Origin of the sequence: Williamsia sp. DF01-3, from assembly GCF_023051145.1 — a bacterium.
Lineage (GTDB): Bacteria > Actinomycetota > Actinomycetes > Mycobacteriales > Mycobacteriaceae > Williamsia.
In genome coordinates this window covers 4,076,612-4,537,984 of record NZ_JALKFS010000005.1, presented here as the reverse complement: position 1 = coordinate 4,537,984, position 461,373 = coordinate 4,076,612, and the positions used below count along the sequence as shown (strand labels likewise).

The following is a 461,373-nucleotide window of genomic DNA, read 5'->3' as shown; positions in this document are numbered from 1 at the left end:
GAAGAGAACCTGAAAACCGAACTGGTGGTGCGGCTTTACGGCGACCTCGACGGCGGAACCGCAGTTGTTTCATGCAACTGCCACCAGGACCATTTCGGTGAGACGTTCGGCATCATGACAGCGACAGGGGAGGTCGCACACAGCGCGTGCGTCGGCTTCGGCATGGAACGGATCGCGCTGGCGATGCTGCGTACATTCGGACTCGACATCTCGGGGTGGCCTGCGCCTATTCGCGCGCACCTGAGCGAATAGGCGTCCATGCGGATCCACATGACCGGTTCCGAATGGTTCGGAACGGCCCGTGGTGGCCTCAACCGATATTTCACAGACCTGTTCGAGGCGCTCACGGTGGCCGACGGAATCGATGTGTCGGGCTACGCATTCGGTGATCCTCCGGCCGGTGGATCCAGCTGGGGCGACCCGGTGGGAGGAACCGCTGCCAGGGTGCGTGCCTCACTGACCCCACTACCGGAGCGCGGTGCGATCCTCGACCGGCACTTCGCGCTCTATGGGCCCCCTGCGGTCGGCCGGCGCAACGGGACCCGACTGGTCACCCACTTTCATGGCCCATGGTCTGCCGAAAGCGCGATGAGTGGGGAGTCGGCCGGTGCCGCACGCGCAAAATACTTATTCGAGCGCGGCCGGTACGGCCGCAGCGACCTTTTTGTCGTGCTGTCCGACCATTTCCGTGATGTCCTCGTCGAGGACTACCGGGTTGATCTCGACAGGATCGCCGTGATCCCGCCGGGGGTCGACCTCGCCCGATTCGCTGATCCGGGATCGACCGCGAGCGTCCCGGGTTCCCGTGACGGGCCGCCTGTGGTGCTGTGCGTACGCCGGCTGGAGCGTCGGATGGGTATTGATGTGCTTCTGCAAGCGTGGGATTCGGTGCGAACCCAGATCGATGACGCCGAGTTGGTGATCATCGGCACCGGCAGTGAGGAGGCGGCACTGCGGGCGCAGGCCGAGGCCGGTGGGCACCCCGCGTCCGTCACATTCGTCGGCAACGCGTCCGATGCCGAACTCGCACAGGCGTATCGGCGCGCGTCGATCACGGTGGTCCCCACGCGGGCGCTGGAGGGATTCGGACTGATCGCGCTGGAATCGATGGCGGCGGGACGAGCGCCGATCGTCACCGACGTCGGCGGATTGCCCGACTCCGTCCGCGGTTTCGACGACAGTCTGATCTTGGCACCCGAGGACGCCGACGCGCTCGGCGACCGCATCGTGCGGGCGCTGATGGGTGAACGCCCATCGCCGAGTGAATGCCGGGCTCGCGCCGAGGAGTTCACGTGGGAACGGTGTGTCGAACGTCACCGGCTGGCCTACTCGGTGATCGCGCCATGAGGCAGTCCATCCGGCGAAGACGGTCCGTGCGTGGCGACGACCTGGTGACCTTCATCTCTCACACTGCGGCCGCATCCGGAGCGGAACTCGCGACGGTTCGATTGGCCACGGCCCTCGAAGCCAAGGGCGTGGCGACGTCTGTGCTGTTCACGGACACAGGGCCGATGGTGGAAGAACTGCACCGCAGGGCCATACCGGTGAACGTGGTCTCCGGACCGTTCGACAGCTCCCGGGTCCGAATCGGCGGTTCCGTCACCGCACTGCCCATCGGCGTGTGGCACATGGTGCACACCGGATGGACGTTGGGTGGTTTCGCGAAGCAGTCAGGGAGCACGATCCTGGTGGCCGAATCCACAAAGGCGCTGCTCATGGGAACCATAGCGGCTCGCCGAGCGCGCCTGCCCCTCATCTGGCACGTGCACGACCGGATCTCCTCGGAGTACTTCGGCACAGCACTCGCGTCGATCATCCGGGTACTGGGCTGGGTGGTCAGCGCTGGATACATCGCCAACAGCACGTCTACGCTGAAGTCATTACTCACCTCGCGCAAGCGGGCAGTGGTGGCCTATCCGGGCATTGAGCCGGTCGTCGTGCCGTCCAGGGAGCCGCGCCCACCTGCCGAGGTCGAGATCGCGATGGTCGGGCGCCTCGAGCGATGGAAAGGTCAGGATCTTTTGCTGCGCGCGCTAGCCGTCTCGGCATTCCGGCCGTCCGTGACCTTCGTCGGCGGTGCGCATTTCGGTGAGGACTTCGGCACCGAACTCACCGAGCTCGCTCGTGAATTGGGCCTGCAGGACCGGGTGACCTTCGCCGGCCATGTGTCCGACCCGACCTCGATTCTGGCCGACGCCGATATCGCCGTTCACTGTTCGCGGACCACCGAACCGTTCGGACAGGTGATCGTCGAGGCGATGGCCGCCGGCTGTGCGGTGATCGCCGCGAACTCCGGTGGCCCGCTCGAGATCGTCTCCGACGGTGTGGACGGACTTCTGGTGGACCCCACAGACACGACAAGCTTTGCCGCCGCGCTCGATTCGCTCATCGAAGATTCAGACCGCCGAAGCGAGATGGCCGAGCGCGCGCGAGCCACTTCCACGCGGTTCACCATCGAAGAGACCGCTGCGATCGTCGCGCAATTCCTCGGTGTAGCCGACCGCGACGGCGTGGGAGGCCGCGGACGTGGGTAAGCATTCGGCCGGACGTGATCGTGGAACCCGAGAAACCGGCGGACGTAAATCGGCGATCATGGCCAAGGTGATGCTGGTCCGCGACGTCGGACTGGTCTCGTTCGGCAAATACGGGCAGTACCTGATCACCCTTGTGACACTGCCGCTGATCGCCCGGATCCTCGGTACCGAGGGCGTCGGCCTACTTGCCATCAGCATGTCTGCCTACTTCTTGGGCGCTCTGGTGATCGACCTCGGAATCACCACGTTCCTCGCAGCGGAATTGCGGGACGAAGACGTACGGACGATGCGAAGCAACTACCTCGCCATCCGTCTAGGAATTCTCGGCGTCATCGCCGTCGCTGCCGCGGCGGTATTCATCTTCGACAACCACATCCACCTGCAGATGATCATGCTCGGTCTCCTGTGCGGCGGCATCTCATCGATGGGAGAGGGCTGGATCCTCCTCGGGCAGGCCAAGTTCGGGCGTCTGGTGATCATCGAGATGTCGGGACGCATCGTCTACCTGGCCCTGTTGGTGTCGATACTGCCGCACGTCCGCACCCCCGAGGCCGCGATGCTCTGTCTGGTCGCCTCGAGCGCGATACCGGTCGCGTGGACCTGGATCGTGACGGTTCGAGCTTTCGGGATGCCGCGTAGGCCAAAGGGGATCGGTCCGATGCTCCGGCTGGGTGCTCCGGTCCTGACGTCGCGCCTGCTCGAGAACACCTATGAGCAAGGTGTCGCGACACTCTTCTCGATGGCGCTGTCCACGCGTTCGATGGGCATCTTCTCGGCCAGTGACCGTCCGATCCAGGCGATTTCGTCGACGCTCGACGCGATCGGTTTCAGTTTGTTGCCTCGGCTCGCCGCCCGCAAGCACGACAGCGACTTCTGGACTTCGATCCGGCGGGGAATCGTGACGGTCTTCGCGATCGCTGTCGTGGCCTCCATCGCAGCCGCGCTCATCGCACCGATCGCCATCCCCCTCATCTTCGGCCAAGAGTTCGAAAAGGCTGTTGCCGTCATGCAATTGCAGGCGTTCATCCTCCCGGGTACGGCGGTGGCATCGTTCGTCACCACCGCAGTGCTGCCCATCTGCCGGGACACGCGGGGCGTTCTCTTCGGGTCGATGATCGGTACCGCCTGCATCCTGGTGTTTCTCGCGGTGGCGTTGAACAATCACTCCGTCTGGGCGATGGTCACCGGGATGCTCGTCGCGGAGAGTGTGGTCGCCGTGTTCTATCTGTTCCGGGTTCGTCACCTCATGCGCGTTCATCCTTCGTTGAAGCAGACCGACGAGGCGCCGGTGACAACCGAAGTCGCGCACCTGGGGGCCAGTGGAGCATGAGAATACTTTTTGTCGGCGACGACTGGCTCGGCAGCAACGCTCGCTCACTGGCCGATGGGTTCCGCCAGGCAGGGCACGAGGTCTACGTGATCGATTCGAGCAAGGTCACGTTACCCACCCGGCTCAGTCTGCCGTGGGGTTACGCCAAGGTCAGCGGCCGGCGAGCGCCCTGGACGACCACCGCCGTCCACGAACAGATCGACGCGGCGGTCGAGGCCATCAAGCCGGACATGTTGTTCTGCTACAAGACCATTCACCTGGACCAGGAACGACTGCTGCAGGTGCCTGCATCGATCCGGGTCCACTACAGCGCCGACGATGTGTCCAACCCGTACAACACGTCGCCGGAGTACCTAGCCGCCGAAGGCGGGTGGGACGCCGTGGTGACCACCAAACGACACAACGTGCCCGAGATCGTCGCCAGGGGCGCCAAGCACGTCACGTTCGTCCTGAGCGCCTACGACCCGGCATGGCATCAACCGTGCGCGGCGCGGACCACCCGCCGCTACCTGGTTGGTTTCATCGGGTCGCGGCGGCCCGATCGCGCGCCGATGCTGCATCGGCTGGCCCGCCGGTATCGCGACGAGATGTATCTGGCAGGACCGGGGTGGCAGCGTGATCCCGTGGTTCTGGGGTCGGCGGCCAATGTCGCGGGGGCTCAGTACGGGCAGGATCTGTCCATCGCGATCGCGCCAGTCACAGCAAACCTCGTCCTGCTCAACTCCGACAACCGTGACACACATACGTGCCGGACGTTCGAGGTCCCGGCTGCCGGTGGACTGTTCGTGGGCGAGCGCACACCAGAACACTCCGAACTGCTCGACGACGGGACAGAGGCTCTGCTCTTCTCCGACGAGGACGAGATGCAGGAGCAGCTCGCGCGATGCCGGAGCAACCCGGACGAGGCTGCGGCCATCGCCGCAGCGGGGTACCGCAGGATCGTGAACGGCGGTCACCGCTACGTCGACCGTGCCCGGGAGATCGTGGCCGATGTTTGTTGAACCACTTTCGCCCTACAGCCAGCTGCTTTCGATCACCGTCGCGTTGCTGGCGCTGACGGCGATTGCGTGTTTTGTACCCATCCTGGTTCGAGTCCTGTTGCTGGCACAGGCCGCCTACTGGGCGCTGTCGTTCTTGCTGCGCCCCATCGTCCTGCTGCAGGTGCAACCAGCCCCTCAGTTCGCCGACAGCATCGCCGATCCCCGGATCGCTCAGATGGGCTACCCGTACGCGATTGCGCACGTGTTGCATCCGGTTGCCGTCGGTTTGTGGATCTACGTTCTGGTGGTGGCGATCTACGCGCTGTGGACGGTACGACGGGGACGCCTCCCGACGGCACATCCACGGGACTGGCGGTCGAACCCACACATCGTCCCCACCTTCGCGGTCGCGTACGCCCTGGGTCTTCTCGGCCGGCTGGCCTCGGTTGCAACCGGCTCGGTGGGTGAGGCCGGCGACGTCACGAGTTCGAACCCCTACCTCGACGTCGTTGCCGGAATGGGCAGCCTCGGAGCGCTCGGTCTGATCATCTACTTCCGTTCCACGCGCCGCGGATTGACCTCCGTTGTGCTCTGTGTCTTGCTGGCCGGCGAGCTGGTCTGGGGCATTCTCGCCGAATCCAAGACGCCCATGCTCGGTGCCGCGCTGGCGGTCGCGCTCCGGTTCGCGCTCGACGGTTTCACCAGACGGCGGTTGATCACCGTGGCCGCAGGCGCCGTCGGCGTCGGCGTCGCTTTTGGATGGTTGCAGTCGTTCAAGGTGAGTTCAGCCGATCAGATCGCATCGGCGATGGTGGAATCGAATTATCCTGAGCCAGTTCGCCCGCTCCTGAGCATCATCGGCAGATTCGATCTGTTCGCAGCCTCGACCGATGTCTTCTACATGAACGGTCGTGGCTGGATCGACCCGGTGTTCGCGCTCAGAACCATGTTCACCAACCTGGTGCCGACCCAGCTGGGGGTAGAGAAGTTTCAGTCGGGCACGCAATGGGCGCAGCAGGTTCGGGGGTCGTCGGTGGACATGCGGAACGTGAGTGTGTCCCTGGCCGAAGGACACATCAACGAGGGTTTGATACTTGGCGGATATACCGGGGTCCTGCTGGAGAGCATCTTTGTGCTGGCGGTGGCAGTCGGCGTCGCGAGACTGCTGCAATCGCGATACCTCGTGCTGATCACGGTCGGGATCAGTCTCGTGGCAGTGCCCACTCTCTTCGAGCGTGGCGCCCTGGGGATCAGCGAGACATTGGGCAAGAGCTTGCAATACGCCGTCGTGGCCTGGGTGCTGTACACCGTGGTCGTCGAATGGCGAAAGCGATTCGGGACAGATGATTCGGACGTCGGGGGACAGACGATGAGGGGCAGGGAATTGTCATGGGTGTGAACGATTACGTGCAGGTCGTACGGAGACGATGGGCGATCGTGGTGATCGCGACGCTGGTAGGTGCACTTCTCGGCGGCGCGTACGCCGCCACCGAAGAGGTCCAGTACACCTCGACGAGTCAGCTGTTCGTCGCCATCGCCGATCAGAACGGGAGCGACCCACTGCAGGCCGGCCAGGCTGCCCAGCAGAGGCTCGTGTCGTATGCGTCGTTGGCCACCGGCCAGGCCGTCACCCAGGGCGTCATCGATCAGCTCAACCTGGACGAGACGACAGGCGATGTGGCCGGCCGCATCACCGTGCAGTATCCGCCCGGCACCGTATTGCTGAACATCACGACGACCGGCGATTCCGCGGCGCAGGCCCGAGAACTCAACGGGGCCGTGGACGACCAATTGCAGGCGGTCGTACGCCGTTTGGAGTCGGTGCCCGGGGAGGCACCCCGGGCGCGAGTCTGTCCGTGGTCGATCCGCCGTCCGAGGGCACTGCCGGTGGGCGCAGTTCATTGCTCATGATCATCCTCGGGCTCATCGCCGGCCTGGTGGTCGGAACCGTCATCGCCCTCGTCCGGGATCGCGCCAAGCGAACCATCGACACACCCGCAGATCTGATGCGCGCCCTCGACGTTCCCGTGGCGGGTCCGGTCGATGCCGAGCGGCCCACGAACAACGGTGTGCGGTTGTTGCGAACCAAGCTGCTGACCATGATTCGCGCCGAAGGTGGCCCTCGAACCGTGCTTCTGACCGGACTCGCTGTGGACACCGGGTCCATCGCCGGTGCGCTCGCAACAGCTTTGATGAACACCGGGCAGCGTGTCGTTGTGGTCGATGCCCGTTCGGAGGCCGTGGCCGGCAGTCGAATTCGTGGACCCGGACTGGCCGACATCCTCTGGGGCAGGGTGGGCGTCGCAGAATGCCTGCAGGAGCAGGACGGTGGCCTCGTCGTACTCCCGGGGGGCGACCTGTCCGGCACCACAGCCGATCTGCTGGCCTCTGACGCTTTCGGCGCGCTGCTTGGCGAACTCGAGAACTCTGCCGTTCTGGTCTTCGTCCACGCAGGCGACCTCGCGCAGTCACCAGAGATCGTCACCATCGCAGCGCATCCGGTTGTCGCGGTGATAGCGATACCGCTCGCGGTAGCCGATGAGAGATCCGTCGTCGCAAACACCGCTGACCTGATTGCAGCTGCGAACGGGGTCGTCGCACTTCCCGTTCGAAGGCAGAGGACACCGGATTCGTTGCGTGGGAGATTCTCACGCAACACACCATCGGGAGCCCGCGGCGGGCGTGGAACCGCAACCGCAAGTGCACCTGCCTATCCCATCATCTCGGCGCCAGACGGCGAACGCCCCGGCGGAATGGCGAATCGCGGCGGCGAGAGGCATCGGCGATGAACGGAGCTGTGACGACGGTCGAGCTCCCGACATATTTCGGTCTCGATGACAGCCCGATGTTCGGTGCCGTGCACATGCCCGCCGACCATCGTGTCCGCGGCGCAGTGGTGATCTGCGGGTCGGTCGCCAAGGAACACATGGACACCATCAGGGGCTTGCGGTTGCTGGCCGACGAATTGGCCTCCCGGCGCATCCTGACGCTGCGGTTCGACTATCTGGGCGTAGGGGATTCGGCCGACGCACAGGTCCGCGGCGACACGGTCGCGCGATGGAAGCAGAGCATCTCGACCGCAGTCGATTACATCCGCGGCTGTGGTGTCGAGGAGATCACCGCTGTCGGTTTGCGCGCCGGCACCCTGATACTCGACAGCGTTGTCGGGGAAATCGACTCGATCCATAATGTCGTCTACTGGGACCCGGTGGGCCGGGGGCGCGCTTTCATCCGTGAACAACAGAGTCTGTACCGCCTCACCGTCGGCAGTGATGACACCAGTCCGGATCAAGACGTGGTCGAGATGATCGGCGCGAGTATGTCGACTGCCGCCGCGAAGGAGTTCAGCGCCCTGGACATCCGCGGGGACTCCGGGCATGTCGGCAGCTGGCTTGTCGTCTCGCGGCCCGAGGCCGACCGGCGAGTGGCGGCGATGGGCTCGCGGGACAACGTGACCCACCTGCATGCCGAGGGTTTGGCGGACTTCACCCAGCCGTCGAGTTTCCTCGTCCGTGTGCCCGAACAGACGGTCGCTACCATAGCGAGCTGGATCGACGGAGTCTTCGGCAGCGACTCCCGCGTGGCAGACCCCGTCATCCGCACAACGGCCACGTTCGGTCCGACGGAGTCGGGTGGCCATCCCGTCATCGAGACGATCGAATTCCTGGGCGAGAACGATGCGTTCGCCATCCGATCGCGGCCCGGCGACGCCGGCGTCCTGCCCGAGAAGACGGTGGTGTTCTTCTCCACGGCGAACGACACACACATCGGTCCCAACCGGGAATGGGTGGACTTGGGCCGCGCTATCGCTGCCGCAGGCGGGCAGGCGTTGAGATGGGACCGGACCGGTGCCGGCGAATCCGGCAAGCCGGGGGCCGACCTGCTCGGGATCTACACCGAGGAGGCGATCAACGAGTCGGTGGAGATCGGCCGACTGGCCGCTACCGATCCACGAACTCTCACGGTCGCCGGAGTGTGCTCCGGTTCGTGGTACGCCGCCTACGTGGCCCGTGCCATCGGCGCCGGCTCGGCCGTCCTCATCAATTCGATCGCGTGGTCGTGGCGCCGAAAGAGCGCGATGACCGGTGAGATCGAACCAGACGACCTTGGGGTACCTCGAAGCGACCCCGAATGGCAGAAGACCCCGCGCGCCAGGGTGAAAGCCATGCTGCAGCGTCATCTTCCGTACTGGATGTGGCGTCTGCTGGGCGTGCGGGGCATCACCCAGGTTCCCGAGGTGCTGTTGCGCCCACTGGTGCAGCAAGGCGTCTCGACCACTGTGATCCTGTCACCGCACGACCATGACTGGTTCGGGTCACAACGCGGCCCCGAAGGATTGGCACGGCTGAAACGGAGTGGACCCCCGCCCCGGATAGTGACCACCGGAATCGGCGACCACACGGCTTATCACCGAACCGTACGATCGGTCATCCGCAGCACGATCCTCGAACGGGCAGAACCGGAAACGATGAGATGAACATGTTCGGCAGACAGCAGGCGCGATCCCGAGATGCCACAGAAGATCTGGGACCGGAGCAGGGCGGCGGTCCGATGAACCGGCGCCGCCTGTTGGCGGGTTCGGTCGCGGTTGCGGCGGCGGTGCCACTGCTTGCCGCGTGCGGTGACGATGATCAGCCCGCGGCTCCACCTGATTCCCCGGATCTCTCGGAGTCGCCGAATGCCCGTAACGTCAGGGCATTCGGCGCTGTCGGGGACGGTCAGGCCGACGACACCGACGCCTTCTTCAAAGCGTGTGAAGCGGTCGACGACAGGGTCGTCGTCTACGTTCCGGCCGGTACGTACAAGGTGACGCGATTTCCCGAGTTGCCCAGCTTCGCATCCGTGGTCGGTGACGGCGGGGATGTGTCGGTGATCGTGTACGGCGGCACACAGACTTTGATCACCTTGGCAGGTAAGCAGCGCGTGTCGTTCAAACGACTGGGGATCTTCCTGACCGCGCAGTCGGCTACCGCAGTCACCGTGTCGGGGTCGTTTCGTTGCTCGTTCGACTCGGTGGTCCTGCGCGGGAACCACTCAGGCGACAACTACCCTCAATTCGACAAGCAGCGAGGTGTGGTCCTCGACGAGAACAGCGGCGGAACAGCATTCATCAACTGCGACATCAACAATTTCGGAGTGGGACTCACCACGAGGTGCATCCAGAACTACGTGACCTCGTCGAAGTTCACGAGTAATCGCACCGGTGTGCTCGGTACCGGCGACGACAACAATGCGGGCCTGTCTCTGACCAACGTCGAGTTCGTGAGCGACAATGCGCCCGGTACCACCGACACCCACCTTCGGGTCGACGGTGCTGCCAACGACTGGTGGCTGACCAACGTGTGGTTCGAAGGGTGCACCAACGCGATCGTCGTAGGCGATTCGACCGGTGGCCCATCGCAATTCGGACTCATCAACGCCAAACTGGCCGCACGCGAGGTGTGTCTGGACCTGCGGGCGTGCAGGCAGCCTTACCTCGCCAACGTCGCATTTGACCCCGATGCCGATTCGGATCCAGAAGAGATCCGGGTGAACGCCGCCAATTGCGCCGAGGGAACAGCCATCAACCTGATCTCCGGGAGCGCGTTTGATCTCCCGGCCACACTCTTCCCCCCGAACTGGAAAGTGATCGGGCGAGGCGTCGAGTCGGGAAGTACCTTCATCAGTCCCGTGGTGATGCGCAAGTCCGACGAGAATGCCGACATCCTTCAGTTCCAGGGTGACGAGTTCAAGGTCACCGCTGCAGTGAACGCGAGCGGCGCCTGGATCTCGGAGAATGCGGAAGCCGGGATCGTCCTGAAGTCGCCTGCCGGACGTTATGTTCGACTGACCATCGATGCAGCGGGACGCGTGGCGACCACCGATCTCGGCACAGCCCGGCCGCGTTGACCGGCAACGGCACTGCCCCTCATCGACCTCTTCACCGACTGCGGGCAAGCATGCGCCTGCGGGTGGCGACGCTGGTGGCACTCGCCGTCATCGTTGTGCTCGCGATGTCCACAGTGATCAACACCCTGTACGTGAATCCGGCGATCGCCGAGCCGCTTACGCGAGCGGACGCCGTCGTCGTTCTCGGCGGCACACCGTACAAGCGGTTCGAGTACGGGATCGAGCTCGCCGAGCGTGGGCTGGCGCCCGAGGTGGTGATATCGAATTCGGTGGGTGCCGACGATGCCCGGCTGCGCCGAATCTGCGCGACCCCGACGTCGGTTGAGCTGACGTGTTTCTTACCCGACCCATGGACCACTCGCGGGGAGGCTCAGGAAATCCGCACATTGGCTGAGCAGCGAGGCTGGAAGAGCATCATCGTCGTCACCACCAAAGCGCACATATCCCGTGCCCGTTATATCCTCGGCCGATGCTTCGGGGGCGACATCATGATGACCGACTACCCGGAACATCTGTCCCTCGTCGATCACGTGACGGGCTGGATCTATCAGACGGCCGGATGGATTCGCGCCCTCACACAACGCGGCTGCTGAGCGCGACATGACCTCCGAACAATCGACCCGCGGCCAGCCCGATCAGATGGTTGCTGGGTTGCCGCTGATGGTCTCGCAACTCGGAATGCGTGACGGGCAGCTGACTGAACCATCGAATCCGGCATATTCGATCGCCATGCTCGTCTGGTTCGCCGGCCAACCTCATCCGCAACTGGTACGACAGGCCGCCGAACACACATGCCGGGACGCCCAAGCCACCAATGTCGTACTCGGTGTGGACGAATCGGGGTCCTGGACCCAGAAGGTCGCCCCAGCCGTGGCCGGCTCGATCGACATGATGGATTTCTCCGCCGCGGACGATCCCGAGCAAGCGTTCCGCGCGTGGCTGTCGGAGACCGTGGCAGTTCCGTTCACGCTGGTCGGGTCGCCGCTGTTGCGGCAAACCGTTGCGGTGGTCGACGACCGGGTGGCTTACGTGGCGATCGCTCACCACATGGTGATCGACGGTTTCGGTGCAGCGCTCGTGCAGAGGCGTTTGGTGAGCGTCTTCGCCGCTTTGTCTGCCGGAGAACCGGTCCCACCCAATCCGTTTGCGTCATTGCCGGAGCTGGCTGATGCTGTGCGCGTCCCGAGCCCGGATGACCTGCCTTATTGGATCGACTACCTCAAAGATGGCCCATCGATTCTCTCGTTCAGTGGGGATGTGGCCGCCCCGGCTCCGGCGGCGATCACCCGCGGCACTGTGGTCTCCGGCGTCAGGCGTCACGGTCAGATGTGGACCAGACTGATGATCGGCGCCATCGCGGCGTACACCGCCCGGCACACGGGCATGGACGAAGCGATCGTCGGGGTACCGGTCTCCAATCGTGGAAACCATGTCGAGCGCCGCACACCGGCGATGTTGATGACGGTGCTGCCACTGCGGGTGCCGCTTGATCGCTCCGACTCCCTCCGAGTGGTCGCGCGAGAGGTCGGTCGGTCGATGGCGCAGTTGTCGAGGCGCACTTTGCATCGTCCGGAGACGCTGCGGAACGCAGTGCCGTCGGCCTGGCGTTCCGGGCGACTTCACGGACCGATCGCGAATATCGTTCCGTTTGAGGTCGAATCGGTGGGTGGCGACACCAGGTACACGGTAGAGATACCGAATCATGGTCCCGTGGAGGACGTTTCGTTGCTGGTTGCCCCGGAGAACGGAACCGATGTGCGGGTGGAACTGACCATGAACCCCCGTCTCTACACCCCTGCCGAAGCCGATGAGCACTTGGAAAGGCTGGCCGCGTGGCTCCAGGCCGTGTCCGACGATCCAGATCGCCCGGTCCGGGATGTGCCCTTCTTGACCGCCGATGAGGAGCGGGCGCATGAACGAGTTCGAGGCGACTCGTCCTGGTCGGATGGTCCGGACGCCGCGGTCGCGTGGGATCAGCCGACGACCCCCGCCGCTCTGGCTGCGCACGCTGGGATCGACGGCGACGTCGTCGGTGCGCTTGTGCTCGACCGGGTCGGCGCACCGGTACCGTTCGGCCGCCCGGGCCAGGTTTGGCTGATGCCCGGTGACGGTACAGGTCCGATCGAGACCGGCTTGCTCGCCTCGGTCGATTCCACATCGATGTTGTTCCGCGGGCGCCTGGCAGATGTTCGTGTCGTGCACGGAAAGTCCGTCGACGTGGGCAGGCTCGCGGCTGAGGTGGGGGCTCACGAGGGCGTCCTGACAGCGACTGTCGATCCCACACAGAGCAAGGCGCGCTTGCTGGTCGAGGTGGATCGCGGAATCGATGCCGAAAAGACGCGACGCCATTTGGCTCGTCTGTTGCCCGCCGGGGTCCGGCTCAAGGTACAGACGAGATGATCGGGATCTCCCACCGCGCAATGGCTTCTGGTCTGATTCTGAAACTCCAGACGGTGAGCCTCGCGTACTAGCGGAATCTTTCGTGTTCTGATTGCGGCAGCGTCCAACCAAGGGATCGAGGCACCGTGAATCGGATTGATGTCGGGTCTGGCCGAGTCGGCAGGCGAGGTTTGATAGCGGGCAGTCTCGCGTTGGGTGCCGGAACCGCCGCCGCCATAGGCGGATTGGTCAATTCGCCACCCGAGAACGACGAAGTGGTTCTCGCGGCCGTGGCCGACGCTTCGCTGCCGTTGAATTGGGTGAACGTGAAAGCGGCCCCTTACAACGCCGGTGGTGCGGGCAGTACAAATGACACCGCAGCGATAGCAGCCGCGTACGCCTCAGCCCGAGACAACAAGCGGCCCCTGTACTTTCCGCCCGGCACCTACAAGGTGACGTCGCTCCCGGCTTTTGCGAACAACACGAACGTGATCGGCGCGGGTGCCGACCTGGTGACCATCCTTTACGAGGGCACCGGAACGCTGCTGAAACTCAACGCGCAACGGGTGTCGATCAAGAATCTCGGCTTCTGGGTGACGGGCGCGTCGGGGACCATCGTCGACCTGTCGGGTTGTTTCAGGTGTTCTTTTGACTCGGTGGTCTTTCGCGGCCAGCACACAGCCGGCAGTGGTGCGACGTTCCGCAACCAGAAGGGCATTGTGCTGCGCGACAACACCGGCGGCACCTCGTTCGTCAACTGTGACATCAACAACCTGGGCACTGGGCTCGTCACATCGTGTATCCAGAACTACATCTCGAACTCGAAGTTCGCGACCAACTACATTGGTGTGCGAGGCACAGGGAACAATTTCAATGCCGGCCTGTCCTTGTCGAACACAGAGTTCGTCTCCACGAAGGCGGCCACAGATCGGCACATCTTCATCGATGGTCAAGCAAACGACTGGTGGCTGACGAACGTGTGGTTCGAGGGAGCCACGGCGGGCATTGTCGCGGGGGTTGCCGGAGTAGGCGGGCCGTCCCAGTTCGGGCTGGTGAATTGCAAGATTGCCGCTTCGTCGACAGTGGTCGACATCCAGCACTGTCGTCAGCCTTATCTTGCGAACGTGATCTTCGACGTGGACCCGGGATCCAGCCCAACCATGTTGCGAATCAATGGAACCTACGCCCCCGAGGGAACCGCGATCAATCTGATCCACGGCACGGCAAGCGACTTCCCGACGTCGGTGTTTCCGGCAGGGTGGACTTTCCTCGGTCGTGGGAAGATGCTCGCGGCAGGCGGCCCGGTCGTGAAGTCACCCGATGGACGAGGCTGGCAGATCGCGGTTGCGCGTTCGGCACAGGGCAACCCGAACATCGAGCAGGTCATCGACGGTCTCACCCGGTCGGCAGACAAATGTGTCTACGCGGCCAAGGACAGTGGTCGCGACCGGGTGATGTCCTGCGAAGTACCCCAGATCGCATGGGTGCCCGGCGTTCCCGGCGAACTGGAGCACGACATCACGGATGAGCGCAGCACCAGCATCCTCGACCTCGTCCGCCGAGCGAGCCCCCGCTAGGACTGAGAAGTCCACCCGGCGTCACCCGCTGCGATCTCAGGTGAGTTCTTCGGTCTCCAAGACGAAACCGGCCGACTCGAGGCGCTCGATGAGAACATCGCCGATCGCCGCCGCGGGGGTGAGCACGCCGGTCCGATTCGGCAGTACGTCGCGGTGCAATGCAAGCGAGAGTGCACTCTCGGCGAGCATGACCGCGGTTGCCTTGTAGCCGGGGTCGCCTTTGGCTCGCATCCGCGATCGGTAGCGCCTGCCGGTGCTGGTGGTGGTGTATGTCTCGGTGGTGAAATGGCCCGTCTCGCGGACCTTTTCACTCGGCCCCTCGCCGGGTTTGGGAAGCAGGCGGTCGAGTACGTTGCGCACCGGTCCCACGGACATGGCACCGAGAAAGGCCACCGTCCCGGCGCTCACGGCACCGGCAACAGCGGTCGAGACGCCGGGGACGCCGCCCACGTACATTGCTTCGCCGTAGTGGAAGTCGTCGCCGTAGGCGCCATCGAGCAGAGCGTTGGATCGACGGACGATGCGGGTGTTGTAGCTGGCCATGAAAAAGGGTGCGAGGGTTCCCTTCAGCGATGGATCAACCTTCGAGCCGCTGATCATCGCCATGTCGCTGGGTTCTGCGCTGCGCTTGATGCCTGCTCGCTCGCCGGGGGCCGTCGACAGAGCGTGAGGGTCGAGCAGCGTTCGCCGGGTCTCGGGGTCCGCGGCTTCTTTGGCGATCACCCGCATGGAGTCCACTGTGCCGCCGCTGACGCCGCCGCGGAAGCTGCGGACGACCATCGTGGTGTCGCCCATCGAGCCCGCCTTGTCCGCGGTGATGCGTTTGTGTAGAAGGTAGACGCCGAGATCCGATGGCACGGAGTCGAACCCGCAGGAATGCACGATACGTGCGCCGCTCGCCTCGGCCTGCTCGCCGTACTTGTCGATCGACAGGCGCACGAACGGCACCTCACCGGTGAGGTCGACGTAATCGGTGCCCGCGTTGGCGGCAGCGGCCAGCACGCTCTCCCCGAACTTGAGGTACGGGCCGACCGTGGTGCAGATGACGCGGGTTCGTGCGGCCATCGCATCGAGGGAGGCGGGGGAGTTGATGTCGGCGACCACGAGGGGCCAGGTATCTGCCGGTGCCGGCAGGTCGAAGCGCACCTGGGCCAACTTGTGTTCACTGCGGCCGGCAAGGGCGATCTTGGTGCCCTCTGGTGCGAGCTCGGCCAGGTAGGCGGCGGTCAGCTTGCCGACAAATCCCGTGGCCCCGAAAACGATGACGTCGAACTCCCGATCACTCATGACCCCGACCTTACTGACGCGAGACGCGGCCGGCGAAAAATCTCGCCAACCGCGTCTCGTTGCTTGTGGTGTCTGGCGGCTGAGCCGCTGCAGACGTCAGTAGTAGTGCGCTCGTCCACCGACCTTGCGACCGGTCGCGCCGAGGATCCACAACACGGCTCCGACCACGATCAAGATGGCTCCGACGATGTAAAGAATGTTGATGCTGAACACAAGACCGAGAATCAGCAGTAGCAGTCCCAGAATGATCATTTCGGCTCCATTTACGCCCCCGTACCAGTCCGGCATGCCCCATCGATTTCTTCGACGATCGTCCGGACTCACGTTTCCCGATGTTGTGGCCGATAGCGCGCCAGGGATACGCGTTAGATCGAATACCCCTGTTGCAAACGGCTAAACAAATTGCGCGTGACCTGGGCTACAGGCACCGGCGAATGTGGTCACACAGACACGTCGTCGGAGGCGGCGGCAGGATGACGGCGCCGAAGCCACCATTGATACGCGCGCGCCGCGAACGGAGCGACGAACAACATGATGAGTACCCGGAGCATCTGAGCGGCGACGATGAAGGCCAGGTTTCCGCCGGTGGCCGATGCCGTCGCGAGCACCGCGTAGATGCCGCCGGGAGTGGTCGCGAGGTAGCTGTCGAACATGGACTCGCCCGTCCACAGACTCAGCAACGCGCCGAGCCCAGCAGACGCCGCTGCGATCGCGACGATGAGCACGGTGGCGAACGGTAGGATTCTGCCGATGGCCACCAGGGCTGACTTGGTGAAACCGAGCCCGGCCTGCCAACCGATCACCGCATAGGCGACATGCACCAGGACAACGGGAATCGCGGCGGCGGTGGTGATCCCGAGCAATTCTCCGGCGACCGACAAGATGAGGGGGCCGAGCAGCCCCGCCGCCGGCAGTCGGATGACTCGGCCGACCCCATAACCGACGACCATGCAGACCGCGAGGACGAGTAGCCCCCACCATGGGTTGCCGTGATTGCCCGAGAACTCGCCTCCGCCACCCGATACCGACTTCCCGTAGACGAAGATCGCCACAAGGGGCATCGACATCGTGATGATCGCGACGCGAAGATATTGGACAACGGCAACGGTGCGCTCGTCCCCACCCAATTCTCTGGCCAGGGCCACCAGGCCGGAAGCCCCGCCTGCCACCAGGGCAAGCGACCCGGTGAGCGAATCGACATTGCGATGCAGTCCGAGCAGTGCCCCGCCGACCACCGACAACACGAGTGTCGCGAGGGCCATGGACAGCACGGCGGGCCAATCCGAGCCGATGCCCGAGAGGGTGTCGGTGGAGATCAACGTGCCGATGTACACACCGAGCACGCCCTGGGCCGCCAGCCCGATCGGCCGAGGCATTGGAGGTTCGTCCCCACGGGCGCTCGGTGCCCACCCGACGATGGCCAGGATTGCTGCCACCACGAGGCCGGCGAACAACGCCGCCGAGGGGACCCCGGCCGTAGACAGGCCGACACTCGCCACGGCGGTGAACATCATCAATCCGATCCACCGCATCACGATTGCAAGCCTACGCTTGTAATTCTCGGCGCTCCGACCGGGCAGTTCAGCGTGAAAACCAAGTATGATCTTGGTATGTCTAGAACTGACGAGGCGGCAGGGGTGTTGGATACCGCGGATGCGACCCGTCTTCGGGAGGCGATGATGGCGGTCACCCGACAGGCGCGCAGACACCGGCCCGCCCACGGACTCACGATGACGCAGGTGGCCCTGCTCGGCGACCTCGACCGCAACGGGGTCAGCACGGTCGCCGAACTGGCGGAACGAGCGCAGGTGAAGGTGCAGTCACTGACGTTGAGCATGAACCGTCTCCAAGACCTCGGGCTGATCACCCGGCGGGCCGACACCGTGGATCGCCGCAGGCAGTTGGTCGAACTGACCGAGGCCGCCGGGCCCCTGCTCCAAGCCGACCGCCGGCAACGTGACGAATGGCTGGCCGAGGCCGTGAACCACTTGTCCGACACCGAACGTGGGCTGCTGATGCTGTGTGTGCCGGTCCTCGAGAAGGTCGCGATGTCGGCAGAGTGACGGCCGTGCGACCCTCGCGTCAGACCGGCGACGACCGCCGATACGGTTCGCGTCCCACGGGTTGAACGGGGGGATCGCCGGCCCGATTCGGCGGAATGGCCAGCGTCACCGGCTCGTCGTTCAAGACGAAGATCTCACCGTGATGTACCAGCTCGAGTTTGTCGCCGTGCACCAGCCGATAGGTGACCTCGTCCGAATCGATCTCCACTTCGATGCACCCGGTACCCATCGCCAACCGGAACACCATCCGGTTCAGGCGTGAGGGCAATCGCGGCGCGAACGAGATTGTCCCGTGGTGGTCGCGCATGCCGCCGAACCCGGCGACGCAGCAGAGCCAGGTGCCCGCGAGTGAGGCGATGTGAAGCCCGCTCGACGAGTTCTGGTGCAGGTCATGCAGATCGGTGAGAGCTGCCTCGACCAGGTAGTCGAAGGCCAGGTCGAGATAGCCCACCTCGGCCGCGATCACCGATTGTGCGCAGGCTGACAGTGATGAGTCGCGCACGGTGAGCGACTCGTAGTAGTCGAAGTTCCGCTTCTTCTGTTCGGGGGTGAACGCATCCCCGCGCAGGTACATGGCGAGCACCAGATCCGCCTGTTTCACAACCTGTTTGCGATACAGATCCTGGTAGGGGTAGTTCAGCAGCAGCGGATACTTGTCTGCCGGGGTGTTGTCGAAGTCCCAGAGCGCCTGCCTGGTGAAGGACTCACTCTGCTGATGGACCTCGAGTGACGAATCGTATGGAACGGTCATCCGCGCAGCGCAGTCCTTCCAGTGCGCGGTCTCCTCGTCGTTCACCCCGAGTCGTCGCGCATCCGAGGGATGACGCGTGCAGGCCTCTGCGGCATCGCGAAAGTTCTTCTGCGCCATCAGGTTCGTATACACATTGTTGTTGGCGACTGCCGAGTACTCGTCGGGCCCGGTCACTCCGTCGATCCGGAAGTGGCCGTGCAGGTCATGATGTCCGAGCGACACCCACGAACGAGCGGTCTCCACCAGTAGTTCGAGTCCGTGGTCGACCTCGAACTGCACGTCACCCGTCGCGGCGACGTATTGCGCCACGGCGTAGGCGATGTCGGCGTTGACATGCACTGCGGCACTGCCTGCGGGCCAATAGCTCGAGCACTCCTCGCCATTGATCGAGCGCCACGGGAACATCGCGCCGACCTGTCCGAGTTCGTGAGCGCGGCTCTTGGCCTTGTCCAGCGTGGAATGCCGCCAACGCAGCGCGTCGGCCGCTGCTGCGGGCATCGTGTAGGTCAGGACCGGCAGCACGTACGTCTCGGTGTCCCAGAACGCATGACCGTCGTAGCCCGGCCCGGTGAGTCCCTTACCCGGGATCGCCCGGGTCTCACCGCGGGCCCCGGCCTGCAGAACGTGGAAGAGGGCAAACCGGATCGCCTGCTGGAGCTCGGCGTCGCCGTCGATCGTGACGTCGGCGGCGGCCCAGAAATCGTCGAGATACTGGCGCTGACGGGCGAGCAGTTCGTCCCAGCCATTGTCGAGGGCGGTGGCCAGGGCCGCATCGACCTGGGCCCGCAACGCCGACGGCGACCGTTGACTGGACCAGCCGTAGGCCAGGTACTTGGTCAGTGTGATCTTGTGACCGACCTCGACCTTCGCGGTGACGGTCAGACGAGCCAGGTCGCCGCTGAGGACCTCGCAGCTCACCGAGTTCGGTGCATCGAGTTCATGGTCCATGGCGGCTGCCATACGCAGCCCGGACTCCCTGGTGTGGTGCCCGAGTACCGCGCGGTGCCCGTGTGCTTCGGCGAAGTCGGCCACCAGCGGACGATCCAGTGCCGCAGCCACCCGGGGATCCTTACCCTGTTGTGGCGTCGACTCATTGGCGAGCAGATCCGACTGCAGCACCAACTCCATGTCGTGGTCGAGGGGCTCGACCTCGTAGCGAATGGCTGCGACCGCGCGCTCGGTGAACGAGACGAGTCGTTCGGTACGTACCCGAACCCGTCGGCCGGTGGGCGAGGTCCATTCGGTGACTCGTTGCAGTGTCCCGGTGCGGAAGTCGAGGGTCCACTCGTGCTCCTGGGTACTGCCGTACCGCAGATCCATCGGCTCGTCCTCGACGAGCAGGCGGATGATCTTCCCGTTGGTCACGTTGACCACGGTCTGACCGTCCTCGGGATAACCGTAACCGGCCTCGGCATAGGGTAATTCGCGCCGTTCGTAGTACCCGTTGAGGTAGCTGCCTGGATTGAACACAGGCTCGGCCTCTTCGAGGCAGGCTCGTAAACCGATGTGGCCGTTGGAGAGCGCGAAGATCGACTCGATGTGCGCGAGTTCGTCGGCCTTCGTTCCGCGCCAGATCAGCTGCCACGGCGCGACCTGCAGGCCACCGCCCTGGCTCATCGGGGATCCAGCAATTCGGTGAGGGCCTCCACAACCACGTCGGCACCCGCCTGCTTCAGTTCGTGCCCGTGCGTGTCGCCCTCGGTGCGGTCGACGCCCACCACATGACCGAACTTGCCGGCATGGCCGGCCTGCACGCCGGAGACGGCGTCCTCGAAGACGGCCGCCTGAGCGGGGGCCACGCCGAGCGCCTTCGCCCCGGCGAGAAACGAGTCCGGCGCCGGCTTACCCGCCAGCCCCTGTTCGGCGATAACCAATCCGTCCACCCGGGCCTGAACGTAGGAGTCGAGTCCCGTCGCACGCAGGATCTCCGCGCCGTTCTTCGACGACGTCACGACGGCGATGGCCAACTGTGCCTCCTGAGCTGCGTTCAGATAGGCGACGGCATCGGGATACGCCTGTGCGCCTTTGGTTTTGAGTATGTCGAGGAACAGTGCGTTCTTGGTGTTGCCGATCCCGGCGACGGTGGCATCGTGCGTGCCGTCGTCTGGGCTACCAGGTGGCAACGTGATGTTCCGTGACCGTAAGAAGGTGGTGATGCCGTCGTCCCGCGAGCGGCCGTCCACGTACTGCAGGTAGTCGTTCTGGTCGAACGGCCGCTTCTGAGTGGCGTCATCGGCGGGATAGGTCTGGAGGAAGGTGTCGAATGCCTGCTTCCACGCCTGGCTGTGGATGACTGCGGTACTGGTGAGCACCCCGTCGAGATCGAACAGCAGCGCGGTGACCGAGCTCGGTAATCCAATCACCGCTCCGACGCTACCCGTGCTCTCCCGACAGCACCGGCCGTGTGGCGCATCCGATCGGGCCGGGACCGCCCGCCCCGACCGCGGTTAGCCTGAAGTAATGAATCCCTCGACTCTGCAGGCCCGAGTGATCGTCGACGAGATGATCCGCGGCGGCGTACGCGAGGCGGTGCTGTGCCCAGGTTCGCGTAATGCGCCGTTCGCCTTCGCCCTGCACGCCGCCGACGCAGCGGGCCGACTGCGGCTCCACGTGCGGGTGGACGAGCGCACGGCCGGATATCTCGCGCTGGGTCTGGCTGTCGCCTCCGGGCAGCCGGTGCCCATCGTGATGACCAGCGGAACCGCTGTGGCCAACATGAGCCCGGCGGTGTTCGAGGCCAACTATGCGCGGGTGCCACTGGTGGTGGTCAGCGCCAACAGGCCGTACGAACTACTCGGCTCGGGTGCCAATCAGACCATCGAACAGTTCGGGATCTTCGGCACGCAGGTGCGTGCCGCCATCAGCCTGGGCCTCGCCGAACAGAACCTCGACACCAACAGTCAGTGGCGCTCGGCGGTCGGGCGCGTACTGGCCGCAGCGCGCGGAGCCCGCACGGGCAACGCGGGTCCCGTCCAATTCGACATCCCGTTGCGCGAACCACTTGTGCCCGAACCCGGCGTCGGACCGCACGACGACCTCGGCACCTACAGCGGACGACCCGGCAACGCGCCGTGGACCGCAACAGCCGTCGGGAAGCTGGACGTACCGGTGGAGATCGACCTCACCGAGCCGACCGTGGTGGTCTCCGGGCACGGCGCCGGACACCGTCCCGAACTCGCAGTGTTGCCCACGGTCGCCGAACCGACCGCACCTGCCCCCGAGAACCCGCTGCATCCGCTGGCTCTCACCGCGGTACGACCCACCCAGGCCATCATCTGCGGCCGGCCCACCCTGCACCGCCAGGTGTCGACGCTCCTCGCCGACCCGTCGATCAGGGTGTATGCGCTGACAACCGGGCCGCGGTGGCCCGACGTCTCCGGCAATGTCCTGGCGACGGGTTCGCGGGCCATCACCACCGGTGAGCCCGACGAGGACTGGCTCAAGGACTGCGCCGCCGCACATCAACGAGCGGTAGGAGCGGTGGACGCCGTCCTCGACGCCACCGACCTGCCCACCGGGTTACACGTGGCCCGGGTTGTCAGTGCCGCGATGTCGCCGGGTGAGCAGCTCGTGGTCGGGGCATCGAACCCGATCCGTGACGTCGCGCTGGCCGGCCGGGTGGGGCCAGACGTCCGGGTGCTGTCCAACCGGGGTGTGGCAGGTATCGACGGCAACGTCTCCACCGCGATCGGGGCCGCGCTGGCCCGTGACGTGCGCACCGTGGCGTTGATGGGTGATCTGACGTTTGTGCACGACGCGACAGGACTGTTGATCGGCCCGGCCGAGCCGCGACCGGGCCGGCTGACCATCGTGGTGGCCAACGACGACGGTGGCGGGATCTTCGGCTTGCTCGAGCAGGGCGACCCCCGCTTCGACGGGCCCGACTACCTCGGCGCACACGAGCGGGTGTTCGGAACTCCGCACCGCACCGACCTTGCGTCGGTGTGCGCGGGCTTCGGTACAAGGCATTCGCTGGTGACACCGGCCGAGCTACCCGCGGCACTGAGCGCTGCCGGCGAGGGCATCGACGTGGTGGAGGTACGCACCGACCGCGCGTCGCTGCGGTCGGTGCACGCCGCCATCAAGGCGCGCCTCTAGACCGATCGGGGCTCTCGGTTCGCCGGAGGTGGGTCAGGGCTTGAGCAGGGTGAACTGCATGACGTCGACGTAGCCCTGCCGGAACAGCTCCGCGCACCCGGTGAGGTACTTCATGTACGTGTCGAACGTTTCCTGCGAGGCGATCTCGACCGCTTCGTCATGTCGGCGCTCCAATGCGGCCGACCAGAGGTCGAGTGTTCGTGCGTAGTGCAGCTGGAGCGGGTGCACCCGGTCGACCGTGTACCCGACACGCTCGGCGCCCTCGACAACCCACTTCGGTTCCGGCAGTTGCCCGCCCGGGAAGATCTCCCGGGTGATGAACCGCGTGAACTCGAGGAGCTTGCGGTCGATCGGCAGACCCTTGTCTCGGATGTCGTGCCGATTGTGACCGACGATGGTGTGCAACAACATTCGACCGCCCGAGGGCAGGAGTGAGAACGACTTCTCGAAGAACGCGTCGTACCGTTCCTTGCGAAAGTGCTCGAACGCGCCGATGCTGACGATGCGGTCCACCGGTTCGTCGAACTCTTCCCATCCCTGCAAGCGCACCGAAGCCCGTTCCGGGGGCCAACCGCGGTCGTCGATGAGCCCTTCGACGTACTCGAATTGATTCTGCGACAACGTGAGTCCCACCGCGTCGACTCCGTACCCCTCCGCTGCCCGCATCACCGTGGCGCCCCATCCGCAACCGATGTCGAGCAGGCGCATGCCCGGCTGGAGATCGCATTTGCCCAGTGCCAGATCGACTTTCGCTCGCTGAGCTTGCTCCAGCGTGTAGTCGTCCTGCTCGAAGTAGGCGCAGCTGTAGGTCCGCGTCGGATCGAGGAACAACGCGAAGAAGTCGTCCGACAGATCGTAATGAGCCTGGACGTCGTCGAAATAGGGTTTGAGGTCGGCCATGAAAGGTCCAATCAACGAGACTGAGCGACCGCAAGCAACGCCCGAGGGTTTCAGCGCAGCGGCCACTGGTCCCGGGATATTACGGGTAACTCGGTCTCAATGTTGGATGAACAACATTGTTGTCCCGATGAGTCGGCCGTCACACGGTTCGGTGAGGAGGCGGCCGGTGTCGCTATTGTGGCCTGCATGTCCGCTACCGTGCTGCGCCGAGTACAGATCGGACTGCTCACGGTCGGCGTCCTGGTGACCATCATGATGGCCGTGATGGTCGCCGGGTCATACCGAGACGATGCGCTGATCAACGACGACAAGGCGACCGCCGTGGCCGAGGTGGTCAGCGCCAGCCCCACCAAGGCCACCGTCAGCTTCTCGACGCCGGACGGCATCTTCCGCAGTCCCAGGCTCGGGGTGTTCTACCCCGGGCGACTGACCGAGGGGCAGCGGATCAGCATCGAATACTCCTCGACCAACCCCGAGCTCGTTCGGGTGGCCGGACGCGACGCGAGTCTGTCCATCCTGCCCGCGCTGTCGGTACTGGTGTATTCGTGGCTCGCCATCGCGGCGATCATGGTGCTGCTCGCCGAAACACACCGCCGCCGCGCCAATGGACGTTCACCTACGGTTCGGCCTCCGGTCACGGCGTCGCAGACCTCCTGACAGGTCCGGTGCCCACACTGGCACCGTGCGAGTCGCAATCGTCGCGGAGAGCTTTCTCCCGAACATGAACGGCGTGGTGAACTCCGTGCTCCGGGTGGCCGAGCATTTTGAGCGAACCGGGCACGAAGCCATGATCATCGCGCCGGCCCTTCCTCGGTCGGCGTGCAAGGGCAGTGAGCAGTCGCGTGGGCCGGACGAGGTGTCCGGCGCTCCTGTCCACTACATCCCTTCGGTGATGGTCCCGAAGGTCAGTTCACTGCCCGTGGGTGTGCCCGCGCCGTCGATGTTCCGCGCACTCGCCGACTTCGAGCCGGACGTGGTGCACCTGGCCTCGCCGTTTGTGGTCGGGGCCGCGGGGGCCGCCGCAGCACGGCGTCTCGACGTGCCGTCGGTGGCCGTGTTCCAGACCGATGTCGCGGGCTTTGCGGCGAGCTACGGGATGAAACTGGGCACACGCGCTGCCTGGGCTTGGACCCGCAAACTCCACACCGCCTGCGACCGCACTCTTGCGCCGTCCACCGTGTCGGTGAAAGCCCTTCGAGATCACGGGATCCCACGGGTGTTCCAGTGGGGCAGAGGTGTTGATGCCGAGCGGTTCCATCCCGGTCGACGTGACGAATCATTGCGGTCGCGGTGGAGCCCGCAGGGCAAGTTGATCGTCGGTTTCGTCGGCAGATTGGCACCCGAAAAGCACGTCGAGCGCCTCGCGGTGCTGTCGGGGCGTTCGGACGTGCAGCTGGTGATCGTGGGCGGCGGACCCGAGCGCGATCGGCTCGGCAAGCTGATGCCCGACGCGGTGTTCACCGGGGAACTGGGCGGTCTCGACCTCGCTCGCGCCTATGCCAGCCTCGACGTCTTCGTGCACGCGGGCGAACACGAGACGTTCTGTCAGGCGGTGCAGGAAGCCCTGGCCAGTGGGGTTCCCGCGATCGGCCCCGACGCCGGCGGTCCGCGTGACCTGATCACCCACTGTCGGACCGGGTACCTGCTCGGCGTCGAAGACTTCTCGCCCCGGCTCGTCGACGCGATCGCGACCCTGCAGGACAAGAGGACCCGTGACGAGTTCGGCGCCGCAGCCCGGCGCAGCGTGCGCGGACGCACCTGGTCGGCCATTGCTGACCAGCTGATCTGGCATTACGACGACGTCCTCGGCCGCGACGACCTGTTGCGCCGGCGGTCGGCATAGAGGTTCACGGGGACTCTTCTCCAGCCGGTACGGTGGCCGTTATGTCTCGTGCATCGCTGGCCAAGGATCCCGCCGACGTCGCGGCCATGTTCGACGGAGTGGCCGGCCGCTACGACTTGACGAACACGGTCCTCTCGTTCGGTCAGGACAGGGGATGGCGGGTCGCCACCCGCAAGGCGCTTGCCCTCGGACCCGGCGATGTGGTGCTCGATCTCGCCGCCGGCACCGCGGTGTCCACCGAAGAACTCGCCCGCTCCGGCGCGGATTGTGTGGCTGCCGATTTCTCCATGGGCATGCTCAAGGCCGGCGCCCGGCGGTCGGTACCGAAGGTCGGGGCGGACGCGCTGCATCTGCCGTTCGGGGACGAGTCCTTCGATGCCGCGACCATCTCCTTTGGTCTGCGCAACGTGAACGACGTCGACCGGGCGTTCGCAGAACTGTTCCGGGTTCTCAAACCCGGTGGGCGAGTGGTGATCTGCGAGTTCTCCACACCGGTGTTCGCGCCGATGCGCGTGGTCTACATGGAATACCTGATGAAGGCGCTGCCCTCGGTCGCCAGGAAGGTGTCCAGCAATCCGGATGCCTATGTGTACCTTGCGGAGTCGATCCGCGAATGGCCCGACCAGGCCGCTCTCGCGCAGCGGATGAAGTCTGCAGGTTTCGAGCACGTCCGTTGGCGCAACCTCACCTTCGGCATCACCGCGCTCCACCGAGGCATCAAGCCCCGCTAGCCCGGAATTGGTGGGTTCGGGTGAGTCCCACCTGGGCAAACACTCACCCGAACCCACCAAGATCGGGCCCGAGGGTCAGGTGAAAGGCGGGCGGGAGTCGAGTGCGCTGCTGGTCATCCCGGCGACGCGCCAGGCCCGGGCGATCAGGTCTCTGTCGTCCTCGGTGATGAGATTGCCCATCACCCGGACCACCATCGACATCAGCGCCGCCGAGCGGATGCCCGGGCGGCCCAGGACGGGCACCACCCGCGGTACGGTCAGGACGGCAGCGAGTCGTCGGGCCGCGGAGAATGCCAACGCGTACCGTGACCGGAGCAGGTCGGGCCAGAGATCCGAAAGATCCTGCTGGTCAAGTACTTCGACGGCCAGTCGCGCGGTCTCCAGCGCGTAGTCGATGCCCTCGCCGTTGAGTGGGTTGACGCAGGCGGCAGCGTCGCCGATCAGCACCCAGTTGGCTCCTGCGACGTTGCTGACCGCTCCGCCCATCGGCAACAGCGCCGACGCGATGCGCATCGGCTCGCCGCTGAGCCGCCAGTCCTCACGCTGAGAGTTGGTGTAGTGCTCGATGATCGGGCGCAGCGCCATGCTCGCCGGACGTTTGTCCGTCGCAAGAGCACCCACCCCGATGTTGACCAGCCCGGTCTCCGAACCCAGTGGGAAGACCCAGCCGTACCCGGGCAGCAGCTCGGAATCGGTGCCGCGCAATTCCAGGTGCGACCCCATCCAGGGGTCGTTGCAGCGTTCGGACTGCACGTAGGCCCGCGCGGCCACGCCGTAAGCGGTGGTGCGGTGCCACGACCGTCCCAGCGCATTGCCCAACGCCGAGCGCACCCCATCGGCGACGATGAGCTTGTCGACCTTGATCTCCGCGCGACCGTCATCTGTATTGACTTGTACGGCAGTCACTTTGCCGTCGACGACGGTGGCACCGACCGCTTTGGTGCCCGACACCATCGTCGCTCCCGCTTCCACGGCATGAACGCGGATCCGGTCGTCGAGTTCCGTGCGGGCGACAGCGCTGCCGTAATCGGGGAAATGGTCCGACTTCGACGGCCAGCGAACGAGTTGACGTCCGCCCCAGCCCTGCATGTCCAGTCCGAGAATTCGTGGTCCCGAGAACGCGTCGCCGAGGCCGAGGGCGTCGAGTTCGGCGATGGCGCGGGGCGTCAGTCCGTCGCCGCACGTCTTGTCCCGCGGGAACACCGCCGAGTCGAGCAGAGTCACCTCGTATCCCGCCCGGGCTGCCGCATACGCCGCGGCCGAGCCGCCGGGACCTGCGCCGACCACAAGCACCTGGGTGCGTGACGGACATGGGATGGGTGCACTCACCCGGCAAGTATCGCGCACCATTAGGCTCGTCCTATGACAGGAGCTGGTCAGACGTGAAGACGACGTTCGCGGGTCTGGATATGGGTTCGGAAGACTTCGCCGCAGATGTGGGCAGGTCGCTGGAGAGCGTCGAGAAGCTGCTGCTCGAGGAGTTGTCCTCTGGTGAGGACTTCCTGACCGAGGCGGCCACGCATCTGGCCAAGGCCGGCGGCAAACGGTTCCGGCCGATCTTCTCGATCCTGTCGGCCCATTTCGGCCCCAACCCACACGCCCACGAGGTCATCATCTCGGCGACCGTCGTGGAGATGATCCACCTGGCGACGCTGTACCACGACGACGTGATGGACGAAGCCGAGCTGCGGCGGGGTGCCGTCAGCGCCAACAGCCGGTGGGGCAACAGTGTTGCCATCCTGTCCGGGGACTTCTTGTTCGCGCGGGCTTCGCGCCTGGTCTCCACCCTCGGGCCGCACGCCGTCCGCATCATCGCCGACACCTTCGCCGAGCTGGTCACCGGACAGATGCGTGAAACCGTGGGATCGCAGGGCAAGCTCGACCCCGTCGACCACTATTTGAAAGTGGTCTGGGAGAAGACCGGTTCGCTGATCGCGGCCAGTGGCCGGTTCGGGGCGATGTCCTCCGGTGCGGACGAAGAGCAGATCGAACGCCTGTCCCGGCTCGGAGACTCGATCGGGACCGCTTTCCAGGTCAGCGACGACATCATCGACATCAGCTCGGTGGCCGGCGACTCGGGTAAGAACCCGGGAACCGATCTGCGCGAAGGCGTGCACACCCTGCCGGTGCTCTACGCCATCGCAGACCCCGACGAAACCCGGTTGCGCGAGTTGGTCCTCGCCGCCGACGGCACGCCCCGGCCGCTCACCGACGACGCCGAGGTCGCCGAAGCACTCGAACTTCTCAACAAATCGGCGGGCCTGGCCAAGGCCCGAGCCACTCTCCAGGGGTATGCCGACGCGGCCGATGCCGAACTGGCCCAACTCCCCGAGGGGCCCGCACACGATGCGATGAGCTCGCTGGTGCGCTACACCATCGATCGGATCGGCTGACCTGCTCCGCGTCCGGCTCTGACCGGCCTGGGTCGGGAACCGCGAGGTCGGGCCCGATCGTTGTGCTGCCGTGTGTACAGACGGGAGTGATGGATGAGTGGTCATGCCAACGGCCTGAAGACCGTCCTGCTGCTCGGGTTCATGTCGGCGATCATCGTCGGGATCGGGGCAGCGTTTCGCAGTCCCGCCATCCTGTTCGTCGCCGTGGTGGCCGCGGTCGGATTCAACGCCTACATCTACTTCAACAGCGCGAAAATGGCGCTCAAGGCCATGCACGCACAGCCCGTCACAGAGGTGCAGGCGCCGGCGTTGTACCGGATCGTCCGCGAGCTGGCGACGGTGGCGCGTCAGCCCATGCCCGCGTTGTACGTGAGTCCCACCGAGGCGCCGAACGCCTTTGCCACCGGACGTAATCCGAAGAACGCCGCAGTCTGCTGCACCGCAGGAATCCTGCAGATCCTCGACGAGCGCGAACTCCGGGCCGTCCTCGGCCACGAACTGTCACACGTCTACAACCGCGACATCCTCATCTCGTCGGTGGCCGGTGCGATGGCTGCGGTGATCAGCGGCATCGCTAATTTCGCGTTCTTCTTCGGCAGCAACCGTGAGGGCGGCGCCAACCCGATCATGTTGTTGCTCATCACATTTCTGGGCCCGATCGCTGCGACGGTGATCAAACTCGCGGTGTCGCGCTCACGCGAATACCAGGCCGACGCCTCGGGTGCAGAGCTCACCGGCGACCCACTGGCCCTGGCGTCGGCGCTGCGCAAGATCTCCGGTGGGGTGCAGGTCGCCCCGCTTCCGCCGAATCCCGACCTCGCCGCTCAGTCCCACCTGATGATCGCCAATCCGTTCCGGGCCGGCGAGCGGGTGGGCAAGCTGTTCTCCACGCACCCTCCGATGCAGGACCGCATCAGGCGTTTGGAGGAGATGGCCGGCCCGCACCGCTGACGACGTCGAGAAGCCACCACAATCGTCCCGCTGGTGGGAACGCAAGGGGTATGTACCCTCGACGCCCTCCGAGCGGGACGATGTCGGTGCGTTGGACTAGCGGTAATTCACGAACTGCAGGGCGATCTCGAAATCCTTGTTCTTCAGGAGCGAGATCACCGCCTGCAAGTCGTCGCGCTTCTTGCTCGAGACGCGCAGCTCTTCACCCTGGATCTGCGCCTTGACGCCTTTGGGTCCCTCGTCGCGGATCGCCTTGGTGATCTTCTTGGCCTTCTCCGAGTCGATGCCCTGCACGAGGGTTCCGGTGATCTTGTAGGTCTTGCCCGAAGCGACGACCTCGCCGGCGTCAAAAGCCTTCAAAGAGATGTCGCGCCGGATGAGCTTCTCCTTGAAGACCTCCAGGCCCGCCTGGGCGCGCTCCTCGGCGTCGGAGGTGATCACGATGTTCTCTTCACCCGACCACTCGATCTTGGTGTTGGTGCCCCGGAAGTCGTACCGCTGCGACAACTCTTTCGCCGCCTGATTGAGGGCGTTGTCGACTTCCTGCCGATCGAGCTTGCTGACCACGTCGAACGATGAATCTGCCATAACCGACAAGCCTAGTCGCCACCCTCGGCAACGATGGGCCCGATGGTCTCCGGGGCCGAAACAGGCGGCCGTACGCAGGGCATTTGTGCTCAGGGGCCATGCCCGTTGTATTCTTTGCGGCGTTGCTTTCCGCCGGTCCAAAAGACTACGGAAAGTAGCCCGGCAGGTTGCCCGAGCGGCCAAAGGGAGCGGACTGTAAATCCGTCGCGCAAGCTACATAGGTTCGAATCCTATACCTGCCACAGCACCAGAAGACGGCCTCGAGCTGGGTCCTCCGGCCCGAGGTCGTTTGGTGCGGCGAGACAACTACACAGGCGATTTGGCGTGCACCAGCGCCGCTGTGTAATCTCGTTAAGGCTCTTCGTGCGTTGCCAGGTAGGCAGCACATGGAAAGCGAACGCCCCCTTAGCTCAGTCGGTAGAGCGTTTCCATGGTAAGGAAAAGGTCGACGGTTCGATTCCGTCAGGGGGCTCGCTGGACTCAGATCCTGGGCAGCGGCGCAGCTGATGCCAGACGCGCTGTCGGACCTGGAATCGGGGCCATGGCGGTGTAGCTCAGTTGGTTAGAGCGAACGACTCATAATCGTTAGGTCGCCGGTTCGAGTCCGGCCATCGCTACGAAGTGTCGTCTCCGACGACGCGCTACGAAGTGTCGTCTCCGACGACGCGCTACGAAGTGTCGTCTCCGACGACGCCGCTACGAAGTGTCGTCTTGCGACGATGCGCCACAAGTACCGCCTCACGGTGGTACACCACACGATCCACCTGAAAGGCAATCCCGTGGCCTCCTCAACAGACGTGCGCCCCAAGATCACCTTGGCCTGCGAGGTTTGCAAACACCGCAACTACATCACCAAGAAGAACCGCCGCAACGATCCCGATCGCCTCGAGATCAAGAAGTTCTGCCCGAACTGCGGCAAGCACCAGAATCACAAGGAATCGCGCTAACTCCCACGCCGGGCGGCCGTTCGAGGCCGCCTGCGCAGCGGGGGCCACTGCGGCACCCCAAACGAAGTCGGCCCTCCTCGCCGACGGTTTGTCCGGGAGTAGCCACGGCACCCGCGGCGCGGCCCACATCGACAAGCCGCCGGAGTCGACGAAAAGTCGAAAGTCAGAGGTCGGTTTAGTGACGAACGTGAGCGAAGCCCAAGCTGCCGAGCGCATCCAGGCGATCCGGGACGGCGTCAAGCTGACCCCCGAAGAAATCGCCGAACACACGCAGGCGCTGGTGGGGTACAAGTACACCGTCGACGACTACTACGAGGTCGGCCGCGAGAAGGTGCGCGAGCATGCCCGCGCCGTACAGGACACCAACCCCGTCCACTGGAACGAGGCCAAGGCCCGTGAGATGGGCCACGACACTCTCGTCGCCGCGCCCACGTTCGTATCCGTCCTCGGGATCATCGCCCAGCGGCGCCTCTTCGAAGACGTCATCACCGGCTACGACCTCTGGCAGATCATGCAGAGCGATCAGCGGCTGGTGTTCCACCGGCCCATCAAGGTCGGCGACCACCTGATCTGCGACGTGTCCCTCGACTCGTTCCGGCAGATGTCGGGCACCGACCTGATGGTGACCAAGAACGTCGTCTGGAATCAGCACAACGAGCCCGTGATGACCACGTGGACGAGCCTTGCCGCGAGGGCCGCCATCGAGGTCGACCCCGCGCTGGTCGACAAGATCGAACACGTGATGATGAGCGAGCCCCCCGGCATCGACCCGGGCAAGACCGTCAACGGCCCGTTCGCCCGCTACACCGACCCGGACCCGGCTGTTGATCCAAAGCCTTATGCCGCAATCGATTTCGACACGCTGACGGTCGGGCAAGAACTCCCCGCGCGGACATTCAAGCTCACCCGCGGAAACCTGATCAACTACGCCGGTGTGGCAGGCGATCCCAACCCGATCCACTACAGCGACGAGGTCGCCAAGGTGGCCGGTCTGCAGGACGTGGTGGCCCACGGCATGCAGACCATGGGTCTCGGAGCCAGTTTCATCGGTGAGTTCATCGGCGACCCGGGGGCCATCTACGAATACAACGTGCGGTTCACCAGCCCGGTGTACGTGCCGGCCGACGACTTCGCGGCCGTCGACTTCACCGGCAAGGTGAAGTCGCTTGATCCCGACACCCGCCGCGGCCAGATCTCGATCGTTGCCAAGCAGGGTGACCGCAAGATTTTCGGACGAGCACTCGTCAGTGTGCAGTTCAATTGATCGTCGGTACGGATGACCTGCGGTTTCCGCGGGTCAACACCGAGTTGGAGTTCAACCCGCCCGGTGACGTACACTTCAATAGTCTGAGTTCTACTCACACTCGCGCGCTGCCCTGAGGGTGGCGCGTTGGTTTTGTGTAGTGCAGACACCGGGTCGACGTGGCCTCGAGACCATCGCAAGGTGGTCACCGAGTAACTCGCCGTCCCAAAGGGGCGTAGCTCAACTGGCAGAGCAGCGGTCTCCAAAACCGCAGGTTGCAGGTTCAAGTCCTGTCGCCCCTGCCCTTGACGGTGTGCACGTCGGCACCTCAGGGCACCCGATGTCAGCTGTTCGGTGCCCAGGCACATCGCCTGCCGCCGAACATCCGACTTCAGCCACGAGAGGATCAAGTTGAGCAAGCGCGACCGTGCCGAACGCGCCAAGAGCGCGGCCGAGTCGAACGACGAGGTCGAGGTCGACACCTCAGTCGACGGCGAAGCCGGTTCGGTGGACGAGTCCGATGCTGAGAACGTCTCCGACGGGGACACTCAGACGGCGGCTCGCCCGACGGGTAAGCGTTCGCCGCGTGGCAAACGGACGAATCTGACGAAGAGCGACGACGACGATTCAGCGGGATCGGCCGTCGCCACCAAGGAAAAGACCAAAGACAAAAAGAAAGACGGCAAACGCAAGCGAGTCCGGCCCGAGGACAGCCACAATCCCTTCATCCGGTTGTGGATCTTCCTCAAGCAGGTTGTCAGCGAGCTGAAGAAGGTCATCTGGCCTACTCGCAAGCAGCTGATTCAGTACACGATCGTCGTGCTGATCTTCGTGATCATCATGGTCGCGTTCATCTCCGGGCTGGATCTGGGCTTCGCAAAGGCCGTTTTGTGGCTGTTCGGGTAATCACCCGCACGGCCGCTTCGAGGAAAGGGAGCGTGGGCTGCAGTGAGCACCCCCGAGAACGACGCTGAGATCAGCGAGACCGAAACCGACGTCACCGATCAGACGGTCGGTGATTCGGAGGCTGTTGACAGTGGCATCTCCGACCCCGAAGCGCCGGCTGATTCCGACAGCAGCGACCAAGATGTTGCGGACGAGACCGACCAAGACGCCTCCGGCGAGGACGCGGCCCCCGAGGTCGTCGAACCCGAGGAAGAAGAGGACCCGGTCGAGGCCCTCAAAAAGTCCCTCAAGCGTGCGGCAGGCGACTGGTACGTGATCCACTCCTACGCCGGTTACGAGAACAAGGTGAAAGCCAACCTCGAGACCCGCGTGCAGAACCTGGACGTGGGCGACTACATCTTCCAGGTCGAGGTGCCCACCGAAGAAGTCACCGAGATCAAGAACGGCCAGCCCAAGAAGGTCAACCGCAAGGTGCTGCCGGGTTACATCCTCGTGCGCATGGACCTCAACGACGAATCGTGGGGCGCGGTGCGCAACACCCCGGGCGTCACGGGCTTCGTGGGATTGACGTCGCGTCCTTCGCCGTTGTCCATGGATGACGTGCTCAAGTTCCTGCTGCCCCGTGCCGAGCCGAAGAAGTCGTCGGCGAAGTCCGGCAGCGACGCCGGTTCCGACCTGGCTGCCGCCTCTGCACCGGTTGTCGAGGTCGACTTCGCGGTCGGCGAGTCGGTCACCGTCATGGACGGCCCGTTCGCGACGTTGCCCGCATCGATCAGCGAGGTCAACGCCGAGCAGCGCAAGGTGAAGGTGCTCGTCTCGATCTTCGGTCGCGAGACCCCGGTCGAACTCGCCTTCAACCAGGTCGAGAAGATCTAAGACTTTCGCGTCTCCAGCGGGCGCGAAACCGGGCTGACGGAGTGTTGTCAGCCCAAACGCAATCAATCAGAAACAGGGAAAAGGATGCCCCCAAGAAGAAAAAGAAGCTGTCCGGGATCATCAAGCTTCAGATCCAGGCCGGCGCAGCCAACCCCGCACCCCCGTGGGTCCGGCACTCGGCCAGCATGGCGTGAACATCATGGAGTTCTGCAAGGCGTACAACGCCGCGACAGAAAGCCAGCGCGGCAATGTCGTGCCCGTGGAGATCTACGTTTACGAAGATCGCTCCTTCGACTTCAAGTTGAAGACCCCGCCGGCTGCCAAACTGCTGCTGAAGGCCGCCGGTCTGCAGAAGGGTTCCGGAGAGCCGCACAAGACCAAGGTCGGCAAGGTCACGATGGACCAGGTCCGCGAGATCGCCAAGACCAAGCAGGAAGACCTCAACGCCAACGACGTTGAGCAGGCCGCCAAGATCATCGCCGGAACCGCCCGCTCCATGGGCATCACGGTCGAGGCCTGAGTCTCTTCCTCGAACAGACATCACGTGGGAGGGCCGGCTCGGTCCGCACCACCAACCCGCATACGTTGCGGAGAAAGACAGAGCAAACATGAGTAAAACCAGTAAGGCCTACAAAGCCGCTGCGGAAAAGGTCGACAAGTCCAAGCTCTACAGCCCGCTGGAGGCTGCAAAGCTTGCCAAGGAGACCGCTTCCACCAAGACCGACGCAACCGTCGAGGTCGCCGTCCGTCTCGGCGTCGATCCCCGTAAGGCAGACCAGATGGTGCGCGGCACCGTCAACCTGCCCCATGGCACCGGCAAGACCGCCCGCGTCATCGTGTTCGCCGCCGGCGACAAGGCCAACGAGGCCGTCGCCGCCGGAGCCGACGAAGTGGGCGCCGAGGATCTGATCGAGCGGATCCAGGGCGGCTGGCTCGACTTCGACGCCGCGATCGCCACCCCTGACCAGATGGCCAAGGTCGGCCGGATCGCGCGTGTCCTCGGACCGCGTGGCCTGATGCCGAACCCGAAGACGGGCACGGTCACCACCGACGTGACCAAAGCCGTCAACGAGATCAAGGGCGGAAAGATCAACTTCCGCGTCGACAAGGCAGCCAACCTGCACTTCGTCATCGGCAAGGCTTCCTTCGACGAGAAGAAGCTGGTCGAGAACTACGGCGCGGCCGTCGACGAGATCCTGCGTTCGAAGCCGTCAGCAGCCAAAGGCCGGTACCTGAAGAAGGTCACCGTTTCGACCACCACCGGACCGGGCATCCCGGTGGATCCTGCGGTGAACCGCAATTACCTCGAAGAGGACTGACTTACTCTTTCAGGCTGAGCATTACAGTGCCGGGACTCCGTAACGGGGTCCCGGCACTGTGCATTTGGCTCGCTGGCGCTCGCGGGCGGATGGCCTTCCTCGCGTCGTCTTCCCTCGTCTTCGCATCGCTGCGCTCGCTCATCCTCAGTCCAGACGACGCGGGCCATCCGCCGGGCGGTGTCGCTTTGCTGCGCTCGCTCGGGAGGTGTGCCCCTGAAATCTGACAAAACTCAGGGGACCGAGGGAGATACTCCCTCGGCCCCCTCGGATCAAACAGTTTTCGGGGCGGAGATCAGACCTTTGCGGTCTTCATCGCTTCGGCGGTGAGCTCGAGAGAACGGATACGTCCCGCACTGGTCACCGACTGGTGGGCCACGATGACCTCATCGGCCTGAGCCAAGTCGGCGAAATCCTCCAAGAAGCCGCGGACGTCCGCACCCGTGCCGACGCCGGTGTACTTCATCATGTGGGCGATACCGCGGCCCTCGCGCGTGGTGAGGAACGCATCGATCTCCTCATCGGTGTATTCGGGTGTCGACGGCCCGCGGGTGATGAACATCCGCACCCGGATCCGACGCAGCGCCTCGAAGTCCCTCGCCGCCTCGTCGGCGTCCTCGGCGGCGACAACGTTCGCGCCCGCGATCACGTAGGGCTCCGACAGCTGAGCCGAGGGCTTGAACTCGCGGCGATAGAGCGTCACCGCCTGCTCCAGCGCATCGGGCGAGAAGTGCGACGCAAAGGCGTAGGGGAGCCCGAGCGCAGCGGCCAGTTGAGCGCCGAACAGTGACGAGCCCAAGATGTACAGCGGTACGTCCGTGCCCGCGCCGGGAACGGCTTGAACACCGGGGATCCGAGACTGTCCGCGCAGGTAGGCCTGCAATTCGAGGACGTCCTGCGGGAAGCTCTCGGCCGAGCTGTGGTCTCGGCGCAGCGCGCGCATCGTTGCCTGGTCGCTGCCGGGTGCGCGACCCAGACCCAGATCGATGCGGCCGGGATGCAGCGTCTCCAAGGTTCCGAACTGCTCGGCGATCGTCAACGGCGCGTGATTGGGGAGCATGATGCCGCCGGCACCCAGACGGATGGTCTCGGTGTGCGCGGCGATATGAGCGATCAGGACGCTGGTGGCCGATGACGCGATCGACTCCATGTTGTGGTGCTCGGCGTACCAGACTCGCTTGTAGCCGTTGCGTTCTGCGGCCTGGGCCAGCGCAACACTCGCTTCGAAGCTCGCGCGAGCGGACTCGCCGGGCGCAATCGGTGCAAGATCGAGAATCGACAGGGTCAAGGACATAGACGGGCCTTCTTCACTGCTGGAAAGTAGTCATCACGCGAAATAGTTGTACGTGTGCAACAACGCTTGAGCGCGTCACTACCTTCCCGAAACCGATCAAAACCTGCCCGGCCTACCTAGTCTGCGCAGCCAGAGCGGTGTCAGGGTCGTTCGCGTTCGACCACCCGGCCCGGCAGACCCCATTCGGTCCGGCCCAGGCGACTGACCGGAGCGAGCCGAGTGAAGTCCGGATGGCCATCGGCGGCCGCGACAGCGGGATCAACCGTCACCGCGACCACCCGCCCCATCACCACCTGAGAGTTGCCAACCTCGATGATCTGGTGGAGTTCGCATTCGATGGCCACCGGGCTGTCGCGGACCCTCAGGCAGTCGACGACCATGGCCGGTGCCGAGGCGACGCCCACAGCGGTGAACTCGTTGACGTCCTCGGCGAAGCCGGCCGATGTGGCATTGACCTGGTCCATCATCGACTCCGTGGCGATGTTGACGACAAACTGACCGGTGGCCGCCGCATTGTCCGCGCTGTGTTTGCCGCCGACCGCCGTGAACTGCACAACCAACGGATCGGTGGAACTGACGGAGAAGAAGCTGAACGGTGCGAGGTTGTCCACGCCCTCGGCGCTGCGCGAGGACACCCAGGCGATCGGCCGCGGGACGATCGCGGCGGTGATCAGCTTGTAGAAGTCACGCGTGGAGGTGTTGGAGTGGTCGAAGAGCGTTCGACCGGCCAGGGTTTCGTCGAGATCTCGGTTCACCTGTCCAGCATTCCACCAGCCGAACGACGGCGTTGTGCGGCTGGTGTCCTGCGCTCAGACGCGGCTCATCCGGCTCCCACCCGGTAGACGCTCTGGGTCATCCCGTTGCCGAGGGTCGTGGTGCGCACGTGATCGAGCGGGATGTCGTGATCGATCGTGCCGAACAAGGGCAGGCCGGATCCGATGATCACTGGGGCAGTGGTGATCGTGATCTCGGTGATCAGACCCCGCTGGAGAAAGCTGGTGATCAGACGGCCGCCGTCGGCATAGACATGGCGGACACCCTCGTTGTGGGCAGCGTCGAAGAACTCGTCCAGACCGCGGTGCACGGAGATACGGTCGTCGGCTCCTGGCTCGAGGGTTGTACTGAGCACGAACACGCGCATTCCCTCGTACGGCCACGTGTCGAAACTGCACCCGACCTCATATGTGTTGCGGCCCATGACAATCGCGTCCGTGGTCGCGATGAAGGCGTCGTAACCGGTTTCGCCGAGGTTCTCGTCGCGACTCAACAGCCAATCGATGCCGCCGTCGGTGCGGGCGATGTAACCGTCGACGCTGGTGGCGATGAACACCGCCCCGGTGACAGGGCTCGGTGCGGGGGAAGGGGACGTGGTCATTGGTGTCCTTTCATGTCCAGGTGGTGATGAGTCGGTCGAACTCGTCTCCGAGGGTGTCGATGAGGGAGCCGTGCGGTTGCACGGTCCAGCCGAGGAACGTGCCCTCCAGCAGTGCGAACAACGTTCGGGCTGCGGCCGGTGGAAGAGGCGCGCCGGGTAGTTCACCGCTTTCGACCGCCCGGGCGATGACGGCGTGCAGTTGTCGGCGCTTCTTGTCCCAGCCGACAGCGAGCAGCCGGGTCAGTTCCGGATCGCCGAGATCCATCGCCAGGGAGGAGACGTGGTTGCCGGCCTGGTCGGGATCGTCGCTGTCGGTGTAGGACTCGACCGACAATCGGCGAAGCGCCGCGAGGATCGGTTCGCCCGGGCGTCCGGCGTCGTCGAGATCTATTGCATCGACCCAGCGTTGCGACGACGCGATGAGCAATTCGCGTTTGGAACCGAAGCGCTTGACGAAGGTCGCCGCCGAGACTCCGGCCTCCCGGGCTGCCATCTCGAGGGTGAACCGTGCCGAGCCGGTCCGCGACAGAACGGCGTCGGCTGCATCGAGCAGGTGATCATCGGAGTTCACTCGGGGACGCGCCACGCAGTTAGTAAATCACTATTTCCTAATTCTGCCAACGCGTTGGTCTGTCCACAGATGCTGCGTTGTGCACATGACGTGGCCGCGGGGCGGGGGAGCAGTCACACCGACGCCTTAGGGTTGTGAGCGTGCAAGACGACAAACTCCTGACCCGCATCTCCGGTTTGCTCAGGCAGGCAGAAGGCACCGACAACGAACACGAGGCGCAAGCCTTCATGCAGGCGGCGCAACGGTTGGCCACCGCGGCGTCCATCGATCTGGCCGTGGCGCGGGCCCATGGGAAGCCCGAACAGCGCACGTCCCCGGTGCAACGCAACATCGCGATCGGAACGGCCGGTAAGAGAGGGCTGCGCACATACGTCCAGCTCTTCGTGGCCATCGCCCACGCAAACGACATCACCTGTGACGTCGCGAGCAACTCGACGTTTGTCTACGCCTACGGATTTCCCGGCGACATCGACACCTGTGAGGCGTTGTACAGCTCGCTGGTGGTCCAGATGGTCGCCGCCAGCGACAACTATCTGAAGTCGGGTGCGTACAAAGGCGAGACCTTTGCTCGTGTGGTCACCGAACGCCGCGGCTGGGTACAGCGCAGGGTGGTCGAGGAGAAGCCGCTGTCGCCGATCACTGCCCGGCTGAACTTCCAGTCGGCGTTCGCCGAACGGATCGGCAAGCGCTTGACGCAAGCCCGCGACGAGGCGCGTGCGGCTGCGGTCGCCGCCGACGGGGGCCGTTCCGACTCGGGAACGGCGCTGGTCCTGCGGAACAAAGAGGTAGAGGTCCGGGATTTCCACAAGGAGACGTCCACCGCACGGGGCACCTGGCGGTCTCAGAGTGCGTCGGCCGGCTACTCCGAGGGCGCGCGGCGGGCAGGGGACCGGGCCGGACGCCGGGCACGTATCGGCCAGGACAACCAGTTGGGTGCTGCACGTGGGGCCCTGGAGGCGTGAGTGGGCGTGCTGAACCGTGAGTGGGCGCGTTGACGCAGCGTGACAGCCAGCGTTCGGCCTTGTACTCCGCAGAAGCGCTGGTGCACAACGTTTTCGAGCGTGCCGCACGCGGTGGCTCCACTCTGGAGATCGCCGGCACCTCGGTGACACTGCCTCCGGAGGCTCGGTTCGGCTCGGTCGACTCGGTACGCGACTACGTGGACCGGGTGCTGTCGCTGGACAGCGTGACCGACAGGTTCCCGCGGGCCGCGGTTCCGGTAAGGGTTCGATCCCGCCGGGGGCAGCGCGAAGCCCACTACGAGTACCGGTCAGCCGAAGACGACGGCGTGATCGCGGTACCCGATGCAGCCGAAGGGCGCTGGGCGATGCGCGAGCTGGTGGTGCTCCACGAGATCGCCCACCACCTGAGCCCGGGGTCTGCGCAGGACAAGCACGGCCCACGATTCGCGGGCACCCTCATCGACCTCGTCGGTCTGGTGCTCGGACCTGAAGCCGCACTGATCTACCGGGTGACCTTCGGCGACAGCGGTATCGCGGTCGGTTGAGAGTCTTGCCCGACTACCAGCCTGGCTCGCCCGCCGCCAGGAACGTGAGGTGGCTCTGGTGGAACGGGTCGAGAACGATTCTCTGCGAACGGAATCCGGACTTCACCAGATCGGGCACCACGGCAAGGAAACGGGGCATGCTCGCCGCATAGACGTCGACCCGCAGCCGATGCCCGACGTCCAGTAGCGCATCTGTGGACACCAGGTCGATGTCGAGGTCGATGGGTACGTTCGGGATCACCTTCAGCTTGCGTTTGCGGCTGAGTGGGTGGTGGGCGACGAGCAGCGAGCCGTCCTCGGCGTAATCGCTGAGCTCTGGGTCCAGAGACCGGTTGGACGCGGTCAGTGAGCCGTTGGTGAGCACGGTCGAGGTGCCGTCCGGCGCAACATCATTGAGGGTCACCGCCCACAGGGCGTCGCTCCCGGCGCAGGTTGCGTGCAGGTGCAGATTGAGTGCGCCGGAGATCTGTACCTGTTCGGTGACCGGCGCCGTGGTGAACGAGAGCGCGCCCCGTTCCTGGAACCGGGCATCGGTGGTGAACGCCTTGCCGAGGACCATGGTGGCGCCGGCGGTCACCTGTGTCATGTCCCGGGAGATGAAGCCGCGCACACCCGGCTTCACCTTCAGTTCGGCGCGCGAGGTGTTCGCCTCGGCCCCCAGACTGCCGTCGTGCACACAATGCCCGGCGGTGTCCGAGCCGTCGGGCGACAGGTACAGCCGCCGAACCCGCGCCTCGGGGCGGGGGAAGCTCTGGCCCGAGGTCCACATACCGCCCTGTTGCTGCAGGGTCACCGGGCCGTATTCGTCCACGCCGTTGTCGAGGCCCTTGAGCCACTTGTCGAACCATGCGCGTTCGAGCACGTCGACGCGCGGCGGGCTGACCCGGCCGCCGAAGCCGAGCCCGGCATCGAGGTGGTAGCCGTCGGCCATGATCAGCTGCTTCTGCCCGGGCGGCAGGTTGAGCTGGTTGTAGATGCGGGTAGCGCTGCGGCCGAACAGGTCGTGCCACCCACCGAAGACGAATGTCGGAGCGGTGATCTCGTCGATCTTGGGGTCGCGCTCATCGAAATAGGGATCGTCGTAGATCCGCGGGTCGCGGCCGGTGAGGAAACCCCACGCCAGCGAGCCGATCTCGGTGGCGGGGGAGCCGACCCGGTCCTTCAGCCATCGGACGCCGTTGGTGCTGAGGGCATCACCCACTGCTGTGGACGGGTTGGGCAGCCACTTGAGCAGATTCACTGCGGAGAGCCAGATCGGGATGAACGCCGACGGCGCACCGCCGGTGATGTAGATGTCGCGGACGATGTCCTCACATCCCTCGATGGCGAACACCGCCTTGAGGTGCGGTGAGCCGTTGCCGGCGGCCTGCAGCGAATTGATCGCGGAGTACGACCAGCCGGCCATCCCGATGTTGCCGTTGCTCCAGCTCTGCGCAGCGGCCCAGTCGATGACCTCGATGGAGTCGCGTTGCTCGCGTTCTCCGAGGATCTGCCAGCGTCCGTGCGAGGCGCCGGTACCCCGGACGTCGACCACAAGCTGGGTGTATCCGCTCTGCACGAGCTTGCGGTTGATGCCGAAGACGTCGAGGGCACCACCTGACAGAGGGGGAGGGGAAGGCGATGGGTGGCCTGGTCGATCGCGTCGAGCAGGGCACGGTTGTACGGGTTGATGGTCACCACCGTCGGCAACGGTGTCTGCACGGGTTCGCCCGACATCTTCACCGGTCGTACGAGGGTGGCTCGCAATCGGACGCCGTCGGACATGGTCAAATCCAGCGAACGGTCGATCGTCACCTTGGGGAACGCGGGACGGCCGTCGACCTGTTCGCGCCACCAACGGGCATTGGCGCCGCCGGTCGGGTCGCCGAACGGAAGGGTTGGCGCAGAGTGTGGAACCGCGCTCATCCGCGGCTCGGTGTTCTCGAACGGGTTGATCTGGTAGACCACGGCGTTCCCCTCTCTGCGTCGAGCGAGGCCACGTCTTCCGGTGAAACCCCGTCTGAACAGGGCACATCCCGAAAACTGCGGCAACACTCCGTCGTGCTGCGGTACCGGGTGGGTCAGAAGGTATTCGTGACCGACCTCACACCGGATGGTTTGATTCAATGTAGCCGAGCGGGTGATCGGTCGCGACTCTCGGGCCAGAACAGCCGCCGGTCCTTCACCCCGATGTGCCTGATTTGTGATCCGGTCCGTCGTGCCGGTACTGTTGGACCTTGGTGTTCGCAGGTCATCGGCCTGCGAGCGTCAGTTCAACCAGAGACCGTTGGTCACCGGTACGCATCGCGCGACCGGCCGAAGGCCCGACACACGTCGGCGGCCCACGCAGGGAGAACGAGGATTCGCTTTCGAAGCGGCGTCAAAGCCGCTTTGCTCGTGTGCGCCCCGTGCCCTGTGCCGGGGCGTTTGTCGTTGGTGGGGCCCGCGGCCGATCGTACGAGTCGGACGAGGTGCCAACCGACACGTCATGAGAGGAGGCGAAGTATGGCAAATAGTGAAAAGGTCACCGCGGTTGCGGAGATCACCGAGCAGTTCAAGGGAGCCACTGCGGCAGTCGTCACGGAATACCGTGGCCTGACCGTCAAGCAGATCTCCGAGCTGCGTCGCTCACTGGGCGAAGGCGCTGTTTACTCCGTCGCCAAGAACACCCTGGTCAAGCGCGCTGCTGCTGATGCGGGCGTGGCCGGTCTGGACGAGCTGTTCACTGGTCCCACCGCAATTGCCTTCATCGAGGGCGAACCCGTGGTGGCTGCCAAGGCGATCAAGAATTTCGCCAAGGACAACAAGGCTCTCATCATCAAGGGCGGGTACATGGACGGCCGTGCGCTGTCCGTGGACGAGGTCAATCAGATCGCCGACCTTGAAACACGCGAGATTCTCCTTGCAAAGCTCGCCGGTGCCATGAAGGGCAACTTGGCAAAGGCCGCGGGTCTGTTCAGTCAGCCCGCTTCGCAGGTCGCACGTCTTGCGGCCGCACTGCAAGAAAAGCAAGCCGCGGGCGCACCCGCAGAAGCGGCCGAATAAACCCCCAAAACCCTCCTGCGGTCGCATCATCGCGCGCCCGCAGGAAAGACAGAAAGGATTGCCACCATGGCAAAGCTCTCCGCTGACGAGCTCATCGATCAGTTCAAAGAACTCACCCTGCTGGAACTCAGCGACTTCGTGAAGAAGTTCGAAGAGGTCTTCGAGGTCACCGCTGCTGCTCCGGTCGCCGTTGCTGCCGCCGGTGCACCCGCCGCCGCTGAAGCCGCTGTCGAGCAGGACGAGTTCGACGTCGTCCTCGAATCGGCCGGCGACAAGAAGATCCAGGTCATCAAGGTCGTCCGCGAGGTCGTCTCCGGACTGGGTCTGAAGGAAGCCAAGGATCTCGTCGAGTCGGCTCCCAAGGCGATCCTCGAGAAGATCGACAAGGATGCCGCCGAGGCTGCCAAGACCAAGCTCGAAGAAGCCGGCGCCAAGGTCTCGGTCAAGTAAAACAAGCACGTCACCAGCGATTGTTGATCCCGGTGCAGGGGTCGATCGCTACACAACGATGGCCCGTAGCGACAGCTACGGGCCATCGTTGTGTCCCGGGGAGGGTGTTGGCGGCGATATCGGGGCGCCGACGGCCCTGGCTACTGACGAGTAGAACCCGCTCCGACCTGGATTTGCGTCGGAAGCAAAAAGTTTTTACGGTGATCCAAGTTACTCGCGAGTAACTGATCGTTCGGTCTACCTGCGGCGATTCAGAAGGAGCCGTCCGGCAGGTGGAGCGACGGCGGTGCGACGAATCTGAGAAAGATCGACAGCTCGTATATTCGTCACGCTGTGTGCGTTAGAGTGAGCCGAACCACAGGCTCCGCGCGGGGGCGGACTTCGTTTTGGAGGGACTAAATCAGTGGGCGTTGAGGTCAGTGTCGAGAATCTGACGAAGTCGTTCGGCTCGCAGAACATTTGGCGTGATGTGTCGCTGACTCTCCCGATGGGTGAGGTGAGCGTGTTGCTCGGCCCGTCAGGTACCGGTAAGTCGGTGTTCCTGAAGTCGTTGATCGGTCTGCTCCATCCCGAGCAGGGCTCGGTCATCATCGACGGCACCGACATCACCAAGTGCTCCAGCCGCGAGCTGTACGAGATCCGCAAGTTGTTTGGTGTCCTCTTTCAGGACGGCGCCCTGTTCGGGTCGATGAGCCTGTTCGACAACATCGCCTTCCCGCTTCGTGAGCACACGAAGAAGAAGGAAGACGAGATCCGCCAGATCGTGATGGACAAGATCGAGCTGGTGGGTTTGACGGGTGCGGAGAACAAGCTTCCGGGCGAGATCTCCGGCGGTATGCGCAAGCGTGCCGGCCTGGCCCGTGCCTTGGTCCTGGACCCGCAGATCATCCTGTGCGACGAGCCGGACTCCGGTCTGGACCCGGTCCGTACCGCGTATCTGTCGCAGCTGTTGATCGACATCAACGCGCAGATCGACGCCACGATCCTCATCGTGACCCACAACATCCAGGTCGCCCGGACTGTCCCGGACAACATCGGCATGCTGTTCCGTAAGGAGCTGGTGATGTTCGGTCCGCGTGAGGTGCTGCTGACCTCGGACGAGCCGGTGGTGGATCAGTTCCTCAACGGTCGCCGCATCGGACCCATCGGTATGTCCGAGGAGAAGGACGACGCTCAGCAGCGCCGCGAGCAGGAGATGGTCGATGCCGGCCATTCCGACGGTGGCACCGCCGAGGACGTGCGGGGCATCGTCCCGCAGCTGCAGGCCACACCCGGACTGCCCGAACGCAAGGCGGTCGGACGCCGGCAGGCCCGTGTCCGCGAGATCCTGCACACCTTGCCCGAACCCGCTCAGAAGGCAATCGAGGAGAGCTTCCTCGAAGAGGAGCGGGCACAGGAAAACGGACGCGAGGCTGCGCGTAAGACCCAAAAGGTGGGTGCCGGTTCAGGTTCCGCCTCCACATCATCCTCCTACGACGACTCCAGTTACCAGGGCTCGGACGCTCAGACAGAGCAGTTCCCCGCATACCGCGCCGGTGACAAGGCTCTCTAGATGACAAGTGCCACCACACGTGGCGTCGACAGGGTGGCGAAAGCCGGCTCCGGGGCACTTTCTCAGACCGGCAACATCGTCCAACTGTTCATCGACGTCGCACGCCAGACTTTCGTGCGCCCTTTTCAGTGGCGCGAGTTCATCCAGCAGGCCTGGTTCATCGCCAGCGTCACGATTTTGCCGACGGCGCTTGTCGCCATCCCGTTCGGCGCCATCGTCTCGCTGCAGACCGGGTCGCTGATCCGCCAGCTCGGTGCCGAGTCCTTCACCGGTGCAGCCAGCGTCCTGGTGGTCATCCAGCAGGGTGCGCCGCTGGTGACCTCGCTGTTGGTCGCGGGCGCGGCAGGATCAGCCGTGGCTGCGGACCTCGGCGCCCGCACCATTCGCGAAGAGATCGACGCGATGGAAGTGCTCGGCATCAATCCCGTTCAGCGACTTGTGGTTCCGCGAGTGCTCGCCATGGTCTTGGTCGCCGTGCTGCTGTGCGGGTTGGTCTCCGTGGTCGGTATCGGCGGCGGTTACTTCTTCAACGTGATCATCCAAGACGGAACGCCCGGTGCGTATCTGGCCTCGTTCAGTGCGCTGGCCCAGTTGCCCGACATCTACGTCGCCGAGGTGAAGGCTGCCGTCTTCGGTGTGATCGCCGGCGTGGTCGCTGCCTACAAGGGCCTGCACCCCAAGGGTGGCCCGAAAGGCGTTGGTGATGCGGTCAATCAGAGTGTCGTCATCACATTTTTGTTGTTGTTCTTTGCGAACTTGATCATCACCGCGGTCTACTTGCAGATCGTTCCCGCCAAGGGTTCATAGGAGGACTTCGGAAGTGACCATCGCCAAAGGTCGGGGAGACCTGGGATATCGGGCGGCCAAAGTCGCACGTGTTCCTCTGCGCGTCCTCGACGGCGCGGGCGACCAGATGTCGTTCTATGGCCGCGCGATCGGCTGGTCGCCGCGCACCATTCGCCGTTACCCCAAAGAACTGCTCCGGCTTCTCGCCGAGGTGGCATTCGGATCCGGTGGACTTGCGGTCATCGGCGGCACCATCGGCGTGATGGTGTTGATGTCGGGGTTCACCGGTGTCGTCGTCGGTCTGCAGGGTGCCAACGCCCTCGATCAGCTCGGGTCCCAGGCGCTCACGGGCTTCCTGGCGGCCTACGCCAACACCCGCGAGGTCGCCCCGCTCGTCGCCGGACTGGCCCTGTCGGCAACTGTCGGTTGTGGTTTCACCGCTCAGCTCGGCGCCATGCGCATCTCCGAGGAGATCGACGCACTCGAGACCATGGCGGTCCCGTCCATTCCGTTCCTGGTCACCACTCGCGTGCTCGCCGGCTTCATCGCCGTCATCCCGCTGTACGTGCTGGGCTTGTTGTCGGCCTACTTCGCCTCCCGGCTGATAGCCACGCAGTTCACCGGGCAGTCGTCCGGCTCCTACGACCACTACTTCAATCTCTTCTTGCCACCTGCGGACGTCCTCTGGTCGTTCGGCAAGGTCATGATCTTCGCGTTCGTGATCATCCTGGTGCACTGCTACTACGGCTACTACGCCACCGGTGGTCCTGCCGGCGTCGGCGTGGCGGTGGGTCACGCGGTCCGTGCGGCCCTGGTGATCATCGCGGTGCTCGACTTCTTCCTGGGCCTCGCAATCTGGGGGACCACCACCTCCGTGCGAGTAGGGGGCTGAACCGATGAACGCTCTTCGCCGCCGGGCTCTGGGCCTGGTGTTCTTCGTCGTTGTCATCTTGTTCCTGACGTTGACGATCATGCAGTACAACAAGTCGTTCACGAACTTCGTCAACGTCAAGCTCTCCACCACCTCTGCCGGAAACGCGCTGCCCGCGAACGCCGATGTGAAGGCCCGTGGGCTGATCGTCGGAGAGGTGCGCAGCGTCGAACCCGACATCAAAGACGGGTCGGTGGTGGTCACGCTCGGACTCCAGCCGGACAAGGCAAAATTGTTGCCTACCGACACCACCGCCCGCATCCTTCCGAAAACGCTCTTCGGCGAGCGGTTCGTGTCGCTGCAGATTCCCGAAGGCCAAGAGGGCACCGCAGACGATCATCTCACCGGTGGGGACCTCATCGAGGAAGACAAGTCGGGCAACGCCGTGGAGTTGCAGCAGCTGTTCGACCAATTGCTGCCGGTGCTCGAGGCGATTCCACCCGCCGACCTCAACATCACCCTCTCGGCGTTGTCGAAGGCGTTGTCGGGCAATGGTGAACGGCTGGGCACGAGCTTCGAGCAACTCAATACGATCTTCAAGGACATCAACGCGAACATGCCTGAGCTGCAGGGCACCTTGCGCGGACTCGCGAGCTTCTCCGAGACCTATTCCGAGGCGCTGCCCGATCTCGTGGACTCGCTCGACAATCTGCGTACGACGACCAACACGCTCTACGAACGCCAGGGTGACCTGCGGACGCTGATCGCTTCGGTGACGCAGGTTGCTGTCGACGGAACGAACTTCTTGACCACAAACCGGAAAGATCTCGTGGACCTGGCAATTCAGTCTGAACCGCTGCTGACGGCGCTCGCGAGGTATTCGCCGACCTTCGGTTGTACGTTCGAGAACTTCGCAGGACTGGTCCCCGAGGCCGACGTCATCACCGGTAAGGGCACCGAGAACCCAGGCGTGCGGGTGAACTTGCAATTCGTCAACCCGCGCGGCCGGTACCTGCCGAACCAGGACGAACCACGGTTGTTCGACCAGCGCGGACCGATCTGCTACCCGCAGCCCGGCAACGGGCGGCCGTTCCCGCAGTACCCCTACGGTTCGGTCAATGACGGTTCGTACCAGGTTCCGTCGCGGAACGCCGGTCCCAGAAACCTGCCCGTCCTGCCCGAGCCGCAGTTCTCCGGTGTCCCGTCGGGGACGATCGGTGAGGCCGAGCAGCAGCAGGATCCGCCGACCAACTACAGCGATCCGCGGAACAAGCTCCAGATGCGCGCTATCGTCGCGGCGTCATCGGGCAAGGATCCTGCCGAGGTCCCGGGATGGATCACCATGGCAGCGGCACCGATGATGCAGGGACAGCAGGTGAGCATTCGATGAAGAGTCTTGTCGGACCCCTCGTCAAGCTGATCGTCTTCTCAGTTGTCACGGTTTTCGCCACCTCGGTACTCGCGTTTGCGGTCGCCAACGGTGGTGGCGGTGGCGGCACCGACTTCAAGGCGATCTTCACCGACGCCACCCAGGTCGCCAAGGGCGACGACGTCCGCATCGCCGGCGTGCGTGTCGGCCAGGTCAGTGGCGTGGAGATCGTCAATCGAGACGAAGCGCAGGTCAGCTTCTCCGTGGATCGTGGGGAGTTGCCTGCGGGCGTCCGGGTCACGATCAAGCTGCGTAACCTCACGGGCCAGCGGTACCTCTCGCTCGAGAAGGGTCCCGGAGATCCCAGCGACACGATCAGTGGCGGAGCCACGATCGGCTTGCAGAACACCACGGAGGCGATCAACCTCACCGAGCTGTTCAACGGGTTCCGCCCATTGTTCCAGCAGCTCACCGCAGACGACGTGAACAAGTTGTCCGAAGAGATCATCCAGGTGTTCCAGGGCGAGAGTGGCACGGTCTCGGAACTGGTCCGGGACACGGCCAGCCTCACCAACACGATCGCCGATCGCGATCAGGTGATCGGCACACTGATCGACAACCTCACCGTGGTGCTCAAAAACCTCAACGACCACGACGACCAGTTCACCGCGCTGCTGACGAACACCGAGAAGTTCGTCACAGGTCTTGCGTCGCAACGAGGTTCGGTCGGGTCGGCGATCACATCACTGTCCAACCTGACCGCGGTGACGGCGTCGATTCTGCAACCGACCAGGCCGGCGATCCAGGGCTCGATCGCGGCACTGAACGACTTGGGTCAGACCGTCGTGCAACGCCAAGACGAGATCAAGCAGACCCTGACCAACCTGCCGGTGAAGCTCCAGAAGATCGGGCGGGCAGCGACATTCGGTTCGTGGTTCCAGTTCTACCTCTGTGGACTGGACGTCACTGCAGGAAATGGCAGCAGCGCAGTGCTGACGCAGCCGCTGATCCCGCTGCCAGACATCAACCACGTCCTGTACACCAGCGCAGCGACACGCTGCTGGGCAAACGAGGATCCACCGTGAACGAGATGACCACCATGCGGATGCGAGAAGGGGAGGTGAGCAAATGAGCGATCGATCCAGGCAGGGACGCAGTCCGGTCACAGTGGGGTTCATCGGCATCCTCGTGCTACTGATGCTGTCCTCGACTGCCTTTTTCCTCAACTCGCTGCCGCTGATCGGCGCCGGCGTCATCTACTCGGCGAACTTCTCTGAGGCCGCTGGGCTCAAGCCCGACGCGGAGGTGCGCGTCGCCGGCGTCAAGGTCGGCAACGTGCGGGCAGTTGAACTGGACGGCGACAAGGTCCGGGTCGACATGCAGGTCAGCCAGGCCTGGATCGGCGACCAGACCACCGCGTCCATCCAGATCAAGACCGTGTTGGGCCAGAAGTACGTGGCACTCGATCCCCAGGGCAGCGAACTCGCGGACCCGAAGGATGTCATCCCGCTGAGCCGCACCACCTCGCCGTATGACGTGATCGAGGCGTTCTCCGATGCCGCCGATCAGATCGAAGAAGTCGACACCAACCAGCTCGCGACCAGCATGCGCACGTTGTCGGATGCCTTTTCGGGCACCCCTGCCGACCTCCGCGCCTCGCTCGACGGGCTCACCCGTCTGTCGGAGACCATCGCCAGCCGCGATCAGAAGGTCCAGGAACTGTTGGAGGCGACCAAAGACACCTCCAAGATCCTCGCCGACCGCAACCAGGAGTTCGAGCGGTTGATCAACGGTGCGGGACAGTTGCTCGAGGAACTGAACAACCGTCAGCAGTCGATCTCACGGCTGCTCTCGAGCACGATCACGCTCTCCGATGCCCTCAGCGGAATCGTCAAGGACAACCAGGAGCAGATCGGCCCGACGCTGGAAACCCTGCGCCAGGTGATCGAGATCCTCAACGACCAGAACGAAAACCTGCGTCAGTCGCTCACGTACATGGCGCCGTTCTACCGGCTCTACGCCAACGTGCTGGGCAGCGGTCGCTGGTTCGACTCGGTGGTCACCAACATCCTGCCGCCGGCCCTGCCGCAGCAGAACACGACAAGGCTCCCCGTGCAGCAAAAGCAACTGAACAACGGCGGCGGAACGGTGGCCGGGCAATGATGACCTCGGCGAGCAACACCCAGGACAGTCGCGGTCCCGGCCGCTGGTTCACCCCCAAACACATCGTCTTCATCGTCATCGCGTTGATCTTGGCGTTGGTGGTGGCGGGATCGCTGTGGTGGGTGTTCAAACGTGTCAACAGCACCCAGATCACCGCCTACTTCAAGAGCAGTGTCGGCATCTATGACGGGAGCGATGTGCGCGTGCTCGGCGTTGCCGTGGGCACCGTGGAGGATGTCAAGCCAGAAGGCGACCAGGTGCGCGTGAAGATGCGGGTCGACGGCAGCGTTGAGCTTCCGAAAGACGTTGGCGCCGTGCAGATCACACCATCGGTCGTGGCCGATCGTTATGTGCAGCTCACGCCGGTTTACACCGGCGGCCCAACAGCGTCGAAGGACATCAGCCTTCCGGTGTCGAAGACGATGGTGCCGGTCGAAGTCGACGAGCTGTACTCATCGGTGCAGAAGCTGTCGTCCGCTCTGGGACCCGACGGCGCCAACAAGAATGGCGCGGTCTCCGAGTTGGTGACCACCGGAGCGCAGAACCTCGCCGGCAACGGTGAGGCGTTGAACTCCACGATCACCGAGTTGTCGAAGGCGGCGAATACTCTCAACGAGTCGCGTGGCAACATCGTCGACACGGTCAAGAACCTCGACAGCTTCGTAGGCATGCTCGCGGCCAACGACCAGCAGGTGCGCCAGTTCAACACCCAGATGGCGGATTTCAACAACTTCCTGGCCGGTGAACGCGAACAACTCGGCACCGCACTCGACAGGTTGTCGGTTGCTCTCGGTGACGTCGCCGGATTCGTCGAAGACAACCGAGAAGCGTTGGGCGACCGTGTCTCCGAACTGATCCCGACCACACAGATGCTCGTGGACACCAAGAGTTCCCAGAAAGAGATCCTGACGGCTCTGCCGCTGGCGCTCTCCAACTTGGTCAATGCCTACAACGCAGAGTCGGGCACTCTCGACCTGCACCTGACGATCCCCGAGCTGCAAGACCTGCTCGGTGCTCAGTGTGGGTTGCTCGATCTCGGCAGGCTCAAGCCAGGTGACCCGGCGTTCGAACAGTTCAGCAAGACGCTCCGACCGCTGATCGACCAATGTACAAACGTCGCCGATCAGATCACCGCGGGGATCAAGACGCCGACGCTCAACCTCCCGTTCGGGATCTTGAGCAACGACAACCTGCAGAATCGCGGGCCGGTGCCGGGAACGGTTCCGGGCAACCCGGATCCAGCTCTGGAGGGTGAGAACTGATGAGATCGCCCATACGCGCAGGAGTCGTCGGGCGTAGGCGACTGGTGAAGGCGAGCGCTGCCGTACTGGCCGGTGCCGCGCTGATCACGGTCGGTGGGTGCGGTACGCAAGGGCTGCAATCCGTGCCGCTGCCCGGTGGAGCCAACCTCGGTGATGCACCTCGTACCTACAAGCTCCAGTTCCTCGATGTACTCGACCTCGTCCCACAGTCGACGGTCAAGTTCAACGGAATCGAGGTCGGCCGCGTGGATTCGATCAAGGTGTCGCCTGATCAGTGGACTGCCGAGGTCGTCATCGAGGTGCAGAACACCGTTGACCTGTCCGACGCGTCCACCGCGGAAGTCCAGCAGACAAACCTTCTCGGTGAGAAGTACGTGGCCCTCGAGGATCCGCCGGAGAACGCGAACCTGCCTCGGCAAAACCCTGCCGAGGTCATCGGATGTCCCGAGGTCGGATCTCCGGAATGCCGGACCCGCACCGCGACCGACATCGAACAGGTTCTCGGCGCGTTGTCACTGCTGCTCAACGGTGGCGGTGTGTCGCAGCTCAAGCCCATCGTCGATGAGTTGAACACCGCCCTCGACGGCCGCGAAACCCAGGTGAAGGGGCTCCTCAACGAGACCGCGACCCTGATCAGCGGTCTCGAAGAACAGAAGAACAACATCGTGACCGCACTCGACGGGCTCGACAAGCTGTCGAATCGCGCTCGTTCGCAGACGGACCAGATCAACCGGGTTCTCGACGAATTGCCCAGGGGTGTCGCGGTTCTGGAAGAGCAACGTCCACAGTTGGTGGCCATGCTCGAACAGGTCGACCGCCTGGGTGTCGTCGGTGTGCAGGTCCTCGGCACCGCCCGCGAGGAGATCATCACCGACCTCAAGGCCCTGCGGCCGACACTGCAGGCGCTGGCCGGAGCCGCACCGGATCTGATCACCGCCTCGCCGCTGCTGTTCACCTACCCGTTCCCGGATGCATTGTTGCCGGGCGTGAAGGGTGACTCGACCAACCTGTTCGCCAACCTCGACCTCCGGCTGCTCAATCAGCTCGAAGCACTCGGGGTCGGGCAGGGAGAACCGGTGTACAGTCCGCCGCGGACCGGACCGCAGCCGATCATCGACCCGGCCAACCCGTACTACAACGGCAACGGTCCACGGCTCGGCTGGCCGACGATCACGTTGCTTCCACTGCCGAATGCGCGGCCGGGGCCGAACACGCCCCCTTCGGGCGGGCAGTACGCGCTGATGCCGGAAGAACGCGGGCAGCAGAGCTTCCTGCAGGGCCCGATGAACATGCTGGCCAACGCTAACGTCGGAGCTGCATCATGATGACCAAGATCGTCCGATGGCAGCTGATCATCTTCGTGGTGATCGGTGTGGTTGCCATCGTGTACGTCGGCGCCACCTACGCCAAGCTCGACCGAATGGTCGGTATCGGGTCGTACTCGGTAAAAGCCGAGTTCGAAGAGTCGGGTGGCATCTTCACCAACGCCGAGGTGACGTATCAGGGTGTGCCTGTCGGCCGCGTAGGTGCGCTGACACTGCAACCGGACGGCGTCCAGGTCGAGTTGATCCTCGACTCCGACGGAGCCGACATCCCCGAGTCGGCAGTGGCTGTGGTCGCGAACCGATCAGCGATCGGTGAGCAGTACGTGGACCTGCGGCCGACAAGCAATGACGGCCCTTACCTGAAGAACGGGTCGGTCATCACCGAAACCCAGACGCCTCCGCCGCTGCAGGACGTGCTCAAGTCGGCCGTCGACTTCACGGGCTCGATACCTGTGGACGATCTGCGGACTGTCGTCACCGAGCTGGGTAAGGCGTTCAACGGCAACGCCGAGAACCTGCGGTCGCTGGTTGATTCGTTGACCAATTTGTCTCAGGCCGGTCTCGACAACCTGCCGGAGACGATCTCGCTCATCCAGAACAGCGACACTGTGCTGAGCACCCAGGCCGAGCAGTCCGATGAGATCCTCAGCTGGTCACGCAATCTGGAACTGGTGACGCAGACCCTGCAGGCATCCGATCCGGCCATCCGGCGGTTGCTGACCACCGGAACCACCAGTGCCACACAGATCTCAAGGCTGTTGCAGGACAGCGGCGGCGACATCACCACCGTTGTCCGCAACCTCGCCGAGGACGTCCGTACCGTCTCGCCGACGTTCTTCGCTGCGGGCCCGGCGCTGGCGCTTCTGTCGGCGCTCTCCAGCGGCAGCTACAGCCCGGCGCCCGGCGACGGCACGATCCACTTCGGCATCGTCCTGGAGGTCAACAACCCGCCTGCGTGCACACTCGGATACGAGAGCACCCAGGACATCATCGCCGCCGAAGAAGCCCGCAACCCGGACTTCGACATCAACTACGATGACTTCCCGTTCAACACCGAAGCGAAATGTACGGTCGCGCAAGGTAATCCGACCGACGTTCGTGGTGCGGCCCGGGCTGTGTTCGCCAACCCGAACATCCCGCAGCCGTGGGATGACAACCCCAAGAAGATGCCCGACACGTTGAATCTGAACCCGATCGCGGAACAGATCGCGGCCCTTCTGGGTGTGCGGGACAAGTGATGTCGAGAGTTTTGTCTGATCGGTCGACCGGGATGGAGCCGGAGCTCGACTACCGGCCGGCGTGTACCTTTGGCGGGCGATGACTGAGACTTCAGAGCCCGGCGGCAAGCGGCAGCACGGATCGCGGACGCTGTGGTTGCGGATCGGCGCTGCCCTGGCGGTGGCCGGCCTCGTGGCCGCAGTGGTGTGCGCGGCGTTCTTCGCGATCGGGTGGAAAGACGCCTACGCCGAGCACAACGCCCAGCAGACCCGTGACAGTGCGCAGGACGGTGCCGAACAGGTGGTCCTCAACGTCACCAACATCGACCCGAAGAATTTGACCGCGTTCCGCGAGCAGGTCGACGCTTCCCTCACGGGTAAGGCCAAGACGCAGATCACCGCGGAGGACTTCGAGAACCTCACCAAGCAGGTGGACGCCAACGGCGACAGGACCGCGACGTTGTCGTCGGTGGTCAAGCGCAGCGGCGTCGTCGAGTTCAACAAGGAAGACAAGACCGCAAAAGTGCTCGTATACGTCGATGTCACAAGTACGGTCCAGGGCACGCCGCCGGCCACGTCGAACATGGGGTTCGCGGTCGACGTCGTCGATGTCGACGGGGGCTGGAAGGCGTCGGACATCCAGTCGATCGATGCGATCGGACTGGAGGACCCGGCAGGTAGCACCCAGGCACCCGCAGGCGATCCGGCTGCCACCCCCGCGCCGGCTGAACCCGCTCCCACCACAGGGGGCAACTGATGGCAGGCACACCGCGTAAGCCGATCCGTCCGGCCGGGCCCCGCGGCAAGATCCGCATCGCAGGCAGCAGCCCGTCGGCCCGCAAGGTCAACCCTTCGGCACACGCCGACGAATCGGCGACCACGGACAGCACGACGCCCGAGACAGCACCTGAAACGGTCGAGTCCACCGGGTCCGGCGCAACTGAGTCCGGCACCACCGAGTCGGTGTCCGCGGCGGGGGAGTCCACGCCCGACGCCACCGCCGAAACCAGCGACCAGTCGTCGGCCGGCGACGCCACCGCACCGGCCGAGACCGCCTCGACAAGCAAGACCGCCTCGACAGACGAGACCGACGCCACCGACAAGCCGGTGACACTCGGCAAGTCGGCCGCGAAGAGCAAGCCGAAGGTGAAGGGTGCCTCGCTCAAGAAGCCCGCAACCGAGCGTTCACCCGACGACAAGCGGGCACAAGCCGCCGAACCGAACACGGCGAAAGCGGCATCGGGCTTCCTGACCTGGCGCAAGGTTGCGATCGTTGCGCTCCTGGCCGCCGTGTTCGCGGTGTTCGCCGTGGTCGCGGCGTTCAAGCCCGGTGCATCGACGCAGTCCAACATGGCGTTCATCAACTCGTCGGAGACCAGTGCCCTCAAGGCGCAGGCCGGCGACCGTATCTGCGCGGTGCTGTCGATCGACCCCACCAAGTTCGATGAATGGGCCGACAAGGCGAAGACCGGTCTGACCGGCGAAGCCCTCACCGAGTTCAACGAGTACCAGAGCACCAGCAGGGACCTGGCGGCCCAGAGCGGCCAGGGAGCCGAGTGCAAGGTGGACCTGATCGCGGTCAGCAACATGGACGGCTCGAATGCCACCGTGATCGCAACGGTGCTGATCAGTACCACCCAGCAGGGTGTGGCAGTCCTGAGCGGTCCGGGCCAGGCGCGTACCGAACTCGGTATGCAGAAGGTTGACGGACAGTGGCGCATCAACCGCATATCTGACTTTTAAGCGTCTTTCCGCGCGTTCCTCTTGACGCAGGGCCCCGTTGGTAGCAGTCTGTCCGCAGTAACCAAAAGGGGTTGTTTACGTGCGCCCATTTTCTGGTACAGTAGGACGTTGCGCTGGCTGCCTCCTGTCCATCTCTCGATTTCACCTTCTCGCCACACCCGTGTGCCGTCCCAGGTGATCGCCGTTGACCAGGTCGTACAGCAGCGAAAACACCACTTAGGCACTACGAGTTATTCGTGTTGGAAGGACATATCTTGGCAGTCTCCCGCCAGTCCACCTCAACCATTCCAGGTGCGCCTCGGCGCGCCTCTTTCGCAAAGATCAGCGAGCCCCTCGAAGTACCCGGACTGCTTGATGTGCAGCTCGAGTCGTTCGAGTGGCTGGTCGGTTCAGCGGAATGGCGTGAGCGCGCTGCTTCCCGCGGCGACGGAAACCCTACCGGCGGCCTGGAGGACATCCTCGCCGAACTGTCCCCGATCGAGGACTTCTCCGGCTCCATGTCGCTGTCTTTCTCCGACCCACGTTTCGATGAGGTCAAGGCCTCGGTCGAGGAGTGCAAAGACAAGGACATGACGTACGCGGCGCCACTGTTCGTCACCGCGGAGTTCATCAACAACAACACCGGCGAGATCAAGTCGCAGACCGTCTTCATGGGCGACTTCCCGATCATGACCGACAAGGGCAGCTTCATCATCAACGGCACCGAGCGTGTCGTGGTGAGCCAGCTGGTGCGTAGCCCCGGTGTGTACTTCGACGCGACCATCGACAAGGCCACCGAGAAGACCCTGCACAGCGTCAAGGTCATCCCGGGCCGCGGCGCATGGCTCGAGTTCGACATCGACAAGCGCGACACCGTCGGCGTCCGCATCGACCGCAAGCGTCGCCAGTCGGTCACCGTTCTGCTCAAGGCACTCGGCTGGACCAAGGAGCAGATCGAAGAGCGCTTCGGTTTCTCCGAGATCATGATGTCGACGCTGGAGAAGGACAACACCGCAGGCACCGATGAGGCCCTGCTCGAGGTGTACCGCAAGCTGCGTCCGGGCGAGCCCCCCACCAAGGAGTCCGCGCAGACCCTGCTGGAGAACCTGTTCTTCAAGGAGAAGCGCTACGACCTCGCCAAGGTCGGTCGTTACAAGGTCAACAAGAAGCTCGGGCTGGTCGATAACCCGATGGCCGGCGCACCCGTGCTGACCGAAGAGGACATCGTCGCCACCGTCGAGTACCTGGTGCGTCTGCACGAGGCCGACCCCAACGTCACCAGCACGATGACCGTGCCCGGTGGCGTCGAGGTGCCGGTCGAGGTCGACGACATCGACCACTTCGGCAACCGTCGCCTCCGTACCGTCGGCGAGCTCATCCAGAACCAGATCCGCGTGGGCCTGTCCCGCATGGAGCGCGTGGTCCGTGAGCGGATGACCACCCAGGACGTCGAGGCGATCACGCCGCAGACCCTGATCAACATCCGCCCGGTCGTCGCGGCGATCAAGGAGTTCTTCGGAACCTCGCAGCTGTCGCAGTTCATGGACCAGAACAACCCGCTGTCGGGCCTGACCCACAAGCGCCGCCTGTCGGCGCTGGGCCCCGGTGGTCTGTCCCGTGAGCGTGCCGGCCTCGAGGTCCGTGACGTGCACCCGTCGCACTACGGCCGCATGTGCCCGATCGAGACCCCTGAGGGCCCGAACATCGGTCTGATCGGTTCGCTGTCGGTGTACGCGCGGGTCAACCCGTTCGGGTTCATCGAGACGCCATACCGCAAGGTCGTCGACGGATACGTCACCGACGAGGTGCAGTACCTCACCGCTGACGAAGAGGACCGTTACCTGATCGCCCAGGCGAACTCGGGCATCGACGCCGACAACCGGCTCTCCGACGACCGCGTGCTGGTCCGCAAGAAGGGCTCGGAGGTCGAGTTCGTCCCGACCAGCCAGGTCGAGTACATGGACGTCAGCCCGCGCCAGATGGTGTCGGTCGCCACGGCCATGATCCCGTTCCTCGAGCACGACGACGCCAACCGTGCCCTGATGGGCGCGAACATGCAGCGTCAGGCGGTGCCGCTGGTTCGCAGCGAGTCGCCGCTGGTCGGTACCGGCATGGAACTGCGTGCCGCCATCGACGCCGGTGACGTGATCATCTCGTCGAAGGCCGGTGTGGTGGAAGAGGTTTCGGCCGACTACATCACCGTGATGGCCGACGACGGCACTCGCGACACCTTCCGGATGCGCAAGTTCGCCCGCTCCAACCAGGGCACCTGCGCCAACCAGCGTCCGATCGTGGACGAGGGACAGCGTGTCGAGGTCGGTCAGGTGCTGGCCGACGGTCCTTGCACCGATCAGGGTGAGATGGCCCTCGGGAAGAACCTGCTCGTGGCGATCATGCCGTGGGAAGGCCACAACTACGAGGACGCGATCATCCTTAGCCAGCGTCTGGTCGAAGAGGACGTGCTCACCTCGATTCACATCGAAGAGCACGAAATCGACGCCCGCGACACCAAGCTCGGTGCCGAGGAGATCACCCGGGACATCCCGAACGTCTCCGATGAGGTGCTCGCCGATCTCGACGAGCGCGGCATCATCCGCATCGGTGCCGAGGTCCGCGACGGCGACATCCTGGTCGGCAAGGTCACGCCCAAGGGCGAGACCGAGCTCACCCCGGAAGAGCGTCTGCTGCGCGCCATCTTCGGTGAGAAGGCGCGCGAGGTGCGAGACACCTCGCTGAAGGTTCCGCACGGCGAGACCGGCAAGGTCATCGGCATCCGCGTCTTCTCGCGTGATGACGACGACGATCTGCCTCCCGGTGTCAACGAGCTGGTCCGGGTGTACGTGGCCCAGAAGCGCAAGATCCAGGACGGCGACAAGCTCGCCGGCCGCCACGGCAACAAGGGCGTCATCGGCAAGATCCTCCCGCAAGAGGACATGCCGTTCCTGCCCGACGGCACCCCGGTCGACATCATCCTGAACACCCACGGTGTGCCGCGTCGTATGAACATCGGCCAGATCCTGGAGACCCACCTCGGGTGGATCGCCAAGACCGGCTGGAACATCGACGTTGCCCAGGGCGTGCCGGAGTGGGCGTCGAAGCTGCCCGAGGACATGCTCTCGGTGGAGCCCGACACCAACACCGCGACCCCGGTGTTCGACGGCGCTCGCGAGGAGGAGCTGACAGGTCTGCTGGCCTCGACGCTGCCGAACCGCGACGGCGAGGTCATGGTGAACGCGGACGGCAAGGCGACCCTGTTCGATGGCCGTAGCGGAGAGCCGTTCCCGTACCCGGTCTCGGTCGGCTACATGTACATCATCAAGCTGCACCACTTGGTCGACGACAAGATCCACGCGCGTTCGACCGGTCCGTACTCGATGATCACGCAGCAGCCGCTGGGTGGTAAAGCGCAGTTCGGTGGTCAGCGTTTCGGCGAGATGGAGTGCTGGGCCATGCAGGCCTACGGTGCGGCATACACGCTGCAGGAGCTTCTCACCATCAAGTCGGACGACGTCGTCGGCCGCGTGAAGGTGTACGAGGCAATCGTCAAGGGCGAGAACATCCCGGAACCGGGTATCCCCGAATCGTTCAAGGTGCTGCTGAAGGAACTTCAGTCGCTGTGCCTGAACGTCGAGGTGCTCAGCTCCGACGGTGCTGCCATCGAGATGCGTGACGGTGACGACGAGGACCTCGAGCGGGCTGCGGCCAACCTCGGGATCAACCTCTCGCGCAACGAGTCCGCCACTGTCGACGACTTGGCGAACTGACCTGACCCGCAAGCGGTCAGGCGGCTCGCCAACTGATCGTCCAGATTTACTGACTGAGCAACTGAAAGGTAAATAGTGCTCGACGTCAACTTTTTCGATGAACTCAAGATCGGTCTGGCCACCGCCGACGACATCCACAACTGGTCCTTCGGTGAGGTGAAGAAGCCGGAGACCATCAACTACCGCACGCTCAAGCCAGAGAAGGACGGCCTGTTCTGCGAGAAGATCTTCGGTCCCACCCGGGACTGGGAGTGCTACTGCGGTAAGTACAAGCGCGTCCGCTTCAAGGGCATCATCTGTGAGCGCTGCGGCGTCGAGGTCACTCGCGCCAAGGTGCGTCGTGAGCGGATGGGTCACATCGAGCTGGCCGCCCCGGTCACCCACATCTGGTACTTCAAGGGTGTGCCGAGCCGGTTGGGTTACCTGCTCGACCTGGCGCCGAAGGATCTCGAGAAGATCATCTACTTCGCCGCCTACGTCATCACCGCGGTGGACGACGAACTGCGCCACAACGAGAAGTCCACTCTCGAGGCCGAGATGGAGGTCGAGAAGAAAGGCGTTGCCGATCAGCGCGACGCCGATCTCGAAGAGCGCGCCAAGAAGCTCGAAGAGGACCTGGCAGAGCTGGAGCGCGAAGGCGCCAAGGCTGATGCCCGCCGCAAGGTGAAGGATGCCGGCGAGCGCGAGATGCGCCGTATCCGCGATACCGCGCAGCGCGCTCTCGACGATCTCGAAGAGATCTGGGACAAGTTCGTCAAGCTCGCTCCCAAGCAGATGATCATCGACGAGAAGCTCTACCGCGAGCTCCAGGACCGCTACGGCGAGTACTTCACCGGAGCCATGGGTGCCGAGGCCATCAAGCGTCTGCTCGAGGACTTCGACATCGCGGCCGAGGCCGAGATCCTGCGTGACACGATCCGTAATGGCAAGGGGCAGAAGAAGCTCCGTGCACTCAAGCGGCTCAAGGTCGTCGCAGCGTTCCACCAGTCGGGCAACTCCCCGCTGGGCATGGTTCTCGACGCCGTGCCGGTGATCCCGCCGGAGCTGCGTCCGATGGTCCAGCTCGACGGTGGCCGTTTCGCGACGTCCGACCTGAACGACCTGTACCGCCGCGTGATCAACCGCAACAACCGCCTCAAGCGACTGATCGACCTCGGTGCCCCCGAGATCATCGTCAACAACGAGAAGCGGATGCTGCAGGAGTCCGTCGACGCATTGTTCGACAACGGCCGTCGTGGCCGTCCGGTCACCGGACCGGGTAACCGCCCGCTGAAGTCGTTGAGCGATCTGCTCAAGGGCAAGCAGGGTCGTTTCCGTCAGAACCTGCTCGGCAAGCGCGTCGACTACTCGGGCCGTTCGGTCATCGTCGTCGGCCCGCAGCTCAAGCTGCATCAGTGTGGTCTGCCCAAGCTGATGGCACTCGAGCTGTTCAAGCCGTTCGTGATGAAGCGTCTGGTGGACCTGAACCAGGCACAGAACATCAAGTCCGCCAAGCGGATGGTGGAGCGTCAGCGCCCCGCCGTGTGGGACGTGCTCGAAGAGGTCATCGCCGAACACCCGGTTCTGCTCAACCGTGCACCCACCCTGCACCGTCTGGGTATCCAGGCGTTCGAGCCGCAGCTCGTGGAGGGCAAGGCCATCCAGCTGCACCCGCTGGTGTGTGAGGCGTTCAACGCCGACTTCGACGGTGACCAGATGGCAGTCCACCTGCCGCTGAGCGCCGAGGCTCAGGCCGAGGCACGCATCCTGATGCTGTCGTCGAACAACATCCTGTCGCCTGCGTCGGGTCGTCCGCTTGCCATGCCGCGTCTGGACATGGTGACCGGTCTGTTCCACCTGACCACGCTCAAGGAGCAGGCGATCGGCGCGTACACCGCCTCGACCGACGGCGACGTCGAGCGCGGCGTGTACTCCACGCCGCCGAGGCGCAGATGGCTGTCGACCGTGGGCTGCTCAGTGTGCAGGCCCCGATCAAGGTCCGTCTGACGCACCAGCGTCCGACGCGTGAGATCGAGCGTGCGCAGTTCCCGGAGGGCTGGAAGTTCGGCACCCCGTGGACCATCGACACCACCCTGGGTCGCGTGCTGTTCAACGAGTTGCTGCCGAACGACTACCCGTTCGTCAACGAGCAGATGCCGAAGAAGCGTCAGGCCACGATCATCAACGACATGGCCGAGCGTTACCCGATGATCGTTGTCGCGCAGACCGTCGACAAGCTCAAGGACGCCGGTTTCTACTGGGCAACTCGCTCGGGTGTCACGATCGCCATGTCGGACGTGCTCGTCTCGCCGGACAAGAAGCAGATCCTCGACAAGTACGAGGAGCGGGCCGACGGCCTGGAGCGCAAGTTCCAGCGTGGTGCCCTCACCGGTGCCGAGCGTCGCGACGCCCTGGTCGAGATCTGGAAGCAGGCGACCGAAGAGGTCGGTGCCGCCATGGAGGCGCACTACCCCGACGACAACCCGATCCCGATGATCGTGAAGTCCGGTGCCGCGGGCAACATGACCCAGATTCGCTCGCTCGCGGGCATGAAGGGTCTTGTGACCAACCCGAAGGGTGAGTTCATCCCGCGTCCGATCAAGTCCTCGTTCCGCGAGGGCCTGACCGTGGCCGAGTACTTCATCAACACCCACGGTGCTCGTAAGGGTCTGGCCGACACCGCGCTTCGCACCGCCGACTCGGGTTACCTGACCCGTCGTCTGGTGGATGTTTCGCAGGACGTCATCGTGCGCGAAACCGACTGTGGCACCGAGCGTGGCATCAACACGATCATCGCCGAGAAGCAGTCGGACGGTTCGCTCATCCGTGACGCCCACGTCGAGACGTCAACGTTCGCAAGGACATTGGCCACCGACGCGGTCGACGCGAATGGCAACGTCATCATCGAGCGTGGATTCGATCTCGGTGACCCCGCGATCGAGGCGCTGCTCGAGGCCGGCATCTCACAGGTCAAGGTCCGTTCGGTCCTGACCTGTGGCACCGGCACCGGCGTCTGCGCCACCTGCTACGGACGGTCGATGGCCACCGGCAAGCTCGTCGACATCGGTGAGGCCGTCGGTATCGTCGCGGCCCAGTCGATCGGTGAGCCCGGTACCCAGCTGACCATGCGTACCTTCCACCAGGGTGGCGTCGGCGACGACATCACCGGTGGTCTGCCGCGTGTGCAGGAGCTGTTCGAGGCCCGTGTCCCCAAGGGCAAGGCCCCGATTGCAGAGGTCTCCGGACGGATCCGTCTCGAAGACGATGATCGCTTCTACAAGATGACGATCACGCCTGACGACGGTTCGGAAGAGGTTGTCTACGACAAGATCTCGAAGCGTCAGCGTCTGCGCGTCTTCAAGCACGAAGACGGCAGCGAGCGTTTGCTGGCCGATGGTGACCACGTGGAGGTCGGACAGCAGCTCATGGAAGGTGCTGCCGATCCGCACGAGGTGCTGCGCGTGATGGGTCCCCGTCAGGTGCAGGTGCACCTGGTCAACGAGGTCCAGGAGGTCTACCGGAGCCAGGGTGTGTCGATCCACGACAAGCACATCGAGACGATCGTTCGTCAGATGCTGCGTCGCGTGACGATCATCGACTCCGGTGCCACCGAGTTCCTGCCCGGTTCGCTCACCGAGCGCGCCGAGTTCGAAGCGGCCAACCGTCGCGTCGTGGCCGAAGGCGGCGAACCTGCTGCCGGACGTCCGGTGCTCATGGGCATCACCAAGGCATCGCTCGCGACCGAGTCGTGGTTGTCGGCGGCGTCGTTCCAGGAGACCACTCGTGTGCTCACCGATGCGGCCATCAACAGCCGTAGCGACAAGCTCATCGGTCTCAAGGAGAACGTGATCATCGGTAAGCTCATCCCGGCCGGAACCGGTATCAACCGGTACCGGAACATCCAGGTGCAGCCGACCGAAGAAGCACGTGCGGCCGCGTACGCGGTGCCGTCGTACGACGACACCTACTACAGCCCGGACGGCACCTTCGGTGCCCCGTCGGGTGCGGCTGTCCCGCTGGACGATTACGGCTTCAGCAGCGACTACCGGTAACCAGCGCAACGCAAAGCGGGCGTCCTCTTCGGAGGGCGCCCGCTTTTGTTGTCACCGCCCCCGCCCCCGCCCCCGCCCCCGCCCCCGCCCCCGCCCCCGCCCCCGCCCCCGCCGGAATTCGCTCCACCCGCTTGCGTCTGCTCCAGGTGCACTCGGCGCGTTCGACGGCAGGTGGAGCGAATTCGGGTTGTCTACAAGGCGATTGGCATCAACCGGACGCCGAAATACCGGTCGGACGGGTCATCGTTTGGCGCGTTGGCTAAGAACCCCTGATACCGATCCGAAGTACCAACAATTTCACCGAGATCGTCCCCCTGCGTGACGCTCGAGGGAACATTGTCAGCGGTGACCTCGTAGGGGGAGGATCTTCGTGGCGACGGCAACGGGACAGCGGTCCCTCTTCGGTGTCGAGCCAAGTACATCCGCTACCTTCGTCCGGGCGAAACCACCGAGCAGGCCTACGAGCGCGAGAAGGGGCGTGAGCAACGGCTGCATCGCCTCGGAGTCGTTGTGGTGCGCTGGAACTGGAGCGATCTCCAGAACCCGGAGCGTCTGCGTCGCATCCTGGTGGACGCGTTGACCGCACACGGGCTGATGCCGTCCGCCTGAACGTGAGTTCGCGCCGCCTACCGGCATGTGCGCCTGTTGCAGGCGGCGCACGCGCAGGCAAGCGGCGCGAATTCGGGGGTGGGGGGCCGACGGGGCCAGCGGGGGTGGCGGGCCGGTCAGGCGTAGCGGTACGGGAGGTATTGGACGGCCCAGTGATTGCCGTCGGGATCGTCGAAGGAGAGGAAGTGACCCCAGGCCTGGACGTCGACCTCGCCGGGTTCGACGCCGACGGACCGGAGGTGGGTCTGGGCCTCGTTGATGTCGGAGACACAGACCTGCAGACCTTTGACAGAGCCTGGCTCGGCCTCGGTGAGGCCCTTGCCGAAGGCGATGGAGCACGCTGACCCGGGAGGCGTCATCTGGACGAACCGGACGTCGTCCGACACGACGTGATCGTGGTCGACGTTGAAGCCGATCTTCTCGTAGAAGTCGCGGGTGCGGTCGACGTCGGTGACGGGCAGGATGACGAGTTCGAGTGTCCAGTCCATGATGTGCTCCTCCGGTTGTGGCTGTCGGTTGCTGCTGAAACAAGGTTCTCAGCAATCGCGGACACATCCGGTCCTAATTGTGAACTTTCAGCGAATGATCTCCACCGTCACCGTGACCACGTCGCCTTCGGCGGCTCCGACTGACCGCCGGACTGCCTTCTTCACGGGCAGAACATAGGTGCCGCGCTTGGAGTCCGGAAAGATCGATGTCTGCCACTCGGTCTCGTCGATCGAGACGGAGACCCGGATCGATCCGAATCCGGGACCCGGTTCCACGGTTGCCCGAATCTCGTCGGCAGAGTCCGCGGGCAACGAGACGAAGTGCCACGCTCCCATCTCCGGAGCAGTCCAGATCTCGGCGTCGAACGTGATGATCACCTCGATAGTGTGGCCCACAGCTCTGACGTCTCAGTAGTACACCGGTCCGGGAACGCCGCCACCTGCTGCGATGGCGTCCCCGGTGATCGCGACACTGCGCGGTGAGGCCAAGAATGCGACCACGTCGGCCACCTCGGACGCGTCGACGATCCGCCGGATCGAGTTGGTGGCCAGTTCGTTCTCCAGGTCGGCGACCGCCACGCCGGACTCCGCCGACCGCTCCGCGAGTTGCTCGGTGAGCCGCTGTGTCCGGGTACGGCCAGGGTGGACAACCGTGACATTGATGCCGTGCGGACCCAGCTCGTCGGCGAGGTTCTTGGTCAGCGCCGCGACGCTCACGTTGCGGATGGTCTGGGCGATGGAGTTCGCCTGTCTCGCACCGAGACCGCTGATGTTGATGATCCGGCCCCAGCCCTGCTCGATCAGGTGCGGCGCCACCGCTCGAGCGGTGCGGAGGTACCCGAGCACCTTGATCTCGATCTCTCGTCGCACGACGTCATCGGTGGTTGCCGCGAAGTCGGTCGGCTTGCCGGCGCTCCACGGTGTGGCCGCCGAGTTGACCAAGATGTCGATGCCGCCGAGTTCCGCGACCGTGCGGGTCACGAGGTTCTGCACCGACGCGTCGTCACCGGTGTCGACGGAAATCGCGATCGCTCGCCGGCCGGACTGCTGGGCGATGTCGGCGGCGGCGGACTCCAGGGCCTCGACCCCGCGTGCGGCGATCACGACGTCGGCGCCCTCTGCGGCCAGGGTTTGAGCGATCGCCAGGCCGATGCCCTTGCTGCCGCCCGTCACCAGTGCCCGTTTTCCGGTCAGACCCAGATCCATCTACGTACTCCTCGTGGTCGACGAACTCATGCTTGTGTACTCGGGAACATACTTGCCCAACAGCACTGCGCCCCCGCCCGACAGTGCGGCCACGGCGAAAACTGCCGCCGACAACGGGAACACGGCCGCGGACAACGCGATCGGCAACGGGCCGACGAGAAAGCCACTGTCGTGGGTCAGACGCCATGCGGCGAGGAACTCGGCCCGGCCGGTGCTCGGTGCGACGTCTGCACCGATGGTCATGATGACCCCGTTGCCGAGGCCGTTCCCGACACCCATCACCACCGCGACCGCAGTGAACGTGAAAAGCGTTGTGGTGAACGGCAACAGCAGGTACGACACCGACAGCACCACAATCGACGGCACCGCCACCAACGTGCGCCCGAAACGGTCCATCAGATGGCCTGCGGGGTAGGCGAACAGCACGTCGGCAGCGGCACCCACACCGAAGAGAAGGCTGGCCACAGCCGGCGACAACCCGATGTGGCTGGCCCACAACGGCAAGATCGCGTCACGAGCACTGCGTGCCACGCCGAGCAACAGCGACCCCGCGCCGAGGGTCGCCAACAGTCGACCGTGCTCTGCGAAGACCTGGGAGATGTTGTGTGACTTCACCATCGGTCCGGCGCCCGGCGGGTCGGGGAGCCGGGCCATCATCGACCCGGCGACCACAATCGCTGTCAGCTGCACCAGGAATCCGCCGCGGGTACCGAACATGACGATGGCGCCGGCACCGAGGAGCGGTCCGACAAAGAAGCCGAGCCGCATCGCGCCGCCGAACAGTGACATCGCCCGGGCCCGCCAGGCGAACGGAACGGCCAGTGACAGGTAATTCTGCCGCGCGAGGCCCCACACCGCATTGGCCAGTCCGACCGCAAAGATGCCCAGGCACAACGTCCATACCGCCGGTGCGAGAAGGCACGCCAGCGCACCCGACGCCGCAAGCAGACTGGCCACGATGATCGAGCGCCGCTCACCGATCTTGGCGACGATCTGCCCCGAACATGTGTCACCGGCGACCTGGCCGAGTCCGGCGATCGCCACGGTGAGGCCGGCCAGAGCTGCGGATGCGCCGAGCTCGAGGGCGGACAGCACCATCACCGGCGCGGCCGCCCCCTGCCCGATCCCGTACGCCGTCGCCGGCAGGTAGACGGTGCCGGCGAGCGATCTCAGGGGTCGTTCGACGCGTCCGGCCGCTGTCGCCGGATCGTCGATCGATGTCATGCGCTGGCTGCCGCCGGCTCCTTCTCGACGGATCCGGACGGCAGTTCGATGCCGTAGTGGCCGCGGAGGGTGGATGCGGTGTAATCGTCGCGGAAGCGGCCGCGGGCCTGCAGGATCGGGACGACGTGGTCCACGAAGTCCTCGAGGCCGCCGGGCAGGTAGGGAGGCATGACGTTGAAGCCGTCGGCCGCACCCGCGTCCACCCAGGCGATGAGGTCGTCGGCGATCTGCTCCGGTGTCCCGGTGATGGTGCGATGCCCGCGACCGCCCCCGAGGCGGCCGATCAACTCACGGATCGTGAGATCTTCGGAGGCGGCGAGTTGCCGTACCAGAGTCGATCGACTCTTGTGGCCCTGGATCTCCGATTCCGGAGGCAGGGGAGGCAGCCGGGAATCGAGTGGGAGGCCGGTGAGGTCGACGTTGAAGAAGTTCGACAGCTGGCCCAGCGCATAGTCGGGAGAGATCAGATCGGTGAACTCACGTTCGAGGTCACGTGCTTCCTTCTCGGTGCTGCCGATGAACGGCACGATGCCCGGGAGGATCTGCAGGTCTTCGGCGCTGCGACCGTAACGCGGGAGACGGCGCTTGAGGTCGCGATAGAAGTCCTGGCCCTCCGCGATGGTGCGCTGGGCGGTGAAGACCACCTCCGCGTAGCGGGCTGCGAGGTCTTTGCCGTCCTCAGATGATCCGGCTTGCACCAGGACCGGCCGACCTTGTGGTGATCGGGGCGAGTTGAGCGGGCCCCGGACCCTGAACGCCTCTCCCACATGGTTGATGGGATGTACCCGCTCGGGGTCGGCGAAGATCGCGTTGTCGACGTCGAGCACCACGGCGTCGTCCTCCCAGCTGTCCCACAGCCGGTTCACGACGTCGACGAACTCCTGGGCGCGGCGGTACCGGCCGGCGTGGTCGGGGATGGAGTCGTAACCGAAGTTGAGCGCCTCTTGTTCCTGACCGGACGTGACGATGTTCCATCCGGCACGGCCCCCGCTGATGTGTTCGAGGGAGGCGAAGGCACGCGCCAAGGTGTACGGGTGGTTGTAACCCGTTGAGGCGGTGGCGATCAGGCCGACCTTGCTGGTCCCGCCTGCGATGGCGGACAGCAGTGTGATCGGCTCGAAGATGGCCTGGGTGTTGCGGCGGATGTTGGGTCCCACGGCCAGGCCGTCGGCGAAGAACACCGAGTCGAGTTTCCCGCGTTCGGCGATCTGGCCCAGCCGCACGAAGTGGGCGACGTCGAGCACTTCGTGTTCGGAGGTGCGTGGATGACGCCAGGCGGCCTCGTGATGGCCGACGCCCATCAAGAAGGCGTTCAGGTGCAGGGTGCGTGTCATGTGATCAGTCCTAGTGTGATGTCGGGTGATTCAGTTGGCGGCAGGTGTTCGCCAGCGAGAGAATCGACGTTCGAGCAGAACGAGTACGTAGTTGAAGACGAGACCGACAAGCGCGATGGTGAGGATGCCGGCATACATCTGCGGGATCTGGAAGTTGAGCTGGCTCGCCATGATGAGGTAGCCGAGTCCCGTACGCGCACCGACCATTTCGGCCGCGATGAGAACCAGGATGGACGATGCGGCCGAGAGCCGGATGCCGGTGAAGATCGTCGGCAGGGCTGCGGGCAGGATCACTTTCTGGAACAGCCGGTACGCGGGAAGACCCAGTGAGCGAGCAGATTTGATCAACAACGGGTCAACTGTCCGCACACCCGAGATCGTGTTGAGCAGGATGGGGAAGATGCAGGCATAGGTCACGAGCGCGACCTTGGAGGTCTCGCCGATGCCGAGGATGAGCACGAAGACGGGGAGCAAGGCCAGCGCAGCGGTGTTGCGGAACAATTCGAGAACCGGGCTGAGATATTGCGCAAGAGGCCGGTACCAGCCGATCAGGATGCCCAACGGCACGGCGAACACCACCGCGATGGCGAAGCCGCGCAGAGCTCGGCCCAGACTCGCGGAGATGTGCTCCCAGAGTTGACCACTCTCGGCCAGGTCCACCAGAGCCTTCGCGACCACCGAGAACTCAGGGAGGAATGTTCGGTCGACCAGACCGATTCGCGGCGCGACCTCCCAGAATGCGACCAGCAGCACCAGGGCGATCGAACTCCGGAAGACCCAGGAGCCTGACTTTCGCAGTCTTCCTCCGACCCGACGGGTGGGTGGGTCGACAGGAGTCGGAGCCGGGGACGCGACGTCCTTCACCGGCGCCGGGCTCGAGACCTTTTCCAACGTGACACTAGACATGGCTACCCACTCCGATCGTTTCGGCGGCGGCACCGGCCACCTCGGGACGCAGCGACAGCCAGATCCGGTGCCGGTAGTCGCGGAACTGCTCAGATGAACGGATGTCGTCGACGGCATCCCGGTCGATGTCGATCGGCAGGATCTCCTTGATCCGACCGGGGCGTTCGGTGAGGATGGCAACCCGGTTGCCGAGGTAGATGGCCTCGTCGATGCCGTGGGTGATGAACAGGATGGTCTTGCCCGTGGCCTTCCAGATTCGTAGGAGCTCACCCTGCAACCCCTCGCGGGTCTGGGCATCGAGTGCGGCGAACGGCTCGTCCATCAGCAGCACTTCGGGGTCGTACGAGAGGCTGCGCGCAATCGCCACACGCTGTTTCATGCCACCCGACAACTCGTGGGGGTAGTGGTCGCCGAAGTTGCCGAGACCGACGAGCCCGAGGTACTCATCGGCGATGGCCTTGCGGCGGCGACGCGAGATGCCCTTCGCTTCGAGGCCGAACTCCACGTTCGCGCGGGCCGTGCGCCATGGCAGCAGCGCGTACTGCTGGAACACCACACCCCGATCCAGTCCCGGTCCGGTGATGGGCTTTCCGTCCAGCAGGATCTCACCCGCAGTGGGCTTGGTGAGGCCACCGACCAGGTCGAGCAAGGTGGACTTCCCGCTGCCGCTGGGGCCGACCAGAACGAGGAACTCTCCTTCGGCGGCAGAGATGCTGATGTCGTCGATGGCCACGAACTCGGCCTTGCCCGGCGCGGTGAACGACTTGCGCACCCCGCGCAATTCCAGTTTGGGCATCGTCATTTCGCTGCCACCACCGGTGCGCCGTCAGGCCCCGAGTCCGGCTGGTACGTTCCGTCGGCGTATGGGTTGTCGTCGTTGGTGAAGATGTCCTGCGGTGTCAGCTTGCCCTTGTCGAGCTCGTTGTTGCGCACGAGCCAATCGATCCACAGCTGGAACTCCTCGGGCTTGATAACCCCGCCCGGCGTGGGGATGGACGAGCTCTTCCAGTACTCGGCCAGAGCGGGATCCTCGCCGCGACCACGCTTGGTGATGATGTCCTTGAAACGTGCGACAACCTCTGCCTGTGGAGTCACCTGCGTCCAGCGGATCGCACGGGCGGTGCCCTGGACGAAGTCCTTCACGGCCTCCGGGTTCTTCTTGATGAAGTCATCACGGAACACGTAGCTGCCATAGCTGAAGTCTCCGAAGATCCTGTCGGTGAACAGCTCTCGAATACCGCCGTTCTCCAGCGCGCGCTGCTGGAAGATGCCGTTGAACGCGCCGACATCGATCTGACCTTGGCGCAGCGAGGACTCGTTGTTGATCGGCGGCACCACCAGCAGCTGGACCGACGCGATCTCGTCCTTTGAAAGTCCCTCACGGGCAAGCCATTCGCGAATGACGAACTCCGAGTGCGCCCCCAACGTGTTGATCCCGATCTTCTTGCCGATCAGGTCCCGCGCGGTGCGGATCGGGGAGTCCTCCAGGACATAGAAGCCGTTGAATGTCTTCTCGTCGGCGCCGTAGGAATCGACGACTGCGGTGATCGGTGAACCCGCTGACGCCAGCTTGACGATGGCTCCGTTGAACGCGTGCCCGAAGTCGGTGTCGCCGGTGGCGGCGGCCTGGATCGACTGCGGGCCGCTGGTGGTCTCGCCGACCGCCTTGATGCTGACCTTGGTGAAATACCCGAGATCGGCTGCCAATTCGGGGAATTGAACGGTGGCGGGGAAGCTGAGGTACCGCAGCTCGGTCTTGCCGTCGGCGGTGACGGTGGCCTCGTCGGCGGAGCCGCAGGCGGCAGTCGTCACCCCCACGAGAAGCGCCAGCGCTGCCGCGATGCGGACCCGCCATGGGTGTTTGTGACTCACTGCTTTTCCTTTCATCTGTTCGGTGTCGAGGCGCGATCGACTCGGGCCCGGGAAAAGGGCCGCCGTTTCGGGCCGAAGACCGGCACCATTTCGTATGTGCGACGAAATACATTGCTGCACAGCAGAACCAACCGGACTTGGCCCGTTGGTCGGTGCGGTTCCCCCTGGACATCAACAACCTATTTCACAATGCGGAAATAGTGGCCCGATTAAATCGGGACGGATTAAAGGCGTCAGCAGGCTCCGTTGGCGGCGTCGGGCAAGATGGCCAAACCGCGACATACTCGTCGCGGCGGACGGCGTCGTCGCATATCGTCGGGCACGATGACCACACCACCGATCCGGCGCTTCCGCGCGATCCTGCACATCGACCTGGACCAGTTCCAGGTGTCGGTGGAGCGTCGCCGGAACCCGGACCTGATCGGCACACCGGTCATCGTCGGCGGGACCGGTGACCCGACCGAACCGCGCAAGGTTGTCACGTGCGCGTCGTACGAGGCCCGTGATCAGGGGGTACGGGCCGGTATGCCGTTGCGGTCGGCATATCGCAAGATGCCCGAGGCGATCTATCTGCCCCTGGACCACACGTCGTACGACAAGGCATCGGCCGAAGTGATGCAGACGCTTCGAGACTTCGGGTATCCCGTCGAGGTGATCGGTTGGGACGAGGCGTTCCTGGGCGTTCCGGCGTCGGAGACCGGTCTTGACATCACCGAGCTGGCCCAGTCCGTTCGACAGCGGATTCTCGATGAGCGCGGGCTGTCGTCGGCGGTCGGCATCAGCGACAACAAGCAGCGCGCCAAGATGGCGACCGGATTCGCCAAACGCTCAACCGAGCACGTCTTCACCCTGGACAACCAGAACTGGATGCCCATCATGGGGGAGCGCGGTGTCGGCGACCTCTGGAGCGTCGGTCCCAAGACGACAGCAAAACTGGAGAAGCTGGGGATCGATACCGTCGCCCAGCTTGCGGCAGAGGATGTCGGGCGGCTGGTGGCCGAGTTCGGACCCCACCTCGGCAATTGGCTGTACCTGCTCTCGCGTGGTGGCGGCGACATCGAGGTGAACGCCGAACCGTACATTCCGCGATCGCACAGCAAGGTCGAGACCTTCCCGACCGACCTCACCGCCCGCGCCGACATCGATGAGGCGATTCGGAAGCTGACCCGGGAACTGTTGGCGCAGGTCATCTCTGAGGGGCGGGTGGCTTTTCGGGTGGCCGTGACCGTACGAACCATGACGTTCTACACCCGGACGAAGTCGAAGAAGCTGCCCGCCCCGACCACCGACGCCACCGTGATCGAGGCGGCGATGCTCGAGGTGCTCCACAAGTTCGAGCTCGACCGCCCGATCCGCTTGTTGGGTGTGCGTCTTGATCTGGTGATGCCCACAGAAGACATTCCGCCCGACCCGTAGGTGGCCGCACCGCTTCGGTGCTAACTTCCGGGCAGGGATCGGCGAGCGGGAGGGCATCACATGCGGTGGTTCAGGCAGGCGTTGGTGACAGCGGTCCTGGTCGGTCTGACAACCGTCGGGCTGGCGCAGAGCGCGCAGGCGGCTCCGCTGCCGGTGCAGTACAACTTTCTGGCCGGCATACCCGCCGAACTCGCCAACCCGAATGGCTCGCTGCCCGGGTCCAACGATTACGCATGCAAGCCGTCTGCTCAGCACCCTGATCCGGTGGTACTGGTCCACGGCACCGCGGGCAGTCAGCAGACCAACTGGATTTCGCTGGTGCCGGTGCTCAAGAACGAGGGTTACTGCGTGTTCGCGCTCACCTATGGCGAGTTGTCGCAGCAGTGGCCGTTGTCGCGGATCGGCGGGCTGGGCGCCAAGGACGTCAGCGCCTGGGAGCTCAAGGTGTTCGTCGACAACGTGCTGGCGAAGACAGGCGCCGCACAGGTCGACATCGTGGGTCATTCGCAGGGCACACAGATCCCGACCTACTGGGCGAAGTACTACGGGGGCGCGGGAAAGATCGACAAGTATGTCTCACTCGCGCCGTACTGGCAGGGATCGGACGGCGACGGCGAGGGCCGGTCGGAGCTGGTGAAGATGTTTGCCGACCGATTGGGATTGCCGCCCGCTGCAGTACCCGACACCGAATGCCCTGACTGCACCGCTTCACCCGGCGACGGTGACTTCGCGGCGGCCATCGATGCCCCTGACGGCCCATACGTCGCCGGCATCGACTACACGAACATCGTCACCCGCTACGACCAGCTCGTGACCCCGTACACCAGCGGCATCCTGGCCGGGCCGCCCGGCATCGAGGTCACCAACATCGTTGTGCAGGACACGTGCTCGCAGGACCGCTCAGATCATCTGTCGATCGTGTCCAACCAGCGCAGTTCGGCGTTTGTGCTCAACGCCCTCGATCCCGCGCATCCCCGACCCGTTCCCTGCCTGGCCGTACCGCCTTACACCGGTGCGTGAGCCAGTTTCAGGAAGGCGTCGAGCAAGGTCGCGCAGTTCTCTCTCGATTCAGCCGCGCGAGCGGTGATCTCGGCCGTGATCTTGTCCAGGTCGATACCGCGTTCGACGACCAGTTGACCCTGGCGGTTGGCTGCCCAGCTCGCCTGCCAGGTGGCCCACACCGCGGGTGAGATCTCCGGATGGAACTGAACCCCGAGATTCCGGCCAAAGGTGAAGGCCTGCAACGCTGCTCCGTTGCGGGCGATCTCGCGAGCACCGGGCGGGAGGGTGAATCGGTCGTAGTGCATCTGCATCCATGGTCCGCGTGCGACCAGTTCGGGCGCGACGGTGTCGACGGTGACGTAACCGTGTTCGGGGTGGTCCGACCGCTTGACCTTTCCGCCGAGAACGCGGCTGAGCAGCTGGCCACCGAAGCACACCCCGAGAATCGGTACGTTTGCGGCGAGCGCAGCCCGCAGGTAGCTGATCTCGGCCGCCAGCCAGGGGACCGAGTCGTTGTATGCCGCCTCCGAAGAACCCATCACGACAACAAAATCGAACCCCGCGACCTCCGGTAGATGTCCGGAAGGGTGCACGATGTCGACGTCGTAGCCCCGGTCGATGACGTGGTCGCGCAGGGTGCCCGTGTCGGCGATACCGCGGTCACGGTCGTGATCGTGCACCACGAAGAGAGCGCGGTTCCGAGACGCCCCGGGATCTGGCTCGACGAGGTCTGGCTCGGCCATCACAACCGGTCGCGGAGCTGGGTCGCGACGATGCAGACCGTCGATGCGGCAGCGACGTCTTGTGCTGAAAATTGCACTGGATACTCCTGGTACACGCCGGACTCATGTCCGACGGTGGTGGGGTTTTGTTCAGTATGGCCAGAACATGGGGCCGCCGCTCATCCGAGGCCCGGCTCTGACGGCGCTCAGGGCCGCCGATGCGCGCATCGGCGCAGGTGGGGATTCCTGCGACCATGGGGTTCATCGAGGCGCATCATGTATCCATGGCCGATACGCATGAGGTGATCAATCAAGTTCCGCTCCTGAGTGGATACAACCCGGCGACCAACCCGGCGCTGTCGGAGTCTCTTGTTCGCGAAGGTGGTGGCTGGGGCGCCGACGAGACCTTCGAACTGGGCGCCATCGCTGCCGGTGAGGAAGCTCAACGATGGGGTGAACTCGCCGACCGGAACCTGCCGATATTGCGCACGCACGATCGGTACGGTCACCGTGTCGACGAGGTCGAATACGACCCGGCGTACCACCGGTTGATGGATGTCGCTGTGACACACGGTCTACACGGAGCACCCTGGGCCGATGGTCGGGCGGGCGCGCACGTGGTGAGGGCCGCCAAACTCGGGGTCTGGACGGTCGAGGCGGGTCACGTCTGCCCGATCTCGATGACCTACGCCGTGGTGCCGGCCCTGCGGCACAACCCCGACCTGGCCGCCACCTACGAGCCGTTGCTGACCTCCCGAACCTACGACCCGTACCTGTCGGTCCCGGCGGGCAAGTCCGGTCTGATCGCCGGGATGTCGATGACCGAGAAGCAGGGCGGCTCCGATGTCCGCGCGAACCAGACCGCAGCTCAACCCAATTCGGACGGCTCCTACACGCTCACCGGGCACAAGTGGTTCACGTCCGCGCCGATGTCCGACTTGTTCCTGGTGCTCGCCCAAGCTCCCGGTGGACTGTCGTGCTTCTTCCTGCCCCGGGTACTGCCCGACGGCACCCGCAACCGGATGCGGTTGCAACGGCTGAAGAACAAGCTCGGCAACCACGCCAACGCGTCGTCGGAAGTGGAATACGACGGCGCGACGGCATGGTTGGTGGGCGAGGAGGGACGCGGTGTTCGCACCATCATCGAGATGGTGAACCTCACCAGGCTCGATTGTGCGCTGGCCAGTGCGGGCAACATGCGCGTCGGGCTCACCCAGGCCATGCACCACAGCCAACACCGGAAGGTGTTCGGCGACTACCTGATCGATCAACCGTTGATGCGGAACGTCCTCGCGGATCTCGCGATCGAAGCTGAAGCGGCCACCATGGTGTCGATGCGGATGGCGGGGGCCACCGACGCAGCCGAACGCGGCGACGACACCGAGGCCCTGCTGCGACGTATCGGGCTGCCCGCGACCAAGTACTGGTTGTGCAAGCGGGCCACAGCGCACGTCGCCGAGTCGATGGAGTGCCTGGGCGGCAACGGTTACGTCGAGGACTCCGGGATGCCGCGGCTCTACCGGGAAGCCCCTCTCTACGGGATCTGGGAGGGCAGCGGGAACGTCAGTGCCCTCGACACACTGCGTGCGATGGCCACAGCGCCCAAGTCGGTGGACGCGCTGTTCGACGAGTTGGAGTCGGCGACCGGCATGGACACCCGCTACGACAACTACCTCAACTCCTTGAAGAGCCAGCTGGGGGAGGCAGGCCAACCGACCGCACGCAGGATCGCCGAGTCGATCTGCATCGCCTTACAGGGCTCGCTGATGCTGCGGCACGGACATCCGGCCGTGGCGGAAGCCTTCGCGGCCACCCGACTCGCAGGCGACTGGGCCGGCGCATACGGCACATTGCCCACCGGTCTCGATCTCGCGCCCGTGCTCGAACGGGCACTGGTCAAATAGGAGCAGGAAGACTCATTCCCGCGGGATGGCCAGCCGGGTCATGTGCGTCGTCGAGTCCGGCGTCAGACCCAGCTGGTCCCACGCGGTCTCGGTCTCGACGACCGCGTACGCGGACGTGGGAAAACGCGGAATGTGTGCCGCCGGATCCAGCGTCATCGCCGTGTCCGGCATCCCGGGCTCGTGCCCGATCACCAATATCGTGGCAGCGTCCGCGGGCGCGTGGAGCCTGATCGCCTCGCACACGTCGTCTGCGTCTCCGCCGTAGATGTCTTCGACAAATGTGGCCGGTGCGTCGATACCGGTGTGCTGCAACGTCTGACGCGTGCGAACCGCGGTCGAGCACAGTACGGCGTCGACCGCGAGCCCGTCGTCGGCCATCCACCGGCCTGCCAGTGCTGCTTCGCGCTGACCGCGCTCGGCGAGCGGACGTTCCTGGTCGGGTGTACCGCTGGGATAGGCCGACTTGCCGTGCCGCATCAGGATCAGTGTTCGTGCCACGAGATCGACCGTAGCGTCACCGCGTTCGCCTGTCAGGAAACCTTGCGATGCCGGCCGGTCGACTCATCCGCTCCGCACCGGGAGAGCGCGGTACGTAGGAGCCGCACCGTGTGATTCCAGGCGGATGCTTCCTGTTCGAGGTGCTGGGCGATCTCTTCGTTTCCCCGGTCCCACTCCAGCTCGGCCAATTCACGCAGCTCGACGACCTCGTCGAGCCCGAAGGCGACAAGCTCTTTGATGGAGTCGATGTTCGAGCAGGCCCAATCGATCTGATCACGCTGCAGCGTCATCAGACGCTCCAGGTCATCACGCAGGGCCGCCTGCGCCGATAGGGATAGACCACTCACCTGTCCCAGGGTGCCCCACCTGCCGTGTGAGTACTAGTTGACGCGCCGACAGAGGCGTCGATCATCTAGGACCACTTCCACTCGCGGATCTCCGGCATGTCCTCGAAGTGGGTGGTGACGTACTCGGTGTGGCGCTGCAGCTGCGACCGGCAGAACTCGGCAAGTTCTCGGCTGCGTTCGGGAACGCGGCTGGTTCGGCGTAGGGCTTCGAGCACCAAGTGGTACCGGCTCATCTTGTTCTGCACCACCATGTCGAAAGCAGTTGTGGTGGTGCCCTGTTCGATGAACCCGCGAACGTGGAAACGGTCGGCGCGGGTGCGTCCGTGCAGCTGCTGGTGGATGGCCCTCGGATAGCCGTGGAAAGCGAACACCACATCGGTGTCTGCGGTGAACAGATCGAGGAACTTCGATTCGGGCAGCCCATGTGGATGTTCGTCCTGGGGCAGCAGCACCATCAGGTCGACCACATTGACCACGCGAACGCGCAACCAGGGAACCCACTCACGCAGCAGATGTGCAGCGGCCAGGATCTCCTCGGTAGGAACGTCGCCCGCGGCGGCCAGCACGATGTCGGGTTGTTCGGGGTCCGCGTCGTTGGTCTCGCCCTCGGTACCGGCCCACTCCCAGATCGATGCCCCGGCTTCGGCATGTTTGTGTGCCTGTTCGAGGGTCAGGTACTGGGGGTGCTTCTGCTTGTCGACCACCAGGACGTTGACGTGGTCGCGGCTGCGGAAGCAGTGGTCGGCCACCGAGAGCAGAGTGTTGGAATCCGGTGGCAGCCAGACTCGCACCACGCCGGGGGCCAGTGGGATGACGGCATCGATCAAGCCGGGTCCCTGATGGCTGAAACCGTTGTGGTCGTTACGCCAGCAGGTACTGGTGAGCAGCACGTTGAGCGATGCCACCGGTTCGCGCCACGGCAGCTCGGCCGCGTGCTGCAACCACTTGGTGTGCTGCACCAGCATGGAGACGCTCACCATCGCGAACGCCTCGTAGGTGGCGAACAGACCATGGCGTCCGGTCAGCAGATATCCCTCGAGCCAGCCCTGGCACAGGTGCTCGCTGAGCACCTCCATGACGCGGCCCTCGGGCGACAGGTTGTCGTCGTTCTCGTTGGTCGGCAACTGCCAGCAACGGTCGGTTTGCTCGAACACCGCCTGGAGCCGGTTCGACGCTGTCTCATCCGGACTGAACAACCGGAACGATCCGCCGTGGTTCTCGTCGGAGTTGTCGCGGTAGATGTCGCGCATCAGCTCGCCGAGCACCTTGGTGGTCTCGTAGGCGAGTGCGCCGGGGGCCTCGATGTCCAGGGCGTACGACTCCAGCGGCGGGATCTTGAGGGGGACCAGTGCGCGGCCGCCGTTGGCATACGGCGTCGCGCCCATCCGCAGCTCACCCCTGGGTGCCAGGTCGGCGAGGTCGTCGATGAGTGCACCCGACTTGTCGAACAGGTCGTCCGGCTTGTACGACCGCAACCATTCCTCGAGCAGGGCGAGGTGCTCGGGATTTTCCTTCACCCCCGACAGCGGGACCTGATGACTCCAGTGGGTGCCCTCGATCAGTTTGCCGTCCACCTCGTGCGGTCCCGTCCAGCCCTTGGGGGTGCGCATCACGATGGCCGGCCATTTGTCGCCGGACGGGTTGCCTTCGCGAGCGCGGGTCTGGATCTCGACGATCTTGTCGTGAGCGCTCGCGATTGCCTGCGCCATCGCCGGGAACACCTCATGAGGGTCGTCGCCGCCGACGAACATGGGCTCCCAGCCCTGGCCCGACAGGAACGCCGTGATGTCGTCGTCGCTGCTGCGGCCGAAGACGGTGGGGCCGGCGATCTTGGCCCCGTTGAGGTGCAGGATCGGCAGCACCGCACCATCGCGAGCCGGATTGAGGAATGCCGGGATCTTCCAGGAACCGGCGAGGGGGCCGGTCTCGGCCTCACCGTCGCCGACCACACACGCGACCACCAGATCGGGGCTGTCGAAGGCGGCACCCGCGGCGTGGATGAGCGCATAGCCGAGTTCACCGCCCTCGTGGATCGAACCCGGTGTCTGCACGCTCACATGGCTGGGGATTCCACCCGGTGTGGAGAACTGCCTGCACAGTGCTCGGACCCCATCCGCATCCGCGGACACGTGCGGATAGATCTCGCTGTAGGTGCCCTCGAGGTAGGTCGCTGCCACCAGCGCCGGGCCGCCGTGCCCCGGCCCGGTGATGTAGAGCCATTTCGAGTCGGTCTCGCGGATGCGCCGGTTGAGCAGTGTGTAGATCATCGAGAGCCCCGGACTGGTGCCCCAGTGTCCGAGCAGTCGGGGCTTGATGTGCTCGACGCTGAGCGGCTCGCGGAGCAAGACGTTGTCCTGCAGATAAATCTGCGCCACCGTCAGGTAGTTGGTCGCGGACCACCACCGCAGATCGAGTTCGAGTTCGGAATCGGTGTATCCGGCCAACGTCATGTGCGCACCTTCTGGGTGTTTTGCGGATAGGGCATGTCGATTATCGGCTGGGTTCGGGTGACCCGCCATGGATCGGGTACCCAATCGTCCAGAGTTCGCTCCGCCGTCACCAACGTTTTGTTGTCCGTCGGGATCGACTCGCTCACACTCCCACCGCGAGAGCACGCTCGCCCCCAGGTCCGCCAAGTATTGTCGGCAAAGTGCACTTGTTCCTCCCGGCGCTGCTGGCGACTCTGTCGGCGCTCCTCGTCGCGACCGGGACACTTGTGCGTCAACGTTCCTCTACGGCGTCGGGCGGGATCACCAAACGCTGGTGGCTCGGAGTACTGATCGCCGCCGCCGGATTCGCGTTGCAGGCGGTGGCGCTCGGCCTCGGATCGTTGCTTCTGGTGCAGCCGCTGATCGTGCTGTCGGTGCTGTTCGCGCTGCCGATGGAGGCCTATCTGGACCACCGCCGTCTGAACTTCCACGAGTGGAAGTGGGGCATCATCCTCACCGTCTGCATCGCCGCATTCGTGGTGATCGCCCGGCCTGAGGCCGGGGGACACAACGTGTCGGCCGGAACCCTGGCGGGAACCATCGTCGTGGTGGTCGCGGTCCTCATCGGTCTGGTGGTCGCGGCTCGGCTCGTATCACCCCATCACCGGGCGCTGCTGTTCGGATCGGCGTCAGGTCTGCTCACCGGGGTGCAGGCGTTTCTCCTCAAAGCGGTGGTGACCCAGCTCGGCGAAAGCGTCGTGGAGGTGCTGACCCACCCGGAGATCTACCTGATCCTGCTCGTCGCCACCGCCTCGGTGATCACCCAGCAGCTCGCGTTCGCCGCCCACGATCTGCAGACGTCGTTCCCGGCGATGACGGTGATGGAGCCCGCCGTGGCCATGGCGCTCGGCGTGGTGCTGCTCGGTGAAAGCGTCGACGTGAACATCGTCGACGGCATCATCGCCGGGCTCTCGCTGGTCATCATGCTGCGTGCGGTGTTCGTGCTCGCGAGGCATGCCGCCGAGCGGGAGACCGAGTTCGAAGTGGCGTTCCCCAAAGCGCCCGCCCCTGCTCCCGGAGGGTCGGCAATGGGCCCGACCGACCACTAGCCGCCTGTGCAGAACATCATGTCGGCGGTACTGGCGGTCGCCGCCGCCTGCCTCATCGCCACCGGGACGGTCTTCCGGCAACGTGCATCGGCGGCCAGCGGCGCCATCACACCGGGATGGTGGCTCGGTGCCGGTCTGGCGGTCTGCGGATTCTCCTTGCAGGCAGCAGCCCTGGGTCTCGGCTCCATCCTGCTGGTCCAGCCGCTGCTCGTCTTGGCCGTGTTGTTCGCGCTGCCGCTCGAAGCGTGGTTCGACCATCGCAGACCCACACGCACCGAATGGGCGTGGGGCGGCGCGCTGACCTGCTGTGTGGCCGTGTTCCTCTGCCTGGCCTCACCGAGATCCTCCGACAGCCGCCCCGACCCCATGTTTTTCGTGCTCACGGTGGTGGCCGTCCTCGCATGCCTCGCCGGTTTGGTGATCGCGGCCGAGAGTTGCAACAACCACATGCGGTCGCTCTTCTATGGCCTCACCGCCGGAGCTCTTTTCGGGATCTCGGCACTGCTCATCAAAGCCGTCATCGGACAGGCCACCGACGATCTTCCCCGGGTCGGATTTCATCTCGAGATCTACCTGCTGCTCATCGTCATAGCCGCCGGCATCTACGCCCAGCAGCGAGGCTTTGGTTCGGGCGATCTCCAGACGTCGTTCCCGGCGATGACTGTGATGGAGCCGGCGGTGGCCATGGCGCTGGGCATGGCGCTTCTCTCCGAGCGGATCTCGGTCAGCGTATGGGAGGCCGGGGTGGTGGGGCTGGCGCTTGTGGTCATGGTGGTCGCGGTGGTCGAACTGGCCCGGCACTCCGCCATCCGGGGCACGTGAGGACTGGTACCGGCCCGCCGGCGATGGCAGGGTGGGGTGATGACTGAATCGACCGCGGAGACAGACAGTTCGATCACCGAGTACGACGTCATCGTCATCGGAGGTGGACCCGCAGGAGAGGTCGCCGCGCAGTACGCGACCGCCGGTTCTGACCGAACCGCCGCGATCGTCGAACACGAACTGCTCGGCGGGGAGTGCTCCTACTGGGCCTGTATGCCGAGCAAGGCACTGCTCCGTCCGATCGAAATACATGCCGCGGCATCCAACCTCGATGGAATCAAGGTCGGCGAGAAACTCAACCCCGAGGAACTGCTGCGTCGGCGTGACACCTGGGTGAGCCAGTACGAGGACGGGGGACAGGAGAAGTGGGCGACCGGCCTCGACATCGCCGTCCTCCGGGGCCACGGGGTCATCTCCGGCGAGCGCACCGTGACCGTTGACAACGGGGGCCAATGTCAGACGGTGCGTGCGCGCCTGGCGGTGATCGTGGCCACCGGCAGCACCGCCGTGATCCCCGAACTCTTCGCCGACGCGCAGCCGTGGACGTCCCGGGATGCCACCGGGGTCAGGGAGATCCCGGGCTCGTTGATCGTGGTCGGCGGCGGTGTGGTGGCCTGCGAGGCCGCTACATGGATGGCGGCGCTGGGCAGCAAGGTCACCTTGCTCTCGCGCGGATCGCTGCTGGGTAAGACCGAACCCTTTGCCGGTGAGATGGTGGCCGAGGCGCTGACCGCAGCGGGCATCGATGTGCGTCAACACGTCGACATCACCGAGGTGCGCCGACCGGTCTCCGCGGACACCGGCATCGGCCGCATCCACGGTGACCCGGCGACCGTGGTCGCCGGTGGTGAGGAGATCACCGCGGATGAAGTCCTGGTTGCGACCGGGCGCCGCCCTGCCCGCAGCGGCATCGGGCTGGATGACGTCGATGCCGAGGCGTCGTGGCTCTTCTTCGTGGGCGACGCGTCCGAGGGCCCGGCACTCACCCATTGGGGCAAGTATCAGGCCCGCAACGTGGGTCGGCTGATCGCCGCCCGGGCGGATGGACGCCCCGACCCGGTTGTGCCCGACGGGGTTCCGGTGCCGCAGGTGATCTTCACCGATCCGCAGGTCGCGAGCGTGGGTTTCACCGAGCGCGAAGCGATCGACAACGGGATCGACGTGACGGTTGCCGAGATCGCCTTCGAGTCGGTGGCCGGATTCGGGCTGCTCCGCGACGATGCCCACGGCAAGGCAAGGCTGGTGATCGACAAAGCTGCCGGTGTCATCGTCGGCGCCACCTTTGTCGGTCCCGAAGTCGACGAACTCGTCCATGCGGCGACGATCGCCATCGTGGGCCGCGTTCCGGTCGACACGTTGTGGCACGCGGTGCCGTCGTACCCGACGGTCAGCGAAGTGTGGCTACGCCTGCTGGAGTCTTTGCCTGAGTCGTAGGCCGGACCACCTGCGCACGGGATGTGAGGCAGGCGCAGGCTTTTCGTCCGGAGATCAGTACTGCAACGCCTGCGGACAGACACAGAGCCTGCAGATTTTCGCGAGCCAGGTCTACAGCATCGTCCCGGGGTTGAGGATGCCCAGGGGATCGACCGCGTTCTTGATCCGCTGCGTCAGCTCGATGACGTCGGGGCCCAGCTGATCGGGCAGCCAGCCCTTCTTCAATCGTCCGACTCCGTGCTCGCCGGTGATCGTGCCGCCGAGTCTGATCGCCAGGTCCATGATTTCCCCGAACGCGAGATTGGCTCGTTCGGTCTCGTCGGGATCGTTGGGGTCGTGCACGATCAGCGGGTGCGTGTTGCCGTCGCCGGCGTGCGCGATGACGGAGATCAGCACCCGTCGGTCGGCGGCGATCGCCTCGATGCCATCGATGAGATCTGGCAATTTGTGCAGCGGAACCCCGACATCCTCGAGTAGCAGGGGACCGATCTTCTCGACGGCGGGGATGGCGTACCGCCGCGCAGCGGTGAATGCCTCGCCCTCGTCGGGATCGGTGGTGGCGAACACCTCGCCGGCGCCGCAGGTGGTGAATGCCTGCTCGATGACCTCGACCTCGGCGGCTCCGGCAGCACCTGGCGCATCGGACTGGGCGACGAGCAGGGCCCCGGCGGTGCGGTCGAGGCCCATCTTCAGCTGGTCCTCGACGGCGTTGATCGCGACCTTGTCCATGAACTCGAGCATCGCGGGCCGGATTGTCGACGTGATCGCGAGGACCGCCTCGGAGGCGGCATGCACCGACGAGAAGGTGCCCACCACGGTCGACGCCGGCGGCTGTGGCGGCAGCAGCCGCAAGGTCACCTCGGTGATGATGCCCAGAGTGCCCTCACTGCCGACGAACAGTTTGGTCAGTGACAGCCCGGCGCTGTCCTTGAGCCGCGGTCCGCCCAGGCGCACTGCCCGCCCATCGGCGAGCACCACTTCGAGGCCGAGGACGTAGTCGCTCGTGACGCCGTACTTCACACAACACAGGCCGCCCGCGTTGGTTGCCGCGTTGCCGCCGATGGAGCAGATCTCGAACGACGACGGATCCGGCGGATACCAGAGTCCGTGTTCCTTGACCGCAGCCTTGACCTCGGCGTTGAGCAGTCCGGGCTGGCAGATCGCCGTACGGGTGACCGGATCGACGGTGATGTCGCGCATCTTCTCGGTGGTCAGGACGATGCCGCCATCGATGGCCGTGGCTCCGCCGGACAGACCGGTGCCGGCTCCGCGGGGGATCACCGGGATGGAGTTGGCAGCGCACCACCTCACGGTCGCGACGACGTCCTCGGTGCTCGTCGCGCGGACCACCGCCATCGCGGTACCCGCGTCGGGGTCGAATGCCCGGTCCTGGCGGTAGCCCACGACGATGTCGGGATCGGTGATCACCGTCCCCGCGGGCAGGGCCGTCACCAGGTCGTCCAACACCGTCTTCGTCGACATGTTCGCAGCGTAATCGTCGCTGTCGGGAGGTGCCTCGAAGTCGCCGATCAGTGCCGGCGCCCGGGGCGCGTCAGCGCAGCGCGGGAGAGATGAGCGGAGAAATCTGCTGTGCCCATTCGGCCGCCTGCACCTTGGCGCTCACCTTCGACGACGCATCGTGGCGCCCGTGCTCGCCCACCTGGGTGGCGCCGAGTTCGGTGAGCTTTTCGGCCATGATCTCGCCGCCGCGGTTGTAGGTGTCGTCGTAGACGCTGTCGCCGAGGCCGAACATGGCAAAGCGGAGACCGTCGAGGGCGGGTTTCTCGTCGTCGAGGGCCTCGGCGAACGGCTCGGCTCCGGTGGGCAGCTCGCCCTCGCCATAGGTCGAGCAGACCACCACATAGAAGTCCTCGGCGGAGAGGTCTTCGACGGCGAACTCGGACATGTCGTACATCGACACGTCATGGTTCTCGGTCAGCACGTCGGAGATGGAATCGGACACCACTTCGGCGGTTCCGGTCTCGCTGCCGTACAGGATCACAACAGACATCTTCTTCTCTCTCCATCCGGTCTCGTCGGCAACTGAGGGTACCCTATGTTGCGGTAGGTGTCGGGTGCCCGATCAGCGATTTTAGCGATCGGCGGGTCAACTTCACAGTCCGCGCCGCCTGGGGATCGAGTCGTCTGGTGGCCTACGTGTCGGTACGGCGCGGGGACCGCGTCTGTGCGGGGATAATCACCTGACATCGCCGGCTCGGCTCGATACGCTCCGGGAGACGATGTTCAAGCAAAGGAGCAGTCGATGGCCGAAGATTCAGAGACCAAGCGTAAGTTCCGAGAAGCATTGGAACGCAAGAAGAATCGCGATCTGCCCACCGGCGATCACAAGGATTCGGCATCCAAGGCGTCCGGTCAGCACGGGCCTGAAGGTGGCCCGCATCAGTTCCGGCGCAAAACCGGGTAGTTCCGAACAGGTCATCTGCTGCCGGGGCTCGCATTACTAGGAAGTCCTAGTATATAGTGACGGGGACAACACGGCAGTAGATGACTTGTGAGGACCCCATGACCAGGCAAATCGACCATTTTGTGGACGGCGCACCGCTCGCCGGCACCAGCGGGCGCACCGCAGATGTGATGGACCCCAGCACCGGCAAGGTGCAGGCGACCGTTCCTCTCGCCAGTACGGCCGAGGTCGACGCCGCCGTTGCCAGCGCAGTCGAGGCGCAGAAGATCTGGGCTGCATGGAACCCGCAGCGCCGCGCTCGCGTGATGATGAAGTTCGTTGCACTTGTCGGCGAGAACATGGACGAACTCGCCGAGCTGCTCTCCAAGGAGCACGGCAAGACCGTTCCCGATGCGAAGGGCGACATCCAGCGCGGCGTCGAGGTCATCGAGTTCGCGATCGGTATCCCGCATCTACTCAAGGGTGAGTTCACCGAAGGCGCCGGCACCGGCATCGACGTGCACTCGGTACGCCAGCCGCTCGGTGTGGTCGCAGGCATCACCCCCTTCAACTTCCCGGCGATGATCCCGCTGTGGAAGGCCGGCCCCGCGCTGGCGACCGGAAACGCGTTCATCCTCAAGCCGTCCGAGCGTGACCCGTCGGTGCCCGTGCGTCTGGCCGAGTTGTTCCTCGAGGCGGGACTGCCGCCCGGCGTGTTCCAGGTCATCCATGGCGACAAGGAAGCCGTCGACGCACTGCTCAACAACGACGACGTCCAGGCCTACGGTTTCGTCGGCAGCTCCGACATCGCGCAGTACATCTACTCCAACGCGGCCGCGAACGGCAAGCGCGCGCAGTGCTTCGGTGGCGCCAAGAACCACATGATCATCCTCCCTGACGCCGACCTCGATCAGGTCGCCGACGCACTGATCGGTGCCGGATACGGCAGCGCCGGCGAGCGCTGCATGGCGATCTCGGTGGCCGTGCCCGTGGGTGAGGCCACAGCAAATCGTCTGCGCGAGAAGCTGGTCGACAAGGTCAACGCCCTGCGCGTCGGCCACAGCCTCGACATCAAGGCCGACTACGGCCCCCTCGTCAGCAAGGCTGCTCTCGAACGCGTCAAGGACTACATCCAGCAGGGTGTGGACGCCGGTGCCGAGCTGGTCATCGACGGCCGCGAGCGCACGACCGACGACCTGACCTACGACGGTCAGAGCCTGGAAGAGGGCTACTTCATCGGGCCCACCCTCTTCGATCACGTCAAGAAGGATCAGACGATCTACACCGACGAGATCTTCGGACCGGTCGTCTGCATCGTCCGTGCCGCAGATTACGAAGAGGCCCTTGCGCTTCCGTCTGAGCACGAGTACGGCAACGGCGTCGCGATCTTCACCCAGGACGGCGACGCGGCCCGCGACTTCACCGCTCGCGTCCAGTGCGGCATGGTGGGCGTGAACGTGCCCATCCCGGTGCCGGTGGCCTACCACACCTTCGGTGGCTGGAAGCGTTCCGGATTCGGCGATCTGAACCAGCACGGGCCGGCGGCGATCCAGTTCTACACCAAGGTCAAGACCATCACGACTCGGTGGCCGTCCGGCATCAAGGATGGCGCCGAGTTCGTCATCCCGACCATGGACTGAGAGACCGGCCGGTGTCTTTCGACATGGATGACGATGACAAGGTCATCGTCGACACTGCCTCGGCGTTCGCGCGCAAGAGGCTCGAGCCACACGCCCTCGACTGGGATGAGCGCAAGCACTTCCCGGTCGAGGAGCTTCGCGAGGCCGCCGAACTCGGCATGGCGGGCATCTACACGAGCGAAGACGTGGGCGGAAGCGGTCTGCGGCGGATCGACGGCGTACGGATCTTCGAGGAACTGGCGAAGGCTGATCCCACCACGGCGGCCTTTCTGTCGATCCACAACATGTGCACGTGGATGGTCGACTCGTACGGCACGGACGATCAGCGCACCACATGGGCGGCCAAAATGGCCTCGATGGAGGCCGTCGCCAGCTACTGCCTGACCGAACCTGCTGCCGGAAGTGACGCTGCGGCACTGCGTACCAAGGCAGTTCGCGACGGCGACGACTACCTGCTGAACGGGGTCAAGCAGTTCATCTCCGGCGGCGGCGTCTCTGACGTGTACATCGTGATGGCCCGTACGGGTGCGGAGGGTCCAAAGGGGATCTCGACGTTCATCGTCCCTGCGAACACGCCGGGACTCTCGTTCGGCGCCAACGAGCAGAAGATGGGCTGGAACGCGCAGCCCACCGCTCAGGTCATCATGGAGGACGCGCGGGTACCGGCGGCCAATCTCCTCGGTGGGGTGGAGGGTACGGGCTTCGGCATCGCGATGAACGGACTCAACGGTGGCCGTATCAACATCGCCGCATGTTCGCTGGGTGGTGCCCAGGCGGCCTACAACAAGGCCATCACCTACGTGTCCGACCGAGAAGCGTTCGGCGGCAAGCTGATCGACGAACCGACCATCCGGTTCACGCTTGCCGACATGGCCACGTCGCTGGAGACCGCCCGCCTCATCCTGTGGCGGGCCGCCGATGCGCTCGACGCCGGTCATCCCGACAAGGTCGAGCTCTGCGCGATGGCCAAGCGGTATGTGACCGACACCTGCTTCGACGTCGCCGATCAGGCGCTGCAGTTGCACGGCGGATACGGATACCTGCGTGAGTACGGTCTGGAGAAAATCGTCCGAGACCTCCGGGTGAACCGAATACTGGAGGGAACCAACGAGATCATGCGGGTTGTGATCGGCCGCGCAGAGGCGGACAAGTCGACAAAGGGGCAATACCTATGAGCACCATCGCGTTCCTCGGTCTGGGCCACATGGGCGGACCCATGGCAAAGAATCTGGTCAAGGCCGGGCACACCGTACACGGATACGATCCGTCGCCCGAGGCGGCAGTGGCTGCCAAGGAAAACGGTGTGGAGGTGTTCGCCGGAGGCATCGAGGCAGTTGCCGACGCCGACGTGGTGATCACCATGCTCCCGCACGGCAAGGCCGTCATCGAGTGCTACGAGCAGATCCTGCCCGGTGCGAAGACCGGTGCGCTGCTGATCGACAGCTCCACCATCTCGGTCGACGACGCCCGCAAGATCCACCAGCACGCCGACGATCACGGGTTCGCGCAGATCGATGCCCCGGTCTCCGGTGGTGTGAAGGGTGCCGACGCCGGGACGCTCGCCTTCATGGTCGGAGGCACCGAGGAAGCGTTTGTCGCGGCCCAGACGATCTTGGAACCGATGGCCGGAAAGGTCATCCATTGCGGCGACGCCGGGAGCGGCCAGGCCGCCAAGGTCTGCAACAACATGGTGCTAGCGGTTCAGCAGATCGCGATCGGAGAGGCGTTTGTCCTCGCGGAGAAGCTGGGTCTCGAGGCGCAGGCGTTGTACGACGTGATCACCGGCGCCACCGGAAACTGCTGGGCCGTGCACACCAACTGCCCGGTTCCGGGTCCGGTGCCGACCTCTCCGGCCAACAACGACTTCAAGCCGGGGTTCGCCACCGCGCTGATGAACAAAGACCTGGGGTTGGCGATGGCGGCGGTGGAGTCAACCGGCGCGATCGCACCGCTCGGAGAGCACGCGGCCACCCTGTACGCGGACTTCGCGCAGGACAACGCCGGTAAGGACTTCAGCGCGATCATCGAAACGCTGCGCTGAGACGCAAAGCGTTGCGTTGAAACGCCGCCTTCGGGTGCGGGATGGTCGACCGACCGAACGCTAGTACGGCCGTTTTGCCCGCTGAATCGGCCGATGCGTGAATGATGGGAGGGACGCCCGCCGACGATCCCGAGGAGCACCCCCATGGCACCCACCCACACGCAGAAGTTCTACATCGACGGACAGTGGGTGGACCCGGTGTCCACCTCGACCCTCGACGTCATCAACCCGGCAACCGAAGAGGTCGTCGCGACGATCGCCCTCGGCGACGAGAAGGATGTCGAACACGCTGTCGCGGCGGCGCGCAAGGCGTTCGAGACGTTCTCCGAGACCACCCGCGAAGAGCGTATCTCGTTGTTGGAGAAGATCATCGAGGTGTACTCGCGGCGTCTCGGCGACCTCGCCGAAGCGGTCAGCATCGAGATGGGTGCTCCGGTGAGTCTCGCGCAGGGAGCGCAGGCTCCGGCCGGCCTGGGGCATCTCATGTTCGGCCTGGAAGCACTGAAGAACTTCGAGTTCGAGGAGAAGGTCAACTCCACCACGGTGGTCCGCGAACCGGTCGGCGTCTGCGCACTGATCACCCCCTGGAACTGGCCGCTGAACCAGATCGGCGCCAAGGTGGCCCCGGCTCTGGCCGCCGGCTGCACCGTGGTGCTCAAGCCGTCCGAGATCGCCCCGCTCAGCGGACTGGTGTTCGCCGAGATCCTCGATGAGGCGGGCGTGCCGCCGGGCGTGTTCAACCTGGTCAACGGCGACGGCCCGACCGTGGGTGTGGCGTTGTCCTCGCATCCGGAGGTCGACATGGTCTCGTTCACCGGGTCCACTCGCGCGGGCATCGAGGTGGCCAGGAATGCGGCTCCCACGGTCAAGCGTGTGGCGCAGGAACTCGGCGGCAAGTCCGCCAACATCATCCTCGACGACGAGGCGCTGGCCGACTCCGTGGCGCGTGATGTCGCGGCGATGGTGGTCAACTCGGGCCAGTCGTGCAACGCGGGATCACGCATCCTCGTTCCGGCCGGGCGGATGGCCGAGGCAGCTGAGATCGCCAAGGAGACGGCGGCCAAGATCGTGGTCGGATCGCCCGCGGACGAGAACACGCAGATCGGACCGGTGGTCTCGCAGGCTCAGTTCGACAAGATCCAGCGGCTCATCGAAACCGGTGTCGACGAGGGAGCCGACGTGGTCGTCGGTGGTTCGGGCCGCCCGGACGGCGTCGACGTCGGGTACTTCGTCAAGCCGACGGTGTTCGCGAACGTCACCAACGACATGACCATCGCCCGCGAGGAGATCTTCGGTCCGGTGATGGTGCTCATCGGATATCAGGACGAAGACGACGCAGTCCGCATCGCCAACGACTCGAGCTACGGGCTCGGCGGCATGGTCTCGTCCGCGGACACCGATCGCGCGCGCAAGGTCGCCCGCAAGATGCGCACCGGAACCGTGCACATCAACGGTGCCCCGCTGGCCATGGATTCACCGTTCGGTGGTTACAAGCAGTCGGGTAACGGCCGCGAGTTCGGGAAGTTCGGCATGGAGGAGTTCTTGGAGGTCAAGTCGATCTTCGGGGACAACGCGTAGCCCGGGAGAGCGTTTTGCCTCGTCCGGCCATTCGAGTTCGCTAGAGTAGAACGTGTTCTAGTTTTCTTGCGAATGGAGTGGTCATGGGTCAGGTGCTCGACCGGATCGAAGAACATGCCGAGGAGATCCGCGCTGCGGGTGTCGAAGGCGACGAGTTGATGCGCCTGCCGGATTCCTCCGCGCAGCGGTTGCGGGAGTCGGGAGTGATCCGGCTCCTGCAGCCGGTCGAGCACGGCGGGCTGGCTGTCCACCCCCGTGAGTTCGCCGAGACGGTCATGGGCGTCGCGGCCATGGACGGGGCCGCGGGCTGGGTGTCCGGAATCGTCGGAGTGCACCCGTGGGAGTTGGCGTTCGCCGACCCCAAGGTGCAGGAAGAGATCTGGGGCGACGACCCCGACACCTGGGTGGCCTCGCCCTATGCGCCGATGGGTGTGGCCAAGCCGGTCGACGGCGGGTATGTGCTCGAAGGCCGTTGGTCGTTCTCGTCCGGCACCGACCACTGCGATTGGATCGTCCTAGGGGCGATCGTGGGCGACGCAGACGGCAAGCCGGTCATGCCGCCGACCATCCTGCACGTCTTCCTGCCCCGTGCCGACTACACCATCATCGATGACTCGTGGGATGTGGTGGGCCTGCGTGGTACCGGCTCGAAGGATGTGGTGGTCGACGGCGCCTTCATCCCGACCTACCGGACTCTCGACTCGGCAGACGTGATGGACGGTAGTGCGCCGCGGGCGGCCGGTCGCACCGAGTCGACCTACCTGATGCCGTTCAGTTGTATGTTCCCCCTTGGCATCACGTCGGCGGTGATCGGTATCGCCGAGGGTGCGCTGGCGTGTCACATTGCGGCGCAACGAGACCGAGTGGCCATCACCGGCCAGAAGATCAAGGAGGATCCGTACGTCCTCTATGCCATCGGCGAGTCGGCCGCCGAGATCGCGGCGTCGCGGGCCGCTCTGCTCGAGACGGTGGATCGTTTCTACGACAAAACCGAGGCGGGCAAAGAGATCTCGTTCGACGAGCGGGCCATCGGGCGGCGCACCCAGACCGCTGCTGCCTGGCGGGCGGTGCGGGCGGTCGACGAGATCTTCGCGCGGTCGGGCGGCGGCGCACTGCACCGGAAGTTCCCCATGCAGAGGTTCTTTCGTGATGCGCACGCCGGACTCGCCCACGCCATCCACGTGCCGGGTTCGATCTTCCACGCGTCGGCGCTCACTCAGCTCGGCGGTGAGCCCCAGGGCATGATGCGCTCGATGATCTAGCGCTCAGATGTCGCCCGAGTGCTTTCGGACGGCATTGATCGATTTGACCAATGCCGCCGATTGCGCCTCGGTCATCCCCACGTCGCCGAAGACCTCTCGGTTGAGGGCGAGGGTTGCCTCTTCGACTGTCGTGCGGCCTGATTCGGTGATCTCGACCAGAGTGGTGCGGCCGTCGGTGGGGTGCGGCACCCGCCTGACGAGACCGGATTCCTCGAGGCGACGGATCGCATGCGTCACCGAGGTGACGTGTACCTGAAGCCGGTCGCTCGCCTTGGTGATGGGCAGTGCACCGCGGCGGCTGAAGGCCAGCAGCCGGAGGAGCTCGAACCGCGAGAAGCTCAATTCCCAGGGCTTGAGTACCGATTCCACCCTCGCCAGCAAGATCTGGTGCACCCGCATCACCGAGGTCACCGCCTGCATACCGCCGGCCACATCACCCCAGCCGGCGTTCTCCCAGTTCTTCCGGGCCTCGGCGATCGGGTCGGGTCTGACGTCGCTGGACATGCCCCCATTCAACAGGAGACGAGCGGGCGTTTTCGCGTCTCCGTATCCGTGGCGCCGTTGCCGCCCGTGCATGGCACAGTGATCATTGACACATTCACGGCAGGGGCCTAGCGTCGGGAACACCTGAGAGCTAGGAGGCTCGATGTCAGCACCAGCACGAGAAGCCATCGCGACCAGATTGCTGGCGGGTTCGGTCAAACGCTCGTATTCCCCGGTCGTCGACCTGGATTGGGATGCCCCGCTCGACCCGGACAAGTACTTCCTCCCACCGCGGGTGTGCAGTCTCTACGGCACCGAACTGTGGAACAGCCTGACCGAAGAGCAGTGGATCGAGGTCTCGCGGCAGGAGATGGCCAACATCCTCTCGGTCGGGATCTGGTTCGAGAACCTCCTGAATCGGGCGCTGCTGCAACGGCTTTTGTCCGAGGACCCTGCATCGGCGCAAACCCACTACGCCCTCACCGAGATGGGTGACGAATGCCGGCACATGGTGATGTTCGGGCGCGCCATCGAACGAAGCGGCGCCCGGCCCTACGGACTGCTGTGGTGGGAGCGGTTGATCATGACGATGCTGCCCTTCGCGATGCGGGGGTCGCTGTTGTGGGTCGCGGCGCTGGTGGGAGAGGAGATCTTCGACGCCTTGCAGCGCGAGATGCTCGACGATCCCGAGTTGCAGCCGCTGGTGTCACGCCTGATGCGCATCCATGTCACCGAGGAATCCCGCCACATCGGATTCGCCCGTGACGCGGTGGTCCGCCGTCGCGCCGTACGAAGCCGCTGGGAGACGTTCGTGGCGGCCAACCTGCATGGTCTCGCCGCACTGCGCTTCAAGTATCTGTTCACCAACTCGGCGATGTACGCGCGAGCCGGCCTCGACCGGCAGGAGGCGACGGCCGCGGCCCGAAGCAATCCGAACTTCCAGCAGATGCAGATCGTCGGGTTCTCGAGCCTGGCCGCTTTCCTCGAGGAGAACGGGCTCATGACGAGGTTCTCGCGCAGGCTGTGGCGCCGGGCCGGATTTCTCGAATGAGTGCGCTGACGGTGGGGTTCGAGGGCACCGGACCCGTACTCGTCGCCGTCCGTGATCTGTTGCGGGCGTCGCCGTTGGAGATCGAGGTGGCCGCGGACTCCGCCGGTGATCACCCTGCCGACGTGGTGGTGACGTCGACGCCGGCCCCGGCAGGCACCTTCCTGGGGGTGGCAGATCCTCGGCAGCCCAACGTGTTCTACACGGGGGACGCAACCGCACCCGCGCGGCTGGTGGCCGGCTACATCGTCTCGGCGATCGAGGAGATGATCGTTGCGGGGGCCGACGAGATGCGAGTTCGGGCACCCATCGCCCGGTCGTGGGCCGGATACGCCGCGGCCAACCACGGCGGCGGACGCAAGCTGATCCGAAAGCTGAAGCGCTTCGACCCCGCGGACTACGACTACCGGTCGGCGCACGACGACGAGGACATCTACGACGGCGCTGCCGTCATCGAGCACGACCTCGAGTCGGTCGCCTGCCGCATCCGGGTAGGCGGCTATTTCGACCCTCTCGACGGCCACTACCACTGGGCCGGAATCGCATTCGGAGAATCAGTCCGAGAGCTCAAGGAGGCCCGCGCCCGCGACGTCCTCGTCGCCGTCGACACACGCGACGGGGTCCCGGCCCGTCTCACCGAGATCACGCCATGGGGCTCTGTGCGCATCGTCGGCGTCGGGCAGCCTCCCTACGCACTCGACGACATCGAGGTCCTGCGCTCTTCGCCGGAGCAGCACAGCGTGGGCTCGCAGACTCGGACGCACGGGCGTCAAGCCGGGGTGTGAGGTCGAGGAGGAACCATGGGCAGAGAGATTGACCCAGCCAGACGCAACGCAGTGAGGCAGACGGTCGCCGCCCATCCCGGACTGGTGGTGTTCGCACTCAGTCCGGCGATCGTGGTGTTCGGCGTCCTGTGGCTGCTGACGAACTTCTGGCTTGCAGTCATCGTGGGGCTTGTCGTGGGAGGCGGCGCGGCCTGGACGCTGCTGCGCAAGTAGGCGGGCGTCATGGCTGAGCCCAGTACCCGCGTCGACAGCTGGATCTGGTCGGTCCGGCTGACCAAGACACGATCGGCGGCAGCATCCGCGTGCCGGGCGGGGCACGTCCGGGTGAACGGAACCACCGCCAAACCCGCGCAACACGTCGCCGTCGGGGACGAGGTCCGGGTTCGGGCAGCGGGACGCGAGCGGATCGTCGAGGTCACCAGGGTGGTGTCCAAACGGGTCGGACCGTCGGTGGCCGCCGAGTGTCTGATCGACCGCAGCCCGCCGCCACCACCCAAGGAACTGTCGTCGGCGCTGCCCCTACGTGACCGCGGAGCCGGTAGACCGACCAAGCGGGAACGGCGAGAGACCGACCGACTGCGCGGACGTTGACGTCGCATGGGTACAAGCGGCATGCAGACACACCCCGACATCGGCAGCGGCATCTCTACACTGCAACCTGTGGACTCCAGGGGTGGCAAGCCGACGGGAACCGGTCTGAGACGAGGGCGAGCTCCGCTGCGCTACGTGGTGGTCTTGCTCGTGGCCGTGATGCTGGTGCTGACCGGCTGCACCGACGGCGGCCCGAACGACGACAGCCCCACGACGGAGACCGAGAGCGCACCCGGCAAGGCCGGCGAAGGGCCGTTCTTCGGTGAGTGCGGGGGAGTCACCACCGACGACGTCGCGCGGGTGACCAAGGTCGCCGGCCTCACCAACACGGTGAACAACCCGTCGGTGTGCGAGTGGGTCACCTCGCAAGACCAACTCGGACCCCAGTTCTCCTTCAACTGGTACCGCGGCAGCCCCATCGGGCGGGAACGCGCCACCATCCAGTTGTCCCGCGATTCGGTCGAGGACATCACGATCGACGGTCACAGTGGCTTCATGGGATCGAGTACCGGCATCTGCGAGATCGGCATCGCTTTCGGGGCGGACTTCTTCGAATGGTCGATCTCCTACGGTCTGCCCGAAGACGGTCAGAGCACCCCGTCCGACGACGACATCTGCGCGGCCGCGAAGACGTTGTCCGCCCAGTCGATCGAGAACGCCTCATGACCCGGCGCAAGGTTGTTCCTCTGATCCTGGCTCTGCTCGCAGTGGTCGCGTTGTCGGCCGGGTGCACGCGCGCGGTCGACGGTGATGCCACCTCGATCGGTGGCGGCGACGGTACGTCCGACGGCAACGTCGACACCGATCGGTTCGACGGCCTGATGTACGAGTGCGAGATGCTGACACCGGAGGCCATCGGCAAGGCCGTCGGCGGGTCCATCGCCGAGCCCGGATTCTTCGGCGCGATCTGCCGTTGGGTGGTGGTCGGTCCGGTCATCACCGACGTCACCTTCAACTGGTTCGAGTGGGGCGACATCGAAGTCGAGAAGTCGACCGCCAAAGAGCTCGGTTACACCACCGAGAACATCAAGGTCGCCAGCGTCACCGCATTCACGCAGCGCAATCCGGCCCGTCCGGCTGCGTGCGGCGTCACCGCCCGTTCACCCGACCGTGGCGTCTACACCTGGTGGGTCGAGCCGCGCAGTTCCACACCGATCGGAGACCCGTGCGCCGCGCCGACCAAACTCATGGAGCTGCTTCTCGGCGGCGGACAGTAGGCCCTGAACGCACGTCAGGGTCGCTTGGTGACGGAGACCGTCGCAGCAACCTGATCCTCGACGATCAGCCACATGCGCAGCTGATCGCCGACACGCTCTCGCCGGATGGTGACCGTGGCCGCCGGCGTGACCGCTCGTAGATATTCGATGACGGCCCGGTGCGGGGCGTCCACCAGGTCGGGGTGGTCGAGGAGCTCGTCTTCGACCGCAGCCCAGTAGGCGGCGTTGTTCAGGTGCTTGAACGGGTCGAAGTCGGTGGCGCGCAAGACGTGTACGCGGTCGCTGTCCGATGCCTCGGGCACCGGGGCGGTGTTCATCGACTTCCACCGCAGGCGGTGCTCGTCGGTGGTCTGACTGAGCATCTCGAAGGCCTCGTCGGTCAGCCGTGTCGGCATGCCCTGGTCGTTGACGTTGATCCAGAACGCCTCGGTCTCGATCAGGCCGTCCTCGCGGGGCTCGGGGTTGAAGCGGTTGGTCTCGTGGACCGATGTCACCCGCACGCGCATGTTCGTCCACCGGGTCGACAGGGCGCCGCACCACCGCTGCAGGGTCACGTTGCCCGGCCACGACACCGGGCGGATCACGTCGATGACGGTGCGTCGCACGATCCAGTAGGGGTCGCTGGTGTGAAAGGCTGTGGCCTCGATGTTGTCGTTCGCTATGTCCTGCAGGTAGCGGCTCAGGCCATCGAGGCGCAGCCGCATCTCCTGGTCGACATCACCGGTTCGCACCCGGTAGTTCGACTCGAAGTAGCTCGCGTCTTCCTTGCGTTCCGGTAGATCTGCCGGAATCATCGCGACGTCGGTCGGATCGATGGTCGATTTGTCTGGGCTCACCGGGTTCCTTCGGTTGGGACGATGTCCGCTGCGGGATGAGCCTCGGGCAGGACTCGATCCCAAATGGGCAGCATAGGTTGCTTCATCTGGAGCGGGGTCGGCACTACCGCCAATGGGACTGACGTCCTAAAGTGTCTCAGTCGGCGGTCTGAATTGTTGCCGCCTGCGAGCAGAGAACTACGCTTGCCTTCGGTGGGTATTGGCGACTGAGGTAAATTCAAGTAAAAATTGGAACACGTTCCATTTTCGGGGAACGCCGAGAGTACTGAGGTTGAAGGCGTATGGCGCACGTGATCACGCAGCCTTGCTGCAACGATGCCAGTTGCATCAGTGTCTGCCCGGTGAACTGTATTCATCCGACACCGGATGAACCCGAGTTCGCCAGCGCGGAAATGTTGTACATCGATCCCGACACCTGCATCGACTGCGGTGCCTGCATCGATGAGTGCCCGGTGGAGGCGATCTTCCCCGACGACTCGCTCGACGAGGGCCAAGAGCGTTACCTGCAGATCAATGCCGACTACTACACCGACCACGACGTGTCGGGTGGTCTGGTCGCACCCCGCAAGAAGCCCCCACTGCCCGCAGGCAAGGAACTCCACGTGGCGATCGTGGGTGCTGGGCCCGCTGCGTTCTACGCCGCCGAAGAACTCGTGAAGCACTCCGCCATCAAGGTGGACATGTTCGATCGTCTGCCGACGCCGTACGGGCTCGTGCGTGCGGGTGTGGCACCGGACCATCCGTCTACCAAGGGTGTGGAGAAGACGTTCGCGGCCACCGCCGCCAAGCGCACGTTCGAGTATTACCTCAACGTGGAGGTGGGTAAGCACCTCGACCACGATGAGCTGCTGGACCACTACGGTGCGGTCATCTACGCCCATGGTGCCTCCACAGACAAGCACCTCGGTATCGACGGTGAAGACCTGCCCGGCTCCATCGCCGCCACCGACTTCGTGGCCTGGTACAACGGTCACCCCGATCACGCGGACCGCGACTTCGACCTGTCGGCCGAGCGCGCGGTGATCGTCGGCAACGGCAACGTGGCGCTCGACGTCGCCCGGATCCTCCTCGACGACCCCGACCGGCTGGCCAAGACCGACATCGCCGATCACGCGCTGGACAAGTTGCGCTCCAGCAACGTCCGAGAGGTCGTGCTGCTGGGCAGGCGCGGTATCGCACAGGGCGCGTACACGAACTCCGAGTTCCTTGCGATGGGGGACATGCCCGGGGTCGACGTCATCATCGACCCCGACGAGCTGGTCCTGGATGCCGCGAGTCAGGAAGCCCGCGACGCCGGCACCCTCGATTCGACCATCGCAACCAAGGTGCGCATCGCCGAGGAGTTCGCGCAGCGCACCCCGACCGACGGCAACAAGCGCGTGGTGTTCCGATACCTCGTCTCACCGGTGGCCATCGAAGGGTCGGACGGCGTCGAAACCGTCCGCTGTGTGCGCAACGAGTTCGTGAATGCGCCCGACGAAAGTGCTGATCACGCCGGCCAATCGCCCAGGCCCGCATCGGGACGTGTCGCGATCACGCCGACCGGTGAAGAGTTCGACCTGAAGGCCGGCATGGTGTTGCGCGCCATCGGCTACACCGGGCTGCCGCTGGACGGCCTGCCGTTCGACGGTGCCCAGGGTGTGGTCCCCAACGAGTCGGGCCGCGTGCTCGACGCCCGCGGGGGCAGTCCCGTGGAAGGCGTGTACGTCGCGGGCTGGATCAAGCGAGGCGCCACCGGTGGCATCGGAATGAACCGGATCTGCGGTCAGGAGACGGCGTTGGCAGTGATCGCCGACTTCACCGAGGGCAGACTTTCCGAACCGGCCAAGTCGCGCGAGCAGATCCCGGATCTCATCGCCGAACGTGGCGCGGGCCGGGTGGACGGGTCGGGATGGAAGAAGATCGACCTCGCCGAACGGACCGCGGGCAAGGAAGCCGGAAGGCGCCGGATCAAGTTCGTCAGCATCGAGGCGATGGAATCGGCGGCAAGGGCCTAGTGGTCGTGGTGATGCGGCGCGGTCCGAGGACCGACGTCATCGGTGTGCCCCCTTTTTCGCCGGTGAGCGAGGCAGGTACCGGGCAGCTAACGTTACGGCCAAGAATGGCCCGGTATGAAAGGTCCCAATGCGCATAGCACTGCTGTCTTACCGGAGTAAGCCACACTGCGGAGGACAGGGCGTCTACGTGCGCCACCTTTCGCGGGAACTCGCATTGCTGGGCCATCAGGTCGAGGTCTTCTCCGGGCAGCCCTACCCCGATCTCGACGATGAGGCGGTCGCTGCCGGCGTCACCCTGACCAAGGTGCCGAGCCTCGACCTCTACAACGACGTCAATCCGTTCCGGACGCCATGGCCGTGGGAGATCAAGAGCTGGATCGATGCCCTCGAGGTGCTGACGATGTGGACGGCAGGGTTCCCTGAGCCGCTGACGTTCAGTCTTCGTGCGGCTCGTCTCCTGCGTCGCCGCACCGACGATTTCGACGTGGTGCACGACAACCAGTGCCTGGGGTACGGCCTGCTGCAGATCGAACGCAGTGGTCTGCCCGTGGTCGCGACCATCCACCACCCGATCACCCGTGATCGCGAACTCGCCGTGAAGGCGGCCAAGGGGTGGCGCAAGCTGACGGCCCGCCGCTGGCACGCATTCCTGCGGATGCAGGGCCGCGTCGCCCGGCGAATTCCCCGGCTGCTCACGGTGTCTCGCAGCAGCGAGGTCGACATCCGCAAGGCTTTCGCCATTCCGGAGGGCCGGCTCACCACCATCCCGCTGGGTGTGAACACCGAACAGTTCCGGCCGTCGCCGGAGCGGGTCGCCGGGCGCATCGTCTGTGTTGCCAGTGCTGATGCCCCGCTCAAGGGGGTCTCGTATCTTCTCGAAGCGGTCGCGAAGGTGCGGGCGGAACGGCAGGTCGAACTGGTCCTGGTGTCCAAGTTGGTCGAGGGCGGTCCGTCGGACACCCGGATCGATCAGCTGGCCATCCGCGACAGCGTGCAGGTGGTGTCCGGCCTGGACGACGACGAGCTCGCCGAACTCCTGGCATCGGCCGAAGTGGCTTGTGTGCCTTCGCTTTACGAAGGCTTCTCGTTGCCGGCGGTGGAAGCGATGAGCTGCGGTACGCCGCTGGTCGCCACCCGCGCCGGAGCGATCCCCGAAGTGGTCGGCGAGCAGGAAGAAGCGGCGCTGCTGGTACCACCGATGGATTCAGGTGCCCTGGCCGAGGCGCTGGGCAGACTGCTCGACGACTCCGAGCTGCGCACCCGCCTCGGCGAAGGTGGCCGGGCAAGGGTGGAAGAGCGTTACAGCTGGGCGGCGGTCGCCGCGAAAACGGCTGAGAACTATCAAAAAGCGATCGATCAGTTTGCTCGAGGAGGCAGCGTTGCTAACCGTTGATTTTGATCGACTGGGCGTAGGACCGAACACCAAGGCCATCGATATCGGTGCGGGGCAGGGGCGGCACTCGTTCGAGATGTTCCGGCGCGGCGCCGATGTGATCGCATTCGATCAGTCCGAGAGCGACATGTCCGAGGTCGCCGAGATGTTCGACGCGATGATCGCCGAGGGGCAGGTACCGGCTTCGGCCAAGGCCCGCGCCGAGGTCGGTGACGCACTGCGGCTTCCCTACGGTGACGGGGAGTTCGACGTGGTGCTCATGTCGGAGATCCTCGAACACATCCCTGACGACACCGACGCCATCTCCGAGATGGCCCGGATCCTGGCGCCCGGCGGTCTGGCCGCTGTGACCGTTCCGCGGTATTGGCCGGAAAAGGTGTGCTGGACGTTCTCTGACGAGTACCACGCCAACGAGGGTGGGCACGTGCGCATCTACAAGGCGTCGGAACTGGCCGGAAAGCTCAGTGCCGCGGGTCTGGAGGTGACCGGCACCGGTCACGCCCACGCGCTGCACGCGCCTTACTGGTGGCTCAAATGTGCTGTGGGAGTGGAGAACAACAACAATCCGTTGGTCAAGGCCTACCACAAACTCCTGGTGTGGGACATGATGTCGGCGCCCAAGCTCACCCGCGTCGGCGAGCAGGTGCTCAACCCGGTCTTCGGCAAGAGCGTGATCATCTACCTGCGCAAGCCGGCTGATCTTCCGACCTCCGCGTCCGGCTCCGGCCCCGTCTCCGACTGAGCATGACGCCGATCCCTGAACTCGCGGACCTGATCAGCGCCGAAGAATGCCTGGCCACCGGGCGGGCGATCGCGGCGATGCAGGAAAGCACCGGCGCGATGCCCTGGTTCCCAGGCGGTCAGACCGACCCCTGGGACCACATCGAGTCGGCGATGGCGCTCAGCGCCACCGGCTTGATCGCCGAGGCAGAGGCGGCGTACGAATGGTCAAGGCGTACCCAGCGCGGGGACGGGTCGTGGGCGATCCGCACCGTGCTGGGCACTGTGACCGACCACAACACCGACAGCAACTTTTGCGCCTACGTGGCGGTCGGGGTGTGGCATCACTACCTGATCACCGGTGATGACCGGTTCCTGCAGAAGATGTGGCCGATGGTGTGCTCGGCCATCGACCTGGTGATCAAGTTCCAGGCGCCCGATGGCCAGATCTACTGGGGCGCGACATATCCACTGCCCGATCAGTCGTCCGGTACGTATCCGGGAATCTATCACGAGGCTCTCATCACGGGGAACTCGAGCATCCACCAGGCACTCGGATGCGCGGTATCGATCGCCGAGGAGCTGGGCCAGCCGGCCGAGGCGTGGGAGGCTGCGCAAACCAGGCTCGGCCACGCGCTGCAGAGCCACCCCGAACTGTTCGCCCCGAAGTCCGAGTACTCGATGGACTGGTACTACCCGGTGCTCGGCGGTGCCGTCCGCGGCCGTGCCGGGCAGGAACTGATCGCCCAGCGGTGGGACGACTTCGTTGTCACCGACCTGGGCATCCGTTGTGTCGATCATCGCCCGTGGGTGACCGGCGCCGAGACGTGTGAGCTGGTCTTGGCTCTTGATGCACTCGGTGACGTCGAGGACGCGACCGCCCTGCTCTCGGACATGCAGCATCTGCGAGACCCGGACGGCTCGTACTGGACCGGTCTGGTGTTCGCCGACGGCAAGCGGTGGCCGGTGGAGAAAAGCTGCTGGACCTCGGCGGCGGTGGTGCTGGCGGTGGACGCGCTGAGCCGTACGACGCCTGCCAACGGGATCTTCCGCGACGCCGATCCGCTTGCGGACGGCCCAGGTCTGCACAAGTTGGCCAAATATAGAACGTGTTACTGTCTGTCTGCCTAGACTGGTGTCCAGGCACCGGTCCATGACCGGTTTGGAGCTGCAGCAGGAGGCACGATGGACTTCGGGATCGTCCAGTTCACCAGCGACCGGGGCTTGGCTCCGGCCACGTTGGCACCTTTGGTGGAAAACGCCGGTTTCGACGCGTACTTCGTACCGGAGCACAGTCACATCCCCACCAAGCGGGATGCCGCTCACCCACAGACCGGCGACTCGTCGCTGCCCGACGACCGCTACATGCGCACCCTCGACCCGTGGGTGTCGCTCAGTGGGGCGGCGGCGGTGACCAGCCGGATCCGGCTCGGTACCGCGGTGGCGCTGCCCGTCCAGTCCGACCCGATCACCCTGGCCAAGATCATCGCGACGCTGGACCATCTGTCGGGTGGCCGGGTCACCCTCGGTGTCGGGTTCGGTTGGAACCTCGACGAACTCTCCGACCACCACGTGCCGCCGAAGCGCCGTCGCACGATGCTGCGCGAGTACATCGAAGCCATGACCGCGTTGTGGTCGCAGGACGAAGCCGAGTTCGCCGGGGAGTTCGTGAATTTCGGTCCCAGCTGGGCATGGCCGAAAACCGTCCAGCAGCCGTCGCCGCCCGTCCTCGTCGGAGCCGCGGGCAACGAGAAGAACTTCAAGTGGATCGCCAAGAGCGCGGGTGGCTGGATCACCACGCCGGGCGAGCAGGACATCGAGGCGTCGGTGGTGTTGCTCAAGCAGATCTGGGCCGACGCCGGTCGCGAGGGTGATCCGCAGATCGTGGTGCTCGACTTCAAGCCGGTGGCCGAGAAGCTGGACAAGTGGCGCGAACTGGGCGTCACGACTGTTCTGTACGGAGTGCCCGACGACAGCGAAGAACGTGCCGGCGCCTACTTGACCAAACTGGCCGGGAAACTGGGACTGAGCCCGGCGACGGTATGACCACCGAGCGGGTCGTCGAGGCCCCGGAGTTTCCCGAACTCGGTTGTTACGGGCTGGCCGGACATTCTGCGAGCCCGCACGATCTTGTCGACGAGGTTCAGCAGGCGGAAAAGCTGGGTCTCGGCTCGGTCTTCCTGTCCGAACGGTTCAACGTCAAAGATGCTGCGGTGCTGGCCGGCGCCGCGGGTGCGGTGAGCCGGAACATCGGGATCGCCACCGCGGCAACAAATCACAACACCAGGCATCCGCTGGTGACGGCGACGATGGCAACGTCGATGCACAGGCTCACCGGCGGTCGTTATGCGCTCGGACTCGGGCGGGGTTTCAATCTCCTGTTCGATGTGATGGGCGTTCCCCGGGTCACCTCCGCACAGATGGAAGACGCGGCCGGCATCTACCGCACCCTGTGGAAGGGCGAGGCGGTTGTCGGACACGATGGCCCGGCGGGGAAGTATCCGTTCCTGATGCAGGATGCGTCGTTCGACGAAGACATCCCGTTGATGTTGATGGCGATCGGTGACCAGACCCTCAAGCTGGCGGGGCGGATCGCGGACGGCGTTGTGCTGCATACGTTCTTCAGCGACGAGACACTCCATCGTTCGGTGGCCATCATCCGCGAGTCGGCGGCCGAGAGCGGCCGGGATCCGGCGGCGATCCGAATCTGGTCGGTGCTTGCGACCGTCGAGGAATCGATCCCCGAGGAGTTGCGACTTCGCAAACTCGTCGGCCGGCTGGCGACCTATCTGCAGGGTTACGGTGAGGTGCTGGTCCGCTCGAACGGCTGGGACCTGGCCGACCTCGAGCGATTCCGGAATGATCCGTTTGTGCAGGGCTTTTCGGGGGCGTTTGATGCCGTGGGTACTGTCGACGACCTGTCCAGGATCAGCGCCTTGCTTCCTGAGCATTGGCTTGCTGCCTCGGCCACCGGCGATGCGGCCCAGTGCGCCAACCGAATCGCAGACCAGTTCACCGCAGGCGCCGACAGTGTGATCCTGCACGGCGCCACCCCGACCGAGCTCGCGCCGGTGCTCGATGCCTGGCGCTCCATCCGCCCAGGTGATCGATTCGACCGCCTGCCCGCCAACCCCGGAAGGGCCTTGCCGTGATCACCGAGATCGTGACCTCCGCCGAAGATCTGACCGCAGGCTGGGTGTCGGCAGCACTGGGCCGAGAGGTCGATTCGGTAGACGCCGCTGCGGTCGGGACGGGCCAGATCGGTACGTGCTACCGGTTGAACCTCACCGGAAGCGATGTGCCGGAACGGCTTCTCGCGAAGTTGCCTGCGTCAGATCCGGCAACCCGGGAGATGCTCGCGGGCGTCTACCGTTCTGAGGTCCGGTTCTACACTCTGATCGCCGACACCGTCGCGATCCGGGTTCCGCGGTGCTTCTACTCGGCGTCATCGGAGACCGGTGCGGACTTCACGCTGCTGCTCGAAGACATGAGTCCGGCCGAGCAGGGCGATCAGCTGGCAGGCTGCACTGTGGATCAGGCCCGCGACGCCGTGATCAATCTCGCCGGCCTCCACGGCCCTCGGTGGTGCGACCCGACTCTGCTCGACATCGACGGGATGTCCATCAACGGCCCCGACGATGCCAAAATGATGGCCGAGCTCTACGGTCCTGCGACGGAGATCTTCGTCGAGGCGCTCGGTGACCTGATCGCCGAGGAGGATCGCCGGACGTTGTGGGAATGCGTGGACGTCTGCGAGGCCTGGACGTTGGGGCGAGCCGAACGCTTCGGTCTGGTACACGGCGACTATCGGCTCGACAATCTGCTCTTTCCTCCGGACGGCGGGCCGGGAGTGTCGGCAATCGATTGGCAGACATTGAGTTTGGCGCTGCCGGCACGCGATCTCGCATACTTTCTGGGCACCAGCCTCTCACCACAGCAGCGGCGCACCCACGAATCGGCACTGGTTGCGGACTACCACAAAGCGCTTGTGACTCAGGGTGTGACCGACTACGACCTCGACGCGTGCTGGGACGACTACCGGTTCGCGATGGTCCAGGGCCCGCTGGTGTCGGTGTTCGGATGCGCATACGGAAGTCGCACCGATCGTGGCGACCGGATGTTCGCGGCGATGGTGGCTCGATCGTGCGCGGCTATCCGAGATCTCGGCACCATCGCGTTGGCAGCCGAATCCCCGACGAGCTGACGGTCGGCTGATGCCGGACGCCGCTGAGGGCAAGACGCGCGTGATCCAATGGGCCACCGGGGCAGTGGGTGTCGAGGCCTTGCGCGGCATTCTCGACCATCCCGACCTCGAACTGGCCGGCGTCAGGGTGTACTCGAGCGACAAGCATGGTGTCGATGCCGGTGTGTTGGCCGGCCGGTCGACGGTGGGCGTCAGCGCGACCACCAGCTTCGACGAGGTGTTGCAGTCGGATGCCGATTGTGTCCTCTACACACCCCGCAGTCCGTCGATCGATGACGTGTGCGCACTTTTGGCGTCCGGGAAGAACGTCGTGACAACATCATTCGGCTTTCACACCGCGCGTGCTGACGGTCCTGACAAGGATCGCCTGCGCAAGGCCTGTGAGGTGGGCGGAACGTCATTGCACGGCACCGGCCTCAACCCCGGCAACCTCGGTGTGGTGTTGCCTTTGGCATTGTCCGGGCTGACGCGCGACATCACGAACGTGAAAGTTCAGGAGCGGGCCGACTGGTCGGTGTACGAAAGTCTGGACATAACGTTCGACCAGATGAAGTTCGGAAGTCCGGTCGGCGAGGTGACACCGGAGTGCAAGAGCCTGAAGTTCACCAGTGACCTGTTCCGAGAACAGGTGTGGCTCGTGGGGGACGCACTGGGCCTCGACCTGGACGAGGTGGTGACCGACCTGCAGGTGATCCCGGCGTCCGTCGACCACGAGGTCTTCGGTCGCACGCTCAAGGCCGGCACGGTGGCAGGTCAGTGGTGGCGCTGGACCGGTCGCTCAGCGGGACACATCCGCGTCGAGGTGGAGGCCGTGTGGACGGTAGGGGAGCGTCCGCCTTCGGATTGGCCCGCGCCCCAACATGGTTGGACGATCACACTCGAAGGCACCCCATCGGCTCAGGCCCACTTTGTCACACTGGCCAGTTTCGTTCGTGATGTCTCCCTCGCAGAACACGTGAACGCGGCCAGCGTCGCCACGGCCAGCCAGGCTGTCAACTCGGTGGCCGCAGTGGTCGCCGCACCACCGGGATTTGTCACCATCGCGGATCTGCCCCTGATCCGGAACCGTCATGCGGTGGCACGAGCGACCTGAGCTAACTTGTGGGAGCAGTTGCGGCGGGCGGCCAGTTGGCCGTGATCGCCGGAACCGATTGACTCAAGCCACTTGTGTGAGCGAGTGGTACCCTGTGTGCCACAACGCAATTCGCTCAGCGGTACGTGTCAGACCCCGTTGCTAAAATGGTCGTATGTTGTTGGTCGAGGGGGAACTCGAGTCACACAGTTGGCCGAGGGATTGAGAGCTGTTCCACGCGAGGTGAATCGTCGGTTCGCGCAAACGATCGCGGATGTCGTCGAGCTTGCGACACTGCGGGTGAATGAAGAACTCGCAATCTCCGGGGACCTGGACAAGGCCGCACGCATCCCAGTCGTCGAAGTGTCCATGCTGCTAGATGTTTCACGCACGATGGCCGGCGTCTATATCGACAATGGCCTACAACTACGCGATCGATTCCACGCGACGAGGACAGCGTTCGAAGAAGGCGACATCGGATTCACCCACGTCCGCGAGATCGTCACCGCACTCCAGGGCCTCGACGACGAGTTACTCGCCCGCGTCGAACCCGAAGCCATACTGATTGCCCAGCAGGGACTCTCACGCTCAGTCCTGCGCAACGAACTCGACCGCATGGTCATCGCTGCCGACCCCGACGGGGCAGCAGAACGACGCAAAGCGATGGAACCGCACAGCGACTACCGCTCCTCCCGCGACCTCAACGGCCTCGCCCACATCTCCGCGACCATCACCGCAGCCGAAGCCGCCGAACTCGACGCACGAATCACCGCAGTCACCGGCACCGTCTGCAGCCGCGACCACCGCCAACCCCACCAACAACGCGCCGACGCCTTCGTCGCCGTCATGCGCGGACACACATACCTCGACTGCACCTGCGAACGCGACCAATGCCCCGAAAAGCACCGCGAACCCCTACCCGCCCCACCCAAGCCGACAGTCAAGATACACACCGACGCAGCCACCTTGGCCGGCCTGATCGGCCACGTCCCCACCATAGACGGTTACGGCGTGATCGACCCTGCGTTGGCGCGTGAGCTCGCCGCTGACGCGACGTGGCAGGGCTTGTTCCGGGAAGCCGGCCAATTTGCCCGAGGACGACACCGGCAACCCGGCATCACCGCCCCGCCGCAAGGGTTACTACCACCGAACGGTCATGGCACTTTCACCGAACCACCACCCGGCGCACTCACCTATCAACCATCACAAGCATTACGCGAAGCGATCATCGCGCGCGACGGCACCTGCCGCACCCCAGGATGCTCCACACCAGCATCCGAATGCGAAATCGACCACATGATCCCGTTCAACCACGCCGACCCCCGATCAGGCGGCTGGACCATCGAACAAAACCTCGGCGCCATCTGCCGCCCCGACCACAAACGCAAAACACTCGGCTACTGGATCGCCCGAATGCACTCGGACCGAACCATCACCTGGACAACCCAATACGGGCAAACATTCACCACACGGCCGCACGGGTGGACAGACTGAGTCGACGGCCGCCGGGCGTAGATTTCTCGGCCGAAGTTCCTACCCCAACAACAACTCGCCACTCTTGACCCCGGCGACCACGCCTCCGTCGACGAGGAGGTCGGTACCGGTGATGAAGCCGGCCTTCACAGGGTCGAGCAGGAACTCGGCAGCGGCAGCCACGTCTTCGGCGGTGCCGAAACGGCCGGCAGCAGATTGATTCACCATCGCCTCGTACGCCTGATGCGCAAACGAGGCGTTGAACTCGGTCCAGCCCATGGCGGTGGCGATGACGCCGGGGCTGATGCAGTTCACCCTGGCGCCGCGCCGAGCCCATACCGGCGCTGCGTACTGGACCCGTAGCTGATTGCCGCGTTTGCAATAGCCGTAGGTCAGGGCCCGGGTCAGATCATCCGGCAGGCCCGTGATGTCAAGGATTTTGGCTGCGGACAATTCGTCGATGGGCGCTGTTGCCATCATCTTTGCTGCCTCTTCGTCGACCGCGGCACCGAGGATGTGGCCGGCAACGCTGGCGATGTAGACGCCGGCGCCACCCTCCTCGATCACACCGCCGAACACATCCAGCGACAGCGCCGTTCCGACGAGATCCACTTCGATGATCCGCGCGGCCGGGGCCTGGGCGGGGGAGAGACCGGCCGTGTGGACAAGCCCGGTGATCGAGCCGAGGCCGAGGGCGAAATCGGCGAGGCGGCTGAGTGACTCGCGGTCGCTGACATCGACCTGTTGCGTGTGGACGTCGTAGCCATTGTGTTGCAACGATTCTCCGAGCGACTCGAGTCTGTCGACGTCGAAGTCGGCCAGGACAACCGGACGGCCGGTGCCCAAGCGCCTCGCTATCGCCTCACCCATGCCGCCCACGCCGATGACAACCAGGACAGATTTCGACATGAAGAACTCCTCGTTTCGCCCGGTCGCCACGGAGGCGCCGGGATTGTCTCAGGTCGGGCCGGACTGTAAGCCGGGCAGCACGTATCGGCGGATGTAACTCAGCACAGCCGCATCGTCGTCGGGGTCGAGTGTGTCGCCGGGAACGGTCGCGATGCTGATGAGCGAACGCGCCACCCATTCCGAGGCCTCGACGATGTCGATGTCGGGATGGAGTTCGTGATTCTCCCGGGCGATCTCGAGGTAGGGCCGCCAGAACTCGGCGAGGTCGGGAACCAGGCCCTGCACGCCCGCGCCCGCACAGGCCGCGAACTCCTCGGGCTCATTGACCCGCAACTTCATCAACAAGGCTCCGGGAGCGTCGTATGCGCTGCGGCCGATGCGCACGCCGGCGGCCACCCGCTGGTCGAATCCCTCCACCTCGGCCAGCGTGGAGTGCGAATCCGCCCAGAAGGTCTCGTTCAATCGGACGATTGCGCCGCCCAGCAACGCCGATTTGTCCGGGAAGTGGCGATAGAGCCATGCCCGCGACACACCGGCCACCTCGGCGACCTCGAGCACGGTGGTCGCGCGAATGCCTTTGGCAGCCAGGCACTGTTCGGCGGCATCGAGAAGCCGGTCGTGCACACTGCGGGTATCGGCGGTGTCGGTCACGGGCGATGGGTCCTCGCTGTTGTCGGCCGGGCAGGGGCAAACGTACCAAAACGCGTAGACAGATTCTCGATTCTGTGTACTCTCCGTGTGAACAGATTCTAGTTTCTGTCTACTTCGCTCGCTAGGAGCCGCTATGCCAGGACCCACCACCGCCATCATCGGCGCCGGAATCAGCGGTCTGACCGCCGGCAAGATGCTGGCCGACTACGGCGTGCCGTACACGTGCTTCGAGATGTCCGACCGGATCGGCGGCAATTGGGCGTTCGGAAACCCCAACGGGCACAGTAGCGCTTACCGCTCGCTGCACATCGACACTTCGAAACACCGGCTGTCTTTCCGTGACTTCCCGATGCCGGAGCACTACCCGGACTTTCCGCACCACACGCAGATCAAGTCGTATCTCGAGGACTATGCCGAGGCGTTCGACCTCAAGGACAACATCGAGTTCGAGAACGGCGTCAAGCATGCCCGGCGTCTGGACTCCGGGGGCTGGGAACTGCAGACGCAGGACGGGCAGACGAGGCTGTTCGATTTCCTGGTGGTTGCCAATGGGCACCACTGGGACCCGCGCATGGCGGACTTTCCCGGCGAGTTCACCGGTGAGTCGATTCACGCCCACCACTACGTCGATCCGCAGACCCCGCTCTCGTTCACCGGCAAGCGGATCCTGGTGGTGGGTATCGGCAACAGCGCGGCCGACATCGCGGTGGAGCTGTCGTCGAAGGCATTGAGCAACCATGTGACGCTGTCCACCCGGTCCGGTGCCTGGATCGTCCCCAAGTACATCGCGGGCCGACCTGCGGACAAGTACTTCAAGACCAGTCCCCACATCCCGCTGTCATGGCAGCGAAAGCTGGTGCAGCTCGGCCAGCCGCTCAGTGCGGGGCGGCCGGAGAACTTCGGGTTGCCCACTCCCAATCACAAGTTCTTCGAGGCGCATCCGACGCAGTCGGTGGAACTCCCGTTGCGGCTCGGCTCGGGCGATGTCATCCCCAAGCCCAATGTCAGTCGCCTCGACGGGGCCACAGTGCATTTCGACGACAACACTCAGTCCGACTTCGACATCATCGTCTACGCCACGGGGTACAACATCACCTTCCCGTTCTTCGACGAGGACTTCGTGAGCGCTCCCGACAACCACATCCCGCTGTACAAGCGGATGTTCAAGCCGGGTATAGACGACCTGGCGTTTGTCGGATTCGCCCAGTCGACACCCACGTTGTTCCCGTTTGTCGAGTGCCAGTCCCGCCTCGTCGCGGCGTACGCGGCCGGTCGCTACCGGCTGCCGCCGGTGGCCGAAATGGAAGAGGTCATCATCAGCGACCAGCAGAAGTACACCGGCCACATGCTCGATCGCCCGCGACACACGCAGCAGGTCGATTTCTTCATCTACGAGCACGACATGAGGGTGAAGGAATTGCCGACGGGGTTGCGCCGTGCCCGAGAATTGGGTGCACCGGCATGGGCGGGGGTGTCCTGAGATGAGCTCAACCGAGAACACTCTCAGTGACGTCAGCTTCGAGTCGGGCGGGACCCGTTGCGCTGCCTGGCACTTCACCGCGACCACTGATGCGCTCGATGGCCCGGCCGGCAGGCCGGTGGTGGTGATGGCGCACGGGTTGGGCGGCACCAAGGATTCCGGACTCGCGCCTTTCGCCGAGAAGATTGCCGCGGCAGGTATGGACGTCTTGGCGTTCGACTACCGCGGGTTCGGTGACTCCGACGGCTCACCGAGACAGACGGTGTCGATCAGCGGCCAGATCGACGACTACCGCGCCGCGATGACAACCGCGGCCGCCCTGCCGGGTGTGGATCCGAACCGGATTGTGCTGTGGGGGTCTCGCTTTCCGGGGGACACGTGTTGACCGCAGCCGCGGGCCGAGACGACGTCTGCGCGGTCGTCTCGCTCACACCGCTGGTGAACGGCGCCGCCGCCGGCCGGCTCGCCTTCGCGCATCACCCCGTCTCGGCCATCGCGAAATCCACTGCGGCAGGAGTGCGCAGCCGACTGTCAGGGTTTCGAGGCGGCGACGGGGTCATGATGCCGATCGTGGGCAGCCCGGGCGAGGTCGCAGCTCTGACACTGGACGGTTCTTACGCGGACTACATGGCCATCGCGGGGCCCAGCTGGCGCAACGAGATCGACGCGAGCATCGGGCTCGAGCTGGGTCGCCTCCGGGCCGACAAGTCGGCCAAGGATGTGCGGTGCCCCGTGCTGGTGCAGGTGGCGGACTTCGACCGCAGTGCACCCCCGCACGCCGCGGGCAAGGCGGCGTTCACGGCGCGGGCCGAGGTGCGCCACTATCCGTGCGACCACTTCGGTGTGTGGCCCGGTCAGGACTGCTTCGAATCGGCTGTGGCCCATCAGATCTCGTTTCTCCGCCGACACCTTGCGGCACCGGCGAACGACGAACCCCGGCACAAGTCCTCCGCTGCCGCCGAACCCGTGGCCGCCGGCTGACGCCGCAGCCGAGTCCGATAAACGTCCAGTTCCGAACAGATCGAGGTAACGATGGCCGACACGATTCAGCAACTTCTCCGTCAACGCGCTGACGACACGAATGTGGCGGTGAAGTACGGCGACCAGACGTGGACCTGGAGCGAACACATCGCCGACGCCGAAGCGCAGGCATCGGCGCTGATCGGCGTCGCCGACAAGGAGCGCCCCCTGCACGTGGGTGTGCTGCTGGCCAACACCCCGGACATGCTCAGCGCCATGGCGGCTGCAGGTCTGGGCGGCTACGTCCTGTGCGGCATCAACAACACCCGGCGGGGTCCGGGGCTGGTTGCCGACATCGTGCGTGCGGACTGCCAGATCCTGATCACCGACGCCGAACACCTGCCACTCCTGGACGGTCTGTCATTGCCGGGCGTGCGGGTCTTCACCACGGACTCGGCGGAGTGGACCCAGCTCAAGCGCGACGCGGGACCTCTTGTCCCGCACCACGAGGCGCAGGTCACCGACACCTTCATGATGATCTTCACCTCGGGAACCAGCGGTGATCCCAAAGCGGTTCAGGTGGCTCACATGATGGTGCTGTTCGCGGGTCAGATGCTCACGGAGAAGTACGAACTGGGTCCGGCCGACACGTGTTACCTCTCCATGCCGCTGTTCCATTCCAACGCGGTGCTCGCCGGCTGGAGTGTGGCCGTCAACGCCGGGGCCGCCATGGCTCCGGCCACGTTCTCGGCATCACGCTTCGTCGACGACATCCGGCGGTACGGCGCAACGTACATGAACTACGTCGGCAAGCCGCTGGCGTACGTGCTGGCCACCGAAGAGCGACCCGACGATGCAGACAACCAGCTCCGGGTGGCCTTTGGCAACGAGGCAACCGACCGCGACATCATCGAGTTCGGCCGGCGTTTCGGCTGCACCGTCTGGGACGGTTTCGGCTCCACCGAGAGTGCTGTGATCATCACCCGCGAAGAGGGCACGCCCCTGGGGTCGATCGGTAAGGGCTTTCCGGGGGTCGCGATCTACAACTCCACCACCATCGAAGAATGTGCCGTGGCGCAGTTCGACGAATCGGGTGCGCTGGCCAATGCCGATGAGGCGGTCGGTGAACTGGTCAATCTCGAAGGGGCAGGATTCTTCTCGGGCTACTACAACGACCCCGGCGCCACGGAGGATCGGATGCGTCACGGGATGTTCTGGTCCGGAGATCTGGCCTACCGCGATGCCGATGGGTGGATCTACCTCGCCGGCCGTACCGCTGACTGGATGCGGGTCGACGGAGAGAACATGGCTGCCGCACCCATCGAGCGGATCTTGCTGCGCCTACCAGAGCTCAATCGGGTTGCTGTGTACGCGGTTCCCGACGTCGCGGTCGGTGACCAGGTGATGGCCGCGATCGTGCTGCAGGACGACGCCACGCTCACCCCGGAGCGGTTCGAGGAGTTCTTGGCTGCCCAGCCCGACCTATCGCCCAAGGCGTGGCCGCGTTACGTGCGAGTGGCAGACGATCTGCCGTCCACCGCGACGAACAAGGTGCTCAAGCGTGCACTGGTGGCCGAAGGGCCGACCCCAGGCACCGGTGAACTGTGGATCCGTGAGGCGCGCGGCACCTCCTACGACATCGCCAGCACGGCGGTGCACTAGACGCCGTACACCTCCGGGCCCACCCTGCGGGTCATCCGCCGGTATCGAGACATGGACCAGGGCCAATTGTGGGTGTCGAGCCCGTCCGCCTGCTTGTACCAGCTGTCGCATCCCGACGCCCACACCGTGCCCGGTTGCCCCGTGCGCACCGCGGTCATGAAGTCGGTGAACACTTTTCGGCGCACTTCGAGGACGCTGACGGCGCCGCGCCGCAGACGCTTGACCGCAGCGACGACGTGGTCGGCTTGGGCCTCCATCAGGTAGATCACCGACCCCGAGCCGAGATTGGTGTTGGGGCCGTACATGAAAAAGAGGTTGGGGAAGTCGGGCACCGAGAGTCCCAGGTAGGCCTCGGGCGCGCCGGCCCACTTGTCGTGCAGTGTCAATCCGTCACGTCCGGTGAACGACACGCTGCCGGCAAAACCGGACGTGGCAAAGCCCGTGGCGAAGACCAGAACGTCGATCGGACATGGTCCGGCATCGGTCTCGACCCGACCGGGCCGGACACCGATGATCGTGTCGGTGGACACGGTGACATTCGGACGCTGCAGGCTCTCGTGGTAGCCGTCCGCGATCAGGATCCGTTTGCATCCGATCCGGTGGTCCGGAGTGAGCGCTGTACGCAAGACTGGATCACGCACTGTGTGCCGCAACATGATTCGGTGGATCAGGGCCAGAGAGGTGAGCATCCGGGGCCATCGCCAGAAGAACATGCCGAAGAACTCGAGGTAGAGCCACATCAGTTGTCGGGCGGCGCTCCTGAGCAGCGGATAGCGCCGGTACACCGCGCGGATGCCGGGACCGTACGAACCGTCCGGTTTCGGGAACACAAACGGAGCGGAGCGCTGGAAGACGGTGAGGTGTTCGACCTCCTCTGCGATGGCCGGGATCACCTGTACGGCGCTGGCCCCTGTGCCGATGACGGCGACCCGCTTCCCGGCCAGATCGACATCGTGCCGCCATCGCGCAGTGTGAAAGGCCGGGCCGGAGAACGTCTCCAGACCGTCGATGTCGGGAACGACCGGGATGTCGAGTTGGCCTGTCGCACAGACCACAACCTGCGCGTCCACCCGGGAGCCGTCGGTCAGCTCGAGCTCCCACCGGTCGTCGCGCCACGTCGCGGACGTGACGCCCACGCCCAGGCGGAACCGTTCGGTGATCCCGGCCTCGTCGACGCAGCGCTGAAGATAATCGCGGATCTCCGGACCGGGCGCGAAGCGCCGAGACCAGTCGACCTGCTGGGCAAACGAAAAGCTGTAGACATGAGAAGGTGCGTCGCAGGCGGCACCCGGGTACGTGTTGGCCTGCCATGTACCCCCGACGGCGTCGGCCTTGTCGTAGACCACGAAGTCGCCCTCACCGGCAGCCTGCAGCTTCAGAGCCACGGCGATGCCGGAGAACCCGGCTCCGATGACGGCAGTCCCGACCGATGGATGCGCCTGCGGATCGCGCGCAGTGCTCACCCCGGTACCACTCCACCCAGCTCGGCGGTGATGTCGTCTGCGGTGTCCCGCAACCGATGTCCGATGTCGCGGAGTTCGCCACCGGTGATCGCTTCCGGCACGTCGAGCAGGCACAGCGATCCGACGACCGTTCTCTCGCGGTCGAAGACAGGTGAATTGACCGAGAGCGGCCGGTAGAGCTGGGCGTCGTCTATCTCACCGACGAGCATCTCCACGTTGAGTCGTTCCTCCTGGCCTCGGGTGAACCGGGATGCGCGCTCGGAACCGTAGGCAATGGATGTCGCCGAGACCGCCACGTCGCGGAAGGCTGCGGGCTCCGGCGGGTACTGCTCCACCGCGAAACGCCGGTTCCGGATGAGGTCGAGCACCGCCCGATACCGGCTCGAGTCCTCGGCGACAACGGGATTGCGGTCCAGCCACGCGGTGATGGCGAAGTCGTCTGCCCACGCCACCAAGACCGAACCCAGCGGCGGCCGATGGGTGATCTTGTCCCCGGCTCGCACACCGAGGAGCGGGCGGTCGTCCGGTTCGGGATGGGCCACCTCGGCGACCACGAGGTCGCCGCCGGACGGCACGATCAGGCAGCACACGTTGCCCGACTCGATGGCCAACCGCGACATGGGTTTACGGGCCGGCGCGATCGCGTTGACGGCGATCCTCGCCGAATCACCCACGGGGGCGAGCCGGGGTCCGAGCCGGTAGGTCTTCTTGGTCGGGTGTTTGACCACCCAGCCCACCCGGGTCAGCTCGGTCAGCATCGGGAACAATGTCGCCTTGTCGGCCCCCAGGGTTCGAGAGATATCGGCCAGGCTGCGCCCGTCGGTGGGGCGGTCGGCCAAGTACTCGACGATCTCCACCAATCGTTCGGTCTGGGGTGAACGTCTGACCATCAAACACCCATTGCTGCCACGTGTTTGAGGATGTCGGGATATCTGCGGGTGTGTGCGCCGCCGTTGAGATCGAAGGCAGCTCCGCTCACCCACGACGCCCGGTCTGAGGCAAGGAATGCGACCATCTCCGCCACTTCCTCCGGTTGTCCACTGCGGCCGAGGGGTGTGTTCTCGATATAGTCCTCGGTGAGACCAGGGACCAGGGCCAGACCCGCAACGAGAGGGGTGTCGACCAGGCCGGGAGAGATCGCGTTGACCCGGATCTTCCGCTCGCCCAGCTCGAGGGCCGCGACCTCGGTCAGCATCAGCACGCCGGCTTTCGCGGCGCAGTACGCTGCCATACCCGTTCCCGGCTGCCTGCCGTTCAGCGATGCGATGGTGATCAGGCTGCCGCCGTCCGCGAGGTGTCTGGCCGAGTGTTTGGTCACCAGGAACGCCCCGGTGAGGCAGACATCGATGGTGGTCTGCCAATCGGCCAGGGCCAGGTCGGCGATGGCGCCGGGGATCGTGAGGCCGGCGCAGTTGACGACGCTGTGGAGCTGGCCGTGTTCAGCCACGATCTCGGTGAAGGCGCGGTCGACGGAATCCTCGTCCGTCACGTCGAGCCGCTTGGCGGTGACCGATGGGCCGATCTCGGTTGCCCGCTGTGCGGCCTGCTCGGCGTTGACGTCGGCCAGGACAACGGTGTCACCGCCTGCGGCCAGTAGTCGAGAGGTTGCGAGTCCGATTCCGGAGGCGCCGCCGATGACAAGCGAGACCTTGCTGTGGTTACTGATGATGGCTCCTGTGTTCTCACTGGTGCCGGTCAGCCGACCAGCACCTGCTGCGGTTCGATGAGTACTTTCTGCTGATTCGACGGCGACCCCAGTTCGGTGATCAGCCGGCCGAGGTCGTCGAGCCCGCCGCGGCCGGTGATGAAGTCGGAGACGTCGATCCTGCTGTGCTGCAACAGTTTTGCGGCGAGGGTGAACTCCTGTCTGGTGTAGTACGAGACGAAGCTCATGTCGATGTCCTTCACCACGCCGGCGACGGGCATGAAGCCGTCCTCTTCGAGGCACACTCCGGCCACCACGATCCGGCCGCGGGGTGCAACGGATTCGAGGCAGGCGGCGATCATCCCGCGCGACCCCACACATTCGAAGACGACGTCGAAACCCTCACCTGGGTGATCGGCGGTGGGATCAACAACCGAGGATGCGCCATAGAGGACCGCGGAGGTACGCCGGGAGGCGACCGGATCGGACACCACGATCTCGTCGACGCCTTGGCGGACTGCCCAGAGCAGGATGGCGATACCGACCGGCCCCGCGCCGACGATCAGCACACGATGGCCGGGCTTGATGGCTCCGCGGGCAACGGCGTGCAACCCCACGGCAAGAGGCTCGGTGACCGCGCCGACCGCGGTGGGTGCGCCGTCGAATCGAACCGTCTCGCGGGCGCTGACCCGGATGTACTCCGCGAATCCGCCGGCGCGTCCACCCAGGCCGAACGCCTCGACCCGCGTGCATCGGGCCACGTCCCCGCACACGCAGGAAAGGCATGTGCCGCAACCGCTCACGGGCATCGCGGTCGCCGGCGTTCCGATCTGCCACCGAGCGGCGACATCGCGCCCGGCAGCGACAACGGTGCCGGAGAACTCGTGTCCCATGATCGTTCCCGCGGGCAGAAAGGGGGCGGTCTTGATGTCTGATCCACAGATGCCGCACGCGCTCACCTCGAGGATCAGATCGTCGGGGCCGGGTGTGGGATCGTCGACCTCGCACACCGAGAACGTTCCGGTGTCGACCACAGCTGCCCGCATGTTCGCTCCCCGATCACGGCCGGTGCACGCACCGGCCATCGATGCGACCCACGTCACATTTGTTCCGTCATTAGTTCACAGCAGCGCGGTACTGTCAACGAGAATCCCGCGTCTGAGTGTCAAGTGGCGCAACCGCTTTCGCAGAGTGTTTGCACTGTGCAAATCATTGGTGGGACGGAGCGTGCTCAGTAGACTGCCGCAGGTGACCAATGGGGCAAACGGCGGCGGGACCACGCCGGAGCAGGTGACCGTCGGTGATCTGACGTTCGACATCTCGGTGTCGCGGCCGGAGTCACCGCCGGCAGGGACTGTGCTGATGCTGCACGGGTTCCCCGAATCGCGAGCATCCTGGAGAGCTGTTGCCGACCTGCTGCGGGACGCCGGTTACGCGACGATCGCACCTGATCAGCGCGGTTACTCGGCCGGCGCCCGCCCCGTCGAGGTCGACGCCTACCAGCTCGACGAACTCGTCGCGGACGTCATCGCCATCTGTGACGCACTCGGGCTGGACACCGTGCATCTCGTGGGACACGACTGGGGAGCTGCCGTCGCTTGGACCGTGGCCGCGCGGCATCCCGAACGGATCTCGTCGCTGACCGCCGTATCCGTGCCGCATCCCGCAGCTTTCGCGTGGGCCAAGAGCGAAGACCCCGAGCAGCGGGAGCGTTCGGGGTACATGGAGTACTTCCAGATACCGGATGAGCCCGAGTTCAATCTGCTGGCCGACGATGCCGCTGCGCTGCGGATGGGTTTCGGGGATGCGGTTCCCAGTGATGTGGCCGACCAGCATGTGCGGGTCCTCAGCGCGCCCGGGGCGATGACCGCCGCTCTGAACTGGTACCGCGCTCAGACCCCGGCGAGTGAAGACGTTCCCGTCGTCGACGTACCGACCACGTTCGTGTGGAGTTCGGGCGACATCGCGATCGCGAGGGCCGGAGCCGAGCGTTGCGGCGAGTTCGTGCGCGGCGACTACCACTTCATCGAGATCCCAGATGCCTCGCACTGGCTGCCCGACGAGCATCCGGAGGCCATCGCCGACGCGATACTCTCGCGCATCGGCCGGTCGCCGGCCACCACGGCACGAGGGGATGCGCGGACATGACACCACCGATGAGGATGACTCCCGGTCGCTACAGAAAGGTCGCCTGATGGGCGTCGAGTTCGCGGTGCTCAGCGGAGGTGCCGGCCTGTCGCTGATGTCGGCGGTGCCCGGCCCCGACCTGGCCGGCGCCGGGTATGACGAGGGTGAATACGCGGTGTCGGGGGTGGCGACGAGGTACACCGCCGCCGACCTGCCGGCCGATGGCCGTTTCGACATCGAGCCGGTCGATGACGCCGAGTTCATCACCCGCGTGGTCACGCGAGCGCCCGCCGACGCCGAGCGCTTCAACGGCACGCTGGTGGTGGAGTGGCTGAACGTCAGCAGCGGACAGGACGCGGCCCCCGACTACACCTACCTGAGCGAGGAGATCGTCCGGGGCGGATACGCCTGGGTGGGGGTGTCGGCGCAGTTCTCCGGCGTGCAGGGTGGCTCGGCGACGGTGGCCGTCGGTGATGGCGCGCCGAAGGGCCTGGTCGGTGCCGACCCGGAGCGGTACGGCGGCCTGCATCACCCCGGCGACGGCTACAGCTATTCGATCTTCTCGAAGATCATCGACACCTTGCGAAACGGCTCTGCGACCCCGCTGGCCCACCTCGACATCCAGCGGGTGCTGGCGGTCGGTGAGTCCCAGTCCGCGCTCGCCATGACCACGTATGCGAACGGCGTCCAGCCGCATGACCGTCTCGTCGACGGGTTTGTCATCCACAGCCGGGCAGGCGCCCCCATGCCGCTCGGGGAACCTGGCCGGGCCATCGATCTCGTCGCCGCTCTGGGTGCACCAGCCGTGCGAATCCGCGACGATCTCGACGTCCCGGTGATCCTCGTGCAAACCGAGACCGACATCTTGGGGCATCTCTGGTACCACCCTGCCCGACAAGACGATTCGGCCCGACTGCGACTGTGGGAAGTCGCAGGCAGTGCGCACGCCGACCGATTCCAGATCGGTGATTTCGAGACGTTCCTGGGATGTCCCACCGCGGTCAACGACGGCCAACAACGCTTTGTCGTCCGGGCCGCCCTGCGTCATCTCGCTGCCTGGGTGAGCGACGGGCGCGAGCCGCCTGCCGCCGAGCAGATGGCGGTGGACGACACCGGGCCCACTCCGCGGTTCGTCACCGATGCGGTGGGCAACGTCGTCGGGGGAGTGCGCACCCCGAGCGTGGAGGTCCCGACGTCGGTCCTCAGCGGGTTCAGCACGGCCACGGCGTCTCGGATCTGCCAGCTGTTCGGGTCCACCGTCCCGTTGTCCCCGTCTGAACTCACCACGATGTACGGCACACCCGAGGCGTATCTCGAGCAGTACACGGCTGCCGCCGACGAGGCGATCGCGCGTGGTTTTGTCCTCGGCGAGGATCGCGCGGAGATCCTCGGCGATGCCCACCGCGCCACTGCCGGGTGGTCGGCAGGCCGATGAAGGCGTAGATCGAAGGTTCCGATCGACCGATCGCCGAGTGAGACCGCGGCCGCGGGCGGTAGAACTGTGGTCGTGAAACTGTTGCTGCTGGCCGACACCCACATCCCCAAGCGCGCCAAAGACCTTCCCTCGGTCGTGTGGGACGAGGTCGACCGGGCGGATGTGGTGATCCACGCCGGTGACTGGGTCGACCTGGCAAGCTTCGAAGCACTCGAGCGCCGGGCGAAACGACTGATCGCGTGCTGGGGGAACAACGACGGCCCTGATCTTCGCTCGCGCATGCCCGAGCGCGCCGATGTGACCCTCGGCGGGCTGCGTTTCACGGTCACGCATGAGACCGGCGCGTCAGTGGGTCGGGACAAACGGATGTCGATCGCGTACCCCGACACCGATGTCCTGGTGTTCGGTCACAGCCACATCCCGTGGGACACCACCACGGGCACGGGTCTGCGTCTACTCAATCCCGGTTCGCCCACCGACCGGCGCAGGCAGCCGTATTGCACGTACATGACTGCTCGCGTGGCCGATGGCGACCTCGGCGATGTCGTTCTGCATCGGATCGAGAAGGTGAACCGCTGACGCCAGGCCCATGGCCGGGCGTCAGCGATCAGGGGTCAGGCCGGTAGCGGCTGACCCGGTGTTCCGCTGTCGCGACGCAGCACCCGGAGCGACCCCTGCGCGCCGACCTCCGTGAACTGCCCTGTCTGCAGGGCCTTCTCGTAGATCTCGAACGGTGGCCGGCCACCGTCCTCGGGGTTCGGGAACACGTCATGGATGAGCAGGGCGCCGCCCACCCGCACCCACGGTGCCCACCCCGCGAGATCGTTCTGGGCTGCTTCGCTGCTGTGGCCACCGTCGATGAACACGAAGTCCGCGGCCCGGCCCCAGACCTTTGCCGCCGCCGTCGAGGTGGCGAGCAGTCCGATCACCGTCTCTTCGAGACCGGCGTCCCACATGGTCCGCCGAAACCGGGCCGAGGTGTCCAGTGTTCCCGTGTGCGGGTCGACCAGCGAGGTGTCGTGGTACTCCCAGCCGGGCTGATGCTCTTCGGAGCCACGATGGTGGTCGATGGTGACGATGGTGGCGCCGGTCGGTTCTGCGGCGGCTCCGAGGAAGACGGTCGACTTGCCGCAATAGGTTCCGATCTCCACCCCGATGCCTACCGCGTCGGGAGCCGACAGGTATTGCTGCGCAACCCGGTACAGCGCGACGGCCTCGTCGATCGGCATGAAGCCGGGAGCCTCGGCCGCGGCCTGCAGGTGCCGTTCGCTCGGCTGGTCGTTTCGGGTTTCGGATACAGATGTCATACCGGTGATCCTATCGGCGCCTCCGCGTAGGGTTGTGCGTTATGAAGGCGCAGATACTCACCGAAGAAACCGGCCCGAGCGGATTGTCCCTGAACGAGGTCCCGGATCCGGAACCCACCGGCACCCAGGTGCTGGTCGACATCAAATCCTGCGGCGTCTGCTTCCCCGACCTCCTGATGAGCCAGGGCAAGTACCAGCTCAGGGTGCCGACTCCGTTCACCCCGGGCACCGAGGTGGCGGGTGTCGTGTCGTGGGTGCCCGAGGGATCCGACCTGTCGGTGGGCGACCGGGTTCTTGTCATGTCGGTGGTGGGCGGTTTTGCCGAAAAGGTGGCTGCGGCGCCCGAGCAATTGCTGCCCATCCCGGACGGCCTCACATTCGACGAGGGTGCCGCCATGGGCATCAACTTCCAGACCGCGCTGTTCGCGCTGAAGACACGTGCCCATCTCGAACCGGGTGAGACCGTCGGCGTTCTCGGTAGCGCCGGGGGTGTGGGCGTGGCAACCATCCGCGTGGCAAAGGCAATGGGCGCCAGGGTGATCGCCATCGTGCATCGCACCGGTGCCGAAGAGATGCTGCGGGAGATGGGCGCCGACGAGGTGGTTCAGCTCGAGGAAGGCTGGGGCTCGCGGATCAAGGAACTCACCGGCAACGGTGTCGACGTCCTGATCGACCCGGTGGGGGGCGAGGTGTTCGACGAGGCGCTGCGTCAGGTGGCCCCGGACGGCCGGTTCGTGGTCATCGGGTTCGCGGCAGGCGGTATCCCCACGGTCAAGTTGAACCGGGTGCTGTTCCGGAACATCTCGGTGGTCGGAGCTGCCTGGGGCGAGTACGTCCGCACCCACCCCGGACTTCCGGCGCAGATCCACCAGGAGCTGACCACCATGATCGCCGACGGCATGCGGCCACCGGTGAACGTGACCTATGAACTGGCCGATCTGCCCCAGGCTCTCGACGACCTGGCGGCAGGCAAGGTCCTCGGCAAGGCGGTAGTCAAGATATCGGAATAATGGGAGTGGAAAACAATGTGTCGCAACATCACTGAGCTTCGTGGACTCGAACCTCCGGCCACCGACGTTGAGATCGAGGCCGCGGCCCGCCAGTACGTTCGCAAGGTCAGCGGCGTGCAGAAGCCGTCCGAGGCGAACCAGCAGGCGTTCGAACTCGCGGTCCTGCGGGTGACCGCTGCGACGCAAGAGTTGCTCCAGTCGTTGCCGCCCCGGCGACAACCCCCCAAAACCGTTCCGCCTCTGCGTCGTCCCGAGGTGCAGGCGCGGATCGCGGCGCGAGCGGCGCGCGGAGCCTAGTCGAGACCGAACAACTCCGACGCGTTGTGGTGCAGCACCCGGCGTAACCACTCGTCGCCCATGTCGAGTCGGGTGACCGCACGAAGTGCCGTCGCGTAGCCGTAGGGGATGTTGGGGAAGTCGCTGCCCCACAGGACGCGGTGACCCAGATCGGCCAGCTGTGCCCTGCGGTCGCCGGGAAACGGTGCCATCTCTTCAGCGAAGTCGGTGAATGCCATCGTCGTGTCGAGATGAACCCGTTCGTGGTGGCTTGCGATATCAAGAAAGTCCGCGTATTCCGGCATGCCCATGTGCGCGATGATCAACGTCAGCTCCGGAAACCGCTGCAGCAGTTCGGCGATGGGCTCCGGGCCGGTGAAGGTCCCCGGCGCCGGGCCTGATCCGCAATGGATGACAACCGGTGTCCCCGCATCGGCGACGGATCCCCACACCGGATCGAGCAGTGGGTCGAGCGGACTGTAGTCGCCGACCTGGATGTGCGCCTTGAACACCGATGTGCCCGATTCGATCGCGGCGTCGACGTACGCCGGTGCAGAGGGCTCCGGGTAGAAGGTGGCAGTTCGTAGACAGTCGGGGGTGTGCGACGCGAACTCCGCGGCCCAGCTGTTGAGCCAGGCGGCCATGTCGGGTTTGTGCGGATAGATCATCGACGTGAATGTCGTGACCCCGAAATCGCGCAATGTCTGTACTCGCTGTTGTTCGTCGGTGCGGTAGGTGATCGGCCACGGCCTTCCGACGAGCGGGCCGGCGGCATCGAAATAGGCCCAGACCTTGTCCATCACCGACTTCGGCATGAAATGGGTGTGGACGTCGATCAGTCCGGGGAGGTCCAGGTCGCTCCAGATGCTGCGAACGGCGTGCACCTCTGCCGGGGACGAGGGGGAAGGCTCGGACACCTCGCCCACGCTACCGATTGCGCTGCCGTGGTCGACATCGGCTGGATGGACTCATGTCCAGACACCTGTATGTTTTAATGGTGGAGTCCGGCGGGGAACTGCCCCGCGAGTCCGCGATAAAGGTGTGTCGATGTCAACTGATCGCATACTCGTCACAGGAGCTTTCGGCCTGGTGGGTGCCGAGTTGGTCCGCACCCTGCTGGCCGGTGGCCACGATGTGGTGGCCACCGACCTCGACATCGAGCCCAATCACAAGAAGGCCGCTCGGCTCAGAGGCAGCAACGGGCTCGCCGGCAGGAACGGGCTCGACGTCAGATGGGCCGACCTGACCGATCCCGCCGCACTGAATGCGCTTGTGTCCGCGGTTCGTCCGACGGCCATCGTGCACTTGGCCGCAGTCATCCCGCCCGCTTGCTACGCGCGCCCTGACCTCGCCCGCAAGGTCAACGTGACGGCCACGCAGTCCCTGGTCGATGCCGCTGTTGCCCAACCATCCCCGCCGCGGTTCATCCAGGCATCAAGCGTGGCCGTGTACGGGCCGCGGAACCCACACCGGGTGGACGATGTCCTCACCCCGGATTTGGCGTCGGCACCGGCGGACCTGTACGGCGCGCACAAGGCCGAAGCCGAAAGCATCGTCGCCGGTTCGCATCTCGACTGGGTGATCTTGCGGCTGGGCGGGGTACTGACCGCCGAACCTCGTTGGGACATCGACAAGGACCTCATCTATTTCGAAGGCTTGCTGCCCACGGACGGCCGCATCCAGACCGTGGACGTGCGCGATGTCGCCCATGCGTTCGCCGCAGCCGCCACCGGCCAGATGAGCAAGGAGATCTATCTGATCGGCGGTGACGAGTCGCACCGCATCACACAGGGTTTCCTCGCTCCGGCTGTCTCGGAGGCGATGGGTCTCACCGGTGGACTCCCCATCGGCAGGGCAGGAAATCCGGGCAGCGACCGCGACTGGTTCGCCACGGATTGGATGGACACCAGCTCCGCGCAGGCGGCCCTGGGATTCCAGCGGCACACGCTTGCAGACCTCATCGCCGAGACCCGCGATCGGGTGGGTGTCAGGCGTTACCCGCTGCGGGTGATCGCCCCGGCGATGCGCAGATACCTGCGCGCTCAGTCGCCGTATCGCCACACGCCGGGCCGGTTCGCCGATCCGTGGGGAGCGATCGCCTCCAGGTGGGGCAACCCATCGCCCGACTCAGTGTCCTGATGATCAAAGGTCCTGTGAGACAGCCGATGTGACCCGGCACGGTACGCCGTTGACCACCTGTGTGTTGCTCGGCACGTCGTACAGCTCTGGCGGATTGAGCAGATTGGAGTTCGAACCGGGGTGCGTGTTGGCGGTGGCGAGCCTCGTGCCGGCCACGCCGTGCCCCCAACCGTGCGGAAGGCACACCACCCCCGGCATCATCTCGTCACTCACCTCCACCGGTGCTGTGAGTGAACCAGCAGACGTGGTGATCTCGGCGGCCGCACCGTCGATGAGGTCCAGCCGTGCAGCATCGGCTGGGTGCACCAACACGGTGCAGCGGTCGCGGCCGCGCATGAGTGCGGGGACGTTGTGCAGCCACGAGTTGTTGGATCGCAGATGCCGCCGGCTGATGAGCACCAACTCGTCGGCTTCGCGGTCGATCCGCCGTTCGAGTCGGTTGATGTCGGCGGTCAGGTGCGGATGCACCAGTTCGATGGTGCCCGAGGGTGTGCTCAGAACCTCGTCGAGACGGTCGCCCTCGAGTTCGCCGAGCCTGAGTCCGTTCGGGTGGTCCCGTACATCGTCGAGTGTGAGGCCGCCGGGTCTTCGACCGAGATCATCTCCCCACGGCCCCAGCCTGATTCCCAGATCGACGAGTCGTTCGGGTCCCACACCCCGGAGGGCTTCAAACGAAGCGGTGGCATCGCGGCCGGCCAAAGGCGTGTCGGAGCTGGTACACAGGGTTGCCACCAGGCCGCCGACATAGAGGTCGTCCATGGCGGCCACGTCCACGTCGGGGACCGGGGTGCCCAGCACGGCGCCGCTCAGCCGTAGCAGGATCTCCCACTCGGCGGGCCGGCCCGAGTCCGGGGCGAACACCGGCTCGGACCACTTCACACACGACGCGGTTGCGTAGTTCCAGTACAGGTCGTCGGCGTGGAAACGTTCCAGCGGAGACAGTCCGGGCAAGATGACATGGGCGTGGCGGGTGGTCTCGTTCAGCCAATTGTCCACCGAGACCATGGCGTCGATGGTGCCGAGAGCGGCGTCGAGCCGAGCCGATCCCGGCGCCGAGATCACCGGATTGCCTGCCACACTGATGAAGGCGCGGATCTGCCCGTCACCGGGCGTGTCGATCTCCTCGGCCAGGACACTGACCGGGAACTGGCCGAACACTTCGGGGATGCCTTGGACTCGGCTGTGATACCGGCCGAACTGCCACCCGGGTGCATCCTGATCGGGCGGCTTCATGAACATCGGTGACCAGACCGCGGGTTTCGGAAAGAGTGCGCCCCCAGGGCGGTCGATGGCGCCGAGCGCGGTGTTCAGCACAAAGACCAGCCACGTGGCCAACGACCCGAATTCCTGCGTGCACGAACCGATCCGGCTGTACAGGACAGGGCTATCGGCATGTGCGAGCCCGGCGGCGAGTCGACGGATAGAGTCGGCGGAGACGCCGCATACCGGTGCCACGCGTTCGGGTGCGAACGGCGCTGCCATGGCGATCGCATCGTCGAGTCCGGTGACCCGGCCCTGAAGGTGTTGCGGCCGCTTCACCCAGCCGTTCGAGGCGAGGGTGTGCAAGATCGCGAACAACAGCAGGGCGTCGGTGCCGGGACGGATGGGTACCCACTCGTCGGCACCCTGCGCGGTGCGGGTGCGTCTGGGATCGATGACCACGACCCGGCCGCCGCGGCGCGAGATTCCGCGGATCTTGCCCATCACGTCCGGCGCCGAGAGCATCGAACCCTGTGACGCAGCGGGGTTGGCGCCGAGCGCCACCAGGTGATCCGTGCGGTCCAGGTCTGGGATCGGTGCGTTCCACATGCCACCGAACAGCAGTGCGCCGACCACATTGAGTGGCCACTGATCAACCGTGCCAGGGGAGTAGTAGGTCTGCATCCCCGCCGCCTGACCCATCCCGATCAGGCCGCCGATGTAGGAGCTCAGCGACACATTGTGTGCCGCCGGGTTTCCCACGTAGACGGTCAGCGCCCGCGCCCCGTGACGTTCGAGGACCGGTCGCAACACCCGCTCCGCCTCCTCGTACGCGTCGTCCCAGGACACCGGAACATGTTCGCCGTTCGCGCGTTTGACCATGGGTTCGCGAAGACGGTCCGGGTCATCGTGCAGGTGCCCGAGGACGGTCCCTTTGGGACACAGGTGTCCACGCGACCATACGTCCTCGCGGTCGCCGCGGATCGATGTGACGGTGTTGCCCTCGGTGTGGACACGAAGACCGCACATCGCCTCGCACAGTGGGCATGTCACCGGATGGTCGGCCGGACCAGCCAAGAGGTCCGGGTTCCCCGGTTCAGCTCGGTCGGGCATGGGCGATCACCTCGATGGGAACCCCGTTCATCCGTGCCATCCCCGCGAGCCGCTCGAGATCAGCCGGGTCGCTGGAGATCAGCTGATTGACGTTGGCCCCCCGCTGCCCGAATCGGCACGGGCGGCGTCGTTTGCGCGTGTCCAGCCGCCGGAGCCGTTGTGTCCCCAGCCATGCGGGATGGCGACGACGCCGGGTGAGATGTCCGCCGTGACAGTGATCGGCAGGACTATCTCGCCGTGCGCCGACCGCACCGACACGATGTCACCGTCCGCGACCCCGCGGGCATCGGCGTCGTCAGGATGCATACGCGCCGTGTGACTTCGCCCGCCGCGCAGGAGCATTGGCGAATTGTGCTGCCAGGTGTTCTCCGAGCGGACCTCACGCATCCCGATCAAAAGCAGTGGCAGGTCCGCGGGCTCGTCGAGATCGAGGCGCCCACACTCCTCGATGAGCTCCGGTGCATCCAGTTTCACCTTGCGACCACGATGGGTGACCACGGTGCGCAGCCGGCCGGGACGGAGGTGTTCGGCGACCACGACGCCACTGGGCTCGGCTCGCAGCCGCGCCAGATTCAGGCCACGCCGACGAATGCCGAAGCGATCGCCGCCCTGACCCAATCTGATGAGGCCGTCGATCACCCTTTCCGGGTCCACCGGACGCGCAAGCCTTCGAGAGGCTCTGTCCACGAACGCCATTGCCCGCATCTTGGTCGACAGGTCCGCAAGGCCGCCGGCGAGTTCGTTGAACACCTGCCACTCGGGGCGGCTCTCACCCATGGGCGCGATGACCGGGTCCGTGGCCTGTTTGAAGGGTGTGGTGTAGAGCGACTGGAACATCAGCACGTGATCGGGACGTTCGTACATGCTCGGAGCCGGGAGGATGAAGTCGGCTTGGGCATTGGTCTCGTTGCGGTAGAGGTCGAAGGACACGCAGAGATCCGTCTGCCCGAGCGCATTGGCGAGTTCGGCGCCATTGGGTACCGACAGCACGGGATTGCCCGCGCAGAGGAACAACGCCCGCAGCTGTCCGGGCCCGGCTGTGGTGATCTCCTTGGCCATCAATGACGCCGGTGCCTGCCCGGCCACCTGAGGGAATCCGCCGATGCGGCTGGTACGTGCGCCCCAGCCGAATCCGCCCGACCGCTGCATGGCACGTGCGATCGCGCGCTCGGCTGGAAAGCCCATCGTGCCGAACATGGAGCCGCCGACCGAGTCGAGATTGCCCGCAAGCAGATTGACGATGTCGAGCAAGGCGGTGGTCAACGTACCGTTCCGGCCCAGACACGTGCCGACGCGTCCGTAGACGGCTGCGCGAGATGTGCCGGCCAGATCGCGCGCGAGCGTGCGCGCTGTCGCCGCCGGTACCCCCGTTCGCTCCTCGGTTGCCTCGGGTGAATAAGGAGCACTGAGCTTCTCGATGGCGACAACGCCCGTCGCCTTTGCGGCGACTGCTCGGAGGTCGACGAGCCCCTCGGCGAACATCACGTTGACGAGCGACAGCATCAGCAGGGCATCGGTGTCCGGGCGGATGGGCATCCAGTCGAACTCACGGGCGGTCTCGGTGCGCCTCGGGTCGATCACCAGCACCCGTCCGCCTCGCCGGCGGACGCCGACCAACTTGTCCCGAATCCGCGGAGTGCTCATCAAGCTGCCGTGGGACACAACCGGATTTGCCCCGACCACAACGAGCAGCTCCACCCTCTCGATGTCCGGGATGGGTACGGCGAGGGCGTTGCCGTAGAGGAAATGGCTTGCAGCGTAACGGTTGTTGGCGTCTTGGGAATTGGAGCTGTAGATGTGTGGGCTGCCGAGCATCTGGAAGAACAGTCCGCTCCAGATCATCAGTCCGGTGTTGAAGACCGATGGATTGCCGAGGTAGCCGCCGATCGACTCGCCACCGTGCTCGGTGTACACCTTGCGCAGTCGGGCGATGATCTCCGACATCGCCGAGTCCCATGACACCCGATCGAAACCACCGTCGGGCCGTCGGCGCAACGGATGCAGAACCCGATCGTCGTCGTTGACGATGTCGCTGAACGCGATGCCTTTCGGACAGGCGTATCCCTCACTCAGCGGATGTGCTGGATCAGGTCTCAAACGGAGCAGGCGGCCGTCCGAAACGGTGGCGATCATGCCGCACATCGGTTCGCAGATACGGCAGAACGTTGTCTTGTCCACGGGCGCGGTCACGGCGACAACCAGCTCGGCGCGGGTGCGACCGTCGACCCTGACAACACCATCAGAGCGATGTTGTACGCGAGGAACGCCACGTTGAGAAGACCCGCGAGGGCGAGCAGTCGCACGACGACCGGCAGGGCGCCCGGCAGCACGTCGATTCCGGGATCGAGAACACTGAAGCGGTGGTCCCCGCGGAAGAACATGAGCATGCCCGGTAATGCCCACAGGAAGCCGAGCATGATGCCCTCGTACACCGGCCACTGATCGGCGGTACCCGCGCTGATCGCGAGGTTGTCGGCCACCCGGTTCCACACGAGCAGGCCCTGTGCGATCCCGGCCATCTCGAATGCGGCGTCCAGGACGACGAAGATGAGCCATACCGACAGCACCAGCAGAAGTGGTGGGTGGAGACCGATGCGGTGAAGTCCTCGCAGGATGGCGTAGCTGAGCAGACCGAAGATGGGGAGCAAGGCGAAGAACACCAGGGCCTCGAACAGTGGCTGCGAGAGGGTGGGCCCGTCGACGGGGGAGAACGGCAGGTGACGCACCCAGTCGCCCCGATCGCGAAGATGGGCGTTGTAGGTGAAGTTGTGGTCCAGAGCGTTGACGAGGGGTTCCTGCCAGTAGACCGCGGACCACGCGAAGGTCAGCAGCAGCGGCCACGTGAGTCCCTTTGCACGCCAACAGGAAAAGACCAAAACCGCGATCCAGACAACAGTCAAAACGATCAGGATCGCCTCCGCGCGATCGACATTCGCCATCACCGAGGCCGGCACCGGGTCGTTGCCTTCTGGCTGTTTCGCCGGATCGGCGAGAAGCCACGCAATATAGCCGTAGGCCTGGATCGCGACGAAGAACAGTCCGACGGCGGCGAGGATCAGCGCCGTCTTCGACGGTCGCAGTGGACCTTTCGTGCGGCCTGGATGCGTCGGCACCGTGTCTGACGTGACAGGGGGTCCGGACATGAGTGCTCTTCCGTCCTGCAGTCGGCCACCTCGTGGTGGTCGCGTGGATGGGCTGTTGGATGGTGACCAGGAGTGGTGGTGTCATAGTGCAAACATGTGAGACCTACGTCACATTTCCTGGTTTCATTCAGTCACAGGGCCATCTGAGGTGTCAATACTCGCGGGCTCTTGGCTGTTGGCGACTTCCCCCGTCTCGGTACGAAGGAGTAGCGTCTGTAAACGAATCTCTTTAGTCGCTAGGAGTCCTCAGTGTCCATTGACCACCCTTCGCCCACGCGTGCCGCGGCGTCCGAGGTGCGGGCCGCGCGCCGCAGCCGGATGACGCGCGAGAGCGTGATCTCCGAGGCGCAGGCGCTCGTCGACGAGCTGGGTACCGAGGCGTTGACGATGACGGCACTGGCCTCCCGATTGCAGGTGCGGGTGTCTTCGCTCTACAACCACGTCCACAGCCTCGAAGAACTGCGCAGCGAACTGCAACTCCACGCGATGCGTGAACTCGGTGACCTCGCGCGTAGGGCCGCCATGGGGCGTACCGGGGTGGACGGTCTGCGGGTTCTGGCCAGGGTATTCGTCGATTATGGCGAGCGCTGGCCCCATCGATGCCGGTCGCTGTTGCGAGTTCCCATCGACCTGCCTGCATTTCGTGCCGCCAGCGCGGAGGCGGGGAGGCCCTCGCGGTGATGATCCGGACCGCCGGTGTGCCCGAAGGCCGGGTGCTGCAGACGCAGCTCGCGCTGTTCGCGGCCATCAACGGGTTCGTCTCACTGCAGCTGTCCGGGTTCTTCGATGTCGTGGGCAACGCCGACGACGTGTTCGAACAGATCCTTCAGGGCGCAGTCACCGCTGCGGTCCTCAATAGCTGAACCCGCTGCAGGCCACCGACGGCTGACGAGGGCCGGCCCGCGGTGATGTGACATATCTGGCTGTCGCGGTCCGTGCCTGCTCACGCCCCGATGTCGCCGAAGACCAGCGTCGATTCGATTGACAACGTAGTGTCGCGGTTGTACGAATGGCATTCGACAGAAACGAATACCTTTCGTTTTCGCAATCGACTCCGACGAGGACACCATGCGGCGCTTGAGTGGAACCGACTCGCTGTTCCTGGCGGCCGAGACACCGTCGTGGCATCAACACGTCGGTGGTCTCACGATCTTGGAACCGGGGGAGTCTGGACTCGGATACGACGACGTCGTTCGGCTCACGCGCGAGCGGATGGAGTACGCCCCCAAGTTCCGCTGGAAGCTCAAGCAGGCCCCGTTCGGGCTCGATCGCCCGGTGTGGGTGGATGATCCGGATTTCGACGTCCGGCATCATGTGCACCGCATCGGTGTTCCCTCACCCGGCGGCGCTCGAGAGGTCGGCGAGGTGGCCGGTCTGCTTCTCAGTGCCCAACTCGACCGCAACCGCCCGCTCTGGGAGGTCTGGCTGATCGAAGGCCTCGCCGGTGGACGGGTGGCATTGCTCATGAAGTACCACCACTGTCTGCTCGACGGTGTCGCCGGCGCCGGTCTCGCCACCGCCATGCTCGATGTCGAACCAGACGCGACAGCGCCGCTGGTGGCCAAGCCGTCGCGCGAGGAATCATCCGCCGGCGATCAGGGTGTGCTCGACGTCGTCGGCGGTCTCGCGAACAGATGGGTCAAGGGCCCCGCGACCTATGCGCGTTATGGATTCGACGTTCTCTCCAAGGCCGCCGCCGTACTGGATGGGGCACGCAGCGGTGGATCGTTGGCCTCGGCCATCCCGAGAGGCCCGAGCACTCCGTTCAATGCGTCGATCGGAGTCCGCAGGCAGCTGGCGTTCGCAGGCATCGCGTTCGACGACATCCGTCGCATCAAGGAGGCGCACGGGGTCAAGGTCAACGACGTGGTGCTGGCGTTGTGTGCCACCGCGCTGCGCACCTATCTGCTCGCGCACGACGCCCTGCCGGATCGCTCTCTGGTGACGGGCGTGCCGGTGTCGACCCGCGCCGAAGGCGACGACACGCAGGACAACCAGATCACGACTGTGTTCGTGGAGTTGGCCACGCATCTCGATGACCCGATTCAACGACTCAAGACGGTCAGTGAAACGGCAGCGGGCGCCAAGGAGATGTCGAAAGCAATGAGCGCCAAGCAGATCCAGTCGCTGGGTGAAGTAGCCGCCCCGCTGATCCTCGGTACCGCGATCCGGGCGATCCATTCGACCGAGCTGATCTCACGGATGCCGCTGCGGATCAACACCCTCATCTCGAATGTCCCCGGTCCGCCGCTCCAGCTGTACATGGGCGGCGCCAAGGTCACCGGCATCTACCCCAGTTCGGTGATCCTGGAGGGGATGGGCCTGAACTTCACGGTGCTGTCGAACATGGAGCGGATGGATTTCGGTCTGCACGTCGACCCGAACCTGGTTCCCGATCCGTGGGAGATCATCGATGCGCTCGATGAGGCGCTTGCCGAGTTACTGGCGGCAAGCGGTCTCGAAGGTCCCACTGCCGTTGATGATCCGTTTGCTGCCGACGAGCAGTCGGGCGGATCGGGCGATGAGACGCAACGGCCACGGTCCACGACGGGCCGGCGGACAGAGAGCGGGGTGAAGTAGTCCGATGGAGCGCATGACCGGACCGGACGCGTTGATGCTCAACATGGAGACCTCGACGACTCCGATGCACACCCTGAAGGTCGCGATTCTGGACTCGTCGAACCGTGGCACACCGGTGACCCTCGCCGAACTGCGCGCGCTGGTACCCCTCTATCTCGGCCACTTCCCCCGGGCGACTCAGCGGATCGAAGCGCTGCGTGGCCATCGCGGACGTCCTTTCTGGGTGCCCGACATGAGCTTTCGGATCGCCCACCACATCGATGAGCACACCCTTCCGGCCCCTGGCGATCAATCGCAGCTCGATGAACTGCTGGCCGCGCTCGCCACGAAACGGCTCTCTCGCGATCGGCCGCTCTGGGCCATGACGCTGGTACACGGGCTGCGGGGCGATCGTCAGGCGGTGGTCATCCGGGTGCATCACGCGGTGGTGGACGGTCTGGCGGCGCTGAACTGTTTCCGCACGGTGACAAGCGACAGCCCGGGAGCGACTGCGGCTGAACCGAATCCCTGGTCGGTCGACGACGCCACACCTCCTGAACGCGCCGAGATGCGTGCGATGGTCCGGCGAGAATCGGTTCGCCTGATGCGCGACCTACCGCATGTGGTGGCAGATGTGTATCGCACCGGGGTGGCGGCCCGACGTTTCGAACAGCGCCGAGCCGTACCCCACTTCATGGGAGCCGACCGCACGAGCTTCAACACCCCGAGTTCACATCGGCGGCGCTGTGCCAGTGCGTCGATTCCGCTCGCCGACGTGCGGCGGGTGGCGGTTGCCACGGGCACAACCGTCAACGGCGCGTTTCACGGGATCGTGGCAGGCGCGATCCGCGCGGAGCGTCTGGCCCGCCGAGAGCGCACCGATCGTCCCGCCGTCGGGATGTTCGGGGTGTGCCGCGACCTCTCCTCGCCCCGCCGCCAGGGCAACGAGCTGGCGACGGCCACCGTCTACCTCCACACCGAGATCGTCGACCCTGTCGAGCGGGTGCGCGCCACCGCATCGAGTTGCGCTGCGGCCGTGTCCCTTCGCAGGCAGCTGGGTTTCGACCTCACCGAGCATCTCGCGACCTACACCGGTCGCCTGGGACCCTGGGCGCGTCCGATCGCAGCGCCCATCGCGCCTCTGGTGATGAACCACATCACCACGGCGAACATGCCAGGACCGAAAGAACATCGATGGATCGGCGACGTGAAAGTGGAGCAATGGACGTCTTTTGCACTGGCGATAGCCCCGGCAGATGTCAACCTGACCGCGTACAGCTACGCGGGGCAACTGTCGATGGGCCTGATCACCACACCCGAGTCCATGGCTGACCCGGCAGCATTCCTTGGCCGGGTCCAGTCGTCTCTGGACGAACTGACCTCGGCACTGCGCACGGCTGAGGTGCTGGATCGATGACGGCCACACCCGGGCCGGATCGTGGCCGCTGGCAGAACAGATTCGACTCGTCGCTCACACGGATGTCGCTGCTGGCCGAAGTCTTGCCCCGGGCGGTGCTGAGCTCGCGCAGCGCCAGCCATCGCGCCGCGGCCACGGGCATCCCACCGTCGGCGTTCGGCGTCCGCCAGGTGGGTGAAACGGCGCTCGACGAGTTCTTCATCGCCGGCTTTTCGCTGCTGCGCGCCGTGCCCGATGAAGACGACATCAGAGCGAATGTGGACAGGTGTGCGCTGGTGGGCAGCAGGCTCAGGGCGCTGCCGATGACCGAGGCGAACCCGGAGCCCCCCGAGCTCCGAATCCAGCGGTCGATCCGCCGAAAATTGGGTCCGGTGGCGTACGAGCGGCTCGACTACGCGAGTCCAGACCCCCACGCTTTGCTGCTCTCGGGCGACAAGACCAAGACGGCGGCGACCGTGCGTGTCCTCGAACACCGCGAGCGGGGGCACCCGTGGCTGCTCTGGATCCATGGCGCCGGTCAGGGCCGGATCGACGACCTGATGTCGTTGCGCGCAGCGTTCCTGCACGAGGAACTGGGCTACAACGTCGTGTTCCCGGTCCTGCCCGGGCATGGGTTGCGACGCAGCAAAGGCGTGACCTTCCCCGGCTTCGATCCGTTGGCCAACGTCGCGCTCACCGCTCGCGGGATCGCGGAGGTCCGTGCCCTGGTCCGGTGGATGCATGCGCAGGATCCGACCCCCATCACCGTCGGTGGCATCTCGCTGGGTGGTCCGGTCGCCGCAATCGTGGCCGGCCTCGAACCGCAGGTGCAATCGGTGATCGCAGTGGTCCCGATGCTGGACCTGCACGCAACCATGGCCCATCATCTGCTCCGCGGCGGTGACCGGGGTCGTGCGATCGCGGACCTGTTGCGGTCGGATCCGGTCCAGGACGTGACGAGCGTGGTGGATCCCCTCAGGGTGGTACCTCATGCGCAGGCGGACCGCCGTCTGGTGGTGGCCGCCCTGAACGACAGGGTGACCTCGGTTGCCGCCGCGGAACGTTTGCACGCCCATTGGTCGGGGCCGGTGCACTGGTACCCGGGTGGACACATCGGCGGGGTGATGTCGTCGGCCGTGCGTGCGGCGATCACAGACTTCGCCTCGGCGCAGACCTAGAACGGCCCGCGCCTGAGGCGCCCTGTGCCGAGTGGTCGGCCGGAGCAGGTTGGTGACCCCCATGGCGGTCGGGGTACCGTTGCCAGCTGTGCCTGATCAGTCCCCGGTTGAAGCCACTCGTCGACGACTGACGGGCAAACGTGCCGACACGGTGTTGAAACTGGGTGCGGCCACCGTCGAGGTACTCGGCGAAGTGGGCTACTCGGAGCTGACGGTGCCTCTCGTCGCGGCCAAGGCGGGCCTGGCCCGCGCGACCGCCTACATCTATTTCTCCTCGAAGGAACACCTCGTCGCAGAGGTGTACTGGCGTCGGCTGACCACGGCCACACCTCCGGCCAACGACTCTCCGGAGATGATCGAGCGCGTCGTGAGCGTGCTGCGGTACCTGGCCCTCAATGTCGCCGACGAGCCCGAGTTCGCCGCGGCGGTGACGCAGGCATTGCTCAGCAATGACTCCGACGTCGAACAGCTCCGCTTCCAGATCAGCCGCGAGATCCATCGACTCCTGGTGGCAGCCGTCGGGTCTGAGGGGAGCTCCAGAGATGTGGGACTGCTGGAGTTGGTCTACACCGGTGCGATGGTTCGCGCGGGTATGGGTCACCTGTCCTACGGCGAGGTCGCGGACCAGCTCGAGGCTGCCGCGCGCCAGATTCTGGCCTGAACGCTCGCGCCTTCAATAGTCAAGTCGTCTAATAGCTTTCGCCAGTTCCTGGCGCTGAATGCGCGCTGGGTCCGGTGCCTGCGACCGCTGTCGAGATCTCCACTCAATCACACAACTGGACACCCGTCTATACGGTTGACGATACGAATGTCTGTGCGTAATGTCTGACTGGCTTCGAACAAAGTGATCTGCATCACCAGCCGCCCCATCTCCCGCTCCTCGCGAGCCCACTGAGAAACCAGTCCTCCGTCGTGGATGGCCGGGCGATGGCGTCTGGCGCTCGATCGCCCCATCCATGGATCGTGAAGGGTATGAAATATGAAGTCACGCAGGACAAGTCGCAGCCGCGGCCAAGTCATCTTCGGTGTCGGTGCCTCGGTGTTGTTGACAGTTCTCGGCGTCAGCGCGTGCAGCGACGGTTCCGACAGTGACTCCCCGGATTCGTCACTGCCCACAACATCCCTGCCGGCGGACGCGGCCACAGGCGCCCCGATCAAGGTGGGCTTCATCAACAGCGAAGGCGGCTCGTTCGCCTCTTTCCCGGCCAACCGCGAAACCGCTCAGGCGGCAGCCGAATACATCAACGCCAACGCGGGTGGGGTGGACGGACGGCCCGTCGAACTCGTCATCTGCAAGCAGCAGGAAGAGCCGGCTTCGGCCACGAACTGCGCCAACCAGATGGTCGAGCAAGGTGTTGTCGCAGTGGTGGTTCCCGGTGGAGCCCAAGGCCCGGCGATGTTGCCGATCCTCTCGGGCGCAGGTATCCCGTACGTCGGCCCGGTCGGCGTCACCCCCGTCGAGCTGACCTCGCCGGACTCCTTCATGTTCACCGCCGGACTGCCCGGCGTGCTCGCCGGTATGGCTCAGTACTCGGCGCAGAACGGCATCAAGAAGCTGGCCCTCATGTCGGGTGACGGTGGAGGCACCCCCGCGGCGATCTCCGCGATCGGTAACCCGATCTTCCAGGCGGCAGGTATCGAACTCAAGGTCGTACCCATTCCGACCGCGGTGCCCGACCCCACGCCGCAGCTCACCGCAGGGCTGTCCGACAACCCCGATGCCGTCGCCATCGTCGGCGACGCCAACATGTGCATCTCGGTGCTGAAGACCATGCAGACCGTCGCCCCGGGCAAAGACCGACTGGTCGTGCCCACGTGCGTCGCCCCTGACGTGGTGAAAGCCGTTGGCGGACCGGTCATGGAAGGTATCAAGGACTTCACCACCGTCGACATCTACTCAGACGATCCTGACTCGGTGCTCTACCGCTCCGTGATGGCGCAGTACGCGCCGGAGACCGACATCGGCGGCTACGGCTACACCGGATACCAGGGCGTTCTCGGCCTGTACCGGGTGATCGAGAACTTGACCGGCGACATCTCGCCCGCAACGGTGACCGGAGCGCTCAAGGCAGCCAAGGACATCCCGCTCCCCATCGGGGCCGGACTGAAGTTCACCTGCAACGGCACCGCGATCCCGCAGTTGCCATCGATCTGCAGCAAGACGTTGCTCGTCGGTCCGGTCGACAGCGAGGGCAAGCCCTCGAACCTGACGAGCGTCGGCTAGATCCACCGCGAGAAGACCCACCTGAATCATCGAAAGAAGTTGGAACAGTAGATGACCGAGCACTTTGCCTATCTCTTTCTTGGCCTGGGCAACGGAGCGGTCTACGCCGCCCTCGGACTCGCGTTGGTGATGACCTTCAAGAGTTCGGGGGTGGTGAACTTCGCGACGGGAGCTGTCGCGCTGTACACCACGTACACGTATGGGTTACTGCGTGAGGGAGAACTCCTCATCCCGGTACCCGGCTTCCCGTCGACGATCGAATTGGGTGGCGAACTCGATCTCGTTCCCGCCGTCGCGATCTCGCTGGTGATCGCGGCGGCGCTGGGAGCGCTGCTGTACCTGGTGGTCTTCCGCCCGATGCGGTCGGCGCCGGTGGTCGCCAAAGCCGTTGCGTCGATCGGTCTCATGCTGGCCATCCAGGCGCTCCTCGCGCTTCGGGTCGGCACCACAGCGGTTCCGGTGGCGCCGATCTTCGAACCGGGAGTCCTCTCCATCGGCGAGAGTCAGGTGCCCACGGACCGCATCTGGCTCGCCGTGGTGATCGTGGCCCTGGCGACAGTGGTCGCGCTGGTGTACCACTTCACGCGGTTCGGCGTGGCCACCGAAGCCGCCGCGGAATCGGAGAAAGGTGCGTTTGTCACCGGGCTTTCGCCCGATCGCATCGCAGTGAGCAACTGGGCTCTGTCGTCGGTGATCGCGGGACTCGGCGGTATCCTCATCGCCCCGATCGTGCCCCTGAGCCCGATCGCGTACACGATGTTCATCGTGCCCGCGCTGGCTGCGGCGCTGGTGGGCAACTTCTCGTCCATGGCTTTGGCCGTCGCGGCCGGGCTGGGCATCGGAATACTGCAGGCAGAGGGAACGCACCTGCAGAGTCTCTACACCTGGATTCCGAAATCTGGTGTATCCGAGGCGATCCCGCTGCTCTTGATTCTGGTGTTCCTGGTGGTCAAAGGTCGGCCGCTGCCGAGTCGCGGCGGTATCGTGCACCAAAACCTTGGCCGGGCCCCGCGACCGAGGCAGATCTGGACGCCGGCAGTTGTCGCCACCGTGATTGCCGTCATCGCCCTGTCCGCGACGTCGGGCAGCTACCGCGGGGCGATCATCGCCACGTTCATCTTCGCCATCCTCGGACTCTCGCAGGTGGTGGTGACCGGGTTCGCCGGACAGGTCTCGCTCGCTCAGCTGACCCTCGCGGGTGTCGGTGCCTTCGGGTTGAGTGTGGTGAACACCGAACTCGGGATACCGTTCCCGTTCGCGCCGATCCTGGCTGCACTGATGGCCACGGTCATCGGGGTGGTGGTCGGATTGCCCGCCCTCCGGATCCGGGGGCTCCCCTTCATGGTGGTCACGCTTGCGCTTGCGGTGTTCCTGGAGACCTTCTGGTTCCGCAACCCGTCGTTCAACGGCGGACTCAAGGGCTCGAACTTCGACGCGCCGAGCATCTTCGGGATAGATCTGGGTATCGGCGCCGGAGAGAACTACCCGAGGATCTCGTTCGGGATCCTGTGCCTGATCATCGTGGTGATCGCTGCGGTCGGCGTCGGTCTGCTGCGGCGCAGTCGGCTCGGCTCGGCCATGCTCGCCGTCCGTGCCAACGAGAGGTCCGCGGCCGCCGCGGGTATCAACGTGTCGCGAACCAAGCTGGCCGCGTTTGCAATCGGCTCGTTCCTCGCCGGGCTCAGCGGCACATTGCTCGCATACCAACAAACTCTCGCAACCGCTGATCCGTTCAGTGTGTTCGCCGGCATCGCGATCTTCGCCATCATCTACACCGCCGGGATCACGTCCGTGTCGGGCGCACTGCTCGCAGGTGTTCTCGCTCCCGGCGCGCTGCTGTACATCGTGCTCGACCGGGCCTTCGACTTCGGTGACTACTACGCGCTGGCCAGTGGGGTGCTCCTCATCCTGACGGTGATGATCAACCCGGACGGCATCGCCGGACGCATCACCCCTCTGTTGCAACGGTTCTCGCGGTCCGTGACACCCCGAGGCCCGGCAGGGGAGCCTGATGCCTCGACGGCGCCGACATCCGGCCGGCTCAACGCCGGTACGCCGGTGATCGATCGTGACCGCACGCTGCTGAAGGTCGACTCCGTGTCGGTGCAGTACGGCGCAGTCACCGCTGTGAGTGAGGTGTCGTTCGAGGTGTTCGACGGTGAGATCGTCGGGCTGATCGGGCCGAACGGTGCCGGGAAGACCACTCTGATCGACGCCATCAGTGGTTTCGCGTCGGCGTCGGGACACATCACTCTCGACGGAGCCGACGTGACCGATCTGGCTCCGCACCGACGCAGTCGACGTGGACTGGGCCGCACGTTCCAGGATGTCGAGCTGTACGACGACCTGTCCGTGCGGGAGAACGTCACCGTCGGCGCGCGTGGCGGTAAGGCTTCCACGAGCGGCGAGAGCGTCGACGATGTTCTCGGGTTGCTCGATCTGCATTCGGTCGCCGATGTCACCGTTGCCTCACTGTCACAAGGGCAGCGCCAATTGGTGTCGATGGCGCGGGTGCTCGCCGGCAACCCCTCGGTGGCACTGCTCGACGAGCCCGCCGCCGGCCTCGACAGCAACGAGAGTCGGTGGCTCGGTGAACGGCTACGCGCCGTCCGCAACAACGGTATGACGATGCTCCTCGTAGACCACGACATGGAACTCGTTCTGTCCGTCTGTGATCGGATCATCGTCCTCGATCTCGGCAAGGTCATCGCCAGTGGGACCCCAGATGCCATCCGGGCCGATGAGAACGTTATCCGTGCCTATCTGGGTGTGCCTGCGGGTGGTCGAGACACCGGCGAGGCCACATCGGCGACCGGGCTCACGGAACAGAAGGTGATCTCATGAGCGTGCTGGAATGCAAGGGCCTGGAGGCCGGGTACTTCAAGCGCAGCCCGTGTGTGCGCAACGTCGACCTGGACATCGGCGCGGGCGAGGTGGTGTCGCTGCTGGGGCCGAATGGTGCAGGCAAGACCACTTTGTTGCTCACCTTGGCCGGGTTGTTGCCGAGCTTCGGCGGAGACGTCTTGGTCGGTGGGCAGACCCTTCGTCGCGGAAGTCCGCGCGCCGCAGTGGGATCGGGTCTCGTGCTGGTGCCCGACGACCGCGCGCTCTTCCGCGGGTTGAGCGTGCGCAAGAACCTTCAGCTCGCGACCCGCGGACGTGACCGCGGCAAGCAGGCCCTGAATGAGGTGCTCGAGTACTTCCCGGCACTCGGTGCTCGCCTCAAAGTCGACGCCGGCCAGTTGTCCGGGGGTGAGCAGCAGATGCTCGCCATCGGCCGCGCACTCATCCAGCGGCCGAAGGTACTGCTCATCGACGAGCTGAGCATGGGGCTCGCACCCGTTGTGGTGGAGTCGATCCTGCCGATCATCCGCGCAGTCGCGGACCGGGGCGACACAGCGGTGGTGCTGGTGGAACAGCACGTCCACCTCGCCCTCGGGATCGCGGACCGAGCCGTGATCATGGTGCATGGTGAAGTGGTCCTCGACCAGCCTTCGTCTGTGCTGTCGGACGATCCATCGTTGGTCGAGCGGGCGTACATGGGTGCGCGCAAAGATGACTCGGAGAGTGTTGCGGGTTGAGTTGGGCTCTTCTGGTCGATAGAACTGTCAGACCTCGCGGTTAGACTGGGTGGCTCGGTACTGTTGCCGCCTCGAAATAGGTTGCAGCGCAAGGAAATAAGTTCGTTCGAACACTTGTGCGAATGGTGATCTTGCTCTAACGTTGAGGCATGGATATCGGGGGAATCCGCACAGCGTTGGCTGTGGTTGCGCAGGGGTCACCGCCTGAAGCTGATGCCGTCTTGGCCGAGCAGGTGGTGGCGTTGATCAAGGTTCGTCATCTTGTTGATCACGTGTTGTCGGTGTGGGCGGGGGCGCTCGATCGGCGTGGCGTGGCAAAGAAGCTGGGAGCGGCGTCCACTGCCGCTCTGTTGATGACCGGGGGGCTTGCGCCAGGGTGTTCCCATCGCACGGTGCGGGTAGGTCGTGCCTTGGCGTTGTTACCGCGGGTAGAGGATCATGCTCGCGACGGTGACTTCTCCGGCGAGCAGGTGGACGCGATCGTGCGGGGCATAGCGCATGTCGAGCGAGCTGTGCCCGAATTGGCGGACGCAGCCCGAGACGCCTGTGTGAACCGTCTGCTGGGGCAGGCGTGGTCGGGTGCCACACCCACTGAGATCGGTGAACGGGCTCGTGCTGATGCGTGCGCGCTTGCGATAACAACAGGTGCGGTGCCGATGTCGGAAAACGCTGCGCTGAACGGCTTCACGGTGACTCCCGGTGGTGACGGGCGGGTACGCGGAAAGTTCGACGTCGACGCGATTCTCGGGGAGAAATTGTTGACCGGGCTGGATCCACTGACCAGGCCGATGCCGGCCGACGACGGCACGCCCGACCCACGCTCGACCGAGCAACGAATGGCCGAAGGCCTCGAGCGCTTGATCGACGCCTACTTGCAGGCCGAAGACCGGCCGACGGTGGGTGGGGTGCGCCCGCATCTGACGATGACCGTTGATGCGCGTGAGCTGGCCGAGGAGGGGGCCGCACCGCCCGGGCCGGGTGCGTCGACAGATGAGTACACGCAGTTCCTCGATGATCGGGGCTATACAAGTGCTTTTCACTTGCAATGGATGGGTCCGATCAGTGGTGAAGCTGCGCGACTACTGGCCTGCGATGCCACGTTGACGTCGATGGTCCTCAACGGTGAACGTGTGCCTCTCGACGTCGGTCGGGAACATCGCACGGTCACCCCGGCGATACGGAAAGCGTTGCTGGCGCGGGACTGTGGGTGCGCGTTCCCGGGATGTGGTCGCCCTGCCGGATGGACCGATGCCCATCACATCGAGCACTGGTCCAAAGGCGGCAAGACCAGCCTGAGCAACACCGTCCTGTTGTGTCGGCACCATCACCTAATGATCCACCACCATGGGTGGGCAGTCGCGATAGGCGGCGATGGGCATCCGTGGTTCACGCCACCGAAGAGTGTCGATCGACGACAAAAACCGATACCTGCCCACCGACGGTCGCAGATCGTCCTGCCGGCTGCCGCCTAGAACCGAGATCTCGAACTGCAGACCTTGTGCCGATCGACCAAGCTCCTTGACAACTACACAGTGTGAGGCCGGCCAGTCCCGTTACCCGGGGCGTCAGTTCCTCAGCGCGGGAAGCACCTTCTCGCCGATGAGGTGCACGCTGTCCCAGGATGGTTGCTCAGGCATCCCGCCGCACAGGGGGTGACTTGTCACCAGGCGTACTTCGCGACTACGGCATTTCTCGACCAGGTCGTCCGGGGTGCAGACCAGATAGCCCGTGCCGCTGCGAAGTTCGTCCACGGTGGTGGAGCTGTCTCGAACATGCGAGGCGTGATCGCCGTGCCATGCCTCGTACGCCTGGGCGTCGGCGAGAAGGTACGAGCCGTAGTGGTGCCAGAACCGGTCCGGGTCTTCGGAGCAGAACACCGTCGACGGCCCTGGCGGCGGCATCATCACAAAACCCGGTTCGCGGCCGTGCGCACGGCATTCCGACTCGTACAGGTCGCGCAACGCGGTGTCGGCGACCTGTGGTTGGAAGCCGAGGTCGAGTCGGGCGGCGCGCAGAGCAGCAGCCCTGGAGCCGCCGCCGTAGAACAACATCGGGTGGGGCTTGGACAACGGCGCCGGAGTCACCTGCACTGTCCGTCCTTCGAACTCGAACGGTTCTCCACTCCACGCGACCCGAAGAACGCCGATCAGTCGTTCGATATCGGCGCCTCGACTGCCCCACGGCCGACCGAGCTGTGTGTACTCGTGGGGCAGGTACCCGAGCCCGAGCGTGTACGACACCCGACCCCCGCTGAGGTGGTCGAGGACGGCGATGTCCTCGGCCAGTCGCAGCGGGTCGTACAGATTCGCGACAAGCGCCGACACTGTGATCGCGATCCGAGACGTTTGCGCGGCGAACGCCGACGCCACCAGCATCGGACTCGGGAGGTAGCCGTCGGACGAACCGTGGTGCTCCGACAACATCAGGGCGTCCTGGCCGTGGGTGTCGAGGTACTCCGCCTGCTCCACCGACCGCGCGAACAGTTCGCCGCGGGCGGCGGGGGTGGCGCCTGGAGCTCGGAAGTCGAATCGAGTCGCGAAGAATGTCACCGGACCACTCTCAGTCCGCTGCCCGCGTCGCCTTCTTGTGCTTCTTGATGACCTCGCCGAACATCATGTTGAGCCGGGTACCTTGCGGCCAACCGATGTAATAGCAGAGGAACAAAGCGATTTCGAGTAGCTGATCACCATCGAGTTCGCCGTTCCCGAGTGCGGCGCCGGCCTGGATCTCGGCGACATCGGTCTGCCCGGTTGCGGCCAGCGCGCCCAGCAGTAGCAGTCTCCGATCCCGCACGGTGAGCCCCTCACGGGTCCACACCTCGGCGAACAGCTGATCGGCGGTGTGCGCGAAGAAGTCGCCAGGGCCGTCCTGCATGTCCCACCCGTACACCTTGGACATCATGTCCAGGCCCCGTCGACGTCGCTCTGACGTGCCGTCAGTTGTCATTGTTTTGCCTTTCCCACACCCAAGCCGTCAGCGAAACGATCCAAAGAGATATGCCCGAGCGGCAGATCGACCCCGAGTTCGGCGCCGAGCTGCAAGGCGAGCGCGAGGTCCTTCTCGCCGAGATCCCGCACGTGCGTGAAGATTTCGTACCAGAAGTCGTCGGGATCGATGGGCGCCGTGGTGTCCCGCAGCATGATCGCACCCGGCCCACCCGTAATCGCATCGGTGTGCCGGACCACCTTGCCGAGCTTGGCGATGTCGATGCCCGCCGCCTCGGCGAGCCGCGCCGCCTCGGTGGTCGCCGTGAAAGCGATGAAGTGAAGTAGATTGCGGGCCAGCTTCATCCGGGTCCCGGCACCCACCGGTCCGGCGTGCACCATCATGTCCGAGACCGAGGCGTACGGCTCTTTCAGCTGTAGATAAGCCGACCGCTCACCGCCGACCATGATGGCGAGCTTGCCTTGTTGCGCTCCGGGGGCGCCCCCGGAGACCGGTGCATCCACCAGCTCCACGCGCGACTTCGCGCACACCGCGGCGAGATCGATCGCGGTCTGCGGACCGATCGTGGAGTGGATCGCGATGACCGTGCCGGGCGCCGCGGTCGTCAGGATGCCGTCGGGGCCGGAGACCACCGACTTGACCTGCTCGTCGTTGAGGACGGTGATGCCGATGACCCCTGCGGTCTTGGCGACCTCGGCGGGCGAATCGGCCAGCGTGGCACCGGCTTCGACCAGCTTGTCGGCCGCCTCGGGCCGGGTGTCGCAGACAACCAGGCCGCCGGGCCAGGCGAGTAGGCGCTCGGCCATGGGGGCACCCATGTTGCCCAGGCCGATGAAGCCGACTGCTTTCTGATCTGTCATGACCGGATTATCTGTCCGCCATCGACATTGAAGATCTGACCGGTGATCCAGCCGGCTTCGTCCGACAGCAGGAACAGGAGCATGCCGACCAGATCGTCGGGTGTGCCCATGCGAGACAGCGGTAGCTTGCTGACCATGTCCTTGACCATGCTGCCCGGCGTCGTCGACTTGGTCGCCTCGGTGTCAATGGGCCCCGGTGCGATCGCGTTGACGCGGATGCCGGAACCGCCGAGTTCGGTGGCGAGCTGCTGGGTGAGACCGTTCACTCCCACCTTGGCCAAGCCGTAGAAGCCGCTGTACAGCCATGCCGCGGTGGAGGACTGGTTGACGATCGCGCTACCGGGCTTCATGTGACCGTAGACGGCACGGGTCACGTTGAGGGCGCCGTCGAGGTTCACGCTCATGAACTTCTTGTAGTAATCCCAGGGAACGGTGATGAGGAAGTCGAGCTTCATCCCGCCGTAGATCGCCGCGTTGTTCACGAGATAGTCGATCTGCCCGTAGGCATCGAGGGTGGCGGTGGCCAGGGCCTGCGCCGACTCGGGATCGGAGACGTCGGTGTTGACGTAGAGCCCACCGAGGTCGGTGGCGACCTGCTTGCCTGCCTCGTCGTTGAGGTCGGCGACCACCACGTTGGCGCCCTCGGCGGCCAGACGGCGTGCATAGATCTCGCCGATACCACCGGCGGCGCCGGTGACGATGGCGGTTTTGCCTTCAAATCGGTTGTTGCTCATACATGCTCCTTATGCTGGTGCCGCGATGGCTTTGAGTTCCAGGTATTCTTCGAATCCGGCAACGCCCATCTCGCGTCCGATGCCGGATTGCTTGTAGCCGCCGAACGGCACGTCGGCGCCGTACCAGATACCACCGTTGATGCTCATCGTCCCGGTGCGGACGCCGTCGACAACGTGCTGGATGCGCTCGGGGTCGGTGCCCCACACAGCACCGGACAGGCCGTAGGGGGAATCGTTGGCGATGTTGATCGCGTCGTCGTCGCCGTCGTGGGGGATGATCACGAGCACGGGGCCGAAGATCTCTTCTTGCGCAACACGTGCGGAGTTCTCCACCCCCGAGATCAGGGTGGGCTCGATGTAGTAGCCCTTCTCTTTGTCCGCGGGCCTGCCGCCACCGAGCTCGATGGTGCCGCCCTCGTCGCGCGCCAGTTTCAAGTAGCCCTCGACGCGGTCTCGCTGCGTCGCGGAGATGACCGGACCGCAGATGGTTCCGGCATCGGTGGGATCTCCGGCAGGTAGCCCCGCCATCGAATCACGGGTCAGCGCAATGGCTTCGTCGTACTTCTCGCGGGGAACCAGCAGTCGGGTGGTCAACGCGCAGCCCTGGCCCGCATGGGTGACCACGGAGAAGCCGGCCATCGAGCAGGCCGATGCGAGGTCGGCGTCGTCGAGCACGATGAACGCCGACTTGCCGCCGAGTTCGAGGAAGACGCGCTTGAGGCTGTCGGCAGCTGCCGCCATCACCTTCTTGCCGGTCGCGGTGGAGCCGGTGAACGAGACGATGTCGACGCGGGGATCGCTCGAGAGTACCGCTCCCACAGAGTGATCGCTCGAGGTGACGATGTTGATCACACCGGCCGGGATGTCGGTTTCCTCGGCGATGACCTTGCCGACCAGTGCCGCGCACCAAGGGGTGTCGGGGGCAGGCTTGAGCACCACCGTGCAACCGGCGGCCAGCGCGGGGCCGATCTTCGCGAAGTTGATCTGGTGCGGGAAGTTCCACGGCGTGATCGCGCCGACCACGCCGGCGGCCTCACGCTGCACGCGCCGCTGTGTCTTGATGCCCATCGGTTTGGCCCGACCGAGGTCACTTTCCCATTCGTAGCTCTCGGCGAGGTCGGCCAACCAGCCCAGATCGTTGATCGGGCCCTCGAGCTGCGGGCCTGAGGTCAAGAAGTGGGGGGCACCCACCTCGGCGATGGTGATCTCGCGGAGCTCTTCGATGTGGCCCTGCAAGGCGTCGCGGAGTTGGCGCAGGCACTTCGCGCGGAAGGCGTGGTCGTGGCGCCAGGTGGTGGTGTCGAATGCCGTGCGCGCGGCGGCGATGGCGGCCTCCATGTCGGCGACGGTGCCGTCGGCGGCCTGCCCGATCACCTCCTCGGTGGCCGGGTTGATGATGTCGAAAGTGCCACCGGAACCGGGTACGAGCTTCCCGTCGATGAGCAGCTCAGAGCTGGTTTCTGGCTTCAGCGCCATTGCTGGTCGCCTCCTTCTGGACACGTGTCTGGACTCGAGTATGAACCTAGTGTAATGTCAGCGTCCATGTCCAGTCCGGTTTCTTTCGAATCCACTCGCCGGCGGCTCACGACCGCTCAAGCGGAGACCGTCAACCGGTTGACCGCCGCGGCGGTGGAGGTGTTGCGGGAAGTCGGATACGACGCTTTGACCGTGCGATCTGTGGCGAAGCGCGCAGGCGTCGCACCGGCCACGGCCTACACGTACTTCAGTTCCAAGGGGCATGTGGTGGCCGAGCTCTTCTGGCGCCGGCTGGCCGAGGGGATCGCCGACCCCGACCCCTCGTTGCCCAGAACCGAACGGGTTGTCACCCAGTTGCGTTCGGTGGCACTGGCGGTCGAGGACGACACCCATCTGGCCCGAGCGGTGACCGCATCGCTTCTGGGCTCGGATCCGGATGTCGAGCACCTCCGGTTGCGGATCGGCGTGCTGATCCGGCAACGACTGGCCACCGCCCTCGGCGGCGACCCCGAGGCCCCTGAGAACGAGGCGTTGCTCGAGGCGCTCGAAATGCTGTACTCCGGCGCGCTCGTGCGTGCCGGCATGGGATACGAAACCTATTCCGCCATCGCCGACCGGCTCGACGCGGCGGCACGACTACTGCTGGAGAACCGATGACCACAGGTATGCAGACCCGGGTCCCGTTCGACCCCTACGACTACAACTTCCACGAAGACCCCTATCCCACGTATGCCCGCCTGCGCGCCGAGGCGCCGGTCTACCACAACGCGGACATGGACTTCTGGGCGTTCGCCAAGCATGAGGACGTACGCAACGGGTTCCGCGACGCGGTCCGGTTGTCCAACAGCTGGGGTGTGTCGATGGACCCGGCCGCCTACGGCCCCGATGCGCACAAGTCGATGTCGTTCCTTGCCCTGGACGACCCGAAGCACATGCGTATCCGCAAACTGGTCTCCAAGGGCTTCACGCCCAAGCGGGTCGCGGAGCTGGGTGACCGGATCGCCGAACTGACCCAACAACACTGGAGTCGCTGCCTGGAGATGGGGGAGTTCGACTACGTCACCGAGTTCGCCGGTCTGCTGCCGATGGATGTGGTGTCGGAGTTGCTCGACGTGCCGGTGGCCGACCGCGCCCATCTGCGTACCCAGTCCGACCTGCTGATCCACCGCGAAGAGGGCGTCTTCGATGTTCCCGAGGCCGCGGTGCTCGCCTACTTCGAGCTGACCCGCTACTACACCGAGCTGCTCGTCGAGCGCCGCAAGAAGCCGGGTACCGACCTGGTGTCCGCCCTCCTCGACGCCGAGGTCCTCGACGATGAGACCGGTGAGAAGACCAGGCTCACCGAGGACGAGATCATCGGGTTCATGATCCTGATGATCGTCGCAGGCAACGAGACGACCACCAAATTGCTTGCCAATGCGGTGTATTGGGGATGGCGGTTCCCCGATCAGCTCGCGATACCGATGGCCGATCCCGAAGCCGTGCCACAGTGGACCGAAGAGACCCTGCGGTACGACAACTCCACCCAGATCGTCGTCCGCCGGGTCATGGAGGACGTCGAGTACGGCGGCTACACCATCCCCGCCGGTCAGCGTGTGCTCTTGCTCCTGGGCTCGGCGAACCGCGACGAGGACGTGTTCGAGAAGCCCGACAACTACGACATCACCAGGGACAGCTCGCAGGCCCTGACCAGCTTCGGCCTCGGCACACACTTCTGCCTCGGCGCACACCTCGCGCGGCTGGAAGCCAATGTCGCACTGGGACAGATCGTCAAGTCGATCGACCAGATCGACATCGACATCGAGAACGCCGCCCGGGTGCACTCGGTCAACGTCCGCGGGTTCGCAGCCCTGCCCATGAAAGTGAAGGTGCGCTGATGCCACGGTTCCCCGGACACCCAGAACGCAGGCCGGTGGTCGTCGCCGGTGCCTCGTCCGGCATCGGCGCAGCGACGGCCGTCATGCTCGGTGCGGCCGGTTATCCGGTGGCACTGGGCGCCCGGCGGGTGCAGAAGTCACAGGAGTTCGCCGACCAGATCAACGAAGCGGGTGGCGAGGCGATCGCCCTGCCGCTCGACATCACCGATGCCGACTCGATCGACGAGTTCGTCACCAAGGCCGAAGCCCAGCTCGGTCCCATCGAGGTGGCCGTGTCCGGTGCCGGCGACCTGGAACCGGGACGCTCGTTCGAGGTGTCCACCGACGACTTCGCTGCGCAGGTGAACATCCACCTGTTCGGCGCACAACGTCTGTACCGCAGGCTGATTCCCGAGATGATCGGCCGCCGGCGTGGTGATTTTGTCTTCATCAGCTCCGATGTGGTGGTGTCGCCGCGTCCGCAGATGGGTGCCTATGTGGCCGCGAAGTGCGGTGTCGAAGGGCTCGCCGAGGTCGCCAGGATGGAGCTCGAGGGCACCGGTGTGCGCGCCAGCCTCGTCCGTCCCGGCCAGGTGATGACCGGCATGGGGATGAACTTCTCGCCCGAGGTCGCCGAATCGGTGCTCAACGACTGGATTCCGTGGGGCCTGGCCCGGCACGGCAACTTCCTCAAGCCCGTCCATCTGGCCACCGCGGTCACAACCATCGTTTCAATGCCTCGGGGTGCACACATGCGCCTGGTCGAGGTCGAGGCCGAAGCCCCGGTCGCTCGTACTGAAGGAGACAGCAAATGACACTGACCAAGCCCAAGCGCGTATCCGGTGGCGACGGCGAGCACGGCCATCTCGACGAGTTGTCCACCGATCCCATCGGCCTGTTCAAGAGGGTCCGTGAAGAATGCGGCGACGTCGGGATCTTCCAGCTCGCCGACCGCGAGGTCGCGCTGGTCTCGGGCGCCGCGGCCAACGAGGCCTTCTTCCGTGCATCGGAAGAGGACCTGGACCAGGCGGCGGCCTACCCCTTCATGACGCCGATCTTCGGTGAGGGTGTGGTGTTCGACGCCAGCCCCGAGCGGCGTTCGGAGATGCTCCACAACCAGGCGCTCAAGGGCGCTCACATGAAGAACCACGCTGTGACCATCCCGCTCGAGGTCGAGCGCATGATCGCCGACTGGGGCGATTCGGGTGAGATCGATCTGCTCGAGTTCTTCGCCGAGTTGACCATCTACACGTCGTCGACCTGCCTGGTGGGCAAGAAGTTCCGCGAACAGCTCGACGGCAGATTCGCGCATCTCTACCACGATCTGGAGAAGGGCACCGACCCGATCGCATACGTGGACGCCCATGCCGACATCGAGAGTTTCCGCAAGCGTGACGCCGCCCGCGAGGGACTGGTCGCGCTGGTCCAAGAGATCATGGACACCCGCATCGCCGAGCCGGACGAGAGCGACGACAAGGACCTGCTCGACGTCCTGGTCTCGATCCGCGACGAGGAGGGCAACCTCCGTTTCACCGCGGACACCATCACCGGGATCTTCATCTCGATGATGTTCGCCGGACACCACACCACATCCGGCACCGCCGCCTGGACGCTGATCGAACTGCTGCGCCACCCCGACTACATGAAGCAGGTCACCGACGAGCTCGACGAGATCTACTCCGGTGGTGCCGAATACAGCTTCGGTGCGATGCGTCAGATCCCCAAGCTGGAGTCTGCGCTCAAAGAAGCCCTGCGGTTGCACCCTCCGCTGATCGTGCTGATGCGCGTGGTCCAGAACGAGTTCATCGTCGAGGACTTCGAGATCACCGCCGGCCAGACCATCGCCGCGTCGCCCGCCATCTCCAACCGGTTGCCGGAAGACTTCCCGAACCCGGACAGCTTCGACCCGGACCGCTACCTCGAGCCGCGTCAGGAAGATCTCGCCAACCGTTGGACGTGGATTCCCTTCGGTGCGGGCAGGCACCGTTGCGTCGGCGCGCAGTTCGCCATCATGCAGCTCAAGGCGATCTTCTCCGTGCTGCTGCAGAACTATGAGTTCGAGATGAGCCAGCCGTCGGAGTCGTACAAGAACGATCACTCGAAAATGGTTGTGCAGCTGGCCCAGCCGTGCAAGGTGAAGTACCGCAAGCGCGCTCGCTGAAGACAGGAGCAGCCGATGAGAATCGAAGTCGACCTGGATCTGTGCCAGGGACACGCAATGTGCGAGATGGAAGCCCCGGAGATCTTCGAAGCGGAGCGCGAATCGGTGAATCTCCTTGACCCGCAACCGGATAATAGTCATTTGGAGGACGTCAAGCGCGCTGTGCGTTACTGTCCCACCCAGGCCCTCAAGATCATTGAAGAATGAAAGTTGGTTATTTCCATGGCATTTGATCGCGCTGAGCTCGACGAGATGGTCGAGCGCTGGCTGCAGGGGAACGTCGACTGCGAGAAAGCCGGCGACTGGCGTCCCCTTGCGGAGTTCTACACCGAAGACGCCACATACGGCTGGAACTATGGCGCCAAGCACGACTTCATGGCGGTCGGTCGAGATGAGATCCGTGACTACGCGATCGGCTACGAGATGGACGGTCTCGACGGGTGGACCTACCCCTACCAGACGTGGGTGATCGATGAGAAGACCGGCGACATGCTCGGACTGTGGAAGCAGATCTTCGAGGCCACCCGCCCGGATGGTTCGCACTATGGGCTGGAAGGGATTCAGGGCAGCTGGTTCAAGTACGCCGGCGATTTCAAGTGGGGCTGGCAGCGGGACTTCTTCGATTACGGCAACGTCACCGCACTGTTCATGGAGATGATGACCGACGGTGTGATGAGCAAGGGAATGCAGGGCCGCATCGACCGGGTCGTCAACGCCAAGGAGTTGCTGCCAGGGTGGTACCCCCTCGGCAAGACTCCAGTTCCGATGTGGTGACCGGCAGATGTCATACGCGGACCTGAGTCGCGCCCAGCTGGCCAAGCTGGTGCCAGAACTACTGCTGTCCGGCCAATTGATCGACCGGTCCGGAATGGCGCACTGTATAGCCGCTTTCGGCCGCGAGACCATGGCGCAGATCGCGATCGAGGAGTGGATGGCCGCGAGTCCGGTCTACACCGGGCGGATGCGAACCGCTCTGCAGATCGACGGCGACGGCGTGGCGGACATGTTCAAATGCTTGCAGCTCGACATCGGCGCACCACCTCAGTTCATGGACTTCCGGTACACGATCTTCGACAAATATCACGGCGAGTTCGTCCTCAACCACTGCGGCGCGTTGATGGACGTGGAACCGATGGGCGACGACTACGTGACCTCGATGTGCCACGACATCGAAGACCCCACCTTCGACGCCACCGCGATCGCCACCAACCGGCGGGCACGGATTCGCCCGATTCACCGGCCACCTCGCCGTCCGGCGGATCAGCACCCGCACTGCGCGTGGACGGTCACCATCGAGCCGGACCGCGAAGAGCTGCCGCTGCCTCCCGAATCCATCGAGATGTCGAAAACTCGGGCTGCGACGCTCGAACTGTCGCCGATCGACCCGGAAAGCGAGGGCCACGGCGACTACGTCGGGCCGGTCTGGGAGGATCTGCGTTTCGAGGACTGGTCCCACTCGGCCCTGGTACGTATCGCCGAAGAGGTTGCACTGCAACACCATCTGCTGGCGTTGGGCTTTCTGATGTCGGTGCGGGGCAAGACCGACGAAGACAAGGCAGCCGAGATCTTCCGCAAGCAGTTGACGGGGATATCCGGTCTGACGGCCGATCGGTTGCGTAAGTGCCTGGGCCTCGGACAGGGCGCCGAGGATCTGGCCGCGGTACTGCGGGTACATCCGATCCTCGGCCCTGATCAGTACGCGGACACCGAGGTGTCGGTGCACGGCACGGGGGAGTCCGCCATCGTCCGGCTGCGTATCCCCGCCGATTCCAGTGCGGTCGCCGACGGCGGCTGGCTGGCACACATCGATCCAGACCATCTCGAACCGGTCCTGGCGATGGCCACCGGTGTCGATCTCACCTGGTCAGCGGTGACCGGTTACCGCGACGGTGGCGACGTGGTGGTCGAGATCGCACATGCCGAAGCCATCAAGGAACTCGGCGAGGTCGCGATCGCGCGATTCAGTGGCGGATCAACCTTCGAGTTCGCCGATCGAGGTATCCCGCTGTCGATCACGCCGGTCAACACGGGCGCCTGACCTCCGTGGCCGAACAGCATCTCTCCGGCAAGTGCGTGGTGATCGCCGGTTCGAGCCGGGGAATCGGTCGCGCCGTGGCCGCCCGCCTTGTCGCCGAGGGTGCATCGGTGGTGATCAACGGACGCGACGGTGACGTGGCGTCCCGCGCTGCCGGCGATATGAGGGACCGCGGCGGTGTCGCTGTGGCAGTTGCCGGTTCGGCGGCCGACGAGGGCGTCGCCGAAGCACTGATCGCGGCATCGATCGACGGGTTCGGCCGCTTGGATGCGGTGATCAACTGCGCCGGGATCGCCGAACCCGAACAGTCGTCGATCCTCACCATGTCGACTGCCGACTTCCGCGCGCAGCTCGACGCCCACCTGCTGAGCACGTTCGAGTTGGCTCGGGTGGCCGCGCCGGTCCTGTCCCGGCAGGGTCACGGGTCGATCGTGGCCACGGGCTCAGCGGCCGCGGCCGGCAACTTCGGTGGCACCGGATATCCGGCGGCCAAGGGCGGCGTCAACGGTTTGGCACTGGCGCTGGCCGCGGACCTGAAGCCGCACGGTGTTCGGGTCAACGTCATCTGTCCCGGTGGGAGAACCCGACTGTCGACCGGTGCCGGCTACGAAGCGCACATCAGGGGTCTCTTCGAGCGCGGACTGCTCGACGAGTTCACCCGTGACGCCGCGCTCGATCCGGCACCGCCGGATTACGTGGCCCCGCTGTACGCCTACCTGGTGAGTGATCTGGCGTCCGAGGTGACCGGCCAGATATTCAGTGCAGCAGGAGGATTCATCGGCCGATACCCGGCGTTCGAGCCCGCTTTCGTGGCGTATCGCGGACACCAGGACGAACCGCCCTACACACTGCCGGAATTACATCGACTCGTTCCCGACTGATCTGCGTGGGCAACGGTCGTGATAGGCAGTGGACATGACCGAATCGTCTGGGCCGCTGACCTCGCTCGCCATCGAGTACTCGAAAACCGACGCGGGGGTTCGTTCTTTTCGCCAGTACGTGGGGACCGGATTGCTGGATCACCGGGGTGATGCCGGACTGACCTCGGTCGCCACACTCGCCGAGATCGTGGGCGGTTCCGAGTTCTATCATTCGCAGCCCCCGGGATCGGCGACGGTACAGGCCAGGCTCGCGCTGTCGATGCCGGTACCCGTGACCGTCGGCACCTCCGTGCAGGGGTTCGGTCGAGTGGTCGGGATGACGGGTGGTCACGGGGTGACGTCGGCCGAACTGGTCGACGACGATGGCCACGTGGTCTGTTTGGCGATCGGGCGAGGAATCGTCGTCAGCAGACCGACCGGCGAGGTGCCCGAGGGAGAGGCCGGCCACGCCGCGGGGTCCGCCCGCCGTGTTCATGAGGCGCCCGCGCCCCCACCTCTCGACCACGCGCTCACCGGTGTCGACATACTTCGTGGTCTGGCGGAGGGCAGCATCGGGCACGGACCCGTGCAGCGGATGTTCGGCATCCGGGTGGCCGCGGTGGGCGACAAGAACATCACCGTCGCCGTCACGCCGACCCCCGGGATGGCCAATCGGATGGGCACCATGCACGGCGGCGTGGTGGTGGCCGCGATGACGGAGGCGTGCTCGCTCGGCGCCGAGTTGCCGGCCGCCGGGGGAGTTCGTTTCCGGATCGTCGACATCACGCTCAGCTACTTCCGATCGCCTGCGATAGAAGGGGGTGACCTGGTCATCTCGGTCCAGCTGATCAAGGCAGGCCGCCGGATCGTCTCTCTGCTGGCCACCATGGTGGGCGCCGACGGAACTGTCCTCGCCGAGGCCACGGCCGATGCCGCGGCGGTACCACCGAGCTAAAACAAGCAGCAGTGCTTGCTTTAGCTCCCGGGTCGTGTGATGCTGGCCCGGTGAGCATCGTGGCCGAGTTGGTGGCAGACCTGTCCGCCGAGATCGACGTCGTCGACAGCATGGTTGCAGATCTACCCGAATCAGGTTGGTTGGCAAGCACTCCCGCTGTCGGGTGGAGGGTCATCGACCAGGTGGCGCACCTGTCGTGGACCGACGAGCAGGCACGCGTCGCGGCCACGGATGCCGCAGCGTTCGACGAGATCCTCAAGACGGCATGGGAGAACCCCACCACGTTCGTCGATGACGGGGCTCGTGAAGAAGCGGCAAAGCCGCCCGCGCAACTCCTTGCCGAATGGCGTGCGCGCCGACGTGCTCTGATGGACGCGCTCTTGTCCCACCCGCCCGGCGAGAAGCTGCCGTGGTTCGGACCGCCCATGTCGGCGGCATCGATGGCCACGGCCCGGCTCATGGAGGTGTGGGCTCACGGCCTCGACATCGCCGACTCGCTGGGAATCTCCAATGAACCGACCGCTCGACTGAAGTCGATTGCACACTTGGGGGTCAGAACCCGTGATTTTGCGTATCAGGTGAACCAGATGATCCCTCCCGCCGAGGAATTCCGGTATGAGCTCACGGCTCCCGACGGTTCGGTGTGGACGTGGGGGCCAGAGGGGGCTGCGCAAAAGGTGTCCGGTTCGGCTCTCGACTTCTGCCTCTTGGTGACCCAACGCCGGAACCCGGCGGATGTCGGCATCCGCACCGAGGGTGACGATGCGGCCCGATGGGTGACCATCGCGCAGTGCTTCGCGGGTCCTCCTGGAGGCGGCCGATGAGCGCGGTACGCATCGGCAACGCGTCAGGTTTCTACGGTGACCGCTTCGCCGCGATGCAGGAGATGCTGACCGGCGGTGAACTCGACTACCTGACCGGCGACTACCTTGCCGAGCTGACCATGCTCATCCTCGGACGTGACCGACTCAAGGACTCCACGCTCGGCTACGCGAAAACCTTTCTGCGACAGATGGAGACAAATCTCGGCACGGCGATGGATCGCGGTGTCAAGATCGTCAGCAACGCAGGCGGTGTGAACCCGGCAGGCCTGGCCGAGGCGTTGACCCGGCTGGCCGGCGAACTCGGCCTCTCACCCTCGATCGCCTACGTCGACGGCGACGACCTCACCGCGAGTGCCGCCGATCTAGGGCTGGGAACGCCACTGACAGCAAACGCGTACCTCGGTGGCTTCGGCATCGCCGCCGCCCTGCAAGCCGGCGCCGACATCGTGGTGACCGGTCGTGTCACCGACGCGTCACTGGCCGTGGGTCCCGCCATCGCCCACTTCGGTTGGGAGCCGGACCATCTCGATCAGATCGCCGGTGCCATGGTCGCCGGCCACATCATCGAATGCGGCACCCAGGCAACCGGCGGCAACTATGCGTTCTTCACCGAGATCGCAGACCTGCGTCACCCGGGATTCCCGATCGCCGAGGTCGAGGCCGACGGGTCGTCGGTGATCACCAAACATGCTGGAACGGGCGGAGCCGTCACGGTCGGAACCGTCACAGCTCAGTTGCTGTACGAGGTAGGCGGGCCGCGCTACCTCGGGCCCGATGCAACCACCCGTCTCGACACCATCGAACTCGAGGATCTCGGCGACGACCGCGTGCGGGTGACCGGTGTGCGAGGTGAGGCACCACCGGACACCCTGAAGGTGTCGCTGAACCACCTGGCCGGATTCCGTAACGAGATCACCATGATCCTCACGGGTCTGGACATCGAGGCGAAGGCCGAACTGGTGCGGACGCAGTTCGAGTCCGAGCTCCACCACGCACCGGCCGACCTCACCTGGACCCTCACCCGCCTCGATCACACCGACGCACCGACGCAACAACAGGCGAGTGCAGTGCTCCAGTGCGTCGCCAAGGACACTGACCCGAAGGTCGTCGGGCGCCAGTTCTCCTCGGCTGCGGTCGAATTGGCGCTGGCCAGTTACCCGGGTTTCACGATGACCGCCCCGCCGGGGCCAGGCTCACCGTTTGCGGTGTTCGAGCCCGGATATGTACCGGCACACAGCGTTCCTCACCGTGTGCATCTCGCGGACGGCACGACGCTCGACATCGATGCCAGCCCGGTGGCGACCTCGGCTCCGGCTGCCGACACCTTCTCGCCGGACGAGCCGGCCGATCCCGCCCGCTGGGGCCTCACCCGACGGGCGCCGCTGGGTGACATCGCCGGCGCGCGCAGTGGGGACAAGGGTGGAAGCGCCAATGTCGGTGTGTGGGTGCGCAACCCGGACCACTTCGAGTGGCTGGTGGCAACCCTCACGAGCGATCGGTTCACAGCCTTGATCCCCGAAGCCGCCGAACTGACGGTCCATCGCCACGTCTTCCCGAACCTGCTGGCGATCAACTTCGTGATCGAGGGCATCCTCGGTCGCGGTGTCGCGGACAACGTCCGGTTCGACCCTCAGGCCAAAGGCCTGGGGGAATGGCTGAGATCACGACACATCGACATCCCCATCGAATTCGGAGAACTGACGTGAGAACACTCGAGACCCCGGCGTGGAGAACTGACGAGCGGGCGCAATTGCGCAGTACCGTCAAGGCTTTCGCGCAGCGACACATCCTGCCGCACCAGGACGAGTGGGAGCGCCTCGGCGAGCTGCCGCTGGACCTGCACAAGCAGGCCGCGGAGGTGGGACTCCTCGGATTGGGCTTTCCCGAAGAAGTCGGCGGCTCGGGTGGAGACCTGATCGACGCCACGATCCTGGGCGAGGAATTGCACTACGCGGGGGTGTCCGGAGGGGTGTTCTCGTCGCTGCTCACCTGCGGGATCGCGCTACCGCATCTGATCGCGGCACGAGAGGCCGAGCAAATCGAGAAGTGGGTCCGGCCCACGTTGGCCGGAGAGAAGATCGGCAGTCTCGCCATCACCGAACCCGGAGGTGGCAGCGATGTCGGCCACCTGACCACCGCTGCGGTTCGCGACGGTGATCACTACATCGTCAACGGCGCCAAGACCTACATCACCTCAGGTGTACGTGCGGACTTCGTCGTCACCGCGGTACGCACCGGCGGGCCGGGCGCAGGTGGCGTCTCCCTGCTGGTGGTCGAGCGCGGCACCCCCGGCTTCACCGTCACCCGCAAGCTCGACAAGATGGGTTGGCGCGCATCGGATACCGCTGAGCTGTCGTACGTGGACGTCCGCGTGCCCGTCACCAACCTCGTCGGTGCGGAGAACTCCGGGTTCGTGCAGATCGCGCAAGCCTTTGTGACCGAACGGGTCGGCCTGGCCGTTCAGGCCTACGCCAGCGCCCAACGGTGTCTCGACCTCACCCTGGAGTGGATCCGTGAGCGGCACACGTTCGGCAAACCGCTGATCGCCCGGCAGTCGGTGCAGGAGACGGTCACCGAGATGGCCCGCAAGATCGATGTGGTCCGCACCTACACCCACGCCATCGTGGACGCCGCGGCCGCCGGCGAGACCGATCTGATCGCCGAGGTCTGTTTCGCGAAGAACAGCGCGGTCGAGGCCGGGGAGTGGGTGGCCGACAAGGCAGTGCAGCTGTTCGGTGGGGCGGGGTACATGACCGGCACCGAGGTCGAACGCCAGTATCGCGACATGCGAATCATCGGCATCGGCGGCGGAACAACCGAAATCCTCACCGGCCTGGCCGGAAAACGATTGGGGTACCACCCATGAGCGCGCCCGAGATCGACGACGCCACCACTTCGATGCTCGGCAAGATCGCCGAGATCGAGGAACTGTTCGCTCAGGCTGCGGCCGGTGGCGGCGAGAAGAAGGTGGCCCGCCACCGCGAACGCGGCAAGCTGCTTGCCCGCGAACGCATCGAATTGCTGGTGGATGAGGACAGTCCGTTCCTGGAACTCTCGCCCATCGCCGCGTACGGATCCGACTTCCCTGTGGGGGCCTCGATCGTCACCGGCATCGGTGTGATCGAAGGGGTCGAATGTGTACTCGTGGCCAACGACCCGACCGTGCGTGGCGGCACCTCCAATCCCTGGACCCTCCGTAAGGGCCTGCGCGCCAATCAGATCGCGCTGGAGAATCGTCTCCCACTGATCAACCTCGTGGAATCCGGGGGAGCGGACCTGCCCACGCAGAAAGAGGTGTTCATCCCCGGCGGCGCGATGTTCCGGGACCTCACCAGGCTGTCTGCGGCCGGGATACCCACGCTGTCACTGGTCTTCGGCAACTCGACCGCCGGTGGCGCCTACCTGCCGGGCATGTCCGACCACACCGTGATGATCGAAGGCCAGTCCAAGGTGTTCCTCGGCGGACCGCCGCTGGTGAAGATGGCCACCGGTGAGGTCAGCGACGACGAGTCCCTCGGTGGCGCCCAGATGCACGCGCGTACGTCCGGGCTCGCCGACTACTACGCCACCGACGAACGCGACGCCATCCGGATCGGTCGCCGGATCGTGGCCCGGCTCAACTGGCGTAAGCGCGGCCCGGGCCCGGTGGCAGCGAGTATCGAACCGCGCCATCCCGGATCGGATCTGCTCGGGATCGTGCCGGGAGACCTGAGGATCCCGTTCGATCCCCGCGACGTCATCACCCGCATCGTCGACGACAGCGTGTTCGACGAGTTCAAACCCGAGTACGGATCGTCGCTGTGCACGGGATGGGCGCGCATCCACGGCTATCCGATCGGGATCCTGGCGAATGCTCAAGGCGTGCTGTTCAGCGCCGAGGCGCAGAAGGCAACCCAGTTCATCCAACTCGCGAACCGCTCGGACACCCCTTTGCTGTTCTTGCACAACACCACCGGATACATGGTGGGTCAAGAATACGAGCGGGGCGGCATCATCAAACACGGCTCGATGATGATCAATGCGGTATCGAACTCCACCGTCCCGCACATCTCGCTGCTGATCGGCGCGAGCTACGGAGCAGGCCACTACGGCATGTGCGGGCGGGCGTACAACCCCCGCTTCCTGTTCAGCTGGCCCAGTGCGAAGTCGGCGGTGATGGGGGCGGCCCAACTGGCCGGAGTGATCTCGATGGTGTCGCGCGCCGCGACCGAGGCAAGGGGCGGAACGGTCGACGAAGAGGCCGACGCCGGGATGCGGGCGATGATCGAAGCGCAGATCGAGAAAGAATCGATGCCGGCATTCCTCTCGGGAATGCTGTACGACGACGGCATCATCGACCCCCGGGACAGCCGTACGGTTCTCGGGCTCTGCCTCTCGGCGATCGACAACGGGCCGGTGCAAGGCACCAGCAACTTCGGCGTCTTCCGGATGTGATGGGAAACATGCAAACAGTACTGGTGGCCAACCGCGGCGAGATCGCGCGCCGGGTCTTCGCCACATGCCGCCGTCTCGGATTCGGCACCGTCGCGGTGTACTCGGACCCCGACGCCAACGCTCCTCACGTCCGTGAGGCAGATGTGGCAGTTCGGCTGCCGGGCAACACCTCTGCCGACACCTACCTCAAGATCGATGCGGTGATCGCTGCCGCGCGTGCCGCCGGCGCCGATGCGGTGCACCCGGGCTACGGCTTCCTGTCCGAGAACGCCGCCTTCGCCCGAGCGGTGATCGATGCCGGGCTCACCTGGATCGGCCCCGATCCATCGGCGATCGATGCGATGGGTTCGAAGGTGAACGCCAAGGCGATCATGGCCGACGCCGGTGTACCGGTGTTGAGCAACCTGGATCCGGATGCAATTGCGGCCGACGATCTTCCGGTTCTGATCAAGGCATCGGCCGGTGGCGGTGGCCGCGGTATGCGCATAGTTCGCGATCTCGCCGACCTGTCCGCGGAGGTGGAGGCGGCTGCCCGTGAGGCGCAATCGGCTTTCGGAGACGCCACGGTGTTCTGCGAGCCGTACATCGAGCGGGGCCACCACATCGAGGTGCAGGTGCTGGGCGATGCGGCCGGAACCGTGTGGGCGGTGGGCGAGCGGGAGTGCTCGATCCAGCGGCGCCATCAGAAGATCATCGAGGAGGCGCCGTCACCGCTGGTGGAGCGAATCGGCGCCACATTGCGCCGCGAACTCTTCGATGCCGCGGTGGCCGCTGCCTCGGCCATCGGTTACACCGGAGCCGGGACCGTCGAGTTCCTCGCCGACGACAACGGACGGTTCTTCTTCTTGGAGATGAACACCCGGCTGCAGGTCGAACATCCCGTCACAGAGGAGACCAGTGGGCTCGACCTGGTCGCGTGGCAACTGCACATCGCCGAGGGCGCGCATCTGCCACCCGAAGCCCCGGAACCGCAGGGCCATTCGATCGAGGTTCGCCTGTATGCCGAGGATCCCGGCGCCGACTGGCAACCCCAGTCCGGCAGGGTCGATCACGTGCACATCGCGGGCGATGAGGCCTTCCGCCGGCTGGGAGCACCCGGTGTGCGAGTGGACTCGGGCATCGAGGACGGGAGCGAGATCTCGGTGTTCTACGACCCGATGCTCGCAAAGGTGATCAGCTGGGCGCCGGACCGACGCACCGCGATCAACATTCTTGCAGGGGCGCTCGAGTCGGCGGAACTCCACGGTCCACGCACCAACCGCGACATGCTCGTGACGATGCTGCGCCGCAACGAGTTCCGTGATGGCGACACCACCACCAAGTTCATCGACGAGATCGGTCTCGACGTCCTCTCGGCACCTCTGGCCGGTGAGGAGCGACGACGCGAGGCCATCATCGCCGCCGCGCTCGCCGACGCCGCCGACAACCGGAGCCGCGCGGGCGTGGATGCGGGGCTGCCGTCGGGCTGGCGCAACCTGCCGTCGGCGACCCAGACGAAGAACTACACGTTCGGTGAGAACACCGACGAGACGACGGTGCGATACCGGGTGACACGTGACGGTGTGGTGCTCCCGGATGACCCAGCGGTGTCTGTGAAGACGGTGCACAGCAACGCCGTGACCCTCACCGTCGCCGGCGTGGACCGCACCTTCCGGGTACGTCGACGCGACGACGCGCGGTGGGTCGATTTCGCAGGCGGGTCGGTGACGCTGAGCAGGGCACCGCGATTCGTCGATCCCGCCGAGATGAGTGCCCCCGGATCGCTGCTCGCCCCGATGCCGGGGTCGATCATCAGGATCGCCGTCGTGGAAGGTCAGACCGTCACGAAGGGCGAGCCGCTGCTGTGGCTCGAGGCGATGAAGATGGAGCACACCATTTCGGCCTCCGCAGACGGAATCGTGGAGAAGCTGCCCATCGGGGCAGGACAACAGGTGGCCGTGGGCGAAGTGCTCGCCGTCATCTCAGAACATCGGCCGAACGAGATCGAGGGAGAGTCAGCATGAGCTTCGTGGAAACAGATGAGCAGAAGGCGTTACGCAGTTCGGTGGCCGGTCTCGGCGGCCGTTTCGGCCACGAGTACTTCCTCGATTGTGCCCGCAGCGGCCGCAAGACGGACGAATTGTGGTCTGAGGCAGGGAAGCTGGGCTTCATCGGTGTCAACCTGCCCGAGGAGTACGGCGGCGGTGGCGCGGGAATGTACGAGCTGTCGATCGTGATGGAAGAACTCGCGGCAATCGGTAGCGGACTGCTGATGATGGTGGTCTCCCCGGCAATCTGCGGAAACGTCATCGCGCGCTTCGGCACCGACGACCAGAAGAAGCAGTGGCTGCCCGGGCTCGCCGACGGGTCGATCACCATGGCTTTCGGTATCACCGAACCCGATGCGGGGTCCAACTCGCACAACATCACCACCACTGCGCGGCGCGACGGTGGCGACTGGTTGCTCTCGGGTCGCAAGATCTATGTGTCCGGCGTGGACCAGGCCCAGGCCGTGCTGATCGTGGCCCGCACCGAGGACGCAAAGACCGGCCGGCTCAAGCCCGCGCTGTTCATCTTGCCCACCGACGCACCGGGTTTCGAGTTCAATCAGATCGAGATGGACCTGATCAATCCCGAGAAGCAGTTCCTGCTGTTCCTCGACGACGTGCGCCTGCCGTCGACCGCGCTGGTCGGTTCCGAGGATGCGGCGCTGAGCCAACTGTTTGCCGGTCTCAACCCCGAGCGCATCATGGCAGCAGCGTCAGCTGTCGGGATGGGACGCTTCGCTCTGGGCCGAGCAGTGGAGTACGTCAACGAGCGGACCGTGTGGAAGACGCCCATCGGCGCCCACCAGGCCATCGCACATCCATTGGCGGTCGGCAAGATCGAGATGGAGCTGGCCAAGCTGATGATGCAGAAGGCCGCAACGTTGTACGACGCCGGTGACGACTGGGGTGCGGCCGAACCGGCGAACATGGCCAAGTATGCGGCGGCCGAGGCATGCGTCAAGATCGTCGACTCCGCCGTACAGTCGCTCGGCGGCAACGGTCTGTCCACCGAGTACGGGCTCGCGCCGCTGCTCAACCTGTGCCGGATCGCCCGCGTGGCACCCGTCAGTCGCGAGATGATCCTGAACTTCGTGGCGCAGAACAGTCTCGGCCTGCCCAAGTCGTACTGAGAGCGAAGCCGAGAACCGATATGGACGTCATCGTCGGATACGCAGCCGAAGCGGGAATCGCGACCATCACACTGGATTCGCCAGGAAACCGCAACGCGATTTCGGGCGCGCTGGTCGAGCAGCTGACCGCACGACTGGACGCCGCCCGCGACGACCAGGCGGTGCGAGCGGTGGTGTTGACACACACCGGCGGGACCTTCTGTGCAGGAGCCGATCTCAGTGAGGCGGGTAGAACCGGGCCAGAGGTGATGATCGATCTCATGCGGTCGATCATCGAGTTGCCCAAGCCGGTGATCGGTCGGATCGATGGCCACGTACGAGCAGGCGGGTTCGGGTTCGTCGGGGCCTGCGATCTCGTGGCGGCGGGCCCGGCGAGCACCTTCGCGTTGACCGAAGCAAGAATCGGCGTTGCGCCATCGATGATCTCGCTCACGGTGCTCCCCAGACTCACGTCGCGGGCGGCCGGCCGGTACTTCCTCACCGGCGAGAAGTTCGACGCTCACGTGGCCGAGGAGATCGGGCTGATCACCACCGCGGCGGCGGACTCCGAGGCGCTGGCCGGCATCGTGGCGAGATGGTGCGCCGATCTGCGCAAGGGTTCTCCGCAGGGTCTCGCCGCGAGCAAGCGGCTGACCACGACGGCGATTCTGCGTGAATTCGACCGCGACGCAGCACGATTGGCAAGTGAATCGGCAGCCCTGTTCGGTTCCGATGAGGCGAGGGCGGGAATGCTCGCATTCCTGAACAAGCAACCGCCTCCGTGGGTGGCCGAGCACCCATGACGCGCGGCCCTGTACGAACTCCCCAGCAGGACCGCAGCCGGGCGACGCGGCAGCGCCTGCTCGACGCGACCATCGACGTCCTTGCCGTCGATGGCTGGGCGGCGTGCAGCGTGGGTGTGGTTGCCGGCCGTGCGGGGGTGTCCCGCGGTGCGGCGCAACATCATTTCCCGACCCGCGAGGACCTCATCACCGCCGCTCTCGAGCATGTCTTCGAGAACCTGACGATGCGTGCCACCGACGAGGCCGAGCGACTCCCACCTGGAGCCGGACGGATCGAGGTCGCCGTCGCCACGGCCGTCGAGTTCTATACCGGTCAGGAGTTCAAGGCGGCGTTACAGGTGTGGTGCGCAGCAGCATCGGACGAATCGCTGCGCCGGTTGATTCTGCCACTCGAGGGTCGGTTCGGAGCCGCGGCCCATTCGATGACGGTGCACATGCTGGGGGTCGACGATTCGGACCCCAAGGTCCATCGGCTGGTGCAGGCAACCCTTGACTTCGCGCGTGGGCTCGGATTGGCCGATACGTTGTCCGACGACTCCGCGCGTCGCAGGCAGGTCGTCGGGGCGTGGGCGGAGCAACTCCGGGTGTCCCTCCGCTGATGTTGTGCAACCGGGAGGTTGCATATCGGAGCCGAGATGTGCAATCCTTGGGTTGCATATCAATCCGACACGGAGGACACCATGACTGAAGACTTCGACCGCATCGAGCGGCAGATCGACATCGACGCACCGGCGGATCGGGTGTGGTCGCTGATCAGTGAGCCCGGTTGGTACATCAACGATTCCGAGATCACCCCCCACCGGATCGAGCGGTCCGGTGATGTCGACATCGTGCATGATCCGGTGCACGGCGCTTTTGCCCTTCGCACCGTCACGCTGGACCCGCCGAAGTACGCTGCTTTCCGCTGGATCGCCGATGTGGACGACACCGCAGGCGCCTCGACGTTGGTCGAGTTCTGGATCGACGAGATGTCCTCGGGGTCAGTGGTCCTCAGGGTTGCCGAGAGCGGGTTCGCGTCTCTGCCCGGGGACGCCGCCGAACGGCGCAAGAAGTTCGACGACAACACCGAGGGATGGACCCAGGAACTGGGCATCGCCAAGCGGCATCTCGAACTTGCTCAGGTCGATGTCCGGAGCTGACACCGAACTGCCGGCAGTCTTCGCCGCGCTCGCCGACGACACCCGCTGGGGGCTGCTCGTCAGGCTGGGCAGGTCCCCGGCGTCCGCGTCGGCGCTCGCGGCGGAGTTCCCGGTCTCGCGACAGGCCATCGCCAAGCATCTGGCGATCTTGGAGGAAACCGGCCTGGTCTCGTCGTCGAAGTCCGGCCGCGAGGTGAGGTTCACCGCGGTGGGCGCCCGGCTCAGCCGGATCGGCCGCGAACTGGATGGCATCGCCGCCGGCTGGGATCGTCGTCTCGCCGACATCAAGACGCGTGCCGAGGCCGATCCGAACACCTAGGTCCATCTTCTTCCGCTGCCGGCAGGCCACCTGATATGAATCGGTGATGACTGACACGAGCGGGGACGCAGCAGGACGGCAGCGGGTGACCTGCGAGGTCGCCGATGGGGTCGCGCAGGTGCGGCTCAATCGGCCGGACAAGATGAACGCCCTCGATCCGGCGATGTTCGAGGCGCTCGTCGACGTCGGGTCAGCTCTCATCGATCGCACCGATGTCTCCGCGGTGGTGATGGCCGGTGAAGGCCGGGCGTTCTGTGCCGGTCTCGACATGGGGCAGTTCGAACTGATGCAAGGTGGGGCTGCCGACGTCGTGGCCGACCGCGAACGTCTGGGCGCGGCAACGGCTCTGGGTCAACAAGCCGTGCACGTGTGGTCGCTGGTGCCCGTACCCGTCATCGCCGCCCTCCACGGCGTCGCGTTCGGTGGGGGATTGCAGGTGGCGCTCGGCGCAGACGTCCGGATCGCCGCGCCCGACACCACACTGTCGGTGATGGAGATCGTCTGGGGGCTGATCCCGGACATGACCGGCACGCAGATACTGCCCGAGCTCGTCGGCCGCGACGTCGCCAAGGAGCTGGTGTTCACCGGTCGTAGATTCAGTGGAAGCGATGCCGCCGCACTGGGTCTGGTGACCCGCACCGACGACGAACCGCTGTCGGCGGCCACGGCGCTGGCCATCGAGGTCGCGGGCAACTCCCGGGGCGCACTGGTCGAGGCCAAGGCTCTGCTGGAACTGGCCGGGCGAGTGGACCTCGCCGCAGGATTCGACGCCGAGCAGGTCGCCATCCGGAAGCTGATCGGCTCACCCGAGCAGATCGAGGTCGTCCGCAGACGCACCGAGGAAATGGCACGCCGACGCTGATGCACGATATACGGCAAAGGCCCGCACCCCTGGCGAGACGGGTACGGGCCTTCGTCGGGAGTCGTTACGCCGCGTGGTGGATGACCCCGCGGATGTTCTTCCCGTCGCGAAGATCCTGGTAGCCCTGATTGACCTGTTCGAGTGAGTAGGTCTGCGTGATCAGCTCATCCAGTTTCAACTGGCCGGCGTCGTACAGCCGCAGGAGTTTGACGATGTCGTACTGCGGATTCATCGATCCGAAGAGCGACCCCTTGATCGTCTTCTGGTTCAGGGTCAGGTCGGTGCCCGACACCTGCACCGTCAACTTCGTCGGGTCGGCCAGGCCGGTGATCACCACTGTGCCGCCCTTGCCGATCACTGCGGTCGCGGCCGACACCACGTCCTGGTCGACGGTGCCGACCAGGATCAGGGCCGCGTCCGCGCCTTGGCCCCAGGTGAGTTCATCGACCTTCTCAGCGGCACTGGCCGCATCGGCGAATGCGTGTGTGGCACCGAACTTCAGCGCGGTCTCGCGCTTGAGCGGCACGGGGTCGACCACCACCACGTACTTGCAGCCGGCGCCCACCGCACCCTGTACGGCGTTGATGCCCAGCCCCCCGATGCCGTAGATCACCGCCGTGTCTCCGTTGCGGAGGTTGCCGGCATTGACCGCCGTTCCCCAGCCGGACGGCACACCGCAGCCGACCAGGACGGCGGTCTCCAGCGGTAGCCAATCGTCGACCTTCACAACCGAGTGCTGTGAGATGGTGGCGCGTTCGGCGAACGTACCGAGCATGCACATGGCGCCGAAGTCTTTTCCGTCCCCGTGGAATCGGAAGGAACCGTCGGGCATCGAGCCCTCCAGGATGGTGGCGCCCATGTCGCAGAGGTTCTGCCGACCGGTCGAGCAGTAGCGGCAGGTACCGCAGTTGGGGATGAAGCTGCACACCACGTGGTCGCCGGGCTTTACCTTGGTGACGCCGGGTCCCACCTCCTCGATGATGCCTGACCCTTCGTGTCCGCCGACGATCGGATAGCGGGGCGGTAGGTCGCCGTCGGTCAGGTGCAGGTCGGAATGACAGAGTCCGGCGGCGGTGTACTTGATGAGCACCTCGCCGGGGCCCGGCCCGTCGAGTTCGAGTTCCATGATCTCGAACGGTTTGCCGGCCTCGAGTAGCACTGCGGCTTTGGTTTTCATGATGGTCCTTTCGATGATGTGAAGGGGGATATCGAGAAGTCTTGTCAGAGAGCGATGTTCACCGATTTGGTCTCGGTGTAGAGATCGATCGCCGAGTTGCCCAGTTCGCGGCCCCAGCCGGACTGTTTGTAGCCACCGAACGGCATCGCGGTGTCGAATCCGTTGTACTGGTTGACCCAGACCGAACCGGCCTTGATGCGCCTGGCTGTCTTGTGTGCCTTGGACAGGTCTCGGGTCCAGATGCCGGCGGCGAGTCCGTAGATCGAGTTGTTCGCTGCAGCGACCACGTCATCGCCGTCGAAGGGCATCGCGGCCACCACGGGGCCGAAGATCTCTTCCTCGACGATCGAGAAACTCGGCTCGACGTCCACGAAGACGGTGGGTTCGATGAAGTATCCTTCGGTGCCCCAGCGTTTTCCGCCGGTCAGCGCCCGTGCTCCGTCGGCAAGGCCCTGAGCGAGATAGCCACTGACCTTGTCGAACTGCTCCTGCGAGATGAGCGGGCCGAGTTCGGTGGTGGGATCGAGGCCAGGCCCGATCTTGGCCTTCGATGCGGCCTCTGCGACGGCAGCGGTGAAGTCGTCGAAGATCGGGCGCTCGACGAAGAGCCGCGTGCCCGCGACGCAGCACTGGCCGTGGTTGAACATCCATGCGGCGACCGAACCGGCCACGGCCTGCTCGAAGTCGGCGTCGGCGAACACGATGTTCGGGCTCTTGCCACCCAGTTCGAGGGAGACCTTCTTGAGATTGCCCTGCGCGGCCGCGACGATCTTCTTGCCGACCTCGGTGGACCCGGTGAACGCGATCTTGTCCACGTCCGGATGTGCCGTCAGGGCGGCGCCCGCATCACCGAAACCGGTGACGATGTTGACGACCCCGGGAGGAAATCCTGCCTCCTCGAAGATCTCGCCCAAAAGCAATGCGGTCAAGGGGGTTTGCTCGGCAGGTTTGAGCACCACGGTGTTGCCGGCCGCCAGCGCGGGGGCCAACTTGAACGACGCCATCAGGAGTGGGAAGTTCCACGGAACGATGAGGCCACATACCCCGACAGGGTCGCGCAGGGTGTAGGCGTGGAACTCGCCGCCCGGGACAAAGGGCATCGACACGTTGACCGTGGATCCGAAGATCTTGGTGCACAGCCCCGCGTTGTATCGGAAGATGTCGGCCGACCACGCCGTGTCGACAGCCGCGGCGATACCCGCCGACTTGCCGTTGTCGAGGGCTTCGAGCTGGCCGAACTCCTCCGCGCGTTCGGTGAGCAGATCCCCGACCCGCCAGAGCAGACGTTCGCGCTCGTTCGGCTTCATCCGGGCCCATGGTCCGTCGTCGAATGCGCGCCGGGCGGCCCGTACCGCTCGGTCGACGTCGGTGGCGTCGCCGTGGGCGACGTCGGTGATGGGAGCCGTGGTGGCCGGGTCGAAGGTGGTGAAGGTCTTGCCCGATGCGGCACCGGTCCACTCGCCCCCGATCAGCATCGAACGGTCGGCGGAAATGAAACCCCTTACCCGCGACGTCAATTGGGGCTCGGCAATGGCGGTCATACATTCTCCTAGCGTCAGCATGCACAGTCGTTTATGTGACTGCGGTCATAGTGCCAACGAAAGGTCGTGCCCAACTGTCCGGAATCTGTACACCCCGCCGGACGCTGCGGAAGGACTCGAGCGCGTTACTCGTCCTGTCGGTCGAGCGAGCCTCAGTGATCGATGTCGAGTGCGCGAAGCCGGGTGTACAGAGTGCTGCGGCTGATGCCGAGCATCTTGGCCGCGTGGACCTTGTTGCCCTCGCTGGCCTGCATGGCCTCGACGATCGCCTGACGTTCGGCCCGGTCGCGTCCGGACAGCCGGTGCGCGCGCGTGGTGGTCTGATGGTGCGCGGGCAGGTCGGCAACCGTGATCACCCGATCCGCGCGGCGGGCGGCGTTGTCGGCCGCGGTTCGCAGAACCATCGTGAGTTCGGTCAGGTTGCCCGGCCAGTCGGACGAGAGCAGCGCCTCTCCGGCTGCCGCACCGAGCACGGCGCGAGGGGCGATGCGCGACAACACGTTTCCCGCCAGAGCCGGCAGGTCGATCGTGCGATGGCGCAGTGGCGCCAGATCTATCCGGCGCGGACACAGAGCGATGAGGGCGGCGACCGGACCAGGTGACTCGGGCAGCGGGGGAGCGGTCAGTACAACGGGTGGGGTCCCCTCGAGCACCGCCGTCCTGAGCGCGGACAGGCTCAGCGGATCAAGCAGATGCACGTTCTCGATGAGCAGGGTGGACTCGTCGGTGCCGGTGAGATGGCCGATCAGTCCGCCACCGCCCGAGCCGGTCACCAGGGCCGCGGCGTCTACGGCACGGACCGGTCGATCGCCGAGCAGTTCAGCCGCGGTGCTGGTCCGTCCACTACCCGGTTCCCCGGTGATGGCAGTGTTCTCCCACACGCTGCGAGGTCGGTCTGTCCGCAAGCCCGCGCCGGTCTGCGAGCGCGGCTTGCGGGCAATCGGCACGTGGGGCAGATCGAGAGGCCGCACCCGGAAAAGCGCGCCGCCGGCGCTGCCGGACACCCGCCGACCGACGACCTCCACGACGTTGCCCGACACCAGTGCGAGTTGCGTTCGGCGCTCGTCTGCACCCAGATCGGCGGCCAGTGCGCGAAGGGTTCCGAAATCCGCGGAGGCGAGGATGTCGGCGGCAAGGGCATTGGTCAGCAACAGATCGTCACCGACCGCGACGACGGCAACATCGCGCCGGGGCGCGACACGCTGAAACGCCTCCACCACCGCCGTCTGCCGCGCCCTCGACCCCTCGAGGAGACGCTGCTCGATATCGCCCGCGATCCGGTCGACGAATGGCGCGAACAGCGGATTGACGGTCGGTTCGAGGTTGCTCATGCAGACGATCCCCTCCAGCCGACGAGAGACGGGATGGAGGATGGGCCGCCCATAACAACTGATGGTGCGGAACTGCTCGAGGAAGTGTTCGGCGGCATTGATGACGATGCCGTCCCGGATCTCGAGCGGGGTACCGAGCGCGGTGGTGCCCATCGTGTCCTCGCTGAACTCGGCGCCGTAGACCGCGCCCACCGATTCCAGTGCCTGCTCGACCTGGACCCCACCGAACGTGCGGGACACGAGCCGGGCGTCGGAATCCACCAGCAGCAGAGCCGTGTTGGACTCGGCCAATTGATGTGCGATGGCGTCGATGACCGGTCCGGCGGCGCGCAGCAACGGGTGCTCGGTCGATGAGATGTCCACAGGCCGCACGTCCGGCGAATCGCCTGGCTTCAACCCACCCAGCAGCGATCGCTGCCACGACTGGGCGATGTCGGGGCGATTCGGCTGGGTGTGCGATCGGCTGTTCATCTGCACCCGCGACGCTACCCCCGCGGTAGGCGAGAGCACTGCGGAATCGGGCGCCCCGACGGTCGATGTCCCTGTGGCATCGATCGCCGGTAGCTCAGGACCATGCCACCGAACCCCAGGCCGAATCAGAAGAACCGGACGATCCTGATCCACAGTTGTCGGCCAGCTGACCCAATGCGACAGTGTCGGCCAACTTCTGGTAGCCGGGGGCGCTGAGGTGGAGATGATCGCCGTCGTCGTAGGCAGGAAGGAGAACAGAAGGGTTCGCCGGGTCGGCGACGGCGTTGTCGAAGTCCACGACACCGTCCGCGGGACTGCTGGTGCGGATCCACTCGTTGACCTGGTTGCGCAGATCGTTGGTTGCACTCGTGCCGTAATTGCCCTGCCCGGTATGGCCCCCGGCAGGGGTGATGGTGCCCTGCAGGACGCGGATTCCGCGCTGGTGCAGCGTGTCGATGATCGTCTGATAGTTCTGCGTCAGCTGATCGACGGTCACACCGGGAGCCTGGCCCAGATCGTTGATGCCTTCGAACAGGACAACGGTGCGCACGTTGGGAACCGACAGCACGTCTCGGTCCAGTCGAGTCAATGCCGAATCCCCACGAGAGGTGTTGATGAGTCCTGACTGCCCCTCGGCCGCATCGAAACCAACCCTGTTGCCCGATATCCCGGCGTTGACAACCGTCAGCGGAAGTCCCTGCTCGTTGATCCGGCGGGCCAGGCGGTCGGGCCATCGGACGTTCTCGTCGAGGCCGGCAGGCAGTTCGGGAGACGGGCCGGTCGGGTTGGGTGCGCCCGTCTGATAGCCATCGGTCAGGGAATCCCCTAGTGTGACAACCGCTCCCGTTCCGGGGGCCAGTGTGTCCATCCCGGTCACGAAGAGCCGCGACGTCGTGGTGGTGCCGAACGCGGCGCCACTGGTGTCGAGTGTCTTGTCGCCGGCTCCGGTGGCCGTGAGGTACGAGCGCTGACGCGCCACCCAGTGCCGGGTTGCCGACGCCACGTCGTCAGGGGTGAAGGTACTGATCGACAGTGCTTCGAAAGCCTGGAACGCGTACGGCATGGGGTCACTGACCACCTCGCCTCCGGCAGGCACCGTCACCGTCGGCTGTCCACCGAACAAGAGCGGCACGGGATCGGACACGCCTGCGCCGGTGGCCTGTTTCCCCACACTCACCGATGTGAATGTCACCGGCGCCTCGCCGTACTCGTTCGACAGGTCCACGCGGAGAACCTCGCCGGCGCGCGTCGGCACGATGACAGACCGGACCGTCGAATTGTCGACCTCGGGATTGGGCACGAGACTGGGGTCGACTGGCGGGAAGTAGGGACTCGGAGGCCCATCCGGGGACAGTGCCCCATCGCTTGCCGGCGCGCTCCAGGCCCCCACCCACGGACCGGAAGCCGGGCAGACGATCGGTGTGGGCGCCGCTGCCGCCGGGCCGGACGGGGCGACGACCAAGCCCGCACCGACGGTGAGAGCAACGAGGAACGGGCCGGAGCAGCGTCGTGCGGTGCGCGTCATCGGCGACAGCGCCCGCTCAAATGGTGACATTTGCTAACAGTAAGGCCGGGCGTCGGCAGGCGGGCGACGAACAGCGTTGACCGATCAGGGGCCGGCGCAGGCGAATAGACTCGCCGGAACCGAGAACTGGTCTGCAGCACCGGCCCGAGATGGAGTCGTGGGAACCGCCTTGACGGATGTATTCGCCCGCTTGCCCGGGGTCGCCACCGCGCGGCAGTATCGCCGGGAGTGGCTGCGTCCCGACATCACCGCGGGCCTGGTCTTGACCGCGCTGCTCATCCCGGCCGGGATGGGTTACGCAGAGGCGGCAGGGTTGCCCGCGTACGCCGGCCTGTATGCCACCATCGTCCCGCTCCTGGCGTATGCGGTGGTGGGTCCGTCGAAAATCCTTGTCCTCGGGCCGGATTCGTCGCTTGCGCCCCTGATCGCCGCGGCGGTGGCGCCATTGGCGGTGACCGGCGACCCGGAGACCGCGCTCGCCCTCGCCGGAATTCTCGCTGTCCTCGTCGGTCTCATCTTGCTCGTCGCCGGGTTCCTGAGGCTGGGGTTTGTCACCGACCTGCTGTCGAAACCGATCCGGCTCGGATATCTGAACGCGATCGCGCTCATCGTGGTCGTCGGCCAGTTGCCGAAACTGCTCGGCTTCTCCATCGATGCCGACAACCTGATCGAGCAGGGATGGGAGACCGCGCACGCCGCACTCAGCGGCGGCATCGACCTCGCCACCGCCACAATCGGTTTCGGCTCACTGGCGATCATCGTCGCCTTCCGGCTCTGGATGCCCCGCGTGCCAGGGGTTCTCGTGGCCGTTGTGGCAGCGATCATCGTCTCAGCGGCCCTGGGTCTCACCGATGACGTCGGGATGGTCGGCGCGTTGCCCGACGGCATGCCGTTGCCGTCGTTCGGGGGAGTCGACTGGTCGGACGTGGTCGAACTCGTCGGGCCCGCGGCCGGCATCGCGTTGATCGCTTTCGCCGACACCGGTGTCCTCTCTCGCACGTTCGCGGCCCGCCACGGCGAAGAGGTGAACGGGAGCACGGAGATGAAGGCAATCGGCGTGGCCAATATCGCCGGCGGCCTCTTCAGCGGCTTCCCGATCTCGGCGAGTGGGTCACGCACCCCCGTGGCCGAGCAGGCCGGGGCCAAGACTCAACTCGCCGGAGTCGTCGGGGCCCTCGCCGTCCTGGGCTTCGTGCTCGCGGCTCCGGGCGTCACCGCATACCTCCCCGACGCCACGCTCGCCGCCGTGGTGATCGTGGCCGCCACCGCTCTGGTCGACGTGAGCGGCATGGTCCGGATGTTCCGGATGAGCAGGATCGAGTTCGCTCTCGCGGTCGCGGCCTTCGTGGGCGTCGCGCTGGTCGGGGTGCTCGAGGGTGTCCTGGTCGCGATCGGCCTGTCCTTTGTTGCCGTGGTCGCGCGGGCCTGGCAGCCCTACCGCACCGAGCTCGTCCAGGTCGCCGATCGCCCCGGCTTCCACGACATCGCGCGCCACCCGGGCGGTCGCCGCATCCCGGGTCTTGTCTTGGTCCGCTTCGATGCACCGCTGTTCTTCGCGAACGGCGGCATCTTCGACGACTACGTCCGGTCGGTGGTCGCGGCGGCCCACGAGCGGGTCGACTGGGTGATCGTGGCGGCCGAACCGGTGACCGGCATCGACACCACCGCGGTCGACGAACTCATCGACCTCGACACCTATCTGGCGAGCAAGGGCATCCGTCTGGTCTTCGCGGAGATGAAGGGGCCCATGAAAGACAGGCTCATCCGTTTCGGTCTGGGAGACAGATTCGGCCCCGACCGTTTCCATCCCACGATCGAGGCGGCGGTGGACGCGTTCAGGGGTCGCGAGGGCCGTTGAGCGGTTGCGCACGAACAGCCGACAACCTGCGGGATCGCTCCGCTCGGCGGCGGTCCTGGACGATTTTGACCTGCGGTCGCACGGTCGGTAGAGTTGACCGCTGGTGCCCGGCCTCCGCCATATTTCTAGATCGGCCGGGTCCATCTGCGTGCCTTCAACTGCCGCGTCGGGCAATTTCGACACGCCCGACCAAGGGGTAGGGAAGGCCACACCTGACCAGGGCTTTTGCCTCGGTGGGGCGTACTGCGGAAGAACCGATCACATCGGACTTGCCCGGAGCAGAAACCGCAGCAGAGACGAAGAACGCCAAACAAAGGAAGAACTCTCAGTGCCAACTATCAACCAGCTGGTCCGCAAGGGCCGCCATGACAAGCCTGCCAAGCAGAAGACGGCAGCGCTGAAGGGCAGCCCGCAGCGACGCGGCGTGTGCACTCGCGTCTACACAACCACCCCGAAGAAGCCCAACTCGGCGCTCCGGAAGGTGGCTCGTGTTCGTCTCACCAGCTCGGTCGAGGTGACCGCATACATCCCCGGTGAAGGCCACAACCTGCAGGAGCACTCGATGGTGCTCGTTCGCGGTGGTCGTGTGAAGGACCTCCCGGGTGTGCGTTACAAGGTCATCCGCGGCTCGCTCGACACCCAGGGTGTCAAGGCTCGCAAGCAGGGTCGCAGCAAGTACGGCGCGAAGAAGGAGAAGGGCTGATGCCACGTAAAGGACCCGCACCCAAGCGCCCCCTGATCAACGACCCGGTCTACGGCAGCCCCGTCGTGACCCAGCTGGTCAACAAGATCCTGCTGGACGGCAAGAAGTCGACCGCCGAGCGGATCGTGTACCAGGCCCTGGAACAGGCTCGCGAGAAGACCGGCACCGATCCGGTCGTCACCCTCAAGCGCGCGCTGGACAACGTCCGTCCGGCCCTCGAGGTCAAGAGCCGTCGCGTCGGTGGCGCCACCTACCAGGTGCCCATCGAGGTCAAGCCGGGCCGTGCCAACACCCTCGCGCTGCGTTGGCTGGTGACCTTCAGTCGCCAGCGTCGCGAGAAGACGATGGTCGAGCGTCTCGCCAACGAGCTGCTCGACGCCAGCAACGGTCTCGGCGCGGCAGTCAAGCGCCGCGAGGACACCCACAAGATGGCCGAGGCCAACCGGGCGTTCGCGCACTACCGCTGGTGACAAGGGGCCGCCGGCCCTCCAGGCCGGCGGCTACAACAACTTTCAGGCAATACAGAGTGAGGAATTAAGTGGCACAGGAAGTGCTCAGCGACCTCAACAAGGTTCGCAACATCGGCATCATGGCTCACATCGATGCCGGCAAGACCACCACCACCGAGCGAATCCTCTTCTACACCGGCGTCAACTACAAGATCGGCGAGACGCACGACGGCGCCTCGACGACCGACTGGATGGAGCAGGAGAAGGAGCGGGGTATCACTATCACCTCCGCTGCGGTGACCTGTTTCTGGAACAAGAACCAGATCAACATCATCGACACCCCCGGGCACGTCGACTTCACCGTCGAGGTGGAGCGAAGCCTGCGTGTGCTCGACGGTGCGGTAGCGGTGTTTGACGGTAAAGAAGGCGTGGAGCCGCAGTCCGAGCAGGTCTGGCGGCAGGCCGAGAAGTACGAAGTCCCCCGTATCTGCTTCGTCAACAAGATGGACAAGCTGGGCGCCGACTTCTACTTCACGGTGCGCACCATCGAAGAGCGTCTCGGTGCCAAGCCGCTGGTTCTCCAGCTGCCGATCGGTGCCGAGGACGACTTCGACGGTGTCGTGGACCTCATCGAGATGAAGGCGATCACCTGGCGCGGCGTCGTGCCGACCGGTGCCGAGCCGACCATCGAGGAGATCCCGGCCGATCTGCTGGAGAAGGCCAAGGAGTACCGCGAGAAGCTGATGGAGACGGTCGCCGAGACCGACGAAGCTCTGCTCGAGAAGTACTTCGGTGGCGAAGAGCTCAGCATCGCCGAGGTCAAGGCGGCCATCCGCAAGCTCACCGTCACCCGTGAGCTGTACCCGGTGCTGTGTGGCTCGGCGTTCAAGAACAAGGGCGTGCAGCCCATGCTCGACGCGGTCATCGACTACCTGCCCAGCCCGCTCGACGTTCCCTCTGTGGAAGGTCACGCGGTCGGCAACGAAGAAGAGATCCTGTCGCGCAAGCCGTCGTCCGACGAGCCGTTCGCGGCGCTGGCATTCAAGATCGCCTCGCACCCGTTCTTCGGCAAGCTGACGTTCGTGCGTGTGTACTCCGGACACATCACGGCAGGCACCGGCGTGCTCAATGCCACCAAGGGCAAGAAAGAGCGCATCGGCAAGCTGTTCCAGATGCACGCCAACAAGGAAATGCCGGTCGAGGATGCCACGGCAGGCCACATCTACGCGATGATCGGCCTCAAGGACACCACCACCGGTGACACCTTGTGCGACTCGAATGCACCGATCGTCCTGGAATCGATGAGCTTCCCGGACCCGGTCATCAACGTCTCGATCGAGCCGAAGACCAAGTCCGACCAGGAAAAGCTGGGTGTCGCCATCCAGAAGCTGGCGGAAGAGGACCCCACGTTCTCGGTCAAGCTGGACGACGAGACCGGCCAGACCGTCATCGGCGGCATGGGCGAGCTCCACCTCGACATCCTGGTCGACCGCATGAAGCGCGAGTTCAAGGTCGAGGCCAACGTCGGTAAGCCCCAGGTGGCCTACCGAGAGACCATCCGCAAGACGGTCGAGAAGCACGACTACACCCACAAGAAGCAGACCGGTGGCAGTGGCCAGTTCGCAAAGGTCATCGTCAAGCTGGAGCCGTTGGTGGATGCCGAAGACGGCGCCACCTACGAGTTCGTCAATGCCGTGACCGGTGGTCGCGTCCCGCGTGAGTACATCCCCTCAGTGGATGCCGGCGCCCAGGACGCGATGCAGTACGGCGTGCTCGCGGGCTACCCGCTGGTCAACTTGAAGTTCACTCTGCTCGACGGCGCCTACCATGACGTCGACTCGTCGGAGATGGCGTTCAAGATCGCCGGATCGGCTGCGATGAAAGAAGCAGCCAGGATGGCCGGCCCGGTGATCCTGGAACCGTTGATGGCCGTAGAGGTCACGACGCCCGAGGATTACATGGGTGACGTGATCGGCGACCTCAACTCACGCCGTGGTCAAATCCAGGCCATGGAAGAGCGCAGTGGCGCCCGTGTCGTCAAGGCACTGGTTCCGCTGTCGGAGATGTTCGGCTACATCGGAGACCTCCGGTCGAAGACCCAGGGCCGGGCGAACTACTCCATGGTGTTCGACTCGTACGCTGAAGTACCGGCGAACGTGTCGAAGGAGATCATTGCCAAAGCAACGGGTGAGTGATTACTCTCCCGTCGCCTCGGCGATAGCGCCACCGGCGCACAGCAGATAAGAATCGCTTGCCGGCGGGGGGCGTGAGCCCCTTGCCGCGCAAGAACTAAACACCCAGTGAAACCCGGAAGATTCCGGTTCACGACAACAAGTCCAGGAGGACAATCAAGTGGCGAAGGCGAAGTTCGAGCGGACCAAGCCGCACGTGAACATCGGCACCATCGGTCACGTCGACCACGGCAAGACCACGCTGACGGCGGCCATCACCAAGGTGTTGCACGACAAGTTCCCGGATCTCAACGCGAGCTTTGCGTTCGATCAGATCGACAAGGCTCCGGAAGAGAAGGCTCGTGGTATCACGATCAACATCTCGCATGTTGAGTACCAGACGGAGAAGCGTCACTACGCCCACGTCGATGCTCCTGGTCACGCGGACTACATCAAGAACATGATCACCGGTGCAGCCCAGATGGACGGCGCCATCCTCGTGGTCGCCGCCACCGACGGCCCGATGCCGCAGACCCGCGAGCACGTGCTGCTCGCGCGTCAGGTCGGCGTGCCTTACATCCTGGTCGCGCTGAACAAGGCCGACATGGTTGATGACGACGAGATCATCGAGCTGGTCGAGATGGAGGTGCGCGAGCTCCTCGCTGCACAGGACTTCGACGAAGACGCTCCGGTCATCAAGGTCTCGGCCCTGAAGGCGCTCGAAGGCGACCCCGAGTGGGTCAAGACCGTCGAAGAGCTCATGGACGCTGTCGACGAGAGCATCCCGGAGCCGGTTCGTGAGACCGAGAAGCCCTTCCTCATGCCTGTGGAGGACGTGTTCACGATCACCGGTCGTGGCACCGTCGTCACCGGTCGTGTGGAGCGTGGCGAGGTCAAGGTGAACGAGGAAGTCGACATCGTCGGCATCCGCGAGAAGAGCACCAAGACCACCGTCACCGGTATCGAGATGTTCCACAAGCTCCTCGACTCGGCACAGGCAGGCGACAACGCCGGTCTGCTGCTGCGTGGTCTGAAGCGCGAAGACGTCGAGCGTGGACAGGTTGTCATCAAGCCGGGCACCACCACCCCGCACACCGAGTTCGAAGGACAGGCCTACATCCTGTCCAAGGACGAGGGCGGACGGCACACCCCGTTCTTCAACAACTACCGTCCCCAGTTCTACTTCCGTACAACTGACGTGACGGGCGTTGTGACCCTGCCCGAGGGCACCGAGATGGTCATGCCCGGTGACAACACCGAGATGTCCGTCAAGCTGATCCAGCCGGTCGCCATGGATGAGGGCCTGCGCTTCGCGATCCGTGAAGGTGGCCGCACCGTCGGTGCCGGTCGCGTCACGAAGATCAACAAGTGACGGTTCCGACTCCGTCGGACTGCGTCAGGATCAACAAGTATCAATAACAGAACAAACAGGAAGCGCCCGACCCCATCTGGGGTCGGGCGTTTTTTGTGTAGGGGTCCGATGGATATGTGTGACGTGGTTTACAAGTAACTCCGCCAAAGATACGGTTATAGAAATTCGTTTCTTCGGAGGTCGACGTATGCCCACCAAGTTCTCGCAGATCCCTTCCGGGAGTGGCCTCAAAGAGGTCCCATTCTCGACGCGTAACGGCGTCATGGAGGTCCTGGCCATGCGCCACGACCCGTTCAAGCAGTCGGATGAACGCCACGCCAAGTACGGGCGGGTCTCGGGTATCAACGCCTTCGGGCAGAAGATCGTCATCGCTTCGGGCCCAGACGCCTGCGACGAGATCCTGATGAACAAGAAGAAGGCCTTCGCGAACGGGCCGGCGTGGACCTACCTCATCGGGCCGTTCTTCAACCGGGGCGTCATGCTGCTCGACTTCGACGAGCACCGTCACCACCGGCTCATCCTGCAGCAGGCGTTCAACGCCAAGGTGTTGCGCGGATACATGGACGCGATGCAGCCGATCATCCGTGACCGGGTCGCTCAATTCCCCACGGGAAAGGTGCTGTTGTTCCACGAGTTCAAGGCACTGACCCTCGACGTCGCCCTCGAGGTGTTCCTGGGTATGGAACTGCCGAAAGCCGAGGCGGACCGGCTCAACAAGGCCTTCCTGGAGACCGTGCAGGCAGGCGTGGCGGTGATCCGCAAACCGGTCCCCGGTACCCGGTGGTGGAAAGGTCTCCGCTCACGCAAGATCCTCGAGGAGTTCTTCTACAAGCACATCCCCGCCAAACGAGCGACTGAGACACCCGACCTCTTCTCCGTGCTCTGTCACGCCGAAAGCGATGAGGGACACAGCTTCACCGACGAGGACGTCGTCAATCACATGATCTTCGTGCTGATGGCCGCCCATGACACCTCCACCATCACCATGACCCAGATGTGCTACCGCATGGCCAAGTCGCCGCAGTGGCAGGTGCGCGCCCGCGAGCAGTCCCGCGAGCTGGGTTCGGAACTGGGCTACGACGACCTCGCCGCGCTGACCGACCTCGACCTGATCATGAAGGAGTCGCTGCGGATGTGCACCCCGGTCCCGGCGCATCCCCGGATGACCGTGCAGGACACCGAGATCCAGGGCTACTACTTACCCAAGGGGACCATGGTGACGGTGCCCAGCATGATCAACCACCTCGACCCCGAGTACTGGAAAGACCCGTGGACCTTCGACCCCGAGCGCTTCAGCAAGGAGCGGGCCGAGGACAAGGTCCATCGCATGGCGTGGAGCCCGTTCGGCGGCGGCGTGCACAAGTGCATCGGGCTGTACTTCGGCCAGATGGAGGTCAAGACGATCATGCATCAGCTGTTGCGCAACTTCGAGTGGTCGGTGCCCGACAGCTATGAGATCCCGATGAACTATGCGTCGTTGCCGATCCCCAAGGACGGTTTCCCGGTCACGCTGCGTCGGTTGTGATATCTATTCACCTCGACAGCCGGTGACAGTTGGGGCCGAGAACCGCGCCCGGGCCGGCGGGGTGAGGGTGCCACAGCATGAGCTTTTTCGGACAGGGTGATAGCAACCGCGAACCGAGTTTCCTACGGACGTTCGTACCGATCCTGCTGTTCACGTTGCTTTGCGGAATCGTCGGTCCGATCTTCCTGGTTGCGTATTTTCTGATCGACGACCCGCTCACCGGCTGGATGTTCTACGCAGGCCTGGGGATCACGGTCGCAGACGTGGTCATCGGATACTTTGTCGCACAGTCGCTCTACCGTCGCCGACGTAAACGCTATAACCTGGAACAGAACGGCAGGTTCGGCATCGGCGAGGTGCGCTCGGTGGACCAGACCAACGTGCGCATCAACGGACAGCCGATGATGAAGATCTCGCTGGCCATCTCCGGCGACGGCATCGCCCCGTTCGAGGCGACCAAACGCGTGGTGGTGCCGTTCATGTTCTTGCCGGCTCTGCGGTCGCACAGGGTTGCGGTGCTCGTCGACACCTACTCGGGTGAGTTCGACATCGACTGGCAGCGCACCGCACTGCTGGCCGGGACGTCGCCCGCGCGGTTCACCGACACCGACACCGGCGAGGAGTTCGATCTGTCCGGCAAGAGTGATGCCCTGATCCAGATCATGAGGGTCTTCGCCGACAACAACATCCCGTTCGGAGGCAGGGTGGATCTGCGGTCGAATCCTGTTGTGCGTGAGCAGGTGATCGACATCGCGCGGCGTCACGGACGTCCGGACGGGTTCGCCCAGCAGGGGCCGCCGGGCCGGCCTACACCGGAGCGTCCGGACATGAGCAAGCCGAGCGCGGCTTCGTTCACACACCCACCGGCCGCGCCGCCCGGTCCGCCAAGCACACCTGGCCAGCGGCTGGCCGAACTCGAGTCGATGCGTGCGGCGGGCACCATCAGCCTCGAGGAGTACCGCGCGGTACGTACCAGGATTCTCGACGACTTCTGACGTTTGGGGTGCTGCCGTCGGCAGAACCGCTAAGGGCTGATCTGCCCTGGGCAGCAACAGCTTTCGCTTGCCCCGGGCTGGGCTCACAGTGGGGTCATGAGCGACAACTACACACCTCCGGCCATCATCGACGACGAATTACAGACGCGGCTCTTCCACCAACGGGTGATCGTGCTCGGCGACCAGCTCGACCAGAAGCTCGGCAACAGGCTGTGCAGCCAGTTGCTCCTGCTGTCTGCCGAAGATTCACGTAAAGACATCAGCTTCTGGATCAACTCGCCTGGGGGCTCGGTGCCGGCGATGCTCGCGATCATGGACGTCATGCGGGCCATCCCCAACGACGTCAGCACCCTTGCCCTCGGAATCGCCGCGAGCGCGGGCCAATTCCTGTTGTCGGCGGGGACGCCGGGCAAACGTCATGCGCTGACGCATTCCCGGATCTTGATGCACCAGGGTTCGTCCGGCATCGGTGGAACCGCGGTCGACGTCGAGTTGCAGGCCGACGATTTGCGGCACACCCGCGACACGGTGCTGGCGCTGATCGCCGAGCACACCGGACAGCCCGCCGAGAAGATCTGGAACGACTCGTTACGGGACCGGTGGTACACGGCGGAGCAGGCGGTCGAATACGGATTCGTGGATCGCATCGCCGACGGTGTCGCGGACATCTATCCGGCGTCGGCCCGCCCGGTTGCATTGGGAGGCGTCCGATGAGCACGTACACGGTGCCGTACGTCGTGGAGAAGACCGCAGCGGGGGAGCGCTCGATGGACGTCTACAGCCGACTTCTCTCCGAGCGGATCGTCTACCTGGGCACCGAGATCGACGACGGGGTGGCCAACGTACTGATCGCGCAGTTGCTGCATCTGGAGTCCGACAGCTCGGAGATGCCGATCAACCTCTACATCAACTCACCCGGAGGGTCGCCGGCCGCGATGCTCGCCGTGTACGACACGATGCAGTTCATCCGGCCCGACGTCGCGACGACCTGCGTCGGTCAGGCCGGTGGTCCCGCCGCGGTTCTGCTCGCCGGAGGTGCGGCCGGACAACGATCCATCCTCAGGCATGGCCGAGTGGTGTTGCATCAGCCGTCAATTCAGGGTCAGGGGTCGATTCCCGACCTGATCATCCACGCCGACGAGGTGGTTCGCGTACGTGCAGAACTCGAGGAACTGCTGGCGCGGCACACGGGTAAGAACCTCGACGCCCTCCGTCACGACACCGACCGGGAGCTCATCCTGCCCGCGGCGGCCAGCGTCGAATACGGGTTGGCCGACCAGGTCCTGGAGTACCGGCCGATGCGGTAACCCTCTGGAACTCGGCCGTCGGCCATGTCAGGACGCCAGACGCAGGTGAGCGCGGCCCGAGGATGAGGCCGGCCGCGACACCGAGGAAGAGGTCCGGGGGAGTCCGCCTACCGCGATGGCCTGGCCGGCTGCATCGTGTGCGGCCCGCTCGATGATCGCGGCGACGCCTTTGGTGATGTCGAGCAGTGTGAGGCCGAGGGCGCCGGCGACCGCCGAGAGGATCTCCGACGACGGCTCTTTGCGTCCGCGCTCGATCTCGGACAGATATTGGGGCGAGACACCCGCCTCGGCGGCAACCCCGGTGAGGATCCGGCCCTGCTCCCCGCGGACATCACGCAGGTACGTCCCGAGGACGTCGCGCCAGAGCGGCTCGGGTTCCTGCGGTTGTTCGCGAGGCCGTGAACGGGCACGGAGATCGGCGGACGTGGTGTCGGTGATGGTGAGACTGCGGCCCATCTACCGAACGTAGATCGAAGGGTGGGCCGGTGCACCGCGAATCTGCTCAGAGCAGAAGCAGCGCTTGGTTCGGCTCGGATGCCGGCAAGGCGCCGTGTTGAAAGACGAACCAACATTTTAGTTCGCGAGTGGCCACTCTCTATGTTATCGTTGAGATAGAGAGTGATGGAGGTCACACATGAGTCTGCAGGCGGACACCACGGCACCGGTCGACGGCAACGGACGTACGGGAGGCGGCGATGCCCCGTACGACATGGTCGTCCGCGGGGGCACCTGGTTCGACGGGACCGGTCAGCCAGGTCTGCGCCGCGACCTCGGGATCCGGAACGGCAGGGTCGTCTCCGTCTCCGCCAAACCTCTGCCCGCCGGGCCCGACACGCAGCTGATCGACGCAGCCGGTCAGTGGGTGATGCCCGGGTTCATCGACGTGCACACCCATTACGACGCCGAGGTGCTGGTGGCACCGGGTCTCGGTGAGTCGGTGCGCCACGGCATCACCACCGCGATCGTCGGCAACTGTTCGCTGTCCACCGTGTACGCAACCCCTGTCGACGCCGCGGACCTGTTCAGTCGGGTCGAGGCTCTGCCGCGCGATCACGTGATCAAGGCGCTCGATGGCGGGAAGACGTGGACCGATCCCGCGTCCTACGTCGATGCGATCAACGATTTGCCGCTGGGTCCGAACATCGCGGCCTTCCTTGGTCATTCCGACATTCGGACGGCCGTGATGGGGCTCGGTCGCTCCACCGATCGGTCGCACACACCGAGTCGCACCGAGATGGACGCCATGCTCGAGGCGGTCAACGACGCCCTCGACGCGGGATTCCTCGGGGTGTCGGGGATGACCAACCCCTGGGACAAACTGGACGGCGACCGCTACCGGTCGCGGTCACTGCCCTCCACCTATGCCCACTGGAGCGAGCGCCGCAAGATCAACAAGGTGCTGCGGCAACGTGATCGGGTATTGCAGACCATCCCCAACCTGAACACCAAATACGACATCCTCTTCTTCCTCGCCGGGAGTACCGGGCTCGGCCGCAAACCCCTCAAGACCTCGGTCCTCGCGGCCGCCGACGCGAAGTCGGACCGGTGGGTGCGGCGCATCTTCGGGCCGATCGCGACAGTGGCCAACAACTGGGGTCGGGGCGCTCTGCGATGGCAACATCTGCCGGTGCCCTTCCAGGTGTACAGCGACGGCATCGATCTCGTGGTGTTCGAGGAATTCGGTTCGGGCCGTGCGGCACTGCACCTGCGCGAGGAGATGGGCCGGAACGACCTGCTGGCCGATCCCGAGTATCGGCGATGGTTCCGCAAGGACTTCGAGAAGAAGTTCAGCTCACGGATCTGGCATCGCGACTTCGACGACGCCGAGATCACCGAGTGCCCCGACGAATCCATGGTCGGTAAGACGGTGGAAGAGGTGGCCCGCGAACGCGGGGTCCACAGCACCGACATGTTCCTCGACCTCGTGGTGGACTACGGCACGAAGTTCCGCTGGCGCACGGTGATCACCAATGACCGTCCGGAGATCGCCGACTGGTTGATCAAGCAGAACGGTGTGACCATCGGTTTCTCCGACGCCGGTGCGCATCTGCGCAACATGGCGTTCTACAACTACGGGATCCGTTTGCTGCAACGTGTGAAGGAAGCCGAACACGGCTCGCGCACACCGTTTCTCACCATCGAAGAAGCGGTGCACAAACTCACCGGTGAACTCGGGGAGTTCTACGGCCTTGACGCCGGATTCCTGCGCGAGGGGGACCGCGCCGATTTCGTGGTCGTCGACCCGGCGGGACTGACCGATCAGACCAAGGAATACGCTGAGGCAACCATGACCGAATTCGGGGGATCAAGCGCATGGTCAATCGTAATGACGACGCGGTGTCTGCGACCGTGGTCGGCGGCCAGTATCTCTACGGTCGCGGCAACTTCGCTCCGGGTTTCGGCACCACGGTGCAGGCCGGCCAGTTCCTGCGTGCAGGGGCCGCGCGCGGGACGGTACGCGAGAGGTCGACCGCGTAGATGGGAGAGGCACGCCGCACCCAGGAGCAGCGCCGGACAGCCACGATGGCGCGGCTGGTGGATGCGTGCGTGGAGTCGCTGTGCGAGCTGGGATATCAACGCAGCACCATCAGTGAGATCTGTGCGCGTAGCGGAGTGTCCCAGGGTGGGCTGTTCCGCCATTTCCCGACTCGGCTGGACCTGGTGATCGCGGCCGCCGATTCCGTGCGTGCCAGACAGTTCGAGGCCTTTTCGCAGAGTCTGGCGCTGCTGGGAACCGGTACATTGGCCGACTGCCTCGTGCTCGTCCGGCAAGCGTGCCGGGCGCCGATCAACGGTGCCTGGTACGAACTGCTGATCGCCGCGCGGACCGACGCGGGGCTCCGGGATCGGCTCGCCCCCTTGCTTGCCGAGTACCACGATCAGATAGCCCAGTTCGCGCGGACGGTCCCCGCCGTGCAGGGATTGCCCGACGGGCAGGTCGAACTCGTGGCGCTGACCATCGTCCATCTCTTCGACGGGGAAGCCGTTGCTGCGGCGGTCAATCCGCAGCCAGAATTGGAGCAGCAGCGGCTCGAACTGGTACTCGGCTGGCTGGCCGGGGCGGCAGATCGGTGAATCGTTCATGACGATCCCCTCCGCGTGTCCGGTCCCGTCTTTCGAGGAGATCGCGGAATCGGCCGTGGTGGTGGCGCTGCCCATGCGCATGCGGTTTCGCGACATCACCACGCGTGAGGTGATGTTGTTCCGGGGGCCGGCCGGATGGGGCGAGTTCGGTGCCTTCGTCGAATACGACGACGCCGAATCGGCCGCCTGGCTTGCGGCGGGTATCGAAGCCGCCTACCTCGGACCGCCGCCCGCGACGAGGGACTCGGTTGCGGTCAACGCCACCGTTCCGGCGATCCCGGCCGATCAGGTGGACGAGGTGCTGGCCCGGTATCCAGGCGCGCACACGGCGAAGGTCAAGGTGGCGCAGGAGGGCCAGACGCTCGACGACGACGTCGCACGCGTGGAGGCCGTCCGGTCCCGCATCGACCATGTCCGGGTGGATGCGAACGGTAAATGGACTGTGCAGCAAGCGATCACGGCGATCCGCGCGCTCGGTGAGCTGGAGTACGCGGAGCAGCCCTGCGTCACCATCGACGAACTCGCTGCGGTCCGGGCCGCCGTCGACACCCCGATCGCGGCCGACGAGAGCATCCGGCGCGCCGGTGACCCCCTCAAGGTCATCGCCGCCGAGGCCGCCGACATCGCCGTGCTGAAGGTGGCGCCCCTCGGCGGCATGCGGCGGGTGCTCGATCTCGCCGGCCGGATTCCGATACCGGTGGTCATCTCCAGCGCCCTCGACTCCGCGGTCGGCATCTCCGCCGGCGTGGCCACCGCGGTCGCGTTGCCTGCCGAACCCCCTGCCTGCGGGCTCGGCACCGGTGGACTGTTCGTCACCGACGTCGCCGAGCCCTTTGTGCCGGAGATGGGTTCGCTCGGTCCCCGACTGGTCGACATCGATCCCACTGTGCTGCCCCTCGCCGGCGAAGACAGGCGGGACTGGTGGCTGGAGCGTCTGCGCCGCTGCCTGGCGATACTCGCCGACAACTGAAAACCGCAACCGGCTGTGCCTGGACGTCGCCAGAAGATACAATTTTGCGAAATCGTTCCAACAGCGGAGGTTCAGCAATGTCGGTCATCCTGGCGGAGGCCCCATCGGGCAGCGGTCTGAAGTCGATCGAGGGTTCGGACACCAACGGGGCGATCCAGATCCTGAAGATGCGCCGGGACCCGTTCGCCTTCAGCGACGCCCAGCAGGCGGCATTCGGTCGTGTGTCGTTCATGAACGCCTTCGGGCAGAAGCTGATCACCTGCCGCGGGCCCGAAGCTGCCGACCAGATCCTGATGAACAAAGACAAGGCGTTCGCAAACGGTCCGGCCTGGAGCTTTTTCATCGGCCCGTTCTTCAATCGCGGTGTGATGCTGCTCGACTTCGAAGAGCACCGCCACCATCGGCTGATCCTCCAGCAGGCTTTCACCCAGCCCGTGCTGAAGGGCTACATGCAAGAGATGCAGCCGATGATCGTCGAGCGCATCAAGCAGTTCCCCGTCGGCGAGGTCAAGCTGTTCAGCGAGTTCAAGGCACTCACCCTCGACGTGGCACTCGAGGTCTTCATGGGTCTGGAACTACCCAAAGAGGAAGCCGACCGCGTCAACAAGGCCTTCATCGACACGGTCCGCGCAGGAGTCGCGCTGGTTCGCCGGCCGGTTCCCGGTGGTCGCTGGTGGAAGGGGCTGCGGTCACGCAAAGTCCTCGAAGAGTTCTTCATGAGCCACATCGCCGCCAAGCGGGCGGGGGAGTCGCCCGACCTGTTCTCGGTGCTGTGCCACGCCGAGAGTGAGGAGGGCCATCGGTTCACCGACGAAGACGTGGTCAACCACATGATCTTCGTGATGATGGCGGCCCACGACACCTCGACGATGACGATGAGCCAGATGGCGTACCGGATGGCCAAGTCGCCGGAGTGGCAGGACCGCGCCCGCGCTCAGTCCATGGAACTCGGCGCCGAGCTCGGCTACGACGACCTGGCCAAGCTGACCGATCTCGACCTGATCATGAAGGAGTCGCTGCGCATGTGCGCTCCGGTTCCCGGGCAGCCGCGCATGGCGATCAAAGACACCGAGGTACTCGGGCACTACGTACCCAAGGGTTCGATCGTGTCGGTCCCAGGGCTGACCAACCACTACGACGCCGAGTACTGGTCCAACCCATTCGTCTTCGATCCCGAGCGGTTCACCAAGGAGCGCGCCGAGGACAAGAAGCACCGGATGGCATGGATGCCCTTCGGCGGTGGCGTGCACAAGTGCATCGGGTTGTATTTTGGGCAGATGGAGGTCCGGACGATCATGCACCAGTTGTTACGCGGATTCGAGTGGTCGGTGCCGCAGGACTACACGATGCCGATGGATTTCAGCTCGCTGCCGGTGCCCAAGGACAAGCTGCCCGTCACCATGCGGCGCGTGTGATGGCGCGGTCGTCGAGTCCCACCGAAGAACGGGCATCATCGTCGCGCAAGGTGCGCAACACCGCATCGCCGCGCGAGCAAGAAGACGCAATCCTCGAGGCCGCGCGAGGCGAGTTCGAGGACAACGGCATTCGTCGTACCGGTGTCGACGATGTCGCCAAGCGTGCGGGGGTCAGTCGCAGCACCCTGTACCGGCGGTTCCCGAACAAGGAGGCGCTGCTGCTCGGTGTGGCCGAACGCATCTACCTCGACGGAATGATGTTGCTCGAGCAGGCCACCGTCGGCCACGGACCGCAGGAAGCGGTTGTCGAGGCGTTCCTCGCCGGTGCGCAGCTGGTGAACAACGACCCGTTGATCCGCCGCATGATGGTCGACGAACGCGACGCACTCAAGGGCATCACCAACTCGGTGACCGGTCTGTTCATCGAAATCGTGACCGGACGGATCATGAAGACGTTGCGGGCGGCCGGCGCGAAGATGCCCGATGAGGATCTGCACGCCGTCACCGAAATCCTTGTCCGGCTGGTGATCTCGTACCTCGATACCCCGGCGATGGATGAGAGCAGATCGGAGCCCGAAGCGGTCCGCGACTACGCGCAGCGCTATCTCGCGACGATGGTGTGGTGAGGCGTCGCGTGTCGAAGCTGAACCATGTGCGTACCGAGTTGGCGGCGGTACGGGAACTGCGGCGCGCCGGCGCGATGCCGGGTGTTCGGCAACTGCCTCAGGTCGCCAGGCTCCGGCGTGCGGCAGGTGAAGCAGCGGGCCCTGCGATTTATGCGGCCATCCACGGCAGCCGGGTTGCGCTGATCGACCCGCACGGACCGGTGACGTACAGCGGACTGGCCGCGATGTGCAACGCGGTCATGAACGGCCTGGGTGAGGTCCTGCCAGGTCAGGACCGGCACACCGTGGGAGTGATGTGCCGCAACAGCCGCTTTGCGGTGATCGGTCTGCTCTCGGGCATCGGACTCGGGGCACGTGTGGTGCTGCTGAACACCGATCTCGGCGCCAAGCAGATGGCGGAGGTGACCGCTCGCGAGAAGGTCGACGTGATCCTGCACGACGCGGAGTTCGCCGGCGTCCTCGAATTGGTTGACCACAGGGTCCGCCGGTACGTTGCCTGGACCGACCAGGCTGCGGGTGAGCCAGCACCCGGCACACTCGACGATCTGATCGCCTCGAGTTCGACCGAACTGCCGCGGGCGCCGCAGCACCAGTCGTCGCTGGTGATCCTCACGAGCGGCAGCACCGGAGCGCCGAAGGGTGCGCCGCGCGACGGCGCGGTGTCGATGTCGTTGCCGGCCGGGTTCGTCTCCAAGATCCCGATCCGCGGCTCCGACACCGTGCTGATGTCGGCGCCGGCCTTCCACGGCTGGGGCCTGCTTGCCACGATGGTGTGCCTGCTGACCGGCGCGACCGTGGTTATGGACCGGCGGTTCCGGGCACCGGAGTCGCTGAGTCTCTTGGTCGAACACCGTTGCACCGCAATGATGGTGGTCCCCACCATGCTGCGCCGGTTCATGGACCTCGACGATGAACAGCTCCGTCGCATCGACCACGGCCGGCTCCGCATGATCGCCTCCGGCGGCGCCAAACTCGACGCATCTCTGGTGCTTGCCGTTGCCGAGCGGTTCGGGCCGGTACTGCACAATCTCTACGGCGCGACCGAGGCTTCGTACGTCACCATTGCGACCCCTGCCGACCTCGCGGCCGAACCCACCACCGCCGGGCGCCCACCGCTGGGTGTCGAGGTGGCCATCATCAGAGACGGTGCTCGGGTACCGACGGGGGAGTCCGGACAGATCTTCGTGCGGTCGGGCAGCCAGATCAGCAAGTACACCAACGGCACGAGCAAAGAGACGCTGAACGGGATGTTGAACACCGGCGACACCGGACGTCTCGATGCCGCGGGAAGGCTGTTCGTCGAGGGCCGCAGTGACGGGATGATCATCTCCGGCGGGGAAAACGTCTTCCCCGAAGAGGTGGAACTGGCGCTCGGCAAGCATCCCGACATCGTCGACGCCGCTGTTGTTGCCGTCTCCGATCAGGACTTCGGCCAACGACTCCGGGCATTTGTGGTGCCCCGTGATGGTGCCGACGTGGTGGTCGCCGACGTAAAGAGCTACATCGGTACCGAGTTGTCGCGGTCGCGAGTTCCTCGTGACGTCATCGTGGTTCCCGACCTGCCGCGTGGCGCACAAGGCAAGGTCACAAAAACCACACTCGACGCGCTGGCCCAGGAGCACAACACGGCGTAGGTCGGTAGGTCTCGCTCGGTGTTCTGGTTGTTGCTCGGTCTGTAGTGCGAGCGTGTGCGGGTTTCGTGAGCCGCGAAACTACTTCGCTCGGTGTCCTCGCCGTTGCTCGCCCTGCAGACCGCGCGTCTACCAGAACCCCCGTCATCCACCCAGCGGGTCAGAGGTGACGTTCAGCCTGGAGTGTTTGCGGCCGTAGACGAGGTAGTAGCAGATCACCACCGACACCCACAGTCCGAAGAAGACAAAGGTGTACCAGTGCAGTCCCCACAGGATGTACATGCACGCCGCGATGGCCAGAACAGGGGTGACGGGATAGAACGGGACCTTGAACGGCCTTTCCAGATTCGGCTCGCGACGGCGCAGGATGATCACGCCGAGACTGACGACGGTGAAGGCGGTGAGGGTGCCGATCGACACCATGTCGATCAGGTAATCCAAGGGGATGAAGCCGGCCATCAGGGCTACGACCACGGCCACCACAACCGTGTTGTTCACCGGCGTCAACGTCGTGGCGTTCACCCGCGTGAAGAACGTCGGCAGCATGCCGTCGCGGCCCATCGCGAACAGGATGCGGGTCTGGCCGTACAGGGTGACCAGGGTGACCGAGAAGATGGAGATGACGGCACCCGCCGACAACACGATGGACGGCCAGGTCGACCCGGTCACATCCTCGAGGATCTGGGCCAGGCCGGCCTCCTGCCCCTTGAACTTGTCTGCCTGCTGGGCGCCGACTGCGGCAAGCGCGACCAACACGTACACAACGATGACGGTGATCAACGCGGCCATCAGTGCCCGGGGCATGGTGCGCTGCGGGTCCTTCACCTCTTCGCCTGCCGTGGACACGGCGTCGAGTCCGATGAACGAGAAGAAGATGACGCCTGCTGCGGCTGTCACGCCGTTGGCGCCGTTGAGGAAGAACGGGCTCATGTTGTCGGTGTTGAAGGCGGAGAATGCGACCGCTGCGAACAGGGCCAGCACCGACAACTTGATGGCCACCATGATCGCGTTGGCGCGGGCGGACTCGCTGGCTCCCCGGATGAGCAGGACCGCGCAGAGCGCCACCAGGATGATCGCGGGCAGATTGACCACACCGGGGTTCTCGTCCCATGGTGCCGCGCTGAGCGCGTGTGGGATCGCTGGTAGGTGGATATAGCCGAGGAGTGCGTTGAGGTACTGACTCCAACCGACGGCGACCGCGGCGGTCGCCACCCCGTACTCGAGCAGCAGACAGCCCGCGACAGCCATCGCGACAACCTCGCCGAGCGTGGCGTACGCGTAGGAATACGTCGACCCCGACACCGGCACCGCCGACGCCATCTCGGCGTAGCAGATCACCGCGAGACCGGCGGCGATGCCGGCGATGAGGAATGAGATCACCACGGACGGCCCGGCATCGGGCACCGCTTCGCTCATCACGAAGAAGATTCCGGTGCCGACGGTGGATCCGATACCGAAGCACGCCAGCTGTGTGGTGGTGATGGTGCGTTTGAGGCCGGTGTCCGCTTCCACGAGGTGGCCTGGGAACGGGTTTTCGGCGGAACAGGGTGGAGACGGTCAGTGGTGCTTCGCCGGCGGCGGCCGGGTTCTTGTTGACATCCATGGTGGGTACCTCAGCCGGGGAAGATGATCGTGGGAACGGTCGCGGCAGCGATGATCTTCGCTGCTGTCGAACCGAGGAATACGCGTTTGACGGAGTCGCGAGGGGTCGTGCCGATGGTGAGGATCTCACCTCGCGGCCATTCGATGCCGTCGAAGGCCGCGTCCCAGTTGTCGCCGGTGCTCACCAACGTCTGGACGCTGTCGTCGATCACGTTGCGGTGCACCAGCTCTTGCATCGACGCCGCCATCTGCTCGCGCCAGGCCTGCATGACGCCGCGTTCGGCATCGAATCCGACCTCGGGCGGGAACATGTCCGCCGGCCGAACCCCGAACGTCGCCACGCGTAGCGGGACGGACAGTCGCCCGGCCAGATCACGTGCCGAGACAACCACGTCTTCCCCGCGTGAGTCGCCGGAGAACGCGCAGGTGACACCGGTGATGGCGGTGCAACGGTAGCCCCTCGGAGCGAGCGCAAGCGGTACGGAGCTGGAGTGCATGAGGCGACTGGTGGTGGCACCGAGCGACATTCGGCCGCCGTCGTCGCCGTGGGTGGTCCCGAGCACGAGGACGTCCGCGTCCAGCTCGTCGAGCGCCACATGCAGTGACTTGGACACCGAGCCTTCACTGACGCGGCGAAAGCTCGCCGTGATGGCCGGTGCGCGGGTCCGCAGGTGGGCTCGGGCGGAGGCCTCGGCGTCGTCGCCGTAACGCTGTGCGTACTCGGCGAACTCGGCATCGACCCGCGCCATCGATGGCGTTCTCCACGGCTTGGGGGTGGCGATCACCAATACCAGGCTGGTGCCGAGCGCATCGGCCAGGCCGGACCCGAGCTCGATCGCCTCATCGCCTCCACGGCCGGGCTGATATCCGACGACAACGGTCACGGCAGGGGCCGTGCTGGGTTCATACGTCCGCCTCTTCCGATGATCTCCACGTTCACCCCCGCAAGGAATGTAACCGACCCCGGCGCACCCTGTCGGAATGTCGGGCGGGTCGTTCTTGCCGACCGACACGCGACCGGCCGCCAGAAGCGGGACCCGCAGGGCGGCCGGGTCTCTAGGATGAACCGGTGCTCAACGCCCGCGCACTGCTGTCCGCCACTCCGGCGGACGAGCGTGCCCTCATCGCGAAGGACCGTGCTGCACGGGCAGATCTACGCGCGGCGGAGTCGGCCCTGGCCGCGCTGGAGGTGGAACTCGGCGAGCGTGACCCGATTCGATCGCCGGTGTGGTTCCGGATTCTCGTCGCTGCGGTCGCGCTCGCGGCCGTGGCAGCTGTCGCCGGCGGGTATCGATACGTCACCGCCGACAGCGGGTTCAGCGATGCCGACTACCAACAGGCCGCGCGTGAACGCGTCGAGCTGCTGCTGACTCCGGCTGCCGACGATGCCTCCGGACGCAGCCGGAAGATTCTGGCCGGGTCCACGGGGACGTTCCGGGACGAGTTCGCCCAATCCGCCGATGCGTATACGAGGTTTGTACAGCAGATCGGCGCACAGGCGGCGGGAACCGTTGACGGCGTGGGTATCTCGTCGCGATCGGGCGAGCGGGCGACTCTGTTGGTCACGGCTGCGGTCGCCACCCGTACCGAGGTCACCGACGATCCCGCCAACACCGATCCGGCCGACGGACCGGACGATCGGCGGTTCCGCATCCAGGTGGACGTGGTTCCCGAGGACGGGTCCTTGAAGATCTCGGACCTGGAGTTCTTCCCGTGAGCGTAGGTACGAAACGCAGTTCGCCCACCGTTGTCTGGGCCGGGCTGGCGGCCGCGGTGCTCGTGATGGTCCTGTGCGCCGGTGCTCTCACCTGGGCGTGGCAGGTCGACGCCGACGACGACCTGCTCGCTGCCAATCGCAGCCAGGCGCAGCAACAGGCCGGACCGTTGGTGGCTCAGGTGTTCTCGTTCGCAACCGACACCTACGCGCAGGACCGTGAACGGGCGCGCTCACTGGTGACCGATGAGTTCGCCGAGCAATATGCGACGTCGCTCGATCCGGCGGCGGTGCCCGACCACTCGGTGAGCTGGACACCGATCGAGACCGGGATCTCCGACGTCGGGACCGATCATGCCGAGCTCGTGGTGTCGGCCGAGGTGGCCCAGACACGCACGGGCACCGACCCGGCGACGTTCGTCAAGGCAGTCGAGGTTCGGCTGGAGAAGGTCGGCGGCGACTGGAAGCTCGCCAGGGCGGACGAGGTGCTGTGAGCGCGCGGACCACAGCGGGCAGTGCGGAGGAGGCGGGCGGGGGCTCGACTCGGCTTCGATTGGCGCGCGAGCGTGTCGCGGAGGCGCGGGCGGCCGCCCGCAGCGCTCGGTCTGCAGCGGCGCCCGCATACGCCTCGCGAGACCGACGACGCCGTGGCCGGCTCGTTCTCGCCGGCGGGTGCGCGGCGGCCGTCGCTGTCGTATTGCTGATTGCAGCAATCGTTCTCGCCGTGCAGCACCGCGCCGCCGAGCAGGACCGTGCCCGCGACTCCGCCGTCCTCGACGACACCCGATCGGCGATTGCGACCCTGCTGACCATCGATCCCGCCGAGCCTCAGCGATTCCTCGATGAGGCGCTCGCCGTGACATCCGGTGAACAACATCAGCGGCTCGTGGACGCACGGCCCCAGGTACTCGAACTCGTCGGTCAACTCGAGGTACCCAGTACCGGCCAGGTGCTCGCCGCCGGCATCACCGGCGACGTCGACGACAACACCGCCCGTGTGTATGTGGTTGCCGAGGGCACGAACCCGGCGCTGCTCGGTGCCGGTGCGAGACAGAATCGGGTGGCTCTGGTGGTCACCATGAAGGCCGACGACGGTCGCTGGAAGATCGATCGGACACAGCTGCAATGACAGAGGACGACCCGACCGAGCGTGACATGACTGAGTCCCGCGACACCCTGCCGGCGTCTCGCCCCGAGCACCTGGGGCGGCGACGAAAAACGGTCGTGGCGATTCTGGGCATCGCCCTCCTCGTGCTCGTCACCATCGCCGTGGTGGGGTTCATCGGCCCGCAGACGCGAGGTGACGAACGCGAGGGACAGCGGCGCGAAGTTCAAGCCGCCACGTCGGACGCGGTCAGTGCGTTGATGACGTTCACTCCGCAAACGCTCGCCGATCAGCAACAGATGGTGGGACCGCGGCTCACCGGCAGGCTGCTGCTCGATTTCCGCAGTCGAGGGCCTGCGGTGGTACTGCCGGCGGCCGTGGACCTCGGCGCCCAGATGTCGGCCCAGGTGGTGGCGACGGCGGTGAACCGGATGGACTCCGACAGCGCCCGGGTACTGGTGTTCGTCAACCAGGCCATCACCGTGCCGACCGCCGACCCCGCTCAGCAGGTGGTGGCTGTCTCGCGGTGGGCCGATATGCGTAAGGTCGACGGCAATTGGCTGCTCGCCGGGCTGCAACCGGTGGGACCGGGCTGAAGATGTCGAATCAATGTGCAGGCCGTATCCAGGATGTGAGGTGGCGATGAGCGCCGCGATCGTGATTGTCGGAGCCGGGCTCGGGGGAGCCCGACTGGTCGAAGATCTCCGTAATGAGGGATACGACGGGGACCTCGTACTGATCGGTCAGGAAGAGCACCCGCCCTATGACCGTCCGCCGCTGTCGAAGTCGGTGCTCATCGGCGATCAGGACCGGGTCGATCTCAAACCGGCCGAGTTCTATGACGACAAGAAGGTGGACCTGCGAACCGGAACCCGGGTCATCGCAGTCGATCCCGCGTCGCACACGGTCACCACCGAACCGGTCGGCGGCGGCGCGCCCGAGACCCTCTCGTACGGCACGCTCGTGCTGGCGACCGGTCTGAACCCGCGCACTCTGCCGTTCGCCCGTGGGAAGGCCGGCGTGCACGTGCTGCGCACGGTCGATGATGCGCTGGCGCTGCGTTCGGAAATCGACGGCGCGCGCACCGCGGTGGTGGTCGGTGCCGGCTTCATCGGCTGCGAGGTCGCCGCCAGTCTGCACACCCGAGGTCTCGACGTCACCGTGGTGGAACCGGCCCTCGCGCCCCTCGCGGTTGCGCTGGGTGAGCAGGTGGGCGCAATGGTCGGCAGGATCCACGCCGAACGCGGTGTGAAGATCAAGACCGGGATCGGCGTCTCCGACATCGTCGGCGATGACAAGGTCACCGCCGTCACTCTCGCCGATGGCACCGAACTACCCGCCGACATCGTCGTTCTCGGCATCGGTTCGACGCCGGTGATCGACTACCTCGAAGGTTCGGGTATCGCGTTCGCCGACGGCGGCGACGGCGGTGGCATCGCGTGTGACGAGACCGGACGAACCAGCGCTCCCGACGTGTACGCCATCGGCGACGTTGCCAATTGGCGTGACGCACAGGGCAAGCCGTCGCGGGTCGAGCACTGGAACAACGTCATCGAGCAGGCGGCAAAGGTGGCGTACACGATCCTCGGCACCGAAGCCGATAACCCGCGGCCGTTTGTGCCCTACTTCTGGAGCGACCAGTTCGACATCAAGGTCCAAGCACTGGGCCACCCCTCTCCGGGCGACGACGTGCATGTGATCTCCGACGACGGAACCAAGTTCGTCGTCTATTACAGCCGGGACGGGCTGCTCACCGCCGTGGTCGGGGCCGGCAAGGCCGGAGCGGTGATGAAGATGCGTAACAAACTGCTCGCCCACGCGCCGATCTCCGACGTCCTGGAGTGAGTGGACTCTGAGGTGATGGATGCGGCCCGCCCCGCCGAAACCCTGTCGGCCGCCGCGGTGATGGCGGCCATCGACGAGGCCGGGGATCCGGATCGGGCCGCGAGTTCGGCGAAGTTCTTCCGGACGGGACGGGGTGACTACGGCGAGGGCGACCGCTTTGCCGGCGTTCGCGTCCCGGAGCAACGGAAGATCGCGAAGAGGTTCCGTGGCCTCGATCGCAGTCAGGTGAATGTTCTGCTGGACAGCGACATTCACGAACACAGGCTCACCGGATTGTTCCTACTGCGCTCGGGTTTCGAGAAGGCGCCGAGCGACCAGGACCGCCGTGCTTGGGTCGATCTCTACCTGTCAGCGGTGGACCGGGGCCGAGTGAACAACTGGGATCTCGTCGACTCGTCTGCGGAATACATCCTGGGACAATGGCTTCTGCAGTGCGACCGGGAGAGAGGCGAGCAGGACCACACGCTGCTCCTCGGGCTCGCGGCCGACACCGACCTCTGGCGTCGGCGGGTGGCCGTGCTGGCCACCTTCGCGTTCATCAGAGCCGGCGACGCCGCAACCCTTCTGGAGTTGGCCCCCTCACTGCTCGATGACCGTCGCGACCTCATCCAGAAGGCGGTCGGTTGGATGTTGCGGGAGACCGGAAAACGCGTCGACCGCCGTCTGCTGACCGACTTCCTCGACCAGCATGCCGCCGAGATGGGCCGCACCGCACTGAGTTACGCCACCGAACACCTCGCCGCACAGGAGCGTGCGCACTACCGATCACTGCGGTGACGGGTTCCGAAGACGCGGGTCAGAACTCGATCTTGAGGGTGTCGGATGTGGGCCGGGCCTGACATCCGAGGATGTACCCGTCTTCGATGTCCTCTTCGTCGAGAGCCCCGACGTTCTCCATCGCCACGGTGCCCTCCGTGACCGTGCACGCGCACGACCCGCATTCGCCTTCACGGCAGGAGTACGGAACGTCCAGCCCGGCCGACAACATGATGTCCACCAGGGTCCGGCTACGGGGCCACGACAACTCGTGCACCTCGCCGTCGAGTTCGACCTCCACCGATGCGGCGTCGGCGATCTGTTCCTCGGTGAGTTCTTCGGGCTCGCTGTCCTCGAACGGGTCACCGGAGAGTGACGAGAACACCTCGGCATGCACCTGGTGGTGCGACATCCCGACCTCGGCAAGGGCCTTGTGCACCACGTCCATGAACGGTCCCGGGCCGCACATGTATGCGTTGTAGGCCTTCAGTGGACGCAAGAGTGTTGCCAGCTTCTGCATCGTCGGGAGGCCCTGGACCGTCTCCAGCCAATGCACCACGGTGAGGCGTTCGGGGAACTGTTCCTGCAGCGCACGAAGTTCCGCGGCGAAGATCACGTCGTTCTCGCTGCGGTTGGCGTAACAGAGGTAGACGCGCCCGGTGCCCTTGAGCAGAGCGGACTTGAGGATCGACATCACGGGCGTGATCCCGCTGCCTGCGGCGAGGAGCAGGATCGGCGCGCCGAGATCGGCCGGGGTGAACACACCTGAGGGTGGCAGCACCTCGATCTGATCTCCGGCGGACACGTTGTCGCAGACCCAGTTCGACCCGTAGCCATCTGCGGTGCGCTTGACGGTCACCTTGGGCTTCTCCGAGGCGAACGGGCTCGAGGCGAGCGAGTAGCAGCGAGCCACGGATCCCGTCTGATCGCTCGGTATGCGCAGCGTGAGGAACTGACCCGGCTTGTAGCGGAATCGTTCGGCCGACTCTTCCGGTACGTCGAAGACCAGGGACTTGGCGTCGCCGGTCTCGTCGATCACCTCGGCCACGGTCAGCACAATGCTGCGGGTGCTGTGCGGGGACACGGTCACCGGCCTACCTCCTCGCCTGACGGCATAGCGGACGCCACGGAAAAACTGGAACACGTTCTAGTCGAGATTACCAGTGCGTCCGAGCGGCCCCAACTCGCTCGTGAGGCCCACGCTCAGGATATGGCTACCGCGCGTGAGCAGGTCGCCCAGATCGGAGTCGGGCCGGTCCAGCCACTGCTGGTACGCGGCGAGCGCCACGGCGAGAAGCATCCAGGCGACCGTCTGGGGGCCGTGATCGGAGGCGTCTGTGCCGGTGCGCATCGCGACGAACTCGGCGACCACATCGCGCCATCCGGTGTACATCAGCATCGAATGCGCCTGCAGGGCCGGAACGCTCAGCAGCAGGTGCATCCGCCGACGGTGATGTTCGAGGTACTCGTCCGGGACCTCGTTGAAGGCGAGCAGTGCGGTGCGCAGAGCGTCGGCGACGGGCATGTCGGCGGGGAGGTCGGCAAGCAGCCTGCGCATGTCCTGCAGGTGCTCGTCGAAGTCACCCCACGCGATCGCGTTCTTGGAGGGGTAATAGCGAAACAGGGTTCGCCGGGCGATCCCGGCGGCTGCGGCGACGTCGTCGACACTGGTCTCGTCGAAGCCGACCTCGGTGAACAGGTCGATCGCGGCATCGGTGATCTTTGCCTTGGTGGTGCTCGGCCGCCGCCCGATCTGAGCGGTCACGCCGATCGCCGTCCACTGGGCACGGCTTCACCTCCGGTGCGTCTCGCGGTCGCCGGCGTGCGACATCGCCCATGGTAGATGTCGGACAGCGGCCTGTTCCTGTTGCCTCGAAGGGCTCGCCCTATTGCCTCAAAAGGATCTGTCGCCGGGTGCAGATCAACTACGATTGCCCCACTTGCCGGGGCATGAAGTGAACCAGCGTTCCCTCACCTCGACGGCGTGGCCGGGGCATATCGATGCCGCTCCGACAGACGGTGATCAGACGTGAATGACGTTGAAAGGGAACACGATGCGTAGAACTGTATTCGAGACCGAACACGATCAGTTGAGGGAGACGACCCGCCAGTTCATTGAACGGGAGATCGCACCTCATGCCGAGCAGTGGGAACGGGAAGGCCAGGTCGACCGGTCGGCGTATCTCGCCGCCGGCAAGTACGGGCTGATCGGTTTCAATCTGCCGGAGGAGTTCGGTGGTGGCGGGATGGAGGATTTCCGCTTCAACGCCGTCATCGTCGAAGAGCTGGCGAAGTTCGGGTCCGCAACGCCTGCGTTGAGTCTGCAGAACGATGTGGTCGGGCCCTACATGGCCAAACTGACCAACGACGAACAAAAGCAACGCTGGCTTCCGGGCTTTGCCTCCGGCGAGCTGATCGGCGCCATCGCGATGAGCGAGCCCGGTGCAGGCAGCGACCTTGCCGGCATCAAGACGTCCGCAGTGCTCGACGGCGACCACTGGGTGCTCAACGGCTCCAAGACCTTCATCTCGGCAGGCATCAACTCCGACCTGGTCATCGTTGTCACCAGGACTGATCCGAACGGCGGGCACAAGGGGTTCACCCTGCTGGTCGTCGAACGCGGAATGGCGGGATTCGAACGCGGCCGCAAGCTGGACAAGATGGGCCAGCACGCGCAGGACACCGCGGAACTGCACTTCACCGATGTCCGGGTGCCGGTCGAGAACGTTCTGGGCGAGGTGAACAAGGGCTTCTACCACCTGATGCACAACCTGCCGTCCGAGCGGCTGTCGATAGCCATCGGTGCCATCGCCGGTGCGCGCCAGGTCTTCACCGACACGCTGCAATACACCAAGGACCGCAAGGCCTTCGGGCAGCCGATCGGAACGTTCCAGCACAACCGGTTCGTCCTCGCGGAAATGAGCACCGAGCTCGACATCGCAGAGCAATACATCGATCGGTGCCTGGCTGCGGTGGTCGCGGGAGAGCTGACTGCGGTGGATGCGGCAAAGGCCAAGTGGTGGACCACAGAACTCGCCAAGCGTGTGATCGACCATTGTGTCCAGCTGCACGGCGGATATGGCTATATGAACGAATACCCCGTGGCCAAGGCCTACGTCGACTCGCGGATCCAGACGATCTTCGGTGGCACCACCGAGATCATGAAAGACATCATCGGCCGCGACATGGGCCTGTAGTACCTGTCCTTTCGGACGGTTTATGCGGGATTCCCGGATTGATTCGGCCAACCTCTGGCGTTTGTGCACTGAGTGCCATTATGGTGGTCGTCACACCCACAACAGGAGGTAATCCCCATGACAGCTCAGAATCCTTCGCAGGCGGACGCCACCACCGAGACCGAGCTGGTCACCGAGTCCCTGGTCGAAGAAGTGTCGATCGACGGCATGTGCGGCGTGTACTGACGTGACTGTCACCGACTCTGACACCGTCACGGGTCGAGCTCCGGCTTCGCCTTCGTCTCCGTCGGGTCGAGCAACAGCATTCGATACCGATCGTGCGTGGGTGCTGAACTCGTCGGTCGCACTGCGCCCCGAGCCGTTCGGAGCGCTGTTGTACCACTTCGGCACTCGTAAGCTGTCGTTCCTCAAGAACCTGACGGTGGTCGAGGTCGTGCAGTCGCTCGGTGATCACGCCAGTGCTGACGACGCGCTGGCCGCTGCCGGCATCGGCGATGCCGACCGGCACCTGTATGTCAGTGCGCTCTCTGCACTGGCTGTTTCGGGAATGATCGTCCCCAACTCCTAAGTCCGGCATGGCCGCACGCGTCGCAGCCCGGCGCGTGCGGTCCGGCAAATCCCTGCCGTCGGTACGTGTTCTGTGAGGAACCCCCATGACTTCTGTTCTCGATCGCCCCTCGGCGTCGCGCCAGCCCGTCGGCCGCCTGGTCGACCAGTTCGAAAAAGGTCTCGATGCACCGATCTGCCTGACGTGGGAGCTGACCTACGCGTGCAACCTGTCGTGTGTGCACTGCCTGTCCTCCTCGGGCAAGCGTGACCCACGTGAACTCGACACCGCGCAGTGCAAGGCCATCATCGACGAGCTGCAGCGCATGCAGGTGTTCTACGTCAACATCGGCGGCGGCGAGCCGACGGTGCGGCCCGACTTCTGGGAACTGGTCGACTACGCCACCGATCACCAAGTGGGAGTGAAGTTCTCCACCAACGGCCTCAAGATCGACAAGAAGGTCGCCCAGCGTCTCGCGGCCAGCGACTACGTCGACGTGCAGATCTCACTCGATGGCGCGACCGCCGAGGTGAACGACGCAGTGCGCGGCCCGGGGTCGTATGCGATGGCGATCAAGGCGCTCGAGAACCTGCACGAGGCGGGGTTCGCCAACGCCAAGATCAGCGTGGTGGTGACCCGGCAGAACGTCACCCAGCTCGATGAGTTCAAGGCGCTCGCGGACCGTTACGGCGCAACCTTGCGTATCACCAGGATGCGGCCGTCCGGTCGAGGTGCCGACGTCTGGGACGACCTGCACCCGCTGCCCGAACAGCAGCGCGATCTGTACAACTGGCTCGTCGCACACGGCGAAGGGGTGCTGACCGGCGACTCGTTCTTCCATCTGTCCGCGTTCGCCGAGTCGGGCCAGGGTGCGCTGCCCGGCCTGAACCTCTGTGGCGCCGGCCGCGTGGTGTGCCTGATCGACCCCGTCGGTGATGTGTACGCCTGCCCGTTCGCCATCCACGAGAACTTTCTCGCCGGAAACATCTTGTCCGACGGTGGGTTCAAGACGATCTGGCAGCAGTCCGACCTGTTCCTCGAACTCCGCGAACCCCAGAACGCGGGCGCCTGCACCAAATGCCAGCATTTTGATGCATGCCGTGGAGGATGCATGGCCGCCAAGTTCTTCACCGGGCTGCCCCTGGCCGGACCCGACCCCGAATGTGTTCAGGGTTATGGCGAAGAATTGCTGGCGGGCGACCGCAGCGTGCCCTCGGCGAACAAGGACCACTCGCGTGGTGTGCCGCTTACCCTGATGACCCGTCCGCCTTCGCGTGACTGCGACGAGAACCCGCTGGCCGGTTTCACGCCGGCGGCCGCGTCGGCCTGCCACTGAACGGCGCGGCTTCACCCGGAGTCGCCTTTGATGCCGAAGGCGAACTCCCACACCACAACCCGGCAACGACGCCGGTGAGAAAAGGAATCAACACCCCATGGTCAATCCCTGGTTCGAGAGTGTCGCCGAAGCCCAGCGGCGAGCGAAGAAGCGACTTCCCAAGTCGGTGTATTCGTCACTGATCGCCGGAAGCGAGAAGGGCATCACGGTCAACGACAACGTGGATGCGTTTGCCGAACTCGGGTTCGCACCCCACGTCGTCGGCGCGCATGCCGAGCGGGAACTGTCGACAACCGTTATGGGGCAGGACATCTCGATGCCGGTGATGATCTCACCGACCGGTGTCCAGGCTGTCGACAAGGAAGGCGAGGTCGCCGTGGCGCGGGCAGCAGCCGCCCGCGGTACCGCCATGGGTCTGTCGAGCTTCGCCTCCAAGCCGATCGAAGAAGTCACCGCTGTCAACGACAAGATCTTCTTCCAGGCCTACTGGCTCAACTCACGCGAGGACATCCTCAAGCGCGCCGAACGGGCCCGCGAGGCCGGCGCCAAAGGTCTCATCGTCACCACGGACTGGTCGTTCTCGATGGGACGTGACTGGGGGAGCCCCGAGATCCCGGAGAAGGTCGACCTCAAGGCCCTGATGAAGCTGGCTCCCGAGATCGCGATGCGACCGCGTTATGCCTGGGACTGGTTCAACAAGGGCAAGCCCATCATCCCCGACCTCACCGCGCCGAACGTGGTGGACAAGGCGCAGCAGGCACCGACCTTCTTCGGCGCATACGGGCAGTGGATGCAGACCGCGCCGCCGCGGTGGGAAGACCTGCAGTGGCTGCGCGAGGAGTGGGGCGGGCCGTTCATGGTCAAGGGCATCACCCGCATCGACGACGCGAAACGCGCAGTGGACATCGGGGCCACAGCCATCTCGGTCTCCAATCACGGTGGCAACAACCTCGACGGCACCCCGGCGACCATCCGCATGCTCGGACCGATCGCCGACGCCGTCGGCAAGGACATCGAGGTACTCCTCGATGGCGGGGTGCGGCGCGGCAGCGACGTCGTCAAGGCTCTCGCCCTCGGTGCCGACGCCGTGATGATCGGCCGCGCCTACCTCTGGGGCCTGGCCGCCAACGGCCAGACCGGTGTCGAGAACGTCCTCGACATCATGCGCGGCGGAATCGACTCGGCACTGATGGGACTGGGCCGCCGAAGCATTCACGACCTCACCCGCGACGACATCATCATCCCCGAAGGCTTCGAGAAGCGATTCGGCGAAACCACCTCGTAGAGCCCGGCGCCTCCGGCAGGGTGATTCGACTAGAACACGTTACAGTTTGCTGTAACGTGACGTGGTACTCAACCCACGTTCAGATCGACGGAGGCAGTGGCCGATATGGGAGATTTCGACGGCAAGGTCGTCTACATCACGGGCATCGCCCGCGGGCAGGGCCGCAGTCACGCGATCCGATTCGCCGAAGAAGGCGCGTCGGTCATCGGACTCGACGTATGTGGTGAGGTCACCAAGATCGGGTACCCGGTGGCCACCGCCGAAGACATGGAAGAGACCGTGCGCCAGGTCAAGGCCGCGGGGGGCAATATTCTTGCCCGCCAACTCGATACCCGTGACCTGGCGGGCCAGCAGCAGCTCGTGGCTGACGGCGTCGCCCAATTCGGCCGGCTCGACTACGTCATCGTCAATGCCGGTGTGCTCACCTGGGGCAGCGTCCACGAGATGACCGAGAGCCAGTTCATGGACGTCATCGATGTCAACGTGAACGGATCCTGGAAAACGCTCAAGGCCACCATCCCGGCGATGCTCGAGGCGGGCAACGGAGGCTCGATCGTGATCATCAGCTCCGTTGCCGGGATCAAGTCGATGCCGATGCAGGCGTCCTACTCGGCGTCCAAACATGCCCTGGTCGGGCTGGCGCACACAACCGCAAAAGAGCTGGGCCGCAGCAAGATCAGGGTCAACACCGTTCACCCCTACGGCGTCGAGACCCCGATGTGCATCGAAGATGCCGACGCCTTCAAGGTGTTCGAGATGCCCGAGTACAAGGCGCACTTCGAGCCGATCCTGCCCGGTATGGCCAAGTCGGGCGACATCACCGACGCGGTGATGTACCTGTGCTCCGCCCGCGCCAAGTTCATCACCGCCTCCGCCATCGAGGTGGACATGGGCGCCACCAAGGTCTAGTCGGCCACACAGCCGACGGATACGACAACGGCCCACCCCGCACGGGGATGGGCCGTTGTTCGTGTGTCTGGTCGGTCAGTCCTGCCAGAGCGTCGCGGGATCGGTTGCGGTGCGGGCCGGTGCGGCGGGTGTGTCGGGCACTGTCCGCGAAAAGCGCGGTGCGACAGAGGCTTGCATGACACCGTCGATCTCCACCAGGGACCCGCGGCTGGCCAGATGCTTGTTCTGCGGGGCCTCTTCCCAGTCGAGTACCGGCGTGGCGCACGCGTCCGTTCCGTCGAAGATCGCGGTCCACTCGTCGCGGGTCTTGGACTTGAACACCTCGGCAAAGCGGATCTTCATGGCCGGCCACTGAGGCATGTCGAGCTGGTCGGGGAGTGTCTCGTCATCGGCGAGTCCCATCCCGTCGAGCAGGAGGGCATAGAACTGCGGCTCGATGGCGCCCACGGCGAAGTACTTTCCATCGGAGGTCTCGTAGACGTCGTAGAACGGGGCGCCGGTGTCTAGCAGGTTGGCTCCGCGCTCATTGCCCCACAGACCCGTACCGCGGAACGCCCACATCATCTGGCCGAGCACCGATGCGCCGTCAACCATTGCGGCGTCGATGGTTTGGCCCTTGCCCGACTTCTCGCGCTCCACGAGCGCCGCCAGGATTCCCTGCACGAGGAACATGGATCCGCCGCCGAAGTCGCCGAACAGGTTGAGCGGTGGGGTGGGCACCTCGTCGGCCCGGCCGACGGCATGCAGCAGGCCGGTCAGCGAGATGTAGTTGATGTCGTGGCCGGCCACCTGCGACAGCGGGCCGTCCTGGCCCCACCCTGTCATCCGTCCGTAAACCACACGGGGATTGACGGCCGCGACATCATCGGGACCGAAACCGAGGCGTTCGGTGACGCCGGGACGGAAGCCTTCGATGACGACATCGGCCCTGGCGATCAAATTCATGATCGCCTCTTTGTCCGTGGGATCTTTCAAGTTCGCCTCGACCACCGTGCGGTTGCGCAAGAGCTGGTCGGCGACTTGTCCCTCTTTGGGAAGCTTGCCGGGGCGCTCGATCCGCACGACGTCTGCGCCCAGATCTCCCAGCATCATCGCTGCGTGCGGCCCGGGGCCGATGCCTGCGAACTCGATCACGCGTATTCCGCTCAGCGGTCCGTTCTTTGCCATGTATCGCACCTCATCGTCGAGTGGTCCACCACGCACGCCACCCGGCGGGCGCAGAGCGTCACATCCAAATACTGTCGGGTGCCAAGTAAACCAGGTCCCGAGCGAATGCTCGGGCGGCAAAGCCCTTCGGGGCGAAGCGGCAACGGTCTACCATTGTCCGAATGACACCTTCGGGCGGGCTCGGCTTCCGAAGCTGGACCGAGTTGGATGATCGGTCGGCCACGGTCCTCGTCCCGTTGGGTTCCATCGAACAACATGGGCCACACCTGCCACTCGACACCGATGTGCGGATAGCGACTGCCGTTGCCGATGCCGCAACAGGATCGGGCCCGGAGTCGTGGGCGCATGAGATCGACCTGATGGTCGCGCCACCACTCAATTACGGCGCAGCCGGGGAGCACGAAGGATTCCCCGGAACCATCTCGATCGGGCACGAGGTGCTGCACTCGATGCTGGTCGAGTACGGGCGCAGTGCCTGCCGATGGGCGGCCCGGTTGGTGTTCGTGAACGCCCATGGTGGCAACGGGAGAACGTTGTTGTCGGCGGTGTCGCAACTGCGCACCGAGGGTCGGGAAGTGGCATGGTTCGGATGCGCCTCACCGGGCGCCGACGCACATGCCGGTTACACGGAAACGTCGCTGTTGCTGCACATCTCGCCGATGGCCGTGCGCGTCGAAGAGATGGTCAGCGGCAACGTGACTCCGGTGTCCGAATTGATGGCATCGATGCGCGCAGGGGGAGTGGCAGCTGTGAGTGACAACGGGATACTCGGCGATCCGATGGCGGCTTCGGCCGCCGAAGGGAGGCGAATGCTCAGCGACATGGCCGTGCGGCTGGCCGACGCTGTCGGTCGGTGGGAGCCTGACTCGAACGGGATGCTCACGTGATCGCCGGAAGTCGGCAGGATGAGCGCGAAGACGAAGGTGGGGACCCGGACGGATCGCAGGTCGACGTACCGGTCGATCCCGACGTCGCGGTCCCGCCCCCGGATTTCAGGTGCAGCTCGATCCGCGCTGCATGATCTCCGACGACCGTCGCCACATCATCGGGGGATCGCCGACCCGTCTCCTGAACCTGTCCGAGCTGGCCGGCGGCCTACTCGACGCCGACGGACGGCTCACGGTGCACGACCGCACCACGTCGCAACTGGCCAGGAAGTTGCTCGATGCCGGCGTCGGTCACCCACGGCCGATGTTCGGCCCGACCGACACCGACGTCACCGTGGTGGTCCCGGTGCGCGACAACCAGTCCGGAATCGACCGGCTGTTACCGGGTCTGGCCGGTCACAAGGTCATCGTGGTCGACGACGGGTCGACCGTACCGATCGAGGCGCCAGGCGCCCAGGTGATCCGCCTCGAGCGCAGTCGTGGACCCGCAGCGGCGCGGAACAGGGGAGCCGCCCACGCGGACACCGAGTTGCTGGCCTTTCTCGACTCCGACGTCGTGCCAGAGCATGATTGGCTCACCAAGTTGCTCGGCCACTTCTCGGACCCGAAGGTCGCCCTGGCAGCGCCACGAATTGTCGCGCTCGAGCCGGGCGGCGGCGCCACCTCGCGGTACGAGGCGCTGTGTTCTTCCCTCGACATGGGCCGCCGAGAAGGTCCGGTGGCGCCCCGGTCGCGCATTCCCTACGTCCCCAGCGCGGCAATGATCGTGCGCCGCAACTGCTTCAGCGGATTCGACGAGTCGATGGAGGTTGCCGAGGACGTGGACCTGTGCTGGCGGCTCCATGCGGACGGGTGGTCGCTGCGATACGACCCCATCGCCACCGTCGCCCACGACCACCGGCATCGTCTCTCCAAAAGCCTCGACCGCAAACGGTATTACGGGACCGGCGCGGCGCTGCTGTCGGGCCGTCATCCGGGCATGGGTGCTCCCTTGGCCCTCACCGTTCCCATGGCGGCAGCGATGGCGGCGCTGGTCACGGGGACGGCCTGGGGGGTCATGGCCGCGCTCGCCGTCTTCGGAGTGATCGGCGGGCGGCTGCATCGCCGGGTGTCGTCGATGCCCGATGCCGCCCGCACGGCCGCCAAACTGACAGCGCAGTCGGTGGGATTCGGGGTGTTGCAGTCGGCGTCTGCGATGTGTCGCCACTATTGGCCGCTGTCGATTCTCCTCGCCTTGGTGTCCAAGCGTTTTCGGCTGCTGCTGCTCACCGTTGCGGTCGGGGAGGCAGCATACGAGTGGGTCCGGTTGGAGCTGGTGAACCCCGAGCCCGGTGCACGCGTCGGCTGGTGGCGGTTCATGGTGCTCAAACGGCTCGACGATCTGGCCTACGGCGCAGGTTTGTGGCAGGGGGCGCTTGCCGGCCGCAGCATCGACGCACTCTATCCGCGGATCAGTAATACGGTGTCGACCAAAGCGCGCCCCCGCGTCGCCCCTCGATGACCTGATGAGGGGAGCTGCCGAAGTCGGCGCGGACGTCATCGTTGTCGGCGCTGGCAGCAGCGGGAGTGTTGTCGCCGAGCGCCTTTCGCGAGATCCGGATCGGCGGGTCCTGTGGCTAGAGGCTGGGCCCGGTTCACCGGGGCCATCCGCGCTGCGCCTGGACCGACTTCCGATTGGACCGGGTTCGGACCGGGTGGCGCGGTATCGCAGCAGGCAGGGGTTCGACCTACCCCGAGGGCGCGGTGTGGGCGGCTCGTCGGTGGTCAACGGCGGATACTTCCTGCGTTGGCATCGTTCGGATTTCACCGGCTGGTCCGAGGAGATCTGGCCGATGCCGGTCATCGGCGACACCTACGACAGTCTTGATGGTGGCGTGCAGGGCGGCGGCTCGATGCATGTCTCGGCATTTGCCGACGATGAGATCGGTGGGTATGCCGAGGCGTTCGAGAGTCATTGGGAATCAGAGGGTCTTGCCCGTGTCGACGCGCCGTGGACCGATGTGGGGATCAACCGGGTGCGTTCGAATCGGGACGGCCCCTTACGTCGGTCGGCAGCGCACTGGATGACTGACGATGGCGGCCGGTCGGGTCTGCGTCTGCTCACCGGCGCCGCGGCCACCGAGCTCGTGGTGCGGGGAGGGCGCGTCACGGGAGTCGCCGTCGGTGACGATGTGTTCGCTGCTGACGAAGTGATTGTCTGTGCCGGAACCCTGGGGACTGCAGAGCTGCTGATCCGGTCACCAGGCGTGCAGATTCACAGCCTGGATGTGTGGGAGCATCGCGAAGTGCTCGTGCGGTTCAGCCCCGCGGCGCTGCCCGTCGCGAAACCCCCGGCGTTGCTGCAGTCCGTGGTGCACACCTCCGACGGTGTCGAGTTACGTTGTTACGGAGGGGAGTTCGCCGACTTCATCGACGGTCTGCCGGCGACGGTGCCGGCTTTCGGGGCAGCCCTGATGCGTCCGCACGGTGCCGGATCCCTTTCGTGGGATGCGACGCACGGCCTGCAGGTCGACCTCGGTGAGCTCGACGGCGCTGACACGCGCACCCTGGGCGTGTGGGCCGAGCGACTGCGGGGGATGCTCGAAAGTGATCACTTCTCCGTGTACGCGGGGAAGGGGAGTGCTCAGATCGATCCGGTACTGAGGACCTCACAGCACGCCTGGGGCACACTGCCGATGGGTGTGGGCACGGACTGGGCCGGTGCGGTGAACGGGGTCGATGGTCTGAGGGTGATCGATGCCTCCATCCTGCCGACGGCCGGCTCGTCGGGGCCGCACGCGACCGTCATGATGGTCGCGACTCGCATCATGGATCTGATCTACTGATTTACCCACCTGAATGTCCGGTTGTCCTCCGTCAACGCCGGTGGCTACGGTGGGGCCATGGACGAATCTCGGTTGACCGTCGTGATCCCGGCCTACAACGAGGCCGAGACTCTCAGGGGTTGCCTCGACAGCTTGGTACCGCAACTGACCCACCTGTACGAGATCGTGGTGGTGGACAACAACTCGACTGATGAAACCGCTTCGCTTGTTGAGGAATTCGCTTCGAAGTACGGCAAGTTCCGGTCGGTGGTGGCCACCGAACAAGGCGTGATTCACGCCCGCACAGTCGGTTTCGACAATGCCCGTGGGGATGTGCTCGCTCGCATCGATGCCGATTCGCGCGTCGGTCCAGGGTGGGCGCAGTCGATCAAAGAGTTCTTCGACCAGTACGGTGACGTTTACGAAGCGGGCACCGGGTTGTGCACTTCTCATGATCTGCCGTTCCAAGATCGCTTTCGGCGATCACACATCGGTATCACCGACGACGCCCGGGCGAAGCTGGCCGCGATGTCGGAGCGGCCCGGGTCCGAGGGGCCAGATCTTCAGCGGTTGTTCGGGTCGAACATGGCAATGACAAAAACGGCGTGGGGTCAGGCGCGTTCGTGCAGCTGTATGCGCTCGGACGTGTTCGAGGATCTCGATCTGACCCTGTGCCTCAAGCGGAGCGGTGTCCGAATCGGTCTGATCCCCGGTGCCGACGCAACAATCTCCGGCCGGCGTTTCCTCACCCCGCCCCCGGCATACTTCAGGTACTGCCTGCGAGATCAGCGGACCTTCAAAGTGCATGGGCTGCCCAGGGAGCGAGCGAAGGCGGTGGTGCAGATGCTTGTCGTCGCCATGCCCTTCTATCTGATCAACTGGGTGCCCTTTCGGGCATACGATCCCGTCTCGCGGCGATTCACGATCCGGAACCTCATCCGGCCGCCACAGACTCGGCTCACTCCCCGCGCCCACCGTTGACCGTCGTCGAACTCTCGAGCCCCGACGGACTCACAAGCACAGCATGCGGTGGGTGATCCCGCCGCGGATCTTGCCTGCCTCGTGAGCGACGTGATAAATCCACCGACCGGTGTTCATGCGGGTGACTGCTTGCGGCAAAAGAGGATTGCGAAGTGCGAGCGACGTCACCACCAGCGGGAACAGCAGCGGCCGGTTGTATTGGGTGAAACCCATCTTCCGGTAGCGGGAATGGATCTGCGCCGCCCCCCGGCCATAGATGTAGATCTGTTTCCACAGAGACCGGTAAGTGTTGCGCAGTCGGTAGTCGAGTAGGGCTTCAGGGCTGTGTACGAGCACGTACCCAGCCAGTTGTGCGCGCCATACGTAGTCGTTGTCCTCGGCCGTGTGGACAAAGGTCTCGTCGAATCCGCCGATACGGTCGTGGACATCGCGCCACACGCCCATGTTCGCGCCGATGGCGGTCGGATACCAGCCCGGTACCGGCCAACCGTCTTCGGGCAAAGGGATCGGCCGCCACATCCGAACCTCAGGGGAGTTGAGCGCCTCGGTGTCGAGGGATCCCGACACGAGGTCGGCGGCTTCAGCGGCGGCCGCCATGCTGCTGAGCCAGTGTGGGCGTACCCGGTCATCACTGTCGACGAACGCGAGGAAATCACCTCGGGCGGCCTCGGCGCCCGCATTACGCGCATGCGACGCCCCCGGCACCGCAGAACTGTCGACGTAGACGACGTGGAGACCGTCGGGGATCGCTGGGCCATCGATGAATTCGCGTAATCCGTCGGTCGAACCGTTGTCGCTGATCACCACCTCCCAGCCGCCTTGATAATCCTGGGCGGCAAGAGCTTTCATCTGCTCGATCAGGTAGGGCATGCCGTTTCTGACCGGGATGATCACGGAGACACAAGACGGTTCCCGGCGCTGTGATCGTGGAGGGGGCATTGGTCGATGACCTCAGATGATGGTGGCTCGGTGCGCCTCGAACGACTCGCGGACGATCTGACAGTATTCGCCGATGTCGGGCATCACTGCCGAGTCGACCGTGATCGACATGGCGATGTGGTCACCCCGGTCGGAAATCGCGTGTGCCAGAGTCCCTCCCGTGCCGAGCGGTTGTAATGTAAAACTGTCCACGATCGCAATGCCGCATACACTCCCGTACCGGGCGACGCCGGGCAAGTTGGTGATCACCACATTGAAGCGGGGTCGCCCGGGAGCCTTGCCGCGGTGTGGAGAGCGAGACCCGAGCATCCGGAGAACTGGTGCGGGCACGATGTCGATGAACCCTGCCGTCTGTTCTGCCACCTTCTGTTTGACTCTGATCTTCTTGCGCGCGGTCTCCGCGGCGATCAGCGATATCCGCACCCGGGGATCCGCTTCGGTGGTCACCAGATCCACGACCACCGGAACGAACTGGTTTGCCGCATCCGCTTCCCGCATTCCCCTGGTGGACACCGGAACCAGAGCAGAGAGCGACGACTCCGGGGTCTCGTCGTTGCGACGGAGATATTCGTCGACGGCTTGTCCGACGATCGACAGCATGAGGTCGTTGACCGTGGCGCCTTCCAGTCGGGACTTCATCCTGATCACATCGTCGCGGTCGAAGCGTACGTAACCTGCTGTCCGTGGTCCGCGGAAGACCTGGTTGAAACGGGTTACCGGCCACACCCGATGCTGGTGCCTGCCGCTCGCCCGGGCTTGCTGTCTGGATGCCCGCACAAGCTTCGCGCCCTCTTTCGCGAACCGTCCCCAGATCGCCGGTCCGCGGCGGAGTTCGCGACGGGTCAGAGCAGCGCGAGATGCGGTGTCCGTTCCGACGACCCGGCCATCCGCGCGCGCTGTATCGCTCACGACGTCGCCGCCGAAGACCTTCTCACCCAGGGTGGCCGAAGTGACTCCGTCGAACGCGATGTGATGGAACCGGAACACGACAAGACTGCACAGGCCGCATTGGCCGGGCACGCCGGTGACATCGGGGATGAGGTGCACGAGCCAGGGAGCGTGGGACAGGTCCATTGTTGTGTCCCCGAATTGCTCCACGAGAGCCAGCGCCGAGGACCACGTGCCAACCCCGCGGTGGACCTGCAGGTGGGCGGCCGCCGAGAAATCGGGATCAGGAACCCAATACGGGTAACCGATGTCTGCCGGTAGCCGGATCAACTTGCTGTTGAACAGGTCTGAGATGCAGACTCGTTGGCCTATCCACTCCAGCAGGACATCCTCAGTGAGTTCGAGCGGCCGGCCGGAGGGGTTCACGAGGATCTGGCAGCTGACCACCGTGGCCGTCGCGTTCCCGTCCCCGAGGTAGAGGTATGCGGCGTCACGCGCGGTGACCTGTTTCATGAGCGATCTCCGGTGGTGTGACGAGCTGTCGACCCGGTCCCGGGACGTGCAGGACCTCGGTTGCGACGAGCGTGGTTCAGCTGGCCAGGTGAATGAGTGGTCAGGGGTCTCAACCGACCTCGGCCTGGTGCGTCTTGAAGGACTGCTCGATGATCTGGCAGTACTCGGTGATGTCGGGAAGCATCGCCCGGTCGGCGGTGATCGACACCGCCAGCTTGTCGGCGCGGTTCGTGACCACATGGGCCAGGGTCGACCCGCCGGCCACGGTTTGCACCGCGAAGCCGCCCAGAACGTCCAGCCCGAAGATCTTTCGTCTCGTTTGTGCGCTGCTGACGTTGGTCACCACGATGTTGAACGCGGGCGAAGCTGGGGCCGCCTTGGGCTGCTGTCTCGTGAGGACACCGAGGATGCGGAGCAGCGGTGCGGGCGTGACGTCCACGACAGCAACAGGCGCTCGACTCACCTCGTCGATGATCCGCTTCTTCTCCCGGCTCGTCTCGTCGGAGATCAGCCGGACACGTGCGGTGAGGTCGGCCTCGACGGTGTGCAGATCGACAATCATCGGCACGAATTGATTGGCCGATGCGGACTCCCGCATCGCCCGAGTCGACATCGGCACCAATGCGGACATCGACGATCGGGGCCGTTCCCCCACCTGGGTCAGGTAGCGCCGGGTGGCCTCGCCTATCACGGACAGCATCAGGTCATTGACGGTCGCGCCTGGAACACGAGACCGCACGTCGTGCACGTCTTGAAGATCGATCATCACACTGTCCGCGATCCGCGGTCCTTCGAACGGTGCGTTGAACCGGATGACCGGCCACGTGCGAGGTGCTCTGGGGCCGGGCGTCGTCGGATCTGCCCGCGCCCGACGAATCGCCGAGGCACCCACGGTGGCGAAGCGCCGAAGGTGACCGGGCAGTCGGATCAGTTCCCGCAGGGCGACAGTCGCCCGCGATGCGTCGGCCGGCCCCACGATTCGGCCGGCGGCCCGGACCTCGTCGGTTATCTCGAGATCGCTGAACATGGTGGTGGTCAGGGCACTGAACAAAAGCCCGTCGAAGGCGGCGTGGTGGTAGTGCAGTGCCACCAGCGTTGACAGCCCGGCTTGGTCCGGTGCGTCGGGGATGTCGGTGATGACATGCATCAGCCACAGCGGACGGGACGGGTCCAGTGGTGTGGCCGCGATGTCCGCCACCAGGTCTCGGGCTGCGGACCAATCCGCCACGCCATGGAACCGGACATGCGCGGCGGGGTCGAATGCCGGATCCGGCACCCAGTAGGGCAACCCGATGTCGCCGGGTAGACGCATCAACTTGCTGGTGAACAGGTCCGACACCTCGAGGCGCTCGCGCAACCATTGCACTGCTTCGATGTGACCGATGGTCAGCGCCCGGCCCTCTGGGTTGGGCAGCAGGTAGCACGACACTATGGTCGAGGAATTCTGATCGCCGAGATACACGTATGCGGCGTCGCGTCCCGCGATCTGTTTCATCGCGTCGGTTTCCGTGGCATGGATGTTGATGTTAGGCAACAACGCCCCAACTCGGCGGTTTTCGAACCGACCAGGCCGGGTGAAGGAGCCGGTCAGGTCCGCGAGGCCGCGGCTCGTCGGTACCCGCGCAGTGCCGGGTAGGCGAAGATCACGATCGCGCCCACCGCCCAGGCGACCGTCTTGATCAGACTGTCGGCCACCGGTCCACCGACGGCCAGCGCACGCATGGTCTCGATGGCACACGTCATGGGCTGGTTGCGGACCAGAGGCTGCAGGATCTCCGGATAGGCCTCGATCGGCGAGAACCCCGAATTGAAGAACATCAAAAGGCTTGTGATGAGCGACATGATGGGGACCAGGGGGAGGTTCGACGCCGAAACCGCCAGTGTCAGAACGATCGTCGAGTAGGCCGCACCGTAGAGGAGGGCGACCCCGAAGATGCCGATTGCCGGCAGGATCCCTTGGTTGAAGCGCCATCCGATGGCCAGGCCCGCGGTTGTCAGGATCGCTGTACTGACCAGGATCCGGATCAGCTCGACATTGACACGCGATGTCAGATCGGCCGCCCGGTGGACCGGTAGTACATAGAGGCGGGTCAGCAGTCCTGTTCGCCGTTCGCTGATCAGCCGGGTGCCCACGGCGAGCGAGCCGAACATCGCTCCGACCAGGACAACCAGGGGCACGGTGCCGTAGGCACTGTTCTGCCCCGTGGCCTGTCCGACGGCGTCTCCGAGGACAACCTTGAACATGACCATGCTCAGCAGTGGGAACAGCATGCTCTGCATCAGGGTGAGGCGGTCCCGCGTGACGACGAGCAACTGTCGGCCGGTGAGTATGCGGGCGTGCCGCAAGAACGCCTTGAGACCCCGTTCGCGGGCCTCGGGGTGATCGGCGAACGCGGTGGCGAGGTCCTTGCGGTGGTCGCCCGCCGACTCCTGCTCGGCCGCCTCGACGGCAGCAGCAGCGGCGGCGATCTTCCGCACGTCCAGACGAACGGTCTGGGCCTGCTGGAGTTCGGCCGATACATGGCTGGTGTCCAGAGCGCCCGGATCGGTGAACTGCGTGAGCTGCTGACCGCGGTATGCGGTGGCTCCCGCACGGCCCGAAGGGCGCAGGACTGCTTGTTCTGCGGTCCAGTCCGCAGCTGCAGCGCCAGGGGAGAGAAGCGTCCACGGGCCGACGAACGTTCGATTGGCGGCTGTGGCCGGGGTTTCGTAATCGGTCTGGTCTGCGTCGCCGCGGTCGAGACGTTCGAATCGCGTGGTCGGCAGATCGTCGGGGCGGCTCCGGCGTCGTCCGGACGGGGGCTGTTCGGTGCGCCACCAGTGCTGTAATCCGGCGGCGTCGCCGTCACCCCGGTGTCGGGGGCGACGAGGCACGACCGGTACCGGGGCCTCCTGCGGCGGACGTTTGTGTTCGCTCAACGTCGGCTGCTCCGAATCATCACCCAGGCACCGCCGATCATGGCGACGACAACAACCCCCGTGGCCCACAGGATCGAGGGCAATGCGAGACGCAAGGTCACCTCACCGCCGTCGAATCCCCGCATCAGTTCGGTGAATTGCGAGATCGGCTGGTTGCGCGCGAATGGTCTGATCCATTCGGGGAATCGTTCTTCCGGGACAAATCCGGTGGAGAGCATTCCGAGGATCAACTGCGGCAGGGCCAGGGCCTGGCTGGTGGCCTGCGGGTTTCGCGACAGGGCGCCGATCGTGTCGGCACCGAATGCCAGGATTATGCCGACGACAAGGGCGACGCCCAGGAAGCCGGCGAAATTGAGCAGACCCGACTCCGGTCTCCACCCGATCACGAGCCCGGAGATGATGGCCCAGCACAACGAGATGATGAGCAGTACGACGTTCGCGGCCAGCCTGGCCATGAGTGGTACCAGGATGTTCACCGGCATGCTCCGCAGCCGATTGCTCAATCCCAGGCTGCCGTCGGTGGCGGCCCGCATGGCAGCGGAGGTGGCCACGAATCCCACGGACTGCAAGCAGATCACCGGCATCAGGAACTGGGCGTAGTCCATCCCGGGGTACAGATCCATGATCGTCCGCAGCGGGACATAGAAGCAGACGGTCAGCAGTACCGGGGAGACGATGCACAGAAGGAACTGTCCTTCGCGGGCCATCCCTCGCAGCGACCGGTTGGTGAGGGCCAGCCACTGCTGGCCGGCATGCACCGAACGATCGCTCCCGGAGGAGACGACCCGGTCTGGCGTCAGCGTCGTCATCGGTGGTCCCGGGCTGACGTGGAACTGGTGGCCGGAGACGTCGTGGGGGTGCTGCTGGTCGGTGACTCGGTCAGCTTCAGGAACACGTCGTCCAGCGACGGACGACGGAGGCCGACGTCGGTGAGTTCGATACGGGCGGCGTCGGTACGGCGGACGATCTCCACAAGTGTCTGCGTGGCATTGATCGCGGGCATCGTCAACGAGGTTCGCGACATGTCGATGCGGATCTGGTCCGGTGGAACCATGTCGGCCAAGAGTTGCTTGAGCTTCTTGAGGTCATCGGGATAACTCGGGATCACCTCGCAGAAGGTGCCGCCGACCTCTTCCTTCAGCGCAGAAGCCGTGCCCTCGGCGATCACGCGCCCTTTGTCGATGACAACGATCCGGTCGCTGAGGAGGTCGGCCTCTTCCAGATACTGAGTGGTCAGCAGCGTGGTGATCCCCTGATCGCGCAGCGACGTCACGATGTTCCACACATCCTGACGGCTTCGTGGGTCCAGGCCGGTGGTCGGTTCGTCGAGGAAGACCACCTCCGGCCGGACCACCAGACCGCAGGCGATGTCGATACGCCGCCGCATTCCGCCGGAGAACTTCCCCACTCGCCTCGACGCAGCCTCCACAAGATTGAACGCCTCGAGGAGTTCATCGGCGCGGCCGTTCGCCTCGCGTTTGCGCAAACCCATCAACCTGCCGAACAAGATGAGGTTCTCGCGTCCGGTGAGAGATTCGTCCAGGGCAGCGAACTGCCCGGTCAGCATGATCGACTTGCGGACCGCCGCGCGGTCCTTGACCACGTCGAAACCGGCGATCGAGGCGCTGCCGCCGTCGGGGGTCAGCAGGGTCGCCAGCATGTTGACGGTTGTTGTCTTCCCGGCGCCGTTCGGCCCCAAGAGCCCGAGCACCGTCCCGGTCGGCACCTGGAAACTGATGCCGTCGACCGCGGTGAAATCACCGAACGTCTTGACCAGGTCGTTCGCCACCACACTGTGCTGTAGCCGGCCGCCGCCGACCGGCTGCTGGTAGGTGGACGGGGCGCCCGAGGAGGCTCGTACGCCGTCCTGGTCGTCGCTGTTCTGCGTAACTCGGCCCCGCCTCGCCTGCATGTCCGTCCCGTCATCGTCATGGTCGCCATGGCGACGCGATCACACCTGATGATTCGTTACGAACCTATCGCACCCAACGGGCCGTAACGCTACGGCTCGACGCAGCGATATCGTCCGTATGAATGGAATGTTGGGCAATTGGTATTCAATGGCCTGACAATGGCTATGCTTTGGTGACCTGGACGGGGCTATTGCAGGGATCCGACGAATTGCACGAGAAGAACGCATTCGGCGCACGTTTTTGAGAGGGAGGGCGTTGTGGTACTGCAGCTCCGCCGCTATGGCAAGGGGTCGTCGGCCCGATCCGACGCACGCGGCTCTCGTAACCGAGAGGATCGCACACTCACGCAGCTCGTGATGGCTGCTGCTGATATCGGCCGCGATCGGCCGGCGGTGGTCGGTCAGGGTTACGCGGTGAACTTCGGCGAACTCAAGGGACGGGCACAGGGTGCCGCAATCGCGATGGCGAGCGACGCGGTGGATGATTCTGCCCTCACCGTCGCGCTCATGACTTCCGTACCCGGGCTGGCGGTGTCGGGCCCGCGCGGCCTCGCCGATACGCTTGCCGGGATACGCATACAGGCAATGATGGTTCTCGCGGAAGCCGAACTGGTCTGATCTGCTGTCCGCCGGCAGTCTGTGCACCCGATGCGGGGTACGGGCCGCCGGCGGTGGTGTGTGTCGACCATGGTTCACGCGTAATCGAAACAGGAGAAGGGTCCGCTCATGAGCAATCCATTCGACGACGAAGACGGCCGATTCTTTGTGTTGGTCAACGACGAGAACCAGCATTCGCTGTGGCCGACATTCGCCGACATCCCGGCCGGATGGAACAAGGTCTTCGGTGAGGCATCGCGCACCGAGTGCCTCGACTACGTGAACGAACACTGGACCGACCTGCGCCCGAAGAGCCTGATCGAGGCCATGGAAGCCGATTCTCAGCAGTAGGTGCGCGACCGCTGGTCGGCACGACACACCACCGTGAAGGCCGGAGGGTCTCGCCGAAACACGCGATGACAATGACACGAATTCGCATCGAATGTTTCATATTCGATGTGTGCCGGGCTTCCGTTTGCCCAGGTCAAAGGGCTTGCACCCAAGGTGTGTCATAGATCACACCCGGATCTTGTAACAGCTGGAATACTTCCCTTCCCTTACTGCCCAGGTACTGTGAATATTAGCTACGCCGACCCATTGAGGGTCGAGGCAGATGCACAGGGTTGGTGAGCAGATGGCTATTTCAACGATTCGGCCGCAACAGCGGGCTATGGCGCCTTCATCTCAGAGGGTGGACCTGCCTGCCGCGGTGGGCGAGATCACTCGAGTGACCCCTGACCGGGTGGTCGTCCGGTACAGATCGCGTGCGCTGACGTACCGCGACCTCACCGGTGCGATCAATCTGATGATGCCGGTGACCCGGAACCAGTACATGGACGACCGATCCGCTGTTGTTGCCGCGATCTTCGCGGGCATCCCGGCTCTCGGGGCGGAAACCGACGGGTCGGTTGTCGCTGCGATTGTCGACGATGCACTTGCTCAGATCCGCGGCGACTTCGACGAATTGCACACCGCGACGGCACCGCCCCAGCAGCGTGTCACCGCCGGGCGAACGAGTGAGATCGACCTCCGTGTGATCGCCAGCAGGCTCGCCGGCGGGTAGTTCACCACCACCGGCCCCAACGGTCGGCCTCCAGGTATTCGACACCGGCCCCCTCGGACGCACACCGCGCCCGAGGGGGCCGGACTCGTCGCTCCTGGTGACAGCCACCGATCGAACGTCAGCGATGGTGCGCAAGGCCTGGTCTATACTTGATTGCGCTGCCGGAGACGCCCGACCGACTCGCCAGAACCGCGATGTCGAGCTGATCCGGGCCGCCGAAGCAACGATGTAACGGCTATGACAATCTGGTCGATAGGTCACAGAAAGGCATGCCATTCGAGTGGCAGATATCTGCGACTCGCCTGCGTGGTTACTGTCTAAGCGACCACTTGCGGGTTGAATGTGAACAAGGAAGACACCGCGATTACATTCGCAGATACAAGTATTCATCGTCATTGAGGCCGAGGCGAGCAAGCGTTGGAGATTGGAGCGGCAAACTTTGAGTGCTGGCCGTTCAGACGTACCAGCAGATGCGCCCGGCGACCCTTTTGAGCTGTCGGCGGCGCAGCGTGGGATCTGGTTCGCCCAGCAGAGTCTGGGCGAGGTCGCGATCAACATCGCCCAGTACGTGGAGCTGGTCGGCCCGGTGGACATCGATACCCTCACCCGGGCGTCGCGCTTCGTCGGCCGCGAAATGGGATCGGGATACCTAGGCCTCGTCGAAACCGATGGTCTGCCCTTGCAGCGTGTGGACGGCAGCATCGATGACACCATCGAATTCGTCGACCTGGTCGATTCCCCCGATGCCGAGACCGCGGCGCAGCGCTGGATGCGCGACGAGTACCGCCGCCCGATTGATCTCCTCCGGGACCGGCTGACCGTCAGCGCCCTTCTGCGCATCAGCACCGACCACTACTACTGGTACATCCGCACCCATCACATCGCGCTCGACGGTTTCGGCGCGATGGCGATGGTGACGCGCATCGCCGAGGTGTACACCGCCCTCGCCTCGGACGACGAGATCCCGCCCGCCAAGGGTGCGGCCTTGCCCGAGATCATCGCCGATGAACGGCGCTACCGGGAATCGGACCGATTCACCAAGGATCGCGAATACTGGGCGGAGCGAACGGCGGATCTGCCTGCCGCGCTCTCGTTGTCGCAGCAACGCGCGGTCCCGGGAGAGTTCTCGCGACTCGCCTCGTCCACGCTTCCCGACGACACCGCGGCGCTTCTCGACGAGGCGGCCCGCGATGCGTCGGGTAGTTCGGCTCCCGCGGTCATCGCGGCGTTTGCGGCGTACCTCGCGCGGATGACCGACAGCGAAGACGTGGTCCTGAGTCTGCCGGTCTCCGCTCGCAACACCGCCAAGCTCCGGCGGGCCGGGGGAATGGTGTCCAACATCGTTCCGATGCGTCTGACCGTCACCCCGTCGACCACCATCGCCGATCTGGTCCGCACCGTCCAGACCGAGCTGACCGGTGCCCTCCGGCGGCAGTTGTACCGGCACGAAGACATGCGTCGTGACATCGGCCAGGGCACCGGGCAACGCGGACTGTTCGGGCCGTCGGTGAATCTCATGATGTTCCACCCGGTGCTGCAGCTCGGCGACGTCGTCGGTCATCTGCACGTCCTGACCACCGGGCCCGTCGAAGACCTGTCCATGAACCTCTATCCAGGGGTCCAGGGATCGAATCTGCGTGTCGACTTCGAAGCCAACCCGCAGACGTACGCCGACGAGGACCTGCAGCGGCACCACCGCAGGTTCACCGACTTCCTCGCCCAGATGTTGCGGGCCGCCCCGGAGACACCCGTCGGGGCGCTCAATCTCGGTTCACCGGCCGAGATCGCCGCCACGATGGTCCAGTGGAACTCGACCGAACATCCGGTGGCGTCGCACGACCTCATCGAGATGTGGAACCGGCAACTCGCAGCACGGCCGGACGCCATCGCGGTGGTCGACGGCGATCGCCGCCTCACATTTGCCGAGTTCGATGCGTGGACGAACAAGCTCGCCCGCCATCTGATCGGCGCCGGCGTGGGCCCGGAGGTTCGCGTGGGCGTTGCGCTTCGGCGCTCTGCCGAGATGTTGGCCGCGCTCTACGCCGTCCTCAAGGCCGGCGGCGCCTACGTGCCGATCGACCCCGATCATCCCAGCTCGCGCATCGCTGATGTCCTGCGGACCGCCGAGCCACTCTGCGTCTTCATCGCGGAATCCGATCGTGCCGTCGTCGACCTCGGTGCGACCGCCACGGTGGATCTGCATGATCTGGATCTGGACGCGCTGCCCGACGGTCAGGTCGACGACGCGGAGCGCATCGCGCCGCTGCGCCCTTCCTCACTGGCCTACGTACTGTTCACCTCGGGCTCGACAGGCAAGCCCAAGGGTGTGGCCGTACCCCATCACAGTGTCGCCAACCAGTTGGATTGGCTCGCAGGGCATTACGAGATCGGGTCGAACGACGTCATCTTGCAGAAGACGCCGACCACCTTCGATGTGTCGGTGTGGGAGCTGTTCGCCCCCACGGTCGGCGCCAGACTTGTCATCGCCGAGCCGGACGGCCACCTCGATCCCGAGTACCTGGCCGGTGTGATCGCGTCCGAGGGGGTCACGGCCACCTCGTTCGTTCCTTCGATGCTTCAGCTCTTCCTCGGTGAGATCGGCCGGATCGAGCCTGGCTCACTGCGTTTGCTCTTGGTCGCCGGCGAAGCGTTCCCGGCCAAGCTCGCGGCTCAGTCACACCAGGCGCTGCCCGGTGTGCAGATCGAAAATTTGTACGGCCCAACAGAATTCACTGTCCACGCGACGTATTCGGCGGTCGACGCCGAGTCGGTGCACACCGTGCCGATCGGCCGCGCGGTGTGGAACTGCCGGGCGTGGGTGCTCGACCGCAGGTTGCGGCCCTGTGTGATCGGTGCTGTCGGTGAGCTGTACCTGTCCGGCGCGCAGGTGGCCCGCGGGTACCTCGGTCGTCCGGACCTGACCGCCGAACGTTTTGTTCCCTGCGTGTTCGGCCCGGACGGTTCGGTCATGTACCGGACCGGGGATCTCGTGCGCTGGTCGGCCGACGGGTCGCTGGAGTATGTGGGACGTAGCGACTTCCAGGTCAAGGTCCGTGGCCTCAGGATCGAGCTCGGCGAGATCGAATCCGCTGTGCTGGCTGACGATTCGGTTCGCGAGACCGTGGTCGTGGTGCACCGCAGTGCCCATGGTCAGCGTCTGGTTGCGTACGTGGTGGGCAGCGGTGTCGACACCGCGCAGTTGATGAACACCGTGCGAGCCCGGGTACCCGAGTACATGGTTCCCGACGCGATCGTCGAACTCCCGCAGATGCCCCTCGGTGCCAGTGGAAAGATCGACCGAAAAGCACTGCCGGAACCTGATTTCAGTGCTCAGACCGTGACGTTCCGTCCGCCGACCACCGACAAGGAACGTGCGATCACCGACCTGGTCGCAGACCTGCTCGGTCAGCCCCGTGTCGGACTCGACGACTCGTTCTTCGGTCTCGGCGGCGACAGCATCATGTCGATCCAGTTGGTGTCGCGTGCGCGGGCGATCGGCCTGCACTTCTCATCACGAGAGGTGTTCGAGCACAAGACGATCGGTGAACTGGCCGAGGTCGCCCGGGAAGAGAGCTCGACCGTGGTCGCCGAGGAACTCGACGGCGGCGGGGTGGGCGAGGTCGCCCTGACCCCGATCATGAGCTGGATGGCGCAGGAACCGGCGGCCGTCGGTCCGTACTCCCAGTCCGTTGTGGTCTCCGCTCCTGAGCCCTTCGACGTCGAAGTCCTCCGTCAGGCCCTTGCCGGCGTCCGGCGGCACCATGATGTGCTGCGGTCGCGACTGACGTTCGGCGACAACGGACTACGCCATGTGATCGCACCGGCGGAAGACTCGTCCGAGGTGCCCGTCGACGAGATCGCCGTTGCCGCGTCGCGGGGTTCGTCGGCGTTCGACGATGCGATGGAGACGGCGGCAATTGCCGCGACCGATGCTCTCGATCCCGAATCCGGCCGCGTCATGTCCGTCACGGTTGTCGAGGCACCCTCTGGCGCGGACTCCGAGCGGCGACTGCTGATCGTTCTGCATCACCTCGCCGTCGACGGCGTCTCGTGGCGCATCCTGCTACCCGATCTCGCGACGGCATGGGCTCAGATCTCCTCGGGAGAGCCGGTTCGGCTCGATCCGGTGGGCACATCGATGCGCCGGTGGGCTCATGGTCTGAAGGAGCTGGCGGGCGATCCGGCACTTCTCGACGAACTCGATCACTGGCGGTCCGTGGCGTCGGCAACCGACAACCCCAGTCTGACGGTTCAGCCCGATCGGGATCTGGTCCGAACCCTCAAGCACCGGGAGCTCGTGCTCTCGCCCAAGTTGACCGACACGTTGCTGACCCGCGTGCCCCAGGCATTCCACGGTGGCGTGAACGACGGACTGCTGGCCGCATTCGCGTTGGCCGCGACCCACTGGCTGCGGGGACGCGGCGAGTCGGCGACCTCTCTCGTCGTCGCATTGGAGGGCCACGGCCGAGAGGAAGAGCTACTGCCCGGCGCCGACCTGTCGCGCACGGTCGGCTGGTTCACCACCCTGTACCCGGTGCTCCTGACCACCGACGGAATCGACGTCGACGACGCGCTTGCGGGTGGGCAATCCGCGGGCGATCTGGTCAAGGCGGTGAAGGAGCAGCTCGCCGGCGTCCCGCGGCGCGGCGTCGGCTACGGTCTGCTCCGCTACCTCAATGACCAAGGCGCAGAAGCTCTCTCGGACGCTCCCGACCCGGCTATCACCTTCAACTATCTCGGACGCCTGGCAGGAACCGACGGATCTGGTCCTTGGGTCCCCGACGGCGAGAAGGCGATTCGCGGCACCCGTGGTGCGGCCGTGCCGGTGCGCACGGCTCTCGACGTCAATGCCATGGTGACCGAGTCGGCGTCCGGACCACAGCTGTCGGCGACCATCGACTACCCCGCTTCGGTTCTCGACGACGAGTCGGTGGACCGCCTCATCGAGTTGTGGCACCGTGCTCTGGAATCCATTGCGCTGCACTCGGTCTCGCCGGGAGCGGGTGGTCTGACGCCGTCGGACCTCGAGCTGGTTGACGTGCGGCAGGGTCAGATCGACGAGATAGAGCGGCGTTTCGACGACATCGCCGACATCTGGCCACTCACCCCGTTGCAGAACGGGCTGCTGTTCCACGCCGAATTGGCCGCAGGTGATGTGGATGTCTATGCGGCACAGATGGTCCTGGATCTGACCGGGGTGGATCCCGAGCGGATGCGGCGCAGTGCCGAGTCTCTGATCGCGCGACACCCGAACCTGCGCAGTGCATTCATGACGGACTCCGAGGGTGCCGCGGTGGCGGTCATCCCGTCGGAGGCGCCGACGCCCTGGACCGACCACGATCTGGCCGGACTGGACCCGGCCGACCGTGAGGCCCGGCTGGCCGAGCTCACCCACGCCGAGCGCATCATGCCTTTCGCGATGGACCGGCCGCCGCTGATCCGCTTCACGCTGATCCGGCAGAGCGATTCGGTCCACCGGTTCGTGGTGACGCTGCATCACATCCTGCTCGACGGCTGGTCGATGCCGATCTTCATGACCGATCTGTTGGCCATCTATCAGGCCGGCGGTAGTGCGCAGACCCTGATCTCGCCGCGCCCGTACCGGAATTACCTGGCGTGGCTGCAATCCCAGTCACCTCAGGAGTCGCTGGCCGCATGGTCGCGCGCTCTCGGCGGTATCGACGAACCGACCCTGCTCTTCCCGGGCGCCGACACCCACGGCGCAGGTCAGGTGCCGCGTCAGGTGGATGTCGTGCTCGACGAGACGTTGTCGACGAGGTTGACCGAGTTCGTCCGTGAATCCGGGGTGACCGTCAACAACGTCCTCCAGACCGCTTGGGCGCTGGTGCTCGCCCGCCTGACCGGCCGCGACGACATCGTCTTCGGGACCACGGTGTCGGGACGGCCTCCGCAGGTGGCCGGCATCGAATCGATGCTCGGCCTGTTCATCAACACCTTGCCAGTGCGGATCCAGCTCGAAGCGGCCGCCGACCTCGGCAGGCTGATCAAACGTGTTGCGCAGGAACAGGCTGAGTTGCTCGACCATCACACGGTCGGCCTCGCCGAGATCCTGGGCGAGACAGATGTCGATTCGTTGTTCGACACCATGATGGTCTACGAGTCCTACCCACTCGACCGGACTGCGCTGACCGCAGCTGCGGACATCGACGGGATGCGGGTCGACCACGCAGATGTCCTCGACGCCACGCACTACCCGCTGACCCTGATCGCCATGTCCGATCCGGGTCTGCGACTGTCGGCGAAGTACCTCCCGGGCATCGTGGAGCGCGAGCAGGCCGAAGCGATCCTGGACATGATGGTCCGGGTGCTCGGACAGGTTGCTGCCGACACCGGTGTGCGTGTGGGCGATGTCGACATCCTCGATGCCGACCAGCGAGCCGAACTACTGGGTCAGAGCGGTGTCGGAACCACCGGCCTCGCGACGTTGCCGGAACTCCTCGAAGCAGCGGTGGCAGCGGCGGGTGAACGCGATGCCGCGGTCTCGCCGGCCGGGTCGATCACCTACCGCGAGCTGGACGAGCGATCGAATGCCCTTGCGCGTCTTCTGATCTCCCGGGGGATCGGGCCGGAACAGATCGTCGCTCTGGGCATGGGCCGCTCCATCGACTTCATGGTGGGGCTGTGGGCGGTCGCCAAGACCGGGGCGGGTTACCTGCCGGTGGACATGCGCTACCCGGCCGAACGCATCGAGCACATGCTGCGTGACTCCGCGGCGGTGTACGGCCTGTCCACCTCGGCGTGGCGTGCAGAACGTCCCGACACCGTCGAGTGGCTTGAGCTCGATTCGGACGAGGCCATCGCGGTGGTCGCAGAACAGTCGACTGCCGTGTTGAGCGACGGCGAACGCATCGCACCGATCCGCGTGGCCAACACGGCATACATGATCTATACCTCGGGAACCACGGGAGTGCCCAAGGGTGTGACCGTCACCCACGGTGGTCTCTCGAACCTGCTGAACGAACAAGCGGATCGTTTTGTCCTGACCGAGCACTCGCGCACACTGCACTTCGCGTCGCCGAGCTTCGACGCCTCCGTGCTGGAGGTGCTGCTCGCGCTCGCCAACGGCTCGACCATGGTGATCGCGCCGACCGAGGTATATGGCGGCGACGAACTGCACGACTTCCTGGCCCAGTACGGGGTCACCCACGGCTTCATCACCCCGGCAGCACTGGCCTCGGTGGATCCGGCCGGACTCGACGCATTCGAATCGGTTGTCGTCGGCGGCGAGGCGTGCCCGCCTGAGCTGGTCGATCGATGGGCACCAGGCCGCCGCATGTTCAACGGCTACGGCCCCACCGAGACAACATGTTTCGCCGACATAGCCGGACCCATGCAGCCGGGTGAACGCATCACCATCGGTTCGCCGGTCCGCGGCCTGACGTCGCTGATCCTCGACAACCGCTTGCAACCGGTACCCGTCGGAGTCGACGGCGAGCTCTACCTCAGTGGGCCGGCGATGGCGCGTGGGTATCACCGCAGGCCGTCGCTGACCGCTGACCGGTTCATCGCCAACCCCCACGGCGAGCCGGGTGCGCGGATGTACCGCACCGGCGACGTCGTCCGGTGGGTCCGGCGTGATGACCGACTCGAGGTCGAGTACATCGGCCGCAGCGATTTCCAGGTGAAGGTTCGTGGCTTCCGCATCGAGCTGGGTGAGATAGATGCGGCACTCGCTGCACATCCGGGGATCGACTTCGCGGCAACCTCGGGCGCCGAACTGCCCTCCGGTGTGACGGCGCTGGTCTCACATGTGCTTGCCTCACAACCGCTGGACGCCAGGGAGGTTCGCGAGTTCGTCGGGCAGCGTTTGCCGTCGCACATGGTGCCGAGCGCAATCGTGTTCCTCGACGAGATCCCGTTGACTCGTTCGGGAAAGCTCGATCGTGCCGCCCTGCCCGAAGCCGACCTCGAGGCGTTGATCGGTGGCGGGGCCGAGCCGTCCACGGACACCGAGCGCGCTCTCGTGGACATCTTCGCCGAGGTCCTCGGATTGCCCTCGATCGGTGTCGGTGACTCCTTCTTCGATCTCGGTGGCAACTCACTCGTCGCCACCAAGGCGGTCGCCCGCATCAGCAGCCTCGTCGGTCGGCGTGTTGCGGTGCGCGAGATCTTCGAGAACCCGACCGTCGAGTCGCTGGCCGCACGACTCGACCAGACCGACCCCGGTACTGCGGGCCAGGACGCCACGCCGGCGCTGGTGCCGGGGATCGCCGGCGAACGGCCGCCACTGTCGTTGTCGCAGCAGGCCATGTGGTTGCTCAACCGCATGGATGCAGGCTCGCCCGCGTACAACATCGTGCTGCCCCTCACGCTGAATGGCGCGCTGGACATCGGCGCGCTGCGTGCGGCGATGGGCGATGTACTCGAACGCCAGCAGTCGCTGCGGACGATCTTCCCGGATACGCCGGACGGTCCGTACCAGCGAGTGCTGCCACTGTCAGAAGCAACAGTCGATCTCGAGCCCGTCGACGTGGCCGACACCGATGCGATGTTCGCTGCCGCAACCGAGTTCGCGGGCAACGGCTTCGACGTCACCGCCGAGCCGCCTGTGCGCGCCCGGTTGCTGCGGTCCGGCGACGACCACCTGCTCATCGTGATCGTCCACCACATCGTCGCCGACGGCGCGTCGATGGCACCACTGGCCCGTGACCTGGTCATCGCGTACGCAGCCCGCAGCTCTGGATCCGAACCTCACTTCGAGGCACTGCCGTTGCAGTACACCGACTTCGCCGCATGGCAACGCGATGTACTCGGTTCGCCTGACGATCCGGCGACAACGGCAGGCAAGCAGCTCGAGTTCTGGCGGTCGACGCTGGCCGGTGTTCCAGAGGTCATCGAACTGCCGCTGGACCGTCCGCGCCCGATGCGCCGGGAGATGCAGGGTGGCGCTGTGCCACTGGAGATCCCGGCGGACATCGTGGGATCCCTCAACGAACTGGCCCAACGCAACCAGGCGTCGCTGTTCATGGTGGTGCACTCACTCGTCGCTACACTGCTTGCCCGGCTGTCCAATTCAGACGACATCACGGTCGGTACCCCTGTCGGAGGCCGCGACCACGCCGACCTCGAACCGCTTGTGGGGATGTTCGTCAACACTGTTGTCCTGCGCACCCGGGTTGACGCCGGCGACCGCTTCGACGACCTCTTGTCGCGCGTTCGCGCCGCTGATCTGGAAGCGTTCGCCAACGACGACATCCCGTTCGAGAACGTTGTCGGTGCTCTCGTGCCCAAGCGGCAGAGCTCGCATTCACCGTTGTTCCAGGTGCTGCTCTCATTCGAGAACAACGAGACAGCGAGGGTGGATCTGCCCGGACTGAGCGTCGGTGTCGTCTCGGACATGGCCACCGGCGCGAAGTTCGACCTCACCTTCACCCTCGACGACAAGACAGTCGGTGACACCGGTGAACGCACCCTGACGGGCCGGATCACCTATGCGAGTGACGTTTTCGATCACGACACCGTCGCGACCATCGCCGAGCGCCTGGTGATCCTCGCGCGCGCCCTTGCAGAGGACTCCGCGGCCGTGGTCGGCGATGTGGACATCCTCACCGAAGCGGAGCGGCTGGACTCCGAACCCGCTTTCGAGTCGGAGCCCGAGCCGACGAGGTACACGGCGCGCGACCTCGCAGCGCTCCTCGCCGCGGCTGTCGACATCGACCCCGATGCGGTCGCCGTGGATCACGACGGCACACGGATCACCTACCGCGAGTTCAACGAACGCTTCTCGCAGCTGTCGGGTCCGCTGACCGAGCGGGGTATGGATTCCGACGCCATCGCCTCGGTGGTGCTCAGTGGACTGGTTCCGACGATCATGCTGGCGCCCGAGGGCTTTGCCACTGTCTTGGACACCGTCATCGCCGACGCTGCGCGTTTGGTGGGCGGCCGCTCGCTCGAGCGTTACCGCACGACAACGGCGCCCGCGGCAGACAGCACAGCCGGGTCGGAGCAGGGTCGGGTCGCCACGCCGCTGACCGAGTGGGATGAGCGTGTTCGCGAACATCCGGGTGCACTCGCCGTGCGCAGCCCCGAGGCGTCATACACCCGTCTCGAACTCGACCAGAGCGCCAATCGTCTTGCCCGCGAATTGATGTCACGAGGCATCGGTCCCGACGACGTGGTGGGCCTGCTCACCCCACGGTCGGCGAACTGGGTGCTGGGCATGCTCGCCGCCTGGAAGGCGGGCGCGGCATACCTGCCTCTGGACCCGGGTGCACCTGCCGAACGGGCCGGCTCGGTCATCGAGGACACCGGCGCCACGGTGGTGGTCGCCAGTCAGAACGCCATCACGGACGAACTCCGCACCCGGATCGCGGCGACCGGTGCGCTCCTGATCGAACTGGGCGACAGCGCGACCGAGGAACGGCTGCGGCGGCTGGATGCCACATCGCTACCGGACCGCTGGACAGAACCCGGCGCCGTCAGTCGACTGGGTTACGTCATCACCACGTCTGGATCGACCGGCAGGCCCAAGCCGACTCTCGTACCCGCGGCCGGACTGCTCAACATGTGGAACTGGTATCGCGGCCAGGTCACGTTCGGGGACGGTGACACCGTCCTGATCGCGTCATCGCCGCGATTCGACATGACGCAGAAGAACATCTGGCTCGCACTGCGGGTCGGTGGTGTCATCCGCTTGGCGACAGAGGGATTCGATCCCGAGGAGATCCTCGGCATCATCGCGTCCGAGAAGATCGACCTGTTCAACGTCGCCCCCAGTGCGCTCGAGCTCCTGGTGGAGCTCGACGAGCACCGGGTCGTCACCAGCATCGCCAACGTCACTGCCGGCGGTGAGGTCCTACCGCCGCGGGCTTACCGGACCTTGCTGGGCACCGACACGCACCTGCTGTCCACGTACGGGCCGACCGAGACGGCAGCCACCAGCTCGGCGACGGCCGTCGAGATGGCCGACTACCCACCGAATGTCGGCGACGAGGCCCGCGACATCGGCCCGATCACATTGGGACGGTCCATCCCGAACGTGACCCACAAGGTTCTCGACGGACGGCTGCGGCCGGTTCCGGTCGGAGTGGTCGGCGAGTTGTACATCGGCGGGATCGCTCCCGCCCGCGGGTACGGCGGCATGTTCGACACCACCGCAGCGCGTTTCGTCGCCGACCCCTACGGCAAACCCGGCGCACGGATGTACCGCACCGGTGACCTGGTCCGCCGGCTACCGAACGGTGACGCGCAGTTCATCGGCCGCAGCGACTTCCAGGTGAAGGTGCGCGGACTGCGTATCGAACTGGGGGAGATCGAGTCCGCACTGACAGCGATCCCCGGAATCCGGCAGGCCGTGGTCTCCGCGCACGGCGAGTCATCCGACCGTCGGCTCGCGGCCCATGTCGCAGGCTCTGCCGACCTCGATGCCGGCGAGATCAGGGCCGCGCTCGGCAAGGTGCTGCCCGACTACATGGTCCCCGAGGCCATCGTGATCCTCGATGCCCTGCCGCTGAACCCGAACGGCAAGGTGGACCGAAAGGCTCTGCCCGAACCCGAATTCGGGCAAACTCCCGAAGAGTCGTTCGTCGCGCCGCGCACGCCGCTGGAGGAGATCATCGCCGGCGTGTTCGCCGACGCGGTCGGCGCCGAACGGATCAGCGCAACGGCGTCCTTCTTCGAGCAGGGCGGCAACTCGCTGAGCGCAGCGCGGCTCGCCACCCGACTCTCCGATGCCCTCGGCACAGCCGTCGGTCTGCGCGACGTCTTCGAGAAGCAGAGTCCCGCCGAGCTCGCAGAGTTGATCGAACAGCGCCGCACCGACGGTGTGGTCGCGACGGGCCGAGCCCCGGCCCGATTCGTGAAGCCCGAAGGCCCCACGCCCGAACGCATTCCGTTGTCCTTGGCGCAGCAACGGCTCTGGTTCATCAACCGCTACGACCAGGAGTCGGGCGCCTACAACATCCCGATGACGTTGTTGCTCACCGGAGATCTCGATGTGGAGGCGATGGGCGCTGCCCTCGTCGACCTCGTCGAACGGCAGCAGGTCATCCGGACGATCTACCCCGAGAGCCCCGAGGGGCCGGAACAGCGCATCATCCCGATCATGGACGCGCTGCCGCCGTTGCGTCTCGATTCGATTCCGCAGGGCGAGGTGTGGGAGCGACTACAGGCGTTCGCCCGTATCGGTTTCGACGTCACCAAGACCGTGCCGTTCCGGGCGGCTCTCTGGCGGATCGAACCGGAATCGCCGAAGCCGGGCGCAGCCGAAGAGCACCTGCTGGTGATCGTCGTGCACCACATCGCCTCGGACGGTCTGTCGATGCGGCCTCTGGCCACCGACCTGCTGACCGCCTACCAGGCTCGCCGTGAAGGCCGCGCGCCCGGTTGGGAACCGCTGGAGGTCCAGTACGCCGACTTCGCGATCTGGCAGCAGCAGAACTTCGGCAGCGGTGCCGCGCCGGACAGCCTGGCGACGACCCAGCTCGACTTCTGGCGGGAGAACCTCGCCGGACTGCCCGAGGTCATCGGGCTGCCCACCGACCGCCCGCGTGCCAACACGCGCAGCGGTGTCGGGGCCAGCCACCTGTTCTTCGTGCCGCCGGGCCTCCACAACCGCGTCGTGGCGCTCGCCGGTGCCCACGGCCTCTCGAACTTCATGGTCATCCACGCCGCCCTGGCGGTGATGCTCGCCCGTTCCGGAGCGGACAACGATGTCGCCCTGGGTACCCCGATCGGCGGACGCGGAGCCCCTGAGCTCGACGCGCTGGTCGGCATGTTCGTCAACACACTCGTGTTGCGTACACAGGTACCGCTGGACCGGACCGTCGCCGACTTCCTGACCGAGGTGCGCACGCAGGACCTCGACGCGTTCGTCCACAGCGATGTGCCCTTCGAGCAGATCGTCGACGCGCTCACACCGCACCGGTCGACGGCCCACACCCCGCTCATCCAGGTCATCTTCGGGCTGAACAACAATGCCCGTCCGATCCTCGACGTGGAAGGCCTCACGGTGACCCCGGGTGCGGTGGACACCGAGTTCAGCAAGTTCGACCTCGCCTTCGAGCTCACCGAGCAGTGGGATGACGACGGGAAACCTGCCGGCATGGCGGGCTTCCTCGGCTACGCCACCGACATCTTCGACGGTTCCACGGCCGCGTCGCTGACAGAACGTCTCGTCCGGGTGCTGGAGGGAATGGTCGCCGATCCCGGTGCGGTACTGGGCGAGATCCCGTTGCTCGATGACCAGGCGATGGCCGATCTGGTACCGGTCCGAGGCGTCGATCCGGTGCCGCCTGCCACGCTCGGCGAGCTGCTCGATGCCGCCGTGGACATGAACCCCAACGGTGTCGCGCTCGTGTGCGGCGGGCAGAGCATGACCTACCGGGACCTCGACGATCGCTCCAATCGTCTTGCACGCGAGTTGATCTCGCGTGGTCTCGGCCCCGAAGACGTGGTTGCGCTGGGCATCACCCGCAGCATCGAATCGGTGCTCGCGGTCTGGGCGGTGGCTCGTTCGGGTGCCACCTTCGTTCCCGTCGACCCGAATTACCCGGCCGATCGCGTGGAGCACATGCTGACCGATTCGGGTGCGACGATCGGTCTCACCAGGCGGGTTGATGCCGTCAGATTGCCGCAGACCATTGCCTGGCTCGACATCGACGACCCGGTCCTGCACCGTCACCCTGCCGGCCGCATCGGCGCCGACGAGCGCCGCGGTCCGGTCCTCACGGCCAATTGCGCATACATCATCTACACCTCGGGTACCACCGGAAAGCCCAAGGGCGTCGAGGTGACCCACGGCGGGCTGGCTGCGTTCAACGCCGAGCAGCATCGTCGTTACAACACCGACAGCAACTCGCGCACACTGCATTTCGCCTCGCCGAGCTTCGACGCATCGATCCTCGAGTTGCTGCTGGCGGCCGGGGCGGGCGCCACGATGGTGATCGTGCCTGCTGGTGTCTACGGCGGCGAGGAACTGCGAGAACTGCTCGCCGACAACCGCGTGACACACGCCTTCATCACTCCGTCCGCGCTGGCGTCGGTGGACCCGACCGAGCTGCCGCACTTCTCCGACGTGGTCGCAGGCGGCGAAGCCGTCCCGAGTGACCTGGTGGACCGTTGGGCTCCTGGCCGTCGCCTCTACAACGGTTACGGTCCGACCGAGACCACGATCATGACGAACATCAGCGATCCGATGGTGCCGGGTGAACCGGTCACCATCGGCGGCCCCGTCGCCGGTGTCGAAGCGCTTGTCCTCGACGGTCGCCTACGTCCTGTCCCCGCCGGCGTGCCGGGGGAGCTGTACATCAGTGGACCGGGTGTCTCGCGTGCCTACCGTGGTCGACCCGACCTCACCTCACATCGGTTCGTGGCCAATCCCTATGCCGGCGAAGGCGTCCGCATGTACCGCACCGGCGACGTGGTGCGGTGGGTGGAGGTGGCCAAGCCAGACGGCCGGACCGTCTTCGAGATCGCCTACATGGGTCGATCCGATCAGCAGGTCAAGGTCCGCGGCTTCCGGATCGAACTGGGCGAGATCGACGCGGTACTGGCAGGACACCCGGCCGTGGACTTCGCGGTGACGATCGGTGTGGACGGACCGAGTGGCGACACGGCTCTGGCGGCATACGTCAAACCCACCTCGGGCAGCACCATCGATGCCCGCGACCTGGCCGACTACGCCGGGGGATTCCTGCCGAAGTTCATGGTGCCGTCGTCGATCGTGATCCTCGACGAGGTCCCGCTGACTCCGGTCGGGAAACTGGACAAACGTGCACTTCCCGCCCCCGAGTTCCGCGGCGCCACGGGCGAACACCGTGAACCCTCGACTCCGATGGAGCACGCTGTGGCGGCTGCGTTCGCAGACGTCCTCGGAGTCGACACCGTCGGCGCCGACGACTCCTTCTTCGAACTCGGCGGCAATTCGCTGGCCGCCACCCGCGCCATCGCCAGGATCAACGAGATCCTGGGTGTGCGTCTGGGCGTACGGATCCTGTTCGATTCGCCGGTGGTGGCGGACCTCGCCGAAGCGATCGGTGCCTCGCCCGATCTCGACGGCATGCCGATCCGGCCGCTCACCCCGCAGAAACGGCCGGACCGGATCCCGCTGTCGCTTGCGCAGCAACGGATGTGGTTCGTCAACCGGCTCAACCCCGATGCAGCCGACTACAACATCCCGCTCGGTCTGCGGCTGCGGGGCTCTCTCGACGAGAGCTCTCTGACCGCCGCCCTGATGGACGTGATCGAGCGCCAGGAGATCCTGCGTACGGTCTACCCCGACTCGGTGCAGGGCCCGTATCAGAAGATCCTTCCCGTCTCGGAGGCTGTGCCGCAGCTGATCACCCGCACGGTGGGTTCCGAGGACGAATTGCTCCAGATGTGCGTCGAACTCGCCACCGAGGGATTCGACGTCACCGCGGCGCCGCCGCTGCGGGCGATGCTGCTCGAGATCGCTCCCGACGACCATGTGGTGCTGCTGGTCATCCACCACATCGCAGCAGACGGGTCGTCCCTGGTCCCGCTGGCCACCGACCTGATGACCGCGTACACCGCGCGGGTTGCCGGTGCGGCTCCTGCCTTCCGGCCGCTGAGTGTGCAGTACGCCGACTACGCGATCTGGCAACGCGGCGTGATGGGGTCTGAGGACGACCCGGATTCGCTTGCGTCACGGCAGATCTCGTTCTGGCGTGAGCACCTCGCGGGAATGCCCGAGCTGCTCGACCTGCCGACCGACCGGCCGCGTACCGACAAGCGGTCGGTTGCCGGTGGCGAGGTCACGTTCACCATTCCCGCCGAACTGCAGGCACAGCTGCAGGCTCTGGCTCGCGAGAACGACACCACCATGTTCATGGTGGTGCACGCCGCGTACTCGATCCTGCTCGCCCGGTTGAGCGGCTCGGACGACGTCGCCGTCGGCACGCCCACCGCCGGCCGGAACGCCTCGGCGGTCGACGGACTGGTCGGCATGTTCGTCAACACGCTGGTGTTGCGCAACACCGTCGACATGTCTTCGTCTTTCGTGTCCACCCTCGCCGCGGCGAAGTCGGCCGACCTCGCCGCGTTCAACAACGCCGACCTGCCGTTCGAGCAGGTTGTCGAGGCCGTGGCCCCCACCCGTTCGCGGAAGTACGCGCCGCTGGTCCAGGCGATGCTCACCATGCAGAACATCGAGGTGCCGACGGTGACCCTGCCGGGTCTCGAGGTGAGTGGGCTCGACTCACCGATCCGGTACGTCAAATCCGATCTGGGCCTGACGGTGTCGGAGAACTTCGGCGCCGACGGCCGAGGCCGCGGGATCGACGCGATCCTCGACTACGCCGTCGACATCTTCGACGAGTCGACCGTGCAGACGATGGCCGAGCGCTTCCTCGCTGTGCTGACCGCCATCACCGACGACCCCGAGGTCCCCGTCGGCGACATCGAGATCCTGACCGAAGCCGAGCGTTCGGCGATGGGTGGATCGACGTCGGCAGACGAGGCGGCAGGGTTCGGTTCGGCACTGTCCGACCTGAAGGGCAAGTCACTCGCCGAGCTGCTCGCCACCGCCGCACGGATCAACCCTGATGGCATCGCGTTGTCGCACAACGGAACCGATGTGACCTACGGCGCATTGCATGCGAAGTCGACCGAACTGGTCGCAACGCTGGCGGCCGTGGGCGTTGGGCCCGAAGCTGCCGTCACGGTCGCTTTGTCCACACTGCTTCCGGGGCTGCTCGAAGGCGCGGCAGCAGAAGGTTTCGCCGAGCAGTTCGCGGGGATGCTCGCCTCGGTGATCGCCGAGTCGGGCTCTGCCGCCGATCAGGGCGAGCCCACGCTGGCGCGGTTGTTCGAAGCGCAGGTGGAGCGCACCCCCGACGCCCGAGCACTGGTGTTCGAGGACGCGACGCTGAGCTACGCGGAATTCTCCGGGCGGGTCAGTGCCCTTGCGCGCCATCTGATCGCGGCCGGGGTGGGACCGGAAGTGCATGTCGCCCTGGCGATGCCCCGTTCGTTCGAGCTCTTGATCGGGATGTACGCCGTCATCGAGGCCGGCGCGTCGTACGTGCCGATCGACCTGGCGAACCCCGTCGACCGGATCGCCTACGTGCTCGACAGCAGCAACCCGAAGATGGTGCTCACCACCTCCGGCACCGGGTTCGAGATCCCGGAGGGGACAGCGGCCGATCCCGACATCCTGGTGATCGATGACCTCGAACTCGATGGCTACGCCACCGGACCCATCACCGATGAGGAACGGACCGCACCGCTTCGAGGCGACAACACCGCCTACGTCATCTACACCTCGGGATCCACCGGACGTCCCAAGGGCGTGGCGGTCAGCCATCGCTCGATCGTCAACCGGCTGCTGTGGATGCAGGCCGAGTACTCCCTGACGGCCGACGACGTGGTGATGCAGAAGACGCCTGCGACGTTCGACGTGTCGGTGTGGGAGTTCTTCTGGCCCTTGCAGGTCGGCGCAACACTTGTCATCGCCATACCCGATGGTCACCGCGATCCCGACTACCTGCGCCGACTGATCGCCGAACGTGGCGTCACCACGCTGCATTTCGTGCCGTCGATGCTCTCGGTGTTCCTCGCCGAGGCCGACAGCGCCTCGCTGGCGGGTCTCACGCGGGTCTTCGCCAGCGGTGAAGCGCTGCCGCCGGCCACGGCGGCGCGGTTCGCCAAGCTCACCGACGCCGGGCTGCACAACCTCTACGGACCGACCGAGGCAGCAGTCGACGTCACCTATCACCAGTACACCGCCGACGACGTGAACGTGGTCCCCATCGGACGTCCGGTGGCGAACACGGGCGTTCACGTTCTCGACGCCCGTCTACGGCCGGTGCCACCGAACGTCTCCGGCGAGCTGTACCTCACCGGTGTCCAGTTGGCCCGGGGTTATGTGGGGCGGCCAGATCTGAGCGCAGACCGTTTCGTGGCGGACCCGATGGCCCGCGGCGAGCGGATGTACCGGACGGGCGACCTCGTCCGCAGGCGTACCGACGGTGAACTCGAGTACATCGGCCGTACCGACTTCCAGGTGAAGCTGCGCGGCCTGCGGATCGAGCTGCCGGAGATCGAAGCCGCACTGACCGATGACGAGTCGATCGCCGACGCCGTTGTGGTGGTGGTGGACGTGGCCGACGACAAACACCTCGTCGCCTACGTGGTGGCCGAACCCGGACAATCCGTCGACAACACCGACCTGCTGCGGCTACTGCGTGACCGGCTGCCCGCCTACATGGTGCCCAGCGCCATCATGGAATTGGACGCGTTCCCGCTCACCGCGAACGGCAAGCTCGACCGCAAGGCTCTGCCCGAGCCCGAATTCATGGACAGTGCAGCGGAGTACATTGCTCCGCGTACGGCGGCCGAGGAAGCCGTTGCCAAGGTCTTCGGCGACATCGCCAAGCGGCCACAGGTCAGTGCCACGGACTCGTTCTTCGACATCGGCGGAACCTCGCTGGGCGCCACCCGCGTGGCCGCCCGGGTGCAGGCAGCACTCGGCATCGAGATCAGCGTGCGAGACATCTTCGACCACCCGACTGTCGCCGAGTTGGCTGAGCTGACCACCTCGCGTTCCGGTGGAGCGCAGGCACGGCCCGAACTGGCCCCGAGGCCGCGGCCCGAACGGATCCCGCTGTCGCTCGCGCAGTCGCGGATGTGGTTCATCAACCAGTTCGACACCAGCTCGCCCGCATACAATCTGCCGCTCCCGCTGCGGTTGTCCGGCGAACTCGATGTCGACGCGCTGCGCACCGCGATCGTCGACGTCGCCGAACGTCACGAGTCGTTGCGCACCACGTTCCCCGACACCGCCGATGGTCCGTACCAGCTCATCCATCCAGTGGACGAGGCGGTCGCCGGGATCTTCCACGAGGTGGAGGTACGGTCCGATCCAGAGGCGATCGCCGATGAACTGAGGCGCCACGCGATCGCCGGGTTCGATGTGACAACCGAACTCCCGATGCGAATCGTGTTGTTGCACATCAGCGAAACCGAACACATCCTGATGCTCGTCGCTCATCACATCGCCGCAGACGGTGCGTCGATGGCCCCGCTCTTCGGCGATCTGGTGCTCGCCTACGAGGCGCGCCGGGCAGGGAAGGCCCCGGACTACACCCCGTTGGCCGTCCAGTACGCGGACTTCTCGATCTGGCAGCGCGAAGTCCTCGGAGACGAGAAGGACGCCGGCTCGGTCGCCGCGGAACAGATCGGCTACTGGCGAAAGACGCTCTCCGGCTTGCCGGAATCGGTGGAGCTCCCCACCGACAGGCAGCGCCCGGCCATGCAGTCGCTCCGCGGCGCCGCACTGCCGTTCACCGTCGCGCCGTCGGTCAGGGAGTCGCTGCAGCGTGTCGCGCGGTCTCACGACGTCAGCATGTTCATGCTGATGCACGCCGCGCTGGCGGTGCTCATCGAGCGGTTGACCGGTGAGGCCGACATCGCCATCGGTACCCCGATCGCCGGTCGAGGCGAAGAAGCCCTCGATCCATTGGTCGGCATGTTCGTCAACACCGTGGTGCTACGGGCCGAGGTTGATCCAGAGGTGAGTTTCGTCGATCTGCTCGCGCAGGTCCGAGCCGCCGACATCGACGCGATGGCCCACGGGGACATCCCGTTCGAGCGCCTCGTCGAGGTGCTCGACGTCCATCGCTCCACCGCGCACCATCCGCTGTTCCAGATCGCGCTGTCGTTCGACAACAACGAGGCACCAGAACTCACCCTGCCGGGTCTGAAGGTGTCGCCGGTCCGCGCCGACTTCGACGTCGCCAAGTTCGACCTGCAGTTGTCGATCGGTGACAACGACGAGCCCGGTGCGCCGATCAATGCCGTCTTCACCTATGCGACAGACCTTTTCGACGAGTCGTCGATCAACACGTTCGCCGAGCGGTTCGTGCGCATCCTCGAAGCTGTCGCCGTCGACCCCGACGTGGTCGTCAGTGACGTCGACGTGTTGAGTGACACCGAACTCGCCGATCTGACCTCCGTTCGTGGCCCCGAGGGTGTCGAACCCCAGACCCTGCCCGACCTCCTCGCACGAGGGGTCGAGGCCAACCCGGCGGGCGTCGCGGTGTCCTACCGTGGCCAGACGCTCACCTACCAGGCTCTCGACCAGCTCACCAACCGCCTCGCCCGGCGGCTCATCGAACTCGGTGCCGGTCCGGAGACCGTGGTGGCACTCGGTGTCCGCCGATCGATGAGCTCGATCATCGGCACGTGGGCGATCGCGAAGACCGGCGCGGTGTATCTGCCGATCAACCTCGACTACCCGCTCGAGCGGATCGTGGAGATGATCCAGGACTCGGGTACGGCGTTCGGTCTGACCGTGCTCGGCGACGACGAGGCGCTGCCCGCCTCCGTCGACTGGTATGACCTCGACGAACTCGACGCGCAGACCGGCGACCGCTCCAAAGCCGTTGTCACCGACTCCGATCGGCTGTCGCCGCTTCGCATCGACCACCCCGCGTACCTCATCTACACGTCGGGTTCGACAGGGAAGCCGAAGGCTGTGGTGGTGACCCACCACGGGCTCGCCAACCTCGCCACCGACGTGCGCGAACACTACGACGTCACCACCTCGTCGCGCTTCCTGCACGTGGCCTCACCGAGCTTCGACACATCGGTCGGCGAATTGCTGGCAGCATTCACCGCCGGCGCAACACTGATCGTGTCGCCGCAGGACGTGTTCGGCGGTAGCGAGCTCGCAGAGCTGATCCATACCGAACGCATCACCAATGTGGTGATGACCCCGACCGCTCTGATGACCGTCGACCCGGCCGGGCTCGACACGGTGCATTCGGTGGTGGTCGGCGGAGACATCTGTCCGCCAGAGCTCACCGAACGCTGGTCCGGTGCACTGCGAAATGCGTACGGCCCCACCGAGGCCACGGTCATCGTCACGATCACCGCGCCGTTGTCCGCGGGCTCCAAGGTCACCATCGGATCGCCGCTGCGTGGCGTCACCACTCGCATCCTCGACTCCCGGTTGCGTGTGGTTCCCCGTGGTGTCGTCGGTGAGCTGTACCTCGCCGGCCCAGGGGTCGCCCGCGGATACCACGATCGTCCGCAGATCACGGCACAACGTTTTGTCCCAGATCCCTACGGTGAGCCGGGCTCGCGGCTCTACCGCACCGGCGACCTCGTGCGCTACAGCATGGACCCCGGCAGGAACGGGCACTCGCTCGAATACGTGGGGCGCAGTGACTTCCAGGTGAAGGTGCGCGGGTTCCGTGTGGAGCTGGGCGAGATCGACAAGTTGCTCGATTCCCACCCCGACGTCGATTTCGCGGTCACGGTCGGTACCGCCGGACCCGGTGGCGACACCGTGCTGGCGTCGTACGTCCTGCCGAAGCCCGGACACGAGGTGGATCCGGAAGCGCTCAAACGTAATGTCGGCGATCATCTTCCACAGCACATGGTGCCGTCGGCGGTGACCGTTCTCGACGCCATCCCGCTCACCCCGATCGGCAAACTCGACCGGCGTGCGCTGCCCGAACCTGTTTTCACCGTGGGCGACCGCGTGTTCCGCGCTCCACGCAATCCGGTGGAGACCACCCTCGCCGAGGTGTTCGCAGAGGTGCTCGATCTGCCCGAGGTGAGCATCGACGAGAGCTTCTTCGACCTCGGTGGCAACTCGCTGAGTGCCACCAAGGTCGTCGGTCGGGCAGGGGCCGCACTCGGCGGGAAGATCGGGGTGCGTGAGCTGTTCGCCGCGCCGACCGTCGCCGAACTCGCCGAGCGCCTGGCCTCCGGGACCGGTGTACGTGCCCACCGCCCACCGCTGGTGGCACGACCACGCCCGGTCCGGATCCCGTTGTCGCTGGCCCAGACCCGCATGTGGTTCCTCAACCGCTTCGACCCGGAATCTGTTGCCTACAACATCCCTGCCGCGGTGACGCTGGTCGGCGATCTCGACGTCGCAGCCCTGCGGCGCGCGATCAACGACGTGGTCGCGCGACACGAATCGCTCCGGACCATCTACCCGGACTCGCCGACCGGACCGCATCAGGTGATCCTGACGGCGGAGCAGGCCGCCCCGGAGATGGAGATGGTCGACGCCACCGAGGACACGCTCTTCGATGAGCTGACCAGGTTCGTGGCACGGGGCTTCGACGTCACCACCACCGTTCCCGTGCGAATCGCGTTGATGCGACTGGACGAACAGCGTCATGTGCTCTCGATGGTGGTTCACCACGTGGCGGCCGACGGTCAGTCGATGGTGCCGTTCGTCGGTGATCTCGCGGTCGCCTACGACGCGCGTTCGGCCGGACGGGCTCCGGAGTGGACGCCGCTGCCGGTGCAGTACGCCGACTACTCCATCTGGCAGCGTGAGTTGCTCGGTGACGAGTCGGATCCGACCAGCGTGCTGGCCACCCAGGTCGAGTTCTGGAAGAAGAACCTCGCGGACATCCCCGACCAGCTGGAACTGCCCACCGACCGGCCGCGTCCTCCGGTGCAGTCGCTGCGCGGACGTCAGTTGTCGTTCTCGATCTCTGCCGACGCCCATCGCGGCCTGGCCGACCTGGCACGCGCAAGGGGCGCCAGTGCGTTCATGGCCTTCCACGGCGCCTTCGCGCTACTGCTCGCGCGCCTGAGCGGCAACCCCGACATCACCGTCGGTACGCCGGTGAGCGGAAGGGTCGAGAGCGAGGTCGAAGGTGTCATCGGCATGTTCGTCAACACCCTCGCCATGCGGACCGAGATCGATCTCGGCCGTGGTTTCGGTGCGCTCCTGGACACCGTCCGCGATCGTGACGCCGAAGCGTTCTCCCACGCCGATGTGCCGTTCGAACGCCTCGTCGAGGTACTCAATCCGGTGCGTTCGACCGCCCACCATCCGATCTTCCAGGTCGGCCTGTCGTTCCAGAACATCGAGCGCGCCAGCCTCGACCTGGCCGGCCTGCGCATCGAACCCGTCGAGATGCCCGAGGGCGTCGCACAATTCGACCTGCATCTGATCCTGTCGGACAACTACGACGGCGATGGGCAGCCGGCCGGACTCGACGCGGTGTTCACCTACGCCGACGACCTGTTCGACCCGGAGACGGTGAGCGCGATCGCCGACCGCTTCGTCACGTTGATCGACGAGATCATCGACGAGCCGCTCGTTGCCGTCGGTGACCTGCCGATGCTCACCGGTCGACAGCAGCGTGAACTGGTCCGTGGTCGCAACAACACCGCTGTGGTGCTGTCGCCGGGCACGCTCGCGACCCGACTGTCGGAGTCGATGCGCGACAACGCAGAAGATGTCGCGCTCGAGGCCGATGACGGCACCGCGCTGACGTACGGCGACCTGGCTGTCCGGGTGAACGCGTTGGCCCGGATCCTGATCGACCGTGGGGTCGGCCCGGAAACCACTGTCGGACTTGCGATGCCGCGGTCGATCGACCTGGTGGTCGCGATGTACGCGGTCACCGTTGCCGGCGGCGCCTACCTGCCCATCGACCCGGACCATCCGCTGGACCGCATCTCCTACATAGTCGACAACGCCAGGCCCGTGCTCACCCTGGTGGCAGGCGAGCGACCGGCGGGACTGCCGGAGACGACCCAGACGCTCGATGTCTGTGGCCTCGATCTGACGGGAGTCTCCTCGGCGCCGGTGGAGGAGGGCGACCGTCTGGCTCCGCTGCGGCCGCACAACACGGCGTACATCATCTACACGTCCGGGTCCACGGGCCGGCCCAAAGGCGTTGCGGTGCCTCACGCCGCGATCGTCAACCAACTCGACTGGATCGCCGCGCAGTATCGACTGGACGCCGATGACGCCGTGCTCCTGCGCACGCAGGCCACGTTCGACCTCTCGGTGTGGGAGTTCTGGTGGGCTGTGACCGCGGGCGCCCGTCTGGTGATCGCCTCGCCGCAGGGACATCGCGACCCGGCGTACCTGGCCGAACTGATCCGGCGAACCGCGATCACCACGGTGACCTTCGTACCCTCGCTGCTGAACGTCTTCCTGCAGGAGGCGCGGGCAGATCAGCTCACGACTCTGCGGTACGTCCTGTGCATCGGCGAGGCACTGACCCCGGACGTCGTCTCGCGATTCCGGGACCTGACCGCACAGGCGTCTGCGGGCGTGGAGATCCACAACCTGTACGGGCCCACCGAGGCCGCGGTCAGCATCACCCACCAGGAGGTGCCGTCCGAACTGGGCTCGGCGGTACCGATCGGTCGGCCGGAATGGAACAGCCAGGTCTTCGTGCTCGACAACCGGCTGCATCCGGTACCCGACGGGGTGACCGGTGAGCTGTACCTCGCCGGTGCGCAATTGGCGCGGGGCTACCACCAGCGCAGTGACCTCTCGGCCGAGCGGTTCGTCGCGAACCCGTTCGGCACGCCGGGCAGCCGGATGTACCGCACCGGCGACCTCGCGCGCTGGACCACTGTCGCCGGTGACACCCGGCCGACCCTGACATACATGGGACGCAGCGACTTCCAGGTGAAGGTGCGCGGCTTCCGCATCGAACTCGGCGAGATCGAACGCGTCCTCACCATGTCGCCACAGGTGGATGCCGCGGTGGTCACCGTCCACAGCGACCCCCACGTCGGTGAGCAGCTGGTCGCGTATCTGGTGCCGTCCGCAGGCGCAGCCCTCGACACCCGTTCGGTGCTGTCGACCGCTGCCGAGGAGCTACCGGCGTACATGGTGCCCGCGCTCGTGGTGCCGATCGAGCGGCTCCCGCTCAGTGTGAACGGCAAGCTCGACCGTAAAGCGTTGCCGCAGCCCGAGTTCGGATCGTCGGACAACTATCAGCCGCCGAGCAGCCCGGTGGAGGAGATCGTTGCCGGCATCTTCGCCGACGTGGTCGGGGCCACGATGGTCGGCGCGGGTGACAGCTTCTTCTCGCTCGGCGGCAACTCGCTGTCGGCCACCCGTGTGGTCGCGCAGATCAACGCTGCAGTGGGCTCGAACCTGGCCGTGCGCGACCTGTTCACCGAGCCGACCGTCGCCGGACTCGCACTGCTGGCCGAACGCGCCGACGGGGACCGGGCGCGGCCTGCGCTGCTGGCGGCCGAGCGTCCGGCATTCCTGCCCCTGTCGCCCGCACAGAGCCGGATGTGGTTCATCAATCAGTTCGACACCACCTCACCGGCATACAACATCCCGGCCGTGATCGCGATGTCCGGCGACCTCGACGTGGACGCACTTCGCGAGGCCGTGACCGATGTGATCAGCCGGCACGAGGTGCTGCGTACCCGCTACCCGGATGACGGCGACGGACCGCGCCAGCTGATCCTCGACGTGGACGAATTGCCGTCCGCAGGGCTCTCGTTGGACGTGCGTGAGGTGTCGGGCGACGACGAGTTGCATGCGCAGCTCGGTGCCTTGATCGGCGAGGGGTTCGATGTGACCGCCGCCGTGCCGGTCCGCATCGCACTGCTACGACGGTCGCCGTCCGAACACGTCCTGGTGGTGGTGATCCACCACATCAGCGGCGACGGTGCATCGATCGCACCGTTGGCGCGTGACGTCATGGTGGCCTACACCGCGCGTACCGGGGGCAGTGAGCCCGGCTGGTCGCCGCTGGCGGTGCAGTACGCCGACTACGCCCTCTGGCAGCACGAGGTACTCGGCGAAGAGAACGACCCCGAGAGCCTGGCCGCGCGTCAGATCGACTTCTGGACCCGTCAACTCGACGGAATCCCGGATGTCATCGATCTACCGATCGACCGTCCGCGGCCGCCGGTGCAGTCGACCGCCGGTGCGTCGTACGAGTTCTCGCTCGATCCCGAATTGCGCAATGGGCTCGCGCGCGTGGCATCGGGCCATCACGCCACGATGTTCATGGTCTGTCACGCGGCGCTGGCCGTGCTGCTCGCACGATCGGGCACCACGGACGACATCGCCGTCGGAACCGCGATCGCCGGGCGCGGCGAGGCCGAACTCGACGACCTCGTGGGCATGTTCGTCAACACACTCGTGCTGCGTACCGAGGTCAGGCCCGGTGAGCCGTTCAGCGAATTGCTCGCCCGGACCCGCGCCACCGACATCGCCGCCTTCACACACACGGAGGTGCCGTTCGAGCGTCTGGTCGAGCACCTCGCGCCCGAGCGTGAGACCTCCTACGCGCCGCTGTTCCAGGTGGCTCTGGCGTTCCAGAACAACGAGCGGGCCGAGCTCGAGCTCCCGGGCATGCACGTGTCCGGACTCGAATCACCGATCACGACAACCAAGTTCGATCTCCAACTGACCCTTGCCGACGACGTCGACGACAACGGCGACACAGGCCTGACGGCGTTGTTCACCTACGCGACCGCGCTGTTCGACCAGTCGACCATCGCCGCGCTGGCCGAGCGCTTCACCGCGATCGCGACCGCCATCGTCGCCGACGCGGACGTACGGATCGGTGACATCGATCTGTTGACGCCTGCGGAGCGGGCCGAGTTGTCGCCGGTCGCCGGCCCGCCGGATGCCCCGTCGCGCACCATGATCGAGATCTTCGACGGCGCGGTGCAGAGCAACCCCGACGGTGTGGCGCTGGTGTGCGGCTCCGAATCGCTGACCTACCGTGAACTCGACTTCCGGTCGGGTGTGTACGCCGAGCTGCTCGTCGAGCGAGGTGTGCGTCCCGGGATGCCCGTTGCACTGGCGATCAGCCGATCGGTGAACTCGATGGTCGCGTTCTGGGCCATCGTCAAGTCGGGCGGCGCGGTGTTGCCGATCGATCCGAACTACCCGGCAGACCGCATCGAGCACATGGTCGCCGACGCCGACGTGACCATCGGTCTGACCATCGACGAAATCGTCGACCGCCTCCCTCAGTTGGCCAAATGGCTACCGGTGTCCGACGAGATGATGGACCGATACGGCCGTCGCACAGTCGAGACCGGCGGGGAGACACACGCCTCGTTCCTGGTGCACCCGCCAGTGCTCGATGACCTCGCGTACGTGATCTTCACCTCCGGTTCGACGGGCGGCCCAAGGGCGTCGGTGTCACCCATCGGGGTCTGGCCAACCTGTTGGCCGAGATGGGCCCCCGGTTCTCGCTGACCTCGTCGTCACGGGTTCTGCACTTCGCGTCCCCGAGCTTCGACGCATCCATCTTCGAGATCATGATGGCGATCAACGCCGCATCCACACAGGTGATCGCTCCGGCATCGATCTTCGGTGGCGAGGACCTGGCAAGGCTGCTCGCCGAGCAGCGGGTCTCCCACGCCTTCGTGACACCCGCCGCGCTGGCCACCGTGCCCCCGGACGGTCTCGGCGGTGTCGAGATGATCGCTGTCGCCGGCGATGTGTGCCCGCCTGAATTGGTGCGGCGCTGGGCTCCGGACCGTGCGATGTTCAACCTCTACGGCCCGTCGGAGGCGACCATCTGGTCGACGTCCACGGACGCCATGGACCCGTCCCGGCCGGTCACGATCGGTGGCCCGATCACCGGTGTCCGTGCGCTGGTGGCGGATTCACGTCTGCAGCCCGTGCCGCCGGGTGTCGCCGGTGAGCTCTACGTGTCCGGGTCCGCCGTCGCGCGCGGATACCTCGGCAGGTTCGACCTGACAGCTCAACGGTTTGTGGCCGACCCGTTCGGCGAACCCGGTTCGCGGATGTACCGCACCGGCGATGTCGTCCGGTGGAAGCGGACCGCTGACGAGCGCCTGGAACTGGAGTTCCTCGGCCGAACCGACTACCAGGTGAAGGTCCGCGGCTTCCGCATCGAACTGGGCGAGATCGACTCCGCCCTCGGCGAGCATCCCGACATCGACTTCGCCATCACCATCGGGCACACGCATCCACACACCGGCCAGACCGTGCTGGTCGCCTACGTGTACCCACGGCCCGGCCGGAGTGTCCAGGCGACCGAGATCAGCGCCCGGCTGGGTGAGCGGTTGCCCTCGCACATGGTCCCTTCATCGATCACGGTGCTCGACTCGGTGCCGCTGACCCCCGCCGGCAAGCTCGATCGACGCGCATTGCCAGAGCCGGTGTTCGACGGCAACTCCGGCGCCTACCGGGCCCCGAGCACTCCGATGGAGCAGCGGCTGGCCGAGCTCTTCACCGAGGTACTCGGTGTGGAGCGGATCGGTGTCGACGACTCCTTCTTCGCCCTGGGCGGTGACAGCATCGTCTCCATCCAGCTCGTGTCCAGGGCCCGCGCCGCCGGCATCGTGCTGACACCGCGCGACGTCTTCGATCGGCGCACCGTGGCGGAGCTGGCCGAGGTGGCCAAGCTCGCCGCCGACGCCGAGGTCCGCATGCTGGCCGAACTGCCCGGTGGCGCAGTCGGTCCCGTACCGCTGACCCCTATCATGCGGTGGCTCGTCGACACCCGCCGTCACTACAAGCAGTTCTCCCAGGCGAGCTTCCTGACCCTGCCTGCCGATCCAGGCCATGAGCGACTGCTCTCGGCTGTCGGTGCCGTCCTGGACCGCCACGATGCCCTGCGCGCGCGACTGGACGTCGACGACACGAACCCGGAATCGTCCGGACTGGTCATTCCGCCGGCCGGCACCATCGATCCGGCCACGGTGCTGACCCGCGTGGAGTTCTCCGAGACCCCCGGGACGCCGGAGTTCAAGGCGATGGTCGCAGCCACCACCGCGGCGGCGGTCGACCGCCTCGACCCGGCCGCAGGCGTCATGATGCAGGTGGTCTGGTTCGATCCCGTCGACCCCACCGCCACCGGACGGCTGTACGTGCTCGTCCACCACCTGGTGGTGGACGGCGTGTCGTGGCGGATCTTGCTGCCCGACCTCGCCATCGCCTGGGGGCAGAGCGAGAACGGCGGCACTCCGGACCTGCCTGCTGTGGGAACCTCGTTGCGTGCGTGGGCAACTGCGCTCACCGAGACCGCCACACACCGCGATGACGAGATCGACCACTGGTCTGCCGTTGTCGCCACCGACGATCCCGCGCTGGGTGATCGCCGGATCGATCCCGACCGCGACACGGCGTCCACGGTCGAACGCCTGGACGTCGAGTTCCCGAACGACGTGACCGAGTCGATGCTGACCGGCGTCACCTCCGCCTACCGGGGCGGTGTCAACGATGCGCTGCTGACGGCACTCGCTTTGGCTGTGCGGCAATGGCGCGCGCGTCGGGGGTCCACTCGGACACGCTGCTCATCGATCTGGAAGGCCATGGGCGCGAAGAAGAGGCCGTCGGTGGAGCCGACCTGTCTCGGACGGTCGGCTGGTTCACCAGTCTGTACCCGGTGGCCCTCGACCTCACCGGCATCGACCAGGGCGACGCGTTCGCCGGTGGCCCTGCTGCGGGCTCGGCTTTCAAGGCCGTCAAGGAGCAACTGCTCGCGGTGCCCGGCAACGGCATCGGATTCGGCGTCCTCGCTCACGGTGGCGCGCGTTCGGTTCCCGCGCTCGCGGGCTACGAGGGTGCCCAGATCGGTTTCAACTACCTCGGCCGCATCAGCGCCGGGCAGGACGACACGGACCCGGTCGCAGACGCCAACGGGTGGCAGCGAGCCACCGATGGTGGGGGATCGGTTGCGGGCGCACAGGATCCAGGCATGGTGGTGCCCGCGGTCCTGAGCATCAACGCGGTCACCACCGACCACGCCGACGGTGCCCGGCTGTCGGCCTCCTTCGGTTACGCGGGGAGATCCTCGGCCACGACGATGTGCAGGAACTCGCCGAACTCTGGGTGTCTGCGGCGACCGCGCTCGCCACCCACGAGCGCAGTGGAAGGGCCGGCGGACTGACCCCGTCCGACGTCCCGCTGGTCCGGATCAGCCAGCGCGAGATCGAGGAACTCGAGCGCGATTACCCCGTCGTGCACGACATCTGGCCGCTCTCGCCGCTGCAGATCGGCATGCTCTTCCACGCCGAGGTCGCCGGTCAGCACGTCACGGACGTCTACACCGCACAGGTTGTCCTCGAGCTGCGCGGGGCCGTCGACGAACAGCGCCTTCGTGCGGCGATGGCTACTCTCGTGCGACGAAACCCCAACCTGCGCGCAGGATTCCGGCACATCGGCGATGGCTCGGTTGTCCAGGTGATCGCCGGTGGCGTCGACATCGCCTGGGAGTTCATCGATCTCACCGACAATTACCGGACCGACAGCGCTGCCGCCGACCACGAGGTCGACCGGCTGCTCAGGGCTCACCGCAGCGACCGGTTCGACATGGCCGCTCCGCCGCTGATGCGCGCGCTGCTCCTGCGCATCGCCCCGGATGCCGACGGGACCCCTCGTTACCGGATGTCGCTCACCAACCACCACATCCTGCTGGACGGGTGGTCCGGACCGCTTCTGATGGAACAGCTGTTCACGCTGTACGCCACCGGCGGCGACGACTCGTACCTGCCCCGCAACCGCTCGTACCGCGACTTCCTGGCCTGGCTGGACCGGCGCAACATGGCCACGGCCGTCGGATCGTGGCAACACGCCCTCGACGGCCTCGACTCGGCGACTCTGCTGGTCGATGAGCCGGCCGTTGAGAGCGCCGGAGATCAGATCCCCATCGAGTTGGGGCTGGACCTCGGTCATCGGACCGCTGAAGGGCTCGCGGATCTCTCGCGAGACCGCGGCATCACGATGAACACCCTGGTGCAGGCCGCATGGGGTCTGGTGCTGGCACGCACCCTGGGCAGTGACGACGTCGTGTTCGGTGCCACGGTCTCGGGCCGACCGCCCGAGATCCCGGGCGTCGAGTCGATACTCGGACTGTTCATCAACACCATCCCCGTGCGGATCAGGCTCGACGAGCGGGAGACCGTCCTCGGGCTCCTCGAACGGATCCAGTCCGAACAGGCAGGCCTCCTCGACGCGCACCATGTCGGGCTGCCCACGATCCAGCGTTCTGCGGGGCTGCCGATCCTGTTCGACACGCTCACCGTCTTCGAGTCGTACCCGGTGGACCGCGGCAAGCTCGACGCGCAGTCGGACATCGACGGCATGTCGATCGCGGGCGCACAGATCAACGACGCGTCGCACTACCCGGCAACGCTTCTGGCACAGGCGGATCCAGATCTGTCGCTCAAGTTGAAGTACCTGCCGTCCCTGGTGCCGGACGACCGCGCACAGGTGCTGGCCGATCGACTGGTCAGGGTCCTGGACACGTTCGCGCAGGCAAGTCTGACGCCGGTTCGTGAACTCGACCTGCTCGACGCCGACGAACTGCACGCGCAACTGGACACCTGGAACGCCACCGGCAAAGAGATCACCGACCGCACCGCCATGGAACTGTTCGCCGAGCAGGTGGCGGCAACTCCCGACGCCGTCGCGTTCATCGAAGGCGAGCGGACGCTGACGTACGCGCAATTCGACGCTCTGGGCAACAAACGGGCGCGGGCGCTCATCGCCCGGGGCGTCGGGCCCGATGCCGTTGTGGCCGTCGCCATGTCGCGAAGCCTCGAACAGGTCGCGACCGTCTACGGGATCCTCAAGGCGGGCGGAGCGTACCTGCCGCTCGACCTGGAGGCGCCCGACGACCGGTTGCGTACGATCGTCTCGGACGCCGACGTCACCTGCGTGGTGGCTGATTCGGCACAGCTCGGACGACTGCGTTCGGCGCTGCCCGGCGTCAACTGCCTGGACCCGACCGTGCCGGATCTGCAGTCCATCGACGACAGCCCGATACGTCCCGGCGAACGCAGGGGCAGGGTGCGTCCACGTTCACTGGCGTACGTCTTGTTCACCTCCGGATCCACCGGCAGGCCCAAGGGTGTTCAGATCTCCCAGCGGGCATTGGTCAACCAGCTCCAGTGGATGGCTTCCGAACACGGATTCGGGGCGCAGGACGTGGTCCTGCTCAAGACGCCGTTCACCTTCGACGCCTCGGTCTGGGAGATGTTCGCGCCCACCATCGTCGGTGCCACCACCGTGATCGCGGGTCCGCAGGCACATCGCGAAGCCGATGAATTGGTGTCGCTGGTACAGCAGCACGACGTGACCGTGGTGCAGTTCGTGCCGTCGGTGCTGGCCGTGTTCGCGGAGTCGGCAGAACCCGGATCGCTGAACTCATTGCGCACAGTGTTCAGTGGTGGCGAGGCCCTCCCGGTGTCGCTTGCCCAACGTGTGGCCGACATCGCCGGCGCGCAGGTGGTGAACCTCTACGGGCCCACCGAGGTCACCGTCGATGCCACCTCGCAGGTCGTCGCCGTACCGGGGACGGACCTGAACGGGCACGCAACCCGTGCCGATGCGGCGCCGATCGGCCGGCCTGTCTGGAACACCCGCAGCTTTGTCCTCGACCGGTGGCTCCGGCCCTGCGCGGTGGGTGCGGTGGGTGAGCTGTACCTGGCCGGTGACCAGCTGGCACGCGGGTACCTCGGGCGTCCTGACCTGACTGCCGAACGTTTTGTCCCGAGTGTGTTCGGCCCTGCCGGGTCGCTGATGTACCGCACCGGCGACCGGGTACGGCGCCTCGCGGACGGCACACTCCAGTACCTCGGCCGGGTCGACTTTCAGGTGAAGGTCCGCGGTCTGCGCATCGAGCTCGAAGAGATCGAATCTGCTCTGGCACAGCATGACTCGGTGGCCCAGGCCGCCGTGGTGATGCACGAGGACGGCGGACGGCAGCGTCTGGTCGGTTACGTCACCGGACACGACGCGGATCCACAGGCGGTCCGTGCGCACGCGGCACGCACACTCGCGCCGTACATGGTGCCCGAGGTGATCGTTCCGCTGGAGGAGTTCCCTCGCAGCCGGTCGGGCAAGATCGCACGACGTGAACTGCCACTACCCGAGGCCACTCTGGCTGCGGGCCGGGCACCGTCGACCCCGACCGAGGAGGTGCTCTGCCGCATCGTCGGCGAGCTGGTGGGTGCCGAGTCTGTGGGTGCCGACGACTCGTTCTTCGAACTCGGCGGCGACAGCATCCTCGCGATGCAGCTCGTCAGCCGCGCCCGGTCGGCCGGAGTGCACTTCACCGCCCGGGATGTGCTGGAGCACCGCACGATCGTCGCGCTCGCTGCTGCGGTGGATCGCGCTGGTGCCGCGTCCGACACGGATGAGACGGCAGCCGAGAGTGCCGAACCCCTTGCTGCGCCAGGTGACCCGACGCTGGCCCCGCTCAGTCCCGCCGCAGCGCGCATGATCGAACGCGGCGGAGACACCCGCAGGTTCGTGATGCCGATGGTGGTGAACCTTCCTGCCGACGTCACGGCAGACCAGATCGCGGCCACCATGGGCGCGGTCATCGACACCCACGACATCCTGCGGTCCCGGCTCGATCGCGACGCCGAGGCGCTGCGCATCGGTGCACCCGGATCTGTGGACGTGCACCCGTTGCTGCGCCGCGTGAATCTGGCGGACGACAGCCGCCCGGGTGCGCCTGGATACCAGGATGCCCTGCGCGAGGCGCTGTTCGAGGAGATGGACAGGCTTGCTCCTGAGGACGGCGTCATGCTGCGGCTCGCGTGGCTCGATGCGGGACCGGGTGTGGCCGGCAGACTGCTGATCGTTGCGCACCACCTCGTGGTGGATGCGGTGTCGTGGCGAATCCTGGTGGCGGACATCGCCACCGCGGGCTCGCAGATCTCGGCAGGCGCTCCCGTTGACCTTCCCGACGCGGGGACAACATGGCGGGACTGGACTGCCGGCCAGCATGCGCGGGTCGCGGACCGGCGAGGCGAGCTCGAGTACTGGACGTCGATCCTCGACGGCGACGACCCGGATCTGGGCAGTCGCCGACTCGACCTCGATCGCGACCGGACCGACCTGCTCACCAGGACCTCCGTCGAGATCCCGGCCGACATCGTCGAGCCACTGATGAGCGCCACCGGCGACGGGACGACAATGGCCGACCAGCTGGTTGCCGGTTTGTCTGCTGCGTTGGTCGGTTGGCGGCGGGACCGCGGCATCGAGGTGCCCAGCGCACTGCTGACCCTCGAGGGCCACGGACGTCAGGAAGACGTGGTGCCCGGTGCTGACCTGTCCCGGACGGTCGGCTGGTTCACGTCGATGTTCCCCGCGAGGATCGACCTGTCCGGCATCGACATGGCCGCGCTGTTCGAACGGCCCGACATCGCCCGCGAGGTGTTGAACCGGACCAGCGAGGCGATGGCGGCGAACCCGGACCGGGGCATCGGTTACGGCATGCTGCGCTATCTCGACCCGGAATCGACTGCAACTCTGGCCGCGCTGCCCGAGCCGCAGATCGTCTTCAACTACATCGGGACCGTCCCGGGCGGCGACATCGCCGACGAGATCGCGGCAGCGCCGTGGTTCCCGGACGTGCGTGGGCCGCAGTTGGGCGGCACCGACAGCGATGTGATGGCACGAGGGAACAGGATGCCGGCCCAGGCCGAGATCGACATCCAGTCGATGGCCACCGACACACCGGATGGGCCGGTCGTGCGCGCCTTCGTGACGTATATCGCAGATGCCGTCGACCCCGAGGACCTCGACGAGTTGATGCAGCACTGGCTGTTCGCTCTGCGGAGCCTGGCCGGGCGCTGAGCCAGGCGGCGGCGCTTCGAGGCCGGCTCGTGAAACTCGGTCTGGCTCGGCCGGTAGGCCGAGCGTGTGCCGGTCCGGCGAGCGAAGCTTGATGCCCGCTCGCGAAACTCGCGCGCGCTCTATCTGTAGGCCGAGCGTGTGCCGGTACCGCGAGCGAAGCTCGAGCCCCGCTCGCGAAACTCGCGCGCGCTTGATCTGCAGCGACCGAGTCGATATTCGCGCGTTCATAACGAGCGGCAGGCGAAATGCGGGGCAATTACACCCGCGTCCACTAATCTCGTAAAGTGAGTCCCGACGCGCATTTGTTTGCGCGCCGATATTTCATGTGATGCATAGCATGTGGAGCATTGTGCAGCCAATTGTCTATTGAGGTCGTCGAGGCGAGGGGGAGCTGTGTCCATTTCAGTGGTCATACCAGCATTCAACGAAGAAGTTTCGATCGGTCGGTGTCTCGACAATCTCGTCGAACAAATCGACGACATTGCAGAGATAGTTGTGGTCAATAACAATTCGGCCGATAAAACGGCCGACATAGTCGCCGCTCACCAAGCGACCGTCCAGAAGATACGTCTGCTCGACGAGAGTCGTCAGGGAATCGTGCCAGCTCGCAACCGCGGCCTGACATCGGCCGCGAGTGACGTCATCGCACGGATCGATGCAGACACGATCGTGCAGCCGGGGTGGGCCGCAGCGATCGACTCGTTTTTCTCGTCCGCGGGCCCCGAGTTCGGCGCGGCCGTGGGCCCCTTCACCCAGTACGACATGCCGCTCCAAGGCGTACACCGCGCTCTGATGCGGATTGCGACCACGTCGCGAAAAGGGGAGAGCGACGAGATCAAGCAATCTCCTGGCGTGTACGGGGCCAACATGGCGATTCGGCGCGAAGTCTGGGAGGAGATCGAGTCGCTGACCCATGACGAGCCGGGGATCTGGGAGGATCTGGACATCTCGATCGCGTTGCGCGCTGTGGGTCGGAAGATCGCCGTGATCGAGGGCATGCGGGTGCAGGTGTCCGGTCGGCGGATGCTGACGAGCCGAAAGTTGTACTGGCAGTTCACCCGGGGCGTTCCCCGCACCTGGGAGCTGCACGGCGACCGGTCACGAGCGCGGGCGTCGTGGATCAATGTGTGGATCGCGCGGACGATGTATCTCGTGTTCTGGGTACCCACCCGTACGTACGATCCGATGGCGCGAAAGCACAGCATCAGACGACTGTTCGCCGATCGAGAAGACCGGCCGATCGCCTGACACCGAACCGTCCACCCGGGCGCCGCCCGATGGGGCAGGCCCCTGACAGAAGGATGTACGCGTGACGACAGCTGTAGACCAGATCGAACAGGAGACCGCTGACATCTTGCGGGCGGAGATCCCGGGTGATCGGGTGGCCGTTCTGGACTACCCCAACCACTTCAATTCCGGTGACCTCCTCATTTATCGCGGACAACTGGCGTACCTCGATCGGTTGGGGATCGATCCCGCGTATGTCTGTGCGACGCATACCTACGACCGGGCCGCCCTTTCGCGTCGACTGCCGACGGGCCCGCTGTTGTTGCAGGGTGGTGGAAATTTCGGCGATCGATATGACCGATTTCAGCTTTTTCGTGAACGGGTGATCGAGGAGAATCCGGACCGAAAAATCATCCAGATGCCGCAGACGATCGACTTTCTCGACAAGTCTGCGTTGGAGCGTGCGCAGGCCGTATACTCCCGGCACCCGGATCTGACACTGATGATCCGCGACAGGGCGGGCTGCGAAACGACCCGCGAATTGTTTCCCGACAATCGGGTGGTCTACTGTCCGGACCTGGCATTCGGAGCCGGACCACTGCCACCGGTAAGCGAACCGATTCGCGACGTGGTGATGCTCAAACGCCGGGATCAAGAATCGATGCACGAGAAAGACGATGTCGGCCGGGCGTTTCCGGGCGTGCCGCGTACCGAGTGGCATGCGTCGGTGGCGGACAACTTCAAGTGGTGGCCGGTCAGCCTGGTCAATTCGGCGATCCACAAGGTGCCGCGGGTCCGGGTGCGGGCCTACCCGTACGCCCGGTGGGCGTTCGACTACCAGTGCGACCTGATCATCCGCAACGCGGTGGACATCCTGTCCGAGGGCAAGGTGGTGGTGACCGATCGGCTCCACGCAGCGGTCTTCTCGGTTCTGCTCGACAAGCCGGTGGTGATGGTGGACAACGCCAACAAGAAGATCTCGGCCATCTACCGGGATTATCTCGGCTCTGCTCCCGGCACCCATCTCGCCCGCGACTTCGATGAGGCTGCGCGGATCGTCACAACCCTGCTCTGAAATCTCTCCCGGCCCGAGTCATCATTCTGGCGTCAGGGGCACGGTGCCGGATGTGTCCGCGCATATCCCGGGTCGAGGGCACCGAGGGTGATCCACACCGAACGTGGGCTGCTGGTGACCTCCATGTGGTTGGCCTCAGCGTTCTCGCAACCGTCCTGCACCCACACGTTCTTCACGGTCGCGCCCGAAACCGGCTTGAGGAACGAGTGCTCCGGTGGCGTCACCATCGTGTCCTGTTTGGTACCGACCGCCACGTAGTCGACCCCGGGACGGGTGTCCCCGCCGGCGGCCAGTTCGCGAAGGAACGGCGAGCCCGCCATCTGCTCGATGTACGAGGGCCCCACCGTTGCGGCGGCAAGCGTGACCACGGGGATCCCGAGCATCTCGGCGATCGCACCGAGCTGCTGGTTGATGTTGAAGCTTGTTCCTTGGTTGGTGCCGGCAAGGCTGACCAGGGTGCGGACGATGTTGCGCTCAGGACGAACGGCATCCGAGCCACCGCCTGACTTCAGGTACGACCGCGCGACAAGCGCGCCTTGGGAGTGCCCGACCACATCGACCTGCGGTGCTTTGGTCGCGGTGCGTACGCGGGACACGAATTCGCCGAGGCTGCGGGCCGACCGCTCGATGGTGTCGCCGCCGACGAGATCGAGGAGGTTCTGAAGGGTGCCGGGCGCTCTCGTTCCGTAGTTGAGAGCGAAGACGCAGTATCCCTCGGCCTTGAGCGCGGGAGAAAGCGTCTTCCACGTCGTGTCCATGTCAGCCCACGTTCCGTGGACCAGGACAACCGGGCGGGGATGTGCCGGGCTGGGGACACAGGACCAGTCGTTGGCGCCCTCGGGTGATTCGTCGGATGTTGTCGGTGCAGGTGCGGCCGTCGCAGGCGCCGCGAGCGGGGTCAGTCCCAGGCACATCACCGCCATGCATACCAGGGCGGTTCGTCCCGTGAGCAATCGTCGATCCAGCGTTCGCAGCAAACCTTGCCCCTCATCCGTTCACAAACTCTCAACTTCTTCTTGAGAGTTTACGGGATGATGCCGGGGTGCCACCAATCGCCGGGGCGTCACCAATCGCGGGGACGTGGTCAGGACGACGCGTACGGAAGCACCCGCGTCTTGTGTTTGGAGACCAGCTGTCGCAGCGAGTAGCGGCCTTTGACCGGGTCCCACGCACGTGATGGCAGCCAGAAGATTCGATGCAGCACGCGCATTGTCCGGACGTTGGCCACCGACCTGCGAGCTTGCTCGTGCATGCCGCGCGCCTCATAGGTGGCGGGCATGTAGTCGGTGAACTTGCGGTACACCTCCACGCTCGAGAGCATGCGGCGTCCCGAGGCGCTGATGTCCATGCCTGGGATGAACACGCTTCGCTGGCCGACCTCGGTCACGCACAACGTGATGTCGAGGTCGTCGAAGATGCCGTTCTGGTCGAGCAGGATCGGGCGGATCTGCTCCCAGGTTGTCCGACGGATCGCCATGTTCGCGCCGAACAGCGACGGAAGGTCGCCGCCCTTCTTGTCGGCCGATTTCAGCGCGACCGTCAGCAACTTCCTGTGCACCCATTGCAGAGGCATGTCGTATTGGTCGAAGAAGCCGGTGCCCGCACCGATTGTCTCGTCGGCATTCGCGAAGAACTCGCGGACCGCGCGGGCCCAACCGGGTTTCGCTCTGGCGTCGGCGTCGATTCTTCCGATGATGTCGCCGGTCGCGCTGTCGAAACCTGCATTACGCGCGGCGATGACGCCTGGCCGCTTCTCTGTGACGACACGCAATTGGGCGATGCGGTCGGTGAACCCGGCAACGATCTGCGGCGTCTCATCTGTGGAGTTGTTATCGACGACGATGATCTCGTCGAGCTGGTCCAATTCGGTCATCAGGGACTCGAGTAGCCAACCGATCGAATCGGCTTCGTTGTACGCAGGGATGACCAGCGACAAGGTGGGGGAGGTCATGAATCAGGAGTATTACATGTCAAACCGGCGGCGGCGCCTGTTCATTCGCGAATGCAAACAAAAAGCAAAGCGCGAAATTGACCGTGACGCTCACTTATTTCGATCGTCGCGAATTTCAGCCGCAACTCTGTCACCTGCAGTGATCAACGTCATAAATAGACAAGGTGCCCGCGCAATCAACGGCCCATCCGACATTTCTGTACGTATGGCACCCTTAATCCACCTCGCCACCGGCGAGAGAAGAGCGAAAGCGGAGATCCTCGTGAGCGATACGATTTCGGCGTCCGAACGTCCGGCGGAAGCGGGTGTTCGCGCACTCTCCGTCATCACGAAGACCGCGGCGAGCGTGCCTGATCGAGTGGCCGCGCAATACGGTGGAAGCCGTGTCACCTACGGCCGCCTCCAGATGATCATCGATGAATATCGCATACTGACCGCTGAGCTCGGTCTCGACGACAACGCAGCGGTGTACGCGGCCGTGATGCACACGCTTCCCGACCTCGGCGTGATCGACGATCCCTATGAGATGGCAGGTGTGGTCACCGCATTGCTCTCGCGCATCGTCGACACGGACCTCACGCCGTCGGTCAGCTGATCGCACCTCGCCCGAAAGGCTCGAGCAGGCCGCGGTAGACCTTCGGGATCGGCGGTGCGAGTTCGCCTGTGTTCCGGGGTCGCAGACCCATGGTGACCAACGACTGGACCAGTAAGGTGCCCGCGGCGACTCCGTCGACCACAGGAATGCCGATCTTGGCGCTGATGACCTGTGCAAGATCGGCCATACCGGCACAACCCAGGACGATCGCGTCGCTGCCGTCCGCCTCGGCGGCCGAACGGCACGCCTCCACCAGGATGCCTGCGGTGTCCGGATTGGTCTCGAGTTCGAGCACCGGGATCTCGCACGCGTGGATGCCGCGGCAGCGGCCCGTCAGTCCATACCGTTCGGCGAGCTCTTCGGCGCGACCGATCGTTCTGCCGAGCGTGGTGACCACCGAGAAGGTGCGGCCGAGCAAGGACGCGGTGTGCATCGCGGCTTCGGCGATTCCGACCACAGGAACCGAGGCCACTTCGCGGGCTGCATCGAGTCCAGGGTCGCCGAAGCAGGCCAGCACGTAGGCGTCGGCGGGATGCTCGCTGCGCTCACTGCGGACAATTGCTTCGATCACGCCTGGAACGGACAAGGCCTCGTCGTAGTGCGACTCGATTGAAGCGGGCCCCATCGAGGAGGTGACGCCGACGATCTCGGTTCCCGGCGCCGCCACCGACCGCGCCGCGGCCGCGATCTGCTCGGTCATCGACACGGTGGTATTGGGATTTATGACGCTGATACGCACGACAACCAGTATTCCTGTCCCGGCACGAGAACGGCCCGGGTGACCGGCTGCGGACGCAGCCGGCCACCCGCGATCGAAGATATGGATCGGGTTGATCCGGTCAGATGGCCGACGCCTCAGACGGCTCGGCAGCTCGGGTCCGGGTGCCATAGATCAGCTCGGTGGGAAGCAGCTTCATACCCAGCATGTAGATGACGAATCCGATTGCCGCACCGATGAACCAGGTGAAGCTGGCCTGGTAGCTGGTGCCCCAGATGACCACTCCGATGGGGACCAGCGCCGCGACGATGGTCGCCACCACCGCAACCGGGTTCACGCCGCCGCGGAAGTAGTACATGGAGTTCTCGTTCATCGTGAACAGGTCGTCGACCTCGATCTTCTGCTTCTTGATGAGGTAGAAGTCGGCGATCAGGATCCCGAACAGCGGCCCGATGACCGCACCCAGCGTGTCGAGTGTGTAGTGGATGGCGTCGGGATTGTTGTACAGGTTCCACGGGGTGATGAGGATGGAACCGACCGCTGCGATCATTCCGCCTGCGCGCCAGGTGATCTTGGTCGGTGCCACATTCGAGAAGTCGAATGCGGGGGAGACGAAGTTGGCGACGATGTTGATCCCGATGGTCGCGATGGCGAATGTCAGGACACCCAGGACGGCAGCAGTGGTGTTGTCGATCTTGTCGACGATGTGCACCGGATCGGTGATGATGTTGCCCGCCTCGTCCGTACCGATCACCGTGGCGCCCGCGGACACCGTGCACACCACCAGGATCGAGAAGAACAAGAAGTTGACCGGCAGTCCCCAGAAGTTGCCCTTCTTGACCTCGCTGTAGGACTTGCCGTAGCGGGAGAAGTCGCCGAAGTTGAGCATCGGGCCCGAGAAGTACGACACCACAAGGGCGATGGCACTGATCAGAGCGGTGATCGATGCCCAGCCGGTTTTGCTGGGGCCGACCGACAGATCAAAACTGACGTTGTCCCAGCCGGCTTTCCAGATGAGGTAGCCGGCGAGAATGACCATGACCACGTAAACCGCGGGCCCGCAGAAGTCGATGAACTTGCGGATGGTCTCCATGCCGTTCCAGAAGACGATCGCCTGCAGGACCCACATCAGCATGAAGCCGGCCCAGCCGAGTGGTGACAGACCGAGGAAGGCCATGTCGCCACTCTCGCTGTACTTCTCGAGTGACGGCCAGAACTTGAGAGCAAGGAGACCGAACGCCACCGAGGCGAGATAGGTCTGGATCCCGTACCAGGCCACTGCGATCAGACCGCGGATGATGGCCGGGATGTTGGCGCCGCGGACACCGAAGGCAACGCGGGTCGTCACCGGATAGGGCACACCCGCCTGCTGGGACGGTTTCGCGACCAGATTGCAGAGCAGGTTGACGATCACGATGCCGATCACCAGGGCGACCAAGACCTGCCAGGCGGCGATGCCCAGCGCAAAGAGGCTGCCCGCGAAGACATATCCGCCGACGCTGTGAACATCGGACATCCAGAACGCGAAGATGTTGTACCAGGTCCACGTCTGGTGTCGCAGTGGCGCGAGATCCTCGTTGGTGAGGCGCTGGTCGTAACCGAGCTTGATGACGCTCTCGCCCGCTGCATTGTTGTGATTGGTCGGTATCTCGGGTTCAGAACCTGGAGTCTTGACGTTTGTCATGGGCGGCATCCTCGAGTTGTTTCGGAGTTCCTTTGCGGCTGAGAAAAACCTAAGTTCGCTGTGTTGCACCCTGATTACGTACGTGACAAATCGGCCGGGTCAACGCCAGGGAATGCGATATATTCTGCGAGCACCGACCAGAAACGCTCTGGTAGAGCGCGAATTGCGGGCGAATCAGCGAACCGGTGGCTGATCCTCACGAGCCACGTTCAGCTCGGCGGCGGTCTCGATGATCACCGATTCGAGCCGGCGATGGTGGGCCTGTGCGATCGAGATCAAGTCGCCGGCGTCACGCCTGGCCATGGCGTCGATCATCTTCTCGTGGTCGCTGTGCAGTTGCAGCTGGGTGGGCCCGGTCGCCCGCTGCATCACCTGGAACGGTTCGGTGATGTCCCATGTGGAGTCGAACATGTTGAGCAGGCGAAGCATGCCGCACGGCGCGGCGAGTGCGCGATGGAACAGACGCGAATGCACGTGGTACGCGCGCCTGTCGCCGGCGATGGTCGCTTCCTGCAGTGCCTCGTGCTCTCTGCGCGCGCGGTCCAGGTCGTCGTCGGTGGCCAGCTCGCATGCTCGGCTCAAGGCGGCCTGCTCGAGGACGCCCCGGACGAAGTAGATCTCTTTCAACTCGGTGAGGGTGAGCTGCGCGACGAAGTAACCCCCGCCGGTCTGATGGCCCACCAGGCCTTCGCCGATCAAGGTCTTGAGCGCCTCACGCACCGGGATCGCGCTGATACCGAAGAGATCTGCCACCTCACCGACCGGGATGGCGGTACCCGGAGCCGCGCTGCCGTCGAGGATCACCCGCCGCAGATCGCCCAGCACGCTCGCCTGCGCCGACCCCGAGCGCTCGCCGCTCAGGTACGAGACCAACGGTGGCTGCGACTGGTGTGTGGACACGGTTTCCTCTGTGATGGGGGTGGCTATCGGCTACCGGTGCCGGGTGAGCCGGGTGTGGCGAATGCGTCGAGCACCCAGTCTCGCAGGGCCTCGGTGAGCACACGCTGATTGTCCCGTTTCACGATTTCGTGCCCCTCGTCGGGGAAGAGGATCAGATCGGCTTTCTGCCCGTGTGCGCGAGCGGACTCGACGACCTGCTCGGATTCACTGACCGGGACGTTGGTGTCGTGTCGGCCGTGGATCACCAGCAGCGGCGCACGTAGCTCGGAGATGCGATGGATGGGCGACAGGTCGCGCAACAGTTCCCGGTCGGCGTCGGGATGTCCGTACTTCGTGTACGCGGCCACTGCGATCCATGGTTCGGTGTTCTCGTAGAACGACTGAAGATCGCTCATCCCGCAGATCGCCACGCCGGCCGCGAACGTCTCGGCGTGGAAGGTCAGACATGCCAACGTCAGGTATCCGCCGTACGACCTTCCTGCGCAAGCGATCCGGTCGGGATCGGCATAACCTTCGCGGACGAGGAAAGCCGCGCAGTCCGCGGCGTCGTTGATCCCGGCATATCTGCCGTACCGGTCGTCGGCGTGGGCGAACAGCCGGCCGGAACCTCCCGAGCCGCGCACGTTCGCCGCGAGGACGGTGATGCCTGCCTCGAGCAGGGCGGGGAACAGGAAGCTGTGGTCGGGCCGGGCCTGGGCTTCGGGTCCGCCGTGGAAGTAGATGAGTGCCGGTTGTGCGCCGGAGCCTCCACCCTGGCCCGCCCGCCGCTCACGAGCGGCCCGGGACGCCGAGTCGTCCGGGTGATAGAGCCAGCCCGACAACGGCATCCCGTCGCGGGCGAAGAACTCGACGTGGTCGGGCTGGTTTGTGCCGCGGCGATCCGTGGTGCTGTGGCTGATGGCATCCGGGTGGTCAAGGGGAGTCCAGTGCGCCTCACGCCAGTTCACCAGACCCACCTCGGGAGGGAGGTCGGGACCCTGCACGGTCATCGCGATCAGGGAACCCGTTGTACTGATCGACAATTCACCGACAACCGCACCGGGCAACTCGATCGGTGGGTGCAGCGTGCGGTCGGGCAGTGTCATCACCTGTAACTCGCTGCGCCCCTTGTTGTTCCACAGGATGGCCAGGGTGCTCTGGTCGTAGCTGAGCGCGAATTCGTCCAAACCGCAGTCCGGCCGCTCGGCGATGACCGCGAACCGGATACCCTCCCGCGCGGATTCGATACCGAGCAGTCGGGGGAACTTGGCGTCGAAGTCGCTGCGCACCAGCGCCTGCACGCTGTCGAGGTCTTTGTGGAGCTTCGGCAGGCCGAGGCCGGGGAAGAGCAGGGACGAGTGCTGGTAGCCCTGGTCGAGGATCACACCCTGGTCGGTCGTCGCCCCGGTGTCGTTGGGGAGCAGCGGGGTGATGGTCGTGGCGTGCGGATCGGACTGCGCCGAACGCCGATTGTCCCTGCGCAGCAACAACATGTCGCGATATCCACGTGGTCCCACCCGCAGCAGGGCGGCGTCCTTCCACGAATCGACCAAGTGCCCACCCACCCGGGCATCGAGGTCGATGACGTACTGCGACTGGGGATCGGCGATGAGAGCGTGGGCGGTTCCGTCGGCCTCGGTCGCGGTGAGCTGCACCCGGTTCACGTCCCACCCGATCAGCTCGACCGTCGCGTAGTCGTCGGCGGCCGCCACCCGGTGGGCGGCGGTGTCGTGGGGGTCGGTGGTCACCACCCACACCTGATGGTGTTCGCCGCCTCCGGGCGCGACCTCACACGCCAGCCAGTGCCCGTCCGCGGAGTGGATCAGTTTGCGTACCGGCCCGGTGCACGGCAGATCGACCATCCGCAGCGGTCCGGCGCCCGCCCTGCTGAGAGATCGCTGCACTGCCCGCGGGTACCCGGTGCCATCGTCCAGGATGTAGGCGAGCGCCTTTCCTCCCGGCGACACCGACGCACCGTAGCTGTGGCGCTGACGGGTGTCGTCCGAGGTCGTCGAGCCCGACGTACGCTGCGCAGAGCTGCCTGTGACCGCCGGTGTCACCTCGACCCCGGCGTGCCTGTCATCGACTCCATGCTCTGTAGCCACATCTCCAGCATGGCGACCTGCCACAGCGCGTTCGAGCCCAGGGTGGTGCGAGTCCGATTCGGGGTGGCCAGCAGTGCGGCGATGGCGTCGTCTTCGTACAACGCGCGGCGATGCGCCGACTCGGCGCGCAAGGTGTCGGTGACCAGGTCGAGGACTCCACCGTCCAGGTGGCGGATGCCGGGGACGGGGAAATAGCCCTTCGTGCGGTCGATGACCTCAGCAGGCAACAGGGTGCGGCTGGCCTCCTTGAGCACCCCTTTGCCGCCGTGCGCCAGTTTGAGCCCCGGTGGGCACGTGGCCGCGAGCTCGACGAACTCGTGATCGAGGAAAGGGACGCGACCTTCCAGACCCCATGCCATGGTCATCGAGTCGACGCGTTTGACGGGGTCGTCGACCAGCATCACGGTGGTGTCGAGTCGCAGGGCCGCGTCGACGGCGGTGGCGGCACCCGGCGCGTTCTGGTGCTCGGAGGCGAACTGCCAACTGGGGTCGTGGTCCAGGCGATAGTCGCTGCGCAACAACGTGTTCAGCTCGTGGTGTGAACGGTCGAAGAACACCGAGGCGTATGCCTTCGTGACATCCTCGCGCGGAGTGTTCTCCAGGGGCGGATACCAGTCGTAGCCGCCGAGGATCTCGTCGGCGCCCTGTCCGGACTGCACCACCTTGATCGACTTGCTGACCTCCTGGGACAACAGATAAAACGCCACGCAATCGTGGCTGACCATCGGCTCGCTCATCGCCGCGACGGTGCCTGGAATGGCGGGGAGCAGACGGTCGGTGCCGATGTGGATCTTGTGGTGGTCGGTTCTGAACGTGCTCGCGATGAGGTCGGAGTACTCGTACTCGTCACCGGATTCGCCACCGGCCGAGTCGAATCCGATGCTGAACGTCGCGAGGTCGCGTTGTCCCTGCTCGGCGAGCAGCGCGACGACCAGGGACGAGTCGATACCGCCCGAGAGCAGCACGCCGACCGGGACGTCGGCGACCATCCGCCGGCGTACCGCCACCCGCAGGGAGTCGATCAGGGCTTCGCCCCATTGCGCCTCGTCCCAATTCAGGCGATCGGGATGAGGCTCGAAAACCGGCTCCCAGTAACGCTTTTCGGTGGATGTGCCGTCGGCTGTGATGGTGCGGACCGTGGCGGGCGGCAACTTGCGGACACCGGCATACATGGTGTGCGGCGCGGGCACCACCGAATGGAACGTGAAGTAGTGGTGCAACGCGACGCGATCGATCGAGGTGTCGACGCCACCGGCGCGCAGCAGTGCCGGGATGGACGATGCGAAGCGCAGCCGCGACGCCGTCTCGCTGATGTACAGGGGTTTGATGCCGAGGCGATCGCGGGCCAGCGTCAGTTCACCGGTGTCGGTGTTGACGATCGCGAACGCGAACATGCCCTTGAAATGCTGGACGCAGTCGGCGCCCCAGCGGTGGAACGCCTTGAGGATCACCTCACTGTCGGCGGTCGAGAAGAAGGAGTAGCCGTGGCCCGCGAGTTCATCGCGCAGCTCGCGATAGTTGTAGATGCAGCCGTTGAACACCAGCGACAGACCCAGAGCGGTGTCGACCATGGGTTGTGCACCTCGGCCGGACAGATCGATGATCTCCAGTCGCCGGTGCCCGAGGGCCACGTTGCGGTGGAGGTAGGCACCCTCGCCGTCGGGTCCGCGAGCGGTCATCGTCTCGGTCATGGCTGCGACGGCCGCGAGATCGGGCCGCTCACCGCCCCAGGTGATCTCCCCGCTGATGCCGCACATTCGCTACCGCCTTTCCGTTGGGGTCTGCGGGCAGCCATGGTCCCGCGACTCTCCGGTGAGAATCCACGTGTCCTTGCCGCCTCCGCCACGGGAAGAGTTGACGATCATGCTGCCCGAGGGGGCGACCCTGGTGAGGGCCGCCGGCGCCATGTGAGCCGAGACGTTGCCCTCCCCGTCGGCCCGTAGATGAACGAACGCACGTAGGTCCACGTGGTGCGGGTAGAGCCCCTGACCGTCGAACGTCGGGTGGGTGGACAGCCGGACAACGTCTTGTGCGACAAACCTTTCCGGGTGCCCGATCAGGTCTTTGCGCCGCTCGGCCAGCTCCTGTTCGGTGGCCTCGGGTCCGATCATCACCCCTGAGCCGCCGAGGCCGTCGATCGGTTTCACGACCATCTCGTCCAGGCGGGAGAGCACGTGGTCGCGCTGATCGCGCTCGGCACACAGCCAGGTGGGGATCTGGTCGATCGCCGGCTCCTCGCCCAGGTAATACCGGATCATCGCTGGGACGAATGCGTACACGGCCTTGTCGTCGGCGATCCCGTTGCCGAGCGCGTTGGCGATCGCGAGCGTTCCGGCTCCGAGCGCCCGGAGGAACGGGTGCCGCAGAGGTGCACCATCGGATCCTGTCGACGAGAGCAGCATGTCCTCGTCCATGCGGGCGTAGATGACGCTGAGCGGCACGTCCTTGCCGTGGATCCGCGCCACGATCCGGTTACCGTCACCACGTAGGTCGCCGGCGTCCACCACGGCCAGCCCGGCGCGTTCGGCGATCATCGTGTGCTCGAACCACGCCGAGTCCTCCCACCCGACGCTCAGGACCACGATCGCGCCGTTCGGATCGCCGCGTGGTGGACGCGCGGCGTCCAGCGTCTCGGCGATCATCTGCGGCATGGTGTCGACCGGCAGGATCTCGTCGTGACACCTGATCTCGCCGAGGAACCGGGTCATCAGAGCGCGGTTGGTGATCGCGTAGGCGACGCCCGAGGGCACCCGCAGGTTGTCCTCCAGGACACAGAACTCGCCCGGTCCGGTCGACACCAGATCGGTCCCGCAGATGTGGGTCCGAACCCGTTGCCACCGTGGGGCATTGCCTGCGCTTCGGTACCCAGGGGCCCGGTCCAGGATCTCAGGCGGGATGACGCCTTCGGAGATGATCTGCTGGTCGCCGTAGACGTCCAGGAGGAAGGCGTTGAGGGCGAGGGCGCGCTGGCGCAGCCCCTTCGACACCCGCCCCCAGGTATCGGCCTCGATGATCCGCGGCACCGCGTCGAGGGAGAAGATCTGTGCCCGGTCCTGGCCGCTGACCCGGAAGGTCATCCCGCCCGCGCTCTGCTCGCTCTCCATGTGATGTTGCCGGTTGCGCAGGGTGACCGGGCCCAGGGTGGTCAGAGTGTCGATGACCCCGCGGTATGCGCCCCGTACCCGGCCGTCGGCGTCGAACACCTCGTCGTAGAGGTCGGGTTGTGGATTGTCGTGTTGTGGATTGTCGTGCCGTGTGTTGTAGCTGTGGAGCATCGGGTTGGCGGGGTCGGCGACTGTCGGCGGGGGTGGGGCAGCGCCGGCGGTCTCGGTGATCAGACTGTCCACCACGTCCGACAGATGTCCACGCCGCCGCAGCGCACGTCGTTGCCTGGCCGACGAACTGCCGACACCGATCGCCTGATCGATGAGCTCGGTGACCGTCTCCCAGTCGCCGCAGGACTCCAGTTCCGGCTGCAGCATCGACGCCAGTTCGCGCACCATGTCCTCGGCCGGACGCGGTTTGGCGGCGACCATGTCGACGAGGTCTGCCTCCAAGCCCGACCGCGCAGCCTGCCACAACGCCGCCCGATAGATCGTGGGCGACACCTCGACGCCGGGTTCGCCGTGGGCCATGGCCGTGATCTCGTGCTGCACCAATGCCCGGAACAGGCCGGCGACGAGCGCGACGGTGTCGACGGAGGGACAGCTGTCGCAGACCCGGAGTTCGAGTGTCGGCTGCCTCGCCGAGGGCCGCACGTCGTAATAGACCATTCCCGGGTCGGTGATGACTCCGGTGTCGATCAGGCGTTGGATCTCGGCGTCATAGTGAGCGGCGGAATCGAGACGGAGAAATGGGCCCGTGGTGGGCCAACGTTGCCAGACAAGTGTGCGTGAGCTGGCATAGCCGGTGTCGGTACCGTCGGCCCAGAACGGTGAACTCGCGGACAGCGCCAGCAAGGTCGGCACGTGAGGCGACAGTCGCCACGCAACCTGGACCGCCTGGTCGCGATCAGCGACATCGACGTGGACCTGGGTTCCGCAGATGAGCTGTTCCCGGGCGAGGAGTTGGTAGTCGGCCAGCATCTGGCGGTAGCGCGGGGTCTCGGTGACCTGTAGTTCGGTGGGGACCGCCAGAGGCATGGCGCCCGCGGCCACCACCCCGATCCCGAGTTCGCGGGCCGTGTCCGCCAAGACCGCACGATGCTCACGCAGATCATCACGTAACGACGAAAGCCTGCTGAACACAGCACTGTTCACCTCGATGACACAGCGTTGCAATTCCTCCACATAGCCACCCGTATGCGGCAGGGCCTCGAGCAGTTCAGGTGCCCGTGGAGTCAACCGGCGGGTGCGGAGGTCGACGAGGTGGAACTCCTCTTCCACCCCGATATTCCGCGGCTGACCGTTCATTTGAGAAGCCTAAGACCAATATCGGCAGTCGGCACGGCGAAGGAACGCCAGAAGTGGTCACCCGAGGTTCATGACGGCGTCACCCAGGTGGTGATGGTGCAGTGGACCACTTCGACGCCGTCGCGGTCGGTGATCGAGATGTCCACCGGCACCTCGCATCCCTCGGTCAATGCCGCGAAGTCGACCGGCTCGGACAGCGTCGCGACCGCATGCAGACCGGTGGTGGCCTTGGCGAGGTAGCGACTCTCCATCCCTTTCGGGATCCAGCGGTGCGTGCTGGGCACGGTGGCCTCCATCAGCATTCCCATCGCGACCTCGGCGAGATTGCACGCCGCGATGGCGTGGAACGTGCCGAGGTGGTTGTGGACGCCGAACCACTTCGGCGCGACGACCTCGCATCTGCCGGGCTCCATCGTCTTCACGAACGGGACGATGGTCGCGAAGTAGGGGACCCGCACACACATCCCGATCGAGAACAGCACCGAGCCCAGCCGGCCTGCGGGGAGCTTCTGACGGAAACGGTGGGTGGGGCTGCTTCGAGGGGGCTGGACGGAAGATGTCATGACGGCATCTTACCGGCGAGTAAGTTAGCGCGGCGCGCAGCTGACCGGGGCAGCGGCAGAACCTGACTCGCGGCCTTCGAGTGCTTCGCGTGCCTGGTGGCGTCCCACATTGAATGCCGTGGGTCCGTGTTCGTCCGCAAGGTCGCGCCCGATGCCACGCAGGACGCACTCCTGAAGGTCGACGGGCAGCCCCAGCAGCGCTTCGGTGGCGTCGGGGGACAGGTTCGTCAGATAGATCAGATCGACCTTTCCGGTTCGCTCGAAGCGGTCGACGTTGGCCTGGGCGATCCGTTCGTCCGGGTTGTAGGCCGCGAACGACAATGCGGCGACCATGGTGAGAAACCCTAGAGCTCTTGGCAATTGGCGGGTGCCGAGGCCGGCGCCGGCAATGATCAGGGCGACGAGGACGGCTCCGAGCCACAGCTCTGTCGCCATCACACCGACGCGCAGCCGGGTGGCGCCGAAGGTGTCCATGTAGAGGTCCATCCGGTGCAACGCCGAAGCCACGACGGCAAGCGCCGCGATGCAGAGTCCGCCGAGGATCGTCCGCGTCAGTACCCGCCCGGCGGACGTGCTGCGGTCCGCGCGTTGCCAGGCGATCGACACCACCAGGATGGTCAGTGCCGTGACGGCGAAGAGTTGCCAGAATCCGGTGCGCGCGTAGTCCGCGTAGGTCAGTCCCGCCGTCTCCTGCACGTAGTCGTCACCGCCGAACATCGCCCGCGCCTGGGTGATCAGGAAGGCGATGTACAAGACGAGCACGGTGCCGGTGGGAACTGCCCACATCCACGGTTCGGTCGACGTGCGCGGCGACCGGTCAGTCAGGCGTGGCCGGGCGTAGCGCAGGTAGATCCCGATCGCGGTGACTCCTCCGATGACAAGACCGAGGACAACGCTGGGGCCCACCTCGGTGTCGCCGACGTCCGGCAACACCGTGCTCAACAACGACTCGAACGTCGCGTCGGCGCCGGCGAACAGGGCGCCGAACACCACCAGGAGCACCACTGTCACCACTGCGACCTGGAGTATGGCCCCCAGGTTCTTCACCGGACGGTCCCGTGCGCCATCGGCGATACCGCGCCCCAACCACGCGGCGGTCGGGACGACCGCGACGATCGGCGCGACGACGGCTGCGGCCATCTCGCGAATGGTCCGGGCGCCGACAACGAGCGTCCCCGTGGCCAGGATCGCGATGGCCGTGCAGACTGCGGCCAGCCATCCGGCGCTGCGCCATCCCGAGACGAGTAGTAGTGCAACGATGCCGGCGGCGGTGATCAGCTCGGGCACGGTGGGCCGCTCGGGCGACGCGGTGAAGACGGCTGCCAGCACCGCGACGCCGGTCAATGCGATGCCGATCCCGATCGCGTCGGTCGGCACCAACGCCATCGCCAGTACCGTGGTGACGGCAACTGCCCCAACGACTTTCGCGGGCGCGGCCCCAGGCAACGACGTGGAGAGGGTGACCCGGCGGACCTTGACCGGTTCCTTGGTCAGCACCACCGATTGGTAAGCCTGCGGAGTATCCGAACTGTCGGTTTTGGGCATGGGTGTAGCACCTCTCGGAGACGATGGATCAAAATGGTGCCGCGATCTGCGGCGATGGTGTGCGCGTTCCAGCAGTCGTCAGTCGGCGGGCACGAGCGGTAGGCGGATCCGGATCCGGCATCCCTCAGGGTCGTCGACCACACCGATGTCGCCGGCGTGCAGTGTGATCACCCACTGGGCGATGGCCAGACCCAGACCTGTTCCGCCGTCGCGTGATCCGCCTCGACTGAACCGCTCGAAGATGCGCAGTCGCTCGGCGGGCGCGATACCCGGGCCCTGGTCGGCCACGTCGATGACAATCACCTCGCCCTCCGGCCAGGCACTGACCTCCACGACGCCGCCGGGCGGGGAGTGGCGGGCCGCGTTGTCGAGGAGATTGGCGAGCACCTGGTGCAGACGGCCCTCGTCGGCGTGAACGTGGAGGCCGGCCGCTACGTCGATCGCAAACGAGACGTCGCCCGGTGAGCGGAGCCGGCATTCGGCGACGGCGGTCTCGGCGAAGCATGTGAGATCGATGCGCTGGTGGTCGAGCTGGGCGACCCCGCCTTCGATCCGGGACAGGTCCAGCAACTCGGTGATCAGCCGTCCCAGCCGGTCCGTCTGCGAGAGCGCCAGTTCGAGGGTCTCCTGGTCCGGCGTTCGCACGCCGTCGACCATGTTCTCCAGCACTGCGTGCAGTGCGGCGACCGGTGTCCGCAACTCGTGGGCGACATTTCCGATGACCTCGCGGCGATAGCGGTCCTCCCCGGCGAGGTCATCGGCCATCTGATTGAAAGCCGTTGCCAGCGTGCCGATCTCGTCGCGAGACGTCGCTCGGACGCGGGCGGTGTAGTCGCCGCGGGACATCCGGCGCACCGCCCCCGTCATCTCGCGCAGCGGAGACGTCATCCCGTGGGCGAGCACAAACGTGACGACAATCGCGACGAGCAGTGCCATCAGCAAGGCGTACCGGAACTGCCACTGCGCGGTGATCCAGAAGGACACGCTCGAGGTGAACAGTGCGCAACCGACCACAACCGCGGTCTTGAACTTGAACGAGTGCAGCGGGTCCAGCGGCCGGGGCAGCATCACGGCGATCCCTCGGTTCCCGACACCGCGCGGACCTCGAGCGCGTAGCCGATGCCGTGCACGGTCCGTATCCGAGACGAACCCACCTTCTTGCGGAGGGAACGGATGTGGCTGTCGACCGTGCGGGTCTCTCCGGCGGCGGGCCAGTGCCAGACCGCGTCGAGCAACTGTTCACGACTGAGCACGGCGCCGGGGTGGCGGAGCAGGAACGCCAGGAGGTCGAACTCGGTGCGGGTGAGATGTACCTCTTGCCCTTCGACCGTCACCTGCCGGGCGGCCTCATCGATGCGCAGACCGTCTCTCACCTCGTCGGCCGGATCTGCCGCCGCGGGCTCGGCGGCAGAGTCGGTGAACGGGCCGTAGCGTTCGGCACGTCGGAGCAGGGCGCGGGTGCGCGCCACGAGCTCGCGCATCGAGAACGGCTTGGCCAGGTAGTCGTCGGCGCCCACTCCCAGTCCGATGACGAGGTCGGTCTCGCCGGAGCGGGCGGTGAGCATCAGTACCGGGGTCGCCGAATGTGCCTGGATGCGCCGGCAGACCTCGAGGCCGTCCATCCCCGGAAGCATCAGATCGAGGATCACCGCATCCGGATCGGTGCTGCGATGAGCGTCGATCGCAGCAGGCCCCGTGTCGGCCGTGATCACCGCGAAGCCCTCCGCGCCAAGGCGGTCCGCGATCGACTGACGGATCAGTGGCTCGTCGTCGACGACCAGCACCGATGGCGTCTGCGGGTGTGGGGTCATGACTGCGACGGTAGTGCTCCGATGTCCGCACCCTGCGCAGATGTTGTGAAGAGTCTGCGAAGGTTTTGTGCGGAGAATGCGCGGTCGTGACGGCAGGGTCGTGACCTGGGCCGGGGCAATTTGGACCTGGGCCGGATCTATTGCATACTTGTCGGGTTGCCTTGATCGGCAGCGCGGCCCTGTATGTCTGTCGTCTGAGCGTGCGAACGTCCAGACCAGGTGGCAGGCCCCCGTCGATCAGAGAGCATCACCGGACGAACTAAGCGGTCACGAACTGGTTCGAGCTTCCGTTGTGGTGCACAACAAGCAAGTACGACCCGCGTCCACCTGGACGCACACCGGCACCACGGGTTCTGCGCATGCGCAGAGGTATGTGTAGCGATTGCGACACGCCCGACTGCGTGGACCGGACGGGCCTGCGGAAGCAGGCACTGAACAACGACAGATGAACAGCGTCGATCACCACCGCAAGGTTCTGGTCACGGGGATGCGACTACACAGTTGCGTCGTTCGAGGTGTTCATCTGTGCAGCCGAAATTGACGGAAGAGGACACAGCGTGGCGGGACAAAAGATCCGCATCCGGCTCAAGGCCTACGACCATGAGGCGATCGACGCGTCGGCGCGCAAGATCGTGGAGACCGTGACCCGTACGGGTGCACGTGTGGTCGGCCCTGTGCCGTTGCCCACCGAAAAGAACGTGTATTGCGTCATCCGCTCGCCGCACAAGTACAAGGACTCGCGCGAGCATTTCGAGATGCGTACACACAAGCGACTGATCGACATCCTCGACCCGACGCCGAAGACCGTTGACGCCTTGATGCGCATCGATCTGCCGGCGAGCGTCGACGTCAACATCCAGTGAGTGGCGGGAATCATCAGATGACTCAAAGAAATGTGAAGGGAATCCTGGGCACGAAGCTCGGGATGACCCAGGTCTTCGACGAAGACAACCGGGTGATCCCGGTGACCGTCGTCAAGGCCGGACCCAACGTGGTCACCCAGATCCGCACCGAAGAGACCGACGGTTACACCGCCGTGCAGCTCGCCTACGGTGCCATCGACCCGCGCAAGGTCACCAAGCCTGTCGCCGGTCAGTTCGCCAAGGCCGGGGTCACCCCGCGCAGGCACCTGACCGAGATCCGCGTCCACGACGTGTCCGACTACACCGTCGGACAGGAACTGACCGCCGAGATCTTCGCCGACGGAGCACTGGTCGACGTGACCGGGACCTCCAAGGGCAAGGGCTTCGCCGGTGTCATGAAGCGCCACGGCTTCAAGGGCCTGGGCGCCAGCCACGGCGTGCACCGCGTGCACCGCGCTCCCGGTTCCATCGGTGGCTGCGCCACCCCCGGTCGCGTGTTCAAGGGCATGCGGATGGCCGGACGGATGGGCAACGACAAGGTCACCACGCAGAACCTGAAGGTCCACAAGGTGGACGCCGAATCGGGCCTCCTGCTGATCAAGGGAGCAATCCCCGGTCGCAAGGGCGCGGTTGTCATCGTTCGCGACGCAATGAAGGGTGGTGCATAGCCAGTGAGCGTCAACACTGAGAAGCAGCAGACCCGCACGGTCGACGTGAAGAGCTTCGGCGGCAAGACCGACGGAACCGTCGAGCTGCCTGCCGAGATCTTCGACGCACCGGCGAACATCTCGCTGATGCACCAGGTCGTCATCGCGCAGCAGGGTGCCGCACGCCAGGGCACCCACGCCACCAAGACGCGGGCCCAGGTCCGCGGTGGCGGCGCAAAGCCGTACCGCCAGAAGGGAACCGGTCGCGCCCGCCAGGGCTCGACCCGCGCCCCGCAGTTCACCGGTGGTGGCACCGTCCACGGCCCACAGCCGCGCGACTACAGCCAGCGCACCCCCAAGAAGATGAAGGCAGCCGCCCTGCGCGGTGCCCTCTCCGACCGGGCCCGCAACGACCGCATCCACGTGATCACCGAACTGGTTTCCGGGCAGGCCCCGTCCACCAAGTCGGCTCGTCAGTTCCTCGAAGAGCTGTCCGATCGTCGTAAGTTCCTGCTGGTCGTCGGACGTGAAGACGTCGCCGCATGGAAGAGCGTGCAGAACCTGCAGCACGTTCTGCCCATCGCACCCGACCAGCTGAACACCTACGACGTGCTCGATGCCGACGAGGTCGTGTTCAGCCGTGAGGCACTCGGCGTCTTCATCGACGGCGCCAAAAAAGATGAGAAGGAGGCCTGAGAAACATGACAGTTCAGGCAAACCCCCGCGACATCATCCTGGCGCCGGTCATCTCCGAGAAGTCCTACGGACTGATCGAGGACAACGTGTACACGTTCTTCGTGCATCCGGAGTCGAACAAGACCCAGATCAAGATCGCCATCGAAGAGATCTTCGGCGTGCAGGTCTCGAGCGTGAACACCGCCAACCGTCAGGGCAAGCGCAAGCGCACCCGCTTCGGCTACGGCAAGCGCAAGGACACCAAGCGCGCGATCGTGACACTGACCGCAGACAGCAAGCCCATCGAGATCTTCGGAGGCCCGGTCGGCTGACGCCGCTCGGACTCCACCGAAGAAGTAGAGGACAAGAAGACTCATGGCTATTCGTAAGTACAAGCCGACGACCCCCGGTCGTCGTGGCGCTTCCGGCGCGGACTTCTCCGAAGTCACTCGTGACACCCCGGAGAAGTCGCTGGTTCGTCCGCTGCATGGTCGCGGTGGACGAAACGCCCACGGCCGCATCACAACCCGTCACAAGGGTGGTGGCCACAAGCGTGCCTACCGTCTGATCGACTTCCGTCGCCACGACAAGGACGGCATCAACGCCAAGGTCGCTCACATCGAGTACGACCCGAACCGCACTGCGCGGATCGCGTTGCTGCACTACGTCGACGGTGAGAAGCGGTACATCATCGCGCCCAAGGGACTCAAGCAGCACGACGTGGTGGAAAGCGGTCCGACCGCCGACATCAAGCCGGGCAACAACCTCCCGATGCGCAACATCCCGACCGGTACCCAGATCCACGCTGTGGAGCTGCGTCCCGGTGGCGGCGCCAAGATGGCTCGTAGCGCCGGTGCCTCGATCCAGTTGCTCGGTAAGGAAGGCCCCTACGCCACGCTGCGTATGCCTTCCGGTGAAATCCGTCGTGTCGACGTGCGCTGCCGCGCCACCGTCGGCGAGGTCGGCAACGCCGAGCAGAGCAACATCAACTGGGGCAAGGCCGGCCGTATGCGTTGGAAGGGCAAGCGCCCGACCGTCCGTGGTGTCGTGATGAACCCGGTCGACCACCCGCACGGTGGCGGCGAGGGCAAGACCTCCGGTGGTCGCCACCCGGTCAGCCCGTGGGGTAAGCCCGAGGGCCGTACCCGCAAGAACAAGGCCAGCGACAAGCTGATCGTCCGTCGCCGGCGCACCGGCAAGAACAAGCGATAACAGGAGGGAGTTAGAGAATGCCACGCAGCCTCAAGAAGGGCCCCTTCGTCGACGACCACCTGTTGAGCAAGGTCGACGTTCAGAACGAAAAGGGCACCAAGCAGGTCATCAAGACCTGGTCCCGTCGGTCCACCATCATTCCGGACTTCATCGGTCACACCTTCGCCGTCCACGACGGCCGCAAGCATGTGCCGGTGTTCGTCTCGGAGTCCATGGTCGGTCACAAGCTCGGCGAGTTCGCGCCGACGCGCACCTTCAAGGGACACATCAAAGACGACCGGAAAGCGAAGCGTCGGTAGATGAGTACTGAAACAACCAATCCGACCGCCAAGGCGACCGCGAAGTTCGTGCGTGTCACGCCGATGAAGGCGCGTCGTGTCATCGACCTGGTCCGCGGCAAGAACGTGGACGAGGCCCTCGACATCCTGCAGTTCGCGCCCCAGGCCGCGAGCGAGCCGGTTGCCAAGGTGCTCGCCAGCGCCGTGGCCAACGCGGAGAACAACCTCGACCTCGACCGTCGCACCCTCGTGGTGTCGCAGGCGTTCGCCGACGAGGGTCCGACCATGAAGCGGTTCCGTCCGCGCGCCCAGGGGCGTGCCTTCCGGATCCGTAAGCGGACCAGCCACATCACCGTCGTGGTGGAAAGCATCGCCAGGAGCGACGCGGCCGCCGGCCGCAATCGCCGGAAGGGAGCTCAGTAGTGGGCCAGAAGATCAACCCGCATGGCTTCCGTCTCGGTATCACCACGGACTGGAAGTCCCGGTGGTACGCAGACAAGCAGTATGCGGAATACGTCAAAGAGGATGTCGCCATCCGCAAGCTCCTGGCCACCGGCCTCGAGCGCGCCGGCATCGCCAAGGTGGAGATCGAGCGCACCCGTGACCGGGTTCGCGTCGACATCCACACCGCCCGTCCGGGCATCGTCATCGGTCGCCGCGGCGCCGAGGCCGACCGGATCCGTGGCGACCTGGAGAAGCTGACCGGCAAGCAGGTCCAGCTGAACATCCTCGAGGTCAAGAACGCCGAGTCGGAAGCTCAGCTGGTGGCACAGGGTGTCGCCGAGCAGCTCAGCAACCGCGTGGCTTTCCGCCGGGCGATGCGTAAGGCCATCCAGTCGGCCATGCGTCAGCCCAACGTCAAGGGAATCCGGGTCCAGTGCTCGGGTCGCCTCGGCGGTGCGGAGATGAGCCGCAGCGAGTTCTACCGCGAAGGTCGGGTGCCGCTGCACACGCTGCGCGCAGACATCGACTACGGCCTCTACGAGGCCAAGACAACCTTCGGCCGTATCGGCGTGAAGGTGTGGATCTACAAGGGCGACATCGTCGGTGGCAAGCGCGAGGCACTGTCCTCGTCGGCTGCTCCGGCTGAAGATCGTCGTCCGCGTCGTCCGGCCCGCCCGAAGCGGAGCGGTTCGTCGGGTACCACAGCGACCAGCACCGAAGCTGGACGTGCGGCCACCGCGACCGCAGATGCGCCTGCGGCTGTCGACGCTCCAGCGACAACGCCTGCCCCCGCGCAGGCCGAGAACCAGGAGGGCTGAGGCATGTTGATCCCTCGTCGGGTCAAACACCGCAAGCAGCACCACCCCAGCCTGAAAGGTCAGGCCAAGGGCGGCACCAAGGTGACGTTCGGTGACTACGGCATCCAGGCACTGGAGAGCGCGTACATCACCAACCGTCAGATCGAGTCAGCTCGTATCGCAATCAACCGGCACATCAAGCGTGGCGGCAAGGTGTGGATCAACATCTTCCCCGACCGCCCGTTGACGAAGAAGCCTGCCGAGACCCGCATGGGTTCCGGTAAGGGTTCGCCCGAGTGGTGGGTCGCGCCGGTCAAGCCGGGTCGCGTGCTGTTCGAGATGAGCTACCCCAATGAGGAGACCGCTCGCGAGGCCCTGCGTCGCGCGCAGCACAAGCTCCCGATCAAGACCCGCATCGTGACCAGGGAGGAGCAGTTCTGATGTCTGTCGGAATCGCCGCCGCCGAGCTCCGCGAGCTCAGTGACGAAGAACTGGTCGAACGTTTGCGTGAGTCGAAGGAAGAGCTGTTCAACCTTCGGTTCCAGATGGCCACCGGTCAGCTCGACAACAACCGCCGGCTGCGTACCGTGCGTCGCGAGATCGCGCGCGTGTACACCGTCATGCGGGAGCGCGAGCTCGGCCTGGCCTCAGGACCCGAAGCCGAGAGCGGTGACGACGCATGAGCGAGGACCAAAAAGTGACTGAAACGTCCACCACCGAGGAGCGTGCACGCCGCAAAGAGCGGATCGGGTACGTCGTCTCGGACAAGATGCAGAAGACCATCGTGGTCGAGCTGGAAGATCGTGTGATGCACCCGCTTTACGGCAAGATCATCCGCACCACCAGCAAGGTCAAGGCTCACGACGAGAACGAGACCGCCGGCATCGGCGACCGCGTTCGCCTGATGGAGACCCGCCCGACCAGTGCCACCAAGCGCTGGCGTCTGGTCGAGGTCCTCGAGAAGGCCAAGTAAGCCAACCAGTTTCACGAAAGCGGCCCGTCCCTTTGTTGGGGCGGGCCGCTTTGGTTGCTGTGCACCGACAACGTCCCCGTGACCGTGTGCCGGGGGAGTAGTGCCCTCCGTACATGTCGACGGGGACGTTGTTGGTGGCGGGCGTGGGCTACTTGCCGCCGATCACCACCGGCAGCAGGTTCCACGGGCGATCGGTGAGCCAGTCGATGACGTTGGAGAGCCCAGGTGTCTCGTCGGCATCGAGGTCGTCGAGAAGCGGATCCCGTGTGGGGTCGTCCTCGGACACACCGGCATTGGGTGAGGGTTCGTCGCACACGATCATCGTGTTGTCGGCTTCGCCCCATGCCTCCTCGAATTCGTCGAGTGGGACTTCCATGCGGTCGCCGTCGGGATGCCCTGGGTCGCTGAGGTAGACCACACCTTTGTCGGTGTCGATCTCGCTGATCACCACACAGTGATCGCCTCCCTGGTCGCGACCCATGGCTTCGTCGCGCTCCTCCTGCTCCGGATCCCAGTACTCCCCGGAGTCGACGTACAGCATGACGCCGCGCCCTTCCTCCAAGGCGGTCGCGAGGTCGTCCATCGTGCCGGTCTCGACGGTGGCCGGGATCCCGTTCTGTTCGAGCAGGTCCGCCGCAGCGTAGATGGGCATGCCGTTCTCGATCTCGCCGTCGAGGAAGTAGCCGTTGTCCTGGGCCATCTCGACAAAGGCTTCTTCGCTCTGGATGTCTTCGCCGCTGTATTCCGCAACGATCTGGGCGACACTCGCCGGCACGCAGGTGCCGTTCACGGCTTGCTGGAACCAGTGTTCGGAGTATTCGTCCGCGTCGCCGCCGCCGACCCCGTCAGACGGTTCCGCGGGCTCGTCCGGCGGAGCCGCATCCTGATCGGGCCACAGTTCTGTCAGCACCGACTCGAGTTCATCGAGTGTGCCGGTGTCGTCGGACGCCGACGCTGTCGAGCTGCCCTGCGCGCTGTATTCGGCATCGCCTTCACCCATGGCTGTTCCCTTCGATCAGATCCGATGTCGATTGGATCGGCGTCAGGGCTCGAATGTTCCCGTGATGAGCGAACCCGGAACGTCGGGCGTCCAGGAAGCTCACAGCCAGGTGCCAGAGTTCTACGAGTTCGCGTTTCTACCTTGTGAGGAGTCGGCCTCGGCAGAACCAGGTCGGGCTTCAGAAAGGGAGGACAACATGCAGGTCAAGAAGGCGTTCACGCGGACGGTCGCAACGGGGGCAATCGGCCTGGCTTCGCTGGGAGTCGGTGGGGCAGTGGCCGAGGCGACTGCAGCGCCGGCGGCGACATCATCAACAACGACGCAGGAGGGCCCCACCCGGACGACCTCATCGTCCCCGGGCGCGGTCAAACGCCCGGATCTTGCGACATTCACCTTCCGCGGGCAGGAGGTCACCCCAGGCTACGACCGGTACAAGCGTGGTTGGGGCTTCTGGTTCTTCGGCTTCTGGGTCCCGGTCGTTCTGTGACAACCGCTCGACAGCCTCGTCGGCGCGACGAAATAATTCGGACCACGGTCCGGTTATTATGATCGTAGCTTCTACCGAGGAGGTAGCCATGCAGTTCGGAATCTTCACCGTCGGCGATGTCACCGTCGACCCCACCACCGGTGTGGAACCCACCGAGAACGACCGGATCAAGGCGATGGTCGCCATCGCCAAGAAGGCAGAAGACGTCGGGCTCGACGTTTTCGCCACCGGTGAGCACCACAACAAGCCGTTTGTGCCCTCGTCTCCCACGACGATGCTCGGTTACATCGCAGCCCAGACCAAGACTCTGCAGCTGTCGACGTCGACCACACTGATCACCACCAACGACCCGGTGAAGATCGCCGAGGACTTCGCGATGTTGCAGCACCTGGCCGACGGCCGTGTCGATCTGATGCTGGGCCGCGGCAACACGGGTCCGGTCTATCCGTGGTTCGGCAAGGACATCCGGCAGGGCATCCCGCTCGCAATCGAGAATTACCATCTGCTGCACCGACTCTGGACCGAAGAGGTGGTGGACTGGCAGGGCAAGTTCCGTACGCCGCTCACCTCGTTCACCTCCACGCCGCGACCGCTCGACGGCGTCGCGCCATTCGTCTGGCACGGGTCGATCCGTAGCCCGGAGATCGCCGAGCAGGCCGCTTATTACGGAGACGGCTTCTTCGCCAACCACATCTTCTGGCCCAAGGAGCACTTCCAGCAGCTGATCGGTTTCTACCGTGAGCGCTACGAGCACTACGGTCACGGCACCGCGTCCCAGGCCGTCGTGGGACTCGGCGGGCAGTTCTTCATCCGCCCCAAGTCGCAGGATGCGGTCAACGAGTTCCGGCCGTACTTCGACAACGCGCCGGTCTACGGTCACGGCCCCTCGCTCGAAGAGTTCACCGCGGACACGCCGCTCACCGTCGGCAGCCCACAGCAGTTCGTGGACAAGACGCTGAGCTTCCGTGAGCACTTCGGCGACTACCAACGCCAGCTGTTCCTGGTCGACCATGCAGGACTGCCGCTGAAAACCGTTCTTGAACAACTCGATCAACTCGGGGAGGTACTGCCGCAACTGCGAGCGGGATTCGCCGAGGGGCGCCCTTCGGACGTTCCGGACGCGCCCACCCACGCATCGCTGGTAGCCGCACGAAGCGCTGCGGTCACCGAGGGTGACACAATCGAGGCGGAGGCGATCAGCCGATGAACCCGACTCGTGTGGTGGTCGTGAGTGCCGGTGTCGGTGAACCGTCGTCGACTCGGCTACTCGCGGACCGGCTCGCTGCTTCGGTTCAGGCGCAACGTGATTCGGTTGTCGTCGAGACGGTCGACCTGCGGGAGATCGCGGTGGACATCGCCCGGAGCATGATCGCCGGATTCCCGGTGGGTGCTGCGGATCCCGCGGTGAGGGCTGTTGTCGAAGCCGATGCCGTCGTCGCTGCAACACCGGTGTTCAACGCGTCCTACAGCGGATTGTTCAAGTCGTTCTTCGACATCATCGACAAGGACAGTTTTGCCGGTAAGCCGGTGCTCATCGCTGCCACCGGTGGTAGCCCGCGACACTCGATGGTGCTCGATCACGCTGTGCGGCCGATGTTCTCGTATCTGCGCGCTGTGGTGGTCCCGACTGGCGTATATGCCGCGTCCGAGGATTGGGCGGGTACCTCCGGGGACACCGCCACGCTTGCCGACCGGGTGGATCGTGCCGCCGGAGAACTGGTGGCGCTGTTGGGCGGCACCCGTACGACGCCATCGCCGGTTGACGATGACGAAGCCGGAATCGCCAACTTCGCTCGGCTGCTGGGGGAGTCCTTCCACCAACCGAACTGAACGCGGGATCGGCCCACGGACACACTTTCACGGGCATCAGCGCCCCCGGCGACACTGCCGGGGGCGTCTTCGCGTCAGCGTGCTGGACACGGGATGTGCGACGTCAGCGGGGGCTTTTCGATCGTCATGGGGGATTCGATCGCGTCGGCGAATGGTGGACAAGCGGCGAAAATTGGGATCGGTAGCCGCTCGGTCGGGTTTTAGTTATCCCATGCCGGAGCCACACCGAAGGCGCCGCACAACGAAAGGGAAGACCAATGAAACGAGTCCTCACAGCCACCCTCGGACTGATCGCCAGCGCAACCCTGCTGATGGCCTGCTCGGACGACAGCAGCAACAACGCAGACAGCAGCCCCGCGGCCAACCCGGTCGCAACCAGCCAGTCGAACGGAACAGAGGTTTCCACGGGCGGCGACACCGAGGTCAAGGTGGAGGGCAAGGATCTCGCCGGCGTGGACCTCAACTCTGTGAGCTGCGTGAAGCAGGGCGGCAAGATCAACGTCGGCAGCGGCTCCACCGGTGGCCAGCAGGGCCTCGGCATCGTGATGACGGACGAGGCCACCCCGAAGGTCGAGTCGCTGGGACTGGTGGTCGACGGCAACGCACTGGCCGTAACCAACGGGATGGGGATGTCGGTCGGTTCGGCGGAGGTCTCGGTAGACGGTGACACCTACACCATCACCGGTGAGGCCGAAGGCGCTGACATGAAGAATCCCACGGCCGGAATGATCAAAAAGGAGTTCAGCATCAAGGTGAGCTGCAACTGATCTGAACCGGTGAGAATGCGGCGGACGTGCATCGCACGTCCGCCGCTTTCGTGTGTGGTGCCCGTGTATGCGGTTGCCCGCTGGTCCGCGATCAATATGATGCAGCCATGTCGGTGGCCGGTGATCTCGAGCGTGCGCGCGACCTCGCCTGTGCCGACGACCACGCTGCCGCCCGCGATCTGTTGTTGTCGCTGATGCCGAAGATCGAACAGCTCGACCGAGACGACCTGATGCTCGAGGTGTTCGCCCAGCTCGGAGCGATCTACCTGACCCGCGGCGCTCACGACGGGGTCGTGGAATGTGTCCGCAGGATTCGCGATTGCGTCGGTATCTATTCGGAGATCCTCGCCGGGAAGATGCCCGAAGCCGCGGCGCAGGTGACGATGTCATCCGACGACATCACCCGGATGGTCCGCCGCTACACCGGGCGTGCGGATGTCCTCGACATCGGCCTGGCATCAGCTCGCGGTGACCACGACCAAGCGGCGCGGCGGCTTGCGCATCTGACCGACGAGGCAGTGGGGGAGCCCGATTCGGACCCCGACCCCGACCACGGGTTTCATGTCACACACGCACGCATCCTGTGCGCGACCGCGCTCGGCGATGTCGACGAGCACGTGGCTGCCGCGCGCCTGTGGGAACTCGGTCTCGAAGAGTTGCTCATCGTGCGACGAGCCGCGTCGGAACTCGGCCCGCCCCCGCCGTCCGATGCCTGGAGCCGGCCGGGCTCGGTAGGTGCCGACCGGCTTCAGGTGGACGCTGGGATCGGCTACGGCAGATTCTGTGTGCAGACCGGACGGCTCGAGCAGGCCGGCTCGCATCTTCGTCGTGCGGGTGCGCTTGCGTCGCAACGCGGCTGGCCTCTGGCATCGGCGCGCAGCGAACTCGAACGTGCGGCTCTCGCCTGGGCTCGGTCCGACCATGCGGACACCGAACGCCTGGCTCAGGCGGCGTACCCGGTGTTGGCCACGTATGCGGTCGCGCATGACGTCTCCAGATGCTGGTTGTACCTGGGGCTCACCCGGATGGCTGCGGGCGAACTGCAGGCAGCCGACCACTGCTGGGAACAGGCGCAGCGGCACTGGGACGAACTGGGTATACCCCTGCATCGTCACCGGATCATGATGCAGCGCAGCTGGATACCGGTGTTCCGTGGACAATTCGACCGCGCCCGGGAGATGGTCGGGCAGGCCCGGATGCTCCTGGACGCGACCACTCATGCGACCTGGCTGCACCACGCCCGCCTCGATGACCTCATGGGATCGATATGGCGAGCAGAGGCGCTCGCCGACATGGGTTTCGACGGCATCGGTGATCCGTTCGCCGACTGGAATTCGGTGGAGGCGCGGGTTGCGATGTCGGAGGGCATCACCACGGCGGCCGACGGGTCGGACGGCCATCTCTCGGCCCAGCCCAAGTTCGAAAAGGCCGCTGCGCTGAAGATACCCGCGGCGCTTGCGGTCGACAGTGTGCGGCATTCGATGCCCGACGCCGAGGCTCGTTCGCGCTGGGCCCGGTCGGTCTCGGCCCCGGTGATGGCCGGTGCCTTCGCTGTGGCGTGGGAATGGGACAACACCTCATTGGTCGCCGAGATGATCGAATACGTCAGTGCACGGGGAACATTCGGCCTCGACCCGAGAGTGTCCGATGCTGTCGGCGGCGAGTGGGCACTGACCGCGACGGGGGCCACACCGTTGCACTCCGTCGCCGATTCCGATGCCGGCATCGACGAGAACCGTGCGGTGGCTGCCGGGGCCACGACCACTGCGGTCACCGGCGGTCTGACCCGGCTGGGTCCGTTGCCCCCGTTGCAGATGGACCGCGGTGCCGGCGCGATCCTGGCGGAGTATCGACGGCTGGCTGCCGAACGCTACGGACGCAAGGTCACGAGTGACGAGCCGATGTGGCCCACGTGGAGATGACCACCTCGCCACCAACAGAATTGATCCTGCGGTTTGCCGACGTGGGAGTTGCGACATACGCCAGCCTGCGGGTGGTGGGCGAGCCCGCACGCACCGTCACCTGGGTGGTGGAGGAGCCGTTTGTGGTGGCCGCGATCGAGCAGGTGGCCGATGCACTGCCCTCGCCGCGCGACGGCGAGACGATGGTGGATGCCCTTCAGCGGTCACTCCTGTCGGGCCCATTTGCCGATCCGTCGACCGAGTTGCGTGCGTCGTACCATCTCGGGCTGCTGTTGCTCTCACAACAGGCATGGTCTCTTTTGCTCGAATGTGTGGCGGCCGTTCGCCCGGTTCTACATCTCACTCCCACCGCGCGGCTGGCACAGATCCCGTTCGCCCTGCTCGCGTTGCCATCGGTATATCCCACCGCCGACCAGTTGGTGCGCGCCAAGGCCGGGGCTGTGTTGGCCACCGGGGAGGTACTCGCGCGACTGCCCTGGAAGGCAGACGATCTCACCGCGTACACCGAGGGTTATCGGTTGATGGAACTGGTGGATCTCGTGATGTCGCCCCCGGCGAACATCGTCAACGCCCAGAGAAGCCCGGCGCGCTGGGAGGAGCGCCGCACCTCACCTCCGGTTCTCATCCTCGATCCCCGCGTGCCCGGGCAGACACCTTCCTCGCCTCTGGGTTCGGTGTTGGGCAGACCGTCGCCGGACAGCTGGTGTCAGAACACTTCGCCGGCGCACTGGCGCGCCATACCGTGTATCCGCCGGTTTCGGACACGGTGGAGTTGTTCAGGCGCCGCGACACGGACCGGAACTGGTTGTCGGTTGTGTTGCAGGACAAGCCGAGCAGGATGCTGTTCGTCGGTCATGCCAGTGCAGCCTCGAGCGAGGTGGGCTACGCCGAGCGTTCGGCGTTGCACCTGTCGTGTACAGCTCTGCACCCCGGGCTGGCGGATCCGGTGGGCAGTCATCGACCGTGGACGGCCGCCGACATCCTCGCCGATACCGGGCGCTGGCCGATGCCGCCGCGAGTGGCCTTGGTGGCGTGCGCATCTGGCACCGATCACCGCTTCGACGAGCCGAACGGTTTGGTCGCGGCCATGATCCTGGCCGGATCGGAGCTGGTGACGGCGACGTTGTGGTCGCTGTCGACAACAGCCGGATATCGAAGCCTCGCCGAAGGCGATACCGCCATCGATCCCATGGGGGAGTTGATCGCAGCTGTGGACAGCGCCCACGAGAGCGATGACCCGGTGGTGGTACTCGGCCGGTGGCAGCGTGCGCAGATGAGACGCTGGCGATCGGGGGATGTCACTGCGCACCCGGTGTTCTGGGCATCCCTGGTCACCTTCGCAGTGCCCGATCGCGGAGCGTGAGGTCGGTGCTGTGCCGGCTCAACTGCGTGGGACGCAGACCGCGACATGGGAGTAATCAGTGGAGCGGTAGTAGGTGTCGATGATGCTGCCGGGTTCGACCTTCGCCACGGATGTAGCCGGGATGAACGTCACCTCGTGTGCGGGGAACTGGCCACCTTCGGGACGGTTGACGATCACGTCGAGCTCGACCTGACGGTAGTCCTCGCACACCCGGCCGGTCGGCTTCATCGCCGTCACCACCGCACGTGACTTGACGCCCCGCCGGATGAGGTCGAGTTTGTCCGCCGTGGTCAATCCCTTACGGATCAGCATGGTGTCGAATGCCGCTCGCGCTGCGGTCATGTCGTCGGCCAGGATGACTTCGGTCGGTCGCTCCGGGTCGAAACGAACGGCGAGCACCACACCCGGCCACAGGGTGGCGCGTGAGCCCTCGGCATCGAACGCGTGATGATTCAGATGTCCCCGAAAGTGCTGTCCGGACACCGTTTCGACGTCGACGATGATCGTGGGGGCCGCGGCCCTGTCAACCCAGGCCTTGTCGTCAACCGAAGCCCTGTCACCGACCGGTGGCGTTTCCTGGACGGCATGGACTGTTGCGATACCGATACCCGGTTCGTCCACAGGCATGGAGTTCGGCTCGTGGTGGGAGCGAAGGCTCATGCGGGACGACGGTCGCATCTCGCCGACCGACACCAGAGCCGCGCCGGCGAGCGAAACGGCCCCGACCAAGAACACCGTGGCGCTCGGCAGGAGGAATGCAACGGTCACGATCAGCGCGATCGTCGCGCACGACGCCAAGGTCGCCATTGCGGGAGTTGAGATCGGACCAGTAACGGGGTGGGGTGCTTGTTTCATGGAACAAGACTCACTGCAGGTGCCGGCTACCGAACCCAACTTATCGAGCCACGCGGCTCTGGTCGAGCGCACAGTGCCTCGTCTAGCATCACCTGGTGACTACCGGGTATGACGTGGCGACGGAGGTCGCCCTCGCCCGCCCACGTCGGGCGGTCATCGACGAGGCCTGGCGCGGGCTCGGTCCCGGTGTGGAGGTGCTCAGCGGCACCGACGGTGACCCGCTGCGCCGGACCGTCAAACGTATTCTCGATCCGCTGGTCCTGCGGCTTCGTGCGAATCCTCAGTTCTCGGCGGCGATCCTCGCCCCCGACGTGGCGCGCGACCTACATGACGTGATCATCGCGCACGGCGAGCAATTGCTCTGCACCGCACAGTGGTTCGAGGTGCTCAAGAAGAGTCGCAGGCGGCTGCGCATCACCACCGGTAACGTGCAGGAACTCTATTTCCCGGTCTCGTACGAGCTGGCCGTCACCCGCGGCGCACCGACGGGGGACGCGGAGGCTGTCGCCGATGCCGTCCTACGGGACATTCACTCGGATCGGGACCGTACCGCGACCGCAGCTCTGGACAAGCATCTGGCTGCGTCCCAGACCATCTCGACCCTCACTCGACAACTGGAGAGGAGCTGGCGCGACGTGCGTCCCGGTGGGGCGATCACGGGGCCGTTCCTGGCGGGATTGAGCACCGTACTGGCGGAGACGGGCGACCATCGGGCGCGGGCGGCACGGCAACGGGTGTGGACGGCCCTGGTCGCCGATGACACACCGTTCAACCTGGGGGCGGGCGCTCGGGTCGATCCTGCGGCGTTGCCCTGGCGGCTGACCGACCTCGGTCTGACATCTACTGAGCCGCAACGACGTCCGCATCTGACGGAGAGGTCCTCCGGCGAGCGGCCGCTCGACCGGGCCGTGGTCGACCGTGTCCGCGCCACACTGCGTCGAGCGCTCGACCGCGAGGAACTCCCCGACATCCCGCTGTTGTGTGCCGAGGAGGTGGACCGGGCGTGTTCCCCCTGGGGTCTGCTCGCAGAGGACATCCAGGCAACTCTTCTCGCCGGCATCGAGGTGGCTGTGGAATTGATGCCGCTGGACGAAAAACACAGCGCCCGATACGGATTGGCGGCGCTGATCCAGGCCCGGCTGCGCAAGGAGGCCTACGTGCTGCACGCCCGCCGGTGCCTTGCCGCCGGCGCCCCGGTTCATCCGCGTCAGCAGCGGGTGGTCGACGACCTACGCGCGTTTCGTCGCCCGTATCTCGGCCGGCTGTGGGCCCGGCTGCACGGTCGCGATGTCTGGCAGGAGTCCTGCGACGATGTCGAGGACATCCGATCACTGCTCGATGGGGTCGCCCGGTCGGCGAGTCTGGACCAGCGCCAGCGGATCAAGGCCATGCTGGCGAACGTGCGCGGGTCCGAGATCGAGGTGGCCCCGTGAGAGTCGTGTCATGAAAATCGGAGTCGAGTCGGGGCTCTGGACCACCGGCAATGTGGAGCGTGCACTACCCCTGGTGACGGTGCTCGAGGTGAGCGGCGCGGTGATGTCATGGACGCTCGATGAGCCGAACTCGCCGCAGATCGAGTTCACCGATGCATCCCGTGCCGACTGGCTGTGGCGGGTGGTCGGTGAACGCGGCCATGTCGCGGTCGCGGCGGTCACCGAGGGCCCGACTGACTCCGCGGTGGCGATCGAACTCGACGGCATCGACGTGGATACAGAGGCCGTCGAGATCCCCAGACGACTCGCCTTGGGGCATTGGCTGCGCAGATGGTGGCCTGCCGGTGTCGGCGATGGCATCACCGCTCTCGACCTGCCTCTGCTCGACGCGGAGATCGCGATTCTCACCTCCGCCGCGGAGATCTTCTTCACCGACGACACCATCGATTCTGGTGTCGCCGAACTGCTCTCGCCACACGCCGCAGCGCTCACCGAACATGTGCGTTCGGGCGATCCACGTGTGGTCGAGATGGTGCGTCGATGCGTGGACCTGGTGGAGGAGGTGGGGATCGGCGATCCGGTTCACCGGTCAGAGTGGGCTGAGCTCTCGGCACTCACTGCGCACATGGACGCACTCGATACGCCGCCATCGGGACGTCAGGATGATTACGCCCTGGCAGCGGGAAGTGGTTCGGCGCCTCGAAGCGATGCGATCGCCGCCGGCACCGACACGATTCGCTGGGGTGGTGTGCCTGCGGGAATCTTCGATGCTGCCGAGGACACCGTCGACTGGTACGTGCGAGCCGACCCGGCTGCCGCCGTGATCGTCGCGGCGGCGGTGGTGCCGGGCGCCAACCCGGCGGGCATCGATGTGTCGGTGCGCGCCGACGGTGTCAGCGGCTCGGCGGTCCTGGGATCCGACGGCCGGGCGAGTGTCCCGCTGGTGGACACCGACGGTGAGCCGATGGACGACGACCGGGCATGGTCCCACGACTGGTCATCAACGTCGGTCACGGTCGGGGTCTCCGTCGAGGAGACACGCGAAACCAGGGACCGGGTGCGAGTATTCGCCCGCCGCCGGCTCGATCAGCCAGGGCCGGACGCGTTCCTGGCGGAGATCCTGGCCGCGGAGGCGGACTACTGACAGTCGGTTGTGGTCAGCGGCTGGCGACGGTCCGATAGCGCCACAGCGACAGCGGGACGAACACCAGCAGGATCGCCAGCGAGGTGATGAGCGAGTACGCGACGGCGTGATCGGCAACCCATCCGGTGGCCTGCGGGAAGTCCGGGGAGCGGAGTTGCCGAGCAGATCACGAGCTGCCGTGGCCACTGCGGTGATCGGGTTCCATTCGGCGATCGCCTTGAGTGGTCCGGGCAGGCTCTGAGCCGAGATGAACGCACTCGACAGGAACGTCGCCGGGAACATCCACACGAAGCCGACGCTCTGCGCCACCTCGACGTTGCGGGCCATCAATCCGGTGAAGGCGCCCACCCATGACATGGCGAAGGCGAGCAGGAGGATCAAACCGAGCGCGAGTAGAGCGTCGGCGAAGCTGCCGCGGATTCGCCACCCGATGACCAGTCCGGTGATGGCCATCACCGCAACACTGACGATGCTGACCACGAGATCGGAAAGCGTTCGGCCGAGGACTACCGCCAGCGACCACATGGGCAGGGTCCTTAACCGATCGACCAAGCCCGATTGCAGATCGCCTGCCAGCCCGACGGTCGTGAAGGCCGAGTTGAAAACGACTGTCTGCGTGAAGATGCCGGCCATCAGGAACTCACGATATGACGCACCGCCCAACGTCGCGCCGAAGACGTACGCGAAGAGGAACACGAACATGAACGGCTGAACGGTTGCGGAGACCAGCAGGGTCGGAACGCGGCGGATGGTGAGCAGGTTGCGTCCGGCCATCACCGAGCTGTCGGAGAAGAGTCCGCCACCGGACATCGTCGGTGTGGATTTCGAGGAGGCGGCACGCGGTGCGCCGGTCCTGGCGGATCGGGCCTCGGTGGTCGCGGTCATGCGGCGTTCTCCTCGGGATCGGGCGTGGGATTGGACGTGAGGGAAAGGAACACGTCGTCGAGCGTCGGTGCTTCCACGGAGAAGTCGTGCACCGTCACTCCGACGTCGGACAGGGCCTGGATGATCGTCGCGGCGCTGGCGGTCCCGTCACTGACGGCAACCTGCCACTCGGTGGAGTGTGCCGTTCCGTGCGGTTCGGAAGATCCGTGCTGAGACAGGACGCGGTGCACCAGATCCCGGTCGATGTCGAGCCCGACCTCCACGGTCAGCACCGTCGACTGGCTCGCCGCCTTGAGCTCGGCGGCCGAGCCCAAGGCGACCACTTCACCGCGATCGATGACGGTGATGGTGTCGGCCAGTGCGTCGGCCTCTTCCAGGTACTGGGTCGTCAGTAGCACCGTGGTGCCGCCGCGTACGAGCTGATTGATCAGAGCCCACATCTCGCGTCGCCCCCGCGGGTCGAGTCCGGTGGTCGGCTCGTCCAGGATCACCACACCGGGCTGCGCGATCAGCGCGCCGGCCAGGTCGAGACGGCGACGCATGCCACCGGAGTAGGTGCGCGCCGGGCGGTCGCGCGCGGTCTCGAGCCTGAAGTCGTTGATCAGTTCGTCGGCACGGGTGCCGGCGGCGCGCCTGGTCATCCCGTAGAGACGCGCGACCATCCGGAGGTTCTCCCAGCCGGTGAGGTTGCCGTCGACGGCCGCGTACTGACCGGACACGCCGATGCTGCGGCGCACCTGCGCCGGATGCGCGAGCGCATCGATACCGAGAACGTGGACCGAACCGGCGTCCGGCTTGAGCAAGGTGGAGATGATGCGCACGGTGGTGGTCTTGCCCGCGCCGTTGGGCCCGAGCAGTGCGTGCACCGTTCCACGACGCACCTTCAGATCCACACCGCCGAGTGCCTGATGGGATGCGCCGCGCCCGAAACGGCTCCCGAATGTCTTGAACAGACCGGATACCTCGATGGCGAACTCGGACCCGTCGTCCACCGTGTTCTCCGGCGCGCCACCGTCGACCCCGTTCACAGGGTCTTCGAGATGCGTCTGCGTTTCCTCACCCATTGATCCACCACTCGCCGTCGCGAGCCGAAGCGGCGACGGCCTTGCGTTCGGGCATGGATCGCGTCAAGCTCGCCGGCGCGATGTCGCGCCAGTTCTGTTCCACGAACTGCAGGCATTCCTCGCGTCCGGACGGCCCGTGCTGCGAGGTCCACCCGCCCGGGACGGGGGCAAAATCGGGCCACAGCGAATGCTGGCCCTCGTGATTGACCAGGACGCGGAAGGTGCCCCGCTCGTCATCGAATGGATTGATCATCATTGGTCCTTTCATCAAGTGTTGCAAGGTGATCGCCGAGTGCCCCGGCGACTGGATGGACGTGATCGCCGTCGAGCAGCTGGCTGTGCCGGCAGTGGGCGACGGTGTGCCCGATGTCCCCGGTGACGTGGTGACGCCAGTCATCGACAGCGGGCCGTCCGGGTGGCGGATCCTCCGACGCTGTGACGAACAAGGCTGCGCCGTCGTACACCCGCGGTGTCCACTCGCGGGCCACCGCAGTCGCAGCGACGTAAGCGTCGTACAACGACTCGAGATCCGATACCGACAGATGCGCCAACGGGCCCTCGGAGGCGCGGATGATCTCGGTCGCCTCGTCGATGCCGATGTCGCCGCCCGCATCACCGGCCAGCTCACCGTCTCCGAAGCCGAACTCCGTCAGCAACTCTCCGACCGACGGTGTCACATCGAGCTCGGGACGGCCGGGGATCACGTACGAATCGAGCAGCATCAGCGTCTCGACCTGGTGGCCTTGCTCCCGTAGTTGCACCGCCATCTCATGTGCGATGGAACCGCCCAGCGACCAGCCGATCAGGTGATACGGGCCCTCGGGTTGCACGGCCTGGACCTGCTGTAGGTAGTACGCGGCAAGGTCGGGCACCGACCGAAGTCGGGGACCGCCCGACAGCGCCGGGTTCTGCAGCCCGTAGAGCGGCCGGTCGGAATCGAGATGCGGCAGCAGTGCGGTGTAGCTCCACGCGACACCGAGCGCCGGGTGCACCGCGAAGAGCGGAGCCCGGGTTCCCTGCGCCCGCAGGCCGATCAGCGGAGCCAGCGCCGGGTCGATACCCGGCGCGGACCCGGTGTCAGCGGGATCGCCGTCGGCGCCCTGCTCGTCGATCCGTGCCGCGAGCTCCTCCGGGGACGAGTCACTGAACATCCAGCCGACCGGAACCGCGATACCGGCCTCGTCGCGCAGTGTCGCGATCACCTTGGTGGCCAGGAGCGAGTTGCCGCCGAGATCGAAGAACCCGTCGACAGCGCTGACCGATTCGACGTCTAGGGCCTTGGCGAAGGCCTGAGCCACAATGGTTTCCGTTCCCGGTGCCGGTTCGCGTCCGGGCTCGGACGAGAACTCCGGTTTGGGAAGCGCGTTCTTGTCGAGCTTGCCCACCGGTGTCAGGGGCATCGCGTCGATGACCGTGATCGCCGACGGCACCATGTGACGAGGCAACTTGTGGGCCAGCTTGTCGCGGAGAGCGGCGGTGTCGACGTCCGCACCGTCATGGGCCACCACATAACTGAGCAGCCGGGCGGAATGGCCCGCTTCCTCACCGTTGTCCACGATGGTCACCGAATGCTGTACCTGCTCGAGGCCGGACAAGACGGCGTCGATCTCGCCGAGCTCGACGCGGAACCCGCGCACCTGAACCTGATCGTCACTGCGGCCGACGTACTGCAGTGTGCGAGTTGCCGTCCAGCGCACCACGTCACCGGTGCGGTACATCCGCTCGCCACCGACACCGGTCGGATTGGCAACGAAGCGTGCCGATGTGAGATCGGGGCGCCCGAAATAGCCGCGGGTCACCTGATCTCCGATGAGATAGAGCTCACCGGCCACCCCCACCGGGGTGGGGTGCAGGCGGGAGTCGAGCACAAGCGCCCGGACGCCGCGGTTGGGCGCCCCGATCGTGATCGGGGTGTCAGGCGCCATCGGTTCACTGCTGGTGGTGATGATGGTGGTCTCGGTGGGGCCGTACACATTCAGCATCAACCGGTCAGCGGACCACCGGCGGACCAGATCGCTGCCGAATGCCTCGCCACCCACCGCGATGGTGCGCAGTCCGCGGACCCGCCGGTGATCCAGACTGGCCAGTGCCGCGGGCGTGATGAAGGCGTGGGTGACCGCGCCGAGCTCGAGGAAGTCGGCAAGCTGATCGCCACCGAAGACATCGGTCGGACTGACCACCAGCGCGGAGCGCCCCGAGATGGCCAGCAACATCTCGAGGATCGACGCGTCGAAACTCGGCGATGCGAAATGCAGTACCCGCGAGGCCGATTCGGGCGACATCTTCGCCTTCAGCTCGTCGTGCACGGCCGCCAGACCTCGATGGGGCACCATCACACCCTTGGGCCTCCCGGTGGAACCGGAGGTGTAGATGATGTACGCCAGCTGATCGTGCCGCGTACCGTGCCCGACCTCGGCCGGGGTGAGGGGCAGTGCAGACATCGAGACGGTCGCCCCCTGCACCGCGGAGTCGTCGAGAACAAACCAGTCCACCGCAGGTGGCATCGATTGGGCGTACTGCTCGATGGTGATACCCACGCGCACCCGGCTGTCGGCGAGCATGTGCTCGATGCGGCCTGCCGGGTATGTGGGATCAACCGGCAGGAATGCCGCGCCGGTCTTGCTGATGGCGATGGTCGCGATGATCGCGTCCACCGACCGCGGAATCGCCATGGCCACCAACGAATCCGGGCCAAGTCCGCGACGTAGCAACAGCCTGGCCAGTTTGTTCGATCGGGTGTCGACCTGCCGGTAGCTCACACTCGTGTGCGCGTCGATCAGCGCGGTGCCGTCGGGATTGTCGTTGACCGCCGCGGTGAACAGCTCCACCAGTGACCTCGGCTTCGGGGCGGGCAGACCACGCACCGGGGCCAGGGTGGCCTCCTCGACGAAATCGGTGACGGGTGTGTCGCCGACGGGCATCGTCGGCGAGTCGGTGACCGCCCGGAGAACACGGATCAATCGCGCCGAGATTGCCTCGGCGGTCCGCTGGTCATAGCGCGCCCGTGCGTAGGTCATCTTGATCCGCGCCTGACCTTCGGCGCCGGGGTTGATGCCGGTGACGGTGAACTGCAGGTCGAACTTCACCGACTCCGTGTCGACCTCGGTGACCTGGGCCAGAAGTCCGGCGCCGGCATCGAGGTTGCCGCCGAGGCTGGTCTCGGACCAGTCGTGAACCGACAGAGCGACCTGGAAGAGGGGATGACGTCCGGGCACCCGCTGAGGATTGACGGCGCTGACGACGTCGTCGAACGGTACGTCGACGTGCGCGAGTGCTTCGAGATCGCTTTCGCGTATCGACGACAACAGCTCGATGAACGACGCCGCTGGATCGAGTGTGCTGCGCAGAGCGAGGGTGTTCACGAACATGCCCACGACCCTTTGCAATTCGGGCTCGAACCGGCCGGCCACGGGGGTGCCGATCAGCACATCGGACCCCGAACCCATGCGGTACATCAGAACCGCGAGCGCGGCGTGCATCAGCATGAATGGGCTGACACCTTCTCGGCGTGCGAGTTCCGCGATGGCGCCGCGCAGATCATCGTCGATGGTCAGCACCGTGTGTCCGCCACTGTGTGCGGCGGCGGCATCGAGACCGGCGGTTGTCTCTCCCTGCGAAGGGATCGTGGAATCGACCGGGGCATCGGCGAGTACACCTCGCCAGTAGTCGATCTGCCGGGCCGCAGCGCTGCCGGGATCGTCGGGTGAACCCACGGTGGTGTGTTGCCACAGGGTGTGGTCGATGTAGCTGACAGGCAACGGATCGAACTGCGGTGCCTCGCCCGAGCTGCGCGCGCGGTAGGCGAGCATCAGATCACCGAGCAGCGTCGGCAACGACCATCCGTCCGCGGCGATGTGGTGGAGCACCACCACCAGGGTGTGGCTCAGGGGCCCGGTACGCAGCAACCGGACGCGGATGGGCGGCTTATTCGACAGGTCGAAACCCTGTGCAGCGGTGGTCAAGACCAGGCTTTCCAGGTCTGCGGTGTCGTGATTCTCCACCAGCAACCGGTGACCGATCACCTTCGCGGCGTCGGGCTCGGGGACCTGGGTGGCCTCCCCGTCGACCTCGGGGAACAGCGTCCGCAGACTCTCGTGCCGCTCGACCAGGTCGACCAACGCCGAATGCAGTGCGTCGACGGACAATTCGCCGTGGAACTCCACCGCGAAGGGCACGTTGTACGCCGCCGACTCCGGATCGGTGCGGGAGAGGAACCACAGGCGCCGCTGCGCCAGTGACAGCGGTGCCGACGTGGCGTGGTCGCGGTGGCTCAGCGTCGCTCGCGCACCTCGGTCCGCAGCCACGCCTCCGGTTGCGGCAAACCCGGCGAGGTCGGAGACCGTCGGATGGTCGAAGACAACCCTCACCGGCAGTTCGGTACCCAATGCCCGGTTGATCCGGCTGATCAACTGGGTGGCGGTCAGCGAGGTACCGCCGAGTTCGAAGAAGTCGTCGTCTGCCCCGATCTGGTCGGCCGGTACGCCGAGCACCTCGGCGAACAACGTGGCAAGGGCCTCCTGGGCATCGCCCGCCACGGGGCGACGCTCGGTGTCGGTCCCGCCGACCACGGGCTCTGGGAGGGCAGCGCTGTTCAGTTTGCCGTTGGGGGTCAACGGGATCGAGTCGATCGGAGTGATCGAAGCAGGCACCTGATGGCGCGGTAGTCGGGCCTGCAGGTGGCGCCTCACGTCGTCGAGATCCACCTCGCCGTCGACGGGGACGACATAACTCGCCAGCGTGGCACCCTCCCCGCGCCCGCGCACCACCGTCACCGCGAAGCGGATGTCGGGTCGTGCGGTGAGTGCGGTGTTGATCTCACCGAGCTCGATCCGGAACCCACGGAGCTTGACCTGGTTGTCACTGCGTGAGAGGTAGGTCATCACGCCGTCTGGGTTCACCGTCACCACATCGCCTGTGCGGTAGAGCAATCCGCCCGGCTCGCCGTAGGGGTTCGCGACGAACCGCGTGGCCGTCAGACCCGCACGCCGAACGTATCCACGTGCGAGACCCGCCCCGCTGAGATACAGCTCGCCGGGCACACCCGCCGGCACCGGCCGCAGTGCGGCATCGAGAACCACTGCGCCCTCACCACGTACGGGCGTGCCGATCGGAATGGGTCCGCTCGGCAGAGGCCGGCTGTCGTCACCGTTGATCGTGGCCATCACGGACACGACAGTGGTCTCGGTGGGACCGTAGGCATTGAGGAACGTGCGTCCGGGGGCCCAGGCACGGACGAGGTCGGGACCGCATGCCTCGCCGCCCACCGCCAGTGTGCGGAGATCAGGCAGATCTGCGCTCGGAACGGTGGCGAGGGCCGCGGGTGTGATGAACGCGTGGGTGATGCGCTGCGACCGCAGGAACTGCTCGAGTTCGGACCCGCCATAGATTCGTGGGGCGATGACCATGGTGGCACCGGCCGAGACGGCCAGCAGCAGTTCGAGCATCGATGCATCGAAGCTCGGGGACGCGAAATGCAGGGTGCGCGAATCGCTGTCGACCCCGTACCGCTCACGTTGTTCGGCCGCCAGCGGTGCCAGACCACGGTGGGTGACCGCCACGCCCTTGGGCACTCCCGTGGAGCCCGACGTGTAGATCACGTACGCGATGTTGTCCGGTTGGGCCCACCTGTGACGGGTGAGTCGACGACCACTCATCGTGTCCACGGCTGCACCGAGCTGGCCGTCCAGGCTGATCCACCGGACACCGACGGGAAGATCATGCGCGGTCGCCTGATCGGTCAGGCCCACGACGGCTTTGCTGTCGGTGACCATGTGTTCGATGCGTTCAGCCGGATAACCCGGGTCCACCGGCAAGAAAGCTGCGCCGGTCTTGGTGATCGCCCACATCGCGGCCACCGAGGTGGCACCCCGCTGCAGGGCGATGGGAACGATGTCCTCGGGTCCGATCTCCAGGCTGAGAAGGTAACGGGCCCAACGGTTCGACCATTCGTCGAGTTCCCGGTAGGTGAGCACCTGGCGACCGTCGTCGGTCAGCGTGCCCGAACCGGCTTCGGAGGCCGGCCATTGGCCCGCGTCGAAGACGAGCGCGGGCGCGTCCGGGTTGCGGCTCACGGCATCGGCGAGCAGATCGGGCAGCAGGGTCTGCTGGTCCGACCATGCATTGCCCGCCTCGTCGGTTCCCGCGGCGACACCCTCGGGCCACTCGTTTTCGGTCAGCACATCGAGGTCGCCGATGGTGATCTCGGGGTCTGCGACGACGCTCTCGAGGACGCGGACGAAGCGCTGCGCCATGGCTTCGATGACGGCTGCGGGGTATTTGTCCCGCGCGTAGGTCAGCCGCATCATGTGCCCGGTGACCCGGAGCTCCAGATCGAAACGCGTTCCCGCGGTGTCGATCTCTGTGACGTCGGCGATCAGGTCGCCGAGCTGGAGGGCAGGGCCGGATTCGTCGGCAAACGCCAGGGCGACCCGGACGAGGGGATCCTGCTGGCGGCGGTCGTCCGCGACAGCGGTGGCCAGTTGGTCATAGGGAACGTCGGCATGTGAGAACGCGTCGATGTCGGAGTCGCGAACGCGGTCGATGAGCTCGGTGAATTGCGCACCGGACGTCACCGGCGTGCGCAGCACAACGGTGTTCACGAACATGCCGACCAGGTCGGCGAGATCGGGGTGGTCGCGTCCGGCGACCGGGCTACCGATCACCACATCGGAATCGGCGCCCTCGAGATGGACGTCGGAGTGGGTGCTCAGGCGGTGGAGTAGCGCGGCAAACGCGCTGTGCATCACCATGAACAGGCTTGCGTCACGCGAGCGGGCGACGCTGGACAGTCCGTCCAGGACCTCAGGAGCTACCTCGAAGTCGACCGTTCCACTGCCGTGTTCGCCGGTTTCGGTGTGAGCGAGAATCGACTCCCGGCTCACCCCTGACAGGGTGTCGCGCCACCAGGTCAGCAAACCGCTGATCCGGCTGCTCGGATCCTGGTCGTCCCCGAGTGCAGCCCGCTGCCACTCGGCGAAGTCACGGAAACGAACGGGCAGCGGGGCCAGGTCGGGTGTTCGTCCCGCGCACCGCGCTTCGTATGCGACCGCGAGATCGGTTGCGAGGGGACGCAGCGACCAGCCATCGGCGGCGATGTGATGGATCACCATCGTCAGCACGTGGGTGTCGACATCCGTGCGGACGAGTTCGGCCCTGATCGGCGGCGAGGTGCGCAGATCGAATCCTTCGACGCCCAATGCTGTTTGCCGCTCGGCCAACTGATCGCCTGCCGATTCGGCGACCGGCAACTCGAACCGCGGGGCTTCGAGCACCTCGACCTGTGGCCTGCCGTCGTCCTCGGGATAGATCGTGCGCAGGGGTTCATGGCGGGCGACCACGTCGGTGAGTGCGAGTTCGAGCGCTGCCACATTCAGGGCGCCACGCAAGGTGACGGCGAAGGCGATGTTATACGCGCCGGATTCGGGTTCGAGTCGATTGAGGAACCAGAGTCGTGAGGCGGCGAGCGCGGGAACGGAGTCACGCCCGAACGCCGGGCGTTCACGGGCCACGAGTTCGGGCAGAGGTGCGGCCGCGTCGTCGCCGGGCTCTGCTGCACAGGCCCGTGCGAGTCGCGCGATGGTGGGGTTGTCGAAGAGGGTACGGACCGGGACGCGGCGTCCCAGCAGGGCTTCGAGACGCGCCACCACCTGAGTGGCCATCAGCGAGTTGCCGCCCATCTCGAAGAAGTCTTCGCTGCGGCCGATGGTGGCGGCATCGCGGCCGGTCACCTGCGCGAACATGGCGGCGATCTGCTGCTCGCGGAGGCCGCGCGGTCCGCCGCCGTTGTCGGTCGGGCTGTCCGCGGAACGCGACGGTTCGGGAAGCGCCCGGTAGTCGATCTTCCCGCTGGGGGTCACCGGCAGCCGATCGATCACCATGATGGAGCGCGGCACCATATGACCCGGGAGTTGAGCTGACAACCGTTCTCGCAGCGAATCGGCCTGCAAGGTGTGGGCGGTCACCGGGCTGACGTACGACACCAATTCCGTGGTGCCGTCGCGGCCCGGCCGGGCGACCGTGACGGCCTCGGCCACCAGGTCATCACGAATGAGGGCGGCATCGATCTCACCGAGCTCGATCCGGAATCCACGCACCTTGACCTGGCTGTCGGCACGCCCGAGGAACTCCAGCTCACCGGCCGATGTCCAGCGCACGAGGTCGCCGGTGCGGTACATGCGGTCGCCGTCGCGCCCGAATGGGTTGGCCAGGAACGACTCCGACGTGCGCCGTACCCGACGGTGATATCCGCGCGCCAGGTGTCCGCCGGCGAGGTACAGCTCGCCGACGGCGCCGGTCGGTACCGGCTGAAGCCGTTCGTCCAGAACCAGCAGATCCATGCCTCGCACCGGCCCGCCGATGCTCAGGGTCTCATCGGGTGCGATCGGGTCGGTGATGGTGGCAGCGACGGTGGCTTCGGTGGGGCCGTACGCGTTGAACAACCGACGACCACGGGCCCATCGAGAGATGACCTCGGGGTTGGGATGCTCGCCACCGACGATCACCGTGGACAGGGCAGGCAGGGCGTCCGATTCCATGGTTGCCAGCACCGACGGCGTGACGAACGCGTGCGTGACCGACTGGTCGGCGAGCACGTCCTGGAGTTCGTTGCCGCCGAGAACATGTGGCGGAGCGATCACCATGGTCAGGCTCCGCCGACCGCCATGAGGACCTCGAGGACGGAGGCGTCGAAGCTCGGCGAAGCAAAGTGCAGTGTGACGCTGTCGGTCTCGACACCGAACCGCTGCACCTGTTCGGACGTGAAGTCGACCAGGCCGTGATGGCTGACCACCACACCCTTCGGCACACCGGTGGTCCCGGAGGTGTAGATGAGATACGCAGGGTTGTCCAGTGTCAGTGGGCCGACCCGGTCGTGTGACCGGACCGGGTTGTCCGGAGTTGTACGCAGTTGCTCGAGCAGTTCGGGGTGGTCGACTGCGATCGCGGGGGTACCAGGGGGCGCCACCGGCGAGTTCCGCACGGTGAGGCACAGTTTCGCCCCCGAATCAGCCAGGATGTGGTCGATGCGCTCGGCCGGATACCGCGGATCCACCGGCACCCAGGCAGCGCCGGTCTTGGCGGTGGCCCACAGCGCGATGATCCATTCGAGCGAACGCGGGACCGCGATGGCCACGAAGTCTTCCGGGCCGATGCCCTCCGCGATGAGGAGGTGCGCGAGGGCGTCCGAGCGGGTGTCGAGTTCGAGATAGGTGAGTTCGCGGCCGGCTTCGCGGACCGCGACCGCGTCGGGATTGACCGAGACCGCCTCGGCGAGGATGTCCGGCAGCACCCGCGCGCGGCGTGGGGTGGGACCGGTGGCCGGTACAAGCGCCATCTCCTCCGCGCGACCGAGAATGTTGATGTCGCCGATCGGCCGGGTGGGGTCGGCGAGCACGCCGCGGGCGACCTGCTGCAGTCGTTTGCCCAGTGTGCGGATCGTCGCGTGGTCGAACAGTTCTGCGGCGTAGTCGATCTCGACATCAAGGCCGGCCGGCTCGCCGTCCGCCGTGTACTGCTCGGTGACGGTGAACTGGAGGTCGAACTTGATGACCCCGGCGCTGATCGGTGCAGCCGACACGGTGAGACCCGGCAGTTCCAGGGAGATGTCGGTGTTCTCGTTGAGAGCAATACTCACCTGGAACAGCGGATGTGCTGGGTTCGACCGGTCGGGATTGACGGCCTGCACCACTTGTTCGAACGGGGCGTCGGCGTGTGCCAGTGCATCGACCGTGATGGCCTGCAGGCGGGATACGAGATCGTCGAAGCTGTCCGACTTGCTGATCGATGCGCGCAGTACGACGGTGTTGACGAACATGCCGACCAGTTGGTCGAGTGCGTCGTCGCCGCGACCACCCACCGGTGTGCCCACCGCGACGTCGTCGTCGTTGGCCATCCGGCGCAGCAACGTCGCGATCAACGCGTGGACAACGGTGAAGAGCGTCTGCTCGCCCGGCGCCTGCGCGGCAGTGAGCAGTCCGCGATGCACGTCGGCATCGAGTTCGACGGTGTGGCCACCGGCACGCATCGTGGGGCTCGCCGGCCGCGGCCGGTCTGTCGGGAGATCGGTCTGCGCCGGCATGTCGGCGAGCGTGAGCGACCAGTAACGTAGTTGCGCCGCAATGGAATCGGGGCTGTTGTCATCGGCCAGCTGCTCGGCCTGCCAGATGCTGAAGTCGCTGTACTGCACCGGTAGCGGCTGCCAGTCGGGTCGGTGACCGGCCGAGCGGGCGGTGTAAGCGATCGACAGGTCGCCCGCGAGCGGGGCAAGTGAGAGGCCGTCGGCCGCGATGTGGTGCAGGACGACAACCAGCACGTGTTCGGTGTCGGACATGCGCAGCAGTCGCGCACGGATCGGGACCTGCTGACCGAGGTCGAAGCCCTCACCAGCCAGCTCACGGCTCACGCGTTCGACGTCCGATCGGCTGACGTCGGTCTCGGCGAGGTCGAGGTCCACCTCGTCCACCGGCAGAACGCGCTGGAACGGTCCGTCGTCGTCGAGTGGGAACACCGTCCGCAGCACCTGCTGACGTTCGGCTACATCGACCAGTGCCTGTGCCAGTGCGTCGTGGTCGAGCGTGCCACGAAGCGTCAGGCGGAACGGGATGTTGTAGGCGCCCGACTCCGGATCTGACCGGTTGATGAACCACACCCGCTGCTGGGCCGCCGACAGCGGGATCCGGGTGTGATCGGTGGTGACCGCCTTGATGGTGGTGACGGCGCGATCGGGTCGGATCAGTGACTCGTCGACGCCCATGTCCCGCAACGCCTCGGCCAGATCCGCAGGGGTGGGTGCCGCGAACAGGGTCTTGATGCCGATACGTCGGCCGGCCAGCGCGGTCAACCGGGCGACGATCTTGGTGGCGAGCAGTGAATTGCCCCCGAGATCGAAGAATGATGCCTCGGCGCTGACGGTCTCTCGTCCGAGTATGCCCGAGAACAATTGGCACAGTGCGAGTTCGAGGTCGTCGCGAGGGGCGACCGTCGCGTCCTGGGTGGGGATGAACACTGGATCCGGCAACGCTCGGCTGTCGAGCTTGCCGTTCGACGTGGTGGGGATCTGGTCGAGTTCCACGATCACCGACGGGATCATGAACTCGGGCAATGTCCTTCGGAGTGCGCGGCGGATGTCGACCGTGTCGGGGGATGCTCCGCCCGACGGCGTGATGTAGCCGACGAGCATGGGATCGCCTGTTCCCGGATCCACGCGGACGACCACCACGGCCTCGCCGACGCCTCCGGCGGAGGTCAGCGCTGCCTGGACCTCGCCGAGTTCGATGCGCTGACCGCGGATCTTCACCTGGAAGTCGCTGCGCCCGATGTAGTCGAGAGTGCCGTCTGCACGCCACCGGACGAGGTCGCCCGTGCGGTACATCCGTCGACCCGGCTGATGGGGATCGGCCACGAACCGATCGGCCGTCAGGTCCGGGCGTCCGACGTATCCACGGGCCAGTTGGGTTCCGGCCAAGTACAGTTCGCCGACTGCGCCGACAGGCTGGGGGCGAAGCTGCTGGTCGAGTACATACACCGCGGTGTTCCACACCGGGCGACCGATCGGTACGGAGGCGCCGGTGCTCGAGGCGCTGTCGTTCTCGAAGGTGACGTCGACGGCGGCTTCGGTGGGACCGTAGAGATTGTTGACCGGAGCATTGCTGACGCTGCGGAACCGCACAGCAGTCGCCGTGGCGAGGGCCTCGCCACTGGTGAAGACCAGCCGCAGGTTGTCGAGCCCATCGCGACCGTCTGCGGTCTGCGGATCGGACTCGAACGCGGAGACGAAGGCCGCGAGCATCGAAGGAACGAAGTGAGCGACCGTCACGGCATGTGCCGACATGACGTCGCGCAGGTACCACGGATCCCGATGTCCGTCAGGGGTGGGCACGATGAGATGCGCGCCGGCCACCAGAGGCCAGAAGAACTCCCACACCGATACGTCGAAGGTGGCCGGGGTCTTCTGGATGACACGGTCGTTCTGGTCGATGTGATATTCGTGCTGCATCCACTGCAGCCGGTTTGTGATCGCTCGATGACTGACGGTGACGCCCTTGGGTTTACCGGTTGAACCCGAGGTGAAGATCACGTACGCGGGGTGCTCCGGTCGCAAGGGTGCGCGGCGGTCGGCGTCGGTGATCGCCCGGTGGTCGACGTCCGAGGTGTCGTCGAGGCCGACGTGGAGAACGGTCGCGGTGGTCTCGGGAGCCTGCTGATCGGCGGCGACCAGCACGATCGACGGAGCGGCTGTGCCCAGGATGTGCTCGATGCGGTCGGCAGGGTCGTCCGGGTTGATCGGTAGATACGCGGCACCGGATTTGATGACCGCATGGATGGCGACCACCTGTTCGACGCTGCGGGGCAACGTCACCGCCACCACCGACTCAGGCCCCGCACCCTCCGCGATGAGACGTCGTGCAAGGCGGTTCGTATGCCGTGCCAGCTCTGCGTACGTGAGTGGGTGCGCGCCGGTCTCGGCCGCCTGAAGGGCGGGTTGATCGGCGTGGTGTTCGGCGGCCGCATCCAGAAGCTCCGTCAGCGTCTGCGCCGGCAACTCCCGGTAGGTGTCGTTCCAGACGTGCAGAAGCTGTCTGCGCTCGTCGGCGGGTACGGTGCTGACCTGCGCAATGGTGCGGTCGAGGTCGCCGCGGACGATGTCGGTGAGCAGTGCCTCGATACGCCGGTGGTGATCATGGACCTCGTCGGGCGAGTACCGATTGGGATTTGCTTCGAGGTCGAGCATGATGTGCTGATTGCCGAAGTTCTCGTAGACGTTGAACGACAGATCTTCGACAGGCCCGGTGGACAGCAGGTGCACTTCACCGCTGACCGATCCGAAGTCGATGTGGCTGAAGAACAGCATCACGTTGACCATCGGCCCGTAGAAGTCCCGCTCGGTGCCGGTGTCGCCGAGCAGCTCCCGGTTGATGTCCTCGTGGCGGAAGCGCTGGTGCTTGAGGCCGTGTTTGATGTGCAGGTTCGCCTGGGCGAAGAGTTCACGGATCGTCATCGACGGATCGGCGGGGACCTCGATGGGCAGGACATTGGACGTCATCCCGGCGCTCACGCGCAGCATGTCCGAGGTGCGCGCGGCCACGGGGAGACTGATGACGGTCTCATTCCGGCCGGTCAATCCGGAGAGGTACAGGGCGACAATGGCAGTGATCGCAGAGGCCGGTCGCACGCCACAGGCCTTGGCCGCGGCACGCAGGTCCGCGGCGAGTTCCTCGCTGAGCTCAGAAGAGGCGATGGTGGCGGTGAGGGCGGCGGTCAGGTCATCGGTCTCGGCGCCACGCCGCAGCACCTCGCTGCGGGTGAGTGATGCCCGCGCGGTCGCGGCGACGTCGGGGTCGATGGCGTCGAGCTGGTCTTTCCAGTACTGGCGGTCGGTCTCGAACCGTTCTGATGTGCGGTACTCGCGGTCCATCTCGGAGATGTGCAGCATCGAGGCGGAGGTGGGGGGTGTGTACTCGCGCCCTTCGACGATCGCACCGTAGTGTGCGGCGACGGCGGTGAGCATGAACATGGCCCCGTAGCCGTCGAAGGCCAGGTGATGACCCCAGCAGTACCAGATCACATGCTCGTCGGCGATTTGGAGTACGTAGGTCTCGAGCAAGTGGTCGGTGACCAGATCCACCGGTTTGAGTCGGTGGGTCTTCATCCAATTGAGAGCTGCGGCATGGGGATCGGCATCGTTGCGAAGATCGACGTAGCCGAGCTCGACCTCGCGGTCGCGATCGACGGTCAGTACCGGCTCGTCGTCGGTCTCGATAACACGCAGCAGCGCCGACTCGGTGTCTCGGGCGGTCTTGTGTACGGCGTCGGCCAGTACGTCGAGGTCCACGGGCCCGCGCAGTTCGACATAAGCCGACACCGACAGCGGAACCTCGGAATCGAACTGGTGGGCGTACCAGATCCCGCGCTGAGCGGCGGTCATCGGGAATGACGGTTGTGTAGGGGCCTCTGGTGCCGGCCTGTCCTCGTTGCCCAAGGTGAACTCTGGGACGACCAGATCCTGGCCGATGCCGATGGTTTCAGGCATGCTTGTACCGCTAAAGGCTCGCTTCACAACGCCCCTCCCGTAATTTGGTCGCTCGTTGTGCAGTGTCTTGCGTAGTTGTTCGGTGCTGACGCTGCAATAGATTGGTCAGACTGACTATTTTTGTCGCCCCGATGGAGTCTGGCCTGGTGACAGCCCTATCGCTGTTCGGAATTACTTTGTTACAGGGGGACTTACGCGTACGGCGGACTAGTTACCCACGGTCGCAACACAATAAACGGCGAAGGTTCGCCGGATGGTCACCCGGTGTTTGCACACAACCGTTATCGAATGATCTTCGCGGTCACGATTGCCGTTAGCATATCTATGATTTCGTCAGGTTCGGAGTCCGATTGCATGCCGGCTTCGGTGCGCCGCTCGTAGTCGGCGATCAACGCGAACATCGCCGTGGCGACGGCTGCCACCCGCCGGGTACGGGCCGCACGATCCGCGTCGATCGATTTGGTCAGTCGTTCAAGTACTTTGGGCCATTCGGTGTCGTGGCGCTGCAATGTCTCGTCCGGCCAGGCCGTTCGGATCACCTCGAGGAAGCGCGCGTAGTGGGTGCCCTTCATCTGGAGGATGGGCAGGACCAGGACGCTGATCAGGTCGCGGATGCTGGGTTCTTTGTTCTGTGCGGCAAGCTCTTTCAGCATTTGTGACCGCACGAGCTCCATCGGTCCGAGTCGTCGGGCGACGATCGCGGCGATCAGACCCTCGCGGTTCCCGAAGTGATACTGCACGGCTGAGTTGTTGCGGTGTCCGGCTTCGATCGCGATGTCGCGGAGCGGGACCTCGTAGCCGCGGGTGGCGATCAATCTCTCGGCCGCATCGAGCAATTCCCGTTTGCCACGGTCGGTTCCGGTATCCGTCACTGTGGCCCCTCCTGTCACATCCGGCCGAGTCGGCCCGATTGTGGTTCGTAAGCCACATCATCGTTAAGCGGGCGTGCTTATATTGAACGATGATTGTCGACCCACTGCACAAAAAAGTGGTCTTTGTCACTGGTGCCTCGTCCGGTCTGGGATCCGCTGTGGTCGAACTGTTTTCTGCGCGCGGCGCAGAAGTGTTCGGCTTCGCGCGTGATGCCGACCGCCTGGCGGCAGCGTTCGAGGGCGTGCCGGACGGCCGGTTTCAGATCGGCGACCTCGTCGATGCGCAGCAGTGTCGGCGTGCGATCGCAGCGTGTGTGGATCGGTTCGGCAGGATCGACGCACTCGTGAACGTCGCGGGCGCACACACCATGCGTCACACCACGGAGGTGACCGACGACGATTGGCAGCGCGATCTCGCTGTCAATCTGAGTGGTCCTTTTCATCTGATCCAGGCGGCATTGCCTCAGCTGATCGAGAACCGGGGGAGCATCGTCAACGTCTCGTCGGTGGCGGGGGTCCAGGGTCAGGCGTACTCAGCCGGCTACTGCGCTGCCAAACACGGTCTCGTCGGCCTCACCCGAGCGCTCGCCGTGGAGTACGCCCACACGGGACTGCGGGTCAATGCGGTGTGCCCGGGAGGGATGTTGACCCCTCAGGTGACAGACTTCGCGCCGCCCTCGAACGCCGACTTCGACCTGGTGATGCGAGCGGCGTCACCGCGAGGATTCGCCGACACCGCGGACGTGGCGAAATTGATCGCGTTCCTCGCCAGCGACGACGCCGCAGCCGTGCACGGTGCGGTCTACGCGGCCGACAACGGTCGGTCCGCGGACTGACTCAGTCGCCGGTCCGTTGCCACGGATTGGTGTGGCCGTCGGGGATCAGCCCGTCGAACATCGCACGCATGTCGTCGGACAGTTTCATCAGTTCGACGTAGGACCCGATCGGACCGCCTCCGATATAGGCGAACTCCATACCGACGCCTTCGAACACGCCGTCCTGGAGGATCTGTGTTCCCGCAGCCTTGAGGTCGGCGATAGCCGCGTCGAAATCGTCTGGGAGCCAGGCAATGTGGTGAAGGCCGGGCCCGTGCGCATCGAGGAATTCGGTGTAGAGGTTCACTCCTGAGACGGGTTGGATCAATTCGAGCTGCTGGCCGCCGGCGTATCCCAGCGACACGTGGATCGAGTAGTCGGCGGGTGCGCCGCGGTAGGAGCACGAGCCGGGGCCGAATGCCACGTCCGGGATGCGCAACCACGATCGGACACCGTAGCGGTCGGTGAACTCCTTTTCGGCGGCGTCGATGTCGGCCACCACCCACGCGACCTGAAAGATCGGCCCGTCGGCAACGCTCACCTCAGGAACCGATCGCCAGCGCGAGTGCCATGAAGAGCATGAGGACAAATGACGTCATGAGGCCGCCGATGGCAATGCCTGTCCATGCCTGGGTCTCGCCCGTCTCCCCGGTCTTCCTCATCTGACCCAACCCGACGAAGCCCATGATCACTGCTGCGGGCGCGAGCAACGCTCCCAGGCAGATGAACGTGGCGGGTACAGAGATGAGGGCGCAGATCATGGCCGCGTTGGCCATCGAGTTCGTCCGGGGGCGGGCGGTCGCATACGGGTTGACCGGGTACGCGTAGGGACCGCCTGGGTACGTCAGCGCCGGGTAGGCGCCGGGGTACGGGGGATACGCGGGGTCGAGACTCGCGAGGGGATCTCGGAATCCACCCGATTTTTCTGGGTCGTACGGCGGCCAGTGGCCGGACGGCCATGAGTCGGTGGCGATGGGCTCCGTGCTGTGCGTTTGACCGGCGGGCGTGGGCTTGGCGAGATCAGGCCGTTGACGATCGGATTCCTGGCCTTGTGTCATCGGTGCGCTCCGCTCGTTCGGCTGTCCATCGCCTGCTCGTGCCAGCTTATGCGTCGCCCACCGGGAGCCGGCGAGATCTGTGGCGCATTCGGCGGTCACGGCGGTCGCCTGGGACGACGAAGCGCGGTGCCCGGCCACCGAAGTGACCCGGCACCGCGCATCGGTTCCGATCAGGTTGTGGGGGCGTCAGCCGCCGTGCGTGGACCCCATGGAGGCGAGGTCGGTGATGGACGATCCCGCAAGCTTCCAGGTGCCGTCGATGTAGACGTAGTCGATGGGCATGGCCACCGGCTGCGGGGTGTGCGGGCTCGCCACCTCGACGTTCGCGGTGGCCTTGTTCTCTCCGTTCACCGTCACCGTGGTGACGGTGAACTTGTCCGGTGTGTAACCGGCGGCGGTGAAGCCGCGCGACAATCCGGTCAGCTGTGCGCCGATGGACGGATCCGTCGAGTCGACCAGCTTCGCCGAGTCGGCAGGCGCGGTCTCGGGCGTGAGGACCGTGCGCAAGATCTCCTGTGCGGTGGAGCTCTCGAGGGTCGACCCCGACTCGGTGGCCGTGCCGGAGGTGTCCGCAGCGCTCTGGGATGTCGCCGAGGCCGTGGTCGAGGATGCGGATTCGGACTCGCTGTCGTTGCTGCACGCGGCGACTCCGAAGACGGTCAGGCCGACCAGGGCGATGCCGGCCACACTCTTGCGAAAGTTCATATGCACTCCTAGAACCGATTAAGTAAGCCAACACTAACCCAGGCGCGCGCGACGCGTCCGACGAGGTCAGGTGCCCCGCCCGACGGGTTTCGATGCCTCGGATGGCGGTACGGGTTCTTCATCGCCACGGTCCATCCGGGCGGTGTGGACGACTAGTGACCTTTGCGAAAGATGTTGTGATTGAGCCTTTTACGGCATCAAGCGCTAGATTTGCGGTGCCGGTCGCCACCCAAGGAGGGGGTCGCGGTCGGCGCAGTGCACACCCTCACAGCGGGTTGTCGTCGACACGGCGTGTGCTGCGACGGTCATCACGGAATGGGGAGCGAAGTCCATGACAGTCGAAGATGTGCATCCGGGGCGCACTCCCGACGCGGGGGGTCAGGCGGATTCGGTGGTTGTACCCACCCTGTCGCCACGGGAGGTAGAGGTGCTCCTGGCCTGGTTTGCCGCCGACTCCAAAGTCGAGGCGGCGGCATCGCTGTTCATCACGCCGGCCACTGTCAGCACCCACATCACCCGGATCCGGGGCAAATACGATCTTGTCGGCCGACCGGCCCGTACAAAAGCGCAGCTGCTCGCGCGGGCAATCCAAGACGGGTACACGCACCTCGACGACTGGTGAAACAAGACGTCAGTGTTGTGTACCGGGCCCCTCGCAGCAATTTGGTTTCCACCTGCTGGTTCTCTACACTTGAGCGGTTGCCTGGGCACAGTTGTGCCCTGGCGGCGAGACCGCGTGCGTCGGGTCGGAAATTCGGCGTGCAAGAAGTAAACCAGGTCAAGGAGACTACAAAGTGATCCAGCAGGAGTCACGCCTGCGGGTCGCCGACAACACGGGTGCCAAGGAAATCTTGTGCATTCGCGTGCTCGGAGGCTCGTCACGGCGCTACGCCGGCATCGGTGACGTCATCGTCGCCACTGTCAAAGACGCCATCCCCGGCGGAAACGTCAAGCGGGGAGAGGTGGTCAAGGCGGTCATCGTGCGCACCACCAAGGAGCGCCGCCGTCCGGATGGTTCGTACATCCGTTTCGACGAGAATGCCGCCGTCATCATCAAGAACGAAAGCGATCCTCGCGGAACCCGCATCTTCGGCCCGGTCGGCCGTGAGCTGCGTGAGAAGAAGTTCATGAAGATCGTCTCGCTGGCTCCGGAGGTGCTCTGACATGAAGGTTCACAAGGGCGACACCGTGATCGTCGTGTCCGGCAAGGACAAGGGCGCCAAGGGCAAGGTCATCGAGGCCTACCCGCAGCGCAGCCGCATCCTCGTCGAGGGCGTCAACCGCATCAAGAAGCACACCTCGGCCTCGCAGAATCAGCGTGGCGCATCCTCGGGCGGCATCGTCACCCAGGAAGCCCCCATCCACGTCTCGAACGTGATGGTCGTCGATTCCGACGGCACCCCGACGCGCATCGGCTACCGCACCGACGACAACGGCAAGCGCGTGCGCATTTCCCGCAAGAACGGGAAGGACATCTGACATGAGCACAACTGAGAAGATCCAGCCGCGACTGAAGCTTCGCTACCGCGAAGAGATCAAAGACGCGCTGAACAAAGAGTTCGCCTACGACAACGTCATGCAGATCCCCGGCGTCGTCAAGGTCGTGGTCAACATGGGTGTCGGCGACGCCGCCCGTGACGCCAAGCTGATCAACGGTGCCATCAAGGACCTGGAACTGATCACCGGTCAGAAGCCAGAAGTTCGCCGGGCCCGCAAGTCGATCGCACAGTTCAAGCTGCGTGAAGGCATGCCCATCGGCGCCCGCGTCACCCTGCGTGGCGACCGCATGTGGGAGTTCCTCGACCGCCTCGTGTCGATCGCACTTCCGCGTATCCGTGACTTCCGTGGCCTGAGCGATCGCCAGTTCGACGGCAACGGCAACTACACCTTCGGTCTCAACGAGCAGTCGATGTTCCACGAGATCAACATCGACAACATCGACCGTCCGCGTGGCATGGACATCACCGTCGTCACCACCGCGACCAACGATGACGAAGGTCGGGCACTGCTGCGTCAGCTCGGCTTCCCGTTCAAAGACCCCAACGTGAAGGACAACTGACATGGCAAAAAAGGCTCTGGTCAACAAGGCCAACAAGAAGCCCAAGTTCGCCGTGCGTGGCTACACCCGCTGCAACCGTTGCGGTCGCCCGCACTCGGTGTTCCGCAAGTTCGGCCTGTGCCGAATCTGCCTGCGCGAGATGGCACACGCAGGCGAGCTGCCCGGCGTGCAGAAGAGCAGCTGGTGATCTGGTAGCCACCAGGCTCACCGTCAGGCTTTGACGAAAGGCGCTCCACCTTCGGGTGGGGCGCCTTTCGCGTCCGCGGGGAGCACGTGGTCAGGGTCTGTTCTTGCGTCGCTGCTTGTGACGTCGCTGGGCTCGGTTCGGTCCTGTGTGTGGGGTGATGACTCGCGGGCCCCGCGGCCGGTTGTCATCGCTCGGCAGGACGCCCTTGAGTAGCTGGTGTTCGGGGCGCAGCGCGTAACCCTCCTCCCACGGGTGCTGCCCATACTCGTCCGGCCAAACGACCTGCAGCGCAGGCGAATCGGGGAACAGTTCGTTTGTGATGATCAGATCGTCCTTGTCAATCAGCTCGATGAGGCGGACAGGGACATCGATCGATTGCAGTGGCACGTCGACACTCTGGTCGACGATGTCGGTCCACTCGTAGCGGTGGAGCAAGTTGCCGAGTTCGTTCAGCACCGAACCGCTTGTCCTGGCGTCGAGCCCGTACACGACGAGTTCGGGTAGTGAATGCAGGCCGAGGCCGGTTGTGTAGGCGAACGAGCAGTCGGGTGGTTCGCACTCGGGTGAGTTGCACTCGCACTCTTCGCTCACGGCTGTGACGGCCCAGCCGTGGGCACGGATCTTCGAAATGGTGGCGTTCACTCGCGGATCGCGGTGCCAGCGTGGAAGTCCTCGGACGGCTGCGGCGTGGTCGGACATGTTCGCTCCTTCGTTCGGTTGCGACCACTAGAGCAGTGGGGTCGGACAAGTCACCACGATCGGCCCGCTGCGTCGTTGTTGAGGGAAATATGCCCTTCACTGCAGGTCAGGGGGATGATCCTGGTGCGACTGGGGCCGTCCACATTGTTGGTGCGTCAGATCGCCATGGAGATCGGTGTCTACAGTCGTCCGGAGCTTCAGTTGCGGGGGCTGGATGGGTGGCAACTGCGCAAACAGGTTCGCGACGGTTCGCTGATCAGGCTGCGCCCCGGCTGGTACGCAACGGAGACGGCCGATGCTGTTGTCGTGGAGGCTGTTCGCCGCGGCGGAGCGCTCAGCTGTGTGTCGGTCCTGCGCCACCACGGACTGTGGGTGCCGCCGGGTTACGACCGCGTTCACGTGCGGGCCAGTAAACACAACAAAGCGCACGGCACACGTTCGTGTCAGGGTCACGGGCGGCCGAGGCCGGTCACCACCGCGGTCGACTCGATTCCGGTGGCGCTCGACTGCGCCGCCCGGTGTATGGGTGCCGAGGACTGGATCGTCGTCTGCGACTCGGCGCTGAACTCGGGCGGCTTGACGATCGCCGGGCTCAAGTCGGCGATGGGCCCTGTGACACAACGAGTTTCGGACCTGATGGACAAGTGCGAACCAGAATCTCAGTCGGGGACCGAATCGATCACGCGCCTGCGCCTCCGTGCGGCGGGGTTCACCGTGGTCGTGCAACCGGTGATCCTCGGGATCGGCCGAGTCGACATGCGGGTGGGCCGGCTGCTCATCGAGTGCGACAGCCAGAGGCACCACACCAGCCTCGAGAACTACCGCAACGATCGTCGTCGCGACCGAAAGGCTCTGCTGGACAGGTGGCTGACCATGCGGATCACCTATGACGACGTCCTGTACGGCTGGGAGGAGGTCCTCGCCGACATCCGGTCCATCACCCGGGCCGACCGCCATCGCATTCGCACCAGGAACGTCCCTGTCGGTGGTGGCGAAGGGTTATGTGCCCTTGGTGACCTTGCTGCGGGATGAAGGTGGTGGTGTCAGCGGCCGAGTAGTCCGCCGAGCCCGCCCTGGACACCCGATTGCTGCCCACCGCCGGTCCCGCCGATGAGTCCACCCGGCGGCATCTCGGACGGCTGCACGACCACAAAGCCGTGGCCGCTGAACGCGAGCGTGAATCGCTCGCCGGTACTGCGACCCATCAGGGTTCCGAGATTGAACGAATCGTTGCGCTTGACGCTGGTCTGCAAGCTCGACGACCACGCGACCGCGGCATTCGGGTCGGCATAGGTCTGCTGATCGACGGTCAGCACCACCGGGTTGCCGTCGGTGGTGATGGCGATCCGGCCGCGGCCGGTGAAGACGCAGTTGAACAGACCGGCATTGCTCTGTGCGGCTGCGCCCTGCATTCGTTTGACGTCATAGCTCAGCGTGGAGTCGAAGGCGAGGACGTTGGCGCCGTTGATGGTCAGGCCGTCGGTCCCGTCGAGGTCGATCAGATGGACGTCGCTCGCGGCATCGGCAAGGAACAGATCGCCGCGTCCGGTGACCTTCATCAGCGGGACACCCTCGCCGGTGAGGGTGTTGCGGATGGCCCGGCCGATACCCCCGGATCCGAGGGCCTCGAACTTCAGGTCGCCCTGGTAGGCAACCATCGACCCGGATCGGGCCATCACCTCGCCGTTCATGCCGACCCGGCACATCTTGCTGCCCTGCTTCTGGATTCCGGTGCCCGACACCTCGGCATGTGCCGGCGCGAAAAGGTCACTGTTCATGGCGTGGACTCCCTGGTTCTGGGGTGATGGCGAGTTCGTCGGCTGCGACACCGGCTGCGCCGGGGCGTACGAGGATGCAGCTGGGGGCTGCGCGGGCGGAGTGGGCTGCCCGGCAGGGGGCCAGGGCATGGGGTCGGGCGCGGGGGAGTGGTCACCGGATCGTCGTCGACCTGGATACCGAAGGCTCGCGCGAGTCCGGCGAGCCCGTCGTCGTACCCCTGGCCGACGGCTCGGACCTTCCATGCATCGCCGCGCCGGTACACCTCCATACAAACCACCGCGGCCTCGGTCGTCAGACGTGCCGGGGTGAACGACACGGCCGGCACACCTGCGCCATCTCGCAATTCGGCGCGCAGCGTTCCCGCGGTGGCGAAGGTGGTCGGACCGTTGCCGTCGAGACTGGCGGTGATGGCGATCGTCTCGATGTCGGCGGGCACCCGGCCGGTGTCGATGCTGATGACGTCGGACGCGCCGGCGTCGCGGTAGCTGACACCGGGCCCCGACGCCTGGTTGTAGAAGATCAGGTCGTCGTCCGAACGCACCCGGCCGTCGCGGCCCAGCATGACCGCCGACGTGTTCACCGGAGATGCGCAGGTCACCGACACGCTGATCTGCGGCGACGGGATCGCGGTGTTCTCTCCTGGAGCGAGTTCTCTCATGGTGTGTGCCATTGTTCCAGGTACGTGCGCGTCGCAGCCGCCACCGGCGGATTCACACTGGAATCGTGTGGGTGCCGACCGCGCAGGAGAAGGTCGACAATTTGGCCTGAGCAGCACCGTTCCCTACACTAGAACGGTTGCCTCGGCTGACCCGTGCCTTCGGTCGGTCAGAAACACCCAGGTGACCACTTTTTCTTGGCTTCCGGCTTTGAAAACTCCCGAGTGCATCCGTGCATTCGGGGGAGCACCACCCCCGACTGGCTTGCCAGTCGGACTGAACTGCCCTGACCGGCAACGGTCGGTCAGGGACACGTAACTCACTTCGTAGTAGGCCCACGATGTGACGTGCAAGGCCCGCGACGGCCAGGCGATCGCCTGGAGGTCAACGGAACCGGTATGCGCATGCTGCATGGGAACCGCCGCGAGAAAGGTTGACGGTCTGATATGACCATGACTGATCCGATCGCAGACTTCTTGACCCGTCTGCGCAACGCCAACTCGGCGTTTCACGATGAGGTGAGCCTGCCGCATTCGAAGATCAAGGCCAACATCGCCGAGATCCTCAAGCGCGAGGGCTACATCACGGACTACCGCAGCGAAGATGCCGAGGTCGGCAAGAACCTCGTCGTCACGCTGAAGTACGGCCCCACCCGCGAGCGGAGCATCGCCGGTCTCCGGCGCGTCTCCAAGCCGGGTCTGCGCGTGTACGCGAAGTCCACCAATCTGCCAAAGGTGCTCGGCGGCCTGGGCGTGGCGATCATCTCCACTTCCTCGGGTCTGCTGACCGACCGCCAAGCCGCCAACCAGGGCGTGGGCGGCGAAGTCCTCGCGTACGTCTGGTAAGGGGCAAAACTAATGTCGCGTATTGGAAAGAACCCGGTCGCAATCCCGGCCGGAGTAGACGTGAAGATCGACGGCCAGACCGTCAACGTCAAGGGCCCCAAGGGGCAACTGTCAGTTGACATCTCGGAGCCGATCAGTGTCGCAGTCGAAGATGGCACCGTTGTGGTGACCCGTCCCAACGACGAGCGACGTAACCGTGCACTGCACGGCCTGAGCCGCAGCCTGGTGGCCAACCTGGTCACCGGTGTCACCGAGGGCTACACCCGCAAGATGGAAATCTTCGGTGTCGGTTACCGCGTGGCACTCAAGGGCAGCGACCTCGAGTTCGCGCTCGGTTACAGCCACCCGGTGCCCATCAAGGCGCCCGAGGGCATCACCTTCGCGGTGGAATCGCCCACCAATTCTCGGTTTCGGGAATCGACAAGCAACAAGTCGGACAGATCTCGGCGAACATCCGCCGCCTGCGCCGTCCGGACCCCTACAAGGGCAAGGGCGTTCGCTTCGAGGGTGAGCAGATCCGTCGCAAGGTCGGAAAGACGGGTAAGTGACATGAGTGAAACTGTGAAGACCAAGCGTCTGCCCCTGGGCAAGGACGTGTCCACCCGTCGTCGTGTCTCCAACGCCCGCCGGCACTTCCGGCTGCGTAAGAAGATCAGCGGCACTCCCGAACGGCCGCGGCTCGTGGTGAAGCGCTCCTCGCGCCACATCCACGTGCAGCTGGTCGACGACCTCGCCGGCAACACGGTGGCCGCAGCCTCGACCATCGAGGCCGACGTCCGCAGCGCCGGTGGCGACAAGTCGGCACAGAGCAAGAAGGTCGGCGAACTGATCGCCGCCCGCGCCAAGGCTGCCGGTGTGCAGGCCGTGGTGTTCGACCACGGTGGCCACGGCTACCACGGTCGTATCGCCGCTCTGGCGGATGCCGCCCGTGAGGGAGGGCTCGAGTTCTGATGATTGATACGAATACTTGCAACGGAAGGACCATCTGATGCCGGGACGTCAGCGTCGTGACGGCGGTACCGGAAGCGGACCCGCCGGAAGTACCAGCAATGACCCCAACGCCAACAACGCGGGCGGCGACCGCCGCGGTGGCGGCGGCAACCGTGACCGTCGCGACAACCAGCGCGGTGGCGGCCGGGAAGACAAGAACCAGCTCGAGCGCGTCGTAGCCATCAACCGCGTCTCCAAGGTGGTCAAGGGTGGACGTCGGTTCTCCTTCACCGCTCTGGTGGTCGTCGGTGACGGCAACGGCCTGGTCGGTGTCGGTTACGGCAAGGCCAAGGAAGTTCCCGCGGCGATCCAGAAGGGTGTCGAAGAGGCTCGTAAGAACTTCTTCCGCGTCCCGATGATCGGCGCGACCATCACCCACCCGGTTCAGGGTGAGGCTGCGGCCGGAGTCGTGATGCTCCGTCCGGCCAGCCCCGGTACCGGTGTGATCGCCGGTGGCGCGGTGCGTGCCGTGCTCGAGTGCGCGGGTGTCCACGACATCCTCGGCAAGAGCCTGGGCAGCGACAACGCCATCAACGTTGTGCACGCAACCGTGGCAGCGCTCAAGCTGCTGCAGCGTCCCGAAGAGGTGGCTGCACGTCGTGGCCTGCCGATCGAAGACGTCGCACCGGCCGGTATGTTGCGAGCCCGAGCAGGACAGGGAGCGTAGTGAAATGGCAGAACTGAAGATCACCCAGGTGAAGAGCACCATCGGTTCCAAGCGCAACCAGCGTGACAGCCTGCGGACTCTCGGACTCCGGGGCATTCGCAAGACCGTCACCCGCGAGGACAATGCCCAGAACCGCGGCCTGATCAATGCGGTCCGGCACCTCGTGACCGTCGAAGAGGTTTAGTTCCATGACAATCAAACTGCATCATCTCCGGCCCGCCCCCGGGTCGAAGACAGACAAGACCCGCCTGGGTCGCGGTGAGGGTTCCAAAGGTAAAACCTCGGGACGTGGCACCAAGGGCACCAAGGCACGCAAGAACGTGCCTGCCGGCTTCGAGGGCGGGCAGATGCCCATCCACATGCGGCTGCCCAAGCTCAAGGGTTTCAAGAACCGCAACCGGGTCGAGTACCAGGTTGTCAACATCGGCGACATCGCCCGGCTGTTCCCCGAAGGGGGCACCGTGGGTGTCGACGAGTTGGTCGCCAAGGGTGCCGTTCGCAAGAACGAGCTGGTGAAGGTTCTCGGCGAGGGCGAATTGTCGGTGGCCGTGCAGGTCTCCGCCAACAAGTTCTCGTCGTCCGCGAGCGAGAAGATCGCTGCCGCGGGCGGGTCCACGACTGTCCTGTAGGGCAGACGTCGATCACCCACCACCCAGGACTCGCTACAGTGGCGGGCGGCGCGTTTGCAACTGCGCGCGCCGCTCGCCACTTCAGTGGTCGCACGCCGGATCCCCGGCGCGTGACTGTTAGAGTCCAAGAGTTGTTTGTAGCCCGGTGCAACGCTGCTGCCGGAGCGACATTGCCCAGGAGGAGTTAGTGCGTTCCGCCGTCATATCGGCCTTCAGGACACCCGACCTGAGGCGGAAGATTCTCTTCGTACTGGGAATCATCGTTCTTTATCGGCTCGGCGCGACCATTCCGTCGCCCGGCGTGGATTACAAGCAGGTTCAGCAGTGTCTGGACGCGGCGTCTCAGGGCGACTCGGCCGGCATCTACTCCCTGATCAACATGTTCTCCGGTGGAGCCCTGCTCCAGTTGTCGGTGTTCGCCATCGGCATCATGCCGTTCATCACCGCCAGCATCATCGTTCAGCTGTTGACCGTGGTGATCCCACGTTTCGAGCAGCTGCGTAAAGAGGGCCAGTCCGGCCAGGCGAAGATGACGCAGTACACGCGGTATCTGACGCTCGCCCTGGCCTTGTTGCAGTCCACCGGCATCGTCGCTCTCGCCGACCGTGGCGATCTGCTGCCCGAGTGTGAGAACGGTGATCAGATCCTGCGGGATCAGTCGATCTTCGGGCTGTTCATCATCGTCCTCGTGATGACTGCGGGCGCGCTCGTGGTGATGTGGTTCGGTGAATTGATCACCGAGCGTGGCATCGGCAACGGTATGTCGCTGATGATCTTCGCCGGTATCGCCGCCCGCATCCCGTCCGAGGGCAAGACCATCCTCGACACCCGTGGTGGCCTGGTCTTCTTCCTGGTGCTGCTGGCCGCACTGGCCATCGTCGCCGGCGTGGTGTTCATCGAACAGGGTCAGCGCCGTATCCCGGTGCAATATGCCAAGCGGATGGTCGGCCGCAAGATGTACGGCGGTTCGTCCACCTACCTCCCGTTGAAGGTGAACCAGGCCGGCGTCATCCCCGTCATCTTCGCGTCGTCCTTGCTGTACCTGCCGAACCTGATCCTCCAGCTGACGCAGAGTTCCACCGAGGAACCCTCGTGGTGGCAGCGTCAGATCCAGACGTATCTGGTGGACCCGAGCAATCCGGTCTACATCCTCGTCTACTTCTTGATGATCATCTTCTTCACGTACTTCTATGTGGCGATCACGTTCAACCCACAAGAGCGTGCGGACGAGATGAAGAAGTACGGCGGCTTCATCCCGGGCATCCGCCCGGGCCAGCCCACGGCGGACTACCTCGGCTACGTGTTGAGCCGGATCACTCTGCCCGGCTCCATCTATCTCGGCACCATCGCCGTGTTGCCCAACCTCTTCCTCGAGATCGGCAATTCGGGATCGGTGCAGAACATCCCGTTTGGCGGCACCGCGGTGCTGATCATGGTCGGCGTCGGGTTGGACACCGTCAAACAGGTCAATTCGCAGCTCATGCAGCGCAAGTATGAAGGGTTTCTCAAGTGAGACTGGTGATTCTCGGCCCGCCCGGCGCCGGCAAGGGTACGCAGGCGGAACTCATCTCGGAAAGCCTGGGAATCCCGCACATCTCCACCGGAGACCTGTTCCGCGCCAACATCTCGCAGGGCACTCCGATCGGGCTCGAAGCGAAGAAGTACCTCGATGCCGGCAATCTGGTGCCGTCAGAGATCACGATCGACATGGTTCGCGCTCGCGTTGCCGAGCCGGATGCCGCCAAGGGATTCATCCTCGACGGTTTCCCCCGATCGACCGACCAGGCCGATGCGCTCACACACATCCTCGATGAGCTCGACACCAAGCTCGATGCGGTGCTGTCGTTCGGCGTCGACGAAGATGTTGTGGTCAAGCGGATGCTGGCTCGCGGACGTGCGGACGACACCGAAGAAGTGATCCGCAACCGCATGCAGGTCTACCTCACGGAGACGGCGCCGCTGCTCGAGTACTACGCCGACACGGTCAAGACCATCGACGCCATGGGTGACGTCAACGAGGTTCACCAGCGCGTGTTGCGGGCCATCGGCGCCTGAACATCTGAGAGTTGTAGGTTCTGATGGGGTTTCGTAAACCCAAGCCCGTTCCGTTCCGTTCGGCGGGCGAGGTGGACGCCATGGCCGCTGCCGGTGAGGTTGTCGGCCGCGCGCTGGTTGCCGTACGCGAAGCCGCCAAGGCAGGTGTCTCCACCCTGGAACTGGACGAGGTCGCCGAGTCGGTGATCCGCGAGGCCGGGGCCGTCCCATCGTTTCTCGGCTACCACGGGTTCACGGGCTCCATCTGTTCGTCGGTCAACGATGTTGTGGTGCACGGCATCCCGTCCAAGGACGTGGTGCTCGCCGAGCACGACCTGGTGTCCATCGACTGTGGAGCGATTCTCGACGGCTGGCACGGTGACTCCGCGTGGACCTTCGGGGTCGGTGACCTGTCGGCGGCCGATCAGGACCTCAACGACGCGACCCGGCTGGCCATGGAGGCAGGTATTGCCGCGATGGTCGACGGCGGCCGACTCACCGACATCTCGCACGCGATCGAGACAGCCACGCGTGCTGCGGAGAAGACCTACGGCCGGACCTTCGGCATCGTGGACGGATACGGCGGCCACGGCATCGGACGCGAGATGCATCTGGACCCGTTCCTGCCGAATGAGGGCAAGGCGGGCCGGGGCCCGCAGCTGGTGATCGGATCCACGCTCGCGATCGAGCCCATGCTCACCCTCGGCACGGTGGAAACCACCGTGCTCGACGACGGTTGGACCGTCATCACCAACGACGGCACCCGTGCCTCGCATTGGGAGCACACCGTTGTGGTCACCTCCGACGGTCCTCGCATCCTCACCGTCCGCCCGTAATCCCATAGTGGTGGGTTCGGGTGGGTAAACCTGCAGGTCAGGTTCACCGGAACCCACCAAAATCGGGTCTCAGACCTCCAACATGATGGTCACCGGGCCGTCGTTGACCAGGTTGACCTGCATGTGCGCCCCGAACCGGCCGGTCGCCACTTCGGCACCCGACGACCGCAGCGCTGCGACCACCTCGTCCACGAGTGGTTCTGCCACCGAACCCGGCGCTGCCGCATTCCAGGACGGCCGACGTCCTTTGGTGGTGTTGGCGTACAGGGTGAACTGACTGATCACGAGAATCGGTGCGCCGAGGTCGGCAGCTGACTTCTCTCCTTCGAGAATCCGGAGCCGCCAGATCTTGTCGGCGAGGGTCCTGGCTTCGTCGGCGCCATCGGTGTGCGTCACCCCGATGAGCGCGACCAGGCCATGGCGACCATCGCCGGGTTCGATCCGGCCGACCACCTCACCTTCGACCTCGACCGACGCTTCGGTGACCCTCTGCAGAAGTGCTCTCACCCGGCCAACTTAGCGGGTACCCGGACCTACTCGCCGGAGGCGACCATGTCCGATGACGCGCTCAGCCGGTCGCGGATGGAGTCGGACGTGCGGTCGAGGGCGGCAACCTGGATCGGCACGCCGGTCATGTTGGCCATCCCTGCCAGGCGCTCGAGATCCTTGGGGTCCGAGGAGATGAGCTTGTTGACGTTGACCCCGCCGGTGCCGAGGTCGTTGCTCGCGGCGTCGTTCGCTCTGGTCCACCCGCCGTTCCCGTTGTGGCCCCAGCCGTGTGGGATGGCGACGACGCCCTGTTTGATGTCGTCCGTCAGCGTCACCGGAAGCGCGATCTGACCGTGCCGCGACGCGACACTGATCAGCTCGCCCTCCGCGATTCCTCGGTCGGCGGCATCGGTGGGGTGCATGCGGGCCGCATGAGTCCTGCCGCCGCGCAACAACATCGGGGCGTTGTGTTGCCAGCTGTTCTCCGAACGGATCTCGCGCATGCCGATGAGCCGTAAAGGGTAGCCGGGGTCGGTATCACGCTCGAGGCGGTCGATCTCGGCGAGCAACTCGGGCGCGTCCAACCGGATCTTGCGCGCTCGATGGGTGACGATCTTGCGCAGCTGACCGGGCTCGAGATTGTCGGCGACTATCTTGCCGTGCGGGAACTTGTTGATCAGCTTCTCGAAGGTGAGGCCACCGCGGCGAAGACCGAAACGGTCACCGCCGATCCCGATGCGCACCACCAGATCGGAGAGCCTCGTAGGGGTCCACGGCTTGCCGACCAGACCGGCGAACTTGTTGAACAGGTGCAGCCCGCCCAACAGCGGTGCCTGTTTGGCAAGCGACGCCACGAGCTCGTTGATGATCTCCCATTCCTCGCGCGCTTCCCCGCGAGGCGGGATGACGGCTTCGGTGGCCTGTTTGAAGGGCGTGGTGAACAGGGCCTGGAAGGGGAGGAGGAAGTCGGAGCGCTCGTACATCGTGGTGGTGGGCAGGATGTAGTCGGCGTGAGCGTTGGTCTCGTTCTGATAGAAGTCGAGGGACACCATCAACTCCAGGTCGCCGAGCGCCTTGGAGAGTTCGTCGCCGTTGGGCACCGACAGAACCGGATTGCCGGCGCTCACGAACAGGGCCTTGAGTTGTCCTCTGCCCGGGGTGAGCATCTCCTTGGCCATCACCGAGGCCGGAGCGGTGCCCAGAACCTGCGGCAGATCGCCGACCCTGCTGCGCCGGCCGTTCCACGCGAACCGCGAGACATGTTGCAGCGCTGCCACTCCCAGGCGTTGTCCGGGGATGCCCAGATCGCCGAACATCGATCCGCCGGCGACGTCGAGGTTGCCGGCGACGAGGTTGACGATGTCGAGCAACGCGGTGGTGAGGGTGCCTGCGCGACCCAGCGACGTCCCGATCCGGCCGTAGATCGCGGCGCGGTCGGTGACCACCAGCGTGCGGGCCAAATCGCGCACGGTGTGGGGATCGATGCCCGTGCGATCGGCGGTCACCTCGGGAGCGAAACCGGCGGCCAGTTCTTTGATCGACTCGATACCGGTGGATTGCTCGGCCAGCTGATCCTCGTCGGCGAGCTTCTCGGCGAACATGACGTGCAGGAGCGACAGGAGCAGCAGCGCGTCGGTATCCGGGACGATCGGCTGCCATTCGAACTCGCGGGCGGTCTCGGTGCGGCGAGGGTCGATCACCAGCACGCGTCCACCGCGGTTCGTGATGGCCTGCAGGCTTTCCCGGATACGCGGTGAACTCATCACACTGCCGTGGGAGACAACGGGATTGGCGCCGATGATCACCAGGAACTGCACCCGGTTGATGTCGGGAATGGGTGCGGCAACCGGGGTGCCGTAGAGGAAGTGACTTGCCACGAATCGGTTGTTGACGTCTTGCGACCCGGCCGAGTAGACGTGTGGTGTGCCCAGCAGCGTCGTGAAGTTGGCCACCCAGAGTGTGTGGCCGGTGGAGAATGTTGCCGGATTGCCGAAATACCATCCGATGCTGCCGGCACCGTCACGGCGGTGGATCGCGCCGAGGCGAGAGGTGATGTCGGACATCGCGGTGTCCCAGGAGACCTTTTCGAACTCGCCGAACTCGTTCTTGCGCAGGGGGTGCAGAACGCGGTCGGGGTCGTTGACGATCTCCGTGAAGGCGATGCCTTTGGGGCAGGCGAAGCCCTTGGACAACGGGTTCTGCTTGTCCGGCCGCAGCGATAGCAGTTTCCCGTCCTCGACGGTGGCGATCATCCCGCAGAGCGGTTCGCAGATCCGGCAATAGGTGGTCTTCTCTTCGTGCACGCGCTGCCTCCTTGTGACCCCGTTCACATCTGACAACGAGTGTTTCACGATTGCGGGGCGTGCGCCAGCGGTGTCAGATGTCGATGGGCTGATCGCTCGATGTCGCGCCCACGGTGGAGGCGCGGGCGACCAGTTCCGGCTGGAAGAGAATGTGCTCGGGACCGGCGCCCGGAGCCCTGTCCGTCTCGGCGAGCAGCAGGTCCACCGCGTGAGTCCCGAGCTGACCGCTGGGCTGACGGATCGACGAGAGGGGAACGACGGCTGACTGTGCGAAGTCGATGTCGTCGTACCCGATCAGCGCGATGTCTCCGGGAACCGACACGTCTCCGAGCATCGTCAGTGCTTGCAGTACGCCGATGGCCAGCAGGTCGTTGGCGCAGAAGATGGCGTCGGGACGGTCGGCAGCCGGTCGCGAACCGATGCCCTCGCCGGCAGCGCGGCCCGCGAGCACGCTCAGGGCGCCCGTCGTGATGACCTCGAGCTCGGCGTCCTGGACCTCGGCAACCGCCTTGCGTGCACCGCGTAACCGGTCGGCGACCTGGTGAAGATTTGCCGGTCCGCCGATGAAGGCGATGCGCCGGCGACCGATGGCGCAGAGATGTTCGCAGGCGAGTCTGCCCCCGGCGACATCGTCGACTGCCACCGACGAAAATGGGCTCCCCTCGCCACGACGGTCCACCAGGACCACGGGGGTCCCGCGTCGGTGGAGCTCGGCGAGACGGCTCAGGTCGTCTCCGACGGGGGAGACCAGGACACCGTAAACGCGCTGTTCGTCAAAGGTTTCGACGTATGCGCGTTCTCGTGCCGGGTCATCGTCCGAGGTCCCGAGGAGTACCGTGAGCCGGTTCTCGGCGGCCCTGCGTTCGGCCGCCCGCGCCAGGTCGGTGAAGAAGGGGTTACCGACGTCGAGGACGATCAGCCCGACACACCGTGACCGGCCCGCCTTGAGCTGACGGGCCGCATCGTTGCGGACGAATCCGAGGTCGGCGATGGCTCGATGGACCCGTTCGACGGTGGTGGGGGCAACCTTCTCCGGTGCGTTGAGGACGTTGGAGACCGTCCCGACGGACACCTCTGCCGCAGCGGCGACGTCGCGAACGCTCACTGCCACCGCCGCACGCTCCTCTCGACGCCACGCAGGGACCGCAGACCGGGTGATCGGTCGAACGGGTATCTGTCCGAAAGGCTATCGGGTCGTCTCCGGCGACGGGGCGTGTGCGGGCATCGGGGCGAGCCGGACGAGTTGGGTGACGTGCCCGGGATTGAGCTCTTCGAGACAGGTGACTCCGAGCAGTCGCATGGTGCGTTCGATCTGCTCGGCGAGGATGTCGACGGCGCGGTTGACGCCGGCCTCGCCGCCCGCCATCAAGCCGTACAGGTAGGCCCGGCCGATGAGGGTGAACCGGGCTCCGAGCGCAACCGCCGCCACGATGTCCGCGCCCGACATGATGCCGGTGTCGAGGATGATCTCGGTGTCGCGGCCCAGCTCGGCTGCGACGTGGGGCAACAGGTGGAACGGGATCGGGGCCCGATCGAGTTGCCTGCCGCCGTGATTGGACAGCACCAGCCCGTCCACCCCGAGGTCGACGACGGCCTTGGCGTCGGCCACCGTCTGGATGCCTTTGACCACCAGCTTGCCGGGCCACTGGGCGCGGATCCAGGCAAGGTCGTCGAAGGTGACCGTGGGGTCGAACATCGTGTCCAGCAGTTCCGCGACCGTCCCCGACCAGCGGTCCAGCGACGCGAAGGCCAGCGGTTCGGTGGTCAGGAAGTCGATCCACCATTGGGGGCGGGGCAATGCGTTGATGACGGTTCCTGGCGTCAGGGCCGGGGGTATCGACATCCCGTTGCGCTTGTCCCGCAGTCGGGCCCCGGCGACCGGTACGTCCACGGTCACCAGCAGGGTGTCGTACCCGGCCTTGGCTGCGCGGTCGACAAGCGCCATCGACCGCTCGCGTTCCTTCCACATGTAGAGCTGGAACCAGTTGCGGCCGAGCGGGTTCGCGGCCTTCACATCCTCGATGGATGCAGTTCCCATGGTGGACAGCGAGAACGGGATGCCTGCACGCGCGGCGGCGTGGGCACCGGCGATCTCGCCTTCGGTCTGCATCATCCGGGTGAAGCCGGTGGGTGCGATACCGAACGGCAGCTGCACCGGGCCGCCCAGCACGTCCCAGCCGGTGGAGACCTTGGACACGTCTCGAAGGATCGCCGGATGGAACTCGATGTCGGCGAAGGCCTGACGGGCGCGGGCGATGGACAGCTCTGCCTCGGCCGACCCGTCCGTGTAGTCGAACGCCGCGCGCGGGGTCCGGCGTTTGGCGATGGTGCGCAAGTCCTCGATGGTCAGGGCGGCCTCGAGACGTCGCTTCTTGCCGTTGAACTCGGGCTTCTTGAACTGCATCAAGGGGGCGAGGTCGTGGGGCTTGGGAATCTGCCGCTTCATCGTCATGCCTTTCTCAGAGCCGCTGGTCGCGGATCATACTGCTGTGGGGGAAGGCCGCCGCGACCATCGCGCGAGCAGCGGTGAGATCGGCGCCGATCAGTTGTTGTGTGCGGGCTGAGATCAGTACGTTGCCGATGGCGGTGGCCTCCACCGGGCCGGCGAGCACCGGCAGACCGAGCCGGTCGGCGGTCAGCTGGCACAGGAGGCGGTTCTGAGCACCGCCGCCGACCATGTGCACGGTGCGTACCTCGGTCGCCGACAGCTGCGCGGCCTGTTGCACGCGTTCGGCAAAAGCGGCGGCCAGACTCTCCAAGATGGCGCGCACCATCTCGGCATGCCCGTTCGGGGCCGGTAGGCCCCGCTGGGTGTACCACCTCGAGATGCGCGAAGGCATGTCGCCAGGGGTCAGGAACTCGTCGGCGTCGGTGTCGAAGACCTGGGCCGGAGGTCGGGCGAAGGTGGCCCCGTCGATCAGGTCGGGGAGGTCGATCACGGTGCCCTCGCGTTCCCATTGCCGTACCGATTCGCTGAGCAACCACAAACCCATGACGTTGCGCAGGAAGCGGATACGGCCATCGGCACCGACCTCATTGGTGAAGTTCGCCGAGCGGGCGGCCTGATCCACCACCCGGTGCGCCAGTTCCACACCGACCAGGCCCCACGTGCCGCAGGAGATGTAGGCGGCATTGTCGGAATTCATCGGTACAGCGGCGACGGCCGATGCGGTGTCGTGGGATGCGACCGCGTTCACTGTCACACCCCCTGGCACACCCAGACTCGAACCGACCGACGGCAACACCTGCCCGAGTTCGCAACCGGGCTCGATCAGCGGACCGAACAGGTCTGTCGGGAAGCCCAGTGTCGACATCAGGTCGTCGTCCCAGTCCCCGTAGATGTCGAGCAGTCCGGTTGTCGAGGCGTTTGTGCGCTCGGTGCGCATCTGACCGGTCAGCCAGTATCCGATGAGGTCGGGGATGAGCAGTGCGTGGTCGGCCAACTCCAGGGTGCCGCACGCCTTCTCCGCGGCCAACTGGTACACGGTGTTGAACGGCAGGAACTGAAGGCCGTTGCGCGAGTAGAGGATCTCCGGCGACACGGCGTTGTGCACGATCTCGGTGCCGACGGACGATCGGTCGTCGCGGTAGTGGTAGGGCAGACCGAGCAGGCGTCCGTCGCGGAGCAATCCGTAGTCCACCGCCCACGAGTCGATCCCGATACCCGTCAGGTCGGGCGCCCGCCTCGCGGCCAGTGCCAGCCCCTCTCGGATGTGCGCAAAGAGCCCGGGCACATCCCAGTGCAGGCCCGTCCGGGTCCCGTCCCAGATCGGTAGGGGCCCGTTTGCGAAGCGGGTGAGTTGCTCGATGCGTAGCTGTCCGCCACCGACCTCGGCGAGCATGACCCGGCCGCTGGTGGCGCCGAGATCCACCGCCACCAGCTGCCGTGTCGGCCCTGACCTCGTCATCGCAGGAAAGCCGCCGCCACACCGGCGTCGACCGGCACGTGCAGGCCGGTCGTGTGCGACATGTCCGCGCTGCACAGGACAAACGCCGCGTTGGCGATGTTCTCCGGCAGCACTTCACGTTTGAGCAGGGTGCGCTGCGCGTAGAACTCACCGAGCTCTTCCTCCGGCACTCCGTACACCGCAGCACGTTTGGCGCCCCATCCACCGGCGAAGATTCCCGAGCCGCGCACAACGCCATCGGGGTTGATGCCGTTCACCTTCACGCCGTGTTCTCCGAGCTCTGCCGCGAGCAGGCGAACCTGATGTGCCTGGTCGGCCTTGGTCGCCGAGTAGGCGATGTTGTTCGGGCCGGCGAACACCGAGTTCTTCGACGAGATGTAGAGGATGTCGCCGCCCATCTGCTGCTCGATGAGGGCCTTGGCTGCCGCCTTCGACACCAGGAAGGAGCCACGGGCCATCACGTTGTGCTGCAGGTCCCAGTCTGCACTAGTGGTGTCCAGCAACGACTTCGACAATGAAAGGCCGGCATTGTTCACCACCAGGTCGATACCTCCGAAGGCCAGCACGCACGCGTCGACCGCTGCTTGCACCTGCTCTTCGTCGGTGACGTCGGCACGGATGCCGATTGCCACGTCGGGCGAGCCGATCTCCTCGGCGGCTGCCTGTGCCTTGTCGGCGTCGAGATCGGCGATCACCACGCAGGCACCCTCGGCGGCCAGGCGCTGCGCGATGGCCTTGCCGATACCCGAAGCTGCCCCGGTGACAAGCGCGATGCGCGTCGCCAGTGGCTTCGGTTTCGGCATCCGGGCCAGTTTGGCCTCTTCCAGGGCCCAGTATTCGATCCGGAACTTCTCGGCCTCGTCGATGGGGCGGTAGTGCGAGATGGCCTCGGCGCCGCGCATCACGTTGATGGCGTTGAGGTAGAACTCAGCGGCAACCCGCGCGGTCTGTTTGTCCTTTCCGTAGCTGAACATCCCGACCCCGGGGATCAGCACGATCGCCGGATCGGCACCGCGCATGGCGGGGGAGCCGGGGGTGGCGTGCCGCTCGTAGTAGGCCGTGTAGTCCTTGCGGTACGCGGCGTGGAGCTCCTTCAGTCGGGCGATGCAGTCGTCCACGGATGCGTCGGCAGGCAGATCGAGCACCATCGGCTTCACCTTGGTGCGCAGGAAGTGATCGGGGCAGGAGGTGCCGAGGGCTGCCAGCTGCGGATGCTCTGCGGCAGAGAGGAATTCGAGGACGGGATCGGTGTCCGTGAAGTGACCGACCTGAGGATTGTCGGTGCTCACCAGACCGCGCAGTGTCGGCGCCAGTGCCGCCGCCTTGGCCCGCCTCTCGTCGTCGGGCAGCGGCCCGAACCCACGCAGCGCCGGGCCGAAAGGCTGCGGTCGCCCGTTGCGGGCGATGTACTCTTCGGCCGCCCTGATGATCTCCAGTGAGTTCGCCTCGGCTTCTTCGGACGTCTCACCCCACGCTGTGATGCCGTGTCCACCGAGGATGGTCCCGATGGCCTGCGGATTGCGGCGCTTGTGTTCGGCGATGTCGAGACCGAGCTGAAAACCCGGTCGCTGCCACGGGATCCAGATCACCCGGTCGCCGTAGATCTGCTTGGTGATGGCCTCACCGTCCGCAGCGGTGGCGATGGCGATCCCGGAGTCAGGATGCAGGTGGTCGACATGGGCGGCGTCGACGAGACCGTGCATGGCGGTGTCGATCGACGGCGCTGCGCCACCGCGCCCGTGCAGCGTGTAGTCGAACGCCGCGACCATCTCGTCTTCGCGCTCGACACCGGGGTACACGTCGACCAAGGACCGGAGCCGATCCAGGCGCAGAACGGCCAGGCCCTTCTCGGTCAGTGTGCCGAGGTCTCCGCCGGATCCCTTGACCCACATCAAGTCGACGTCGGCGCCGGTGACCGGGTCGATGTCGGTGCCTTTGGCAGAGGTGTTGCCGCCGGCATAGTTGGTGTTCTTGGGGTCGGAACCGAGTCGGTTGGACCGCTCGATCAGCGCGCTGACGGTGGGGTTGGTATTCGGGAGTGCCTGGGTTGTGGCTGCTTTGTCGGTCATTGGAGTTCCCTTCGGTGAGCTCATGCGTTCCAGGACGACTGGGTGCCCGAGGCCCGCTCGGTCGCCATCTGTTCTCGGTATCCCGACGCCGCGAACGCGGCCATCGGATCGGCGGGCAGTCCACGTTCGGTGCGCCACTGGGCCAGCATCGGCCTCACGTCCGTGTAGAACGCATCCATCACGATTCCGTTGGCACCCAACACATCTCCCGCTTCTTGTGCGGCGGCCATTGCGTCGGTGTCGACGAGCAGAGCTCTTGCTGTCATCTCCTGCACGTTGAGCACGGAGCGGATCTGCCCGGGGATCTTCTCTTCGACGTTGTGGCATTGGTCGAGCATGAGGGCCACCGGGGAGTCGGCGTCGAGACCGCCGCCGCGGATCACCTCGCACATGATGCGGAACAACTGGAACGGGTCAGCAGCCCCGACGATCAGGTCGTCGTCTGCGTAGAAACGCGAGTTGAAATCGAACGACCCGAGCTTTCCCAGGCGCAGCAACTGGGCCACGATGAACTCGATGTTGGTGCCGGGTGCGTGATGCCCGGTGTCGAGGCAGACCATCGCTCGCTCGCCGAGAGCACTGACCTGCGTGTACGACGTACCCCAGTCCGGCACGTCGGTCATGTACATCGCCGGCTCGAAGAACTTGTATTCGAGCACGAGTCGCTGACTCTCACCGATGTGCTGGTAGATGGTTGCCAGCGATTCGGCGAGGCGATCCTGCCGGGCCCGGATGTCGCCCTGCCCGGGGTAGTTGGTGCCGTCGGCGAGCCAGATCTTGAGGTCCCGCGACCCGGTCTCATTCATCACCTCGATGCATCGCAGATGGTGGTCGATTGCCTTCTGGCGCACGGTCTTGTCGATGTGGGTGAGGCTGCCGAACTTGTAGTCGTCGTCCTGGAAGGTGTTGGAGTTGATGGTGCCGAGCCGCACGCCGTGGTCGGCGGCGTACCGTCCCAACGCCGAGAAGTCGTCGGTCATGTCCCAGGGGATGTGCAGCGCAACCGAGGGTGCCAACCCGGTGAGGCGGTTGACGACGGCGGCGTCGGCGATCTTCTCCTCGACGGTGCGAGGCGTGCCCGGCGTACCGAAGACCTTGAAGCGGGTCCCGGAGTTCCCGAATGCCCAGGACGGCAACTCGATTGCGAGGTTCTCCAGGAGGGACCCGGGTGCGTTCACAGCTGTCATCGGTGTGGAGTCCTTGCGATCGTCGGGTGGTTGAAACGTTTCAATACTGGCATGTGAAGGTGATGCCATTGCTACAGACCCCCACCCGTGGGTACCGAGGCGGGCGCCGGTCGGTCAACGTTCTCGGACGGGACGGGATGATCCGCAACCACGTTCGATGCGGTCGCCAGTTCCGGGCTGAGGGGTTCGCCGTAACGCTCGACCTCGATCTGCTGCAGTGTCTTGCCGCGGGTGTTCGGGGCGGCGATCGCACCGATGATGAGGGCGACGGTCAGCAGGGTCACGAGCAACAGGCCGACCCAGGCCAGTCCGACGGCAGCGAGCAGGGTGGGGAAGAAGTAACTCAGTGCCCCGGTCGCCGTGCGGACCACGAAGAACATGAAGCCTTGTGCACTCGCGCGGTACGGGGTGGCGAACAACTCGCTGGCCCAGAGGCTGTAGAAGGCCTGCGCGCCGATACCGCTCGAGATGCCCCAGCAGATCGCGAAGATGAGCAACGTGGGCAGACCGCCGTCGGTGAACAACACCAACACGCCCCATCCGATGATGCCGGGGACGGCGCCGCCACATACAGCGTGCGTTGCGAGACGCGGTCGCCGTAACGCATGAACCCGAAATAGGTTGCCAGAACGGTCATTCCCCACACCAGAACCTGCAGCAGGTTCTGCTGCACCTCGCTGTCGAGGCCCGCGGTCTCGTACACCCGGGGCATGAAGATGCCTGCCTGGCCCGCCACGGTGTTCCAGAACCCGTAGATGCCGATCAGGACGAGCAGTGCGGTGATGTTCTTCTTGCGCGAGAACAGTCCGCGCAGACCGTTGCCACCGCTGACGCGCTGTGCCTGGTCTGTGGCGGTGTCATGGCCCTCTTCGGTCCAGATCTTCGATTCGACGAGGCCTTGCCGGATCCACCAGACGATGGCCGCGACCACAAACAGATGCAGGAAGATCAACCGCGAACCGAGCAACTCCAGCGGCGCCAGTGCGGCGGCCAGGGCGAAGCCGATCAGTGGCCCGACGGACCACGCCAACTGTGCTGTTCCCACATGGCGGGCCCGCGCCCCCGAGGGTGCCTGTTCGGCGATGTACGTCCACGATGCCGGGACTCCAGCACCGACCGCCAGGCCGGTCACGACGAACGCCAGGAGCAGCATGGTGAAGTTCATCGCGAACGCGGCGATGAGCACACCGACCATGTACAGCAGCAGGTCGTAGGTGTAGATCGCCTTGCGGCCGTACCGGTCACACAGTGGCCCGCCGATTGCTGCGCCGACGGCCGCACCAAAGGCGTTGGCGCTCAGCGCGGCGAGAAGGCCGACCGCGAAGTTGCTGATCCCGAACTCGTCTTGCCAGAATCCGAGACTCGTGGCGATCGCGATGATCGAGCCGGCCTCGATGTAGTTGGACATGGCCACGGAGATGGTTGCTTTCCATCCCGTGGTCTTCTTGGCCCCCAGTTTCATGGGTACTCCTCGTGGGGTGAGTCTTGTGCAGGGTAATTGGTTGATGCGATCTGGCGGACGGCCATGAGGCGCTGCCGCGGCGGGTTGGGCAGGGATCTCCCCTCAGTCGAGGTGGAAGTAGTCGGTGAGTCGTTCGAGCGTCTGATCGGGTCCGCGGCCGGCGGGGTCGGTGAAGTACTCGGCCATCGAGGACTGCCAGCGGGCGTTGACATCAGTCGCGTCCATCTCGGCCATTGCACGGTCGAAGTCGTCGGTCTCGAGGTAGCCGACGACCAGTCCGTCGTCGCGTCGCAGGAAAAGTGAGTAGTTGTGCCAGCCGGCGGTGCGCAGGGCGTCGAGCATCTCGGGCCAGACGTGCTCGTGCGCCGCGAGGTAGTCGTCCACGCGCTCCGGTCGCAGGTTCATGGTGAAACACACTCGCCGGCGTGCCGGTGGTCCATCTCCTGCCCGGGAGTCCGTGAGATGAGTGGTCGGGATGGGAGCCATCGTTGGTCCTTGAGCTGATCGGGCATCCGGTCGGAGAGCCGCAGGATGAGACGGGGATGAACGTCTTTGAAACGTTTCAAATCGATGTGATTGGAGTCACCGTAAACTGATGGACGGTGGCCGTCAAGAGGTGACTTCGTGCGCCTTCGGAATCCGGGCCACTGCTCTCTTGGGTAAAAGGCGACGCGACGAGGTGCCGAAAACGCCCGGTCGGCGGGGATCTGAGCGGCCCGAACTGGGCGTATTTGTCCTGAGCTGCGCGAACGCGTAATGTAGATCAACGGTGCGCCCGCGCGCCGGGTTGTTTTTGTGCCCAGATCCGCAGAGCTCGTTCGAGTCGCCTGCCAACTGAGACTCGAAAGCCCGGGACAAGTGCGTGCCAAGAAGGTAACCGAACAGAACTGTTCAGGTGTGGTCAACACACCAGAATCGTGGAGGCTATGGCCAAAGAAGGCGCGATCGAGGTCGAGGGCCGTGTTGTCGAACCCTTGCCCAATGCGATGTTCCGCATTGAGCTGGAGAACGGCCACAAGGTGCTTGCCCATATCAGCGGCAAGATGCGGCAGCACTACATCCGCATCCTGCCCGAGGACCGCGTGGTCGTGGAGCTCTCGCCTTATGACCTGACCCGCGGCCGCATCGTTTACCGCTACAAGTAATCGACCGGTACCTCGGCCCGCTGATGCGGGCGAGAGGGCCAGTGCAACATGCCCGGTACCGCCGGGTGTGAACACCAACGACAGGCGTGGCCCCAGGGCCACGCCGCAGGCTTTGAAGGAGATCACTGACGTGAAGGTTCAGCCGAGCGTCAAGCCGATCTGCGAAAAGTGCAAAGTGATCCGGCGTAACGGCCGAGTCATGGTGATCTGCGAAAACCTGCGCCACAAGCAGCGCCAGGGCTGATCAGCACTTGTAGGAGATCGCTTGTGAGAGCGACACAACTCAATACAGGCACGACAGAAGACCTTCCAGCACCAGCGGCCATAAACGGATGACCGCCTACCCCCGGCACGGAGGCCGGGGCCCCTCGCAGAGTAGGGGACGGACTGGGAGCAGACCTCCGAGAACCAAAGGAAACGCCACATGGCACGTGTTGCTGGTGTTGATCTTCCGCGCGAGAAGCGCCTGGAGATCGCACTGACCTACATCTACGGAGTTGGCCGCACCACCTCCAAGGAAATCCTCGACGCCACCGGGCTCAGCCCGGATCTGCGCGCCAAGGACCTCACCGACGAAGACGTCTTGAAGCTTCGTGAGTACCTCGAAGCCTCGGTCAAGGTCGAAGGTGACCTGCGCCGCGAGGTCCAGGCCGATATCCGTCGCAAGATCGAAATCGGTTGCTACCAGGGCCTGCGCCACCGTCGTGGCCTGCCCGTCCGCGGACAGCGCACCAAGACCAACGCTCGGACCCGCAAGGGCCCGAAGAAGACCATCGCCGGGAAGAAGAAGTAATCCATGCCTCCTAAGTCACGTAGCGCTGGCCCGAAGAAGGGCACTCGCCGTCGCGAGAAGAAGAACGTCCCGCACGGCAGCGCGCACATCAAGAGCACGTTCAACAACACCATCGTCTCGATCACCGACCCCGCCGGGAACGTCATCGCATGGGCATCCTCGGGCCACGTCGGCTTCAAGGGCTCACGTAAGAGCACCCCGTTCGCCGCGCAGCTCGCTGCCGAGAACGCTGCCCGCAAGGCGCAGGAGCACGGCGTCAAGAAGGTCGACGTGTTCGTCAAGGGACCGGGCTCCGGTCGTGAGACCGCGATCCGCTCACTGCAGGCCGCCGGCCTCGAGGTCGGCACGATTTCCGATGTCACCCCGCAGCCGCACAACGGTTGCCGCCCGCCCAAGCGGCGCCGGGTCTAACGGGAAAGAGAGAACTAGAAAATGGCTCGTTATACCGGACCCGTCACCCGTAAATCCCGTCGCCTCCGCGTCGACCTCGTCGGCGGAGACCAGGCGTTCGAACGTCGCCCTTACCCGCCCGGCCAGCACGGCCGCGCGCGGATCAAGGAGAGCGAATACCTGCTGCAGCTCCAGGAGAAGCAGAAGGCCCGCTTCACCTATGGAGTGATGGAGAAGCAGTTCCGTCGCTACTACGAAGAGGCCAACCGTCGCAACGGCAAGACCGGTGACGAGTTGCTGAAGATGCTGGAGACCCGTCTCGACAACGTGGTGTACCGCGCAGGCCTGGCCCGCACGCGTCGCCAGTCGCGTCAGATGGTCAGCCACGGCCACTTCACCGTCAACGGTGTGAAGGTCGATGTGCCCAGCTACCGCGTCTCTCGCTTCGACATCATCGATGTCCGCCCGAAGTCGCTGCAGACCACCCCGTTCCAGATCGCCCGGGAAATCCAGGCCGATCGCAAGGCGCCGGGCTGGCTGCAGGTTGTCCCTGACACGCTGCGCATCCTGGTGCACTCGGAGCCTGAGCGTGCGCAGATCGACGTGCCGCTCACCGAGCAGCTCATCGTCGAGTTCTACTCGAAGTAATCGTCGTTCGTCGCTGGGCAGGGTTCGCCCTGCCCAGCGGCCGGCCGGCCATCGGCATCAGACACACGGGTCTGCTGCCACCGTCGAGCGTCATATAGCGGACGTTCACACAGGAGGAAAAATCTATGCTCATTTCACAGCGACCCACACTTTCCGAAGAGGTCATCTCCGGCGATCGCTCGAAGTTCGTCATCGAGCCGCTCGAGCCGGGTTTCGGGTACACGCTCGGCAACTCGCTGCGTCGCACCCTGCTCTCGTCGATCCCCGGCGCTGCTGTCACCAGCATCCGCATCGACGGTGTGCTGCATGAGTTCACCACCGTTCCCGGGGTCAAGGAAGACGTCACCGACATCATCCTGAACCTCAAGGGCCTGGTCGTGAGCTCCGAAGAGGACGAGCCGGTCACCATGTACGTGCGCAAGCAGGGACCGGGTGCAGTCACCGGTGCCGACATCGTGCCTCCGGCCGGTGTCACCGTGCACAATCCCGATCTGCACATCGCCACCCTGAACGACAAGGGCAAGCTGGAGATCGAGCTCGTGGTCGAGCGCGGTCGCGGTTACGTCCCGGCCGTGCAGAACAAGGCCTCGGGCGCCGAGATCGGCCGTATCCCGGTCGACTCGATCTACTCGCCGGTCCTCAAGGTCACCTACAAGGTGGAGGCCACCCGCGTCGAGCAGCGCACCGACTTCGACCGTCTGGTCCTGGACGTCGAGACCAAGAACTCGATCACCGCGCGGGATGCGCTGGCCTCGGCCGGCAAGACCCTCGTCGAGCTGTTCGGGCTCGCTCGTGAATTGAACATCGAAGCAGAAGGTGTCGAGATCGGACCCTCGCCCGCCGAGGCCGATCACATCGCATCGTTCAGCCTCCCGATCGAGGATCTCGAACTCACCGTCCGGTCGTACAACTGCCTCAAGCGCGAGGGAGTGCACACGGTCGGCGAACTGGTGGCCCGCACCGAGTCGGATCTTCTCGACATCCGCAACTTCGGCCAGAAGTCGATCGACGAGGTCAAGGTCAAGCTGCACGCACTCGGCCTGGCACTCAAGGACAGCCCGGCCAGCTTCGATCCGTCCCAGGTGGCCGGATACGACGTGGCCACCGGCACGTGGTCAGATGACGCCGCTTTCTCCGATGCCGATGCCGGCGAGGATTTCGCGGAAACCGAACAGCTTTAATCGCAACCCAGCTCACGGCCGAGAGGCCGAGAGTTAACCCTAGGAGTTCGAAATGCCCAAGCCCACAAAGGGTACCCGCCTCGGTGGGTCGGCTTCGCACCAGAAAGCGATGCTGGCGAACCTGGCCACCTCGCTCTTCGAGCACGGCCGGATCACCACCACCGAAGCCAAGGCGAAGCGGCTGCGTCCGTACGCGGAGAAGCTGATCACGCACGCCAAGGCCGGCAACCTCGCCCACCGTCGTGAGGTCCTCAAGGACATTCGCAACAAGGACGTCGTGCACACCCTGTTCGCGGAGATCGGCCCGTTCTTCGCCGACCGCAACGGTGGCTACACCCGCATCATCAAGACCCTGCCGCGCAAGGGCGACAACGCCCCCATGGCAGTGATCGAGCTGGTTCGGGAGAAGACGGCTTCGTCGGAGGCCGATCGGGCCACCCGCGCTGCTGCCTCGAAGCAGAAGGCTTCCGAGCCTGTCGCCGAGGTTCCCGCCGAGGTGTCCGAAGGCGACAATGTCGTCGAGGCCACCCTGGATGAGGCCACCGACGCACAGGTCGAGAACGCCGACGCCGTCGCCGAGGGCTTCACCGAGGAGACGACCGCGGAGAGCGCCACCGAGATCGTCGACGAAGGCAAGGCCGAAGGCTCCGACGACAAGAAGTCTGCCGAGAAAGATTCTGGCGCCTGAGCGAGAACATGTCTGACGAGCCCGTCACCGGAGTTTCCGGTGGCGGGCTTCGTCATTTCGTCTCGCCGGCCCGGCTGCGTATGCAGATCGGTTACGACGGAACAGATTTCGCCGGATGGGCCCGACAACCCGGGCAGCGCACGGTGTGCGGGGTTCTGGAGCAGACTCTGTCCACCATCGTCCGAGAGCCCGTCACTCTGACGGTCGCCGGACGCACCGATGCCGGCGTACACGCCACCGGTCAGGTCGCCCACTTCGACGTGTCCGGCGAGGCGTTGCAGACCAGGTCGATTGCCGGTGAACCCGCGAACCTCGTTCGACGGCTGGCGAAGATGTTGCCGCCCGACGTCCGGGTGAAGGATGTCGAGACCGCACCTGCCGAGTTCGACGCCCGATTCTCGGCGCTGCGCCGGCACTACGAATACCGACTGGCCGATGATCCCTGGGGTGCCGAGCCGGTGGCTGCTCGCACAACGGCGGCATGGACGCGGCCCCTCAATGTGGACAGGATGCAACAGGCATCAGCAGAACTGGTGGGTCTGAACGATTTCGCCGCCTTCTGCCGCCGGCGTGATGGGGCGACCACCGTTCGTCACCTACAGCGGTTCGAATGGGTGCGTGACGACTATGGCGTGCTCGTGGCCCAGGTGAGTGCCGACGCCTTCTGCTGGTCGATGGTGCGCTCACTCGTGGGTGCGGTCGCCGTGGTGGGGGAGGGCCGACGGACGCCCGAATGGTGCGCCGGACTCCTCCGACAACGGGTTCGCTCCAGCGAGGTGCCCGTCGCGCCGGCGTGCGGTCTGAGTCTCGTCGGTGTGGACTACCCTCCCGATGAGCAAGTCGCCGAACGCAATTCCGTGACCCGTGAGGTCAGGTCGGCGATCGACCCGGCCGGGTGCTGCGGCGACTGACCGCTTCCACGGGCCTCCCGTGCGTCTCCATGCCGTCCGATGGTCAGGGACGCAGCTTGAATCCCCGCGGGTCTCGCACCGCGCCGGTGAACATCATGATCGCATCGATGATCACCCAGATGCCGAGGCCGAACAACACCAGCCAGCCGACCAGGACGAGGGTCAGCAGCCAACCGACGAACAGCGTGATGAGCTGAGTGACGGCGATACCGTTCGAGCCCAGGTAAAAGCGTCCGGCGCCGAAGCCTCCCAGAAAGAGTTGTAGCAAGCCGGCCGTCGCTTTCGACTTGTCCGACAACGGTTCTCCGGTGAACGGGTCACGACCGAACGGCGCGCCCGGGTCGCCGCCGAACCCATACCCGGGCCCGTAAGGCTGGTTGTAGAACGGTTGCGGAGCGAACTGCGGCGCCGGAAACGGCTGCTGCTGATAATGCGTCTGGTCCCACGGCTGTGACGGGTTCGCCGGCCGCGTCGGATCGTATGGATCAGGAACGCCCGAATCGTCGTATGGCATGGGATAGTTCATTTTTGTACCTCGCTGGTCGACCGGATGGGTCAGGAGTTGTAAAAGGGTTCGCCCCGGCGCGATGCGGTGGTCGAGAAGTCCTCGGCGACCGTGGCCGCCAACTCGACAAAGGCCCTGCGGGTCGCCTTGCCGAGAAGGTCGAGGTCGACCTCCGCGCCCTCGGCGAGGTGGTCGTCGAACGGGATCTGCTGCACCGCGCGACAACGGGTGAGGAAGTGGGCGCTGAGCTGACCGGTGTCGATGGTGGAGGCCCCTGGGCGCGACGAGCTGAGTACCACCACCGCGCCGGAGACCAGGTGCCCGAAACCGTGCGCCTGCAACCAGTCCAGGGTGGCGCCGGCGCTGCGGGCACCGTCGATGGCGGGCGAGGTGACGAGGATGAGTGAATTGGCCATGTCGAGTACACCGTTCATCGCCGAGTGGCTCAACCCGGTGCCACAGTCGGTGATGATGATGTTGTAGAACCGCTGCAGCACCGTCATCACGCCGCGGTAGTCGGTCTCGCTGAACGCTTCGGCAACCGCGGGATCACGTTCGGAAGCAAGAACTTCCAACCGACTCGGGGCCTGGGAGGTGTGGGCCCGCACATCCGAGTAGCGGTAGATCGATTCATCGGAGAGCAGGTCGCGCACGGTGGACCGCGTCTGCTGCGGAATGCGCTGAGCAAGCGTGCCCAGGTCGGGGTTCGCGTCCACAGCGATCACGCGATCGCCGCGCAGAGAAGCGAACGTCGATCCCAGACCAACTGTTGCGGTTGTCTTTCCGACGCCACCCTTGAGGGAGAGAACCGCTATGCGGTAATCGCCGCGCACCGGCTGGTTCACCCGATCGAGGAGTTGCTTGTAGATCAGGTCATCCGGCGACTCGCCGGGGTTGATGGCTCCGGCAGACAACTTGTGTACGGTGCGTCGCCATCCACTGGCCGGGGCGCGCCGTGCCTTGCGGAGCAGTGCCACCTCGTCGAGGGTGGCCGGCCCCGACACCGGGGGCTGGGGTGTGAATCCCGCCGGGCCGGGATGGGTATGCGGCGCATGGTGCTGGGGAGTCATGTACGGGGCCGGAGCGGGGCCGGACTGCGACGCTGCTTGCGGTGGTGAGGTGTGCGGTGGCGGCATCGTCGAAAAGTGTTGAGACGGTGCGGGGCCCGGTCCGGTGACGAACGGCGGAGTGGTGAAGTGCTGGGCGGCCTGCTGATCCGGGGTCGGATACTGGGGCGGGCCGGGACGGTGCGACGGGCCCGAATGTGGCGGGCCGGGGTGCGGTGCCGGGGCCGGCGAATTGCTCTGCGACATCAGAGGATCGAATGCCGTGGGCGCGGGTCCGTCATGCGCGGCGCTGAAGTGTTGCTGCGGAACTGCTGTCGGCACCATGTCCGGCGATGGACGGTTGTGCGGCGCGGGCGTCGGGTGCCCGTCGTGAGTCGATTGTCCTTCATCTATCGGAGGTTCAGGGGCGCTCGCGGGCACCTGTCCGTGCCTGCCCGGTACGTGTTCGCCCGACGGTTCCTGCAAACGGGCGTCGGGTGCGGGCGGCGAATCATGCTGCGAGACAGCGGGATTGGTGCCTCGGGGTGCGCCGAACGCGGCGACATCCACCTCTGCGGCGTCTTGCAGCCACGGCGGAGCTGCCGGCACGTCGGCATTGTCGAAACTCAAAGTACTGCCCCCTGTTGCACGATCGAACCCCCGGACACAGTTCTTCGATCTCCCCGAACTGCCCCGCACCCCGGCGTGCTCACGGCGCCGGCGACATCGCCGGCCCTGTCTTGCACACCGCCTGCACGGACTATAGACCAACGGGCGGTTCACCGGATGTTCTGGACTGGCGTTGTCGGCGCTTGTGGGTACTATCTGCAACCACAGGGGAGAAGGAATCTAGGGGGAACGTGGCTGCCGCGACTTCGCGTACCGGGAACATTGCCGTTTTGACCACTGATCAGGGCTTGCCCACATCGGTCAGGATCGAGCCCGCTGAGCTCCGGAAAGACCCGGGCCTGTTGGCCGCTGAGGTGCTCAGGCTGTGTCAGCAGGCCGCGATGAAAGCCGGTGTCGCGCGGCGTGACGAGCTCCGTGCCGGTGGGGTGAGCAGCGAGATCATCGATGCGATGAACCTCCCGCGTCCCGACGACCTCGCCCGGGCCGAGTACGAGGACGACGCGGTCGCCGGTGCTCCCGGTAGCTGGATGAGGTCGGTATGAGTTCGGCCATGGACGAACTCGAGGCGCGGGCGCGGGCGCAGCTCGACGGACTCCGCGAGGTCAACGAGAAGCTCGCGGCCATCTCGGTACGGGAGACCTCACCCGATGATCGTGTCACCGCCGAGGTCGACGGGGTCGGTGCGCTGACCGGCTTGTGGTTCAGCCCCACCGCGCACGCCATCGGGGCGACAGAGCTGGGTGATCTCGTGGTCGCCACCGCGTCCACCGCCGCCGCGCACGCTTTTGCGCGGCGTGCTGCTGTGCTCGAGGACTTCAACGAGTCCTTCACCGAGCTCGTCGCCAGCCGGCCGGGCGCCGCGCGTCCCCGGTCGCCGATCGGAACCACACCGCATTCGCCGGCGTCCTAGTTCGCGACGCAGTCATCAGCACGACCGGCGTCGGCCGGTCCGCTTCTGCACGTACACGCTTCACCATTCACATCAACGGGGGTTCGATGTCCGAGATCACTGCTGTTCCTGCTGCCATCGAGGCGTTCGGTGACACGGCGGCACTAATGTCCGCTGCTGTGGCCAGCGCGGGATCCATCAACGCCGCGGCGAACATCGCTCAGATGGTGCCGGTCTTCGGGTTGATAGGCCAAGAGTTCCTCCTGGCGTTCGCCGGGGCCCAGGCCAGCCACCTGCTCGGGGTCGGTCAGCTCGCAGCGGTGCATGCGGGGACCGCAGCCGCTGCGCTGGCAACGGCATCGGAGTCCGCGGACACCGATGATGGGGCCGGCCGAGAGTTCACAGCCATCCAGTCGGCCCTGTGAAAAAGCGCGACCAGTGACCGAATCCGAGCCTGCCCCACCGGCTTCATCTCCTGTCGACCCCACCATCAATGACCTCCTGCAGGCGAGTCCGCTGGGTCCCATCCTGGACACCCCGGTCAGTCAGGTGCTCAAAGACCTGGGAATAGTCGGTCTTCCGCAGGTTCCGCCTGCTCCACCGATGCCTGGACTTCCGCCGCTGCCGCCGCTTGATCTGGACGTCCTCGTCAAGCCGCTCACCGACCTGCTCGGTGGCTTCGGTACGGGGAACCTCGGCGGTGGGGACTTCGATCCGACCTCGATACTCCAGGGGCTCTCGCAGATCCTCGATCTGTCGATGTCCATGGGTTCGGGAGCGCTCAAGGCGCTCGACCAGGTCTGGACGGGTCAGGCGGCCACTGCCACCGCAGCCAAGAGTGTGCAGGCAAGCGCTGATACGGCCGCTCTGTCCGCCCAGGGAACCACGATGACGGCCGACACTCAGGGTGCCGCGGCGATCGTCGGCACCGGGCTGGCGCTGGTACAGGGCATCATCGCGAAAACTGTTGCCATCATTGCCGCTTCGGCCCCTTTCTTGGTGACGCCTCCGGGACAGGCAGTGGCCCTCGGTGCCGCTGCCGATGGTCTCGCCGAGGCCACCGCCGTGGTCGCCGCCACGCGTGCAGAGCTGTTGGCGCCGACGGGGCACATGGTCGTGAACGGACAACCGGTGCCCGTGACCGGGGCACCGATGGCGGGTCCATCGCCGTTCTCCATCGCCGGGACGGTGCTCGACAGCGTCGGCAAGCCCATGGTCGCGGGCGTCGGGCAGCTCGGCGGGATGGCAGGTCCGGCGGGCGCTCAACTGCTCAGAACCCATGAGGCGCAACTGAAGAAGTCGGCTTCCGGTCCATCAATGGATCCCGCGAGAACCATGCCTGCCGGCCTTGCGGGTGGCCTGGGCGGTGGCGGAGGCGGCGGTGGCCTGGGTCCAGGAGGCGGCGGGCCCAGTGCGCTGAGCGCCCGTACCACCCCAGGACTGATGAGCGGCGCCGGACCGGAAGGTGTTCCGGCAACGAACAATCGCAATCAGAGCACGGTGGTCCCGGCTGCGATGGGAAGCCCGATGGCGCCGATGGGTGCGATGGGAGCCGGTCGTGGAGCTGGTGCGTCAGACGACCAGCACGAGACCGCGGACTACCTCGTCACCGAGCTCAACGGGACTCAGATCATCGGGGACATCCCGGACGTCGCGCCACCTGTGCTGGGAGAAGTGCAGACCGAAGACCGGGATTCCGCACCTGACGTGCGGTTGCGCCTGGGACCGTCGGGCCGAGACCAGGAGATATGACACCGATGAACAACGGAGAAACTTTGACCGGATCGCAGTTGAACGTCGACCCCGACGAATTGGTCCGCGCGGCAACGGATCTGGATCGACTGGCCGATCAGTTGGGCAGTGCTCTGACACAGCACCTGCCGACGCTGTCCGTTGCTCCGGCCGGCCGCGACGAAGTGTCGACCGTCGCCGCACAGACCCTGACGGCAGTGGGGGCCGAATTCGCGGCAACCACTTCGGCCGGGGTGAACGAGCTACGAAAGATCGCGGCCGTGCTGCGGGCTCAGGCCGGCGGCTACCGCGGTGCCGAAGAGAGTGTCGAGGAGGCTTTCCGGCTGTGACCGGGTTCACGGGGGTGGTCTGGGAGGCGCGGCCTGCGCAGCGGCTCGCCGCGGATCTCGTCGAAGGCGGCGCCGGGGCGACACCGTCTGCGCAAGCGGCTCTCGCCTGGGGCTGCGTCGCGGGCGTGCTCGCCGATGGGGGACTGGACTACGCGGCAATTCTGACGCGCCTCGGAACCGGTTGGGAATCTGCGACGTCCGACCACGCGTTCGCCAGGCTCGCCGACTTCGCGACCTGGTTCACCGAGGTTTCCGCGGCCGCCGTGGAGAACGCGAGAAAGGCCACGGCTCAATGCGCCGCCACCACCGTTGCTCATGCCAACATGCCCAATCTGCCTGAGATCGCTGTGACAAAGGGTATTCGGGACACCGCGGCTACCGTGGGTGCCGCCCTTGGCGCGCCGATCGGCGGCGTTGCGGCAGATGCCGAACGCGCTCTGCACGACCAGAAGCAGCGTGCTGCCCGGGTCATGGACACGTACGAGGCCGCGAGTGCACCTCTTGCCGAACCGTGGCTTCCGCCGCGTCTGACGGAGGTCGTCTCGTCCGCCGCGCTGGCCGGCGAACAGATGTCACGCCCGCCTGCGCATGTCGCGCCGGTATCGGCGCCCACCTCGACGACATCCCCCGGGCCACTGCTTCTGGGCGGATTCGCGCCGGCCCCTCAGGCTCCACGTGAGAAGACGCGTTTTGCCACAACGGTTCTGGCCGGCACCGCAACTCCGTCCGCGGCGGCCGAAGCTGCGGGCCAGCCGACACCGCAGCGGTCGACAACTGCGATGACGCCTGGGCCCCCGGTCTCGCCGCTCGCGACGGTCGGCCAGGAGTCGGCACGCGCATCCCGGTCGCCGCAGGGCGCGGGTATCGACGCAGCGGCCGTCACCCAGGACCCGACCGGTCGGTTCGGTGACGATTCGGGGCGGGCAGCCGAGGTCATCGACGCGCGATACCGCACGGGTGCACTCGATTTGCCGCCGGCCACCTCGATCCCGGCAGTCCTCGGTGCCCCGGACACAGGACGATGACAACGATGTGGATCAAGGACATCGCGCCGGAGTACCACGTGACGCTCAGCGATATCGACTATCTCGCACGGGTTCTCGACATTCAGACGTGGCCGACGGTGCTCGACGTGACGCCCATTCACGACACCGCAGTGGAGCGAGCCGCGGCGCATGCCTCCGCGTCACGAACGCTGCTGGATGCCGGGATCATGAGCAGAGATGCCTGTTCGACAGCCGGCGTGACCAAGCCACTGGCGGACGCGCTGGCCGTCCTTGCCAACCCCGAGGCTGTTGTGGAACTCCGGCGATACGGCATCGAGATGTCGGCGCGTATGTGTCTCGCCCGGAGCGGCGACAGACATGTTGTGGCACATCGACGGCCGGACGGACTCACCATCCGGATGCTCGGGACGGTCGACGCGAGCGAGGTCGGGCCGCTGATCGCCGCTGAACTCGGTGCGATGTCGGCGGCGGCCGTGCAGTCGATCAGCGCGCCCGCGGCCGAACTCCGCGAACGACTCGATCGCGCGGCCACGGCGGCCGACTATGCGGATGCGCTGTACGCCGTCGGTGCGACGCACGCTGACGCAGCCAGGTACGCGGCGGCATTCGAATCGTGTGTCGGCCATGCCGAGATCATCGCGCGGGAGGCAGGCCCGAGCGAAAATCTACGAACGTCAGGCGCGGTCGCGGTGTACGACACCGCCCGTGGCCGGATCGTGGCGAGTCCGACCATGGCGCCCGATGGCCGGATCTGGACGACGCTGTCCGCGGGCACACCGCACCGCATCGCGCAGGCAACCGACCTGTTGATGGAGACGTTGCCGACCGGCAGATGGATGCCGTGATCGGGGGAAATCGAGAGGGGGAGCAGATCCCGGTCGTCGATGCCAATCGACGAACGGGAGTCAGTCGCTGTACACGCGGACGTCATCTGATTCCGCGGCAATCACACACAAAAGGGGAAGCATCATGAGCACCGGAACCAACGGTCTCGATCTCGACGTCGCGGCCGGGTTGGCCTCGACGAAATCGGTGGGGGACATCGTCGACGACATGGGCACCGTCCTGGCCCGCATCACCGCAGACGCCGAAGAGGCGCTTGCACTGTGGAAGGGCAACGCGAGTGGGGCCTTCCAGGGCGCGGTGACCGCTTGGAAGGACGAGGCGACACAGTTGAAGACAGCTCTCGACACGCTCAAGACGTCGCTGTCGACCGGCTTCAACGGCTACGACGCCGACGACCAGGACAACGCCGGCATCTTCAACAACGTCGCCGGATCCGGACCCGCGCTCAAGCTCTGAGCGCTCCCACTTCCACTGAGTCAGAAAGCAGACCAACCATGAGCATCATCCAGTACAACTACCCGCGGATGGAAGAGCTGGCATCTCAGCTCAACAGCAACTTCAACCAGCTCGAACACCTCGCCACCACCCTGAAGTCCGAGGTGTCCCGGCTGCACGAGAACTGGCAGTCACAGCAGGCATCGCAGGCTTACGGTGCCGCGCAGCAGTCGTGGGACACCAGCTTCACCGACTCCCGCGCGCTGCTCACCGCGCTGTCGTCGAAGGTCACCGAGGCATCGAGCAACATGCAGGCTGCCGACCAGCGGACGGCCGGCTACTTCAGCTGATCGTCGGACCACCTCGAACAACCCGAAACCCGCCGGCCACCTGAGTCGGCGGGCTTCGGCGTTTGGCAGGTGGGTTGAGAGGTGCGGCGATCCGTGCCACCGCCGCCAGATCACGCCGATCGACCGGGTGCCGCAGAGCCGCCAATTTCGTTGCCGTAAGAATCTTCGTGTGCATCGCGGCGGATTGGGCAATCTACGCCGGTTGCGTCCGATAGTTTGCAGAAAGGCTGCACGCTGGGGCACGCCGCGTTCGAGTGAGGGAGTTCCTGCATGGGTAATCCGCTGACACGGACAAAGTCCGTAGAGCAATCGACGGCTGACACCGAAGAACCCGGTTCGCAGCTGAAGAAGAGTTTGACCTGGTGGGACCTCACGGTCTTCGGTGTATCGGTCGTCATCGGTGCCGGCATCTTCACGATCACCGCGTCCACCGCGGGTAACAAGGCCGGACCGGCGATCTCGCTGTCATTTGTGATGGCCGCAGTGGCGTGCGCATTGGCGGCCCTGTGTTACGCCGAGTTCGCCTCCACGGTTCCGGTGGCCGGGTCTGCCTACACCTTCGGGTATGCCACCTTCGGTGAGTTCCTGGCCTGGATCCTCGGCTGGGACCTCATCCTCGAGTTCGCGGTCGGCGCCGCAGTGGTGTCGAAGGGGTGGTCGAGCTATCTCGGCACGGTCTTCGGATTCGCGGGTGGCACAACGGAAATAGCCGGGCACACCGTCGACTGGGGTGCCTTGGTGATCGTCTCGGTGATCACCGTCCTGCTGGTGCTCGGCACCAAACTGTCGTCGACCTTCAGTGCAGTGATCACGGCCATCAAGGTGACGGTTGTGCTGCTGGTCATCGTGGTGGGCTTCTTCTACATCAAGGCCGACAACTACAAGCCGTTCATCCCGGAGTCGCAGCCATCGGAATCGGGTGGCAAGTCCGTTGACTCCACGCTCTTTTCGTTGATCACCGGTGGTGGCGACTCGAGCTACGGCTGGTACGGCGTGTTGGCGGCGGCATCGATCGTGTTCTTCGCGTTCATCGGCTTCGACGTGGTGGCAACAACTGCCGAGGAGACCAAGAATCCCAAGAAGGATGTTCCGCGAGGCATCCTCGGTTCCCTGGCCATCGTGACGGTGCTGTACATCCTGGTCACGATCGTGGTGACCGGCATGTTGAGCTACAAGGAACTGGCCACATCGGCGGGTAACGGCGAACCGAAGAACCTGGCGTACGCGTTCGGACAGAACGGTGTCACCTGGGCAGAGAAGGCGATCTCGATCGGTGCCCTGGCCGGACTGACAACCGTTGTGATGGTGTTGATGCTGGGCCAGTCCCGGGTGTTGTTCGCGATGGCCCGAGACGGACTCCTGCCGCGCTCGTTGTCGAAGACGAGCAAGTTCGGCACACCCGCCCGCATCCAGATCATCGTGGGCGTCGCGGTCGCGGTTGTCGCGGCGTTCTTCCCGATCGAGAAGCTCGAAGAGATGGTCAACGTCGGCACGCTGTTCGCCTTTGTTGTGGTCGCGGCCGGAGTCATCGTTCTCCGACGCACCCGCCCGGATCTGCCTCGAGGCTTCAAGGTGCCGTTGATGCCGATCCTGCCGATAGCGGCAATCGTGGCCTGCCTCTGGCTGATGCTGAACCTGTCGGCGCTGACGTGGATCCGGTTCCTGATCTGGATGGTCATCGGCGTAGCGGTCTACTTCCTCTACAGCCAGCGTCATTCCATGGTGGGCAAACGTCAGCGTGGCGAGATAGACGACGCTGTCGGCGACGCGGCGTTGGCCGCGGAAGCGAAGAGAGCGGGACCGAATCGGCCGTAACGGCTGACTCGCACAGAGCCCCGGTCGAGAGTCCAACTCTCGACCGGGGCTCTTTGTGAACTGGAGCGCTTTACAAATAACCCGGTATGTATAGACAACGGACGTGACACTGGTTATTGTCAAACTCATCACGTTCTACTCGACGAGGAGGTAGTTGATGAGCACCGATCTCACGGCACAGGGTGGGCAGGGGGTGTCGCCGGCTCTCGAGTGGCGAGACCGCAAGCGGTACCTGTGGTTGCTCGGCCTGATCCCCCCGACGGCACTGTTTCTCGCGGTCGGTCTGATCGCCGGCTTCAACGCACTCGGATGGAGCGCGGTGTCACCGGTGTGGTGGTGGATCGGACCTCTGCTCGTCTACGGTCTGCTACCCGTCCTCGACATCTTCTTCGGACCGGACGGTCAGAACCCTCCCGAAGAGCTGATGGAGCAACTGGAGAACGACAAGTACTACCGGTATTGCACCTACGCCTACATCCCGTTTCAGTTCGCGAGCCTGATCTTTGCCTGCTACCTGTGGACAACCAGCGATCTGAGCTGGCTGGGTGTCGAGGGCGGACTGGGGATCATCTCCAAGATCGGTGTCGCGATGTCGATCGGTGTCATGGGTGGCATCGGCATCAACACCGCTCACGAACTGGGTCACAAGAAGGATTCGCTCGAACGCTGGCTCTCGAAGATCACTCTCGCGCAGACGTTCTACGGTCACTTCTACATCGAGCACAACCGGGGCCATCACGTCCGTGTCGCGACGCCCGAGGATCCGGCCAGCGCCAAGTTCGGTGAGACTTTCTGGGCGTTCCTGCCACGCAGCGTCTGGGGTTCGCTCGCCTCGGCGTGGAAGCTCGAACGCACCCGGATGAACCGCCTGGAGCACTCTGTCTGGAACATCCGCAACGACGTGCTCAACGCCTGGCTGATGTCAGTGGTGCTCTGGGGTGCGCTGACGATCATCTTCGGCTGGGAGATATTGCCGTTCATGGTGATCCAAGCGGTGTACGGGTTCAGCCTGCTCGAGACGGTCAACTACCTGGAGCACTACGGACTGATGCGCCAGAAGCTCCCGAGTGGCCGGTACGTACGCGCGGCACCCGAGCACAGCTGGAACTCCGACCACATCTGCACCAACATCTTCCTCTATCACCTGCAGCGTCACAGCGACCACCACGCCAATCCGACCAGGCGTTACCAGGATCCTGCGGAGCTTCGACGACGCCCCGAATCTGCCCAGCGGCTACGCGAGCATGATCACGCTGGCGTACTTCCCTCCGATCTGGCGCAAGGTGATGGACCACAGGGTGATCGACCACTACGACGGCGACCTCACCAAGCTCAACGTCGTACCCGGCAAACGGGAGAAGGTGCTCGCCCGAGCGGCTGGGAGCAAGCAGCGATGAGCGCATACCGATGCCCGGTCTGCGACTACGTCTACGACGAGTCGGCCGGGGCGCCGCGCGAGGGTTTCCGGCCGGGCACAGCGTGGAGCGACGTGCCGGACGACTGGCCGTGCCCCGATTGCGGGGTCCGCGAGAAGGTCGACTTCGAACCCGCTCCAGGGCGCTGACCGCAGCGGCCGAAACATCACCGATGACATCGCACAAAGACATAACCACCAAGACATCACCACGAAGGACATCACCATGAACTACAAGCTGTACGTCTGTATGCAATGCGGGTTCGAGTACGACGAGGAAAAGGGTTGGCCCGAAGACGGAATCGCGCCGGGAACCCGCTGGGACGACATCCCGGATGACTGGAGCTGCCCGGACTGCGGTGCCGCCAAGGCCGATTTCTACATGGAGGAAGTAACCCGGTCTTGACCACCGATGCGGTGGTGCCGTTGCGGCCCGGTGTCGCGGTGCGCGCGGGCACGCGCACACGGGCCGACGGGCACACTGCCGCCGACCGATATCCTGACCGCATGTCTGAACCCCCTGTCGAGCCGGCGTCGGCACGCCACGCACCACGGGGCACAGCATCAACGGACGTCGGTTCGGTCCCGCCGCCACAGACCCCCTTCGCGCAGGCGAGCAAGAAGCTGTTGCGGGACAGCCTTCTCGACGGGATGCGTGATCTCCTGCGTACCCGCGACTGGTCGGCGGTCACCATGGCCGATGTTGCGGCGGCCTCCGGGGTCAGCAGGCAGACCGTCTACAACGAGTTCCGTTCGCGACAGGGCCTTGCCTCGGCGTACGCGCTGCGGTTGGCCGACGAACTCGTGGACCTGGTGTCAGCCGCGATCCTGGCGCACGAGGGGGAGGCGAAAGTCGCCTTGGCCGAGGGTTTCTCGGACTTCTTCGCGACTGCGGCCGACGACCCACTCATCCAGTCGTTGCTCACCGGGCAGGCGAAACCGGATCTGCTCCGGCTGATCACCACCGATGCTGGACCGTTGATCACGCAGGCCAGCTCCAGGGTCGTGGGCCTGTTACAGACGAGCTGGGTCCAGGCGGACGAGACGGCGGCGGTCAGGATCGCCCGTGCCATCGTCCGGATGGCGCTGAGCTATGTGTCGATGCCTCCCGAGGCCGACCGCGACGTCGCAGACGATCTGGCCGAGATCTTTGGGCCGGTGGTGGATGCCGCAGCCGGGGGCCGAGTCGGTTCATCCACCCGTTAGCCTGGTACCCATCATCCAAGTTGGACTTGAGGAGTGGTTAATGACATCGGTCCAGACCGGTTCGCTCACGGCGGACAACCGCAACGGTATCGACTTCAAGGTCGCCGACCTTTCGCTTGCAGAATACGGGCGTAAAGAGATCGGCCTGGCCGAACACGAGATGCCGGGCTTGATGGCACTCCGACGCGAATATGCAGATGTGTTGCCGCTCAAGGGAGCTCGGATCTCCGGATCTCTCCACATGACCGTGCAGACCGCTGTGCTGATCGAAACCCTGGTGGCTCTCGGCGCTGAAGTGCGTTGGGCCTCCTGCAACATCTTCTCCACCCAGGACGAGGCCGCCGCGGCCATCGTTGTCGGACCTCACGGCACCGTGGACGAGCCCAAGGGCGTCCCCGTGTTCGCGTGGAAGGGCGAGAGCCTCGAGGAATACTGGTGGGCTGCCGAGCAGATGCTCACCTGGCCCGGCGAACCGGCCAACATGATCCTCGACGATGGCGGCGACGCCACCATGCTGGTGCTGCGCGGCGCTCAGTTCGAGAAGGCCGGGACCGTGCCACCCACCGACGACGACACCGATTCGGCTGAATACAAGGTGTTCCTGGCGCTGCTGCGCGAGCGGTTCGAAACCGACAAGGGCAAGTGGTCGGCGATCGCGGAGTCGGTGCAGGGCGTCACCGAAGAGACCACCACGGGTGTGTTGCGGCTGTACCAGTTCGCCGCTGCCGGCGAGCTGACCTTCCCCGCCATCAACGTCAACGACTCGGTCACCAAGAGCAAGTTCGACAACAAGTACGGCACCCGCCACTCGTTGATCGACGGCATCAACCGCGGCACCGATGTCCTGATCGGCGGCAAGAAGGTGCTGATCTGCGGCTACGGCGACGTGGGCAAGGGCTGCGCCGAGTCACTCGCAGGCCAGGGGGCCCGCGTGCAGGTCACCGAGATCGACCCGATCAATGCCCTGCAGGCGTTGATGGACGGATACGACGTCGTCACGGTCGAGGACGCGATCGGCTCCGCCGACATCATCATCACCTCCACCGGCAACCTCGGCATCATCACCTTCGAGCACATGAGGCAGATGAAGCACCACGCCATCCTCGGCAACATCGGTCACTTCGACAACGAGATCGACATGGCCGGCCTGGAAGCGTCGAAGGACATGACCCGGATCAACATCAAGCCGCAGGTCGACCAGTGGATCTTCCCCGACGGCAAGGCAATCATCGTCCTGTCCGAGGGTCGTCTGCTCAACCTGGGCAACGCCACCGGCCACCCGTCGTTCGTGATGAGCAACAGCTTCTCGAACCAGGTCATCGCCCAGATCGAACTGTGGACCAAGAACGACGAGTACGACAACGAGGTCTACCGGCTGCCGAAGGCCCTCGATGAGAAGGTCGCGAAGATTCACGTCGAAGCGCTCGGCGGCAAGCTCACCAAGCTCACCAAAGAGCAGGCCGAGTACATCAATGTCGACGTCGAAGGGCCGTACAAGCCCGAGCACTACCGGTACTGATCCACATCTGAACAGGTAACGACCACCACCGAAATGGTGGGTCCAGGGGCATCACTCGGTGACCGCCTCGGGGCCCACCATTTTGTTGTCGGGGCTGTGGTGGCGATCAGCCGGTGATGATCCCGCCGCCTTCTGGTTCGTCAGCGGTGGAACGCTCGGACAGGCTGGGGCAGAAGCGCCACTGATCCTCTTCGTTCCGGAATGCCCAGTGCACCTCGCCTGTCTCGGACTCGATCGTCATCACGCCATCGATCTTGCCGACGATGCCGCTGACCGTGACGTCCTGGATGTCGATGCGGGCGGTGATCGACCCGTTGCGGTCGAAGAGCTGCTGATACCCGGCCACGGACTCGGTTCGTGAGTCCGCGGCGCAGGCCATGTCGTGGAGCCCGATCGCGTCCTGATCGTTGATGAGCTGAACACGTTTTTCCGCAGCGGCCTGGACGGCATTTTCCTCGGCCGTACCGTCCAGTCGGCCGGTGGTGGTGACCGGGCCCTGGGTGGATGAGGACGGTGCTGCGAACGGGTCGCTGTTGTTGCCGCCGTTGAACGAGAGGACGGCGGCCAACGCCACGGTCAGCACGACCACCACGCCGATGACTCCGGCGACGATCAGTCCGGTGTGTGAACCTCGTGGAGGTGGAGGTGGGGGTGGAGGCGATCCCCATGGTGCCGGCTGTCCGAAAGGCTGGGCCGGCGGCGGAGGCGGGTTCCATTGACCGGAGGGTGCGCGCCCCCACTGGCCCGGCCCCGGTGCCTGCCATTGACCGCTCTGTCCTGGTCCGTTACCGGCAGCATGCCGGCCGCTCGGTGGGCCGGGCTTTTGTGAGCCGCCTTGACCGGGATGTTGCTGACCGTGGTTGCCGGGTCGTCCGTAGGGCTCCGACGGACCTGGGTCACGCCAGGGCGACGAGCCCGGTGGTGGGTGGGTCAAGGAGTCCTTCCCGAGGGCCGCTCAGATTTCTCGGGTCGAGCAGATCAGCCAGTCCCCGGAGCGGTTCTCCATGTCGAAGGTATAGCGATTGGTGTCGAGGTCGGATTGGTTGTCCGGGTCGACGAAGGTCAGTGACACGGTTGCCTGCGCGCTGTCCCCGGTGACATCGATACCGGTGACCGAGTTGAGCTTCATGCCGACGGTGGCGGTGTCCTTGGCCTGGATGTCCTCGATCGTCGCCTCTTCGGCGCCACAGGTGACCGCGATCGCCGCGTCCCAGTCGCGTGCGGTGAACGCCGTCGTGTACTCGCGCACGGCCGCCTCGATCTGCTCCTCGGCGTCGGCGGTCGAGGTCTGCGAACTGTCGGTGGTTTCCGACGACCCGGTGGATTCCGAGGTGGCCGTCGAACTGGACGGCGAGGCTTTGGAGTCGTCGTCGTTGCCGCCGAGAACAAGGAACAGCACAATGCCCAGGGCGATGACCACTGCGGCCGCGATTCCGATGCCGATGATCCAGGGCGTCTTCGACGGCTTCGGCCCGGAAGGGGGACCGTAACCCGGCCCGCCGGGACCGCCTCCCGGTGGCGGCGGGGTGGTTCCGTAAGGCTGCTGGTAGCCGCCGTACTGGCCGGAGTTGTACTCACCCGGGCGGTACTCGCTTGTCGGTTCGTACTGCGGTTGTCCGCCGCCGGGCGTCGAGGGTTGTCCCCAGCCGGGCTGTTGTCCGGCCTGACCGCCCCAGGTGGGTTCGCCGGGCTGGCCCCAATTCGGCTGCTGTCCCGGTTGTCCGCCCCAGGTCGGTTCACCCGGACCGGAACCCCACCGAGGGTCGCCCTGGTTGTCGCCCGAGCCGTAGGGGCCTTGCGGTGGTTGCGTCATCGGGGCCTCCGGGCGAGTTTCGGGAGCGGCGGGGGTGTCAGCTCGGTGTGTGGTGAATAGCGTTTGCGCAGCGGCGGTTTGCTGTGTTCGAACATTACTGGGGATACCGGCACCCACCAACAGGGGAGTCGACCACACGCCGGGTCGTTGCCGACATGTGATCGTGGTGAGAGGCGGCTTCCGTGGGATCAAAGATAATGGATAGGCGATTCGCTATCGCTTGGTTGGCACATCTTCCAGCCGGTTTGTTCGCGACTGAAGTGTGTGAGTTCGGCAGGTCGGGCGGAGATGGCCCCGTTCGTGGGCCCGGCGATCGCCAGCGTCACGTGTGCAGTTGCCATCTGGTTGTCGCCCGATCCGATGAACTGGATGTCGGCTATGCGGGTGACACGAACGAGCGCTCCCTGCGCAGGCGGCCCGAGGGCCTGGATGATCTGGTGGGCCACGACGCCCTGCTGATCGCAGTACGTGAGCGAGAGCGCGGCCGCGTCGCGGCGGTTGAGTGCGTTGATCTGCTGGTGGACCAGTTCGCGGATCTGGCTCTCGTCGCCGGCCGCGGCCGGTCGCAGCGCAAGAGCGGACCACACCAGCACGATGTTGAGGACCAGGACAATCAGGGCGAGCAGCGCTGCGGTGCGGACGGGTACGTACTGAGTCGGGTGGGGCAGCGTCAGGCTCACGCGCTGACCTCCCTCCACCCGGACCGTCCCTCGCGGGTGCTCCTCGAGGACGACCTCAGGTCTCTGGTCGAGAGGCTAGTGATGCGACGGTGTACGGCAGCGGACATAACGGCTGTCGTTGCAGTGTCTTGACCGAGTTGTGATCGCTGGCCGGCACTTGGCTATCGCGCAACCGGGGGAGGTTGTCGCTAGATGGCGATCAACCGGTCCGCGAGCTCTGGATCTGCCTCGGTGCCGAGGCGCGACCACGGGGACATCCATCCCATCTCGGCGAGCGCGCGGTAGACGAGTCCGGTGCGCTCCTGGAGCTCGTGGTCGCGCTCGTAATGGTCGCGCAGGCGTGAGGCATCCAGCTCGGCGCGCGACTTGGCCCTGCCGATTGCGACATCGGTCGGAACGTCGAGCAGCAGATGGTGATCGGGCACCGGCAGTCCGAACCTGCTGAACTCCAGAGTCGTCACCCACTGAACCACTTCACCATCGGCGTCCTGCCCCAAACGGGCTGCGCTGTACGCGGCGTTCGACGCCACGTAGCGGTCGAGGATCACGGCGTCGTTGGCAGCTAACAACTTTCGCAGATACTCCGCGGCGTCGCGGCGATCGAGGGCGAACAAAATCGCCATCGCGTGCACGCTCGAACGCAGATCGCCGTGCTCTCCGTGTAGTGCCTCGGCGGCGATGTCGGCGGTGACGGACTCGCTGTACCTCGGGAACGTCAACGTCTGCACCCGATAACCCTGTGTGGCCCAACGGTTGACGAGTCCGGTGACCAACGTGTGTTTGCCGGCGCCGTCGAGACCTTCCACCGCTATCAATACGCCCACTCCTGCAGGGTAGCCGCGTTCGGCGGCCAAACGCCGCAGCCCGGTGGGATGGGCCGGTCGGCGCGTCAACCACAAATAAGGGCCATTCGGTGACACGATGAGACGATGAAACCCAGGATTCTGGTTGTCGATGATGATGCGGCATTGGCGGAGATGCTCACCATCGTGCTGCGCGGAGAGGGCTTCGAGCCCTTCGTGGTCGGCGACGGCACTCAGGCGCTCACGGCGGTCCGCGAGATCCGGCCGGATCTGGTGTTGCTGGACCTGATGTTGCCTGGGATGAACGGGATCGACGTGTGCCGGGTGCTCCGGGCGGACTCGGGAGTCCCGATCGTGATGCTGACCGCCAAGTCCGACACCGTCGACGTGGTCCTCGGGCTCGAATCCGGTGCCGACGACTACATGATCAAGCCGTTCAAACCCAAGGAACTGGTTGCCCGAGTGCGTGCCCGCCTACGCCGCACGGAAGACGAACCGGCCGAATTGCTGTCGATCGGCCCGGTCGAGATCGACGTTCCCGCGCACAAGGTGACGCGTGAGGGCGTGCCCATCTCGCTGACCCCGCTGGAGTTCGATCTCCTGGTGGCGCTCGCTCGCAAACCCCGTCAGGTGTTCACCCGGGACGTGCTTCTCGAACAGGTGTGGGGCTACCGGCACCCGGCCGACACTAGGCTGGTCAACGTGCACGTACAGCGCCTGCGGGCCAAGGTCGAACACGATCCGGAAAACCCAGAAGTGGTTCTCACGGTGAGGGGGGTCGGCTACAAGGCCGGACCACCGTGATCGGACGCCCTCGGCGCCGCATCAATGGTTCGTTCGGGCCGTGGATGCGTCGGGTGGGCGCGGTCGGAAGGATCGTCGGACAGCTGTGGCGGCGATCGCTGCAGCTGCGTGTTGTCGTGTCCACCCTCGCTCTGTCGTTTGTGGTGCTCCTCATCCTGGCGTTTGTCCTGACCAGTCAGATCACCGATCGGCTGCTCGACCTCAAGTTGCAGGCGGCCACCGAAGAACTCGACCGCACCCGGGTCGCCGTGGAACGCGATCTCTCCGGCGCCGATCCGAACACCTCACTGGTCAACCGGCTGCGCCAGACCCGGTCGATCCTCACCGACCGCGATGTCGACTCGGGCGATTCATCGGGTGTGGTGGGTACCTTCGACACGGTGTTGCTCGCACCAGGCTCCGGACCCACTGAACCGACAGGCGTCGGACCGGTGGGGGAGATCCCGGAGAACCTGCGCCAGATGGTGCAGGGCGGCCAGATCGCCTACCGATACTCGTCGGTGACGGGGTCGAGTGGGCACCAGAGTCCCGCGCTGATCATCGGCAGCCCCACGAACTCCGACATCCCCGGCCTCGAGCTGTATCTGGTCTTCCCGCTCACCAATGAGGAGAACACCGTCTCGCTGGTGCGGGGCACGATCTTCACCGGTGGAATCGTTCTGCTCGGGCTCCTCGCGGCCATCGCGATCCTGGTGTCGCGGCAGGTGGTGATCCCGGTTCGATCGGCGTCGAGGATCGCGGTCAGATTCGCGGACGGACGCCTCAAAGAACGCATGCCGGTGCGCGGCGAGGACGACATGGCCCGGTTGGCGATGTCGTTCAACGACATGGCCGAGAGCCTGTCGAAGCAGATCACCCACCTCGAAGAGTTCGGCGGTCTGCAGCGGCAGTTCACCTCGGATGTCTCCCATGAACTGCGCACCCCGTTGACCACCGTGCGGATGGCCGCCGACGTGCTCTACGAGAGTCGCGAACAGCTCGAGCCGGTCCTCAAGCGTTCGGTGGAACTGCTGGACAAAGAGCTCGATCGATTCGAGACGTTGCTCAGTGAGTTGCTCGAGATCTCCCGCCACGACGCCGGTGTGGCGGAACTCGCCGCCGACAGGCTGAACATGTCGATCCCGATCGATGCCGCCGTGAGGACGGTGCAGCATCTTGCCGACGAGACGGACACCGAACTCATCCTCGATCTCCCCGACGAACCCGTGATCGCGGAGATCGACCCACGAAGAGTGGAACGTATTCTGCGAAATCTGTTGGCCAACGCCATCGACCACGGCGAACAGCGGCCGGTGACGCTGACGATGCGCAGCGACGGCGATGCGGTCGCCGTAACGGTACGAGACCAGGGGATCGGTCTACGGCCCGGTGAAGAGAAGTTGGTGTTCAACCGATTCTGGCGGTCTGACCCCTCGCGGTTCCGGAGGTCGGGCGGCACCGGCCTGGGATTGGCCATCAGCGTCGAAGATGCCCGGCTGCACCAGGGCCGGCTCGAGGCCTGGGGAGAGCCGGGGCAGGGCGCCTGCTTCAGGCTCACGCTCCCGCTGGTCCGTGGACACAAGGTGCTCGGCAGTCCGCTGCCGCTCAAGCCGCCGTCGATGCGACGCAGCCGGGATTCGGGGCAGACCCATGTATGAGCGATCGAGGGCCCTACGGACCGGGATAGTACTGGCGGTGTTCATCGCGGCCGCGGCCCTGCTGTCGTCGTGTGTGTCGATCCCGAACAACTCCAGTCCGCAGCCCCTGGGGTCGCTCGAACGGCATCAGCCCACCCGCAACGTCCCCACACCGCGCCCGGACATGGACCCCGAGGCCTTGGTCCGCGACTTCCTGAAGGCGTCGGTGCAGCCGGGATCGGGCCATCTCGCGGCACGTCAGTTCCTCACGCAAGAGGCGTCGAATTCCTGGGACGACCAGGGCGGGGCACTGCTGCTCGACGAGATCAACGTGCTCAGCGACAACCGCACCGACGACACCATCACGGTGCGGGTGAACGGCGAGAACACGGGTGAACTACAGCCCAGTGGCCAACTGATCCCGAGCTCGGGACGGATCGAGACCCGATTGTCGCTGCGCAAGGTGGACGGGCAGTGGCGCATCGACGGTCCGCTCCCGGTCGGGGTGGTGATGGACCGCGAACAGTTCGAGTCGTCGTACCGGCCGCACGTGCTCTATTACCCGAGCACCGACGACCAGCACCTGGTGGCCGATCCCCGGTGGATGTACTCCGGCGGCGATCAGCTCGCCGACCAGCTCATCGGGCTGTTGATCGCCGGACCGGTCGACGACCTACGAGGCGCCGTCACCAACGAATTCCCGGCCCGGTCGTCGCTGCACGGCTCGATCGAGTCGCTGCCGACGGGCGGGATCCGACTCGATCTCGCCGGGCTCAACGGTGTGGGTGACGCCGAACGTAATCGGCTTGCGGCACAAATCATCTGGACGCTCAGCGAGTCCGACATCACCGGGCCGTACGTGATCGACGCCGACGGCGCACCGCTCGACGAACGTCACTCGGGCGGATGGCAGACCAGCGATGTGGAGTCGCTTGATCCCAGCCCGGCACCGGACTCACCCATGGGGCTGCACATCGTCCGCGGCGGGTCGTTGTCGCTGGTGGCCGACAACGCGGTCACACCGGTGCCCGGGGCGCTCGGGTCGACGCGCAGTCTGCTGTCGGCCGACATCTCGGCCAACGGCAGGCGGGTGGCGGTGGTGTCGCAGAATACGGCGCCGGGTCCGGCGCCGCGCCTGGCGCTCGCGGTCGGGGACTACGGCGCCGCTGTCACCCCGGTACTCGAAGGGGAGATGATCACCCGGCCGTCGTTCGCCGGTGACGACCAGACGATGTGGGCAGTTGTGGACGAAACCCGGGTCACGCAGGTGACCCAGGGTGCCGGTGGTGGGCAGATCACCGAGACGGAGGTCGACTCGTCGGCCATCAGGGCGGTGGCCCAGGGGCCGATCACCGAACTGCAGGTCTCGCAGGACGGTGCCAGAGCCGCGATGATCGTGAACGGTCAGGTGGTGCTCGCCGTCATCGAGGACCGCGCCGACGGCAGGCCGGTGCTCACGAACGCGCAGGGCGCGGCGGCGCTCAACATCTCGGGGGCGGTGTCGCTCGATTGGTTGAGCAGCGAGATGCTCGTGATCGCGAGGAATGCTTCCGACGGTCCGGTGGTGCAGTTGCGGATCGACGGCACCCCACCTGGGGCGCTGCCGAGCGGCAACCTCAGTCCGCCGGTGACCGCGGTGGTGGCAGGCCAATCGACCATCTACGCCGCGGACAGTCGCGGAGTGCTCAGGCTCGGTAGCACCAACGATGAACCCGACCAGTACTGGAGTGAGGTCACCCCGACGATGGGGTCGGGCGCAATCCCCGTCCTGCCGCACTGAGCCCTGCTGTGGAGAACCATCGGGCTGTGGACAGCCGCAGCTGACTCACTCGACGCCCGCTGTGCGAGTGGTTGTCGACGCGATGATGGCGGCATGGTCAGACGTGTGGTCGATGCCCTCGCCGACCTTGTGGTGCCGCGACTGTGTGGCGGCTGTGGACGTCCTGGTCTGAACTGGTGTGCGCAGTGCGCATGCCTTCTCTCCGACGCACCGACAGCTGTGCAGACCCGCGTCCCACTCGCGGTGCCGGTTTATGCCGTTGGTCCCTACACCGGGCCGCGCCGCCGGGCGATCCTCGAATTCAAGGAACACGGCCGCGTCGATCTCGCCGCGCCGCTGGGACGGGCGCTCGCCGACGCACTCCGGATCCTCGATGGTTGGTCGGAGTTGCCGTTGGCCACGAGCCTGGTCCTCATCCCGGCTCCGACGAGGAAGCTCTCGGCACGTCGGCGCGGTGGCGATCCTGTGACCGCGGTCTGTCGGTCCGCCGCGGCGCACCTGGGGTCGGCGGTGGTGGTCCTCCCGGTCCTGACGACGTCGCCGTGGGCCCGGGATTCGGCCGGGCTGTCGGCGTCTGCTCGCAGCGCGAACCTGGCCGGCGCGATAGGCATCGGCGGGCGTGGCCTCCGGGAGGTCGCGACCGCGCGGGCCGGCGACACCGCCGTCGTCTTGGTGGATGACGTGTTGACCACCGGAGCGACGGCGGCCGAATCGATCAGGGTTCTCGATCGAGCAGGAATCGGCGTACATCTGGTGCTGGTGATCGCAGCAGTGTGAAGGGGTTTTCGGTGCGTGTCATCCGTTGGCGCCGAGGGTGTTTCGTGGCGCAGTGGTAGGGGTTCTGAAGTCGGGCGGCGTGCCGTGGGAGGTGAACACCTGTTGACGAAACTGTGGCGAACACCTGCCGGGCGGACTAACGTCAGGGGTGCGATCTGATTGCCAGACCCAAAGGCCACCGACGGTGGCGACGGGGGAGGTGATGCCGAACATTCAGACCGGTACCAGGTCGCTTACGGCCGCGGTACCGGAAGTCCTGTTCACCGATCCAGGAGGTATCGCAAGTGACGACAAGTGTCGGCAGGAATGCCGTTTCCGAATCCAGCGTCGACAAGCAAGCGAGTGTCGACCCCGAAGCCGCAGGTGCCCCCGAATCCGCCGCGCATGATCCGTTTGATCCCGGCATATACATACGAACAGAATCCTCCGACGCGCCATCGCGACCTGATGCCGAAGTCCAGGTCAGTGGCCGCAACGTCGAGATCCCCGACCACTTCCGCATCCATGTGATGGACAAACTCTCCCGGGTGGAACGTTTCGATCCCACGATCTTCCGCTTCGACGTTGAACTGCACCACGAACGCAACCGGCGTCAGTCGAAGATCTGTCAACGACTCGAGATCACCGCACGCGGCAAGGGCCCCGTGGTTCGAGGTGAAGCCTGCGCCGACAACTTCTACGCCGCCCTGGACGCAGCGCTCACCAAGCTGCAATCCCGTCTGCGTCGCACCAAGGATCGGCGCAAGGTCCACCACGGTCTCCGCACTCCGATCTCCGTTGCCGAAGCCACCGCCGCTGCTGATCCGCTCCTGAACGGCAATGCGCCCGCACCGGCCGGCGAGGTCGACGACGACCGATGGGCCGACCACAGTCCCGAGGCCGCGGGCCCGGGTCAGATCGTCCGGATCAAGGAGCACGACGCGGTCCCGATGACCGTGGATGACGCGCTCTACGAGATGGAACTGGTCGGCCACGACTTCTTTTTGTTCCATGACAAGGAAACCGACAAACCCACGGTTGTGTACCGGCGCCATGCGTTCGATTACGGATTGATCCGTCTGTCCTGACCATCGAGAGGCACCTGATCTGCCTCGCGTGACCGCGATGGCGCTGACCGTGGCTACCATGGAATCCGACCTGCTCCGAATCTGCAGGTCGGATTTCGTGTGTAGTCAATTGGATCGAGGATAAAACCAGTGCTCAACAAGCTGCTGCGCGTCGGCGAAGGCCGGATGGTCAAACGCCTGGATGCCATCGCTTCGCATGTGGAGACGCTCGACAACGAGACCGAGGCGCTGACCGACGAGCAGCTGCGGGCCAAGACCGACGAGTTCAAGGAGCGTTACGCCGGTGGCGAGGCGCTCGACGATCTCTTGCCGGAGGCGTTCGCAGTCGCCCGGGAGGCCGCCTGGCGGGTGCTCTCGCAGAAACACTTCCACGTTCAGATCATGGGCGGCGCCGCCCTACATTTTGGCAACATCGCCGAGATGAAGACCGGTGAGGGCAAGACCCTCACCTGTGTGCTGCCCGCCTATCTCAATGCGTTGGCCGGCGACGGCGTGCACGTGGTGACCGTCAACGACTACCTCGCCAAGCGTGACTCTGAGTGGATGGGCCGCGTGCACCGCTTCCTAGGGCTCGAGACGGCCGTCATCCTGACCGGGATGACGTCTGATCAGCGCCGCGAGGCCTACAACGCCGACATCACCTACGGAACCAACAACGAGTTCGGTTTCGACTATCTCCGCGACAACATGGCGCACTCGCTGAACGACCTGGTGCAGCGCGGCCATCCGTTCGCCATCGTCGACGAGGTCGACTCGATCCTCATCGACGAGGCCAGGACGCCGCTGATCATCTCCGGTCCCGCCGACTCGTCGAGCAAGTGGTACGCCGAGTTCGCCCGCATCGCGCCGCTGCTCAAGAAGGACGTGCACTACGAGGTCGACATCCGTAAGCGCACCATCGGTGTGCACGAAGAGGGCGTCGAGTTCGTCGAGGACCAGCTGGGGATCGACAACCTGTACGAGGCGGCCAACTCGCCTCTGGTGAGCTACCTGAACAACGCGCTCAAGGTCAAAGAACTCTTCGAGCGTGACAAGGACTACATCGTCCGTAACGGTGAGGTCCTGATCGTCGACGAGTTCACCGGCCGCGTGCTCGAGGGCCGGCGTTTCAACGAAGGCCTGCACCAGGCGATCGAGGCCAAAGAGCGGGTGGAGATCAAGGCCGAGAACCAGACCCTGGCCACGATCACCCTGCAGAACTACTTCCGCATGTACGACAAGTTGTCGGGTATGACGGGTACGGCGCAGACCGAGGCCGCCGAGCTCGACCAGATCTACAAACTCGGTGTGCTGCCGATCCCGACGAACAAGCCGATGGTGCGCGTGGATCAGACGGACCTGATCTACAAGACCGAGGAGGCCAATTCGATGCGGTGGTCGACGACATCCTCGAGCGTCACCAGAAGGGCCAGCCGGTCCTGATCGGTACCACCAGCGTCGAACGGTCCGAGTACCTCGCCCGGCAGCTCAAGAAGCGCGGCGTTCCGCACAACGTGCTCAACGCCAAGTTCCATGAACAGGAAGCCCAGATCATCGCCGAGGCCGGTCGCAGCGGTGCGGTCACCGTGGCGACCAACATGGCCGGCCGTGGCACCGACGTCGTGCTCGGCGGCAACCCCGACATCCTGGCCGACATCCGCCTGCGCAAGGCGGGGCTGGATCCGGTGGACACTCCCGAGGAGTACGAGGCCGCGTGGGACGAGATGATCGAGCTCGTCAAGAGCGAGGTCGCCGACGACGCGGAGACGGTCAGGCAGGCCGGCGGGCTTTACGTACTGGGTACCGAGCGGCACGAGTCCCGCCGTATCGATGACCAGCTCCGTGGTCGTTCGGGTCGCCAGGGCGATCCCGGCGAATCCCGTTTCTACCTGTCGCTCGGCGACGAGCTGATGCGCCGATTCAACGGCGCAGCCCTCGAGGCGATCATGAACCGGGTCAACCTGCCGGACGACGTGCCCATCGAGGCCAAGATGGTCACCAAGGCCATCCGCAGCGCACAGACACAGGTCGAACAGCAGAACTTCGAGGTCCGTAAAAACGTCCTCAAGTACGACGAGGTGATGAACCAGCAGCGCAAGGTGATCTACGCCGAGCGTCGCACCATCCTCGAGGGCGAAGACCACCGCGAGCAGGTCCAGCGGATGATCGACGACGTCGTGGGCGCCTATGTCGATGCCGCCACGGCTGAGGGTTATGTCGAGGACTGGGACTTCGAGCAGCTGTGGACCGCGATCAAGACGCTCTACCCGATCGAGATCGACTACAAGGAACTGGTCGAGGAGAACGAGTTCGGCGAGCGCAAGGAGATCAGCGCGCAGGAACTGCGGGACATGCTGATCGCCGACGCCCATGCTGCGTACGAGAAGCGTGAGAAGGAGATCGAGTCGATCGCCGGCGAGAACGCGATGCGCCAGCTCGAGCGGACCATCCTGCTCAGTGTCCTCGACCGCAAGTGGCGTGACCACCTCTACGAGATGGACTACCTGCGTGAAGGTATCCACCTGCGCTCGATGGCGCAGCGTGACCCCGTGGTCGAGTACCAGCGCGAGGGTTACGACATGTTCACCGGCATGCTCGAAGGCCTCAAAGAGGAGTCGATCGGCTTCCTGTTCAACGTGGCTGTCGAGGCGACACCTGCGCAACCGGCGGCCGCGGTTGCACCAGCTGCGCCCGCCGCGCCTGCTGCCCCCACGCCGCCGGCCCCCTTGCCGACCGAACAGCCGGCCCCGGCACGTACGCCTGCTCCGGCAGCATTGCGCGCCAAAGGGATCGACGACTCGGCCGATACCGCGCTGACGTACAGCGGTCCGTCGGAGACCGGCGGCACCGCAGTCCGCCAGACCGGTTCGTCGAACGGTCAGGCGTCCGGTACCCGCAAGGAGCGGCGCGCTGCCGCACGTGCAGGCACCAAGACAGGCGGGCCCAAGCCGGCCAAATCGCGCAAGAAGCGGTGACACCGGCGGCGATCTGAGGTCGCCGTCATCGTCACCTCTCGGGACAAAGGAACCCGGATACCGCAGGGCACGTCGTACTGCTGGTATCCGGGTTCCCTGGTTTACCGGGCCGGCCACCAGTGCCGGTCGTGTGCCGATGGGTCCGGGGGGACCATGACAACAACAACGCTTGGGCCGGCCACGGAGCTCGGCCCGATCTCAGAATCGAGCTCACCCGCACAAGAGGGTCCGTTCGCATGTGCTCGGCCGATGGGAGAGTCCCATTCGTCCGCCGCGGAGGTCGTGAATGGCGCACTTCTACGGGTGACTGCCGCACCTCGATACGAACCGGAACCGGTTGATCCGAGTCAGCCGCGGGTGATCACACTCGGCCGGTCGGCTCCGCTCCGTCGATCTCCGGTACCCGTGGTGCCCGACGGTGTGGACCTCGAGATGCGGCAATTCGCCATCGGGGCAATCAAACTCGTGCTCGAGGTGATGAATCGTCGCCGTCCCGTGACGCAGTTGTCGGCAGTGGCGATCCCGCATATCGCCGACCAGTTCCGCACGCTGCTGTCCTCGGGAACCGACCGGGGTGGCCCGCCTGCGGCGTTGCTGCGCCTGCATACGCAGAGCATCCGGCCAGACGTCGCCGAGATCACCGTCGTCTACGGACGGGGCGGCAGAGTTTTCGCGATGGGCGCCCGTGTGGAGCGCCGCCGGGTGGTGATGCGCGCAGCCGAACCGGGGGAGCACGCCGGCGAACGCAGCGCTGTCTCCTGACGGCGGTGACCGTCGGATGATCGGCGACCATGCGCTCGCCTGCCACGACGCCGCAACGCCGGCGTGGCGGACAGGTGGGCCCGTTCGGCCACCGACGGCTAGCATCGAACTGTGAATCGGCTGTCGCCCCAGGACTCGATGTACTACTACCTCGATGAGCGCGGCACCACCACGCAGGTCGGATCACTCCTGATCCTGGAACGTCGCCCTGGGGGACTGGACTACGCAAGTCTGCTGACCACGGTGGAGTGCCGGCTCCAACTGGTACCGCGATACCGCCAGAAGATCCGCGAGGTCACGCTGGGGCTGGCGCGCCCGGTGTGGGTCGACGACCGCGAGTTCGACATCACCTATCACGTGCGACGCTCGGCTCTGCCGAGTCCCGGTGCCGATGATCAGTTGCACGACCTCGTCGCGCGCCTGATGTCGCGACCGCTCGAGCGCAGCCGGCCGCTGTGGGAGATGTACCTCGTGGAGGGTCTGGCGGACGATCGGATGGCCATCCTCACCAAGACCCACCGGGCGCTGGTCGACGGGCATGAAGCGTTGGAGATCAACCAGGTCATCGTCGACGACACCCGTGAACCCGCCCAGATGCCCGAGGATCTCTGGCTTCCCGACCGCGAGCCGAGCAGTGGCGAGCTGGTGGTCGGAGCGATCACCGACGTCATCACCCGACCTTGGGAGATGGTCGACCAGGTGCGGGCCGCCACCAACCAGGTGACCTGGTTGGGCCAGGCCGTCACGGCGACGGCGCGCAGGGTGGAGACGGTGATGAAGATGGCGGCCAGTACTGCGCCCGCGAGTCCACTCAACGGTGCGACGGCGCCCACCCGTCGTTTCACGGTCGCCTCGTTCGCGGTCGAGGACTGCGTGGACATCGCCGAGCGGTACAGCTGCCAACCCAACGACGTGATCCTCGCTGCCATCGCGGGGGCCATCCGGCGGTGGCTGCTCTCCCGTGAGCAGGCTGTCGACCAGGTCGAGACCATCCGAGCGATGGTCCCGCTCTCGGCGTATCCGGTCGACAACGACGCGGCGGAGTCCGACGCCGAGATCGATGCCCGCGGCCTGGCCACATCGGCCGAATGGATGGCAGGCGGTCTGCATGGGTTCGTCACGGATCTTCCTGTGGGAGAGCCGAACCCGGCCGTTCGGCTCTCGCAGGTCGCGCAGCTGGCCGAACGGCACTCGCAGTCGGGCCGACGGGGATCGGTGGGCGTGGAACCCTGGATACCCGAGATCGGGCCGGCAACCTTCCACGTGATGAGCGCGCGCGCGACAGCCTCGCTGTCGCGCCGGTCGTTCAATCTGCCCATCACGATCGCCAGGGGTCCGAGGACCGCGCAATACCTCGGGGGCAACGAGATCCTGGCGATCCACCCGGTTCCGGTCCTGGTGCGCAACCGTGCGCTGGCCGTCGGCCTCACGTCGTACAACGGCCGGATCTACTTCGGCCTCAATGCCGATCGCGGCGTGATGTGGGATCTCGGCGCCATGACGGAGTACCTCACCGACTCGTTCGACGAACTGCTCTCCGGCGCGCGCTGAGCCCGTGCCGGTCCCTCGAGAAAGGTCACATGAGAATCTATTTGCCCGCCACGTTGTCGATGCTGTTCGAACTCAACCAGTCCGGTGAGTTCCGGCCGGTCGGCGGTACGGCATTCGCGCTGACCCCGGCGCTGCGAGAGTCGTATCACGACGGTGACGACGAGGAACTCGCCGAAGCGGCCATCCGTGAGGCAGCCAGGGCGTCGCTGCGGTTGCTGGCAGCAGAGGACGACGATCGGTCCGACGAAGACGGACAGGCCCAGCTACCCGCCAGGCGTGTGGTGATCGCCGCCGACGTCGACGAGGTGACATTGCGGCCCGACCTCGACGTGGCAGTGATCAAGGTGCCACCGGTGGTGGACCGCTCGGCGATCGCGTCTGTCCTCATCGACGGTGGTGAAGCCGAGGACAAGGTGGTCCGGGCTGCCGGGTTGGTGGACTCGGCCGACCTCGGCGACGAGGACTCCGAGCTGGCGATCGGCGATGTCGAAGATTTCGACCTGGGTTGGTATGCAACGCAAGAGCTTCCGTTCCTGCTGGAGCTGCTCTAGGCGCGCTCGCGCCGACCTCCCTGTGCGCCCGTTCGACGCGTAACCTACGGTTGCGTAAGTTAGCGCCCGAGAATTGACGGCGGCAGTCGAATGGAGGCACTTCAGATGGGTTGGCGAGAACGTTTCGAGGCACCGGTGCGGGGCATCGCCAGCAGCAACCGGGCGGCCAACACCGTCCGAGCGGTGGCGGCAAGGATCACCACCCCGTTGTTGCCGGACGACTATCTGCACCTCGCGAACCCACTGTGGTCAGCGCGTGAGCTGCGCGGCAAGATCGTGGAGGTCCGGCCGGAGACGCCGGACTCGGCCACCATCGTCATCAAGCCGGGCTGGGGATTCTCGTTCAACTACCTTCCTGGGCAGTACATGGGGATCGGGGTGCTCGTCGAGGGTCGCTGGACCTGGCGTTCGTATTCTCTGACGTCGGTGCCGCAGACCTCGGGCGGTGCCCGAAGCCGGGTGGTCACGATCACCGTCAAGGCGATGGCCGAGGGTTTCCTCTCCGGGCACCTGGTTCGGGGCCTGGCGCCGGGCACTGTGGTCCGGCTCGCGCCACCCCAGGGTGAGTTCGTCCTTCCCGCCGACCTGCCCGAGAAGCTGCTGTTCGTGACCGCCGGCAGCGGCATCACCCCGATCATGTCGATGCTGCGCACGATGGAGTCGCGCCACCAGCACACCGATGTGCGGCTGATCCATTCCGTGCCGACGGCGGATGACCTGATGTTCGGCCCCGAACTCGAATCGATGCGGGCGAGCGGACTGCTCGGCGCCCATATCCAGTTCACCCGCAGCGAGGGCAAGGTGGACATCGAGCGTCTCGACGATCTGTGCCCGGATTGGGCGTCCCGCCAGACCTGGGCCTGCGGTCCGGCCGCTCTGCTGGATTCGCTGACCCACAAGTGGACCCAGGCGGGTCTGCGGGACCACCTGCACATCGAGCGGTTCGCGTTGGAGCGTGGCGAGGTCGGTGCCGAGGGTGGCACGGTGACGTTTTCTCGCACCGGTAAGACGGCGACCGTGGACGGTGCCACCACACTGATGACGGCCGGTGAGGATGCGGGCGTGCAGATGCCGTTCGGCTGTCGAATGGGTATCTGCCAGAGCTGTGTGGTGATGCTCGAAAAGGGTTGCGTGCGAGATCTGCGCAGCGGCGCCGAGCACGTAGAGGGAGAACGAGTTCAGACCTGCGTCAGCGTCGCGGCGGGGGATTGCACCCTCGAGGTCTGACCCGTAGAACGCACACCGACCCCCGATGATGTGCTGTTCTGGCGGAACTCACCTGGAGGTTTGTTCGCCAGAAGGGCACATCATCGGGGGTCGGGAAGTGCGGTGAGCCTCTAGCGCGCGGACCCGGTCCGGCTGGAGGTGCTGGTGCGACGGCTGCCGCCCTGGCCGGTGTGGCCGCGGGTGCGGCCGTTCTCTGCGCGGCCACCCTCGGACCGTGCGCTCTGTCCACGGCCACGACCCTCATACGGCGCGGAGCCGTTGGCGGTGGGGCGAGGACGACGTGATCCGGCCGAGCGGCTGCCCGGCGCCTTGGCGGTCCGGTTCGGCACGTTGCTCACGGCAGGCGGCGCAACCAGGTCGGCCGGTTCGCCGACGAGGGTCTTGAGCTGCTCGGAATCGGCGGTCACCCGGATCGGGGTGGCCTTGATCGCCGCCTTGCGCAGCAATTGCGACATGTCGCGACGCTGTTCAGGAAGGGTCAGGGTCACCACGTCGCCGGCACTGCCTGCGCGAGCCGTACGGCCCGAACGGTGGAGGTATGCCTTGTGCTCGGTGGGCGGATCCACGTGCACAACCAATTCGACGTCGTCCACGTGCACGCCGCGTGCCGCGACGTCGGTGGCGACGAGCACACGGGCCTTACCGCTGGAGAAGGCGAGCAGGTTGCGGTCACGAGCACCCTGCGACAGGTTGCCGTGAAGGTCGACGCTGGGAATGCCGGCGTCGGTCAGCTGTTTGGCGAGCTTGCGGGCCTGATGCTTGGTGCGCATGAACAGGATCCGGCGACCACGCCCTGAGGCGAGTGCGAAGACGACGCCCTTCTTGGAGTCCTGCCCGGAGACCTCGAAGATGTGGTGGGTCATCGCGGATACGTGCGAGGTGGCCTCGTCGACCGAGTGCATGACCGGCTGGTTCAGGAAACGCTTGACCAGCTTGTCGACACCGTTGTCGAGGGTGGCCGAGAACAGCAGTCGCTGTCCGCCCTCGGGGGTGGCGGTGAGGATGCGGGTGACGCCGGGGAGGAAACCGAGGTCGGCCATGTGGTCGGCCTCGTCGAGGATGGAGATTTCGACGCGGTCCAGACGGACCAGACGCTGGCGCATGAGGTCTTCGAGGCGGCCCGGGCAGGCCACGACGATGTCCACTCCGGCGCGCAACGCGGAGGCCTGACGACCCTGCGGTACGCCACCGAAAATGGTCGTCACGGTGAGTCCGAGGGCCGAGGCCATCGGCTGCACGACAGCGGTGATCTGGGTCGCCAGTTCGCGGGTGGGCGCCAGGATCAGTCCGCGGGGGCGGCCGGCTCCTGCGGGGCTTCCCGCAGACAGACGGGCGACCAGCGGAATGGCGAAAGCGAGGGTCTTGCCACTACCCGTCTTTCCGCGACCGAGTACGTCGCGACCGGAGAGACTGTCGGGCAGCGTGTCGGCCTGGATGGGGAACGGGGCGGTGATGCCGCCGGCGGTGAGCACCTTGACCAGGCGCGGGGGAACGCCGAGGTCGGCGAAAGTCGTTGAGGCAGGACTGGATACAGAAGTCATCAAAAGATCACGTTTTCCGTGTTACGCGGTGCTCCGAGCTCGATTCACCGCTGGTTGGCGCGACTGCCGCTGATCAGGGCCGAATATCTCGGCCACCATTCGGTGGGCAGTAACGATCGCCGTGTGAAAGCTCGGTGGGGTTGATCAACTCGCACATGTTGCGCATCGAATCTCTTCGGGTGCGACGGTGCGAGGAAGCAGTTCCACGACGGTTCCGCGCATATGGCGCGGAGTACCCGTCAACTATAGCCCGCCATCGCCGCGTTCCGGGTATTTGCGCCTGCGTGACCTGAGTCTCACCGCACTGGACAGCCTCGGGATCGGAACCTACGATTGCGTAAGTTACGTTCCCGTAGGTTGCTCTCTCGATCCGGTTCGGCCTCCCCCAATCTTCGAGAAGAGAGGTATGACCCAGATGGCAATAGCTGACATCCCCGAGTACGCCCACCTGACCGACGCCGATGTCGAAGCGCTCGGCGCGGAACTCGATGCGATCCGTCGCGACATCGAATCCGTCCGTGGCGAGAAGGACGCCAAGTACCTCCGCAACACCATTCGTTTCCAGCGCGGCATGGAGCTGACGGGCCGCGCGCTGCTGTTCGGCGCCCGCGATCGCAAGCTGTGGGCACTCGGTGCCGGCGCCCTGGGCGTCTCCAAGATCGTCGAGAACATGGAACTCGGCCACAACGTGATGCACGGTCAATGGGACTGGATGAACGATCCGGAAGTGCACTCGACCAGTTGGGAATGGGACAACACCGGTCCATCCGCCCACTGGAAGCACACGCACAACTTCATCCACCACAAGTACACAAACGTGCTGGGGATGGACGACGATGTGGGCTACGGATTGATCCGTGTGACCCGGGATCAGCGGTGGAAGCCGTTCAACCTGGGCAACCTGGCCTACAACACGCTCCTCATGCTGTTCTTCCAGTACGGCGTCGCCGTCCAGCACCTCGAACTCGGCCGTGTCGCCGCGGGCAAACACCCCAACCCCGACGAGTTCAAGAAGGACCTCAAAGACGTCGGCATCAAGGTGGGCCGGCAGATCAGCAAGGACTACGTCGTGTACCCGGCGCTGGCCGGCGCGGCCAACCGCTCGTGGACGAGCTGGGGACGGGCGATGACCGCCACGCTCGCCGGCAACACCATCCGCAACATCTGGACCAACGCAGTGATCTTCTGCGGTCACTTTCCCGATGGGGCAGAGAAGTTCACCAAGCAGGACATGGAGAACGAGACCCAGGCGCAGTGGTACTTGCGGCAGATGCTGGGCAGCGCCAACTTCCATGCGGGCAAACCCCTCGCCTTCATGAGCGGCAATCTCTGCTACCAGATCGAGCACCACCTGTTCCCCGATCTGCCGAGCAACCGGCTCGCGGAGATCTCCGTACGGGTTCGCGAACTGTGCGAGAAGTACGACCTGCCGTACACCACGGGCCCGTTCCTGGTGCAGTACGCGAAGTCCTGGCGCACCATCGCCAAACTGTCGCTACCGAACAAGTACCTCAAGGCGACCACCGACGACGCACCTGAAACGGCGTCCGAACGACGCTTCAAGTCGCATCCCGAGCAGCGACTCGTCGCCGAGATCGACCCGGCTACAGGCCGCCGCCGTGGATTGCGCAGTGCGATCAACAGTCTTCGCGGTCGCCGTTCACCGGTGATCTCCATCCGTAAACGCACTCAGACCGACGGCGTCAGGGCTGCCTGAACGTACCGGGTCGCCCCCGACAACCCCGGCGTGGACAATGGTGGAACACCACCAGTCCACGCCGGCTTCATCCGGTGGACAACGCCGACAAGGAGTTACAAGGCGCGATGGCAATCACTGACATCAACGCGTATGCGCATCTGACCGAAGCCGACGTCGAGGCACTCGGCAACGAGCTCGATGCACTGCGACGCGAGATCGAATCCGACCGCGGCGAGCGCGATGCCAAGTATCTGCGGCGCACCATCGCCGCACAGCGATTCCTGGAGGTCGGCGGTCGGCTGGCACTGCTGGGAAGCCGCAACCGGCTGCTGTGGCTCGGCGGAACGGCCATGCTCTCGGTCGCCAAGATCATCGAGAACATGGAACTCGGCCACAATGTCATGCACGGCCAATGGGATTGGATGAACGACCCGGAGGTGCACTCCACGTCGTGGGAGTGGGACATGGTGTGCGCTTCGACCCACTGGAAGCACTCGCACAACTACATCCATCACAAGTACACGAATGTTGTCGGCATGGATCACGACGTGGGCTACCGGGTGCTGCGAGTGACGCGCGACGAACCTTGGCAGTGGAAGCACCTGCCCCAACCGTTCATCAACCTGTTCCTCGCTGCCACCTTCGAGTGGGGAATCGGTCTGCACGACTTGGAGATCCGCGAGTACCTGGCGGGGAACAAGCCGAAAGAGATTGCGGTCCCGCAGATCAAGGACTTCTCGAAGAAGGTCGCCAAGCAGCTGGCCAAGGACTATGTGATCTTCCCGCTGCTGTCGGGCAAGGCTGCTCGTCGTACCCTCACCGCCAATCTGACGGCCAACCTGGTTCGTAACTTCTGGGCGTACCTTGTCATCTTCTGTGGTCACTTCCCCGATGGCGCCGAGAAGTTCAACGAGGAAACGTTGATCGACGAGACGCACGGCCAGTGGTACCTGCGGCAGATGCTCGGCACCGCCAATTTCAATGCCGGCCCGGCGATGGCGTTCATGAGCGGCAATCTCTGCTACCAGATCGAACACCACCTCTTTCCTGATCTGCCGTCGAATCGCTACGCGGAGATCGGTGTCCGGATCCGCGAGCTGTGCGAGAAGTACGACCTGCCGTACACCACGGGGTCGTTGCCGAATCAGTACTGGTTGACGTTCCGGACCATCTGCAAGCTGGCGCTGCCCGACGGTCTACTCGTCGACACCGCCGACGATGCTCCGGAAACCGCCTCCGAGAAGAAGTTCGCCGGCCTGCGTGGCGCCGCTGCTGTCAGTGGTCGACGGCTCGCCGCCGACAAGCGGGAAGGCCTCAAAACCGCTCTCGCCGAGGCGCGTTCACGGCGCAGGGCCCGCGCAAAGCAGTTACGCGCCTAGTCCCAGTGGTTGGCCACGCTCAACGCGGCCAGCAGTTCGCGCACAGCCATGGCGCGGCGGTGGTGCTGGCCCTCGAGCGCGTCCAGAGCGCATTCGGGGTCCGCGGGCGGACCGAGGTGGGTGCAACCACGGGGACAGGCCTCGATGGCGACGGCCAGGTCGTCGAAGGCCTTGATGACGTCCTCCGGGCCGATGTGGGCGAGCCCGAACGAGCGGATGCCGGGAGTGTCGACCACCCATCCGCCGCCAGGCAACGGCAGTACCACCGACTGTGTCGAGGTGTGCCGCCCTTGCCCACACCTGACACCACCGCGGTTGCGCGGTATGCGTCGGGAACCAGTCTGTTCACGAGCGTGGATTTGCCGACGCCGCTGTGCCCGATCAAGGCGGTCAGCTTGCCCTGCAACAGTTCCTGCGCGGGTTCGATGGGATCGTCCCGCCCGGCGATCAGAACCGGCAGGTCGAGGTCGGCGAACGCCGCCCGAAAGGATTCGGGGTCGGCCAGGTCCCCTTTGGTCAGGCACAGTACCGGGGTGAGGCCGCCGACATAGGCTGCGGCCAGGGCTCGTTCGACGAATCCGGTACGTGGCGGTGGGTCGGCGAGGGCGGTGACGATCAGCAGTTGCTCGGCGTTGGCCACCACGATGCGCTCGTACGGATCGGTGTCATCGGCCGTGCGCCGCAACACAGTTCGTCGCGGTGCCACCCGGACGATGCGCGCCAGGGTGTCCGCTTTGCCGGACAGGTCGCCCACCACCGAGACGTCGTCACCGACCACGATGGGGGTGCGGCCGAGTTCGCGGGCGCGCATGCAGACAACTCTGGTGTCGGGGTCGTCGACGAGTACGCATCCCCACCGTCCGCGATCCACGGAGACCACCATGGCCGTCTCGGCATCCTCATGTGTCGGACGGGTTTTGGTGCGTGGCCGAGTGCCCCGGCCCGGGCGTACCCGGACATCGGTCTCGTCGTACTGCCGCTTGCTCAAGCGTTGATCATCCTCGCCCACATCGCCGGGAAGTCGGGGAGTGTCTTGGCGGTGGTGCCGATGTCGTCCACCGAGACGCCCTCGGTGACCAGACCGACAAGAGCGCCCGCGGTGGCCATCCGGTGATCGGCGTACGCACGCCAGGTCCCGCCGTGCAGGGTCCTGGGCTCGATGACAAGACCGTCGGGGGTTTCGCTGCACCGCCCACCCAGCCGGTTGATCTCGGCGGTCAATGCCGCGAGGCGGTCGGTCTCATGGCCCCGCAGATGGGCGATGCCGGAGAGTGTCGAAGGTCCTTCCGCGAGGGCGCACAGTGCGGCGACCGTCGGGGTCAGTTCGCCGACGGCGCTCATGTCCCATGAGATACCCTGCAGCGCAGTGGGTCCGGTGATCGAGAGAACGCCGTCTCGGTTCTGGCTGCGGCATCCCATCGCCTCGAGGATCTGGACGATCACCGCGCCTGGCTGGGTGGTCGTCACCGGCCACCGGGGAACTGAGATCGTGCCGCCGGTGGCGGCAGCGGCGGCGAGGAAGGCCGCGGCGTTCGACAGGTCGGGCTCGATCTGCCAATCGACGGCGCGGACCGTGGCCGGCGCCACATGCCAACGGTTCGCGGTCGAGACGTCCACCGCGACACCGGCTGTGGCCAGCATGTCGATCGTCATCGTGATGTGGGGGGTCGACGGGACGGGGTCACCGACGTGGAGGATCGTGAGTCCGTTGTCGAAGCGGGCCGCACTGAGCAGCAGGCCCGAGACGAACTGCGAGGACGCCGACGCGTCGATGGTCACCTCGCCCCCGCGGACCGAACCGGTCGCGGTGATGGTGAACGGGAGGGAATCGTCCGCGACCTGGACGCCGATGTCGCGGAGTGCCCCGAGGATGGTGTGCAGCGGCCGGCTGCGGGCCTGTTCGTCACCGTCGAACTCCACGACGCCGTCCGCCTGGGCAGCCAGCGGAGGAACAAACCGCATGACCGTGCCGGCCAGCCCACAATCGACCTTTCCGCTGTGCATGGGCGCGGGGGTGATGGTGACGGTGGCGGGATCGTCGGGATCGATGTCGACCCCGACACCGAGCTCGGCCAGCGCATCGAGCATCAGGTCGCTGTCACGGCTGCGGAGTGTGCCGGTCAGTGTCGACGGACCGTCGGCCTGCGCCGCCAGCACCAGTGCCCGGTTGGTGATCGACTTGCTGCCGGGGAGGGTGACAACGGCGTCGACGGGCGCGGGAGCGTGAGGGGCGTTCCATGCATTCACCCAGACAGTCTTTCATGCCTTCGCAGCAGGTCCGATGGTCCGAGGCGACCTCGGGGCGCCGTCGGCCGAAGGTGGTCTGCCGAATAGCTGACAAGACGGGAATTTGTGGCTGTTCGCCCGCTATGTTCTTTCCATGAACCTTCGCCCAACTCGCCCCGCCGCGCTCGTCGCACTATGTGCCGCAGCCGTTTTGACCCTCTCGGCGTGCTCCGACGACTCGTCGGACAGTGCGGATCCGTCCGCGAGCGCGCAAACGTCCTCGAGTTCGGAGCCCACGGCCGCCGAACTCGACGCCCGTGCCGAAGACCTGATGCTGCCCGAGTCGGAGTTCCCTGGCGGCGGCACATATGTGGTCATGGACAAAGCCGCGATCGAAGCCGACAACGAGTCCGATCCCGAGGTCACTCCTGCAGGCTGCGCCAACATCGCCGATGAGACCGACGCCAGCAAGCAATTCGACCGGGCGAAGGTGAAGTACGACCTCGAAGACGGCAGCACCATCGAAACCCAGGTCATCCTCGGGCAGGACGGTTCCTTCGAGGAGCTGGAGAACGACATCGCGTCTTGCCCTGCGATGACCATGCGCGACGACCTCCCGGATGGTTCACAGCTGGTCGCCGAGATGGAGAACTCGCTCGAGGACCCCCAGGGCACCACTGTCCCGGCGAAGACCGTGGTGAGCACCGGCACCGCGACCGTGGGTGCCGACACGTTGCCGCTCACCATCCGGTCCACCGGGGCCTACGTCGACGGTGTCACCGTGAGCGTCGACGTGACGCTCATCGGAGAGGACGCCGGCACTGGGGCAGCGCCGACGAGGCGGCAGTGGTGGACCTACTCAACAAGCAGATCGCCATCGTTCAGGACGCAGCCAACGCCTGATACCGACCGAACCGGCGCCCTCTCGACCTGTCGAGGGGGCGCTGGTTTTTGTGCGCCCGTACCGGGCATGCGTCGGTGCCGCGGTCAGCGCTCCCGCGGGGGGATAATGGCCGTATGTGTGGGCGATACGCCACGACGGCGAGTACATCAGATCTGGTTGCCGCATTCGACGCCGCTCTGGCCGCCGAGGACGCGGTCAAACTCGACAATCCGTCCTACAACGTGGCCCCGACGACGACGGTCCCGACCGTTCTCGAACGGGCGGAGCGATCTGAGTCGGTCCATGTCACCGATGGCGAGCCCGCCGTGCAGCGACAGTTGCGGGCGCTGCGCTGGGGACTGGTGCCGAGTTGGGCCAAGGACCCGTCCATCGGCAGTCGGATGATCAACGCGCGATCGGAGACGCTGACCGAGAAGCCTTCTTTCAAACGGGCCGCCGCGAAACGCCGTTGCATCTTGCCGGCGGCCGGCTTCTTCGAGTGGACCAAGGGCGAGGACGGCAAGAAGCTGCCGTTCTTCCTGCACGACCCCGACACCCCCATCCTCGGTTTCGCGGGACTCTACGAACTGTGGCCCGACCCGGGCAAGGCCAAGGATGATCCGGACCGTTGGTTGTGGACCACCACGGTGATCACCCGTCCCGCGGCGGATGCGCTGGGCCACATCCACGACCGCACGCCGGTCATCGTGACCCCGGACATGCGCGACGACTGGCTGGATTGCTCGAGCGGCAAGGTCGATGTGGCCCGAGACCTGCTGGAGGCCCTGCCCGAGCCGCATTTGGTGCCGTACCGGGTGTCCACCGACGTGAACAACGTCCGCAACAATCGTGCGGATCTGATCCAGCCGCTCTGAGGGTCCGCGCAGCTCGGTTTCTCAGCGGTTCAACAGTCGCGGCGCCTTCAGGTGGTGATGTCTGCGACGACGGCGTCGGTGACGGCGATCAGGTCGGCGGGGGACAGCTCGATCTCGAGCCCGCGTTTGCCCGCACTGCAGAACACCACAGGCCACAGCTCGGCCGTCTCGTCGACGACGGTGGGCAGCGGCCTGCGCTGACCGATCGGTGACACCCCGCCCAGGACGTAGCCGGTGACCCGCATGACGTCCTTCGGCTCGGCCATCGCTGCTTTGCCTCCGAGCCCCAGGGCGGCCGCGGCAGCCTTGAGCGAGAGCCGCGTGGGAACGGGGATGACCGCCACGGCCAGCGCGCCGGCCACATCGAACACCAGTGTCTTGAAGATCTGGTCGGGTTCGGCGCCCACCGCGTCGGTCATGAACGTGACGGCCTCAGGACCCCAGGCCCCCTCCGAACTCGCCGAATATTTGTGAACGCGGTGGTCGATGCCTGCCGTCTGCAGGGCCAGCAATGCCGAAGTCGCTGCCATGGGGATCCATTGTCCTGCCCGAGACGGGTGTTCGGTCCGGCCACCCCGTTGTCGTGACGAGAGTGCCCTGAGAGTCACTGATAAAGCCCAGGGTGGGCGAAACCTGACGTCTTCCGGAACAAGGTGCGCGGTGATGGTGTTCTTTACTGCGAAGGAGGTGTGGTGTGCACAGCAACTCAGCAGATACCGGGTCGGTAGGCTTGCTCGACAGACCTGATTTTCCCGCAGGTCTCGAAGGGATTGTCGTGACCGAAGCCGAAACACCGGAAGAGCACCCAGAGACCCCGGAAGAGCAGTACGCGCGATTCGAGCGCGACGCTCTGCCGTTGCTCGATCAGATGTATGGGGCCGCGCTGCGGATGACCCGTAATCCGGCCGATGCCGAAGATCTGGTGCAGGAAACGTATGTGAAGGCGTTCACCGCGTTCAAGTCGTTCCGCGCCGGGACCAACCTGAAGGCGTGGCTGTACCGGATTCTCACCAACACGTATATCAACGGCTATCGCAAGAAGCAGCGACAGCCCGCGCAGTACCCGACCGACGAGATCACCGACTGGCAGCTGGCGGCCACCGCCGAGCACACGTCGGCAGGTCTGCGGTCGGCCGAGATCGAGGCGCTGGACGCCCTCCCGGACGACGACATCAAGGCAGCTCTGCAGGAGCTGCCCGAGGACTTCCGGATGGCCGTGTACTACGCGGACGTCGAAGGGCTGCCCTACAAGGAGATCGCCGAGATCATGGACACCCCGATCGGGACCGTGATGTCGCGATTGCACCGGGGCCGTAAGCAATTGCGCGACCTGCTCGGCGACGTTGCTCGCGAGCGAGGATTCAACAGAGGAACTGGCGGCCGATCGGCCGGTGGCCGCAAGGGTCACGAACAGGAGGTTGCCGGATGAGTACCGGGAATGCAGGCGATGGAGTGGGACGCGACGCGCGTGCCGACGAGGCCATCGACGAAAACGACCGGCTCGACTGTTCGGCGGTGATCGCCGATGTCTGGCTGCTGCTCGACAACGAGTGCGACCAGAACGCGCGGGCGCGGCTGCAGACGCACATCGATTCGTGCGCGCCATGCCTCGAGCACTACGGCATCGAGAAGCAGCTCAAGAGTCTGGTGAGCCGCAAATGCGGTGGGGATCAGGCGCCAGAAGGCCTACGCGAACGCCTGACCCTGGAGATCCGCAAGACGGTCATCGTCCGCGAGACCCGCGGGTAGCTCCTCCACACACGGCCCCACAAGCAAACGATCCACTTATCTGAAGACAGTCCGCCGTGCAAGCGGATCGTCCTCGGATAAGTGGATCGATTGTTGTTTCGGGCACTCTTCGATGAAGCGCCCAACGCTCAGGCGTTGGGGCGCTTACCGTGGTTGGCCGCGTTCTTCTTGCGGGCCCGCTTCTTACGTCCACGTTTTCCCATGACAGTCTCCTTTCGACAGCGCTCCATTGTGACACGAAGGGGGTCGCCGCCGAGAATCGCGGACGGTCTTCGTGCGATAGGTTGATACCGCAGAACCATCAACTTGGGAGGACGGCATGGCAGAAGAGGTCGTGGCAGAGATTGTGGCGAGCGTTCTCGAAGTGGTCGTCACCCCTGGTCAGGCGGTGGAAGCCGGTGACACCATCGTCCTCTTGGAGTCGATGAAAATGGAGATCCCGGTACTCGCCGAAGAGGCGGGCACGGTGACCGAGGTCAAGGTCAATGTCGGCGACGTGATCCAGGCCGGGCACCTCATCGCGGTCATCGACAACTGACTGCCGATCTCGCGGTCGTGATGTCGACCAACACTGACGTGCGCCCCGCTCACACTCCGACCAAGCGGGGTATGTCCTGATGTCGACGCTGTCCGAGCTGCTCGCCGAGCACACTGAGCTCTCCGGCGCCGCAGGCGGCCATCTGCAGCGTGTGGTCGCCGAGTGGCAGTTGCTGGCCGACCTGTCGTTCGCCGACCTGCAGATGTGGGTTCACTCGCAGCGGGCCCACGACAACTCAGACGACGGTACGTCCGGCGACACCACCCACATGGTCTGTGTCGCCCAGTGCCGCCCCAACACAGCGCCCACCGTCTTTCCGTCCGACGTGGTCGGTACATCGATCACCGTCGATGAGAATCCTCAGGTCTTCGGCGCACTGGTCAGTGGCCGTATCTTGCGAGAAGAAGATCCGACGTGGGTGGGATCGGTGGCGATCCGGCGTGAAGCGGTGCCCGTCAGGTTCGAGGGGTCGGTTGTCGGAGTGCTCGCCCGGGCGATCAATCTGACGCAGCCGAGGCTGCCGTCACCGCTCGAGCTCTCGTACCAGGACTGCGCAAATGACCTGTGCCAGATGGTGTCTGAGGGCACATTCCCGCAAAATGAGGGCAACCCGAGAGGGTTGTCCACGCCGCGCGCCGGTGACGGTTTCATCCGTGTCGACGAACACTGCGCCGTGCAGTACGCGAGTCCCAACGCACTGTCCGCGTATCACCGGATGGGGTGGACGTCCGAGCTCGGCGGCAACAACCTCGCCGATGTGACCGTGTCACTGCTGACCGATCCGTTCGAATCCGAAGAAGCTGCTGCGATGTTGCGCGCCGCCGCCGAAGGGCACGCCGGCATGCGCATCGAGGCGGACGCGCACCGTGCCACGGTGCTGATCCGCGCTGTCCCGCTCCGGCCCCGCGGCGAACTGGTCGGAGCCGTGATCCTTGTGCGCGACGTCACCGAGGTCAAGCGCCGGGACCTGGCCTTGATCAGTAAAGACGCGACCATCCGCGAAATCCATCACCGGGTGAAGAACAACTTGCAAAGTGTGTCGGCGCTGCTGCGTCTGCAGGCCCGCCGTACCCCCAACGAAGAGGCCCGGCAAGCGCTCGGCGAGGCGGTGCGCCGGGTCGCCTCGATCGCGCTGGTTCACGAATTGCTCTCGGGCAGCGTGGATGAGGAGGTCGATCTCGACGTCGCCATCGACCAGCTCGTCCCGGTGATGGCGGATGTGGCGTCCGGTGGCAGCGACGTTGTTGTCCGCCGGGTCGGAAAGATCGGTGTGGTGAAGAGTGATCTCGCGATGCCGATGGTGATGGTGCTCACCGAGCTGATCCAGAATGCGGTCGAGCACGGATTCGCGCCCGAACAATCGGGCCTGGTCTTGATCGAGACCTCCCGCACCACCCGCGAACTCGTGATCACGGTGCACGACAACGGGATCGGGTTGCCGCCGGACTTCGATCCGCAGAAGTCTGACCGGCTGGGGTTGCAGATCGTGCACACGCTGGTGCAGATCGAGCTGTCCGGCACGTTGGAGCTCCGTAGCGGAACCGATGGTGGTACCGATGCCGTGCTCACCGTTCCGTTGCGCTGAAAAGCGCTGACGCTCTTTCATTTTGAGCCTGAAACAACACAAACCCGGTGGCTGGTGTGCCACCGGGTTGGGTTGTCTGTTGCCGGGTGATCAGTGGGCTGTGATCACCCCGGTCGGGCTATACGGAACTGCGTGTGCGACTGCGTGCGTTACGCCGCTTGAGCGCACGCCGCTCGTCTTCGCTCATTCCGCCCCAAACGCCTGCGTCCTGTCCGGACTCCAATGCCCAAGTGAGGCAATCAGCTGTAACCGGGCAGCGGTTGCAGACGAGCTTCGCATCAGCAATCTGCGCGATGGCCGGGCCACTGTTTCCCACCGGGAAGAACAGCTCCGGGTCCTCGTCGCGACAAATTGCGTTGTGACGCCAGTCCATCCCTCTGCTCCTTCAGGCGCTTCTTCGCGCCGCTCGTAACCGTCAGTTCATGCGTGCGTAGTTATTGTTTCCGCACTGTTGCTTGTGAATACTTTCACGAATCCAGATGAAGTCAATGGTGTTGCGTTAACACGTGTGCAATATCACTGTGTAGGGGGTGCCTTCATTGGTCCACCTCCCGTTGTACTACTGTGCAGACGGTTTTGCCTGTGATTTACCAGGCAAACACGGTGTGACCTCGGACTCTTTACAGATGTCCAACGATCAGCTAGCGCGCGGACGAGAGGCACATCACTCGGGCGGAGCGACCACTTCCAACGCGCCGGGCCTGCAGCCGAACGTCAAGGCGGTGCGCGTCCCGAGGTATTCGCCGTCCATCTGCATGTCTATCGGTGCGGTACTGCTGACCACCACGGACGGGACGTCGTCGGCTCTGAGCAGGTGGCGTGCGCTCGGCTGCGCCGTGCGCGAGAGCAGCTGGCGGGCGAGCGGCAGGTTGCGCAGCGGACTCATCGATCTCGACGCGAACACGCCCAGCTGTCCATCGAAGCTGGTGTCCGGATTGGTCTCGATGGGCCGCGCGCCCAAATAGGTCCAGGGCCGGGAGTTGGAGACGAACAGATAGTGGACGCCGTCTACAGGTTCGGCATCGGGAAGGGTGACGGTCAGCGTCGGCTGTTGGCCCGCGGTCCCGATGAAGGTGCGTACTGCGGTCCACAGATATCTCGTGGCGGAGGCCCGGTGACCGGCCACACGCTGTTCGTCAATCGACTTCACCACCTGGGCGTCGAGACCCAGGCCCGCGTTGAACAGAAACCAGCGGTCATCGGTGTGCCCGAGACTGACTCGGCGCCGCGCCCCGCCGGCGAGCAGATCCACGAGCTGGCCGGTGGCCTTGAGCGGATCGGGATCGATACCCAACGCCCTGGCGAAAACGTTTGCGCTGCCTCCCGGCACCACCGCCACGGCAGGTGAGGGCAGGCCGCTCGACCGAGCTGATCCGGGCGGGTCGATGACGCCGTTGACCACCTCGTTCACGCTGCCGTCGCCGCCGTGGACCACAACGACGTCGTAACCCTCGAGCCGAGCCTTCGACGCCAGTTCGCCGGCGTGTCCACGGTGGGTGGTGTGTTCGACGGTGATCTCGACAAATGGGGTCCGGTGGTCCCCGGGCCGGCGCAGTGACGCAGTCAGGGTGCCCACCAGCGCATCCCGCCCCGCCTCGGTGGTCGAGGTGGCGAAGGGGTTGACGATCAGCATCGCGCGCACGAGAAGTGAGCCTAGCGGGATGTGGGGATCCACCGCCGACGCGATCCTCCACCGTCCGGCCGATCGCGGACCACTAGGCTGGTCCGGTGCCGGAATCAACTCCTCCGATCAACGTTCGCCGGGCAGGCGCCATCGTGGCGCTCGAGGGCGCCGCCTTCATCGTCTATGCGATTGTCGCCGTTGTCCGCGGCCTGATGGGCCACGAAGAGGAGGCGATCAGTGGGTACGGCACCGCAGCGTGGTTCGCGATCCTCGGCGGCGGCATCTTCGCGGGCGGGCTCGCGCTGCTGATGGGTCGGCGATGGGGGAGGGCGATCGCGGTCATCGCCCAGGTCCTGCTGCTGCCGTTCGCCTTTGCGCTGATCACTGACAGTGACCTGCCGGTTCTCGGTACGCCGATCCTGATCGCACTGGTGGCGGCACTGGTGTTCCTCTTCAGTCCGTCCTCGATGACGTGGTTCGCTGCCGCATATGCAATCGACGGTCCGGACGACGGCGCGGAAGATGCTGTGGCAGACAAGGAGTCAGCACCAAAACGCGCGCCGTCACGCAAGAAGAAGCGCCGCCGGTAGCGGCGCCGCGCTCGGGCCGACCCATGGTCTGATATCGGGGTGGCTGTTGGTCAGGACACGCCCGGACCGGTCACGTGACGGTTCGCACATGGGCCGGGCGGCCCGCATCCACGTAATCTGCGCTGCGATAGCCGGTGATCCCGAGCGACTGGATCTGATGGGTCTCGCCGTCGAAGCCGAGAACCGCCAGCGAGGCGGGCAGCATCGCAAAATGAGCGCCGAATCGGACCGGCGCGCCGATCCACCGTGCGAGCAGCGACCGCGAGAAGTGTCCGTGGCCGATGACCACCACCGATCGATCACGCAGGTACTGCACGAGATCGGCGATCACACCGTCCATACGGTCACTCATCTGCTGCGGTGACTCACCATCGGGTCCGCCGCGATTCCACACCGTCCAACCCGGGTCGGTCTCGCGGATCTCCGGTGTGGTGAGACCTTCGTATCGGCCGTAGTCCCACTCGGCGAACTCCTCGCCCGTACGGGTGATGGTCAATCCGGCCAGTTCGGCGGTGTGGCGGGCGCGCAGCCTCGGCGACGACAGCACCAGTGGATCGGTCAGGAGCAGCTCATCGAGTGGCGCCCGCAGGCTCTCCGCCTGCTGTTCACCGAGCTCTGTCAGAGCGATATCGCTCGACCCGGTGTGCTTTCCCACCTTCGACCACTCCGTCTCACCGTGCCGGATGAGGATGAGACGATGGATTGCCGAAACTGCAGCGTTCTCTTCGGACAAATTGCTCGGTGGGCGCATAGGGTCAAGGGAACACAGGCTGCGACGGCACCGCAAGCCATCTTCTGTTCCTGACCGGCGGACAGAACATGTAATTGTAGGCGCTGTCGGAGACAGAGCAGGGCGAAGCTCGATCAGCTCTTCCAAATGCGTGGCCGGAGGGAGTCAAGCAATGAGCAAGGTACTTGCCGTGGCGAATCAAAGGGTGGCGTCGCCAAGACGACAACCGTGATCTCGCTGGGGGCGGCGCTGGCGGGGATGGATGTGTCGGTCTTGGTCGTGGACCTCGATCCTCAAGGCAGCCTTACCTTTTCGTTGGGTCACGACCCTGACAAGTTGCCCGTCTCGGTGCACGACGTGCTGCTCGGCGAAGCGGAGATCGCCGACGTACTGCTCGACACCGAAGACAAGATGACGTTGCTACCTGCAACCATCGATCTCGCCGGCGCCGAGGCCCTGTTGCTGATGCGGCCGGGGCGCGAGTACGCGCTCAAACGGGTGCTGGCAAAGGTGGCTGCTGACTACGACGTGATCATCATCGACTGCCCGCCGTCCCTTGGCGTGCTCACCTTGAACGGACTCACCGCGGCAGACGAGGTGATCGTGCCCCTGCAGTGCGAGACGCTTGCGCATCGGGGTGTCGGCCAGCTGCTGCGCACGGTCACCGAGATCCAGCAGATCACGAACCCTGATCTGGCGCTGCTCGGCGCGTTGCCGACCCTGTACGACGCCCGCACCACCCACAGTCGCGATGTGCTCGCCGATGTCTCCGACCGGTACGACCTCCCCGTGCTGGCGCCCGCGATCCCGCGCACGGTGCGCTTTGCCGAGGCGTCCGCGACCGGGGTCAGTGTGCTCGGGGGTCGCAAGAACAAGGGGTCGGAGGCCTACCGGGAACTCGCGGAGAACCTGTGGAAGCACTGGCAGGTGGGAGCCGACCTGGTGACGATCGACGCGGAGTGATCGCCACTCGGCCTAGGTGTTCTTCCCGGGGACGTTGTGCACAGTGATGCGGTCGATGGGTGATTTGCCGTCGATGCCTGTGTGTGGTCTGTGGTGATTGTATTCATGGACCCAGTGTTGGTAGGTCGCGGCGCGGGCTTCGTCGGAGAGGTAGGTGTGGGCGTAGGCCCATTCTTGGTTGAGTGTTCGGTTGAATCGTTCAACCTTACCGTTGGTTTGCGGCCGGTATGGGCGGGTCCGTTTGTGCTTGATGGTCTCGCCGAGTGCTTGAGCGAATAGCGTTGAGCGGTAACAGGATCCGTTGTCGGTGAGTACTCGTTTGACGGTGATGTTGTGAAGGTTGAAGTAGGCGTTGGCGCGGATCCAAAACGCTGAGGCGGTCTCCTTCTTTTCGTCGCCGAGGATCTCTGAGTAGGCCAGCCGGGAGTGGTCGTCGACGGCGTGGTGGATGAATGCGTAGCCCAGGCCCTGTCGTTTGTTGTTGCGCTTGCCTTCTTGGCGTCCGAGTTTGCGGTGTCCGCCGCCGTGGGGAATCTTGCCCAGCTTTTTGATGTCGACGTGGATCAGGTCGCCCGGGGCGTCGTGCTCGTATCGGCGCGGTGTCGGTCGGCGGACCGCCAGGCCGGTGTTCTGGTCCAGATTCCGCAACAAGGGCATCGTGAAGCGTCGTAGGACCGCGCCGACGGTGCTGCGGGGCAGGTGCAGGTGGTAGGCGATGCGGTGCGGTCCCCAGCGGCGTGTGAAGCGCAGGTTGATGATTCGCCGTTCAGTCTTGCTCGGGGTACGTCCAGGGCTGTGGTGCGGGCGGCTGGAGCGGTCGACCATCGCCTTCTCGCCACCGACCCGGTACCGATCGGCCCACTTCTTGGCGGTGGTGGGCGAGCACTGAAACCGTTCGGCAGCTCGCCGGATCGTCCAACCGTCTACGACGATAGTTGTTGCGAGTTTCAATCTGCCCTTCGGAGCGAGCAAGGCATTAGCGTGGGACATGAGGACCTCTTGGTAGTCGCTGTAGTTGTGGTAACCACACCGATACCGGAGGTCCTCACCTATTTACTGGTGCCACACCGTTCACAACGTCCCTGGTCATTACACCTAGGCCGCGGAGGGTTTCAGTACCGAGATGGTCGATCCCCATTGCTGGACGAGGTTGTCGCCGATCAGACCGAGTGTGATGATGCCGCCGCCGTAGCCGCTGCGCTGCACCGGGATCGACCGTACCGGCCGGCCGTCGACGATGTTGTGTTCGCTGATGCCCGACGCACTGGGCAGCAGCAGAGAACCTGCCATCACCACGCCGGGTCCCAACGTCGCCGGCACCTGGAATCGGGCCTGCAGCGTGCTCGCGTCCAGGACCACAGTGGCCTCGCCGGTCCAGAAGGTGATGAGCCCGCCGCTGCTGACCGGCTTGCTCTCGACACCCACCGCACGACCCAGCAGGGTGGTGCGGCCGCGCAGGGTGCCGTCGAGTGCGTAGGACTCGAGCATGGGGCTCGGCGACGAGACGTAGACGGCCACGCCGTTCGCACCGACCGCCACCACGCGGGGTGGTGAACCCAGATCGGCCGTGATCAGCGTCGACCCCTGCTCGTCCAGCTTCTCGTCTTTGTCCAGCGTCGCACCGAGAACCGTCAATCGGTACCCGGGTTCGATCCCGCACCGCTCGACGACTGCCACCCGACCGGAACCGATTGCGCTGGAGAGCAACTCGCAGCCCGACCGCGGTTGTGCGCCTGGGTTCACGGGTGCGTCCACGCGACCGTATTCGATGGTGCGCACCAGATCGCTGCGCCACGTCTCCAACCGGGTGTCGCCCTGTGCCAGGAAGTAGTCCTTCTCGACGCTGAAGTCGAGAGTGCTGTCGGCGTCGCTACTACGGGACGCCGCGCGTTGCCCGGTCGCGGAGTAGAGAGCTGTCACCTCGCTGCAGCCCCGGGCATTGCGATAGACCGCGATGACGTAATCGCGTCCCGACCCGGGCCAGCCGGCAACCCCGCACAGCGGCAGGTCGCGGCGATAGGACCAGAGTTGACGACCCGTCGACGGGTCGTGTCCGATGACGGCCCCGCCGTCGCCGGTGACCACCACCGGGCCGATCACCACGGGCACTGTGGTCGCGTTGCTGGCAGCGCGCCAGGCCTCGGTGAGGCCCGACGGTACCGACGATGCCGAGGTCGGAAGGGGTGCCGAGTTCTGAGTGGGGTCCGAGCTGGTCCCGCGCACGGCACTGGTGGACCAGATGGCAACGCCTGCAACGACGATCACCACAACGATGACCGCGGCCACCGCGAGATCGACCCGTGTCCGCCGCTCAGGCTTTGGCACCGTCAGTTACTCCGAGGTGTTGCTCACGGTCTCACCGTTGCCTTCGGCGCCGCCCGAGGTCTGCCCGCCACGTCGACGTCGACGACGCCGCGGACGGTCGCTGCCGCCCTCGGTGCCCGGTCCGGAAGTCTCCGACGGCGCGGTCGAGGCGGCCGAACCGGTGCTCGCGGACTCGGTGGTGGTGGGCGCTTCACCGGACACACCGGCGCCTTCGCCTGGTGTGCCGCCGCGGGTGCGACGACGCTGACGAGACGGGCGCTGGCCACCCTCGCGCTGGCCGGATTCGCGGCCTGTCGATTCTCGGCTTCCCGATTCCCGGCGACCCGACCCCGACGAACGACCACCCGAGCGGGGTTCACGTTCTTTGCGGTCTTCGCGCGCCGCGCCGCCCGATCCGATCCGGCCGTTGGCCGTCTCCGGGATGTTGAGGTCGGAACGCAGATGCGGTGAGCTGGAATAGGTTTCGGCGGGCTCGTCCTTTGCCAGGTCGAGCGCCTTGCTGATCATCTCCCAGCGGTGCAACTCGTCCCAGTCGACCAGCGTCACGGCGATACCGGTCCGTCCGGCGCGCCCCGTGCGGCCGATGCGGTGCACGTAGGTCTTCTCGTCGTCGGGGCACTGGTAGTTGATGACGTGGGTGACGTCGTCGATGTCGATTCCTCGGGCGGCGACATCGGTGGCCACGAGTACGTTGATGCGCCCTTCGCGGAAGGCCGTCAGGGCCTTCTCGCGCGCGACCTGTCCCAGGTCTCCGTGAACGGCACCGACGGCGAACCCGCGCTCGGCGAGGTCGTCGGCGACCTTCTGGGCTGTGCGCTTGGTCCGGGTGAAAACCATTGTGGCGCCGCGACCCTCGGCCTGAAGGATGCGGGCCACGAGCTCGGCCTTGTCGAGGGCGTGCGCGCGGTACACGTACTGGGTGGTGCGCTCGTGGATCGCCGAATCGTTGGCGTGCTCGGCGCGGATGTGCGTCGGCTTGGTCAAGAATGTGCGGGCCAGGGTCACGATCGGTCCGGGCATCGTGGCCGAGAAGAGCATGGTCTGACGGGCATCCGGCAGCGAGCTCATGATTCGTTCGATGTCGGGAAGGAATCCCAGGTCGAGCATCTCGTCGGCCTCGTCGAGAACCAGGACCTGCACCTTGCCCAGGATCAAGTGGCCCTGGCGGGCGAGGTCGAGCAGACGCCCGGGAGTGCCCACCACGACGTCGATGCCGATCTTCAGCTCGCTGATCTGGTGCTCGAACGGCCGGCCGCCGAAGATCGAGAGCAGGCGGATGGGCCGGTTCTGCCCGTCCGCGGTGTCGACGTGCAGGCCCTTGGCCGCGACCTCGAGGTCGTCGGTCACCTGGATGCACAGCTCGCGCGTGGGCACGATGATCAGCGCGCGGGGAGTGCCGTCGAGCTTGCGGATGCCGGGCTCGCCGGCTTCCGCGGTGGCCTGCGACACCCGCTGCAACAGGGGGACGCCGAAGCCGAGGGTCTTGCCCATGCCGGTCCGTGCCTGGCCGATGAGGTCATCGCCCGCCATGGCCAGGGGAAGCGTGAGCTCCTGGATCGCGAAGGTGTTCGTGATGCCGTCGGCGGCGAGGGCGTTGACGATCTCCTGCCGGACGCCGAGCTCGGCGAAGGTGGGGGAGACGTGGTCCTCGGCGACGATGACGTGCTCTTCGGCCTCGACGACGTCGTCCAGGGAGACTGCGGTCTCGGTGTTCGTATCTGAGGTGTGATTGTCGGTGTTCAGTTGATTGCCTTCCGCAAAGTGCTGTCCCGCGCGCACTGCAAGAATCAACCAACAGGCCGGGTCTGGATCCTCGATCTGTCGAGGACTCGCATGACCGGTATCGGGCGAATCGGGCCGATTTAATTCAATCGGGCTGCCGTCGGTGCGCGCACAATGTCCGTGTGAGCCAGCTAAGGCGCTTGGCTTACTCCTCGCAGTGTACGTGTCCTCGGCATATTGCCAACATCGAGTCGGCGAGCCGCCGGATGTCCGTCCAGCTTTGCCCGCGTGCTGAGTCGCCGCGGACGGTGAGCTGCTGACTACACTGGAGACCATGTCGTCTGGTTCACAAACCGAACCGCCGGTGTCGGATGTCGCCACCTCGGTTCCCTTCGATCACCCTGGAATCACCGAACTCTTCGGGGTTCTGGCGTGCGGTGAACTGGCCGCGTTCTACCGCCTGACCTCCGAGGCCGCGATGGCCCCGGGAATCCGGGGACGCGTGGCGATGGCCAGCATGGCCGCCGCGGAGATGGCCCACTTCGAGATCCTGCAGGACGAACTGCGTGCGCGCGGGGTGGACGTGTACGACGCGATCGAGAAGTACGAGGCCGTACTCGAGCGCTACCACGCGTCGACTGTGCCGAGCAGTTGGCAGGAGTCGCTGGTCAAGGCCTACGTCGGCGATGGTCTGGCCGCGGATTTCTATCTCGAGATCGCGGGCACCCTTCCGCCTGAGGCCGAGGCCGTGGTCCGCAAGGTGATGTCGGAGACCGGGCATTCGGACTTCGCCGCCACCGCCGTCCGTGACGCGGTCGCCGCAGACCCCGATCTGAATTCGCCCCTCACCCTCTGGGGGCGCCGGCTTCTCGGGGAGGCGATCACCCAGACGCAGTACGTGCTCGCCGGCCAGGAGGAATTGACCGAGCTGCTGTTCTCGGTCCAGTCCGATCTGAACCGGATCGTGACGTTCTTCGATTCCATCCAGGAGCGGCACGCTCGCCGGATGGCCGACATGGGCCTGGGCTGAGCCGCCGCGTCCGGGCTGGCGTCGTCGGCACTCGTGAGTGCGACTAGCCTTGGAACGAGAGTCGGGACCTGTTCACCGAGCTCGACCTGTGAGATCCAATCGTGAAGACCTGTGGAGGATTCTGTGGCCGTTGATGTGAAGATCGGGATCACCGACAGTGCACGCGAGATCGTGGTGCACACCGATCAGAGCAGTGATGACGCCCATGCTGCGGTGGAGTCCGCGCTGGCCGGCGGCGACCAGCTGCTGCGTCTGCAGGACGACAAGGGCGCACGTTTCCTGATTCCTGTCACCAAGATCGCCTACGTCGAGGTCGGCATCTCCGATGCGCGCAAGGTCGGTTTCGGCGCCATCTGACGCTCGGCCGACGGGCCGGGCTAATTCTCGAGGATGCCGGAGGACTGCTGAAGCGGCACTCGGGACAGTCCGCCCCAGAGCATGGTCACCGTGATGTCCACGGCCTCTTCCTTGGTCACCGGGCGCTTGGCGTCCAGCCAGTGCCGGGCGTTGACCTGGCTGGCCCCCACCAGCCCGGCTGCCAGCATCCTCGACCGGTGCGGATCGAGCCCCGAGTCGTGCATCACCAGTCCGTAGACGGCGTCGACGCACGCTTCGGTTGCGCCTTCGACACGCCTGATCGCGGCCGGATCGAGGGCGTCCGAACGGAAGATGAGCCGGTATCCCTGGCTGTCCTCGTCGATGAAATCGAAGAACGCCTGCACAGCGGCACGCACCCGATGACGGTTGTCGGTGGAGCTGAGCAGGGCCCCGGTGACCCGGTTCACCATCGACTCGGCGTGGGAGTCGAGGACCGCGAGGTACAGGTCGAGCTTGCTCGGAAAGTGTTGATAGAGAACAGGTTTGCTGACCCCGGCGTGTACGGCGATCTCGTCCATCCCTGCCGAGTGGTAGCCGCGCTCGACGAAGATCTCGCTGGCGGCGTCCAACAGTTGTAGTCGCCGCGCGCTGCGCGGCATCCGGACGCTCCGACGTCCGCCGCCGGCGGTGGTCGAGTTCGTTCCGGTGCCTGCGGCAGCCGATTCAGTCATGGTTCGAGGGTATATCCGCCCGGGATGTGCGCCACCGGTGGTTGCCTACAGATGAATCGCGGATGCCTGTGAGAAGGTTTAACGGTGACTGGTGCTGGCGGCTCGGGACCGACGGAAACGCGGCGTACACCGCGCGAGACCGCCGACTCCGAACGGACCCGTCGTACCGCCGGCGCGGAGCGGAAGCGGCGAAGTGCCGACCCCGATCAGACCAGCAGGACCGTCGATCGGGCGCGCCGCGCCGCCAGGCGTGCGGCAGAGGCCGACGCCCACCTCGCGAACCAGCAGACCGACGTACACCGTCCCGTCTCCGGTCGGCCCGCCCCTGACCAGCCGTTACGTGCCCGCTGGGATCCCATCGACGAACCGGGCAGACCGCGTGCGGACCGCGCGAAGGACCGTAAGAAGCAATCGGCGGTGGGTCGATTCGTCACCACCTACGGTTGGCGGGCGTACGCCATCCCCGTCCTCGTCGTGCTGACGATCGTGATGATCGTCCTCACCGTCCAATCCCACCAGGACGGTGGCTCCGACCGGGTTGTCGACTCCGATCCCGATGCCGTTCGCAACACCAACGTGCGGGATCAGACCACCGCCATCGGTGCACCCCCGAAGTCTGTGCCGCTAGAGCAACTGCCTGCCGGTGTCCTGCCCGCAGGCGGTCCTTTCACAGAGAAAGGCGCGGCCGGTTATCACGTGGTGCCCGGGACCACGACTCGCGTGGGCACCGGGGGACAGGAGTACACCTACACCGTCGAGGTCGAGAACGGCCTGGCGTCGGGCGACTTCGGCGGGGACCCCACGTTCGCCAAATTGATCGACACAACACTCGCCAACCCGAAGAGCTGGATCGGCGACGGCACCGTGTCATTCCGTCGGATCGACAACGGCGAGCCCGATTTCCGGGTGACGCTCACGTCCCCCGACACCACGCGGCAGCTGTGCGGATACGAGATCAAGCTCGAGACCTCCTGCTACTACCCGCCGGAATCCCGGGTCACGCTCAACGAGGCGCGATGGGTCCGCGGCGCGACGTCGTATCAGGGAGACGATCTCGGCTATCGGCAATATCTGATCAATCACGAGATCGGGCATGCGATCGGGTTCGAGGCGCATGAGCCCTGCAAGATGAACGGGTCCCTGGCGCCGATCATGATGCAGCAGACGTTCGGCACCGCGAACAGCGAGATCATGGCGCTCGATCCGGACATGAAGGCCAACCGCGACTACGTCTGCAACCCCAACCCCTGGCCTTTCCCGGAACGCTGAGCTCGGCCACCGCACAGGCCGGGGCTGCCGGAATCTTCCCGGGCAAATGCTCGTTGCACCTACGTGGGGTGGCCGGACCGACGACCATCACCGTCACGCGCACTTCGTGAGGAGCCCGAGATGTCAACGTTGCCGCCACTGGTCGAACCCGCTGCCGAACTGACCCGCGACGAGGTCGCCAGATACAGCAGGCACCTGATCATCCCCGACCTCGGTGTCGACGGGCAGAAGCGTCTGAAGAACGCCAAGGTGCTGGTGATCGGCGCGGGTGGACTCGGTTCCCCGGCGTTGCTCTACCTCGCGGCAGCCGGGGTCGGAACGATCGGCATCGTCGAGTTCGACGAGGTTGACGAATCGAATCTCCAGCGTCAGGTGATCCACGGGCAGGCCGATGTCGGCCGGCCGAAAGCCGATTCCGCGCGCGACTCCATCCTCGAGATCAATCCGCTCGTCACGGTGAACACCCACAAGGTGCGACTGGACAACGACAACGCGATCGAACTGTTCAGCGCCTATGACCTGATCGTGGACGGCACCGACAACTTCGCGACGCGCTACCTGGTCAACGATGCGGCTGTCCTCGCGGGCAAACCGTATGTGTGGGGTTCGATCTACCGGTTCGAGGGCCAGGCCTCGGTGTTCTGGGAAGATGCGCCGGACGGACTCGGTCTCAACTACCGCGATCTCTATCCCGAGGCCCCGCCGCCCGGGATGGTGCCGTCGTGCGCCGAGGGCGGCGTGCTCGGAATCCTGTGCGCATCGATCGGGTCGATCATGGGAACCGAGGCGATCAAGCTCATCACCGGTATCGGCGAGACGCTGCTCGGCCGACTGATGGTGTACGACGCGCTGGACATGCGGTACCGCACCATCAAGCTCCGCAAGGATCCGGAGGCGCCGAAGATCACCGAACTGATCGATTACGACGCATTTTGCGGCGTCGTGTCGGATGAGGGTGTCTCGGCTGCGGCCGACTCGACGCTGACCGCCGTCGAACTCAAGCAGCGGCTGGACTCCGGCGAGAAGATCGCCCTGATCGACGTACGTGAGCCGGTGGAGTGGGACATCGTCCGGATCGACGGCGCCACCCTGATCCCCAAGGGCGACATCGAGTCAGGCGAGGGGTTGGCCCAGCTGCCACAGGACCGGCCGGCGGTGCTCTATTGCAAGACCGGGATCCGGTCCGCAGAGGCGCTGGCCGCGGTCAAGAAGGCCGGTTTCTCCGACGCCACCCATCTGCAGGGAGGGATCACCGCGTGGGCCAAGCAGGTCGATCCGGCGTTGCCGGTCTACTGACCGTATCTGCCACCTGTGGCAGGTACGGGCGCTGGTGCGGCGACACCTGCGCTGCCTGCTCTGAATCTCGCGGTCACGCCGGTAACGTTTGACGGGTGACTTCTGACTTGACCTCCGTCGAGCCTCCGGAGCATGTGCTGCAGACCTTCGGGCTGACGCAACATCCCGTCGTGGCTCTCGGTGAGGGCTGGGAAGGTGGCTGGCGGATCGGCGAGACGGTGTTGTCGCTGGTTCCCGACCACGCCCGGGCTGCCTGGTCGGCCAAGGTCAGAGAAACCCTATATGTCGAAGGCGTCCGCATCGCGCGCCCTGTGCGATCGTCCGACGGCCGGTACGTGGTGTCGGGCTGGCGAGCGGACACCTACATCGCCGGAACTCCGGAACCGCGTTACGACGAAGTAGTCTCGCTGGCCGACCGGCTGCACGAGGCGACCGCCGAGCTCGAACGGCCGAGATTCCTGATGCAGCCTCCCGCACCGCCGTACAACGACGTCGACGTGTTCACCGCCGCCGACCGCGCGGCCTGGGACGATGTGCCGTTGCGTTCGGCAAAGGCCGCGGGCATGGGCGACCCCACGTCACCCGACGGGGTCACCAGTCTGGAGATCCTGCACACGCTTGCAAAGCTGCGCACCAAGGTGTCGTCGCCGTCCCAGCTGGTCCACGGTGACCTGTTCGGCACGGTTCTGTTCGCCGGCGCCGCGGCCCCCGGGATCACGGACATCACGCCGTATTGGCGACCTGCAGCGTGGGCGGCCGCCGTCGTGGTGGTCGATGCGCTCGCCTGGGGCGGCGCAGACGATGGTCTCGTGGACCGCTGGGAAGACCTGCCCGAGTGGCCGCAGATGATGTTGCGGGCCGTGATGTTTCGTCTTGCGGTGCACGCGTTACATCCGCGATCCACCGCTGGAGCCCTTCCCGGCCTGCAGCGCGTAGCCGACATGGTGCGCTTTCTCGTCTGACAGCGCCCTCTGAGCTGGGGATACTCAGTTCGGCCCACCAGTTGGCGGGTTTTTGTGTTCCGGCCTTCTCACGTTCGGTGACGGACCGGAGTGAGAACACTGTGATTGTTCGGTCACTGAATGCAAAATTGCGGCAACACCCGTTTCCTACCGTTCTCCTCAGGCACCCGCCAATTCGCGCCGGACCCCTGAGGAGGGCCTAGTGACCGTTACTGGCACCAAACGAAAGCACTACATCACCGACTGGGATCCAGAGGATGTAGAGGCTTGGGACAACGGCAACGCTGCCATCGCCAAGCGCAATCTGATCTGGTCCGTGATCTGCGAACACGTCGGATTCTCGATCTGGTCCATGTTCTCGGCTCTCGCGCTGCTCCTCGGACCGGAATACGGCATCAGCCTCGACCAGAAGTTCGTCATCGGCGCCACCGCCACATTTGTCGGTTCGTGTCTGCGGATTCCCTACACCCAGGCAACCGCCATCTTCGGCGGCCGCAACTGGGCGATCTTCTCCGCGGTTGTCCTGATGATCCCCACGGGTCTGACGTTGATGCTGGTGTTGAACCCCGGTGACTTCGGGTTCGGATGGTTCCTCTTCGTCGCCGCACTCACCGGCTTCGGTGGCGGAAACTTCGCCTCCTCGATGACCAACATCAACGCCTTCTACCCGCAGCGGCTCAAGGGCTGGGCCTTAGGCCTCAACGCCGGTGGTGGCAACATCGGTGTCCCCGCGATCCAGTTGGTCGGTCTGTTCGTGATCTGGGTGGCCTCGGACAAGCCCGAGATCCTCTGCGCCATCTACCTGGTGCTGCTCGCGGTCGCCAGTGTGGGTGCAGCGCTCTACATGGACAACCTCGACCACCAGACCTCGAGCGGCAAGGCGATGCTCGAGACGCTGAAGTACAAGGACACGTGGATCATCTCGCTGCTCTACGTCGGAACATTCGGTTCGTTCATCGGATTCGGATTCGCCTTCAGTCAGGTGCTCAACATCTCGTTCACCGCCAACGGCGCCACCAAGCCGGCCCTCGCCGCAGCCCAGATCGCCTGGATCGGACCACTTCTCGGGTCGATCAGCCGGCCTTACGGTGGCAAGCTCGCCGACAAGATCGGTGGCGGCAAGATCACGATGTACTGCTTCATCTCGATGGTGGCCGCGTCGTCCATCCTCGTGGCTGCCAGTGCCCTGTCCGATGCCAACGACAAGAAGATCACCGGTGGCACCCTCACCGCCTTTGTCATCGGCTTCGTGTTGCTCTTCGTCATCTCGGGTATCGCCAACGGTTCGGTGTACAAGATCATCCCGGCGATCTGGGAACACAAAGCAAAGGTCAACCCTGCGCTCAATCCGCTCGGCAAGGCCAACTGGTCGCGGTCGATGTCCGGAGCCCTGATCGGTATCGCCGGAGCGTTCGGTGGACTCGGCGGCGTGGCCATCAACCTGGTTCTGCGAGACAGCTACAAGTCGAATCAGTCTGCCACGCAGGCATTCTGGATCTTCCTGGCCTTCTATGTGGTGGCCGCCGGCATCACCTATTGGTTCTACGTCCGCCGGTCGATCGAATCGACCGACACGACCCGCGCGCTCGAGGACTCGTCCACCACCACACCGGTCACCGCCTGATCATGACTGCTGAAGCCGTGTCCATCGATCTGCCCCTCGGCGAGCCGGGCAACCGCTCCGCCGGCGAGTTCGCCGCGGGGTCGGTCGGGACCGCCACACACTGCCCGTATTGCGGTCTGCAGTGTGCGATGAACATCAGCGGCAACGGAGCCGCCGATGCCGTGGTCACGCCGCGGCAGTTCCCCACCAATCGGGGCGGTCTGTGCCAGAAGGGTTGGACCGCTGCCGATGTGCTGCGCAACCCCAACCGCCTGACCGCTCCGTTGGTGCGGCGCAACGGTGTTTTGACGCCCACTACGTGGGAGGACGCGCTCGACGTCGTCGCGTCCGGATTCGCCCGGGCCCGCAGCGAGTACGGCGCTGACGCGGTCGGGATCTTCGGCGGCGGTGGATTGACCAACGAAAAGGCTTACCAGCTGGGCAAGTTCGCCCGGGTGGCACTGGGTACGTCGAACATTGACTACAACGGCCGCTTCTGCATGAGTTCGGCCGCGGCCGCGGGCATCAAGTCGTTCGGCCTGGATCGTGGATTGCCCTTCCCACTCGCCGATCTCGGTTCGGCAGAGTGCATCGTCATCCTCGGCGGCAACGTCGCCGAGACCATGCCGCCGATGGTCGGTCATCTGATGACAGCCGCACGAGCCGGCGGGCTGGTGGTCGCAGACCCACGCCGGACCGCCACGGTGGAGCGGGCGGTCGCCGACGGCGGTGTACATCTGCAACTGTCGCCGGGCACGGATCTGCCTCTGGCACTGGGGCTCGCGCACATCGCGGTCACCGAGGGTTATGCCGATCTCGACTACGTCGCCGACCGGACCAACGGCTTCGACGACTTCTGGCGGGCGGCTGCCCAATGGTGGCCCGAACGTACCGAGCGTGTCACCGGGGTCCCGGTGAGTGCGTTGCGTCGCACGGTTGCGATGCTCGCCGGCGCCCGCGCGACGGGCAAAGGTGCGTATGTGCTGACAGCTCGTGGCGCCGAACAACATTCGAGCGGTACAGACACGGTCAGTGCCGTCATCGGCCTGTCCCTGGCCCTGGGCCTGTGCGGTCGTGAGGGCAGCGGATACGGCTGCATCACGGGTCAGGGGAACGGGCAGGGTGGCCGCGAACACGGCCAGAAGGCCGATCAACTGCCGGGCTACCGCAAGATCACCGATCCCGCCGCCCGCGCGCATGTGGCCGAGGTGTGGGGCATCGACCCGAACGATCTGCCCGGCCCGGGCAAGAGTGCCTACGAATTGCTCGAATCACTCGGACAGCCCGGCGGACCCAAGATGCTGATGGTGCACGGCGCGAACCTGGCCGTCTCCGCGCCGCGGGCGGGGCACGTGGTCGAGCGACTCGAATCGCTGGAGATGCTGGTTGTCAACGACTTCTTGCTGTCGGAGACAGCGCAATTGGCCGACGTGGTGCTGCCGGTTCTGCAGTGGGCAGAAGAAGAGGGCACCATGACCTCCCTGGAGGGCCGGGTCCTTCGCCGTCGCCAAGCGGTTCCCGTTCCCGACGGCCCCCGCAGCGAGCTCGAGGTCCTCTCCGAACTCGCGGTCCGCCTCGGTCAGCCGGCACACCGCTTCAAGACCGACCCTCGCGAGGTGTTCGACGAACTGCGCGCGGCATCGGCGGGTGGCGCGGCCGACTACACCGGGATCACCTACGAACGACTCGACGACGACGAGGCGCTCCACTGGCCGTGTCCCACGATCGGCCATCCCGGCACCCCGAGGATCTTCCTTGACCGGTTCGCCACCGACGACGGCCGCGCGAAGTTCGTCGCGGTCGACTACCGCGGACCGACGGAACCTGTGAACGCGCATTACCCGTTGGTGTGCACCACGGGCCGGGTGCTGACGCACTACCAGTCCGGCGCGCAGACCCGGTACGTCAAAGACCTCGCCGATGCAGCCGGTCCGATGTTCGTCGAGGTGAACACCGACACCGCAGAACGCCTCGGGGTCGCTGACGGTCAGCAGGTGCGTGTGACCTCACGGCGGGGGACGATGACCGCTGCGGCACGCTGCGTCGAGTCTCTGCGACCGGACACGGTGTTCCTGCCCTTCCACTACGCGGGCGACCAGCGGGCCAACCTGCTCACCAATCCCGAGTTGGACCCCACCAGCCGCATGCCCGAGTTCAAGGCGTGCGCGGTGCGGTTGGAGCCGTTGGAGTTGCCGGCTCGGTCAGTCGTGGAGACGCAGCGCAGCGGAGCGCGACCAATCGTTGGAGAGGTGTCATGACCAGGCGTGTGGTGATCATCGGAAACGGGATGGCCGGCGCCCGACTGCAGGAAGAACTGCACCGGCGGGATCCCGCGGGTGAGCGCGTCACCAGCGTGGTCATCGGTGACGAGCCCGGGTCGGCGTACAACCGCATCCTGATGTCGAACGTGGTGGCCGGCCGGATCACACCCGCCGACACCAGGCTTCGCGCGGACAACTGGTATTCCGAACGGAACCTGCAGACGCACACCGGTGTTCGGGTCGAGCGTGTGGACCGCGACGCCAAGACCGTGCACTGCGACGACGGCACGGTGCACGGCTACGACAGTCTGGTCTTTGCCACCGGCAGCCGTGCTTTCATCCCGCCGATCGACGGTGCGCTCGCGGAATCGGGTCGCCCGATGGAAGGTGTGATCGCGTTCCGTAACCTGGCCGACTGCGAATCGATCGTGTCCTCCCTTCGCGAGGGAACACGCGTGGTTGTTGTCGGTGGCGGCCTTCTCGGACTCGAAGCCGCGCGCGGCGCGCTGCTGCGCGGGGCCCAGGTGACGGTTGTCCATCCACGGAGCTTCCCGATGGAGAAGCAGATGGACGCCGCCGGCGGCGCAGTGCTGACCCGTGTGCTGCGGGAGATCGGGATGGACGTGGTGCTCGGCAGCCGGGTCACCGCGGTCCGGGACGAGCCGGGAACAGGCCGGGAAGTGGTGCTCACCGACGGCTCCACCCTGGGCGCCGACCTCGTGATCGTCACCGCCGGCATCGCTCCGAACGTCGAGCTCGCCACCGCTGCGGACCTCGCTGTCGAACGCGGCATCAAGGTCGACGATCATCTGCGCACAAACGATCCGTCGATCTACGCGATCGGCGAATGCGCCCAGCACCGCGACATCGTCTACGGCCTGGTGCAACCGGGCTGGGAGATGGCCGAGACGGTGGCCCAGAACCTGCTCGGTGACCAGCAGGCCGCCTATGAGGGGACGCAGCAGATCCTGCGCCTGAAGGCACACGACGTGGATCTCGCGTCGATGGGGGAAGTGGACACCGATCCCAATGACCTCGAGGCCGAGGTGCTGACCCTGTCCGATCCTCATCGCGGGCGTTACGCGAAAGTGGTTGTGCGCAAAGACCGTCTGGTCGGCGCGGTACTGCTCGGCAACCCCGAGGTGGTCGGCACCATCACGCAGTTGTTCGACTCCGGCGCGCCGGTGCCCAGCGATCGAATGCGCCTGCTGCTCGGTCACCTCATCGGTGGCGCAACCGAATCGGCGAGTCCGGCCCAGATGCCGGGCGACGCGATCATCTGCCGGTGCAACTCGGTGTCCAAGAAGAATCTGACGGATGCCTGGCGCAAAGGTGCGCGCAGCCCCATGGCGATGGCCGATGCCACCAGGGCCACAACAGGTTGCGGCAGTTGTGAATCCGTCGTCGAGGGACTTTGTGAATGGCTGGCAACAGCCGATGCCTGAGAGACCAACAGAAGTACTAGGAGGGGTACCAGTGCCCAGCAAAACAGTTGTGGTGGTAGGCCATGGGATGGTCGGCCATCGGTTCGTTCAGGAACTCCGCGAACGTGACGTCACCGACCAGTGGCGTGTGGTCGTCGTCTGCGACGAACCCAGCCCTGCCTACGACCGCGTAGGACTCTCGTCTTATGTCAACAGTTGGGATCCCGACGCGCTGGCGCTCGAGGGCAACACCTACCCGGGCGACCCGCTGGTGACCTTGCTGGTGGGCCGGTCGGTCACCTCCATCAACCGGGTCGCGCGTACGGCTGTCCTCGACGACAACTCGAGCATCGTGTTCGACGCGCTGGTGATCGCGACCGGTTCGTATCCGTTTGTGCCGCCGGTACAGGGAGCCGATTCACCGAATTGTTTCGTCTATCGCACGCTCGACGACCTCGACAAAATCCGTGCCACCGCACATGCGGCGCCGGCAGGGGCCAACGCGGTGGTTGTCGGGGGCGGCCTGCTCGGGCTCGAGGCAGCCAACGCACTCAAGCTGCTCGGACTCAAACCACATGTGGTGGAGTTCGCGCCGCGGCTCATGCCGCTGCAGGTGGACGAAGGTGGCGGCGCGCTGCTCGCGGGCCTCGTCACCGAACTCGGGGTGAGTGTGCACACCGGTGTCGGGACCACGGCCATCGAATCGGCCGGCGACAACACCCTCCACGTCACCCTTTCCGACGGCAGCAGCATCGACAACGCTGCCCTGCTGGTGTTCTCGGCCGGCATCCGGCCCCGCGACCAGCTTGCGCGCGACGCGGGGCTCGAAGTGGGTGAGCGCGGCGGGGTACTGGTGGACGACGGATGTCGCACGGCCGATCCCGACATCTACGCCATCGGCGAGGTCGCCGCGGTCAACGGTGTCTGCTACGGGCTGGTCGCCCCGGGGTACAGCACCGCCGAGGTCGTGGCCGACCGGCTCCTGGGTGGCAAATCCGAGTTCCCGGGCGCGGACCTGTCCACCAAGCTCAAGGCGCTCGGCGTGGATGTTGCGAGTTTCGGTGACGCGATGGGTGCCTCCGAAGGTGCGCTCGAGGTGGTCTTCAACGATCCCGTTGCCGGTACCTACGCCAAAGTTGTTGTCTCCGATGATGCCAAGACCCTCCTCGGTGGGGTGCTCGTCGGTGATGCCGGCCAGTATGCGCTACTCAAACCAATGGTCGGTGGCCCGTTGCCCGGCGATCCCGCAGCGCTGATCGCGCCGGCTGCCGGCGAAGGTGTGGGTCTGTCGGCCCTTCCGGATTCCGCCGAGATCTGCTCGTGCAACGGGGTCAGTAAAGGCGATATCTGCAGCGCGATCGCTCATGGCGCCCAGGACGTGACCGCGGTGAAGACGTGCACCAAGGCGGGCACCACCTGCGGTGGCTGTATCCCATCGATCAATCGCTTGCTGGCCGATTCCGGTGTCGCGGTGTCGAAGTCGTTGTGCGATCACTTCCACCAGTCGCGCAGTGAACTCTTCGAGATCGTCCGCGCGACCGGTATCCGGACCTTCACCGACCTCGTGGCACGGTACGGCAAGGGCGGGGGATGCGAGATCTGCAAGCCGACCGTTGCCTCGATCCTCGCCTCCACCTCGAGCGACCACATCCTGTCGGGAGAGCAGGCCGCTCTGCAGGACACCAACGACCACTTCTTGGCCAACATGCAGAAGAACGGCACGTATTCGGTGGTGCCACGGATGCCCGGCGGTGAGGTCACCGCGGAGCAGCTGATCGTGATCGGCGAGGTGGCCAAGGAGTTCGGGCTCTACATCAAGGTCACCGGCGGCCAGCGGATCGACATGTTCGGGGCCAGGGTGGAGCAGTTGCCGCTGATCTGGCGCAAGCTCGTCGACGCGGGCATGGAGTCCGGGCAGGCCTACGGTAAGAGCCTGCGCACGGTGAAGAGTTGTGTCGGTACGAGCTGGTGCCGCTACGGCGTGCAGGATTCGGTGGGCATGGCCGTCGACCTCGAAAAGCGTTACCGCGGTCTGCGTTCGCCCCACAAGATCAAGTTCGGGGTGTCCGGTTGTGCCCGAGAGTGTGCCGAAGCCCGCGGTAAAGACGTGGGCGTCATCGCCACCGAACACGGGTGGAACCTGTATGTGGGCGGCAACGGTGGCCAAAGCCCCGCGCACGCACAGCTTTTGGCTTCCGGCATCGATGACAGGACGCTTGTCGCCTACATCGACCGGTTCCTGATGTTCTACATCCGCACTGCGGACCGGCTGCAGCGCACGGCGCCGTGGATCGATTCGCTCGAGGGTGGTCTCGATCACCTCAAGGCCGTCGTGTGTGATGACAGCCTGGGAATCGCAGCCGAACTCGAAACGGCGATGGAATTGCATGTCGCCGGGTACAAGGACGAATGGTCCGGAGTCCTCGAAGACGAGGAGAAGCTCTCCCGGTTCGTCTCATTCGTCAACGCACCCGCCCAGCCGGACCCCACCATCGAGTTCTCGGAAGGTAGCGGACGCAAGGTACCGGTACTCTTGGGAACACCGCAGCCCGGCGTACGCCCGCCGGCGAACGGAGGAAACTGACCATGAGTCTCGTTGATGACACTCGGGTTGATGAAGTCGCAGCCACATGGACTGCGGCGTGCCCGTTCGACCAACTCGTACCAGGGAGGGGAGTGGCCGTGCTCCTGCCCGGGGACGAACAGGTGGCCTTGTTCCGCCTCACCGACGACACCCTCCATGCCGTGGGGAACATCGACCCCTTCGGACGTGCAGCGGTGATGTCTCGCGGCCTGGTCGGGGACCGCGCCGGTGAGCCCACCGTGGCCTCACCGTTGCTCAAGCAGGTTTTCTCGCTGGTCGACGGGCGTTGCCTCAGCGACGAATCCGTTGTCCTGCCGGTGTACGACGTACGGATCAAGGCCGGTCTCGTCCAGGTCAGGCCCCATCGAGTGCAAACGCCGATCGCGTGAGACATGGAGGTCTAGTGAAAGCGGGTGATCGAATCGCCGACTGCGAATCCGGTCCATTGACCGGATTCACGATCGGCATCACCGCGGCCAGGCGGGCCAACGAGTTCGCCGCGTTGCTGGAACGACGCGGCGCGCAGGTGGAGCACGCCCCGGCGATCGAGATCATCCCGCTGGCCGACGACGCAGAGTTGCGGTCGGTCACCGACCAGATCATCGTCAACGCGCCGGAGATCGTCGTCGCCACAACCGGTATCGGGTTCCGCGGGTGGATGGAGGCGGCCGAGGACTGGGGTGTTGCGGAGCGATTGGTCGCCGCCCTCGAACCCACCCGGCTGCTGGCGCGCGGGCCGAAAGCAAAGGGCGCGATCCGCGCCGCCGGGTTGCGCGAGGAATGGTCGCCACCCAACGAATCATCGAGTGAAGTTCTCGAGCACCTGCTCGACGAGGGTGTCGAAGGCACCCGGGTGGGCGTGCAGCTGCACGGCGCCACCACCGAGTGGGAGCCACTGCCCGACTTCTGCGAGGTGTTGCGCGAGGCGGGTGCAGAGGTGCTGCCAATCCCGGTCTACCGATGGCTACCGCCGCAGGACACTACTGCGATGGACCAGATGATCTCGGCCATCGTGGGTGGCGAGATGGACGCGGTGTCGTTCACCAGCGCTCCGGCCGTCGCATCGATGCTCGGTCGGGCTCAGGACACGGGGCGGCTCGACGCGCTTCTGGACGCTCTGCGAACCGACGTCCACGTCATGTGTGTGGGGTCGGTCACGGCCGGCCCGCTCGCGGCGTTGCGGGTGCCCACCTCGCGGCCGAATCGCTTTCGCCTCGGTGCTCTCGCCCGTCACATCGCCGAAGAGTTGCCCCGCCGGGTGCCGACTCTGCGCGTCGCCGGTCACGACATGTCGATCCGCAGCCGCTCGGTGATGGTCGACGGCGAGCTCCGGCCGCTGTCGCCGGCAGGTCTGACCTTGCTCAAAGCGCTGGCGCGCCGCCCCGGCAGGGTGGTGTCACGGCATGCGCTGCTCACCGAACTCCCCGGAGGCGGCGGCGACACCCACGCGGTGGAGACCGCCATGGCACGCCTGCGAGCGGGCCTCGGTGACCCCCGGATGATCCAGACCGTTGTCAAACGTGGCTACCGCCTCTCTGTCGACGTCGAGTACGAGGAAGGGGAAAACGCATGAGAATCAAGGGAATCGACGCGCAACCCATCCTGGTCGCACATGGGACCCGCTCCGAACACGGCGTATCGATGATCGCGGACCTCGCGGACAAGGTCTCGGCCCAGATCGGTAGTACGCGCGTTGCGTTCGTCGACGTACTCGGGCCTTCGCCGTCAGAGGTGCTGCGCGGGATCGACGGGCCCGCGGTGGTCGTCCCGGCGTTCCTGGCCTCGGGCTACCACGTTCGCAAAGATCTTCCCGAGCACATCGAGGCCAGCGGCCATCAGGGCGTCTCGGTCTCGCGGTCGCTGGGTCCCGATCCCGAACTGGCGCGGGTCTTGGCGTTGCGTCTGTCCGAAAGTGGTTGGCGCCGAGGTGATTCCGTTGTTCTCGCCGCGGCGGGGTCATCCGATCTGTTCGCGCTCGGCCAGGTCCGGCGTGCCGCCAACCTGCTGGGCACGATGATCGGTGAGCCGGTGCCGGTCGGGTATGTGGCCACTGCCCAGCCGCGCATCGCGGACGTCGTCGCCGACACCAGGGCTCGCACCGGGCGTCGGGTGTTCATCGCCTCATATCTGTTGGCGCATGGGCTGTTTCACGATCGGCTCCACGACGCCGGCGCTGATGGTGTGGCTCAGCCTCTGGGTACCGACCCGCGTGTCGTCGACCTGGTCGTGCGCCGGATGAGGTCGGTGCGCCCCGCGGTCGCCGCCGGTCTCTGAGCACCTTCCAACCACAAAGTTCGCGCCACCTCCCGACATTCGCGCCGGCTACAACCGGCGCGAACCTCGCGAGGTGGCGCGAATTTGTGGTGGGGAGGGTCAGGCGAGGTCGGCTCGGGCGACCTTCATGTCGACTCTGCCGTCGAACACCGGAACACCCTCGGCGCGAAGGTTTTCGAGCTGGCGGTCACGCAGGTGCGGAGCCGGCGTCCCGGCGGCACTGATCACGCGGTGCCACGGTAGATCAGCCGAGTCGGTTCGCATGATCCATCCGACGATGCGGGGGCTCGACAGACCCGCGGCCGCTGCCACGTCACCGTAGGTGGTCACCTTCCCGGCAGGTACCGAGGCCACGATCTCCCGTACGCGTTCGACCTGATCGTCGGTGATCTTCGCCATCAGCTCTCGGTTCGTGCACGCGCCAGGGCGTCCGCGACCAGGCGCGCGGTCAGTTCGGGGCGGGCGAAGGGAACCATGTGGTCGCAGTCCTCCTCGTACAGCGAGAAGAGGTCTCCCTGTTGTGCCGCAAGCGCTTCGAGTAGATCGGCGGTGACGTACGGCGGTTGCACGCGTAGGGCCTGAACCAGATCGACCGGCATGTGTGGTGGGGGTAGCACAAAGGGACGGGCCAATTCGCTCCATGTGGTGACCACGGTTCCCGGGTGGACGCGCCAGCTCATCCGGTCACCTGCTGTGGTCAGGTGGTCGGCGACCTCTCGATCCAGCAGTTCCGGAGGTAGTTCGGCCCACGACTCTCCCAGCTTCTCCGCACGTGCGGCTGCCTCATCTGGGTAGTCGTGATGGGTGATGTAGCTGGTGGCGATGTCCATGAGCCGGGCGGGTTCGAGGCCGATGGCCGGGTCGAGCAACACCAGCGACCGGATGTGATCGGGGACCAGTCGTGACAGATGTAGGGCAAGAGCTCCGCCGAAGGAATGACCCACCAGGACCACAGGGGACGACGCGTGGGCCTCGACCACGTCGGCCAGGGCAGCCACGTGTGCGTCGATGGACCACGGCGGTTCCCAGGTCGAGAATCCGTGTCCGAGCAGGTCAGGGGCGATGATCTTGGCGTCGGGCAGCGCTGCGGCGAGGTCCGCCCACCGCTTGCCGTGGCCGGTGACACCATGCAATGCGAGGACGGGGTCGCCGTCTGCGGGGCCGTACAGTTCCACGTTCAAACCAGCCATGAGGCCAATCGTGCCCGACCGCGGTCGGGCACGCAGTACCGACCCGGGCGCGGCCGGGCGATGGTGGCGCGGTCGACATGTCGGTCACCCGTGACACCATCGTGGAGGAACCAGAGGAAGGAGACCGTGTGCCAGCCATGACGACGCGACTGGTGTCGGCGCCCATCCCTCCGGCGGAACCTCGTACCTGGCCAGAACGGGTGCAGTCGTTGATCGACCGTCCCGGCGGCGCCGCGTCACCGGGTTTCCGCCCACTGCGGGTCCACGGAGGCCCGGGCGCGGGAAAGACGTCACTGATCGTCGACGTCGCGGTGGCCCGTCTCGCCGACCCGGCGATCGATCCGGAGTCGCTGCTGGTCCTGGCCGCCGGGCGACGGGCAGCCACCGAGTTGCGCGAGCAGATCACCGCGCGACTGCTGGCTCAGCGCGCCGGGGGAGCGGGCCGCGCTCCGCGAGCCACCCGCGAGCCGATCGTTCGCACCGTGCACTCCTATGCGTTTGCGGTGCTTCGCCTGCAGGCGGCGGCACACGACAATCCGCCGCCGCGCCTGATCACCGGCGCCGAGCAGGATGCGGTGTTACGGGAACTCCTGGCCGGCGACATCGAGGACGGTGCCGGCTACTGGCCGCCGCGTTTGCGGCCGGCTCTGGGTACCAACGGATTTGCGCAGGCATTGCGGGACATGATGATGCGGGCCGCCGAACGCGGTGTGGGGCCCGAGGACCTGATGGCGCTGGGCCGCAGGCACAAGCGCCCGGAGTGGGAGGCGGTCGGCAAGGCCTACCGTCAGTACGAGCAGAGCGGTCTGCTGCGGGGGGCGGTCGGGCTGGAGGCACCTCAGGCGACCGCGCCCGCAGTCGACGCCGCAGAGCTGGTGGGCTCTGCTCTCACAGCATTCGCGACCGACCCCGATCTCCTGCGGCGCGAGCGAGCGCGGGTGCGGTATCTGCTGGTGGACGACGCTCAGCACCTCGATCCGCAGGCCGCCACCCTGGTCGAGCTGATCGGGGCGGGAACACACCAGACGGTGGTCGCCGGAGATGGTGACCAGGCGATCTACGGTTTTCGTGGGGCCAGTTCGCGGTTTCTCGACGAACTCGACGACCCGGAGCGAGATATTCTGCTCGACAACAACTTCCGGTCGAGTAAGCCCATCAGCGACCTGGGCGCGGCGATCGCCGCGCGGCTCCCGGGTCCCCGTCGGCGCCGGGCCGAGGCCGCCGACCGGGGTGGGCCGGTGCCCGTGGTCAAGATCTACGGATCGGCCGCCAAAGAGGCCACGGCCATCGCCGACATGATGCGCCGGGCGCACCTCTACGACGATGTCCCGTGGTCGGAGATGGCGGTCATCGTCCGATCGGTGCCCCGCGCGATGGCGCCGCTGCGGCGCGCGCTGCGCTCGGCCGGTGTGCCGGTGATGACACCGGCCAGCGAGATCCCACTCGCGCGTCAACGCTCGGTGGCTGCGATGCTGCTGGCCCTGCGCGCGGTGTCGGAACCGCTGGAGCCGGAGGAAGCGCTCGAACTGCTCGCTGGACCCATCGGAGGAGCCGACCCGGCTGCGCTGCGGCGGCTACGGCGTGGACTGCGTCGTATCGAGACCGAATCCGGCGGAGACCGCGACTCCGCGTCGGTCATCGCCGAACTGGTCACCGGCCACCGGGTTCGAGTCGAGCATGACCCCATCCATGTCGACCACTACCTCGACGGGCTGACCGACGCCGAGAAGCAGCCGCTGGCAAGGGTTCTCGCGGTCATCGGCGCAGCTCGCGTGGCGTACGAGAACCGCCGCGGTATCGAGGAGATCCTCTGGGAGGCATGGCAGGCCACCGGACTCGGCCCGCGATGGTCGAATCAGGTGATGCGCCGCGACCACGGACCCGGTGGTGCGCAGGCCGATCGGGACCTCGATGCGATGGTGGCGCTGTTCGACGCCGCGGCGAGCTTCACCGACAGCCTGCCTGCCGCGACACTCGGTGGGTTCCTGGATTATCTCGGCGCGTTGCAGATCCCCACCGAATCCCGCATGGCGCAGGCTTCATCGGACGCCGTCACGGTGTTGTCCGCCCATGCGGCCACCGGTCGCGAATGGGACGTCGTGGCGGTCGCGGGTGTTCAGGACGGTTTGTGGCCGAGCCTGCGCAGCCGGGGGAGCATCCTCGGTACCGGACAGTTGGTTGATCTTCTCGATGGCGTGGACGCCGATGCGCTGGACACCATCTCGCGCACCGCGATGGCTCTCGCCGAGGAGCGTCGACTGCTGCTGGTGGCATGCACACGGGCCCGCGATCGACTGATGGTCAGTGCTGTCGACGACGGGAGCGGAGATGCCGCGCCCTCACGGTTCATCGGCGAATTGGCCGCGATCGTCGAGAAGGGCGCCGTGGACGACGATGAGATCGAACTGGAGCTCCCGGTGGAGCCAGGTCTGCGACGGGTGCTGTCGCTGTCGTCGCTGGTCGCCGAGTTGCGCGCCGAGGTGTGCGCAGCCACCGCTACGCCTACGGAACGGGCGAAAGCCGCCGCAGACATGCTCGCCGAGCTCGCCGATGCCGGTGTTCCGGGTGCGCATCCCGACCAGTGGTACGGCCTCGCTGCTCCCAGTTCGGAGATCCCTCTGTGGTCGGAGTCGGCTGGGCCGCTGACCCTTTCGCCGTCCAGTGTGGAGGCGCTGGGAACCTGCTCGCTGCGCTGGATGCTGGAGCGGTACGGCGGCCGCGACGGCGATTCACGTCCGGCCGTCGCCGGAACGCTTGTCCACACACTTGTGCAGGCCGTCGCCGGAGAGATCCCACCCGACGATGTCACTGCTGCACTGCGGCGGGTCTGGGACCAGGTGGATGTCGGGGCACCGTGGTTCTCGCGCCGCGAACTCGAACGCACCGAGGAGATGCTCACCAACTTCCAGCGCTGGCTGAAGGTGTCCCGCGAGACGCTCACCGAGGTGGGAGTCGAGGTGGACGTGGATGCGCGAATCGAACCCGCCTCGGTCCAGGACGCCGACGGCGAGACCGTCGACATGCCCGAGGTGCGGCTACGCGGGCGCATCGACCGGCTCGAACAGGACAGCGCCGGACGCCCGGTGGTGGTGGATGTGAAGACCGGCAAGACCACGCTGTCGGTGCAGGCCGCCCAGGAGCACGCGCAGCTGGCCACCTATCAGCTCGCGTTGCGGCTCGGTGGTGTGCAGGCTGTCGGACCGGTCGAGCCAGGTGGTGGATCGCTCGTCTACGTCAACAACTCGAACAACAAAACCGGTGCGGCGCAACGTGATCAGCCGCCCCTGTCGGAAGAGCAGGTGGAGCAGTGGCTCGCCGTGGTGCGGGCGGCCGCCCACCGCAGTATCGGGCCGCAGTTCGTGGCCACCGTGAACGACGGATGCGGGCACTGTCCACTCACCGCGAGCTGTCCGGCCCAACTCGACGGCAGGACCGTGACCGATGGCTGACACCGGAACGATGACGAGGATCTCCGCCCGGGTCCTGTCGGCGGCGCTCGGTCTGCCCTCGCCCACCGATGAGCAGGTCGAGGTGATCGAGGCGCCGATGGAGCCCGTGCTGGTGGTCGCCGGCGCGGGTGCAGGCAAAACCGAGACCATGGCTTCCCGTGTGGTGTGGCTGGTGGCCAACCGTATGGTCGAGCCGGACGCAGTGCTGGGCCTGACCTTCACCCGAAAGGCCGCCCAAGAACTCGCCGCGCGCATCCGCCGGCGGTTGTCGATGCTCGCGGGATCGCCGGCGATGCAGAACTGGGACCCCGACGGCACGTTGCGTGGCCGGCTTCGGTCGGCAGACCCGCAGGTGAGTACCTACCACGCCTACGCCGGCAGGCTGATCGCCGACTACGGATTGCTGCTGCCTGTGGAACCCTCGGCCACCTTGCTCAGCGAAACCGAACTGTGGCAACTGGCATTCTCGGTGGTGGCGGGGTGGACCGATGACCTCGAGACCACCAAAACCCCTGGCGGCGTGACCGAATCGGTACTGAAGCTCTACAGCGAGCTCGCCGAGCACCTGGTGGACCTCGACCAGCTCGCCACCGCGGGCGACTCGCTCTACGAGCTCATCGACACCCTGCCCCCGACCGGCAGGCAACGACCTGAGCCGCCTCAGAAGCTCCGGTCCATCCAATCCGTCATCGATGAGCGGCGCGCGTTGATGCCGTTGGTGGCCGCGTTGGGCGCTGCGATGCGCGAGGCGAACGTGCTCGACTTCGGTAGTCAGATGTCGCTGGCTGCCCAACTCGTCGCACGTCACCCGGAGGTGGGCGAGTCCGAACGCGCCGCCATCGGCGCGGTGTTGCTCGACGAATACCAGGACACCGGACATTCCCAGCGCGTGCTGCTGTCGGAGCTGTTCGGAACGCCGCCCGGGGTGACACGGGGCGCCGGGATTGCGGTGACCGCGGTCGGTGACCCGATCCAGTCGATCTATGGCTGGCGCGGCGCGTCGGCTGCCAATCTGCCCCGCTTCACCACCGATTTCCGTTGCAGTGACGGGACTCCCGCGCAACGCCTGGAACTGCTGACCAGCTGGCGTAACGCCCGCCACGCCCTCGACATGGCCAACGCCGCGTCCGAGGAGCTGCGACGGCGGGGTGTGCCGGTGAGCATCTTGCGGCCGCGTGACGATGCACCGACCGGAACCATCACCATGGCTCTGACCGAGACCGTGGTGCAGGAGCGTGAGTGGATCGTCGACCAGATCGAAGACGAGTACAACCGTGCCGAGGGTCCACCGCCGACGGTGGCGATCCTGGTGCGCCGCAACGAGGATTCGGCGCCGCTCGCGGCCGAACTCACCGATCGTGGCATCGCGGCGGAAGTGGTCGGCATCGGCGGCCTGCTGGGTGTACCGGAGGTCCAGGACGTGGTGGCGATGCTCCGTCTGATGGCTGATCCCATGGCGGGGACGGCTGCCGTGCGACTCCTCACCGGACCGCGGTGGCGGCTCGGGGCGCGTGACATCGCTGCCCTGTGGGCGCGTGCGCGGGACCTCGCTGCCGGTACCAACATCGTCACCGGCACGATGACGAGTCTGGAAGAACTCGACAGCGCGCTCGATTCCGCGGTGCCGACCGAGGTGGTGGATCAAGCCGGTCTCGGTGATGCACTGGCCGACCCCGGTCCGGCGCAACGGTATTCACCCGACGGGTACCGCAGGATCAAATCGTTCGGTCACCAGCTGACCATCTTGCGGGCCCGGATGGGACAACCGTTACCCGAGTTGGTCGCCGAGGTGGAGAGGGTCATCGGCGTCGATGTCGAGGCGCAGATCCGGGCACGGGGTCTGCGAGGCAACATCACCGGCCGCGAGCACCTCGACGCCTTTGCCGAGTACGTGGCCGACTACACCGAGCGGTCGGCCGCCACCCTGCCTGGACTGCTCGCCTTTCTCGAGTCTGCCGCCGACATCGAGAAGGGTCTGGAACCGGGCAAGGTCGAGATCGCCGAAGACCGCGTCCAAATCCTCACCGTGCATGCGGCCAAGGGCCTCGAATGGGACGTGGTGGTGATCGCGCATCTGTGCACGAACATCTTCCCGGGTGGAAAGGCCGACGGGACCTGGCTCGGTAGTGCGCGGGAACTACCTGCGGAGTTGCGGGGCGACCTCGCCGAGACACTGGGCGCCGAGGGCTTCCCACCTCTCGAGCTGGCCGAACTCGACAACCGCAAAGAACTCGAGGACGCAATCGAGGCCCACAAGGACGCTTTGCGCAACCGCAAGCTCGAAGAGGATCGGCGATTGCTGTACGTGGCTTTGACGCGGACCAAGAGGGCATTGGTCATCTCGGGGCATCACTGGTCCGACGGCGGTGACAAACCTCGTGGACCCTCGATCTTCTTGACCGAGTTGCACGACATCGCTTCTCGGCTGATCGAGACCTCGAGCGACGGCGCACCAGGATTGACCATCGCGGGCTGGGCGGCGACTCCTGAAGAGAACGCAGACAATCCCTTGGCGGCGTTGACCGCCGGCGTGCCGTGGCCCGCTGATCCGCTCGGTTCCCGCCGTCCTGGTGTCGAACGCGGCGCCGATCTCGTGCGCGCCGCGTTGCGAGCCCGCGGCGAGCCGGCCCTCTTCGACATGGGCGCCGAACCCGAACCCGACCTGTCGGCCGACGACCCGCAGGTCCGCGATTGGGCCAACGACCTCGCGGTGCTGCTCGCCGAACGGGAAAGTGGCCTCGGCACCGACATCGAGGTGACGATGCCGCAGCATCTATCGGTCAGCCAGCTCGTCGAACTGGACAAGGACGAGGAGACCTTTGCCCGGCGCCTGCGCAGGCCGCTGCCGTTCAAACCCAATCCACTGGCCCGCCGCGGCACCGCCTTCCATGCCTGGGTGGAACGGAGATTCGGCGCCACCCGACTGCTCGACATCGACGAGTTGCCGGGAGCGGCCGACGCCGAAGGGGGCTCGGACGCCGACCTGGAGGTGCTGCGGGAGCAGTTCCTCCGGTCCCGGTGGGCCGCAAGGAACCCCATCGAGGTCGAGGTGCCGTTCGAGACGGTCATCGCCGACACCATCGTCCGGGGCCGGATCGATGCGGTGTTCTCCGAACCGGACGGCGGCTTCACCGTGGTGGATTGGAAGACCGGTGCCCGACCCACTGCGGCACAGGAGAAGTCGGTGTTCGTCCAGCTCGCCGCCTACCGGGTGGCCTGGGCGGAACTCACCGGCGTCGACCTGGAGAAGGTGCGGGCGGCGTTCCACTACGTACGGTCGAACACCACGCTCGAACCCGCGAACCTGCCCGACCGCTCCGGACTGGCCGACCTCATCAGACGTGAGAAGCGAGAACGACCCTGAACCGGTCAGACCTTGGGCGCGGTCTTCCAGACCCGCCATCCCGCCCACACCATGGGGAACTGGAAAGGCAGGCGTGCCCACGCGACCAGCCGGTAGGGCAGTGGTTTGTTGCGGTAGATGCGCACCATGTTGATGTTCCCGGGGTACACGCCGATGAACAACAGAACCGAGAACAGCCCGGCGAAGCGACGGGTCCGGGGAGCGAGAAGGGCGCCGCCGACCGCGAGTTCGACAACGCCGGAGCCATACGTGTAGGCACGCGGATTACCTGGCAGTTCCTCGGGGATCAGGTCATCGAACGGTTTGGGTGCGAGGAAGTGCAAGGCGCCGATACCCAACAGGCCGACGCCCATCCGCCTCGCCAGCGTCGCATCATCGGGAAACGTCAACTGCCGCAACTTGTGCTTGCCACTGTTCATGCGTCCACCATGCCTGATGGTGACGAGATCGGTGTTGATTACCACCGGTGCGGAAAAGGACTACAGTCCCCACTTGTGCGTATGCAATTTTCCCGGCGCCGTGTCGGCGCCTTCGTCGGGAGGCATTGATGCCCGCAGGCAGGCTCCGCCGGCGGTTCAAGAGCGAAGAGCTGACCGACATGCCCGACCACGCGCTGGTCGGTGTCGTTCATATCCCGAACTTGCAATCCAGCCCGATCCGGGCGATCACGCGACGTGTTGCGATCGCGCTCGCAGTGCTGTTCGCGGCGGTGATGATCGTCTACGTCGACCGAGACGGCTACAAGGACAGCGGAGGTGGGCCGCTGTCGTTCCTCGACTGCCTCTACTACGCGACGGTGTCACTGTCCACTACGGGCTATGGAGACATCACGCCTCTCACCCCGACGGCCAGGTTGGTCAACGTACTGGTCATCACCCCGATCCGCGTCATGTTCCTGATCGTGTTGGTCGGCACCACGCTGGAAGTGCTGACCGAGCGATCCCGTCAAGCTCTCAAAATCCAGCGTTGGAGGAACAAGGTGCGTAATCACACCGTGGTGATCGGGTACGGGACCAAGGGCAAGACAGCAGTCAAGGCGATGATCGCCGACGGTCAGAAGCCCTCGGAAATCGTTGTGGTGGACGGTGACCAGACAGTGCTCGACAATGCTGCTGCCAAGGGGCTGGTGACCGTGCGCGGTGACGCGACCCGATCCGACGTGCTGCGACTTGCGGGCGCACAACATGCGTCCTCCATCATCGTGGCCGCGAACCGCGACGACACGGCAGTCCTGGCGACGTTGACCGCTCGTGAACTCGCGCCGAACGCGAAGATCGTCGCGTCCATCCGCGAAGCGGAGAACACCCACCTGATCCGTCAATCGGGCGCCGACTCGGTGGTGGTGAGTTCGGAGACCGCCGGCCGCCTGCTGGGGCTGGCCACCAGCACTCCCACCGTCGTGCAGGTGATCGAGGACCTCCTGACTCCTGACGAGGGATTTGCGATCGCCGAGCGGGACGTGGAACCGGACGAGGTGGGTGGGTCGCCCCGGCACCTGTCCGAGATCGTCCTCGGCGTGGTGCGGGGCGGCACGCTGCACCGCATCGACGACAGCAAAGTCGACGCGATCGAACACGGTGATCGACTGCTCTATGTGCGGCAGGGCCAGGGATGACCGAACTACCCGGCCGAGAAGAGATCGATCCGAGGCAAGAGGTGAATTCGCTTGCGGCGATTTGAGTTCGACAAGCCCCCGATGTTGTCGCGCGCGGTGTACAACCGTGCCGACGAGATCAGGCACGACAAGCAACGACTGACAGAAGGATGGCCGCACGCCCTACTCCTACAGATCGACCCGTCGGGCCGGTATCCGGTGGGCGAGGACGGTCTCGGCTGGATCATGGCGGTGGACGTCGGTGACGAACCCCCGCCGGAGGCGGTGTTCCTCGGCCTGCATCCCGAAGAGGGCACCGATATGTGGGCCATGCGGTTCGACATCATCGACGGGCCGAAAGACGACCCACGGCGTGGAGCGCAACTCCTCGGCGCCGACGAAGCCGGAATTCTGTCCACCGCGCTGGGAGTGCTCAATTGGCATGACTCAGCCCGTTTTTCGCCGGTCGACGGCAATCCGACAGAACCTGCGAAAGGCGGCTGGGTCCGCCGCAACACCATCAGTGGCCGCGAGGAGTTCCCCCGAACGGATCCGGCGATCATCACCGTCGTCCACGATGGCGCCGACCAGATCCTGCTCGGCAGACAGTCGCAGTGGCCCGAGCGCTGGTTCTCGACGCTGGCCGGATTCGTCGAGCCCGGTGAATCGCTGGAGCAGTGCGTGGTGCGCGAGGTGCACGAAGAGGTGGGACTTGACTGCTGGGATCCGCAGTACGTGGGGTCGCAACCGTGGCCCTTTCCCCGTTCCCTGATGGTGGGATTCGAGGTCACGGCAGACCCGGATCAGGCTCTCGATTTCATCGACGGCGAGATCGCGGACGCCGAGTGGTTCAGCCGCGCAGAGGTGCTCGAAGCGCTCGAAGCCCAGCAGGATTGGATGGGGGCCGACGGCAAGCCGATCATCGACGATGCCCGGCTGAGATTGCCGGGATCGATCTCGATCGCGAGTGCGCTCATCCGCGCCTGGGCGCACACCCCAGCAGACACAGACCGCCCGGCATCCCGTGGTGCGGGAGCCGAGCAGTCGGAGCCGGGCCGGTTGGCGCCACCGTCCGACACGTCGGGCGGGGTCTAGACCCCGAGCTTCTTGCGGACGTCGGCGACCGTCGGGTTCGTCGCGGTGCTGCCATCGGCGAACTTCACGGTGGGAACCACGTGGTTGCCGCCGTTCACACTGCCGACGAAGTCAGCGGCGCTGGGGTCCTGCTCGATGTCGATTTCCACCCATTCGATGCCCTGACTGCGCAGGCCCATCTTCAGGCGCTTGCAGTACCCGCACCAGGTGGTGGTGTACATGGTCAAAGTCGCGTTCTCGGTAGTCACGCCTACATAACACCACGACCGCCACAGCTGTTCCCCGTCCGCTGCGGCGGGCGGACGCAGTGGTGTCGGCCCTCGTTGGAATACTGAGCACATGGACTCACTGGACCCCGAACAGCAGGCGGCGGTGCTCGCCCCTCGCGGCCCGGTGTGTGTGCTCGCAGGCGCCGGCACCGGCAAGACGCGCACGATCACCCGGCGGATCGCGCACCTGGTCGGCGACGGTCATGTGCGGGGCAGTCAGGTGCTGGCGGTCACGTTCACGGCGCGCGCTGCCGGAGAGATGCGGACCCGGCTCCGTTCGCTGGGAATCGCCGGGTCAGGTAATGCGGTGCAGGCGTTGACATTCCACGCCGCGGCCATGCGGCAACTCAGGTACTTCTGGCCACAGGCGATCGGCGACAACCAGTGGGAACTGCTCGACAACAAGTTCCCCGTCGTGTCCCGCGCGGCCCGGTCGGCGGGGGCGCCCACCACCACCGACTCTCTCCGTGACCTCATCTCGGAGATCGAATGGGCAAAAGGCTCGTTGATCGGCCCGGATCAGTACGCGGTGGAGGTGTCCAAGTCGCGGCGAGAGGCGCCGATGCCTGCCGAACAGGTCGCGCTGGTCTACGAGCGATACGAACAACTCAAGGTGTCACCCTCAGGAGATCAGCTCCTCGATTTCGACGACCTGCTGCTCATGACACGTGCCATCCTCGACGACCATCCCGTGGTCGCCGAAGAGTTCCGCGACCGATATCGCTGCTTTGTGGTCGACGAGTACCAGGATGTGACGCCCGCGCAGCAGGCGCTGCTCAACGCCTGGCTGGGCGAGCGGGACGACCTGACGGTGGTGGGTGATGCCAACCAGACGATCTACTCGTTCACCGGCGCAACCCCGAGTTACCTTCTCGACTTCTCCCGGCGGTTCCCGGAGGCGATGGTGGTCCGCCTCGAGCGCGACTACCGATCCACTCCGCAGGTGGTCGGTCTGGCCAACCGCGTGATCGGAGCCGCCCGCGGTCGCATCGCGGGTACTCGCCTGCAGCTCATCGGGCAACGACCGCCCGGACCCGCGCCGGATTTCGCCGAGTACGACGACGAGCCGGCTGAAGCCGCTGCCGTCGCGAAGGCGATCAAGCGATTGATGGCCCAAGGTGTTCCCGGATCCGAGATCGCGATCCTCTATCGCATCAACGCCCAGTCCGAAGCCCATGAGCAGGCGCTGACGGCGGCAGGCATCCCGTACCAGGTACGCGGAGGCGAGGCGTTCTTCGCCCGATCAGAGATCCGGCAGGCGATGCGGGCTGTGCAGCAGACCGCTGGCCGCGACGACCTGCCAGCTGAGGCAGATGTGGTCACCCTGCTGCGGGCCATCCTCGTCCCGCTCGGTCTGAGCGACGACCCGCCGGCCGGTGCCCAGGCTCGAGAGCGCTGGGAGTCGTTGCGGGCCTTGCTGAATCTGACCGAGGAGATGGTGCATGAGAACGAGCACCTGACTCTGACCGAGTTGTCCCGAGAGCTGGCAGCCCGTGCTGAAGCGCGGCATCCACCGACCGTGCAAGGTGTCACGCTGTCGTCGCTGCACGCCGCCAAGGGACTCGAATGGGACGCCGTGTTCCTGGTGGGCATGGTGGATGGCTCCGTGCCGATCAGCCAGGCCATCAACGCCGGCGATGTGGCGATCGAAGAAGAAAGGCGGCTGCTGTACGTCGGCATCACCCGGGCGCGCGAACACCTGCAGCTGTCGTGGGCACTCGCGCGCAATGAGGGTGGCAGGCGTTCGCGACGGCGGTCGAGATTTCTTGCCGACCTCGTCCCGGACGACTCGCCCGCCTCCAGGATCGCCGAACCGAAACGGAAACGATCGGGGCCGCGCTGCCGAGTTTGCGGGAAAGCGCTTCTCGGCAAGACCGCCTCGCTGTTGGGCCGATGCGAGAGTTGTCCGTCCGACCTCGACGAAGGTTTGCTGGTCGCTCTCAAGGAGTGGCGCAGCGGCAGGGCCAAGGAACAGAAGGTTCCGGCCTACGTGGTGTTCTCCGACAACACGCTGATCGCGATTGCCGAGCAGCAACCCGGGGATGTGCCTGCGCTCGTTGCCATACCGGGAATCGGCGCCAAGAAGCTGGACCAATACGGCGAGGATTTGCTGGCCCTGGTCCGCGACAACGGCGGGGGCTGACCGGTCGACGGTCCTTCGCCCGAGATCTCGGAAAAACTGCAGGTCAAAAATAGGTTGTGCAATCTCGGCGTCGACGTTTAGGCTGGTCCACATCACCAAGGCGAGGGGCTACTCGATGTGTTCGAGTGACCACCGAGCCGCCACATCGCACCGAATGTGCATCTCGAACGAGCAGGGAAGGACAGGGACCGTGAACGATTTCATCAGCGCCGCCGGCGTGTGCGAGTCGTGGTATCTGCCTGTCCAAGGCCTGCGTCCGCGACCCGGACATACCCCCGCAATCGCCGCCATGAAGCCGGAACTCCTGGCTCCGAAAGCAGCGATTCCGGCGGTAAACCGCTCAGCGCTTCCCGTGCGACCCCGACGAACGTCGATCTGACACAGATCAATTCATTCGAGGCCACGGCGAGTCGCAACAGCGAACCCGTGGCCTCACTTGTGTGAAGTGGAACATCTGTAGTTCCCCCACTGTGAGCCCGGGTTTTCAAGACAAATCCGAGAGCACATTCGACAGTGGAGGAACTGATGACCGAGTTACTCGAGTCATATATAGGCGGCGGGCTCGCACTGGACATATCTAAGACCGAGTTGCCATGCCAGTACGCCGACGCGGACCTGTGGTTTTCCGAGAACCCGAGTCAGCTCGAGCAGGCGAAGGCATTGTGCGCCGATTGCCCATTACGGCGGGAATGCCTGGCCGAAGCACTCGAACGCGGTGAGCCGTGGGGCGTGTGGGGTGGAGAGATCTTCGATCAGGGTGTGGTAATCGCCCGTAAGCGTCCCCGCGGACGGCCACGTAAGAACCAGACGGCGGCATGAGCTCCGCGACGACAGAGCGGGCGGTCTGTGAGAACTACACAGACCGCCCGCTCGTGTGTCTGAATCAGCCGGTGCCTTCTACTCGGCCAGCCCGTCGACCCACTTCTCCATGATCGCCCGATAGGGGGCCTCGGCGTCGAGTTGGGCTGCGATACCCACACAGCCGCCGAGAACCCGGAACACCATCACATACTCCTTGGGACAGTTCAGGTTTCGTGAAGTGCGGTAGACGTCCCCACGTGGATCCGAGGCTGCGCCCGCCGCCCTCTGCAGCCATTTGCGGGTGAAGTGGAACGACTCGCTGTAGAGCGGATCGACGTACGGACGCAGGTACGCCTCGAGGTCACTCGGGGTGACCTTGTCCTGATGCGAGCGCTGGATGAAGTTGGCTCGCACCATTTCTTCCTTCAGCTCGTCGTACTTGTTGTCGCGGCACAGCCGGAGGATCGGCCCGGTCGCCGCAGGCAGACCGTTCGGGTAGATGCCCACGGCGCCGAAGTCGAGAATCGCCATCCGGCCATCGGCGAGGAACTGGAAGTTCCCCGGGTGGGGATCGCCATGGACCAGTCCTACCCGCTTCGGTGAGCTGACCTCGAACTCGGTCATCTTCGCCGCAGCGTCGTTTCGCTCCTCCTGTGTGCCGTTCTTGATCACCTTCGACATGGGTGTTCCGGTGATCCATTCCGACACAACAACTTTGGGGGCCGAAGCAACCACCCGGGGCACCACGAAACTGGGGTCGTCGGCGAATCCCTTCGCGAAGGCCCGCTGATTGTTGGCTTCCTTCGTGTAGTTCAGTTCGTCTTCGGTGCGCTCGATGAGCTCGTCCATCATCGACTTGACGTCGGTACCGGGGGACAGGCGCTTGAGCAGTCCGGTCATCCGCGACATGGTCTTGAGATCGGCCTTGAGGGCGTGGTCGGCACCGGGGTACTGCACTTTCACCGCGACGTCGCGGCCGTCGTGCCACACCGCCTTGTGTACCTGGCCGATGGACGCCGAGGCCGCCGGTTCGTCGGAGAATTCCTGGAATCGGTCACGCCACTTGGTGCCCAACTGGTTGTCGAGCACGCCGTGCACCTTGGCTGCGGGCAGTGGTGGGGCTTCTGCCTGGAGCTTGGTGAGAGCGTCACGGAAGGGTTCGCCGAACTCCTCGGGGATCGCCGCCTCCATGATCGACAGCGCCTGGCCTACCTTCATGGCGCCGCCCTTCAGCTCGCCCAGGACGGCGAACAGCTGCTCGGCGGTCTTCTCGAGCATGTCTGCGGCAATCTCATCACGGTCCCCACCTGCCAACCGTCTGCCGAACCCCGTCGCCGCCCGTCCTGCCACCCCGAGCGGAAGCGAGGCGAGCTTGGCATTGCGCCGCGCTCCACCTCGTGTGATCTCAGCCATTGAGTTTTCCCCTTTCCCGATTCTTCGAGCTTAGATCACGCCGGCACCCCGCAACCGCATAGCGGGTGCGGCGTCCACTGCCTGATCTGCAGCGATGTTGCATTCGGCCGCAGCTCGATCGTCGCGTTCACCGTGGTGGGTGGATCGTGGTCGGGCGATGCCGATGCCGATGCTGCAGCGCTGGTGACAGCCGTGATGTGTTCGATCTGCGCCACGGTGAGGGCCACGGTGCCCGCTATGGTCGCCGGACTGGCCCACCCGCGTTGACCGAACAGCTGGGCGCTGATGATGGGCCACTCGGCGTCGCGGTCGCGCCGGTGGTGGTCGGCGCACACGAGGCAGCTCGTGAGCCCCGGCAACACCAGCGGCCCGATCACTCCGGATCCGTCGCGCAGCCGGACGGTCAGGTGCGGGACCCGCGACTTCATCAGATCCGATATCAGCCACGGGTCGTGTGTGAGGAAGTCGGTCAGCACAACAAGATCGGCCGACCAGGTCGCAAAGGCCTTCTCCGTGGCCGGGTGGTCAGGAGCGAGTCGAGGTCGCCGCACCGATTGCCGAACGCGTTGGCCCCCGGCGCCGACCGCTTTGGCGACTGCGCTTGCCAGTGGCCCCGAGCCGTGCACACGGATCGTCAGTGGGCGGTGGGTGCCCGCATGCGGTAAGTGGTGTCCGATCCCGATCGCAACCAAACGGTCGAGAATGCCCCGGACCTCGTCGAGGTCGAGCCCGATGTCCGCGGCCGCGGCCGTCACCTCGGTGACCGACCGAGGCCCGGTCATCCACCGCAGCAGTCCGACCAGACGGGCGGGGGAAACGTGGACCGGCGGTTCGAGCACAACGGCGGTCTCCGGGTCGCATCCGACCTGCACCCGGCCGCCGGGACGCAACACGATCACCGTCTCCGGCCGTAACCGGGGCAAAGACATCACAACAGCCATGCCGCCACTCAACCACCGCGACGTGGGGACCGACGCCCGCTGACGTCAGTTATCCACAGGGCGAAATGCAGCTCGAGCAGGACGTATGCGTCCCGGTAGAAAACTCAGGCGCCTGGCGACTTCTGATCGTCCTCGTCGTCGGTGGGCGGGCGCTTCTCGGCACGTTTGGCCTCGTCCGCGATGGTCTTCTCGAGTTGGGCGATCGGGTCGTCGAACGCGTCCACTCCACCGCCGATCACCCGGTCGATGAAGGCCGCCGGATGGTCGAGGTCGTCGGCGTCGGGAACCAGGTCGGGGTGCGCCCACACGCCATCGCGTGTGGTCACGTCCGACGACTCCAGCAGTTTGCGCCAGAGGTCGGCGGCTTCGCGCAACTTGCGCGGGCGTAGTTCGAGTCCGATGAGGGTGGCGAAGGTCTCCTCGGCCGGTCCACCGGTGGCCCGTCGCCTGCGCATCGTCTCGGTGAGTGCGCCCACCGACGGAATCCGGTCGTGGAGAGCTTGGGAGACAACGGTTTCGACCCAGCCCTCGATGAGAGCCAAGAGCGTCTCCAGGCGGGCAAGGGCGTGTTCCTGAGCGGGGCTGGTCTTCGGTTCGAACGCCGCGCCGCCGCCGAGGAGGTCTTGGAGCTTGCTCGGATCGGACAGCAGCTGGGCCGGATCGATGCCCGCCGCGGCGTCCTGGATGCCGGAGAAGTCGATGGAGATCCCGCGGGCGTACTCCTCGACGGTCGCCAGCAGGCGTTGGCGGAGCCACGGGACGTGCGAGAACAACCGCACATGGGCGGCCTCGCGCGCCGCCAAGAACACGATGATCTCCTGGCTGGGCTGTTCCAGGCCCTCGCTGAACGCGGCGATCGCCTCGGGGAGCAGCACAGCCGTTCCGGTGGGAGCCAGTGGCAAGCCGACATCGCTGGACGTCAGTACTTCCTTCGCGAGCTGGCCCAGGCCCTGCCCGAGCTGGGTTCCGAAGGCCATCCCACCCATCTGGGTGACCATGCCGAGCATGGGGCCGGCAAAATCTCGAGCTTCTTCCGGCAGGTTCTTGGACCAGGTGGTCGCCATCTGCTCGGCGACCGGATTGCACAACGTCTTCCACACCGGCAGCGTCTTCTCGAGCCAGTCCACCGGCGTCCATGCCTCGGTGGTGGTGACTCCCGCGGGCAGTGTGGTCACGGCATCGAGCCACACCTCGGCCAACCGGACTGAATCGGTGACCGCGGACGTCTCCCGGTCGCTGACCGGGGTGTGTTTGCCGATCTGCTGGCGGGCCAGCGAGGTCGCCACCTGGTAGTTGACCGGCTCGCCACCGCCGCCCGTGCCCATTCCGGCTCCCATACCGGACAGCATCTGCCCGAGCTGCGAGAGCATCTGCCCGAGCTGATTGGGATCGAAATCGCCGGGTTTCTTGCCGCGCTCGTCACCGTCCCCGTCGTCGCCGGACGAAGGAGAGAAACCGAAAGGCAAGTCATTCATACCTCTACGGTACCGGCGCATCAGCCCGGATCCTCCTGCGAATCCATCCGCTCTCGGCGAACGGTCACCCTCTACGCTGGGCCTGGTGAAAATGCAGTCCCTCAGAGTTGCCCCGGAATACCGGCGGGTCACCACGTTGCTGGTGGCGTTGGCGTTCCTGGTTGCGTTCGTCTTGCTGGGAACGCTGGTGAAGGTGCCCTACGTGGCACTGGGACCGGGTCCGACGGTCAACACGCTGGGCCAGCTGAAAGACGGATCGAACGGCGAGATGATCGATGTCGTCGCGATCGGTGGGACGCAGACCGACCCGACGACGGGCAACCTCAACCTGACCACCGTCTCGGTGACCGACAACCTGACGCTGTTCCAGGCGATGGGATTCTGGTTCTCCGGCGACGATGAGCTGCAGCCGCGCGACCGGGTGTACCCGCCGGGCAAGTCCAACGACGAGGTGGACGCAGAGAACAAGCAGCAGATGACCGGCTCGGAGAACTCCGCGACGCTTGCCGCACTGAACTATCTGGGGCGGCCGGTGGAACAGGTGGTCGGTGGTGTCGACGACAACGGACCGTCGGCGGGCAAGCTCGAACCGGGCGACGACATCGTCGCGGTCAACGGAGTGGCTGTCGAAGACCCGAACGCCCTGCGGGCGGAGCTCGGCCGGTTCGCCCCCGGTACCGAGGTGACACTCGACGTCCTTCGCGACGGAAAACCGGTCACGGCGCGGGTGACCCTGGGTGCCAATCCCGACGACGAGTCGAAGGGGATCCTCGGCATCACGCTCGCCGAGGAGAACGGCGACCCCGGGCTCGACGTGGATTTCAACGTCGGTGACATCGGCGGACCGTCGGCCGGATTGATGCTGACTTTGGCCGTGATCGACAAGTTGAGTCCCGGAGAGCTCACCGGCGGCGACTTCATCGCCGGCACCGGGACGATCACCCCGGATGGGGACGTGGGCGAGATCGGCGGCATCACACACAAGATGCGGGCCGCGAAAGATGCGGGCGCCGAAGCATTTCTGGTCCCGTCCGGCAATTGTGCCGAGGCGAAATCGGACACACCGGACGGTCTGACCCTGGTCAAGGTCGACACATTGCAGAACGCCGTCGACGGATTGAAGGAACTCGAAGCGGGTCGTACGCCACCGGGTTGCTGACCTCCGACGCGGCCCGCCCGGACGACTGTTCGTCCGACTATTCCTCCGGCGGGGTGTTCTCCAGTGTCCCGGCGAGAGCGGCCAGGAGGCTGGGCGCCAACTCGGGATGTTGTAGCAATTCGATCGGGGCGTCGGGATCATCTTCTGTGCCCGGAGCGAGCTGCAGGAGGCTCAATGCCCGTCCGTCACGCAGTACCGCTGCGGCCAGACGCGCCCCGCGACTCTCCGGATGCGCTTCGGCGGCGCTGCGCGCAGCGTGGTCGGCAGCGTCGGGGTCGGTGAGCAGCGGGCCCAGTGCCTCGTCCAGATCGCTCTGGGCCTCCGGTGGCAACACGATGATCTCTTGGACCAGGGCGCACCCTTCGACGTCCGGTGGCCAGCTGGTGGTGGCCAGAACATGCTCGAGTTCGGCCATGCCACTGTCGGGCGACACGGGCAGCGGGGCCTGTTCGATGAGCGTGAGCTCGGATGTGTCGTGGTCGTCGACCCAGTCCGGTTGGGTGTCTGCCAGCAACGCGGTGGGTACGAGCGCGAACAGCTGCGGCGGCTGACCCCAGCCGGCGGCATCGACGAACTCCACGACTTCACGGATCGCGCTTCCCAGGGCGTCGGGGGAGAGGACGGGCGGCTGCGGATCGGTCACCGGACAATAGTGACATCTACGGCTCCGTATGCGGCGAGTGATCCGTTCGAACACACCTGTCAGCGGGGTTCGCACCCACGTCTTCATCCGCCGGTGAGCAACGCCATGCACGCACAAGACGGTTCACAGCTGCGATCGGTACTGTTCTAAGTAATGCGGAGTAGAGGAGCCGATACCGGCCACTCTCTCGGCTTTCAACGCTCAGCGAGGCAGCGGGGCGCCGCAAAGTAAAGTGTTGGTCAAGACCGGGTGCGGTGCCCCCGGCATAAAAGTTGGAGTAGAACACGTGGGAATCCGGGGTCCGGCAGCAATGCCGACGTTGTCGCGGCGAAGCAAGGCGCTCATCGCCACTGCCGTCATCGTTCTGGTGGTGTTGCTGGTGGGGCCGAGGCTCATCACCATCTACACCGACTGGTTGTGGTTCAAGGACATCGGCTACAGCTCGGTGTTCAGCAAGATCATCTGGACGCGCATCGCGCTGTTCGGGATCTGCGGCGCCATTGCCGGACTGATCATCTTCGGTGCGTTGTGGCTCGCCTATCGCAGTCGGCCGGTGTTCGTTCCGACGAGTGGGCCAGGCGATCCGATCGCGCGTTACCGCACCGTGGTGATGAGCCGCATCCGGTGGTTTGCCATCATCCCGACGTTGCTGGTCGGACTTCTTGCGGGCCTGGTCGCGCAGGGCTCGTGGTCCACCGTGCAGATGTTCCTCAACGGTGAGAGCTTTGGCAGCAAGGATCCGGAGTTCGGCCTCGATGTCGGCTTCTACGCGTTTGATCTCCCGTTCTATCGCTTCGTGCTGAACTACCTGTTCGTCGTCGTGGTGATCGCGTTTGTCGTCAGTTTGGTGACCCACTACATCTTCGGCGGGATCCGTCTCGCCGGACGCGGCGGAACGCTGACCAACGCGGCACGAATCCAGTTGGCGGTCATCGCCGGTACCTTCTTGTTGCTCAAGGCCATCGCGTACTGGCTCGACCGGTACACGCTGCTGAGCAGCACCCGTAAGCAAGAGATCTTCAATGGCGCCAGCTACACCGACATCAACGCGGTGCTGCCGTCGAAATTGATCCTCATGGCGATCGCCATCATCTGTGCGTTGGCGTTCTTCGCCGGTGTGGTCCTTCGCGACCTTCGTATCCCTGCCCTGGCCACCGCCATGATGTTGTTGTCGGCGTTGGTCATCGGCGTGGGCTGGCCCGCTGCCATGGAGCAGTTCTCGGTGAAGCCCAACGCGGCCGAGAAGGAAGCCGAGTTCATCAACCGGAACATCGAGGCCACCAAGGCGGCCTACGGAATCGGTGACGACAGGGTGAAGACCCAGGCGAACTGGACCGGTGAACCGGCCAATGCCGATCAGGTCGACGCCGACGCACCGACCCTGTCGAACATCCGGCTCCTCGATCCCAACATCGTGTCGCCGGCCTTCGCTCAGCTCAAGCGGCAGCAGAACTTCTACGGCTTCCCGTCCCAACTTGCCCTCGACCGTTACACGGTCGACGGCGAGATGCGTGACTTCGTGGTCGCCGCAAGGGAACTCGACCCGACCAGGTTCGAGGCGAACCAGCAGAACTGGCTCAACAAGCACACCGTCTACACCCACGGCAACGGTTTCATCGCCGCTCCCGCCAACACCGTGAACGAAGCCGTCTCCAGTGAGAGTGATGTCAACGGTGGCGGTGAGCCCGTCTTCAACGTCAGTGACCTGAGTAATTATCAGACCGACGAATACAAGGCGAACGCGCCCATCAAGGTGACGCAGCCCCGTATCTACTTCGGTGAACTGATCTCCAAGGTGAATCCCGACTACGCGATCGTCGGCAACAACGGTGAGCCGCGGGAGTTCGACACCGCGGACACACCCAAGTACACCTACCAGGGTGATGCCGGTGTGCCGCTGTCCAACTGGTTCAACCGATTTGCCTACGCAGTCAAGTACACCGAGCGCAACCTGCTGCTCTCGGGGGCCATCAACGAAGAGTCGAAGATCATCTACAACCGTGATCCTCGTGACCGTGTCAAGAAGGCCGCACCTTGGTTGACCGTCGACTCGAAGACCTATCCGGCCGTGATGTCCGACGGCTCGGTCAAGTGGATCGTCGACGGGTACACCACTCTCGACGCATTCCCCTACGCGCAGAAGACGTCACTCGAAGATGCGACCACCGATGCACAGCAGCTCAATCAGGGCCAAACGGGACGCACTCAGGTCAACCGGCAGGTCTCGTATGTCCGCAACTCGGTGAAGGCCACCGTGGACGCCTACTCGGGCGAGGTCACGCTCTACCAGTTCGACGACAAGGATCCTGTCCTGAAGACCTGGATGAAGGTGTTTCCCGATTCGGTGAAGTCGCGCGCGGAGTTCGACAATGCGGAGAACGCAGACCTGCGCGACCACGTGCGTTACCCGGAGGATCTGTTCAAGATCCAGCGTCAGCTGCTGACGAAGTACCACGTGACCAACCCGCAGACGTTCTTCCAGGGAGACGCCTTCTGGTCGGTGCCTGCCGATCCGACGGACAGCGCTGCGGTCACCCGGGGGCTCGATCAGCCGCCGTACTACTTTGTCGCGTCCGATCCTGAGACGAAGAGGCCGTCGTTCCAGCTGACGTCAGTCTTCAACGTCCTGAAGCAGGAGTTCTTGGCGGCATACGTGACCGTGTCCTCCGACCCGGAGAACTACGGTCAGATCACCATCAAGAATCTCCCGCCGAACACCCAGCGTGAAGGTCCCAAACAGGTCTTCAGCGCAATGGAGACCGACACCCGCGTAGCAGAGAGCCGCAAGAACCTCGAGAACACAGCGGATGTCACCTTCGGCAATCTGCTGACTTTGCCGGTCGGCAACAACGGGGTCCTGAACGTGGTGCCGATGTACGCGCAGGCGAAGTCGACAGCGGGTACGTTCCCGCGCCTGGTCCGTGTGATCGTGCGGTACGACGACAGCAGCGGCCAGCCGCCTCGGGTGGGTTATGCGCCCACCGTCGCGGCAGCGCTCGCAGGTGTCGGGATCGATCCGTCCTCCGTGACGCAGATCCCGGGGGCTGAAAGCGCGCCTGTGGTGCAGCCGGGTACTCAACCGCAGCAGGGACAGACCCCGACGCCGCCGCCGGCCGACGGCCAGTCCGCGGTCCCGCCGTCGCCCCAACGAGATGCGATCGTGAAGCGGATGGACGATGCCCTGACCGCCATGCAGCAGGCCCTGTCGGCGGGTAACTTCACCGCCTACGGTCAGGCACAGACGGATCTGCAGGCTGCGGTGCGCGATTACGAGAATCTGCCGACGGGCTAGCGTTTGCCCAGTTCAGAAGCGTGACCGGCGTTACAGGCGGGCGATTTGCACTTCGCAGGTGCCCGCCTGTAACGTTGTGTTCACCGCCGCGGGGTGGAGCAGCTCGGTAGCTCGCTGGGCTCATAACCCAGAGGTCGCAGGTTCAAATCCTGTCCCCGCTACGAAGACAAGAACCCGCGTTCTGCATCACGCAGAACGCGGGTTTTTGCTATATCCGGGGGTGGTGTTCCAGTCGGAGGCGAAGGGCCCTCGATCAGGATGGGTCTTCGTGGGTGACCGCCTTGTAGCCACGTGCACCGGCCCGATCGACCGCAGCTTTCACGAGGCCAAAGATCAGACCCTGCAGTGCAGCGGCGACCAAGACTTCGGTGTTGCTCCTCTGGAGGTCTTTGGGATCAGGCGCCTTGGCATCGTTACCCAGACGCTTCCAGACCTGAGCGAATGCGGCTGACGCCGCGACACCGCCAAGGACGCTTGTGGCCAACGACAGCGGCTTGTAGGCGGCTTTGGACACGGCGCTCATACGATCTCCCTCTTCTTCGAACGGCGACGACGGACAACCACGAGCAGGACGAGCAGCACTGCCCCGATCGCGCCGGAGGTCGCCAGGACCTGCTGGTTGTCTTTGGCTTTGATCTGCGCGGTGTGCGCGGTGTCCGCGGCAGCCGTTTTGACGCGGGTGGGTACATCGAACTTCTGCGCCAGCGCGTCCACTGTCTGGGCCAACTCGGCGCGCTGTTCCTCGACCGGAGGCACATCGGTGGGCGCAGTGGCTCCGGGTTCGGGTGTCGCGCCCGATGACGTCGGTTCGCTCATCAGAGATGCTCCCTCACGGTGTTGATGTCCCGCTGAATGCTGTGCACGGTTGCCTGCGGCGCCGGCGGGACGGCTTTCTTGGCCCGAGACGCGCCGATCGCGGCAGCGATCGCTCCGATGACGACCAGTACGGCCGCGACGATGAGTGCGGCGAGCCATGGATCCACCGCGGTGGCCAACCCCAGGACGGCCGCTGCGATGAGTGTTCCGAATCCGAACAGCAGCAACAGAGCACCTGCTCCGGAGATGCCGACGCCGATGCCGAGTTTTGTACCTTTTGTTTTCACCTCATCGAGTGCGTTCCGCACTTCTGTCTTGACGAGGGTGGAGGTCTGCTCGGAGAGGCGTTCGATCAACTGGACGGTCGAGAGATCTGTCGGTGGGGGCTGATTCATCGTTGCTCCTTTGACTGCGGGCTGCGACGCAGTGATCAGCTCAGCCGACCTACCGAGCCGCGAGTCACGGACAGACGGTGGTTACCCCGCGCAACATGTGAGCAAACCGGACAACAAAAGACGATGTGACCCTTCAGAGTGCCGCGGCGGCGGGCTTTTTCATCTTTCGCACGGTTTTTCCATCGGCGTATTCGCCCAGCGCGGTCATCACCCAGCCAGATGGTTCACGGATCATCTTGCACATCAGTACCCCGGTGGTGGGACCTGAGTCGGAGAGTTCGAATCGGACCATTTCCTGGCCGGTCCCGTGATCGACGAGCCTGCAGAAGGCCCGTCCGACGTCGGTGAATCGCTGGCCCGAGAAGGAGTTCACGGTGAACACCAGGCCGGTGACCGAATGGGGCAACCGTCCCAGGTCCACGGAGATCACCTCGTCGTCGCCCTCGCCTGCGCCGGTCAGGTTGTCACCCGAATGTGCCACCGCGCCATCGAGAATCGACAACTTCAAGAACCAGCAGGTCGCCACGACCTTCCGGTTCGCATCGAAGGCGATGCACGACGCGTCGAGATCGATCCGGCCCTTGCCTGCGGCCGGATCCCACCCGAGTCCCATCCGGACCTTGCTCTGCAGTGGCTTGCCGAACTTCGTCAGCACCACCGACTGGCGTTTTTCGAGGACCACGTGACCTTTGTCGAGGTTCAGCCGATGGTTTGCCGAGTTGGTGGGGGTCGCCGCCGGGACGGCGGGAACCGCTACCGGCTCCACCGTCGGCGCAGTCTCGGCCGGGTCGTCCACGCTGATACCGAAATCTGTTGCTATCCCGGCCAATCCGTCTGCGTAGCCCTGCCCGACCGCACGCAGCTTCCATTCGCTGCCGCGCCGGTAGACCTCGAAGACGATCAGGGCGGTCTCGCCGGAGAGGTTCGCCGGGTCGAAGGTGGCGAGCAGGTCACCGTTCGCCGCATCGATGACGCGTGCATGTGGATTCGTCCCGGCGAACGTGGTGGTCGGGGGATCGAGGCTGGCCGTGATCACCACCTTGTCGATGGCCGACGGAATGGCGGCCAGGGTGATGCAGACTGCATCGGGACCGTGAGCAGTACCGGGCATATGACGCAGCCCCGGCCCGACGGGCGCGTTGAAGAAGATCAGGTCGGCGTCGCTGCGCACCTTGCCCGACGGGGCCACCAACAGCGCCGACACGTCGAGTTGCCGTCCGCTCACCCCGACCTCGATGCGGACTTCGGCGGCCTGCAACGCAGTGTTCGCGCCCGCAGTCATCGGGATGCTCATGTCACGGTCCGCCCTTGTTCGACGCGGGGCCTGTGGGCCCGGGAAAGGACTGTCGCCACGAAGCTACCGAAGTCCGGCAATCGGTGTGGGTGTGTTGTCGATTCGATACATACGGGCAGATTCGCCACGGCCCGTCGGGACGGATCGGGTGCCGGTTATTGTCCTTCGAGCACAACCACTCAACTCTTCACAGAACACGGAGGGCTCCTGTGTCCGAGCTCGATGGTGCTGCCACTGCGCTGGTACTTGTCTCGACCGCGATGGTTCTTCTGATGACTCCGGCACTGGCGCTGTTCTACGGCGGCATGGTGCGCAGCTTCAGCGTGCTGAACATGATGATGATGAGCTTCATCGCTATCCCGTTGGTCGCGGTCGCGTGGCTGGTCGCCGGCTACAGCCTTGCGTTCTCAGACGACGCGGGGTTCGGCCTCATCGGTGGCGTGGAGTCGTTCGGGCTGGCCGGGATCGGTCCGGAGTCGTTGCACGGGTCCATCCCGACCTTGTTGTTCGTGACGTTTCAGCTGACGTTCGCCGTGATCACCGCGGCACTGATCAGTGGGGCCATCGCCGACCGTGCCCGCTTCGTCGCCTGGATCGTGTTCGTACCGATCTGGACACTACTGGTCTATGCGCCTGTGGCGCACTGGGTCTGGGGTCCCGGCGGCTGGATCGCCGAGCTCGGGGCACTCGACTTCGCGGGCGGTCTGGTGGTGGAGGTGACCTCGGGTGCCTCGGCGCTGGCACTTGCCATCGTCTTGGGGCCCCGCCTGGGATTCCGACACGACACGATGCGCCCGCACAATCTGCCTTTCGTGCTGCTCGGCGCGGGACTGTTGTGGTTCGGATGGTTCGGCTTCAATGCCGGCTCCGCTCTCGCGGCCGACGGCATGGCGGCAGCCGTCCTACTCAACACCTTGATCGCGGGCGGCCTGGGAATGGTCGGCTGGCTTGTGGTCGAGACCAATCGTGATGGGCACCCGACCAGTTTTGGCGCTGCGTCGGGCATTGTCGCCGGGCTGGTGGCGATCACACCGTCGTGTGGATCGGTGGGGCCGCTCGGCGCGGCGGTTGTCGGCCTCGCAGCCGGAATCGTGTGTGCCTACGTGGTGTTGTGGAAGTTCAAGTTCGGCTACGACGATTCACTGGATGTCGTCGGCGTGCACTTCACCGGTGGTGTGGTCGGCACCGTCCTCATCGGGCTCTTCGCGACCTCGATGATGACGTCCGATGCCGAAGGGCTTTTCTACGGTGGTGGACTGGCTCTGCTGGGTAAACAAGTGGTCGCCATATTTGCGGTAGCGCTTTATACATTTCTGATGTCATTCGGAATCGGAAAGGTCATCCATTGGACCATCGGGTTCAGGGTGTCGGCGAAAGATGAACGAGAAGGAGTCGACTTCTCCGAGCACGCCGAGACGGCCTACGCCGATCTCGAGCGCTGATCGCCACCTCTGGGGATGGGATCGACACAAATGGCTATTCGGCCATTGTCGATCAGCCGTGTCGGGTAATTCGTAGACCGATCGATATGATCGTCACGTTCAGAAATTGCCGCTCGACCTTGCTGCGATGGACCTTCGGGCGAACGGTCGCCGCCTTTTTGCCTGAACCTGAGCGTTAGTGGTCCAAGTCCGCCCATTGTTTGTCTGAGATGCGCGACTGACTTTGCCGGCGCTCCGATAACTGCACGTCAGCCGCGGCTGCACTGGCCTAATTGACGCCATGCCTATTAATGGACTCGCACACTTTCCAATTGATGTGTTCGGGTAATGACGCGGAAAGAATGCGCTGACTGCTTTCGAAAATCGAAGATAAAAATCGCATTCCGCGAAACTTTTCGGTTCCTTACTTTCATACTCGGGGCAAGCGGGTCGGACTGGCTGGCCCCTTTTGTGTAGGCGAGGTTCAATTATGAGTTTGACGGTCACAAAACGTAATCGCCGCAAGATCCGAGCGATTCTTGCGGCGGGTTTGGTGCTCGGAGTGGGAGCGGCGGTGACTCTTGCGGCCTGGAGTGATTCTGTCTGGGGCCAGAGCGAGTTCGCCACCGACAAGTGGAACGTTCAGGGCAGTTTCAACGGTGGCACCAGCTGGGGTGAGTTCGCAACGGGACCGACGGCCGGCACCTTCACATTCCCGCTGGCCGATGCCACGAGCCTCACGCCCGGTGAATCGGTCAAAGCCCCGGTGTCGCTGCGGGTCGGCCCGGCGGCATCGGCATTGAATGCATCAGTGACCCTTGCTCCGTCGGGCAACACATCTGCCTTGGCCGGCGAACTCGAACTCACCGTCACCGAGGCCGCCAGCTGCAGCGTTGCGGGTACCACGCCCTCAGGCTGGCCGGCAGGTGGGAGCGTGGCGACGGCCGGCGGAAGCACCCCGATCATCCTCAACGGCGACATGACCCCGCGGCACTTCTGTTTCACTGTGACGCTGCCGGCCGACGCGGCGCTGCTCAATACGTCGACAACAGGGCAGGTTCTCTGGGAGTTCCAGGCAACCAGCGTCGAACCGTAGGCATCTGCCGGCCGCCGGGCCAGTGGTTCATTGCAGAGCCCCGGCGGCCCGGTAGCCCTGACCTTTGCGCGTCCGCGTCGTGAAGTCCGGAAATCTATAGGAGTCATTGATGTTTCATGCTGATCCGGTTGCCCACGCCGAACATCCCTCAGCCCCGAGACGGCCATCCGCGCTGTCGGTCGTGAGCAGTGTGATCATGAACCTGCTCGCGGTGTGCGGGCTCGCTTGCATCGTGATGGTTGTCCTGGCCGTGGTGTTCAACGTCTCGCTCATCATGTTCAAGACCGGGTCGATGGCGCCGTCCATCCCGGCGGGATCGCTGGCCGTCGTGCAGACGGTGCCGGCGGCGTCTGTGGACGTGGGTGACGTGGTCACCGTCAAACGACCGGGTCAGATGCCGATCACGCACCGGGTGATCAAGACCTCGCCGGGCGCCGACGGCACAACGATGCTCGAAATGCGTGGTGATGCCAATTCATTCGACGACCCGGGTGGTTATCAGGTCACGGAGGTACGCAAGGTCCTGTGGTCAGTACCGGGTCTTGCCAAGGGTGTGATCTGGCTGTCGAATCCGTTTGTCCTACTGGCGATCACAATTGGCGCAGCGTTGCTGGTGCTCTGGGCCTTCTGGCCGCGAAAGAGCGAGGACGACGTCGATCCCGATGATGGCATTCCCGACGGCCGAATAGCAGTGCCCGAACGTGGTGTCGGCGCCCGATCTCGGATCGAGGCCTGAACAAGTGGGTGGCCATCATGGCAAGGTGCTCGGCAACAGAGATGCTGGGCAGCGGCACCGCCGGCGTCTCGTCGGGGTGGCGGCATTGGCAATCCTGGTGGTCGTTGGCGCATCCGCGCTGACCGGGGCGTTCGCCGATCGGACACTGGCCGCCTGGGGAGACAAAGTCTGGGGGGCAAGCACATTCGGTGTCGACCCGGCATACGTCCCCACAGGGTGGGCGCGGGCATCAGGGGAGCGGGCACCATAGAACGCCCCGACCGTGGATGGTTGGGCACGGTGACCACGTTTTCCGGTGGCGAACAATCCCTGGCGGCTCCCACGAGGTCGAGCTATACGTCCCCACAAACCCCGACCTACGGGGGTTGGCCGGGCAGTGTGGACTTCAGCCTGACCTCGTCGCAGTGTGTGCGCCACGCTGCCGGGGCACAGTGCGCGCCTGCGCCTGCCGACGCCACGTCGAGCGCAGCCACGACAACATCGAATCTGTACCTCACCTACTTCGGCGCTGCTCTCGGTGATCTTCTAGGGGTGGTCAACCCGGTGAAGGTGTCGGTGTCGTGTCGTCCAGGACAGCTGCTTGCGCCCAGCCCCACAGGGGCAGTGAGGTTTCGGCACTCGGCGGTGGTCTGGGAATCCGTAGCCGTTCCCACTCAGCCCGGGCAAACCAGCACGGGTGAGGGACCGGCGCGTCAGCTCTCGATCGTGTGGAATGTGGCCCACACTGCGACCTCCATCCGGTCGGAGCTGATCATGACGTGGACCCAGCCGTACGTCTTTCCGGCGACGCCTGAGGTTAATCTGCGCAATGTTGTCCTCGCCCGCGCCGAATGCGGCACCGCAGGTCAGCCCCCTCCGCTGAGCGCCCCGTCGGCGCTGAGTTCGCGCAAGGTCGCGCAGGCGACGTGTCCGGTCGTTGTGCCCGCCGGGGACGAGGAAATGGCCGCTCCCAATACAACGACGACCAGGGTGACGACGACAGGCACCCCGACCGCCACGCCTGCGCCGCCCGCTGGGGACGCTGACGGCGACACGCCAGTAGATGACGGGACAGCCGAGTGCGGTGGTACTGACCCCACAGCTTCTACTGCTGATCCGAGCCCGACCGGTACGCCGACCAGCACGCCCTCACCTGACGAAACAGATTCGACCACAATCACATCCGACACTGCCGAGGCCCTGCCGGTGAGGCCGCCGCCGGAAGGTGCGGCCGACATCGAAGAACCGGCACCGCCGCTGATGGTCCCGGACGGACCCACCACCCCGTCACCCGGGGAAGAGTTCGCCCTTGTCAGCACGGACGGTGCTGACCTGGGAGCAGCGCGGATCGACGAGGTCTTGATTGATCAGAGCTGCAACACTTCTCCCGCGGTGACCGTCGTGGTGCGGATGACGGTGACCCCATCCACGCACACCGGTGAGTACGCGCTGGATGGTGTGGAGTCATCTCAATTCAGTCAGGGCAGCGGTTCTGGCACGCCGATCTCGAGATGGGGTCAGCCGTGTGGATCTCTCGGGCAAACGCTTTCCTCTTTGACTCCAGGCCGCACCGCCGTCGGCTGGGTGATTTTCGAGGTCCCCGATCCTGTGTCGCCCGTGCTGTGGCAACCGAACGGCACAGCCGGATGGCTGATATCGCTGCCGATCCTGTCGGTATCGCCGTCCGAGACCCCGCTCCCGTCACCCACCTCAGAATTGCCTACCTCACCGTCGGCGTCGATGCCGTCTGTGTCTCCGGCCCCTGAGCAGAGCGAGGGGAGCGACAAGGAGACACCGGGATCGACCGAGCCGGGTGAGTGACTCAGGGAGCGAATTGTCTGCGTCGCACGCCAACCCGAACGGCGACAGTCACGGCAGTTCGGCGAGCATTCGATCAACCGCTCGCGTTGTGCCGTCGCCAGACGCGAGGCGATCACCGATCGCCCGCGCCGATGCGGGATAACCGGGCTCGTCGAGGATGCGCGACAACGCCGCGGCGATACGAGCGGCCGACGCCTTTTTCCGCACGACGATCCCCGCACCCGCTCTGGCCACCGATCGACCCACCATCGGCTGGTCCAACAGTGGGTGCATCGGCATCACGATGAGTGGAAGGCCGTGGGCGAGGGCCTGGAAAGTTGTCGAGTGTCCGCCGTGACCGATGACCGCGACGCAATCCGGCAGGACGTCGGCATGCGGGACGTACTCATGGAGCTCGGCATTGACGGGCACCCGCAACCGGGACGGGTCGATGGCGGGTCCGGTGGTGGCGATCAGCCGGATGGGCAGGGTGGCAGCAGCGTCGAGGATGTTCTGCATGGTCTGTTGCTGGGCAGGGAAATAGGTGGTGCTCAAGCTGGCCAACACCGTGGGGGGAGTCCGCGGGGTGAGGGGTCTGGCGGCCGGTTCCGCGGGCCCGGCCCAGAAGATGTTGCCTGCTGCGCGGTGCCGGCGGCCGGCAGGATCGAGTGCCTGGTCGGAGATCACCACCTGCAGGTCCGTGAAACCCCAAATCCGACGTGAACTCAAGCCGCGCAGGCGGGCGACCACTCCGATGGGTCCGCGGCGCCACGGCCCGTCGAGGTAGGCGTAGTAGGCGTGGAACAGGGCGATGGTCGGCGGCGGCAGAGCGTTCAGGGCAGACATCACCGGCAACAGCATGCAATCAACTACCACCAGGTCGGCCGCACGCGAGGCGGCGACGGCGTCATCGACCAGAGTCCGGGTGGTGAAGAGCGCGAGGTAGCCCCACAACGTGGACGCGGTGCTCCTGTGTCTGCTGGACGACCACGACGGCGCGTTCGAGTAGGCGATGAATTCGAACCCGGCGGCCTCGACCTTGCGCCGCTGCTGTGCGTGGCCGAGAACGGTCACGTGGTGTCCGCGCCGGGCGAATTCCCGCCCGAGCGTGATGACCGGCGGGAAGTTTCCTCCCGCGTCGAAGGTCACGAACAGAATGCGGGCGGGCTGCGTCGGCGTCGGCACGGCCTGAGCTTATGCAGCCGCGAGTATCGCCGACACCATTCGAGATACCCGGCGCTGCGCTGTGCTCCTCGACAACGTGCGGTCGCGGCACAGCAGCTTCCAGGTGTACACATCGGTCGCCACCACCAGCATGTCGATGAGCTCGGTCCGTGCCGCAGCCGACCGGTCGGCCAGCTGCGGGGCGAAGACGGTACTCACCCACGCGCGGTGGGCCTGACGTTCGGACTCGGTGAGCTGGGCCGCGCGGCGGTCCCAACCCTCCTGACCCAGGAGCATGATCACCGCGTCTCCGTGGTCGTCGAAGTGGTCGAACAGCACCTCCAGAGCGGCCCGGACGTCGCCCGGAGGACTGGATCGGTGTGATCGGAGTTGTTCGGCGACGAACTCGGTGGCGGCATCCAGCAGACCATCACGGCTACCGAATTGGCGCAGGACGGTCTGCACACTCACGCCGGCGCGAGCGGCGACCTCAGGGAGCACAATCGTTGCGAACGGCTTCTCACCGGCGAGTGCGACGGTGGCCTCCAGTGCCCGCCGCCGGGTCAGACCGGCGGACTCGGCACGCGAACGCATGACGTAGTTTCGCGTCGTTTTCATCGAATCCGACGCTAACCGCAGAGTCATTTCGTGTCAACGTGCGCTACCTCGAAATGAGGGCCTCACATGCATCTCGCCCGGACCGCGAGTGCGGTCCGGGCGAGATCGGTTCTAACGGGGGTCAGCTGTAGAGATACTGCCCGCAGACGGGCCAAGCGCCGACGCCCTGCGAGGCGAGCACGTTCTCAGCCACTCGGATCTGCTCCTCACGGCTTGCGTCCGACGCAACGCCGACGCCGCCATTGGCCTCCCAGGTCGACTGGCTGAACTGCAGTCCGCCGTAGTAGCCGTTACCGGTGTTGATGGCCCAGTTCCCGCCGCTCTCGCATTGTGCGACGGCGTCCCAGTTGTGGGCACCCTCGGCCGAGGCAGTTGCTGCGAACGCACCCATCGGTGCGAGCGTCAGAGCTCCGGCGATCGCCGTGCGGGCGGCAAGCTTGCGCATGTTGGTCATGGTTCCTCCTCTGCCGCTTGCCCAGAACATCAGACGAGCGGGATCGTTGTATCCAGGACTTCCGTGTTGCCGTCTTCTACGACACGTTCAGCGACGTTACGTACTCGAAGCGTTGAGGTCACGTCCGGGTGTTGTGTACAACGTGCGCTTCGGGCACTTGATGATTCGTCGTCAATGCTGGTCAGATCGGTGTTCTCCAGGCGTTACAGGCCGGGGATCAAACCGAGAAATGTGATGGTCGACACGGGTCAAATGTGATGTGGCACATGCTCTGGGCGGGCGGATCACGCCTCAAACCTTGTCCGAGGCAACAAAAAACCCCGTCCGTACCCCTCGATGCGGACGGGGTCCTTCGTCCATCAGATCACTTGAGTTCTGCGCTCGTCTTTCCGAGAACTCGACGTGCGATGATCAGGTTCTGGATCTGCTGGGTTCCCTCGAAGATATCGAGGATCTTCGAATCGCGGGCCCATTTCTCCAAAAGGGAGCGTTCCGAATAGCCAAGGCTGCCCGCGAGTTCCACGGCCTTGGTGGTCACGTCGGTGACCGTACGCCCAGCCTTCGCCTTCGACATCGAAGCTTCTTTGGAGTTCGGCTCCTTGTTGTCGGCCATCCACGCTGCCCGCAGTGAATGCAGGTATGCGGCTTCGAAATCTGACTCCATCCGGATGAACTCTGCTGCAGCGGCGTGCTGGTTGTTGGCGGGCTTGTCGTAATCGATGTCCACGCCTGCTTCTTCGAGCAGTGTTCGGAGTTCCTCGAGCGCCGCCCGCGTCACACCGACCGCCATACCCGCGACCATCGGACGGGTGTTGTCGAAGGTCTGCATGACCCCGCCGAAACCCTTTTTGGTGTCCACTTCTGGTGATCCCAAGAGGTTTTCGGCCGGGACGCGGCAGTTCTCGAAACGGATCGCGGCAGTGTCGGAAGCCTTGATGCCGAGCTTGTGCTCGAGACGCTCGATCGTCACACCTTCGTGTTCACGGGGGACGACGAAGCTCTTGATCGCCGCACGGCCGGCGCTCTTGTCCACTGTGGCCCAAACGACGATGTGGTCGGCGCGGGATCCGGCTGTCACATAGATCTTTTCGCCGTTGATGATGTAGTCGTCGCCGTCCCGGGTCGCGGTGGTCGAGACCGCGGCAGAGTCGGAGCCGAAGCTGGGTTCGGTGATGGCCATCGATGCCCAGACCTTGCCGAACTTCTTGAGCTGCTCTTCGGAGGCGACGGCCGCGATGGCGGCGTTGCCCAACCCCTGATACGGAATCGACAGCATCAGACCGAGGTCGCCCCACGAGGTTTCCATCGTGTTGAGCACCGACTGCATGTTGCCGCCGTTGACGACTGCGCCTGCGGGCAGTTCTTTCTTGTTCTTCTGCTGGCTACGTCCGCCGTCGGCGCCGGCTCCGGCGGCTCCGGCTTCATTGAGTCCGTCGTACAGACTCGCCAGGGTGTCGAGCTCAACCGGGTAGTCGTGTTCGCGGAGGTCGTACTTACGAGAGATGGGCCGGAAGATCTGCGCCGCAGCCTGATGGGCCTGGTCGACCGTCTGGTGCAGCTTCCGGGGAAGTTCGAGATTGATTGCCATGGCTTGATGTCTTTCTGTGCAAGAGTGTCGGGTCGGATGGGGGAGCGGTCGTCAGATGACGACGATGCCCTCGCCGATGGCCGCACCGCGCAGATCGCGGAACCAGCGCTCGACCGGATGTTCCTTGGTGAAGCCGTGTCCGCCGAGCAATTGCACTCCGTCCGAACCGATTTGCATACCCTTGTCGGCGGTGAGCTTGCGGGCCAGCGCCGCTTCTCGGGCGAAAGACAGGCCCTGCTCGGCGCGGGCAGCGCCACGCAGGGTGACAAGCCGGATCGAATCGAGCTCGGTTGCCATGTTCGCGACCATGAATGCCACGGCCTGACGGTTGGAGATCGGCTCCCCGAACGCCTCACGCTCGTTCACATACGGGATGACGTAGTCGAGGACGGCATGGGCCGTACCGACTGCCAGCGAAGACCAACCGAGCCGGGCAAGCCGGACCACGTCGCGGTAGTCGGTGAAGGCGCTCTCGCCCTCTTCTTCACCAAGCAATGCGGTGGCGGGCACGGTCACGTCGGTGAGCAGCAGCCGACCGATGCCGGCGGCGCGCACACCCATGCCGGGATCTGCTTCCACGACAAGTCCTTTGGAATTCGACTCGACGATGAACAGAGCGGGGCGGCCATCGAGCTGTGCGCCGATGATGAACAGTTCCGAAGACGCCGCAGCGGGCACAAACGACTTCACGCCGTTGAGCCGGTATCCGCTGGGTACCCGGGTTGCCTTGGTCTGCAGCGACATTGCGTCGAACAGTGGGCGTGGCTCGGCGATGACGACGGCGGCCTGGGGCACGTTCTCGCCCGCGAAGTCCGGCAGGTAGGTCTTCTGCTGCGCGTCGCTGCCGAACTGGGTGAGCGTGGTGGCGACACCGCTGGGTGCCAGCAGCGGCAGTGCCAAGCCCATGTCGCCATAAGCCATCGCTTCGGCGACGAGCGAGTTGGTGACCACGCCACGCTCGGTGGCGGCGCCCTCGAACTCTTCGGGAACGTTGATCATCGTGATGCCGAGTTCGGCACTGCGAGCGAGGATCTCGGGCGGGGCTGCGGCTGCGGCGTCGGCGTCGTGGGCTGCCGGGCGCAAGATCTCGCCCGCGAACTCCTTGACGGTGTCCGCGATCATCTTCTGTTCGTCGTCGGGGAACAGGTTGAAGTAGTCCTTGGGGGTGGTGGACAGACGCTTCGCCTTGTCGCCACCCTGGGCGCGGGAGAAGGCGCGGGTTGCGGCGCCGATCGTCTTGAACCCCGTCTTGGTTCCCTCGTACGCGATGCGGTTCAGCGGCTCGCGGATCTTGTACTTGTCGGCGAAGTCGGAGCCGGTCACCGTGGTCAGGACTCGCATCGCTGCTCCGATGGCGCTACGGCGGTGGGGGTTCTTGCCCACAGCGGAGGTGTCGCGGGGCTCGGTATGAGTGCTCATTCTCACCAGCTTGTCTTCTACGTGTTGGGCGTGGGGTGTCGGTCGGAAGACCGCGTCTCACCGATCTTACCGGTCGGTAAGAAAGCGGACAGCACGGACCTTACTACTCAGTAAGGTCGGTTGTCACGTGCCCGTCCGGGCCGCCCGTCACAGATGGGTGCAACTACCAAGCGATTAGCAGTGCGAACTATTGTTTGCGCAGCTCACAGCGATGTTCTCCGGCCGTCATTCAATTGTTCTGAAAATGGTCCACGTCCAGCCGAAGCCCGGTCCCGTGCCATATCCTGCTCCTCATGACACAACCTCCTCCCGGGTATCCGGCACCGCCACCCCAGCCGCAGGGTGGCCCCTACAACGACACCTTCTACGCTTCGATCTTCGGCCAGGAACAAGGCCCGATGGGGTACCAGGACCTCGCCGGGCTTGTCCGCTCCGGACAGGTCAAGCCGGAGACGCAGGTGCGCACCCAGTCGAGCAACTGGTTCCCGGTTTCTCAGGTGCCCGGCCTGTTCTCGGACAAGGAATGGCTCACAGCCCTGCTGATCTCCGTATTCGTCGGCGGTCTCGGCATCGACCGCTTCTACCTCGGCTACACCGGCCTCGGTATCGCCAAGCTGCTCACCTGTGGTGGCCTCGGCATCTGGACACTCATCGACATAGTCTTGATCGCGATGCGCAAGCTCCCCGACTCCAACGGTGTCCCCCTGAAGTGATGGCTTGACGTGGCGGCCCCGCCCACCGCAGACCGGCGGCAGTCCGAACGAAATGTTCGGATTGCCGCCGGTCTCGGTCTGGGTGCGGTCGCCGCAGCGTTCCTGATCAGCCCAGCTCTCAGCACATCGGGGCCCACGCTGTGCCCGGTACGACTGGTCACCGGGCTGCCTTGCCCCGGTTGCGGGCTCACCCGTAGCTGGACGGCTGCCGCCCACGGCCAGTTCTCTGATGCCTTCGCCTACAACTTCTTCGGCCCGATCAGCCTTGCCGCGACCATGGTGTTCCTTGCGCTCGCCGGCGTACTGCTGGCGCGGCGACGATCGGTGGCCGGTCTCGCGCGAGCCGCCAGGCATCCCGTTCTCTGGGCGGTGGTCGCCCTGTGGATCGGGTACGGAATCGCGCGCGTCGTCGACCAGGTAGTCGGTGGTGGTCTGTTCCCCGACGTCTCGTGATCGGCTGCAGCCGTCACGTCAGGTCGAGCGCGTCCTCCCCGGGCAGGACAATGAAGTCGGTTGCGGGATCACTCATCTCGGACAACCGGCTGTAGTGCATCTTGAGGCCCGCGTCGCCGAGTAGGCCTTGGTGGATGGGGAAGGCCACCCTCGGCGAGACTGCGCGCAGATAGTCGATCGCCTCGCTGATCTTCATCCACGGCGCCATGGTCGGCATGGCCAGCACGTCCACCTCCACCTCTGGTACGAACAGCGAGTCCCCGGGGTGCATCAGTTGTGCCCGACCGGCATCGTCGCCCAACAGGTAGGCCACGTTGTCGATGGTGGGGATGTCGGGGTGGATCACCGCGTGGGTGCCGCCGGTGATGCGAGCCGTGAGCCCGCCGACGGCGAACTCGTCGCCCGGGCGGGCTGCTGTCCACGAGCCTGCGACGTCGTCGTCATTGAGCTGACGGGTGGTCTGCGGATCCGCGTACAACACCGCGCCGGGATTGCCGGCGACCAGGTCTGGCAACGCCGCGACATCAACGTGATCGGGGTGCTGGTGCGTGATCAGGATGGCGTCGAGCCCGGTGAGTCCGGTGAACCCGTGCGAGAAGTTGCCGGGATCGAAAAGGATTGTGGTGCCGTCGTGTTCGACCAAGATGCAGGAGTGCCCGAAGTGTGTGATCTGCATGGTGTCAGTATGCGCCGTCGCGCGGCCGCAGCGACGAGAGAACGGCCGTATGCAAGGCGCCGTTCGTGGCGATCGCACTCCCGCCGTGGGGGCCGGCCGTTCCGTCGAGCGAGGTGAACGTCCCGCCCGCCTCACGCACCAGGATGTCCAGTGGCGCTAGGTCCCACAAAGACACCTCCGGCTCCGCGGTGATGTCGACCGCGCCCTCGGCCACGAGGCAGTAGTTGTAGAAGTCGCCATAACCGCGTACCCGCCACACAGCGTCGGTCAAGGCGATGAACTGATCCCGGATCCCGCGGTCGCGCCACCCCGACAGGCTCGAGAACGCGAGGCTCGCCGCGTCGAGTTCGGTCACCTGCGACACCGTGATCGGCCGCGCCGAGCCGTCCGGACGCTGTGCGAACGCGCCCTCGCCGGCCGAAGCCCACCACCGGCGCGCGAGAGCGGGCGCGCTGATCACACCCACCTGCGGCACCCCGTCGACGAGGAGCGCGACCAGGGTGGCCCAGACCGGCACCCCGCGCACGAAGTTCTTTGTGCCGTCGATCGGATCGATCACCCACTGGCGACCGCTGATCTGCGCCTCGCCTCCGAACTCTTCACCGAGCACCGCGTCGTCGGGACGCAGGTCCGCGAGCCTCTCACGCAGCGTCGTCTCGACGGCGAGATCGGCGTCGGACACCGGGGTCAAATCGGGTTTGGAGTCGACGCGCAGATCCACCGCGCCGAAACGATCGATGGTGATGGCGTCGGCGGCGTCGGCCAGCGTCAGCGCCACCTCGAGGTCGGACTGCGTCGGCGAGGTCATGGACGCTAAAACTACAGACACCCGCTTGCCGGCCGTTGTCGCCAGGTCGTCCGGCTAACCTGATGACAACCGACAGGCGTGCCGCAAACGACCGGACCGGCGACCGCTTCCGACCCCAGGAGTGCGATTTTCATGTGGTTCTCGATCATCATCACGCTGATGCTCGCCGGGTTACTCGCGGTGCTGTTGATCCAGTGGCAACGCGGACGGTCTGGTGGCGCCGCTGCCCCTCGCGAGGGCAACGCCGCATTCACCGATCGGGTGCCCGGCACCCTCACGCTGACCGGTGTGGCGGACAAACCCGTCGAAGGTGACAAGAACAACCAGGCCTTCTGCACTGTCTCGGGCACGATCACCGGACCCGACACAGCCCCGACCGATGTCTATGGCCGGTTCGTGATGCCGATGTCGTCGGCGTGGCCGCAGATCGGCGATCAGGTCCCGGTCACCTACAAACCGGGTAAGGCCGAATCGACCTGGCAGATCGCCGGGTCGATCGGCGGTGGTCCGGGCACGTCGGGTCCGGACCTGCGTAAGCACTGATCCTCGAGAGTCCTGCTGCGGCGGTCGCCGCCACGGTCCCCGAGGACCGGTAGCCTGGGTGACCGTGCATCCAGACGTTTCAGCAGACCTCGACGCCCTCGACTCGACCCTCACCACAGTGGAGAAGGTGCTCGACCTCGAGGAGCTCCGGCGACGGATCGACGAACTCGAACACCAGGCCGCCGATCCGGAGCTGTGGAACAACCAGGAACACGCCCAGCAGGTCACCAGCGAGCTGTCCCACGCCCAGGGTGAGCTGCGGCGCGTCTCCGAGCTGAGGCAGCGACTGGAAGACGTGCCACTCCTCTACGAATTGGCCGAATCCGAGGAAGGCGCGTCCCAGACCGAGGCGATGGCCGACGCCGACGCCGAGCGCATCGCACTGCGGGCCGACATCGAGGCGATGGAGGTCAAGACGATGCTGGCGGGTGAATACGACCATCGTGACGCGCTGGTCAACATCCGATCCGGCGCCGGTGGCGTGGACGCCGCGGACTGGGCCGAGATGTTGATGCGCATGTACATCCGCTGGGCGGAGAAGCACAACTACAAGGTCGAGGTGTACGACACCTCCTACGCCGAAGAAGCCGGACTCAAGTCGGCCACCTTCGCGGTCAAGGGGCCGTACATGTACGGCACGTTGTCCATCGAGATGGGCACCCACCGGTTGGTGCGGATCAGTCCGTTCGACAACCAGGGTCGCAGGCAGACGTCGTTCGCGGAGGTCGAGGTGCTCCCTGTGGTGGAAACCACAGACCACATCGAGATCCCGGAAACCGAACTGCGCGTTGACGTTTACCGTTCATCCGGCCCTGGTGGACAGTCGGTGAACACCACGGACTCCGCTGTGCGTCTGACACACATTCCCACCGGTATCGTGGTGACCTGTCAGAACGAGAAGAGTCAGTTGCAGAACAAGGTAGCCGCCATGCGCGTGCTGCAGGCCAAGCTGCTCGAGCGCAAACGCAAGGAAGAACGCGCCGAGATGGACGCCCTCAAGGGAGACGGCGGATCCAGCTGGGGCAATCAGATGCGGTCATACGTACTGCATCCCTATCAAATGGTCAAAGACCTACGGACCGAGTTCGAGGTGAACAACCCCACCGCGGTTCTCGACGGCGACATCGACGGGTTCATAGAATCCGGTATTCGCTGGCGGATGGCACAGAACGCGTGAGGCCGCACAACGACTGACCGCACCACCCGCCTGAACCGGTGTCCACCGGCCGCGTGCTTCGAGTAGGCGCCGGACGGTATTGGCTCGATCCCAACACACGACCCGGAGGAGCAACCCGATTTGATGCAAGACCTCGTCGCGCTCGTGACCGCAGCGCCGGAAACCCCGGCCGGCACCAGCCGCTTCGTCCGATGGCTGTCCCTACAGGGACTCACCATCGTTCTCTGGGTGCTCGGCGCCCTGCTCGCGACCCGATTCATCCAGTGGGTGGTCGGACGGATCACCGCGCGCATCGACTCGCAGTTCACCGAATCCGATGCCCTCGTGCGCTCGGAAGCGATCAAGCATCGCCACTCGGTGGCGCAGATCCTCGCCTGGGCGGCGATTGCGATCGTCTACATCATCGCCGGCTTCAACGTCGTGCGGCAGTTCAACGTCCCCATCACCGGATTCGTCGCACCCGCGACAGTGCTCGGTGCGGCCCTCGGTTTCGGTGCGCAGCGCATCGTGCAGGACCTGCTGTCCGGATTCTTCATCATCACCGAGAAGCAGTACGGATTCGGAGACGTGGTCAGCCTGGCCATCGTCGGCGCGACCGAACCCGCCGAGGGGACGGTGGAGGACGTCACACTGCGCATCACCAAACTGCGCTCCGCCGATGGCGAGATGATCACCATCCCCAACGGCCAGATCGTCAAGGCCATCAACCTGTCGAAGGACTGGGCACGGTCGGTGGTCGACATCCCGTTGCCGATCGGTGCCGACATGAGCAAGGTGAACGACCTCATCGCCCAGATCGGACACCAGGCGTTCACCGACTCGCGCACCCGCAATCTGCTGCTCGATGAGCCGACCGCGATGGGCGTGATCGACATCGAGGTTGACACCATGACGGTCCGCATCGTCGCCCGCACCCTGCCAGGTAAACAATTCGAGGTGAGCCGCGACCTCCGCTCGCGCATCGTCCGGGCATTCGGTCGCGCCGGTATCGCACTGGCCCCGGGCAGCGTCATCGAAACCGATTCCGTGTCACCCGTCGCAGCCGAGGAGGGAAGCCGATGACCGACAACCAGCAGAACCCGGACAACGAGCCGTTGAACTCGGCGAACATCCCAGCCGGCAGTGCGCCCACGCCGGCCGCCACAGAGGCCGAGGACCGGCCAGCATGGTGGCACCGGATCCCGCGCACACTCTTCGGCGGCAGGGTTCGGACCACGACAGCAGCGTTGGTGCTGCTGTTCATCGGCGCGATGCTCCTGTACGGCCAGCGGTCGGAGTACTACAGCGAACTGGACAAGCAAGACGCTCAGGCGCAGACGAGCCAACAACAACCGGTGCGTACAACCACACCGCCGCCTCCGGAGACCACCGAGGAGACGACAACAACCGCTACGACGACCACACCCGAGACCACCGAGTCGTCCGTGGAGGTCGATCCACCCCTCGAGCTCGTCGACCATCGAGACCACGGTCCCCACGCAGACCGAGCAGCCCCGGGGCGGGCTGATCCCGGGATTGGAGATCCCCACCCCCAGCATCGCCAGGTGATCTGGGCCCCCGGGCCCGGGCAAGTCTGAGCCGGATGGCCAGGATCCGTGGTTACACTGGCAGACCGTGATCAGCGTCAAGAATGTGACGATGCAATACAAGGCATCGACCAGGCCCGCCTTGCGAGATCTTTCTCTCGAGGTGGACAAGGGCGATTTCGCGTTTCTCATCGGCCCCTCCGGATCAGGTAAATCCACCTTCTTCCGGCTCCTGTTGAAGGAAGACAAACCCACCTCGGGTGATGTGTATGTGGGCGATTTCCACGTGAACAAACTGCCGGGCAGACGCGTGCCGAAGCTTCGCCAGTCCATCGGATGTGTATTCCAGGACTTCCGGTTGCTGCAGCAGAAGTCGGTGGCCGAGAACGTCGCGTTTGCCCTCGAGGTGATCGGGAAGCCGAAGAGCACCGTGTCGAAGGTGGTTCCGGAAGTGCTCGAGTACGTCGGGCTGTCCGGCAAGGCGGACCGCATGCCTTACGAGCTGTCGGGCGGTGAGATGCAGCGTGTCGCCATCGCCCGCGCCATCGCCAACCGGCCGCTGCTGCTGCTCGCCGACGAGCCCACCGGCAACCTGGATCCCGACACGAGCCGGGAGATCGTCGAGGTGCTCGATCGGGTGAACCGACGCGGGACCACGGTGGTGATGGCAACACACGACCGCCAGATCGTCGATGCGATGCGGCGCCGTGTGCTCGAGTTCAGCAACGGCCGTCTCACCCGTGACGACGCCCATGGCGTCTACGGGCTCGGCGGCTGAGCCGACTCCGACCCTTCGACTTTCACCTACTTCTGTAGTCCCGACCGGGAGGACACCCGAACTCACATGCGCGCGAGTTTCATATTGAGCGAGGTCCTGAACGGACTGCGCCGCAACGTCACGATGACCATGGCGATGACCATCACCACGGCGATCACGCTGGGCATGTTCGGCGCCGGGTTGCTGGTGGTGCAGATGGCCGACAAGACCCAGGACATCTTCCTCGACCGGGTGGAGATGCAGATCTTCATCTCCGATCCGGTGACCGACGCCGACCCCGACTGCAAGGCAGCGCCATGTGCGCCGCTGCGTGAGCAGATCGAAGCTGCCCGTGGCGTGGAGTCGGTGCAGTACATCGACCGCGCCGAGGCGTTCAAAGACGCCAAGACCAAGACGTTTGCGAACAACCCGGACATCGCCGCCCTGGTGCGGGAGAACACTCTTCCCGCGTCGTTCAAGGTCAGGATGGCAGACCCGAACCAGTTCGGTGCTGTCCTCGATCAATTCAAGAACGCCGACGGAGTGGACGGCGTCCTCGATCAACGAGAGCTGGTCAAACGGATCTTCAGCGTCCTCGACGGGGCACGTAATGCTGCCTTCGCCATCGCGCTGGTGCAGGCGATCGCCGCGATCTTGTTGATCGCCAACACTGTTCAGGTGGCTGCCTACACCCGACGCACGGAAGTGGGCATCATGCGCCTGGTGGGTGCGACACGCTGGTACACCCAGCTGCCGTTCCTCCTCGAAGCAGTGGTCGCGACCGTGGTTGGTTCTCTGCTGGCCATCGCGGGACTATTCGGAGCCAAGGCGTTGTTCTTCGACCGGGCACTGCAAGACCTCTACGGGGTGAACATCCTGGCCAAGATCCAGACGGCCGACGTGCTGTTCGTGGCCCCGTGGCTGATCATCATCGGCGTGGTGCTCTCGAGCGTGACGGCATACGGCACTCTGCGGTACTACGTCCGCGAGTGACACCGCCGTTCTCGGCCGGTAGACAAATCACGCGACGTCCAGACGCAGCGTGTGTAGTGTGGCGTGGCTCGGTGAAATAGACAGCTCGGCGCACCACAAGCGCAAGAAGACGGGACGAAAGTAGGTGAATCGATGAAGGAAAAAGGTCGCAAGGCGATTGCGACGAACCGTAAGGCGCGGCACAACTACGCCATTCTCGACACCTACGAGGCGGGCGTCGCGTTGCTGGGCACCGAGGTGAAGAGCCTGCGCGATGGTAAGGCTTCACTGGTCGATGCCTTCGCCACCGTCGACAACGGTGAGGTGTGGTTGCGGGGCCTTCACATCCCGGAGTACGGCAACGGTTCGTGGACAAACCATGCTCCCCGCCGCAATCGCAAACTGCTTCTGCACCGCCGCGAGATCGATGGCCTGATCGGGAAGATTCGTGACGGCAACCTGACCCTGGTACCGCTGTCGATGTATTTCAGCGATGGCAAGGTCAAAGTTGAATTGGCACTGGCGCGCGGTAAACAGGCTCACGATAAACGGCATGATCTGGCCCGTCGCGACGCCGAACGCGAGGTCACTCGTGAATTGGGCCGGCGCGTCAAGGGAATGCGTTAAAAGGCGTAGCTCTTATTCGGCCGTCGGCTGAATTAGTTGGCGGCAGCCATCAATGGGTTTGTCCACAGTGATTCTTTTGCGATTTGTTCGTGGTCTCGTGCGCACCAGGTCCCGTCTGAATCGCCGATCGGGCGTTTAGTCGACTAATTATTGGCTATTCAGTCGAAAAAGTGGTTCGTCGTCCGGCGGGTGATCGGGCGCCGGCCGAGAGTCGCTCGGCCGCAAGCGGAACGAACTACCTCATCGCACGGTCCGCTAGGTCACCGGACCGTTTTGAGCGACGAAGATCACATTCATGGGTCTCGGTGGCTCAAACCTCAAGTGCTGAGCCGACGTGAACCGTTGCGTTCACCTGTCGCGCCCAGCAATTTGTGTGCGCGTGCCTTTCTCGCCGCGCGCCGTTCAATCGGATGACAGATGATCGCCATGTGTCATTTCTGGAAAGCCCTCGTTGATGCGGGTGGCCAATCGGCCGTTTTCGGGCACGTCGTAAAGAACATGTCGCCCTTTGTGGTGCGTGTCAAAACAGGAGCAACCGAGCATGAATCGAACGCGAGGCCACACCGGTGGCCTCACCTTTTCACCGGCCGGACGCCGTTTGCGGGGTTCTGTGCTGGGCGTTGCCGCTGTAGCGGCAGCGGCGATCTCGCTGACCGCCACACCGCAGGTCGCATCGGCCCGGCCGATCAGTGACTGTCCGGACCTGCACGTGGTGGTGGTGCCGGGCACGCTCGACTCGAGCGTCAACCGGGACCCGCACCAGCAGGCCGGAGTTCTGGCCCCCACGATCGAAGAAGCCGGGCGTGGGGTGCCACCAGGGGAAATGCAAACCACCTACGTTCCGTATCCGGCTGACTTCGGTTACACCGCCGACGGGACCACATACGCCGATTCCTCGGCGCGAGGAGTCGAGGCGACCAACGCCCAGATTCACCAGATCGGGGCGCAGTGCGGACCGGGCACCGACATCGCGATCGTCGGTTACAGCCAGGGCGCCGATATCGCACACAGGGTCGCCGCGGACATCGGCGAGAACCGTGGGCCCGTGGCGCCCGACCGGGTACGCGGCGTGTACCTGATCTCCGATCCCAACCGCGCCGCCGGTACGGGTCTCGTACCCGGGGCGCCGGGCCTTCGGGCGCCGCTCAACGGTGCTCGCACGTTGTCCGGTACCACTGAGGTCGCGGTCGGCGGCGGCATCGGGTCGGTTGGGTCGACCGGATTCGGCGCGCTCACCGGTCGGGTCGTATCTCTCTGTGAGACAGGCGACTTCGCATGCTCGATCCCCGAGGATGCACAGGTGGTCCGGACGGGCGCGAACATCGCCGAACAGATGCACATCGACACCACCGACCCGTCAGGCATTGCATCTGATCTCGGGAACGCACTCGTCCGTACCGCACTGCGGACCGGCGCGTACGTACTCGCCACGCCGGACTGGCTGTCGGGTTCGGAATCGCTCGGCCAGGCGGTGGAGAAGAACAGTGCTCCATCATCGGCCGTGCCCACCCCGGACGATCTGTCTGTCTCCGGAGTGCTCGGTTTCGTGGTGGATCTGCCCGTCTCCTGGGAGGCGAGACTCCAGTACGAGAGGGAGGCCGGCCTCCGCGACAATCTCGGGCTCGTGACGATGGCAACCGAACCCAGCTATTGGTACCCGGGGCCGAGTCATGTCAGCTATTTCGACCAGCCCGCCGATTCGTCGGGGCGTACGGGTTCGGAGTACGTGAGTACGTGGTTGCGGGAGTCGGCGGTGAACGACTCGCCGGCGGGCGACACCCCGGTGGCGTCCATCGATTCGACGGTCGAGCAAGCGTCGGTTTCGTTGGCCGATCAAACCCCGGACGCAGTCGAGATCGCAACCGCCGCCGTCGAGAGTGTGGGCGTGGTGGCACCGCAGCTTCCCGAGGTGGTCGACGTGGTGCTGGACTCGGCAAAGAAGGTGATCACCTCGCGCGACCCGCTCGCCGAGGCACTGGCAGTGATCGGTACATCCGTGCAGCCGGCCTGATCACAGCGCCCGAGAGGGTGACGACACTGCGGCTCGAATCGAAATGGGAATGATTCGGGCCGCAGTGCTTGTTACGATGTATGTCTGCCGTACTTCGGTGCGGTGGAACCTATCGAGGGGCTGAACGGTTTCGACTGCGTGCGTCAAGGTAGGGGAAGCGTGTCGGTGCAGGCTAGAGACCACCGTAAGCGTCATAGCAACCAATTAAGCGCCGATAAGAATCAGCGCGACTACGCCCTCGCTGCCTAAGCGACGGCTGGTCTGTCGGCCCGGGTGAGCTCTCGCCCCGGGTACCGGCATCATTCAGAGAGCTAACCGTTGCGGGCGGTCGCGGACCGCAATGGGACATCAAACAGCGACTGGGATCGTCATCTCGGCTTGTTCGCGTGACCGAGAGATCCGAGTAGAGGCTTAGCGAACTGCACACGGAGAAGCCCTGCTGAAACGGCGAAGGACCCGGGTTCGATTCCCGGCAGCTCCACCGTCAGATCACGGATACGGGGGAGAACCAAACAATGGTTCTCTCCCCGTTTCTGTGTCCAGGGCACAACCAATGAGGAGAGTACGACGATGACTCAGGTTCCGAACATCACTCTCAACGACGGAAACACCATTCCGCAGCTGGGCTTCGGTGTCTTCCAGATCAAACCCGAGGACACCGCCGATGCGGTCAAGACGGCACTCGACATCGGCTACCGGCACATCGACACCGCGGAGATGTACGGCAACGAAAAAGAGGTGGGCGAAGGCATTCGCGCCTCGGGCATCCCGCGCAACGAGATCTTCGTGACGAGCAAACTGAACAACTCGTTCCACGAGCCCGATGCGGCGCGTAAGGCGTTCGACACCACCTTGTCCGATCTCGGGTTCGACTACATCGACCTGTTCCTCATCCACTGGCCGCTGCCCACCCAGTACGGTGGCGATTACGTCTCCACCTGGAACACGATGATCGAGTTCGCGAAGTCGGGCCGTTCGAAGTCCGTGGGTGTGTCCAACTTCCAGGTAGAGCACCTCGAACGGCTCGCCAAGGAGACCGAACTGGTGCCGGCGGTCAATCAGATCGAGGTTCACCCGTATCTGACCAACGACACCGTGCGCAAGTACGGCAGGGATCACGGCATCGCGACCGAGGCCTGGTCACCGATCGCGCAGGGCAAGGTGCTCGACGATCCGGTGATCACCGACCTGGCTGCCGAGGTCAGCAACAGCCCGGCACAGGTTGTGTTGCGCTGGCACATTCAGCGCGGCGACATCATCTTCCCGAAGTCGGTGACCCCCAAGCGGGTGCAAGAGAACTTCGCGCTGTTCGACTTCGAGCTCGACAGCGACGCAGTTGCCAAGATCGACGCGCTCGACAAGGGCGAGGACGGTCGGGTCGGCCCGCATCCCGACACGTTCGATTACGTCGGCTGACCCCTCAGGCCGAAATTCGGTCGGCCGAAAATTCGCGCTGCGCACTTCGAGACGCTCCGGTTGCAACCGGGGCGTTTCGTCGTAGGTGGCGCGAACTTCGACTACAGGAAGCTGCGGACGAAGGTCAGAGCAGTCGACTGCCACGTCCAGACGTGGTCGAGCATGGCGTGACCGCCGCCCTCGATCGGCACGAACTCGGCGTCGACCCCACGCTCACGGAGTTGGGCGATGCCCTTTTCCGTCCGGGCCGGATACGTTCGCTGGTCGGCAGTCCCGTGCAGCGCCAAGACCCGTGCCTCACCGTGGATGTACTCCCAATCCGCGTGCTGCCACCACGGCGCCAAGGCGAGAACGCCGGCCACCCGCTTGTCGGCGGCGAGGTGCGCGGCAACCCTGCCGCCCATCGAATGCCCGACCAGGATCACCGGGGAATCCGGGTGCGCGTCGATGAGGCGGTCCAAGGCGGCCTGGGCCGGAGCGAGGGGACTGTTGTGCTGGCCGTTCCACCCGTGGACGTCGTAGACGGCCTGGTGAACCACCACTCGCGGAAGCGCACGCAGCGACAACGTGAACGGGTACATCCGCATCGGCGCGGGTTGGCGTCGGCTGAACGGCGTCGTGGAGTTGTCGGTGCCACCGGGCAACACCAAGACCGATGCCGCCACCGGCAAACCGGGTATCAGCATGTGCTGGGTGCCGGCGCCCCTGCCAGGCGGTCGTTGAGGTAGCTCAATGCGATCGGGACACCGGACGCGATGGTGGAGCCGTGGTCACCGGGGACGATCACCGTCTGTACCCGCGTTCCCTGTCGGCACCAGTGTGCAGCGGTGGCCAGCACCCGGGATGTGGGAGTGAGCTGGTCATCGGCACCCTGGTAGAGCAGCACCGGCATCCGCGGCGCGCCTGGGAACATCTGGACGCTGTTGCGGTTGAGGGCATCGACACCGGCCTGGGTGTTGGCCAGGGTGCCCGAGTTGACCACGTCGGCGATCTTCATGTTGGCACCGGCATCGATGATCTGGTCGGTGCACGCGTTGCGGATCTGGTTGGCCAGCGCGATCCCCCGATCGTTCAGTTGCTCAGACAACGACACCTCGTTCGGGTACTCGCGTTCGAGGCCGAGGGAGGCTGCGAAGCCCAGGCCGAACAGCGGGTTCGGGGCCACCCCCAGCGTGCGGGCGATCGCTTCGAGGTTCACCGGTGTGCCACCCGCGGACAGACCGACGAGATCGAGTTCCGGGGCGTACGTGGGTGCCAACACCCCTGCGTAGGCAGTGGCCATGGCGCCACCCGAATACCCGGCCAGGACCGTGCGGGAATCGCCGACCCGGAATCCGGGGCTCGACTGGACGGCCCTGATGGAGTCCAGCGTGATGGTGCCGCCGAGGCGGGCCGCCCCGTATGCGCTGGTCGGTCCGAGGTGATCGGGAATGTTCACCGCGACTCCACGCGCCAGCGCCAGACCGATGAGTTGCTGCTCCTGCAAACCGCCACGGAAGATCTGATGCGACGGCGCGCACTGCGGCCCGAGCGAGTTGGTGAACGGCTGATACGACAGCAGGTCGTGGCGGGCCCCACCGTCGGGAACGATGACCGTCGTGACAGCGGCGATCGGCTCGCCCTGCGAATTGGTGCTGCGAAACAACACTTTCTGGGCACTGGATCCGGGGAACGGACTCGGCAGCGATTGCACTCGGAGCACGTCACCGTTGGCTGCACCCTCGATGCCCGCCGGCTCTGCATAGAACGGATCCGAATCGGTGGCAGGCATGAACGGGGCAGCGCTTGCGGGCGCAGCGGTGAACCCGATTGCAGCGGCGGTTGCGAAGACGGCGGCCGCGACCTTCACTCCCAGCCCACGCCAAAACAACGTGTGAACGCGCATTGATGTGCCTCCGTCACCCCGACCGAGGTCGTCCGCCCAGACGTTTGGAGCGGTGTTCGGGAGGAGTGTAACCCGCGCCAACCCCATGGCGACCGCGATCGGTGGCAGAATTCGGATGGTCCAGTCAAAGACGCCGAGGATTGTGACCGCCGCCCGCCGGCCGGTCGCAGACAACCGGAAGGATTTTCAATGGCTCACCCGCGTGCGGGGACCGTGGCACTACCGGAAGATCTGATTGATGTGTCGGCGGTGATCGACGCCTACTACTCGGAAAAGCCTGACCCGGAAAACCCGGCCCAGCAAGTCGTTTTCGGCACGTCGGGCCATCGCGGTTCCAGTCTCGACGGTGCGTTCAACGAGGACCACATCATCGCGACCACCCAGGCGATCGTCGAGTACCGCACCGTCGCCGGCATCACCGGACCGCTTTTCATCGCACGCGACACCCACGCGTTGTCGCTGCCCGCATGGCAGACGGCCATCGAAGTCCTGGTGGCCAACGACGTCCGTGTCCTGGTGGACAACAAAGACCGCTTCACTCCGACACCGGCGTTGAGTCATGCGATTCTCACGCACAACCGCGGCGGGGGACCGAGTGCCGATGGGATCGTCGTGACGCCGTCCCACAACCCGCCTCGCGACGGTGGCTTCAAGTACAACCCGCCCAACGGTGGCCCTGCCGACACCGACATCACCTCGCAGGTCGCCGCTCGCGCCAACGAGTTGTTGCAGAGCGGTCTGGGCAGCGTCAGACGAATCCCGTTCGAGCGGGCCAAGGAGTCCGAGTTCTACGGGACCTATGACTTCGGCGCCAATTACGTGGACGACCTCAATTCTGTGGTCGACATGGACATCATCAGGAACTCCGGTGTGCGTATCGGTGCCGATCCGATGGGTGGCGCGTCAGTTGGGTATTGGGCCGAGCTGGGTGCCCGTTACACGCTGGAACGACTGACTGTCGTCAATCCGATTGTGGACCCCACGTTCTCATTCATGACGCTCGACACCGACGGCAAGATCCGGATGGATTGCAGTTCCGCGAACGCGATGGCATCGCTGATCGACGCGCGGGATTCCTTCCAGATCGCCACCGGCAACGATGCCGACTCCGACCGGCACGGCATCGTCACGCCCGATGGTGGCCTGATGAATCCGAACCATTTTCTGGCGGTCGCCATCGACTACCTGTTCACCCACCGGCCCGATTGGCCGAAGGACGCGGCAGTGGGGAAGACTCTCGTGTCCTCGTCGATGATCGATCGGGTGGTCGCGGGGATTGGCCGGCAGCTCGTAGAGGTGCCGGTGGGTTTCAAGTGGTTTGTGCCCGGGCTGCTCGACGGTTCGGTCGGTTTCGGTGGTGAGGAAAGCGCGGGCGCGTCATTCCTGCGCAAGAACGGACAGGTGTGGACCACCGACAAGGACGGCATCATCATGGCGCTGCTGGCCTCGGAAATCCTTGCCGTCACCGGCATTTCACCGTCCGAACGGTATGCGCAGCTGGCCGAGCAATACGGCGGGTCGCCCGCGTACGCGCGTCGCGACGCCCCGGCCACCCGCGAGCAGAAAGCGGTGCTGGGGAAGCTGTCGGCCGAGCAGGTCGAGGCGACTGAGCTGGCCGGCGAGGAGATCACCGCAGTGCTCACCGAGGCGCCGGGTAACGGCGCGAAGATCGGTGGTCTGAAGGTGACCACCAAGAACGCCTGGTTTGCGGCTCGGCCTTCGGGTACCGAAGACGTGTACAAGATCTACGCCGAATCCTTCAACGGCGCAGACCATCTGGCTCAGGTTCAGAACGAGGCCCAGGAACTGGTGGACGGTGTGCTCGGATCGAGCTGAGAGACCAGACGCCGCACGGTCTTGTGCGCCCCGCTCCGGTTCGAACCGAAGCGCGACACGCAAGGCCGTGCGTGGCGGGGTCAGCCGCCCGCGGGCACCCCGATCGCGAATCCGACGAGATAGGTGGCGCCGGCTGCGAGGACACCGAAAAGCAGTTGCCGCAGCGCGCCTTTCCAGATCGGTCGGCCGGTGATCCGGGCAGCCAGCCCGCCGACCAGGATCAGGCCGACGGCACCCACGAGCAATCCTGCGGTGAGCGATTCGAACCCGAGCAGATAGGGGATCAGCGGGAGCACCGCGCCGATCGAGAACATCACGAACGACGAGACCGCGGCCACCTTCGGTGACGGCTTCTCATCGGGATCGACGCCGAGTTCCTGCGTCAGGTGCAGGCTCACGGCCTTGTCGGTGTCTTGGTGGATCTCGGCGGCCGCCGCCGTCGCGGTCTGCTCCGACATCCCCATGTCGATGAACGCCTCGACCAGCTCGTGCAGTTCTTCTCGAGGATGCTTGCGCATCTCCCGACGCTCGACGAGTACCTCGGCGTCCACCTGCTCGTTCTGGGTGGAGACCGAGGCGAACTCACCAAGGGCCATGGAGAACGCTCCGGCCACCAGCCCGGCGACTCCGCTGAGCACGATGGTGTGGCCACTGGCGCCTGACGCGCCGACACCGGCGACGAGGCTGATGTTGGTGACCAGGCCGTCCATCGCGCCGAATGTCGCGGCACGGAGTCGACCGCCTGCCACGTTGGCGTGGGTGTGCCCGACCTCTTCCACACCCACGTCAGCAGGATGCGGTGTCTGGTCCGGGGAACCTGGAATGGTCACCACGAGATGGTATCGGCCGACACCTGTAGAACTCTGCTTCGCACGTGTTCGAAGCTTCCTGATTTGCTAAGCGACCTCTCAGGCGGTGGTCGTTAGGCTGGTGCGCGTGTGGAGATACGTCGTGAGCGTGCCGGTGCGTATCGGCTTGGCGGCGGTATGGCTGATCGCCGGTGGCATCAAGGCGGTTGATCCCGACCAGTCCGAGATCGCGGTGAAGGCGTATCACCTGTTTCCGGATTCGACCGCGTACGCGGTGTCGCTGGTGCTACCCATGGCTGAAATCGCGTTGGGACTGCTGCTGTTGATCGGGTTGGCCGTACGTCCGGCGGCCATCGCCTCGGCGGTGTTGCTGGTGCTGCTGATCGCGGCCATCGTGTCGGTGTGGGCACGGGGCTACACGATCGACTGCGGTTGTTTCGGAGGCGGTGGGGAAGCCGATGTGTCGTGGCGTAACTACCTCACCGAGATCCTTCGGGATGTCGGGTTCCTGGCACTCGCAGCGTGGCTGATCGTTTTTCCGCGAAGCCACCTGGCGCTCGGCCCGGGCTCGCGACCGCGGGTGGCCCGCGACAACCACGACGATGGCTCCAACGACCCCGCGACGGCCGCGGGTGTAGATGATGAAATGGCAACCGAGGAAAAGCATTGAGTAGCAACAACAAACGGCCCGCTCCCAAGACGGCGAAGTCGAAGTACCAGCCCCAGGCGCAGTCGAGCACCACCACGTATGTGCTCGCCGGCCTCGCGGTGTTGGTGATCGCGGCGGTGGTCATCGGCGGCATCATCTGGAACAGCCAGCGCAACAAGGGCGGTGCCGACAGCGCCGTGTTGTCCAACTCTGCGACCTTCGTGGTGGGCAGCCCCACGGCTCCGCACACCATCGACATGTTCGAGGACTTCCAGTGCCCGGCGTGCGCCAGCGTGGAGAAGCAATCCGGCCAGACCATCACCGACGCGGTCAACAGCGGGCAGCTGCAGGTGCGGTTCCACATGCTGACCTTCCTCAACGAGCAGTCGGGGTCGGGTGACTACAGCTCTCGGGCAGCGGGCGCGATGAAGTGCGTGGCCGACGCCGAGAACCAGGACGTGAAACTTGCGTTCCACTCCAAGCTCTTCGCGGTGCAGCCGAAGGAGGGCGGCGACGACCACGACAACCAGACGCTGGCCGGGTTCGCCAAGGAAGTCGGCGCATCGGATGCCACCCAGCAGTGCATCGCCGACGGCACTCAGGTCCAGGCTGCCGAGTCCATCGCCGACGAGTCTCAGACGCAGCTTGCCAAGGCGCTCGACGGTCAGGTCGGAACTCCCAGTGTGTTGCAGGACGGCAAGAAGGTCACCATCACCAACGGAACCGGCTGGGTCGATCAGATCCTCGGTGGCGCAAACAACTGACAACATCGCACCCCGGTGAACGTGGGGGAGAACCCGGCCGAAGTCGCCGCTACAGCGGATTTGGCCGGGTTCGCGCCGATGGTGTAATTTCGATCGAGCACGCAGCACCAGGGCAAACAACCTGGCGTGGGGTGCAAAAACCGAATACGGGGCTATGGCGCAGCTGGTAGCGCACCACACTGGCAGTGTGGGGGTCAGGGGTTCGAGTCCCCTTAGCTCCACCGTTGAAGCAAGATGATCCACCTGTCCACGACATACGTCGGCAGGTGGATTGTTCGTTTGTGGGCCGTCCGAAGCCCACCAGTAACAACTTTGCGATCATGAACGAGGAATCAAAGAAGACATTCGCTCGTGAAAGGACCGCGCTGCTGTGTACCTGCCGAAGAGATCTGGGCAACCGGGTCGGGTGTTCCTCATCGCGGCGGCGATACTGCTCGTCGTGGCTGCGGCGTTCGCGTTCTGGCCGGTGGACAACTCGCAGGGCACGGGGTGCGGGAGCTGGGCGCTGAAAGACGATTCGTCGGCGGCGGCAAAGGACTCCGAGTTCAACCTGGGCGACACCACCAAGGACTTGACCCGGGCACTCGCCGATCGCTACCTCGGTGACAACTCCGCCAACAGTCTCGGGCTCGGCGACAACACCAGCCAGGTGCAAGCGTGCGAGTCCGCGCGCGGAGACCAGACCAACGAAGTCGTGATCTTCGGATTGGCCGGAGCGGCGGCACTTGTTGTCGGTTTGATCCGGCGGTATCAACCGTCACGGGCCACCTGACACGGTGGACGGTTCGCGCCCGAAAGTCGGAGGTTTGTGACTTCGCCCAAATGAACATCGTGCCCGGTCATACTGAGCCGATGAGCGATCTGGGGCGATGACCGGCCTGTCCGACGCCAAGGCGGCCATGGCGCGCGACGAATGGGCCGCCGCGCTGGATCTGCTCGCCCACGAGACTTCCTCCGAGGCCGATGAGGCCCGCGCAGTGGCGCACTACGGAAACGGCGAGTTCGAAGTTGCTGTCGGCGTGTGGGAGTCGTTGTACGAGCGTCGACGCGATGCAGGCGAGCATGCGGGCGCGGGCTGGGCTGCAGCACATGTGGCACTCCACCTTCTGGTCGACACCGGCTTGATGGCACCGGTTCGCGGCTGGGTCGCGCGAGCCGAGCGCGAGCTCGTGGGGCTCGGTGAGGTGCCGGCTCACGCGTTGCTCGCGATGGTGAGAACGTACGAACGTTTCATGTGCGGTGACCCGGACGGAGCACGTCAGCAAGCTCAACGATCAATGGAACTCGGTGCACAGCTGGACGTCTCGCCTGCCGTACTCCTCGGGCAGGTGGCGACCGCGCGTCTGCTCATCGCTGACGGCGAGGTGGAAACGGGCCTCGCCATTCTCGACGATGCTGCACTGCAGCTCATGTCGGGCGCCGTGGATCCGTTCACCACGGGGATGCTCTACTGCGAACTCATCTGCGCCGCGCAGGGGTTGCTCGCCTACGACCGGGCCCGCGAATGGACCGACGTCATGGACCACTGGCGCCACGGTCACGCGTACGGGGGCTTACATGGGCGGTGCCGCGTGCACCGCGCCGAACTATTGCGAGTCAGCGGCCCCGGCGCCGCGGCCGAACGCGAGGCGCTCGCGGCCTGTGACGAACTCCGTCCCTGGATGCGTCGCGAATTCGGTTGGCCGCTGGTCGAACTCGGCAACATCAGGCTCCGCCTCGGTGATCTGGCCGGCGCGGAGGATGCGTTCTTGGAGGCGCATCGACGGGCATGGCCGTCGCTGCCGGGCCTCGCGCTGTTGCGGCTGGAGCAGGGTGAGATCGGTGCGGCGACGGAACTCATCGCTGACGCCGTGAACAACCCGCCGGATCTGCCGTGGAAGGAACGGCCGCCGTTCGGAGACCTGCGGCTCGTACCGTTACTCGACGCCCAGTCCGAGATCGCCTACGCCGGTGGCGACGCCGCTACGGCAACGCTGGCAGCCGCGCGCCTGCGCAGTATCAGCGAACGGTTCGTCGGTCAGGGTCTCGCCGCCTGTGCGGCGCTGGCCACAGCTCGGGCACACCTGTTGGCCGGCATCCCGGAGCTCGCCGTCGGCGAAGCCGACATCGCCGTCGTGCAGTGGTGTGAGCTGGACGCACCCTATGAGGCGGCCGTTGCCCGCGTGGTGCTGGGGACTGCCTGTGCAGCTGCGGGCGACACGGTGCGAAGTCGTCTCGACTGGCAGGCTGCTCACGCCGAGTTCGAGTCGTTCGGAGCGGTCAGGCGGGCGGCAGAAGTGGCCGCGCTGCTGGCCGGGGACTCCTCGGCGACGACGACGGAACCCATGACGGCGACGATGACGTGGACCGGTGACCGGTGGCAACTCGCGTTCCGCCACGCCGAGACGATTCTCGCCGACCTCAGAGGCCTCCGATACTTGGCGACATTGCTGTCGCGGCCCGGTCACGAGTTCCGGGCGATGGACCTGTGTGGTGGCCACGAGGTTGCCGATCCGGCCCCCATCATCGATGAACAGGCCCGTGCCGCGTATCGCCGGCGACTGGACGAAGTCGACCAGGACATCGAGGAGGCGGAGCACAACAACGACATCGCGCGCATCGATCTGGCGCACCGCGACCGCGAGTTCCTGCTCGCCGAATTGAGTGGCGCGGTCGGTCTCGGCGGACGACTGCGTCACACCGGTGGGGCCGCTGAACGAGCCCGGACCAGCGTCACCAGGTCATTGCGGTATGCGCTCGACCGTCTCGCCGAGCACGACCCCGTGCTGGGCGACCACCTCAAGAAGACCGTACGGACCGGAAGCTGCTGCAGTTACTCACCGGACACCGTTGCGCCGATCACGTGGACGGTGCTTCGTTGAGTGGTCAGTTTTACGAAGTCTCGATCTAGGGCGTCGCAGCGGCCAGCTTGGTGAGCATGTGATCCATCACCGCCCCGTGCTTGACCTGCGGGCTGAACATGACAACCTCTGTGTCACGCACAACGCGTACCGAGTGTCCCGGTGGCCAGTAGTACACATCGCCGCCGACGCACGTCTCGGCAGCGCCGTCGGTGAAGCTGACGATTACCTCGCCGGAGATCAGGTAACCCCAGTGGGGTGAGTGGCAAGCGTCGTCGGCCAGACCTTCGAGTAGCGGCGCGATGTCGGTCCCCGCGCCCAGGCTGAAATACTCTGCGCCCACGGGCCCGGCGGACGCCGACCCGAAATCGGGCAACTGACGTGCCTTGGCCCCGGGCACATCGATCTTGACCGGGATCTCATTCTTGGTGATGTGCATAACGACTCCTGACGAAGTGGTGGATTGGCTTTCATCAAGTGAGGCGTGACAAGTGGTTGTCACAATGCGACAACCACAAACGCCTTGACCCCGGCGATAGTGTCCGACATATGGACAGCAATGCGGGAAGGCCCCGACGTATCGACTCGTTCAAGCTCTTGTCGTTCGCTTCGCACATCGACGACAACACGATCGAGCAGGCGAAAGAGACCGCGTCGATGCCGTTTGTCCACCCACACGTCGCCCTCATGCCAGATGCCCACTCCGGCAAGGGTTCTGCCGTGGGAACTGTCATCCCCACCGTCGACGCGGTGATCCCCGCAGCAGTCGGCGTCGACATCGGCTGCGGAATGATCGCACTGCGAACCCGATACAGCGAGGACGACCTCGCCGGCCGTGATCTGTCGGTGCTGCGGGCATCGATCGAATCGGCCATCCCGCTGTCGCCGGGTAACTACAACCGCTCGCTGGACCGGTTCCCGTTCACCGCGCAACGGGTGGCGTCGCTGGCCGCGGACGCCGCGAGCCATCGCGTGGACCTGTCCCACTCACCCAAGTGGCGTGAGCAACTCGGCTCGCTCGGGGGCGGCAATCACTTCATCGAGTTGTGCATCGACAACGTCGGCGGCGTCTGGCTGTTTCTCCACTCGGGTTCGCGGGGCGTCGGCAACAAGATCGCCCAGAAGCACATCAAGATCGCTCAGAAGTTGTGCAAGCAATGGCATATCGGGTTACCCAACGCCGATCTCGCCTACCTGCCGGCGCGGACACCGCACTTCGACGCATACCTGACCGACCTGTCGTGGGCCCAGCGATTCGCGTTCGAGAACCGCGCGGAGATGATGGATCGCTTCCGACAGGTGTTCGCGCAGTGGATCGGACACGACGGCGACCCTGCCGACATCGAGACGGACTCGGTGAACTGCCACCACAACTACACCGTTCAGGAACGCCACGCGGGTAAGGACGTGTGGCTCACCCGCAAGGGGCCATCGACGCACACGAGGGTGTGCGTGGTGTGATCCCCGGTTCCATGGGCACCCGCTCATATGTCGTGCGCGGCAAGGGAAATTCGGCGGGCTTGTGCTCGGCTCCGCACGGGGCCGGTCGCCGG

Annotated in this window: 390 protein-coding genes, 6 tRNA genes, 1 other RNA gene and 17 pseudogenes (2 of these 414 only partly in view); 277 read left to right on the top strand and 137 right to left on the bottom strand. The window is 65.3% G+C overall.

Annotation, left to right across the window (positions count from 1 at the left end; all coding sequences use genetic code 11):
- The 13 genes from MVA47_RS23385 to MVA47_RS23325 all read left to right on the top strand — a co-directional run.
- Window positions 1–252: the end of an amino acid--[acyl-carrier-protein] ligase gene (locus MVA47_RS23385; RefSeq protein WP_247210060.1), read on the top strand. It extends 720 nt beyond the left edge of the window; the window shows 252 of its 972 coding nt (coding positions 721–972); its start codon lies off the left edge, out of view; it ends in the stop codon at window positions 250–252.
- Between the two features lie 18 nt (window positions 253–270).
- Window positions 271–1,347, top strand: a complete 1,077-nt coding sequence (locus MVA47_RS23380) for a glycosyltransferase family 4 protein (RefSeq protein WP_247210059.1) — start codon at window positions 271–273, stop codon at window positions 1,345–1,347.
- Window positions 1,344–2,534 carry a glycosyltransferase family 4 protein gene (locus MVA47_RS23375; RefSeq protein ID WP_247210058.1) on the top strand — a complete coding sequence of 397 codons (1,191 nt, stop codon included), beginning with the start codon at window positions 1,344–1,346 and terminating at the stop codon, window positions 2,532–2,534. Before MVA47_RS23380 ends, MVA47_RS23375 begins: the two co-directional genes overlap by 4 nt.
- Window positions 2,527–3,864 carry a lipopolysaccharide biosynthesis protein gene (locus MVA47_RS23370; protein WP_247210057.1) on the top strand — a complete coding sequence of 446 codons (1,338 nt, stop codon included), beginning with the start codon at window positions 2,527–2,529 and terminating at the stop codon, window positions 3,862–3,864. The genes MVA47_RS23375 and MVA47_RS23370 overlap by 8 nt, the downstream gene beginning before the upstream one ends.
- Window positions 3,861–4,865 (top strand): glycosyltransferase, encoded by a 1,005-nt coding sequence (locus MVA47_RS23365; RefSeq protein ID WP_247210056.1) that lies wholly within the window; start codon window positions 3,861–3,863, stop codon window positions 4,863–4,865. The genes MVA47_RS23370 and MVA47_RS23365 overlap by 4 nt, the downstream gene beginning before the upstream one ends.
- On the top strand, window positions 4,855–6,243 hold the full coding sequence (locus MVA47_RS23360; protein WP_247210055.1) for a hypothetical protein: 1,389 nt from the start codon (window positions 4,855–4,857) through the stop codon (window positions 6,241–6,243). Before MVA47_RS23365 ends, MVA47_RS23360 begins: the two co-directional genes overlap by 11 nt.
- Window positions 6,234–6,755, top strand: a complete 522-nt coding sequence (locus MVA47_RS23355) for a YveK family protein (protein WP_247210054.1) — start codon at window positions 6,234–6,236, stop codon at window positions 6,753–6,755. The genes MVA47_RS23360 and MVA47_RS23355 overlap by 10 nt, the downstream gene beginning before the upstream one ends.
- The gene (locus tag MVA47_RS23350) at window positions 6,701–7,633 is read left to right on the top strand and encodes a hypothetical protein (RefSeq protein ID WP_247210053.1); all 933 of its coding nucleotides are present in this window, start codon (window positions 6,701–6,703) and stop codon (window positions 7,631–7,633) included. Before MVA47_RS23355 ends, MVA47_RS23350 begins: the two co-directional genes overlap by 55 nt.
- Window positions 7,630–9,321 carry an alpha/beta hydrolase gene (locus tag MVA47_RS23345; RefSeq protein ID WP_247210052.1) on the top strand — a complete coding sequence of 564 codons (1,692 nt, stop codon included), beginning with the start codon at window positions 7,630–7,632 and terminating at the stop codon, window positions 9,319–9,321. The genes MVA47_RS23350 and MVA47_RS23345 overlap by 4 nt, the downstream gene beginning before the upstream one ends.
- 74 nt (window positions 9,322–9,395) lie before the next feature.
- Window positions 9,396–10,733, top strand: coding sequence for a glycoside hydrolase family 55 protein (locus MVA47_RS23340; protein ID WP_247211038.1), 1,338 nt, complete (start codon window positions 9,396–9,398; stop codon window positions 10,731–10,733).
- 50 nt (window positions 10,734–10,783) lie between these two features.
- Window positions 10,784–11,326: a YdcF family protein gene (locus tag MVA47_RS23335; protein WP_247210051.1), complete on the top strand. Its 543-nt coding sequence runs from the start codon at window positions 10,784–10,786 to the stop codon at window positions 11,324–11,326.
- Window positions 11,327–11,333: 7 nt separating this feature from the next.
- Window positions 11,334–13,133, top strand: coding sequence for a condensation domain-containing protein (locus MVA47_RS23330; RefSeq protein ID WP_247210050.1), 1,800 nt, complete (start codon window positions 11,334–11,336; stop codon window positions 13,131–13,133).
- A 125-nt stretch (window positions 13,134–13,258) separates the two neighbouring features.
- A complete protein-coding gene (locus tag MVA47_RS23325; protein ID WP_247210049.1) occupies window positions 13,259–14,689 on the top strand; it encodes a glycoside hydrolase family 55 protein in 1,431 nt (476 codons plus the stop codon).
- A 36-nt stretch (window positions 14,690–14,725) separates the two neighbouring features.
- Here MVA47_RS23325 and MVA47_RS23320 read toward each other — a convergent pair whose 3' ends face one another.
- The 3 genes from MVA47_RS23320 to MVA47_RS23310 form a co-directional block, all read right to left on the bottom strand.
- Entirely contained in the window at window positions 14,726–15,976 is a 1,251-nt protein-coding gene (locus MVA47_RS23320) for a trans-acting enoyl reductase family protein (protein WP_247210048.1), read from the bottom strand.
- Window positions 15,977–16,072: 96 nt separating this feature from the next.
- The gene (locus MVA47_RS23315; RefSeq protein ID WP_023962269.1) at window positions 16,073–16,228 is read right to left on the bottom strand and encodes a DUF6131 family protein; all 156 of its coding nucleotides are present in this window, start codon (window positions 16,226–16,228) and stop codon (window positions 16,073–16,075) included.
- 188 nt (window positions 16,229–16,416) lie between these two features.
- Window positions 16,417–17,511 (bottom strand): AbrB family transcriptional regulator, encoded by a 1,095-nt coding sequence (locus tag MVA47_RS23310; RefSeq protein ID WP_247210047.1) that lies wholly within the window; start codon window positions 17,509–17,511, stop codon window positions 16,417–16,419.
- A 75-nt stretch (window positions 17,512–17,586) separates the two neighbouring features.
- Between MVA47_RS23310 and MVA47_RS23305 the strand changes: the two genes are divergently transcribed.
- Window positions 17,587–18,039: a MarR family winged helix-turn-helix transcriptional regulator gene (locus tag MVA47_RS23305; protein WP_247210046.1), complete on the top strand. Its 453-nt coding sequence runs from the start codon at window positions 17,587–17,589 to the stop codon at window positions 18,037–18,039.
- A gap of 19 nt (window positions 18,040–18,058) precedes the next feature.
- Here the strand turns inward: MVA47_RS23305 and MVA47_RS23300 are convergent, their stop codons facing one another.
- Window positions 18,059–20,407 (bottom strand): glycoside hydrolase family 65 protein, encoded by a 2,349-nt coding sequence (locus tag MVA47_RS23300; protein ID WP_247210045.1) that lies wholly within the window; start codon window positions 20,405–20,407, stop codon window positions 18,059–18,061.
- Window positions 20,404–21,153 carry an HAD family phosphatase gene (locus tag MVA47_RS23295; RefSeq protein WP_247210044.1) on the bottom strand — a complete coding sequence of 250 codons (750 nt, stop codon included), beginning with the start codon at window positions 21,151–21,153 and terminating at the stop codon, window positions 20,404–20,406. Before MVA47_RS23295 ends, MVA47_RS23300 begins: the two co-directional genes overlap by 4 nt.
- Window positions 21,154–21,250: 97 nt before the next feature.
- On the opposite strand from MVA47_RS23295, the gene menD reads away from it, so the two are divergent.
- Window positions 21,251–22,888 (top strand): 2-succinyl-5-enolpyruvyl-6-hydroxy-3-cyclohexene-1-carboxylic-acid synthase, encoded by a 1,638-nt coding sequence (menD, locus tag MVA47_RS23290; RefSeq protein ID WP_247210043.1) that lies wholly within the window; start codon window positions 21,251–21,253, stop codon window positions 22,886–22,888.
- A 33-nt stretch (window positions 22,889–22,921) separates the two neighbouring features.
- Here menD and MVA47_RS23285 read toward each other — a convergent pair whose 3' ends face one another.
- Window positions 22,922–23,788, bottom strand: coding sequence for a cyclopropane mycolic acid synthase family methyltransferase (locus tag MVA47_RS23285; RefSeq protein WP_247210042.1), 867 nt, complete (start codon window positions 23,786–23,788; stop codon window positions 22,922–22,924).
- A 186-nt stretch (window positions 23,789–23,974) separates the two neighbouring features.
- On the opposite strand from MVA47_RS23285, the gene MVA47_RS23280 reads away from it, so the two are divergent.
- The 3 genes from MVA47_RS23280 to MVA47_RS23270 are packed head-to-tail and all read left to right on the top strand — an operon-like array spanning window position 23,975 to window position 26,362.
- On the top strand, window positions 23,975–24,445 hold the full coding sequence (locus tag MVA47_RS23280; RefSeq protein ID WP_247210041.1) for a DUF3592 domain-containing protein: 471 nt from the start codon (window positions 23,975–23,977) through the stop codon (window positions 24,443–24,445).
- Between the two features lie 25 nt (window positions 24,446–24,470).
- On the top strand, window positions 24,471–25,631 hold the full coding sequence (locus MVA47_RS23275; RefSeq protein WP_247210040.1) for a glycosyltransferase family 1 protein: 1,161 nt from the start codon (window positions 24,471–24,473) through the stop codon (window positions 25,629–25,631).
- Between the two features lie 41 nt (window positions 25,632–25,672).
- The gene (locus MVA47_RS23270; protein ID WP_247210039.1) at window positions 25,673–26,362 is read left to right on the top strand and encodes a demethylmenaquinone methyltransferase; all 690 of its coding nucleotides are present in this window, start codon (window positions 25,673–25,675) and stop codon (window positions 26,360–26,362) included.
- Between the two features lie 75 nt (window positions 26,363–26,437).
- On the opposite strand, the gene MVA47_RS23265 is transcribed toward MVA47_RS23270, so the two are convergent.
- Window positions 26,438–27,712, bottom strand: a complete 1,275-nt coding sequence (locus MVA47_RS23265; protein WP_247210038.1) for a geranylgeranyl reductase family protein — start codon at window positions 27,710–27,712, stop codon at window positions 26,438–26,440.
- Window positions 27,713–27,744: 32 nt separating this feature from the next.
- On the opposite strand from MVA47_RS23265, the gene MVA47_RS23260 reads away from it, so the two are divergent.
- Together MVA47_RS23260 and htpX are read left to right on the top strand one after the other, a co-directional pair.
- On the top strand, window positions 27,745–28,755 hold the full coding sequence (locus MVA47_RS23260) for a polyprenyl synthetase family protein (protein ID WP_030165278.1): 1,011 nt from the start codon (window positions 27,745–27,747) through the stop codon (window positions 28,753–28,755).
- Window positions 28,756–28,848: 93 nt separating this feature from the next.
- Complete coding sequence (gene htpX, locus MVA47_RS23255) at window positions 28,849–29,706, top strand: zinc metalloprotease HtpX (protein WP_023962289.1); 858 nt, start codon at window positions 28,849–28,851, stop codon at window positions 29,704–29,706.
- 96 nt (window positions 29,707–29,802) lie between these two features.
- Here the strand turns inward: htpX and MVA47_RS23250 are convergent, their stop codons facing one another.
- Entirely contained in the window at window positions 29,803–30,294 is a 492-nt protein-coding gene (locus MVA47_RS23250; protein ID WP_099383809.1) for a YajQ family cyclic di-GMP-binding protein, read from the bottom strand.
- A gap of 161 nt (window positions 30,295–30,455) precedes the next feature.
- Here MVA47_RS23250 and MVA47_RS23245 point away from each other — a divergent pair.
- From MVA47_RS23245 to rplA, 10 genes and pseudogenes are all read left to right on the top strand, one after another.
- A tRNA-Tyr gene (locus MVA47_RS23245) sits at window positions 30,456–30,536 on the top strand.
- Between the two features lie 157 nt (window positions 30,537–30,693).
- A tRNA-Thr gene (locus tag MVA47_RS23240) sits at window positions 30,694–30,766 on the top strand.
- Between the two features lie 71 nt (window positions 30,767–30,837).
- Window positions 30,838–30,911, top strand: a tRNA-Met gene (locus tag MVA47_RS23235).
- Between the two features lie 162 nt (window positions 30,912–31,073).
- Window positions 31,074–31,241 (top strand): 50S ribosomal protein L33, encoded by a 168-nt coding sequence (gene rpmG / locus MVA47_RS23230; protein WP_030165273.1) that lies wholly within the window; start codon window positions 31,074–31,076, stop codon window positions 31,239–31,241.
- A gap of 178 nt (window positions 31,242–31,419) precedes the next feature.
- Entirely contained in the window at window positions 31,420–32,505 is a 1,086-nt protein-coding gene (locus MVA47_RS23225) for a fused (3R)-hydroxyacyl-ACP dehydratase subunits HadA/HadB (protein WP_247210037.1), read from the top strand.
- Between the two features lie 208 nt (window positions 32,506–32,713).
- A tRNA-Trp gene (locus tag MVA47_RS23220) sits at window positions 32,714–32,786 on the top strand.
- A gap of 109 nt (window positions 32,787–32,895) precedes the next feature.
- Window positions 32,896–33,390, top strand: a complete 495-nt coding sequence (secE, locus tag MVA47_RS23215; protein ID WP_030165268.1) for a preprotein translocase subunit SecE — start codon at window positions 32,896–32,898, stop codon at window positions 33,388–33,390.
- 42 nt (window positions 33,391–33,432) lie between these two features.
- Window positions 33,433–34,266, top strand: a complete 834-nt coding sequence (gene nusG, locus MVA47_RS23210; protein ID WP_247210036.1) for a transcription termination/antitermination protein NusG — start codon at window positions 33,433–33,435, stop codon at window positions 34,264–34,266.
- A gap of 65 nt (window positions 34,267–34,331) precedes the next feature.
- Window positions 34,332–34,786 (top strand): annotated as a pseudogene (rplK, locus tag MVA47_RS23205) (50S ribosomal protein L11).
- A gap of 88 nt (window positions 34,787–34,874) precedes the next feature.
- Window positions 34,875–35,585, top strand: a complete 711-nt coding sequence (gene rplA / locus MVA47_RS23200; RefSeq protein ID WP_247210035.1) for a 50S ribosomal protein L1 — start codon at window positions 34,875–34,877, stop codon at window positions 35,583–35,585.
- Window positions 35,586–35,877: 292 nt separating this feature from the next.
- Here rplA and MVA47_RS23195 read toward each other — a convergent pair whose 3' ends face one another.
- The 4 genes from MVA47_RS23195 to MVA47_RS23180 all read right to left on the bottom strand — a co-directional run bounded on the left by MVA47_RS23195 (window position 35,878) and on the right by MVA47_RS23180 (window position 38,837).
- Window positions 35,878–36,876, bottom strand: a complete 999-nt coding sequence (locus MVA47_RS23195) for an LLM class flavin-dependent oxidoreductase (RefSeq protein WP_247210034.1) — start codon at window positions 36,874–36,876, stop codon at window positions 35,878–35,880.
- Window positions 36,877–37,016: 140 nt separating this feature from the next.
- The gene (locus tag MVA47_RS23190) at window positions 37,017–37,631 is read right to left on the bottom strand and encodes a flavin reductase family protein (RefSeq protein ID WP_247210033.1); all 615 of its coding nucleotides are present in this window, start codon (window positions 37,629–37,631) and stop codon (window positions 37,017–37,019) included.
- 65 nt (window positions 37,632–37,696) lie between these two features.
- The gene (locus MVA47_RS23185; RefSeq protein WP_247210032.1) at window positions 37,697–38,251 is read right to left on the bottom strand and encodes a dihydrofolate reductase family protein; all 555 of its coding nucleotides are present in this window, start codon (window positions 38,249–38,251) and stop codon (window positions 37,697–37,699) included.
- 10 nt (window positions 38,252–38,261) lie between these two features.
- Window positions 38,262–38,837 (bottom strand): TetR/AcrR family transcriptional regulator, encoded by a 576-nt coding sequence (locus tag MVA47_RS23180; protein ID WP_247210031.1) that lies wholly within the window; start codon window positions 38,835–38,837, stop codon window positions 38,262–38,264.
- 125 nt (window positions 38,838–38,962) lie between these two features.
- On the opposite strand from MVA47_RS23180, the gene MVA47_RS23175 reads away from it, so the two are divergent.
- Both MVA47_RS23175 and MVA47_RS23170 read left to right on the top strand, forming a co-directional pair.
- Complete coding sequence (locus tag MVA47_RS23175; protein WP_247210030.1) at window positions 38,963–39,784, top strand: DUF2786 domain-containing protein; 822 nt, start codon at window positions 38,963–38,965, stop codon at window positions 39,782–39,784.
- Window positions 39,785–39,813: 29 nt separating this feature from the next.
- Window positions 39,814–40,329 carry a TIGR04338 family metallohydrolase gene (locus MVA47_RS23170; protein WP_247211036.1) on the top strand — a complete coding sequence of 172 codons (516 nt, stop codon included), beginning with the start codon at window positions 39,814–39,816 and terminating at the stop codon, window positions 40,327–40,329.
- A 13-nt stretch (window positions 40,330–40,342) separates the two neighbouring features.
- Here the strand turns inward: MVA47_RS23170 and MVA47_RS23165 are convergent.
- Window positions 40,343–42,276 (bottom strand): annotated as a pseudogene (locus MVA47_RS23165) (CocE/NonD family hydrolase).
- 537 nt (window positions 42,277–42,813) lie between these two features.
- Between MVA47_RS23165 and rplJ the strand changes: the two are divergent.
- The 15 genes and pseudogenes from rplJ to MVA47_RS23090 all read left to right on the top strand — a co-directional run bounded on the left by rplJ (window position 42,814) and on the right by MVA47_RS23090 (window position 63,865).
- Window positions 42,814–43,353 (top strand): 50S ribosomal protein L10, encoded by a 540-nt coding sequence (gene rplJ / locus MVA47_RS23160; RefSeq protein ID WP_030165238.1) that lies wholly within the window; start codon window positions 42,814–42,816, stop codon window positions 43,351–43,353.
- 66 nt (window positions 43,354–43,419) lie between these two features.
- A complete protein-coding gene (rplL, locus tag MVA47_RS23155) occupies window positions 43,420–43,803 on the top strand; it encodes a 50S ribosomal protein L7/L12 (RefSeq protein WP_030165235.1) in 384 nt (127 codons plus the stop codon).
- 403 nt (window positions 43,804–44,206) lie between these two features.
- The gene (locus MVA47_RS23150; RefSeq protein ID WP_247210029.1) at window positions 44,207–45,355 is read left to right on the top strand and encodes an ABC transporter ATP-binding protein; all 1,149 of its coding nucleotides are present in this window, start codon (window positions 44,207–44,209) and stop codon (window positions 45,353–45,355) included.
- Window positions 45,356–46,162 carry an ABC transporter permease gene (locus MVA47_RS23145; protein ID WP_023962323.1) on the top strand — a complete coding sequence of 269 codons (807 nt, stop codon included), beginning with the start codon at window positions 45,356–45,358 and terminating at the stop codon, window positions 46,160–46,162.
- 13 nt (window positions 46,163–46,175) lie between these two features.
- Complete coding sequence (locus MVA47_RS23140) at window positions 46,176–47,033, top strand: ABC transporter permease (RefSeq protein WP_023962325.1); 858 nt, start codon at window positions 46,176–46,178, stop codon at window positions 47,031–47,033.
- A gap of 4 nt (window positions 47,034–47,037) precedes the next feature.
- On the top strand, window positions 47,038–48,402 hold the full coding sequence (locus MVA47_RS23135) for an MCE family protein (protein ID WP_247210028.1): 1,365 nt from the start codon (window positions 47,038–47,040) through the stop codon (window positions 48,400–48,402).
- Entirely contained in the window at window positions 48,399–49,466 is a 1,068-nt protein-coding gene (locus tag MVA47_RS23130; RefSeq protein WP_247210027.1) for an MCE family protein, read from the top strand. Before MVA47_RS23135 ends, MVA47_RS23130 begins: the two co-directional genes overlap by 4 nt.
- A 43-nt stretch (window positions 49,467–49,509) precedes the next feature.
- Window positions 49,510–50,544 (top strand): MCE family protein, encoded by a 1,035-nt coding sequence (locus MVA47_RS23125; protein WP_247210026.1) that lies wholly within the window; start codon window positions 49,510–49,512, stop codon window positions 50,542–50,544.
- The gene (locus tag MVA47_RS23120; protein WP_247211034.1) at window positions 50,544–51,806 is read left to right on the top strand and encodes an MCE family protein; all 1,263 of its coding nucleotides are present in this window, start codon (window positions 50,544–50,546) and stop codon (window positions 51,804–51,806) included. The genes MVA47_RS23125 and MVA47_RS23120 overlap by 1 nt, the downstream gene beginning before the upstream one ends.
- On the top strand, window positions 51,806–53,131 hold the full coding sequence (locus MVA47_RS23115) for an MCE family protein (protein WP_247210025.1): 1,326 nt from the start codon (window positions 51,806–51,808) through the stop codon (window positions 53,129–53,131). Before MVA47_RS23120 ends, MVA47_RS23115 begins: the two co-directional genes overlap by 1 nt.
- Window positions 53,128–54,369 carry an MlaD family protein gene (locus MVA47_RS23110; protein WP_247210024.1) on the top strand — a complete coding sequence of 414 codons (1,242 nt, stop codon included), beginning with the start codon at window positions 53,128–53,130 and terminating at the stop codon, window positions 54,367–54,369. The genes MVA47_RS23115 and MVA47_RS23110 overlap by 4 nt, the downstream gene beginning before the upstream one ends.
- A gap of 79 nt (window positions 54,370–54,448) precedes the next feature.
- Window positions 54,449–55,105 carry a hypothetical protein gene (locus MVA47_RS23105; RefSeq protein WP_247210023.1) on the top strand — a complete coding sequence of 219 codons (657 nt, stop codon included), beginning with the start codon at window positions 54,449–54,451 and terminating at the stop codon, window positions 55,103–55,105.
- Window positions 55,105–56,091 carry a hypothetical protein gene (locus MVA47_RS23100; protein WP_247210022.1) on the top strand — a complete coding sequence of 329 codons (987 nt, stop codon included), beginning with the start codon at window positions 55,105–55,107 and terminating at the stop codon, window positions 56,089–56,091. The genes MVA47_RS23105 and MVA47_RS23100 overlap by 1 nt, the downstream gene beginning before the upstream one ends.
- Before the next feature lie 254 nt (window positions 56,092–56,345).
- Entirely contained in the window at window positions 56,346–59,834 is a 3,489-nt protein-coding gene (locus tag MVA47_RS23095) for a DNA-directed RNA polymerase subunit beta (RefSeq protein WP_247210021.1), read from the top strand.
- 75 nt (window positions 59,835–59,909) lie between these two features.
- Window positions 59,910–63,865 (top strand): annotated as a pseudogene (locus tag MVA47_RS23090) (DNA-directed RNA polymerase subunit beta').
- Window positions 63,866–64,590: 725 nt separating this feature from the next.
- On the opposite strand, the gene MVA47_RS23085 reads toward MVA47_RS23090, so the two are convergent.
- The 8 genes from MVA47_RS23085 to MVA47_RS23050 all read right to left on the bottom strand — a co-directional run bounded on the left by MVA47_RS23085 (window position 64,591) and on the right by MVA47_RS23050 (window position 71,519).
- Window positions 64,591–64,962 (bottom strand): VOC family protein, encoded by a 372-nt coding sequence (locus MVA47_RS23085; RefSeq protein ID WP_247210020.1) that lies wholly within the window; start codon window positions 64,960–64,962, stop codon window positions 64,591–64,593.
- 87 nt (window positions 64,963–65,049) lie between these two features.
- On the bottom strand, window positions 65,050–65,340 hold the full coding sequence (locus MVA47_RS23080; RefSeq protein WP_247210019.1) for a DUF1905 domain-containing protein: 291 nt from the start codon (window positions 65,338–65,340) through the stop codon (window positions 65,050–65,052).
- 30 nt (window positions 65,341–65,370) lie between these two features.
- Complete coding sequence (locus MVA47_RS23075) at window positions 65,371–66,168, bottom strand: SDR family NAD(P)-dependent oxidoreductase (protein ID WP_247210018.1); 798 nt, start codon at window positions 66,166–66,168, stop codon at window positions 65,371–65,373.
- Window positions 66,169–67,392: an MFS transporter gene (locus tag MVA47_RS23070; RefSeq protein ID WP_247210017.1), complete on the bottom strand. Its 1,224-nt coding sequence runs from the start codon at window positions 67,390–67,392 to the stop codon at window positions 66,169–66,171. It lies immediately after the preceding gene.
- Complete coding sequence (locus MVA47_RS23065) at window positions 67,389–68,726, bottom strand: LLM class flavin-dependent oxidoreductase (protein ID WP_247210016.1); 1,338 nt, start codon at window positions 68,724–68,726, stop codon at window positions 67,389–67,391. The genes MVA47_RS23070 and MVA47_RS23065 overlap by 4 nt, the downstream gene beginning before the upstream one ends.
- A 30-nt stretch (window positions 68,727–68,756) precedes the next feature.
- A complete protein-coding gene (locus MVA47_RS23060) occupies window positions 68,757–69,632 on the bottom strand; it encodes an ABC transporter permease (RefSeq protein ID WP_247210015.1) in 876 nt (291 codons plus the stop codon).
- On the bottom strand, window positions 69,625–70,434 hold the full coding sequence (locus tag MVA47_RS23055; RefSeq protein WP_247210014.1) for an ABC transporter ATP-binding protein: 810 nt from the start codon (window positions 70,432–70,434) through the stop codon (window positions 69,625–69,627). The genes MVA47_RS23060 and MVA47_RS23055 overlap by 8 nt, the downstream gene beginning before the upstream one ends.
- Complete coding sequence (locus MVA47_RS23050) at window positions 70,431–71,519, bottom strand: ABC transporter substrate-binding protein (protein WP_374474296.1); 1,089 nt, start codon at window positions 71,517–71,519, stop codon at window positions 70,431–70,433. Before MVA47_RS23050 ends, MVA47_RS23055 begins: the two co-directional genes overlap by 4 nt.
- Window positions 71,520–71,828: 309 nt before the next feature.
- Here MVA47_RS23050 and MVA47_RS23045 point away from each other — a divergent pair, with 309 nt between their 5' ends.
- Window positions 71,829–72,920 carry a DNA polymerase IV gene (locus MVA47_RS23045; protein WP_247210013.1) on the top strand — a complete coding sequence of 364 codons (1,092 nt, stop codon included), beginning with the start codon at window positions 71,829–71,831 and terminating at the stop codon, window positions 72,918–72,920.
- Window positions 72,921–72,980: 60 nt separating this feature from the next.
- Window positions 72,981–73,940, top strand: a complete 960-nt coding sequence (locus tag MVA47_RS23040; protein ID WP_247210012.1) for a triacylglycerol lipase — start codon at window positions 72,981–72,983, stop codon at window positions 73,938–73,940.
- Here MVA47_RS23040 and MVA47_RS23035 read toward each other — a convergent pair.
- Entirely contained in the window at window positions 73,925–74,665 is a 741-nt protein-coding gene (locus MVA47_RS23035; protein ID WP_247210011.1) for a type 1 glutamine amidotransferase, read from the bottom strand. The genes MVA47_RS23040 and MVA47_RS23035 overlap by 16 nt on opposite strands.
- Window positions 74,666–74,928: 263 nt before the next feature.
- Here MVA47_RS23035 and MVA47_RS23030 point away from each other — a divergent pair, with 263 nt between their 5' ends.
- The gene (locus MVA47_RS23030) at window positions 74,929–76,548 is read left to right on the top strand and encodes an acyl-CoA dehydrogenase family protein (RefSeq protein WP_247210010.1); all 1,620 of its coding nucleotides are present in this window, start codon (window positions 74,929–74,931) and stop codon (window positions 76,546–76,548) included.
- Between the two features lie 12 nt (window positions 76,549–76,560).
- Here the strand turns inward: MVA47_RS23030 and MVA47_RS23025 are convergent, their stop codons facing one another.
- The 3 genes from MVA47_RS23025 to MVA47_RS23015 all read right to left on the bottom strand — a co-directional run bounded on the left by MVA47_RS23025 (window position 76,561) and on the right by MVA47_RS23015 (window position 79,843).
- Window positions 76,561–77,025 (bottom strand): histidine phosphatase family protein, encoded by a 465-nt coding sequence (locus tag MVA47_RS23025; protein ID WP_247211031.1) that lies wholly within the window; start codon window positions 77,023–77,025, stop codon window positions 76,561–76,563.
- Between the two features lie 53 nt (window positions 77,026–77,078).
- On the bottom strand, window positions 77,079–77,393 hold the full coding sequence (locus MVA47_RS23020) for a hypothetical protein (RefSeq protein WP_247210009.1): 315 nt from the start codon (window positions 77,391–77,393) through the stop codon (window positions 77,079–77,081).
- Window positions 77,394–77,458: 65 nt separating this feature from the next.
- Window positions 77,459–79,843, bottom strand: coding sequence for a phosphoketolase (locus tag MVA47_RS23015; RefSeq protein ID WP_247210008.1), 2,385 nt, complete (start codon window positions 79,841–79,843; stop codon window positions 77,459–77,461).
- A 200-nt stretch (window positions 79,844–80,043) separates the two neighbouring features.
- On the opposite strand from MVA47_RS23015, the gene MVA47_RS23010 reads away from it, so the two are divergent.
- From MVA47_RS23010 to MVA47_RS23000, 3 genes are read left to right on the top strand one after another with little or no spacing between them, the layout of a single operon-like run.
- Window positions 80,044–80,931: a DMT family transporter gene (locus MVA47_RS23010; RefSeq protein ID WP_247210007.1), complete on the top strand. Its 888-nt coding sequence runs from the start codon at window positions 80,044–80,046 to the stop codon at window positions 80,929–80,931.
- Window positions 80,932–80,949: 18 nt separating this feature from the next.
- Window positions 80,950–81,753 carry a DMT family transporter gene (locus MVA47_RS23005; RefSeq protein ID WP_023954200.1) on the top strand — a complete coding sequence of 268 codons (804 nt, stop codon included), beginning with the start codon at window positions 80,950–80,952 and terminating at the stop codon, window positions 81,751–81,753.
- A 39-nt stretch (window positions 81,754–81,792) separates the two neighbouring features.
- Window positions 81,793–83,187 (top strand): NAD(P)/FAD-dependent oxidoreductase, encoded by a 1,395-nt coding sequence (locus MVA47_RS23000; RefSeq protein WP_247210006.1) that lies wholly within the window; start codon window positions 81,793–81,795, stop codon window positions 83,185–83,187.
- A gap of 111 nt (window positions 83,188–83,298) precedes the next feature.
- Here MVA47_RS23000 and MVA47_RS22995 read toward each other — a convergent pair whose 3' ends face one another.
- On the bottom strand, window positions 83,299–84,669 hold the full coding sequence (locus MVA47_RS22995) for an FAD-binding oxidoreductase (RefSeq protein WP_247210005.1): 1,371 nt from the start codon (window positions 84,667–84,669) through the stop codon (window positions 83,299–83,301).
- Window positions 84,670–84,739: 70 nt separating this feature from the next.
- A complete protein-coding gene (locus MVA47_RS22990; RefSeq protein WP_247210004.1) occupies window positions 84,740–85,198 on the bottom strand; it encodes a flavodoxin family protein in 459 nt (152 codons plus the stop codon).
- A 252-nt stretch (window positions 85,199–85,450) separates the two neighbouring features.
- Between MVA47_RS22990 and MVA47_RS22985 the strand changes: the two genes are divergently transcribed.
- The 6 genes from MVA47_RS22985 (at window position 85,451) to MVA47_RS22960 (ending at window position 92,112) form a co-directional block, all read left to right on the top strand.
- Entirely contained in the window at window positions 85,451–85,612 is a 162-nt protein-coding gene (locus tag MVA47_RS22985) for a DUF5302 domain-containing protein (protein WP_023954190.1), read from the top strand.
- A gap of 98 nt (window positions 85,613–85,710) precedes the next feature.
- The gene (locus MVA47_RS22980) at window positions 85,711–87,231 is read left to right on the top strand and encodes a CoA-acylating methylmalonate-semialdehyde dehydrogenase (RefSeq protein ID WP_247210003.1); all 1,521 of its coding nucleotides are present in this window, start codon (window positions 85,711–85,713) and stop codon (window positions 87,229–87,231) included.
- 23 nt (window positions 87,232–87,254) lie between these two features.
- The gene (locus MVA47_RS22975; RefSeq protein WP_247210002.1) at window positions 87,255–88,406 is read left to right on the top strand and encodes an acyl-CoA dehydrogenase family protein; all 1,152 of its coding nucleotides are present in this window, start codon (window positions 87,255–87,257) and stop codon (window positions 88,404–88,406) included.
- A complete protein-coding gene (gene mmsB, locus MVA47_RS22970; RefSeq protein ID WP_247210001.1) occupies window positions 88,403–89,272 on the top strand; it encodes a 3-hydroxyisobutyrate dehydrogenase in 870 nt (289 codons plus the stop codon). The genes MVA47_RS22975 and mmsB overlap by 4 nt, the downstream gene beginning before the upstream one ends.
- A 144-nt stretch (window positions 89,273–89,416) precedes the next feature.
- On the top strand, window positions 89,417–90,850 hold the full coding sequence (locus MVA47_RS22965; RefSeq protein WP_247210000.1) for an aldehyde dehydrogenase family protein: 1,434 nt from the start codon (window positions 89,417–89,419) through the stop codon (window positions 90,848–90,850).
- An 83-nt stretch (window positions 90,851–90,933) separates the two neighbouring features.
- On the top strand, window positions 90,934–92,112 hold the full coding sequence (locus MVA47_RS22960; RefSeq protein WP_247209999.1) for an acyl-CoA dehydrogenase family protein: 1,179 nt from the start codon (window positions 90,934–90,936) through the stop codon (window positions 92,110–92,112).
- 3 nt (window positions 92,113–92,115) lie between these two features.
- Here the strand turns inward: MVA47_RS22960 and MVA47_RS22955 are convergent, their stop codons facing one another.
- A complete protein-coding gene (locus MVA47_RS22955; RefSeq protein WP_023954180.1) occupies window positions 92,116–92,616 on the bottom strand; it encodes a MarR family winged helix-turn-helix transcriptional regulator in 501 nt (166 codons plus the stop codon).
- Window positions 92,617–92,758: 142 nt separating this feature from the next.
- Between MVA47_RS22955 and MVA47_RS22950 the strand changes: the two genes are divergently transcribed.
- The 6 genes from MVA47_RS22950 (at window position 92,759) to MVA47_RS22925 (ending at window position 96,236) form a co-directional block, all read left to right on the top strand.
- Window positions 92,759–93,646: a diiron oxygenase gene (locus MVA47_RS22950; protein WP_247209998.1), complete on the top strand. Its 888-nt coding sequence runs from the start codon at window positions 92,759–92,761 to the stop codon at window positions 93,644–93,646.
- Window positions 93,643–94,428: a DUF4873 domain-containing protein gene (locus MVA47_RS22945; protein ID WP_247209997.1), complete on the top strand. Its 786-nt coding sequence runs from the start codon at window positions 93,643–93,645 to the stop codon at window positions 94,426–94,428. The genes MVA47_RS22950 and MVA47_RS22945 overlap by 4 nt, the downstream gene beginning before the upstream one ends.
- Window positions 94,429–94,443: 15 nt before the next feature.
- A complete protein-coding gene (locus MVA47_RS22940) occupies window positions 94,444–94,641 on the top strand; it encodes a hypothetical protein (RefSeq protein ID WP_247209996.1) in 198 nt (65 codons plus the stop codon).
- 9 nt (window positions 94,642–94,650) lie between these two features.
- Window positions 94,651–95,019: an RNA-binding S4 domain-containing protein gene (locus tag MVA47_RS22935; protein WP_247209995.1), complete on the top strand. Its 369-nt coding sequence runs from the start codon at window positions 94,651–94,653 to the stop codon at window positions 95,017–95,019.
- Between the two features lie 69 nt (window positions 95,020–95,088).
- Window positions 95,089–95,685, top strand: coding sequence for a DUF3558 domain-containing protein (locus MVA47_RS22930; protein WP_247209994.1), 597 nt, complete (start codon window positions 95,089–95,091; stop codon window positions 95,683–95,685).
- Window positions 95,682–96,236, top strand: coding sequence for a DUF3558 domain-containing protein (locus MVA47_RS22925; protein WP_247209993.1), 555 nt, complete (start codon window positions 95,682–95,684; stop codon window positions 96,234–96,236). The genes MVA47_RS22930 and MVA47_RS22925 overlap by 4 nt, the downstream gene beginning before the upstream one ends.
- A 14-nt stretch (window positions 96,237–96,250) precedes the next feature.
- Here MVA47_RS22925 and MVA47_RS22920 read toward each other — a convergent pair whose 3' ends face one another.
- The gene (locus MVA47_RS22920) at window positions 96,251–97,030 is read right to left on the bottom strand and encodes an acyl-[acyl-carrier-protein] thioesterase (protein WP_247211030.1); all 780 of its coding nucleotides are present in this window, start codon (window positions 97,028–97,030) and stop codon (window positions 96,251–96,253) included.
- 323 nt (window positions 97,031–97,353) lie between these two features.
- On the opposite strand from MVA47_RS22920, the gene MVA47_RS22915 reads away from it, so the two are divergent.
- From MVA47_RS22915 to MVA47_RS22875, 9 genes are all read left to right on the top strand, one after another.
- The gene (locus MVA47_RS22915) at window positions 97,354–99,069 is read left to right on the top strand and encodes an FAD-dependent oxidoreductase (RefSeq protein WP_247209992.1); all 1,716 of its coding nucleotides are present in this window, start codon (window positions 97,354–97,356) and stop codon (window positions 99,067–99,069) included.
- Window positions 99,070–99,196: 127 nt separating this feature from the next.
- Complete coding sequence (locus tag MVA47_RS22910) at window positions 99,197–100,462, top strand: glycosyltransferase family 4 protein (RefSeq protein WP_247209991.1); 1,266 nt, start codon at window positions 99,197–99,199, stop codon at window positions 100,460–100,462.
- Window positions 100,449–101,204 (top strand): class I SAM-dependent methyltransferase, encoded by a 756-nt coding sequence (locus tag MVA47_RS22905; RefSeq protein WP_247209990.1) that lies wholly within the window; start codon window positions 100,449–100,451, stop codon window positions 101,202–101,204. Before MVA47_RS22910 ends, MVA47_RS22905 begins: the two co-directional genes overlap by 14 nt.
- Before the next feature lie 2 nt (window positions 101,205–101,206).
- Window positions 101,207–102,313: a prenyltransferase gene (locus tag MVA47_RS22900; RefSeq protein ID WP_247209989.1), complete on the top strand. Its 1,107-nt coding sequence runs from the start codon at window positions 101,207–101,209 to the stop codon at window positions 102,311–102,313.
- A gap of 54 nt (window positions 102,314–102,367) precedes the next feature.
- Window positions 102,368–103,228, top strand: a complete 861-nt coding sequence (locus tag MVA47_RS22895; RefSeq protein WP_023954162.1) for an LLM class F420-dependent oxidoreductase — start codon at window positions 102,368–102,370, stop codon at window positions 103,226–103,228.
- Window positions 103,225–104,334, top strand: a complete 1,110-nt coding sequence (locus MVA47_RS22890; RefSeq protein WP_247209988.1) for a TIGR03857 family LLM class F420-dependent oxidoreductase — start codon at window positions 103,225–103,227, stop codon at window positions 104,332–104,334. Before MVA47_RS22895 ends, MVA47_RS22890 begins: the two co-directional genes overlap by 4 nt.
- Window positions 104,331–105,386 carry a phosphotransferase gene (locus MVA47_RS22885; protein ID WP_308280593.1) on the top strand — a complete coding sequence of 352 codons (1,056 nt, stop codon included), beginning with the start codon at window positions 104,331–104,333 and terminating at the stop codon, window positions 105,384–105,386. Before MVA47_RS22890 ends, MVA47_RS22885 begins: the two co-directional genes overlap by 4 nt.
- Before the next feature lie 10 nt (window positions 105,387–105,396).
- On the top strand, window positions 105,397–106,479 hold the full coding sequence (locus MVA47_RS22880) for a dihydrodipicolinate reductase (protein WP_247209987.1): 1,083 nt from the start codon (window positions 105,397–105,399) through the stop codon (window positions 106,477–106,479).
- A gap of 189 nt (window positions 106,480–106,668) precedes the next feature.
- The gene (locus MVA47_RS22875; protein ID WP_247209986.1) at window positions 106,669–107,952 is read left to right on the top strand and encodes an HNH endonuclease signature motif containing protein; all 1,284 of its coding nucleotides are present in this window, start codon (window positions 106,669–106,671) and stop codon (window positions 107,950–107,952) included.
- A gap of 39 nt (window positions 107,953–107,991) precedes the next feature.
- Here MVA47_RS22875 and MVA47_RS22870 read toward each other — a convergent pair whose 3' ends face one another.
- Both MVA47_RS22870 and MVA47_RS22865 read right to left on the bottom strand, forming a co-directional pair.
- Entirely contained in the window at window positions 107,992–108,840 is an 849-nt protein-coding gene (locus tag MVA47_RS22870) for an SDR family oxidoreductase (protein ID WP_247209985.1), read from the bottom strand.
- 48 nt (window positions 108,841–108,888) lie between these two features.
- Entirely contained in the window at window positions 108,889–109,491 is a 603-nt protein-coding gene (locus tag MVA47_RS22865) for a TetR/AcrR family transcriptional regulator (protein WP_247209984.1), read from the bottom strand.
- A 133-nt stretch (window positions 109,492–109,624) separates the two neighbouring features.
- On the opposite strand from MVA47_RS22865, the gene MVA47_RS22860 reads away from it, so the two are divergent.
- From MVA47_RS22860 to fadD1, 3 genes and pseudogenes are all read left to right on the top strand, one after another.
- Window positions 109,625–110,971 (top strand): NAD(P)/FAD-dependent oxidoreductase, encoded by a 1,347-nt coding sequence (locus MVA47_RS22860; protein WP_247209983.1) that lies wholly within the window; start codon window positions 109,625–109,627, stop codon window positions 110,969–110,971.
- A 1-nt stretch (window position 110,972) separates the two neighbouring features.
- Window positions 110,973–111,952 (top strand): annotated as a pseudogene (locus MVA47_RS22855) (alpha/beta hydrolase).
- A 51-nt stretch (window positions 111,953–112,003) separates the two neighbouring features.
- Window positions 112,004–113,593 carry a fatty-acid--CoA ligase FadD1 gene (gene fadD1, locus MVA47_RS22850; protein ID WP_247209982.1) on the top strand — a complete coding sequence of 530 codons (1,590 nt, stop codon included), beginning with the start codon at window positions 112,004–112,006 and terminating at the stop codon, window positions 113,591–113,593.
- On the opposite strand, the gene MVA47_RS22845 is transcribed toward fadD1, so the two are convergent.
- Genes MVA47_RS22845 through MVA47_RS22830 form a run of 4 tightly spaced genes read right to left on the bottom strand, consistent with a single transcriptional unit; the run spans window position 113,590 to window position 117,804 of the window.
- Entirely contained in the window at window positions 113,590–115,056 is a 1,467-nt protein-coding gene (locus MVA47_RS22845; RefSeq protein WP_247209981.1) for an NAD(P)/FAD-dependent oxidoreductase, read from the bottom strand. The two genes, fadD1 and MVA47_RS22845, sit on opposite strands and share 4 nt — an antisense overlap.
- Window positions 115,053–115,946 carry an IclR family transcriptional regulator gene (locus MVA47_RS22840; protein WP_247209980.1) on the bottom strand — a complete coding sequence of 298 codons (894 nt, stop codon included), beginning with the start codon at window positions 115,944–115,946 and terminating at the stop codon, window positions 115,053–115,055. The genes MVA47_RS22845 and MVA47_RS22840 overlap by 4 nt, the downstream gene beginning before the upstream one ends.
- A complete protein-coding gene (locus tag MVA47_RS22835) occupies window positions 115,946–116,722 on the bottom strand; it encodes an SDR family NAD(P)-dependent oxidoreductase (protein WP_247211028.1) in 777 nt (258 codons plus the stop codon). The genes MVA47_RS22840 and MVA47_RS22835 overlap by 1 nt, the downstream gene beginning before the upstream one ends.
- Before the next feature lie 29 nt (window positions 116,723–116,751).
- The gene (locus tag MVA47_RS22830; RefSeq protein ID WP_308280592.1) at window positions 116,752–117,804 is read right to left on the bottom strand and encodes an alcohol dehydrogenase catalytic domain-containing protein; all 1,053 of its coding nucleotides are present in this window, start codon (window positions 117,802–117,804) and stop codon (window positions 116,752–116,754) included.
- Between the two features lie 145 nt (window positions 117,805–117,949).
- Between MVA47_RS22830 and MVA47_RS22825 the strand changes: the two genes are divergently transcribed.
- From MVA47_RS22825 to MVA47_RS22815, 3 genes are all read left to right on the top strand, one after another.
- Complete coding sequence (locus tag MVA47_RS22825) at window positions 117,950–118,849, top strand: alpha/beta fold hydrolase (RefSeq protein ID WP_247209979.1); 900 nt, start codon at window positions 117,950–117,952, stop codon at window positions 118,847–118,849.
- Entirely contained in the window at window positions 118,836–120,263 is a 1,428-nt protein-coding gene (locus MVA47_RS22820; protein WP_308280591.1) for an alpha/beta hydrolase domain-containing protein, read from the top strand. Before MVA47_RS22825 ends, MVA47_RS22820 begins: the two co-directional genes overlap by 14 nt.
- Window positions 120,264–120,335: 72 nt before the next feature.
- Window positions 120,336–120,842 carry a metallophosphoesterase gene (locus MVA47_RS22815; RefSeq protein ID WP_247209978.1) on the top strand — a complete coding sequence of 169 codons (507 nt, stop codon included), beginning with the start codon at window positions 120,336–120,338 and terminating at the stop codon, window positions 120,840–120,842.
- Between the two features lie 35 nt (window positions 120,843–120,877).
- On the opposite strand, the gene MVA47_RS22810 is transcribed toward MVA47_RS22815, so the two are convergent.
- Window positions 120,878–121,570 (bottom strand): class I SAM-dependent methyltransferase, encoded by a 693-nt coding sequence (locus MVA47_RS22810; protein ID WP_247209977.1) that lies wholly within the window; start codon window positions 121,568–121,570, stop codon window positions 120,878–120,880.
- 41 nt (window positions 121,571–121,611) lie between these two features.
- On the opposite strand from MVA47_RS22810, the gene MVA47_RS22805 reads away from it, so the two are divergent.
- The gene (locus tag MVA47_RS22805; RefSeq protein ID WP_030165052.1) at window positions 121,612–122,580 is read left to right on the top strand and encodes an NADPH:quinone oxidoreductase family protein; all 969 of its coding nucleotides are present in this window, start codon (window positions 121,612–121,614) and stop codon (window positions 122,578–122,580) included.
- A 15-nt stretch (window positions 122,581–122,595) separates the two neighbouring features.
- Window positions 122,596–122,877 carry a DUF2277 domain-containing protein gene (locus MVA47_RS22800; protein WP_062798993.1) on the top strand — a complete coding sequence of 94 codons (282 nt, stop codon included), beginning with the start codon at window positions 122,596–122,598 and terminating at the stop codon, window positions 122,875–122,877.
- Here the strand turns inward: MVA47_RS22800 and MVA47_RS22795 are convergent.
- Window positions 122,874–123,773 carry an amidohydrolase family protein gene (locus tag MVA47_RS22795; RefSeq protein ID WP_308280590.1) on the bottom strand — a complete coding sequence of 300 codons (900 nt, stop codon included), beginning with the start codon at window positions 123,771–123,773 and terminating at the stop codon, window positions 122,874–122,876. The genes MVA47_RS22800 and MVA47_RS22795 overlap by 4 nt on opposite strands.
- A 130-nt stretch (window positions 123,774–123,903) precedes the next feature.
- On the opposite strand from MVA47_RS22795, the gene MVA47_RS22790 reads away from it, so the two are divergent.
- On the top strand, window positions 123,904–124,995 hold the full coding sequence (locus tag MVA47_RS22790; protein ID WP_247209976.1) for an NAD(P)-dependent oxidoreductase: 1,092 nt from the start codon (window positions 123,904–123,906) through the stop codon (window positions 124,993–124,995).
- A 3-nt stretch (window positions 124,996–124,998) separates the two neighbouring features.
- Here the strand turns inward: MVA47_RS22790 and MVA47_RS22785 are convergent, their stop codons facing one another.
- The 3 genes from MVA47_RS22785 to MVA47_RS22775 form a co-directional block, all read right to left on the bottom strand.
- Complete coding sequence (locus tag MVA47_RS22785) at window positions 124,999–127,308, bottom strand: molybdopterin-dependent oxidoreductase (protein WP_247209975.1); 2,310 nt, start codon at window positions 127,306–127,308, stop codon at window positions 124,999–125,001.
- Window positions 127,309–127,386: 78 nt separating this feature from the next.
- Window positions 127,387–129,498, bottom strand: coding sequence for a molybdopterin-dependent oxidoreductase (locus MVA47_RS22780; protein ID WP_247209974.1), 2,112 nt, complete (start codon window positions 129,496–129,498; stop codon window positions 127,387–127,389).
- Window positions 129,495–130,451, bottom strand: coding sequence for a spirocyclase AveC family protein (locus MVA47_RS22775; RefSeq protein WP_247209973.1), 957 nt, complete (start codon window positions 130,449–130,451; stop codon window positions 129,495–129,497). Before MVA47_RS22775 ends, MVA47_RS22780 begins: the two co-directional genes overlap by 4 nt.
- Before the next feature lie 249 nt (window positions 130,452–130,700).
- Here MVA47_RS22775 and MVA47_RS22770 point away from each other — a divergent pair, with 249 nt between their 5' ends.
- From MVA47_RS22770 to MVA47_RS22725, 10 genes are all read left to right on the top strand, one after another.
- Complete coding sequence (locus tag MVA47_RS22770) at window positions 130,701–131,132, top strand: TetR/AcrR family transcriptional regulator (RefSeq protein ID WP_247209972.1); 432 nt, start codon at window positions 130,701–130,703, stop codon at window positions 131,130–131,132.
- A complete protein-coding gene (locus MVA47_RS22765; RefSeq protein ID WP_247211022.1) occupies window positions 131,132–131,314 on the top strand; it encodes a TetR-like C-terminal domain-containing protein in 183 nt (60 codons plus the stop codon). Before MVA47_RS22770 ends, MVA47_RS22765 begins: the two co-directional genes overlap by 1 nt.
- Before the next feature lie 214 nt (window positions 131,315–131,528).
- Window positions 131,529–133,031 (top strand): wax ester/triacylglycerol synthase family O-acyltransferase, encoded by a 1,503-nt coding sequence (locus tag MVA47_RS22760; protein ID WP_247209971.1) that lies wholly within the window; start codon window positions 131,529–131,531, stop codon window positions 133,029–133,031.
- Window positions 133,032–133,044: 13 nt separating this feature from the next.
- Window positions 133,045–134,427 (top strand): wax ester/triacylglycerol synthase domain-containing protein, encoded by a 1,383-nt coding sequence (locus tag MVA47_RS22755; RefSeq protein ID WP_247209970.1) that lies wholly within the window; start codon window positions 133,045–133,047, stop codon window positions 134,425–134,427.
- Window positions 134,424–135,584: an alpha/beta hydrolase gene (locus tag MVA47_RS22750; RefSeq protein WP_247209969.1), complete on the top strand. Its 1,161-nt coding sequence runs from the start codon at window positions 134,424–134,426 to the stop codon at window positions 135,582–135,584. Before MVA47_RS22755 ends, MVA47_RS22750 begins: the two co-directional genes overlap by 4 nt.
- 61 nt (window positions 135,585–135,645) lie before the next feature.
- The gene (locus tag MVA47_RS22745) at window positions 135,646–136,245 is read left to right on the top strand and encodes a TetR/AcrR family transcriptional regulator (protein ID WP_081729679.1); all 600 of its coding nucleotides are present in this window, start codon (window positions 135,646–135,648) and stop codon (window positions 136,243–136,245) included.
- Between the two features lie 318 nt (window positions 136,246–136,563).
- On the top strand, window positions 136,564–137,808 hold the full coding sequence (locus tag MVA47_RS22740; protein WP_247209968.1) for an ABC transporter substrate-binding protein: 1,245 nt from the start codon (window positions 136,564–136,566) through the stop codon (window positions 137,806–137,808).
- A gap of 51 nt (window positions 137,809–137,859) precedes the next feature.
- Window positions 137,860–140,652 (top strand): branched-chain amino acid ABC transporter permease/ATP-binding protein, encoded by a 2,793-nt coding sequence (locus MVA47_RS22735; protein ID WP_247209967.1) that lies wholly within the window; start codon window positions 137,860–137,862, stop codon window positions 140,650–140,652.
- On the top strand, window positions 140,649–141,389 hold the full coding sequence (locus tag MVA47_RS22730) for an ABC transporter ATP-binding protein (RefSeq protein WP_030165020.1): 741 nt from the start codon (window positions 140,649–140,651) through the stop codon (window positions 141,387–141,389). Before MVA47_RS22735 ends, MVA47_RS22730 begins: the two co-directional genes overlap by 4 nt.
- A 149-nt stretch (window positions 141,390–141,538) precedes the next feature.
- Window positions 141,539–142,861 carry an HNH endonuclease signature motif containing protein gene (locus tag MVA47_RS22725; protein ID WP_247209966.1) on the top strand — a complete coding sequence of 441 codons (1,323 nt, stop codon included), beginning with the start codon at window positions 141,539–141,541 and terminating at the stop codon, window positions 142,859–142,861.
- 93 nt (window positions 142,862–142,954) lie between these two features.
- Here MVA47_RS22725 and MVA47_RS22720 read toward each other — a convergent pair whose 3' ends face one another.
- Genes MVA47_RS22720 through MVA47_RS22700 form a run of 5 tightly spaced genes read right to left on the bottom strand, consistent with a single transcriptional unit; the run spans window position 142,955 to window position 147,405 of the window.
- A complete protein-coding gene (locus tag MVA47_RS22720) occupies window positions 142,955–143,938 on the bottom strand; it encodes an LLM class flavin-dependent oxidoreductase (RefSeq protein WP_247209965.1) in 984 nt (327 codons plus the stop codon).
- A gap of 10 nt (window positions 143,939–143,948) precedes the next feature.
- The gene (locus MVA47_RS22715) at window positions 143,949–144,335 is read right to left on the bottom strand and encodes a carboxymuconolactone decarboxylase family protein (RefSeq protein WP_247209964.1); all 387 of its coding nucleotides are present in this window, start codon (window positions 144,333–144,335) and stop codon (window positions 143,949–143,951) included.
- A complete protein-coding gene (locus MVA47_RS22710) occupies window positions 144,332–145,195 on the bottom strand; it encodes an NAD(P)-dependent oxidoreductase (protein ID WP_247209963.1) in 864 nt (287 codons plus the stop codon). The genes MVA47_RS22715 and MVA47_RS22710 overlap by 4 nt, the downstream gene beginning before the upstream one ends.
- Complete coding sequence (locus MVA47_RS22705; protein WP_030165005.1) at window positions 145,192–145,929, bottom strand: SDR family oxidoreductase; 738 nt, start codon at window positions 145,927–145,929, stop codon at window positions 145,192–145,194. The genes MVA47_RS22710 and MVA47_RS22705 overlap by 4 nt, the downstream gene beginning before the upstream one ends.
- Before the next feature lie 9 nt (window positions 145,930–145,938).
- Window positions 145,939–147,405, bottom strand: coding sequence for an aldehyde dehydrogenase (locus MVA47_RS22700; protein WP_247209962.1), 1,467 nt, complete (start codon window positions 147,403–147,405; stop codon window positions 145,939–145,941).
- A 66-nt stretch (window positions 147,406–147,471) separates the two neighbouring features.
- Here MVA47_RS22700 and MVA47_RS22695 point away from each other — a divergent pair, with 66 nt between their 5' ends.
- From MVA47_RS22695 to MVA47_RS22600, 20 genes are all read left to right on the top strand, one after another.
- On the top strand, window positions 147,472–148,062 hold the full coding sequence (locus MVA47_RS22695) for a TetR/AcrR family transcriptional regulator (protein ID WP_030165000.1): 591 nt from the start codon (window positions 147,472–147,474) through the stop codon (window positions 148,060–148,062).
- On the top strand, window positions 148,059–149,282 hold the full coding sequence (locus tag MVA47_RS22690; protein ID WP_247209961.1) for a cytochrome P450: 1,224 nt from the start codon (window positions 148,059–148,061) through the stop codon (window positions 149,280–149,282). The genes MVA47_RS22695 and MVA47_RS22690 overlap by 4 nt, the downstream gene beginning before the upstream one ends.
- On the top strand, window positions 149,282–150,076 hold the full coding sequence (locus MVA47_RS22685) for an SDR family oxidoreductase (RefSeq protein ID WP_023956187.1): 795 nt from the start codon (window positions 149,282–149,284) through the stop codon (window positions 150,074–150,076). Before MVA47_RS22690 ends, MVA47_RS22685 begins: the two co-directional genes overlap by 1 nt.
- Window positions 150,073–151,422 (top strand): cytochrome P450, encoded by a 1,350-nt coding sequence (locus MVA47_RS22680; RefSeq protein WP_099383892.1) that lies wholly within the window; start codon window positions 150,073–150,075, stop codon window positions 151,420–151,422. The genes MVA47_RS22685 and MVA47_RS22680 overlap by 4 nt, the downstream gene beginning before the upstream one ends.
- Before the next feature lie 15 nt (window positions 151,423–151,437).
- Window positions 151,438–151,629, top strand: coding sequence for a ferredoxin (locus MVA47_RS22675; RefSeq protein WP_247209960.1), 192 nt, complete (start codon window positions 151,438–151,440; stop codon window positions 151,627–151,629).
- A 15-nt stretch (window positions 151,630–151,644) separates the two neighbouring features.
- On the top strand, window positions 151,645–152,196 hold the full coding sequence (locus MVA47_RS22670) for a hypothetical protein (RefSeq protein WP_030164994.1): 552 nt from the start codon (window positions 151,645–151,647) through the stop codon (window positions 152,194–152,196).
- 7 nt (window positions 152,197–152,203) lie between these two features.
- Window positions 152,204–153,460 (top strand): hypothetical protein, encoded by a 1,257-nt coding sequence (locus MVA47_RS22665; protein WP_247209959.1) that lies wholly within the window; start codon window positions 152,204–152,206, stop codon window positions 153,458–153,460.
- A gap of 5 nt (window positions 153,461–153,465) precedes the next feature.
- The gene (locus MVA47_RS22660) at window positions 153,466–154,338 is read left to right on the top strand and encodes an SDR family NAD(P)-dependent oxidoreductase (protein WP_247209958.1); all 873 of its coding nucleotides are present in this window, start codon (window positions 153,466–153,468) and stop codon (window positions 154,336–154,338) included.
- A gap of 34 nt (window positions 154,339–154,372) precedes the next feature.
- Window positions 154,373–155,272 (top strand): PaaI family thioesterase, encoded by a 900-nt coding sequence (locus MVA47_RS22655; RefSeq protein WP_247209957.1) that lies wholly within the window; start codon window positions 154,373–154,375, stop codon window positions 155,270–155,272.
- Window positions 155,273–155,331: 59 nt separating this feature from the next.
- Entirely contained in the window at window positions 155,332–156,096 is a 765-nt protein-coding gene (locus MVA47_RS22650; protein ID WP_247211021.1) for a TIGR03084 family metal-binding protein, read from the top strand.
- A complete protein-coding gene (locus MVA47_RS22645; protein WP_247209956.1) occupies window positions 156,093–157,802 on the top strand; it encodes an acyclic terpene utilization AtuA family protein in 1,710 nt (569 codons plus the stop codon). Before MVA47_RS22650 ends, MVA47_RS22645 begins: the two co-directional genes overlap by 4 nt.
- On the top strand, window positions 157,799–158,962 hold the full coding sequence (locus tag MVA47_RS22640) for an acyl-CoA dehydrogenase family protein (RefSeq protein ID WP_247209955.1): 1,164 nt from the start codon (window positions 157,799–157,801) through the stop codon (window positions 158,960–158,962). The genes MVA47_RS22645 and MVA47_RS22640 overlap by 4 nt, the downstream gene beginning before the upstream one ends.
- 32 nt (window positions 158,963–158,994) lie before the next feature.
- Window positions 158,995–160,530: an acyl-CoA carboxylase subunit beta gene (locus MVA47_RS22635; RefSeq protein ID WP_374474450.1), complete on the top strand. Its 1,536-nt coding sequence runs from the start codon at window positions 158,995–158,997 to the stop codon at window positions 160,528–160,530.
- Between the two features lie 8 nt (window positions 160,531–160,538).
- Complete coding sequence (locus MVA47_RS22630; RefSeq protein WP_247209953.1) at window positions 160,539–162,533, top strand: biotin carboxylase N-terminal domain-containing protein; 1,995 nt, start codon at window positions 160,539–160,541, stop codon at window positions 162,531–162,533.
- Entirely contained in the window at window positions 162,530–163,687 is a 1,158-nt protein-coding gene (locus tag MVA47_RS22625) for an acyl-CoA dehydrogenase family protein (RefSeq protein WP_247209952.1), read from the top strand. The genes MVA47_RS22630 and MVA47_RS22625 overlap by 4 nt, the downstream gene beginning before the upstream one ends.
- Window positions 163,688–163,707: 20 nt before the next feature.
- The gene (locus tag MVA47_RS22620) at window positions 163,708–164,469 is read left to right on the top strand and encodes an enoyl-CoA hydratase family protein (protein WP_247209951.1); all 762 of its coding nucleotides are present in this window, start codon (window positions 163,708–163,710) and stop codon (window positions 164,467–164,469) included.
- Complete coding sequence (locus MVA47_RS22615) at window positions 164,466–165,068, top strand: TetR/AcrR family transcriptional regulator (protein ID WP_247209950.1); 603 nt, start codon at window positions 164,466–164,468, stop codon at window positions 165,066–165,068. The genes MVA47_RS22620 and MVA47_RS22615 overlap by 4 nt, the downstream gene beginning before the upstream one ends.
- Before the next feature lie 81 nt (window positions 165,069–165,149).
- The gene (locus MVA47_RS22610) at window positions 165,150–165,608 is read left to right on the top strand and encodes an ATPase (protein ID WP_247209949.1); all 459 of its coding nucleotides are present in this window, start codon (window positions 165,150–165,152) and stop codon (window positions 165,606–165,608) included.
- Window positions 165,595–165,927: a metalloregulator ArsR/SmtB family transcription factor gene (locus MVA47_RS22605; protein WP_116917487.1), complete on the top strand. Its 333-nt coding sequence runs from the start codon at window positions 165,595–165,597 to the stop codon at window positions 165,925–165,927. Before MVA47_RS22610 ends, MVA47_RS22605 begins: the two co-directional genes overlap by 14 nt.
- 46 nt (window positions 165,928–165,973) lie before the next feature.
- On the top strand, window positions 165,974–166,789 hold the full coding sequence (locus tag MVA47_RS22600) for a crotonase/enoyl-CoA hydratase family protein (protein ID WP_247209948.1): 816 nt from the start codon (window positions 165,974–165,976) through the stop codon (window positions 166,787–166,789).
- 64 nt (window positions 166,790–166,853) lie between these two features.
- Here MVA47_RS22600 and MVA47_RS22595 read toward each other — a convergent pair whose 3' ends face one another.
- From MVA47_RS22595 to MVA47_RS22580, 4 genes are all read right to left on the bottom strand, one after another.
- Entirely contained in the window at window positions 166,854–167,966 is a 1,113-nt protein-coding gene (locus tag MVA47_RS22595; RefSeq protein ID WP_247209947.1) for an NDMA-dependent alcohol dehydrogenase, read from the bottom strand.
- A gap of 44 nt (window positions 167,967–168,010) precedes the next feature.
- Window positions 168,011–169,507, bottom strand: coding sequence for an aldehyde dehydrogenase family protein (locus MVA47_RS22590; RefSeq protein ID WP_247209946.1), 1,497 nt, complete (start codon window positions 169,505–169,507; stop codon window positions 168,011–168,013).
- A 152-nt stretch (window positions 169,508–169,659) separates the two neighbouring features.
- Window positions 169,660–171,309 (bottom strand): sigma-54-dependent Fis family transcriptional regulator, encoded by a 1,650-nt coding sequence (locus tag MVA47_RS22585; protein ID WP_247209945.1) that lies wholly within the window; start codon window positions 171,307–171,309, stop codon window positions 169,660–169,662.
- Between the two features lie 94 nt (window positions 171,310–171,403).
- Complete coding sequence (locus MVA47_RS22580) at window positions 171,404–172,864, bottom strand: GDSL-type esterase/lipase family protein (RefSeq protein WP_247209944.1); 1,461 nt, start codon at window positions 172,862–172,864, stop codon at window positions 171,404–171,406.
- Window positions 172,865–173,003: 139 nt separating this feature from the next.
- On the opposite strand from MVA47_RS22580, the gene MVA47_RS22575 reads away from it, so the two are divergent.
- From MVA47_RS22575 to MVA47_RS22535, 9 genes are all read left to right on the top strand, one after another.
- On the top strand, window positions 173,004–174,692 hold the full coding sequence (locus MVA47_RS22575) for a SulP family inorganic anion transporter (RefSeq protein WP_247209943.1): 1,689 nt from the start codon (window positions 173,004–173,006) through the stop codon (window positions 174,690–174,692).
- Between the two features lie 328 nt (window positions 174,693–175,020).
- Window positions 175,021–175,395 carry a 30S ribosomal protein S12 gene (gene rpsL, locus MVA47_RS22570; RefSeq protein ID WP_023956148.1) on the top strand — a complete coding sequence of 125 codons (375 nt, stop codon included), beginning with the start codon at window positions 175,021–175,023 and terminating at the stop codon, window positions 175,393–175,395.
- A complete protein-coding gene (gene rpsG, locus MVA47_RS22565) occupies window positions 175,395–175,865 on the top strand; it encodes a 30S ribosomal protein S7 (RefSeq protein WP_023956146.1) in 471 nt (156 codons plus the stop codon). Before rpsL ends, rpsG begins: the two co-directional genes overlap by 1 nt.
- A gap of 68 nt (window positions 175,866–175,933) precedes the next feature.
- Entirely contained in the window at window positions 175,934–178,039 is a 2,106-nt protein-coding gene (fusA, locus tag MVA47_RS22560) for an elongation factor G (protein ID WP_023956144.1), read from the top strand.
- Between the two features lie 157 nt (window positions 178,040–178,196).
- Window positions 178,197–179,387, top strand: coding sequence for an elongation factor Tu (tuf, locus tag MVA47_RS22555; protein WP_023956142.1), 1,191 nt, complete (start codon window positions 178,197–178,199; stop codon window positions 179,385–179,387).
- Between the two features lie 187 nt (window positions 179,388–179,574).
- Window positions 179,575–180,912, top strand: a complete 1,338-nt coding sequence (locus MVA47_RS22550; RefSeq protein WP_247209942.1) for a cytochrome P450 — start codon at window positions 179,575–179,577, stop codon at window positions 180,910–180,912.
- A gap of 77 nt (window positions 180,913–180,989) precedes the next feature.
- Window positions 180,990–181,907 (top strand): SHOCT domain-containing protein, encoded by a 918-nt coding sequence (locus MVA47_RS22545; protein ID WP_247209941.1) that lies wholly within the window; start codon window positions 180,990–180,992, stop codon window positions 181,905–181,907.
- A 96-nt stretch (window positions 181,908–182,003) separates the two neighbouring features.
- Window positions 182,004–182,621 (top strand): ClpP family protease, encoded by a 618-nt coding sequence (locus tag MVA47_RS22540; protein WP_062798940.1) that lies wholly within the window; start codon window positions 182,004–182,006, stop codon window positions 182,619–182,621.
- Window positions 182,618–183,214, top strand: coding sequence for a ClpP family protease (locus tag MVA47_RS22535; RefSeq protein WP_247209940.1), 597 nt, complete (start codon window positions 182,618–182,620; stop codon window positions 183,212–183,214). The genes MVA47_RS22540 and MVA47_RS22535 overlap by 4 nt, the downstream gene beginning before the upstream one ends.
- A 27-nt stretch (window positions 183,215–183,241) precedes the next feature.
- Here MVA47_RS22535 and MVA47_RS22530 read toward each other — a convergent pair whose 3' ends face one another.
- Window positions 183,242–183,670: a helix-turn-helix domain-containing protein gene (locus MVA47_RS22530; RefSeq protein ID WP_247209939.1), complete on the bottom strand. Its 429-nt coding sequence runs from the start codon at window positions 183,668–183,670 to the stop codon at window positions 183,242–183,244.
- Window positions 183,671–183,923: 253 nt separating this feature from the next.
- On the opposite strand from MVA47_RS22530, the pseudogene MVA47_RS22525 reads away from it, so the two are divergent.
- The 7 genes and pseudogenes from MVA47_RS22525 (at window position 183,924) to MVA47_RS22500 (ending at window position 190,943) form a co-directional block, all read left to right on the top strand.
- Window positions 183,924–185,692, top strand: a pseudogene (locus tag MVA47_RS22525) (amidohydrolase family protein).
- Window positions 185,693–185,827, top strand: a pseudogene (locus tag MVA47_RS27110) (TetR/AcrR family transcriptional regulator); the annotation flags it as partial.
- Between the two features lie 48 nt (window positions 185,828–185,875).
- Window positions 185,876–186,289, top strand: a complete 414-nt coding sequence (locus tag MVA47_RS22520) for a TetR family transcriptional regulator C-terminal domain-containing protein (protein ID WP_308280636.1) — start codon at window positions 185,876–185,878, stop codon at window positions 186,287–186,289.
- Window positions 186,290–186,296: 7 nt separating this feature from the next.
- Window positions 186,297–187,268, top strand: coding sequence for an o-succinylbenzoate synthase (locus MVA47_RS22515; RefSeq protein WP_247209937.1), 972 nt, complete (start codon window positions 186,297–186,299; stop codon window positions 187,266–187,268).
- 77 nt (window positions 187,269–187,345) lie between these two features.
- Window positions 187,346–188,683: a cytochrome P450 gene (locus MVA47_RS22510; RefSeq protein ID WP_247209936.1), complete on the top strand. Its 1,338-nt coding sequence runs from the start codon at window positions 187,346–187,348 to the stop codon at window positions 188,681–188,683.
- Window positions 188,683–189,309: a TetR/AcrR family transcriptional regulator gene (locus MVA47_RS22505; RefSeq protein ID WP_023956124.1), complete on the top strand. Its 627-nt coding sequence runs from the start codon at window positions 188,683–188,685 to the stop codon at window positions 189,307–189,309. Before MVA47_RS22510 ends, MVA47_RS22505 begins: the two co-directional genes overlap by 1 nt.
- A gap of 8 nt (window positions 189,310–189,317) precedes the next feature.
- The gene (locus MVA47_RS22500) at window positions 189,318–190,943 is read left to right on the top strand and encodes an AMP-binding protein (protein ID WP_247209935.1); all 1,626 of its coding nucleotides are present in this window, start codon (window positions 189,318–189,320) and stop codon (window positions 190,941–190,943) included.
- A 141-nt stretch (window positions 190,944–191,084) separates the two neighbouring features.
- On the opposite strand, the gene MVA47_RS22495 is transcribed toward MVA47_RS22500, so the two are convergent.
- The gene (locus MVA47_RS22495; RefSeq protein WP_247209934.1) at window positions 191,085–192,452 is read right to left on the bottom strand and encodes an amino acid permease; all 1,368 of its coding nucleotides are present in this window, start codon (window positions 192,450–192,452) and stop codon (window positions 191,085–191,087) included.
- A gap of 101 nt (window positions 192,453–192,553) precedes the next feature.
- A complete protein-coding gene (locus tag MVA47_RS22490) occupies window positions 192,554–193,426 on the bottom strand; it encodes a universal stress protein (RefSeq protein WP_247209933.1) in 873 nt (290 codons plus the stop codon).
- Between the two features lie 185 nt (window positions 193,427–193,611).
- On the opposite strand from MVA47_RS22490, the gene MVA47_RS22485 reads away from it, so the two are divergent.
- Genes MVA47_RS22485 through MVA47_RS22460 form a run of 6 tightly spaced genes read left to right on the top strand, consistent with a single transcriptional unit; the run spans window position 193,612 to window position 197,983 of the window.
- Window positions 193,612–194,259 (top strand): hypothetical protein, encoded by a 648-nt coding sequence (locus MVA47_RS22485; protein WP_247209932.1) that lies wholly within the window; start codon window positions 193,612–193,614, stop codon window positions 194,257–194,259.
- Window positions 194,256–194,750, top strand: a complete 495-nt coding sequence (locus tag MVA47_RS22480) for a hypothetical protein (protein ID WP_247209931.1) — start codon at window positions 194,256–194,258, stop codon at window positions 194,748–194,750. The genes MVA47_RS22485 and MVA47_RS22480 overlap by 4 nt, the downstream gene beginning before the upstream one ends.
- On the top strand, window positions 194,747–195,385 hold the full coding sequence (locus MVA47_RS22475) for a hypothetical protein (RefSeq protein WP_247209930.1): 639 nt from the start codon (window positions 194,747–194,749) through the stop codon (window positions 195,383–195,385). The genes MVA47_RS22480 and MVA47_RS22475 overlap by 4 nt, the downstream gene beginning before the upstream one ends.
- Window positions 195,382–195,957 (top strand): hypothetical protein, encoded by a 576-nt coding sequence (locus MVA47_RS22470; protein WP_247209929.1) that lies wholly within the window; start codon window positions 195,382–195,384, stop codon window positions 195,955–195,957. The genes MVA47_RS22475 and MVA47_RS22470 overlap by 4 nt, the downstream gene beginning before the upstream one ends.
- A 46-nt stretch (window positions 195,958–196,003) precedes the next feature.
- The gene (locus tag MVA47_RS22465) at window positions 196,004–197,206 is read left to right on the top strand and encodes an NAD(P)/FAD-dependent oxidoreductase (protein ID WP_247209928.1); all 1,203 of its coding nucleotides are present in this window, start codon (window positions 196,004–196,006) and stop codon (window positions 197,204–197,206) included.
- Window positions 197,207–197,266: 60 nt separating this feature from the next.
- The gene (locus tag MVA47_RS22460) at window positions 197,267–197,983 is read left to right on the top strand and encodes a DNA alkylation repair protein (protein WP_247211020.1); all 717 of its coding nucleotides are present in this window, start codon (window positions 197,267–197,269) and stop codon (window positions 197,981–197,983) included.
- A 19-nt stretch (window positions 197,984–198,002) separates the two neighbouring features.
- On the opposite strand, the gene MVA47_RS22455 is transcribed toward MVA47_RS22460, so the two are convergent.
- Together MVA47_RS22455 and mftR are read right to left on the bottom strand one after the other, a co-directional pair.
- On the bottom strand, window positions 198,003–199,052 hold the full coding sequence (locus tag MVA47_RS22455) for a ferredoxin--NADP reductase (protein WP_099383922.1): 1,050 nt from the start codon (window positions 199,050–199,052) through the stop codon (window positions 198,003–198,005).
- Window positions 199,053–199,109: 57 nt separating this feature from the next.
- Window positions 199,110–199,727 (bottom strand): mycofactocin system transcriptional regulator, encoded by a 618-nt coding sequence (mftR, locus tag MVA47_RS22450; protein ID WP_247209927.1) that lies wholly within the window; start codon window positions 199,725–199,727, stop codon window positions 199,110–199,112.
- Between the two features lie 289 nt (window positions 199,728–200,016).
- On the opposite strand from mftR, the gene MVA47_RS22445 reads away from it, so the two are divergent.
- The 6 genes from MVA47_RS22445 to MVA47_RS22420 all read left to right on the top strand — a co-directional run bounded on the left by MVA47_RS22445 (window position 200,017) and on the right by MVA47_RS22420 (window position 205,236).
- Window positions 200,017–201,159, top strand: coding sequence for an acyl-CoA dehydrogenase family protein (locus MVA47_RS22445; RefSeq protein WP_247209926.1), 1,143 nt, complete (start codon window positions 200,017–200,019; stop codon window positions 201,157–201,159).
- A gap of 117 nt (window positions 201,160–201,276) precedes the next feature.
- Window positions 201,277–201,384: a mycofactocin precursor MftA gene (mftA, locus tag MVA47_RS22440; RefSeq protein ID WP_099383923.1), complete on the top strand. Its 108-nt coding sequence runs from the start codon at window positions 201,277–201,279 to the stop codon at window positions 201,382–201,384.
- Window position 201,385: 1 nt separating this feature from the next.
- Entirely contained in the window at window positions 201,386–201,727 is a 342-nt protein-coding gene (gene mftB, locus MVA47_RS22435) for a mycofactocin biosynthesis chaperone MftB (protein ID WP_247209925.1), read from the top strand.
- Between the two features lie 85 nt (window positions 201,728–201,812).
- On the top strand, window positions 201,813–203,042 hold the full coding sequence (gene mftC / locus MVA47_RS22430; RefSeq protein WP_247209924.1) for a mycofactocin radical SAM maturase: 1,230 nt from the start codon (window positions 201,813–201,815) through the stop codon (window positions 203,040–203,042).
- A 97-nt stretch (window positions 203,043–203,139) separates the two neighbouring features.
- A complete protein-coding gene (gene mftD, locus MVA47_RS22425; protein ID WP_247209923.1) occupies window positions 203,140–204,327 on the top strand; it encodes a pre-mycofactocin synthase MftD in 1,188 nt (395 codons plus the stop codon).
- A 105-nt stretch (window positions 204,328–204,432) separates the two neighbouring features.
- On the top strand, window positions 204,433–205,236 hold the full coding sequence (locus MVA47_RS22420; protein ID WP_247211019.1) for a mycofactocin-coupled SDR family oxidoreductase: 804 nt from the start codon (window positions 204,433–204,435) through the stop codon (window positions 205,234–205,236).
- Between the two features lie 75 nt (window positions 205,237–205,311).
- Here the strand turns inward: MVA47_RS22420 and MVA47_RS22415 are convergent, their stop codons facing one another.
- Complete coding sequence (locus tag MVA47_RS22415) at window positions 205,312–206,403, bottom strand: CaiB/BaiF CoA-transferase family protein (protein ID WP_247209922.1); 1,092 nt, start codon at window positions 206,401–206,403, stop codon at window positions 205,312–205,314.
- A 161-nt stretch (window positions 206,404–206,564) separates the two neighbouring features.
- On the opposite strand from MVA47_RS22415, the gene mftE reads away from it, so the two are divergent.
- From mftE to MVA47_RS22395, 4 genes are all read left to right on the top strand, one after another.
- Entirely contained in the window at window positions 206,565–207,290 is a 726-nt protein-coding gene (gene mftE, locus MVA47_RS22410; protein WP_247209921.1) for a mycofactocin biosynthesis peptidyl-dipeptidase MftE, read from the top strand.
- A gap of 109 nt (window positions 207,291–207,399) precedes the next feature.
- Entirely contained in the window at window positions 207,400–208,791 is a 1,392-nt protein-coding gene (gene mftF / locus MVA47_RS22405; RefSeq protein ID WP_247209920.1) for a mycofactocin biosynthesis glycosyltransferase MftF, read from the top strand.
- A 4-nt stretch (window positions 208,792–208,795) separates the two neighbouring features.
- Window positions 208,796–210,115 (top strand): mycofactocin system GMC family oxidoreductase MftG, encoded by a 1,320-nt coding sequence (mftG, locus tag MVA47_RS22400; RefSeq protein WP_247209919.1) that lies wholly within the window; start codon window positions 208,796–208,798, stop codon window positions 210,113–210,115.
- Between the two features lie 57 nt (window positions 210,116–210,172).
- On the top strand, window positions 210,173–211,075 hold the full coding sequence (locus MVA47_RS22395; RefSeq protein WP_247209918.1) for a glycosyltransferase family 2 protein: 903 nt from the start codon (window positions 210,173–210,175) through the stop codon (window positions 211,073–211,075).
- 30 nt (window positions 211,076–211,105) lie between these two features.
- Here MVA47_RS22395 and MVA47_RS22390 read toward each other — a convergent pair whose 3' ends face one another.
- The 6 genes from MVA47_RS22390 to MVA47_RS22365 form a co-directional block, all read right to left on the bottom strand.
- Window positions 211,106–212,014 (bottom strand): glycosyltransferase family 2 protein, encoded by a 909-nt coding sequence (locus MVA47_RS22390; RefSeq protein ID WP_281504851.1) that lies wholly within the window; start codon window positions 212,012–212,014, stop codon window positions 211,106–211,108.
- A 12-nt stretch (window positions 212,015–212,026) separates the two neighbouring features.
- Window positions 212,027–213,415, bottom strand: coding sequence for a WS/DGAT domain-containing protein (locus MVA47_RS22385; protein ID WP_247209916.1), 1,389 nt, complete (start codon window positions 213,413–213,415; stop codon window positions 212,027–212,029).
- Between the two features lie 109 nt (window positions 213,416–213,524).
- Complete coding sequence (locus tag MVA47_RS22380) at window positions 213,525–214,910, bottom strand: wax ester/triacylglycerol synthase domain-containing protein (RefSeq protein WP_247209915.1); 1,386 nt, start codon at window positions 214,908–214,910, stop codon at window positions 213,525–213,527.
- 92 nt (window positions 214,911–215,002) lie between these two features.
- Entirely contained in the window at window positions 215,003–216,334 is a 1,332-nt protein-coding gene (locus MVA47_RS27345; RefSeq protein ID WP_374474295.1) for an ABC transporter permease, read from the bottom strand.
- Window positions 216,331–217,143 (bottom strand): ABC transporter permease, encoded by an 813-nt coding sequence (locus MVA47_RS22370; protein ID WP_247209914.1) that lies wholly within the window; start codon window positions 217,141–217,143, stop codon window positions 216,331–216,333. The genes MVA47_RS27345 and MVA47_RS22370 overlap by 4 nt, the downstream gene beginning before the upstream one ends.
- Window positions 217,140–218,246 (bottom strand): ATP-binding cassette domain-containing protein, encoded by a 1,107-nt coding sequence (locus tag MVA47_RS22365; protein ID WP_247209913.1) that lies wholly within the window; start codon window positions 218,244–218,246, stop codon window positions 217,140–217,142. The genes MVA47_RS22370 and MVA47_RS22365 overlap by 4 nt, the downstream gene beginning before the upstream one ends.
- A gap of 357 nt (window positions 218,247–218,603) precedes the next feature.
- On the opposite strand from MVA47_RS22365, the gene MVA47_RS22360 reads away from it, so the two are divergent.
- From MVA47_RS22360 to MVA47_RS22325, 8 genes and pseudogenes are all read left to right on the top strand, one after another.
- Entirely contained in the window at window positions 218,604–218,864 is a 261-nt protein-coding gene (locus MVA47_RS22360) for a hypothetical protein (RefSeq protein WP_133248690.1), read from the top strand.
- A 108-nt stretch (window positions 218,865–218,972) separates the two neighbouring features.
- Window positions 218,973–219,194 (top strand): MbtH family protein, encoded by a 222-nt coding sequence (locus MVA47_RS22355; RefSeq protein ID WP_247209912.1) that lies wholly within the window; start codon window positions 218,973–218,975, stop codon window positions 219,192–219,194.
- Window positions 219,195–219,477: 283 nt separating this feature from the next.
- Window positions 219,478–219,906 (top strand): hypothetical protein, encoded by a 429-nt coding sequence (locus tag MVA47_RS22350; protein ID WP_247209911.1) that lies wholly within the window; start codon window positions 219,478–219,480, stop codon window positions 219,904–219,906.
- Between the two features lie 424 nt (window positions 219,907–220,330).
- Window positions 220,331–248,845 (top strand): annotated as a pseudogene (locus tag MVA47_RS22345) (AMP-binding protein); the annotation flags it as partial.
- 28 nt (window positions 248,846–248,873) lie between these two features.
- Window positions 248,874–249,506, top strand: coding sequence for a condensation domain-containing protein (locus tag MVA47_RS26825; RefSeq protein ID WP_281505572.1), 633 nt, complete (start codon window positions 248,874–248,876; stop codon window positions 249,504–249,506).
- Window positions 249,425–254,206: a non-ribosomal peptide synthetase gene (locus tag MVA47_RS22335; RefSeq protein WP_247209909.1), complete on the top strand. Its 4,782-nt coding sequence runs from the start codon at window positions 249,425–249,427 to the stop codon at window positions 254,204–254,206. The genes MVA47_RS26825 and MVA47_RS22335 overlap by 82 nt, the downstream gene beginning before the upstream one ends.
- Before the next feature lie 339 nt (window positions 254,207–254,545).
- A complete protein-coding gene (locus tag MVA47_RS22330; protein ID WP_308280589.1) occupies window positions 254,546–255,454 on the top strand; it encodes a glycosyltransferase family A protein in 909 nt (302 codons plus the stop codon).
- A 61-nt stretch (window positions 255,455–255,515) separates the two neighbouring features.
- On the top strand, window positions 255,516–256,508 hold the full coding sequence (locus tag MVA47_RS22325; protein WP_247209908.1) for a polysaccharide pyruvyl transferase family protein: 993 nt from the start codon (window positions 255,516–255,518) through the stop codon (window positions 256,506–256,508).
- Between the two features lie 32 nt (window positions 256,509–256,540).
- On the opposite strand, the gene MVA47_RS22320 is transcribed toward MVA47_RS22325, so the two are convergent.
- Both MVA47_RS22320 and MVA47_RS22315 read right to left on the bottom strand, forming a co-directional pair.
- Complete coding sequence (locus tag MVA47_RS22320) at window positions 256,541–257,461, bottom strand: triacylglycerol lipase (protein WP_247209907.1); 921 nt, start codon at window positions 257,459–257,461, stop codon at window positions 256,541–256,543.
- Between the two features lie 131 nt (window positions 257,462–257,592).
- Entirely contained in the window at window positions 257,593–258,459 is an 867-nt protein-coding gene (locus MVA47_RS22315; protein ID WP_247209906.1) for a glycosyltransferase family 2 protein, read from the bottom strand.
- Between MVA47_RS22315 and MVA47_RS22310 the strand changes: the two genes are divergently transcribed.
- On the top strand, window positions 258,458–259,054 hold the full coding sequence (locus MVA47_RS22310) for a hypothetical protein (RefSeq protein ID WP_247209905.1): 597 nt from the start codon (window positions 258,458–258,460) through the stop codon (window positions 259,052–259,054). The genes MVA47_RS22315 and MVA47_RS22310 overlap by 2 nt on opposite strands.
- Here MVA47_RS22310 and MVA47_RS22305 read toward each other — a convergent pair.
- The 10 genes from MVA47_RS22305 to MVA47_RS22260 all read right to left on the bottom strand — a co-directional run bounded on the left by MVA47_RS22305 (window position 259,047) and on the right by MVA47_RS22260 (window position 272,741).
- Complete coding sequence (locus tag MVA47_RS22305) at window positions 259,047–259,793, bottom strand: aspartate/glutamate racemase family protein (protein WP_247209904.1); 747 nt, start codon at window positions 259,791–259,793, stop codon at window positions 259,047–259,049. The genes MVA47_RS22310 and MVA47_RS22305 overlap by 8 nt on opposite strands.
- Before the next feature lie 100 nt (window positions 259,794–259,893).
- A complete protein-coding gene (locus MVA47_RS22300) occupies window positions 259,894–261,456 on the bottom strand; it encodes an NCS1 family nucleobase:cation symporter-1 (RefSeq protein ID WP_247209903.1) in 1,563 nt (520 codons plus the stop codon).
- A 174-nt stretch (window positions 261,457–261,630) separates the two neighbouring features.
- Window positions 261,631–262,356 (bottom strand): GntR family transcriptional regulator, encoded by a 726-nt coding sequence (locus MVA47_RS22295; protein ID WP_062798895.1) that lies wholly within the window; start codon window positions 262,354–262,356, stop codon window positions 261,631–261,633.
- Window positions 262,357–262,379: 23 nt separating this feature from the next.
- Window positions 262,380–264,395, bottom strand: a complete 2,016-nt coding sequence (locus tag MVA47_RS22290) for an alpha/beta hydrolase family protein (RefSeq protein ID WP_374474447.1) — start codon at window positions 264,393–264,395, stop codon at window positions 262,380–262,382.
- Window positions 264,392–266,197, bottom strand: coding sequence for an N-acetylglutaminylglutamine amidotransferase (locus tag MVA47_RS22285; RefSeq protein ID WP_247209902.1), 1,806 nt, complete (start codon window positions 266,195–266,197; stop codon window positions 264,392–264,394). Before MVA47_RS22285 ends, MVA47_RS22290 begins: the two co-directional genes overlap by 4 nt.
- A 3-nt stretch (window positions 266,198–266,200) precedes the next feature.
- Window positions 266,201–268,852 (bottom strand): carboxylate--amine ligase/circularly permuted type 2 ATP-grasp protein, encoded by a 2,652-nt coding sequence (locus MVA47_RS22280; RefSeq protein WP_247209901.1) that lies wholly within the window; start codon window positions 268,850–268,852, stop codon window positions 266,201–266,203.
- Between the two features lie 68 nt (window positions 268,853–268,920).
- Window positions 268,921–269,415, bottom strand: a complete 495-nt coding sequence (locus tag MVA47_RS22275) for a hotdog fold domain-containing protein (protein WP_247209900.1) — start codon at window positions 269,413–269,415, stop codon at window positions 268,921–268,923.
- Between the two features lie 24 nt (window positions 269,416–269,439).
- Entirely contained in the window at window positions 269,440–270,960 is a 1,521-nt protein-coding gene (locus tag MVA47_RS22270) for a DUF4153 domain-containing protein (RefSeq protein ID WP_247209899.1), read from the bottom strand.
- A gap of 78 nt (window positions 270,961–271,038) precedes the next feature.
- Window positions 271,039–272,028: a HAMP domain-containing sensor histidine kinase gene (locus MVA47_RS22265; protein ID WP_247209898.1), complete on the bottom strand. Its 990-nt coding sequence runs from the start codon at window positions 272,026–272,028 to the stop codon at window positions 271,039–271,041.
- Window positions 272,028–272,741 (bottom strand): response regulator transcription factor, encoded by a 714-nt coding sequence (locus MVA47_RS22260; RefSeq protein WP_247211014.1) that lies wholly within the window; start codon window positions 272,739–272,741, stop codon window positions 272,028–272,030. Before MVA47_RS22260 ends, MVA47_RS22265 begins: the two co-directional genes overlap by 1 nt.
- A 587-nt stretch (window positions 272,742–273,328) precedes the next feature.
- Between MVA47_RS22260 and rpsJ the strand changes: the two genes are divergently transcribed.
- The 11 genes from rpsJ to rpsQ are packed head-to-tail and all read left to right on the top strand — an operon-like array spanning window position 273,329 to window position 278,660.
- The gene (gene rpsJ / locus MVA47_RS22255; protein ID WP_003938093.1) at window positions 273,329–273,634 is read left to right on the top strand and encodes a 30S ribosomal protein S10; all 306 of its coding nucleotides are present in this window, start codon (window positions 273,329–273,331) and stop codon (window positions 273,632–273,634) included.
- A 17-nt stretch (window positions 273,635–273,651) separates the two neighbouring features.
- Window positions 273,652–274,302, top strand: a complete 651-nt coding sequence (gene rplC / locus MVA47_RS22250; RefSeq protein WP_030164774.1) for a 50S ribosomal protein L3 — start codon at window positions 273,652–273,654, stop codon at window positions 274,300–274,302.
- Window positions 274,303–274,305: 3 nt separating this feature from the next.
- Window positions 274,306–274,977, top strand: a complete 672-nt coding sequence (gene rplD / locus MVA47_RS22245; RefSeq protein ID WP_247209897.1) for a 50S ribosomal protein L4 — start codon at window positions 274,306–274,308, stop codon at window positions 274,975–274,977.
- Window positions 274,978–274,982: 5 nt separating this feature from the next.
- Entirely contained in the window at window positions 274,983–275,288 is a 306-nt protein-coding gene (gene rplW / locus MVA47_RS22240; RefSeq protein ID WP_023956032.1) for a 50S ribosomal protein L23, read from the top strand.
- A gap of 43 nt (window positions 275,289–275,331) precedes the next feature.
- Window positions 275,332–276,168 (top strand): 50S ribosomal protein L2, encoded by an 837-nt coding sequence (gene rplB, locus MVA47_RS22235; protein WP_023956030.1) that lies wholly within the window; start codon window positions 275,332–275,334, stop codon window positions 276,166–276,168.
- Between the two features lie 17 nt (window positions 276,169–276,185).
- Window positions 276,186–276,467, top strand: coding sequence for a 30S ribosomal protein S19 (gene rpsS, locus MVA47_RS22230; protein ID WP_030164768.1), 282 nt, complete (start codon window positions 276,186–276,188; stop codon window positions 276,465–276,467).
- A complete protein-coding gene (rplV, locus tag MVA47_RS22225) occupies window positions 276,468–276,869 on the top strand; it encodes a 50S ribosomal protein L22 (protein WP_023956024.1) in 402 nt (133 codons plus the stop codon).
- Window positions 276,869–277,708, top strand: a complete 840-nt coding sequence (gene rpsC, locus MVA47_RS22220) for a 30S ribosomal protein S3 (RefSeq protein ID WP_023956022.1) — start codon at window positions 276,869–276,871, stop codon at window positions 277,706–277,708. The genes rplV and rpsC overlap by 1 nt, the downstream gene beginning before the upstream one ends.
- Before the next feature lie 3 nt (window positions 277,709–277,711).
- A complete protein-coding gene (gene rplP, locus MVA47_RS22215; protein ID WP_023956020.1) occupies window positions 277,712–278,128 on the top strand; it encodes a 50S ribosomal protein L16 in 417 nt (138 codons plus the stop codon).
- Window positions 278,128–278,370, top strand: coding sequence for a 50S ribosomal protein L29 (rpmC, locus tag MVA47_RS22210; protein ID WP_023956018.1), 243 nt, complete (start codon window positions 278,128–278,130; stop codon window positions 278,368–278,370). Before rplP ends, rpmC begins: the two co-directional genes overlap by 1 nt.
- The gene (rpsQ, locus tag MVA47_RS22205) at window positions 278,367–278,660 is read left to right on the top strand and encodes a 30S ribosomal protein S17 (protein WP_247209896.1); all 294 of its coding nucleotides are present in this window, start codon (window positions 278,367–278,369) and stop codon (window positions 278,658–278,660) included. The genes rpmC and rpsQ overlap by 4 nt, the downstream gene beginning before the upstream one ends.
- Before the next feature lie 148 nt (window positions 278,661–278,808).
- On the opposite strand, the gene MVA47_RS22200 is transcribed toward rpsQ, so the two are convergent.
- Window positions 278,809–279,660 (bottom strand): C39 family peptidase, encoded by an 852-nt coding sequence (locus MVA47_RS22200; RefSeq protein WP_247209895.1) that lies wholly within the window; start codon window positions 279,658–279,660, stop codon window positions 278,809–278,811.
- A gap of 196 nt (window positions 279,661–279,856) precedes the next feature.
- Here MVA47_RS22200 and MVA47_RS22195 point away from each other — a divergent pair, with 196 nt between their 5' ends.
- From MVA47_RS22195 to MVA47_RS27340, 6 genes are all read left to right on the top strand, one after another.
- A complete protein-coding gene (locus MVA47_RS22195; protein WP_247209894.1) occupies window positions 279,857–280,147 on the top strand; it encodes a hypothetical protein in 291 nt (96 codons plus the stop codon).
- A gap of 88 nt (window positions 280,148–280,235) precedes the next feature.
- Entirely contained in the window at window positions 280,236–281,354 is a 1,119-nt protein-coding gene (locus MVA47_RS22190) for an LLM class flavin-dependent oxidoreductase (protein WP_247209893.1), read from the top strand.
- Window positions 281,351–281,977 carry a CE1759 family FMN reductase gene (locus MVA47_RS22185; protein ID WP_247209892.1) on the top strand — a complete coding sequence of 209 codons (627 nt, stop codon included), beginning with the start codon at window positions 281,351–281,353 and terminating at the stop codon, window positions 281,975–281,977. Before MVA47_RS22190 ends, MVA47_RS22185 begins: the two co-directional genes overlap by 4 nt.
- Window positions 281,978–282,234: 257 nt before the next feature.
- Window positions 282,235–282,744, top strand: coding sequence for a lipoprotein LpqH (locus MVA47_RS22180; protein WP_247209891.1), 510 nt, complete (start codon window positions 282,235–282,237; stop codon window positions 282,742–282,744).
- A gap of 107 nt (window positions 282,745–282,851) precedes the next feature.
- On the top strand, window positions 282,852–284,666 hold the full coding sequence (locus tag MVA47_RS22175) for a hypothetical protein (protein WP_247209890.1): 1,815 nt from the start codon (window positions 282,852–282,854) through the stop codon (window positions 284,664–284,666).
- 703 nt (window positions 284,667–285,369) lie between these two features.
- Complete coding sequence (locus MVA47_RS27340; RefSeq protein ID WP_374474293.1) at window positions 285,370–286,029, top strand: hypothetical protein; 660 nt, start codon at window positions 285,370–285,372, stop codon at window positions 286,027–286,029.
- Between the two features lie 18 nt (window positions 286,030–286,047).
- Here MVA47_RS27340 and MVA47_RS22165 read toward each other — a convergent pair whose 3' ends face one another.
- Window positions 286,048–286,836 carry a hypothetical protein gene (locus MVA47_RS22165; RefSeq protein WP_247209889.1) on the bottom strand — a complete coding sequence of 263 codons (789 nt, stop codon included), beginning with the start codon at window positions 286,834–286,836 and terminating at the stop codon, window positions 286,048–286,050.
- 143 nt (window positions 286,837–286,979) lie between these two features.
- Between MVA47_RS22165 and MVA47_RS22160 the strand changes: the two genes are divergently transcribed.
- Together MVA47_RS22160 and MVA47_RS22155 are read left to right on the top strand one after the other, a co-directional pair.
- Entirely contained in the window at window positions 286,980–288,317 is a 1,338-nt protein-coding gene (locus MVA47_RS22160) for a hypothetical protein (protein WP_247209888.1), read from the top strand.
- Between the two features lie 10 nt (window positions 288,318–288,327).
- Window positions 288,328–289,461 (top strand): hypothetical protein, encoded by a 1,134-nt coding sequence (locus tag MVA47_RS22155; RefSeq protein ID WP_247209887.1) that lies wholly within the window; start codon window positions 288,328–288,330, stop codon window positions 289,459–289,461.
- A gap of 13 nt (window positions 289,462–289,474) precedes the next feature.
- Here MVA47_RS22155 and MVA47_RS22150 read toward each other — a convergent pair.
- The 6 genes and pseudogenes from MVA47_RS22150 to MVA47_RS22125 form a co-directional block, all read right to left on the bottom strand.
- Window positions 289,475–290,271: pseudogene (locus tag MVA47_RS22150) on the bottom strand (ABC transporter permease).
- 71 nt (window positions 290,272–290,342) lie between these two features.
- Window positions 290,343–291,410 (bottom strand): ATP-binding cassette domain-containing protein, encoded by a 1,068-nt coding sequence (locus tag MVA47_RS22145; protein ID WP_247209886.1) that lies wholly within the window; start codon window positions 291,408–291,410, stop codon window positions 290,343–290,345.
- A complete protein-coding gene (locus MVA47_RS22140) occupies window positions 291,403–291,663 on the bottom strand; it encodes an MbtH family protein (protein WP_281504849.1) in 261 nt (86 codons plus the stop codon). Before MVA47_RS22140 ends, MVA47_RS22145 begins: the two co-directional genes overlap by 8 nt.
- Window positions 291,644–300,049, bottom strand: a complete 8,406-nt coding sequence (locus tag MVA47_RS22135; protein ID WP_281504848.1) for an amino acid adenylation domain-containing protein — start codon at window positions 300,047–300,049, stop codon at window positions 291,644–291,646. The genes MVA47_RS22140 and MVA47_RS22135 overlap by 20 nt, the downstream gene beginning before the upstream one ends.
- A gap of 2 nt (window positions 300,050–300,051) precedes the next feature.
- Complete coding sequence (locus MVA47_RS22130; protein WP_281504847.1) at window positions 300,052–305,436, bottom strand: non-ribosomal peptide synthetase; 5,385 nt, start codon at window positions 305,434–305,436, stop codon at window positions 300,052–300,054.
- 281 nt (window positions 305,437–305,717) lie between these two features.
- Entirely contained in the window at window positions 305,718–306,308 is a 591-nt protein-coding gene (locus MVA47_RS22125; RefSeq protein WP_247209884.1) for a TetR/AcrR family transcriptional regulator, read from the bottom strand.
- Between the two features lie 89 nt (window positions 306,309–306,397).
- Here MVA47_RS22125 and MVA47_RS22120 point away from each other — a divergent pair, with 89 nt between their 5' ends.
- Window positions 306,398–307,144, top strand: a complete 747-nt coding sequence (locus MVA47_RS22120; RefSeq protein ID WP_247209883.1) for an SDR family NAD(P)-dependent oxidoreductase — start codon at window positions 306,398–306,400, stop codon at window positions 307,142–307,144.
- 1 nt (window position 307,145) lies between these two features.
- Here the strand turns inward: MVA47_RS22120 and MVA47_RS22115 are convergent, their stop codons facing one another.
- From MVA47_RS22115 to MVA47_RS22105, 3 genes are all read right to left on the bottom strand, one after another.
- On the bottom strand, window positions 307,146–307,664 hold the full coding sequence (locus MVA47_RS22115) for a VOC family protein (RefSeq protein WP_247209882.1): 519 nt from the start codon (window positions 307,662–307,664) through the stop codon (window positions 307,146–307,148).
- A 1-nt stretch (window position 307,665) separates the two neighbouring features.
- Entirely contained in the window at window positions 307,666–308,181 is a 516-nt protein-coding gene (locus MVA47_RS22110) for a DUF4190 domain-containing protein (protein WP_247209881.1), read from the bottom strand.
- Window positions 308,182–308,367: 186 nt separating this feature from the next.
- Complete coding sequence (locus MVA47_RS22105) at window positions 308,368–308,886, bottom strand: DUF4878 domain-containing protein (RefSeq protein ID WP_247209880.1); 519 nt, start codon at window positions 308,884–308,886, stop codon at window positions 308,368–308,370.
- A gap of 331 nt (window positions 308,887–309,217) precedes the next feature.
- Between MVA47_RS22105 and MVA47_RS22100 the strand changes: the two genes are divergently transcribed.
- The 5 genes from MVA47_RS22100 to MVA47_RS22080 all read left to right on the top strand — a co-directional run bounded on the left by MVA47_RS22100 (window position 309,218) and on the right by MVA47_RS22080 (window position 311,132).
- Window positions 309,218–309,508 carry a helix-turn-helix transcriptional regulator gene (locus MVA47_RS22100; RefSeq protein ID WP_247209879.1) on the top strand — a complete coding sequence of 97 codons (291 nt, stop codon included), beginning with the start codon at window positions 309,218–309,220 and terminating at the stop codon, window positions 309,506–309,508.
- A 172-nt stretch (window positions 309,509–309,680) separates the two neighbouring features.
- A complete protein-coding gene (gene rplN, locus MVA47_RS22095) occupies window positions 309,681–310,049 on the top strand; it encodes a 50S ribosomal protein L14 (RefSeq protein WP_023955972.1) in 369 nt (122 codons plus the stop codon).
- Between the two features lies 1 nt (window position 310,050).
- Window positions 310,051–310,365, top strand: a complete 315-nt coding sequence (gene rplX, locus MVA47_RS22090) for a 50S ribosomal protein L24 (RefSeq protein WP_099383975.1) — start codon at window positions 310,051–310,053, stop codon at window positions 310,363–310,365.
- 1 nt (window position 310,366) lies between these two features.
- Window positions 310,367–310,945, top strand: a complete 579-nt coding sequence (gene rplE / locus MVA47_RS22085) for a 50S ribosomal protein L5 (protein WP_023955968.1) — start codon at window positions 310,367–310,369, stop codon at window positions 310,943–310,945.
- A gap of 1 nt (window position 310,946) precedes the next feature.
- Window positions 310,947–311,132 (top strand): type Z 30S ribosomal protein S14, encoded by a 186-nt coding sequence (locus MVA47_RS22080; RefSeq protein WP_023955966.1) that lies wholly within the window; start codon window positions 310,947–310,949, stop codon window positions 311,130–311,132.
- 90 nt (window positions 311,133–311,222) lie between these two features.
- On the opposite strand, the gene MVA47_RS22075 is transcribed toward MVA47_RS22080, so the two are convergent.
- Window positions 311,223–311,831, bottom strand: coding sequence for a DUF4262 domain-containing protein (locus MVA47_RS22075; RefSeq protein ID WP_247209878.1), 609 nt, complete (start codon window positions 311,829–311,831; stop codon window positions 311,223–311,225).
- Between the two features lie 165 nt (window positions 311,832–311,996).
- Between MVA47_RS22075 and MVA47_RS22070 the strand changes: the two genes are divergently transcribed.
- Window positions 311,997–312,863, top strand: a complete 867-nt coding sequence (locus tag MVA47_RS22070) for a hypothetical protein (RefSeq protein WP_247211011.1) — start codon at window positions 311,997–311,999, stop codon at window positions 312,861–312,863.
- A gap of 11 nt (window positions 312,864–312,874) precedes the next feature.
- Here the strand turns inward: MVA47_RS22070 and MVA47_RS22065 are convergent.
- Window positions 312,875–314,268 (bottom strand): annotated as a pseudogene (locus tag MVA47_RS22065) (AIM24 family protein).
- A gap of 444 nt (window positions 314,269–314,712) precedes the next feature.
- Between MVA47_RS22065 and rpsH the strand changes: the two are divergent.
- The 10 genes and pseudogenes from rpsH (at window position 314,713) to map (ending at window position 320,267) form a co-directional block, all read left to right on the top strand.
- Window positions 314,713–315,111, top strand: coding sequence for a 30S ribosomal protein S8 (gene rpsH, locus MVA47_RS22060; RefSeq protein WP_023955959.1), 399 nt, complete (start codon window positions 314,713–314,715; stop codon window positions 315,109–315,111).
- A 12-nt stretch (window positions 315,112–315,123) separates the two neighbouring features.
- Window positions 315,124–315,309: pseudogene (rplF, locus tag MVA47_RS27335) on the top strand (50S ribosomal protein L6); the annotation flags it as partial.
- Window positions 315,310–315,381: 72 nt separating this feature from the next.
- Window positions 315,382–315,659 (top strand): annotated as a pseudogene (gene rplF, locus MVA47_RS27330) (50S ribosomal protein L6).
- A 1-nt stretch (window position 315,660) separates the two neighbouring features.
- Entirely contained in the window at window positions 315,661–316,062 is a 402-nt protein-coding gene (gene rplR / locus MVA47_RS22050) for a 50S ribosomal protein L18 (RefSeq protein WP_030164684.1), read from the top strand.
- A gap of 37 nt (window positions 316,063–316,099) precedes the next feature.
- Window positions 316,100–316,768 (top strand): 30S ribosomal protein S5, encoded by a 669-nt coding sequence (gene rpsE, locus MVA47_RS22045; protein WP_023955953.1) that lies wholly within the window; start codon window positions 316,100–316,102, stop codon window positions 316,766–316,768.
- Between the two features lie 4 nt (window positions 316,769–316,772).
- Window positions 316,773–316,952 carry a 50S ribosomal protein L30 gene (rpmD, locus tag MVA47_RS22040; RefSeq protein WP_023955951.1) on the top strand — a complete coding sequence of 60 codons (180 nt, stop codon included), beginning with the start codon at window positions 316,773–316,775 and terminating at the stop codon, window positions 316,950–316,952.
- A gap of 4 nt (window positions 316,953–316,956) precedes the next feature.
- The gene (gene rplO, locus MVA47_RS22035; RefSeq protein WP_247209877.1) at window positions 316,957–317,397 is read left to right on the top strand and encodes a 50S ribosomal protein L15; all 441 of its coding nucleotides are present in this window, start codon (window positions 316,957–316,959) and stop codon (window positions 317,395–317,397) included.
- A 187-nt stretch (window positions 317,398–317,584) separates the two neighbouring features.
- On the top strand, window positions 317,585–318,910 hold the full coding sequence (gene secY / locus MVA47_RS22030; RefSeq protein WP_247209876.1) for a preprotein translocase subunit SecY: 1,326 nt from the start codon (window positions 317,585–317,587) through the stop codon (window positions 318,908–318,910).
- On the top strand, window positions 318,907–319,452 hold the full coding sequence (locus MVA47_RS22025) for an adenylate kinase (RefSeq protein WP_023955945.1): 546 nt from the start codon (window positions 318,907–318,909) through the stop codon (window positions 319,450–319,452). The genes secY and MVA47_RS22025 overlap by 4 nt, the downstream gene beginning before the upstream one ends.
- A gap of 23 nt (window positions 319,453–319,475) precedes the next feature.
- Complete coding sequence (gene map, locus MVA47_RS22020; RefSeq protein WP_247209875.1) at window positions 319,476–320,267, top strand: type I methionyl aminopeptidase; 792 nt, start codon at window positions 319,476–319,478, stop codon at window positions 320,265–320,267.
- A gap of 69 nt (window positions 320,268–320,336) precedes the next feature.
- On the opposite strand, the gene dtd is transcribed toward map, so the two are convergent.
- From dtd to MVA47_RS21975, 9 genes and pseudogenes are all read right to left on the bottom strand, one after another.
- Window positions 320,337–320,774, bottom strand: a complete 438-nt coding sequence (dtd, locus tag MVA47_RS22015; protein ID WP_247209874.1) for a D-aminoacyl-tRNA deacylase — start codon at window positions 320,772–320,774, stop codon at window positions 320,337–320,339.
- Between the two features lie 26 nt (window positions 320,775–320,800).
- Complete coding sequence (locus MVA47_RS22010; RefSeq protein WP_247209873.1) at window positions 320,801–323,059, bottom strand: molybdopterin-dependent oxidoreductase; 2,259 nt, start codon at window positions 323,057–323,059, stop codon at window positions 320,801–320,803.
- Between the two features lie 73 nt (window positions 323,060–323,132).
- Window positions 323,133–324,170, bottom strand: coding sequence for a LacI family DNA-binding transcriptional regulator (locus MVA47_RS22005; protein ID WP_247209872.1), 1,038 nt, complete (start codon window positions 324,168–324,170; stop codon window positions 323,133–323,135).
- Between the two features lie 75 nt (window positions 324,171–324,245).
- Window positions 324,246–325,505 carry an alpha-hydroxy acid oxidase gene (locus tag MVA47_RS22000; RefSeq protein WP_281504846.1) on the bottom strand — a complete coding sequence of 420 codons (1,260 nt, stop codon included), beginning with the start codon at window positions 325,503–325,505 and terminating at the stop codon, window positions 324,246–324,248.
- 13 nt (window positions 325,506–325,518) lie between these two features.
- The gene (locus MVA47_RS21995; protein ID WP_247209870.1) at window positions 325,519–326,967 is read right to left on the bottom strand and encodes a rhamnulokinase family protein; all 1,449 of its coding nucleotides are present in this window, start codon (window positions 326,965–326,967) and stop codon (window positions 325,519–325,521) included.
- A complete protein-coding gene (locus MVA47_RS21990; RefSeq protein WP_247209869.1) occupies window positions 326,964–329,036 on the bottom strand; it encodes a bifunctional aldolase/short-chain dehydrogenase in 2,073 nt (690 codons plus the stop codon). The genes MVA47_RS21995 and MVA47_RS21990 overlap by 4 nt, the downstream gene beginning before the upstream one ends.
- A 20-nt stretch (window positions 329,037–329,056) precedes the next feature.
- Window positions 329,057–330,223 carry an L-rhamnose isomerase gene (gene rhaI, locus MVA47_RS21985; protein WP_247209868.1) on the bottom strand — a complete coding sequence of 389 codons (1,167 nt, stop codon included), beginning with the start codon at window positions 330,221–330,223 and terminating at the stop codon, window positions 329,057–329,059.
- A gap of 71 nt (window positions 330,224–330,294) precedes the next feature.
- Window positions 330,295–331,685: pseudogene (locus MVA47_RS21980) on the bottom strand (MFS transporter).
- Window positions 331,686–331,787: 102 nt separating this feature from the next.
- Entirely contained in the window at window positions 331,788–332,171 is a 384-nt protein-coding gene (locus tag MVA47_RS21975; RefSeq protein ID WP_281504845.1) for an L-rhamnose mutarotase, read from the bottom strand.
- 440 nt (window positions 332,172–332,611) lie between these two features.
- Here MVA47_RS21975 and infA point away from each other — a divergent pair, with 440 nt between their 5' ends.
- The 8 genes from infA (at window position 332,612) to truA (ending at window position 337,441) form a co-directional block, all read left to right on the top strand.
- Complete coding sequence (gene infA, locus MVA47_RS21970; protein WP_020109371.1) at window positions 332,612–332,830, top strand: translation initiation factor IF-1; 219 nt, start codon at window positions 332,612–332,614, stop codon at window positions 332,828–332,830.
- Window positions 332,831–332,960: 130 nt separating this feature from the next.
- Window positions 332,961–333,074 (top strand): 50S ribosomal protein L36, encoded by a 114-nt coding sequence (gene rpmJ, locus MVA47_RS21965; protein ID WP_005207978.1) that lies wholly within the window; start codon window positions 332,961–332,963, stop codon window positions 333,072–333,074.
- Window positions 333,075–333,254: 180 nt separating this feature from the next.
- Window positions 333,255–333,623: a 30S ribosomal protein S13 gene (rpsM, locus tag MVA47_RS21960; RefSeq protein WP_023955920.1), complete on the top strand. Its 369-nt coding sequence runs from the start codon at window positions 333,255–333,257 to the stop codon at window positions 333,621–333,623.
- 3 nt (window positions 333,624–333,626) lie between these two features.
- The gene (rpsK, locus tag MVA47_RS21955; RefSeq protein WP_023955919.1) at window positions 333,627–334,034 is read left to right on the top strand and encodes a 30S ribosomal protein S11; all 408 of its coding nucleotides are present in this window, start codon (window positions 333,627–333,629) and stop codon (window positions 334,032–334,034) included.
- 21 nt (window positions 334,035–334,055) lie between these two features.
- Window positions 334,056–334,661, top strand: a complete 606-nt coding sequence (gene rpsD / locus MVA47_RS21950; protein WP_023955918.1) for a 30S ribosomal protein S4 — start codon at window positions 334,056–334,058, stop codon at window positions 334,659–334,661.
- A gap of 125 nt (window positions 334,662–334,786) precedes the next feature.
- A complete protein-coding gene (locus MVA47_RS21945; protein ID WP_030164647.1) occupies window positions 334,787–335,842 on the top strand; it encodes a DNA-directed RNA polymerase subunit alpha in 1,056 nt (351 codons plus the stop codon).
- Window positions 335,843–335,894: 52 nt separating this feature from the next.
- Complete coding sequence (rplQ, locus tag MVA47_RS21940) at window positions 335,895–336,530, top strand: 50S ribosomal protein L17 (RefSeq protein WP_030164645.1); 636 nt, start codon at window positions 335,895–335,897, stop codon at window positions 336,528–336,530.
- Window positions 336,531–336,538: 8 nt separating this feature from the next.
- Entirely contained in the window at window positions 336,539–337,441 is a 903-nt protein-coding gene (gene truA, locus MVA47_RS21935) for a tRNA pseudouridine(38-40) synthase TruA (protein WP_308280587.1), read from the top strand.
- 43 nt (window positions 337,442–337,484) lie between these two features.
- Here the strand turns inward: truA and MVA47_RS21930 are convergent, their stop codons facing one another.
- Window positions 337,485–337,967 (bottom strand): TM2 domain-containing protein, encoded by a 483-nt coding sequence (locus tag MVA47_RS21930; RefSeq protein WP_247209867.1) that lies wholly within the window; start codon window positions 337,965–337,967, stop codon window positions 337,485–337,487.
- Window positions 337,968–337,996: 29 nt separating this feature from the next.
- Window positions 337,997–339,337: an AAA family ATPase gene (locus MVA47_RS21925; RefSeq protein WP_374474444.1), complete on the bottom strand. Its 1,341-nt coding sequence runs from the start codon at window positions 339,335–339,337 to the stop codon at window positions 337,997–337,999.
- 515 nt (window positions 339,338–339,852) lie between these two features.
- Between MVA47_RS21925 and MVA47_RS21920 the strand changes: the two genes are divergently transcribed.
- The 15 genes and pseudogenes from MVA47_RS21920 (at window position 339,853) to ahcY (ending at window position 351,184) form a co-directional block, all read left to right on the top strand.
- Entirely contained in the window at window positions 339,853–340,164 is a 312-nt protein-coding gene (locus MVA47_RS21920; protein WP_116915025.1) for a hypothetical protein, read from the top strand.
- Entirely contained in the window at window positions 340,161–340,532 is a 372-nt protein-coding gene (locus tag MVA47_RS21915) for a YbaB/EbfC family nucleoid-associated protein (protein WP_247209865.1), read from the top strand. The genes MVA47_RS21920 and MVA47_RS21915 overlap by 4 nt, the downstream gene beginning before the upstream one ends.
- Before the next feature lie 86 nt (window positions 340,533–340,618).
- The gene (locus tag MVA47_RS21910; protein WP_247209864.1) at window positions 340,619–340,936 is read left to right on the top strand and encodes a type VII secretion target; all 318 of its coding nucleotides are present in this window, start codon (window positions 340,619–340,621) and stop codon (window positions 340,934–340,936) included.
- 13 nt (window positions 340,937–340,949) lie between these two features.
- The gene (locus MVA47_RS21905) at window positions 340,950–342,263 is read left to right on the top strand and encodes a hypothetical protein (RefSeq protein ID WP_247209863.1); all 1,314 of its coding nucleotides are present in this window, start codon (window positions 340,950–340,952) and stop codon (window positions 342,261–342,263) included.
- A gap of 5 nt (window positions 342,264–342,268) precedes the next feature.
- Entirely contained in the window at window positions 342,269–342,592 is a 324-nt protein-coding gene (locus tag MVA47_RS21900; RefSeq protein WP_247209862.1) for a PE family protein, read from the top strand.
- Window positions 342,589–343,617: a PPE domain-containing protein gene (locus tag MVA47_RS21895; RefSeq protein ID WP_247209861.1), complete on the top strand. Its 1,029-nt coding sequence runs from the start codon at window positions 342,589–342,591 to the stop codon at window positions 343,615–343,617. Before MVA47_RS21900 ends, MVA47_RS21895 begins: the two co-directional genes overlap by 4 nt.
- Complete coding sequence (locus MVA47_RS21890) at window positions 343,614–344,444, top strand: ESX secretion-associated protein EspG (protein ID WP_247209860.1); 831 nt, start codon at window positions 343,614–343,616, stop codon at window positions 344,442–344,444. Before MVA47_RS21895 ends, MVA47_RS21890 begins: the two co-directional genes overlap by 4 nt.
- 124 nt (window positions 344,445–344,568) lie before the next feature.
- The gene (locus MVA47_RS21885) at window positions 344,569–344,901 is read left to right on the top strand and encodes a WXG100 family type VII secretion target (protein ID WP_247209859.1); all 333 of its coding nucleotides are present in this window, start codon (window positions 344,569–344,571) and stop codon (window positions 344,899–344,901) included.
- Window positions 344,902–344,939: 38 nt separating this feature from the next.
- Window positions 344,940–345,230 (top strand): WXG100 family type VII secretion target, encoded by a 291-nt coding sequence (locus MVA47_RS21880; protein WP_023955906.1) that lies wholly within the window; start codon window positions 344,940–344,942, stop codon window positions 345,228–345,230.
- A gap of 270 nt (window positions 345,231–345,500) precedes the next feature.
- Window positions 345,501–347,045 carry an APC family permease gene (locus tag MVA47_RS21875; RefSeq protein WP_247209858.1) on the top strand — a complete coding sequence of 515 codons (1,545 nt, stop codon included), beginning with the start codon at window positions 345,501–345,503 and terminating at the stop codon, window positions 347,043–347,045.
- Between the two features lie 157 nt (window positions 347,046–347,202).
- Window positions 347,203–348,442 (top strand): annotated as a pseudogene (locus tag MVA47_RS21870) (alkane 1-monooxygenase).
- Entirely contained in the window at window positions 348,439–348,609 is a 171-nt protein-coding gene (locus tag MVA47_RS27105; protein WP_308280586.1) for a rubredoxin, read from the top strand. The pseudogene MVA47_RS21870 and the gene MVA47_RS27105 overlap by 4 nt, the downstream one beginning before the upstream one ends.
- Window positions 348,610–348,685: 76 nt before the next feature.
- The gene (locus MVA47_RS21865) at window positions 348,686–348,865 is read left to right on the top strand and encodes a rubredoxin (RefSeq protein ID WP_030164608.1); all 180 of its coding nucleotides are present in this window, start codon (window positions 348,686–348,688) and stop codon (window positions 348,863–348,865) included.
- A 101-nt stretch (window positions 348,866–348,966) separates the two neighbouring features.
- Window positions 348,967–349,665 carry a TetR/AcrR family transcriptional regulator gene (locus tag MVA47_RS21860; protein ID WP_247209857.1) on the top strand — a complete coding sequence of 233 codons (699 nt, stop codon included), beginning with the start codon at window positions 348,967–348,969 and terminating at the stop codon, window positions 349,663–349,665.
- Window positions 349,666–349,705: 40 nt separating this feature from the next.
- The gene (ahcY, locus tag MVA47_RS21855; RefSeq protein WP_023955902.1) at window positions 349,706–351,184 is read left to right on the top strand and encodes an adenosylhomocysteinase; all 1,479 of its coding nucleotides are present in this window, start codon (window positions 349,706–349,708) and stop codon (window positions 351,182–351,184) included.
- Window positions 351,185–351,290: 106 nt separating this feature from the next.
- On the opposite strand, the gene MVA47_RS21850 is transcribed toward ahcY, so the two are convergent.
- The 4 genes from MVA47_RS21850 to MVA47_RS21835 all read right to left on the bottom strand — a co-directional run bounded on the left by MVA47_RS21850 (window position 351,291) and on the right by MVA47_RS21835 (window position 354,501).
- Window positions 351,291–351,776: a hypothetical protein gene (locus MVA47_RS21850; protein WP_247209856.1), complete on the bottom strand. Its 486-nt coding sequence runs from the start codon at window positions 351,774–351,776 to the stop codon at window positions 351,291–351,293.
- 363 nt (window positions 351,777–352,139) lie between these two features.
- On the bottom strand, window positions 352,140–352,997 hold the full coding sequence (locus tag MVA47_RS21845; RefSeq protein ID WP_247209855.1) for a hypothetical protein: 858 nt from the start codon (window positions 352,995–352,997) through the stop codon (window positions 352,140–352,142).
- A gap of 188 nt (window positions 352,998–353,185) precedes the next feature.
- Window positions 353,186–353,677, bottom strand: coding sequence for a hypothetical protein (locus tag MVA47_RS21840; RefSeq protein WP_247209854.1), 492 nt, complete (start codon window positions 353,675–353,677; stop codon window positions 353,186–353,188).
- A 188-nt stretch (window positions 353,678–353,865) separates the two neighbouring features.
- Window positions 353,866–354,501, bottom strand: a complete 636-nt coding sequence (locus MVA47_RS21835) for a dTMP kinase (protein WP_062798812.1) — start codon at window positions 354,499–354,501, stop codon at window positions 353,866–353,868.
- 105 nt (window positions 354,502–354,606) lie between these two features.
- On the opposite strand from MVA47_RS21835, the gene mtrA reads away from it, so the two are divergent.
- The 10 genes and pseudogenes from mtrA to MVA47_RS21785 all read left to right on the top strand — a co-directional run bounded on the left by mtrA (window position 354,607) and on the right by MVA47_RS21785 (window position 367,569).
- Window positions 354,607–355,284: an MtrAB system response regulator MtrA gene (mtrA, locus tag MVA47_RS21830; protein WP_023955897.1), complete on the top strand. Its 678-nt coding sequence runs from the start codon at window positions 354,607–354,609 to the stop codon at window positions 355,282–355,284.
- Window positions 355,281–356,921, top strand: coding sequence for an MtrAB system histidine kinase MtrB (mtrB, locus tag MVA47_RS21825; protein WP_023955896.1), 1,641 nt, complete (start codon window positions 355,281–355,283; stop codon window positions 356,919–356,921). Before mtrA ends, mtrB begins: the two co-directional genes overlap by 4 nt.
- Entirely contained in the window at window positions 356,914–358,680 is a 1,767-nt protein-coding gene (gene lpqB / locus MVA47_RS21820) for an MtrAB system accessory lipoprotein LpqB (protein WP_247209853.1), read from the top strand. The genes mtrB and lpqB overlap by 8 nt, the downstream gene beginning before the upstream one ends.
- Window positions 358,681–358,773: 93 nt before the next feature.
- Window positions 358,774–359,457, top strand: coding sequence for a ComF family protein (locus tag MVA47_RS21815; protein ID WP_247209852.1), 684 nt, complete (start codon window positions 358,774–358,776; stop codon window positions 359,455–359,457).
- 284 nt (window positions 359,458–359,741) lie between these two features.
- Entirely contained in the window at window positions 359,742–360,524 is a 783-nt protein-coding gene (gene hpf / locus MVA47_RS21810; RefSeq protein WP_030164580.1) for a ribosome hibernation-promoting factor, HPF/YfiA family, read from the top strand.
- A gap of 129 nt (window positions 360,525–360,653) precedes the next feature.
- Window positions 360,654–363,478: pseudogene (gene secA, locus MVA47_RS21805) on the top strand (preprotein translocase subunit SecA).
- A 249-nt stretch (window positions 363,479–363,727) separates the two neighbouring features.
- Window positions 363,728–364,240, top strand: coding sequence for an Rv3235 family protein (locus MVA47_RS21800; protein WP_247209851.1), 513 nt, complete (start codon window positions 363,728–363,730; stop codon window positions 364,238–364,240).
- Between the two features lie 111 nt (window positions 364,241–364,351).
- The gene (locus tag MVA47_RS21795) at window positions 364,352–365,791 is read left to right on the top strand and encodes a wax ester/triacylglycerol synthase family O-acyltransferase (protein ID WP_308280585.1); all 1,440 of its coding nucleotides are present in this window, start codon (window positions 364,352–364,354) and stop codon (window positions 365,789–365,791) included.
- A gap of 29 nt (window positions 365,792–365,820) precedes the next feature.
- Window positions 365,821–366,342 carry a hypothetical protein gene (locus MVA47_RS21790; RefSeq protein WP_247209850.1) on the top strand — a complete coding sequence of 174 codons (522 nt, stop codon included), beginning with the start codon at window positions 365,821–365,823 and terminating at the stop codon, window positions 366,340–366,342.
- Between the two features lie 105 nt (window positions 366,343–366,447).
- The gene (locus MVA47_RS21785; RefSeq protein ID WP_247211007.1) at window positions 366,448–367,569 is read left to right on the top strand and encodes a ferredoxin reductase; all 1,122 of its coding nucleotides are present in this window, start codon (window positions 366,448–366,450) and stop codon (window positions 367,567–367,569) included.
- Between the two features lie 110 nt (window positions 367,570–367,679).
- On the opposite strand, the gene MVA47_RS21780 is transcribed toward MVA47_RS21785, so the two are convergent.
- The gene (locus tag MVA47_RS21780; protein ID WP_247209849.1) at window positions 367,680–369,110 is read right to left on the bottom strand and encodes a DEAD/DEAH box helicase; all 1,431 of its coding nucleotides are present in this window, start codon (window positions 369,108–369,110) and stop codon (window positions 367,680–367,682) included.
- A gap of 415 nt (window positions 369,111–369,525) precedes the next feature.
- On the opposite strand from MVA47_RS21780, the gene MVA47_RS21775 reads away from it, so the two are divergent.
- Together MVA47_RS21775 and MVA47_RS21770 are read left to right on the top strand one after the other, a co-directional pair.
- On the top strand, window positions 369,526–370,827 hold the full coding sequence (locus MVA47_RS21775) for a fatty acid desaturase (protein WP_247209848.1): 1,302 nt from the start codon (window positions 369,526–369,528) through the stop codon (window positions 370,825–370,827).
- 107 nt (window positions 370,828–370,934) lie between these two features.
- Window positions 370,935–372,188, top strand: a complete 1,254-nt coding sequence (locus tag MVA47_RS21770; RefSeq protein WP_247209847.1) for an acyl-CoA desaturase — start codon at window positions 370,935–370,937, stop codon at window positions 372,186–372,188.
- Here the strand turns inward: MVA47_RS21770 and rsgA are convergent.
- From rsgA to MVA47_RS21755, 3 genes and pseudogenes are all read right to left on the bottom strand, one after another.
- Window positions 372,185–373,176, bottom strand: a pseudogene (gene rsgA / locus MVA47_RS21765) (ribosome small subunit-dependent GTPase A). The gene MVA47_RS21770 and the pseudogene rsgA overlap by 4 nt on opposite strands.
- Window positions 373,173–374,435 carry a 3-phosphoshikimate 1-carboxyvinyltransferase gene (gene aroA, locus MVA47_RS21760; protein WP_247209846.1) on the bottom strand — a complete coding sequence of 421 codons (1,263 nt, stop codon included), beginning with the start codon at window positions 374,433–374,435 and terminating at the stop codon, window positions 373,173–373,175. Before aroA ends, rsgA begins: the two are co-directional and overlap by 4 nt.
- Before the next feature lie 120 nt (window positions 374,436–374,555).
- Window positions 374,556–375,158, bottom strand: a complete 603-nt coding sequence (locus MVA47_RS21755) for a hypothetical protein (protein WP_247209845.1) — start codon at window positions 375,156–375,158, stop codon at window positions 374,556–374,558.
- A 273-nt stretch (window positions 375,159–375,431) separates the two neighbouring features.
- Here MVA47_RS21755 and MVA47_RS21750 point away from each other — a divergent pair, with 273 nt between their 5' ends.
- Entirely contained in the window at window positions 375,432–376,172 is a 741-nt protein-coding gene (locus MVA47_RS21750) for an SOS response-associated peptidase (protein ID WP_247209844.1), read from the top strand.
- A gap of 47 nt (window positions 376,173–376,219) precedes the next feature.
- On the opposite strand, the gene MVA47_RS21745 is transcribed toward MVA47_RS21750, so the two are convergent.
- Window positions 376,220–376,702 (bottom strand): YbaK/EbsC family protein, encoded by a 483-nt coding sequence (locus MVA47_RS21745; protein WP_247209843.1) that lies wholly within the window; start codon window positions 376,700–376,702, stop codon window positions 376,220–376,222.
- 239 nt (window positions 376,703–376,941) lie between these two features.
- Here MVA47_RS21745 and MVA47_RS21740 point away from each other — a divergent pair, with 239 nt between their 5' ends.
- A complete protein-coding gene (locus tag MVA47_RS21740; protein ID WP_165842425.1) occupies window positions 376,942–377,601 on the top strand; it encodes a sigma-70 family RNA polymerase sigma factor in 660 nt (219 codons plus the stop codon).
- Entirely contained in the window at window positions 377,598–377,921 is a 324-nt protein-coding gene (rsrA, locus tag MVA47_RS21735) for a mycothiol system anti-sigma-R factor (protein ID WP_081906631.1), read from the top strand. The genes MVA47_RS21740 and rsrA overlap by 4 nt, the downstream gene beginning before the upstream one ends.
- A gap of 128 nt (window positions 377,922–378,049) precedes the next feature.
- Here the strand turns inward: rsrA and MVA47_RS27325 are convergent, their stop codons facing one another.
- Entirely contained in the window at window positions 378,050–378,124 is a 75-nt protein-coding gene (locus tag MVA47_RS27325; RefSeq protein ID WP_369758845.1) for a 50S ribosomal protein bL37, read from the bottom strand.
- 116 nt (window positions 378,125–378,240) lie between these two features.
- On the opposite strand from MVA47_RS27325, the gene MVA47_RS21730 reads away from it, so the two are divergent.
- Window positions 378,241–378,459, top strand: coding sequence for a biotin/lipoyl-binding carrier protein (locus tag MVA47_RS21730; RefSeq protein WP_030164534.1), 219 nt, complete (start codon window positions 378,241–378,243; stop codon window positions 378,457–378,459).
- A gap of 79 nt (window positions 378,460–378,538) precedes the next feature.
- On the top strand, window positions 378,539–380,044 hold the full coding sequence (locus tag MVA47_RS21725; protein WP_247209842.1) for a sensor histidine kinase: 1,506 nt from the start codon (window positions 378,539–378,541) through the stop codon (window positions 380,042–380,044).
- A 118-nt stretch (window positions 380,045–380,162) separates the two neighbouring features.
- On the opposite strand, the gene MVA47_RS21720 is transcribed toward MVA47_RS21725, so the two are convergent.
- Together MVA47_RS21720 and MVA47_RS21715 are read right to left on the bottom strand one after the other, a co-directional pair.
- Window positions 380,163–380,417 carry a WhiB family transcriptional regulator gene (locus MVA47_RS21720; protein WP_023955875.1) on the bottom strand — a complete coding sequence of 85 codons (255 nt, stop codon included), beginning with the start codon at window positions 380,415–380,417 and terminating at the stop codon, window positions 380,163–380,165.
- Window positions 380,418–380,708: 291 nt separating this feature from the next.
- Window positions 380,709–381,686 (bottom strand): diacylglycerol kinase family protein, encoded by a 978-nt coding sequence (locus MVA47_RS21715; RefSeq protein WP_247209841.1) that lies wholly within the window; start codon window positions 381,684–381,686, stop codon window positions 380,709–380,711.
- Between the two features lie 86 nt (window positions 381,687–381,772).
- On the opposite strand from MVA47_RS21715, the gene MVA47_RS21710 reads away from it, so the two are divergent.
- Window positions 381,773–382,258 carry a hypothetical protein gene (locus MVA47_RS21710; RefSeq protein WP_247209840.1) on the top strand — a complete coding sequence of 162 codons (486 nt, stop codon included), beginning with the start codon at window positions 381,773–381,775 and terminating at the stop codon, window positions 382,256–382,258.
- 70 nt (window positions 382,259–382,328) lie between these two features.
- Here MVA47_RS21710 and MVA47_RS21705 read toward each other — a convergent pair whose 3' ends face one another.
- Window positions 382,329–383,009 (bottom strand): acid phosphatase, encoded by a 681-nt coding sequence (locus MVA47_RS21705; RefSeq protein WP_247209839.1) that lies wholly within the window; start codon window positions 383,007–383,009, stop codon window positions 382,329–382,331.
- 151 nt (window positions 383,010–383,160) lie between these two features.
- Between MVA47_RS21705 and MVA47_RS21700 the strand changes: the two are divergent.
- Window positions 383,161–383,951: pseudogene (locus tag MVA47_RS21700) on the top strand (ParA family protein).
- Window positions 383,952–383,963: 12 nt separating this feature from the next.
- Here the strand turns inward: MVA47_RS21700 and MVA47_RS21695 are convergent.
- The 3 genes from MVA47_RS21695 to MVA47_RS21685 all read right to left on the bottom strand — a co-directional run bounded on the left by MVA47_RS21695 (window position 383,964) and on the right by MVA47_RS21685 (window position 387,968).
- Entirely contained in the window at window positions 383,964–384,941 is a 978-nt protein-coding gene (locus tag MVA47_RS21695; protein ID WP_247206913.1) for an IS481 family transposase, read from the bottom strand.
- 105 nt (window positions 384,942–385,046) lie between these two features.
- Complete coding sequence (locus tag MVA47_RS21690; RefSeq protein ID WP_308280584.1) at window positions 385,047–386,276, bottom strand: hypothetical protein; 1,230 nt, start codon at window positions 386,274–386,276, stop codon at window positions 385,047–385,049.
- A 6-nt stretch (window positions 386,277–386,282) separates the two neighbouring features.
- Entirely contained in the window at window positions 386,283–387,968 is a 1,686-nt protein-coding gene (locus MVA47_RS21685) for a DEAD/DEAH box helicase (RefSeq protein WP_247211004.1), read from the bottom strand.
- Between the two features lie 364 nt (window positions 387,969–388,332).
- Here MVA47_RS21685 and MVA47_RS21680 point away from each other — a divergent pair, with 364 nt between their 5' ends.
- Complete coding sequence (locus MVA47_RS21680; protein WP_247209838.1) at window positions 388,333–389,028, top strand: ferritin-like fold-containing protein; 696 nt, start codon at window positions 388,333–388,335, stop codon at window positions 389,026–389,028.
- Between the two features lie 123 nt (window positions 389,029–389,151).
- Entirely contained in the window at window positions 389,152–389,385 is a 234-nt protein-coding gene (locus MVA47_RS21675; RefSeq protein ID WP_030164509.1) for a DUF3107 domain-containing protein, read from the top strand.
- 20 nt (window positions 389,386–389,405) lie between these two features.
- Here MVA47_RS21675 and MVA47_RS21670 read toward each other — a convergent pair whose 3' ends face one another.
- Entirely contained in the window at window positions 389,406–390,077 is a 672-nt protein-coding gene (locus tag MVA47_RS21670) for a TetR/AcrR family transcriptional regulator (protein WP_374474292.1), read from the bottom strand.
- A gap of 84 nt (window positions 390,078–390,161) precedes the next feature.
- Between MVA47_RS21670 and MVA47_RS21665 the strand changes: the two genes are divergently transcribed.
- From MVA47_RS21665 to MVA47_RS21620, 10 genes are all read left to right on the top strand, one after another.
- Entirely contained in the window at window positions 390,162–391,346 is a 1,185-nt protein-coding gene (locus MVA47_RS21665) for a DUF3152 domain-containing protein (protein WP_247209837.1), read from the top strand.
- Window positions 391,347–391,466: 120 nt separating this feature from the next.
- Window positions 391,467–392,642: an adenylyltransferase/sulfurtransferase MoeZ gene (moeZ, locus tag MVA47_RS21660; RefSeq protein ID WP_247209836.1), complete on the top strand. Its 1,176-nt coding sequence runs from the start codon at window positions 391,467–391,469 to the stop codon at window positions 392,640–392,642.
- 107 nt (window positions 392,643–392,749) lie between these two features.
- The gene (locus tag MVA47_RS21655; protein ID WP_030164497.1) at window positions 392,750–393,604 is read left to right on the top strand and encodes a TIGR02569 family protein; all 855 of its coding nucleotides are present in this window, start codon (window positions 392,750–392,752) and stop codon (window positions 393,602–393,604) included.
- Window positions 393,605–393,806: 202 nt separating this feature from the next.
- A complete protein-coding gene (locus MVA47_RS21650) occupies window positions 393,807–395,228 on the top strand; it encodes a NarK/NasA family nitrate transporter (RefSeq protein WP_247209835.1) in 1,422 nt (473 codons plus the stop codon).
- Between the two features lie 2 nt (window positions 395,229–395,230).
- Window positions 395,231–397,465 carry a molybdopterin oxidoreductase family protein gene (locus MVA47_RS21645; protein WP_281504843.1) on the top strand — a complete coding sequence of 745 codons (2,235 nt, stop codon included), beginning with the start codon at window positions 395,231–395,233 and terminating at the stop codon, window positions 397,463–397,465.
- The gene (locus MVA47_RS21640; RefSeq protein WP_247209834.1) at window positions 397,462–398,913 is read left to right on the top strand and encodes an FAD-dependent oxidoreductase; all 1,452 of its coding nucleotides are present in this window, start codon (window positions 397,462–397,464) and stop codon (window positions 398,911–398,913) included. The genes MVA47_RS21645 and MVA47_RS21640 overlap by 4 nt, the downstream gene beginning before the upstream one ends.
- On the top strand, window positions 398,906–401,476 hold the full coding sequence (gene nirB / locus MVA47_RS21635) for a nitrite reductase large subunit NirB (RefSeq protein ID WP_247209833.1): 2,571 nt from the start codon (window positions 398,906–398,908) through the stop codon (window positions 401,474–401,476). Before MVA47_RS21640 ends, nirB begins: the two co-directional genes overlap by 8 nt.
- 2 nt (window positions 401,477–401,478) lie before the next feature.
- Window positions 401,479–401,865: a nitrite reductase small subunit NirD gene (gene nirD / locus MVA47_RS21630; RefSeq protein WP_023958872.1), complete on the top strand. Its 387-nt coding sequence runs from the start codon at window positions 401,479–401,481 to the stop codon at window positions 401,863–401,865.
- A 14-nt stretch (window positions 401,866–401,879) separates the two neighbouring features.
- Window positions 401,880–403,049, top strand: coding sequence for a uroporphyrinogen-III synthase (locus MVA47_RS21625; RefSeq protein ID WP_247209832.1), 1,170 nt, complete (start codon window positions 401,880–401,882; stop codon window positions 403,047–403,049).
- Entirely contained in the window at window positions 403,046–403,750 is a 705-nt protein-coding gene (locus MVA47_RS21620; RefSeq protein WP_247209831.1) for a sirohydrochlorin chelatase, read from the top strand. The genes MVA47_RS21625 and MVA47_RS21620 overlap by 4 nt, the downstream gene beginning before the upstream one ends.
- Window positions 403,751–403,849: 99 nt before the next feature.
- Here the strand turns inward: MVA47_RS21620 and MVA47_RS21615 are convergent, their stop codons facing one another.
- Entirely contained in the window at window positions 403,850–404,149 is a 300-nt protein-coding gene (locus MVA47_RS21615; RefSeq protein ID WP_247209830.1) for an MGMT family protein, read from the bottom strand.
- Window positions 404,149–404,940, bottom strand: coding sequence for an alpha/beta fold hydrolase (locus MVA47_RS21610; protein WP_247209829.1), 792 nt, complete (start codon window positions 404,938–404,940; stop codon window positions 404,149–404,151). Before MVA47_RS21610 ends, MVA47_RS21615 begins: the two co-directional genes overlap by 1 nt.
- Window positions 404,941–405,077: 137 nt before the next feature.
- Here MVA47_RS21610 and MVA47_RS21605 point away from each other — a divergent pair, with 137 nt between their 5' ends.
- Both MVA47_RS21605 and MVA47_RS21600 read left to right on the top strand, forming a co-directional pair.
- Entirely contained in the window at window positions 405,078–408,389 is a 3,312-nt protein-coding gene (locus tag MVA47_RS21605) for an ATP-dependent DNA helicase (protein WP_247209828.1), read from the top strand.
- Window positions 408,382–411,753 (top strand): ATP-dependent helicase, encoded by a 3,372-nt coding sequence (locus MVA47_RS21600; protein ID WP_247209827.1) that lies wholly within the window; start codon window positions 408,382–408,384, stop codon window positions 411,751–411,753. The genes MVA47_RS21605 and MVA47_RS21600 overlap by 8 nt, the downstream gene beginning before the upstream one ends.
- A 5-nt stretch (window positions 411,754–411,758) precedes the next feature.
- Here MVA47_RS21600 and MVA47_RS21595 read toward each other — a convergent pair whose 3' ends face one another.
- Complete coding sequence (locus MVA47_RS21595) at window positions 411,759–412,172, bottom strand: hypothetical protein (protein ID WP_247209826.1); 414 nt, start codon at window positions 412,170–412,172, stop codon at window positions 411,759–411,761.
- A 128-nt stretch (window positions 412,173–412,300) separates the two neighbouring features.
- Here MVA47_RS21595 and MVA47_RS21590 point away from each other — a divergent pair, with 128 nt between their 5' ends.
- Window positions 412,301–413,368 (top strand): TrkA family potassium uptake protein, encoded by a 1,068-nt coding sequence (locus tag MVA47_RS21590; protein ID WP_247209825.1) that lies wholly within the window; start codon window positions 412,301–412,303, stop codon window positions 413,366–413,368.
- Window positions 413,369–413,419: 51 nt separating this feature from the next.
- Window positions 413,420–414,442 carry an NAD(+) diphosphatase gene (gene nudC / locus MVA47_RS21585; RefSeq protein WP_247209824.1) on the top strand — a complete coding sequence of 341 codons (1,023 nt, stop codon included), beginning with the start codon at window positions 413,420–413,422 and terminating at the stop codon, window positions 414,440–414,442.
- On the opposite strand, the gene MVA47_RS21580 is transcribed toward nudC, so the two are convergent.
- A complete protein-coding gene (locus tag MVA47_RS21580; protein ID WP_038252428.1) occupies window positions 414,439–414,663 on the bottom strand; it encodes a mycoredoxin in 225 nt (74 codons plus the stop codon). The genes nudC and MVA47_RS21580 overlap by 4 nt on opposite strands.
- A gap of 118 nt (window positions 414,664–414,781) precedes the next feature.
- Here MVA47_RS21580 and MVA47_RS21575 point away from each other — a divergent pair, with 118 nt between their 5' ends.
- Window positions 414,782–416,854 (top strand): ATP-dependent DNA helicase UvrD2, encoded by a 2,073-nt coding sequence (locus MVA47_RS21575; RefSeq protein WP_030164449.1) that lies wholly within the window; start codon window positions 414,782–414,784, stop codon window positions 416,852–416,854.
- A gap of 525 nt (window positions 416,855–417,379) precedes the next feature.
- Entirely contained in the window at window positions 417,380–417,673 is a 294-nt protein-coding gene (locus MVA47_RS21570; RefSeq protein ID WP_051406386.1) for a WhiB family transcriptional regulator, read from the top strand.
- Window positions 417,674–417,751: 78 nt separating this feature from the next.
- On the opposite strand, the gene MVA47_RS21565 is transcribed toward MVA47_RS21570, so the two are convergent.
- The 3 genes from MVA47_RS21565 to MVA47_RS21555 form a co-directional block, all read right to left on the bottom strand.
- Window positions 417,752–419,068, bottom strand: a complete 1,317-nt coding sequence (locus MVA47_RS21565) for an AarF/ABC1/UbiB kinase family protein (protein ID WP_247209823.1) — start codon at window positions 419,066–419,068, stop codon at window positions 417,752–417,754.
- 35 nt (window positions 419,069–419,103) lie between these two features.
- A complete protein-coding gene (locus MVA47_RS21560; protein ID WP_247209822.1) occupies window positions 419,104–420,009 on the bottom strand; it encodes a hypothetical protein in 906 nt (301 codons plus the stop codon).
- 104 nt (window positions 420,010–420,113) lie between these two features.
- Window positions 420,114–421,484, bottom strand: a complete 1,371-nt coding sequence (locus tag MVA47_RS21555) for a zinc-dependent metalloprotease (protein WP_247209821.1) — start codon at window positions 421,482–421,484, stop codon at window positions 420,114–420,116.
- A 91-nt stretch (window positions 421,485–421,575) separates the two neighbouring features.
- Between MVA47_RS21555 and MVA47_RS21550 the strand changes: the two genes are divergently transcribed.
- Entirely contained in the window at window positions 421,576–422,643 is a 1,068-nt protein-coding gene (locus tag MVA47_RS21550) for a PDZ domain-containing protein (RefSeq protein WP_247210998.1), read from the top strand.
- A gap of 37 nt (window positions 422,644–422,680) precedes the next feature.
- Here MVA47_RS21550 and MVA47_RS21545 read toward each other — a convergent pair whose 3' ends face one another.
- A complete protein-coding gene (locus MVA47_RS21545) occupies window positions 422,681–423,286 on the bottom strand; it encodes a PPA1309 family protein (protein ID WP_247209820.1) in 606 nt (201 codons plus the stop codon).
- A 310-nt stretch (window positions 423,287–423,596) separates the two neighbouring features.
- Between MVA47_RS21545 and MVA47_RS21540 the strand changes: the two genes are divergently transcribed.
- Both MVA47_RS21540 and MVA47_RS21535 read left to right on the top strand, forming a co-directional pair.
- The gene (locus MVA47_RS21540; protein ID WP_247210996.1) at window positions 423,597–426,578 is read left to right on the top strand and encodes a UPF0182 family protein; all 2,982 of its coding nucleotides are present in this window, start codon (window positions 423,597–423,599) and stop codon (window positions 426,576–426,578) included.
- A gap of 87 nt (window positions 426,579–426,665) precedes the next feature.
- Window positions 426,666–426,739: transfer RNA gene (locus tag MVA47_RS21535), tRNA-Met, on the top strand.
- Between the two features lie 92 nt (window positions 426,740–426,831).
- On the opposite strand, the gene MVA47_RS21530 is transcribed toward MVA47_RS21535, so the two are convergent.
- The 4 genes from MVA47_RS21530 to MVA47_RS21515 all read right to left on the bottom strand — a co-directional run bounded on the left by MVA47_RS21530 (window position 426,832) and on the right by MVA47_RS21515 (window position 429,083).
- Window positions 426,832–427,101 carry a DUF4235 domain-containing protein gene (locus MVA47_RS21530; RefSeq protein ID WP_247209819.1) on the bottom strand — a complete coding sequence of 90 codons (270 nt, stop codon included), beginning with the start codon at window positions 427,099–427,101 and terminating at the stop codon, window positions 426,832–426,834.
- On the bottom strand, window positions 427,098–427,394 hold the full coding sequence (locus MVA47_RS21525) for a DUF3618 domain-containing protein (RefSeq protein WP_116914995.1): 297 nt from the start codon (window positions 427,392–427,394) through the stop codon (window positions 427,098–427,100). Before MVA47_RS21525 ends, MVA47_RS21530 begins: the two co-directional genes overlap by 4 nt.
- The gene (locus tag MVA47_RS21520; RefSeq protein WP_030164422.1) at window positions 427,394–427,789 is read right to left on the bottom strand and encodes a phage holin family protein; all 396 of its coding nucleotides are present in this window, start codon (window positions 427,787–427,789) and stop codon (window positions 427,394–427,396) included. The genes MVA47_RS21525 and MVA47_RS21520 overlap by 1 nt, the downstream gene beginning before the upstream one ends.
- 133 nt (window positions 427,790–427,922) lie before the next feature.
- Window positions 427,923–429,083 (bottom strand): TerD family protein, encoded by a 1,161-nt coding sequence (locus MVA47_RS21515; RefSeq protein ID WP_247209818.1) that lies wholly within the window; start codon window positions 429,081–429,083, stop codon window positions 427,923–427,925.
- 209 nt (window positions 429,084–429,292) lie between these two features.
- On the opposite strand from MVA47_RS21515, the gene MVA47_RS21510 reads away from it, so the two are divergent.
- The 5 genes from MVA47_RS21510 (at window position 429,293) to MVA47_RS21490 (ending at window position 434,136) form a co-directional block, all read left to right on the top strand.
- Window positions 429,293–430,525, top strand: coding sequence for an ammonium transporter (locus MVA47_RS21510; protein WP_308280582.1), 1,233 nt, complete (start codon window positions 429,293–429,295; stop codon window positions 430,523–430,525).
- Window positions 430,526–430,994: 469 nt separating this feature from the next.
- Window positions 430,995–431,600 (top strand): SipW-dependent-type signal peptide-containing protein, encoded by a 606-nt coding sequence (locus MVA47_RS21505; RefSeq protein ID WP_247209817.1) that lies wholly within the window; start codon window positions 430,995–430,997, stop codon window positions 431,598–431,600.
- Between the two features lie 109 nt (window positions 431,601–431,709).
- The gene (locus MVA47_RS21500; RefSeq protein WP_247209816.1) at window positions 431,710–432,336 is read left to right on the top strand and encodes a signal peptidase I; all 627 of its coding nucleotides are present in this window, start codon (window positions 431,710–431,712) and stop codon (window positions 432,334–432,336) included.
- Between the two features lie 25 nt (window positions 432,337–432,361).
- Window positions 432,362–432,586 carry a hypothetical protein gene (locus MVA47_RS21495; protein WP_247209815.1) on the top strand — a complete coding sequence of 75 codons (225 nt, stop codon included), beginning with the start codon at window positions 432,362–432,364 and terminating at the stop codon, window positions 432,584–432,586.
- 29 nt (window positions 432,587–432,615) lie between these two features.
- Complete coding sequence (locus MVA47_RS21490) at window positions 432,616–434,136, top strand: hypothetical protein (protein WP_247209814.1); 1,521 nt, start codon at window positions 432,616–432,618, stop codon at window positions 434,134–434,136.
- Window positions 434,137–434,184: 48 nt separating this feature from the next.
- Here the strand turns inward: MVA47_RS21490 and MVA47_RS21485 are convergent, their stop codons facing one another.
- The 5 genes from MVA47_RS21485 to MVA47_RS21465 form a co-directional block, all read right to left on the bottom strand.
- Window positions 434,185–435,300, bottom strand: a complete 1,116-nt coding sequence (locus MVA47_RS21485; protein ID WP_247209813.1) for a glycosyltransferase — start codon at window positions 435,298–435,300, stop codon at window positions 434,185–434,187.
- Between the two features lie 9 nt (window positions 435,301–435,309).
- Window positions 435,310–435,897, bottom strand: coding sequence for a TetR/AcrR family transcriptional regulator (locus MVA47_RS21480; protein ID WP_081906625.1), 588 nt, complete (start codon window positions 435,895–435,897; stop codon window positions 435,310–435,312).
- Window positions 435,898–436,018: 121 nt separating this feature from the next.
- Complete coding sequence (locus MVA47_RS21475) at window positions 436,019–436,351, bottom strand: transglycosylase family protein (protein ID WP_062798752.1); 333 nt, start codon at window positions 436,349–436,351, stop codon at window positions 436,019–436,021.
- Between the two features lie 364 nt (window positions 436,352–436,715).
- The gene (locus MVA47_RS21470; protein ID WP_023963103.1) at window positions 436,716–437,939 is read right to left on the bottom strand and encodes an acyl-CoA dehydrogenase family protein; all 1,224 of its coding nucleotides are present in this window, start codon (window positions 437,937–437,939) and stop codon (window positions 436,716–436,718) included.
- Between the two features lie 51 nt (window positions 437,940–437,990).
- Window positions 437,991–439,358 (bottom strand): acyl-CoA dehydrogenase family protein, encoded by a 1,368-nt coding sequence (locus tag MVA47_RS21465; RefSeq protein WP_247209812.1) that lies wholly within the window; start codon window positions 439,356–439,358, stop codon window positions 437,991–437,993.
- Between the two features lie 293 nt (window positions 439,359–439,651).
- Here MVA47_RS21465 and MVA47_RS21460 point away from each other — a divergent pair, with 293 nt between their 5' ends.
- Together MVA47_RS21460 and MVA47_RS21455 are read left to right on the top strand one after the other, a co-directional pair.
- On the top strand, window positions 439,652–440,071 hold the full coding sequence (locus MVA47_RS21460; protein WP_030164392.1) for an NINE protein: 420 nt from the start codon (window positions 439,652–439,654) through the stop codon (window positions 440,069–440,071).
- Between the two features lie 9 nt (window positions 440,072–440,080).
- On the top strand, window positions 440,081–440,524 hold the full coding sequence (locus MVA47_RS21455) for a DUF2752 domain-containing protein (RefSeq protein WP_247209811.1): 444 nt from the start codon (window positions 440,081–440,083) through the stop codon (window positions 440,522–440,524).
- 13 nt (window positions 440,525–440,537) lie between these two features.
- On the opposite strand, the gene MVA47_RS21450 is transcribed toward MVA47_RS21455, so the two are convergent.
- Both MVA47_RS21450 and hisN read right to left on the bottom strand, forming a co-directional pair.
- On the bottom strand, window positions 440,538–441,200 hold the full coding sequence (locus MVA47_RS21450; RefSeq protein WP_247209810.1) for an MBL fold metallo-hydrolase: 663 nt from the start codon (window positions 441,198–441,200) through the stop codon (window positions 440,538–440,540).
- A 4-nt stretch (window positions 441,201–441,204) separates the two neighbouring features.
- Window positions 441,205–442,008 carry a histidinol-phosphatase gene (gene hisN, locus MVA47_RS21445; RefSeq protein WP_247209809.1) on the bottom strand — a complete coding sequence of 268 codons (804 nt, stop codon included), beginning with the start codon at window positions 442,006–442,008 and terminating at the stop codon, window positions 441,205–441,207.
- Window positions 442,009–442,140: 132 nt separating this feature from the next.
- Between hisN and MVA47_RS21440 the strand changes: the two genes are divergently transcribed.
- From MVA47_RS21440 to MVA47_RS21395, 10 genes are all read left to right on the top strand, one after another.
- Window positions 442,141–442,551, top strand: a complete 411-nt coding sequence (locus MVA47_RS21440; protein WP_247209808.1) for a hypothetical protein — start codon at window positions 442,141–442,143, stop codon at window positions 442,549–442,551.
- Window positions 442,552–442,615: 64 nt separating this feature from the next.
- A complete protein-coding gene (prfB, locus tag MVA47_RS21435; protein WP_062799180.1) occupies window positions 442,616–443,728 on the top strand; it encodes a peptide chain release factor 2 in 1,113 nt (370 codons plus the stop codon).
- Between the two features lie 123 nt (window positions 443,729–443,851).
- The gene (locus MVA47_RS21430; RefSeq protein ID WP_099384052.1) at window positions 443,852–444,790 is read left to right on the top strand and encodes a mechanosensitive ion channel family protein; all 939 of its coding nucleotides are present in this window, start codon (window positions 443,852–443,854) and stop codon (window positions 444,788–444,790) included.
- A complete protein-coding gene (locus MVA47_RS21425) occupies window positions 444,787–445,305 on the top strand; it encodes a hypothetical protein (protein WP_247209807.1) in 519 nt (172 codons plus the stop codon). Before MVA47_RS21430 ends, MVA47_RS21425 begins: the two co-directional genes overlap by 4 nt.
- Before the next feature lie 37 nt (window positions 445,306–445,342).
- Window positions 445,343–446,032, top strand: a complete 690-nt coding sequence (gene ftsE / locus MVA47_RS21420; protein WP_023963123.1) for a cell division ATP-binding protein FtsE — start codon at window positions 445,343–445,345, stop codon at window positions 446,030–446,032.
- A 66-nt stretch (window positions 446,033–446,098) separates the two neighbouring features.
- A complete protein-coding gene (gene ftsX / locus MVA47_RS21415) occupies window positions 446,099–447,004 on the top strand; it encodes a permease-like cell division protein FtsX (protein ID WP_247209806.1) in 906 nt (301 codons plus the stop codon).
- A 132-nt stretch (window positions 447,005–447,136) separates the two neighbouring features.
- Entirely contained in the window at window positions 447,137–447,610 is a 474-nt protein-coding gene (gene smpB / locus MVA47_RS21410; protein ID WP_023963127.1) for an SsrA-binding protein SmpB, read from the top strand.
- Between the two features lie 541 nt (window positions 447,611–448,151).
- The gene (locus MVA47_RS21405) at window positions 448,152–449,621 is read left to right on the top strand and encodes a cutinase family protein (protein WP_247209805.1); all 1,470 of its coding nucleotides are present in this window, start codon (window positions 448,152–448,154) and stop codon (window positions 449,619–449,621) included.
- 116 nt (window positions 449,622–449,737) lie between these two features.
- Window positions 449,738–450,105: a transfer-messenger RNA gene (gene ssrA / locus MVA47_RS21400) on the top strand.
- A gap of 86 nt (window positions 450,106–450,191) precedes the next feature.
- The gene (locus tag MVA47_RS21395; protein WP_247209804.1) at window positions 450,192–451,037 is read left to right on the top strand and encodes an aldo/keto reductase; all 846 of its coding nucleotides are present in this window, start codon (window positions 450,192–450,194) and stop codon (window positions 451,035–451,037) included.
- Window positions 451,038–451,138: 101 nt separating this feature from the next.
- Here MVA47_RS21395 and MVA47_RS21390 read toward each other — a convergent pair whose 3' ends face one another.
- The gene (locus MVA47_RS21390; RefSeq protein ID WP_247209803.1) at window positions 451,139–451,723 is read right to left on the bottom strand and encodes an alpha/beta hydrolase; all 585 of its coding nucleotides are present in this window, start codon (window positions 451,721–451,723) and stop codon (window positions 451,139–451,141) included.
- The gene (locus tag MVA47_RS21385) at window positions 451,717–452,922 is read right to left on the bottom strand and encodes a lipase family protein (protein ID WP_247209802.1); all 1,206 of its coding nucleotides are present in this window, start codon (window positions 452,920–452,922) and stop codon (window positions 451,717–451,719) included. The genes MVA47_RS21390 and MVA47_RS21385 overlap by 7 nt, the downstream gene beginning before the upstream one ends.
- 189 nt (window positions 452,923–453,111) lie before the next feature.
- Between MVA47_RS21385 and pgm the strand changes: the two genes are divergently transcribed.
- Window positions 453,112–454,758: a phosphoglucomutase (alpha-D-glucose-1,6-bisphosphate-dependent) gene (gene pgm / locus MVA47_RS21380; protein ID WP_247209801.1), complete on the top strand. Its 1,647-nt coding sequence runs from the start codon at window positions 453,112–453,114 to the stop codon at window positions 454,756–454,758.
- A gap of 80 nt (window positions 454,759–454,838) precedes the next feature.
- On the opposite strand, the gene MVA47_RS21375 is transcribed toward pgm, so the two are convergent.
- On the bottom strand, window positions 454,839–455,588 hold the full coding sequence (locus MVA47_RS21375; protein ID WP_374474290.1) for a VIT1/CCC1 transporter family protein: 750 nt from the start codon (window positions 455,586–455,588) through the stop codon (window positions 454,839–454,841).
- A gap of 106 nt (window positions 455,589–455,694) precedes the next feature.
- Between MVA47_RS21375 and MVA47_RS21370 the strand changes: the two genes are divergently transcribed.
- From MVA47_RS21370 to MVA47_RS21350, 5 genes are all read left to right on the top strand, one after another.
- The gene (locus tag MVA47_RS21370; RefSeq protein WP_247209800.1) at window positions 455,695–456,237 is read left to right on the top strand and encodes a MauE/DoxX family redox-associated membrane protein; all 543 of its coding nucleotides are present in this window, start codon (window positions 455,695–455,697) and stop codon (window positions 456,235–456,237) included.
- Window positions 456,234–456,980 carry a thioredoxin domain-containing protein gene (locus MVA47_RS21365; protein WP_062798736.1) on the top strand — a complete coding sequence of 249 codons (747 nt, stop codon included), beginning with the start codon at window positions 456,234–456,236 and terminating at the stop codon, window positions 456,978–456,980. Before MVA47_RS21370 ends, MVA47_RS21365 begins: the two co-directional genes overlap by 4 nt.
- 148 nt (window positions 456,981–457,128) lie before the next feature.
- Window positions 457,129–457,201 (top strand) — tRNA-Ala (locus tag MVA47_RS21360).
- Window positions 457,202–457,350: 149 nt separating this feature from the next.
- Window positions 457,351–457,752 carry a hypothetical protein gene (locus MVA47_RS21355; RefSeq protein WP_247209799.1) on the top strand — a complete coding sequence of 134 codons (402 nt, stop codon included), beginning with the start codon at window positions 457,351–457,353 and terminating at the stop codon, window positions 457,750–457,752.
- A 97-nt stretch (window positions 457,753–457,849) separates the two neighbouring features.
- On the top strand, window positions 457,850–459,841 hold the full coding sequence (locus MVA47_RS21350) for a hypothetical protein (protein WP_247209798.1): 1,992 nt from the start codon (window positions 457,850–457,852) through the stop codon (window positions 459,839–459,841).
- 25 nt (window positions 459,842–459,866) lie between these two features.
- On the opposite strand, the gene MVA47_RS21345 is transcribed toward MVA47_RS21350, so the two are convergent.
- Window positions 459,867–460,259 (bottom strand): cupin domain-containing protein, encoded by a 393-nt coding sequence (locus MVA47_RS21345; RefSeq protein WP_247209797.1) that lies wholly within the window; start codon window positions 460,257–460,259, stop codon window positions 459,867–459,869.
- Between the two features lie 110 nt (window positions 460,260–460,369).
- Between MVA47_RS21345 and MVA47_RS21340 the strand changes: the two are divergent.
- Window positions 460,370–461,373 (top strand): annotated as a pseudogene (locus tag MVA47_RS21340) (RtcB family protein) (it continues 204 nt past the right edge of the window).

Coding starts and splice junctions, on each gene's coding strand:
- MVA47_RS23380 (WP_247210059.1), top strand. CDS start 271: ATGACCGGTTCCGAATGGTTCGGAACGGCCCGTGGTGGCCTCAACCGA.
- MVA47_RS23375 (WP_247210058.1), top strand. CDS start 1,344: ATGAGGCAGTCCATCCGGCGAAGACGGTCCGTGCGTGGCGACGACCTG.
- MVA47_RS23365 (WP_247210056.1), top strand. CDS start 3,861: ATGAGAATACTTTTTGTCGGCGACGACTGGCTCGGCAGCAACGCTCGC.
- MVA47_RS23360 (WP_247210055.1), top strand. CDS start 4,855: ATGTTTGTTGAACCACTTTCGCCCTACAGCCAGCTGCTTTCGATCACC.
- MVA47_RS23355 (WP_247210054.1), top strand. CDS start 6,234: ATGGGTGTGAACGATTACGTGCAGGTCGTACGGAGACGATGGGCGATC.
- MVA47_RS23345 (WP_247210052.1), top strand. CDS start 7,630: ATGAACGGAGCTGTGACGACGGTCGAGCTCCCGACATATTTCGGTCTC.
- MVA47_RS23340 (WP_247211038.1), top strand. CDS start 9,396: ATGAACCGGCGCCGCCTGTTGGCGGGTTCGGTCGCGGTTGCGGCGGCG.
- MVA47_RS23335 (WP_247210051.1), top strand. CDS start 10,784: ATGCGCCTGCGGGTGGCGACGCTGGTGGCACTCGCCGTCATCGTTGTG.
- MVA47_RS23330 (WP_247210050.1), top strand. CDS start 11,334: ATGACCTCCGAACAATCGACCCGCGGCCAGCCCGATCAGATGGTTGCT.
- MVA47_RS23320 (WP_247210048.1), bottom strand. CDS start 15,976: ATGAGTGATCGGGAGTTCGACGTCATCGTTTTCGGGGCCACGGGATTT.
- MVA47_RS23315 (WP_023962269.1), bottom strand. CDS start 16,228: ATGATCATTCTGGGACTGCTACTGCTGATTCTCGGTCTTGTGTTCAGC.
- MVA47_RS23305 (WP_247210046.1), top strand. CDS start 17,587: ATGTCTAGAACTGACGAGGCGGCAGGGGTGTTGGATACCGCGGATGCG.
- MVA47_RS23300 (WP_247210045.1), bottom strand. CDS start 20,407: ATGAGCCAGGGCGGTGGCCTGCAGGTCGCGCCGTGGCAGCTGATCTGG.
- menD (WP_247210043.1), top strand. CDS start 21,251: ATGAATCCCTCGACTCTGCAGGCCCGAGTGATCGTCGACGAGATGATC.
- MVA47_RS23285 (WP_247210042.1), bottom strand. CDS start 23,788: ATGGCCGACCTCAAACCCTATTTCGACGACGTCCAGGCTCATTACGAT.
- MVA47_RS23280 (WP_247210041.1), top strand. CDS start 23,975: ATGTCCGCTACCGTGCTGCGCCGAGTACAGATCGGACTGCTCACGGTC.
- MVA47_RS23270 (WP_247210039.1), top strand. CDS start 25,673: ATGTCTCGTGCATCGCTGGCCAAGGATCCCGCCGACGTCGCGGCCATG.
- MVA47_RS23265 (WP_247210038.1), bottom strand. CDS start 27,712: ATGGTGCGCGATACTTGCCGGGTGAGTGCACCCATCCCATGTCCGTCA.
- htpX (WP_023962289.1), top strand. CDS start 28,849: ATGAGTGGTCATGCCAACGGCCTGAAGACCGTCCTGCTGCTCGGGTTC.
- MVA47_RS23250 (WP_099383809.1), bottom strand. CDS start 30,294: ATGGCAGATTCATCGTTCGACGTGGTCAGCAAGCTCGATCGGCAGGAA.
- rplA (WP_247210035.1), top strand. CDS start 34,875: ATGAGTAAAACCAGTAAGGCCTACAAAGCCGCTGCGGAAAAGGTCGAC.
- MVA47_RS23195 (WP_247210034.1), bottom strand. CDS start 36,876: ATGTCCTTGACCCTGTCGATTCTCGATCTTGCACCGATTGCGCCCGGC.
- MVA47_RS23185 (WP_247210032.1), bottom strand. CDS start 38,251: ATGACCACGTCCCCTTCCCCCGCACCGAGCCCTGTCACCGGGGCGGTG.
- rplJ (WP_030165238.1), top strand. CDS start 42,814: ATGGCAAATAGTGAAAAGGTCACCGCGGTTGCGGAGATCACCGAGCAG.
- rplL (WP_030165235.1), top strand. CDS start 43,420: ATGGCAAAGCTCTCCGCTGACGAGCTCATCGATCAGTTCAAAGAACTC.
- MVA47_RS23145 (WP_023962323.1), top strand. CDS start 45,356: ATGACAAGTGCCACCACACGTGGCGTCGACAGGGTGGCGAAAGCCGGC.
- MVA47_RS23135 (WP_247210028.1), top strand. CDS start 47,038: ATGAACGCTCTTCGCCGCCGGGCTCTGGGCCTGGTGTTCTTCGTCGTT.
- MVA47_RS23130 (WP_247210027.1), top strand. CDS start 48,399: ATGAAGAGTCTTGTCGGACCCCTCGTCAAGCTGATCGTCTTCTCAGTT.
- MVA47_RS23125 (WP_247210026.1), top strand. CDS start 49,510: ATGAGCGATCGATCCAGGCAGGGACGCAGTCCGGTCACAGTGGGGTTC.
- MVA47_RS23120 (WP_247211034.1), top strand. CDS start 50,544: ATGACCTCGGCGAGCAACACCCAGGACAGTCGCGGTCCCGGCCGCTGG.
- MVA47_RS23115 (WP_247210025.1), top strand. CDS start 51,806: ATGAGATCGCCCATACGCGCAGGAGTCGTCGGGCGTAGGCGACTGGTG.
- MVA47_RS23110 (WP_247210024.1), top strand. CDS start 53,128: ATGATGACCAAGATCGTCCGATGGCAGCTGATCATCTTCGTGGTGATC.
- MVA47_RS23105 (WP_247210023.1), top strand. CDS start 54,449: ATGACTGAGACTTCAGAGCCCGGCGGCAAGCGGCAGCACGGATCGCGG.
- MVA47_RS23100 (WP_247210022.1), top strand. CDS start 55,105: ATGGCAGGCACACCGCGTAAGCCGATCCGTCCGGCCGGGCCCCGCGGC.
- MVA47_RS23085 (WP_247210020.1), bottom strand. CDS start 64,962: ATGGACTGGACACTCGAACTCGTCATCCTGCCCGTCACCGACGTCGAC.
- MVA47_RS23075 (WP_247210018.1), bottom strand. CDS start 66,168: ATGGATCTGGGTCTGACCGGAAAACGGGCACTGGTGACGGGCGGCAGC.
- MVA47_RS23070 (WP_247210017.1), bottom strand. CDS start 67,392: ATGACATCGATCGACGATCCGGCGACAGCGGCCGGACGCGTCGAACGA.
- MVA47_RS23065 (WP_247210016.1), bottom strand. CDS start 68,726: ATGACACGCACCCTGCACCTGAACGCCTTCTTGATGGGCGTCGGCCAT.
- MVA47_RS23060 (WP_247210015.1), bottom strand. CDS start 69,632: ATGTCTAGTGTCACGTTGGAAAAGGTCTCGAGCCCGGCGCCGGTGAAG.
- MVA47_RS23055 (WP_247210014.1), bottom strand. CDS start 70,434: ATGACGATGCCCAAACTGGAATTGCGCGGGGTGCGCAAGTCGTTCACC.
- MVA47_RS23050 (WP_374474296.1), bottom strand. CDS start 71,519: ATGAAAGGAAAAGCAGTGAGTCACAAACACCCATGGCGGGTCCGCATC.
- MVA47_RS23045 (WP_247210013.1), top strand. CDS start 71,829: ATGACCACACCACCGATCCGGCGCTTCCGCGCGATCCTGCACATCGAC.
- MVA47_RS23040 (WP_247210012.1), top strand. CDS start 72,981: ATGCGGTGGTTCAGGCAGGCGTTGGTGACAGCGGTCCTGGTCGGTCTG.
- MVA47_RS23035 (WP_247210011.1), bottom strand. CDS start 74,665: ATGGCCGAGCCAGACCTCGTCGAGCCAGATCCCGGGGCGTCTCGGAAC.
- MVA47_RS23030 (WP_247210010.1), top strand. CDS start 74,929: ATGGCCGATACGCATGAGGTGATCAATCAAGTTCCGCTCCTGAGTGGA.
- MVA47_RS23025 (WP_247211031.1), bottom strand. CDS start 77,025: ATGCGGCACGGCAAGTCGGCCTATCCCAGCGGTACACCCGACCAGGAA.
- MVA47_RS23015 (WP_247210008.1), bottom strand. CDS start 79,843: ATGACGTTGGCCGGATACACCGATTCCGAACTCGAACTCGATCTGCGG.
- MVA47_RS23005 (WP_023954200.1), top strand. CDS start 80,950: ATGTCGGCGGTACTGGCGGTCGCCGCCGCCTGCCTCATCGCCACCGGG.
- MVA47_RS23000 (WP_247210006.1), top strand. CDS start 81,793: ATGACTGAATCGACCGCGGAGACAGACAGTTCGATCACCGAGTACGAC.
- MVA47_RS22995 (WP_247210005.1), bottom strand. CDS start 84,669: ATGTCGACGAAGACGGTGTTGGACGACCTGGTGACGGCCCTGCCCGCG.
- MVA47_RS22990 (WP_247210004.1), bottom strand. CDS start 85,198: ATGTCTGTTGTGATCCTGTACGGCAGCGAGACCGGAACCGCCGAAGTG.
- MVA47_RS22985 (WP_023954190.1), top strand. CDS start 85,451: ATGGCCGAAGATTCAGAGACCAAGCGTAAGTTCCGAGAAGCATTGGAA.
- MVA47_RS22980 (WP_247210003.1), top strand. CDS start 85,711: ATGACCAGGCAAATCGACCATTTTGTGGACGGCGCACCGCTCGCCGGC.
- MVA47_RS22975 (WP_247210002.1), top strand. CDS start 87,255: ATGGATGACGATGACAAGGTCATCGTCGACACTGCCTCGGCGTTCGCG.
- mmsB (WP_247210001.1), top strand. CDS start 88,403: ATGAGCACCATCGCGTTCCTCGGTCTGGGCCACATGGGCGGACCCATG.
- MVA47_RS22965 (WP_247210000.1), top strand. CDS start 89,417: ATGGCACCCACCCACACGCAGAAGTTCTACATCGACGGACAGTGGGTG.
- MVA47_RS22960 (WP_247209999.1), top strand. CDS start 90,934: ATGGGTCAGGTGCTCGACCGGATCGAAGAACATGCCGAGGAGATCCGC.
- MVA47_RS22955 (WP_023954180.1), bottom strand. CDS start 92,616: ATGTCCAGCGACGTCAGACCCGACCCGATCGCCGAGGCCCGGAAGAAC.
- MVA47_RS22950 (WP_247209998.1), top strand. CDS start 92,759: ATGTCAGCACCAGCACGAGAAGCCATCGCGACCAGATTGCTGGCGGGT.
- MVA47_RS22945 (WP_247209997.1), top strand. CDS start 93,643: ATGAGTGCGCTGACGGTGGGGTTCGAGGGCACCGGACCCGTACTCGTC.
- MVA47_RS22940 (WP_247209996.1), top strand. CDS start 94,444: ATGGGCAGAGAGATTGACCCAGCCAGACGCAACGCAGTGAGGCAGACG.
- MVA47_RS22935 (WP_247209995.1), top strand. CDS start 94,651: ATGGCTGAGCCCAGTACCCGCGTCGACAGCTGGATCTGGTCGGTCCGG.
- MVA47_RS22925 (WP_247209993.1), top strand. CDS start 95,682: ATGACCCGGCGCAAGGTTGTTCCTCTGATCCTGGCTCTGCTCGCAGTG.
- MVA47_RS22920 (WP_247211030.1), bottom strand. CDS start 97,030: ATGATTCCGGCAGATCTACCGGAACGCAAGGAAGACGCGAGCTACTTC.
- MVA47_RS22915 (WP_247209992.1), top strand. CDS start 97,354: ATGGCGCACGTGATCACGCAGCCTTGCTGCAACGATGCCAGTTGCATC.
- MVA47_RS22910 (WP_247209991.1), top strand. CDS start 99,197: ATGCGCATAGCACTGCTGTCTTACCGGAGTAAGCCACACTGCGGAGGA.
- MVA47_RS22900 (WP_247209989.1), top strand. CDS start 101,207: ATGACGCCGATCCCTGAACTCGCGGACCTGATCAGCGCCGAAGAATGC.
- MVA47_RS22895 (WP_023954162.1), top strand. CDS start 102,368: ATGGACTTCGGGATCGTCCAGTTCACCAGCGACCGGGGCTTGGCTCCG.
- MVA47_RS22890 (WP_247209988.1), top strand. CDS start 103,225: ATGACCACCGAGCGGGTCGTCGAGGCCCCGGAGTTTCCCGAACTCGGT.
- MVA47_RS22880 (WP_247209987.1), top strand. CDS start 105,397: ATGCCGGACGCCGCTGAGGGCAAGACGCGCGTGATCCAATGGGCCACC.
- MVA47_RS22870 (WP_247209985.1), bottom strand. CDS start 108,840: ATGTCGAAATCTGTCCTGGTTGTCATCGGCGTGGGCGGCATGGGTGAG.
- MVA47_RS22860 (WP_247209983.1), top strand. CDS start 109,625: ATGCCAGGACCCACCACCGCCATCATCGGCGCCGGAATCAGCGGTCTG.
- fadD1 (WP_247209982.1), top strand. CDS start 112,004: ATGGCCGACACGATTCAGCAACTTCTCCGTCAACGCGCTGACGACACG.
- MVA47_RS22840 (WP_247209980.1), bottom strand. CDS start 115,946: ATGGTCAGACGTTCACCCCAGACCGAACGATTGGTGGAGATCGTCGAG.
- MVA47_RS22820 (WP_308280591.1), top strand. CDS start 118,836: ATGCGCGGACATGACACCACCGATGAGGATGACTCCCGGTCGCTACAG.
- MVA47_RS22810 (WP_247209977.1), bottom strand. CDS start 121,570: ATGACATCTGTATCCGAAACCCGAAACGACCAGCCGAGCGAACGGCAC.
- MVA47_RS22805 (WP_030165052.1), top strand. CDS start 121,612: ATGAAGGCGCAGATACTCACCGAAGAAACCGGCCCGAGCGGATTGTCC.
- MVA47_RS22800 (WP_062798993.1), top strand. CDS start 122,596: ATGTGTCGCAACATCACTGAGCTTCGTGGACTCGAACCTCCGGCCACC.
- MVA47_RS22790 (WP_247209976.1), top strand. CDS start 123,904: ATGTCAACTGATCGCATACTCGTCACAGGAGCTTTCGGCCTGGTGGGT.
- MVA47_RS22785 (WP_247209975.1), bottom strand. CDS start 127,308: ATGCCCGACCGAGCTGAACCGGGGAACCCGGACCTCTTGGCTGGTCCG.
- MVA47_RS22775 (WP_247209973.1), bottom strand. CDS start 130,451: ATGTCCGGACCCCCTGTCACGTCAGACACGGTGCCGACGCATCCAGGC.
- MVA47_RS22765 (WP_247211022.1), top strand. CDS start 131,132: ATGATCCGGACCGCCGGTGTGCCCGAAGGCCGGGTGCTGCAGACGCAG.
- MVA47_RS22755 (WP_247209970.1), top strand. CDS start 133,045: ATGACCGGACCGGACGCGTTGATGCTCAACATGGAGACCTCGACGACT.
- MVA47_RS22750 (WP_247209969.1), top strand. CDS start 134,424: ATGACGGCCACACCCGGGCCGGATCGTGGCCGCTGGCAGAACAGATTC.
- MVA47_RS22745 (WP_081729679.1), top strand. CDS start 135,646: ATGGCGGTCGGGGTACCGTTGCCAGCTGTGCCTGATCAGTCCCCGGTT.
- MVA47_RS22740 (WP_247209968.1), top strand. CDS start 136,564: ATGAAGTCACGCAGGACAAGTCGCAGCCGCGGCCAAGTCATCTTCGGT.
- MVA47_RS22735 (WP_247209967.1), top strand. CDS start 137,860: ATGACCGAGCACTTTGCCTATCTCTTTCTTGGCCTGGGCAACGGAGCG.
- MVA47_RS22730 (WP_030165020.1), top strand. CDS start 140,649: ATGAGCGTGCTGGAATGCAAGGGCCTGGAGGCCGGGTACTTCAAGCGC.
- MVA47_RS22725 (WP_247209966.1), top strand. CDS start 141,539: ATGGATATCGGGGGAATCCGCACAGCGTTGGCTGTGGTTGCGCAGGGG.
- MVA47_RS22715 (WP_247209964.1), bottom strand. CDS start 144,335: ATGACAACTGACGGCACGTCAGAGCGACGTCGACGGGGCCTGGACATG.
- MVA47_RS22710 (WP_247209963.1), bottom strand. CDS start 145,195: ATGACAGATCAGAAAGCAGTCGGCTTCATCGGCCTGGGCAACATGGGT.
- MVA47_RS22705 (WP_030165005.1), bottom strand. CDS start 145,929: ATGAGCAACAACCGATTTGAAGGCAAAACCGCCATCGTCACCGGCGCC.
- MVA47_RS22700 (WP_247209962.1), bottom strand. CDS start 147,405: ATGGCGCTGAAGCCAGAAACCAGCTCTGAGCTGCTCATCGACGGGAAG.
- MVA47_RS22695 (WP_030165000.1), top strand. CDS start 147,472: ATGTCCAGTCCGGTTTCTTTCGAATCCACTCGCCGGCGGCTCACGACC.
- MVA47_RS22690 (WP_247209961.1), top strand. CDS start 148,059: ATGACCACAGGTATGCAGACCCGGGTCCCGTTCGACCCCTACGACTAC.
- MVA47_RS22685 (WP_023956187.1), top strand. CDS start 149,282: ATGCCACGGTTCCCCGGACACCCAGAACGCAGGCCGGTGGTCGTCGCC.
- MVA47_RS22680 (WP_099383892.1), top strand. CDS start 150,073: ATGACACTGACCAAGCCCAAGCGCGTATCCGGTGGCGACGGCGAGCAC.
- MVA47_RS22675 (WP_247209960.1), top strand. CDS start 151,438: ATGAGAATCGAAGTCGACCTGGATCTGTGCCAGGGACACGCAATGTGC.
- MVA47_RS22670 (WP_030164994.1), top strand. CDS start 151,645: ATGGCATTTGATCGCGCTGAGCTCGACGAGATGGTCGAGCGCTGGCTG.
- MVA47_RS22665 (WP_247209959.1), top strand. CDS start 152,204: ATGTCATACGCGGACCTGAGTCGCGCCCAGCTGGCCAAGCTGGTGCCA.
- MVA47_RS22655 (WP_247209957.1), top strand. CDS start 154,373: ATGACCGAATCGTCTGGGCCGCTGACCTCGCTCGCCATCGAGTACTCG.
- MVA47_RS22645 (WP_247209956.1), top strand. CDS start 156,093: ATGAGCGCGGTACGCATCGGCAACGCGTCAGGTTTCTACGGTGACCGC.
- MVA47_RS22635 (WP_374474450.1), top strand. CDS start 158,995: ATGCTCGGCAAGATCGCCGAGATCGAGGAACTGTTCGCTCAGGCTGCG.
- MVA47_RS22630 (WP_247209953.1), top strand. CDS start 160,539: ATGCAAACAGTACTGGTGGCCAACCGCGGCGAGATCGCGCGCCGGGTC.
- MVA47_RS22625 (WP_247209952.1), top strand. CDS start 162,530: ATGAGCTTCGTGGAAACAGATGAGCAGAAGGCGTTACGCAGTTCGGTG.
- MVA47_RS22620 (WP_247209951.1), top strand. CDS start 163,708: ATGGACGTCATCGTCGGATACGCAGCCGAAGCGGGAATCGCGACCATC.
- MVA47_RS22615 (WP_247209950.1), top strand. CDS start 164,466: ATGACGCGCGGCCCTGTACGAACTCCCCAGCAGGACCGCAGCCGGGCG.
- MVA47_RS22610 (WP_247209949.1), top strand. CDS start 165,150: ATGACTGAAGACTTCGACCGCATCGAGCGGCAGATCGACATCGACGCA.
- MVA47_RS22605 (WP_116917487.1), top strand. CDS start 165,595: ATGTCCGGAGCTGACACCGAACTGCCGGCAGTCTTCGCCGCGCTCGCC.
- MVA47_RS22600 (WP_247209948.1), top strand. CDS start 165,974: ATGACTGACACGAGCGGGGACGCAGCAGGACGGCAGCGGGTGACCTGC.
- MVA47_RS22595 (WP_247209947.1), bottom strand. CDS start 167,966: ATGAAAACCAAAGCCGCAGTGCTACTCGAGGCCGGCAAACCGTTCGAG.
- MVA47_RS22590 (WP_247209946.1), bottom strand. CDS start 169,507: ATGACCGCCATTGCCGAGCCCCAATTGACGTCGCGGGTAAGGGGTTTC.
- MVA47_RS22585 (WP_247209945.1), bottom strand. CDS start 171,309: ATGAACAGCCGATCGCACACCCAGCCGAATCGCCCCGACATCGCCCAG.
- MVA47_RS22580 (WP_247209944.1), bottom strand. CDS start 172,864: ATGTCACCATTTGAGCGGGCGCTGTCGCCGATGACGCGCACCGCACGA.
- rpsG (WP_023956146.1), top strand. CDS start 175,395: ATGCCACGTAAAGGACCCGCACCCAAGCGCCCCCTGATCAACGACCCG.
- MVA47_RS22550 (WP_247209942.1), top strand. CDS start 179,575: ATGCCCACCAAGTTCTCGCAGATCCCTTCCGGGAGTGGCCTCAAAGAG.
- MVA47_RS22545 (WP_247209941.1), top strand. CDS start 180,990: ATGAGCTTTTTCGGACAGGGTGATAGCAACCGCGAACCGAGTTTCCTA.
- MVA47_RS22540 (WP_062798940.1), top strand. CDS start 182,004: ATGAGCGACAACTACACACCTCCGGCCATCATCGACGACGAATTACAG.
- MVA47_RS22535 (WP_247209940.1), top strand. CDS start 182,618: ATGAGCACGTACACGGTGCCGTACGTCGTGGAGAAGACCGCAGCGGGG.
- MVA47_RS22530 (WP_247209939.1), bottom strand. CDS start 183,670: ATGGGCCGCAGTCTCACCATCACCGACACCACGTCCGCCGATCTCCGT.
- MVA47_RS22515 (WP_247209937.1), top strand. CDS start 186,297: ATGACGATCCCCTCCGCGTGTCCGGTCCCGTCTTTCGAGGAGATCGCG.
- MVA47_RS22510 (WP_247209936.1), top strand. CDS start 187,346: ATGTCGGTCATCCTGGCGGAGGCCCCATCGGGCAGCGGTCTGAAGTCG.
- MVA47_RS22505 (WP_023956124.1), top strand. CDS start 188,683: ATGGCGCGGTCGTCGAGTCCCACCGAAGAACGGGCATCATCGTCGCGC.
- MVA47_RS22470 (WP_247209929.1), top strand. CDS start 195,382: ATGACAGAGGACGACCCGACCGAGCGTGACATGACTGAGTCCCGCGAC.
- MVA47_RS22465 (WP_247209928.1), top strand. CDS start 196,004: ATGAGCGCCGCGATCGTGATTGTCGGAGCCGGGCTCGGGGGAGCCCGA.
- MVA47_RS22460 (WP_247211020.1), top strand. CDS start 197,267: ATGGCGGCCATCGACGAGGCCGGGGATCCGGATCGGGCCGCGAGTTCG.
- MVA47_RS22445 (WP_247209926.1), top strand. CDS start 200,017: ATGCGTAGAACTGTATTCGAGACCGAACACGATCAGTTGAGGGAGACG.
- mftA (WP_099383923.1), top strand. CDS start 201,277: ATGACAGCTCAGAATCCTTCGCAGGCGGACGCCACCACCGAGACCGAG.
- mftC (WP_247209924.1), top strand. CDS start 201,813: ATGACTTCTGTTCTCGATCGCCCCTCGGCGTCGCGCCAGCCCGTCGGC.
- mftD (WP_247209923.1), top strand. CDS start 203,140: ATGGTCAATCCCTGGTTCGAGAGTGTCGCCGAAGCCCAGCGGCGAGCG.
- MVA47_RS22420 (WP_247211019.1), top strand. CDS start 204,433: ATGGGAGATTTCGACGGCAAGGTCGTCTACATCACGGGCATCGCCCGC.
- MVA47_RS22415 (WP_247209922.1), bottom strand. CDS start 206,403: ATGGCAAAGAACGGACCGCTGAGCGGAATACGCGTGATCGAGTTCGCA.
- mftE (WP_247209921.1), top strand. CDS start 206,565: ATGACACCTTCGGGCGGGCTCGGCTTCCGAAGCTGGACCGAGTTGGAT.
- mftG (WP_247209919.1), top strand. CDS start 208,796: ATGAGGGGAGCTGCCGAAGTCGGCGCGGACGTCATCGTTGTCGGCGCT.
- MVA47_RS22395 (WP_247209918.1), top strand. CDS start 210,173: ATGGACGAATCTCGGTTGACCGTCGTGATCCCGGCCTACAACGAGGCC.
- MVA47_RS22390 (WP_281504851.1), bottom strand. CDS start 212,014: ATGCCCCCTCCACGATCACAGCGCCGGGAACCGTCTTGTGTCTCCGTG.
- MVA47_RS22385 (WP_247209916.1), bottom strand. CDS start 213,415: ATGAAACAGGTCACCGCGCGTGACGCCGCATACCTCTACCTCGGGGAC.
- MVA47_RS22380 (WP_247209915.1), bottom strand. CDS start 214,910: ATGAAACAGATCGCGGGACGCGACGCCGCATACGTGTATCTCGGCGAT.
- MVA47_RS22370 (WP_247209914.1), bottom strand. CDS start 217,143: ATGACGACGCTGACGCCAGACCGGGTCGTCTCCTCCGGGAGCGATCGT.
- MVA47_RS22365 (WP_247209913.1), bottom strand. CDS start 218,246: ATGCAGGCGAGGCGGGGCCGAGTTACGCAGAACAGCGACGACCAGGAC.
- MVA47_RS22360 (WP_133248690.1), top strand. CDS start 218,604: ATGGCTGCTGCTGATATCGGCCGCGATCGGCCGGCGGTGGTCGGTCAG.
- MVA47_RS22355 (WP_247209912.1), top strand. CDS start 218,973: ATGAGCAATCCATTCGACGACGAAGACGGCCGATTCTTTGTGTTGGTC.
- MVA47_RS22350 (WP_247209911.1), top strand. CDS start 219,478: ATGGCTATTTCAACGATTCGGCCGCAACAGCGGGCTATGGCGCCTTCA.
- MVA47_RS26825 (WP_281505572.1), top strand. CDS start 248,874: ATGGCGCGCGCGTCGGGGGTCCACTCGGACACGCTGCTCATCGATCTG.
- MVA47_RS22310 (WP_247209905.1), top strand. CDS start 258,458: ATGAATCAGGAGTATTACATGTCAAACCGGCGGCGGCGCCTGTTCATT.
- MVA47_RS22315 (WP_247209906.1), bottom strand. CDS start 258,459: ATGACCTCCCCCACCTTGTCGCTGGTCATCCCTGCGTACAACGAAGCC.
- MVA47_RS22300 (WP_247209903.1), bottom strand. CDS start 261,456: ATGACAAACGTCAAGACTCCAGGTTCTGAACCCGAGATACCGACCAAT.
- MVA47_RS22285 (WP_247209902.1), bottom strand. CDS start 266,197: ATGTGCGGCATCAGCGGGGAGATCACCTGGGGCGGTGAGCGGCCCGAT.
- MVA47_RS22280 (WP_247209901.1), bottom strand. CDS start 268,852: ATGAACGGTCAGCCGCGGAATATCGGGGTGGAAGAGGAGTTCCACCTC.
- MVA47_RS22275 (WP_247209900.1), bottom strand. CDS start 269,415: ATGACATCTTCCGTCCAGCCCCCTCGAAGCAGCCCCACCCACCGTTTC.
- MVA47_RS22270 (WP_247209899.1), bottom strand. CDS start 270,960: ATGCCCAAAACCGACAGTTCGGATACTCCGCAGGCTTACCAATCGGTG.
- MVA47_RS22265 (WP_247209898.1), bottom strand. CDS start 272,028: ATGCTGCCCCGGCCGCTGGACCCGCTGCACTCGTTCAAGTTCAAGACC.
- rplC (WP_030164774.1), top strand. CDS start 273,652: ATGACTCAAAGAAATGTGAAGGGAATCCTGGGCACGAAGCTCGGGATG.
- rplW (WP_023956032.1), top strand. CDS start 274,983: ATGACAGTTCAGGCAAACCCCCGCGACATCATCCTGGCGCCGGTCATC.
- rplB (WP_023956030.1), top strand. CDS start 275,332: ATGGCTATTCGTAAGTACAAGCCGACGACCCCCGGTCGTCGTGGCGCT.
- rpsS (WP_030164768.1), top strand. CDS start 276,186: ATGCCACGCAGCCTCAAGAAGGGCCCCTTCGTCGACGACCACCTGTTG.
- rplV (WP_023956024.1), top strand. CDS start 276,468: ATGAGTACTGAAACAACCAATCCGACCGCCAAGGCGACCGCGAAGTTC.
- rplP (WP_023956020.1), top strand. CDS start 277,712: ATGTTGATCCCTCGTCGGGTCAAACACCGCAAGCAGCACCACCCCAGC.
- rpmC (WP_023956018.1), top strand. CDS start 278,128: ATGTCTGTCGGAATCGCCGCCGCCGAGCTCCGCGAGCTCAGTGACGAA.
- rpsQ (WP_247209896.1), top strand. CDS start 278,367: ATGAGCGAGGACCAAAAAGTGACTGAAACGTCCACCACCGAGGAGCGT.
- MVA47_RS22200 (WP_247209895.1), bottom strand. CDS start 279,660: ATGGGTGAAGGCGATGCCGAATACAGCGCGCAGGGCAGCTCGACAGCG.
- MVA47_RS22195 (WP_247209894.1), top strand. CDS start 279,857: ATGCAGGTCAAGAAGGCGTTCACGCGGACGGTCGCAACGGGGGCAATC.
- MVA47_RS22190 (WP_247209893.1), top strand. CDS start 280,236: ATGCAGTTCGGAATCTTCACCGTCGGCGATGTCACCGTCGACCCCACC.
- MVA47_RS22185 (WP_247209892.1), top strand. CDS start 281,351: ATGAACCCGACTCGTGTGGTGGTCGTGAGTGCCGGTGTCGGTGAACCG.
- MVA47_RS22180 (WP_247209891.1), top strand. CDS start 282,235: ATGAAACGAGTCCTCACAGCCACCCTCGGACTGATCGCCAGCGCAACC.
- MVA47_RS22175 (WP_247209890.1), top strand. CDS start 282,852: ATGTCGGTGGCCGGTGATCTCGAGCGTGCGCGCGACCTCGCCTGTGCC.
- MVA47_RS22165 (WP_247209889.1), bottom strand. CDS start 286,836: ATGGCGACCTTGGCGTCGTGCGCGACGATCGCGCTGATCGTGACCGTT.
- MVA47_RS22155 (WP_247209887.1), top strand. CDS start 288,328: ATGAAAATCGGAGTCGAGTCGGGGCTCTGGACCACCGGCAATGTGGAG.
- MVA47_RS22145 (WP_247209886.1), bottom strand. CDS start 291,410: ATGGGTGAGGAAACGCAGACGCATCTCGAAGACCCTGTGAACGGGGTC.
- MVA47_RS22140 (WP_281504849.1), bottom strand. CDS start 291,663: ATGATCAATCCATTCGATGACGAGCGGGGCACCTTCCGCGTCCTGGTC.
- MVA47_RS22135 (WP_281504848.1), bottom strand. CDS start 300,049: ATGGTGATCGCTCCGCCACATGTTCTCGGCGGCAACGAACTCCAGGAC.
- MVA47_RS22130 (WP_281504847.1), bottom strand. CDS start 305,436: ATGCCTGAAACCATCGGCATCGGCCAGGATCTGGTCGTCCCAGAGTTC.
- MVA47_RS22120 (WP_247209883.1), top strand. CDS start 306,398: ATGATTGTCGACCCACTGCACAAAAAAGTGGTCTTTGTCACTGGTGCC.
- MVA47_RS22110 (WP_247209881.1), bottom strand. CDS start 308,181: ATGACACAAGGCCAGGAATCCGATCGTCAACGGCCTGATCTCGCCAAG.
- MVA47_RS22105 (WP_247209880.1), bottom strand. CDS start 308,886: ATGAACTTTCGCAAGAGTGTGGCCGGCATCGCCCTGGTCGGCCTGACC.
- MVA47_RS22100 (WP_247209879.1), top strand. CDS start 309,218: ATGACAGTCGAAGATGTGCATCCGGGGCGCACTCCCGACGCGGGGGGT.
- rplX (WP_099383975.1), top strand. CDS start 310,051: ATGAAGGTTCACAAGGGCGACACCGTGATCGTCGTGTCCGGCAAGGAC.
- rplE (WP_023955968.1), top strand. CDS start 310,367: ATGAGCACAACTGAGAAGATCCAGCCGCGACTGAAGCTTCGCTACCGC.
- MVA47_RS22080 (WP_023955966.1), top strand. CDS start 310,947: ATGGCAAAAAAGGCTCTGGTCAACAAGGCCAACAAGAAGCCCAAGTTC.
- MVA47_RS22075 (WP_247209878.1), bottom strand. CDS start 311,831: ATGTCCGACCACGCCGCAGCCGTCCGAGGACTTCCACGCTGGCACCGC.
- MVA47_RS22070 (WP_247211011.1), top strand. CDS start 311,997: ATGGAGATCGGTGTCTACAGTCGTCCGGAGCTTCAGTTGCGGGGGCTG.
- rpsH (WP_023955959.1), top strand. CDS start 314,713: ATGACCATGACTGATCCGATCGCAGACTTCTTGACCCGTCTGCGCAAC.
- rplR (WP_030164684.1), top strand. CDS start 315,661: ATGAGTGAAACTGTGAAGACCAAGCGTCTGCCCCTGGGCAAGGACGTG.
- rpsE (WP_023955953.1), top strand. CDS start 316,100: ATGCCGGGACGTCAGCGTCGTGACGGCGGTACCGGAAGCGGACCCGCC.
- rpmD (WP_023955951.1), top strand. CDS start 316,773: ATGGCAGAACTGAAGATCACCCAGGTGAAGAGCACCATCGGTTCCAAG.
- rplO (WP_247209877.1), top strand. CDS start 316,957: ATGACAATCAAACTGCATCATCTCCGGCCCGCCCCCGGGTCGAAGACA.
- map (WP_247209875.1), top strand. CDS start 319,476: ATGGGGTTTCGTAAACCCAAGCCCGTTCCGTTCCGTTCGGCGGGCGAG.
- MVA47_RS22000 (WP_281504846.1), bottom strand. CDS start 325,505: ATGAAGCGGCAGATTCCCAAGCCCCACGACCTCGCCCCCTTGATGCAG.
- MVA47_RS21995 (WP_247209870.1), bottom strand. CDS start 326,967: ATGACGAGGTCAGGGCCGACACGGCAGCTGGTGGCGGTGGATCTCGGC.
- MVA47_RS21990 (WP_247209869.1), bottom strand. CDS start 329,036: ATGACCGACAAAGCAGCCACAACCCAGGCACTCCCGAATACCAACCCC.
- rhaI (WP_247209868.1), bottom strand. CDS start 330,223: ATGACAGCTGTGAACGCACCCGGGTCCCTCCTGGAGAACCTCGCAATC.
- MVA47_RS21975 (WP_281504845.1), bottom strand. CDS start 332,171: ATGGCTCCCATCCCGACCACTCATCTCACGGACTCCCGGGCAGGAGAT.
- infA (WP_020109371.1), top strand. CDS start 332,612: ATGGCCAAAGAAGGCGCGATCGAGGTCGAGGGCCGTGTTGTCGAACCC.
- rpsM (WP_023955920.1), top strand. CDS start 333,255: ATGGCACGTGTTGCTGGTGTTGATCTTCCGCGCGAGAAGCGCCTGGAG.
- rpsK (WP_023955919.1), top strand. CDS start 333,627: ATGCCTCCTAAGTCACGTAGCGCTGGCCCGAAGAAGGGCACTCGCCGT.
- rpsD (WP_023955918.1), top strand. CDS start 334,056: ATGGCTCGTTATACCGGACCCGTCACCCGTAAATCCCGTCGCCTCCGC.
- MVA47_RS21945 (WP_030164647.1), top strand. CDS start 334,787: ATGCTCATTTCACAGCGACCCACACTTTCCGAAGAGGTCATCTCCGGC.
- rplQ (WP_030164645.1), top strand. CDS start 335,895: ATGCCCAAGCCCACAAAGGGTACCCGCCTCGGTGGGTCGGCTTCGCAC.
- truA (WP_308280587.1), top strand. CDS start 336,539: ATGTCTGACGAGCCCGTCACCGGAGTTTCCGGTGGCGGGCTTCGTCAT.
- MVA47_RS21930 (WP_247209867.1), bottom strand. CDS start 337,967: ATGAACTATCCCATGCCATACGACGATTCGGGCGTTCCTGATCCATAC.
- MVA47_RS21925 (WP_374474444.1), bottom strand. CDS start 339,337: ATGGTGCCGACAGCAGTTCCGCAGCAACACTTCAGCGCCGCGCATGAC.
- MVA47_RS21915 (WP_247209865.1), top strand. CDS start 340,161: ATGAGTTCGGCCATGGACGAACTCGAGGCGCGGGCGCGGGCGCAGCTC.
- MVA47_RS21910 (WP_247209864.1), top strand. CDS start 340,619: ATGTCCGAGATCACTGCTGTTCCTGCTGCCATCGAGGCGTTCGGTGAC.
- MVA47_RS21900 (WP_247209862.1), top strand. CDS start 342,269: ATGAACAACGGAGAAACTTTGACCGGATCGCAGTTGAACGTCGACCCC.
- MVA47_RS21890 (WP_247209860.1), top strand. CDS start 343,614: ATGACAACGATGTGGATCAAGGACATCGCGCCGGAGTACCACGTGACG.
- MVA47_RS21885 (WP_247209859.1), top strand. CDS start 344,569: ATGAGCACCGGAACCAACGGTCTCGATCTCGACGTCGCGGCCGGGTTG.
- MVA47_RS21880 (WP_023955906.1), top strand. CDS start 344,940: ATGAGCATCATCCAGTACAACTACCCGCGGATGGAAGAGCTGGCATCT.
- MVA47_RS21875 (WP_247209858.1), top strand. CDS start 345,501: ATGGGTAATCCGCTGACACGGACAAAGTCCGTAGAGCAATCGACGGCT.
- MVA47_RS27105 (WP_308280586.1), top strand. CDS start 348,439: ATGAGCGCATACCGATGCCCGGTCTGCGACTACGTCTACGACGAGTCG.
- MVA47_RS21865 (WP_030164608.1), top strand. CDS start 348,686: ATGAACTACAAGCTGTACGTCTGTATGCAATGCGGGTTCGAGTACGAC.
- MVA47_RS21860 (WP_247209857.1), top strand. CDS start 348,967: ATGTCTGAACCCCCTGTCGAGCCGGCGTCGGCACGCCACGCACCACGG.
- ahcY (WP_023955902.1), top strand. CDS start 349,706: ATGACATCGGTCCAGACCGGTTCGCTCACGGCGGACAACCGCAACGGT.
- MVA47_RS21845 (WP_247209855.1), bottom strand. CDS start 352,997: ATGACGCAACCACCGCAAGGCCCCTACGGCTCGGGCGACAACCAGGGC.
- mtrA (WP_023955897.1), top strand. CDS start 354,607: ATGAAACCCAGGATTCTGGTTGTCGATGATGATGCGGCATTGGCGGAG.
- lpqB (WP_247209853.1), top strand. CDS start 356,914: ATGTATGAGCGATCGAGGGCCCTACGGACCGGGATAGTACTGGCGGTG.
- MVA47_RS21815 (WP_247209852.1), top strand. CDS start 358,774: ATGGTCAGACGTGTGGTCGATGCCCTCGCCGACCTTGTGGTGCCGCGA.
- MVA47_RS21800 (WP_247209851.1), top strand. CDS start 363,728: ATGGGAGAGTCCCATTCGTCCGCCGCGGAGGTCGTGAATGGCGCACTT.
- MVA47_RS21790 (WP_247209850.1), top strand. CDS start 365,821: ATGAGAATCTATTTGCCCGCCACGTTGTCGATGCTGTTCGAACTCAAC.
- MVA47_RS21785 (WP_247211007.1), top strand. CDS start 366,448: ATGGGTTGGCGAGAACGTTTCGAGGCACCGGTGCGGGGCATCGCCAGC.
- MVA47_RS21780 (WP_247209849.1), bottom strand. CDS start 369,110: ATGACTTCTGTATCCAGTCCTGCCTCAACGACTTTCGCCGACCTCGGC.
- MVA47_RS21775 (WP_247209848.1), top strand. CDS start 369,526: ATGGCAATAGCTGACATCCCCGAGTACGCCCACCTGACCGACGCCGAT.
- MVA47_RS21770 (WP_247209847.1), top strand. CDS start 370,935: ATGGCAATCACTGACATCAACGCGTATGCGCATCTGACCGAAGCCGAC.
- MVA47_RS21750 (WP_247209844.1), top strand. CDS start 375,432: ATGTGTGGGCGATACGCCACGACGGCGAGTACATCAGATCTGGTTGCC.
- MVA47_RS21745 (WP_247209843.1), bottom strand. CDS start 376,702: ATGGCAGCGACTTCGGCATTGCTGGCCCTGCAGACGGCAGGCATCGAC.
- rsrA (WP_081906631.1), top strand. CDS start 377,598: ATGAGTACCGGGAATGCAGGCGATGGAGTGGGACGCGACGCGCGTGCC.
- MVA47_RS21730 (WP_030164534.1), top strand. CDS start 378,241: ATGGCAGAAGAGGTCGTGGCAGAGATTGTGGCGAGCGTTCTCGAAGTG.
- MVA47_RS21725 (WP_247209842.1), top strand. CDS start 378,539: ATGTCGACGCTGTCCGAGCTGCTCGCCGAGCACACTGAGCTCTCCGGC.
- MVA47_RS21720 (WP_023955875.1), bottom strand. CDS start 380,417: ATGGACTGGCGTCACAACGCAATTTGTCGCGACGAGGACCCGGAGCTG.
- MVA47_RS21705 (WP_247209839.1), bottom strand. CDS start 383,009: ATGCGCCCACCGAGCAATTTGTCCGAAGAGAACGCTGCAGTTTCGGCA.
- MVA47_RS21695 (WP_247206913.1), bottom strand. CDS start 384,941: ATGTCCCACGCTAATGCCTTGCTCGCTCCGAAGGGCAGATTGAAACTC.
- MVA47_RS21680 (WP_247209838.1), top strand. CDS start 388,333: ATGTCGTCTGGTTCACAAACCGAACCGCCGGTGTCGGATGTCGCCACC.
- MVA47_RS21670 (WP_374474292.1), bottom strand. CDS start 390,077: ATGACTGAATCGGCTGCCGCAGGCACCGGAACGAACTCGACCACCGCC.
- moeZ (WP_247209836.1), top strand. CDS start 391,467: ATGTCAACGTTGCCGCCACTGGTCGAACCCGCTGCCGAACTGACCCGC.
- MVA47_RS21645 (WP_281504843.1), top strand. CDS start 395,231: ATGACTGCTGAAGCCGTGTCCATCGATCTGCCCCTCGGCGAGCCGGGC.
- MVA47_RS21640 (WP_247209834.1), top strand. CDS start 397,462: ATGACCAGGCGTGTGGTGATCATCGGAAACGGGATGGCCGGCGCCCGA.
- nirB (WP_247209833.1), top strand. CDS start 398,906: ATGCCTGAGAGACCAACAGAAGTACTAGGAGGGGTACCAGTGCCCAGC.
- nirD (WP_023958872.1), top strand. CDS start 401,479: ATGAGTCTCGTTGATGACACTCGGGTTGATGAAGTCGCAGCCACATGG.
- MVA47_RS21620 (WP_247209831.1), top strand. CDS start 403,046: ATGAGAATCAAGGGAATCGACGCGCAACCCATCCTGGTCGCACATGGG.
- MVA47_RS21615 (WP_247209830.1), bottom strand. CDS start 404,149: ATGGCGAAGATCACCGACGATCAGGTCGAACGCGTACGGGAGATCGTG.
- MVA47_RS21610 (WP_247209829.1), bottom strand. CDS start 404,940: ATGGCTGGTTTGAACGTGGAACTGTACGGCCCCGCAGACGGCGACCCC.
- MVA47_RS21605 (WP_247209828.1), top strand. CDS start 405,078: ATGACGACGCGACTGGTGTCGGCGCCCATCCCTCCGGCGGAACCTCGT.
- MVA47_RS21600 (WP_247209827.1), top strand. CDS start 408,382: ATGGCTGACACCGGAACGATGACGAGGATCTCCGCCCGGGTCCTGTCG.
- MVA47_RS21595 (WP_247209826.1), bottom strand. CDS start 412,172: ATGAACAGTGGCAAGCACAAGTTGCGGCAGTTGACGTTTCCCGATGAT.
- MVA47_RS21590 (WP_247209825.1), top strand. CDS start 412,301: ATGCCCGCAGGCAGGCTCCGCCGGCGGTTCAAGAGCGAAGAGCTGACC.
- MVA47_RS21580 (WP_038252428.1), bottom strand. CDS start 414,663: ATGTACACCACCACCTGGTGCGGGTACTGCAAGCGCCTGAAGATGGGC.
- MVA47_RS21575 (WP_030164449.1), top strand. CDS start 414,782: ATGGACTCACTGGACCCCGAACAGCAGGCGGCGGTGCTCGCCCCTCGC.
- MVA47_RS21570 (WP_051406386.1), top strand. CDS start 417,380: ATGACCGAGTTACTCGAGTCATATATAGGCGGCGGGCTCGCACTGGAC.
- MVA47_RS21565 (WP_247209823.1), bottom strand. CDS start 419,068: ATGGCTGAGATCACACGAGGTGGAGCGCGGCGCAATGCCAAGCTCGCC.
- MVA47_RS21560 (WP_247209822.1), bottom strand. CDS start 420,009: ATGGCTGTTGTGATGTCTTTGCCCCGGTTACGGCCGGAGACGGTGATC.
- MVA47_RS21555 (WP_247209821.1), bottom strand. CDS start 421,484: ATGAATGACTTGCCTTTCGGTTTCTCTCCTTCGTCCGGCGACGACGGG.
- MVA47_RS21550 (WP_247210998.1), top strand. CDS start 421,576: ATGCAGTCCCTCAGAGTTGCCCCGGAATACCGGCGGGTCACCACGTTG.
- MVA47_RS21540 (WP_247210996.1), top strand. CDS start 423,597: ATGCCGACGTTGTCGCGGCGAAGCAAGGCGCTCATCGCCACTGCCGTC.
- MVA47_RS21530 (WP_247209819.1), bottom strand. CDS start 427,101: ATGAGCGCCGTGTCCAAAGCCGCCTACAAGCCGCTGTCGTTGGCCACA.
- MVA47_RS21525 (WP_116914995.1), bottom strand. CDS start 427,394: ATGAGCGAACCGACGTCATCGGGCGCGACACCCGAACCCGGAGCCACT.
- MVA47_RS21520 (WP_030164422.1), bottom strand. CDS start 427,789: ATGAATCAGCCCCCACCGACAGATCTCTCGACCGTCCAGTTGATCGAA.
- MVA47_RS21515 (WP_247209818.1), bottom strand. CDS start 429,083: ATGAGCATCCCGATGACTGCGGGCGCGAACACTGCGTTGCAGGCCGCC.
- MVA47_RS21505 (WP_247209817.1), top strand. CDS start 430,995: ATGAGTTTGACGGTCACAAAACGTAATCGCCGCAAGATCCGAGCGATT.
- MVA47_RS21500 (WP_247209816.1), top strand. CDS start 431,710: ATGTTTCATGCTGATCCGGTTGCCCACGCCGAACATCCCTCAGCCCCG.
- MVA47_RS21480 (WP_081906625.1), bottom strand. CDS start 435,897: ATGAAAACGACGCGAAACTACGTCATGCGTTCGCGTGCCGAGTCCGCC.
- MVA47_RS21475 (WP_062798752.1), bottom strand. CDS start 436,351: ATGACCAACATGCGCAAGCTTGCCGCCCGCACGGCGATCGCCGGAGCT.
- MVA47_RS21470 (WP_023963103.1), bottom strand. CDS start 437,939: ATGGCAATCAATCTCGAACTTCCCCGGAAGCTGCACCAGACGGTCGAC.
- MVA47_RS21465 (WP_247209812.1), bottom strand. CDS start 439,358: ATGAGCACTCATACCGAGCCCCGCGACACCTCCGCTGTGGGCAAGAAC.
- MVA47_RS21460 (WP_030164392.1), top strand. CDS start 439,652: ATGACACAACCTCCTCCCGGGTATCCGGCACCGCCACCCCAGCCGCAG.
- MVA47_RS21450 (WP_247209810.1), bottom strand. CDS start 441,200: ATGCAGATCACACACTTCGGGCACTCCTGCATCTTGGTCGAACACGAC.
- hisN (WP_247209809.1), bottom strand. CDS start 442,008: ATGACCTCGCCGACGCAGTCCGACCTCGAGGTGGCGCTGACGCTGGCC.
- MVA47_RS21440 (WP_247209808.1), top strand. CDS start 442,141: ATGTGGTTCTCGATCATCATCACGCTGATGCTCGCCGGGTTACTCGCG.
- MVA47_RS21430 (WP_099384052.1), top strand. CDS start 443,852: ATGCAAGACCTCGTCGCGCTCGTGACCGCAGCGCCGGAAACCCCGGCC.
- MVA47_RS21425 (WP_247209807.1), top strand. CDS start 444,787: ATGACCGACAACCAGCAGAACCCGGACAACGAGCCGTTGAACTCGGCG.
- ftsX (WP_247209806.1), top strand. CDS start 446,099: ATGCGCGCGAGTTTCATATTGAGCGAGGTCCTGAACGGACTGCGCCGC.
- smpB (WP_023963127.1), top strand. CDS start 447,137: ATGAAGGAAAAAGGTCGCAAGGCGATTGCGACGAACCGTAAGGCGCGG.
- MVA47_RS21405 (WP_247209805.1), top strand. CDS start 448,152: ATGAATCGAACGCGAGGCCACACCGGTGGCCTCACCTTTTCACCGGCC.
- MVA47_RS21395 (WP_247209804.1), top strand. CDS start 450,192: ATGACTCAGGTTCCGAACATCACTCTCAACGACGGAAACACCATTCCG.
- MVA47_RS21390 (WP_247209803.1), bottom strand. CDS start 451,723: ATGCTGATACCCGGTTTGCCGGTGGCGGCATCGGTCTTGGTGTTGCCC.
- MVA47_RS21385 (WP_247209802.1), bottom strand. CDS start 452,922: ATGCGCGTTCACACGTTGTTTTGGCGTGGGCTGGGAGTGAAGGTCGCG.
- pgm (WP_247209801.1), top strand. CDS start 453,112: ATGGCTCACCCGCGTGCGGGGACCGTGGCACTACCGGAAGATCTGATT.
- MVA47_RS21350 (WP_247209798.1), top strand. CDS start 457,850: ATGACCGGCCTGTCCGACGCCAAGGCGGCCATGGCGCGCGACGAATGG.
- MVA47_RS21345 (WP_247209797.1), bottom strand. CDS start 460,259: ATGCACATCACCAAGAATGAGATCCCGGTCAAGATCGATGTGCCCGGG.